The organism is Amycolatopsis sp. Poz14, from assembly GCF_006704225.1.
Taxonomy (GTDB): Bacteria; Actinomycetota; Actinomycetes; order Mycobacteriales; family Pseudonocardiaceae; genus Amycolatopsis; species Amycolatopsis nivea.
On sequence record NZ_JACLHD010000001.1, the window covers coordinates 279,235 to 735,699 of the forward strand.

Consider the following 456,465-nt stretch of genomic DNA (forward strand, 5'->3'; position numbering starts at 1 on the left):
TCGGCCTTCATCGCGGCGGTTTCGCTCATGCGTGCCTCCTACCTGGTCCGGATGATCGGCGCGTCGTCGTCATCGTCGAGTGAACCAGTGATCCGGCTGGCGGGCTCCCCGAGGTTGTCGAAGACCGCGCCCTCCACGCGATACGCCGCGCGCCGCTCGGTTTCGCCGCCTCCGCCACCGCCGCCGTGTCCGCCGCCCATCGCGCCCATGCCAGGCATCCCGGAACTGCCGGACTGCCCCGGCTGACCGGAGTGATCGCCCGCCGGCTGCGAGAACCCGCCGCCGGTTTGGGTGCCGGCGACCGGCGTGTGGTCGACGCCGACCACGGGCCCGCCGTGCAGCGGAGCGCTCGGTGCGCCGGCGGGCACGCCCGGACCGCCGCTGTGCGAGATCTCCGGACCGGGGCCGCCCTCGATCGGATGGCCGGGAGCACCGCTCGGGACGCCGTGGTGCAACGGCTGGGCCGGACCGCCCGAATGCGACATCTCCGGGCCCGGGCCGCCCTCGATCGGATGGCCCGGCGCACCGCTCGGAACACCGTGGTGCAGCGGCTGAACTGGCTCGCCGGGGTGCACCGGACCGGGGCCGCCTCCCGCCGGATGTTCGCCGAACGGGCCGCCGGTGTGCGACATCTCCGGACCTGGCCCGCCCTCGATCGGACGCCCGGGGTGGCTGCTGCTGGGCGAGGCGCCGCCGTGCCCGTTGCCGTCGGGTCCCTTGTGGTCGGGTCCCTTGTGGTCGCCGGGACCGTCGCCCGCGTGGTGCCGTCCGGTGCTGTCGCCGGGTGCGTCCGGGCGGTGGTCGACCTCGTGGATGCCCTGCTTCTGGTCTTCCTCGCCGAGCGTGTAGGTCGTCGGGTTGCCCTTGCCGTCGTCGACCGTGACGACGGTCGGCCCGTTCGGCCCGTCCGGACGCTCGGCGGTGATCTTCGTGTCGCCGTCGCGGAGGTGGATCTTGCCGTCCGGACCGGGGTGGTGGACCTGGGCGTCGTCGTGCTGGCCGTCGCCGCCGTGCGCGGACTTGTCGTCGGACCAGTCGATCTTGAAGTCCTTGACGTTCCCGGAGCCCTCGCCGATCTTGATGTCCATCTTGCCGTCGTGGTCCGGCTCGGACATTTCGAAGGTCTTGTCGCCCTGCTTGACCTTCAGGACATCGCGACCGTCTTCGTCCGGCTTGCCGTCATGGCCCTTGTCGTCGTCGGGCTTGCCGTCGTGGTTCTTGTCCTCGCCCGGTTTGCCGTCGTGACCCTTGCCGTCGTCGTCCGGTTTGCCGTCGTGGTTCTTGTCCTCGCCGGGCTTGCCGTCGTCGCCGCCGGGGCCGCCGTCAGCCGGGTCGGTCTTGATCGGCGGGCCGTCCACCGGACCACCGCCGCCAGGTGAACCGCCTCCGCCCTTGTCGCCGGAGGTCTTGTCGTCGCCGGGAACCTTGTCGTCCGGGCCCTTGCCGTCGGGACCCTTGCCGTCGCCGCCGGTCGAGCCGGGTTCACCGCCGCCGGGTCCGCCGAGGGGGCCGCCGCCGTGGCTGCCCTGCGCGTCCTTCTTCAGCGACTCCATCGCGGCCTCGGCCTTTTGCTTGGCCTCCGCCTGAGCCTTCTGTTTGGCCTCTTCCTCGGCCCGCTGCTTGGCCTCTTCCTCGGCCTGGTGCTGGTCCTGTCCGCCGCCGGAACCCGAACCGCCCGAGCCCGACGAACCACCGGAACCAGACCCGCCGGACCCGCCGGGATCGGTCTTGATCGGCGGACCGTCCACGGGACCGCCGCCGCCAGTCCCGCCGCCGGGGCCACCGCCCGAGCCGCCGCCGAGGGGGCCGCCGCCCGGCGAATCGGACGGAACGTCGAGGTCGGGGACCTTCCCGCCGCCCCCGCCGGAACCACTGCCCGATCCGCTGCCGGACCCGCCGCCCGAACCGGATCCGCCCCCGATACCGCCTCCGGAACCACCGGGGTGGTCGCCCTGCGGCGTGTCCGAACCGGATCCGCCGCCAGGACCGCCGCCGGTTCCCCCACCGGTGCCGCCTCCGTGGCCGCCCTGGCCACCGCCATAGTTGCCAGACCCGCCCTGACCGCCGCCATAGTTGCCGCCGCCAGGACCCTGGCCACCCCCACCGGGACCGCCCCCACCAGGACCCTGACCCCCACCGCCAGGACCACCGCCGCCGGGACCGCCCGAGCCGCCTGCCCCGCCGTCCTTGGCGCCCTCGAACTTGTTCTTGATCTTGCCCATTTCCTTGTCAAGGGCGTCGTAGGCCTTGTCGACGAGGTCCTTGGCGTCCTTGCAAGCCTTCTCGAACCCCTTGTAGATGGTGTCCCACATGTCGGGGTTGAACTGGTTCATGATCCACTGCTTGGCGAGGTCCTTGCCGTGGCTCTGGATCTCGTCGTCGTTGCAGCAGCCCTGGTCGTTGAGGGTGTCGACCAGGTTGGTGCCGAAGTTGTAGTCCATCCAGCCGGCGATCTGGGCCAGGTCGTCGACGCTTCCGTGCTCGCCGTTGGCGACCGCGATGACCTTCTGCGCCATCGTGTAGTCGGCTTTGCCGACCTGATCGCGGTACAGGGCGATGACCTGGTCGGCCTTCCCCTTGCACAGGTCGAACAGCGTCTTCGTGGTGTGCAGCGTCGCTTCGCTGGCGTGGCTGAGGTCCTCCCCCAGCTTCGCGGCCTTCTTCTGGATGCTCTCGTTGTACCGGTCCGACGCCGCGTCGGCGCCCGCCCCGGTCCAGGTTCCGAAGAGGGTGCCCAGCTCGGTTCCGGTATCGGTCAGCGTCGCCTTCACGGTTTCCGAGCCGTGCTTGAAATGGATGGCGTCGTTGACGAAACCCTCGAAGCTGATGCCGCGCTGCTCGTCGAACGGACCGCGGATGTCCTTGTCGAGGTCGAGCTTGCGCGTGTTGCCCTTGCAGTCGTCGGGGAGCTTCTCGAGCAGCCCGCCGAAGGTCTCGAACACCCTCAGCGCGGCCGCCGCGGGGTCGAAGAGCTCGTCGGACGTCTTCGTGCCGGTGGCCCCGGCGTCCTTGCCCTCACCAGGAGCGGGCGGGGCCTTCTTGTCGAGCTCGCCCTTGCCCTTGTCGACTTCCTTCTTCTTCTCGTCCTGGTTGTAGCTGTTCTGCTGGCCTTTTTGCCGGGCCTCTTCATAGACCTGCTCGAGCGGCGGGGCGCCGCCAGGAGCCGCGAACGGGTTGTTCGGAACGGTGATGAACGTGCGTCCGTACGACTTGATGTACTTCGCGACGTCCTGGCCCTCGTCGCCTTCGGGATGCGGGTGCTCGTGGACCCACGCCCGGAGCAGGCCGTCCTTCAGCTCCGGCGGCACCGCCGAGTTGTCGAGCAGCTTTTTGACATCCGGCCACGTCTTCGGCTTGTTCTCGTCCGCCATCAGAGGATCCCGTCGACGCCGTTGCCGGTCTTGGTGATGGCGCCGGACTGGTTGTCCTCGTTCGTGCCGTAGGCAGACCCGGCGGTGCTGATGTTCGTGCCGAACGATTCGAGCGCCTTGCTGTAGCCGGAGAGCGCGCCCCACAGCTGTTTGGTTCCCTCGAGGTACTTGTCGGCGTGCGCTTGGTGCACCCGGCCGAACTTCTCCTTGGTCAGCTCGGAGGTTTCGAGGTCCGGATTGTCGTCAAGCAGCTTCTCCGCCAGGTCGCCGATCTTCTTCGACGCCTTCGACAACGCTTCGGTTGTCGCGGTGTACCCGCCCCCACCGCTCATTTCAGTGCTTCTCCTCAGCTCGGCAAGCTGTCAGGGCCTCCGCGAGCACGTCCGCCACGGATTCCACATCGGTGAACCGATCGAGCTCGTCCAGATCGATCGACACGTCGTAGTAGATCTCCAGCGCGGCGAGAAGCCGGATCCGGCCCTTCGAGTCGATGCCGAGCTCCTCGAGCGGAGCGTCGGGCACGACGAGGGCCGGGTCGAGCCGGAAGGTGTCGCTGACGACCTTCGTGACCTCGGCGCAGTGATCACCCACGGACGCCACCGTAACGCGCCTTGGCGGCCGACCGGGCGACCTTTCCGCTGGAAGTGCGCGGAAGTCCGCCAGAAGGGACCAGGTGTACCGCACGGAGCGTGAGATCGTGCTCCCTCGACACCGCTCGCAGCACGGCCCGGGTCACGTCCTTGACCTCGGCTTCCGCTCCGCGCACCCATTCCGCGACCACCATCGCGCCCTCGCCCTGGTCGTCGGCGACGCCGAACGCGGCGACCCGGTCGCGCCGGATCGCCGGGTGCGCCTCGCCCGCCGCCGCCTCGAGGTCCTGCGGATGGAAGTTGCGGCCGTCGACGACGATCAGGTCCTTGAGCCGGCCGGTGACGTAGAGGTCGCCGCGGTGGAACACGCCCAGGTCGCCGGTGCGCAGCCAGCCGTCGAGCCCGTCGAGGACCCCGCCGAACGAGTCCGCGTCGCCGCGGCCCCAGTAGCCGGACGCGACGTTCGGGCCGTGCACCCAGATCTCGCCGACCTCGCCCTCGGGCTGCTCGTGTCCGTCGTGGACGATCCGGACGAGCTGCCCGACCGGCCGTCCCACCGACATCACCGGCTGGCCGTCCGGCGTTTCGACGGCGCGGCCCTGGGCAAGCGCTTCCCGGTCAAGCACCGCGCCGCGCGGCCCTTCCTCGCCCGCGCTCGCGACGTACACCGTGGCCTCGGCCAGTCCGTACGACGGCCGATGCGCCTCGGCGCGGAACCCGCGCGGGCCGAACACCTCGTGGAACCGCTCGACCGTGCGCGGCCGGACGGGTTCGGCTCCGTTGAGCGCGACCCGGACGTCCGAGAGGTCGAGGTCGTCCTCCGCGCCGACGTCGGCGGCGAGGTCGTAGGCGAAATTCGGGGCCGCGGTGAAGACGGCCGGATAGTCCGAGAGCTGGCGCAGCCACCGCTGCGGCCGGTGCACGAACTCCGCCGGCGACATGAACACCGACCGGCCGCCGACGTAAACGGGCAGGCACAGCAGCTGGATCAGGCCCATGTCGTGGAAGAACGGGATCCAGCCGGCACAGGTCGTCTGCTCGTCCGAGGCGTACGCCTGGCTGGCCTGCCAGCAAGCCGCGACGATCGCCCGGTGCGGGATCACCGCGCCCGCCGGTTCGCGTGTCGATCCCGACGTGTACTGCAGGTAGGCAGGGCTTTCCGGAGCCACGTGGACCGGGTCGACGCCCGGTCCGGACAGCTCGTCCACCACCACGAGGTCGCCGGGATCGCTGAACTCGCGCACCTTCGCCGCGACCGCCGACGACGTCGCCCACACGCGCGCACCGGAATCGGCGAGGACCCCGGAAAGCCGGTCGGCCTGCGCGCGATTGCCCGGCAGCATCAACGGAACCGCGACCATTCCGGCGGCGAGCGCGCCGAAAAACGCCAGCGGATAAGCGAGTTCCTGTCCGGCGAGGATCGCGACGCGCTCGCCCGGTTCCGCGACCCGGCGCAATTCCCCGGCCACGATCCGGACTTTGGCGGCGAATTCCGCCCACGACAGCGTGTGCTCGACGCCACGAGTGTGCTCTTGGTGGGTGAACAACGGCCGTTCGTCGCCGGCGCGGGCGAACAACCGGTCCACGATCGAGCCGCGCATGACCTCGTCAGGCACGCTCGCAGACGTCCGGGACACGCAGCGCAACCTACTCGACTTCGCGACCGGCCCGCGAGCCCGGGCACGGAGAATTCACTCGCGCACCTTGGCGGCCCGGGATTCCAGATAACGCTTCTCCGCGATACTCGCCGTCGCCTTCGCGGCCAGCCGGTAGTTCTCGTACGCGCCAGGCAGATCCCCGGCTTTCTCCAGCAAATGCGCCCGCACCGACAGCAACCGGTGATGCCGGGCTATCCGCTCCTCGCTGTCCAATGTGGACAACAGGGCGAGCCCGGCGCGCGGGCCCTCGGTTTCGGCGAGCGCGATCGCCCGGTTCAACGTCACCACCGGATTGGGTGCGATCCGTTCCAGGATCAGGTAAAGCGCGTGCACCTGCCGCCAGTTGGTCTCGTCCGCGGTCGCCGCGTCGGCGTGTGTCGCGGCGATGGCCGCCTGCAGCTGGTACGGACCGAGCTCCGAACCCGCCAGCGACGCTTTCGCCAGCTCAGTGCCCTCGTCAAGCATGGCGCGGTCCCACGTCGTGCGGTCTTGATCGGCCAGCGGGACCAGGTCGCCGGACGGTGTCGTGCGGGCCGTCCGGCGCGCGTGCGTCAGCAGCATCAACGCGAGCAGACCGGTCACCTCGCTGTCGTCCGGCAGCCGGTCGTGCACCATCCTGGCCAGCCGGATCGCCTCGTAGGCCAGGTCAGCGCGGTGCAGATCGGAGCCGGACGACGCGGTGTAGCCCTCGTTGAAAATCAGGTACAGCACCTGCAGCACGACATTCAGCCGCTCCGGTTCCTCCGAGCTCGGGAACGAACTGCCCGCCGCCTTGATCCGCTGTTTGGCACGGCTGATCCGGGCAGCCATCGTGCCCTCCGGTACCAGGAACGCGCGGGCGATCTCGGCCGTCGTCAGACCGCCGACCGCACGCAGGGTCAGCGCGGTCTGCGACGCCGGGGTCAGCGCCGGATGGCAGCACATGAACAGCAGGAGCAGCGTGTCGTCGGTGTCCGGCACCTCGGGCACGGCCTCGGCAGCGTTCGCCAGCTCCCGCTCGCGGCGCGCCAGGTCGCTGCGCAGCTGGTCGACATAGCGCCGGGACGCGACCGTCGACAGCCAGCCGCGCGGATTGTCCGGCACGCCTTCGACCGGCCATTGCTGAGAAGCCGCGAGGACCGCCTCTTGCACGGCGTCCTCGCAGCCCTCGAACTGGCCGTACCGGCGCACCAGCACGCCAAGAACCTGCGGCACGAGTTCGCGCAGCAGGTCCTCGACGGATGGGGTGGTCACGCGTCCAATTGTCCTTCCGAGAACATCACCTGGCGCACCTCGACGCCGAGCCCCTCGATCGCGGCGTCCGGAACCTGCGCGGCCAGCTCGATCGCGCGTTCCTTGCTCTCGACGTCGATCATGTAGTAGCCGCCGAGGAACTCCTTGGACTCGAGAAACGGCCCGTCGGTCACCACCGGCTGCCCGTTGCGGACCGACACGACCGCGGCCTGCGAGGGGTCGGCAAGGGCCTGGGCGGCGATCAGTTCGCCGGACTTCTTCGTCGACTCCATGAACGCGGTGACGCCGTTGCCGAGGGCTTCCTTCTCCTCTTCGGTCAGCGCGTCGAGGACGGACTGGTTGATGTGCAGGCTGATCAGGAACTTCATCGTCTTGCTCCTCGTGGTTTCGGGGTCTTTCGCGGAGTGGTCGGAGGCGCGGGCGGGTTCTGGACATGGACTTTATGTGACGCGCGTCACTACCGGTCCGGGCGCACTATGAACGGCATGGAGACCGACGCCTGGGCCGCGCTGGCGAGTCCGTTCGTGGAAGGTGCGTACGCGACCGTCAAAGGCCGAGTGCGCACGTACGTCCTGCACCAGCAGCTCCTGGCACACCTGCCTCCGCCGCCGGCGACGGTGCTCGACGTCGGCGGCGGGGCCGGGCATCAGTCTTTCCCCTTGGCACGCCTAGGTTACGACGTCGTCCTGCTGGATTCGTCCGACGCGATGCTGTCGAAGGCGGAGCAGCGTCTCGCTTCGGAATCGGCTGAGGTTCGCGAGCGCGTCCAGTTTGTGCGCGGCCGCGGCGAGGACGCCGTCACGGCGGTCGCGGGCCAGAAATTCGACGCGGTGCTGTGCCACGGCGTGCTGATGTATGTGGACGATCCCGTGCCGATGATCGACGCGCTGTGCGCCTGCGCGGCACCGGGCGGGATCGTCTCGGTGATGGCGCTCAACGCCGAGACACTGGCCGTCCTCCCCGCGCTGGAAGGACGGTGGAGCGACGCGCTGACGGCGTTCGACGCGCAGGGCGAACGGGGCGTCCTCGGCGTGGACACGCGCGCCGACACGGTCGCGGGGCTATCGCAGCTGCTCGTCGGACAGGGAGCCGAACCGCTTGCCTGGTACGGGGTTTGGCTGTTCGCCGACTGGATGGACCTGGACGTCGACGAGAGCCGGATCGGCGAGATCGCGGAGGTCGAACTGGAGGCCGCGCGACGAGATCCGTACCGGCGGCTCAGCCGGGTGTTCCATCTCGTCGCGTGGGCCTGAACTGTCCTATTTGGACGAGTCCCAGAACTCCGTGAGCACCCGCGCGCCCTGGACCGGGTCCTGCGTCATCCACCAGTGCCCGAGCCCCTCCAGCACCGCGACCTTCGCCCCGGCCCGCTCGGCCGAACGGCGCCGCTGCTCGTCCGTCCCGACGTAGTGGTCCTCGGTCGCCAGCACGACGAGCCCCGGGCGCTCCGCCGCGCGTCCGAGATTCCGGCCGGACTCCGCGAGCGCGGGCTGCGCCGCGGACCGGTAGAGCGGAAGCACCGCGCGGGCCATGTCGTCGTTCATCCCCTCGGCGACCTTGGCCGCCACCGCCTCGTGCATGCCACCGCTGACCAGGCGCGCGGCCCGGGCTTCCGCCGGCGCACCGAACATCGCCGCGACGGCTTCCTCGCCGACGCCCGGCTTCTGCCACACCTGCGCGAGGTCGTGCCAGACGTAATCCGGGTCGAACGCGCCGGCCGTGTCACTGGCCCAGGTGCGCACCAATTCCGGGCGCGCCATGACGGCGTTGAGGACGTGCGCGCCGCCCCAGTCGTGCCCGACCAGGTCGACCGGTTCGGGGAACTTCTCCAACTCGGCGATCAGCCAGTCGCGGTACTCGACCGCCGTCGCGCCGAACCCCTCCGGCCACGGCACGCCGAATCCGGGCGGGGACAGGCACACGGTCGACCGGTCGCCCAGTTCGGCAAGCAGTGGCTCCCACACCGCGGCGGTTTCGGGATTGCCGTGGACAAACACTGCGGTCATCGGACTTCCTCCCTCATCGTCGCTCCCACTCTACGCATACTTGCTTGTCGGCTGGCAAGTATGTTGTAGAGTTTCTTCCCGTGACCACGCAGCGCCGCACGCAGCAGGAACGCCGAGACCAGGCGTCGGCCGCTTTGCTGGAAGCCGCCGCGGAGTTGGTCGTCGAGGAAGGCGTACGCGCCGTGACCTTGGCGCGCGTCGGCGAGCGGGCCGGGTACAGCCGCGGCCTGGTCACCCACCACTTCGGCGGGAAACAAGCGCTGCTGGAACAGCTCGCCCGCACCACGCAGACCGCTTTCGTCCCCGGCTTGGACACCCTGCCGCCCGGCCTGGACCGGCTGCTGCGACTGATCGACGGCTACCTGTCCCGGCTCAGTGACTCTGACGTGCTGAGCCGGGCGTTTCTGGTGCTGTGGGCGGAGTCGATGACCTCGCGCGAACTCGCCCCGATCTTCCGCGAACGCGACAACGCGTTCCGCGACGACCTGCGCCAGGAGCTCATCGCGGGCATCACCGAGGGCACCATCCGCGCCGACGTCGATCCGGAGCAGATCGCCGTGGCCATCGTCGGGCAACTCCGCGGTATCGCGCTGCAGTGCCTGCTAGATCCGGCCGCGGTGAAGCCGAGCGAGCTGTGCTGCTGCGCCGCCGAAGTGTGGAAGCGGGCGCTGTCTTAGCGCTGCTGGGCTGAACAAATTGCGCTGAGAAGACGAGCGCGAACGCCAATACGTCCTTGACGGTCCCGCCTCGCCGCTTTCACGCGGCGAGGCGGAACTCCCCCTCGTACGGCACTCCCCTCGAGGACGTCGGCGCTCCCCGGCATCCGTCCCCTCAAACGGATTTGCCGGAAACGCCGGTCTGTGAAACGCCGCCCCAACACGGCCGCCCTCTACGGCTGCCCCCGACACAGCCGCCCTCCGGACGCGTTTGGCGGATCGGCTTTCCCGGGCGGCACGACCCCTCAGACGTGCCGACCGCAAAAACCGTCAAGAACCCATCAGACCGCGAACGCCGCGGACTTCCGCGCGATCACCGCGTTCTTGCGCGCCCGCACCGCCCGGTTGGCCCCGGGCAGCCACTGCACCACGAGCACCGCCAGCAGGCTCACCACCGCGATGGCATCGAAGGCGTTCAGCAGAGCCGGGTTCACGTCGATCAGGTCGCGCAGGCCCAGGCCGATGCCGAAGACCGCGAACACCGTCAGCACCACCCGGGCCCAGTTGTGCGCGGCGAGCACCATCGCGGCCGACCCCAGGGTCACCACGCCCATGACCAGCCAGATCGCCGCGCGGGTGGTGAACGACGGCATGGCGATTCCGGTCAGGTCGTCGACCGTGAGCAGACCGCTCGAGGCCAGGTCGCGGCCTTCGGTCTGCAAGTATTCCTGCATGGCCGGGCGGATCAGGCTCTCGCCCTGCACCAGCACCATCGCACCCCACAGCAGTCCGCTGAGCGCGCCGAGCAACCCCAACCCTCCGCCGACGGTCAGGGTGCGCGAACGGCGCGCACCGGTGGAACTGTACGAACTCACTTCTGTCGAACTCCTTGGATCAGCAATCGAATCAAGCGTCACGGAGTTTCCCGCCGACTGCTTGCGCCGTCCACTGGTTCGCCGATATTATCTACAGATTTTTTTAACTGGCCGCGAGATCAGGAACGCCGCGTTAGGCTCTCCGACGTCCGCGAAGAGAATGAGAAGGCGAGCCCTGCCCGATGTCCGCACCCAGCCCGTTCCGGTCGCCGTCGTTCAACGTGCTCAGCAGGCTCCTGCGCTCGTCGCCTGCCCTGCTCGACACGACGTTCGACCAGTTGCGCACGCTGATCACGGTCGCGGAAACCGGAACCGCCCTCGCCGCCGCCCGCACGCTCGGCCGCGACCAGTCCAGTGTGCAAAAACAACTCGACACTCTCAACCGCAATTTCTCAGAATTGTGCGGAGAACCATTGTTGCACCGCCAGGGACGCGGCCGCGACGTTCTTTTCACCGACACCGGACGCGCCGTCGCACAGCAAGCGCGCCGCACGCTCACCGAATGGCTGGACACGATTCACGAATGCCGCCGCGAACTCGGCGGAACGCTCACCGTCGGCGCGACTCGCTACACCCTCGGCAGCCTCGCCCACGCCGGCGATCTCGTGGCCGAGCAGTTCCGCGCCCGCGACATCGAACTCAACGTGGTGCACGTGCGCACTAAGGACCTGATCGACCGGTTGCTGGCCAAGGACGTGGATCTCGTGTGCGGCAGCGTCGTCACGACCAGCGCGCTCGACTCCGTCGACGTGCTCGAATGGCGGCGCAGCGGACTCGGCATCGTGACCAATATGGACACTCCGAAACCCGGCGAGTCCGTCGCCACCAGCCAATTGCCGACGCTCCCGCTCGTCGTGCCCAGCGGCGGCGTGATCAACGACTTTATGCGCGGCTGGTTCGGCTCCGACTACCGCAACCGGCTCGACATCGTCGCCGAGATCGACTCCGCGCAATACGGATTCGAACTGCTCCGCTCGGGCTTGATCCGCGGCTGCATGCTCGTCACCCAAGGGCTCGGCGAGGCCGCGGGCGAAAACCGCCTGCACGCCGCCTCCGGATTGCGCACCATCGGCCTCGTCGACGACATCGAGCCGAAACTCGAACTCCTCGTCGGCGTGTTCGCCCGGCGCGGCGAACGATCCTCGTACCCGGACAGCCATCCCCTCAACCTGCTGTGGAACGCACTGCACCAAGCAGGAGAGGCGTCCTGGCTCGAAGTGGACCGCTGAACCGCACTGAAAGGCACCGAACCGCTGACCCGCACGCATCGCTGAGCCGCGCTGAACCGCCGAGCCGCACCACACCGCGGTGCCGCGCCGACCCAATGACCAGCACGCACCGCTGCGCCGCACCGAACCACCGAGCCGCACCACACCACAGCTCAGCACCGGACCGCCGAGCCGAACCGAAGCGCCAATCACCACCGCGCCGCGGCTCAGCACCACACCGCTGAACCGCCGAGCCGCACCCAAGCGCCAATCAGCACCACATCGCGGCACCGCGCCGCGCCGACCCAATGATCAGCACGCACCGCTGAGCCGCACTGAACCACCGAGCCGCACCACACCACAGCTCAACACCGCGCCACAGCTCAACACCGCGCCGCGGCTCAGCACCACGCCGCTGAACCGCCGAGCCGCACTCAAGCGCCAATCAGCACCGCACCCCAGCCCAGCACGGGACTGCTGAGCCGCACCACGCCGCGAGCGACGCCGAATCCGGATCTCTCGCACGCGGAGCGTGCCGGATCAGCGCCAACCCCGCATCAGCAGCGCACCAGGCCAGCGAATCAGGATCAGCCCTGCGCCAAAGCAAGCACCCCTCAACCGACCTCCTCGATCTCCACCCGATCCGGATAGAACGCGACGTGCCCCTTGATCGCAGCCACCGCGTCGTACGGAGCCTCGTACACCCACACCGCGTTCTCGCCGTCCGGCACCGCGGCGAGGCTGTAGTAGGAAGCGTCGCCCTTGTACGGGCAGTGCGTGCGGTGCTCGGTGGGCGACAGCATCGCCAGGTCGACATCTTCCAACGGGATGTACTGCACCGGCGGATAGCTGGCCTCGCGCAGCACCTGCGCGCGGGTGGTGTCGGCGATGGTCTTCTCGCCTGCCTTGACCACCACCCGCGCGGGGTTGGGCTCAACGGTGATCGGGTGGTCCGGCCCCGGGATCAGCTTGTCGGGCATGTTCTCCTCCTCCGCGCAACGGAATCGGTGCGTACTCCCAACACTAGGCCGGACCACCGACAAAATCAGACGTCGGAAAACTCAGACGCCCGCGACCTGCGAGATCCAGCTGCGGTACCGCGTGATGTTGGTGTACGCGGTGCTGCTCTGCCGGTCGCTGGTCGACGCGACGCCCACCTGCCGTCCGGACGCGAACATCGGGCCGCCCGAGTCGCCGCCCGCGGTGATGCCGTCGCCGTACGTCGCGCACACCGCGACGCCGCCTTCGTAGTCGCTGCACGACGGCGTCGTGACGCGCACGTTGGCCACCTTCAGGTACCGCGACTGGCAGTTGATCTCCGAACCGCAGCGACTCGTCGCGCCCCAGCCGTACACCTGCACGGTCTGCCCGGCGCGGACGTCGGTCGAGGTGCCGAGCGGCGAGTACGTCGCGTTCACCGAGCTGGACAACCGGACGATCGCCAGGTCAGCGGCGCCCGGGTAGCGCGTGATCGCGGCGCCGGTGGCCATCGTGCCGCCGCTGCTCTGGTCGAGGCTGCCGATGCGGAAGGTGTAGGTGCCGCTGGAGGCGACACAGTGCTTCGCGGTGAGGATGTACTGCGGCGCGATGATCGTGGCCGTGCAGTTCTGCTGCCCGTTCACGAACAGCCGCGCGGCCCACGGGGCGTTGGAGGCGTAACCGCCGCCGATGATCGCCGGGGTCGAGGCCGGTCCGCTGGCAGCGGCGGCCTCTCCGGCGAATCCGGCCAGGCCAAGCGCGGTAGCGAGCACGAGTAAACAGGTGCGCAAACGCATGGTCTCTCGTTTCTGCGGCTTCGTCGCCGCGGTTCCGGTGGGGACGGGGAACCCCGATCATCAGGGCGTCGCCCAGGAACCAGAACCGGCGAAAGTAGCCGGGGACCACCTGTTCTTCCGCTGCCGCCGCCGCTACGGACAGTTCCGCGTACTGTTCCTCAGCCGGCGGCCCGGGTCCGGCGCAGCCAGTACAGGCCGATCACCGGGAGCACCAGCGGGATGAACAGGTACCCCTGTCCGTACACCGACCAGACCGTGGCGTCCGGGAACGCCTGCCGGTCGAAGATGCTCAGGGTGCCGACGGTCAGCACGCCCAGCAGTTCGACGGTGCACGCGGCGAGCGCGATCCGCCACCACGTCCGGCCGCCGCGGGCGAGCGCGATCGTGGCCAGGATGTAGACCACCGCAGCGAAGGCCGACAGCACGTACGCCAGCGGCGCTTCGTGGAATTTCGTGCCGATCTGGACGCCCGCCCGCGACGTCGCGGCGAGCGCGAAGATGGCGTACACCGCGACCAGGATCCGGCCGGGGCCGGTGGCCGTCTTACGCGCTTGCTCCACTCCACACCTCGTTCAGTCGCAGCACCATCACCGGAATGGCCAGGCAGGCGATGCCGAGCACGACCGTGCTCGACCGGCTCTGCTCGGCAAGCGCCCACGCCGCGCCGACCGGCAGCACGACGAGGCAGCCGATCAGGTAGGCGAGGTAGGTCGCGAGGCTGCCCGGGTGGTGTCCGCTCGCGAGCAGCACGATCCCGATCACGAGCTGGGCGACCAGCAGCACCTCGATCACCGCGAGCGCGACGAGCAGCGGGGTGTCCGGGAGTTTCTTGCGCGCCGCCTGGACGAAACTCCACAGCGCGACGAGCGCGGCGCATCCAGCGACCGCTATCGCGAACCCGACGATCACCCGTTCCTCCTTCTGCCCGCCGGCCTCAACGTACCCGCCTGGCTCACCGCCCCGGACGGGCGAGGGGCCGACGGCGTGGCCGGGGCCACGTTCACCGGAATGGGTCGCTGGCATTCCGTCAATTCCCGAATGCCACGGAAATCCCGCTCGACCGGGCGACGGCAACTCACTCTCGGTTCGCCACCGCCGGTTTTATCCTCGCCCCGCTCGGGTCGGCCGAACGCTGAAATGGCGGATTGGCGCGACGCCGAAGCTGTGCGGGAATGGTTTCCGTCGCCGGAGAACCGGAGAAGCGCACACGCGGAAGGATCCACTTTCATGAACGTCCGGCACGAGGCATTCTGCCTCGCCGATCCGTGGTTCTTCGACCGCCGACGGGAAATATCCGCCGACGACCTGGCCGTCCCGCTCTACAGTCCACAATGGACTGCCGAGGACCACGGACACTGGCGTTACCTCCACCCCGCCGGAGCCGTTTTGCCGGAACAGGGCTGGGCCGTGGAGATTTCCGCCGCTCCGGGCAATGCCGACCGGGTACTGGACCGCGTCCGCGAGTACTGCCGGACCGCCGGGCTGCACCACCGGCATCTGCGTTCCCGGTCGATTTTCCTCGACCGCAATGCCGAATATCCGACGACCGGCGGAACCGGTGCACTGGCCACTATTTATCCTCCCGACAATAACGCGCTCGAGCGGATCCTCGACGATCTTTCCGAACTCCTCACCGGCGAGCCCGGACCGGATATCGACGGCGCGCTCCGTTGCGGAGAATGCCCGATTCACGTGCATTACGGCGGATTCACGCCCCTGTGGACCGAACACGGCGGCGCTCGCGTGCCCGCGTTGCGCAGGCCGAGCAGCGCGCTCGAACCCGCGCCGCGGGGCCCGGAGTTCTCCGTGCCGAACTGGGTCCGGATCCCCGACTGCGTCGCGGAGTACACCGACGCGCCGATGCCGCCGCACCGGGTCGCCGAGGTGCTCCGCCAAGCCCACGGCACCGCCGTCTACCTGGCCGAACGCGGTGGCGAGCAGGTGCTCGTCGAGGAGGCCTGGCCCTACACCGGACTGGACGGCGACGGCGTCGACGCGGTCGCGCGGCTGGAGCGCAAACACGACCTTTTCGAGCAGCTCGCCGGAATCCCCGGCATCCCGAAGACCCACGCCTACCTGCCCGGACAGCGGCACTACCTGGTGCGGGAGTACCGGCAGGGCCTGCCGCTGGACGTTTGGCTCACCCGGCATTACCCGCTCACCCGCCGCGACTGCCCCGAAGCCGACCTCGCCGCCTACCGCAGGCAGGCGTTGTCCGTGGTGGCGCAGGTCGACCGGATCGTCGCCGAAGCCGCCGAACGCGGCGTCGTGCTCGAAAACCCGCGCAACATCCTGGTCGACAGCTCCGGCACGGTGTCGCTGACCGGCTTCGACCGCGACGAAACCGCCCTGCGGCTGCGCCTCTTCCTGCCGCTGGCCCCGCTCTATCACCTGGTGCCGGAACGCCTCCGCTGGGCGGCTGAGCTCACCGAACGCCGGTTCTCGCTGCCCGCCGGCTACGCCGACAGCGTCGCGCCGCACACCGAGCCCGCGCACACCGAACTCGACGAACCCCGTCCCGATTGGACCCTGGTGCGCAAGCAGATCGCCGAAGCCCTGCTCGCGTGCGCGACCCCGGAGCGGCGGGATCGCCTGTTCCCCGGCGACATCGAGCAGTTCCGTGTCGGCGGCGCGACCTTCGGCACCGGCGCGGCGGGCGTGCTGCACTCGCTGCACGTCGCGGGCGTCGGCCGGTTCCCCGAGCATGAGCAGTGGCTGCTGGAGGCGATCGAGGGAGAACAGCCCAGCCGCGCGGGTTTCTACGACGGCAGTCACGGAATCGCTTACGTGCTGGAGGAATTCGGCTACCGGAAGGCCGCCGCCGATCTCCTCGCCGCCTCGCGCGCGCTGGTGGACCAGACCGTCGGCCACGATCTCGCGAGCGGGCTGGCCGGCGTCGGCCTGACCCGGCTGCACTTCGCCGCGACCCGCGGCGACAACGAATTCGGCAGGCAGGCGCTGAACATCGGCATCCGGCTCGCCGAGGCACTGGACACCGCGGAACCGCCGGGAGCGACCGCGCGGGCCGGGCTTCTGTACGGCTGGTCCGGCCCGGCGCTGCTGTTTCTGCGGCTCTACGAACGCACGGGCGAACCGGCCTGGCTGTCGTTCGCCGATCAAGCACTCGAACGCGACCTGGAGGAATGCGTCCCGGCGCTGGACGGCTCGCTGCCGGTCCGCGACGGCAACCGCGGTTCGCGCCGCGGGGCGGGAATCGGCAGCGCCGGAATCCTGATCGTCACCGAACAACTGGCGCGGTACCGCTTCGACGCGAAGGCCGCGCGCAGCCTGCCCGCACTGCGCGTCGCGTGCCGCGGGGAGTTCGCGCTCCATCCCGGACTGCTGAACGGCCGCTGCGGACTCGCCGCCGGGCTGGCCTTCAGCAGCACGCCGGACCGGCGCACGCAGGACGCGATCGACCGGCACCTGACGCGGCTTTCCTGGTACGCGGTCCCGTTCCGCGGCGGCCTTGCCTTCCCCGGCGCTCGCCTGCTACGACTGTCCGCCGACGTCGCCACCGGCGGCGCCGGAGTCCTGCGCACCCTCGCCGCGCTTCAGGACGGCATCGAACTGCTTCCGTTCCTCGGCCCGACGCCGCGGGGTCAGTCATTAGTCCACTGTGGACAGCAACTGTCGACAAGTCAATTCGCCGACAGTTCCGCCACACGGAACCTCGACTGAGTGTCCGGACACTTTTTGAATCACTCATTCAGCCCAGCCCGTTGGTCCGGAATTCGCAGCCAGGGCCAGGGCCTCGGGAAACGCCGGGGGAACCCGCCGCTACCGTCGGTAACCGGCGTCAAGACCGCGTTCGGCCGCACGTTCAGCGGCACCACGAGGCCCCCGTTCGTGATAGAAACCGGGGCTGTTCCGTTCGGTGGGCCTACGAAGGGTGTATCCGAGATTTCCGTGACGAGGACCACTCGCACCCACTGGCGTGTCCGCTTCCCCGGCCGTGTCCGCACTCTCGCCGAGGGTGACCCAGGAGTTCGTGAATCATCGTGGAGAACAAGGACGATCCCGGCAAGGCGTACGACAAGTCGATCCGGAAGAGGCTGACCCGGACGGTCCTGATCCCGAGCATCACCCTGCTCGTGTTGTGGGCGGTGCTGGCGACGGCCTTCTTCATCAACGGCTTGTACGTGCGGCTCGTCGCGGGCTCGGTGCGTGACGTTTCGATCCCCGCGCTCACCGCGCTGTCGTCGCTGCAGCAGGAACGCCAGCTCGCCCTGCAGTACCTCGACAGCCCCAGCTCCGGCCCGCAGCAGCTGCAGCAACAGGAGCAGGACAGCGACGGCAAGCTGAAGGGTCTGCAGGACGCCTTCGCCGCCACCATTTCCAGCGCGCCGGACGAGATCGCCGGCAAGGTCACCGCGCTGAAGGCGCAGCTCGACCAGCTGCCGGTGCTGCGCTCGCAGGTCAACTTCCGCAGCATCAACCGCGCGCAGGTCAACTCCTACTACAACGGCGTCCTCGACTCCGCGGCGACGCTGTTCGACACGCAGGCGCGCATCGTCCCCGACGCGACCGCGGTGCAGGGCGCGATCTCGGCGACCTCGCTGTTCCGCGCGGGCGACCTGATGTCGCGCGAAACGTCGCTGGTGTCGGCCGCGTTCTCCGGCGGCACCTTCGCGCCGGACGACTTCGTCCAGTTCTCCCAGCTGGTCGGCTACTACCGCACGCAGCTGGCGCAGATCTCGCCGTTCCTCGAACCGGCCGTGCGCCAGCACTACCAGCAGCTTTCGACGAGCGACGCGTGGAAACGGCTCAACGCGGCCGAGGACTCGCTGATCAAGCACGGCCCGTGGACCAGCGGCGACCAGAACAACGTCCCGGTATCGGCGGGCGACTGGCACGCGCTGACCGCACAGGTCGCGCAAGGTCTGAACCAGCTCACCATCGAACAGGCCGACCAGGTTTCCGCCGCCGCGATCGACTCCGGGAATGCGCAGCTGCGCAACGCGATCATCGGCAGCATCGTGGCCCTGCTCGCCTCGCTGGCCGCGATCATCGTCGCGGTGCGGGTGTCGCGGTCGCTCGTCGACCGGACCCTGATGACGCGCCTCGAGCGGCTGCGCAACGACTCGCTCGACCTGGCGCGCAACCGGCTGCCGAACATCGTCCGCAGGCTCAAGAGCGGCGATCCGGTGGACATCGAGGCCGAGCTGCCGAAGCTGGACCACGGCCGGGACGAGATCGGCCAGGTGGCCGAGGCGTTCAACACCGCGCAGCTGACCGCGGTCAACGCGGCCGCGAGCGAGGCGAAGGCGCGCAGCGGTGTGCACAACGTGTTCCTCGGCATCGCCCACCGCAACCAGGTGCTGGTGCACCGGCAGCTGCAGATCTTGGACGAAATGGAAAGCCGCGAAGAGAACTCGACCCAGCTGGCTTCGCTGTTCCAGCTCGACCACCTCGCCGCGCGCGCCCGGCGGACCACCGAGAACCTGATCATCCTCGGCGGCAAGCAGCCCGGACGGCGCTGGCGCAAACCGGTTTCGCTGATGGAGGTGCTGCGCGCGGCCGTCTCGGAAACCGAGCAGTACTCGCGGGTGCAGGTCGAACAGGTGCCGGACGTCGCGATCGTCGGCACCGCGGTCGCCGACACCATTCACCTCGTCGCCGAACTGGTCGACAACGCGACGTCGTTCTCCCCGCCGGGTTCGCAGGTCGAGGTGACCAGCCGGATGGTCGCGCGCGGCGTCGTGGTCGACGTGTCCGACCAGGGGCTGGGCATGAAGGAGGGCGTGCGCGAGTGGGCTAACGCGATGATGGCCGACGCACCCGAATTCGACGCGATGGCACTGCGCGCGGACTCCAGCCTCGGCCTGTTCGTGGTCGCGCGGCTGGCTTCGCGGCTCGGCATCACGGTCACCTTCGACCCGTCGCGGTACGGCGGCACCCGAGCGACCGTGCTGATCCCGTCGAACCACCTCGCCGACGCGAACGCGCCCGAACCCGCGGACGAGGCCCCGGCGCTGGCCCAGGTCGGCGCGCCCGCGCAGGAAAGCGCCGTCCAGCGCTCGGTCCCGGAGGCTCCGCAGCCGACGCCGCGGCCGTACCCGGCCCGTCCGCTTCCGACGCCGAGCCCGCGCACCCCGGAGCCGTATCCCCCGTCCGCGGGCCAGATCCCGGACGTCCCGGCCGCGCCGCGCGCCGCCGAACCGGACCTCAGCGGGCTGCAGGGCGACGACCGGCCCCGGCTCCCGCGCCGGCAGCCGCAGCAAAACCTCGTCGCCCAGCTGCACGACGACCCGGACGCCGCCGCCGAGGCGGACGTGACCAACGCGGGCGAGACCACCGCGCGGACGCTGATGGCGTTCCACAAGGGCACCCGCCGGGCGCGAGGCGGGCAAAATGACTCATAACGACCGAACACCTCACCACACCGAAAGTCAGGGTCTGTCCGCATGAACGAGTACGGGAATTCCACCCCTGATCTCAATTGGCTGCTCGACGACGTCGTCAACCGCGTCGTCGGCGCGCAGAACGCCATCGTGCTGTCCGCCGACGGCCTGCTGCTCGGCAAGTCGTCCGGGATGAGCAAGGACGACTCGGACCAGCTCTCGGCCATCGCGTCGAGCCTGCAGAGCCTCGCCAAAGGGGTGAGCAGGCAGTTCAACCGCGGGCCGGTGCTGCAGAACATGATCGAGATGGAACGCGGGTACCTGTTCGTCTCGGCGGCGGGGCAGGGCGCGTGCCTCGCCGTGCTCGCCGGCGCGGACATCGATGTCGAAATGATCGCGTACGAGATGAACCGGCTGGTCAAGCGCGTCGGCGACTACCTGGCGTCGGCGCCGCGCGAGGCCGCGAACCTGCTGCGGGAGGCGACATGAGCGACGACGGCTGGTACGACGAGGCCGCCGGACCCCTGGTCCGGCCGTACACGATCACGAGCGGACGGACCCCGTCCGAACACCAGCTCGACCTTTCCACCCAGGTGATGACCCTGCAGCAGGGATCGGACCCGGTCGGGCTCGGCCCGGAGCACCTGGCGATCACGCAGCTGTGCCGCAGACCCTTGTCGGTGGCCGAGATCGCGGTGTACGTGAAGCTGCCGCTCGGCGTCGTGCGCGTGCTGTGCGGGGACCTGATCGACCGCGGTCTCGTCATCACCCGCGCCCCGTCCCGTCAGCCGGCCCAGGTGCCGGACCACGAAACTCTCCAGGCGGTTCTCGATGGCCTCATCAAGCTCTGAAGACGCCGCGGCGTCGGTGCCGACCCCGGTCAAGATCATCGTCGCGGGCGGGTTCGGCGCCGGGAAGACCACCATGGTCGCCTCGGTCAGCGAAATCCCGCCGCTGTCCACCGAGGAGGTGCTCACCGAGGCGAGCACCGGCGTCGACGACCTGTCCGGAGTGGAGCAGAAGAAGACCACCACGGTCGCGCTCGACTTCGGCCGGATCACCATCTCGCCGCGGCACGTGCTGTACCTGTTCGGCACCCCTGGCCAGGAACGGTTCTGGTTCATGTGGGACGACCTGGCGCGCGGCGCGATCGGCACCGTCGTGCTGGTCGACACGCGCCGCCTGGAGACCAGCTTCGCGGCGGTCGACTTCTTCGAGCGGCGGAAGATCCCGTTCGTCGTGGCGGTGAACTGCTTCGACAACGCGCCGCGCTACACCGCCGACGAGATCCGCGAGGCGCTCGTGGTGCCCGACGGCGTCCCGATCGTGATGTGCGACGCGCGGCAGCGGGATTCGAGCAAGATCGCGCTGATCCGGCTGGTGAAGCACGCGATGACGGTGGTTCCGCAACCCGCCTGAGCCGGGCTTTCCGACCAGCGAGGGGGTTCCCGGCGCGGGGAGCCCCCTCGTTCGTCTGTCCTCAGTGCACCGGGGCCATCCGGAGATTGAAGTGCCGCAGGATCTTCGGCGCTTCCACGATCCGGTAGCCGGGCACCTGCTCCGGGTTTTTCGCGATGTCGCCGAGGATTTCGGCCACGTAGTCGTAGTGGCCCTGGCTGTACACGCGCCGCGGCAGCGCCATCCGGACCAGCTCGAACGGGGCCGGGGTGATCAGCTCGTTCTGCTCGTCGAGCGTGCCGAGGTAGAGCGAACCCAGTTCCACGCACCGGATTCCGCCCGCCAGGTACAGCTCGCAAGCCAGCGAGTGGCCCGGGAACCGCGAGGCGGACAGATGCGGCAGCAGGCGTCCCGCGTTGAGGTAGAGCGCGTGGATGCCCGGCGGCTGCACGATGTCCACCCCGGCCTCGTTGGCCTGCCTCGCGAGCCGAGACGCCTCTCCCGCGCGCGCGGCGAGGTAGTGCGGGTCGACGACTTCCTGAAGGCCCTTCGCGACGCGGTCGAGGTCGTGCGCCGCGAGCCCGCCGTAGGTGCGGAAGCCTTCGGTGGCGATCAGGTTGGTTTCGCAGGTCTGGGCGAGGTCCGGATCGGTCAGGCCGATGAACGCGCCCATCGGCGAGATGCCGTCCTTCTTCAGGCTCGCGACACAGCCGTCGACCAGGCCGAACGCCTCTCGCGCGACCTCGCGCGGCGTCTTGTCCGCGTAACCCGGCTCGCGCTGGATGACCAGCCACGCGTTCTCCGCGAACCGCGCCGCGTCAAGGAAAACCGGCACACCGTGCGTCCGCGCGAGCTTCGCCGCCGCGGCCAGGTTCGCCATCGAGACCGGCTGTCCGCCGCCGCCGTTGTTGGTGATGGTGAGCAGGACCTGGCCGACGCGGTTGCCGTCCGGGCCGGTCAGCAGGCGTTCCAGTGCGTCCAGGTCGATGTTGCCCTTGAACGGTTCGAGGCTGTCGAGGTCGCCGAACTCCGCGCAGGGCAGGTCGATCGCCTCGGCGCCGAGCAGTTCGACGTTCGCGCGGGTGGTGTCGAAGTGCGTGTTGCTGACCGAGATCCGGCCGCTTTCGAGCACGCTGGAGAACAGCACGCGCTCGGCCGCGCGGCCCTGGTGCACCGGCAGGAGGTGCGGGTATCCGGTGAGGTCGCTCAGCGCGTCGCGGAAGCGGTAGAACGAGTCCGACCCGGCGTAGGAGCGGTCCGCGGCGGCCGCAGCGGCCTCCTGCCGGGTCGAGACCGCGCCGGTGCCGGAGTCGGTGAGCAGGTCGATGCTGACCTTGTTCGCGGGCAGGTTGAAGGCGTTGTAGCCCGCCGCGGCGAGTGCTTGCTCCCGCTCGGCACGCGTGGTGACCGGAATTTCGGCGACGACTTGGGAGCGGTACGGCGGGAAGGTCCGCATCAGGGTATTTCCTCCAGTTGTGGGTGACAGCCGAAAACTACCGCGTCAGGTCATCCGGCCGAGCACCGGCCGCTTTCTCGGCGGCGCTACCGCATAAGCCTCGGAGGACAGGTAGACGGTGATTCCGGAGCCGAACTCGCCCATTCTCAGCGACACGTGCGCGATCAGCCCGACGCCGTCACGCAGCGGCCTTTCCGAAACCGCTGCCAGCGCTTTGTCCAGTTGTGTCGGGTCGAAGTCGTATTGCGCGAGAATGGCGTGCACGCGCGCACGGGCCACCTCGTCGTCCGGTACGTAACTCCGAATCGGGAGGTAAAGACTGTAGTTTCCCGGGGTGCCGCCCATACCCTCGACAAATGAATAACTGGAAACCAGCGGGCGACCTTCGAACGGACCTTTTCCGCCGCCGAGCACGGCGAGGAACTCCCGGATCAGCATCGGGTCCGTGCCCGGCACCAGCTCCGCCGCGCGCACCGCGTCCTCGGTCTCGGCGGCGTCGTGCGAGACGTAGACCTTGACCCGGGACAGCGGGTCGTCGTCGAGGTCGAGCGCGAAGAAGGTGAAGTTGTCGCGCTCGCCGCGGCGCAGCGCGTGCTCGACCACCGGGTCGAACGCCTCGCCGAGATTCAGCCGCCGGAACCCCTCGCTGACCAGGGAATCCGCCATGGTCGACCCGCTGATCTGCGGGTTCAGGTACACCTTGATCTTCGGCGCGGCACCGTTGCGGAAGATCAGCGAGTACCAGAGCGTGAACGGCCCGCGGCGCTCCTCGTGCGGGAGGAAGAGGTCGGCCACCGCGTCGAGCCGGTCGGTGACCAGGCCGTATTCGCCCGCCACCTGAGCGAGGAAGGAGCGCGGGTCCGGAGCCCCGACGGTCTCGCCCAGAACCCGTACCACACATTCGCCATTGGCGTCGAATGCGACCGAGAATTCCACCGGCGTAGTGTCGTCCGCCACATTGCACGGGAACTGCGCCGGAGCGTCGACGGTCATTTCCCCGGACTCCCCGAGCAACAACCGGAGAAGTTCCAGGTGACGGCGTTCTTCGGGATCAAATCCCACTGCCCGGCACAGCCGGTCGAGTTGACCACCGGCGTGGCTGTACATCGACAACTCGACCATCGGCACACTCGCTCCGACCATGGCGCTGTATTCACCGTTTCATTAGTGCGTCCGGCCCCGCGAAGCATCCGCTGTTCGGTGTAGCGGGAGTTCACGGGCCGCCGAGAAGATTAATCCCCGGAATGCCGATCACGATACCTCTGACGGAGCGACAACACCGTCCGGAAACCGTGCCTGAGTGTGCTGATCAACACCGGAATTCACCTGAATTCCGCATCGACAGGAACGGATTCTGCGGCTACCCACCCCCGCCATGTGGTCTAGCCCACTGCTGCGCGCGGACGGTGTCCCGTGCACCCGATGCGACGGGACGGCGCCGAAAATTGTCGGTGGCGGGTGAGACGCTCGTCTCATGACAACGACCCCGAAGCATCTGTCCAAGGTGGCCGAAAGCGACCGCCCGCCTATCCCCCGCGTCGCCGACGAACACTCGACGCTGCTGGCCTATCTGGAGTGGCACCGCGAAACCCTGGCGCTGAAGTGCGCGGGCCTGAGCCAGGAAGCCGTGTCGGCGCGCGCGGTGCCGCCGTCCACAATGTCGCTCCACGGCCTGGTCCGGCACCTGGCGGGCTGCGAACGATGGTGGTTCCGCATCCAGTTCGCCGGCGAGGACGTCCCGCTGCTGCACTACTCGGACGACGACCCGAACCAGGACTTCGACCGCCTGGACGGGGATTTCGACGAGGCACTGGCTTTGTGGCGCGAGGAGTGCGCCCGGAGCCGGGAGATCGTGGCAGGGGCTTCGTCGCTGGACGCGCAGGGGGTCGGGAAGACCACGGGAGAGCCGTTCTCGCTGCGGTGGATGCTGCTGTCGATGATCGCGGAGTATGCGCGGCACAACGGGCACGCGGACTTGCTGAGGGAGGTGACTGACGGAGCCACTGGCCGGTGAAGGTGACGCTTGGTGTTTCGGCCACGTCTGATGAGGAGTGAGGCGGCGACATGGCCTGGAGCTTGGCTCGAGTCCAGAGTGGAGGCGATCCTATGAGGTCACGGCTTGCTCGCGGGTGAGCGGCGACCGTTCGGACAGCGCTTTCGTCGACGGCTCCGGCTGAGTCTTGGCGGCATCCGGTTGTTCGTGCGCGGCCAGTTGTGGCTGCGTCGCGCCTTCGACGCCTAGCCGTGCGCACGCCACGCGCTTCGGCCGAGTCGATCGCCCCGACACCAGCCGCCGCCTTCGGCTGGGGCGCGCCGCCGACGCCCAGTAGTTCGCGCGCTGTGCGCTTCGGCCGAGTCACGCGTCGACATTCAGCCGTCCACACGCGGCCAACTTTGACTGGGTGGCACCGTCGACGGTGAATCGTCCACGCGCAGTGCGCTCAGCCAAGTCACGCGTCGACATTCAGCCGTCCACACGCGGCCGACAGTGGCTAGGCGGCGCCGTCGAGGCCAATCGTCCACGCGCCGACACCCAGCCATGCGCTCGCCGCCACCTCAGTTGAGTCGCGCAGCCGACGCCCAGCCGTCCGCACGCCGCGTGCGTCGGTCGAGTCGCACTGCGACACCGAGCCGTGCTTGCTGCCGCCTGTGGCTAGGTCGCGCCGTCCGCATCCGGCCGTCGCGCGCCAGTGGTCGGCGGCAGTGCGATTGCCGTCGGAGCTGGTCAGCGAAAGCCCGTCCTGCCACCACCCGTGCTGCGAGCGGTCAGCGGCCACCCCTCCCGAAAGCACCCGGCGTGCGATGCTGGACCACATGACCGCCGATCCTGATTCCGGCCTGCTCTCCCCGGTGCGCGCCGGAACCCCGGCCGAAGCGGGGACCGGTGACCGGGCCTTCGCCGCCGCTATGTTGGCAGCGGAGGCCGCGCTCGCACGGGCGCAGGCGCGGCTCGGCACGGTCCCGTCCGAGGCAGCCGAGCGCATCACCGCAGCCGCCCGGGCGCTGGGCGAGGGCGAACTCGACGTCGTCCAACTGGCCCGCGACGCGCGTGCGACCGGAAACCCGGTGGTCAGCTTGGTGCGCACGCTGTCCGCCAAAGTCCCGGACGACGCCGATTACGTGCATCGCGGCTCGACCAGCCAGGACATCGTCGACACGGCGATGATGTCGGTCGCGCGCGACGTTCTGCGGCTGATCACCGCGGACCTGGCAGCGATCGCGGACACGCTCGCCGAGTTGGCACGTACGCACCGCGAGACGGTCATGCCCGGACGCACCCTCACCGCCCACGCGGTTCCGACGACGTTTGGCCTGAAAGCGGCGATCTGGCGGCAGGGCGTCCACGAATCCGCGCGCCGGATCGCTGAGCTCCGACTACCGGTCTCGCTTGGTGGCGCAGCAGGAACGTTGGCCGCGTACGTCCAGTACGGCGACGGCACCGCCGACTATGCGGAACGGTTGGTCGCCGCCTTCGCCGAGGAAACCGGTTTGACCGCACCGATCTTGCCCTGGCACGCGGATCGCGCACCGGTGGCGGAACTGGTGTCCGCGTTGGCTGGCGCGACGACGGCGTTGGGCAAAATCGCGGTCGACGTTCAGGTCCTCGCCCGCACCGAGATCGGCGAAGCGACCGAGGCGACCGGCGGCGGGTCTTCGGCGATGCCGCACAAGCAAAACCCGGTGCAGTCGGCGTTGATCCGGTCGGCGGCGCTGCAAGTACCGGTGCTGGCGGCGGGAGTTACACAGTCCGGCCTGGCGGAGGACGAGCGTTCGGCTGGCGTCTGGCAGGCCGAGTGGCAGCTGCTGCGCGAGTGTCTGCGCCTGACCGGCGGCGCCACCCATACGGCCGTGGATTTGGTGCGAGGGCTGGACATTCACGCGGACCGCATGCAGAAGAACCTCGCGCTGACCAATGGGTTGATCGTCTCGGAACGACTGTCGGCCGCGCTGGCGCCGAAGCTGGGCAAGGCCCGCGCGAAAGAAGTGCTGGGCGCTGTTTCCCGGCGCGCGATTGAGGAAAACCGTCCGCTGTCGGAGATTCTGGCGGACACGCCGGAGATCACCAGCGCCGTCGACGCAACAACGCTGGCCGGTCTGCTAGACCCGGCGCAGTACCTCGGGGCGGCACGGCGGTTGGTGGATCGGGCGCTGGAAGACCCCACGGAATAAGCCGGGATCGCTGCCGGAAATGCCCGGCAAACGATCCCGGTTACTCCACTGTGGACTGACTAGTGGGCCAAGCCATGCCCGCCGGGCTCGTGTCGACGGGGCTGGACAGCCGGGTCGACGTCGACGGGTTCCTCGTCCTCCGGAAGCAGAACCCCGTGCCGTGCCGGGAGAACCGCGGTCAGCAGGCCCAGGACGGCGATGCCGAGGTGCAGCCAGTTGTCCGCGTCGCCGATGTTCAGCGGGTTGCCGAGGCCGGACACCGGATTGACCGAGATCATCCCGGTCAGCATCAGACCCCAGACGAACAGCGCGCCGTAGCCGATGAAGAGCAGCCAGCCGAACGTCCGCGCGCGGCCGGAACCCAAAGCGAGCAGCAGGCCGATCACGCCGGTCACCACGTGGACGACGTTGTTCAGCGGATTGGCGGAAAACCGCCACAAAGTGACACCGTGTCCGGTGAAATCCCCGAACCCGGACTTCACGAGCCCGATGATGCCGTAGGCGAGAAACAGGACTCCGAGCAGAACGGCCAGCACCTGGGCGGGCTGCAGCCCTTCCACCCGAACGCGGGCTCGATGCGCACGAACCATGACTCCAGTCCTTCCCGTACCGAGATGACGGTGGGTCAACCCTGAAGGAATACCCCCGCCGAAACCGGGCCGAAACCCGAATCCGGCCGTCCCGGACGCGCCGCCGGGCAAGATCGGGGCTGGTGAGGCTGCTGAGCCACGCGGTGACCCCGTGGGGCACCGGCTCAGACGAGCGCGGCGACCAGCAGGGCGAAGGCGGCGATGATGATCGCGACCCGCGCGTAGTGGTAGCGGTCCCACCGCTTCATCTGCTCTTTCCAGTCCGCGGGCCGGTTCTCCGACGTCCACGTCTTGCCGCGGTTGTTGATCGGGACGAGCAGCAGGATCGACATCAGCACGCTCACCACCAGCAGTCCGGCTCCGATCACGACAAGACTGGTGCCGGGTCGGCCCCACGCGGCGATCGCCCAGATCGCGCTCAAGACGAGCGAACCGATGTACCAGAACGGCATGAGGGCGCCGAGCATCCGGCCGCCGTGGGAGCGGCCTTGCTGATTGCTGTCGTCCGGGAGCCCGTTGAGGATCGCGTTGATGACGAAGGCGACGGAAAACTCGACCCCCACCATCACGCCGACGACCACGATGGTGCAGACCGCGAGTGCGCTGAGCATGATGACCTTCCCAAAATCTAGCGTTGCTAGCTGATGAGTCGATGCTAGTACTACTGCCGCTCGGTTGTCTAGCAGTGCTAGACTCAGCTCATGTCGGTCCACACACGCAAACAGCGCGAACAGGCGGAACGCGAGCGCCTCATCGTCGCGACGGCCCGTGAGCTCGCCGAGCAGCAGGGCTGGGACGCGGTCACCACCCGCAGGCTCGCCGAGCGCATCGAGTACAGCCAGCCCGTGCTCTACAGCCACTTCCGCGGCAAGCGCGAGATCATCGGCGCGGTCGCGCTCGAAGGAGCCGCCGAACTGGCGGCTGCGGTGCGGGCCGCGACCCTCGGCGTGACCGATCCGCGCGCCCGGGTCACCGCTCTCGCCCGCGCGTACCTCGACTTCGCCGAGCACCACCCGGCGGTCTACGACGCCATCTTCCAGCTCGACGGCGGCCTCGCGTTCGCGCAGGACGACACCCCGGAGCAGCTGAAAGACGCCTTCGCCGCCCTGCTGGAAACCCTCGGCGAGGTCGCCGGGGACGGCGTCGCACCGGGTCTGTTCACCGAGTTGTTCTGGGCGTCCCTGCACGGGATCGCGACGCTGACCCGAGCGGGACGGCAGCCGCGGGAGTTTGCCGAACAGCGCATCGGCCTGCTGGTGGAACGCCTCGTCGTGGTCTGATCCACTGCTGCTTGCCCGCAGCCCGCCCGAGCGTCACGCGTACTGGCCGGTACCGAGAGCCATCCCACAAAGTCGCCCCATTCGGCGAACCCTGATCACTCGATCGGGGAAGTCGGGGCATGCGCAGGGCGAACACGTTCCTTTTGCTCGGTCTCGTTCTCGGTGCGGTCATCGCGTTTCTGGCCACCGAGGCCGAGCCGTACCGGCAGGTGATCACGGCCGCCGGACCGACGGACGGGCCGGGCGTCATCTCGCCTGCCTCCGACTCGAGCGCCCCCGGCCCGAAGCGGAGCACCGGCAGCTCCGCGCCCCAGCAAGGCGCGGATCTCAACACCGAACTCACCGCGCTCGTCCCGCAAGGGCACGTCAGCGTGGTCGTCTACGACCGCACCACAGGGACGACCCCGGTCTCCCTCGACGCGCACCGGCACTACACCTCCGCGTCCCTCGTGAAGCTGCTCATCGCCCTCGACGCACTCGACCGCGGCAGCAGTCCGGGAACCGTGCGGGAAATGCTCTCCCGCAGCGACGACGACACCGCCAGCCAGCTGTGGGTCGCGGGCGGCGAGACGAGGATCGTCCACGAAGCGGTGACCGAAATGGGCCTCGCCGAAACGAGGCCGCCCAAGGCACCGGGACGCTGGGGCGACACCGAAATCACCGCCGCCGACGTCACGCGCGTCTACCGCTACCTGATGGACCGGGCACCGGCTGAGCAGCGCACGACGATTCTCCAGGCCCTCGGCGAGGCCACCGAAAACGGAGCCGACGGATTCCGCCAGTACTTCGGCATCCCGGACGCTCTCGGCGACGTGCACTGGGCGGTCAAACAAGGCTGGTCCTGCTGCAATCCCGGGCGCATCCTGCACACCTCGGGCCTGGTCAAGGACAACCGCTACATCGTCGTCGTCCTCACCGAGAATCCCCGCACGGTCAGCTACGACGACGCCGAAACCCAGGTCACCGAAGTGGTCAAGCACCTTCCCGGGATCCGCTGAGCGTCACTGCTCCACCGAGGTCAGCGCGCCCCGCGCGCCCGTGCTCGGCAACGGCCACGGCTTCACCCCGCCGGTCACGTCGGCCCGCTGCCCAGGAGCCGACGGGCCGGGGATCCGCTGCCCGATCCACGTCAGCACGTCCGGCAGCTGCGCCTTGAACGTGTTCATGTTGTGCCCCGCGTCCGGGATCCGCCATGTCGTGAACTGCACCGGCGGCTGCGCGGCGGCGCGCATTTGGTCGACCGCCCGGCTTTCGTTCTGTTCCTTCTCGCCGGAGATCGCGAGCAGTTCCAGCGGGGCCGGGTGCTGCCGGAGGGTGATCTTGACGTTGTTCGCGTCCTCGATGTCCTTGCGGCCGCGGAAAAGGTTCTCGGTTTCACCGTCCACTTGCGCCTTTTCGTAGCCGCTCACGCTCGCCGCCTGCGCGTACCACTGCGGATGCCGCGTCACGAGGTTCAGCGCGCAATAGCCGCCGGACGACCAGCCCGCGATCGTCCACGCCCGGCGGTCCGGATTGAGGCCGAGACGCTGGATTCCCCATTCCCGGACGTCCGCGGACAAATAGGTGTCGTTGGGACTTCCGTTGACCTCGTCGACGCATTCGGTGTCGTGGCCGATTTTCGGCGTTCCGGTCGGGTCCGGGATCAGCACGACCACCGGCGGCAGGAGATGCTTCGAAATCGCCGCGTCAAGCTGTTCGGGCAGGTGGTACCCGATCGGGGCGGTGGTGACCTCGGGGCCGGACGGGTAGTTCGGGATCCAGATGATCGCCGGGAACCGCATCGCCTTGTACGGATGCTGGAAGTACTGCGGCGGAAGGTAAACCGTCACGTCGCGGGTCAGGCCGGTGCGCCGGCCGGTCACCGTCACGTGCGCGATGGTCCCCTTGCCGACCCGCGCGTGCGCCACGCCGAGGTCGCGCGCCCGGCCGAGATCGACGCCGTTGTCGCCGCCCTCGACGTCGATGCCCTCGGCGGCGAACGCGCCGGTCCCGAGCAACGAGCCGAGCGTCGGGAAGAATCCGCCGATCATGTTGCCGGTCAAGCCAAGGGTGACGATCACGAGACACAGCGCGACAACCACCGTCGCACTGCGGCCGATCTGCTTGCGCTTGCGCCATTTGTCCCAAAACCACGGGACCGAGACGACCGCGAGGAGCGCGAGCACGCCGATCACCGCGAGCATGACGGGCGAATCCAACCTGATTGCGCTCAGGTGCACGGGAAACCTCCAGGACCGATCGCGCGCCCGAAAGGCGGGACCCGCTGCTCTAGATACGTTTGAGGGGCCACCCTCGTTGTGATCACGTGACGGCGATCACGCCGGAATGGCCCCGACAAACTCAGCGAAACCTCAGGATTGCCCGTTCGTCCCTGATTAGTTGCCGAATGCGCCGCGCAGCACCGTGATCGCTTGAGTGATCGCCGCTTCCGCCGCGTGCGTTTCACGAAGCGCGTTCACCATCACGAAGTCGTGGATCACGCCCTGGTACCGAACCGCCGTCACCGGCACGCCCGCCTGACGCAGCTTCGCGGCGTACGCCTCGCCCTCGTCGCGAAGGACGTCCGCCTCGCCGGTGATCACGAGGGCCGGCGGCAGTCCGGTCAACTGCTCCACAGTGGCGCGAAGCGGCGAAGCGGTGATCTCGGCACGCTGCGCTTCGTCGGTCGTGTACTGGTCCCAGAACCACTTCATGCCTTCGCGGCTTAGGAAGTAACCGTCGGCGAACTTGGTGTACGACTCGGTGTCGAACGAAGCGTCAGTGACCGGGTAGAACAGCACCTGCTGCAGGAACTTCACGTCACCGCGCTCTTTCGCCATCAGCGTCAGCGCCGCGGTCATGTTTCCGCCGACGGAGTCGCCCGCGATCGCGATTCGCGTGGTGTCGAGCCCCTTCTCCGCACCGTGCTGGACAACCCACTTAACGGCGGCGTAGTTCTCTTCGATCGCGACGGGGTAGCGGACCTCGGGCGAACGGCTGTATTCCGGGAAAACGACAGCCGCGCCGGTTCCGGCGGCGAGTTCGCGGACGAGCCGCTCGTGGGTGTGGAAATCGCCGAAGACCCAGCCGGCCCCGTGGATGTAGACGAGCACCGGCAGGTCCCCAGTGACGTCCTGAGGCTTGACGATCCGGACCTCGACGTCGCCGTTCGGCCCGCCCGGGACGGTCAGCGACTCGATGTCGGCGGGGGCGAGTTCGACGTCGCCGTCCTGGACGCCGTCGACCGCCTTGCGGCCCTCGGCGGGCGGGAGCTGGAACAGGTACGGAGGCTGGTCAGCGGCCTCGGCGAACGCCTGGGCGGCCGGTTCGAGGACGAGGTTCTGCGGGTTCGCGGTCATGGCTTCCTCCGGTAGCGGATCGGTCGGACCGCACAAACATAGCTCTCAACTTAGTTGTGCACAACTCAATGTTGCTCAATGAGATCTAGAGCACTTGAGTTGCCCTCGCGGCCCAGCCGAGAGAGGATGGAGAGCTGGCAGGAGAAACTCGCGGGAGGCGACCGATGACCAGCCCAGACGCCGGCGAAACCGGCTCGCTGCTGCTTGACGACCAGCTGTGCTTCGGCCTGTACTCGGCCTCCCGGGCGGTCACCGCGCTCTATCGCGCGCTGCTGGAACCGCTCGACCTCACGTATCCGCAGTACCTGGTGATGCTCGCGCTGTGGCAGCAGGACGAGCAGCAGGTCAAGGAACTCGGCTCAGCGCTGAACCTCGACTCCGGCACGCTGTCGCCGCTGCTCAAGCGGCTGGAGAAGGCCGGGCTGATCAAGCGCGAACGCCAGTCCGACGACGAGCGCTCGGTCCGCATCCGGCTGACCGGGCAGGGATCCGCCTTGCGCGCCAAGGCGGAACGGATCCCGCCGCACGTCGGAGCGGCGATGAACCTGGACAACGCCGAACTGGGCCGGATGCGCGCCGCGATGGACCAGCTGACGGCGTCGGTCAACGCCTACCGGGAGTCCTACCGGCCGAGCTGACCCGGGCGCCATGGTTAGCATGAGCGCCAGGGCGAGCGTGAGGACGGCGATGAGCACACAGGACGAAGCACTGCGCGCGGTGGAAGCCAGTCTGGACCGGCCGTCGGCGGCCCGTGTCTACGACTACTTCATCGGCGGCACCACCAACTACGCGATCGACCGGATGTTCGCCGAGAAGGTGCGCGAACGGCTGCCGCTGATGGGCGAGTACTGCCGCACCAGCAGGCAGTTCCTCGGCCGCGCGGTGCGCCAGTGCGTGCGCGAGGGCATCCGGCAGTTCGTCGACATCGGCTCCGGCCTGCCCACCGCGGGCAACGTGCACGAGGTGGCCGACGACGAACGCCCGGAGCACGACACTTCCGTGCTGTACCTGGACAACGAGCCGGTGGCGCTCGCGCATTCGCAGGTGCTGCTCGCCGACACCGCGGACGAGGACCGGCACCAGGCGATGGCCGCCGACCTCCTGCAGCCCGCCGAATTGTGGGACCGGGTCGCCGATTCGCACGTGATCGACGTCCGGCAGCCGGTGGCGCTGATCGTCAACGCGGTGCTGCACTTCATCAAGGACGAACAGGACCCGGACGGCATCCTCGAGTTCTACCGCAAGCAGCTCGCGCCGGGTTCGTTGCTCGTTCTTTCCCAGATGACCAACGAAAACCCGGTGGACGACAACGAACGCCAGGCGCTGGTCGACATCATCAAGTACTACGAGTCGACGACGAACCCGGGCATCCTGCGCACGAAGGCGGAGTTCGAGCGTTTCTTCGGCGGCTGGCCGCTGCTCGAACCGGGCCTGGTGTACGCGCCGGCGTGGCATCCGGACGCCGACACAGTGTTCGCGAAGGCGCCGTCGGAGTCGCGCGTGATCGGCGGTGTGGCCCGCAAACCGCAGGCCTGACAGGGTTTTCCCACCCGGCCTCCACCCCCGGGTGGAGGCGCGGGACGGCCCCGGCCCGGCACTGTGGTCCCCGTGCCGAACACCTTCGACAACATCCTGATCGGCCTGGTCGTCCTGACCTGGCTGATCTGGCGACAACTGCAAGCCCGCCGCGCCGACCGCCCGCCGGTAGTCCTGCTCGTCATCAGCGCACTGGGCACCGCCTCACTCGGGTTCGCCATCGCGACAACCAGCCCGACCTCAGCGGCGATCCTGTTGCTAGCCACCAGTTTCGTGGCAGCTGGCGGCTTCGGCATAGCCCGCGGATACACCATGCGAATCTGGCACTCCGACGGAAACCTGTGGCGGCAAGGCAATTGGCTGACCGTCGCTCTGTGGCTGATTTCCTTCGGCATCCACTTAGGACTGGACTTCGCCGTCGACGCAGTCAATTCCACCCGCGGCCTCGGCAGCGCTTCAATCTTGCTCTACCTCGCCGTTTCCCTTGCCGCCCAACGACTGACGGTCCGCTCCCGTAGTCACGACGCCCTGCGCAAACCTTCCAGCGCCGCGTAAACCGCGTCCCGCCCCAACTCCACCGCACGCCGCAGCACAGCCGGATCCCGTTCCAGCACCACAACATCCGGCGCACCAGCGGGCGGCCGCACACTCGCCAGCCGCGGATCTTCCTGCAACTGGCGCTCGTCCTCCAGATCCCGGTGATACTGCGTCCGCCAAGCATCGATGGTGCCCGGCGCGTGCCTCCGGAGAAACCGGGGCACCACCACATCCTGCACCCGCGGCGGAGGCACCGGATGCTCGTCCTCGCGCCGGGTCCGCAACACCAGCACGTCCGTCGCCCCCTGCGCGAGCGCGGTACGAAACGGCAACGGCTCGGCGATCCCCGCGTCCACGAACCGCCGCCCACCCATCGCAATCGGCGGCCCAGCCAACACCGGCATGCATGACGACGCCGCGAGCGCTGTTTTGATCCCGTCGACGTCCTCGATGAACGGACGCAGATCAGTCGACTCGCCAGTGTCGGCGTCGGTGGCGAGCGGATGGAAGCCGACCGGATTCGCCAGTATCGCGGGGAAATCCATCGGTTCGAGCACCGAGTAGACCTGGTGCACGAGATACTCGAGATCGATCACCGCCCGGCCGCGCAAGGTGTGCAGCGGGTTGATGATCCGCCGCATGACGGCCGGATTCCACCACGTCCGCACGCCGGTCCGGGAGCGGCCGCACAACAGCCACGCCGCGTTGAGCGCACCGGCGGAGGCACCGTAGACGTCGTCGAACGCGCTGGCGGCCCCGAGTTCTTCGAGCGCCAACACCATCCCGCTGGAGTACGTGCCGCGACTGCTGCCGCCCTCGACGGCAAGCGCAAGCCGGCGGCCGTCTGCTCGCTGCCCGGGCACGCTGCCTTCGGCGATTCGGGTGGTGAGCAGTTCTAGGACCGGGTGCACTCCTCCATCTTGATCCTTTCCCTGGCTTGGATCGACCCGATTTGCCCGCTGCTATTCGATCACCAGAGTCGGTGAATTTGTCACCCTCTGCATACGATTGTGATACCGTGCGTGTTGTTCGGTGAGGAAGCTGGGGAGGCTTTCGTGACTGATGACGAGGTCGAGCGCGTCAGACACCTGCCCGCGAACATGCAGGGTCCGTTGGTGCCGGGGTACAAGTACGTCCGGGACAAAACGCCGGAGCAGGCGGCGAAGGAAGCCGCCGATGCGCAGGCGAAGGCCAATGAAGGCATGTCCAGCGGTGGTGGCGGGTATCGGCTGACTCCGGAGCTGCTCAAGGAGATCGTCACCGAGATCGACGACATCCTCGAGTGGATCCAGCTTGAGCCCCAAAAACATGCGCGGACGCTCCGCGCCTTCACACCGATGGGTGACGAGGTGGCCAGCATCGCCTATGTGCAGGACGCTAATGCGGCTGGCCTGTCGTACAACAATTACCTCGACAGCGTGGTCGCCGAACTCAAACGCCAGAAAGAGGCCTTTCAGCAAGCCCTGGATACTTACCAGAAGCAAGAGCACCAGGCCGCCGACCACCTGAAAGGTCTTCACAGTAGCGATGCATAGCCGACCCGCCGTAGCGCTTGGCCTGTTAGTCTCCGCAACCCTCCTAGCTGGATGTTCAGGCGAGCCAGGGAACCCCAGCCCATCGACGTCAGCGGCCCCGCCCAGTTCGACCGGGCGACCGTTCGGTGCGCCGTCTGTACCGACACCGCTGGATCCGGCCGCTCTTGAGAAGGACCCCTGCGCCGCGATGACCGCGGATCAGGTCGCCAGCCTCGGCGCTCCGCTCAAGGGCACCGTCCCTCAGCCTGACGATCCCACCGGCCCGTCTTGCGGCTGGCGGTTCGCGACCGACGATGCCCCGTCGTCCGTAAGCGGCACCGTCTTCACCAAAGACCCGTCTCACGGCGGGATCAGCGGGCTTTACGGACAGAAGCAGGCTGGCGGAGTCACTCGGTTCGAGGCATTCTCGGCCAACGGCTACCCGGGCGTGGTCTACAACGCGTCCAGCAATCCGCCGCCGGGCAGCTGCGCGCTGGCGGTCGGCCTCCGCGACGACCTCACCTACACGATCAGCGTCAGCCTCGACGCACTCAAGCAGCCTTTCGCCGACAGCTGCGAAGTCGGCAAAAAGGTAGCCGGATACGTGATCCAATACCTCCAGAAGGGAGGCCATTGATGCCGGACGGCTACACGGGCGCGGATGTCTACGCCCGGATGCACCGCTACGGCGGCAATACCGCCTCCCTCGATTCTGGCCAGCAGGCGGCCGAAGCGCTTAAATCCGCCCACGAAGAGCTCGTGACGCGGATTGCCCGGCTGCAGGGCAAGATGGACGCCTCTTGGGAAGGCGACGCGGCGGGCAAGGCCAAGGCTGGGTTCACCCCGCTGCTGGAAACCTCTCAGCAGGCGTCGGAGGACCTCGGCCGCAGCGCTCAATCCCTCACCGCGCAGAACGGCGGCTTTCACAGCACGCTCAACAAGCTCACTCCGATGGACGCGAACCGTCCTGATACCAACGATTTGGCCAGCTACAGTCCGTTCGGCGCGAGTGATTCGGAAAAATCCGCGGCAAGGTGGGATGACGCCGACAAAAACAATAAAGAAGCCTACGGATCTTACGTCGCCACCACGAACGGGAATCGCAATTCTTCGGCCAAGGATTATCCGGTTTTGAATGCCGCTCCGGCCGGGATCGCGGTCGGTTCCGCGCCGAGCGTCGGCGGGACGTCCAGCCCGACTGGCGGAACGGATGGCAGCGGCGGGTACAGCGGGGGCTTCCACGGCGGCGGACACACGCCTGACCCCGGCACCGGGCACACGCCCAGCCCCAGCGGCGGGTACACGTCCAGCGGCAGCATCCTCGGGTCCAGCCCGGTCAGCAGCTCCGTGCCGCCACCAGCAACCGGCTCCGCTCACCTTCCGGACAGCGGAAGCTCCCCTGCGGAGCACGCCTCAGCACCGGATTCCACCACCACGGCCGGGTACACGCCTAAGGCACCGGTCAGCGACGCGCCTGGGTTCGGCTCCGGACGGCTGCCGACATTCGGACCGGCCACCAGCGGCACGGATTCGACAGGCGGCGGTTTCGGTCTCCCGACTGGCGGATTCGGTGCTCCCGGCGGCAGCGGGGAGAGCAGCGTCGGCGGACGGACCGGCAACGGAGGCAACGTCGGGTCGCGCAGCGGACCGCAGCTTGGAGCAGGGGCGGGAACCGGTACCGGGACCCCAGCGAGCGGCCAGAGCGCGGCGCGTCCCGGCACCGTCGGCGGAACGGGAGCCAAGGGATCGCCGGGCGTAGGCGGCATGGGCGCTGGTGCCGGAAAGGGCAAGGGCACCGAAGACGAGGAGCACCAGCGGAAAGTCACCTACCTCGACGACGACGTCGACGAGTTGTTCGGCGGCTACCCCGACGGCATGCGCCCGACCCCGCCCACCATCGGAGCCTGACGTTGCTCCGGAGCCCCCTGCGGTTTTCCCGTGACAGTTACCAGAATCTGGTCCGCCGGATCGACCGTTCCGACCCGCATCCGACGCTGATCGGCGGCGAGAAGTGGTACCCGCCGGACGAGCAGGTCCAGCAGGACGCGAAAGCGGACGCCGAACTCGCCGCCACCGGCTGGCCGGTCCGCGACTTCGCCGACGTCATCGGGCTCCTGCAACGACCCTCCGTCGACCGTTACTGCTGGGCGCGCATCAACGGCCGCGACGTGACCCTTCAGGCCGCGGCCGCCGGACGGGACGCGATCCTCGCGGTCGCCGACCACGACACGATCACCTTGTTCCCCAGCACCGCGGAATCCGCTGCCCGGGAACTGGTCTCCGCGCTGCCGGGCACTCCGCCCGCGTCGAACCTCCATTCGCTGTCCTGCTCGGAAGCCGACTACAGCGCCGTGCTCGCCGGAAATCCGCCGCCGACCCGCACCAACAGCGCCCGCGACGCACGGCGCGCCGTCGAGTGGATGCAGGCTCCCCGAATCCACGTAGGACGGTTGTACGTCGCGATCCGCCGCGGCACCGAACGCGTCCGCAACGAACACCCGCCCTACTGGATCGACACCGAACAAGGCCGGTTCACCGCGGCGGTCACCGACGGCTGGCTCAGCATCAGCCCCGCCGGCGCCGACGACCTCGCCCGGATGCTGCACACCATCGAAGCCGACCTGCGGGCCTGAACCTAGCCAAGCCCCAGGGTGACGTGGATTGCACTCAGTTGCACTGCACCTAGTTGCATATGACACTGTCCGGCATGGCACTGGAGCACGCGATCCTCGTCTCGCTGTCGGAACGCTCCGGCTCGGGCTACGAGCTGGCGCGCCGGTTCGAGAAGTCCATCGGGCTGTTCTGGAGCGCCTCCCACCAGCAGATTTACCGCGTGCTGAAGCGAATGGAAGAGGCCGGTCAGGTCGCCGTCGACATAGTGGTCCAGGACGGGCGGCCGGACAAGAAGGTCTACACCGTCGCCGAAGCGGGCCGGATGGAACTGCGGCGCTGGCTTGCCGAACCGGCACCACAAGCCGGGCCGCAGGAGTTGGCGGTGAAGTTGCGCGGGGCGTCGTTCGGCGACGCGAGTGCCATCGCCGAAGAGATCGTCCGGCATCGGGACGCGCACGCTGAGCGGCTCGACCTGTACCGGCAGATCGAGAAGCGCGACTTCCCCGCCCCGGACCGGCTCCGCGGCCGTTCGCTGCACCAATATCTCGTGCTGCGCGGTGGAATCCGGGTCGAAGAGGGCCAGGTCGAGTGGCTGGAAGAAATCCTGACCGCGTTGCGGGCCGACGAGAAGGACTGACATGACCGAGTACCCGAACCTGCTGTCCCCGCTCGATCTCGGCTTCACGACGCTGCGCAACCGCGTCCTGATGGGCTCGATGCACACCGGTCTGGAGGACCGCGCGTCGCGCTTCCCGCAGCTGGCCGAGTACTACGCCGAACGCGCGCGCGGCGGCGTCGGCCTGATCGTCACCGGCGGGTTCGCGCCGAACCGTACCGGGTGGCTGTTGCCGTTGGCCTCGAAGCTTTCCACGCCCGCCGAGGCGAAACAGCACCAGTTGCTGACCAGCGCGGTGCACGCGGAGGGCGGCAAGATCGCGCTGCAGATCCTGCACGCCGGCCGCTACGCCTATCACCCGCTGAGCGTTTCCGCGTCAAGCCGCAAGGCGCCGATCAACCCGTTCCGCCCGCGCGCGCTCACCGCGTACGGCGTGCACCGCACTATTCGCGCGTTCGCTGATTGCGCCGCGCTGGCTCGCGACGCCGGGTACGACGGCGTCGAGATCATGGGCTCCGAGGGCTATCTGATCAACCAGTTCCTCGCCGAACGCACCAACCGGCGCACCGACGCCTGGGGCGGCACCGCGGAGAAGCGCCGCCGGTTCGCGGTCGAGATCGTCCGGCGCACCAGGGAAAAAGTCGGGCCGGACTTCATCATCATCTACCGGCTGTCCATGCTCGACCTCGTCGAAGGCGGGCAGAGCTGGGACGACGTCGTCGCGCTCGCCCGCGACGTCGAGGCGGCCGGGGCCACGATCATCAACACCGGCATCGGCTGGCACGAGGCGCGCGTGCCGACGATCGTCACGTCCGTGCCGCGCGGCGCGTTCACCTGGGTCACCGGCAAGCTGAAGCCGCACGTTTCGGTCCCGGTGGTGACCTCGAACCGGATCAACCTGCCGCACGTCGCGGAACAAGCCCTCGCCGACGGGGACGCGGATCTGGTCTCGATGGCCCGTCCGCTGCTCGCCGACCCGGACTGGATCCGCAAGGCCGAAACCGGCCGCACGGACGAGATCAACACCTGCATCGCCTGCAACCAGGCCTGCCTCGACCACGCGTTCAGCCGGAAACCGGTGTCCTGCATGGTGAATCCCCGGGCCGGGCACGAAACAACCCTGAACCTGCTCCCGACCCGGCGCGCCAAGCGGATCGCCGTCGTCGGAGCCGGACCGGCCGGGCTCGCCACCGCGACCGCGCTCGGCGAACGCGGCCACGACGTCGAACTGTTCGAGGCCGACGACGAAATCGGCGGCCAGTTCGGAATCGCACAACGGATTCCGGGCAAGGAGGAATTCGCCGAGACCATCCGCTACTACACGCGACGCCTTGAGGTCACCGGCGTGAAGGTGCACCTCGGCACCCGGGCGACCGCCGCGGACCTGACCGGGTTCGACGAGGTCGTGCTGGCCACCGGCGTCACGCCGCGGGTCCCGGCGCTGCCCGGGATCGACCATCCGAAGGTGCTCTCCTACGTCGACGTCGTGCGGCACGGCAAACCCGTCGGCGAGCGGGTCGCGGTGATCGGCGCGGGCGGCATCGGCGTGGACGTCAGCGAATTCCTCACGCACAGCTCGTCGCCCGCGTTGGATCGCGACGCCTGGATGGCCGAATGGGGCGTCACCGATCCCGCGCTCGTGCCCGGCGGACTGGCCAAACCGAAGCCGGAACCGTCGCCGCGGCAGGTCTACCTGCTGCAGCGCAAGAAGTCGCCGATCGGGGCCGGGCTCGGCAAGACGTCCGGCTGGGTGCACCGCGCCGCCCTGCGCGCCAAGGGCGTGGAAAAGATCAGCGGAGTTTCCTACGACCGGATCGACGACGCCGGCCTGCACGTCACGGTCGACGGGAAACCGCGGCTGCTCGAGGTCGACACCGTGGTGGTTTGCGCTGGCCAGGAATCCGTGCGGGAACTCGCCGGCGCGCTCGGCGACGTGCCGGTGCACCTCGTCGGCGGGGCGGACGAGGCACGGGAACTGGACGCCAAACGGGCGATCGACCAGGGCACCCGGCTGGCGGCCGTCCTGTAGCCGCTTGCGCGCACTGGCAGGATGGCCCCGTGCGAGACGTATGCGTGATCGGGCTCGGGCTCATCGGCGGTTCCCTGCTGCGGGCCGCCGCGGCGAGCGGCAGGACCGTCTGGGGAACCACAGTGTCCGAAGTGGACGCTGACGCGGCGAGCCGCGGCGGCTACGACGTCACCACCGACGCCGAAGCCGCACTACAGCGAGCCGCGGCCGCGGACGCGATCGTGGTCATCGCCGTGCCGCTGCCCGCGGTGGAGAACCTGCTGCGGCAGGTCGCGCAGCATGCGTCGCACTGCATTCTCACCGACGTGGTCAGCGTGAAGGGCCCGATGCTCGACGCGGTCCGCAGGCGCGCGCCGTACACGCGCTACGTCGGCGGACACCCGATGGCGGGCACGTCGCGCTCCGGTTGGCTCGCCGGCGACACCATGCTCTTCCGCGACGCGGCCTGGGTCGTCGGCGTCGAAGAGGAAACCGACCTGACGGCGTGGGCCGAGGTCACCCGGCTTGTCCTGGACGTCGGCGCGCACGCCGTGCCGCTGCCCGCCGATTCGCACGACGAGACGGTCGCCCGGATCTCGCACCTGCCGCACCTGTTCGCCGCGATCCTCGCCTCGGTCGGCGCACAGGGCGGCCCGCTCGCGATGTCGCTGGCCGCCGGTTCCTTCCGCGACGGCACCCGCGTCGCCGGATCGTCGCCGGACCTGGTGCGCGCGATGACCGAAGGCAACCGCGACGCCCTGCTCCCGATCGTCGACGACGCACTCGGCCGCCTCGGCGCGGCCCGCGGCTCGCTCGCCTCCACCGGCGGCCTCGCCGCGACCATCAACGCAGGTCACGAAGGCGCACTGGCGTTGGAAGCGGCCCGCGACGCGGCGCAGTCCGGCGTCCGCATCGACCTCACCGCCGCCGACGCCCGCGAAGGACTCGTCGCACTCGGCGAACGCGGCGGCCGGATCACCGGACTGGACGGAGCCGTCGCACTCGGCGAAGTGTCTTGACTTGCCTGGAACGCCTGGTGTGTGACGATTGAAGCCTCTCAATCCCAACCCCGGGGAGGCATTCGATGGGCATCAACTTCGACGAGCTCAAGAACAAGGCGACCGAGGCGCTGCGCGAGAACAGCGGCAAGCTCGAGCAGGGTCTCGAGAAGGCGGCTGAATTCGCGAAGTCCAAGGTCAGCGGCCACGACTCGCAGATCGACGGCGGCATCGACAAGGCCAAGGACCTGCTTGGCAAGGTCACCGGCAAGCACGACGAAGGCGGCGAGAAGCCGGAAGACGGCCCCAAGCCCGAGGGCGGCCAGCCCGGCGGACAGCAGTAACTCCTCCGCCTCCAGGTTGGGCCCGGTTGCGCCCCAATGCGGCATCGGGGCGCTCTCGCAGGTGCGCGGCTCAGGTGCGCCGGTGGTACGGCAGGAACCGGCGCACCAGCCGCAGCGGGGACCGTTCCACCAGGTCCGGTCCGCGGACCGCGTCGAACGTCGAGCCGAGCTGGTCCACCACTCCGGCTAGGCGCGGGTTGTCCGGCATCGGCACCGAATCCGGGTCCCGCTGCTCGCGGACCGCGGAAGACAGCTCCGCCAGCGCGTCCGTGAGCAGTTCGATGTCCGCGGGCGACGGTGCGGGCGCGCCCTCGCCGATGGTCACGCCGACCTCGGTCACCGCGTCGGTCACCCGCTCCAGCCCCGCGATCACCGGCCACCACGCCACCGCCTGCCGTCCCGCCGGCGACGGCTCCACGATCACCTGCTGAAACGCCGTCCGCAGGTCCGCGAGCGCGCGGTACGCCCCGCGCCGGGCCCGCGACCGGGCGAGCCGCGATTCGCTGGTCGAGTTCAGCACCATCGCGGTGCGGACGTACTTGGCGACCGTGTCGAAACTGTCCGCCAGCCGCCCGCCGACGGTCGGCCGCCGCGAACCCGGCCACAGCAGGTAACCGACGACGAGCACGATCACGCAGCCGATCACGGTGTCGACCAGCCGCGCCAGCACGACTGTCCAGCTGCCCGTGTTCGCGAGGTCCATCTGCAGGATGATCAGCGGCGTCACGAACGTGCCGAGCATCCCGTAGTTGCGCACCTTCCCGACCGCGGCCCCTCCGGCGAACACCGCGATCAGCACCACCAGCACCCAGCCGCGCGCGCCGAACGCGAGCACCACCGCACCGATCCCGACCCCGGCGACCGTGCCCATCCCGCGCAGCACCGCGCGGCCGAACACCGAGCCGAAGTCCGGTTTCAGCACCACGCCGACGGTGAGCGTGATCCAGTACGACCGCTCGAACGGCACCATCAGCGCCACCACTTCGGCCACCGCGACGCACAGCGTGAGCCGCAGCGTCGCGAGCCAGGTCAGCGGTCCGGAGAGGCCGCTCGCCCATTCGCGCAGGCGGCGCAGCAGCGAGACTTTCTTGCGGCGCTTGCGGTCGTCGAGCTTCCCGATCCGCGCCAGTCCGGCGTAAAGCGCGCTGACCACCGCGTCGGCGTTCTCGTCCGGCAGCTCGGGTGCGGGCGGCAGCGGCTGGCTCGCCAGCACCGACGCGGCGACGCGGGTCAGGTAGTCGATCACCTCGTCCGGCGGGCGCTGTCCGGCGTTGACCATCGCCACCGACGCCTCGACCGCGGGTGTCGTCGCGGACAGCCGGTTCAGCAGCCGGCGATACGTCGCGTCTCGACCGGACAGCCACGAGCGCGCGACCAGCAACCGGTCGTACGCCGTGCTCATCGCGGTGGTCAGCTGGTGGCGCGCGACCCGCGAAGTCGGTTCGTCCTCGGCCGACAGCATCGCCGCGAGTTCGATGTAGACCTGCGCGACGGCGGTGCGTTCGGGGCTCGTCGCGCGGAGCGTCCAGGTGCCGAGCGCGACCAGCAGCCCCCAGCCGGCGCCCGCGCAGAAGAAGCCGAAGAGCACTTCGGTGCGTACGCCGGTCGCGTGCTGCGCGGTGCCGAGGACGCAGAAGACGAACATCTGCAGCCCGGCCACCGAAGCGTTGCTGCCCGCGGCACTGATGAGCGCGGAAATCGCCGCTATGACGACGATCGCCGGGATAGACCAGGCGGGCATGCCGCCGGTCAGCAGCCCGACGAGGTACCCGATGCCGGCCGCGAACGTCGCCCCGCCCAGCCGGCGCGCGCGGTAGCGGTAGGCCCCGGCCGCCTCGGACAGCACGGTCGGGAGCGCGCCGGTGGAGATCAGCGCGCCCACCGCGATGTCGCCCGCGGCGTACGCGACCGCCAGCGGAGTGGCCAGCGCGACCACCGCGCGGGCGACCATGTTCCACGGAATGGGAACCGGTTTGGAACGCAAAAGTTGCGTCAGCCAGTGCGGCGCGGCGAAGTCGGGGCGGCTCACCGCACCATCTTGACCTACCGGGGCCGTCCGGGATTGATTTGTCGCACTGTCAACAACGTCTTCAAGGAGCTTTCATGCCGGGTCGCAGGTATTCGTTCGAGGTGAACCGCGTGAGCGCCGCCGCTCCGCCGGTGCTGTTCCGGCTGGAAAGCGACGGGACTCAGTGGTCGACCTGGGCGCGGCCGCTCGTGTGGCAGTCCCGGTGGGCGACCCGCGGCGACGACGGCGGTGTCGATGCTGTCCGGGAAGTCGGATTGTGGCCGGTTCTGCTCCGCGAGAAGACCCTCGAATACGTGCCGGATCGGCGGCACGTCTACACATTCGACGGTTTCAGCCCGGTCCGCGACTATCGTGCGGAGGTGATGTTCACGCCGAACGCCGACGGCGGCACGGACCTCCGGTGGTCGGGTTCGTTCGCCGAACGCATCCCCGGAACGGGTCCGGCAGCCCTCGCCGCGTTGCGCGGCGTGATCGGATTTTTGGCCACACAGCTGGCCAAAGCGGGCAATCAGGCTGCCTGACCGGGTGCGTTGCACCACAACGATCAACGAATGCCGGAGCACAGACGTCATCCCCCTCGGGTGACCCCGAGGGAAAGGAAGCGGCATGGCGAAACGCTGGCTGGCGGCGGCATTGGCCGGTGTGCTGGTGCTGTCCGCGTGCTCCGGCCCGGACTCGAGTCAACCCCCGGAACAGGCGAACCCCGCGCCGGGTGCCCAGAAACCGGGTCCGCCGCCAGGGCCGTACCCGTTCGGCACCGTGCAGCAGAAGGCTCCGGCGGTCCAGGACGGCAAGGTCCCGGTGATCCGCCGCATCCAGACCGACAAACCGTACGTCTTCATCACCATGGACGACGGCGCGGTGAAGGACCCGTCGGCGCAGGGCCTGATCCAGCAGTCCGGCGGGCATCCGGTGCTGTTCCTGAACAACCGGTACGTGAAGGGCCACGAGGCGTACTTCAAGGCCATCCTCGACTCGACCGGCGCGGTGCTCGGCGACCACACGGTCAACCACCCGAACCTCAAGGGCAAACCGCTCGACTTCCAGAAAAAGGAAATCTGCGACGACGCGGACGACTTCCAGAAGTCGCTCGGCGTGCGCCCGACGCTGTTCCGCCCGCCGTTCGGCAACTTCGACCAGAACACGCTCAAGGCCGCCGCGATGTGCGGCATGCGCGCGAGCGTCCTGTGGACCGCCTCGGTCAACGACGGCGTCGTCCAGTTCCAGTCCGGCGACAAGCTCCGCCCGGGCGACATCGTGCTGATGCACTTCCGCAAGACGTTCAAGGAAGACTACGAAGCCTTCATCGCCCAGGCCAAGAAGGACGGCCTGACGCCGGTTCCGCTGGCCGACTTCCTGGGCTGAGCCCGTCTCGTGAGCGGCGATGCCGGTTCTAGCCGGTCTCGCCGCTTACGAGTCAGCCAGCTCCGAGGCACACGAACGGCCGCCGCATCGGGTCCACCGCGATCGCTTCGGCCAGTGCCAGCGCGGGTGACGTCCCCTCGGCGAGCCGCCGGTGCAGGTCCGCCATCGTGTCCGCCGCCGCGCGGTCGCCGACGCGCGCTACCGCGCCGATGACCGTCTTCGACCCGCTCGCCAGCAGCGTTCCGGCGAAGCCCAGTGCTTCCTCGCCCGGCCGGATGTGGCTCATCGCCAGCTCGCACGCGGCCAGCACCACGCGCTCCGGCGGGTTGACGAGCCGCGTCGTCTCGTGCGCGAACAGCGGGCCGTCGACCAGTTCGACGCGGGAGAACAGCGCGTTCGCCGGCTCGTGCGCGCCGTGCGCGACCAGGTGCGCCAAGCGGGTTCCGTCCAGCGCGGTCAGAACCGTGGCACTCGTCGCGGCGTCGCCCTCGACCAGCCGCGCGTCCGGGTACACCGAGCGCAGCTTGCTCACCTCACCGACCGCGCCCGGCACGCCAGGACCGCCCGCGAGCAGCACCGGACCGTCCGCAGCCGGACGCTTCGCGGTGATCCACGCGGTCGCCGACGGTGCGATCGAGACCGGGTGCCCGCGCAGCGACGGCAACGCGCCCCACGGCATCGCGTACAGCTGGCCGATCGGGACGATCACCAGCTCGCGGTCGTCGAGAGTTTTGACCAGCGAAGCGGAAATCAGCGCGTCGAGCTTCTCCGCTCGGCGGCGCGCGGACGCGGACACCGTCTCGGCCAGCATCGGCGGCAGATGGTCCGGCGCGAGCGCGTCGAGGTCGGCGTGCAGCTGGGTCGCGGTCTCGACGATGTCGTCCAGCGGACCCAGTTTGAGCAGCCGGAACGTCCCGCGGTCGACGACCACCGAGTACAGCTGATTGTTGTAGGGCACCAAACTCACCAGCACGCGATCGCCGAGCGCGGCGACGACCTCGTCCGGCGTCGCGACCGGCCGCGGACGGCCCCACTGGCTCGTGTACCAGCCGAGCCTGGTCGCCTCGCGCTGCAGTTCGGCGTACCGCTGCTCCAGCGCCTTCACCGACTCGCCTTCCAGCCGGGTGCGCTGGATGGTGCGCTGGACGTGCCGCATCTCGTTGATGTGCTTGGCCAGCACGGGATCCTCGATCACCGGCAGCGGTTCGTACCGGTAAACCTGCGCCCGGGTGCGTTCGAGCCAGGCGAACATCCGGCGCGCGCCGGCCGCGTTCCGCCGGGCACGCCGCAGCACGAGCCGCATCGCCAGCCTGCCGAGTTCCTCGCCGTGCACGGCCGTGCCGCACAGCAGGTCGAGACCGCCCATCCGGTCGCGGATCGTGCCGAGTTCGCGCAGTCCGGCGCGGGCCTGCGCGAGCGCGGCGCGCGGCCGGTCTTCGGCCACCGCCAGTTCCGCGCGGCACAACCGGAACAACATCCGGTGGTCTACCGGCGACGTCGCACGCGGGGCGGGCACGTGCGTGAGGACGAGCGAGGCTTCGGCGATTTCCTTGCGGCGGATCAGCAGTCGCACCGCGAAGAGCCGCGCGACCGCCGCCTCGTCCCGCAGTCCGAGCGCGGCCAAACGTTCGGCGATCGAGACGAGTTCGGCGGGCAACCGCGAGGTAGAGCGCCCTTCGCGGTCCGACAGGACCTGCTGCGCTTCCGCCCGGAACCGCGCCAGACCGGCGATCTCGGCCCACGTTCGATTGCCGCGACGGAGAAATCGGCGCCGCGCGTCCGACGCGGACTTTCGCGCCAACGCGAAATCGCCCTCCAGCAACGCGGCCGCGGCTCGTGCGACCTCGGCTTCCGCGATGTGCTGGCCGGATCCGTTGGCGCGCAACTCCGGCAGCGCCTCGTCGAGGTGCCTGCCCGCCTCGTCGGCGAGACCCGCGGTGAGCAGCGCACGGGCCTGGTCGAGCCGGATCAGCGGGATCGAACCGGGCGATTCGGTGACGAGGATCCGCGCGGCTTGTTCATAGCTGGACAGGGCTTGCGGGACGTCGCCGATGAGCTGCGCGTGGTCGCCGAGGTTCTGCCGGATCTTGCCTTCGAGCAGGGTGTGCCCGTTTTCGCGGGCGAAGCCGAGCGCGCGCTCCAGGTCGGCTTGCGCGGCGTTCGGATGGTTGAGCGCCATCTGCACGAGCGCGCGGTTCAAGAGCATGACGACCAGCGTGCGGCGGCTGTCGTCGAACTCGGCCTCGATTCCGGGGATGACGGCGTCGTACACCGACAGCGATTCGCTGAACCGGCCGCCGCGCATCAGCACCACCGCGCGTTGGCCGGTGACCAACAAGCCGAGCTGGCGGGCGACCTTGCTCTCCGGGAGCTGGTCGCGAAGCTGCCGCGCGGTTTCGAGGTGCACAAGACCGGCGTCGGTGGAGGCGACCTCTGCTTCGGCCGCGCCGAGGCTCACCAGGACGCGGACCTGCAGTTCCCGGTGTTCAGGCAGCGGATCGGCGACGCGCGCCAGCCGCGTGAGCGCGCTGCGGAACAACCGCACCGCGATGCCGGGCCGCTGGTCGGACGCGGCGGCCCGGCCGCGCGCGTACAGATCGGACGCCGCCGCGATCGTTCGATCATGGACGGGCGCGGACACGGACTCTATGGGAGCACACCTCCGCCACTCTCCATAACGCCCGTCCGGGTTTCTCAGAGCACGACGGTCGGCGTGACGACGGTGCGGCGGTGCGGGCCCGCGCCGAGGTGCACGAGGATTTGCGTGGTTCCGCAGGGGACGCGTTCGAGCACGAACCGGCCGCCCTCGTCGGTCGCCGTCGCGAACGTGCCGTGATCGGCGACGCGGACCTCCACGTCGTACTCGCCCGCGGGCGCGAGCCAGCCGTCGATCCGGTGCACCTTCCCGATTTTGGTCAGGTTGATCATCACGGTCAGGTCGCTGACGGTGAACGTGATGGTGCCGGTCGCCGTGCTGCGCACGCCGGCCAGTTCGTCGAGCCGTTCCCAGCGCGCGACCTCGACGTCGAGGTTCTCGAGCTCGAGGGCGAACTGGACCCGCTGCACCAGGTCGTCCGGCGGCGGGTCGAGTTCGTCGAGGAACCGGCCGATGTCGGCCAGGATGGCCTCGTCGTCCGGAACCGCGTGGCCGTGTCCCGGCCTGCCGATGTTGTCGCTCACCGGGCACCCCCTTCTCCTGCGAGCAGATCGCGCATCGAGTCGAGGCAGCGGCCCCTGGTGGGCCCGACGCTGCCGCGCGGCATCTGCATAGCCTCGGCCACCGCCCGATACTCGGCGCGGCCGGCGAGAACGGTCAGCCGCAGCAGCTCCTGGCAGCGTGCGGGCAGCCGGAGAAAGGCGCGCCAGACCCGACGGTCCCGGTCGGCGCGGACGGCTTCCTCCTCAGGTGCGGGATGATCGCTTTCCAGCGTCGCGGCGACCTCGTCCGACAGCGGCACCGGCTGGGCGCGCCTGCCGTAAGGACGGGTCGCCTCCCGGCGAGTCGTGGTGATCAGCCAGGCAGCGAGCGCACGGGGGTCGCGCAGCTTCGCGAGCTGGCTGAACAGAGCGAGCCACACGGTCTGGACCACGTCCTCGGCCACTTGCCGGTCGAGCCCGTTGGCGCGCGCGACGTGCCACACGAGCGGCGTCAGCTCGTCGACGAGTTTCGCCATGGCGCGCCGATCGCCGCCCCGCGCCGCTTCCATGCACGCGGCGTGCAAGTCGGCGCCGGTCAAGCCTTCCCAGGGCGGGTCTACCTCGGTGGTGTGCACGTCGGTCACCGTAGCTGCCTCACTCCGGAGGTGGGCCGACCTGGGCGAGCAAGCCTCCGGTCGTGTCGGCACGTCCGGGCCCGTCGCGGGTCGCCTCTCCGGTCGGGTACCGGATCGATCGTGAATGGTGCGCGCTCTTTCGGTGGTGCGGATGGTGTCGAGGGGCACGGTGTGTGCCCCGTGGGTGGGCTCTTGGTTGAGGAGCAAACAGCTGGCTCTGGGATACATCAATCTCTGACTTTTTCCGGGTGAGTTTTTTTCACGAAGCCGATCGGGCGGCTGGTGGTGCGGTTTTGGTGCTGTTCGGTTGTGGGTTTGCGCAGGTCAAGCGGTACCCATTTCGGCGGGGTGCCGGGACACGACCGGCCGGGCTCCCCCTCCAGCACGGCCGTGTCCCGACAGCTCCACCGGACCCGACGAGTCCCCCAACGACCCATCGCGCCCCGCCGGACCGGTTCGGCCGGACGGATCCCTCCCCTGAATCCGCCCGTCCGCCCCAGCCCGGAAGCTGTTTCGTCAGTCCGGACGCGATCCCTCCCCTGGATCCGTCCGGTCCGTCTTGCCTGTCGATCGAGCGGATCCCTCCCCCGGATCCGCCCAGCCGATTCAGGCCAGCTCACCGGTTCGGTCCGGTCAGGCGGATTCCTCCCCGAACCCGTCTGACCGGACCGAACCGCGAGCCGACCCCCAGCCGGACCAGCTCGCACGCCCGCCGACCTCGCGAACCCCTCCCCGAAGTCCGCTCAGCCGGACAGGCAAGCCAATCCGTCAGTCCCACTCCAGCCCGTGGAGCCAGCCAGCCGGACGAATCCCTCCCCGGATCCATCCCGCCGCGCCGCCCCTTGGGCCGATCCGCCACTCCCGCCGGACCAGTCCACGAAGCCCGCCAGCCGAACAGGTCCTCCCCAGGCCTGTCCCGCCGCGCCAACCTCGCGAGCCGATCCGTCAGTCCCACCGGACCGCGGGCTCGCCAGCCGGATAGGCCCTCCCCGACCCGTCCCGCCGTGCCAGCCCACCGACTCGGCCAGCCGGGCAAGTCCTCCCGGCCCTGTCCCGCCGCGCCAGCCCGCCGAACCCGCCAGCCGGAGAAGTCCTCCCGGACCGTCCCGCCGCGCCAATCCGCCGGTCCCACCGGACCGCGAACCCGCCAACCGGGCAATCCATCCGGACCTGTCCGGCCTCGCCAATCCGCCGGTCCCGCCCGAACCAACTCGCGCAACCGCTAGCCGGACAGGCCCTCCCCGAACCCGTCTAACCGCGCCAGCTCGCGAGCCGGTTCGCTCAGGGCTGGTCGTTGCCGCTGGTCCGGTGGGCTCGGCGGCTGGTCGGGTCCCCTCCGAACCCGTCCGGCCGGGCCGGGTCCCCCAGACCCGGGCCGAGCTGAACCGGACCGGCGGTGTGGCCAGTCCCTGTCGCCATGTGCGTCAGTCGCTTCGCACTCGCCAGCGGCCTGCTCGCCCCCTTGTGCCGAGCAGGTCGCCAGGCGCGTGCGTTCGTGCGGGTGCGCACCGGTCGGCGTGAGCTATTCGCCTGCACCGACCGGTGCTTCCCGCCCCCAGGGGAGCCCGCTCCCCCTTTCGGGCTCCGCCAGAGGGGATTCCTCCCCGAACCCCTCCGGCCGACGACGTCCGGCAGCCCCCTCGGCTCCCGGGCGCCGCCCGTTTGGCTACTTGGCAGTGCCGGTGTCGTCGAGCGGCTCGTGGTTGCCGTCCGGCTGCACTCCCCGGTTCGCCCCCGGCGCGGGGCTCGTCTTAACGGGCGGAACGGTGGTTCCCGGCTGCCGCTCGTCCTTCTGATCCGCAGGCATGTGGCCCTCCCTTTCCTTGGTTCGCCCCATAGGACGCATCCAGGGTGCGCCTAGATACACGGAGCGCCAAAGTTTTTGGGATTTTTGTGAACCGGCCGGTCAGGATGGCCGCCCCACCTCCCCCGGATGCCAACCGTCAGTGACGATCGGTAACCCCTCCGAGAGCGCGGCGGCCCAGGCGCGGTAACCGATCGGGCCAGGGTGGAAACGGTCAGCAGCGAACATTCCCGGACGGAGCAATCCCGGCGCCAACGGGATGTGCGTAACCCCGGGAAGCCGGGTCAGCCCTCGCGCCACCTGGTCGAGCGCGACCGACCGAGCACCCAGCAAGTCCCGGAGCGGCCGGGGCAAGGCCGGGAAGCTCGCCAGCGGGGGCACGCCCGCGAGAACGACCGGGACGTCGCCGACCCTTCGCCGCACCTCGACGATGATCGCCAGCAGATCCCGCCGGTACCGCGCGGCCGAGTGCAGTTCCAGGGTGTCGTTCACGCCGAGGACGACCACCACGACGTCCGCCTCCCGCACGCGCGGAACCAGCTCGTCGAGCACCACCCGCGCCGACGCGCCGGTGATGCCCAGCGCGTGCCACCGCACCTCCCGGTCCGGGTACGCGCGGGCGAGCCCCACCGCGAGCTGGCCGGTGAGCGCGTCGGCGTGGGTGAGCGCGCCGACGCCGTCCACCGTCGACTCGCCGATGACGGTGAGCCGCAACGGACGCCCGGTGCCGAGTGCGCCCTCGATCGGACCCGTGGCCCCGGGAAGCCGCGGAGTCGCCCGACGCACCCGCACCGCCTGCGCGACAAGCACGGGTGCCATCAGGAAAAGGAGGAACAGCCGAAGAACTGCCATGCCTCCGACAGTAACGAGGGGCTACGACAGATCCGGGTCTGCGAGGGGAGTTGTCCACAGGGGATGTGAGTTGTGGACAACCCTGGGGATAGTTTGGGGAAACCCTCCGCCAGCAGCATGTCTGCAACTGCAGACAGAACCAACGGACACGGGGCGGCGAGGACTTCCGCTGGGGGCGGCAGGGGCGGTGGACGACCCTTCGCGGGCAGCAGGGCCGAGGACAAACCCGCCATGCACGGCAGCATCTGCGAGCGATTCCGCTACGACCGGCAGGGTGCGCAGGCAATCCTGCTGCGAGTGGCAGGGTTCGCGGCCTGGCCACACATGCCAGCATCCGCGAGCGATCCCGCTGCGGGCAGCAGAGTCTGCAGGCAATCCCGTTGCAGGTGGCGGGGCCCGCGGACCTGCCACACAAGCATCGTGAGCAACCTCGCCGCAGGTGGCAGAGCCCGGGGCAAAGCCACCACACACGTCAGCATCCGCGAGCGATCCCGACCAAGGTGGCCGAGTCCGCAGAACAATCACGCCGCAGCCGCAGACAAACCTGCCACGCACGTGAGCGTCCACGAGCGATCCCGCCGCAAAGCGGCCGAGTCCGCAAGCAAACCCGCCACGCGTCAACGTCCGCAGGCAAACCCACCGCGGGCGGCCGAAACCGCAGACAACCCCGCGATACGCGTCAGCATCCGCGGGCACTCCCGCCGCAGGTGTCAACAACTGCAGACAGGCCCGTCACTGCGCGATCGACACCGTCTTCCCCACCAGAGCGTCATCCTCAGCCGCGTCCAGCAAGAAGCGCGCCACGTTCGCACGCGGGATCTGGAACCGCCTCCGCACGTCCCGACCCACCTCGCTGCGCACCTGCTCCCGGGCGGGCTTGTTCGTCAGCCTCGTCGGGCGCACGATCGTCCATCGCACGTCCGGGGCCCCGTGCAGGATCGACTCCATTCGTTGCAGGTCGGCGTATCCGTTGCGCAGCACCGCACCCAGCAGCGGCTTCACCAGCAGCTTCGAGAACAGGCTGTCGCCGTCCCCGGGTAGGCCGGATGCGCTCACCACCACGAACCGCGTATGGGAACCGTGCAGGGCGGTGACCACGGAGCGGGTGCCGTCGGAGTTGACGGTTGTCGGCTTGAGGTCTGCGGGGCCCAGGGCCAGGACGACGGCGTCACGGCCGGTTACCGCGTCGGCCAGGCTGGGGTCGGTCAGGGAGTGAACCGCGACGTCCAATCGGGGGTGTGCGGGGACGGTCAACCGCGCGGGGTCGCGGACTACGGCGGTGACGTGCCATCCGCGGGCCAGCGCTTCCCGCACCGTCAGGCCGCCGATTCGGCCGCTCGCGCCCAGGACGGTGATCTTCATCAGAGGCCTCCAAGGAGGGGGTGAGTAAACACTTACCGGCTAGGGTAAGTGAACACCCACCACACTGAGAAGACCCTCAGGGAGCACGCATGGGAAGCCGCGAGGAGATCGTCGCCGCGGCAGCGACGGTCATGCGGGAGCAGGGGTACGCGCACGCCACGACCAAGGCGATCGCGCAGGCCTCTGGCTACTCGGAAGCCTTGCTGTACAAGCACTTCCGCGACAAGACGGCGCTCTTCCTCGCGGTGCTGAAAGAGGAGTTGCCCGACCTGGTCGCCACGGCGGCGAGGCTCACCGAACATCCGGAGAAGGCCGATCTCAGCGACAATCTCGCCGAGTTGACCACCACGGCACTGGCCTTCTACTGCGCGAGCTTCCCGATCTCCATCTCGATCTTCTCCTCGCGCGACCTGCTCCGCGCCCACCGGGACAGCCTCGAAAACGGCCCCGACCTGCCGACCCAGCACGTCGCCGGCTATCTCGCCGCCGAGGTCAAGCTGGGCAGGCTGCGCGCCGATCTCGACGTCGAGGCCGCGGCCCGGCTGCTGCTCGGGGCTTGTTTCCAGGAGGCGTTCCTCGCGTCCTTCGAGGAACGCCCGCCGCGGCCAGACCTCGCCCAGCGGCTCGCCGCGACCCTGGAGAAGCTCGGCTAGTCGCGGTTCTTCCGCAGTTCGTGCCACCGGTCGTACAGGTTGTTGACCTCGACCAGCATGAACGCCAGGAAGTCCCGCATCTCGGCCAGCCGTTTGCCAGCGGGAGTGTCCGGGCCTAGCGCGTCGATGCCTTCGGTGGCCGCGTCGCGCCACATGATCAGGAAGCGGTCGCGTTTGAGGAAAGTCGCGTACCAGAGGTCGTCGTAGAGCTGGTAGTGGTCGCGGCGCTCGCCGGGTTCGCGCACCTTCCGCACCAGGCCGACCTGGTCCAGATACCGCACCGCGCCGGAGATCGCGGCCGGGCTCACCGACAGCTGCTCCGCCAGTTCGGCAGCCGTCAGCTGCCCCGAGTCGGTCGTCATCAGCGCCGCGAACACCCGCGCTGACATGCGCTGCATGCCGATCTGGGACATCACCAGCCCCAGGCTTTCGACGTATCGGCGGACGGCGTCCTCGTCTCTCTTCGTCTCAGGCGTCGTCATCCGTCCATCCTCTCCCACGCGCGCCTGGACGATCACTCGGTCCAGACGTTTTCTTAACTTCACAACTTCATGAAAAGAGTGTAGCTTCCGAACCATGGGAAACGCCATTGCGATCTCCGGCCTGCACAAGGCATTCGGCCGGGTGAAGGCCCTCGACGGCCTTGATCTTCAGGTTCCCGCGGGGGAAGTACACGGATTCCTCGGCCCGAACGGCGCCGGGAAGTCCACCACGATCCGGGTCCTGCTCGGACTGCTGCGCGCCGACGCCGGCGAGGTCCAGCTGCTCGGCGGCGACCCGTGGCGCGACGCGGCGAGCCTGCACCACCGGCTCGCCTACGTGCCCGGCGACGTCAACCTCTGGCCCAACCTGTCCGGCGGCGAGGTCATCGACCTCCTCGGCAGGCTGCGCGGCGGGCTCGACCAGAAGCGCCGCGAGGAACTCGTCGAGCGCTTCGACCTCGACCCGCGCAAGAAGGGCCGCACGTACTCGAAGGGCAACCGGCAGAAGGTCGCCATCGTCGCCGCGCTCGCGTCCACTGTGGACTTGCTGCTGCTCGACGAGCCGACCTCGGGCCTCGACCCGTTGATGGAGGCCACTTTCCAGGAGGTCATCCAGGAGGAACGCGCACAGGGCCGCACCGTTTTGCTGTCCAGCCACATCCTCGCCGAGGTGGAAGCCTTGTGCGACAAGGTGAGCATCATCCGCAACGGGCGCACGGTCGAGTCCGGCACGCTCGCCGAACTGCGCCACCTGACCCGCACCTCGATCACCGCGGAGCTGTGCGGACCGCCGAACGGTCTGGCCCGGCTTTCCGACGTGCATGACCTGAAGGTCGAAGGCAACCGCGTCCGCTTCGACGTCGAGACGCGCTCGCTCGAGGACGCACTGCGCCAGATGACGGAGGTCGGCGTGCGCAGCCTGGAGAGCAGGCCGCCGACCCTCGAGGAACTCTTCCTGCGCCACTACGCGGACGAACTCGAGGCCGGGAAATGAGCGGCGCGCTCAACGGCACCGGGCCGTTGATCCGGCTCGCCCTGCGCCGCGACCGGATCATCCTGCCGATCTGGATCGTTCTGCTGAGCCTCATCCCGGTGGCCACGATCAGCAGCTACGACCAGTTTTATCCGACCGCCGCGAGCCGGGCCGGGCTCGTCGCGTCGGCCGCCGCGAACCCGTCGTTCGCGCTGCTCTACGGCCCGGCGTTCAACCTCGGCACGGCGGGCGGGTTCATCGCCTGGCGGATGGGCGGGTTCCTGGCGCTGCTGACCGCCCTGATGGCGGTCTTCACGCTGACCCGGCACACCCGCGCGGAGGAGGACACCGGTCGCGCCGAACTGCTCGCGTCCACTGTGGTCGGTCGGTACGCGCCGCTCACCGCCGCACTCGCGGTGACCGGCGGGGCGAGCCTGCTGATCGGGGTGCTGCAAGCGGTCACGCTGGCGGCGAAGGTTCCCGCGGCGGGTTCCGTCGCGCTCGGCGCGAGCACTGCGCTCGCCGGGCTGGTTTTCACCGGCGTCGCCGCGGTCGCCGCGCAGCTCGGCGAGTACTCGCGCACCGCGAACGGCATCGGTACGGCCGTGCTCGGCGTCGCGTTTCTGTTGCGTGGCGCGGGTGATTCGACCACTGACGCGCATTGGCTGTCGTGGCTGTCGCCGCTCGGCTGGGCGCAGCAGATCCGGCCGTTCGCCGAAGAACGTTGGTGGGTCCTGATTTTGCCCGTCGCGACCACGCTCGTGCTGTTTGTCGTGGCCTACGCGCTGCTGCCGCGTCGTGACGTCGGCGTCGGTCTGCTTCCGCCGCGACTCGGACCGAGCGAGGCCGCGCCGTCGTTGCGGTCGCCGTTTTCGCTGGCCTGGCGGCTGCAGCGGGGTCCGTTGTTCGGCTGGCTGATCGGGCTCGCGGTCGGCGGGGCGTTGTTCGGGACGATCGCGCAGGGCATTTCCGGACTGGTCGGCGGCACCGAGCAGAGCAGGCAGATCTTCGAACGGCTCGGCGGATCGCACGGACTGGTCGACGCTTTCCTCGCGACGATGGTGAGCCTGTTCGCGATGCTCGCCTCGCTCTACGGCGTGCAGGCGACGCTGCGGATGCGCACCGAGGAGACCTCGATCCGGCTCGAACCGCTGCTGGCCACGCGGGTCGGACGGCTGCGCTGGGCCGCGAGCCACCTCGTGTTCGCGTTCCTCGGCAGCGCGTTGCTCGTACTCGTCGGCGGCCTGCTGCTCGGGCTGTCGAACGGGCTGCGCGGCGGTGACGTCGGCCGCTCGGTCGGGAACATGGTCGCGGCCGTCGCGGTGCAGGTGCCCGCGGCGTGGGTGATCGTCGCGGTGGCCGCGCTGATCTTCGGGCTGCTGCCGAAACTGGCGACCGCCGCGTGGGGTGTGGCGGCGCTGGCGTTGCTGATCAGCATGTTCGGGCCGGTCGTCAACGCGCCGCAGGTGCTGCTGGACGTCTCGCCGTTCCAGCATCCGCCGAAGGTGCCCGGCGCGGTGTTCACCGCGGTGCCGCTGGTGGTGTTGCTGGCGGTCTCGGCGGTGGTGCTCGCGGTGGGACTGACCGGCTGGCGGCGGCGCGACGTCGGCTGAGGTCAGCGTTCGTCGCGGACGAACCCACTGGTCGGGCCCAGCGTGGTCGGCGGGGGTGCCGACGGGCTCGACGGGGTCGGGGTGACCGACACCGTCGCCGTGGTCGTGCGCGGCGGCGGGGCCGGGGGTGCCGGCGGGCGGTGGGTCACGGTGATCGGCGGCAGAGGGAGGCCGGTCACCGTGACCGTCACCTGCTGCACGGGCGGCGGGGTGGGCGGCGACGACTCTCCGGCCGGACGCGGAGTGCGACCGGCGACCAGCAGCGCGGCGACCAGCAGTCCGCCTGCCAGTCCGGCGAGACCGGTCACGACGACATAACCCCAGGTGGGAGCGGTGTCCGACATCCGGCACCTCCTCGCCGCACGGTCACTCGGCTACGAGGGTTCGTCGCGTTGATCATAGGTGCCGTTACGCAGTGTGCAACTTGATATATACCGACTCAACTTATGTCACACTGGCCTTATGAGGGGGATTCTCCGCTCGCCGGACTTCCGGCGGCTCTGGCTCGCCGACGGCCTCAGCCAGGTCGGCAACCGCATCGACTTCCTCGTGATCCCGCTGCTGGCGACCACCACGCTCGCCGCGTCCGTGGCCCAGGTTTCGCTGCTGCGGACGCTGAGCACGCTCCCGTACCTGCTGCTCGGACTGCAGGCGGGCGCGTGGTGCGACCGGATGCGCAACCGGCCGGTGCTGATCACCGCCGACCTCGCCCGCGCGGTGCTCATCGGCTCGGTGCCGCTCGCCGCGGTGTTCGGGTCGCTGACGCTGGGCCATCTGTACGTCGTCGTGCTGCTGGCCGGCGGGTTCACGGTTTTCTTCAACGTCGCGCACCAGACCTACCTGCCGAACCTCGTCGAACGCGGCGAACTGCCCGCCGCGAACGCCCGGCTGCAGACGAATCTGTCCGTCGCCGCGATCGCCGGGCCGGGGCTCGGCGGGATGATCGTGCAGTTCATCGGCGGCGCGGGCGCGATGGCGGTCGACGCGGTGACTTACCTGTGGTCCGCCGCGTGGCTGCGCCGGATTCGCACGCCGGACGTGCGGCCCGAGCCCGCTGAGCGGAACCTTCGCCGCGAAATCGGCGAAGGGCTGCGGACAGTTCTGCGCAATCCGCTCCTGCGGGCGATCGCCCTGCACGGTGCCGCGTCGAGCCTGTTCCAGTCGATGTTCATGGCGGTGTCGATGGTGTTCATGGTCCGCGACCTGCACGTCGCACCGTTCATGATCGGCTTGCTCGGCACGATCTCGCTGTTCGGCGCCCTGCTCGCGAGCGGAGTCGCGCGACGGCTCGGCGCTCGCTTCGGTGCCGCGCGGGCGTTGTATTTCGGTGCCGCGGTGTACAGCGTTTCGTTCCTGTGCAACGCTTTCGCGACCCAAGGCTGGGGCCTCGCCTGGTGGGTGGCGGGCGGTTTCGGGTCAAGTTTCGGGATCATCGTGCTCGGCGTGTTCGAGACGAGCTTCCGGCAGGCGGTCACCCCGCACGAGCTTCTGGGCCGGGTCTCGTCGGTGTCGCAGACGGTCGTTTTCGGCATCGCCCCGCTCGGCAGTCTGCTCGGCGGCTTGATCGCGGAACTCACCACAACCCGGGTCACGCTGTACGTATGTGGCATCGGAATCCTTGCCGCGTCAGCGATTCTCATTGCTTCGCCGCTTCGCAAGATGCGCGATCTGCCGATCGCCGAGAGTGCGGTCAAGAACGATTAGCGGGACAGCAAGCGCGGCTAGCACGGCTCCGATGAGGCTGACCCACGTGAGGGCAGTGCCTTGGGTCAGCGCGGCGGCCGCCAGAACCGGAGTAGCACTGATCCCCAGCTGGAAAGCCGAAACCGTGGTCGCCCCAGCGAGTGTCGGGGCGTCGGCGGCGATCGCGAAGACCCGGCCGTAGATCGCGGGATTCAGCACGAAAGCCGCTATCCCGAGCAGGAAAACAGTAGGAAGCACCGCCCACGTGTGATGGATCGCGAAGATCAGGACGACCGAAAGCAGCACGATCGCGACGGCTCCGGCGAGGAGCGCGGCGTGGGGTCGCCGATCGGAGATGCGTCCGCCGATGGACAGGCCGACGAAAGCGCCGATGCCGAAAAGCGCGAGGATCGCGGGAATCCAGACCGTGGGGACGCCGGTGATCTCGGCGAGCATGGCGGAGAGGTAGTTGAACGTGATCATGTACGCCGCCGTCGTCAGGATCGTGATCCCGAAAATGCCCCAGAGCCGCGGTTTGCGGATCGTGGCCAGCTCTCGCGACACACTCGGTCGCGCCGACGACCGGGTCGCCGCGGGGATCCCGAGCGAGCAGGCGACGGCTCCGGCGAGCGTCAGTGCCACGACAGCCCAGAATCCGCCGCGCCACTGGGTGAAGTGGCTGAGCAGGGTGCCTGCCGGTCCGCCCGCGACCATGGCCACGCTCAGGCCGCTGACCACGACGCCGGAGGCGCGGGCGTTGCGGTCCGGGGTGACGAGGCTGATCGCGGTCACCGACGCGACGGCGAAGAAGCCCGCGTAGGCGACGCCCGAGACGACCCGGCTCACCAGCAAAACCTGGTAGTCGCCCAGCAATCCGGCGGCGACGCTCACCGCGAACACCCCTTGGGTCGCGATCAGCGCAGCGCGACGGGGCCAGCGCAGGCTGAGCACGGCGAACGGCGGCCCGCCGAGGACGACCCCCAGCGCGAACGCGGTGATGAGAAATCCGGCGGAGGACAGCGAAACCTGGAGGTCGTCGGCCACCGCGGGCAGCACGCCCGCCAGGAGAAACTCCGCGCTGCCCATCGCGAACAGACTGAAGGCGAGCAGGTACACGCCTAGAGGAAGTCGGCCGCTGCTCGGGTCGGCGCGCACACCGTCGGCGGTGGCACAAGTTGTCGGATCCATGGGGACAAACTTCCGCGACTAGGATCGGAAGCGGCAAGAAACGTTGCCGTTTCCGGGACGCATTGGTTGACTGCGCCGCATGAGCGACCAGCCCACCGTCGACAGCGTGCTCGAGCAGATCGCGCCCCGGCTGCGACAGGCGCGGGACAAACAGGGCGTCAGCCTCGCCGACCTCGCGCGAGCCACCGGCATCTCGACCAGCACGTTGTCCCGTCTGGAATCCGGACAGCGCAAACCGAGTCTCGAACTACTGTTGCCGATCACCGCGGCACTGGGCGTCCCGTTCGACGAGATCGTCACCGCGCCGCGGATCGTCGACCCGCGCGTGCCCCAGCAACCCGCGAAGAAGGACGGGCGCGTGCTGATCGCGTTGTCCCGGCACCAGGGGGAAATCCGCGCCTACAAACAGCTCATCCCGGCGCACGACGAAGAGCCCCACCTGCGCACCCACGACGGGCACGAGTGGCTCTACGTTCTGCGCGGACGCCTACGCGTACGCCTGAGCGATCACGACTTCATCATGGGACCCGGCGAAGCAGCCGAATTCGACTGCCACATCCCGCACTGGTTCGGTGCCGCCGGCAAGGGCGACGTCGAAATCCTCAGTCTCTTCAGCAAGTCCGGCGAGCGCATCCACCTGCGCACCGGTCGCCGCTAGGGCCCGTCCGGCGGATCATGTGACTGCTTCAGTGACGGGTCGTTGGCATGGCTATGGGGCGGGGAGATCTGACGAATGAGGAGTGGGCACGGCTGAAGCCGCATCTGCCCATGACAGGGCAGAGGGGCGGACGTGGGGAGAACCATCGCAGGGTCATCAACGGGATCCTCTTCCGGCTCCGGACCGGGGCGCCGTGGCGGGATCTGCCTGAACATTTCGATCCGTGGAAGACGGTGTACGAGAGGCATCGGCGGTGGTCGGCGGACGGCACCTGGGACAGGATCTTCGCGGCCGTCCTGGTCGATGCTGATGCCGAGGGCCGTATCGACTGGTCGATGGCGAGCGTGGACTCGACGTCCTGCCGTGCCCATCAGCACGCAGCTGGCGCATGCAAGAGTCCGCCGAGGGTGCCGGGAAAAAGGCGCACGCCCCGGCAACACCGTCCCGACGAGGGACTCGGACGCTCTCGGGGCGGACTGACATGCAAAATCCATCTCGGTGGAGACAAGGCATACTCCTCTCGCCGAAACCGCCGCTACCCGCGGCGACGCCAGATCAAGCACACCATCCCCGAGCCGAAGGACCAGCGAGCCCACCGCCAACGTCGCGGCAGTCGAGGTGGCAGGCCCACGGGCTTCAACAAGGCGATCTGCAAGCGCAGAAACGAAGTCGAGAGGACGATCAACGCCTTGAAGAACTTCCGGGCGGTGGCCACGAGGTTCGACAAGCGCGCCTACGTCTTCCACGGATCCGTGACGGTGCTCGCGATACGCCTTTGGATCCGCACTGAGCCGCTACAGGCCTCTCCAGCGATGAGCGCCAAATCGACGTCACAGGCTCTTTACTTCAACCAAGCTTGAGGTAAGACGATCTTCTGGAGTGGTCCGCGAGAAGCGGAGCTCGGGGATGAAGGGCAGGCCAATGGAGACAGTGACCGAATGGATCAAGAAGAACTCCCATGCGCTCGTGAACAGGAAGCCTGACGAGCCACTGGACGATCTGCGGCCGCTCGCCCCACTGGTGCGGGACGCCAAGATCGTGGCGCTTGGAGCAGCTGCCCGACAGACACGCGAATTATCGGACGTGGCGCATCGCATCGTGCGGCTGCTGGTGGAAGAAGAGGGGTTCCGCTCCCTTGCATTGGAGGGCGACGACCCTGGCCGCCTCGACCTGGACGTCTATGTCGCCACCGGCGATGGAGACCCTCGTGCATTGCTGGGAAGGGCACGGCCGTTCTGGCAGACCGCCGAGATCCTCGATCTCGTCCACTGGATGCGGTCCTATAACAAGCGTCACCCCGGCGACCCGGTACGTTTCGCCCAGTTCCCTGCCGAACCGGTGCGGCATACCACCCGGCTCGATGGTCTGGCCGAACTGGAACGCACGCTGGCCGACGGTGTGAGCTGGTGGCAGCAGCTCACCGGCGACAAGGTCGTCTACTGGGGCGGTATGGCGCACACCGCCATCGGCGCCCCTCGTACCGTGTCCCCCTCCGAGCCCCTGGAGTCGCACCAGAATATGGGCGGATACCTGCGGGAACGACTGGGACTGGACTACCGGTCCGTTGGCCTGACCATGGCGCATGGTTCGATCGGTCAGCCCCTGCCCGCTCCACGCCCCGACTTCGTCGACAGCCTGCTGCATGCGGCCGCCGAGAACATGGCGGGATACGTCCTGGATCTCGGCACATCGCTACCCGAGCCGATCCGCCGCCTCCTGGACGCCCCGACGCGCACGCGGTTGATCGGCTCGTTCTACGACCCCCGGGATGATGCGGCCTACCACATGTCGGGCGGGTCGCTCGCGAGCTGGTTCGACGTCGTCGTCCACACGCAAGAGGTGACACCGTCCCGGCCCTTGCCCTGAAGGCTGCCCGGCGGAGCATTCCGCAGACGCCGGCTCCGTCACTTAGATATGCACTGAGCCGCCGGACAGGACCTAGACCTTGCGCAGACCGTCCAGCAGTACGCGCACCAGGTGCCGGCTGTCCGGTGTAAACCGCTCCACCGCGAGCGCGCCGACGATGAGCGCGCGCAGGTCTTCGCCGTCGATGTCCGTGCGTACAGCGCCCGCGGCTTGCGCGCGTTCCAGAAGCGCAGTGAGGTTCACGCGAAACCGCTCCGCTGCTTCGGCCTTGTACGCGGAACCGCTGGTCTCACCGAGCGCTTCGCAGATCGCACGGTTACGCGACGCCTGCTCGATGACGCGCGTGAAGTAGTCGTAGAACGCTTCGCCGGGCGCGTCCGAGTCGATCAACTCCTGCGCCTCGACGCCGTACTGCTCCAGCCGTTCCACGACGACGGCCTGGAACAGCGCTTCCTTGCTGGGGAAATGCCGGTAGACAGTGCCCGCGCCGACGCCAGCCAGCCGCGCGATGTCGTCGAGGGGCACCGAAAGCCCGTCGACGGCGAACGCTGCTTCGGCGGCAGCCAGCACACGGGCGCGGTTCCGGCGCGCGTCCGCGCGGAGCGCAGGCTTCTCCACCGGCTGTCTCCTCTGCTCTCAAAGTGGTGCGGTCGTCCGATTCTTCCTTGGAACGATCTGCGCCGCTGCCGACCGTGTCTCAGATCTCCAGACCCTCGTTGACAACCGGAGTACCGGCTCCGTATTGTCGTAAGCGGGTGCCCCGTTCCGATTATCCCCCGTCTTCCCGAGTGAGGTTTCCGATGCCCCGCACCGTGGCCGAAGTGGCCGAGATCGTCGCGAACGCGCTGAGCGCCTTCGACTCCGCGCCGCTCGCCGACGTTCTCGCCGAGGACGCCGTCTACGAAATCCCGTTCACCGGCCACCGCTCGGCCGGCCGGGACGCAGTGCTGGCCACGCTCGGCGCGGGCAGCGCCGTCGCGGCCCGGATCGGCCTGGAGAAAGTCGAGGTCACGACCACGGAGACCGCGGACGGGTTCGCCGTCGAGCTCGTCGCCGAGGGCCGCAACCCGCACACCGGGCACAGCTACCGGCTCCCGTCGTCCGCCGGGCTGCTGACCGTGCGGGACGGCGAGATCACCCGGTACCGCGACTACCCGAACCACGGCGCGGCGACCGCGTTGCACGGGACGAAGGAGGTCTTCCAGCGCTTCCTCGACGCGGCTGTCGACAACCGCTGGGACGACCTCGCCGACCTGTATTCCGACGACGTCGTGATCGAAATCCCGTTCGCGCCGGCCGGAGTGCCGAAGGTGACGCGCGACCGGGAGGAGTTGCGCAAACGCTTTCACCAGGCCGGAGAGCGTCGCCGGATCACCAAGGCAGACCGGGTCGTGGTGCACGAGACCAGCGATCCGGAGGTGCTGGTGGCGGAGTACGACCTGCACGGCGAGTACGAGGGCAAGCCGTATGTGTCGACGTACGCGATGGTGCTGACGGTGCGCGACGGCCGGATCGTGCACTCCCGCGACTACTCGGGCGCGCCTAGGTTCGAGGAGTAATCCCGCGGATGTCGTGGTCCGCGCCAGGAGCCGCGAACTTCAGCAGAAGCGAACCTTCGGTCTCGCCCTCGGCGCGTTCGGCGGCGGTCAGCGGCCGGAACGGCTCGATCTCCAGCGTCGCCGACGTCTTGTCCTGCCGCAGCTTCCACGCCCCGGCGACCTGACCGTCCACCAGGAAAGTGGCACGCATCCCGTTACCGGTCATGACGCGTTTGCGGTCTTCGGCGGAGATCACCCGGGTGCGGTCGGCGTGCGAGGCCAGCAGGTTGTCGTACTCCGGCAGGAAGCGGACCGGTGCCGGAGCGTCGGCGGCGGGGCGGGGTGCGTCCGGCAGGTCGAACAGCTCCGTCCCGCCTTCGTCCCGGAAGACCGCCAGCCGCGGCCGCAAGCTTTCCAGGACCGGACGCAGCCGGGTTCGGCCTGCCCAGGTCTGCACGTCGGCGGCCGAGGCCGGGCCGAAGGCGGCGAGGTAGCGCAGCACGATCTGTTCGGCATCGGCGGCGGAGGCCGGTTCGGTTCCGGTCCAGTCGGCCGCCGCCGCGTACCGGGTGGCGCCGCCGATGCCCCAGACCGCCCGCGGCGGCACTTGCACCAGCGGCACGAGGTTGCGCACGACGGTGGCGAGCGCGTGCGGCTCGCGGTCAGGCCACTGTTCGTGCAATGCCGCCCGGAGTTCCTTGGGGGTAAGCGGCCGGGCGCGAAGCAACGCCCGGCCCGACTCCGCCACGGCCGCGCGGTCCACCCCTGCCAGCGGCGCCTTGAACGCGGTGTCGAGTTCGCGGTCGAGCGCGTCTTGCGACCACGGACGCAAGGCGCGATAGTCCGCCACAGTGACCAGGTGAACGGTGCTGCGCATCTGGGCCACCCGCACCAGCCGGCGTTCGGTCAGCGCGTCCGCCAGGTCGGCGGTGCGGAACGCCCGGATCCGGCTCCAGAGCCCGAAGTAAGGCGCGTACGGCGCCTGCGCTTGCATGCCGACCAGCCGCGCGACCGCCTCCTCGACGGTCGCGTCGGCCCGTTCCAGCAGCCACTGACGAGCCAGCAGAGCGCGTCCCAGCGTTCGCCGCCCGAGCGTCATGGTGCGGTCCTTCCGGTTGTCGATCAGTTGCTGAAGTCGGCTCGGTGATCCGCGGCCCACTGGGCGTAGGTGCGGGCCGGGTGCCCGGTGATCTGCTCGACGATGTCGTTGACCGGTGCGGGTTTGCCGACCGTCTGTGCCATGAGGTCGAACAGGGCGGCCAGGAATTCCGGGTCCATGAACTGGCTCATCTGCTCCCGGACTGGCTCCGGGTCGAGGTCTTCGACAACGAGCGGACGCCCCAGCGCCTCGCCGAGGACGCGAACCTGGTCCGCCTGGGTCAGCGAGTCCGGGCCGGTCAGATCGTAGGCCTGCCCGGCGTGCCCGCCGCCGGTCAGGATCCGCGCGGCGACCTCCGCGACGTCCCGTTCGTGCACGGCGCTGAACGCCGCTTCGGCATACGGCACGCGGATGACGTCGCCGTGCGGAAGCTGCATCGCGAACGTCAGCGAGTTGATGGCGGGGAACAACAGCCGCAGGAACGTCCACTCGATGCCGGTCTCCTCGACGGCCCGCTCCACGTCACGGTGGTACTGGGCGATCACGTCAGGCTGGTGTTCGGCGCCGGGAACGACCGCTCCGGAGGACAGCAGCACCAGCCGCCGCACCCCGGCCTTGACCGCGGCCGCGAGCAGCGGAGCGACGTCCATCCCGTACTGGAGGACCAGGAACGCGGCTTCCACCCCGGCCAGCGCCGGCGGCAGAGTCTCGGGCTTGGTCAGATCTGCGCGGACCACGTCGACCCCTTCCGGGAGTCCGGCCCGCTCCGGGGCGCGGGTCAGCGCCCGCACCGGCGCACCCGCGGCGACCAGTTCTTCCACTGCCTGACGTCCGAAGTGGGCGGTGGCTCCGATGACGAGATACATGCGTGGTTCCTCCGTGCGGTTCCGTTTTCCGACTTGTCCCCACCGTAGGAGCCGATTAGGCAAGCTACGTTCCTATTCGCGAGGGATACTGAAAAAATGCTGGAAACCTCGGCGCGGTTGCTGCGCTTGCTCTCGCTGCTCCAGACGCCCCGCGAATGGACCGGAGGCGAACTGGCCGAACGGCTGTCGGTCAGTCCCCGCACCATCCGCAACGACGTGGAACGCCTGCGCACCCTCGGCTATCCGGTGCACGGCAGCCGCGGTTCGGTCGGCGGCTACCGGCTCGGGGCCGGGGCCGCGCTGCCGCCGCTGCTGCTCGACGACGAGGAAGCGGTCGCGGTGGCGATCGGGCTGCGCACCGCTGCCGGAGGCACGATCACCGGCGTCGAGGAGACTTCGCTGCGCGCGCTGGCCAAGCTGGAGAAAGTCCTGCCCGCCCGGCTTCGGCGGCGCGTCGACGCCATCCAGCGCTACGCCGTCGCGGTGCCCCGGGACGACCTCGGCCCGCGGGTGGACGCGGGCGTCCTCAGCACCCTCACCGCCGCCTGCCGCGACCACGAACGCGTGCGCTTCGACTACCTCGGCCACGACGGCACCGAGAGCAGGCGAGACGTGGAGCCGTACCGGCTGGTCAACTGGGGCCGCCGGTGGTACCTCGTCGCGTTCGACACCGCACGGGACGACTGGCGGACCTTCCGGGTGGACCGGATCAGCCCGCGCACCCCGGCCGGGCCCCGGTTCCCGCCCCGCGACCTCCCCGAAGAGGCCGTCGACCAAGTCCGCCGGGGCGTGTCCTCAGCCGCGTGGCGGTACCGGGCGCGAGTCGTGGCGCAGGTGTCCGCGGACACGCTGGCCGAGCGGATCAATCCCGCGATCGGCGCTGTCACGCCGCTTGACGACAACCGTTGCGTGCTGGATACGGGTGCGGACAGCGTCGAGACTCTTGCGGTTCATCTCGGTTCGCTCGGGGTCGACTTCACGGTGACGGAACCGCCCGAACTCGTCGAGGCCGTGCGTGCGCTCGGGGATCGGTATCAGCGCGCCGTCCGGTGAGTCTTACTGAGTCGCGGTCTGCGAAGCCGATGGCGTGAACAGGTGCTCCACCGTGGCGACCGTCCAGTCCCACACCCCCGGCACCAGCAAGATCCCCACCAGCGCGAACACCGGGAACACCAGCCGCGTCTCCACCTTCTTCCCGGTGTGCAGCCGCAGCGGTTTCGGCGGGCGGAGTTCGTACCAGGTCTCCCCCGCGATCGGCAGCGGGAACAGGAACGGGCAGCCCGACTCGGTGAGCGAATCGCCGAGACAGTGCACGAAACAGCCGGCCGCGACGGCCACGCCGAGCCAGCCGGAGATGTCAGCCAGCTGAGCTACCCGGTCATCCGGCGCGGTGAAGTACCACCAGGCCACCGCTCCGCCATAGGGCAGCAGCAGCCAATCGCCCAGAGCCGCGACCGCGAGCAGCAAGCCGAAGAGCAAGACGCCCAGCACGGCCCAAGCCCCGCCGGCGGTACAGCCGGCGGAGGTAGCCGCGCCGAGGGCGACAGCGAACAAGAGGGTGTGCGACAGGTGCCGGTGCGTGCCGGTCACCTTTTCGTCGCGAGGGCCCTTCGTCAGGGCGTATACAGCTGCAGACACCCGGCGCAGCAGCCACGACAGCGCGCCGGTCAGCCAGCCGAACAGCCGGGTCGCGCTGGCGCTGGGATGGTCCAGGTCCGGCAGCAACGCGAAGCCGGCCGTGGTGGCCGCGAAGACCACCGCCTGGTGCACCGAGCCGACGCCGACCGCGGGCGCGAGGGCGAGCCCCGCGCACCAGCCGGTCAGGGCGTGTGTGCGCCCCATCATGATGGTTATCCCCCAGGTCGCGGACCATTTCAGAGTCCGCGCGACCGTATCGGGAGATCAGGCCGGAGGTTCCTCCGACACGCTCAGGTGTTCGGCCACGCCGGTGAGCTCGATCACCCGGCTGACCGCCGGGCTCGGCACGACCTCGAGTTCGACGTCCTGCTCCCCGGCCTGCCGCTGGGCGTGCAGGACGACGTTCAGCGCCGATGAGTCGAAGAAGGTCACCCCGGTGAGGTCGGCCACCACGCGACGGGAATTCTTGTCCGCGATCAATCCGGCAAGAGCTTCCTGCAGCTGCGGGCTGGTGAGCAGATCGAGCTCACCCGTGACCACGACCCTCGGCTCGGCGGCCGCGGTGTCCAGCGTGATGCCGAATCCGGGCGGAGTGGCGTTCTGGTCGGCTGCGGGCATGCAGTTTCTCCTCGTCAGGCGCTGCTCCTGCGCCGGTACGCGCCTGTTGTCTCAAGAGGCAACCGTGTCACGGTCCCAAGCATCTGGAGACCCAACCCTAACCCAGTGGGTGACTGAGTCCGCGTCGGCACATGGCAACACCCTTGGCGCGCGGGCGACGGCGGACGCACAGCACCCCGCGCGCCGCAGGTGGGCGCGCGGGTCGCGGGGGTCGGTCAGCTCAGGCGGACACCGTCTTGCGCTTCGCTCGCCGTTCGCGCATGAAGAGCTCGCGGCGCTCGATCTCGCCGAGCCCGCCCCAGATCCCGTACGGCTCTTCGACGGTCATCGCGTGCTTGCGGCACTGGGCCAGCACCGGGCAGGTGTGGCAGATCGCCTTGGCACGGGACTCGCGGCGCTCGCGCGCGGAACCGCGCTCATTGTCGGTATGGAAGAACAGGCTGCTGTCCGCTCCGCGGCACGAGCCTTGAAGCTGCCACTCCCACTCCTCGGCCACCACGTTGGGCAGTCGGCTCACGTCAGCCATGTCGTCCCCACCTTTCCCGGGATCAGCACACTCGACGGCTACATGCCCGCCGGTCGCGGCGGTCAAACGCGGGTTTGGTTTGCTCACCCCCCGGGCATGTGGCAGATCGGGCACGAAAGACTGGCGTGGCACGCCGGAGAGAGGACAGCACGTGGAGGAGAACGCCCCGCTCGAGCGCGAGGACGCACAGCTCATCGAGGTGCGGACGGCGGCTATCCCGCACGTGGTGCCCACCCTGCGCACCATCGTCGCCGACATCGCGATGCGCCAGGACTTCGACCTGGACGCGGTCGAGGACCTGCGGATGGCCGTGGACGAGGCCTGTTCGATGCTGTTGCCCTCGGCCGCCGACGGCAAGCTGACCTGCGTGTTCTCCTGGCTCGAGGGCCGGATCGAGGTCACTGTGTCGGTGGTCTCCGACCGGGCCGAGCACGGCGACGAGACCGGTCTGTCCTGGCAGCTGCTGACCGCGCTCGCGACCTCCGCGCGGCGCACCGTGACCCCGGCCGACGGCCGGTACCTCTCCCGGGTGCAACTGGTCCGGGAGAGTGAGGCGGCCAGCTCGTGACGAACCCCGCCGGCGGCGACAAGCCCACCGACGTGGCAGCACTGTTCCACGAGCTGACGCAGCTGCCCGAGCACGCGCCGCGCCGCGAGGAGATCCGGGACCAGCTGGTGCGCGAGCATCTCGAACTGGCGCGCAATCTCGCCCGGAAATTCCGCAACCGCGACGAGGCGATGGACGACCTCGTGCAGATCGCGACCGTCGGGCTGATCCACGCCGTGGACCGCTACGACCCGGCGCAGGGCACCGATTTCCTCGCCTTCGCGGTGCCGACGATCTCCGGCGAACTGCGCCACCACTTCCGCGACAACAGCTGGTCGGTCCGGGTGCCGAGACGGCTCAAGGAACTCAACGCGACGATCTCGGCCGCCCGCGAGGAATTGACCGTGCGGCTTTCGCGCGCGCCGAAGCCCAGTGAGATCGCGCGGCATCTCGGCGTGCCGATCGAGGACGTCTACGAAGGCCTGCGGGCCGGTCAAGGCCGTTACGGGGCCTCGCTGGACAACCTGCTGGAGAACTCCGCGCACACGCGCTTCGGCGCGCCGGACGCGAACCTCGGCCAAGCCGAACTGCGCGAGGCGCTGCGGCCGATGCTGGACAGTCTGCCCGAGCGCGAGCGCAAGATCGTGGCATTGCGGTTCGGGTCCGGGATGAGCCAGTCGGACATCGCGCGCCGTGTCGGGGTTTCCCAGATGCAGGTGTCGCGGCTGCTCGCGGCGACGCTGAAAAAGCTCCGTACCGGACTGGCCGAGACTGACATCACCGAGGGCACCTGATTCGCTTTCGGCCGGGTTGGGTAAACACCACATGCGAGCACAGCGGCCGGGAGGTGCAGAAGCCATGACGACGTCGAGGATGCCGACCAGGAGCACCGGGGCGACTGCCGCCACCGTGCTTCTGGAGCTTCCGGACGACGTCACCGCGCCCGCCATCGCGCGGGCCCAGGTTCGCGCCGCGCTCGCCCAGCTCGACGTTCCCGCCCAGCTGCGCGACGACGTGCTGCTGGCGACCTCCGAGCTGGTCACCAATGCCTTCGAGCACGGCGACCGGCCGGACCGGCTGGAACTGCGGCTCGAACACGGCGAACTGATGGTGCGGGTCTTCGACACCTCTGCCTCCATTCCGCAGCTGAAGGAACCGGTCGCCCCGTCCGCGGCGCGCAGCCGGGGGCTGCAGCTGGTACGCGCGTTGTCCCGGCGCTGGGGTTACGACCCGGCTGAGGGCGGCAAGTGCGTCTGGGCGGCGTTCGGCCTCAGCTGACGGCGGCCGCCCACCACGAGTCCGGCCGCGCCGAGCACCCCTAGCCCGACTCCCAGCCAGCCCACGATCATGCGCGGCCGTTCGGCGGCCGCACAGCCTTCCGCACCGTGCGCCTCGGCGATCAGCCAGCTCTCCGGCGAGCTGAGCGCCGTGCCGCAGCCGATCCGGACGCTCGTGGTGTCCGTCGGCGGGTCGCCCTGGCCGAACATATTCGCCGGAAGCCCCAGCATCTGGTCGCTTCGCGTGCCGTAGATCGCCCGGACGTCGGTCGGGTTCCCGGCGTCGTCGAGGTAATAAAGGGCAGTCACCGGCAGCAGGAAGAACACGATCCCGGTGATGAAGCAGGCCGCGGACGCGAGTCCGATCCACAGCGCCGGACGCCGGGCGAGCGGTTTGCGCGATCTTCCCGGGAAGACCTGGTCATCCGGGCCGGGGGACGTCGCGGGGCGGGGATCGTCGGTCATCGTCGAGCCTCCTGATCGGGGACGGCAGGCCCGGTTGTAGTCCGGTTCGCCGGGACTGGTCCCCGGCGGGCGCTGTCCGGTTTTGTCTCGTTCGCTCCCGTTGCCGGTGCCTTACGCTCGCCGGATGCTGGACGCAATCGGGGTGACTGGGGAGGAAGAGCGGGTCTACCGGCTCCTCGTGGGGATGTTCGACGCCGGACCGCGGCAGGTGGCCGAGCAGCTGGGGCTGAGCGCGCCGCAGGTGTCGGCGATCCTGCGTTCGCTGCACGCCAAGGGGCTGGTCAGCCTGGTCGCCGGGGACGAGCCGCGGTACGCGCCGTCGCCGCCGGACGTCGCGTTCGGGCCGTTGCTGATGCGCGGGCAGGAATCCCTGGAATGGGCGCGCACCGCGGTGAGCCGGATGGCCGAGGAGTACCGCGGCGGTGCGCGACGGCGGGACGCGACCCAGCTGGTCGAGGTGATCACCGGCAGCGCGGCGATCCGGCAGCAGCTGACGAACATCCAGGTCGGCGCCCGGCACGAGCTGCTGTGGTTCTGCCGGGCCGGGCACATCGCGATGGCGTCGGGCGAGAACGCCGACGAGTACGACGCGCTGGCTCGCGGCGTGCGGTACCGGGTCGTCTACGAGCGGGCGATGCTGGAAGAGCCCGGCATGATCGAGAATGTCGCGCACGGGATCCGGCACGGCGAGGAGGCGCGGTCGTCCACCGTGGTTCCGGTGCGGCTGGCGATCGCCGACGGCACCATCGCGTTGTGCCCGCTGGTGCAGAATCTCGACGGCTCCGGCGAACCGACCGCCGCGTTGATCCGCGAGAGCAGTCTGCTGGCCGCGCTGATCGCGTTGTTCGAAAGCTATTGGGAACGCGCGTGGCCGCTGCGCGCGGACGGGACTCCGCAGGACGCTCCCGGCGGCGCCGGTCCGGACCGCGACGAACTGCACCTGCTGTCGCTGCTGGTCGCCGGGGTGACCGACAAGGCGATCGCGACGCGGCTCGCGGTGAGCCAGCGGACCGTGCAGCGGCGGATCCACGACCTGATGACCCGGATGAACGTGCAGACCCGGATGCAGCTGGCGTGGGAGGTCAGCAGGCAGGGCTGGCTCGACGAGCCTGCGGCAGCCGGATAACCGCGGGGGGTTATCCGGCTGCCTCTTTCTCAGGAGAGCCCGTAGGCCCGGATCACCGTCTGCTGCACCGCGTTCCCGTCTCCGTCGGATCCGTGCACGCGCAGCGCGACGAACCCGTTGGTGCGGTCCAGCCGCGGATGGTCGACCACGGCGCGGAAGCGGCCGCCGCCGAGGCTGTCCATCCGCTTGACGTTCGTCCACGTGCGACCGTCGTCATAGGACACTTCGACGGTCAGCCGCGGATTCTTCGGCGCGGCCATGCCGTCCTGGTTGCGGACGGTGAACTCGACCGGCAGCGAACGTCCGGCGCGTGCCTGCTGCGCCAGATCGGTCTGCACGCCGTAATCCACCTGCAGCAACGGAAGCAGGTCCGTTTTGCCTTCGGCGGGCCGCTTCGACCCGAAGGTCCACGACGTTTCGGTGTGCGTGCCGTAGGCCCAGTCCGGAGTGGACTTGGTCAGCGCCAGGTCGAGCCGGTACTTCGCCGGGTCCGCCGAAGCGGGGAACTTGCCCCACGCCGCCGGGCCTTCCTTGACGAGTTTTCCGTCCTGGTAAAGCTTCGCGCTCACCTGGTCCGGTTGCTCATCGCCCAATTCCGCTTCGGAGAACGCGTAGTGCGAGGTTTCCGGGTCGGCGAACTCCGGGATGCGGAAGGCGAAAGTGTCGCCGGTGCGCGAGGTTTCCAGTCCGGCTCCGCGCGGGATCGCCGGGCGGACCACCGGCGCGTACCAGTTTTCCGTCGTCCGTTGCCCAGGGCTCAGCGTATGCGGCTGTTCGAGCATGCCGACCCCCAGCGGTTGGAAAGTGTCCCAGCTGAGCTTGTTGTTCACCCGGTGCTGCCAGATCGTCTCGTCGGTCGAAACGATTTCCTCGCGGGCGGTTCCGGTGTGCGCGTACCGCTGATACTGGTTGATCGCGGTCTTTTCCCACGGCCGCCAGCCGAACCGCTGCTCGGAAAGCCATTCGTCCTTGCCGGTCGCGTGGTAATTCGCGGTGACCGTCGCGGTGTTGCGCTCGCTGACCTGGTAGACGATCTTGTCCGGAATCTGGTCGTGCGTCACCTGCATGATGTCGTACAGGTACGGGCTCACCGGCGTGCCGTGCAGGAGCATGCTCGTGAAACCGAAATTCGCCCGGTCGGCCAGTTTCATGCCTTGTTCGTTCGTGACTCGCACGGCGGGAATCGGCAACCGCTTGCCGCGCGGCTGCCAGTGCGCGTACGTGTGCTCGTCGGGCAGGCTGACGACCATCACCATCGCGGCGCCCGCGGCGGCGGCCAGCTTCGCCGCCTCTTCCGGGTTGGTGCCGTCCTTCGCGGGAGTCACCACCGCGATTTTCCCGCGCGCCTTGGCGTATTGCTCCGGTTTGTTCGCGTCGACCGGGACGACGTCGAGCCATTTCATCCCGGAAATCGTCGGGGACGAGGCGTAGTAGAACAGTTCGGTCTTGACGCCGAGCCACGGCAACGTGGTCGCGGTCAGCATCGGCGCGGTGAGCTGCCACCGGGAGCCGAATTCGAACGTTCCGTTCTTCACCTTCTGCGTCGGCGTCACGTAGATGTGCCGGACGCCGGGGAATTCCATGACGTAGTTCGAGATCTTGCGGGAGCCGAATTCGCGGTGCGCGTAGCTGCTGATGATGTTTTCCAGCGTCGACGGCCGCGGCGTCTTGATCTCGACCGGCACCGCGTTCCGCGCGTCCAGCACCAGGTTCAGGTCCTTGGTGATGGTGAACTCGGGCTTGAGCACGATCGCGAGTTCCTCGTCCGGAGCCAGTCCGGTGTGGAACATCCCGCGGGCGTAGTAGGTGCCCTCCGGGAGTTCGGTGACGAACGGATGGTCGCTTTGGATGGTCCGGACGATGTCGTACCGCATGTCGTCGCCGAAGAGCTGCAGATCCATCGGGTACGCCTTGCCGTCGCGCCCGATGCCGGTGATGCTCACCTTGTGCTTCGGCGGTTCCTTCACCAGGCCGACCGTCGTGTGCACGGCGCCGACGAGAACGCTGCCGGTGTAGTTGCCAGGCACCAGCGCGGCCGAGTCGACAGTGATCGCGACTGTCGCGGTCCCGTTGGCCGGAACCTCCACAGTGGACTTGTCGAGCTTCACCGCGTCGCCAGGAGTGGCACCGTCACCGCGGCGCAGGTCGAGCTTCGGCGTGAGAGTGACCGGCGCGGAAGTCGTGTTGGTGTAAGTGATTTCCTTGCGCACCGGACCGCTGTCGTTGGTTACCGGGCCGAGGTTCAGCGTGCCGGTCGCGAAGACTCCGGGACGCACCGCCGCGGCCGCGACGTCCACTCGACCGCCGCCCTGCTGGAACGCGTTCAGTCCCGCAGAAGGCTTCGACGTGCTGGCCAAGCCGTCCTTGAGCTGCTGAGCGGTCCATTGTGGATAGCGCTGCGCCAGAATCGCCGCCGCACCAGCGACATGCGGAGTCGCCATCGACGTGCCGGACGCCGCGGTGTAGTACTGATCCACCACCTCGCCGAGCGAAGTGCCGGCCGCGCGCGCCGCGACAATTCCCACGCCGGGCGCGGTGATGTCCGGCTTCACGGCCTGGTCGCCCTGCCGCGGGCCCATGCTGGAGAACGGGGCCAGCTCGTCCTTGCGGTCCACCGCGCCGACGGTCAGCGCGGAATCCGCGGTGCCCGGCGTGCCGATGGTCGACGCGCCTTCCTGTCCGTCGTTGCCCGCGGCGACCACGAACAGCGCGCCGGTGCGGGCGGTGAGTTCGTTGAGGCCGACGCTGAGGTCGTCGGTGCCGTCGGTCGCGCCGCCGCCGAGGCTCATGTTGATCACCTTGGCGCCGGAGTTGGCGGCCCACTCCATCCCTTGCAGGACTTCGGAAGACGAGGCCGTGCCGTCGTCGCCGAGCACCTTGCCGACGTACAGCTTCGCGCCGGGTGCCGCGCCCTTGCGCGTGCCGCCCGCGGCCGCGCCGGTGCCCGCGATGGTCGCCGCGACGTGCGTGCCGTGGCCGAACCGGTCGACGACGTCCGGGCTGGTCGAGAAGTTGGCCGATTTCGCGACCTTGCCCGCGAGGTCCGGGTGGTTGGGGTCGTAACCGGTGTCGAGCACGGCCACCGCGACGCCGGATCCGTCGAATCCGGCCGCCCATGCCTCCGGCGCCCCGATCTGCGGGACACTGCGGTCGAGCGACGCGTGCACCTTGCGGTCCAGCGTAATCCGTTCCACCGCACCGGAAGCCGCGTGCGGACCGGTGAAGGACTTCCAGAACTCCCCGGCGCGCTTCTTGTCTTCCCGCACCGCACGGCCGTTCACGCTGGGCAGTTCGGCGCCCTGCGTGGTGGCGGCGAGCGCCGGCGCGGCAGCGATCGAGACGCCCTTCGCGTAGTGCGCGATCATCGGCACCGTCGGGCTCGACTCGTCGGCGTACCCCTGCGCGATCAGGTCGGTGACGTTGAACAGGGCTTTGTCGAGGCGCTTGTCCGCGACGAGCGACACCGCGTCGGCCGGGATGACCTGCAGTTTTCCGTCCACTTCGGACTGCGTGAAGCGGATGTTCTCCCGCCCCTTGCCCGGCCGGACCGTCGCGATCTGCCTGCCGCCTTGGACGCTTTCGACTTGCACGACGTCACCCGTGAGCAAGGTGACCGTGTGCCGTTCACCGGGACCAGGCGTCGGTGAACCGCTCGCGGGCTCGGCCGCCGCGGGCGCCGCGTGGCCGAGTGCCGCGACCAGTGCGCCCGTGCAGCCGAGAGTGATGGCTCGTGATCTCCACGTCATCGCACAAGATTCGGGGCGAGCCGGGGTTCACGTCACTAGCTCGCGGTGTCGCGGTTGTGACATGTCGCAACTGGGACAGCGCCTGGTCAGCCAGCCGCCGTCGCGTAATACGCCATTAGGCGGTCCGCCAGTTCGTCCGGACGGCTCAGCAGCGCGAGATGGGAGCCGGCCATCTCGTCCGCGTCCGCTCCCAGCCGCTCGCGCGCGACCCGGCGCAGCAGATCCGCGGCGAAGAACCGGTCGTCGCGGAACAACAAGACCTTCGTCGGCACGTCCGGCAGCCGCTCGCCCGGCCACGGAACGCTGTACTCCGCGCTGTTCTGATCCCGGCCGCGCCGCTCGTTTTCCTCCGCCAGCTCGGCCGGGACGTCTGCCATGAACTGCTCGGTGACGCTCAACCCCTCGGTCGATTCGAAGCCGACGTTGCCCCACCACTCCCCCGGAGCTTCGCCCGGCGCGGGCACCATCCCGGCGACGAACACGAGTAGCCGCGCACCGACCCGTTCCGCCACGAGCGGCGCGGTGAACCCGCCGTAGGAATGGCCGACCACGACGACGTCCTGGGCGTCGCCGATCGCCGAGACGACGGTGTCGGTGAACTCGGTCAGCGTCGCCCGCGGGTTCTCGATGGGCAGGTCCGGTGCCACGACCTCGTGGCCGGACGCCTCGAGCCGCGCGGCGACCAGGTGCCAGTCCCAGCCGCTGCCGCCGCCCCCGTGGATCAGTGCGAAGGTCGCCATGGGGCCCAGCTTGTCACGCTGGGCAGCGCTTCAGCATGTCCTGCAGCGCGTTCTTCTCCATGTCGGTGATCGTCAGCCCGTAGTAGTGCTTCACCGTGACCCAGTCGGTCGCGTAGGTGCACCAGAACGACACCAGCGGCGGCTTCCACTCGTCCGGAGCCTTGTCGCTCTTCTGCCGGTTCACGCTCGCCGTCACCGCGAACAGCTGCGGCCGCGTGAGGTCGTTCGCGAACTGCTCGCGCTTCTCCTGCGTCCAGTCGCGCGCGCCGCTCACCCACGCCTGGCCGAGCGGGACCATGTGGTCGATGTCGAGCTGGGTCGCCTTGGTCCAGGTCTGGCCGTCGTACACGCTGAGCCAGGTGCCCGACGTCGGCTTGCAGTCGCTGCCCGCCTTGACGTCCTTGCCCGCGCGCTTGAGGACGGCCTCGCGGGTGTCGCAGTTGTCGCCCTGGCTGTCCCAGTGCTTGAACTTGTCGCGCGAATAGCCGGTCATGGTGCCGCGCGCGCCGATCTTCAGCTCGGACAGCTGCTTCGTCGCGTCCGCGGCGGACGCGGGCGCCGCCTCGGACTGGGTGTTGCCGACTTCTCGCTGGCCGTACCAAAACCCGACGACAGCGATGAGCAGCACGACCGCGAGCAGCACGGTGCGCTTGGTGGGGAACGGCCGGGCCATGGTGCGCGGGATCCTCTCGGGCGGGGACTTCGGGGAGCCGGAGTATGCCTGTCGCCGGGCCGGTAATCGCGCAGACACTCTCGGCAGCGCTCGAGCCGTGGCAAGGACCACGTCGGGCCAGTTGTTGCCGGTCAACGAAAAAGCCCAGATCAGCGGGGGTGGATAACGCTCGCGAAGGTGTCACGCGGGCGCGTCGCGAAACGATTGACTTGAGTGGGGAGCCGGAAAGGAGCGGGTGCGAGATGCCCGGGCGGCTGCGGAAGTGGAACACCCGAGTCGATGACTACCTGCGCCGGAAGGCGGCGGAGGGCGGCAACGTCGTGGCGATGACGCGGGTCGCTGCTGACCTGCGCGAACGCGGCGATGCGGCGGAGGCCGAGGAGTGGTACCGGCGGGCCGCGAACGGCGGCGACCGGATCGCCATGACCGCGCTGGCCCACCTCCTCGCCGAACGCGGCGCCGACGAAGAAGCCGCCCGCTGGTACCACGAAGCCGCGCAGGCCGGTGAACCGCACGGGATGGCCGGATACGCCCGTACCTGCGAAAACCAGGGTCGTCTCGGCGACGCCGAACACTGGTACGCCGCCGCGTTCCAAGCCGGCGCGACGGAGGCGGCCGGACTGCTGGGCCACCTGCTGGTCCAAGACGGCCGCTACTCCGACGCCGAGGGCTGGTGCCGCGCAGCCGCCGAGGACGGCGACGCGACCGCGATGCTGGACCTCGGCGCTGTCCTGCGAGAACTCGGCGCGCCCGAGGAGATGGCGCACTGGTGGCGAGCCGCGGCGGACGCGGGCGAACTCTCCGCGACCTGCTTGCTGGGCCGGGAAGCGGAACGGGCCAACCGGGAGGGCGACGCCGAGCGATGGTTCCGTCGCGGCGCGAAGGGCGGGCACGTCGAGGCGAAGGTGCGGCTGGGGCTGTTGCTGCACCGCCGGGGCGACCTCGAAGAAGCGGAGACCTGGTACCTCGAAGCCGCCGAGGCGGGCGACGCGGCGGCGATGACCAACCTCGGCGTCCTCGCCCGCAATCGCCGCGACGACGGCGAAGCCGCGGCCTGGTACCGCAAGGCCGCCGAGCACGGCAGCATCCCCGCGCTCACCAATCTGGGGCATCTCGCCGAGGCCCGCAGCGACCTGGCACAGGCCGAACGCTGCTTCCGGGTAGCCGCGGAAACCGGCGACGTCCAGGGCATGCTGAGCCTGACCCGGATGCTGCGCGCCCGCGGCGCGACCGCCGAGGCCGACCACTGGCAGGCCCTCGCCGCCGACCGTCCACAGTAGACGCTTTCTCGGGGTCGATCTCCGGGAACTTCCCCGATGTTCCCCGGCGCCGGCGCGGCTAGCGTCGATCGAGTGTTCCGACGCGTGCTTCTCGCCATCCTCGCCGGTATCGCGGTGTTCCTGGTGCCGTGGACCGTCTACCTCGGGCTGACCCTGCCCGAGCACTTCGACACGAGCCAGTGGCGGGTCGCCTGGGTCGGCTTCGACATCGTTCTGCTGTTGTGTTTCGCCGCCTCCGTGCTGCTCGGGATGCGCCGCAGCCGCGCCTCGGTGCCGATGCTGGCCGCGACCGCCGCGCTGCTGTGCTGCGACGCGTGGTTCGACGTCGTCCTCGACTGGGGCGGCCCCGACCAGTGGGCCAGCCTCGGCACCGCGTTGCTCGCGGAGGTGCCGATCGCGGTGTTCCTGATGCTGCGTGCGCGTGCTCTGCTCGCCGGGAACGCGCGACCGCGGCCGTTGACCATGCGCGACATCGCTGTGCACACGAACCCGAACTACCAGCGGTTGCTCCGGTTGCTGCCCGCCACGTCGGCCGAACTGCGCACGCAGATCCCGTCGATCGACGTTCCGGCCGCGCTGCTGACCCTCACCCACGCCGGATACACGCGCCGCGCCCGCGACGGCCGCTGGCACTCTGTCCCGCAGAGCACGAACGAAGCCAGGCCGGAGGACTTCCCCGAGGAGGACCGGCCGAAGCTGGCCGCCTACCTGGACGCGAAGTACGACCGCGAGGTGCGCCTGATGGCCTGGGCCGCCGAACGCCGCGACACCTTCGACGGCTGGACCGCCGGGAGCCGCGCCGGCATCCGGCTGAGCCACAAGGACTTGAAGGAGTTCGAGGCGGAGTACCTGGAACTGGTGCACCGCTACGCCGCGCGCAAACCCGGTCCGTCCGACGAGGCGCGTGATCTGGCCGTGCGGTTCTACGCTTTCCCGGAGCCGAAACCCGCTGAGCTGGCGTAGGTTTCGAGGCATGATCCATCACGTGCAGGTCGCCTGCCCAGCGGGCGCGGAGGACGACGAACGCGCGTTCTACACCGGTGTGCTCGGCTGGCCGGAACTGCCGAAACCGCCGCTGCTGGCGGCACGCGGCGGCTGCTGGTTCCAGGTGCCCGGCGTCGGCGGGCCGGACGGCGAACTGCACGTCGGCGTCGAGGCGGATTTCCGTCCGGCGCTCAAGGCGCACCCGGCGTTCGTGGTCGACGTGGATGCGGTCGCCGCCGCGATCGAAGCCGCCGGCCGGTCCGTGACGTGGGCCGACCCCGCGGAAATCCCCGGCAGGCGGCGGTTCCACACCTTCGATGCGGTCGGCAACCGGCTGGAGTTCCTCGAGGGCTGAGCCGCTTACAGTGGGGGGATGAGCCAGGAGGCGGAAGAAGCCGAGCAGCGGATCACGCGACGATTGCGCGAGCTTCGCCTGGAACGCGGCCTGACCTTGGACAAGGTCGCCGCCGCCGCGGACCTCACGCCGGGCTATCTGTCCCGGGTCGAGAGCGGCCAGCGGGTGCCGAGCCTCGGCACGCTGGTGGTTCTCGCGCGGGCGCTGGACGTCAGCGTCGCCGATCTCGTCGCCGCCGAGGAACGCCGCTCGCCGATCGTCAAGCGCGAGGACGCCGTCACGTACGGCACTCGCGGCGCTTCCATGACCCACCTGTCCCCGCCGTCGTCCGCGCTTGAGGCGACACTCGTGACGCTGCGGGGCAAGTCCGTCCCACCTCGTCCGACCCAGCACCGCGGCGAAGAGTGGCTGCACGTCGTCAGCGGTCAGCTCGAACTGACCCTGGCCGGCGAAACCCACCTCCTGGCCGCGGGCGACTCCGCGCAGTTCCCCGGCAGCACCGACCACACCCTGCGCGGCGCGCCGGACGCGGAAGTCCTCGTCGTGATCGCTTGACTCCCGTTGTGCCTCCGAGGCACCCTTGTTGCCAGACAGGCAACATTGGGAGATGCTGATGACCGACGCCCCGGTAGCCGAACTCGACCTCGACACCCTGCCCGAACGCCTGGATTCCGTTGCCGCCGAACGCGCGCACCGCAAACGCCAGCTCGCCGTCGCCTTCCGGCTGTTCGCCCGGTACGGCTTCGACGAGGGCATCGCCGGGCACCTCACCGCGCGCGACCCCGAGTTCCCGAACCGGTTCTGGGTCAACCCGTACGCGGTGCACTTCTCCCGGATCAAGGTCAGCGACCTGCTTCTCCTTGACGAGAACGGCAAAGTGGTCGAGGGAACGCGGCGCACGAACAAGGCCGCCTTCGCCATCCACTCGACCATCCACGAAGCCCGCGAGGACGTCGTCGCCGTCGCACACGCGCACACGATCCACGGCCGCGCGTGGTCGGCATTGAATCGTTTGCTGGACCCGATTGTCCAGGAATCCTGTGCCTTCTACGAAAATCACGTGCTTTTCGACGAGTACAAAGGCTTGGTCCTGGAACGCGACGAGGGCGTGCGCATCGCTGCCCGGCTCGGCTCGAAACGCGCGGCAATCCTTCGCCACCACGGATTGCTGACCGTCGGCCGCAGCGTCGGCGAGGCGGCGTGGTGGTTCATCACGATGGAACGCGCCTGCCAGATGCAACTCCTCGCCGAAGCCGCCGGTACGCCTCGCGTGATGACCGCCGAGGAAGCCACGCTCGCCGCCCGTCAATTCGGCAGCGCGAACATGGCGCGCAACAACTTCCGCCTGCTGGAGGACCTGATCGTCGAGGAAGAACCCGACGTGCTGGACTGACGGGATTCAGTCGCCGACCGCGTCCCGCCCGCGCTTCACGATCAGCGGATCCGGTTCCCCGACGATCTTTTCGTCCTTGCCCTCGTAGTCGAACCGGGACAGGAAGTAGCGCATCGCGTTGATCCGGGCGCGCTTCTTGTCGTTGCTCTTGATCGTGATCCACGGCGCGTGATCGTTGTCCGTGCGGAGGAACATCGCCTCCTTGGCCGCGGTGTAGTCGTCCCATTTGTCGAGCGACTGCAGGTCCATCGGGGACAGTTTCCACTGCCGCACCGGGTCGACCTGCCGGATGATGAACCGGGTGCGCTGTTCGGCCTGGGTCACCGAAAACCAGAACTTCGTGACCGTGATCCCGCTCTCCACGAGCATTTCCTCGAACAGCGGCACCTGGTGCATGAACTGCTCGTACTGGTCGGGCGAGCAAAAGCCCATCACCTGCTCCACCCCGGCCCGGTTGTACCAGGACCGGTCGAACAACACCATCTCGCCGGCGGTCGGCAAATGCTGGACGTAGCGCTGGAAGTACCACTGGTGCGCTTCCCGGTCGCTGGGCTTGGCGAGCGCGACCGTACGAGCGTGGCGCGGGTTGAGGTGCTCCATGAACCGCTTGATGGTGCCGCCCTTGCCCGCGGCGTCGCGCCCCTCGAAGAGAATGACGTGCCGGCTGCCGGTCTCGCTGATCGAATTCTGCAGCTTGAGCAGTTCGACCTGGAGGAGATACTTGGTCTCGTCGTACTCCTCGCGCGGCATGCGCTCGTCGTAGGGATAGTTCTCCCGCCAGGTGTCGACGGCCTTGCCGAACGCGTCGATCAACACCGGATCGTCGTCGTGATCCTCGGCGACCGAATGCCCGTCGATCCCGAGCCGATCGATGTACTCCCGCACGTCCCGCAACATGCGGCCGACCTTAAGCAGGGCAGGTGAACGGGAGGTGTCTCCGGCTTCGCGCTTCCGGTGCGGGAGCCATGGCCGTGGTTAGCGCGCCTTGACCAGGTACAACTCCGCGCGCCCGTAGAGCGGCGCGGAAATCGTCCAGTGCGCAAGGTAATCCGGCGGCGGCGGACCCCAAACCCGCTCCAACGCGAGGTCCAGCTTTCGCGGCCGCGCGGTGTAGTCGAAGAAGGCGAAGTTCACCCGGAGCAGCCCACGCGACAGATGCCCGGCCCGCGCCTCCAGTTCGGCGATCGCCCCCGGCATGCGGCCGCGGTCAGAGAAGACGTCGATGATCGCGCAGTCGCAGGTGTAGGCCAACACGCCGATCTCGTCGGCGGTGCCGACCGTTCTCCCAGCTGCCAGCCTGCCCACTTCACGGCCGATCTCGGCATACTGCGCGCTCGTGGTGTAGTTGGACGTGAACGGAGCGAAATCCCGCGGCAGACCGGCCCCGGCATAGCCGACCACACTGGCACCGACCAAAGCCACGACGATAGCTGTCCCGGCTACGCGCTCGATTCGGTGGGCGGAGCGAGCCACGACCGCACAGACGAACAGCGTCGCCGCGACGATTCCGGGGCCGTAATACCAATGGTACGGCGGCACTTTCAGCTGAACGTACGCCAGGCTGTGCCCCGCTCCGGCCACCGCGAGCGCGGCGAACGGGAGCAGTCGACGGCAGGCCGCGTCACCGCGCAACGCCAGGACCAGCCAGCGCAACCCGGCCAGCGCCGCCAACCCGACGCACAAGAACGCGAGCACCGTTTGTCCCGGCAGGTTCTGCCAGTACAGTCCGACACCGTTGCCGAATTCCCATTTCCCCCAAGCTTTTCGCGCGCCCTGCAGGGTCTTGATGACCAGCGTGTCCGGAACGGCGGCTCCCAAGACGACCCAACTGAACGCGAACCAGGGCACCGCGACGAGCGCCGCGCCTTGCACGCTGCGCAGGCCGTCGACCCAGAATCGCCGCCGGAACAGGAAAATAACTCCGGCGAAGAGCAGCAGATCGACCCTGACGAGGCTCAGCGCACCAGCCACCAGCCCGAACGCGAACGGCCGCCGCTCCGCTGAAAAGACCAGCAGCCAGCCAAGTCCGGCCGCGCCGAGTTGCACTTCCATGCCGATCGACGACACCAGCAGCGGATTCACCGTCAACGCGGCGGTCGCGAGAACCGGGAACCAGCGAGGCAACCCGGTTATCGTGCCCAGCCTCCGCAGCGCCAGCACCAGCAGCACCTGACACGCCACATACAACACGCCCGCAGCGAGAACCGCGTCCCGCAGCACGAACGTCAACGCCGCCAGGGAAAGCACATTCAGCGGCGAGGTTGCCGTATTCGAGGTGCTGTCGGCGAGCAATCCCCAATTTCCATGGAAAGCGAGATTGCGAGCGTAGCTCAAGGTGATATAGGTGTCGTCGATCAGATGACCGTGCACCACAATAAAGACCAACGTCGACGCGGCCGCCACGCCGAGAAGCAGCCAATCCACCCGTCTTCGGACAGAAACCGGCCGCGCCTGACCTGATCGAGGCGTCGTCAAACCCAGTGCCATTATTACGTTTCCCCCAGCAGTCTTCGCGCGAAGACAGGTCCGGTGCTATCTCCCCGGAACGTCGCGGACTTGCCCGTCGCGCATAGTCACCCGGAATTTTCGGCTGTAATCGTCATGCGGAGAATCGCCCTCGACGAATTTCACGACGAAAGTGCCGTCCTTCAGCAAGGCGGGCGTCATCGCGTCGTCCGGCCCGTACAGCTCCACTTTGGCCACGTCGGGGCTGGCGACCCCGAACACGACGCTCGGCTGGCGGGGATTGACGACACTGCTGAATCCGCAGATCGGGCGGGCGGCGCTGAGGAAGGCGTAGCTCTCGCGCCCGTGCACCCAGTCCCTGTTGTCGGTGACCATCAGGCCCGCGTTGCTGTCGGAACGCTGGCCGTGGTCGAGAACGCAGACCGCCGCGAGCGAAGCATTGCGGATGACGAGGTAACCCCGCTTCGCGTCCTGATCGACCCTGAGCGTCGAGCGCCAACTTCCCGGGTCAGACAACGCGACTCCGAAAGAGGGTGAGCTGTCGAGACAGGCCTTGAGAACTCGCGCGTCGCTGGCGGCTGGCTTGGCACCGACCGGAACCCGCGTCACGCCCGGACTGGCGTCGTGCACCGGCGAAAACACCAGCGTCGCGCCCAAAGCCAGCCCGCCGACTCCCGCGGCGACCGCCAGTGGCAGGCCCAGTTTCCGCCGCCGCCGTGCGCGCAGTTCCGGAACGAGCCGGTTCCACATGGATTCCTTCAGGAGATCCGGCATCGGCCGTTCGGGCGGCAGGTTGAGATCGTCGGCCATCAGAACTCCTCCCCCGCCAATACGTCGTTGTCTCGCAGGAGCTCCCGCAACCGGGCGCGCGCCCGCGAAATCCGCGCCCGCACGCTCGGTTCGGCGATCCCGAGCACCGCGGCGCCCTCCGCGGTCGACAAACCGCCAAGCAGGCAAAGCTCAACAGCCCGCCGTTCGGCCCGAGGCAGTTTCGCGACCGCGGTCAGCACGACCTTCAGCCGTCGGTCCGCGTCGACCTGACCGGCCACGTCCTCCGCGTGATCGCGCACGACGGTGGTGCGCGTCAGCCGCGGCAGCGCAGCCGCGAACCGGCCGAGGCGGCGCTGTTCCCGGCGAGCCAGGTTGGCGGTCACCGTGAACAGCCACGGCCGGGCGCTGTCGTTCACCAACGTCACCTCGCCGAGGCGTCGCCACGCGGTGAGGAAGGTCAGCGAAGCCAGGTCCTCGGCGGTGGCCCAGGACCCGGTCAACCGGTACGCGTAGTTCCACACCGCGCTGACGTGCCGGTCGAACAACTCCGAGAACGCCGCGACGTCGCCCGCCGCGGCTCGCGCCCACAGCTCCTGGTCGCCACCGGGGGTGTCCGGGACGTCGTCCTCGGCCGACATCCCCCACCCCCGCCCCTGATCCGAAACTGTCGTCACAACCCCATGTCCCCGCTCGCCACGACAGCGTTGCATCGGACCCGGGACGAGAGTGATCAGTGTCTCGCCTCGGCGGAAGCGGATGGATATAGTCGGGTCGAGCCAGGCTGGGTCGCCCGGTTCGCTGGGCGGAGGGCTGCGGGGGATGACCGACAACGGGCGCGAAGAGCCGCCGACGAATCCTTTCGCCGCCGTCGGTTACGGATACCCGCCGCCTCCTCCGAAACCCCGGCGGACCGGCTGGATCATCGGCGGGATCGCCGCGCTGGTCGTCGTGCTGGGCGCCGGGATCGCCGTCGGAGTCGTGGCCGGGCAGTCTTCCGATCCGCCGCCGAAGCCGGTCGCCGCGCCGGGTTATTCGATGAACAACGTCGCCAATGCCTGCGATCTCGTCGATCCCGCCGCGTTGAAGAAGTGGTCGCCCACGCCCAAGGGCCAGCCCGAGCACAAGGAAGTCCGCCCGAGCGAGCACGACGCCGGCAGCCTGAGCTGCCAGCTCCGCTACACCAGCGACGATCTCCTGAACTCCGCCGAAATCCTCCTCGACGTCGATTTCACCGAGGGCACCGCGCCGTCGTCTTATGAGAGCTGGAAACGCGGCACCCTGGCCAAGACCGGCGAGGGCAAGGCATCCGGGCCGATCACCGGAGTCGGCACCGAGGGCTTCTGGCACTCCGAGGTCTACGGCGAACTGGTCGCGAACACGCGCTACGTCCTCTGCGCGGTGGACCAGAACGTCTCGGTCCGCGTCCGGCTCAACTTCAGCCGTACCCGGGAGGTCGCGCAGATGCACCGCGCCGAGGTCCAGCCGATCGCCGAAGCACAGGCCCGGAAGGCGTTGAACGGGCTGAAAGGGATTCGATGACCCACTCGCCTGGCAACCATCCCGTTGCCGGACAACCATATCCGCCGCCCGGCCAGGGATTCGGTTATCCCCCGCCGACGAAACCGCCCGGCCCCAAACCGGGAGTGATCGTGGCGGGCGCGATCGGACTGGTCGTGATCCTGGGCGTCGGAATCGCGATCGGCCTGTCCCTCACCGGCGGCTCGCCCGCTCCGGAAGCCAAGCCGACCCCGTCCGCCGCCCCGACCCCGTCCACCACCGCCTCGCCCACCGCGCCGCCGGGCAAGTACTCGATGAGCGGGATCTCCAACGCCTGCGATCTGCTCGACCCCAAGCCGCTGGCGAAATGGTCCACCACCCCGATCCCGCCGGTCCACCGGGAAGGCCAGCCAAGCGACGGCTACGGCGGCGACCTGAGCTGCAGCCTCCGCTACACCAGCACGTCCAAGACCGACGGCGTCGCCACGAACGAGGCAGGGATCGCCGTCCGCGCCGAGTTCGCCTCGCTGGACCGGCCGCCGGCGTACGAGCAGTGGAACACCAAACCGTCGCAGGGCTGGACCTCCGGCACGATCGCCGGACTCGGCACGCGCAACTATTGGCGCGCGGGCAGCACCACGGAAACCGGCCCGGGCGCGAGTTACATCGTGGGGGTGGAGGACAGCAACGTGACGGTGGAAATCCAGGTCGCCGTCCACCGGGCTCCTGGCGAAGCTCCGCTGAAGATGGATGATCTGTCGTCGATCGCGCAGACCCAGACCCGTGCGGTGCTGGCTCGGCTGAAGAAGCCGTAAATGCACAACGGACCGAGTGCAAAGCACCCGGTCCGTTGATTACTGTCTCGACCAGACAGTGCGCCCGAAGGGATTCGAACCCCTGACCTTCTGATCCGTAGTCAGATGCTCTATCCAGCTGAGCTACGGGCGCGTGTTCAGTTGTTAACCTAGCACCTGCCGAAACAGGCACCAGCGGAGGCTCCGGGATTTGAACCCGGGAGGGGGGGTTACCCCCAACCGCATTAGCAGTGCGGCGCCATAGACCAGACTAGGCGAAGCCTCCTGGGTCCTAACGACCACTGCTCAGATAGGTTACACACCCCTCCAGCCCCTCCGGAAGGCACCCCCCTCAACGCTGCAGCACCCGCCGCAACCAGGGAGAACGGCCGCCGAGGCCCTCGGCTTCGAAGGTGGCGATGCCGACGCGCGGGAGGGATCCGACGCCGGGGTAGACGAGATACCGCGGGACCCACCGGGGCTGGAACTTGGCGTTGAACCGGTAGAGGCTTTCGATCTGGATCCAGCGCGAGAAGAAGTGCAGGACTTTCGCCGAAAGGCGCGCGACCGGGCCCGCGCCGATGCGTTGGCCCTGTTCCATCAGGGCGCGGAAGGCGGCGAAGTTCAGCGACACGTGGTCGATGTCGTGCTCGCGGGAGTACAGCAGCAGCTCCGAGATCATCAGCTCGTTCACGCCGTTGTCGACGGTGCGGTCCCGGCGCATCACGTCCAGCGACAGTCCTCGCTCGCCCCACGGCACGAACTGCAGCACGCCTCGGACGCGTCCGCCCTGTTCCGCGGTGACGATCACCGAACCCGGGTCGCCCATGCGGCCCAGCGCCATCGAGAACCCGCGTTCGGTTTCGGTGCCGCGCCAGGTGGCGGCCAGGTGCACCAGCTCGGGTAGCTCGCCGGGACGCAAGTCTTCGGCCCGGCGCACCAGGACCTTGTAACCGGCCCGCTTCGTCCGCGACGCCGCCTGCCGTACGCCGCGCATCACGCGGCCTTCCAGCGTGAACGTCTGGGTGTCGACGACCGCCTCGTCGCCGATTTCCAGTACCTCCAGGCCGAACCGGGCCCACACCGTCGCGCCCAGTTCGGACGCGCCCATCGCGGCGGGCACCCAGGCGTTGCGCTGGCAGATGTCCAGGTACTCCTCGATCGCGCCGGGCCAGGCCTCGTGGTCGCCGAGCGGGTCGGCCGAGGTCAGCGCGACGCCGGCGATCACGCGGAACGTGACCGCCGCCTTGCCGGTCTTGGAGAAGACCGCGAACTTGTCGCGGCGCAGCGCGAAGTAGCCGAGCGAATCCCGTTCCCCGTGCTGCTTCAGCAACTCGTGCAGCCGCGCGAGTTCGTCGTCGGACAGCTCCGGCGCGGGTTCGGCCGAGCGCAGCAGGAAGTACGCCGACACCAGCACGCCGGTGATGCTGAAGATCAGCCCGATCGACGCGGACAGGTCCTCGAACCACATCTCGTGGAACACCGCGGGCCCGCTGACGCCGGTGAGCGCGAGCGCGGACTGGGACAGCCGGTCGGCGAAGCTCAGCGGGTCGAGCATCCGGGCGGGCGCGACCGACAGCAGCGCGAAGTTGAGCACGAACCCGGCCAGCACCAGTTGCAGCAGCACCCGCAGCGCGCGCCAGCGGCCGACGGTCGGGTCCGGGCGGGCGATGAAGTACCGCCGTGTGCCGAGAAGCCCGGCGAGCAGCACCATCGACACCACCCCGGCGCCGAAAACGTGCCGCAGCCCGAGGTGGGACAGCGCCAGGAGCGCGGCGAAGCCGACCGCCAGCTGCCAAGCGCGGCGTTTGCGGCGCCGGAGCCCGGCCGCGAGCATGATCAGCAACACACCGGTGACCAGTGCCACAGCGGCCGCCGCGGTGGTCGCTTCGCTCGGCAGTTCCAGCCATTTGGCGACGTGCCCGCGCACGTCGCGGCCTACCGGGACGACCGTGGACACGATCGCCAGCAGCCCGGCCAGCCTGGTCACCCACGTGATCGCGACGACCGACGTGACGCCGGCCGCCTGCCAAGTGTGCTGCGCGCGCGTCCCCGTCACCACGCGTGCAACACGCACGGCCCTGCCATGCTTCCCCCCGTTGGCGCGTTCACTCCGCGGCGAGCTCCACAAAGGGGGCCAGCGCGGCCGGGTTGGCCAGCGCGTCCGTGCTCACCGCCCTCTCCGGCGCGACTCCGGAGAGAATCCGCTTCACTGGTACTTCGCACTTCTTACCGTTCAACGTACGGGGAATCTCGGAAACGACCAGGAACCGATCGGGTACGTGTCGTGGCGACAGCGCGCTGCGAATCTCTTTCCGCAGGTCAGGCTCTACCTCTTCGAGCTTCGCGCCCGGCGCGAGTACCAGAAAACACAGCAGCTGCCCGTCGTCGTTGCCCGCCGCCGACGTGTCGATGACGAGCGAGTCGGCGACCGTGGCGAACCCTTCCGCGACCCGGTAGAACTCGGCGGTGCCCATCCGGACGCCGCCGCGGTTGAGCGTCGAATCGCTGCGGCCGTAGACCACCGCCGAACCGCGGCGCGTGATCTTGACCCAATCGCCATGCCTCCAGATACCCGGGTATGTGTCGAAGTACGCCTCGCGCAGCCGGGAACCGTCCGGGTCGTTCCAGAACGAGACCGGCATGGACGGCATCGGTTCGGTGATCACCAGCTCGCCGACCTCCTCGACCACCGGCTCGCCGTGGTCGTCGAACGCCGCCGCGGCCACGCCGAGCGCGCGGCAGGACAGTTCGCCGAGCCACACCGGAACGTCCGGCGCGGCCGCGACGATCGCCGCGCACAGGTCGGTGCCGCCGGAGACCGAGCAGATCTGCACGTCCCGGCCGATCGCGTCGGCGATCCAGCGGAAACCCTCGGAGGACAACGGCGAACCGGTCGAGCCGACCACGCGCAGCGCGCTGAGGTCGTAGCGTTCGGCCGGGGCGAGGCCCGCCTTGAGGCAGCTCTGGATGAACGGCGCGGACGTGCCGAAGTAGGTGACGCGGTGCTGTTCGGCCAGATGCCACAGCGCGTTCAGGTCCGGATGGCCGGGACTGCCGTCGTACAGCACGATCGTGGCGCCGACGAGAAGCCCGGAGGCGATGAAGTTCCACATCATCCAGCCGGTGGTGGTGAACCAGAAGAACCGGTCCCCCGGCTCGAGCCCGCTCTGCAGGCCCAGCGCCTTGAAGTGTTCGACGACGATGCCGCCGTGGCCCTGCACGATCCCCTTCGGGAGCCCGGTCGTGCCCGAGGAATACAGGATCCACAACGGATGCGCGAAGTCCACCGGCTCGTACGCCAGCTCGCCGCCCGCGTGTTCGGCGAGCATCGCGTTCCAGTCGATGACGCCGTCCAGCGTCCCGTCGCCCAGGTATTTCACCAAAACGGTGGCTTCGATCGACGGAATCTGGTCGCGCAGCTGCTGAACGGTGTCCCGGATGTCGAATTTCCGTCCGTTGTAAGCATATCCGTTCACCGCGATGAGCACCTTCGGCTCGATCTGGGTGAACCGGTCGGCGATCGCGCGGATCCCGAAGTCCGGGGAACACGACGACCAGATCGCGCCGAGGCTGGCGGTGGCGAGGAAAGCGATGAGCGTCTGCGGGCAGTTCGGCGCGAGCGCGACGACGCGATCTCCTTTGCCGACACCGAAAGCACGCAACGCGGCGCGCGCGGCGGCGACGTGCGCGCGGAGGTCGACGTAGGTGAATTGCTCGGCGAGCCCGTCCTCGCGGTGGAAAATCACCGCGAGTTCGTCGTCGGCCTTCGTGGCCCCGCCGGTGCCCGGGCTCAGCGAGTGTTCGGCGTAGTTGAGCGTGCCGCCGTCGAACCATTTCGCGTCCGGCATCGCGCCGGACAGGATTTCCCGCGGCTGTTCGTGCCAGCGCACGCCGAAGAACTCCGCCACCGCGGTCCAGAACTCCGGAACTTGCTCGACCGAGTAGCGCCACAGGTCGGCGTAATCGGCAAGGTCGACGCCGCGCTGCTCGCGCAGCCATCGGCGGAAGGCCTCGATCTTCGAGTCAGCGACCCGGTTCGGGTCGGGTCGCCAAAGCACCTCGGGAACAGCGGCGTTCTCGGTCACTCGCCGATGCTAACCCCGGCATGCGCGCAAAGTCCTTTTTCGACCGTGCCCACTCCGGACAGCAGCGCGCGGACGACGTCAAGGACGAACTCGCGGGTCAGGTCCTGGTGCCCGAACAGCGCGCGGAACACGACGGGGGCGGCGAACAGGTCCAGCAGCAGGTCGACGTCCTGGCCGGGCTGGAGATCCCCGCGCTCCTCGGCCTTGCGCAGGGAAACGACGCAGGCCTCCCGGCGCGGGGCCCAGAACGAGGTCAGGAAGTCCTCCCGCAGCTCCGGGTCGTCCGCCAGGTCAACGGCCAGCGCCGGGAGGACGCGGCCGAAGACCGGGTCCTCCAGGCCGATCCGGAGTGCGTCGAGGTGGCCGACGAGATCGCAGCAGGTGCACCCGGTGTCGATCTCCGCGATCCCGGTGCGCGCCTCCGCCAGTGCGGCGACCACCACGTGTTTCTGGCTTTTCCACCGGCGCCGGATGGCGGGTTTGGTGGTGCCCGCGCGCTGGGCGATGGCCTCCATGGTCAGCGCCGAATAGCCGGATTCCCGGACCAGTTCGCACACCGCGACCAGCACGGCGTGGTCGATCCGCTCGTCGCGTTGGCGCGCCATGAATTCTCCCGCTATCCGTTGAGCAGCACGACCTTACCGAACGATTTCCCCTGCTCCACGTGCTGGAGGGCAGCCGCGGCGCCGGCGAGCGGGAACGTTTGGTCGCGCACGGCGGCGAGCTGACCGTCTTCCACGAGCTCGAGGACGCGGTCCCACGACTTCCGGCGTTCTTCCGGCGGCACCGAGGTCAGGCTGAACGCGAACAACGTCGGCGACTTGTGGAAATCGCGCATCAGCGGCTCGAACGCTTCCGGTTCCGGGACACCCGCCGTTCCTCCACAAAGGACATAGCGACCGTTGGGGCGCAACAGTTCCAGATGCTCCCGGACCTGCGGGCCAGCCGCGGTGTCGATGATGACGTCGTAAGTCTCCTCGGGACGCTCGCGGGTGCGGTCGACGATTTTCGCGGCACCGAGAGTCCGGAGCCGTTCGCCGTACTCCGCCGAGGACGTCACTGCGGTGACCTCGGCACCGCGAGCGTGGGCGATCTGGGTCGCGAGCACGCCGATCCCGCCGCTCGCGCCGCGGACGAGCACCCGTTCGCCAGGTGCCACCCCAGCCCGATGCACCGCGCTCTCGGCGACCATCGCGTTCACGCCGAGAGCGACCGCGTCGGCCGGATCGAGGTTTTCGGGCACGGGATACAGCTGGTCCGCGTCGGCGACGACCTGCTCGGCGTAGCCGCCGGAAAGGACCAGCGCCAGCACTCTCCGCCCGTCCCGCATCCGGCCGACGACCTCGACGCCCGGCACTGAGGTGGCGCCATTCCGCAGATTCATGATGTCGAAGTAGCCGACGCCGATGGCCTCGACCTCGACGGCGGCTTGCCCTGGGCCAGGAGCCGGGTCAGGGGTATCGGCCAGGACGAGTCGCTGCTGGGGTTCGACAAGCACCGCTTTCACAGGTGGTTCCTCTCGCGTTAACGTTTCGATCCGGATCGGAACGTTATGCGAGTGCACAGCGACCCGTCAAGGGTGCTGCCGAAGATCAGCGGAGGTGCGCGTTGAACCAGTCGAGGGTGCGCTGCCAAGCCTCTTCCGCCGCGCTGGGATCGGCGTCGAAGCGGTGGTTGGCACCCGGATAGTGCACGACGTTCGTCGCGACTTTGGCCGACGCCGCGGCCTCGCGCAGTTGCTCCACCTCGGCTTCGCCCGCCTCGTCCCCGGCGTCGCCGTACATGCCGAGCCACGGGCTGGTCACGCGTCCGGCGATTTCCAGCAGCTTCGGCAGTTCCGCCACCGCCTGGCCGCCGACGCTCACCGCCGCGCCGAACTTGCGGTGCGAGGCGACTACCAGCGCCGCCGTGCCGCCGAGATCGAAGCCGACGACGCCGCGCAGGTCGGCCTCGACGCCGCGGTCGGTGAGCCATTCGAGCGTGCGGTCGGTGGCGTCGAGCAGGTCGCGCTGGGTGAGCTTTTCGCCGGATTCGATGTGCGGGGTGACGGTGAGCCAGCCTTCGCCGGCAAGGCTTTTGACCAGCAGCAGGACGCCGTCGGTGACCCCGTCGCCCTCGTGCAGGACCACCAGGCCGCCGCGAAGAGCGCCGTCGGGTTCGGCGAAGGTGAGGCGGAGGGTGCTGCCGTCGGTACGCTGGTGATCCACGGTGGTCGTCGACGTCATCGCCTCATGCAATCACCTCCGGGTGAACATTGGGAACCTTTCCGGATCCGCCGGGGCGAGATACGGTGACCCCGTCGTCCCGTGAAAACCGAGGAGTTCCGACGATGCCGTCCCTCGCCCCCCGCCCTGACCTCGATTCGTTGCCGAAGTACGTCCCTGGCCGGACGATCGAAGGGGCCGTCAAGCTCGCGAGCAATGAGGTGCCCGGCGGTCCGCTGCCGAGCGTCCAGGCGGCGATCACGGCTGCGGTCACCGGAGTGAACCGCTACCCGGACAACGGTTCCCAGGCTTTGCGCGAGCGGCTTTCGCGGCGGCTGGACGTGCCTGCCGAACGCCTCGCGATCGGCTGCGGTTCGGTGTCGCTGTGCCAGCAGATGATCCAGGCGCTGTGCGGTCCCGGCGACGAGGTGCTGTTCGGCTGGCGGTCGTTCGAGGCCTACCCGATCGTGGTGCAGGTGGCGCTCGCGACGGGCGTGAAGGTTCCGCTGACGCCGGAGCACGGGCTGGACCTCGACGCGATGCTGGCGCGGATCACCGACCGCACGAAGCTGGTGTTCGTCTGCAACCCCAACAACCCGACCGGCACCGTGCTGCACCGGGACGAGATCGAGCGGTTCCTCGAAGCGGTGCCGCCGCACGTGCTCGTGGTGCTGGACGAGGCGTACAAGGAATTCGTCACCGACCCCGAGGTGCCGGACGGCGTCGAGTTCACGCGGACGCACAGCAATGTGGCGGTGCTGCGCACGTTCTCGAAGGCGTACGGGCTCGCCGGGCTGCGGGTCGGTTACGCGGTGGCTCCGGAGCCGATCGCGCAGGCGCTGCAGCAGGTGTACGTGGCGTTTTCGGTGAACAGCATCGCGCAGGTGGCCGCGATCGCGTCGCTCGACGCGGAGGACGAACTGCTCGCCCGGTGCCAGGAAATCATCTCCGAACGCACCCGCGTGCGGGACGCGCTGCTGGAAATGGGCTACGAGATCCCGCCGACCCAGGCGAACTTCGTGTGGTTCCCGCTCGGCGACGCCACCGCGGCCTTCGCGGAGCACATGCTGGACCGGAAGCTGATCGTGCGCCCGTTCCCCGGCGAGGGCGCGCGCGTGACGATCGGAACGCCGGAGGAGAACGACCTGTTCCTGGCCGCGGCCAAGGAATTCCGCGCTATTTGAGCACCAGCTGCACGACCGCGGCGAGCCCGATCACGACGATCACGCCGCGCAACACGGTGGGCGGCAGTTTGCGGCCGATCCTGGCCCCGAGCTGCCCGCCGATCGTGGACCCGAGCGCGAGCAGCCCGATCACCGGCCAGCTCACCGGGGCGACGAACGCGTAAATCGTGCCGGCGACGATGTTCACGACCGCGGACAGCACGTTCTTGACGCCGTTGAGCCGCTGCAGCGGTTCGGACAGCAACATGCCCATGACGGCCATCATCATCACGCCCTGCGCGGCGGTGAAGTAGCCGCCGTAGATGCCGATGACGAACAGCAGCCCGAACAGCAACGGCCCGGCGTGATGCTCGCGCCCGTTGGCCTCGCGGCGCTTCTGCACCCACTTCGACACCTTCGGCTGAACGATCACGAGCACGACGGCGAGCCCGACGAGCACCGGAACGATCTTCTCGAAGGCGTCCTTGGGCAGCGTCAGCAGGAGAATGGTGCCGCCGATGGCCCCGAAGAACGAGGCGACCGCGAACCGCACCACCTGCGGCCAGTAGCCGACCAGCTCATGCCGGTAGCCATAGGCCCCGCTGATCGTCCCCGGCGCGAGCCCGACCGCGTTCGACGTCGTAGCCGTCACCGGCGGATACCCCAGCGCGACGAGCACCGGAAAGGTCACGAGCGTCCCGGAACCGACGACGGTGTTGATCGTCCCGGCCCACATCCCGGCAATGAAGATGACGACGGCATGCCACCAGGTCATAAAGCACTCACCCGCTGACCCTAAGCAGCACCCCCGACACCCGGCGACGCGATGTGTCCGGTCAGACACTTGACGGGACCGTCTCGGGGCACGGGAAAGCTCGGTGATGGGCTTGGGTTCATTTCACCGGCTGCCTGCCGTGCGCACACCCGACGGCATCACCCGCGAGCCACCGCGCCCGCCATGCACGCGCGCCAGCTGCGCGCCATGCACACGCATCGGCTGCCCGCCGCGCATGCTCACCCGCAACCCGCCGCGCACACGCACCCGTGGTCTGCCGCGCATGCTCACCGGTTGGCCGCCGCGCACGCAGACCCGACGGCACCGCCCGCAAGCCGACACCTCCGTCGCGCCCGCCCGCCCGACGGCATCACCCAGCGAGCCGACACCTCCGCCAGCGCACGTCCCACTTCGCCTACCGAGCCCGCGCTTCACCCGCGCCGCCCGTCCGCACCAGCTTCTCCCTCCGCACCCCTCCTTCCATCCACATTCCCGCCTCCACCGCCGACCAGCGCCTCACCGACCAGCACCTCACCGCTCAAAAACGCAAAACTCATTCCCCTCCGGATCCGCCATCACCCACCACTCCCGGTCCTCGCCCCGCTCCGCCACCATCCGTGCTCCGGCGGCACGCAGCTCCGCCGGATCTCCCCACACGTCCAGGTGCATCCGGTTCTTCACCGTCTTGCGCTCCGGCACCGGGTTCAGCCAGAGCAACGGCCCCTCCCCTGCCGGGTCGACGATGGCGACCGGCCAGTCCGGCGGCCTCTCTCCGGGCGGGCTTCGGCGGACGTAGCCGAGCGTCGAACACCACCAGTCGGCTTGTGCCTGGTGGTCGAGTGCGTCCAGTGCCAGATCCTTGAATTTCGCGGTCATGGTCCCTCCCTTTCCCACCAAAGATCGTGACACCCGCCACCGACAATTTCGCGCGGCTCGGGTCGCCAGCTGCCAGGATGGGCGGCGTGGCTCACGAATCCGAGCAGGTCTGGAGCGCCACGGTCGACCATCTGCGCACGATGATCGACTCGGGCGAGCTCCCGCCGGGCTCGCGCCTGCCCGCGGAACGCGCGTTGTGCGAGCAGCTCGGCATCAGCCGCGGGTCGTTGCGGCAGGCGTTGCGGGTCCTGGATTCGATCGGTTACGTCCAGATCCGCGCCGGGTCAGGCACCTACGTCCGCGAGCAGGGCACTGCGGAAAGCCCGCTGAGCAGCTGGTTTTCCGAGCACGAGCAGCTGGTGGAGAAGTTGTTCGACCTCCGCGCGACCGTCGAACCCACCCTCGCCGAGCGGCTCGCGACGCAGCACACGCCGCGCGTCGTGCAGCGGCTCGCGGACAACGTCGCGGAGATGGAGGAGGCCGCGGCGGCCGGGGACATGCTGCGCGTCATCGCGACGGACGCCGAGTTCCATCGGGTGATCGCGGGCAACGCGGGCAACGACGACGTCGCGGACCTGCTCCGTTCGGTGCTCGCGCTGGTCGGCGAGGAACGCCGGGCCGCTCTGCGGCTTCCTGGGCAGATCCGCAAGGCCGTGGCCGAGCATCGCGCGATCCTCGACGCCATCAGCCGGTCGGACGCGGCCGCGGCGCGCGAGATCACGCTCAAGCACCTGCTGGACGCGAAAACCTACGCCCACGACTACGCGTCTTCCTGAATCAGCACCCGCGCAGCACGACGCGATCAGCGCTACAGTATTCACAAGTTTATAAAAAGACTGATACCAAGGGGGCCCGGCCGTGGAGAAAGTGCACTTCACCGAGGAGAAGGCGACCAACCTGGGCACGCTGTACGGCCGCGCCCTCGACGCTCGCCGCAAAGACCCGATTCTCGGTGACACCGCGGCGGACGAAGCGGTCAAGAAGATCGACTACGACTTCAGCAAGCTCGGTGTCAACGAAAACTCCTCGGTCTCCGTCGCGATCCGGGCGCGCGCGATCGACGCGATGGCCGCCGAGTGGCTCGTCGAGCACCCGGACGCGATCGTCGTGCACCTCGGCTGCGGGATGGACACCCGCGTGTACCGGCTCGACCCGCCGCCCTCGGTCGCCTGGTTCGATGTGGACTATCCCGAGGTCGTGGACGTCCGCGGCCGGATCTACCCGGAACGGCCGGGGTACGCCATGATCGGTTCGTCGGTCACCGATTTCGGCTGGCTCGACCAGGTTCCCGGCGACCGCGAGGCGCTCATCGTGGCCGAGGGGCTCACCATGTACCTCACCGCGGAGTCCGGGACCGAACTGGTCCGCAGGCTCGTCGGCAGGTTCCCGTCCGGCCGGATCGTGGCCGATTTCTTCAGCTCGCTCGGCGTCAAGGCGCAGATGATCAACCCGGTGGTCCGCCGCTCGGGCGCGACTTTGCATTGGGGCATCGACGATCCGCACGAACTCGAGCGCTACGGCCTGCGCCTGGTGTCCTGTTTGGACGCGACCGAGTGGGCGAGCGACGAAGTCCTCGCGAAGATCCCGGCCGGGTCCCGGCTGGCCTTGCGCGCGTCGGCGCTGTTCCCGGTGATCCGGAAAATGGGCCGGATCGCCGAATGGGATTTCTGAATCCCTGACCGGAACCGCGGCAACGGCGGTTACCGGGTTTCCAGCACCCGCGCCACGAACCGGCTGATCTTCTCGTTCATCCGCTCGACGGCTTCTTCCTGCGTGAGCGTCTCCTTCGGCTGCGGCACCGCGGGCTTGAGTTCGCCGCGCAGGTACGCGCTGCACTCCAGGTCGGCGCACAAATACGTGCCGACCGTATTGCCGTCGCGGCCGGCTTTCCCGGCGAGCCGCGCGCTGAACAGCGTGATGTCGGCGAGCGGATGCGTCGTGGTGCAGAACGCGCAGATGTTGCTGCGCACCCGTGATTTCGCCGGCGGCGCGGCGCGCAGCGACAGGCCAATCAGCTCGTCGCCGTGCGGTACGACGAGGTACGCCCGGCCGGGAGCCTTCACGTCGCGCCAGCCGAGGAAGTCGCGCTTCTCCCACGGGACGTCCGCGGGCAGCGTGACGGACTTGGCTTCCCCGCGAGAACAGTTGACGAACGAGGCGCGGATCTCCGCGGGGTCGAGCGGTTGCATACGGCCACGCTAACCATCGCGCCACCGCGGCGGCGACAGCTTTTTTCGCTCCCGGCCCCGCCACCCCATACGATCTGCGGGTGCGCACGATGATCGCGGGGAGGTTCCGGCTGGTTCTGCGCACCAGTCTGGGCTTCGCCGCGCTCGGCGTCGGATCGAGTGTCGCCGGTGCCGGAGTCGTCGCGTTGCTGCTGCTCCTGCAGGGGTTGCCCGAGGACGTCGACGACCGCGGCTGGGTGCTCGGCGTCACCGCGGCCGGGGTGGTCGCGCTCGCCCTGATCGTCGGCACGCTCTGGACCGCCTACCTGCAGCGCCGCACCGTGGTGTGGTTCACGATCGGCCGCCCGCCGACCGCGGACGAGGCGAAACGCGCGCTGCGGCTGCCGTTCGACATGGCTGTGGTGAGCGGCACGCTCTGGCTGATCGGGGCACTCGCGCTGGGCATTCTGGCCGGCGTTCTCGGTTCGCTCGGCGACGCGGCGGGCATCGCACTCACCATCGGCCTCGGCGGGCTGACCACAGTCGGGCTCACCTACCTGGCCGCGGAATGGGTCGCGCGTCCGGTGATGACGATGGCACTCGACGTGCTGCCGCCGCGCGGTTCGCTGCCGGTCACGGTGCTGACCCGGCTGGTCGTCACCTGGGTGCTGGCGAGCGGCGTGCCGCTGATCGGCGTGCTGCTCGTGACCACGCCGCCCGATCTCGGCCGCAACGGGAACCCGACGGCGAGCCTGATCGTGCTGTCGGTGACCGGCCTGACGACCGGCGCGATCGGCACCGCGCTCCTGTCCCGCGCCGTCGCCGCGCCGCTGCACCGGCTGCGGATCGCGCTGGACGGCATCGCGCGCGGACGCAAGGACGTGCACGTCGACGTGGACGACTCCAGCGAGATCGGGATGCTGCAGACGTCGGTCAACGACCTCGCCGCCGGCCTGCGCGAACAGGACCGGATGCGCGATCTCTTCGGCCGCCACGTCGGCACCGACGTCGCCCGGCACGCGCTCGAATACGGCGCTTCGCTCTCCGGCGACGTCCGCGAGGTCACCGCGTTGTTCGTCGACGTCGTGGACTCGACTGCGCTCGCGTCGCGCACTCCGCCGCAGGAACTGGTCGAGAAGCTGAACCGGTTTTTCGCGAGCGTGGTGTCCGCGGTGGACGCTCGGGGCGGGCTGGTCAACAAGTTCCAGGGCGACGCCGCGCTGTGCGTTTTCGGCGCGCCGACCCGGCTGTCCGACGGCCCGACGATGGCGCTCGCCGCGGCCCGCGCGATCCGCGACGCGGTGCTGGCGGAAGGCGAGCTCGACCTGGGGATCGGCGTCGCGACCGGACAGGTGTTCGCCGGGCAGCTCGGTGCGTCGAGCCGCCTGGAGTACACCGTGATCGGCGACGCGGTGAACGAGGCCGCGCGGCTCACCGAACACGCGAAAGCGGTTCCGTCGCGGGTGCTCGCCAGCGAAACGACGGTGAAAGCCGCGCTGGGCGGCGAACGGGAACATTGGCGGCTGCACGGCGAACTCCACCTCCGCGGCCGCCACCGCGAGACCCGGACCTGGACGACCTAGAGTTCCCGGCCTTCGTTCATCGCCTCCGTGATCCGGGCCAGAAAGTCCCGCACCACAGCGCTTTCCGCCGCGTTGAGCGTGCGCGACACCGCGTCCAGCTTCTCGATCGGCGGCCGCCACACCGCCGCCGCGATCTCCCGCGCGGCATCGGTGACCGTGACCGCCACTCGCCGCCGGTCGGTGTCGCTGCGGACGCGCGCCAGGTAACCGGCCTCTTCCATCCGGTCCACGAGCGTGGTCGCCGACGGTCCGCTGATCCCGAGGCGGCGGCCCAGTTCCACCGGCCCCATCGGCCCGTGGTGGTTGAGGATCGCGATCGCGGTGAGGTCGTTCGCGTTCATCTCGACGCTCTTCGCCATCCGCGCCATCAGGTCACGGCTGGCCTCGATGACGTCGCGCACCGCGAAGGTCGTCTCGTTCATGTTCGCGAGCGCTGCCTGGTTCTCGTCCACGCGACCCTCCTTGTCAGTAGAGAAACTAATAGATAGGTTATCTATGTACATGAGCAACGGCAAGGAGGGGCACCATGACCCGTCGCAGTCTTCTCGTCTCCGGAGCCAGCATCGCCGGTCCCGCGCTCGCTTCCCGGCTCGCGCGCTCCGGCTGGGACGTCACCATCGTCGAACGGTTCGATCATCTGCGCGAGGAGGGCCAGAACGTCGACATCCGCGGCGTCGGCCGCCAAGTGCTGCGCAAAATGGGGCTCGAAGAGGCGGTCCGCGCCGCGCACACCGGCGAGGTCGGCACGCAGTTCGTGGACGGACACGGCCGCGTGGTCGCCGAATTCCGCGCCGGCGAGGGCGATTCCGGAGGCGGGACGGCCGAGATCGAAATCCTGCGCGGCCAGCTGTCGAGACTGCTGTACGAGCAGTCAGCCGGCGAGACGACGTATCGATTCGGCGACCAGATCCAGGCGTTGCACGACGACGGCACCGGCGTGGACGTCGACTTCCAAAGCGGCCAAACCCAGCGCTTCGACGCCGTCGTCATCGCCGAAGGCCTGCGCTCCCGCACCCGCGCGATGCTGATGCCGGACGCGCGTCCGCACGAACTCGGCCTCTACACCGCACACCTCGCGATCCCGCGCATCGCCACCGACAACGCTTGGTGGCGCACGATGTTCTGCGGCCGCGGCCGGATGTTGTTCCTGCGCCCGGACAACGTCGGCACGATGCGCGCCGGACTGTTCTTCCTGTCCGACGTGCGCGGACTGGACCGGCTGACCCCCGAAGACACCGTGTCCGTGCTGCGCAAGACGTACGCCGACGTCGGCTGGGAAGGGCCGCGCGTACTGGCTGAAATGGACAACGGCTCGCTTTACCTGGAGGGCGTCGGCCAGACGAAACTGCCGACGTGGCACCAAGGCCGGGTCGTCTTGCTCGGCGACGCCGCGTACTGCGCTTCACCGATCAGCGGCATGGGCACGACGCTCGCCCTGACCGGCGCGTACATCCTGGCCGGAGAGCTCATGGCGCACGAAGACCCGCAGGCGGCGTTCGGTCAGTACGAACACCGGATGCGGCCGCTGGTCGCCGAGGCGCAGCGGCTTTTCCCCGGTGCGCCGCAGGTGACGATGCCGCGGTCGCGGGCGCATCGGACCGCGCTCCACGCCGCGCTGCGGATGGCGAGCACGCCGTTGGCGCAGCGGCTGGGCAAGGTCGCTGGACGGTTCGAGAAGCCGCGTTCGGAAGCGATCGCGCTGCCGGAGTACGCGTAGCTCAGGGCAGCTCGGGCCAGGTCAGCACCGTGGAGCCCCAGGTCAGCCCGGCTCCGAACGCGGTAAGCAGCACCCGGTGGCCCGGCGTCAGCGTCCCGTCGGCAACCGCGTCCGCGAGCGCCAGCGGGATCGACGCCGCGCTGGTGTTGCCGACCCGCTCGATGTTCGACACCACCGCGTCCGCGGGCATGCCGAGCTGTTTCGCGGTCGCCTGGAGGATGCGGATGTTCGCCTGGTGCCCGACGAACCGGTCGACGTCGCCGACCATCCAGCCGGCCTCTTCCAGCACCGCGCGCGAGGATTCCGCCATCCGCGCGCACGCCTGCCGGAACACGGCCGTGCCCTGCATGACCATGAACCGGTCCTTCGGGTTCTCCGGCACCCGCTGCGCCGCACCGCCCGCCTCGACCCACAGCAGCTTGGCCAGTTCGCCCTCGCTGTGCAGATCGAACGGGCCGAGCGCGCCGCGTTCGCCGGGCTCGCCCGCGCGCAGCAGGACCGCGCCGCCGCCGTCGCCGAAGATCGGCACCGTGGTGCGGTCGTCCGGGTCGACCAGCGAGGTGAAGACGTCCGCGCCGATCACCAGCACCCGCTCGGCCATCCCGCCCGCGATGAAGCCGGCGGCGGTGGCGAGCGCGTAGATGAAGCCGCTGCACACCGCGTTGACGTCGAGGGCCAGCACCGTGCCGAGGCCGAGCCGGGCCGCCACCTGCGGCGCGGTGGCCGGGCACAGCTGGTCGGCGGTGGAGGTGGCGAGCACGACGGCGTCCGCGTGCCCGTCCGGGCCGAGCGCCGCCCGTCCCGCCTCCTCGGCGAGATCCACTGTGGACTGGCCGGGGGCGACGCGGCGGCGCTCGCGGATCCCGGTGCGGGTGCGGATCCACTCGTCGCTGGTGTCCAGGCGGGCCGCGATCTCGTCGTTCGTCACCACGTGCTCGGGCAGCGCGCCGCCGATCCCGGCGACGACTGCGGCACGGTGGCGCGACCGGACAGCGCTCATGGCGGAACCTCCCAGACCGGCTTGTTGGCGGACGTCGCCGGTTGCCTCCCTTGTATGGCCTACCCCTGGGTAGACCGGTCAGTTGTGTTCCACGTCACTAAGAGACCTCTTCCACATTCGCTCGATAGGAGGTATTGCGACCAGCGTCTCGGCGGCGTGATAAACCCGAGGCTTTTTGTCGGTCCGCCCGGTTAGCCTGAAGTGTGCGCACTCCCGACCTGGACCAGCTTGACCTCGCCATCCTCTCCTGCCTGCAGACCGACGCCCGCACGATCGCCGAGGTCATCGGGTCCAAAGTCGGCCTGTCCGCCGCGGCCGTGCAGCGGCGGATCAAGCGGCTGCGCGAAGCCGGAGTGATCGAGAGGGAGGTCGCGGTGCTGTCCCCGGCCGCGCTCGGACTGGACATGACGTTCGTCGTCATGGTCGAGATGGAGCGCGAGAGCCTGGCGGTGCTCGACGGCTTCCGCGCCCAGGTCCTCGCCGACGACTGCGTGCAGCAGTGCTACTACGTCACCGGCACCGCGGACTTCGTCCTCGTGGTCACCTGCCCGGACATGGCGGCGTTCGAGAATTTCGCGCGGCGGATGTTCTTCGACAACCCCAACGTCCGGCATTTCACCACGAGCGTGGCCATGGACCGGGTCAAAGTGGGCCTCACGCTGCCGCTTTCCTGACCTGCGCGGAAACGCAAGGGTTCTGTGTCCGGCGTTACGTGTTCGCGGCCTGATGCAACCGATCGCGTGAACGTCGGCGGAACGACGTCATGTGCTCCCGAGTCGATCATCTCCCTGCCGACCAGTTCGCGAGGCGCGAACGACCGGAGGACTCCAGGAGCAGCCGTGCACACCACCGACGCCGTACACCAGACCCAGTTCGTACTGCTGAACGAGAGCACTACGCCGGTGCTGTCCCGCCTCTCCTTCCACGTGGCGGAGCCCTACGCGGTCACCGTGGCGTTCCGGACCGAACGCGGCCGGTGGATCGAGTGGACGTTCGCCCGCGACCTGCTCGTGACCGGGCTGGACGAGCCGACCGGGATCGGCGACGTGCGGATCCGGCCGGACCTGTCCGAGGACGAGGCCTTGCTGACGCTGGAAATCGAGTCGCCCGACGGCTACGCGTCGTTCGAACTGGAACGCGCCGACCTCGAGGCGTTCCTCGAATCCTCCTACGAACTGGTGCCGCTCGGAGCCGAGAGCGAGCACTTCGACATCGACGGGCTGATCGAGGAGATCAGCAACGTCTGACCGAAGACCTGCCGATCCCGCGGCAATGCGGACAAGGGCGGTTCGAGTGCGCTGGAGGCACTCGAGCCGCCCTTGTCGCGTTTGGACTCAGCCGCGGACGAGCGTCGTGCCGGTCGCCGACAGCGCGACGTTCACCGGGTAGTAGTAGCTGTTGACGGTGTCACCGCCGGAAACCATGCCCTGTGCCTGGTTTCCGCTGATGAACGAACCGCCGGAGTCGCCGTGGTCGGACCGGGCGTTGGTGAGCACCATGCCGGTCACGGTGCCTTCCTGGTAGCGCACGGTCTGGTTCTTGGCGCGGATCGTGCCGCAGGTCCAGCCGGTGGTGGAACCGGACTTGCACACCGAAGCGCCGACGGCGGCCTCGGTGGAACCGGCGACGCGGGTGCCGTTGTTGATCTGGCCGACCGGGGTCCAGTTGCTGTTGACCCGCGCGGCCGCGTAGTCCGCGCCGGGGAAGCGGTACGTGGTGAACTGGCCCATCGCGACCCGGTTGTAGCCGGACAGCGCGCCGCCGCCGGTGAGTGCGGCGCAGTGGCCAGCGGTCAGGAAGCCGCCGTTCACCGAGAATCCGACGGAGCAGCGGGACGAGCTGCCGATGTAGTACGCGTCCCCGCCGAGGACGTTGTAGTGCGCCTTGGGCACTGCCGAGGTCTCCGTCACGGTCACCGCCGAACTGTCCACACCGGACTGGCGGACGAACTGCTCCGCCGCGCCGCGCTGTCCCTTGAGGACAGTCAGGCTGATCCGGTTGCTCGCGGTGTCGATGCCCCAGCCGGTGACCGACTTCGGCGCCGCCTTCTCGTGGGCGTTGAGCGTCTGCACGGTCGAGTCGAGCTGCCGGGCGCTGAACCGGACCACCTGTGCCTCGGCGCCGGCCGCGCGCACCTGGTCGACCAGCGCCGCGTCGGTCACCGAGACCACGGCTTTGCCGGTCGACGCGTTGAAGCTCGTGCCGCTGAAGCGTTCGCCGAGAGACTTCTCCAGTGCCGCGCCGACCTTGTTCGCGGCCTCCTCGTTCGCGAGCCGGGCGAGTGCCTGGCCGTGGGTGAGGCCGAGGTCGCGCTGCATCGCCGGGACCATGTCGGGGTTGAGCGGGGCGGCGCTGGCGGCCGGGACGCCGGCGAAGATCGCCGTCACCGCCGCGGCAGCGGTTGCGGCGCCGAGGAATCTGATGGCTTTCATGCTTCTCCCTCGCGTTCGGTTCCCCCCGGCCTCGAAGGGTGCGGCGGTGGTCCAATCCACTGCAATAAGGGGGCGCGAGAATAGGTAGCGGAGCAATCCTTAAGTAGGGACTTGTGCGACTACCGAGCGTTCGCCGCGACGGCGGGCGTCCGTGGGTTGTTCCGCTGAACCGGCGAACTCCACGAGGTTTCGCACTCTTTGTGACCGCGCGCCGGGTTTTCTTCTGCCATTTGGTTACCGTGCGGAGGCAGACGTGTGAGGAGCGTGCGCATACTCCCGTCAAGAGTCGGTTTACCCCGCCCCGCGCACTGCTTAAGCTCCGGGCGAAACGGACAAGATGCTCGCTGGGGAGGTCGTGATGTGGCCGGCCGTTCCGACGGTGGTGTCCGTGCGTCCGCGTCCGGCGGCTTTCGCCGGGCGGGACCGCGAACTCGCCGCCGTCGCCGAAGTTCTCGGACACCGGCCCGCCGCGGTGCTGGTGGAGGGCGCGCCGGGAATGGGCAAAACCCGGCTGCTCGCCGAACTCGCCGCGCGCCCGGAGTTTTCCCGCGTCCGCGTGCTGCGCGGCGCGTGCCCGCGATTGGCCGAGCCGTTTCCCTACGGTCCGGTGCTGGAAGCGTTGCGCTGCGCCGGAGATCGGCTCGGACCGCTGAGCCCGGTTGCCGGTGCGCTGCAACCACTTCTGCCGGAACTCGCCGACGTCCTGCCACCCGCGCCTGAACCGCTGCCGGACGCCAGCGCCGGGCGGCATCGCGTGTTCCGCGCGTTCCGGGAACTGCTGATCGCCTGCGGTCCGACCATCCTGCTCATCGACGATCTGCATCGCGCCGACCCGGGGACCGGCGACCTGCTGCGCTTCCTCGCCGTCGACTGGCCGCCGGAACTGGGCGTGGTCGCCACTTGCCGCGCTGGGAACTCTCGCGTTCGCACCGCGCCAGAAGTACACAGCGCGCAGGTGACGCTCGGTCCGTTGGACGCCGCGGCGGTCACCGCGATGGCTTGCGACCTCCTGGGGTTGCCCCGGATCAACGCCGAGTTCGCCGCGAAGCTGCACGAGTACACGGCCGGGATTCCTTTTGTCGCTGAAGAAACTCTCCGCGCGTTGCGGGGCGTTGAACTGACTGAGTCGGCGTTGGATCGGCTGGAAGTTCCTGCCGCGCTTCAGGAATCGGTGTCCAGGAAGCTGTCCGCGCTGACTGAGGCCGCGGTCCAGCGCACCAAAGCCGCCGCCGTGCTCAACATGCCCGCGGAGTTGTCGGTGCTGAACGAACTGGCCGGGTTGGCCGAGGACGAGAGCGCGTTGTCGGACGGGCTCTTGGACGAGGTCGACGACAATCGCTACGGCTTCAGACATCCGTTCGCGCGCAAAGCCGTGTACGATGGTCTCAGCGCGTCCGAGCGGAAATTGTTGCACACCAAGGCAATGCACCTTCCTGGTCAACCGTTGTCGCTGCTCGCCGCCCATGCGCAGGCCGCCGGACGCGTCGAGGAATGGCAGTACTACGCGGAAGAAGCGGCTGACGAAGCGATCGCGCACGGCGATACCGCACGCGCCATCGATCTGCTGCAGGCGATCGTCGCGAAGGCCGACGAGGACGCGGTCGGCCGGTTGGCGAAGAAACTCAGCGATGTGTCGCTGCGTGTCTTCCGCCCCGATGTCCATCTGACGCTGGAAAAGGTGCTCGAAGACCGGCCGCTGCCGCCAGCCGTGCACGGGACGATCCGGCTCGCGCTGGGCATGCTGCTGGTCCGCGTCGCCGGACGGCTGGAGCAGGGGCGTGCGGCAGTGGAACGCGCCGTCGCCGAGCTGGCGGACCGGCCGGAACTGGCCGCGCGCGGGATCAACCTGCTCGCGCTGCCGTTCGACGGGCTCACCCCGCTGTCCTGGCACGAGCAGTGGATGCGCCGCGCCCGGGAAGTCCACTCCGGACTGACCGATCCCGAGCTGCGGCTCGCGCTCACCGGCGACCGGATCGCGACCGCCGCGCACATCGGCGACGGTTCGGCGTGGGCGGAGTTCCAGGCGATGCCGGACACCGCGCCGAGCGTTGCCGAGCGCGTCCAGCTGGCCCGGTTGTGGTGCAATCTCGCCGACGCGCAGTCGTGGTCCGGCCACCTCGACCGGACCGAAAAGCTGGTCGCCGAAGGCCTGCGCCGGGCTTCCGAAGCCGGCGCGCTGTACCCGAAAGGCCTGATCGAAGGCACCGAAGTGCGCCTCGCCTGGTTCCGCGGCAATTGGGACGGCCTGGCCGAGGCGACCGAAGACGTCCGTACCCGGCACCCGACGCTGGGCGCGATCGTCATGGAGACGTCGCTGGTGCTGGGCGGGCTGGCCGCGGTGCGCGGCGAGTTCGCGGCAGCCCGAAGACACTTGGCCGACGCCTCGGCACACCGTCCGGGCGAAGGCCCTATCCCCGTTGTGTTGTGCGCGGCTTCGGTGTTGATCGGCGTGCACCTGTCGACCGACGACGTCGCCGCGGCCTGCGAAGCCGCCGATGTAGCTGTCGACGCCGCACGTCGCAAAGGCGTGTGGGTCTGGGCAGCGTCGCTCGTCCCAGCCGCCGCGGAGGCGTACACGCGCGCAGACCGTTGGCACGACGCCGACGCTTTCGTCGAAGAGTTCGCGCGCGGCATCGAAGACCGCGACGCACCTCTCGCCACTGCCGCCCTGCACGCTGGCCGCGCCGTCCTGACAAACGCCCGCGCGAAACACCTAGCGGCCGCGACGCTCTTCGACACCGCAGCCGACGCGTACGCAGAGCTGCCGATGCCGTACCTCGCCACCGGCATGCGTGAACGCGCGGCGCGCTGTCGTCTCGAAGCAGGACAGAGCGGTGCGACAGCTGCGCTCAGTCAGGCCGCAGCTGCGTACGTACAGCTAGGTGCCACGCGCGACGCTGGCCGCTGTCATCACGTGCTTCGCGAACACGGTGCTTGGGCACCGTCACAGCGCGGCCGTCGCGGTTACGGTCGTGAGCTGTCGCCGCGAGAGCGCGAAGTCGCCGAGATGCTCGCGGAAGGCCGGACAAACCGTCAGATCGCCGACGGTCTGTTCCTGTCTCCGCGCACGGTGGAGCAGCACGTAGCGAAGGTGCTTCGCAAGCTAGGCGCGCGAAGCCGCACGGACGTCGCGAGGAAACTGCCGTCACCGGAAACCGCGCGGTAACGAGCACACCGTCCTACCGTGTGCACGTGGCTGATAAACCAGTGCCTGCCTGGCGGCGGGCGACCAAAGGCGAAACCCGGTGGCCCGCGGCGGCCGTCGTCATCGGGACCCTGGCCCTGCAGCTCGCCTTGCCCGACGAGATGGTGCTGCACCCGTGGTGGCTGCTGCCTTCGCTGACCGCAGTGCTGATCATCGCGCTGCTGTTGCTGAACCCCGGCCGGCTCACCGAGTTCAACATCGTCGAGCGCATGGTCGCGCTGACCGCGCTCGCCGTCGTCAGCGTGCTCAACGGCGCGTCCGCGGTGCAGCTGGTGATCGGGATCGCACAGGGCGCGCAACGCGGGCACGCGGTGCAGGTGCTGATCAGCGGCGTGGTCATCTACTGGACCAACATCGTCGTCTTCTCGCTCTGGTACTGGGAGTTCGACCGCGGCGGCCCGGCCCGGCGCGCGGCGGGCCGGGCGGACTTCCCCGACCTGCAGTTTCCGCAGATGAGCGACCCGTCGATGGCCAAGGCCGAATGGGAACCGCGGTACCTGGACTACCTCTACACGTCGTTCACCAACGCCACCGCGTTCAGCCCGACCGACGTCATGCCGCTGCGGATCTGGGCGAAAATGACCATGATGGTCCAGGCCGGGATCTCGCTGCTGCTCGCGTTGATGGTGTTCGCCTGGGCGGTCAACGGCCTCCAAGGCTGAAACCCGCTGGCCTCGCCCCGCGTCCGACAGGTATATCTCCGGCCATGGAGCTTCCCGAACCGCCGTATTACGCGGTGATCTTCACGTCCCGGCGCACCGACGGCGACCGCGGCTACGCCGAGCGTGCCGCCTACATGGCCGAACTCGCCGCGAAACAGCCCGGCTACCTCGGCATCAACTCCGTCCGCGACGAGTCCGGGCTCGGCATCACCGTGTCGTACTGGCAGGACGAGGAATCCATCGCCGGATGGCGCACCAACCTGGAGCACACGGAAACCCGCGACCAGGGCCGCGCCGAGTGGTATCGCGAGTTCGACGTCCAGGTCTCGCGGGTCGAACGCGCCTACCGTTTCGAACGTCCGTGAAGGGGCCCCTGAGGGAATCGGATTCCCTCAGGGGCCTTGCTTTTTACTGCCGGGTCATGGTGAAGCTCTGGCCGTCCGAGCCGATCGCGCCGGGGGTCCAGGTCGCGCTGCCGCCGTCGTCCGCGTTGAGGCCCTGCGGGCTGGTGTCGGCGAGGTTCTTGCCGTCGAACTTGACGCCGTCGAACTTCACGCCGCCGTTGATCGCCGGGTACGAATCGGACGGCGATTCGATGATCGCCTCCGCCGACGAGTGCTTCGCGTTCAACGACTGCGTGGTCGTCTTCGTCCAGCCCTGGGTGTCGTTCTTCAGGTCGAGTTTGTAGCTGTTGTTGCTGCGCGTGACCGTCGCGGTGATGTGGTCGCCCGCCTTCACCGGAGCCTCGCTAGCCGAGTAGTAAACCGGTGCGGCCGGGTACATTTCGTACCACGCCTGGTATTGCGGGCTGCCGCTGGAGCAGTCGGTCGCGACGCCGGTCTGCTCCACAGAGGACGATCCGTCGCCGTCGATGCCGACCCACGGCGCGAACAGGTCGTTGCTGGAATTGCAGGTCGCCGCCGGTTCGGTCCAGCCTGCGGTCGCGGTCGTGAAACTGCCGAAACTGACGTAGCCGCCCCAGTTTCCGCCGGAGTAGTGGTTTCCGTGGAAGTGCTTGCCGAACGTCACGGGCCCGGCTCCCGCGCCTGCCACGAGGGTCGCGGCCGCGAACGCGCCGACCGCCAGCAATCCGAGGGGACGACGGAAAGATCGTGAACTCATGGGCATCCAATCTGGTCACGGGAGTGCCTGCGCGTACCAGTGTTGAATTTCGCTCGCCCGGGTTGGTAGCTACTTTCGAAGGGTATTCACATCTCGGGAAATCTTCACCAAATGTCCCGATTCTCCTTTGTGTACACGGAAGTCCGTGCCCGCCCGCCTGGGGAGGCAGCGGGCCGGCACGGACTCCTTCCGAAGTGGACTACCGCGCCGTACGGGCGTGCGCGGCGTCCACGAACTGGGTGGTGTACGTCTTGGACAAATCGATCTTGTCCTTTTTGGGCTTCACGTTGCTGGAAGACGCACCCAGCACCTTCAGCACGTTCTGCGCGCCGGACGGGTCCATCCGGCCGTCCTTGGTGAACATCGGCAGACTGTCCTTGAGCGACTTGATGTACAACGCCTTGTCCCCGCCCGCGAACGACGGCGGCATCAGATCCGCCACCTGTTCCGCGGCGTGCGTGGAAAGCCACTTCAGCGAATTCACATACGCGTTGGCGAGTTTCTGCACGACGTCCGGATAGCGTTTCACGATTTCGCAGCTCATGTACAGCGAACTCGCCGGGTAAAGCCCGCCCAGCGCCGCGCGCGTGCCTTCCGGCGTGCGCATGTCGTAGAGCACCTTGGCCTGTCCGGTGTTGGTCAACTGCGCGATGGTCGGGTCGGTCGTCATGCCCGCGTCGATCGAACCTTGTTGCATGGCAGAGATAAACGTCTGCCCGGCCCCGACCTTCACCGGCGTGTAGTCCTTGCTGCCGACGCCGCCGCGGCTGGCGAGCGCCTTGGTGAGGAAGTCGGTCGACGACCCCAGCGACGTCACGCCGAGATTCTTTCCGCGGAAGTCCGCGCCGGACTTGATGTGCCCGGCCTTCGGGGTCGCGACCATTTCCGCTTCCCCCGGCACATTCGCGAACTGCACCACGCTGGTGATGCATTGGTCCTTGGCCTGCAGGTCGATCGTGTGGTCGTAGAACCCGACTACGCCCTGCACTTCCCCGGCCAGCAGCGAGGTTTCCGCGTTGGCCCCGGACGGCTGGTCGAACAGTTCGACGTCAAGGCCCTGCTTCTGGTACTCGCCAAGCTGCTTCGCGAGCTGCCCCGGCAGATAGATCACTTTGGACAGCCCGCCGACCATGATCTTGATGTGCGGCCGTCCGCCGTTGCCGAGGTCGATCTCCCGGGAATCCCGGCAGGCGCTCACCCCGGCCACGGTCACCAGCGCGGCCGCCGCGACCGCGAGTGTCCTTTTCAGCCGCATGTCAGATCCCCTGGCTCGCCTGGGCCGAAACCTGCGGACGCCAACGCAGCAGTTTGCGCTCGGCCGAACTGATCAGCCATTCCGCGAACAGCGCGACGACCATGATCACGATCATCCCGGCGTAAACCCCGGCGGTGTCGAACGTGCCCTGCGCGTTGGCGATCAGGAAGCCCATGCCCGCCTTGGCACCGGTGTACTCACCGACGACCGCACCGATCAGCGCGAAGCCGAACGCGACGTGCAGCGACGAAAGAATCCACGACGTCGCACTGGGCAGCACGATCGATTGCAGCACCTGCCACCGCGTCGCACCGAGAATGCGGGCGTTGTCGATCAGATTCCGGTCCACCTCGCGGGCACCGGTGAAGGCGTTGAAGAACACCGCGAAGAACACGAGCACGAACACCGTCGCGACCTTCGAGGACAGCCCGAGCCCGAACCAGATCACGAACAGCGCGGCGAGCACGATGCGCGGCATCGCGTTGGCTGCCTTGATGAACGGGGCCAGCACCTCGGCGAGATACGCGCTGCGACCGAGAATGACGCCGCAGATCACGCCCGCGACCGCGCCGAGCACGAACCCGATCACGGCTTCCTCGACGGTCACCAGGATCTGGTACCAAATGGTCCCGAAGTCGGTTCCGGTCGTGAACCATTCGGTGAGCCGTTCCCAGATCTTCGACGGCATCGAATAGAAGAACGGGTCGATCCAGAACCGGCCCGCGATCTCCCACAGTCCCAGCCAGGCAACGAGAATCGCCAGCCGCAGCAGCCAGACGTTGCGCTTGTGCCGACCGGCGGAGCGCTTCGCCCGGGAGAGAATGTCTTGTTCGGTTTCGAAGACCGGCGCCGGCGCGGTCTGAGTCTCAAGCGACACCGGTCGCTCCCTTCTGGCGGGCCTTGTCGACCTCGCCGCGCAGCGATTCCCAGATATCGGAGTAGAGCTTGCGGAATTCCTCGGTCAGCCGCAGGTCTTCCACCTTGCGCGGCCGCTCCAGCGGAATCTCGAAGACGTCCTTGACCGTCGCCGGGCTCGTGGTCAGCACGACCACCTTGTCCGCCAACGCGATCGCCTCGTCGAGGTCGTGCGTCACGAAGATCACCGCGGCTCCGGTACCGGACCACAGCCGGAGCAACTCGTCCTGCATCAACGCGCGAGTCTGGACGTCGAGCGCGGAGAACGGCTCGTCCATCAGCAGGATTTTCGGCTCGGTGACCAGCGTCTGCGCCAACGCGACGCGCTTGCGCATCCCGCCGGAAAGCTGGTGCGGGTAATACTTCTCGAACCCGGCCAGCCCGACGCGGCCGACCCAGTCGGCGGCCTTCTTCCGAGCGTCCTCTTTGGACGCACCGCGGAACCGCGGCCCGGACGCGACGTTGTCCAGCACCGAACGCCACGGCATCACCGCGTCGGTCTGGAACATGTAGCCGACGCCGTCCGGAATGGACTTCACGTCGGAACCGTGCACGACGACCCGGCCCGCCGACGGCGGCTGCAACCCGGAGACCAGGGACAACGTGGTGGATTTACCGCACCCGGTCGGCCCGACCACGGCGACGAACTCCCCCGGTTCGACGGTCATGGTCAGCTCGCGGACAGCGGTGTGGACAGAACCTGATCCGCTCGGGAACCTTTTGGTGGCGCCGATCAGTTCGATGAGTGGGGCCATCGAGGTGACTCCTTCGTCACGGTGGGGACTCGCTCGAGGCAGGTTAAGTTCGGGTTTCTCGGCGGAGAAGCTTGTCGACGTTCTGCGTGCGCTCTGCGCGTTCTCCACGTTTTGCTCGTTTAGCGCACAGCGCTGAGCTGGGGGTATGTTCCCTGACATGCCGAAGTGGGCGCTCTTTCCGCGGATGCGGTTCACCCGTCAGGTGCTGCTGTTGCAGATCGGCGTGGTGGTCCTCGTCGTGGGCCTCGGCGTCGCGCTGGTCAGCTCGCTCCTGCGATCGACGCTGTCGAGACAATACGGCGAACGCGCGCTGGCGATCGCGAAGTCGGTGGCCGCCGACCCCGTGGTGGTCGCGGGGGCGGCCGCACGGCAGCGCGGCGGGCCGCTCGAGGAACGCGTGCAAGCGGTCACCAAGGCGACCGACGTGTTGTTCGTGGTCATCACCGATGACCACGCGATCCGGCTCGCGCATCCGACCCCGCGCGAGATCGGCCAGCGGGTGAGCACGTCGGCGGAGGAAGCGCTCGCGGGCAAGGACGTCGTCAGCGCCGTCCAGCTGGGCACGCTGGGGGTGTCGGTGCGCAGCAAAACCCCGATCTGGCAAGGCTCACGGGTCGTCGGGGAGGTGAGCGTCGGTTTCGACATCACCGAATTGACCGGTGCGTTCAACGACCTTCTTTCCCTGACCCTGGTCTTCGGTGGAGGAGCACTGCTGCTCGGCGCGGGTGCATCGGCCCTGCTCAACCGCCGTCTGCGCCGCGTCACCCACGGCCTCGAACCCCACGAACTGACCGAGCTGCTCTACGAACACGAAGCCGTCCTGCACGGCATCGGCGAAGGCGTGCTGGCCGTCGACGCGGAACACCGGGTGACCGTCCGCAACGACGAAGCCGAACGGCTCCTCGGCACCCCGCTCCCCGTCGGCGCACCGCTGGAGGACCTGGACCTGTCCCCGCGAGTGCACAAAGCCGTCGCCGAAGGACGGCCCGTGGACAACCTCCTGGCGGTAGCCGGAAACCGGGTCCTGGTGATCAATTCCCGTGCCGTGCAACGGGATGAACGCGCGCTGGGCACCGTCCTGACCTTCCGCGACCGCACCGACCTCGACACCCTCACCCGAGAACTCGACGGCATCCGCTCGCTGTCCGACGGCCTCCGCGCGCAGCGGCACGAGTTCGCGAACCGCCTGCACACGCTGTCCGGTCTGCTGCAGCTAGGCCACCACGCCGAAGCCGAGGAATACCTGCAAACCCTCACCGAAACCACCGCCTCGCGCGCGGAACCGCTCGACGACCGGGTGACCGATCCGTACCTGCAAGCCTTGCTGGTCGCGAAAACCGAGCAGGCGCAGGAAAAAGGCATGGAACTGCGGCTGGCCGACGACGCCTGGGTCCCTGCCTCGGTGACCGACCCGATCGCCGCGGGAACCGTGATCGGCAACCTGGTCGACAACGCCTTGCACGCCGCCCGCATGGGTCCGCGCCGCCCCGCGTGGGTCGAGGTCGGCCTGCTCGCCGATGGCTCCACTTTGCACGTGTCCGTTGTGGACAGCGGGCCGGGCATCGACGATGCGTTAAGGGACAAGCTTTTCGACGAGGGAGTGTCCACAAAGCTCAGTCCCGGACACGGCCTCGGACTGGCCTTGGCCCGCCAAGCCGCCCGGGCCCGCGACGGCGACGTATGGCTCGCCGACCCCGGCGGCGCGACGACCGGCGCGTTGTTCGTCGCCAAACTTCCCGGCCTGCTGGACCGACCCGAGGAGACCGACGCATGATCCGCACCCTGATCGTGGACGACGATTTCCGCGTCGCCGGCGTGCACGCGGGATTCGTGTCGGAGGTACCGGGCTTCACCGTCGCCGGGGTCGCGCACACCGCCGCCGAAGCCCGCGCCCGCGTACGCGAACTGGCCCCGGACCTGGTGCTGCTGGACGTCTACCTGCCGGACGAGCCCGGCCTTTCCGTCCTGCCCGACCTGAAAACGGACACCATCGTGCTGTCCGCCGCCACCGACGCCGCGTCCATCTCCGCCGCGATCCGCGCGGGGGCCCTGAACTACCTGATCAAACCGTTCACGACGCGCCAGTTGTCGGAACGCCTCACCTCGTACGCCCGATACCGCGGCCTGGTCACGACCGAACGCTCACTGTCCCAAGACGACGTGGACCGCGCCTTCCGAGCCCTCCACGACCAGGACCGCGCGGCGACGCCAAAGGGCCAGTCAAGCGCGACGGCCCGCCTGGTGTCAGAGCGCCTGCGCGGTTCGCCGACCCCGCTCTCGGCCGCCGAAGTAGCCCGCGAACTCGGCATGGCCCGTGCCACCGCGCAGCGCTATTTGACGGCGCTGGCAGAGTCGGGAGCAGTGGAAATGCGCCTTCGCTACGGCGCGACCGGACGCCCAGAACACGAATACGACTGGATCGGCTGACCCCCGACGCCCCGCGGCTGCCCTCGCAACCAACGCACGCCTGCCGACCGCCGAGGGGTCGCGGCTTACTCCGGCGGGCCCGCAAGTCAGCAACGAATCAGCTGACCGGACAACCGCAGCCAGCCCGCTTGCCGACCTCGGCCCACCCGACAACCACAGCCAACCCGCTGCTGGTCTCGACTCCCCCGGCAACCGCAGCCAGCCCGCTCGCCAACCTCACCCCGCCCAGCAACCACAACCAGCGCGCCTGCCGACCTCAGCCACCCGACAACCGCAGCCAGCCCGCTTCCTGATCTCGGCTCACCTGGCAACCGCAGTCAACCCGCTTGCTGATCTCTGCCCGCCCGGCAACCGCAGCCAGCCTGCTCGCCGACCTCAGCTCACCCGGCAACCACAGCCAGCCCGTCTGCCGACCTCAGCCCGCCCGGCAACCACAGCCAGCCCGCCCGCCGACCTCAACCCGCCGAGCAACCGCAGTCAGCAGCCCATGCTCTTGCAGCAGCCGTCAACCCCAGCCAGCGTCCGCTCGCTGATTTCTCAGCGACCGCCAGCCATCCGCTGCGCCGCGTCGAGCCACGGTTTCCAGTCGAGGAACTGGTCGATGCCCGTCCGCGCCGGGGTCTTGCTCGGCGCGGGCGTCGCGAGGTCCGCGCGCGGATCGGCCTGCTCCGAAGAATCCGGAGCCGACGTCGCGCGCGGCGTGGTCGAGCGGACCGGGTTGTGCCGCCGCACCGGGGTGTCGTGTGAGGGCACCGGGACGTACACCGTGACCGGCGGCGCGGTCTGCGTCACCGGCGGCGTGATCGTCGAAGGCACGGGAATCTGCTGCTCCGCGATCGGAACACGCTGTTCAGCCTGCACGACGGCGTCATCCGCGGGCTGCCCGGGCAGCGCACCGGTGAAGAACCCTCCAGCCAGCCAGCCGAGTCCGACCAGGATCACGGCCAGCCCGGCGCCGACCCACACCCGGGCGCGGCGCCGCGACGCGACTGCGCGCGGGCGTTCCTCCGCGGGCGCGCACCCGGCGATCACCGGGATCTCCTGGGTCGATTCGCAGCTCGTCTCCGGCGCGGCCTCGTCCGGCAGCCGGGGCCCGCGCGGCAGGCTCGCGGCGATGATGCCGGTGCGGTCGACCAGTTCCCCGGCGGCGCGGTCGGCGGGCGCGGCCAATCGGCGCTCGGCAAGGCGCAGCATCGAGGGCTACCTCCGGGGTGCGGACACACGACTGGACTGGCAGCATTCTGCGACATTCCCGAGGGTTTCGGTGAAAATGCAACTCCATCGGGTGATCAAGAATGCGGACAGTCGCGACGAGTTATCCGTTCCGCTCGATGCGTTTGAGTCCCTGGCGCGCCAAAACCGCGAGCGGACGCTGGTATGCCGAACCGAGGACGCGCGGGATCGCGTCGATCACGTACGCGTCCGGTCCGATGAGGATCCGCGCGGACCGCCTGCGTACGCCGCGCAGGATGGTCTCGGCCGCTTTCTTCGGTGTGGTAAGGGCGATTTTCTCGAATCCGGCCGCCGCTTTGGCTTGGTCGCCGGCTGCTCCGCCGCGCGCGTTGCGGGCGATGTTGGTCTTGATCCCGCCCGGGTGCACGCAGCTGACGCCGACCGGATGCCGCGCCGCGAGCATTTCTTCGCGCAGCGACTCGGTGAATCCGCGAACGGCGAACTTCGCCGCGTTGTAGGCACTCTGCGTAGGCACTCCGACGAATCCGAACACGCTGGAGATATTGACGACGTACCCGTCGCCGGAGTCGATGAGGTGCGGCAGGAATGCCTTCGTGCCGTTGACGACGCCGCCGAGGTTGACTCCGAGCAGCCAGTCGAAATCCTCGAACGTCATGTCCTCGACCGTCGCGCCGAGCGCCACGCCCGCATTGTTGACGACAAGGTTGACCCGGCCGTGCTCCCGTGCGACGTCCTCGGCATGGGCGAGAACCGCGGCCCGGTCGGCCACGTCGAGGGAATGCCCGCGCACCTCGGCCCCGCGTTCACGGGCTTCGCGCACGGTGCCGTCGAGCCCTTCGGCGTCGACATCGGACAGTTCGAGAAGCGCGCCGTGCAACGCGAGTTCGAGCGCCAGCGCCCGCCCGATGCCCGAGCCCGCTCCGGTGATCACTGCGACTTTGTTCGAGAAGTCCTTCATCGTCTCCCCACCCTGGTCTCACCGCGTTCTCTGATACTAGTGACGAGGACCAGTACTGGAGGTGGCATGCGGCGCACGGTGATCGGGCTGTTCGCAGTAATGAGTGCGAGCGGGACCATCGTGGCTTGTGCTGAGCACGCAGCGGAACCAGCGGTCGCCCCGTCGACCCCGGCGAAGCCGATCCAAGCGTCCATCGGCGCACTGTTCGTCGACGGCTCGCATTACTGCACCGCGAGCGTCGTGCACAGCCCCCGAGGCGACGAACTGCTCACCGCCGCACACTGCCTCCACGACGGCGAAGGCGGCGGTTACCTGGCGAATGTCACCTTCGCCCCGGGTTTCCACGACGGCGTCGCGCCCTACGGATACTGGCAGGTCGGGAACGAACTGGTCGCACAGAGCTGGATCGACTCGTCCGATCCCAACCTCGATGTCGGTTTCGCAACCGCCCGCCAAGACGGTTCCCCCGAGCCCTTGGAAGCGGTAACGGGAGCCAACCAACTAGGCACGAACGGCCCCTTCGCGCGCCCCGTGACGGTCGCCGGCTACCCGGACGGCGTCGACGAGGTCGCCACCTGCGAAACACACACCCAGCAGCAAGACGAACACCAGATCAGAGTCGACTGCCCAGGCTTCGCCACCGGCACGAGCGGCAGCCCCTTGGTAGCCGACCCGTCCCCCGACACGAAAACGGGCACCGTAGTAGGCGTGATCGGCGGCTACGAAGCAGGCGGCTACACCGACGACATCTCGTACTCGAGCTACTTCGACGACCAGATCGCCGATCTGTACAACCGAGCGACGACGATGCCGTGACATGATGCGTCCCATGAGCACGCGCGACGTCCCGATCACCGGAGAGCCGATCCGGCTGGGCCAATTCCTGAAACTGGCCGACCTCGCGGACAACGGCTCGCACGCAAAAGACCTGATCGACGCAGAAGAAGTAACGGTCAACGGCGAAGTAGAAACCCGCCGAGGCCGCCAACTAGCAGACGGCGACGTAGTAACAGTCGGAACCGAAAACGCCCGAGTCTCCCTGGAACACTAAGCAAACCGCAGCGAGCACACCAAACGAGCGAGGCACCCAGCCCTCCCCCGCACCCCGATACGAAGCTCCCCTGCGGTCTGGGGGTGCTTGTCAAGGCATCTTTCCCGCCTTGACAAGCACCCCCAGACCGTCAGCACAATCAAGCTTCGGGGTGCCCCACGCAACCACGCGCGCAATGTCGCCGCCAGGCGACGAGCCGCAGACTCACCCCACCGTAGACAACGGCGCCCTCCCCAACTTCAACGCCAACGAATCCAGCTGCCTCCGCACCGCCCCAGGCAACGGCACCCCCAACGCCCGGCACTGCTCCAAATACTGAGCCTCCCGCCACCCCGGATACCGCACCGGCGCACCCCCTTCCCACCCGAGCATGCTCCCGAACACCGCACTGGCCGCCCGATAAAACCCGTCCGCACTACGCAACGTCGTAGGCGCGATCGCCAGCACCAGCAACCCAGTGTCATGCTCATGATCAGCAACCCCGGACAACACCCCGGCCAGCACATCCACCATCAGAGCGAACCCAGCGAACTGCGGATTCCGAGCAGCATCAGCAAGATCGATATCGAACACGAACTCCGGATAAGCCCCCGCAGGAGCCGCCATCCCCAACGGATGCACCGGCTGATCCGCATACCCCCCGGCAGCCATCACAATCCCGATCATCCCGTGCGGCAACGCTCGAGCAGCATGATGCCCAACGCGCCCGAACGGCCCGACCCCACGCACCGACAGCAGCCCGACCCCGAACCGCCCGGCCCGCTGCACGGCCCGATCCATCGCGTCACCCACCGCCCAAAGCCCGGACGCCCGCCGGTAATCAATGAGCGCCGCGGCCCCACGATCGGCGATCAGCAACGGCTGAGCACCAGGACTGACCAATCCGTTTTCGATCGCGGGCAGATGCACCCGCGTCAACTCCCCGACGCCCGTTTCCGGCGCGCCGGTGAGATCGCCGTGGCACAACGCTTCCGCGGCCGGACGCGCACGCTCTTCGGGAAAGCCTTGTGCCATCAGGACAACGGAAACGAGCGTGACCAGTTCGTCGGCGGGAACGCGGTGCCAGGCCTGCTCGGGAATCGGGGTGTCGGCGGGAACTTCCGGGACGGGGCGGCTGAGCCGGGGAGCACGCGGTCTGAGGGGCACTTCATCAAGGTTGCCGGGCGATCTCGGACCCCGTCAACGAGGTTGGCCCTAGAGTGTGATGCGGTCAGCCGCAGAGACGTACCCTGAAGCGCATGTGCCGAAACATCACGACGCTCCGCGGCCTGCAGCCCGCCGCCACCACGGACGAGATCGAAGCCGCGGCACGCCAGTACGTGCGCAAAGTGACCGGGGTGCAGTCCCTTTCGGACGCGACGCGCGAACCGTTCGAAGCGGCGGTCGCCGAAATCGCCCAGATCACCGCGCGGCTGCTGGAGGAACTCCCGCAGCGCCGCCAGCCGCCCGCGACCGTGCCGCCGCTGCGCCGCCCGGAGGTCCAGGCGCGGATCGCCCAGCGCGAGGCCAAGAAAGCCTGACGCCGCAATCACTCCGCCTCTTGCCCGGGAAACCTCGGCTTGATCTCCTGGTTGAGGTAGCGCCCCGGGCTCTCGGCGGCCATCAGCTCGCGATGCACCCGCGCGGGCACGAGGTGGTAGCGGTAGACGCTGCCGTTGCGGAACCCGATTTCCAGCACCGACTTCGCGGCGTCGTAGCCGACGTCGCGAATGACGGAAGACTCCACGGGAACCCGGCGCACAGCACGGTCAGGGTACCCGCGCGGACCCTGGACCGGCTGCCGGAGAAAAACGGCCCCGTCTCCCGCGGGATGCGCGGAATCCGGGGCCGGACACTCGAGGCGTCAAGCGGAAGCGGAGGGATTTGAACCCCCGGTAGGTTTCCCTACGGACGCTTTCAAGGCGTCTGCATTCGGCCGCTCTGCCACGCTTCCTTCTAGGTCAGGGTATCGCGCCGTCCTTCGACGTCGTCCAGGTGTTCGAGGACCCGGGTGAACGCGGTGGCCATCGCCGTCTGCTCGTCGGGCGTCAGCAGGTCGACGAGGTGCTCGCGGGCGCCGCGCACGTGCGTCGGCGCGGCTTTGTCCAGTACGCGCTGGCCGGCGTCGGTCAGCTCCGTCAGCACCCCGCGTTTGTCTTCCGGGTCCGGGCGGCGGGTGACCAGCCCGGCGACCTCCAGTTTGCCGATCTGGTGCGACAGTCTGCTCTTCGTCGAGCCCAGCTGCGCCGCCAGTTCGGTCATCCGGGTGCACCGGTCCGGGGCCAGGTTCAGGCACACCAGGACCTCGTAGTCGGCGAGCGAGATGCCGTGGCTTTCGGACAGTTCGCGGTGCAGCCGCTGGCGCAGCCGCAGCGACGCGACGATGTAGGCCCGCCAGGCGCGCTGTTCTGCCGGGTCGAGCCAGCGCACGTCCTGGTCATCGCTCATATCGGGCAGCCTAGAAGGCCGGTTTTGCCCCGCCGCTTCGGCCCGCCGTGAAATTTCCGGCCGAACTTCCCCCAATGGAGGGTTACGAAAAGGTTGAGACTCGGCGCGAAGAAGCGCATCCTCGGGAGACAGCGGAGGGATGACGAGGATCCCGGAGCGCGCCGAAGGGCACGCCGGCCCCGATGTCCCCCCGGGAGAGGCCAGGTGGTGGCATGGCAGGTAGTTCCCGCGGTTGACCGCCCGCTGTGTCCCCGCGATCGGCACGGCCCCGTTCCGGTTCGGTCGCGATTGCGAACAGCACGAGCACCCCGTGCGCTCCGGCATCGGCCACGCGCACCGGCGTCGTTATGCCGCTGCTTCTCTTCGCGGCCTCGGCACCGCGAAGGCAGCGCCGGACGCCAGCCCGGCCGGTGGCCAACCGCTGTCAACGAAACCTCGGTAGTACCTGGGTGCGGCCCCCAGCGCAGGGGCCGCACCCAGCCTTGTTTCCAGGTTTGCGGCTACCCTTTCCGCGTGCGATTCGACGACAACGCGGATCTGGACGCCTCTGAGATCCAGGACATGCGCGGCAGCGGCGGGGGCGGCGGCATCGGCGGCCGCGTGGCCATCGGCGGCGGCGGGCTCGGCCTCGTCGGCCTGGTCATCTACTTCCTGTTTTCCCAGTTCGGCGGCATTCCCAGCACCGGGACCTCGCCCGCGGCAGGCGGGATCGGGCTCAGCGACGTCCAGTCCGGGCAGCAATTGGACGCCGGCACGCTCGCGAAGAAGTGCAAGACCGGCGCCGACGCGAACCGCGACCACGACTGCGCGATCGTCGCGATCGTCAACTCCATCCAGGACTACTGGACGCAGGAGTTCTCCCGTTCCGGCCAGACCTACCGCAAGGCGACGACCCGCTTCTTCACCGGCGGCGTGCGCACCGGCTGCGGCGGCGCGACGTCGGACACCGGCCCGTTCTACTGCCCGGCCGACTCGTACGTCTACATCGACCTGTCGTTCTTCAACGAGCTGAAGACCCGCTTCGGCGCGAAGGGCGGGCTGTTCACCGAGGCGTACGTGCTGGCCCACGAATACGGCCACCACGTGCAGAACCTCACCGGCACGTCCAAGCGCGGCACCGGCACCGGGCCGACGTCTGGTTCGGTCCGGCTGGAACTGCAGGCCGACTGCTACGCGGGCGTCTGGGCCAACCACGCCAGCACGACCCCGACCAGCTCCGGGAAACCGCTGGTCCAGGACGTCACCCAGGACGACATCTCGCGCGCGCTCGACACCGCGTCCCGGATCGGCGACGACTACATCCAGAAGAACCTCGGCAACGGCCACGTCGACAAGTCGAGCTTCTCGCACGGCACCTCGGCGCAGCGCGAGAAGTGGTTCACCACCGGCTACCGCACCGGCCAGCCCGCGAGCTGCAACACCTTCAGCACCAACGATCTCGGCTGACCCGGGATACAGTCGGGCGCATGCACGCGATCACGATCCGCGAACCCGGTGCCCCTGACGTGCTCGAATGGACCGAGGTCCCCGATCCGGAACCCGGGCCCGGCGAGGTGCTGCTGGACGTCACGGCCAGTGCGGTCAACCGCGCCGACCTGCTGCAGCGGCAAGGCAACTACCCGCCGCCGCCCGGGGCGAGCGACATCCTCGGCCTGGAATGCTCCGGCACGATCGCCGAACTCGGCGAGGGCGTCGAGGGCTGGCAGGTCGGCGACGAGGTGTGCGCGCTGCTCGCCGGCGGCGGGTACGCCGAACGCGTCGCGGTCCCGGCCGGGCAGCTGCTGCCGGTGCCCGCCGAGATCGAGACGGTCGCCGCGGCCGGGATGCCCGAGGTGGCCTGCACGGTGTGGGCGAACGTCGTGATGCACGCCGGTCTCGGCGAGGGCCAGGTCCTGCTGGTGCACGGCGGCGCGGGCGGCATCGGCACGCACGCGATCCAGGTGGGCAAGGCGCTCGGCGCGACCGTCGCGGTCACCGCGGGTTCGCCCGAACGGCTCGAACGCTGCCGCCAGCTCGGCGCGGACCTCACGATCAACTACAAGGAAGAGGACTTCGTCGAGGTGCTGCGCACCGAGACGAAGGGCGCCGACGTCATCCTCGACAACATGGGCGCGAAGTACCTTGGCCGCAACGTCGACGCGCTCGCCGTCGACGGCCGCCTGGTCATCATCGGCATGCAGGGCGGGGTCAAGGGCGAGCTGAACATCGGCAAGCTGCTGGGCAAGCGCGCGAGCGTGTTCGCGGCCGGCCTGCGTGCCCGTCCGCTCGACCAGAAAGCCGCGATCGTCGCGGATGTCCGGAATCGCTTGTGGCCCTTGGTGGAACAGGGTTCGGTGCAGCCGATCGTCGGCGATGTGGTGCCGATGGCCGAGGCCGCGTCCGCGCACCGGATGCTCGAGGAGGGCAGCATCTTCGGGAAGGTCCTGCTGGCCGCGAAGTCGTGACGCGGCGCCTCAGCGCAGTTCTTCGAGCACCCGCACCAGCTGGTTGATCTCGAACACGTTGGAGTAGTGCGCGAGTCCGATCCGCACCGCTCCGCCGACCTCGCCGACGCCCAGCGACGCGAACACGCCGCTGGTGCCGTCGTCGGCGAACGCGCAGAGTCCTTGCGACGCCAGGTATTCGGCGACCTGGGACGCTTTCGCGCCGGCCACGGCGAACGCGAGGGCGGGGATCCGGCGCATCGCGTCGCCGATCACCATCACGTGCCGCAGCGAGCGCAGTTCCGTGGACAGCTGCGCGAGCAGGCCCGCGTGGTACGACTTGGCCGAGCCGAGCGACGTCACGAGCCGTTCGCGGCGGGAACCGGTCGCGGCGTCGTCGAGGCCGGCGAGGTAGTCGATGGACGCGACGACCCCGGCCAGCAGCGGGTACGCGTGCGGGCCGAGTTCGAGCCGCGCGGGACCGGTCGCTGCCGGGTCGAGCGACACCGACGAGATGCGTTCCAGCAGCTCCGGATCGCGGAACACGAGCGCACCGACCGCCGGGCCACCCCAGGAAGGAGCGGAGACGACCATGACGTCGGCGCCGAGTTCTTGCAGGTCAAGCGGCACGAACGGGGCGGCGTAGGTCGCGTCGACCACGACGAGCGCCCCGACGCGCTTGGCGAATTCGATCACCGTCGGCACGTCCGGCCGGGTCCCGACGGACCCGGACGCCAGCGTCACCGACACCGCTTTCGTCCGCGCGGACACGAGGTTCTCGTACTGCCACGCGGGCAGTTCGCACGTCTCGATGTCGATCTCGCTCCAGCGCACGACCGCGCCGACGCGTTTCGCGGCACGCCGCCACGGCGCGATGTTGGCCTCTTCGTCGAGCCGCGAGACGACGACCTCGTCGCCGATCGTCCAGCGTTCGGCGAGCGCGTCGACGAGACGGCGCAACAGGACCGGCGCGCTCGGGCCGAGCACGACGGCAGCCGGGTCCGCCCCGACCAGATCGGCCACGGCCCGGCGGGCCGCGGTGACGATGCTTTCCGCCCGCTGAGAGGCCGGAAACGCTCCGCCCGGGCCGGACACCGGAGCCCGCATAGCTGTCGAAACGGCCGAAGCGACCTGTTCGGGCACGAGCATTCCGGCGGCGCCGTCGAAGTGAATCCAGCCGTCGCCAAGCGCGGGGAAGAGCCCACGGATACGAGCGACGTCGAACGCCATGGGGACACCGTACGGACGTGCGGTTTCGCGGTTGCCGCGGGGTTGGGCAGAACTGCCCGAACGGCCGCTAGGCTCGGGTCAGGACCGCCAACCGACGGGGATGGAGCATATGAGCGAGCCGAACTTCGGGGGAACGGGCGCAGCCGGGGACGCGGACGCGCCGCGCGTGGTCGTCGTCGGACCGGACGGCGTCCCGGTCGGCACCGCGCAGGCGGCACCCGAGGGCGAGGAAAACGAGTCCGTCGGCGACCTGGTCGAGGAACCGGCCAAGGTGATGCGCATCGGGACCATGATCAAGCAGCTGCTGGAGGAGGTCCGCGCCGCGCCGCTGGACGACGCCAGCCGCAACCGGGTCCGCGAGATCCACCAGACGTCGGTGCGCGAACTGGAGGAGGCCCTCGCCCCCGAGCTGCGCGAGGAACTGGAGCGCCTGGTGCGCCCGTTCACCGACAACGAAACCCCCTCGGACGCCGAACTGCGGATCGCGCAGGCCCAGCTGGTCGGCTGGCTGGAGGGGCTGTTCCACGGCATCCAGACCGCGCTGTTCGCCCAGCAGATGGCCGCGCGGGTGCAACTGGAGCAGATGCGCCGCGGCCTGCCCGCGGGGTCGTCCGGTTCCGGCGGCCACCCGGGCGAGGGGCACGGGCACGGCATCACCGGAACCGGGCAGTACCTCTAGCTTTCCGGGCTCTCCGGGCTTTCCGCGGCGAAGAACGCTCGAAGATCCCCGATCAGCAGGTCGGGTTCTTCGAGCGCCGGGAAGTGCCCGCCGCGCGGAAGTTCGGTCCACCGCACGATCCGGTCGGTGCGCTCCGCCAGGTGCCGCAGCGGAAGCCCGATGTCGTCCGGGAACACCGCGACGGCGGTCGGCACGGTCGACTTCGGCAGCGGTGCGCCCCACTGGACGTCTTGGTAGGCGTAGATCCGCGAGGACGACGCGGCGGTGCGGGTGAACCAGTAGAGCGAGACGTTGGCGAGCAGGTCGTCGCGGTCGATCAGGTCGTGGTGGGTGTTCGAGAAAGCCCGGAACTTCTCGGCGATCCAGGCCAGCTGCCCGGCCGGGGAGTCAGTGAGGCCGTAGGCAAGCGTTTGCGGCTTGGTGGACTGGATCATCGCGTAGCCGACGCCGGTTTGCTGGAAGGCCCGCGCTTTCTCCAGTGACCGCTGCCCTTTCGCCAGCTCTGCCCCGCTGAGCCCTTCCAGATCGGCCTCGCTGCGCGCCACCGCGGACGGCAGCATCGTCACGTGCGCCCCGATGATCCGCTCGGGGAATTGGACGGCGAGTTCGCGGGAGATCAACGCACCCCAGTCGCCGCCGTGAGTGCCGAAGCTTTGGTATCCGAGGCGGGACATCAACTCCGCCCACGCACGCGCCGTCCGAGCCGGTCCCCAGCCGCGGTCAGGCGTCGGCCCGGAGAAAGCGAACCCGGGCACGGAGGGAACGACGACGTGGAACGCCACGGCCGGGTCGCCGCCGTACGCGCGGGGGTCGGCGAGGGGGCCGATGAGGTCGAGGAATTCGACGATCGAACCGGGCCAGCCGTGGGTGAGGACGAGCGGGATGGCGTTCGGTTCGGGGGATTTGAGGTGCAGGAAGTGGATGTTGGCGCCGTCGACGGTGGTGGTGAACTGGGGGAAGCCGTTGAGGCGTTCTTCCTGGGCGCGCCAGTCGAAGCCCAGGCGCCAGTAGTCGGCGAGATCCTGGACTTCGGGCACCGGAATGCCCAGCTCCCACGCCGGGTCGTCGAAGGGATCCGGCCAGCGCGCGTCGGCGAGACGGCGGTGGAGGTCGTCCAGGTCGGACTGCGGGATGTGGATCCGGAACGGGGTCTCGGTCATGGCGACGACGTTAGGGAGGATTGCGGACTGTTCCGGTCCTCAATCGACGACGGCTTCCCGCCCGTTCAGTTGCGGATCCGCCGCGCCCACCGTCGCCGCTGAGCGGGCGGCTCCTCCGGCGCCAGCGGCTCGGGCTCCGGCTCCGGTTCGGGCTCCTCGGGGACCGGGCGGACCACCGGCGCGTAAACCTGCTCGGCGACCTTCCGCTTGCTGTTCTTGAAGTCAGCCAGCGTCTCTTCCGCGTAGCCGCCCGCGGTCGGGCGGTCCGGGACCTGGGAGAGATCTTCGAGCAGCGTCCAGTTCGAACCGAGCTCGGCGAGGGAGCGGTGCTTCGTGGCGTAATAGTCCGGGTGGATGCTCACCGCGACGCCGGAGGCCCCGGCCGCGGCCGCCAGCATGTGAATGTGGAATCGGGTGGAAATCCAGGTTTGTTCCGGCCCGACGGGAAGGCCATGCGTCCAAATGTGCGAAAACGGATAAAACCGCGCACCCGGCAATTCGCGTTCGAGCAACGAAAAGACTTCACGGTCGACTCGGGGCACGCCTTCGACGATGCCGATCTTCGCCGGGTCCGTCTTCCACGCGCGCAGCATGGACAGCACCGCGCCCGCCACCGCGCCGATGCCGACCTCGACCAGGTCGGATTGCAGGCACAGCATCACTTCGGGCAGGTCTTCTGCGTGGTCGTACCGCTCCGGCCCGATGGCGAGGAAGGCGTCGTCCAGTCCGACCGGGCGGCCCAGCAGATCCGCTGACGCACCGTCGCGGACCTCGACCACCTCGAACCGGTCGGCGAGCGCCTTCAGCAGCGGGACCGAGCCTTCGCAGGCCGGCTGCAAGCCCTGTCCGGTCATGGCCGCCCGGCCGCCGGACCGTTCGACCGCGGCGACCGCGCCTGCCAGCAGGCCGATCTGCTTGGGCCACAGTTTGTTGATGTATCCCCCGCCGACGACGTGCACGACGTCGGCCTTCGCCAGCAGTTCGATGCTGTGGTGCAGCCGCGGCATCATGCCCGGGTTGTGCACCGCGTCGCGCACCCAGGCGGCGGCGCGCCACGGATCGTCGTCCGGAGCTTCCCAGCACAGCCGCCACAAAGTGTCGGTGAACTTCGCCCGCGGGTGAATGCCGTCGAGCAGGACGCTCGCCGGCCCCGGCGAGTGAGTGTCCACCCACACGTCGGCGTCCGGAGCGGTCTCCGCGAGATAAGCCAGCCAGCCCGCGGTGATGAGCTCGTCGCCGTAGTTGGGGTGGCCCACAGGTGCGACCAGGTGATACTGCGCACGCGAAGAAACAGACTCCGGGTGCGAAGTGCTGATTTCGGGGACCGGCATTGGCTTATCGTAACGTCGCGCACACTCTGTCAGACAGCACGGGTGAGAAGGGACGAAGCGGCCGCGCGACGGGTCGAGCCTAGCCCGGCGCGCCCCATCGGTACCCTCGTCCACGTGCATGCCACCAGCACGGTTCACGCAGCCGAACCCGATGTCTCGACTCCGGTTCCACCGTCGTCGGACAGCAAGACGTTCGGGCGTGCGATCGACGACATCAAGACCGGTTTGGCCTCCCGCGAGCTGTGGACCCATCTCGGCTGGCAGGACATCAAGCAGCGGTACCGGCGGTCCATCATCGGGCCGTTCTGGATCACCATCAGCCAGGGTGTCATCGCGCTCGGTCTCGGCCTGCTGTACTCGCAGCTGTTCCGGACGCCGATCGAGGTGTTCCTGCCCTACCTCTCCACCGGCTTCATCATCTGGGGCTTCATCCAGGGCTGCCTCACCGAAGGCATGGAGACGTTCATCGCGAACGAGGGCCTGATCAAACAGGTCCCCGCGCCGCTCAGCGTGTACGTGCTGCGCACGATCTGGCGGCAGACGCTGCTGCTGGCGCACAACATGATCGTCTACGTCGTGCTGCTGATCATTTTCTTCTCGGCGCTCGATTCCCCGTATTCGCTGGGGTCGAAGGACGGCGTCTGCACTCCGGACAAGTACTGCCACCCGGGCCTGAGCTGGAACATTTTCCTCGCCATTCCCGGGTTCGTGCTGCTCGCCCTCACCGCGGGCTGGGCGGCGCTGCTGCTCGGCATCATCTCGACCCGGTTCCGCGACATTCCGCAGCTGATCAACTCGCTGATCCAGCTGATGTTCTACGGCACCCCGATCGTCTGGCCGGTCGACCAGCTGCTGTCCGGCGGCGCGCGGGACGGCGCGTCGTGGGCGTTGCCGATCATCAAGCTGAACCCGCTTTACCACTACATGCAGGTGGTGCGTTCGCCGCTCATCGGGCAGGCGGTGAGCTGGACCAGCTGGGTCGTGGTCGGCGGCATCACTGTCGTCGGATGGGCGCTCGCGCTCGTCGCTATGCGCAATTACCGGTCTCGCGTCTCGTATTGGGTGTGACAGATGGTCAGCATTGACGTCCACAACGCGTACGTGGACTTCCCGATTTTCGACGCGAAGACGCGTTCGATGAAAAAGCGCGTGCTCGGCAAGGTCGGCGGCAAGATCGGCACCGAGCAGAAGGTGCCGATCATCGAGGCGCTGCACGACGTGTCGGTCAGCCTCCGCGAGGGCGACCGGGTCGGTCTCGTCGGGCACAACGGCGCGGGCAAGTCCACGCTGCTGCGGCTGCTCGCCGGGATCTACGAGCCGACCCGCGGATCCTCGCGGATCGTCGGCAAGATCGCGCCGGTGTTCGACCTCGGCATCGGCATGGACCCGGAGATCTCCGGCGAGGAGAACATCATCATCCGCGGCCTGTTCCTCGGCATGAGCGCCAAGGAAATGGAGAAGCGGGTCGACGACATCGCGGAGTTCACCGAACTCGGCGACTACCTGCAGATGCCGCTGCGGACGTACTCCACCGGCATGCGGGTGCGGCTCGCGCTCGGCGTGGTGACCTCGATCGACCCGGAGATCCTGATCCTGGACGAGGGCATCGGCGCGGTCGACGCGGCGTTCCTCAACAAGGCCCGCGACCGGCTCAAGGACCTGGTCAAGCGGTCCGGCATCCTGGTGTTCGCGAGCCACTCCGACGAGTTCCTCTTCGAGCTGTGCGATTCGGCGATCTGGATGGACGAGGGACATCTGAAGAAGCAGGGTTCGCTGCGCGAGGTGCTCACCGAGTACAAGGGCCGCGACCCGTTCGAGAACATGAGCCAGGAAGGTCTCGAGCGCCTCGGCATCGAGCCCGCGACCACGACGAACGGCGGGGAATGATGGCCGGCGAGACGCGAGAGCTGCCCGAGGGCGCCGTCGTCGGCGTGGTGGTCACGCGGCACCGGCGCGAGCTGCTCGCGGACTCGCTGAAGATCATCGCCGCCCAGACCCGGCCGGTCGACCACCTCGTGGTGGTCGACAACGGCCCGGACAAGTCCGCGCGGGACGTCGTGGAGGCCTTCCCGCTGCCGTACACGTACCTCCCGTCGCACCGGAACCTCGGCGGCGCGGGCGGTTTCGCGCTCGGCATGCTGCACGCACTGTCGCTCGGCGCGGACTGGGTGTGGCTCGCCGACGACGACGGCCGCCCGGCGGACGAGCACGTGCTCGAAATCCTGCTGGAAGAAGCCGAAAAGCGCGGCCTCGCCGAGATTTCCCCAGTGGTGGCCAACATCGACGCCCCGGCGAAACTCGCGTTCCCGCTGCGCCGCGGCCTCACCTGGAAGCGCTCGTCGGCCGAACTGGGCACGGATTTCCTGCCGGGCATCGCGTCGTTGATGAACGGCGCGTTGTTCCGTGCGTCCACTTTGGACGTCACCGGGGTACCCGACCTGCGCCTGTTCTTCCGCGGCGACGAGGTGGAACTGCACCGCCGCCTGGTGCGGTCCGGCCTGCCGTTCGGCACGTCGCTGCGCACGACCTACCTGCACCCCGACGGCTCGGACGAATTCAAGCCGATGCTGGGCGGGAAATTCCACGCGCAGGACCCGGAGAACGAGGTCAAGCGGTATTACACGTACCGCAACCGCGGGTATTTGCTGTCGCAGCCGGGAATGCGGAAAATCGGGGCGCTGGAAGTGCTGCGCTTCGGGTTGTATTTCGTGGGCGTGAAGCGGGACCCGAAGGCCTTCGTGCAGTGGCTGAAGCTGGTGCGGCAGGGACGCGCGGAGAAGTTTTACCGGTACTGACCCCGGTCAGTCCGTTGTGGACGATGACTCCACCGTCCACAACGGACTCTCAGGCTATTCCCCGATCACCGGCGGCGCGGACCGATGTCCGCTGCCGAATACCTCGTCGTCCTCGATTTCCATGACGAACGCGGGCTGGTCGTTGCCGTCGTCGTACGGGCGGGCTCCGAAGCCCATGCCCGGGCGGGCTGGGGCGCCGCCCATTCCTCCGGCGGCTACGTCCGCTGCGCCCGCTCCGTCGCCGGGGCCGAACGAGCCGGCGCCGCCGCCGCGGCCGACCTTGGTTTCGTGTTCTTCGTCGGCGCCGAAACCTCCGCCGCCACCGCCCATCATGCCGCCCATCGGCATCGCGCCCATGCCCATTCCGGCCGCTCCGGCGTTGCCGCCGCCGGGGGACGCCTGGGCCGCGGGCGGTGCGTAACCGGCCGCGGTGGTCGCGCTGTCCGGCATCGGCTGGTGAACCGCACCGGTGAACTGGCTCGGGCCGCTCACGGTCGGCGCGCTCGTGTGCCCAGCCACTGCGGCACCGCCACCGGCAGCGGCAGCGGCACCCGAGGAGGCCGAACCAGCGTCGGCCACAGCCGGAGCCGGAGCGGGCGCAGGGGCAGGAGCGGGAGCGGGAGCGGCGTCGTGGTGCTCCGGACCAGTCGGCATCGCCACCGCAGCCCCGCCACCAGCGGCGACCCCGAACTTCGGCGGATGCGCGAAAGTCGGCTGCTTCGAACCCGACGAGTACAGCGACGAGTCGTACTTCGACATCGTCTCCGCGGCCTGCTCGTGCGCGGAACGGCTGTCCTGCTGCTTCTTCAGCGTCGCGTCGATCTCATTGCTCATTTCGAGCGGGCTCGCGTGCGACCATTTGTCGAATTCCTCGGACCAGTCGAACGGGACCGCGTCCGGCATCGAGTGCTTCGCCGCCTGCGCGGCCGACGCCTGTTCCTCGATGATCTGCGCGGCCAGCTTCGCGTTCTGGCCATTCGCTTCGGCCCATTCGGCAAGGCTCACGAAATACGCCTGCGCACCGGCCGCCGCCTCGCCGCTCCACGCGTGCGCGGCCTTCTTCACGGCCTCGCCCAGCTGCGTCGCGAACTCCTCGAACGCCTTCTGTACCTCGGTGTACGCGTGCGACACCGAGGAAACCTGCTCCACGTCGAGATTCGACTCGACGTACGACTTCAGCTGCTGGTGCGGGTGCCCGAGGTAGTCGGCGTCCGACGGCGCGAGCCCCGGCTGCGGCGTGCTCATTCGGTGCCCTTCACGGTGCGGTGGGAATCGATGGCCTGGTTCTCGTTCTCGGTGTAGACCCCGCCGGCGCGCGCGAGCGCCTCGTCGGCTTCCTTCAGGATCCGGCCGAACTGGTCCAGGACGTCCAGCGCCGACCCGGGCGCGTCGGCTCCGCTCTTGCGGTCGTGTTCGGCCACGGTGTGCCCGTACGGGTGGCTGCCGAGCTTCGGCGCGGTCGTCAGCGCCTGGGTCTGCGGCTTGAGCCGTTCCAGGCGCGTGACCATGTCGGTGAGCGCTTTGCGCAGGTCACCGAGTGCGTCGCCGTCGATGCTGAACCCGCCGGCTTTCGCGGTGCCGGCCAGCTTGTGCGTTTCGGCCGCGGCTTCGGCGATGCCCTTGGCGTTCAGCCCGCCTGCCGCCAGCGGATCAGTGCTCATGCGCCGGAGTTTACCGACGCGAGCCGCTCCGGTCAGGCGTTTGCCGAATAGCCTTCAAGCTGGGTGAACAGTTGTTGGGCCAGACGGGCATTGTCGGCGGGCGCGTAGGTGAGCCAGCGGTTGCCGTCGCTGGAATCGCGCGTGCTGAGCAGGTAGCGGCCGAGTTCGGTGTCGAACCACACGAGCGACGGCAGCGCCTTCTCGTGGCCGTTGCCGTCGCCCACGTACGGCGTGAACTCGCCGACCGCCAGCCGCGGCTTCTCGAAGATCCGCTGGACGGACCGCAGTTGCGGATTGTGCGTGCGCGGGCCGCTGACCCCCGCGAACGGGTCGTACGCGTCTCCCCGGACCGGCTGCTTCGCCGGCCGCGCGACGGTCACCGACTGCCCCGGCGCGGCGGGCGTGAGCGGCAGCAGGTCGACGATCGCCGGGACGATGCCGGTCGGGCGGACCTCCTCGAAGGTGAACATCCCATCCCGCTGGCAGACCAGCACCGCGAACGTGCCGTTGGACGCCACGCGCGCGAACAGCTGCTCGTCGCCGAGCTTGGCCGCCGCGGACACCGCGAGGCCGGGCCGGGCGAACGTGGCGAGCGCGATCTGGACGTCGTCGTCGACGGTCCCGCGCCGCAGCAGTCCGCGGCTGTCGAGGTCGCGGAAGACGGCGTCGCGCACCGCGGCGCGTTCCTCGCCGGTGATGCCGATGTGCGGCACCTCGAACGGCAGCGGCGCGCGGCCGAGCCCGAGTTCGGCCAGCAGGAGATCCACCGCTGCCGGTGACAGCGTCAACGTGTACGGCACGACCCACCCCTAAATCCGGTCTCTCCCCGGGCGAAACCGTAGTCCACTCCGCACCGTCGCGGCCATCGGCTCCGCGACCGGGGCGAGATCCGCTTCCGCTGTGAGCGGATCCGCTGTCGGCGAACCGCTCTTGCCGCCGATGATCACCCGCTGCTGCCATGGATTCATGGCAGATCCCAAACCAGCACTCGTCCTGCACCTCTCGGCCGGCGGGGAACCGTTGATCTTCCCGCTCACCGCCGACAGTTCCTCGACCGTTCAGGAAAAGCTCCCGGACCTCCTGAAACACGGCGGCGTCCACTCGTTGGAAACCCGGGACGGCAACACTGTTTCGGTAAATTTCGTCCACGTGGCCGCCGCTTATGTGGACGACCTGAGCCGAAAGGGCAAATTCGGCCTGTCCGTTTAGCGACGGGCGAGGGCGAGCAGTCCGGCGCGGATCTCCGGTCTGCTCGCGGCCACGAGCAGGAACGTCGCCTCGCGCACCAGCCGGCCGGCGTGCGCTCCGGCCAGCACTGCGCGGCTGCCCGTCGCCGCGGCGAGCGCGCCTGCCGACCGATACGCCAGTTCGGCACCGGCCGCGCGGGCCGCCGGGAGCGTGGCCGGATCGGCGAGCCCGGCGTTGAGCCGACGGCGGATTTCGTCCTGTTCGGACCGCAGTGCCGTCGCCGTTGCCTCCTCGCCCGCCGCCTCGATCAAGCAGGCGCAGCGTTCGGCGAGACCAAGCGGCGCACATCCGTTGAGCCGCGCGGCAAACGTATTGCCAGCCACGAATTTGTCGTAGCTGACCTGGGCGAAAACCGATTCGTCGGGAATGAAGTGGTTGTCGAGTTTCAGCCGCACGGTCGCGGTTCCCTGCGCGGCCATGAGCGTCAACGGCTCGGCGACCAGGCTGTGCCCGACTATCGGCGACACCAGCGCGTTGACCACCGTGTCGCCGTCGCGCCCCGACAACTGCAGCAGGTCGATCGCGTCCCAGCCGCTCACGAAGGGCGCTTCGCCGTCGAACCGGTAGCCGCCGTCGACGCGCTGGACCCGCACTTTCGGCGGCGTCGGAATCACGCCCGCGTACGCGACGCCCGCGCGCAGCCGTCCGCTGATCAGGTTCGGCAGATAGCGTTCGCGCAGGTCCGCCCGGTCCGTCGCGGCCAGCCCGGCGACGAGGCCGTGGTGCTGCAGCCAGGTGAACGCGGTGCTCAGGCAGCCGCCGGCCAGCGCTTCGAGCACCCCGACCAGCTGCTCGAGGTCGACCCCGGAATCCGGCGCGGCGAGACCGTAGAACCCCTCCTCGGCGAGCGCGTCGAAATGCGACCGCGGCACCACGCCTAGCCGGTCCACCTCAGCTGCCGCCGGAAACAACAGATCGTCGGCAAGAGCCCGCGCGCGGGAAACCAGGTCGGCCATGAAACCAAGCTACCCAAAAAGACAAAAAGGGCGTCCCGCTGAACGCGAGACGCCCTTTTCGGACCAGCTCAGGCAATCACAGCTCGTACAGCCGCTTCCAGTTCTCCCGCGAGGTGAGTTCCGGCATCGCGCGCTTGTACTGCTCCTGCACGCCGGCGCCTTCCTTGCGCAGCCGGTTGATCACCTTCGCGCCGCGCTTCGCGAGGTCGAACATCTTGACCTTGTCGTAGCTGCGCACGCGCACGCCTTCCTGCGACGCGTCGGTGACCACGGCGGTGTCGAACAGCGCGATGTGCCACCAGTGCGCCTCGTCGATCGGCACCGCGCCGAGCCCGAAGCGGCTGCGGCCGAGCACCTTGTCGAGGATGCGCTTGATCAGCACGAGCCGCTGCATGCTCGGCCGCGGCGCGCTGTTGATGATGCCGATGTCGTTGGACGCGATGCCCGGCACGTCAGTGGCCTTGTGCCGCTTGGTCTCCGGGTACGCGTCGCGGATCCGGCGGATCTCCTTCATCGCCTCGACGCCGCCGTCGCGCAGGATTTCCGGGCCCTCCAGGAAGTCCTCGACCGCCTTGATCAGCGTCGCGGACAGGCCGTACTGCATCCCGAGCAGGTAGCGCACCAGCTGCGCCATCAGCACGCGGGAGAGCAGGTTCAGGTTGAACGGCGAGTGCAGCGCGGCGGTGATGATCGAGTTGCGCAGGTTGAAGTACCGGTGCCACTCGTCCCAGTCCTTCCAGTGGAAGTCCGCGTGCCACACGCCGGCGCCCGGCAGGGTCACCGTGGGGAAGCCGTATTCGCGGGCCCGGTAGGAGTACTCCGCGTCGTCCCACTGGAAGAAGAACGGCAGCGGGTAGCCGATGGCCTTGACGACCTCGTACGGGATCAGGCACGACCACCAGCCGTTGTACCCGGCGTCGAGGCGGCGTTCCTGGCGGTTCGGGGCCCCGGTCTCCTCGTCGACGCCGAGCAGGTCGGCGGTGGACAGCGAGTGCTGCACCGGCTGCCCCGGCTCCAGCGTGTTCAGCCGGGCGTACTCGGCGCCGACGTGCAGCTGGTTCGGGTGCAGCAGGTTGAGCATCTGGCCGCCGACGATGATCGGGTTGGCCGAGCGGTTGGAGAAGGCCGTGACGCGCACGACGAGGTCCGGCTCGAGCAGCACGTCGTCGTCCATGAACAGCACGTTCGCGTGCTCGGTCGCGGTGTGCCCGGCGACCTCGTACAGGCCGCGGGTGAAGCCGCCGGCCCCGCCGAGGTTCGGCTGCTTGATGTAGTGCAGCTTCTCGCCGAGGTCCTTCGCGACCTGCTCGAAGCCTTCGCGCGATTCGACCAGGTCGGTGCCCTGGTCGGCGACGTAGATGGCGTCGAGGGTGTCGAGCGAGGACACGTCCGCGGCGAGCGCCTGGAGGTTCTTCAGGCAGTCGTCGGCGCGGTTCATGGTGCAGATGGTGACCGCGGTGGGGCGGATCGACTCCGGCGCGTCGACGGTCCAGCGGACCTGCTCGACCCGCAGCGTCTGGCCGCCCTCGGTCTCGAGGTCGAGCCACAGCGCGCCGCCGTCGTAGAACTTGTCCAGCTTGCCGGTGAGCTCGACCTTGGCGCCCTTCGCGCCGGCCACCTGCTTGGCGTCGACCACGCGCGGGTCGCCGAGCATGTCGGACGCGCCGAGCGACAGCAGCCCGTCGCCGGTGACGACGGCTTCCAGCTTCACCTCGGTCGCGGTGGTCCAGCGCTGCCAGTAGCTGGCCGGGAAGCGGCCGAAGTAGGTGTTTCCGGTGACCTTCGCGGACGGCTCGAGCGTCACGCTGCCGCGCTCGCGCTGGGCGTTGCCCTGCACGACCTCGGCGTACATGTCCTTGCTGACGATCGGAGCCGGCCCGGCGTACAGCCCGCGCTGGGCCGTGAGCCTGCCTTCGGGGGCGTGTTCGGCGAACCGCGTCTGGCCTGCGGGGGCCGCCTCCGCGACCGGGGCTGCTTTACCGGGCATCGAACTCAGTTCTCCTTTACCGGCCGTACACGGAACACGACCCACTTGAGCATCACGAAATTGATCACGGTGGCCGTCCCCTGGGACACGACCCAGGCGAGGGTGGCCTTCCACGCCATCTCCGGCAGGACGTTCAGCATGAGCCGATTCACGCCGATCGTCACGAAGAAGGTCACCGCGTACAGCAGAACGAACCCGCCGATCTGGGCGTTCCCGTCGCGCTTGCCCTCGGCGAAGGTGAACCGCCGGTTCAGGAAGAACGCGGTCGTCGTGCCCACGACGAAGCTGATCGCGCGAGCGACGTCCGCCCACGGGGCCCCGTCCATGCCGACCGCTCGCAGCAGCGAGTACGTGCCCAGGTCGAGCAGGGCGCAGAAGCCGCCGATCACGCCGAACCGGATCAGCTGGCCCAGCAGACCGGGGCCCGCGGGCACCGGCTGCGCTTGGTCACTCTGCGGTTCTGTAGCCACCACTTGGAATACCTTCTCGGCCTATTGCGTCAGTGTCCGTATTACCCACTTCGACGCTCGGACGCTTGTGCCTTGATGCGCAAAGTGTAGAAGCGAGCACTTCAGGGTCACGTTCCGGGCGGTGTTCGGCGTGGCTACCCTGGTCCGCGTGACCCAAGCACCCGAGACACAGCGCCGCACGCTCACCGGCTGGGGCCGCACCGCTGGCACCGTCGCCGACGTGCTGAGCACCCGCGACGTCGACGCGATCGCCCGCGCCGTCGCCTCCGCAGGCCCGCGCGGGGTCATCGCTCGCGGGCTCGGCCGCTCCTACGGCGACCCGGCGCAGAACGCGGGCGGCCTGGTCGTCGACATGACCGTGCTCGACCGCATCCACTCGATCGACCCGGACTCCGGCCTCGTCGACCTCGACGCGGGCGTCAGCCTCGACAAGCTGATGCGCGAGGCGCTGCCGTACGGCCTGTGGGTCCCGGTCCTGCCGGGCACCCGCCAGGTGACCATCGGCGGCGCGATCGCCAACGACATCCACGGCAAGAACCACCACTCGGCGGGCAGCTTCGGCAACCACGTCGTGTCGATGGACCTGCTCACCGCCGACGGATCTGTGCGCACGCTCACCCCGGAAGGCCCGGATTCGGAGCTGTTCTGGGCGACCGTGGCGGGAATCGGGCTCACCGGGATCATCGTCCGCGCCACGGTGCGGATGAAGAAGACGGAAACGGCGTACTTCTACGTGGACGCCGACCGCACCTCGAACCTCGACGAGACCCTCGGGCTCTTCACCGATGGTTCAGACCTCAATTACGACTACTCGATGTCGGTGCCGGACTTGATCTCGTCCGACAGCCGCCTCGGCCGCGCCACGTTCTCGCGCGGTTCGCTCGCGAAGCTCGACCAGCTGCCGCCGAAGTTGCGCAGCAACCCGTTGAAGTTCGACGCGCCGCAGCTGCTGACGTTGCCGGACGTGTTCCCCAACGGGCTCGGCAACAAGCTCACCTTCGGCTTGATCAACGAGCTGTGGCAGAAAACCGTGCCCAAGAAGGGCGCGCGCGGCAAGATCCAGAACCTGACGCAGTTCTACCACCCCCTCGACATGCTGAGCGAGTGGAACCGCGCGTACGGCAGCAAGGGTTTCCTGCAGTACCAGTTCTCCGTGCCGTTCGGCGCGGAAGACCAGCTCAAGGGCATCTGCCGGGCCATCTCGCGGTCCGGGCACTACTCGTTCCTGAACGTGTTCAAGCGCATGGGCGACTCGAACCCGGCTCCGATGTCCTGGCCCGCGCCGGGCTGGATGCTGAGCGTCGACTTCCCGATCAAGAACGGGCTCAGCCGGTTCTGCGAGGAAATGGACGAGATGGTCCTGGACGCGAACGGCCGCCTGTACACCGCGAAGGACTCGCGCACCTCGCCCGAGACGTTCGCGAAGATGTACCCGCGGCTGGAGGAGTGGCGCAAGGTGCGCGCTTCCGTTGACCCCGAAGGCGTTTTCGCCTCTGACATGAGCCGGAGGCTCGCACTGTGATCGACGCGGTCGGTAACCCCCAGTCCCTGCTGCTGCTCGGCGGCACGTCCGACATCGCGCTGGCGATCGCGGAGAAGTACCTCGCGGAGAAGCCGCTGCGGGTCGTGCTGGCCGGCCGTCCTTCGCCGCGGCTGGAGGAAGCCGCGCAGCGCTTGAAGGATCGCGGCGCCGAAGTGTCCACTGTGGCCTTTGACGCCAAGGACCTCGCGTCCCACCCGAAGGTGCTGGACGAGGCGTTCGCCAGCGGCGACATCGACGTCACGGTGGTCGCGTTCGGCCTGCTCGGCGAGGCCGAGGAGCTGTGGCAGGACCACGGCAAGGCGGTCGAGCTGGCGACGGTCAACTACACCGCCGCGGTGTCGGTCGGCGTGGCGCTGTCGGAGAAGCTCAAGACGCAGGGCCACGGCAAGGTCATCGCGCTGTCGTCGGTGGCGGGCGAGCGGGTCCGCCGGTCGAACTTCGTGTACGGCTCGAGCAAGGCCGGTTTCGACGGCTTCTACCTCGGTCTCGGCGAGGCGCTCGCGCCGCACGGCGTGCAGGTGACCGTCGTCCGGTCGGGCCAGGTCAAGACCAAGATGACCGCCGGGATGAAGGACGCTCCGCTGACCCGGACCGCCGAGCAGGTCGCCGACGTCGCGGTCGAGGCCGCGCGCAAGGGCAAGGACCTCGTGTGGTCGCCGTCGGAGTTCCGGCTGGTGATGTCGATCCTGCGGCACGTGCCGCGGCCGATCTTCCGCAAGCTGCCGGTCTGATGTTCTCCCGGCCCGGCCTCCACCGAACGGTGGATGCCGGGCTGACCGGCTCGACGATGTCCTGAGGCGCCCGCCGCGCCGAAACTCGGGACATGGGGAACGAATTCCGCTCGTCGCTGGCCGCGCTGCTGATCGACCTCGGCGCGCCAGTCGGCGGCTATTACCTGCTCCGGGCCTTCGCCGTCCCGCCCGTGTGGGCGCTGCTGCTGAGCGGTCTGCCGCCCGCGCTGCGGGTGCTGTACACGCTGGTCACCCGGCGTCGCGTGGACGGAATCGGCCTGCTCGTCCTGATGTTCCTGGCGGTCGGCCTGGCCACCACGCTGATGACTGGCGACGCCCGGCTGATGCTGGTGCGCGGAGCCTGGTTCAGCACGCTGGCGGGCGTCTGGCTGCTCGCGAGCCTGGTCGTCGGCCAGTACCCGACGACTTACCAGGCGGCCCGCGCGCTGCTGCCCGGCCGAGGCTCCCGGCTGGACGCGGCGTGGGAGGCCCGTCCGTCTTTCCGCCGGGTGTGGCGGACGCTGACCGTGGTGTGGGGCGTCGGCAGTCTGGTCCACAGTGGACTGAGCGTCGGGATGGCGTACTCCCTGCCGGTCGACGACGTCCCCGCACTCGATGCCGGGCTGTCAGTCGCGTTTTTCGTTGGACTGCAGGTGATCACGCAGATTCTGCTGCTCCGGGAAGGCACCTTTCGACAGGTGATGCGGCCGTCCACAGTGGACTCTGCCCAGGGTTAATCCGGGTCTGGCGGCGGACGCAACCCGTCGACGAGCTTCGCCGGATTCACCCCGAGCCCGTCGGCGAACTTGAGCAGGTTGTGCAGGTTGATGTTGCGCAGGCCGCGCTCGACCTGGCTGACGAACGTCCAGTGCACCCCAGCCGCCTCGGCCAACTGCTCCTGATTGAGGCCAGCCTTGTGCCGGAACTCGCGCACGCGCTCGCCGATAATGCGCGCGGCAGCGGAGATCGGAGGCTTGGCCATGGTCGACTAATCACACACGTCTAGCGCCAGCAAAACCAGAGCACAAATGACTAGAGCAGTTATGTCTATAGCGTTTATGTCTAGTCGTCGAGCACCTTTCAGAATCGAGTCCACCGCGGGTGATTGATCGGCTACCGTGCTACCTGTAACCAATTGCCGACACCAGCGTCGAGGGGGCACAGGTGTGGGAGGACACGGCGTTCATCGTCGCGAGCGGGCAGGCCAAGACGACCGCGCCGGACGGCTTCGTCCTGGAACCCGATGAGGCGAAACAGCTGCTCAGCAAGCTGAGGGCGGTGCGCGGGAAGCTGTGGACGATGCAGCGGAAGGCAGTCAACCTGTGTGGAATGCAGGCTCCGGCACAGGATCCGTCGACAGTCGCCGCGCATGTGGCAATGGTCGGTGACGGGGCCGGAAAAATGGGAGCCTACTCATACGGCGGGGGCCACATCGATCTACAACTCGCCTACGTCAATGAATTCATCCAGCGCATCGCGGAGGCGCTCGGCATGACAGAATCCAGCGATCAGCAGCAAGCTGGCCATCTCGACAATTTCGCTAACCGGGGAACCACGGAATGAAACTCCGCACGACCATCGTCCTGCTCAGTTCCGCCTTCCTGCTCGCTGCCTGTTCGGGCACCACCGGTGGACACCCGACTCCGGTGGCGAGCAGCAGCTCGCTGCCGGGCAACGAGGTACCTCCCTACGGCGGTGCTCCGAAGGTCGAGAACCCGCTTCCCGACTCCGTGCTCTCCGGAAGCGCATGTGACGCGCTCAGCCCGCAACAGGTCCACTACAACTTCGGCACCGACCTCGTCGGTCAACCCGAGGACGGGCCTCTCGGCCCTAAATGCACCTGGTCTGGCCCCAACGGCGGGTCCATGCTGACGATCTTCTACACAACCAAGCAAAAAGAAGGCTTGAGCATCATCTACAAGCAGGTCAAGCCGCAAATGAAACGCTTCGACGTACTTCCGCCCATCCAGGGATACCCCGCGGTGGCGTACGACCTGAAGCCGGGCCCGAAGAACGACGGGTGCCAGATCGCAGTGGGGCTCTCCGACACTCTCGAATTCGAGGTCGGACTCGACCTCGGCGACTTCAATCGCGGCAAGACCGACGCCTGCGGCCTCGCGGCCGACGTCACCGGGGACGTGGTCACCACGCTCAAGAAGAAAGCGGGGCGGTGACATGGGCTGGGTGGAGTCCACCAAGGCGCTGCTCGACAAATACCAGGAAATGACGGTGCCGATCGAGGAGATCGTCCCGCAGGTCCAGGCAGCGCAGCCCGGGGTGTGGCATGAAGGCAGCGACATCGCCAAAGGACTCGCGCGGGATCAGGAAGCAGTCAGCCAGGACGTCTCAGAGATTCTCGGCGGTCTCGAATCCGTCTGGAGCGGCGCTTCGGCGGACAAGGTCTCGCAGCGGCTGCGAACGGTGCGTTCCTCGATGACCGGTGCGCAGCAAACGTTCCACGACAACAGCGGCACGCACGCTTCCGCGGCGGCGATGCTCGACAATCTGCGCAACCAGATGGCCCCCATGTCGGCGGAACCGCTCACGAACGCACTGAAGAGCGGGAAGAACCTGTTCGACTCCGACGTGCTGTCCGAGATGCGCAGCCACAACGAGGCTTCGGCCAAGAATCTGCAGCTCTACCAGGAATTCACCCACCAGACCCAGTCCAATTCGGGGCAGTTGAAGTACGACTACGGCAAGCTCGGCGCGTACGACGGCGGCGTCACGGTCAACCAGCAGCCGAACGTTCCTGGCCCGGGCCATCCGCCAGCAGGCCCGCCAGGCCCCGGCGGTTGGCGGCCGGGAGGTCCCGACCCACGTGAGACTGGACCAGGCGACCAACCTCCCGGAGCGAGCGGGGCGGGCAGCCAGGTCGGCCCCGGCGTCAGCGGAGGCCACAGTCCTTACCGCGACAGCGGGCCGTACAGCGGCAGCCCGGGCAGCTACCCGCATTCGCCGAATCCGGCCGACGCGACCAGCACCTCCGGCTACGTCGAGCCGACCGGTTCCGGTCAGTCCCGGTTCACCCCTCCGGGGATCGGCGGGTACCAGCCCGGCGGGTCCGGCCCGAGTTCCGGCGGGTCTGGTCTCGGCTACACCCCGGGCATCGGGTTCGGCTCGACCGGCGGAGAGAGCGGCGGCACCGCGACCACGCCCCGCGGTCCGGGCGGCGGTTCCCGGGTCGGAGCCGGAGAGTTCGGCCCGCGAGGCAGTGGCGGCGCAGGGACGGGTGCGCTGCGCGGAGGTGCGGCCGGCGAGCGCGGTATGCCCGGGGCCGGGATGAGCGGTGGCCGCGGCGGCAAGAAAGAAGACGACGCCGAGCACAACCGCAAGTACGTCCTCGACACCGACGACATTTTCTCCGACGAGGAAGCCACCATCGATCCCGTCACCGGCCTCCGGTCGACGCCGCCCACTCTCGGCGCATGACCGGGCTGGATTCCACGGTGCGGCTGCCGACCGCGGTGTTGTCCCTGGTGTGGGACATGCTCGACCTCGGCGAAATGCACCCGCTGCTCAGCGGCAAGCGGCTTTGGGTGAAGGACGGCGCGGACCGTCGGCTGCACGCCGAGACGATCGAGTACCTCACCCAACTCGGGCTCGCACGCGACGACGCGCCAACACCGCACCTGCGGGCGACCTTGCAGGTGATCGCCTACGCCGAGGGCGAATACTTCGCGCACTCGCAATTCAGCACCGGGACCGATCGCAGCGCATTGGTCGCCCAGCGCGGGCCGGACGCGGTACGGGTGTCCGTGCAGGACGACGTGGTCGAGATCCGGCAGATCGCCCCGAACCGGCTGGCCACCGCGCTGTTCGACGCGCTTCCGCAGATCCCCGGCGCGCCGGTGCGCTCGGTGTCGATCGCGTCCGACGAGGCGCCGGACCCGTTCGACGAAAGCACCAGCGCCGAGTACCTCAATTCAGTCCTGGACCAGCCCCGCCAAGCGGTGCATCAGCTGTACGTCGGCCGCCGGGCCGGTGGCAGGCACCTCACCGGCGGTCCGATTTTCGCCCTGGACCTGGAAGCCGGCCGAGTCCTGACGTACCGGACCACCGACGACCGGACCGAGCTGATCCCCGGCGACCCGCGTGCGATCGTCAAGATCCTGAACGACACCTCCGCCGCCCTTTAGTCCAGCACGACCGGGCAATGGGGATTCGGCGTCTCCGCCAACGCGATCATCTTTTCCAGCCGCTCGCGAGTGCGTTCGAGACCGGAGATGTACTCGTCGAGCCGGGCCTTCTCCTCGCGCAGCCGAACGCGCGATTCCGGCGTGCTGACGCCCGCGTGCAGGCACGGCATCAGCTCGCGGATAGTCGCGCTGGACAGCCCCGCCGCGTAGAGCTGCTGGATCAGCCCGACCCACGACACCGCGTCCTCGCCGTAGCGGCGCTGCCCGCCCGACGTGCGCGTCGACTCGATCAGCCCCTGCTGCTCGTAGTAGCGCAGTGAACGCACGCTGACCCCGGCGCGCTCCGCCACCTCGCCGATCCGCATCCGAGCCTCCGTGATCCGCACCACAAACACGAGAACCTGACATTGACGTCAGGATCCAGGATAGCCGTTGTCCCCTTCCGACAGCTTTTCCCAGGACAACCTCATGCAGATCGCAGGCTCGACCGCGCTGGTCACCGGTGCCGGACGCGGACTCGGCACCCACTTCGTCCGCGCCCTGCTGGACCGCGGCGCGGCCAAGGTCTACGCCACCGCTCGCCGTCCCGTCGACCTCGACGGCGCGGTGCCGCTGCCGCTGGACGTCACCGATCCCGATTCGATCGCGGCCGCCGCTGCCGCCGCCCCGGACGTCACCTTGCTGATCAACAACGCCGGAGTCGCCTCCTTCACCGACCTGGTGACCGGCGACCTGGACTCGATCCGGCGGGAAATGGAGACCAATTTCTTCGGCCCGCTGCGGGTAATCCGGGCATTCGCGCCAGGGTTGAAGAATGGCGCGATTCTGAATGTTCTGTCCGCCCTGTCCTGGGCGACCTATCCGGGCTCCGCGGGATACGCCGCGTCCAAATCGGCGGCGTGGAGCATGACCAACTCGGTGCGGCTGGAACTGCTGGCGCAGCACACGCTGGTGAGCGGCCTGGTCATGGCCAGTACCGACACCGACATGATGGCCAGCTTCGACATCCCGAAAAACGACCCCGCCGACGTCGTCCGCACCGCGTTGGACGGGCTGGAAGCGGGAGAAATCGAAATCATCGCGGACGCGGACAGCGCGACGGCGAAAGCCGGGCTGTCCGCGCATCCGACGGTGCTGTACCCGGCGCTGCTGGGCGACTGAGGTCGAGCGGGCAGGGATTCTGCGCGAATACGCCGTTCGCTCAGTTGCCTGTTCCGGAGCCGGTGCCGCCGCCGTTGCCGAACCCGGGGCCGTTGTTGCCGTTGTTGCCGCTGCCGCCGTTCTGGCCGTCCGGGATGCGGTGGCGCTGGCCGGGACCGCCGTCGTTGAAGCGGTGGCCGCCCTGGTGCTGGCTCATGCCGGGCCGGCCGGGATGGTGCGTCGCGGCCATGACGCCGCCGACGATCCCGCCGCCGACCACCAGTCCCAGCACGCCCACCGCGACCAGTTGCGTGGCCCGGTGGGCGACAAACCGGCGGAATCCGCTCTGCTTCGGCGGCGGCAGCGGCATACCCCACGGGCCGGGTTGAGCGAACTGACCGGGCTGATTCAGCTGCTGAGCGGCCGGACCGGCGTGCTGGCCCGCTTCCGCGGAAGACGCGCCTTGGCCCGCCTGCTCAGCAGACGGCCCGGGTTGACCCCCTTGGCGTGCCTGCTCGGCAGACGATCCGGGCTGGCCCAGCTGGCTGGTCTGCTCGGCAGACGGCACCGGCTGGCTCGGCTGAGTAGCGTCCCCCGACGATCCCGCCTGGCCACCCGCGGCAGCCGGGCCCGCATCGGTCGCAGCCCCGCCCAGGTCCCCGGTCCGGCCGAACTGCTCAGTCGGTTCCTGCCCGGCAGGCTCGCCAGGCGAGGGGTTCTTTTCGTCGTTCATCGTCGGTCCTCCGGGCTGCGCGGGCGGGAGGCGGGGTGTCCCGGCTCCCACCCCCGAGGGTGACCGTCGATGCTGTGGAGAAGCTGAATCCCAGCTGTTTAAATCTGCGCGCCGTTCACAGGTAGAACGACAGGAACAGGGTCACGACCCAGGTCGCGCCGAGCACCTGCAGCACGCGGTCCTTCAAGGCGATCTCGTCCGGCGCACCGGCGTTGCCGCCGTCCACGTCGACCGCGTAGCGGAGCACCGCGATCACGAACGGGACCATCGACACGACCGCCCACACCGAGTTGTGCTCGGCCTGGCGGATCTCGAACGCCCACAGGCAGTAGGACATGATCAGGATCGCCGCGGACGTCGCCCACACGAAGCGCAGGTAGCTCGCCGAGTACTTCTTCAGCGAGGACCGGATCTTCGCGCCGGTGCGCTCGAACAGCATGATCTCCGCGTACCGCTTGCCGGCCACCATGAACAGCGAGCCGAACGCCGTGACCAGCAGGAACCACTGCGACATCGCGATGCCGCCCGCGACGCCGCCGGCCACCGAGCGCATCAGGAAGCCCGAGCCGACGATCGCCAGGTCCACCACCGGCTGGTGCTTCAGGCCGAAGCAGTAGCCGAGCTGCACGGCCTCGTAGACCGCCAGCACGATCGCCAGCCGCCAGTCCGCCGCGAACGACACGGCGAGGCCGGCGAGGAAGAACACCACGGCCGCCGCGTAGGCCACCGGGACCGGGACGATGCCCGCCGCGATCGGGCGGTTGCGCTTCGTCGGGTGGGCCCGGTCGGCCTCGACGTCGACGGCGTCGTTGATCAGGTAGACCGACGAGGCGGTGAGCGAGAACGCCACGAACGCGATCAGCGCGTCGATGACCAGCTCGGTCCGGTTCGTCGCCTTGGAGAACGCGAAGAACGGCGCCGCGAAGACGAGGACGTTCTTCACCCACTGCTTCGGCCGCGCGGTCTTGATCACCCCGAGCACGAGGCCCACGGGGCTCGTGCCGGAGGTCGGGGTCGGGGCGGCCGGGGTTTCAGGCTTCTCGACCTTCTCGGTCTTCTCGACCTTCTCGGTCGCCTCGGCCGCGTCGGTCTTCTCGGCGGCCGCCTCTGTCGCTTCTGCGGATTCGGCCGTACCGGACGCGTTTTCGGTTCGCTCGTCGGTCGTTTCGCTCATCGCTTCTTGGTCAGCTTCCGTCGGATCAGACCGCCGACGACGCCTCCCAGGGCGGCTCCGGCCAGAACGTCTGTCGGATAGTGAACGCCGAGCAGCAGCCTCGAGGCGAGCATCGGCGGTACCAGGGCGGGGACCAGGTTACGCCCGGTCAATCCGGAGTAGAGCACCGCCGCCGCTGTCGTCGACGTCGCGTGCGACGACGGGAAGCTCAGCTTGCTCGGCGTGCCGACCAGAACCTCCACGCTGGGATGGTCCGGACGGCGCCGCCGCACGACGCGTTTCACGGCGATCGACGCGGCGTGCGCGCCCACCACTCCGGCCGACGCGACCAGCCAGTCTTTGCGCCGGTCGCGGTCCACCGCCGCTCCGAGCAAGCCCAGCGCGAACCATCCCGCGCTGTGCTCCCCGAACAGCGACATTCCCCGCGCGACCTGCACGGCGCCCGGCTTCTTCAGCACCTTCTGGGTGCTGGAGAGCACGGCCACCTCACCGCGCGGGGTGTCCTTCTCAAGCATCGATCGACCCGTCCAACGGCGCACCGTCGGTCAGATGCGGGGCGATCTTGTTGTCGAACATCGACAGCGCCGACCCGATGGCCATGTGCATGTCGAGGTACTTGTACGTGCCGAGCCGCCCGCCGAACAGCACGTTCTTCTCGCGTGCCTCGGTCTTCGCCAGCTCGCGGTAGCTTTCCAGCTTCTCGCGGTTCTCGGCGGTGTTGATCGGGTAGTACGGCTCGTCGTCTTCCTTCGCGAACCGGGAGTACTCGCGGAAGATGACCGTCTTGTCCTTCGGGTAGTCCCGCTCCGGGTGGAAGTGGCGGAACTCGATGATGCGGGTGTAGGGGACCTCTTCGTCGTTGTAGTTGACGACGGAGGTGCCCTGGAAGTCGCCCGTCTGGGCGACCTCGGACTCGAAGTCGACGGTGCGCCAGGTGAACCGGCCCGCCGAATAGTCGAAGTAGCGGTCCAGCGGCCCGGTGTAGACGGTCGGGGTGCCCGCCGGGATGTGCTCGCGGACGTCGAAGTAGTCGACGTTCAGCCGGATCTCGATGTTCTCGTGCTCGGCCATCTTCTCGAGCCACGCGGTGTAGCCGTTGACCGGCAGACCCTCGTAGGTGTCGTTGAAGTACCGGTTGTCGAAGGTGTAGCGGACCGGCAGCCGGTTGATGATGTTCGTGCCGAGGTTCTTCGGGTCGTTCTCCCACTGCTTCGCGGTGTACCCGCGGATGAACGCCTCGTAGAGGGGACGGCCGATCAGGGAGATCGCCTTCTCCTCGAGGTTCTGCGCGTCCTCGGTGCGGAACTCGGCGGCCTGCTTCGCGATGAGCTCGCGCGCCTCGTCCGGCGTGTGCGACTTGCCGAAGAACTGGTTGATCAGGCCGAGGTTCATCGGGAACGAGTAGACCTGGTCCTTCACCCGCGCGAAGACCCGGTGCTGATAGCCGGTGAACTCGGTGAAGCGGTTGACGTACTCCCACACCCGCTTGTTGGACGTGTGGAAGAGGTGCGCGCCGTAGCGGTGCACCTCGATGCCCGTTTCGGGCTCGACCTCGGAGTAGGCGTTGCCCCCGAGGTGGTGACGGCGCTCGAGGACCAGGACCTTCTTGCCCAGCTCGGCCGCGGCCCGTTCGGCGATGGTCAGGCCGAAGAAACCGGACCCGACGACGACGAGGTCGTAACCGCGAAAGTCGTCTTCAGTAATCTTGGCGGAGTTCGTGTGCTCGCTCACGGGCGCTCAGGGTACGCAGTCGCGCGACCGCGTCCCGAACCGACCTCGGCATCCCGCCAGGTTTTACCGGCACTACACACGTGAGAAGCATGCCTGCACCAGACACCTTCTGGACCTATCTAGGCGCGGTCGCCAGCTACGTGGCCGTGCTGGCAGTCCCTGGCGGCCTCATCGGCCGGGCCGCGGGAGTGCGCGGGTGGGCCCTCGCCGGGCTCGCGCCGCTGCTCAGCTATGCCGTCACCGGCCTGGCTGGGCCCTGGTTGTCGACTGTCGGTCTCCCGTACAACGTCTTCACCGCCGCAGCCTGCACGCTGCTGCTGGCGGGGGTCGCGTGGGGAATCCGGCGGCTCTGCCTCGTCCGCGGCTGGATCACCCCGGGCGCGGAGGAGCCTCCGGTCGTCTGGAGCACGCGCGCGCAGTGGTCGGTCGCCGCGTGCGTCGCGGTGGCGACGGCGCTGTCGATCGCCGTGGTGCTTTCCGCGCGCGGCGGGACGACGGCGGTCTTCCAGCGCTGGGACACCGTCTTCCACGCGAACGGCATCCGCTACATCGCCGACACCGGCGACGGCTCGCTCATCGGCATGGGCAAGATCAACTGGTACCCGGACGGATCGTTCTATCCGAACGGCTATCACCTGGTCGGCGCGCTGGTTTACCAGATCTCCGGGACGAGCATCCCGGTCACGCTGAACGCCATCACCATGCCGGTCGCGGGCATCTTCGCGCTGTCGATGGTCGCTCTGGTCCGCCAGATGGGCGGCCGGGCGGTCTTCGCGGGCTGCACCGCCCTGATCGCCGCTGCCGCGACGACGGGCGCGTACGAGTCGGTGTCGAGCGGCCTGCTGCCGTACGCGCTGGGGATAGTCCTCACGCCGCTCACGGTGGTCGCGCTGCAACGCTTCCTCGTACGCCCGGGCGTCGACACCGGCCTGGTCTTCGCGCTGTCCGCGGACGGTCTGCTCACCGCGCACTCGAGCGCACTGTTCGGCGGCGTCCTCTTCGCGGCGCCGCTAGTGCTGCAGCGTTGGTACCGCTCGCTTCGCAGGCTTCGGGTGGACGGTGTGCCTGAAGGGCGCAACGGGCTGCGCGTGATCGGCGGCGACATCGTGCGCACAGTGCCGGTCATGGCGGCCGCAGTCGTCTTCGCCGCGCCGCAGATCCTGGGCGCGATCAAGTTCACCTCCGGCTCGTACCCGTACCAGCCGTGGAATTCGGACCTGCCGGTCCTGTCGGCGCTGAACATGCTCGGCACGTTCCAGCAGGTGCTGCACACGCCGCAGCTCTGGCTCACCGTGCTGCTCGTGGTCGGCGTGCTGGCCTTCCGCACCCTCGACCGGATGCGCTGGCTGGTCCTGTCCGCGATCGGGCTCTCCGGGCTGTTCGTGCTGGTCACGTCCTACGGCGCCTCGCCGCTGGTCATCTCGCTGTCGCGGCCGTGGTGGAACGACCGGTTCCGGCTGATGGCGCTGGCCGCGATCCCGCTGTGCCTGCTCGCCGGGCACGGCATGGCGGAGCTGCAGCGCTGGACGGCGCAGCGGATCCGCTCGATCAGCTGGGCGAAGGCGCGGCCGCGGGTGGTCTCCCGGCTCGGGATCGCGGCGGCGGCGGTCGTCGTGGCCGTGACCGCGGTGCTGACCGGCGGGTTCTACCGCACCGCGAACGCCACCGCGGTGTCGTTCCTGTACTACAACGGGCCGGAGGGCGAGGTCACGCCGCCGGTCAGCCCGGACGAGATCGCGGCCATGGAGTTCCTCGGCCGGATGCACATCCCGCCGGACGAGAAGGTGCTGAACGACCGGCTCGACGGCACCGCGTGGATGTACGCGCTGACCGGCGTGCACCCGGTGGCGGGCCACTACGACGGCGGCGGCCCGGTCTCGCCGGACGCGACCTACCTGGCGCTGCACTTCCGCGATTACGACCTCGACGTGCGCGTGCGCGAGGCGGTCCAGCGGCTGAAGGTGCGCCACGTGCTGGTGGGCAGTGGTCCGATCGCCAAGGGCGCGCCGATCTCCCCCGGCCTGCGCGACCTCATGGGCAGCGATTTCCTGCAGCTCGTCTACCGCAATCCGGGCGCGCAGATCTACACGATCATCAGGTGACTCTCGTGACCGCGGCCTCCCCTGGCCGCGGTCACGAGGGCTACTCGGCCTTGAGGCCCGGCAGCACTTCTTCGACGACCTTTTCCAGCACCGATTCGTGCCCCTCGTACGGCCCGCTCGAGCGCGGCCAGTGCGCGATGACGTCGGTGAAGCCCAGCTCACGGGCCCGTTCGGTGGCCTCGCGGAACGCCGCGACGCTGCTGAGCGAGAACACCGGCGCCGCGTCGAGGCTCAGGTACCGCTGGATGCCCGCCAGTTCCCGGCCGGCCGCTTCGGCCCGCTGTTCGAACGTGGCGACCAGCTCGGCGATGCCGGTCCACCATTCGTCGAGGGTGTCCCCGCCGCGCCCGGTGGTGACCCAGCCCGCGCCGAACCGCGCGGCCAGCGTCATGGTGCGCGGGCCGTTGGCCGCGACCAGGAACGGCAGCCGGGGGCGCTGCACCGTGCCCGGCAGGTTCCGCGCGCCGCGCGCGGAGTAGTACTCGCCGGAGAAGTCGAAGTTGTCGGTCATCAGCAGCCCGTCGAGCGCCTCGACGAACTCGGTGAAGCGGTCGACCCGCTGCCGCGCGGTCAGCTCCGGAGCGGCCAGCACCTGCGCGTCGTAGCGCGAACTGTCCACGCCCGCTCCGACGCCCAGCACGAACCGGCCGTCGGACACGTCGTCGAGGGTGATCAGCTCGCGCGCGAACGGCACGGGGTGCCGCGCGACCGGAGAGGCGACGAAGGTGCCCAGCCGGATCGTGGAGGTGACCATGGCGGCCGCGGTGAGGGTGGGCACAGCGGAGAACCACGGCCCGTCGACCAGCGACCGCCAGCCGAGATGGTCGTAGGTCCACGCGTGGTCGAAGCCGTACTCCTCGGCCGCGCGCCACTTCGGCTCGGCCGCCCACCAGCGGTCTTCAGGAAGAATTACGATGCCTGCTCGCACGAGGCCGACCGTAACGTCCGGCACTGACATTCGCTCGAACGGGCGGCGACCGGGAGAATGGGAGACGTGGAGAAACCCCGGTTGATCGCGTCCGACGTCGACGGCACCCTGCTCGGCCCCAGCGAACAAGTGACGCCGCGCACGGTGTCGGTCGTGCAGCGGGTACTGGCCGACGACGTGCCGTTCGTGCTGTGCACCGGCCGCCCGCCGCGCTGGATCGCGCCGATCGCCGGACCGCTCGGGCTGACCGGCTACGCGGTGTGCGCCAACGGAGCCGTGCTGCTCGACATCGGCACCGACTCGGTGGTCGCGGTGCACGGCGAACTCGAGCCGAAACTGCTGCACGACCTGGCCTCGGCACTCGACAAGGCCCTGCCCGGCTGCCGGCTGGCTGCGGAACGGATCAGCACCGGATCGGTGGACCACGAACTGCGCAATTTCGTGATCGAGCCGGAGTACCACAACCCGTGGGGCGACGAGGAGAGCCGCATCGCGCCGCGCGCCGAGGTGCTGGGGAAAACGGCGATCAAGCTGCTGGTCAGCCGCCGCGGGATGACGTCGGAGGAGATGGCCGAAGCGACGAGCGCGGTGCTCGACGGAGCGGTGGACGTCACGTATTCGTCCTCTGGCGGGCTGATCGAGCTGTCCGCCCACGGAGTGACGAAGGCGACCGGGCTCGCGGACATCGCCGAGCGCTTCGACGTGCCCCAGTCGTCGGTGATCGCCTTCGGGGACATGCCCAACGACGTCGAGATGCTGCAGTGGGCGGGCCACGGCGTCGCGATGGCCAACGGCCACCCGACCGTGCTGGCGGTGGCGGACGAGGTAACCGGACCGGCTGCGGAGGACGGGGTGGCGGAGGTTCTGGAGCGCTGGTTCTAGGCACCCCAATGAGGTTGTTTCAGTAGCGCGGTTCGCGGCAGCGGTGGTTGCCAGGACGCTGCGGGCCCCGGCCGACTAGGCGCACCGGCGGCTCCTCCCCCCGAGGCCCGTGAAGGGCTCCTTCAGGGAATCTGATTCCCTCAAGGAGCCCTTCACGGACGTCAACTGGAGCGGAGAAGCGACGCCGCCCGGTCGACGCCGCGCATCGCCGTCACGACGCCGCACGCCGCACTACTGAGAAACCCCAATGTGGCATTGGGTGCGTCAGATGCACCCAACGCCACATTCGGTGCGCTCAACGCACCCAATGCGGCATTGGGGCGCTCAAGAGCGGCGGTCGAGCGCAGCAGCCTCCTCGGGCGTCGGCGCGCTGCCGCCGAGGTGGGCGGGCAGCCACCAGCGCTCGGCGTCGCTCTCCGGGGCCTCCGGGTACTCCGCTTGGGCCTTCTCCAGCAGCTCCGACATCCGGGCGCGCAGGTCCGTCGTCAGCGCTTCGCACGAGTCCTCCGGGCCGGGGCGCATCGGCTCGCCGATCACCACCGAAATCGGCACGTGCCTGCGGGTGAGGTCGCGCGGACGGCCCTTCGTCCACAGCCGCTGCGTGCCCCACAGGGCCATCGGGATCACCGGCACGCCCGCCTCGGCGGCCATCCGGACCGCGCCGGTCTTGATGTCCTTCACGGTGAACGACTGGCTGATCGTGGCCTCCGGGAACACGCCGACGACCTCGCCCGCGCGCAGCCGCGCCACAGCCTCGTCGTAGGACGCCTGCCCGGCGGCGCGGTCCACCGGGATGTGGTGCATGCCGCGCATCAGCGGGCCGGCGACCGGGTTGCTGAAGATCTCCTGCTTGGCCATGAACCGCACCAGCCGCTTCGCCGGGCGGGCGCCGAGGCCGCAGTAGATGAAGTCCAGGTAGCTGACGTGCGTGCAGGCGAGCACCGCGCCGCCGCGGGCGGGCACGTGTTCGGCGCCGGTCACCCGGAGGCGGTTGTCGAGCAGCCGGAACATCAGCCGCGCGGCGACCAGGACGGGCGGGTACACGAATTCAGCCATGCGCCCAAGGCTACGGGACCGTAGGTTTCCCGCCGGTAGGTCGCGCGGGTCGGCTCCGCCACACTTCAGGGGCAGGACACGTAGTGGAAGTCCGGCGCTCGGTCGAGTTCGCCGACGAGCCGGCTGGCGTCGTCGGCGCGCGGGTAGACCGCGATCCAGAACGGCGTCCCGGTGCGCCGGAAGGTCGCGACGCGGTACCAGGCGGGCAGGTCGTCGGCACAATCCTGGCGATCGGCGTATCCCGACCGGCCGGGCACGGCGAGCGTCGACCGTTCCGCGTCCATCCCGACCACCAGCACGTGCGAACCGGCGCGGCTCGCGAGCAGCCCCGGCGACCCGGCGCTCACAGTTGATCCGGGCGGCAGGTAGCGGGCGAGCCAGTCCCCGACCTCGGCCAGTTGCGCGCCCTGCGTGCTCCAGGCCCGCACGCGCTCCAGCACTTCCGGACTGAACACGGAGACCGCCACCGCGACCCCGGTGAGCGCCGCGGTGACCGCCGGAACCGCCCGGGAAATCGCCCGCGGCCTCGGTACCGGAGCGAGGACGCCGCACCCGGCCACCGCGGCGACCGCCAGCAAGGGCGGCACCGGCACGAGCAGCCGCCACGACAGTCCCGGATCATCCTCGAAAAGCACCACGATCCCGGTGTGGCCGACGGCGAGCGCCAGCACCAACCACAACGCCGACCGGGCTTCCACCGCGCGCCCCCGCGATGCCACCAACCCCGCCACCACCGCGGCCGGGACGAGAAAACCCAAGTGCGCCAAGGCGAAGCCGCCCAGATACGGCCAATCCGGTGCGGGCGGCAGGCTCACGTCCGACGCGAACCGGTCGTAGTAGGTAACGCGCCAAGCCGTCCACGGAGCCAGGAACACCAGCGCGCCCAGCACAAAACCGACCGGTGCCCACCAGGTGTGCCGCCCGCGCACGGCAGCGAAAACGAGCCATCCCGCGCCGACAACGGCGAGCGCAATCCCTTCCGGCCGCGTCATCACCGCGCTGGCGACGAGCACGCCGGCGACCAACGGCCGACCGGCCACCAACGCGTACGCGACACAGAGCATGAGCAACGCGAACATCGGCAGCTCAGTGCCCGAAAGCCCGTACACCGCAAGCCCGTTCGCCCCCGCGGTCAGCAACGCCGCCGCGACCCCGATCGCGCGCCGCGGCTCGGCCCCGTCCGGCAACCCGAGCGCGGCGATGCGGTTGGCGAGGAAATACGCCATCAACACGCATCCCAACGCGGCCACGCCACTCAATACGACAGCTGCCGACGGCACTTCCGCACCGAATGCCCCGCGTGGCAAGGCGATCGTTACGAGCCAGAGGAAATTCGAGTACGTCTCGCTGCGGTCGCCAGGGTTGAAGACCGGGCCGTTGCCGTCGGCGATGTTCTGCGCGTACCGGAAGCTGACGTACGCGTCCTCGGTCGCGGTGGCGAACAACAGCTGATGCAGCAGAGAAAACCCGAGAACGAGCAGAAGAACCGCGACCCGCCAGCTCCGGTCCTGCCCCATCCGCCGCCAGGCGGCGACGACCAGCGCGGCCAGCGCCAGCCATCCCCCCACGACCGCGTAAACCACGCGCCCCCAGCCTCCCGCGCCCCTCACCCGTCCAGCCGACCCCCGGGCGGACCGTTCCTCACCGGCTCCAGTCAAGCGCGCGGCCGCGCTTCCCGGACATCAGCCGTTCGGGTGTATATGGGGTGCGGCTAGCCTAAGGCCCGATTCCCATCCGCCACGGGGAGCAGGCGGACGCCGATAACTCGAGGAAGACTGTGCCGAGCGACCCCACAACGTTGTCCGTGGTAGCCAGCATCGCCTGCTGCCTGCTCGTGCTCGGGATTCCCGGGCTGATCACCGGCGCCGCCGCCGGATTGCGCGGCTGGCTGCTGGCCGGCCTGACCCCGCTGCTGAGCTACGCCGTCGGCGGCCTCGCGGGCCCGTGGACAGCGGCGATGGGGCTGCCCTTCAACGCCTGGACCTATGCGCTGGCCACCGTCATCTTCGCGGCTGTCGCGTTTGGACTCCGGTGGCTCACGGTGCGCCGGTGGCGGCCCGAGCGAGAGGTGCGGGCCTGGGAACCGCGGGCGAACTGGGCAGTCGCTGCCTGTGTCGTCCTCGCCACCGTCATCGGGTTCTACACGGCCGCGCACGGCATGGGTCACCTCGGCGCGATCGCGCAGGGCGGCGACGCGCCGTACGCGGCCAACGGCGTGCGCTACATCGCCGAAACCGGCGACGGCAGCCTTTTCGGCATGGGCACGGTGAACTGGTACGGGGACGGGAAACCGCCTTTCTACCCGAACGCGTACCACCTGCTCGCCTCCGTGCAGTACACGCTCAGCGGCGGTTCGATCCCGCTCACCCTGGACGTGAACACGGCGTTGCTGCCGGGCTTGCTGGCGCTTTCGCTCGCGGTGCTGGTGCGGGCGTTCCGCGGCCGCGCGGTGCTGGCCGGAGCCGTCGCGCTCGCCTCGGTCGCGCCGGTGATGGGCCTGTACGAGTCAATGGACCGCGGGCCGCTGTACCCGTTCCTGCTGGGCATGGCGCTCACCCCGTTGGCCGCCGTGGTGCTGCGCCGGTACCTCGACCGGGTCGCACCGGACACCGGTTTCGTGCTGATGATCGGGGCGGTCGGACTGCTCTGTATCCACTCGTCCACGTTGTTCGGCGCGATCCTGTTCGCCGGGCCGCTGCTGGTGCAGCGCTGGATCGAGCGGTGGCGCTCGATCGGCAAGGACCTGCTGGCACTCCTGCCGATCGCGGTGCTGGCGATGCTCGTGGCGTGGCTGCAACTGTTCGGCGCGCTGGGGCTGGCGAACAGCTCGACGGTGCAATATCTCGGCTGGCCCAGCGAATGGCGCGCGACGACCGCGCTCGGCGCGTTGCTCGGGTTCCAGCATTTCGAACCACAGCCGCAGATTGTGCTGTCGGTGGCGCTGCTGGCCGGTTTCATTTTCTTCCGCAGGCTTGGCTCGCTGCGCTGGATCGGCTTGACCGCGCTGGTCACCGGCCTGTTCTATATGGCGGTCTCGTCCTCGGACGCACCGCTGGTCATGGCACTGGCCCGGCCGTGGTGGGACGACCCGTACCGGTTCATCACGATGGCGATCGTGCCGCTGTCGTTCATCGCGGGCCACGGAATCGCGGGACTGCACGAGTGGCTGAAGGAACGGCTGCCCGCGCGGGTGCCGCCGGCAGCGCTCGCCGGGGTGGTCCTGGTCGCCTTCGCGGGAGCCTCGAAAGGCCTGTACACCGAGACCAACAGCGAGGTGGTCGCGCGCGGGTATCACCGCCCCGATCCGCACACCCTGGAAATCACGCCCGGCGAGGAACGCGCGATGGCGGAACTGGGCAAGCTCGCGAAGCCGGGTCAATGGGCGATGAACGACCGCTGGGACGGCACGCCGTGGACCTACGCACTCAGCGGCGTCCGCACCGTCGCCGCCCACGACGACGGCACGAGCCCGCCGTCGGATGCCGTGCTGCTGGCCGCGAAATTCCGCGACTACGACACGGACCCGGCCGTCCGCGCCGCCGTACAGCGCCTGAACATCCACTGGGTGATCCTGGGCCGCCCGGCGGCTCCGCCGAAGCGCGCGTACGCGGATCCGGGGGTGAACGGGTTGGCGGGGCTGCCGTTCCTGAAAGAGGTGTACCGCAACGAGGACGCGGTGATTTACCAGCTGAATCGCTGAGGGCTGGTCATTCCAGGATCAAGTACGGCCTCTTCAGCACCCGGAAAATATACTGATCGGGCCCGACTTTATCGACCAGAGTGCGAAAGTTCGCCGCACTGAGCACCGAGTACATCGTCTCCTCGAGGATGTCCTTCGCGGCATCGTCCGAATCGGCGACCACGGTTTTCCACTTGACGGTGACGCCGTACGGCGGGCCCGCGTGGACCTCGACCACCGCCCCCGGACTCGCCTCGGCCCACGCGTGCACGACAGCCGGGATCCCCATCCGCACCAGCTCGTCGCGGGCGAGATTCGCCAGTTCAGTCCACGACTCGACCGCGTCCGCCGAAGCCTGGACAGCCTCGCCGCCCTCGGTGGACCACGTTTCCATCAACCGAAGCGGATCAGACACTCTTGACCCCCCTCAACCGGGCCGGCGCGGCCAAAACCCGGAACTCGTAGTACCTGTGCGCGGAATTGTCGATGAACACTCGGAAACCAGCCTTGTCGAGCAAGCGGTGCACCGCGCGCTCTATCATCCCGGTCACTTCGAACACCCGGACCACCAGCGGGTCGTCCATTTTCTGCGCGATCAGCTTCTCCCGAAAACTCTCCGTATCGATGATGGGCGCATGCCAGCTGAACAGCACTCCGTACGGATACCGGTCGGCAATATGAATGCACACCCCAGGAGGAGTGTCCAGAGAAACGGGGTCGCGGGAAGTGCTGATCGACGCGGGCAGCCCTAGCCGTTGCAGTTCAGCACGAGCCAGGTTCGCCAATTCGACCCAGGTCGCGACCGCCTCGTCCGGAGCGCGTTCCTCGAGCGCCTGCTGCTGGTCAAGCAGGGATTTCTTGGAGAATTGGAACGGGTCTGTCACAGCGGTTCCCCATCATTGTCAACCCCTCCGGACGGAGGGTCTTATTCTCGACAAAATACCGGAACTGGCCTCGCTGTGACACTCATCACAGCACGTAATGCCCACCCGTCACCGGCGATAGCAAAGCGGACGATCTGCAGCGATCAATCGAATGGATTGACATACATATGAAAGAACTGGGGATAGGCAGCAATTACGTCATTCGGTCTATGGACCGCGAAAGCCGTCACTGGTATTCGGCCTGCCGCGCCCGGTCCTAGCCGCCGATTACGCCAGCACTCCATCGGACCGAGAAGGAAGAACGCCTGTGCCTCGAAGAACCCGCAGCATCCTGGCTCTCTCCGCCACCCTGGTCACCGGCGGCGTACTGACCGCCGTCCCGGCGCACGCGATTTCCGGGGGAACTGTCGTGCCCTCCGGAACGTCGGGCTACCTCGCGCGCATCGCGACCCCGACGAAGGCATGCTCGGCCGCGCTGATCGACCCGTCCTGGGTCATCACCTCGGCAACCTGCCTGACCGCGAGCGCAACCGGTGCGCCTACTGAAAACGCAACGGTCAGCGTCGGCGCAGTCGACGTCAGTACCGGAGCAGGAACGAACGCCAAGGTCGTCAAAGTAATCGGCCGGACCGATCGCGATGTCGCGCTGGCGAAGCTCGACAAGCCCGCTACCGGGATCGCGCCGGTCGCGTTGGCCACGACTGCCCCGGTGAGCGGGGAATCACTCCAACTGGCTGGCTTTGGCCGTACCGCGACCGAATGGGTGCCCGCTCGGCCGTCCATTGCCACGTTCTCGGTCTCGTCGGTGAACGCCACCGAGGCGTCAGTGACTTCGGCGAACGGGTCGGACACCTGCCTCGGCGACGCTGGCGGCCCCGCCCTGCGCACGGTGGGCGACAAGGTAGAGGTCGTGGCCGTCAACAGCCGCTCCTGGCAGCACGGCTGCCTCGCGGTGGCCGAAACCCGCGAAGGCGGCACCGAAGCCCGGGTCGACGACCTCGCCGACTGGATCCGGCAGAACACCGTTCCCGCCCCGGTGACCTGTCCGAACGGCGCGACCGTGTGGGACGCCCGTTCCGACGGCTCGATGTGGCGCTACGTGCACCGCGATCCGGCGAACGGCGCCATTTCCTGGGACGTGCCGACCAAGGCGATCGGAACCGGATGGACCGGACGGCAGATCGCCGGCAAGGGCGGGGTTCTCTGGGACGTCCACCGCAACCTCGGCGCGGGCGACAGCGTCCCGAGCGGCGTGCTCCGGCGCTGGACGTGGAGCGCGGCCAACGGCTGGGGCGGCGGCAACGGGGTCGGCGGCGGCTGGGAAAAGTTCCTCACCCCGGAGTACCAGAACCGCGTCACCGTCGACCAGGCCGGCCGTATCTTCGCGGTCGACCAGCTGGGCCAGCTGAAGGCATACGTCTGGAACGACGCCACCAACACGTGGGTCGACGGAAACGGCCAGCTGATCGACACCGGCTGGGGAAAGTTCGACTCCATCACCGCGGCGGGCGACGGAGTCCTCTACGCCCGGACCCCGGCAGGCAACCTGTACCGCTTCGTCTACGACTTCGGCTCCGGAAAGTGGACCCAGCGCGACAAGTCCGCCGGCGTGGGCTGGAACATGTTCACCGAGATCTTCTCGCCGGGAGCCGACATCCTGTACGGCCGCGGCGCGAGCCTGTCGGGCAACCCGACGCTGCTCTGGTACCGCTACTCGCCCAACACCGACACCTGGTCCGCGAACGGCGCGGGCACTCCCGTCGGATACGGATGGAACACCGACATCCACGTGACCGCGGCACCGGACTCGTGCCGATTCGCCTAGCGAATCTGCTCCGCTGACCGAGAAAGGCCCGCCCGAACCCGGGCGGGCCTTTCTCGTACGCAAAAACTCAGGCAGCGTCGACCGGGACGGCCCGCCGAGCGGCCATCTTCGCGGCGAGCGCGGCGAAACCGGCCGTGAGCAGGTCCGCCACCGTGAACATCACCCGCGAGGCGACCGCGAACGCCGTCGCCTGGCCGACCGTCAGGCCGCTCGCCGTGAGGACCGCGACCTGGGCGACCTCGCGGACACCGACGCCGCTGGGCAGGATGAACGCGAAGGTGCCGACCGTCATCGCGACGGCCATCGCGCCCACGCACAAGACCAGGCCGTTGACACCAGGAGCGCCGACGGAGTTCGCCAGCAGCCACAGGTGCACCCCCTGCAGCACCCACGCGCCCATCGACGCGCCGAAGGTCTTGAGCACCACGCCCCAGCCGAGCGGCTCGGACAGCGGCGGACGGCGCAGGATCTTCAGGACGAGCGAGGTGCCCCAGGTCAGGATCCGCGGGTGCAGCAGCGCGAGACCGACCGGGATCAGCACGAACAGCCACATCGCCCGCGGGCTGTTGCTGAAGACCGCGGGCGCGGCCAGCAGCGACACGACCAGCGCGGAAACGACGCCGACACCGAGCTGGATCAGCGAGCCGGTGAAGATCCGGGCCCGCGCCAGCCCCGCCTTGCGGCCGAGCTCCATCTGCAGCAGGTACGCCCACACCGAACCCGGCACGTACTTGCCGAGCGAGCCGACCAGGCAGATCTGCGCGCCGCGGGCGTAGCCGATCGGCTTGCCGAGGTGGTCGACCAGGATCTGCCAGCCCCAGGTGGACACCATGATCGACAGGATCAGCGCCACCAAGCTCAGCGCGGAGGACTGCCAGGCGACATCCGACAGCGTGTGCCAGAACTCGTCCCAGTTGGACGCCAGGCTCTTCGCCGCGAAGCCGATCACCAAGAGGATGGCGACCCAGCGCACGACGTCGAGCACCCGCGCCTTGGTGGACTTGCGGGCTTTTCCGGTGGTCGGGGCGTCCTCAGTGGATGGAGTGTCCTCAGTGGATGGAGTGTCCTCAGTGGACGGGGTGTCGTCCCCCGGGCTCTGCGTACGAACGGTCGTCACTGCCTCTCAGCTCCTCAGGCCTGTACCGTGACCAGCCGGCTGAACTCGGACAGCAGATCGTAGCCGTCCCAGACCCCGGCGAACGTGAGGGCCGAGCCGAAGGGCACGACCCGGTCCACCCCGCGTCCGGCGAGCGCCGTCACGAATCCGGTCAGTTCCTCGCGGGTGAACCCGAACTGGCTCACTGTCTGGTCCTTGCGCTGCACGATCGGCACCAGCTCGTCCAGCGACGCCACCGAGGCGTTCGCGAACGTGCCCGCGCCCAGCCATTCGCGCGGCATCACTTTGGCGTCGGCCAGCTCGAGCGTCGCCAGCGCGTTGCCGTCGAAGCGGATCGACGACACCAGACCGTCGACCGCCGCGCCGTACGCCGACACTCGCTTCTGCACGGCCATCGCCGGCTCGGTGACGTGCTGTTTCGCTGCCAGCACCTCGGCGAGCAGCCCGCGGAACTCCTGTCCGGCGGCCTGCGCGCCCTTTGCGTCGCCGACCCAGAACACCGCGCGCGGCGACGAGCAGGCGGCCTGGTCGAACCAGTACGAGTCGTTGTAGAAGCCCTCGGCGGCCGCCTTGCGCTGCTCCGGCGCGGCCTCCTGCCAGCCGCGCACCGACGCGATCGCGAACGACGAGCGGTCCGGGAAGGTGAGGTCCCGCGCGTGCGGGGCCAGCGGGTACTTCCGCAGCGCGGCCACGGAAGCGTCGCCGCCCCAGATCACCCGCAGGTCCGCGGCCAGCGACAACGCGCCGCTGACCTCGTCGCTGCGGTCGTAGGTGACCATGCGCTGGGTGGCGCGGATGGTGGCCGCGGTTTCCGGCGAGACGTCTTCCATCGCCGCGTTCAGCGCTTCCAGCACGGCTTCCGCCGCACCGGCCGAACGCGAGGACACGCGCACGACGTTGCTGTTGCCCGCCAGCGCCGACAGCGCCCACGAGTACACGAAAATGGTGTCCACGTTGGCGGGCGGCACGTGGAAAACGAGCCCGCGCGGGAACCGCAGCGAATCGCCGTTGGTTTCCAAAGTGGACAGTGACTTCGCGAGTTCTCCCTTGCGCAGGAAGAAACCCAGCGAGGCCAGCTCCGGGAAACGCCGCGCCAGCGCGGGCGCGAGCAGCTTGCGCGCGAACTTGGTGACGAACTCGACCACCCGCGGGTCGCCGACCGTCAGCCTGCCGCCGGGCGGTTCCTCACGCAGTTCGTCCAGCAGGGCGCCGACCGAAACTGAGTCGCCCAGCGGAAAACGCTGTTCCAAAGCACTCACGCGGCCGCTCCCTGGAACGTGTCCGAGCACCCGCGGGCCTCGGCCTTCGGCAGCCTGCCCAGCACGGAGAAGTGCTTGCCCGGCCAGTCGCCGTCGTCGATTCCGTTGTACACGCCCAGGTCCTCGGTGAGCAGCACGTGCCCCGGGTACGAGCGCGGCAGCGTGCTCACCACCTCGATGACGCCCGGTTTGCCGACCGGCTGCTCTTCCCAGGTCTCCGGGTCGCGGATCACGACGTCGGCGAAATCGGGGCAGTACAAGGAGTTCCCGGACGGACCCTCGAGGAACACGGTGCCGATCTGCTCGATCATCCCGTAGTAGTTGTGGATCCGGGTGAGTCCGGTGTCCTCTTTGAACCGCCTGCGGAACTCGCTGTTGTCGACCGCGCGGTCGATCAGCTTCTTCCAGCCGCCGGAGTGGATGAGGATGCCGTTCGACAGGTCGAGCTTGTGCTCGCGGGCGACCTCGTAGAGGTACTGCCACACCATGAAGGTGAAGCCGAAGATCAGGAAGGGCTTGTCGCCGTACTCGGCGAGGAACTTCCGCACGGCCTCGACGTCCGGCTTGTCGTTCTCGTCCAGCACGTAGGTGTGCTTGCGGCCGAAGTTGGCCATGCCGAGCACGCCCGCGCCGCGCGCGGAGAACGAACGGCGGTTCTTGATGATGCCGATCGTGTCGACCATCAGCATCGGCAGCCGCTCGCCGCCCAGCACCTCCTGCAAGGTGGCGCCGAGCTGCTTCGTCTGCGCGCCCGCCGCTTCCTTGTCCAGGTAGATCCGCGACGCGCCGGCCCCGGTGGTGCCCGAGGACGTGAGGGTCTTGAAGACCTCGGAGTCCGGAATGGACTTCAGGTCGTGCGTTTTGAACATCCGCACCGGCAGCCACGGCAGGTCCGCGATCGTGGCGAACGACGCGTCCGGCGCGAAACCGAGCGAGGAGAGGATGCGCTCGTACCCGGCGGAGTTCGCCCGGTGGTGCGCGGTCAGCTCCGCGAGCTCAGGGAGCAGCGCCGCCTCTCGCTCCGCCTGCGAGCGCGTGAACACACTCATACCCGTCCTTCCAGCGACCGGTAGTCGATCTTCCCGCTGGCCAGCAGCGGCACTGTGTCGATCGGACGCACGTCGAACCCGCTGGCGTGCAGGTGCAGCCGCTCCGCCAGCGCCCGCGCGGCGTCCTTGCAGATCGCCTTCGCGCCGTCGCCCTCGGGCAGTTCGGCGAACAGCACGACCTTGTCGCCCGCGGGCACCGCGGCCACGACGTCGATGCCCACCGCGGCCGTGCGCACGGCCTGCTCCAGGTCGTCCAGGCTGACCCGGTTGCCGAACACCTTGCCGATCCGCTTGAGCCTGCCGGTGATGTACAGATACCCCTCGTCGTCGAGGTACCCGAGATCCCCGGTGGCCAGCATTCCGCCGTATTCGTCGCCCGCGCTCAGCCCTGCTTCGTCCTCCGCGTAACCCATCATCACGTTAGGTCCACGGTAAAGGACCTCACCGACAATTTTGGGATGCGTGGTTTCCTCGCCGTCGTCGCGGCGGATGGAGAACGAACCGCCCGGCAGCGCCGGACCGGCCGAGCCGATCTTGTCCGCGAGCCGCTCGGCGGGCACCGTGGTCATCCGCGGGGACGCCTCGGTCTGGCCGTACATGACGTACATCCGGCCGCCGACCGCGAGCATCTTGTCGTTGAACTCGGCGACCAGGTCGTCTCGCAGCTTGCCCCCCGCCTGGGTGAGGGTCCGCAGGGTCGGGTACTTCGCCGGGTCGAATTTCAGCCGGCGCAGCATTTCGTAGTGATAGGGCACGCCGGACAGCGAAGTCACGCCGTGTTCCTTGACTGAATCCCAGAATCCGCGACCAAGTACGCCTGAAGATTCGATAACCACAGTCGCGCCGCGCAAAAGGTGCGAATTCAGCACCGAAAGGCCGTAGCTGTAGTGCAGCGGCAGACAGGTCGGAGCGACCTCCTCCGCGTCGATCGCCAGCACCTGCGCGATGGCGTCGGCGTTGGCCAGCAGGCCCTGCCGGGACAGCCGGACGAGCTTCGGATTGCCGGTGGAACCGCTGGTCGGGAGCAGAACGGCGAGGTCAGGGTGCGGGACCGCGCCCTCGGCCGACTCGCGCACCCAGTGCCCGTTCTCGGCCCGGTAGCCCTCGGGAGCGTCCGCTTCGGGCGCGGCCAGCACAGCGGCCGGCCGGAACCGGGTGATCAGGCCTTCGAGCACCTCCGCGTCGAGCGCGGGGTCGATCAGCGCGATCGCCCGTCCCGCCTCGAACGCGCCGAGGTACCGCAGCACGCTGTCCAGGTCCAGCGACATCCGCGCGAACAGCACGCCGGGCGGGAGCTCCGCCAGCGCGGTCGCGGACCGTTCGACCTCCGCCGTCAGCTCGTCGCCCGCCAGCGTGCGGCCACCGGCCACATCGACCAGCCGGGACCCTTCGCCAACCAGATTCACCGAACCTCCTCGTCGTGCCCGTGAGCGTGCATGCCGGCGAGAACCGGCATATCCGGACTCACAACACCAAGCCGCCGTCGATGCCCAGGATCTGGCCCGTCACGAAGGCCGCCTCGTCGCTCGCCAGGAAGCGGATCGCCTTCGCGACCTCCTCGGGCTTGCCGAGCCTGCCCAGCGCCGTGTCCTCGATGCGCTCGGCGATGACCTTCTCGCCGAGGTGGGACGTCATATCGGTCTCGATCACCCCGGGCGCGACCGCGTTGACCCGGATGTTGTGCCTGCCCAGCTCCTTCGCCGCGGACCGGGCGATGTTGCCGACGGCGGCCTTGGAGGCGGCGTACGCGGTCTGCCCCGCGCTGCCGTTCTCGCCGACGATCGAAGCCAGCAGGACGATCGCACCGGACTTGCGCCTGCTCATCACGCGCGAAGCGGCCTGCACGGTGTTGATCGTGCCGCCGACGTTCGTCTTGAACATGCGGTCGACCAGGTCTTCGCTGATCATGCCGAGCAGCGCGTCCTCGAGAACGCCGGCGTTGGCGACGACGATGTCGAGCGCCCCGTGTTCCTTCGCGACGCCGCGCACCAGCGACGAGACCGCCTTCGCGTCGGTGACGTCCAGCGCGAGACCGGCCGTGGCGCCCGCCTCGGCGGCGACTGCCTTCGCCCGGTCTTCGTCCCGCCCGGTCAGCACGACGGTGGCGCCCGCTTCGACGAGCGCGCGCACGGTGGCCAGCCCGATTCCGCGCGTCCCGCCCGTGACGAGCGCGACGCGTCCGGTCAGATCAGTCATTCTTGGACACGAGGTCGGTGACCATGTCGACCGCGACCTTGAAGCTCGACATGTCGATCACCTGGTCGGTGTCGAACTCGATGTCGAACTCGTCCTCGATCGCGGCGATCAGCGCCATGTGCCCGACCGAGTCCCACGCCTCGATGTCGCGGTACTTGAGGTTCTCGACGTCCACGTCCCCGTCGAGGTCCAGCGCCTCGACGAAGACCTCGCGCAGCTTGGGGGCGACTTCCGACATCTTCACAGCTCCTAGTGTTCTTCGCGCGGGCGTGCGTCCCACGCCCTCACCAAGGTAGAGAGGTCTTCGGGGAGCCCGTCGTCCGGGAGGTCGCCTTTGCCCTTGACCCAGGGCCCGAGCGCCTCGACGGCGGCCTCGTCGAGGCCACGACGCGACAAGCCCACTGTATTGACGCCCGTGACCCGGGCCGGGTTGCCGACCGTGATGGTGAACGCACCCACCTCGCGGCGGACCGCCGAACCCATCCCGACCATCGCGCCCGGGCCGATGCTGCCGCCCTGGTGCACGACCGTGCCCATGCCGAGGTTCGCGAACGACCAGACATGGGTATGCCCGCCGAGCATGACGTTGCAGGCGAGCGTGACCTGGTCGTCGACCAGCACGTCGTGCCCGATGTGGCTGCCGCGCAGCACGTAGCAGTCGTCGCCGAGCGTCGTGGCGCGCCAGGTGCCCTGCTGGATGCTGGTGTACTCGCGGATCCGGTTGCGGCTGCCGACGACGACGCCGTGCCCGTCCTGAGCCGGGTCGCCGGTCGGCGCGCCTTCCCAGGCGGCCGGGTGCGGACCGCCCCGGTCCTCGCCCGGCGTGCCGATGGTCACGTGCGGTCCGATCCAGTTCCCGTCGCCGATGCGAGCCGGGCCGACGATGACCGCGTACGGGCCGATGACGTTGCCTTCGCCCAGCTCCACGCCCTCGCCGACGACTGCCGTGGGGTGAATCCGGTTGGGTGCCGCAGGTGACACAGTCGGTGATCCGTTTCGTCGCTTCCGGCCTGGACGGCCTGGGGTCAAGGGCTGCCTGCGGCGCCCGGTAACGTGTGGCCCGCGTGCATGCAGGGTGGCCGGGCGCAGAACCGGCGGCTTTCCGGCCTCGCGGCCGGAGCGCCTAGCACTGTACCGGACGCACAGAAATCCCCAGCCGAGAGAGACTGCCGATGATCCCCATTACCGTGGTCGACGTCCGAGACGCGGAGGACCTGGTCGTCGAGGTGCTGCGATCCGGCGCCATCGCTCAGGGGCCGATGGTCAAGCGCTTCGAGGACGCTTTCGCGCAAGTCGCGGGCACGAAGCACGCCATCGCCGTGAACAACGGGACGACGGCGCTCGTCGCGTCGCTGCAGGCGCTGGACCTTCAGCCCGGGGACGAGGTGGTGACCTCGCCGTTCACCTTCGTCGCGACGCTGAACGCGATCCTGGAGGCGGGCGCGACCGTCCGGTTCGCCGACATCCGGCGCGACGACTTCGCGATCGACCCGGACGCGGTCGCCGCGGCGGTCGGCCCGCGCACCAAGGTGCTGATGCCGGTCCACCTGTACGGCCAGACCGCGGACATGGGCAAGCTCGCGCCGCTCGCCGCCGAGCACGGGCTGCGGATCATCGAGGACTCCGCGCAGGCCGTCGGCGCGTCGTTCGAGGGCAAGCAGGCCGGGTCGTACGGCATCGGCTGCTTCTCGCTGTACGCGACGAAGAACGTGACCACCGCCGAGGGCGGCGTGATCACCACGGACGACGACGCGCTGGCCGACAAGCTGCGCGTGATGCGCAACCAGGGCATGAAAGCCCGCTACCAGTACGAGATGGCCGGGCACAACTACCGGATGACCGACCTGCACGCCGCGGTCGGCATCCCGCAGCTGGAGAAGCTCGACCAGCTCACCGCTGCCCGCCAGGCCAACGCGAAGCGGCTGTCCGAGGGTCTCGCCGGCACGCCGGGCCTCGAGGTCCCGCAGGTGCTGCCGGGCCGCGAGCACGTGTGGCACCAGTACACCGTGCTGGTCGGCCCGCACGCGATGCTCTCGCGCGAGGAATTCGCTTCCGCGCTGACCGAAAAGGGCATCGGCAACGGGATCTACTACCCGAAGATCGTCTTCGACTACGACTGCTACCGCGGGCACCCGCTGATCCCGGACGCTCGCGTCGAGGACTTCCCGGTGGCGTCCGCCGTTGCCGCGCAAGCGCTTTCGCTGCCGGTGCACCCGCACCTGACCGAATCCCAGCTGGACCGGATCATCGAGGCCGTTCGCGAGGTACTGGGCGCATGACACACCGCATCGCACTCGTCGGCACCGGCAACATGGGCTCGCTGCACGCGCGCGTCCTGTCGCAGAACGACCGGGTGGACCTGGCCCGCGTGATCGACCCGCGCGAGGAAGCGGGCCGCGCGGTCGCCGACCGCTACGAAACCCAGTGGACGCCGGAAATCGGCTCACTGTCCGATGTGGACGCGGTGGTGCTCGCCTCGGCCACCGAGGTGCATTACGAGCTGGCGCAGGAGATTCTCGGCCAGGGCAAGCCGATGCTGGTCGAGAAGCCGGTGTGCAACAGCCTCGAGTTTTCGCAGGAAATCGTTGCCCTGTCGGCGAAGAAGGACGTCCCGCTGATGTGCGGGCTCCTCGAGCGCTACAACCCGGCCGTGATGACCGCGCGGGCGCTGGTGAACGAACCGGTGCACCTGATGGCGCGCAGGCACGGCCCGTACGCGCCGCGGATCAAGACCGGCGTCGCGTGGGACCTGCTGGTGCACGACGTCGACCTGGCGATCCAGTTCTTCGGCGGGTCGACCCCGAGCCGGGTCACCTCCAGCGCCGGCTACTTCCACCCGCAGTCGGTCACCGGGGCCGAGGACACCATCGAGACGGTGCTGTCGTTCCCCGCCGGACTGGCCACGGTGTCGGCCTCGCGGCTGGCACAGCGCAAGGTCCGGTCGCTGACGGTGTCCGAACTGGACCGGATGATCGAGATCGACCTGCTGCGCCGCGACGTGACGATCTACCGGCACGTCTCGCACGATTCGGTCACCCCGGACGGCCTCGGCTACCGGCAGCAGACTGTCATCGAGATCCCGGAGCTGGTCACCGCGCGCGAGCCGCTGGCGACCCAGCTGGACCGGTTCGTCGACCTGCTGGAGGGCAAGGTCGACGCGGATGTCGAGCGGGCGCTGATCCTGCCGTCGCACGAGGTCGTGGCGCAGGTTCTGGCCGAAGCCGCCTGATTATTTGGTGAGGCGTTTGCCGTCCGCGGAGTAGGCGACCAGCGGGGTCGCGCTCTCCGCGGACGGTACGTCGTCCTGGTCGAACCAGAACACGACGACGTCCGGATCCTCGCTCCAGCGCGCCGTGTGCGCCGGGACCGTGCGACCGTCCACTGTGGTCTCAATGCGCGCGGCCGGTCCGCTGAAGTAGCCGTAGACCGGCACCCAGGTATCGGACACGGTGGTGCCGCCCGAGGTGGCGTGGAAGCCGAAAGAGCGGTCCCTGCCTTCGGATTCGTTGGCGAGGTAGAGCGGGCGCAGGTTGCCGTCCGGTTCGGACAGGCTGGCCATCACTCCGAATTGGACAGTCGGCAGGTTGTCCGGGTCGTCGATTTCCGTTGCGTAGAAGACAAGTTCCGCGCCGTCGGAGTAGGTGCCGGTAGAAATCACGTCGCCGAGCGGCCGCGGCTCAGCCGACGTCGAAGCCGGTGCCGGTGCGGCGGTGCTCGTTGTCATTACCGACGGCGGAGGCGCTGCCGCCGCGTGCACCTGCTCCGGCGCACCGCCCGGCGAACGCAGCCAAGCCGCACCGAACACGACGGCGACCACCGCCACTGCCGCTCCCGATGACGTCAAAAACCGCCGCCGACGCCGGATCCGCCCGCCGTCTTTGAAGATTCGCTCGAGATCGGGCTCCGCGAAGGGTTCCGCGGGCGCTTCCTGAAGCGCGGCGCGCAACCGGTCGAGTTCGTCCGTCACGCGCTCACCTCCCCGACCAGCGCGTCACCGTCCACGCGCAATTTCGCCAGCGCGCGGGAATTGGTGCTCTTGACTGTGCCGACGGACACACCCAATTCCTCGGCGACTTGGTGTTCGGGCAAATCGAAGAAATGCCGGAGCACGACCACGGCGCGTTCCCGAGCGGTGAGCCGGGCCAATGCGTCGGAAAGCCATTCCCGATCCGTGACGGCATGCGAAATGTCCGGCACCTTCGACGGTTCCGGCATCTCCTCGGTGGCGTATTCGCGGATCGGGCGACGCCACATGTCGATGACGTGATTGGCGAGGACGCGCCGGGCGTAGGCATAGGGGTTCTTGCGACGCACCTTGGGCCAGGCGGCGTAGGTGCGGGTGAAGGCGGTCTGCGCGGCGTCCTCGGCCTGGTGGCGGTCGCCGGTGAGCAGGTAGGCGGCGTGGGTGAGGCGGGCAGAACAGGACCGCACGAAGTCGGCGAACTCGTCGTCCCCGCGCACGATCCCCCCCTCTGTTTCCCGGTGGCCTTGCTGTCCAGGTTACGGGGGCGGGGGACGTGCGTCGACGTAATGGCTGGTCAGTCTTGTCTCAACGGCGACGCGTGGTGTTCGGGTCAGCGCTGCGCGCGAGGGTCGACAAGTGCGCTCAGGTCGAGCTTCACCGGCGCGCCCGCGACCTCGAGTTCGACGGTGCCGGAATACTCGCCGAAATTCTCGTAATCGCCGTCGATGAGCCGGTAAGCAATCATGCTCACCGGCGGATCCAGATCCACGATCCAGTAGTGCTCGATCCCCGCATCGGCGTACTCGAAAAGCTTCGCACCCAGGTCGACGTGCTTCGTGCCGGGGGACAGCACCTCGATCACCAGCTCGGCATCCGCCGCGGCGATCCGTGCCGGGTTGGACTCCGCGACCTCAGCCGAGGTCACGACGACGTCCGGAACGCGGATCGTCAGCGGACTCTCGCACAGGAGCAGCTCCGCCTCGGCACCGGCGCTCATTTCCGGGCAGAGCTGCTCGTCGAGCAAGAAAGCCAACCGCGTCACGGACCGCAGGTGGAACCACATCGGACGCGGCGACGGCACGAGAACTCCGTCGACGACCTCAGCCCGGTCTTCCGGGCGGCCTGTCCAATCAGCGAAAACCGGCAAGATTCGAGAGTCAGCGCTGCGCGCGAGGGTCGATCAACGAGTTCAGATCGAACTTCACCGGCACACCCGCGACCTCCAGCTCCACCCCGCCGGAATACTCGCCGAAATTCTCGTAATCGCCGTCGATGAGCCGGTAAGCAATCATGCTCACCGGCGCGTCCACATCCACGATCCAGTAGTGCTCGATCCCCGCATCGGCGTACTCGAAAAGCTTCGCACCCAGGTCGACGTCCTTGGTGGCAGGCGAAAGCACCTCGACCACCAGGGAAACGTCGCTCGCCCCGACTCGCGGGACGTTGGCTTCGATCAGGTCCGACGGGGCGACCAGCACATCCGGCACCCGCACGGTGGGTGGGAGCTCGGCCAGCACCGTATCGAATTCGCCTACCGCCACCAGTTCCGGCGGCAGCTGCATCGTCAGCAGATACGGCAATCTGCTGATGATCAGCTGGTGGAGCGACATCGGACGCGGCGACGCTGACAGGACCCCTTCGACGACCTCGACTCGGACCTCCGGGTGCGCCGGAAGGTCCGCCCAGTCGTCAAGAGTCAGGAGCCGGTGAGGCCATTCAAGGACACTCATGAGGTCTCCTTCACCGACAGTGACTGAGAGCAGTGTCCCATGTTACCCGGAGCATCCGCCAGCGCGTGACGCACCGTGTCCGAATCACTTCCCCGTGAAGTCGCCTGACGGAGAGCCCCACCCGGACGAGTCGTCCGACAGCGATCGGCGGCGGGCGTTTTCCTCGCGGACCCGCTTGACCTCCGCCTCGATGTACTCCTCGTCGTAGCGCTGGAACACGCGCGCCGGGTTGCCCGCCACCAAGGAACGTGCCGGGACGTCCTTCGCGACTACCGAGTTCGGCTGCACCGTCGCGAAGTCGCCGATCGTGACGCCCGGCATGATCACCACGAGGCCGCCGATGAAGCAGCCCTTGCCGATTTTCACCGGCTTGCGTTCGATCAGGTCGCTGCCGGAATGGTTCTCCAGAGCCATGTTCGCGAGCCAGCTCGAATGCGTGAACACCAGCGTGTTCAGCCCGATGCTGGTGTGCTCTCCGATTTCCAGCCCGCCGCTGGCGTCGAGGGTCGCGCCCTCGCCGACCCAGCAGTGCTCGCCCATCGTGAGGTTGTTCGGGCTGACGATCTTGACTCGCTCGCGCACGCGGCACGACTCCGGCAGGCCGTAGAACGCGGCCCGCTCGGCGTCGTTCATGTACTGCGCGACGAGGTCGTTCAGGATCATCGGGCGCAGCCGGTTGCTGCGCTCGTCGTCGAAGAACATCAGTTGTCCGCCACCAGTTTCGTGAGCACCCGCAGGTGTTCCTCGGCCACTACGTCCAGTCCGAAGTTGTCCCGGACCATCGAGGCTTCCCGCTCGGCGATCCGCGCGCGTTCCTTCGGATCGTCCAAAAGGGACAGCACGGTGGACTTGACCGCCTCGGAATCGTTCGGCCGCACCAGCAGGATGTTCTCGCCGTTGTGCAGTTCGATGCCCGGGTAGTTGTCCTCGGTGACCGACGCGATGGTCGCCGTGCCGGACAGCATTGCCTCCAGGGACGCGGTGCCGCAGCCGCCGTTCAGGTCGTGCGTCACGATGTCCGCCGCCGCGAAGTACGCGGGTACGTCCGCCTTCGGCACCGCGCCGGTGACGATCAGTGCGTCGGCTACGCCCAGTTCCTTGGCTCGCTGCTGGAACGCGTCGTGGTACACCCGGCCGACGATCACCACGCGCAGGCCGGGGTGCCGCTCCAGAATGGCGGGCAGCGCCTCGATCAGCGGCAGGCGGTTGCGCAGCGGGATCACGTGTCCGAGCGACACGATCAGCGGCGCGTCCCCGATCTCCAGTTCCGCGCGCACGTCCTTGGTCACCGGCTTGGCGAAGTGCCCGGTGTCCACCGCGATCGGAAAGTACTCGGAGTTCTCGTCGCTCGTGCCGTAGCGCTCGACGCAGTAGTCCACGCCGAGCTTGTCGAGGATGACGAAGCGCGGGCGCAGGTACTTCAGCACCGGGTTCACCAGCATCGCGTCGAGCGCCCGGAACACGCGGCCGTACATCTTGTTCTCGCTGATCAGCAGCGTGTGGATGGTCAGCAGAACGGGCAGCTTGTGCCGGCGCGCGTAGATGCCGACCATCCAGGACAGGTCGAAGAACTGTCCGTGCAGGTGCACCGCGTCCGGTTTGAACTCGTTCAGCAGCTTCCACAGCCGCCGCCAGTTGCCCGGCCGCATCGACGCGAACGTCATGTCGAAGTCGATCGACAAGCCGAGCTGCGGCATTTTCACCGCGGGGAGGCGCACGACGCGGTAGCCGTCGCGCTCCTCTTCCGCCGGCGCGTCACCGTAGGCAGCGGTGATCGCCAGCACTTCGTGTCCGGCAGCCGCGTACTCGGCGGCCAGTGAGGCCGACATGTGCGCGCTCCCGCCCACGCGCGGCGGGAAGAAGTTGTTCACCACCACGATCCGCATGGGCTTTCCTTCGGCCGGGCCCGCAGTGCTCATTACGCATTCCCCTCGGAAGACGCGCCGACGGCGAGGCTCACTCGGAGTCCCGCACCAACGCGCGCATGCCCTCTTCGACGGTGATCTCCGGCTCCCAGCCGAGCACCTCGCGGGCCCGGGTGATGTCCGCGGCGCGGCGGGACACGAGGACGTCGCGCTTGTTGAACACCGGCTCGACGTCGACGCCGACCGCCTCGATGAGAATCTTCGCCAGGGTGGCGATCGAGGTGTCGATGCCGGTGCCGATGTTGATCGGCAGGTTCGACTGCTCCGACTCCAGCGCGGCGACGACGCCCTTGGCGAGGTCGGTCACGTGCACGAAGTCCATCGACTGGTCGCCCGCGCCGTCGATGATCGGCGGCTGGCCGGCGCGCAGGCGCTGGATGAAGTGGTTGATGACCGAGGTGTAGTACGCCTCGATCTTCTGGCCGGGGCCGTACACGTTGAAGAACCGCAGCGCGTTCCAGGAAAGGCCCTTGGTGCGCTCGTAGAAGCCGAGCAGGTCCTCGCCCGCGCGCTTCGAGATGCAGTACGGGGTGAGCGGGTTCAGCTTGTCGTCCTCGTGCATCGGCAGCTTCTCCGGCTCGCCGTACACCGAGGCGCTGGAAGCGAACACCAGGCGCTCGACGCCCTCGTCGGCCGCGGCCGCGAAGACGTTGTTGTTGCCGACCATGTTGATGTCGATCGACTCGCCCGGGTCCGCGATCGACTTGTTGATCGACACGGTGGCGAAGTGGATCGCGTGCGTGCAGCCGCGCATGGCCTCGCGGACGCCGACGCCGTAGCGCACGTCCTTCTCGACCAGTTCGACCTTGCCGGTGGCGACGAACTCGTTGACGCGGTCGCGGTCGCCGCGGGTCATGTTGTCGAAGATCCGGACCGTGTAGTCCTTCTCCAGCAGGATCGGGATCACGTGCGAGGCGATGAAACCGCCGGCGCCGGTGAAGAAAACTTTCTTGTCGGACATGGGTTCTCCTCAGGGAGGTCGGCGGGTCAGGAAAGAGCGGACACGGCTTCGCGCACGGTGGTGACCACGCGCTCGACTTCGCTGTCGGTGAGTTCCGCGTGCATCGGGATCGCCAGCTGGCGGCGGAAGGCGTCGGCGGAGACGGGCAGCGGCTGCTGCTCGCCGTACACCGGCTGCAGGTGGGAGGCGTAGGTGCCGAAGTTGCACTGCACGCCCTGCTCGCGGATCCGCAGGGCCAGCGCGTCGCGGCTGATCTCCGGGGCGACCGTCATCAGGTAGGCCTGCCACGGGTGTTCGCGGTCGGGAGCCTCGACCGGCACGGTCAGCGCGTCGACGTCCTCGAACGCCTCGTGGTAGCGCTTGGCCACCGAGCGGCGGGCGGCGAGCAGGTCGGGCAGGCGGTCGAGCTGGACGCCCATGATCGCGGCCTGGATGTCCGAGAGCCGGAAGTTCCAGCCCAGCTCGTGGAAGGACGGGATCGGCAGCGTGTCCGAGCCTTCGCGGCTGATCGCGGGCTCGATGCCGTAGGTGTGGATCTTGCGCGCGTGCGCGATCAGGTCCTCGCGGTCCGAGACCAGCGCGCCGCCCTCGCCCGCGGTGATGCCCTTGCGGCCGTGGAAGGAGAACGCGGCGAGGTCGGCGAGGCTGCCGGCCGGGCGGTTGCGGTAGGTCGCGCCCGCGGAGCAGGCGGCGTCCTCGAACAGCCACAGGCCGTGCTTGTCGGCGATGGCGCGGTACTCGTCGAAGTCGCCGGGCTGGCCCGCGACGTCGACGGCGAGGATGCCGACCGTGCGCGGCGTGATGAGCGCTTCGATCGCGGCCGGGTCGGCGCTGAAGATGTCCGGGCGGATGTCGGCGAAGACCGGCTTCGCGCCGGCCTGCAGCACGGCGTGGCCGGTCGCCGGGAAGGTGTAGTCGCCGACGATCACCTCGTCGCCGGGCTGGACGCCGAGCACCTTCAGGCCCAGGAACAGGGCGGAGCCGCAGTTGCTGGTGGTCAGAGCGTGCGCGGTGCCGGTCAGCTGCGCGAACCGCTCCTCGAAGCGACGGCACGCCGGACCCGCGCCGGCCAGCCAGCCGGAACGGAACACTTCGGCGACGGCTGCGAGCTCTTCGTCGCCGACGGTCGGCTTCCCGAGCAGGACGGGTTCGCCCACTGTAGATCTCCTGTGCATCGGGGTGTCCCGCATTGCGCGGGGTCGCGCCAAAGTGTATAGAAGTCGCGTTTGCCTCCTGTTTCGGGGACAGAACCCACGGGTAAGCACCCGTTCCGGGCATAGGCTCACGGGATGCGGATCGGGGTGCTGGGGGCCGTCGTCGCTTGGGACGGCGCGGGCGGGACGGTCGCCGTGGGCGGCCCGCGAGGCCGGGCGCTGCTCGCGTTGCTCGCGGCGGACGCCGGGCGGTTCGTGTCCGCCGAGCGGCTCATCGACGGGCTTTACGGCGAGGAACCGCCGGACGGCGCGGCCAACGCGCTCCAATCGCAGGTTTCGCGGCTGCGCAGCGCGCTGAAACTGCCGATCGAACTCACCTCGGCGGGGTACCGCCTCCGGATCGAACCGGACGAAGTGGACGCGCACCGGTTCGAGCGGCTGGCCGGCGAGGGCCGGCGCGAACTCGCCGAGGGCGACCCGACGCGGGCCAGCGACCTGCTCGGCGAGGCGCTCGCGCTGTGGCGCGGACCGGCGTTCGCCGACGTCCCCGCCGCAGAGGTCCAGGCCACCCGGCTCACTGAACTCCGCGCCGAGGCGGCTGCCGACCGGGTCGACGCGGAGATCTCGCTCGGCCGCGCCGCCGACGTCCTCGATGAACTGCGCACCGCGATCGCCGAGAACCCGCTGCGCGAGCGGTCGCGGGCTCAGCTGGTGCGGGCCTTGCACGCCGCCGGGCGGACCGCCGAAGCGCTCGCTGCGTTCGAGGACGCCCGTCGCACCCTCGCCGACGAACTGGGCGCGGACCCTGGTCCAGACCTCACCGAGGCGCACCTGGCCGCCTTGCGCGGCGAGTCGGCGAACGCCGCGACCCCGTTGCCCGCGCAGCTCACCAGCTTCGTCGGCCGGGACGGCGAACTGCGGCAGGTCGCGGATCTCCTGCGCCAGGCCCGGCTCGTCACGCTGCTCGGTCCCGGCGGGACCGGGAAGACCCGGCTGGCCGTCGAAGCCGCGGCGGACGCGGGACCGTGCGTCTTCGTGGAGCTGGCCCCGCACGTCGCCGACGACGTTCCGCAAGCCGTCCTCACCGCGCTCGGCCTGCGCGAGGGCGCCCGCGGTCGACAGGACCCGGTCGACCGTCTCGTCTCGGCCTTGCGCGACCAGGCGACGTTGCTGGTGCTGGACAACTGCGAACACGTCATCGCCGCAGCCGCGAGGTTGGTCGCGCAGCTGCTGCCCGCGTGCCCCGGACTGCGGGTGCTGGCGACGAGCCGGGAACCGCTCGGCATCACCGGCGAACAACTCGCCCCGGTCCCCCGCCTCGCCGTCCCACCGCCCGACGCACCCGACGCGGAGACCTACCCCGCCGTCCGGCTGTTCCTCGACCGTGCCCGGGCGAGCGACCCTGCTTTCCAGCTGACCGGCGAAACGGCGGCCGACGTCGTGCGGATCTGCACCGCGCTCGACGGCCTCCCGCTCGCGCTGGAACTGGCCGCCGCCCGCGTGCGCACGCTGCCGGTCGCCGACATCGCCGCGCGGCTCGACGACCGCTTCCAGCTGCTGGCCCGCGGCAGCCGCACCGCCGACGAACGGCACCGGTCGCTCCGCGGCGTCGTGGAATGGAGCTGGGATCTGCTTGATGACGACGAACGCCGCCTCGCCCGTCGGCTGACCGTCTTCACCGGCGGCGCGACGCTCGCGTACGCCGAGCAGGTGTGCGACGTCCCCGTCGACCTGCTCCCCGAACTCGCCGACAAGTCGCTCGTCGAACCGTCGAGCGGGCGCTACCGGATGCTGGAGACGATTCGCGCGTTCTGCGCGGAAAAGCTCGACGCCGCAGGCGAGACCGAACGCTTCCGGCAAGCCCACGCGCAGGTTTTCCTGCGGCTCGTCGAGGAAGCCGACCCGAAGCTGCGTACCGCGGACCAGCTGGACTGGCTGCGGAAAATCGACGCTGAGTACGACAACATCGTGGCCGCGCTCCGGTGGTCGGCCGCGGCAGATCCGTCGACCGCGTTGCGGATCGCCGCCGCGCTGTCGATGTATTGGTGGCTGCGCGGACGACGTTACGAAGGCGCGGCGCTGTCGATGGAAATCGTGCGCCACTGCCAAGCGGAGCCGCCGGAAGGACACCGCGAGCAATTCCTCATGTGCCTGCTGACCGCGATGGCCGGCGCCCCGGAAGCCGCCGAGACTGCGAACTATCGGTCCTATGTGGAGCGGTACTTAGCAGAAAGCTCCTGGACCCCGGAGCATCCGATGATGCTCATGCTGTCCGGCGTCGTGCTCGGGCCGCCCGACGACGAGGACGCGCGGCTCCGGCTGTCCGGGCTCGAAAAGCATCCCGACCCGTGGCTCACCGCGCTCGTGCCGATGGGCGACGGTCTGCGCGCGATGCTCGCCGGGGAACTCGACGAAGCCGAACGCGGTCTGCGAGAAGGCGAAGCGTGCTACCGGGCGCTCGGCGAACGCTGGGGGCTGTCGATGGCGCTCGACCACCTGTCGCAGTTGCTGGTTTTGCGCGGCCGCCACGAGGAAGCGCTCGCCGCGATGACCGAGTCCCTGTCGCTCATGCAGACACTCGGCGCGACCGACGACTACGCGGACCTGCTGTGCCGTCGCGGCGACAGCCGAGCGTTGCGCGGCGACCTCGCCGGCGCGAAGGCCGACTACGAGCGGACCGTCGAACTCGCCCATCGCACCGGGATGCCCGAGACGCGAGCCAGCGGTCACGTCGGTCTGTCCGGCATCGCCCGCCGCTCCGGAGATCTGGCCGGTGCGCGGGCGCTGGCCGAGCAGGCGCTCGCCGAATGCGCGGCGGACTCGTTCTCGGCCGCCATCGTGCGGGCGGCCGCGTCGATCGCGCTCGGCTGGATCGACGTGGCCGAGCACCGCCCGGAGGATGCCCGCCGACGGATGCAGCTCGGCGTCGAAACCGCGCACCGCTGGCATGACCACGGGTCACTGGCCACCGCGTTCGAGGGCGTCGCCGGGGTCTTCGCCGAGGAGGGCCGGTTCGCCGACGCCGCCGCTTTGCTCGGCGCGGCGGCCGCGGTGCGCGGGGCCGCCGTGCCCGGCCAGCACGATGTCGCGCAGGTCACCGAGGCCGCGGAGAAGGCGCTCGGACCGGACGGGTTCACCGCCGCGTACACCGCCGGTAAGCAGCTAGAACCGCATCACCGCCTCGCGTTGGCCGGATTGTCCCCGGTTCAGTGAACGGGTACCACGCCGTCGGGGGGTACGCAGCGCCGCACCGGAGCGCGTAGCCTTCCCTGCCGTGCGGAACGTAGTTGTGATCGGTGGGGGAATCGTCGGGCTGTCGGTCGCGTGGGAGCTGTCCCAGCGCGGCCAGGACGTGACGGTGCTCGAAAAGGAAGCTCGCTGGGCGGCGCACCAGACCGGGCACAACTCCAACGTCGTGCACGCCGGGCTCTACTACAAGCCCGGTTCGTTCAAGGCGCGGATGTCCGTCGGCGGCAACCGGTCCATTGTGGATTTCGCCAGGCAGTACGGGGTGCCGGTGCAGGTGTGCGGCAAGCTCGTCGTGGCGACCCGCGAGGAGGAGATCCCCGCGCTGGACACGCTCGCCGAACGGGCCGAGGCCAACGGCGTGCCCGCCAAGCGGATCACCCCCGCGGAGGCCCGCGAGTACGAGCCGGAGGTGTCCTGCGTCGCCGCGCTGCGCGTCGAGTCGACCGGCATCATCGACTTCCCCGCGGTGTGCGCGGCGCTCGTGCGGCTGCTCGACGAGGCGGACGCGGACCTGCGGCTGAACACCCCCGCGCTGGGCATCCGCCCGGCTCGCGGCGGCGGGGTCGAGGTGGCCACCGGCTCCGAGGTGCTGCACGCCGACGCGCTGGTCAACTGCGCCGGTCTGCACGCGGACCGGGTCGCCGAAATGGCCGGCATCACTCCGAGCGCGCGCATCGTGCCGTTCCGCGGCGAGTACTACGAGCTGAAGCCGGAGCGCCGCCACCTCGTGCGCGGGCTGATCTACCCGGTGCCGGACCCGACGCTGCCGTTCCTCGGCGTGCACCTCACCCGCATGCTGGACGGCAGTGTCCACGCGGGCCCGAACGCCGTGCTCGCGCTGCGCCGCGAGGGCTACCGCTGGGCGGACGTGTCGGTGAAGGATCTCGCCGACGTCGCCCGCTTCCCCGGCGCCTGGAAGCTCGCCCGCAAGTACGCGTACCCGACCGGCCTCGAAGAGGTGCTGCGGTCGTTCTCGAAGAAGCGCTTCGCCGCCAGCCTCGCGCAGCTCGTGCCCGCGGTGACCGAGGACGACATCGTGCGTCACGGTTCCGGCGTCCGGGCACAGGCGCTGCGCCCGGACGGTTCGCTGGTGGACGACTTCCTCATCGAGTCCACAAAGGACCAGGTGCACGTGCTCAACGCGCCGAGCCCGGCGGCGACGAGCGCGCTGGAGATCGCCAAGTACATCGCCGACCGGGTGACCGACTGAACCGTCCGATGTAGACGGTTCAGGAAGGCAGGTTCCCCGACACCATCGGGATTCCGGCCTTGATCGCGTCGCACGCCTTGGTCTTGTCGGCCAGCTGCCCGCTGACGATCTGGATCGAGGCGGTGTCCGAAACCGGGAGCCCGGCCGCGCAGATCACGCCGCCGGAATCGTTGAAGTTCGGGAACAGCGACCACTTCCGGCCGTTCACGTCGATCTGCTCGGTCGGCGCGACCTCCATGCCGGGCCAGCGTTTCAGCGGAACGTCCGGCCCGACCCAGACCTCGAACGGCTTCTGCCCGCCGTCGCCGTCGGTGTCCTTCCACAGGCAGTAGGTCACGTTCGGCGAGATGACCTTCGAGCTGTCGAGTTCGCCGTTCGGCACCATTTTCAGTTGCTGCGCCTGCTCCGGCTTCAGCAGCTGGCACGGGTTGACCGACGCGAGCGGCCCGGTCGGCGCGGTGCCCTCCGGCGGCGTGCTCGGCGCGATCGACGGCGCGGGCTGCCCGCCCGGCAGATGCGCGGCGACCTGCGGGATGACCTTCTTCGCGCGTTCGCACGCCTGCGCGTCGTCCGGATAGGACACGCTCACGAAGGCGAACGACTTCGGGCCGAGCGTCGTGTACAGGTCGCAGCTGCCGTTGATGAACCCGGCGTAGCGCGTCCACGGGAAGCCGCCGAGCTGTACCGGGTCGGCCTTTTTGAGGGCGCCCTGGAGGTAGTCGTCGAGGCTCAGGTCCACCGACCAGCCGACGGACATGACCACCGTGTGGTCGGTGTCCGTCCCGGTCCACAAGCACATCGCGGGCGCGCGCTGTTCCTTGCGCGCCTTCACCGACCGGCCCGGCGGCTTGTAGCCGAGCCCGGCGAGCTGCTTCGCGTCGAGAAGCTGGCACGGCTCGACGACCGGCGTGACCGGCCCCTGCCCCGGTACCGGCGAAGCCACGCCGCTCACCTGCTGCGTGCACCCGGCGAGCAGCATCGCGACCGCCGCCAGGGCGACCGCCGCTTGTTTGCACCTCATCAGCTGCCTCCTCCGCTCCGCACCCTACTGAGCAGCGGGGTTCCGCACCCGCGGAACGGGAAGGAAGGACCGGAGATCACGGTTTGGGCACCGCGCGCCGCAGGACGAGCGCGGAAACCCCGGCGGCCGCCACGACCACCGCGGCGGCGGCGATCGCGATGGCCATCGTGGTTCCGTTCACCTGCGGCCGGAACGGATGCGAGTTCGGCACCAGCAGAATGACGCCGGAGCCGATCGCCGCGAGCAGCAGGCCGAACAGCCAGATCCGCAGGGCGCCTTGCCGGAGCGTCGCGAGAAACTGCGCGTCCGCGGACCGGAACATCGGCCGCCGATCCCGCCCCCGGACCAGCATGACCCCGTTGACGACGAGGCAGAACGCCGCGCCGCCGATCGCGATCAGCCCGACGGAACGACGCGTGCGTCCCCTTTTCCGCGGCGAAGAGCAGCCAGCCCGCGACCGCGAGCACGGCGAACGCCAGCGCATAGTCCACTGTGGCCAGCGCACCGGCCTTGCGCAGAGCGGGGATCAGGGCTCTGTCGGATTCCATCTGAGGTTGTCTCGCCTTCGCGAAGTTCAGCGCTTGACCGGCTCCAGCACCTCAAGCCCGCCGAGGAACGGACGCAGCGCCACCGGCACCCGGACCGAACCGTCGGGCTGCTGGTGGTTCTCCACGATCGCGACGATCCAGCGCGTGGTCGCCAGCGTGCCGTTCAGGGTGGCGGCCGTCTGCGGTTTGCCGTTGTCGTCGCGGTAGCGGACGGACAGCCGGCGGGCCTGGAACGTGGTGCAGTTGGACGTCGAGGTCAGCTCGCGGTAGGTCTCCTGCGTCGGGACCCACGCCTCGCAGTCGTACTTGCGGTAGGCGGACGTGCCGAGGTCGCCGGTCGCGGTGTCGATGACCCGATACGGGACCTCGATCGCGGCGAGCATGTCCTCTTCCCAGCCCAGCAGCCGCTCGTGCTCGGCCTCCGCGTCCTCCGGCTTGGCGAACACGAACATCTCGACCTTGTCGAACTGGTGCACCCGGATGATGCCGCGGGTGTCCTTGCCGTACGACCCGGCCTCGCGGCGGTAGCACGACGACCAGCCCGCGTAGCGGCGCGGACCGGCGGCGAGGTCGAGGATCTCGTCCGAGTGGTAGCCCGCGAGCGGGACCTCCGACGTGCCGACGAGGTACAGGTCGTCGTCGCGCAGCCGGTACACCTCCGACGAGTGCGCGCCGAGGAAGCCGGTGCCCGCCATGATTTCCGGGCGGACCAGTGACGGCGTGATCATCGGCGTGAAGCCGTTCGCCGTCGCGCGCGCCACGGCCATGTTCAGCAGCGCGAGCTGCAGCTGCGCACCGACGCCGGACAGGAAGTAGAACCGCGAGCCCGACACCTTCGCGCCGCGCTCCATGTCGAGCGCGCCGAGGCCTTCCATCAGGTCGAGGTGGTCGCGCGGGGCGAAGTCGAACGACGGCACCTCGCCGACGGTCTTCAGCACCGCGAAGTCGTCCTCGCCGCCGATCGGCGCGTCCGGGTGCACCAGGTTCGGCAGGATCCGGAACAGCTTGTCGAACTCCTCCGACGCCTCGTTCTGCTCGACCTCGGCGGCCTTGACCTGCGCCGACAGGTCCTTGGCGCGGGCGAGCAGGGCGGGCTTGTCCTCGGCGGAGGCCTTCGGCACCTGCTTGGACACGGACTTCTGCTCGGCCCGCAGCTTGTCGGCGGTCGCGATCGCAGAGCGGCGGCGCTGATCGAGGTCGAGCAGCTTGTCGACCACTCCCTCGTCCTCGCCACGGGCACGCTGCGACGCGCGCACGGCTTCCGGGTCTTCGCGCAGAGTCCTGGGGTCAATCACGGACAGAAGGGTAGTCGTTGGCGTATGACCTCCATACGCCAACTCCGCGCACAGTGTGTACAGCCGCCTGAAGACAACCCGACAGTCTGATCGTTGTCGCCCGTTTCCCGCGCTCCCCATACTCGCTAGAACCCGGAGCGGAGGGAACTCACATGACCGACGACCTGCTCGCGCGCCACCGCGCGGTGCTCCCGTCCTGGATGTCCCTGCTGTACGACGAGCCGATCGAAATCGTGCACGCGCAGGATCGCCGTCTGACCGATTCCACCGGCCGCACCTACCTCGACTTCTTCGCCGGCGTGCTCACCAACGCCATGGGCTACGACGTGCCCGCGATCAGCGACGCCGTCCGCAAGCAGCTGGACACCGGCGTCCTGCACACCTCGACGCTCTACCTGATCCGCTCGCAGGTCGAACTCGCCGAACAGATCGCGCGGCGCTCCGGCATCCCGGACGCCAAGGTGTTCTTCACCAACTCCGGCAGCGAGGCCAACGACACCGCGCTGATGCTCGCCACCCAGTACCGCCGCAGCAACCAGGTGCTGGCGATGCGGAACTCGTATCACGGCCGGTCGTTCGGCACGGTCGCGATCACCGGCAACCGCGGCTGGTCGGCGTCGTCGCTGAGCCCGATCAAGGTCAACTACGTCCACGGCGGCTACCGCTACCGCAGCCCCTTCCGCGACCTGCCCGACACCGCCTACATCGACGCCTGCGTCGCCGACCTGGTGGAACTCCTGGAAACCGCCACCGCGGGCGACGTGGCCTGCCTGATCGCCGAGCCGATCCAGGGCGTGGGCGGCTTCAGCTCCCCGCCGGACGGCCTGTTCAAGGCGATGAAGGAAGTCCTGGACGAGCACGGCATCCTCTTCATTTCCGACGAGGTCCAGACCGGCTGGGGCCGCACCGGCGACCATTACTGGGGCATCGAGGCCCACGACGTGGTGCCGGACATGATGACCTTCGCCAAGGGCCTCGGGAACGGCCTGGCAGTGGGCGGCGTGGTCGCCCGGGGCGACGTCATGGACTGCTTCCAGGCAGAGTCGTTCTCCACTTTCGGCGGCAACCCGGTGTCGATGCAGGGCGCGCTGGCCGTCCTCGACTACATCGACGAGCACGACCTGCAAGCCAACTGCAAAGCCCGCGGCGACCAGTTGATGCGCGGCCTGCGCGCGGCGAACAGCCCCTACGTCGGCGAGGTGCGCGGCAAGGGGCTGATGATCGGCGTCGAACTGATCGAACCGGGCACCACGACGCCGAATACCGCTGCCGCCAAGCAAATGCTGGAAGAAACGAAAAAGCGCGGGCTGCTCATCGGAAAGGGCGGGCTGCACAAAAACGTCCTGCGGATCGGGCCGCCGATGACGCTGACCGAAGCCGAGGCGGCCGAAGGACTGCAGATCCTGCTCGACTCGCTGGCCGCCCTGTCCTGACCGCTCGCTCCGCCCGGTTTTGTCGTACCCCGGTGCGAAGATCCGTGCTCGTGAACACCGAACAGTTCTGGGCCCTAATCGACGAGGCACGCGGCCAGGCCTCCGCACCGGAAGACAGTTACGAGGTAGCCGAACAAGCCTGCGCCTTGCTCGCCGCGCGTCCGCGGGAGGAGATCGTGGCCGCCCAGCAGATCGTCTGGGACCTGCTGGCCGACTCCTACCGCGGCCCGCTGTGGGCAGCCGCCTACCTCGCCAACGGCGGCTGCTCCGACGACGGCTTCGAGTACTTCCGCGGCTGGCTGGTTCTGCAGGGCCGGGAGATCTTCGAGCGGATCGTGGCCGCCCCGGACGAACTGGCCGAGTTGCCCGCGGTGCGCGCGGCCGCCGCGGACGGCGAAGAACTGGAGTGCGAAGCCACCCTGGGCATCGCCTCGAGCGCGCACATCGACGCGACCGGAGAGGAGCTTCCGGCTGACTCGTTCACCATCCGGTACCCGCCGCTGGATCCCGAGTGGGAGTTCGACTACGAGGACGCCGAAGAGATGCGGCGCAGGCTGCCCCGGCTCGCCGCGGCGTACCTGAACTGATCCCTGCCGTGCGGGTGCTGTCCAGTCAGCGCCGCACGAACCGCGCCACGTGCTCCGCGAGCGTCTCCCCCGCGTCCTCCTGCAGGAAGTGCCCAGCCCCGGCCACCGTCGGGTGGTCCAGACCAGCAGCCCCGCGCATCGAACGCTGCAGAATCGGCCCCATCGCGCCGGTGATCGGGTCGCCGTCGGAGAACGCGCACAGGAACGGCACGTCCAAATCCGTCAACGTCGCCCACGCCGCCCGATTGGCGTCCGACGCCGGATCGTCCGGTCGCGTCGGCACCAGCCCCGGCATCGCCCGCGGCCCGGCCTTGTACATCTCGTTCGGGAACGGCGCGTCGTAAGCCGCCCGGATGTCCTCCGGCAGCGGCGTCTTGCACCCGGACTGCACACACCGTCCGACGTCCAGAATCTGCGCGCCCTCCACGGCTTCCCGGAACTTGTGCCACACCGGCGGCATGTCCACGTCCCCGGTCGGCAGCCCGGTGTTGGCCGCGACCACCCCGGCGAACCGCCCTGGGTGCTCAGCCACCAGCCGCAGCCCGATCAACCCGCCCCAGTCCTGCCCGACGACCGTGACCCCTTCGAGCCCGAGCACGTCGAACGCGAACCGCCGCATCCATTCGACGTGCCGCGCGTACGTGTGGTCGACGATCTCCGCCGGCTTGTCCGACCGGCCGAACCCGACCAGGTCCGGGGCGATCGCCCGCAGCCCGGCATCGGCCAGCACCGGAAGCATCTTCCGGTAGAGGAACGACCAGCTCGGCTCGCCGTGGAGCAGCAGAACGGGCGGCCCGTCCGCGGGCCCGGCCTCGACGTAGCCGACTCTGATCAGCCCGCCGTCCGGGTCGGACAGGTCGGTGTACTGAGGTTCGAAGGCGAAATCGGGCAGGTCCGCGAACCGGTCTTCCGGCGTCCTGAGGAGTCGCACGGTTCCCACGTTAGTGGGAACGGGACCGCGCGGCAGTGCGCGAACGCTACGAAATCGCTACCGCGACGACCAGCCCGAGCCCGAGGTGCGCCGCCGCGACGACGACGCTCGCCGGCGCGAACTTCTCGCTCTGGATGGTGGACCCGACGTCGATCCGGGTCGCCCACTCCAGCAGCCGCACCGCCAGCACCTGCACGATGACCCCGATCAGGCCGTAGACCAGCGACGTGATCAACCCGGCGGTCAGGTCGCTCGCGGAGCTGTAGATCGCCACGACCACGATGAACGCCATCGACAGCAGCCCGGACGCGGTCACGATCACCGCGTTCGGCAGCCCGCGGGTGACCAGCTTCGACAGCTTGCCCGGCGTGGTGAAGTCGATCGCGTAGAAGCCGGCGAACATCAGCAGCAGGCCGACGATGCCGTACAGCAGGATCGCGCCGATCCCGCGCACGAGATCGGAACCGAAGGTCGCGGGCAGCGCGAGGGTCGTGGTCACGGGGTCTCCCTGGATGGCCAATTCAGCCAGTTGAATCGGACATCCAGGGTTGTATCACGACTCCGGGATCCGGTGCGGCACAAACGCCGCGCCGTCGTCGGTGACGAGTCCGCTGGTCTCGCGGATGCCGAGCCCCGCCGACTGGTCGCCGACGATCCACGCGCCGAGCGCGGGCCGGTACCCGTCGAACTCGGGCAGCGGGTCGAACGCCTGGTAGACGTAGCCTTCCGCGCCGTAGACGCCGTCGGTCTGCGTCTCGTACCCGGTGGCCACGATCTGCACGTTCGCGCCCTCGCGGCCGAGCTTCGGCTTGCGCACGTACTCGGTGAGCAGGCCGGGATCGTCAGCGAACGCGGGCAGCAGGTTCGGGTGCCCGGGATAGTTCTCCCACAGCACGGCGAGCAGCGTCTTGTTCGACAGCAGCATCTTCCACAGCGGTTCGACCCACAGCGTGCGCGGCATGGTCTCCACCGCGAACTTGCCGAACTCCTCGTCGACGACCCACTCCCACGGGTACAGCTTCACCACCGTGGACATCTGTCCCTCGGCGAGGTCGACGAACCGCTTGAGCACCGGGTCCCAGCCGATCTCCTCGATCGCGAGCCCGACCGTGTCGAGCCCGGCCTCGGCCGCGGTCTCCTGCAGATACGCCGTGGTGACGTGGTCCTCGCCGCTCGGGTCGGCGGAGGACCAGGTGAAGTGCAGTTCGTTCGACGGCAGCTTCCCGCCGATCTCCTCCCAGCGCTCGACCAGCTTCTCGTGGATGGAGTTCCACTGGTCGTCTTCCGGGAAGACGTCGGTCTTCCAGTGCCACTGCAGCAGCGACGCCTCCAGCAGCGTGGTCGGCGTGTCCGCGTTGTACTCCAGCAGCTTGGCCGGCGACTTGCCGTCGTAGCGCAGGTCGAAGCGCCCGTAGACGTGCGGGTCCTGCCGCTTCCACGATTCCGCGATGTGCGGCCACACCCACTCCGGGATGCCGAAGCGCTGGTACTGCTCGGTGGTCACGACGTTGTCGACGGCCTCCAGGCACATCGAGTGCAGCAGTTCGACGTCCGCCTCGAGCGAGAGCACCTCGTCCATGTCGAAGACGTAGTGCACCGATTCGTCCCAGTACGGACGCGGTTTGCCGGTGCCGTCGCGTGCCGGGGTGCCGTAGACCAGGCCCTGCTCTTCGACGATCCGCTGCCAGTCGCGGCGCGGTTCCCGCCGGTCCCGATACACCTATGAGCCTCCGCTCTTCCCGGTCCCGCCGAAGCTGCCGCCGCTCTTGCCGCTGATGCCGAACCCGCCGCGCTGGACGCTGGTGCCCGACTTGGTCGAAACGTTGGTGTTGCCCGACGGCGCGGTGTAGCTGCCGCCGGACACGTGCTGCCCGATGCTGCCGCTGCCGCCGTAGTTGTAGCGGTACTGCGAGTAGCCGCCGCCCGGGAGCGGGATGATCCAGAACCCGCCGCTGTAGTGCCCGCCGTGGCTGGTCGCGTAGCTCTCGTCGCAGTACTTGTCGTCCTGGATTACTCCGTCGGACGTGACACAGGACGCGGTCATCTCGGCGGGCTTCGCGATCGTGTAGAACGTCGCGACCAGCCCGACGAGACCGACAGTGACCCCGCTGCCGATCAGGATCTTGCGTTTGGTGGCCGCCTTCGCGTCCGCCGCCTCCCGGGCCGCGACGGCTGCCTGCCGTTCGCGTTCCTGGTCGGCGATGGCCTGCTTGCGGGCCCGTTGTTCGGCCACCGAGGGCTGCCGGGGCTGCGTGTTCGCGTCCTGGAACCGCATCGAACCCGGCTTCTTCGGCTCCTCGGGCGGCTGCACGCCGCTGTTGTCGTCTTGCGTCATGTGCGCTCCGTAATCCCCCAGCACTGCAAACCCCGCGTTCTACCCTAATCGACCCGGCACACGCGCGGTTCATGCGGCGCGGGCATCATGGGTATCGATGTCTCAACGCTCGGAGCGGTTCCCTTCGCGTATGCAGACCCTGACCACCCGCGTGGTGATGGCCGGGGTGTTCCTCGGCGCGGTCATCGCGCTGGCCTTGAGCGTCGCCTTCTCCTGGACCGACACGCTCGCCGGCGGCGCGGGCGGCGGCGAGGGCAAGCTCAGCGAGGCCGCCCAGCAGGCGTTCCACTCGCCGCCGGGCACCTGCCTGGCCTGGAACGCCAAGGACGCCTCCGACGCGCACCAGGTGCCGTGCACGCAGCCGCACCTGTTCGAGGTCACCACCGTGGTCGACATCGGCGCGAAGTTCCCGCAGCAGGCTCCGTTCCCGAGCCTCGACCAGTGGCAGGACATCGCCCAGCAGCAGTGCAACGCCGACGTGCGGCCGTACCTCGGCCATCCGCTCGACCCGTACGGCAAGCTCACCACCAACCTGCTGCGGCCCACGTCGGCGCAGTGGGCCCAGGGCGACCGCCAGCTGCGCTGCGGCCTGCAGTTCGCCGGTCCGGGCGGGACGCTGCAGCTGACCACCGGCGCGGCGAAGACCCAGGACCAGTCGATGGTGTGGGCCCCGGGCACCTGCCTCGCGCTGGCGGGCAAGGGCGTCGGCGACCCGGTCGACTGCAGCAAGCCGCACTCGTACGAGATCATCGCGACGCTCGACCTCGCCTCGCACTTCAAGGACGGCTACCCCAAGCTGGACGACCAGAAGTCCTGGCTGGACACCGAGTGCAACAAGGCCGCGAAGGAGTACACCGGCAGCGCCGACCTCTCCTCGAAGAAGCTCACCCTGGGCTGGGACTCGCGCGAGCAGGAGAGCTGGGACGCCGGCTCCACGAAGGTCAACTGCAAGGTCGCGGCCACGCTGCAGGACGGCAGCGGGTTCCAGGCCGTCACCGGCAGCGTGAAGAGCGGGGCGGCGAACTCGTCCGGCCAGCAGCAGAGCCCGCCGCCCAGTTCCAGCTCCGGCGGAGGCAACTGAGCCGTGCCCGTCGAGATGAGCCAGGCGCGGTTCGAGGAACTCGTCTCCGACGCGCTCGACCAGGTGCCCCCGGAGTTCGCCTCGGCGATGGACAACGTCGTGGTGCTGGTCGAGGACTTCAACGAGGAAGCGCCGGACATCCTCGGGCTCTATCACGGCATCGCGCTCACCGAGCGCACCAGCCACTACAGCGGGGCGCTGCCGGACCGGATCTCGATCTACCGGGAGCCGATCCTCGACATCTGCGACACCGAGGACGACGTCGTCGAGGAAGTGCTGATCACCGTGATGCACGAACTCGGCCACCACTTCGGCATCGACGACGAGCGGCTGCACGAGCTCGGCTGGGGCTGATTCCGGCGGAACTCTGTCCGCCCGTTGCTCTTCCCTGCCCGGCACCACGCCGCGACCACGGAAAACACCGAAGGTCACCAAAGCGTCACAGAACGCCGCCGATCTCCCTAGACTGGCCTCACCAGGGCGTTTCCTTTCCTCGTGAGGTGGTTCGTGTCGCATCGTCAGACGGACAGCCGGCTTCGCTGGCTGCTCGCCTCGAGCGGCACGTCGAACCTCGCCGACGGCATCGCCAAGGTCGCTTTCCCGCTGCTGGCCACCACCCTGACCCGGGATCCGGTGGAGATCGCCGCGTTGTCGGCGGTGCAGTTCCTGCCGTGGCTGCTGTTCGCCATCCCGGCGGGCACGCTCGTCGACCGGATCGATCGCAAGAAGGCGATGGTCGCGGCGAACGCGATGCGCGCGCTCGTGGTCGCGGCGGTCACCGCGCTGCTGGCCTTCGGCACGGTGGAGATCTGGACGATCTACGTCGCGTCGCTGCTCGTCGGCATCGCCGAGACGGTCGCGGAGAGCGCGGCGAACGTGCTGCCGCCCGCGCTCGTCGAGGCGGATCGGCTGGAGAGCGCCAACAGCAAGCTGCAGGCGTGCGAGATCGTCGGGCAGACGTTCCTCGGCGGCCCGGTCGGCAGCGCCACCTTCGCGCTGTTCGCGGTCTTCCCGTTCCTGCTCTCGTCGGTCGGGTTCGCGGTCGGCGCCGCGGTGCTGCTGGGCATGGCGGGCAGCTACCGGCCGCGGCAGGAAACGAAGTCGCACATCCGGGCGGATTTCGCGGACGGCTTCCGCTGGCTGCGGCGGCATTCGCTGCTGCTGCGGCTGCTCGCGATCGCCGGGCTGCTCAGCCTGATCAGTGAACTGGCCCAGGCGCAACTGGTGCTGTACGCGCTGGAAGACCTGCATTTGTCCGACGCCACGTTCGGCGCTTTCGCGTTCGTCGGCGGGGCTGGCGGCCTGCTGGGAGCCGGGTTGACGCCGCGGCTGGTCCGGCGCATCGGACGGCGGACGGTCCTGGTCGGCGGGGTGTTCTTCTGCGCGCTCGGCTTCGGCGGCATGGGCCTGGTGCGGCAGCCGGTGGTGTCCGCGGTGCTGTTCGGCGTGTTCGCGGCGGCGGTGGTGGCGGTGAACGTCGTGCTCGCGACCGCACGCCACACGCTGGTCCCGGGGGAGCTGCTCGGACGCGTCCTCGGGGTCTGGCGCACCGTCGTGTGGGGTGCGATCCCGCTGGGCGCACTGCTCGGCGGATTGCTCACGAAACTGCTCGGTTCGGCGGGCGACACCTTCGCCGCGTCCGGTCTTCTGCTGCTGTTCGTGACCGGCTATGCACTGTTCGCGCTGCGCGGGCACCCGCTCGATGACAAAACGGCCTCGACCGGCGACGGAGTCCGTTCGCAGCAGTGATCCGGCGCGGGTTTGGTGCTGGAATAGCACCTCACCCCGGCCGCCGGAGGTATGCGATGACTGCACTCGACACCCCGCCGCTGCCGGACGACGACCGCGACACCGAACTCGAATCGCCGCCGCCCGCCTCCCGCCGGCCGCTCGTCATCGCCGCGGTCGCCGGATTCGTGCTGGGCGGATGCGTGCTCGGGCTGCTGTGGGGGCTGTCCGGCCAGCGTGCCGGAGCGAATGTCGACGCCGCGGCCGCCTGCGCCGCGTTCGCCCGCGTCGGGCACATCCCGGACACCACCGGCGGCGTCGACGCGGCACAGTTCACCCGGATGTCCGACGACTCGGTGCACCGCGTCACCGGCGCGGCGGAGCTGGCCAAAGCGGCGGCGACCTTCGACGGCAACTACCAGCCGCTGGCCAAAGCCCTCGACGCGGTGAACAAGATGGTGCTCAGCAGCCGCTTCGACAACCGCGACGGGCAGGCCGCCGTCGTCCAGGCGGAACAACTCTGCGCGCGGGGCTGACCCCACGCGCAGAGCGACCGGTCACGCCTTGTGCACGGTCTTCACGCCGAGCTGCTTGCCCGGGATGTTCGTGCCCGCGCAGCCGAGGCCGTCGAGCGGCACGAACTTCGACGCGGTCTCCTGCGGCAGGTACACGCGCAGGCCCTTGACCGGCGTCGGCTTGCAGACGCCCGGGTCGAAGTTGCGCACCTGCGCGAACTGCAGGTCGGCCGCGGCGGTCTGGCCGGGAGCCAGCTTCACCGGCGCGCCCTTGGTGCCGTCGCGCTCGGCGGCCTGGCCGATCTGGGTGCCGTTTTCGCCGCCGACGTAGGACACGCCCGGGAAGCCCTGGATGGTGCACGGCGTGCTGCTGGTGTTCTTGATCAGCAGCGGCCGGTACTCCGAACCGGCGCCGGCGTCGCCGCCGCCCAGCGACAGGGACACGTCGCCGGCCTTGCACAGGCCGTTGTCAGCGGGTGGTTTCTCGGCCGGCGCCGTGCCGCCGCTCGGGGCGGACGACGACGCGGAAGACGGAGCGGACGACGCGGCGGACGAAGCCGACGACATCGGGCTGCTCGACGGGGTATCCGAACTCGCCGGGCCGCTCGCGGCGGGTGCGCCCTGGCCGCACGCGGAAAGCAGCAGCGCCCCCGACGCGCCCACTGCGGACAGGAAGACCAGGGAAATCCACGGTTTCTTCGTGTTTGCCATCTCACTCGCCTCGCTGTGCTGGTGAACGCCTACCTGAGTGAAACCTTCATCCGGAGGACGTGCCAGGTCCGGACGGGGTTGCTCCGCATCCGGTGAGTTCCCCACCGGGCCCGGCTTCACTCAGCGTTTCCCCGCACGAGTGACCGACCGCTCACGAAAGGCGGGTATCGACCCAGCGGAGGCACTCCCATCCGTGGTCGCGGGCTTCCAGCTCGACGAACTTCGTGTTCGGGATCAGGGCCTCGTTCGCCAGCTCCGCGGGCACGTTCGAGGCCAGCCATTCCCCGGCGAGCCGGATCGCGCCGCCGTGGCTGACCAGCACGACCACCCCGTCCGGCGACGTTTCCTCGTGCTTGGCCCGCAGTTCGTTCGCCGCGCCGAGCATCCGGTCGCGCACCTGCGTACCGGTCTCGCCACCGGGGATCGGGACCTCGAGGTCGCCTTGGGTCCAGGCCTTCACCACCCGCAGGTAGATGCCGATCGAATCCAGGTCGGTATTGCCCTCGAGGTCTCCGGCGTCGACCTCCTTGACGCCCTCGATCACCTGCACGTCGAACCCGAACGCCTCGGCGAGCGGGGCCGCGGTCTGCTGCGCACGCACTGCCTCCGACGCGTACACCGCCACGATCGGCTCGTCTTTCAGCTGTTCGGCGAGTGCCGCGGCCTGCTCACGGCCGAGTTCGGTGAGCGGCGGACCAGGCAACGCGGTGTCCAGCGCCCGGCGAACATTGCCCTCGGTCTGTCCGTGCCGGACCAGCAGCAACCTCATGCGCCTTCTCCCTTCAAAACCGCGTCGACCCACGCCTGCGCGTCGAGGAAATCCTGGTTCCCCGCGCCCTCTTCGATGGTGGCCGCGACCTCGTCGGCGCGCGGGTGCGAACCGAGGAAGCGCAGGTGGCAGCGGCGGCGCAGGGCGGTCATCGCGTCGATGATCCGGGGTTCGGCGACGTGGCCCTCGAAGTCGATGAAGAACCGGTACTCGCCGAAGTTGTTGCGCGTCGGCCGGGCGTCGATCCGGGTCAGGTTGATCCCGCGGCCGGCCAGTTCTACCAGCAGATCGGACAGCGTCCCGGTGCGGTTGACCGCCGCCGCGACGATCGACGTCCGGTCGGCGCCGGTGGGCGCGGGCAGTTCGCCCGGGCGGCGCACCATCAGGAACCGGGTCTGCGCGTCGCGGACGTCGGCGACGCCGGTCGCCAGCTCCTCCAGCGGGTAGTGCTCGATCGCGACCGGCGCGGACACCGCGGCGTCGAAATCGCCCTCGACCACGCCGACCGCCGCCGCCGCGGTGGACGACGAGGCGACCGGGGTGGCGTCCGGCAGATTCGTTTCCAGCCATGCGCGCACCTGCGCGAGCGCGTGCGGATGGCTCGCGACGGTGCGGATTTCGCCGCTGCCCGGCCGTTTGAGCACGCTGAAGTGAATCGGCAGGATCGTCTCGGCCGTGGCGACGAGCGGGTCCCCGTCGCTGAGCCCGTCGAGCGTCGCGGGGACCACGCCCTCGACGGAATTCTCGATCGGCACGCACGCGGCGTCCGCGGCTCCGTCGCGGACGGCCTGCAACGCCAGCCGGACGGTCTCGTAGGGGGTCAGGTCCTCGCCCGGCGCGAGCGCGCGGGCGGCCTGCTCGGTGAACGTGCCCTGAGGGCCGAAATACGCGATCCGCAACACGACGGTCAGGCTAGCGACCGCGGGCGTGGCGCTTTTCACTCGGACAGCCGGTGGCTAAACCGGTTACGCCGGGTGGCGTTTTTTGCCATGCTGGAACGGTGACCGCCGACTCAGGCACACACGCCGGGCACGGGGAAGCCGGTTTGCCGGGTTCTCCCCGAACGCCGGAATTGGTGCTGTGCGCCGTCGATGAACCGCTGGCCGCGGCGTGGACCTCCGCCGTGGCGGACTTCGGCGGCTCCGTCCGGGTGCACCGCGGTTCGGTGCTCGACATCTCCGCACAGGCGGTGGTCAGCCCGGCCAACTCCTACGGCTGGATGCGCGGCGGGATCGACGCCGTCTACTCGCGGGCGTTCCCCGGCATCGAGCAAAGCGTGCGCAGCGCGGTACTGGCTTCTTACGGCGGTGAGCTGCCGATCGGCGAGTCGGTGATCGTCCCGACCGGCGAATCCGAACCGGCGTGGCTGATCAGCGCGCCGACGATGCGCGAACCCGGCGAACGGCTGCCCGCCGACACCGTCCACCCGTATCTCGCGGCACGCGCGGTGTTCCTGCAATGGCAGCGCGGACAGCTGGATTCCGGTCCGGTCTCCTCCGCGGTGCGGACGATCGCGATGCCCGGTCTCGGCACCGGCGTCGGCGGCGTGGCCCCGGCCGCGTGCGCCCGGCAGGTCGCCGCCGCGTGGCAGGAAGTTTTCGGGGCAAACGGTCACCTTCGGTGATCGAATTCCCGCCCCGGTCAGGGGTGCGTGCATCACATCACAGCGCGTTCACGCGCGGTAAGCCCTACCGTTGATACGGCGTTACGGAAGTAGCGCAGACGGAGCCAGCGCAGGCGACGGCCGAGGAGTGTGCGATGCCCACACGGGTCCGTGAACTCAGCCCTTATGTAGAGCTGCATCGGGAACAGTGGCGGGAGCTGCGCAGCTCCACTCCGCTGCCGCTGACCGCGGACGAGCTGGTCCGGCTCCGCGGGCTCGGGGAACAAATCGATCTCGCCGAGGTCGCCGACGTGTACCTGCCGCTTTCGCGGCTGATCAACCTCCAGGTGAAGGCCCGGCAACAGCTGTACGAGGCCACCACGACCTTCCTCGGCGAGGACTGTCGCAACACCAAGGCTCCGTTCGTGATCGGCATCGCGGGCAGCGTCGCGGTCGGCAAATCGACCACCGCCCGGATCCTGCGCACCCTGCTCGCCCGCTGGCCCGACCACCCGCGCGTCGACCTCGTGACGACCGACGGGTTCCTCTACTCCCGCTCCGAGCTGACCCGGCGCGGGATCATGCACCGCAAGGGTTTCCCGGAAAGCTACGACCGGCGCGCGCTGCTGCGGTTCGTCACCGAGGTGAAGTCCGGGGCCGAGCGGGTGTCCGCGCCGGTGTACTCGCACCTGGCCTACGACATCCTCCCGGACCAGGAACAGCTGGTGGAGCGGCCGGACATCCTCATCATCGAGGGACTGAACGTCCTGCAGCCCGGCCCGAGCCTGACGGTCTCGGATCTGTTCGACTTCTCGATTTACGTCGACGCGCACATCGACGACATCGAGCACTGGTACGTCGAGCGGTTCCTGAAGCTGCGGCACACCGCGTTCGCCGATCCCGCCTCGCACTTCCACCACTTCGCCGGCCTGCCCGACGACGAGGCCCGCGAAGAAGCGCGGCACCTGTGGCGCACCATCAACGAGCCGAACCTGATGGAGAACATCAAGCCGACGCGTCCACGTGCGACTCTCGTGCTCCGCAAGGACGCCGACCACGCCATCAACCGTGTTCGACTGCGGAAGCTCTGAGGGTCACCCACACGCGTCTCTCCGGCCCCGTGCTGCACAGCGGCCGGAGTAATTGACCGATCGGCCAGCGTCTTCGTAACCACTTGGCCGATACCAGCGCACCCGTCCGCAAGCGACCCTGAGAGCAGCAGGACGAGAGCAGTTGACCTGCGGAGGAGGCCACGATGTTGACTATCGTCCTGACCTGGGTCGGCGCGGTATTGGGATTGACGCTGCTGGTCGCGATGGCCGCCGGGGCGTTCGTCGTCGACTTCGACGACGCGCTGCGCGAACGGCGCGTGAAGGCACGCGGCACGGCGGAGCCGACCAGCTGAGACCTGAGCTTCGGGTCCAGGCAAGATGTGCGGCATGAGTCCGGTGAGCCGCGCGCGCAAGAAGAGTTCCCTACCCACCGCCCCCAGCGTCAACGGTCTGTTCAAGGACGTGCTGCGGGACTTCTCCGCGGTCGCGGCCGAGCCCGGTCCGTTCGACATCGAGCTGCTGGGTTCCGAGGTCGTCGGGCAGTGGCGGGACGTCGTCGTGGAGGACGAACCGGAATCGCAGCTGGGACTTGAGCTGATCGCCTTCGCCCAGCGCAAGATCACGCCCGGCGCCGCGGCGCTGCTGGCCGCGCTGAAGGTGCTGGCGGAGTCCGAAGAGGAGCGTTCGGCGGCGGCCGAGGCGCTGGGCGTCGTGCTCGGCCGGGGCATCCCTGAGCCGGAGTGGGCCGCCGAGGTCGGACAGGTCAGCGTCGGCGAATGCTGGCGCACCGGGGACGTCTACGGCGACGAATCGTCGCTGCTGTGCGTCTTTTCCCGCGGTGACCACTCGCTCGGTTTGCTGGCGCTGCTGGACTTCACCGAGGGCGGCCGGGTGCGCGACCTGGTGGTCATCGAGGAGCCGCACGAGGTGCTCGCCGAAATGCGCTCGCAGGTCGAGGAAGACGGCGAACTGGTCGTACTGGAGAAAATCGAGCCTGCCGACGCGCACCGGCTGCTGGTGTCCGGGATCGCGGCCACCGACGCGCTGGACGAGCCGGACGTCGGCGAGGACTACACGCGGTTCCACGCCATCGCGCTGACCTGGGCGCGGTCGCTGCCGGAGCCGACCGAGGTCCCGCCGGTCGCCGAATGGACGGCCGCGCAGCGCGAGGAAGCGGTCACCCAGTTCCTCTCCGACACGAACCTGCCGGACGCCGACGCCGCCCGGGAAATCGCCAATCTGCTGGTCGACCACGGCTGCCGCACCGAACCGGCGAACCCGCTGCGCGTCGGTCCGGAGAAGCTGGCGAGGTTCCTCGAATCCTTGCTGGACGGCGAATACGAGCTGGAAGACGAGGACGCCGTCGCACCGGTCGTGCTGTCCTGGGCGGGCTGGGCCGCGGCTCGGGCCGGACTGTCCGAAGTCGCCACGGCCGCGCTGCTGGAAGAGGTCACCGAGTATCTCGGCGAGTACCTCTCGGACGACGACGAGGACGAGGACTTCAGCGACTACCTCGACGGCACCGAATCCGCCGACGAGGCGCTGGAAGTGGTGGCCCGCCGCCGGTTCGCAGTTCCCGAACTGTCCACAGTGATCGGTGACGAGGAACTGACCGACCTCGACCCCGGCGACCCGGAACAGCGTCGGCTGCTGGTGATCGGCGCGCACCCGGAGTACCACGAATCGCTGGCCGCGGAAGAATTCGACGGCGCGGACGGCCTCCGCCTCGCGCTTGAGACGTCCATTGTGGACCAGCTGTGGGACGACGAGCCCGCCGAGGTGTGGACCGCCGCGCAGAACCTGCTGCAGCAGGACCTTTCCCGCGCCGACGTCCTCGACCGCTTGGTGACTGTCCTCGAAGGACAGTTGACCGAAACCGAGGAAGAAGACCAGCTCGACTACGACCTCGACGCCTACCGCGCCGCCTTGGCCGAAATCTAGCCCTTCGGCAGCGCGATCCGGGCCGACCGGATCTCCGCGAGCAACCGGGTCTTGCGGCGGTGGACGTTCACCAGCTCGGCGACGTAGCCGGTGAACTCCTCCGCCGTGCCCGCTTGCTTGTGGAGGGTGCGCAGCTTTTTGAGGCACTGCGCCGCTTCCCGGTACGCGCCGGCTTCTTTTTGCGCGATCAGCTGCTCGATCCGTTCGCGGTATTCCGGAATGGACTCTTCTTCTTTTCGCAGCACCTCTTTCTGCCGCGGCACCTCTTTTTGCCGCGGCGTTTCCTTCCGCTGCGGAGTCAACACGCGCGCCGCGTAAGCGATCGCCTCGCTGTGCCGCCCAGCCGCCCGCAACACGCGGACGATCTTGAGACTGACGTCCACCCGCGGCGGTTTGGCCGCGAGAATGGCGACCAGCCCGTCCACGTCCCCGCTCGCCTCGGCGATTTCCTCCTGCAGCCGCTCGGCGATCTCGCGCTTTTCGGCCTGTTTCCCGCGCAGCACTTCGTCCACAATGGACTTCATCCGGGCGAGCCCGGCGTCCCCGAGCGCCGCCGCGAAATCCGCCACCGCGACCGCCCGCCCGTTGAACGCCGCCTCCAGCACCCAGTCCGCGAGTTGCTCCGGATCCGGCGGCCGAGCCGCACAAGCCCGCGCGTACAGGGCGACCGCCTGGTCAAGCCGCACCTCGAGGTCCGCCGCGAGCGCACCGTGCTGCTCGAGCATGCCCACGATGTCGTCCACCGCCCGCCGCGCGAGCGGCGCGAGATCAGCGCGGCTGCCCGAGTCGAGCAGCCGCCGCACAGTATCGAGAACCGCACCGATTTTGGCGGTGTACTCGACCGGGTCGGGGACGCTCACGCGAACAGTCTGCCGTATGGCCCGTAACCGGCGTGTGGGCCAACGGCGTACTCTTTTCGGCCCAACCCGGACACCCCAGGTGAGCACCGCGCGTGATAATCAGGTCCGGTGACTCTAGAAGACCTCACCCAGCGCCTCCGCGACTTCGCCGCCGCCCGGGAGTGGGAACCGTTCCACACCCCGAAAAACCTGACGATGGCCCTGTCCGGCGAAGTAGGCGAGCTGATCGCCCTGTTCCAGTGGCTGACCCCGGAGGAAGCCGCGAACTGGCGCGCGGACCCGGCCCAGGAGTTCAACGTCCAGGACGAAATCGCCGACGTAATGCTGTACCTGGTCCGGCTGGCGGACGTACTGGGGATCGACCTGCTGGAAGCGGCGAACGCGAAGGTGGACCGGAACGAGAAGAGGTTCCCTCCGCTAGCCCGCTGACCCGGCCGCGACCCGCTTCGTCTCGTCGAGATACCAGCCGCCGACCAGCGCACCGACCGCGAGCACGGCCAGCACGATCCCCAGGCCCATCCCCGCGCCGTCGAACATCGCGACCACCGTGATGACCATCAGGATCAGCCCGATCCCCATCAGCACCTGCCCGATCGTCCCGGCCCGGCTGGAGGGCGCTTTCTCATGCCTCGGCTGCGGGGCCGGAACGAAGCCCCACAGCACCGCGGCCTCGTCCAGTCGCAAGACGTGCGCGCCGAGTTCGAGCGCCCGGGAAAGCCGCGGTTCGGACTCGCGCACCCCCGAGTCGTACGCCAGGTGCGTGACCGAGCCCGTCAGGTTCTTCGCGAGCTGGAACCCTTCCGACAGCACCCGCGCGCAACTGGTCCGCGTCCGCCGTCGTCCCGAGCACCAGCACTCTCGTCGGCTTGTCGCCGGTAGCGGTGGTCCTGAGGTCCACGACCACTTCCAGCGCCCCGAGCGCGTCCGCGACCTGCCGCAGTTCGCGGTACTCGACGGAAGTCACCACCCCGTCGGCTTCCGCGACCCGCCGCAGTTCGGCGACGAAGCCGGTGTGGATCCGCTGCACCTCCGCCTCGGCCATCCCGGCTTCAGCCGCGAGATCGGCGAGCGCCCAGACCTCCTCGTCGGTCAGGAATTGATCGCCGACCGCTTCGGCGAGCAGGTCGAGGTAAGCCTGCGCGACCGGTCCGCCGGCCGCCGCGGAAACGCGGTCCACTGCCTCGGCCATCCAGCCCTTCTCCGCACCGGCCGCAGACCGGCGCACGGCAACCGCTTGGGACGCGTACCGCGGCAGCTCCGGAAAACGCACCGGCTGCGCGAACCGCAACCCGTGCGTACCGAGGAGCGCGATCATCGCCTGCGCGCACGCCCGGGCGGCCGGTTCGGCGAGATAACCGGGGAAGTCCTCGATGCCGAAGGCGCGGGCGATGGTGGCGAGCCGGTAGTTAGGCAGTGGCAAGACCGCCTGCGCGGTGTCCTTGAGCGAGATCCCCGGCAGCCGCGGCAGGCGGACGCCCAACTGGCTGATCTCGGCAAGAAGTCCTTCCACCGAGGACAGGTCGTGGGCCATGACGACCGCGCCCCGGCACAGGTCGAACACCTGGCTGAGGATGTCGCCCAAGGCCGGCGCGTCAGCCAGTTCCGCCGCGGTGATGCGGTGCGGGTTGCGCCGGTTCGCGTCCGCGGCGACGACCGTCGCGAACTCGCCGAGGAACGTCCCGTCCCCACGGAACCGGATCGCGGCGACCTCCAGGACGCGGCCGGTGTGCAGTCCGGTCGTCTTCACGTCGAGCGCGGTGAATTCCGTGCCGCCCGCGGGTACCTGCCCGGTCGAGGACAGGGACAGTCGTTCGATCAGCTCGGCCATCGTGGATGCGCTTTCTCCTGGACAGTTCCCCTAACCATCGTGAGAAGTCGGCGAATCGTCACACGCGGGAGGTCAGGCACTGTCTTTGTGACGGATCCGTGACTTCTTCTTAGCCCTTGCTGCCGGTCGCGTAACACTTGCTGCCGTTTGCGCGAACACCATTCGGCACCCGCCTCAGGAAGAGGAATTCCGAATGCACTCCACGCCCGCGCCGCCGTCGCGTCCCAAGCTGAAACTCCCGACCTGGTTGACGGTCGTCCTCAGCGTCTTCGCGGTTCTTTTCATTCTGGGCGCGGTTTTCGGAAAGCAGGCACCGACGCCGGAGCCGGTCGCCGCACCGGTCGCCCCGCCGCCGACCACATCAGCCACCCCCGTACCGGTGACCTACACCGTGGACAAAATCACCGACGCCGCCAACATCGAACTGGCCGGTTCCGACGGCAGCCATCGCACCGTGCGCATCCTCGGTCTCGAAGTGGCGACCGGAACCAATTGCTATGCAAGTGAAACGGCGGTTTGGGCCAACAACAAGCTCGCCAGCGCGGCGGTGAAGATCACCACGGACACCACTGACGGCGTCGCGTTGGCCTTGAGCGACGGCACCGACTACGCGACCGCGGCGCTTTCCGCCGGATATGCCCGGCTGTCCGGCAATGTCGTCTCCGATTCGCTGCGCACGGCGGCGAACGCAGCCCAGCAAGCTGCGACTGGATTGTGGGCGGAACCTTGCAAAGGCGTGATCACCGCGCCGACGCCGGTGCCGACTCCGACGCCGCAGAAGGAAACGCCCGCTCCCCCGCCTGCGCCGCGCACGTCTGACCAAGCCGCCCCGCCGCCGGTCGAGGACACGCCGGAACCTGAGCAGCCGAGCAGTGTGTATTACAAGAACTGCGCGGCCGCGAAAGCTGCACACGCGACGCCGCTTCACCTCGGCGAACCCGGCTACCGTCCAGGACTGGACCGCGACGGCGACGGGGTGGCCTGCGAGCGGTAACTCCTGGTGTCGTGCGGCACCACCGGCAGACGAACCGCCCCATGCCCCGTAACCTGGAGATATGCCGATCCAGGTGCTGCTCGTAGACGACCACGAACTCGTCCGGCGGGGCCTGCGCGACCTGCTCAGCGACGAGGCCGACCTGGAAGTGGTCGCGGAGGCCGGGAGCGTCGAGGAGGCGCTCGCGGTGGCCATGCACGTCGAGCCGGACGTCGCGGTCGTCGATGTTCGGCTCGGGGACGGCGACGGCATCACGCTCTGCCGCGAGCTGCGGTCCAAGCCGAATCCGCCGGCCTGCCTCATGCTCACCGCGTTCGACGACGAGGAAGCCATGGTCGGCGCGATCATGGCGGGTGCTTCGGGCTATCTGCTCAAGCAGGTTCGCGGCCAGGACGTGGTGAACGCGGTCCGCGAGGTCGCCGCCGGACGGTCGCTGCTCGACCCGGTCAGCACCGCTCGCGTGCTCGACAAGCTGCGTCATCCGCCGACCGACGAGCTGGCCGCCCTCACCGATCGCGAGCGCGACGTCCTGGAGCTGATCGGGCAGGGGCTGTCGAACCGCGAGATCGCTGAACGGCTTTTCCTCGCCGAGAAAACGGTGAAGAACTACGTGACGTCCGTGCTGGCGAAGCTCGGCATGCAGCGCCGCACCCAGGCCGCGGCGTGGATTGCCCGGCGCGGCAAGTGAATCAGCTGCCCGCGACGGCGCGACCGTAGCGTTCGGACAGCAGCCGCAGCCGCGGGATCAGGTCCGGAGGCGATTCGACCGTGAAGTCCATCATCAGCATTCCAATGTAGACAGCCACGGTGTCCAAGCTGTCCGCGCCGGTGACGAGTACGCATTGGTGCTCGTCAAGGGGTTCGACGACGCCGACCGTCGGATTGATCCGCGCCAGCACCTCGTCCGCCGGGGCATCGATGCGCAGCCGCGCGTGCACGATCCACCCGCTCGCCGCGATCGTGCGCATCGCGAAGGCGGTGTAATCCCCGCCGGGCAAGGGATTCGGTTCGAACCGGCGGCGGGTCGGCATCCGCGGCTGCATCAGGTCGACGCGGTAGGTCGCCCAGCTGCCGTCCTGCGGGTCGCGCGCGACCAGGTACCACCGTCGTTGCCAGCTGAGCAACCGGTACGGCTCGACCAGCCGCAGTTCGTCCGCGTAGTCGAACCGGAGCCACTCGACGTGCCGGATCGCCCGCGCGACCTCCTGCAGCACGGCGCCGTCGACCTCCGGATCGGGCGCGTCGGTGCCGGTGTTCTCGGGACCGCGGTCGATTGTCGAGCGCAGGGCGTCGACCGTCGGACGCAGCCTCGACGGCAGGACCTGTTCGAGCTTCGCGAGCGCCCGCGTGCCGGCCTCCTCGATCCCGGAGATACCCGCCGCCGCCCGCAGCCCGACGGTGACCGCCACCGCCTCCTCGTCGTCCAGCAGGAGCGGCGGCAGCTTCCCGCCCGAGCCCAGCCGGTAGCCGCCGACGTTCCCGCGCGTCGCCTCGACGGGATAACCCAGGTCACGCAGCCGGTCGACGTCGTGCCGGATCGTGCGGGCCGAGACGCCCAGGCGCTCCGACAGTTCCCGGCCACTCCGCCCAGCGGCCGTCTGCAGGAGAGCGAGAAGCGCCAGCAACCGCGCCGTCGGATCGGCCATCGAAACTCCTTATTCTATTAGGAACTGATCCTACCTAATAGCCTCCTAGTGTTCTTCTCATGACGAACGCAACCGCCTCCCTCGCCCTCCGCCCCTTCACCGTCGAGATCACCGACGCCGAACTCGCGGACCTGCACGACCGCCTCGCCCGCACCCGCCTGCCGCAGCCGTCGCCGACCGACGACTGGGACGCCGGCACCCCGAACGCCTACCTGCGGACGGCGCTCGAGGCGTGGCGGAGCTTCGACTGGCGCGCCGCCGAAGCGCGGATCAACTCCTTCCCGCACTTCACCACCGAGATCGACGGCCAGACGTTCCACTTCATCCACGTCCGCTCCGCCCATCCCGGCGCGACGCCGCTGCTGCTCGCGCACACCTATCCCGGCTCGTCGGTCGACTACCTCGACCTGATCGACCGCCTCGTCGACCCGGTCGCGCACGGCGGCCGCGCAGAGGACGCCTTCGACGTCGTCATCCCCGACGCACCCGGCTACGGCTTCTCCCAGCCCGTCGCCGAAGCGGGCTGGACAGTCGCCCGCGTCGCCGCCGCGTACGACCGCTTGATGCGCGGCCTCGGGTACGAGAGCTACGGAATCCACGGCTCGGACAACGGCGCGATGGTCGCCAGGGAGCTCGGCGTGCTGAACCCGGACGGTTTCCTCGGCCTGCACGTCCTGCAGCTGTTCTCGTTCCCGTCCGGCGACCCGGCGGAATTCGAACGCCTCGAACCGGCCGATCACGCCGGCCTGGCGCACATGCAATGGTTTCAATCAGTCGGTGGCTACAACACGATGAACGCCTCGCGCCCCCAGACGGTTTCCGTTGGCCTCAGTGACTCCCCGATCGGATTACTCGCCTACAGCGAGCTGTTCAACTCCTTCGGCAACGGGACGTCGCTGGTGCCGCTGGAAACGATCCTGCTGGAGGTGAGCGTGAACTGGTTCGCCAACGCCGCTTCCGGGATGAGCCGCAGCTACCTGGAGAACGCCCGCGCACAGGCCGAGCCGCGGGTGAGCGACGCGCGCACCGGGGTGGCGGTGTTCAAGGACGACTTCCAGACCATCAGGACCTTCGCCGAACGCGACAACACCAACATCGTGCACTGGAGCCGCTTCGAGGAAGGCGGTCACTTCGCGGCGATGGAACGCCCCGCCCTCCTCGCCGGCGACATTCGCGCTTTCTTCGCTAACCGCGACTGACTCCTGCTGATTCCGCGCCCAAACCCCGCCCGCATTGCTGCGGACGGGGTTCTCGGCGTCCAAGACAGAGCTGTGGGTAGCCGACTTCCAGGGAGTGGTTCACCCAATTGAGTGCCGAATGGATGTTCGATTCTTCGCTACCATGGGGAACGGCTCGGTGGCAGAGCGAATTCGAGGAAGGAGTGTGTTCGATGACTCGTGAAGGCTGAATCTCTTGGTGCGCGGTGTGTTCACAGCGGTGGGTTCACAACGGCGCGAGGTCGATGCGGCGTGTTTGCCGCGACGATTCAGGACAAACGCGATTCAGACAACGCAGACACAGCGCGTTTCCTGCGATCCGAGGCGGCGGATTCTAGGTGGCTGGCTTGAAACAGTGCTAGGTCGAGGTGGCGTTTCGGTACTGCGCTAGGTCGCCGCGACGCGGGGTCGACGACACAGTGCAGAGCTACGCCGTGCTGTGCGGCTGCCCCTGACGAGCCCGATGCGATGTCAGCTCGATGCGATGTGGTTACCGCGACGTGCGCGCGCGGCGCGGTAACTGCCGCTTCGGAGTCCGCTCAGGACTCGACGCTGGACGGGTTATTGCCTTATTGCCTTGGCAGCCAAGGCAATCCGGTCACGGCGGTCGGTGCAACGCGAACTGTCACCGATGCGGTGGAGTTGCCGTGCGGTGGCGTCGCAGCGTGGTGGCTTCGTGGTGGCTACGTGGTGGGCGTCCCGTCACAGCTGCAAGGAGCGCAGTCGCGCGTGCGGTGTCGACGTTGCGGCATGGCTGCTTCAGCGTCGATCGCCGCGCTGCGGTTGTTCGTCGCTGCGCCACAGTAGTCGTCGCCGCACTGCGGTTCTCGTCGCCGCGCTGCCGTTGTTCGTGACCGCACTGCGGTCGTTCGGCGCTGCGCCGCGGTTGTCGTCGCCGCACTGCGGTTCTCGTCGCCGCGCTGCCGTTGTTCGTGACCGCGCTGCGGTTGTTCGGCGCTGCGCCGCGGTTGCCGTCGCCGCGCTGCGGTTGTTCGGCGCTGCGCCGCGGTTGCCGTCGCCGCGCTGCGGTTGTCATCGCTCCGCGGCGGCTGCCGTCGCCCCGCGGCTGTCGTCGCCCCGCGGCTGTCGTCGCCGCGCGGCTGTCGTAGCTGCGCCGCGATTTGCCGTCGCCGCACTGCGATTCTCGTCGCCAGCCGCAGTTCTCCATCGCAACACTGCGGCTGCCGTCGCTCCGCTGCACTTACTGAACCCTGCGCAACAACCCAACCACCGAACCACTCACTCAAGCGGCAGGTCAAACGCGACCAGCGTCCCCAAACTCGGCGAAGAATTGAGGAAAAACCGGCCACCAGCAGCATCAGCACGCTCGGCGAGATGCCGAAGCCCCCGGGTCGCGACCCCTTGCGGCACCCCGGATCCGTTGTCCCGCACGCGAAGCTTCACACCCTCCGCGTCGCGGGTCAGGGTCACGCGGGTTTCGCTCGCGCCGGAGTGTCGGACCACATTGGACAGTGCCTCGCGCAGTGCGGCACGGATGTGGTCGGCCCGCTCGGCGGGGATGTCGGCGAACTCGCCGGACAGCTCCAGCGTCGGCGGATACCCGAGCAGCTCGCCGGCGATGCGCACTTCGCCGCGCGCGGATTCGGCGAGGTCGGTCGGGGTCCCGGGGTCGTGCCGTGGCTCGGGCGAGCGCAGGGCGCGCACGGTGCCGCGGATTTCCTCGATGGTCTGGTCCAGCTGGTCGATCGCGTCGGACAGCCGGGCCCCGTCGGCCTGCGCGAAGCGTTTTCGCATGTTGCGGCGGACCCGGTCCAGCTGCATGCCGGTGCCGTAGAGCCGTTGCACGATCACGTCGTGCAGCTCACGGGCGATGCGTTCGCGCTCTTGGTAGAGGGTCACGCGATGCCGTGCGTTCGCGCCCTCCGCCAGCGCGAGCACCACCCCGGCCTGCGCCGCGAACGCCGCGAGCATCTCGACCGTGCCCGCGGAAAACGGCTCGCGACCTTGCCGTCGGTACACCGTGAGCGCGCCGAGCACCCGCCCGCCGGAGCCGAACGGCGCGGCCGCGAACGGTCCGTACCCGCGCAGTTCGTCCGGCACATACGGGGCCGTGCGCGGGTCGACGATGAAGTCCTCCGCCGCGATCGGCTCACTGCCGCGCGCGACCTGGCCCGCCGCGGAGTCCGTCCCGAGGGTCAGCCCGCGCAGTTCCCCGACCGGCCCGCCGTCACCGTCGCCCGTCTGCACCTCGGCGAGAAAGCCGTCGACCCCATACGCCGCCTCGACCACGACGCGCCCGTCGTCGGCGCTGACCATCGCCAGCCCGAGGTCCGCGTCCGCCAGCTCGACGGCTCTGGCCACGACTGTTTCCAGCACCCCCTCCGGGTCGTCCCCGGACAGCGCGGTGCTGGTGATCTCCGTAGCCGCGGATAGGGCGCGCGCGGCGAGTGTCGGGTCCATAAGCAACTCCGACCTTAGCGCGGAGCCCTGCCCCAGACCCGAAATCGTGACCGTCACCAACAACCCTCCGTCACGCCGCCACCCGCGGCAACGCCCGCCGCACGACGCGCCCGTCCCGGACCTCGAAAACGATGTCCGCTTGCAGCTCTTCATCCGCATTGTGCGTTACGTGCACGACCGTCCGTCCAGCAAGCTCTGTACGCAACGTCGCCCGCAACGCCCGCGCCGTCGGCTCGTCGAGATGCGACGTCGGCTCGTCAAGCAACACCAACTCCGCCGACGGAGCCGCCAGCAACGCCCGCGCCAACGCCACCCGCTGCGCCTGCCCGCCAGACAATCCGGCCCCGGCGCTGTCGAGCACCGTCGCCAAATCCAGCTCCGGCAACTGCGCCTGATCAAGCACCCGCCGCAAATCGGACGTCTCCGCCAGCGGATCAGCGAGCCGCAAATTCTCCGCCACAGTGGTCGAGACAAGCATCGGCTCCTGCGGCGCCCAAGCCACCTTCGCCGGCACCACGACCTCGCCGCGACGAGGCTCGAGGAACCCCAGCAAGGCCGCCACCAACGTCGACTTCCCAGCCCCGCTCGGCCCGACGACCGCGACATAAGCCCCGGCCGGCACGCTCAACTCGACGTCCTTCAGCACCGCCTCGCCGCCAGGCCACCCCAGCTCGGCACCCCGCAACCGAACCGCAGCTGCACGCTCCAAGTCCGGCTCGTCGACGGACTGAGCGACAAGGGAACCCGCCGGTTCAGCGCGACGGGCTTCTTCGTCAACGTCCCCGGCGGGACCAGCCGCACCCCGCGACCGCCCCGCTCCCGCGCGACCTGCTGCTTCGTGGATGCCCCCAGCGGAACCAACCGCAGCACGCGCTCGGGCGTCGGCGTCGCACGCACCCCCGGCAAAACCAGCCGAACCCTGCGAACGCTCAACCTCCGACTCGCCGACCACCGCGCCGAGCCGAATCCGAGCCGCTCGCAGGGTGTCCCAATGCACCGCCGCCTGCGGCAACAGCGCCAACACCTCGGCCAGCGCCAACGGCACCAACGCCAGCAGCGGCGCCATCACCCCCGCCAGCTCCCCACGGCCGACCGCGCCCGCCGCCAGCATCGTGCTGACCACTGCGGCCGCCCCAGTCGCCAGCGTGATCAGCGCATCCGCCGCGCCTGCGCCGAAGGCTTGCCGTCGGGTGTCGGCGGCCAGTCGGGTGTCCGTCGAGGCCAAGTCGCGGCGACGCGAAGCCGCCCCGCCGTAGGCGAGCAGTTCCGCCGCCGACGAGAACAGCACCAGCACCCGCGCGGCGACGTCCCGGCGTCCAGCAGCCAGGGCCGAAGTCGCCCGTCGCTCCAACCGCAACGCGACCGCCGGTGCCGCCAAGCCGACCAGCACAGTCAAGGCCAGTACCAAACCGGCCGACGGCAGCACCAACGTCTGCACCGCGACAGCCCCGGCCGCGACCAGCCCGACCACGATCGGCGGCGACACGACTCGCGGCAGCAGATCCCGCACCGTGTCGACGTCCGCCACCAACCGCCGTTGGCTCTCCCCGGCTTCGAGGCTGCGTGCGGGACCCAAGCGCACCAACGCATTCCACAGCCGAACACGCAACCGTCCGGCGATCCGGAAGGCGGCGTCGTGCGTCACGAGCCGTTCGACATACCGGAGTCCGGCTCGGCCAAGTCCGAACGCGCGCACCCCGACGACCGCGACCGTCAAGGTCAGAATCGGCGGCTGCAACGAAGCTTTGGCGATCAACCAGCCAGAGGTCGCGGTGAGGGCGATCCCGGCCAAGAGCGCCAAGGCACCTAACAGGGCACCGGAGAACAGCCGTCGGTCGAGCAACATCCGCCAGGGAAGCGGCCGGGCGTCAGGACTGTCCGAAGTGGACTGAGTAACCGCCGCGGGAGCCGAGTCCTCAACAGCGACTGCGGCTGAACGTTCGTGCGCAGCAATGACCGCCGCCGCACCGTTTTCGACGGCTCGCTCGACGGCGTCCATGACCCGACGCGCGTTGACGTCGTCCAGGTGCGCGGTCGGCTCGTCCAGCAGGAGCAACCACGCGCCCGACTGAACTCGCAGTAATGCCCGAGCCACGGCGACGCGCTGGCGTTGTCCTTGGGAAAGCCGGTCGACCGGACGGTCGGCGAGACCGTGCAGGCCGAGTTCGCCGAGTACCGCGTCGACGTCCGATCCAGCGACCGCGAGTTCTTCCCGCACGGTGCCGCCGCTGAAAACCGGCGACTGCGGGACCCAGGCGATCCCCGCGCGCCACCGTTCGAGGTCGGCCTGAGCCAGCGGTACGTCTCCGGCCAGCACCGACCCGTCGTAGGACGGCACGAAGCCCAGCAAGGTCGCGAGCGTGGTCGATTTACCGCCACCGCTCGGCGCGCGCAGCCATACGATCTGGCCGCGCCGGACGGAGAAACTCTCGCCGTCGGGAGCGAATCCACCGCGTCGAGCGACTTTTAGGTCGGACACAACCAACGATCCACAGGGAGCGGTCCGCGTTCCTTCGGCCGGGACCGGTTCCGCGAGCACCGTAGTCACCCGGCGGACCGCTTCCACCCCGTCCTCGCTCGCGTGGAATGCCGCGCCGACCGCGCGAATCGGCTGGTAGCACTCGGGAGCGAGGATCAGCACGCCGAGTCCGATCGCCAGCGGTAGCGATCCCGACACCAACCGAACGCCGATGACGACAGCCACCAAGGCGACCGAGAGCGTCGCCGCGAGTTCGAGCACGAATGCCGAGGAGAACGCGACGCGCAACGTCTTGAGCGTGGCGCGACGATGCCGGTCCGACAGTTTCCGGACGGTTTCGGCTTGGGCGTCGGCTCGCCGGAACGCGGTGAGCACTGGCAACGCTCGCACCAGTTCGAGCAGCAGGCCGGACATCCGATGCACCGCGTCCGTCGCGCCGGAAACGCGGTCGGCGGTGAATTTTCCGACCAGGACGGCGAACATCGGCAGCAACGGGACCGTCGCGGCGATGATCACCGCCGACGGCCAATCTGTCCACAGGATCGCCGCGCCTGCCGCGACGGGGACGACCGCGGCGGTGACGAGCGCGGGCAGGTACTCGCGGAAGTAGGAATCGAGTGCGTCGAGGCCGCGGGTCACGAGGGTCGTGAGTTCGCCGTGGCCGCGGCGGGCGAGCCATTCCGGGCCGAGGCGCAACGCGTGGTCGACGACGCGGGCGCGCAGGTCGCGTTGCGCGGTCGCGGCGGCGCGGGCGGAAACCACCCGCACCGCCCAGCTGGTGCCCGCGCGGCCCACGACGAGCGCGAACAGGACAGCCAACTGGACGGTGCGGCCCCCTTCCCCCAGCCCCCGGGAGACCACGTCCGCGAGGATGTCCGCCAGCAGAAAAGCTTGTCCGACAAGGAAAACCGCGTTCCCGAACGACAGCACCGCGACCAGGATCAGCGCTCGGCGCGCGGCCGGCCCCAGGGCCGATAGCGCGCCGAGCGGACCCTTGCCCGGCCGCACAGGGTCCATGGGGGACCCGGTGGCGGAAAGGGGTGCGCGGCCGGGAAGCTCGGTCATGGTGCGTGCACCGCCGGGATGTGCTGGACGCCGATGCGCTTGCGGAACACCCAGTAGGTCCAGCCTTGATAAATCAGCACAGCTGGCGCCCCGAACGCGCCGACCCAGGTCATCACCGTCAGCGTGTAGTGGCTGACCGCGCTGTTCATGATGGTCAGCGAGTGCGCCGGGTCGAGCGTGGACGGCAGGACGTTCGGGTAGAGCGCCCCGAAGAGGGTCACCGCAGCGGCCGTGATGACGACCGCGAGCGCGGCGAACGCCTGCCCGTCGCGGTCGACGTAGAGCCGCAGCCACGCGACCGCGGCGGCGAGGACGACGATCACCAGCGAGAAGAGCGTCCACAGTTTGCCTTCGCGGACCTGGACGACCACGAGGAACGCGACCAACGGCAGCAGCCCGACCGGGAGGATGCGCAGCGCGATGGTGCGCGCGCGTTCCCGCAGGTCACCGGTCGTTTTCAGGGCAAGGAACGCCGCGCCGTGCACGAGCGAGAACCCGACGATCGCCACCGCGCCCAGCAACGTGTCCCACCGGACCGACTCGAACGGCGACCCGACGCGGTTGCCTTGCGCGTCGAGCGGCAGGCCGAGCACGGTGGTCGCGAGCAGCAGCCCGACGCCCAGCGGAGGGATCCAGGAACCGATGATGATCACGCGGTCCCAGACGCGCCGCCAGCGTTCGGAGTCGACCTTGCCGCGGTACTCGAACGCGACGCCGCGCCCGATGAGCGCGATGAGGACGAGCAGCAACGGGAGGTAGGCACCGGAGAATAGCGACGCGTACCAGCCGGGAAACGCCGCGAAAGTCGCCCCGGCCGCGACGATCAGCCAGACCTCGTTGCCGTCCCAGACCGGCCCGATCGTGTTGACGAGGACGCGCCGCTCGGTGTTCGTCTTCCCGAGCACCGGCAGCAGCATCCCGACGCCGAAGTCGAATCCTTCGAGGAAGAGATACCCCAGCCAGAACAACGCGACGATCGCGAACCACAGCGTTTCGAGCGTCATGCCCACTCACCTCGTCCGGCGTGCGCCGGCGTCATCCGGTCGGCCACCGGGTTGTCCCCACGATGGCCCTGAGTTATCCACAACCCGCCGAGTTGTCCACAGATTCGCTGTGGGTAACCCGCGAGAGCCACGACCCGATTACGCTGGGTACGGGGCGTCCCCCCGGTGAGGGCGGGGGCTGCGTACGCGCGGGGAGGGGTCGGGGCAAAGGTTTGCGTCGGCTGGTGCTGCGGGCCGGGGTGAGCTGGGGCGAAGTCGCGCGCGGACGGGGATGTCTGGTCGTGCGTCGCGGCGGCGGATCGATCCAGCGCGGTGACTTGGCCGTCCAGCGCAGTCGGGGACGGGAGGTTGGGTGCCACCCCGGCAGGTCGGTTGGACGCAGTAGCTCGGCCGACCCGCCCAACCGGGGAGGCAAGGTTGGGTGCCGCCGCAGCGGCTCGTCTCTCTCGCGCAACCAGGAACGTCGTGAGGTGCGCCGCCGCAGATCGGTCCGACGCAGTAACTCGTCCAAGCTCAACCGGGAACGTGGAACTGTGCGTCGCAGCAGCGGACCGGCCCAGCACGGCAATTCCGTCCACCGCGACCGGCACCATGCCGGGCCCACTCAGCGTCGCGTTCATCTCCACCTCCGTCATGTCCATCGCAGCGGGACCGCGGCCGGTCCAGGCCAGTGGAGCGGGCCGCGCCCAGACCCGGCCCTCCGGGTCTTCTGGCGGCACCCCGGCCCGCTCCACCGGGTCAGTAGGCGAACGAAAGCGCCTGGTCATCGGAATCATCCGAACCTTCGTCAGAAGAGGAAGCAGCGGCAGGCGGCATCACCGCGTCCACCCCGCCCCGTACGTACTTGCGCATCAGGTACAGCTCCACCACGCCCAGCACCGCGTACAGCAGCGTCAACGCGATCAGCGACGTCAGGATCTCGCCCACCGTCAGCCTCGACACCGCCTGTGCCGTGAACATCCACATGCCCTCGACGCCGGTCGGGTTGGGCGCGACCACGAACGGCTGCCGCCCCATCTCCGTGAAGATCCAGCCCGCGCTGTTGCCGATGAACGGCGTCGCGATGCCGCCGAGCACCAGCAGCGGGAACCAGCGTCCGCCGGGGATTCGGCCGCGTCGGGTGAGCCACAGGGCCAGCAGGCCGATGCCCGCGGAGATCGCGCCGAAGCCGATCATGATCCGGAAGCCCCAGTACGTCACCGGCAGGCTGGGCACGTAGTCGATCGGCTTGCCCGCGAGCGAACCGAGCGCCGGGTCGTCCGGGTAGTTCGTGCCGTATTTCGCCTGGTATTCCGAAACCAGGTTCTCCACGCCCTTGACCTCGGTGGAGAAGTCGTTGTGCGCCAGGAAGGACAGCAGCGCGGGCACGTTGAACGTCTTGACGTCCTCGCAGTTCGCGTTGGCCACGTCGCCGATCGCGATGATCGAGAAGCTCGCCGGCTTTTCCGTGTGGCACAACGCTTCCGCGGACGCCATCTTCATCGGCTGCTGCTCGAACATCAGCTTGCCCTGCATGTCGCCGGTGATCGCCAGTACCGCGAACGCCACCACGCCGACCCAGCCGCCGAGGCGCAGCGACGAACGCCAGACCTCGCGGTGTTCGTCCGACGTCGACCGTCGCCGCCACAGGTGCCAGCCGGCCACGCCGACCAGGAACGCCGCCGCTACCGAGAACGCGCCGGCCAGCGTGTGCGGGATCGCGGCGAGCGCCGTGTTGTTCGTGAGCACCGCGCCGATCGAGTTCATCGTCGGCTTGCCGTTCACGAACTCGACGCCGACCGGATGCTGCATCCACGAGTTCGCGGCGAGAATGAAGTACGCCGAGGCCATCGTGGCCAGCGAGAACGCCCAGGCGCAGGCCAGGTGCACGCGACGAGGCAGCCGGTCCCAGCCGAAGATCCACAGGCCGAGGAAGACCGACTCGACGAAGAACGCGAGGAGGCCTTCCATCGCGAGCGGCGCGCCGAACACGTCGCCGACGAACCGGGAGTAGGCGCTCCAGCTCATCCCGAACTGGAACTCCTGCACGATCCCGGTCACCACGCCCATGGCGAAGTTGACGAGCAGCAGCTTGCCCCAGAACTTCGTCATCTTGAGGTGCCGCAGCTTGCCGGTGCGCACCCACGCCGTCTGCATGGCCGCGACCAGCACCGAAAGTCCGATGGTCAGCGGGACCATCAGGAAGTGGTAGACGGTGGTGATGCCGAACTGCCACCGCGCGAGCTCAAGGACATCCACGTGTCCGATCCTCCGCGCGCACAGTCGCGCCAGCCAGTTCAACACGTCCTGAACCAGCCGGGACCAACGTCCCGCCGACCTGCTGGAATCCGGGTCCGGACCCAGGCCGAGCTACCCCCGATCAGGTGGTGCTCAGCGGGTCTCCTCCACGAGCCACGACAGGTACCGCGGGCTGCCGCCGACGATCGGCGTGACGATGACCTCGGGCAGGTCGTACGGATGCCGCACGTTCAGGAACTCCTCCAGCGCACCGGACCGGTCCGCGGCCGTCTTGCACTCGACCCGCCATTCGGCCGCCGTCTGCACCTCGTCCTCCCACCGGAAAACGCTGGTGATCGGCCCCACGATCTGGGCGCACGCGGCGAGCCGGGCCTCGATGGCGCTCGCGGCGATGGTGCGCGCGGCGGCCTCGGAGTCGACGGTGGTGGTGACGACGACGTGGTCAGCAGACATGACCCGCACCGTACCGCAGCCGGAAAACAGAATTCGGCGCACCGAAAAAAATATTCCGGCCCACCAGCGGCGAGCATTCTGCCGACCTTATCAGGCAATTCGCGAAACCCATCAGCTTGCGGTTTTCTGAACCTCCCCTTTATCGTTGCAGTGAAAGGGGTGAGCACGAACCCATGTCTCCCGCATTGATCGCTCTGTTCAGCGCGTTCGGCCTGGTACTGGCCGTCGAGCTGCCGGACAAGACGCTCGTCGCGACCCTCGTGCTCACTACTCGTTTCCGCGCCTGGCCGGTATTCGCCGGAGTATGCGTGGCGTTCGCCGTGCAATGCGTGATCGCGGTCGCTTTCGGAAGCCTGCTCACCCTCTTGCCGGAAACTCTTGTTTCGGTGCTGGTCGCCGCGATGTTCGGCGTCGGCGCGTTCCTGCTCATGCGCGAGGGCTTCAGCGAAGGCAGCGAAGCGGGCGAGGACGCGTCGCGGTCCGGACCCGGGCCGGTGTCGTTCCTGCGTTCCGCGCTGACGTCCTTCGGCGTGCTCTTCGCCGCGGAGTGGGGCGACGCCTCGCAGCTGGCGACCGCGGGCCTCGTCGCCCGTCTCGGCAACCCGTTCGCGGTCGGGGTCGGCGCGTTCGTCGCGCTGGTGTCGGTCGCCGGGCTGGCGGTGTTCATCGGCGCGAAGATCCGCGACCGGATCCGGCCGAAGCTGATCCAGCGGGTCGCCGGGTTCGTGTTCGCCGGTTTCGCCGCGTTCGCGCTGGCCCAGCTGCTCTGGTAACGGCCGTTTCACAGGAACGCCGGGTAACCTCTTCGGAACCCCCGAACGAGGACCAGGTGAACCCCCGGTGACGCCATGGCCTCCGCCATGACCGCCGAGGAGCGCCCGTGCCGACCACCTCCCGCGCCGCCGTGTCGCCGGTGTCGCCGGTGTCGCCGGTGCACGGCAGGCTCGCGCTGGCGGGCATCGGGGCGGCGGTGCTCATCGCCACAGACCTGCACCTGCGGCTCTCCGCGCAAATCAGCCCGATCTGGCAGACGCTGTCGGAGTACGTCTACGGCAGGCTCGGCGACCATTCGGCCGCGCGGCTGTTCGCCGTCATGTGCCTCGCGCTCGCGCTGGGTTCGCTGGCGTTGCTGGCCGGGCTCGTCAAAGCCCGCCGCTCGCCCGCGGTCGTCATCCTGCTCGGCGTGTGGTGCGCCGGCCTCACGATCTGCGCGACAGTCCCCGTCGACCCCAACGGCGAAGCCCGTTCCTTCGACGGCCAGTTGCACAACGCCGCCGCCCTCACGGCCTTCCTCGCGCTCCCCACGGCCGCCTGGCTGCTGACCCGCCGCGGCGGCCGATCGTGCCCGTGGGAGCCGCGCCGCACGACGATCCGCCGGCTGGCCGTCGCGAGTTTCGCCAGCGTGGCGGTGGTGTTGGGCGGTTTCGTGTTCACCCTGCTCACCGGGCCCGCGCAGCAGGAAGTGACGCTCGGGTTGTTCGAGCGGCTGCTGTTCACGGTCGACCTGGCGCTGCTGCTGACCATGGTCCGCCCGCTGGTCGCCGCGTCCCGCCGCTAGGTCCGCAGCACCTCGGCAAGCTTCAAAGCCGCCTCCACCGCCAACGGCCCCACCTCGTCCGAAGCCAACGGCTCCAACGAGATCACCCCGACGCTCGCCCGCAGACCGGGAACCCCCCGCACCGGCGCGGCGACGCCAGAAGCACCGGCCTCGATCTCGCCGGTCGAAACGGCCCACTTGTCAGTGCCGCCGGGCCGCAACGCCATCGCCCGTCCCGCCGCACCCGCGGCGAGCGCGTGCCTGCTGCCGACCCGGTACGCCACGTGGTAGCTCGTCCACGACGGCTCCACCACCGCGACCGCCTGCGCGTGATCGCCCTGCGCCACCGTCAGATGCGCGGTAGCGCCGACCTTCTCGGCCAGCTCGCGCAACACCGGCCGCGCGGCCTCGCGCAGCTGTGGCAGCACCTGACCGGCCAGCCGCAGCACTCCGACGCCGAGCCGCACCTTCGTGCCGTCCCGCCAGATCAGGCCGCGTTCGGCCAACGGCACCAGCAGCCGGTACACCGCCGCGCGGCTCGCGCCGATGGTCACCGCGAGTTCGGAGATGGTCGCCGCCTGCTCACCCGAATCGGCCACCGCCTGCAGCAGCGCCAGACCGCGGTCGAGGGTCAGCGACCCCTCCGTGCTCACAACAGCTCGAGTTCACCCAGGTCGGCCACCGGCTCGGCGAAGGACGCCGCCGCGTACGACCCGAACAGCTGCCGGACCGCCTTCGCGGCCGGCTCCGGCAGAGCGCGCGCTTCGTCCGCGAGCGCCTTGCCGTCGGTCGATTCCAGCGCCGCGCGGACGTCGCCGCCGGAGAGGCAGCGCGCCGACGCGACGAGCAGGTTCAGGAAGCCGTGATGCGTGAAGCCGGTTTCCGGGTCGACGTGCCGGACCGCGCGGTGCAGGCTGTTCGTCGCCTTGAACGACGCTCCCGGCGAGCCGCTGACCACGGACAGGAAGTCGGCGACCTCGTCCACGCTGGGGAAGTTCTCCCCCGCCTTGCCACCGCAGCGGATCTTCGGCCAGCTGCCGTGCTCGATCACGTTGCGGACGCCGTCCAGCCAGCCGACGCCGCGGCGCGGTTCGACCACCCGGATGACGTCCTCGGGCACGAACTCCGAGACCCGTTCGAGCCACACCTCGTCGACGTCGGACGGGGCGGGCATCTCCACCATCCGCAGCGACAGCAGCTCGCTGCGCGATTCGACGATCGAGATCGCCTTCGGAACGCCGCCCAGCCCGGTGTCGATGATCAGCGACAGCGGCAGCGGCTCCTTGGGCTTGATCTTGATCAGCTCGGTGATCAGCTCCGGCAGCCGCGAGGCCTGGCACAGGAAAACCCCGAGCACCCCGGCGTGTTCCCCGCCGCGCGATTCGAAGTGCGCACGCAGCGCCTCCGGCATCGCGACGTCCGCCGGCGGGAAGAGCGCCGAGTCGTCGACGAGCCGCGCGAACAGGGGAGGAATTCCACGGGGGCCGGGGGGCGTGAGTTCCACAGCGCTTGACACGACTGACACGCTAGTAGCGTACGGCATGGGGACAAAATCGTTCGCTCTGCGGACGCATTTCAAGGCCTTCCCGACCCGGGATCAACCGGCCGATCGAGCCGCTTCCACGCGGTCCCACCCTTAAGCCGATCCGCTGACCAGCGTTTTCCCGCCCCGTGGGTGATCTTCGCGCGCACTCTTCCCTTCGCGTGGCAATTCAGGTTAGGCTCACCTAAGTAGGAGGTGAGCCGTGACCGAGGCACCCGTATCCGTGCGCCGCCCGCCCGCGCCGAATCCCGCCGAACGCGCCAAGACGATCGCGACCCGCGGCGGCCCGGCGACGATCATGCCGACCGTCGAGAGCGCCGGCTGCGAGGCCGAACGCGTCGAGCCCGTCCTGCATCACGTGCACCACAGCGGAAGCGTCAGCATTCTTCTGCCGGACGAGCACCCGATGGTGCGCGCGTCCCGGCAGGCTCAGCGCGGCGAGCTCGCCGTCATGGTCGAGCTCGCCGACCACGCCCCAGTGGCGCTGCGGGAACCGGTCCGCGGCCTGCTGTGGATCACCGGATGGCTCCGGCCGCTGACGGAGGTGTCGGCCCGCGCCCGCGCGGTGTCGATCGCCGAACAGCGGCCGGACCACCGGCTCCTCGACGTCGGCCACGGCCTCACGCTGCTCCGGCTGACCCCGGCGTCGCTGGTCCTCGCCGACGCCGAGGGCACGCATTCGCTCCGGCCGCACATGTTCAGCGCGGCCCCGCCGGACCCGTTCCACGATTACGAGGCCGAATGGCTGCGGCACCTGGAAAGCGACCATCCGGACGTGGTGGAACAGCTGGGCCGGCACCTGCCCGCGGACCTGCGCGGCGGCCGGATCCGCCCGCTCGGCCTCGACCGGTACGGCCTGCGCCTGCGCGTCGAATCACCGGCGGGCGACCACGACGTCCGGCTGGCGTTCTCCCGCACCGTCGACAGCCCGCCGCAGCTGGCCGCGGAACTGCGGCGCTTGCTCGGCTGCCCGTTCCTGCGCCACCAGCACGGCGAGGACTGACCGTCAGTCCTCGGCCAGCTCCGGGGGAAAGCCGCCGGTCGCGATCGGCCCCCACCGGTCGATCGTGATCCGGATCAGGCTCTTGCCCTGTTTGCGCATCGCCTCGCGGTACTCGTCCCAGTCCGGGTGCTCGCCGGAGATGCTGCGGAAGTAGTCGACCAGCGGCTCGACCGAATCCGGCAGGTCGAGCACCTCCGCGGTCCCGTCGACCTGCACCCACGGGCCGTTCCACTCGTCCGACAGCACGCACACCGACACCTTCGGCTCGCGCCGCAGGTTGACCGCCTTCGCGCGCTTCGGGTAGGTCGAGATGACGATGCGGCCCTCGTCGTCGACGCCGCAGGTGTTCGGGGACAGCTGGGGCCGCCCGTCGGCGCGGGTGGTCACCAGGATCGCGCGGTGACGCGGCTTCAGGAACGCGACCAGTTCGGCGCGCTCGACCTTCGTGTTGGTGGCGATAGTCCTCGGCATACCCCGACGGTAGCGTGCGTTCATGCGCACCACAGAGCGTTCCGGACGGCCGTCGGGCCTGCGATCCTGGCTCAACCCGGCACTTCCGGCGTTCCCGGCTCAGCTCACCGATCCGCGCGAGCGGCGGGCGGTCAAGATCGAGCTGGTCCTCGTTTTCGGCATCACCCTCGGGCTGTCCGGCGCGCGCAGCCTGCTGTCCCTTGTGGACTCACTGTTGCGGCCGACCCCGTTGGCGCAGCAGCAAGTGCAGCTCAACGTCCCGCGCGCGGCGGCGAGCCTGCTGGACCTGCTCCAGCAGCTGCTGAGCGCCGCGCAGCTGATCGGCTGGGGCGGGCTCGGGCTGTACCTGCTGTGGCGGGCCGGGATGAAACTGCGCGAAATCGGGCTGAGCAGGCGCATCCGTTCCGACGCGCTCATCACCGTCGGGATCGCCGCGCTGATCGGCATTCCCGGGCTCGCGCTGTACTTCGTCTCCTATCACCTCGGGTTCAGCCTCGCGGTGCAACCGTCCACTTTGGGCGATACCTGGTGGCGGCCGATCGCGCTGACGCTTTCCGCGTTCGGCAACGCTTTCGCCGAGGAAGTGCTCGTGATCGGCTATCTGCTCACGCGGCTGCGGCAGCTCGGCGTGCGCGAGAACGCGTCGCTGTTCGGCGCCGCGGTGCTGCGCGGTTCCTACCACCTGTACCAAGGCTTCGGCGGGTTCGTCGGCAACCTCGTGATGGGGCTCGTGTTCGGCCGCGTGTGGCAGCGGACCAACCGGCTGTGGCCGCTCATCGCCGCGCATACTTTGTTCGATGTGGTGTCCTTCGTCGGCTATTCGTTGCTGAAAGGCCGTCTTTCCTGGCTCCCGTGATGCCCGCTCATTAGGCTCGCACTTCGTGAGCGAGACGAGCGAAAGCACCGCACCTCCCAGGGTGGACAGCGAAGTCGGGCCGCTTCGGGCAGTACTGCTGCACCGGCCGGGAAACGAGCTGAAACGGCTCACGCCCCGCAACAACGACAAGCTGCTTTTCGACTCCATCCCGTGGGTGAGCCGGGCCCAGCAGGAGCACGACGCGTTCGCCGACGTCCTGCGCGGACGTGGCGTCGAAGTGCTCCTGCTGGCCGACGTTCTCCGCACCGCGCTGGAAGATCCGCGTGCGCACGCCGCCGGGGTCCACGCCGCGGTGGACGACCGGCGGCTCGGCAGCGACCTCGCGGACTCGCTGAGGTCGCATCTCACGAGCGTCGGCGCGCCCACCCTCGCCGAGGTCCTGATGGCGGGCATGACGTTCGAGGAGTTGCCGTCCGCCGAGGGCGCGTCCCTGGTGCGGATGATGCACCATCCGCGCGACTTCGCCGTCGATCCGCTGCCCAATCTGCTGTTCACCCGCGATTCGTCCGCGTGGATCGGCGACCGCGTCGCGATCTCGTCGCTGACCATGCCCGCGCGGCGGCGGGAAACGGCGCTGCTCGACCTCATTTACGCCTACCATCCGCGATTCCGCCACGCCGCCCGCGCTTACGGCGCGCATTCCGCGCCGATCGAAGGCGGCGACGTGATGCTGCTGGCCCCCGGCGTCGTCGCGATCGGCGTCGGCGAACGGACGACTCCGGCCGGCGCCGAATCGCTCGCCCGTTCCGTATTCGCCGACGGACTCGCGCATACCGTCCTCGCGGTGCCGATCGAACAATCGCGCGCGACAATGCATCTCGACACCGTATGCACGATGGTCGATGTCGATGCCGTCGTGATGTATCCGCTCGCCCGCGATTCCCTGACTGCGTTCACCATCAAGCCGACTGGCGACGGCGGAGTGAAAGTGGCGGGCCCGACGCCGTTTCTCGAAGCCGCCGCGGAAGCGATGGAGATCGACCGGCTGCGGGTGATCGACACCGGCCTCGACCCAGTCACCGCGGAGCGCGAACAGTGGGACGACGGCAACAACACGCTGGCACTGGCCCCGGGTGTGGTCGTGGGATACGAACGCAACGCGGAGACCAACGAGCGGCTCACCGCGGCGGGCATCGAGGTGCTGCCGATCACCGGGTCCGAACTGGGGTCCGGCCGCGGCGGCCCGCGCTGCATGTCGTGCCCGGTGCGCCGCGATCCCCCGGCAAAGAAAAGTTAGCCTCTCCTTAATAAGGGCGCACATATTAAGGGAAGGCTAACCAAAATAAGTATTTCCTTCTTGAGGAATGGTAACCCTAATAGGGTGGAGATCACCAGCCAAAAGTGGAAAACAATCGGACATTGACGTACGGTGATGGACATGGCCGCTACGAAGAAAGAACCGCGCTCGAAGTTTTACGAACTGCTGCAGGCGCAGATCCACAACGAGTTCAACGCCTCCCAGCAGTACATCGCGCTCGCGGTCTGGTTCGACAACGAGGACCTGCCGCAGCTCGCGAAGCACTTCTACAAGCAGTCCGTCGAGGAGCGCAATCACGCGATGGCGCTCGTCCAGTACATGCTCGACCGCGACCACCACGTCGAGGTCCCCGGCACCGGCGAGGTGCGCAACGAGTTCTCCGCTCCGCTCGAGCTGCTCGAGCTCGCGCTGGATCAGGAGAAGGAGGTCGCTGCCGACATCTCCGCGCTCGCGAAGGCCGCGCGAGCCGAGGAGGACTACATCAGCGAGCAGTTCACCCAGTGGTTCCTCAAGGAGCAGGTCGAGGAGATCTCCCAGATGTCGACGCTCGTCACGGTCGCGCGCCGCGCGGGTGACAACGTCTACGAGATCGAGAAGTTCCTGCACCGCGAGGCTGTCGGCGACGCCGGCGCGGACGCCGGGATGCCCCCGGTCGCGGGTGGCGCGCTGTAAGCGCTCGACGCTTGCCGGAAGCCCGGTTGTCCCCAGTGTGGACAACCGGGCTTCCCCATGTGGATAACTTCAGCGCCGCTCGTAGTGCGCGATGAGCACGCCGGTGGTCGTCGCGACGCTGCCGGCGAGCGAAAACTCGGTCAGCGGAGCCGGTCCTTCGAACAGCCGCGCGCCGCGGCCGAGGGTCAGCGGATGGATCAGCAAGGTGTAGCGGTCGACCAGCCCGGCGACGTGCAGCGCGCGCACGAGCGAAACGCTGCCGATGATCGAAAGATCCTTGCCCGGCAAGGCTTTCAGCTCCGCCACGGTCTCCACTGCGGAGCCCTGCAGCAGCACCGAATTCTGCCAGGCGTCCGCGTTGTCGAGGGTGGTGGAGACGACGTACTTAGTCGCGGCGTTCATGTGCGCGGTGAACGGATTCCCGTCCGTCCGCGGCCCCCAAGCCGTGGCGAAGTCCTCCCAGGTACGCCGGCCGAACAACATGTCCCCGGGCCGGCTCATACCCTTGCCCATCTCGCGGGCCATGACGTCGTCGCTGTAGCCATTGCCCCAGCCGCCTAGGTCGAACCCACCGCGCGTGTCCTCGTCGCTGCGGCCGAGGCCTTGGACGACGCCGTCGAGGGTGATGCTCAGGGTGACGCTGATCGAACGCATCGGGGATGTCCTTCCGCTTCCGCGGGCCGCCGATCGGCCCGTCACCCGCTACACGAGCGGCGCGGAGCCAGATCGACATCGGCTCGCGGAATTTTTCAGCCGGCGCAGTCCTGCGTCTTCGCCCGGACCTCGATGGCCTGGACCGCCCCGTCCGAATCCAGCGTGAAGTGGTACGCGCCCTGGTCACCGGTCGGCGACACGAGTGCGCTCCCCGACTCCGACGTACCCGGATAGGTCGCGGTGACCTGGTCCTTCGGCGACCCTTCGCCCACGCCTTCCGGGGTGTGCGCGGCACCGTCGGGCTTCACCGCGACCACGCCGTTCTCCGCCGACACGACAGCTGTCGAGGCAGGCACCCCGGCACCGCTGACGTCGTAGTAAGTGCAGCCGGCCGACTCTTTCACCGTCGTGAGCTTCATGCCCTGGTCGGTGAGCTGCTGCTCGGTCATGCCGAGCTTCACCGCGCCAAGGCCGTCCGCGGTCACCAGCGCTCCGGACACGGCTTTCGGCGGCGTCGTCTTCGGCGGCGCCGGCTTCGTGTGATGCGGACGCGCGGGCGGCACCGGCGGGTCCGCCGCGGTGGGCTCCATCGGCACGGGCGGCGCTTGCACCTGCGTCGATTCGGCGCTCGACGGGGGCTCGGGCACCGAAGAAGGCAGCGTGGGCTGTGCCGAAGCGACCTGCTGGGCGGCGACGCCGGTCGCGGCGGGCTGAGTGCGCAACTGAATCGCCACCAGCCCGGCCGACGCCACCGCGAGCACGCACGCCGCCCCGGCCGCGGACGTCATGATCCGCTGCCTGCGCCGCCGCCTGCGCGCGCCGGCCACGATGGCCGACGCGGCGTCCTCGGCTGGTTCGACGGCTAGCCGGTCGTCGGCGAGGAGGGCGCGGAGCCGCTGTTCCAGATCGTCGGGCTGACTCACCCGGCGTCGCCTCCTTCCTGGTTCCTCATTTTCGCCCGCAGGGACGCGATCGCCTTGCTCGCTTGGCTTTTCACCGTCCCCTGGCTGATGTCCAGCGCCTTGGCGATCTCCGCTTCGGACAGTCCTTCGTAGTACCGCAGCACCATCACCGTGCGCTGCCGCGGCGGGAGGTCGCGCAGCGCCTGCCACAGCGGCTCATGCTCGAACGGGTCCTTCGGCGCGCACGGGCTGGTGTCCGGCAGATCCGCGACGAGGTTCTCCCGCCGCGTCCGACGCCAGCGGCTGACGTGCGCGTTCGCCATCGAACGCCGCACGTACGCGAGCGGGTCGCCGGTCTTCTGCTGCACGTACGACCAGCGTGCGCCGATCTTTTCGAGCACGGTCTGCACGAGGTCCGCGGCGTCGTGCGGGTTTCCGGTGAGGACGTGGCCGTAGCGGAGCAGCCCGGGCAGGGCTTCGCGCACGAAGTCGCCGAAGTCCGTGATGGCGTTGACCGTCTCCGCCTGCTGACCGGCCCAGGGCGGATCCCCGCTGGTCAGGGGCAATGCGGCTGCCGTCACCGTATCGCCCCCTCCCCGGATGACCGCGTCGAGCGACGGTTCCTCGTCATCCCCACCACGCATGAGCGCCCCCGAGGGTTGTCCCGTCTCCGTCGCTACTTTCCGTAGCTGTGGACAACTGAGGTCAGCGCACGGAAAGCGACTCGGGCAGCTTCAAGACACCGTCCGCGTCAGTGGGGAAATCGTGTACCGCGACCACAGCGTTTCGCGGGATCGGCCCGTAAATGTGCGGGAACTGGATTCCGCGCGGGTCCGGCGGGTCGCCGTCCTCCCAGCGGACGGGCGCGTCGACCAGCTTGGGATCGATTTCCAGCAGGACCAGGCCGGATTGGCCGCGGAAGACGGCGTTGGCGGGAAGGGCGACGGTGCCCGGGTCCGAGCAGTGGATGAATCCGGCGTCGTCGAGCGAGAACGCGCGGTATTCGCCGTCGGCGGGCACCGCGGCCCACTCGCCGCGGGTGCAGATGTGGAGGATCACGCGGCGATCATCCACCTGTGGACAACTCGGGTCGAGTTGTCCACAGGTGGACAAGTCAGCGAATGGTGAGCTGGCGTCCGATCAGCCCGTCTCGGGCACGCCGCTCGGCGGCGTTGAGCGGCTCGGCGTCGAGCGACTTGAGCGCCTCGTCCAGCCGGGCGCCGAGCTGGTCCTTGGGCTCGGCCCACTCCCGGGCGTGCGCCTCGGGGTCGAGGTCCCACACCGGGACGAGCAGGCCGTGCGCACGGAACGACCCGGCGTACCGGGTGCCCTCGCCGAGCCCGAGCGTGCCGGCCGCGGACAGCCGCGCAAGCGCTTGCAGCAGCAGGTTCTCCGGTTCCGGGCGGACCCAGCGCAGGTGCGCCTTCTCGCCGGCGAGCACCCAGTACGCGCCGGAGCCGAGCCGGTCGGTGGGCATGATCGCGGCGTTCGCGCGCTCGAGGGAGACCGCGACGTCGCCGGTCGCGTCCGCGTCCTCGGGCAGCCACCACGCGAAGTCGGTGTGGAGGGCGACCTCCAGCTCCGCGCTCGGCACGAGCAGGTCCTGGAGCCGGTTGTGCTCGTCCGGGTCGGTGGGCGACGTCGTGTCCGGCACCGACAGCACGTCGCCCGGTTCGGCGTCGAGCAGCCAGCGCAGCGCACGGCCGAGGTCGCGGCTGATGTCGGAGGACCGGGTCTGCACCTGAAGGCCGAGGAACCGCTCGCCGTCCGAGCGGACGAACGCCGCGGCGGCCATGGGCAGCACCGTGCCGAGCGTGACGTCGCCGCCGTCGGCGAGCGTCAGCTTCGCCGTGGCCGACGGGACGAACTCGCGCAACGCGATCAGCTCCGGCTCCGCGGCCAGACCCTCGAACGGCTGCCCGACGAAGACGTCGCGCACCTTCGGCTTGCGGTCCGGCTTGGGACCCTTCTTACGCGCGCCCTTACCCATTTCAGCCTCCTCGGAACTCGATGTCAGACGCTATCGAAGGGACCGGCCGTCCAGGCTCGCGGGTTAGAGTCAGCTCGTGTTCGACCCTCGCGATCCCGCCTTCCTCGCCGACCCGTACCCCGCGTTCGCCGCGCTGCGCGCCGAGGGCGAGGTGCACCAGCACGACGGCCTCGGCATCGCGATCACGGTTTCGCACGCCGCGTCCGCCGCCGTGCTCCGGCACCGCGGGCTTGGCCGCATCTGGACCGACGCGCAGCCGCTCGAACGGTTCGCGTCGTTCAACCTGCTGCACCGCAACTCGTTGCTGGAGAACGAACCGCCGGCGCACACCCGCCTGCGCCGCGTCATCGCGGGCGAATTCGGCCGGGGCCACGTGCAGCGGCTGCGGCCGATGGTCGCGGAACTCGCGGAGTCCATGGTGGACACCCTGGCCGCGAAAATCGCCGCCGACGGCAGCGCGGACCTGCTCGAACACCTCGCGCAACCACTGCCGGTCGCGGTCATCGCCGAACTGCTCGGCGTCCCGACGTCGGATGGCGCGCAGCTCGTGACGTGGAGCAACGCCATCGTGAAGATGTACGAATACGGCCTCTCCGAGGACGGCCGCGACGCCGCCGAACAGGCCGCGGCCGATTTCGTGGCGTACCTGCGCGAGGTCGTCGCTGGCTCCCCTCGCGGCATCGTCCGGGACCTGACCGCGAGCGAACTCACCCCCGATGAGGTCGTCGCCACCGCGGTGTTGTTGTTGATGGCCGGGCACGAGGCGACGGTGAACGTGATCGGCAACGGGGTGACCGCGCTGCTCACCCATTACCCGGAGTGGGAGCGGCTTAGGTCCGACCCAACGTTGCTGGACTCGGCTGTGGAAGAACTGATCCGCTTCGATTCTCCGTTGCAGTTGTTCGAGCGCACGGCGACCGAGGACGTGGAAATCGCTGGTCACCGGGTCGCGAAGGGTTCGAAGATCGGCGCGCTGCTGGGTGCCGCGGCCCGCGACCCGAAGGTGTTCGACGCCCCGGACACCCTCGATGTGGGCCGGTCGCCGAACGCGCACCTCGGTTTCGGGATGGGGATCCATTACTGCGTCGGGGCACCGCTGGCCCGGGTGGAGATCGCGGCCGCGTTGACGGCGTTGACGAAGCGGCTACCGGAGTTGCGACTGGCTGCGGAGCCGGAGCGGAGGCCGGAGTTCGTGATCCGCGGGTTGCGGACTTTGCCGGTGACCGCCTGAGGCAGAGCTCGTGAGCGGCTACGCCGGTTCTAACCGGCAACGTCGCTCACGACAACACCTCAGCGCAAGCCCGCGAACAAGTCGTCCTCCAACCCGGCGGCTGGCGCGATGGAACCGTTCGTGCGGGCAAGGTGGTAGTCCTCCCAGGGCCAAGTCTTTCGCTCGATCTCGCGCGAGTGGGCGAAAAACGGATGCCCCGGATCCATCTGCGTGGCGTGCGCGCGCAACGCCGCGTCCCGGGTCGCGAAGTGTTCTTCGCAGCGGACGCGGGCGGTCACGGTGAGCACGTCGGTCGGCGGCAGTTCGTCCAGAACCGGGCCCATCAACGACTCCTCACCGGCCGCGATCGTCGCCTCGTGCATGGCTGCGAACCAGGATCGGCTGAGGGTGGCGAGGTAGTAGAGCTTGCGCGGGCTGTCGTCGTCGGATTCGTCGAACGCCGCGGTGGTGACCTCATGCGTGCGGATGTGGTCGGGGTGTGGATAACCGCCAGTCTCGTCATAGGTGACCACCACCTGTGGACGGAATTCCCGCATCAGCTCCAACAACGGTTTTGTCGCCTCCGCCAAGGGAATCTCCGCGAAGCTGCCAGCCGGGGAAGGCGTGGCCAATCCCGAGTCGACGTGGCCGAGGAATGTCTGGCGAATACCGAGAATCCTTGCCGCATCAGCCATTTCCCGGCGACGGATGGCAGGCAGATCCCGCCGGACGTCCTCTCGGTCCAAAGTTGGGTTGAGCACATCGCCGCGTTCGCCGCCGGTGCAGGTGGCTACCAGGACGTCGACGCCCTCGGCTGCGTAGCGGGCCAGGGTCGCGGCGCCTTTGCTTGATTCGTCGTCGGGATGGGCGTGCACGGCCAAGAGGCGGAGCGTCATGCGCGGGTTCCTTTCGGGAAGAAGAGAGCGGGGACAAAGCTCAGCAGGGAAAGGCCGAGTGCCCAGGTGAACGTGGTGCCGAACGCGGCGGCACCGGGTGGTTGCGCGTGCAGAACAGCCACCAGAAGCGCCGTGCCGAGCGAGCCGCCGATGCGGTTGACGACGTTGATCGCGCTCGCCGCACGCGGGATCTGGCTGCGTTCCAGCGAGGTGTAGAGCATCGTCATCCCGGGCGTGGTGGTCGCGCCTAGGCCGAACCCACGGATCAGCAGCGAAATTGTCAACAGGGTCGGGCTGGGGGAATCACCGAGCTGAGTGAAGGCGATGGTGCCCACGAGCGACAACGCGATGCCGGTGAGCATGACGGTTCGCGAGCCGAAGCGATCCAGCAGTTTTCCGCCTGCGATAAGGACGACGGCGGACCCCAGTGCCTGTGGCGCAAGCAGGAGGCCAGCGGCGAGAGCGGACGTGTGCTGAATTTGCTGGTAGTAAAGCGGAAGCAGCAACATCGAGCTGTACAGCGACGCGCCCAGTAAGAAGGTGCTCGCGCTCGCGACAGTGAAAGCCTTGTGCGCGAACAACTTCAGATCAAGCAGCGGCGATTGCGTGCGCCGAGCGTGCCAGGCGTACGCAATCAGCAGCACGGCACCGGCGATGGCGAACGTGGTGGAACCTTCGCCTAGGCCGTAGCCGAGCGCACCGAGTCCCGGCGGGAGCAGCAGGAGACCACGGACGTCGAGCGGATCGTGCGTGCCAGCGGGTTCCTCGCGCGGCAGCACCCGGACGGCGAGCAGCAAGGTGGCGACGCCGAACGGCACGAGCCCGAAGAACAGCCAGCGCCAGCCGAGGTCCTGGACGAGCGCACCGCCGAGCATCGGGCCGAGCACCGGCGCGACTGTCGCGGGCAGCGTGACGACGCCGATCATCCGGCCCAGCCGCGGACCGGCCGCCTGCGCGAAAATCGCCTGGCCGACCGGTTGCATGAGACCACCGCCGAGACCGTGCAGCACGCGGAACGCGATCAGCGCCGGAGCGGACCAGGCGAACCCGCACAGCACCGTCCCCAGCGTGAACAGCCCGACGGCCGCGATCCACACCTGACGGCCGCCGAACCGGTCGGAAAGCCAGCCGGACAGCGGAATGGTCAGCGAAGCGGCCAGCAGGTACGCGCTGGCCACCCACTGCACGGTCGGCAGCGAACTGTCCAGGTCACGCGCCATCACGCCGATCCCGACCGACACGATCGTCGCGTCGAGGATCGACAGCACCGCGCCCAGGATCAGCACCCCGCCGAGCCGGCGAAGCCCGGCATCGGAGACCGGAGCCGCCGGAAGCTGCGTGGTCATCGTCTCACCCCCTTCATTAGGTCGGACCTGAGATTAGGTCGAACCTAGTTAATGGGTCAAGCACAATTTTAGGTCGGACCTAGTACACTGGGCGGGGTGAGCCTCAGGGAGCAGAAGAAGCTGGAGACGCGGCAGACGATCTCGGCGGTGGCGACGCGGCTGTTCATCCAGCGCGGGTTCGACCAGGTGACGATCGCCGAGGTCGCGGAGGCGGCGCGGGTCGCCAAGATGACCGTCACGAATCACTTCAGCCGGAAGGAAGACCTGGTCTTCGACATCCGGAACGACTTCGTGGACTGGCCGGCGAACCTGGTCCGGGCCGACCCGGAGACGCCGGCGCTGATCGCCGTACGGGACGGGTGCTTCGCGGAGCTGGACAAGGCGAGCGCGTTGCTCGGGTTCGCGGACGTGTCCTTCGTGCGGATGGTGCGCCAAAGCGAACGCCTCACGTCCGCGCTCCGGGACATGCACGTCGACCGGGAATTCGAGCTCTCCGCCGCGCTGCTCGACCGGCATCCGGACCGGGAGATGCTGTCGCGGACGGCCGGGGCGCACCTCACGTCGGTGCTGCGGCTCCTTCTCGACGACGTCTGGCGGCTGACCTGGCAGGACGTCAAGCCGGACGAGCTGGTGGAGCAGATCCGGGATTCCGCGGCGGTCGCGTTCGGCCAGCTGGAACCAGCGCTCGGCGACCTTTAACGCGCGGCCCCGACCGGACGCGCGGTCCGCAGTTCGGGATCCGGCGCGCCCTCGATCTTGAGCACGCGGAAGTCACGCAGACGTTCCGGGGCGATCGGCATCAGCAGATCCGAGAACCGCCGGATCACCAGCGCGGTGCCGATCGCGAGCACGGCCGCGGCGAGGTCGGTGAACGCGACCAGCAGGACGCTGTCCGCCATCGCCTGCACGCCCGGCCGGATCCGCCAGATGATCGTGACGATCAGCAGGACCCAGTTCGCCACCCACGCACCCCACCAGCCGAGCACGAGCCGCGACGGCTTCGGCCGCTTGTCGCGGGACCGGCGGAGCACGGCGTGCTCCAGCTCGCTGACCACGGACAACGCCAGCGGCAGGTTCACGATCGGCACCAGCACGCCCACAAGCACCTGCCAGACCGGCCGCGGCGGCGCTTCATCGGCCTCGTCGGCGGCCGCTTGTCGGGCGACCAGCAGCCACCAGACCGAGAGTCCGGCGGGGAGCAGCGAAAAGATCGTGGTGAGCAGGCCGGCGAGCATGACGAACGCGTCGGAGAACCCGACGACGCTGCTGTTCAGCGCGGAATCGCGGCTCTCCACGAGGAGCGCGTACCGCCAGATCTCCGCCCCGGCCGCGATCACGGCGAGAACGGCGAAAGTCCAGAGGATCGTGGTGAGGCTCCGCGCGAGCACCGGGATCCGGTCGATCGGCCGGATTTCGCCGGACGCGGTGCCGGGCACGTTCGTCGGCCGGCGCCAGGTCAGGTTCGGGAACCCCCAGCGCGGCGGCACCGGATAGGACGGCGGACCGGAGTAGGGCGTCGCGGGCACGGCACGCCGACGACGAACGACACTCGGCGGCGGGGACGCGACCCAACGCAACTTGGCCGCCCGCTTCGGCGGACTCGCCTGCGGTTGCTGCGGCGCGGGCCGGTGGATCGGACCTTGCGGAGCAGCGGTGAACGGGCGCGCGAACGCGGGGTGCGGCGGGTAGACCTGCGCCGGGTACTGCTGCTGGTACGGCTGGGCGAACTGCTGGCCAGGATGCACCGCCCCGGCTTGCTGCGGTGCCCAATGGCCGGGTTGCGGTGGCGGGCCCGACTGCCCATGCGGCGCGGGACCACCCTGGTGGCCGGATTGCGGTGGCGGGCCTGGCTGCCCGGGCGATACGGCAGCGCCCGGCTGTCCGGGCTGCGGCGCTGTGCCGGGCTGCCCAAGCTGCGCGGCACCACCCTGCTCGCCGAGCTGCGATGCCTGGCCTGGCTGCCCGGGCTGCGGTGCCAGGCCCGGTTGCCCATGCGATGCGGCACCGGGCTGCGGTGCCAGGCCCGGTTGCCCATGCGATGCGGCACCGGGCTGCGGTGCCAGGCCCGGTTGCCCATGCGATGCGGCACCAGGCTGCGGTGCCAGACCCGGCTCTCCAGGCTGCGCGGCACCGGGTTGCGGCACCATGCCGGGCTGCCCGGGCTGCGCGGCACCACCTTGCTGACCGGGATACGGCTGCGCACCCTGTTGCCCGCCGCTGGGCTGGCCAGAATGCGATTGCGCGCCGAACTGCGGCACCGAGCCAGCCCAACCGGGGACAGGTCCGCCAGCCGGAGCGCCCGGCCCGACGTGCCCAACCCCAGCCCCGGTGCCGGTGCCAGTGCCAGTGCCGGGAGAACCGTGCCCAACCCCGCCTTGACCAGCGTCAACCGGCGGGGCACCGTCCCCCTCGTCCCGGCCGAAGCCAGGCACGAACGACGCCGGATCCGAGGATTCCGGCGGCTCGGGAACAGACTGGGCAGGCATCCGTCAGAGAACCTCGGGTTCAGTGTCGGGGTTTTCGCTCACCATGCGGCGGCCTTCGCGCGCCCAGGCTCCCATTCCGCCCGCGACGTTGACCGCGTCCCAGCCGCTCGCGTTCAGCCAGGCCGCGGCGCGCGCCGAGCGGCCGCCGGAGCGGCAGATGACGTAGACCGGGTTGTCCTCGGGGAATTCGGCGAGTTCGCCGACTCGCGCGGGCAGTTCGCCGAGCGGGATGTGCACCGCGGCGGGGGCGTGCCCGGCGGCCCACTCGTCGTCCTCGCGGACGTCGAGCAGTGCGACGTCCGCGGGCAGGTCGCGGACTTCAGCGGTCGGAATTTCAGCAGGGCTCACCACAGGTTCCATGCTCCCATGTCAGGACGTTGTACGCGTGTGAGGAACGCTAACCGCTAAGCCTTGCGGTGGCGTCCCCGGCCGGCCCGCAGTTTCTCGTCGGCCTGGCCGAACCGGGCGACCGCGCGGTCGCGCATCAGGCCGAGCGGGTCGGGGGCGTGCAGGCGCAGCATGATGTCGTTCACCAGTTCCGGGCGGCCGGACCTGGTCAGCCGGCTCACCACGTAGGTCGCCAGGAACGCCGAGGGCACCGAGATCAGCGCGGGCTGAATGGTGAACCACGGCATCTTGTCCCCGGTGTACTCGCACACGATGTTGTACGCCAGTGCGCCGAGCACCATCCCGCCACCGACGACCATTCCCGCCAGCGCGCCCGGCCAGCTGAGCTTGCGCCACCAGATGCCGAGCAGCAGCAGCGGACTGAACGTCGACGCGGCGAGCGCGAACGTCATTCCGATCGAGAGCGAGATGTCCTCGGTGCGGAAGATCAGCGTGAGCGCCATCGGGCAGATCGCGACCAGCAACGCCGCGACCCGGAAGTCCTTGACCCGGCCCGGCAGCAGGTCCGTCGACACCACCCCGGCCACGCTCACCAGCAGGCCCGAGCAACTCGAGAGGAACGCCGCGAACGCGCCCGCTGCCGTCACCGCGGCGAGGATCTGCCCTGGCCAGCCTGGCAGCACCGCGGTCGGCAGCAACAGCACGGCCGCGTCGGTGTTGCCGGTGAGCAGCAGCTGCGGCACGTACATCCGGGAGAGCGCGCCCAGCATCGTCGGGAACAGGTAGAACAGCCCGAGCAGCAGCAGGACGTGCACGGTGGTGCGGCGCGCGGCCTTGCCGTCGGGGTTGGTGTAGAAGCGGACCAGCACGTGCGGCAGGCCCATGGTGCCGAGGAACAGCGCGAAGATCAGCGAGTACGTCTGCAGCAGGTCAGTGATGCCGTTCGACGCCGGATGCAGCCACGCGTCGTTCGACGTGGGCGCGTCGCTCACGACCGGCACCGGCGTGCCCGCGGCGAATTCCAGCGTCGTCCCCGCGGACACCTTGTGCGGCACGAGCGGCGACCAGCGCGCCATGCCGCCCGCGGGACCGTCGTCGATGTGGCCGTGTGCGTAGAAGAAAGTCTCGGTGGTGACCTTCACGGTCACGTCGGTCTGCACCGTCACCTTGGTGTCCGACGGGAACACCGGCGGCGCGGGCGCACCGAGCGCACGCACGCCGCCCGGGCCGCCGCCGGCGAAGAAAACCATGCACAGCACGAAAGTCGGCACGGCGATCGCGAACAGCTTCAGCCAGTACTGGAACGCCTGGACCACGGTGATCGCGCGCATCCCGCCGGAGATCACGTTGACCGCGACCAGGACGATGACGAGCAGCGCACCCGCCCACGCCGGCACCGGAACGATCTGCGCGAGCGTCAACCCGGCGGCCTGCAGCTGCGGGACCATGTACAGAATCCCGATGAACACCGCGCCCGCGGTCGCGAAGCGGCGCAGGCCTCGCGAGCCGAGCCGGGCCTCCACGAAGTCCGGCAGCGTGTACGCACCGGATCGGCGCAGCGGCGCGGCGACGAACAGCATCAGCGCGAGATACCCCGCGGTGAAGCCGATCGGGTACCAGGTCGCGTCGGCGCCCTGTTTGAGCACCATGCCCGCGACACCGAGGAACGACGCCGCGGACAGGTATTCGCCGGAGATCGCCGCGGCGTTGCGGCTGGAACGCACGGTTCGGCGGGCGACGAGGAAGTCGTGCGTGCTGGTGGCCCCGCGCGACGAACGGAAGCCAAGGTAGTAAGTCGCGAAGGCGACCAGCGCGAGGCCGGTCAACGTCCACGGGGTCAGCTGCACGGCGTGAATCCTCGCACGACCGCACGCTTCCGGGACGCGCCGCCACCAGCGAACGCATCCCCCGCGCGGGTCAGTTCTCGATCATGTCGACGAAGTCGCGTTCGTGCCGCTCGGCGAGCCGGTTGTACCAGAGGCCGACGGCGAAAAGGAACGGGAACGGAAGCAGGCCGAGCACGAGCCACGGGATCGGGATGCCGATCACGGTGAACCGCGCGACCGCGGGGAGGAAATAGAACAGCGCGGGCAGCATCCCGAGCACGACCAGCACGAGCACCGCCAGCCACACCGACGTGCGTAACTGGACCTTCACCAGGTCGCGGACCAGCAGTTTTCCCCAGCTGGTCTGTTCTTCCAGCTCGACCCGCCCGCGCATCCGCGCCGACGACTGCCGCGAATCGGCGAGCACCACGCGTTCCCGTTTCGGCCGCACGTGCGCGGGTTCGCTGGAGCGCGGGACCGGTTCGGGAGCGGGCGGCACCGGTTCGACCACCGCGCGGTCCTCCGGCCGCACGCCCAGCGTCGGGTCCGGTTTGCGGACCCCGTTCTCGAGCCGGTGGTAGGGGTCTTCGGGCGAGGACATCGACGGCTAGCCGCCCCGGCCGGAACCGACGATGCGGTCCTTCAGCGCCCGGGTGTGCCTGCGGCTGACCGGCAGCACTTTCTCCTCGTTGCCGATCACGACCTGGTAGCCGCCCTGGCCCATCCGCATTTCGGTGATCAGCGGCAGCGCGACCAGGAACGACCGGTGGATCCGCACGAATCCGGCCTTCTCCCAGCGTTCTTCCAGCTGGGCGAGCGGGATCCGGACGAGGTGGCTGCCCTCGGTGGTGAACAGCCGCGCGTAGTCGCCCTGCGCTTCCACCCAGCGGACCGACGAGCGCGGGATCAGCTTCGTGGTGCCCGCCAGTTCGACTGGGATGACCTCGTCGTCGGTCTTCACCGGCTCGGCCCCGCCCTGGCCGGCGGGCGGGCCCGCGACCGTGGCCAGCTTCTCGCGCACCCGCGCGACCGACCGGTCGAGCCGGTCCTGCTGGAACGGCTTCAGGACGTAGTCGACCGCGCCGAGATCGAACGCGTTCACCGCTTCCTCGGCGTGCCCGGTGACGAACACCAGTACCGGCGACGGGTTCATCGCCGCGATCACGCGCGACATCTCCATGCCGGACAGGCCGGGCATGTCGATGTCGGCGAACACGGCGTCGACCGTCGGCAGGCCGCTTGCCCGCCGGGCAGCCAGTTCCGGGTCGTCGTGCGAGAACAGCCGCAGCGCGTCGGAGGCGTCCGAGGCCTGGAAAACGCGGTGGATGTGCGGGTTGTTCTGGAGTCCGTGGCTGAGTTCGTCCAGCCCGGCCAGCTCGTCGTCCACGGCAAGGACGATGAGTTTCCGGGTGTCGTCGTGAGCACTCACAGTGAGACGCATCCTGCCGATTGCGAGGTGCATTGTCCAGACCCCAGCCGAGAGTACCGCTTGTGAGTGGCGTACCGGAGTCGCCGCTCACCTCGGGTCAGAGCCCGAAACGCGACCAGGCCGCCTTCGTGGTCACCGCGTCCAGCAGCGCGCTCGCCGCCGCGGGCGCCCCGATCCCGAGCCGGGCGAGCAGCGGTTTCTTCGGCTCCGCCACGGAAATCTCGGCGTCCGGGTACCGCTTGCGGACGATCTCGCGCAGCGAACCGAGCCCGTCGACGAGCCCGAGGTCGACGGCTTTTTGTCCGAGCCAGACGTCCCCGGTGAACAGATCGGTGGAATCGGTGAGCCGGTCGCCGCGCCGTTCCTTGACCCATTCGACGAACAGTTCGTGCAGCTGGCTGTGCATGTTTTTCAGCCACTCGACGTCCTCGGGCTTCTCCGGGCTGAACGGGTCGAGCCGCGATTTGTTCGCGCCCGCGGTGTGCAGCCTGCGCTCGATGCCGAAGCGTTCGAGCAGCCCGGTGAATCCGAACCCGCCGCTGATGACGCCGATCGAGCCGACCATGGACGTCCGGTGCGCGTAGATCTCGTCGGCCGCGCAGGCCAGCCAGTACCCGCCGGAGGCGGCGATGTCCTCGGCGAAGGCGAGGACGGGCACGCCTTTCTCGTCGGCCAGCTGCCGGATCCGCTCCGCGACCAGTCCGGACTGCGTCGGCGCACCGCCCGGCGAGTTGATCTGCAACGCGACGGCCTTGAGCCGATCGTGCGCGAACGCCCTGGTGAGCGCGGATTCGACGGCGCCGAGGTTGATCGCACCGCGAGCCAGCGGCGACGGCGACGGCGTGATCACCCCGTGCAGCTTCACGACGGCGACCACGTCCTTGCGGTCGCCCCGGTCGCCGAGCATGGGAAGGCGGGAAGTCAGCTTGTCGGTCACGCTCATCTGCCCAGGCTAACCAGTTCAGTGCGCGGGCAGCATTCCCGAACGCGAGCCGTGCACTCCGTCGGGTTCCGGTGCCGGCTCGACCGGAGCCATCGGCTGCTGCGGCACGTCAGCGGAGTAGTCCGGCATGTTCGGCCGCACGCCGAGCTTGAACTTCGGCACCCGCAACGCGACCTTCATCCCCGCCCCCGGCGCGGTTTCGACGGTGAGCGCGTAATCCTCGCCGAACACCTGCCGCATGCGCTGGTTGATGTTGCCGAGCCCGACGTGCGCGCCGGTGCGGTGCGCGTTGCGCAGATCGGTGAGCTGCCGCGGGTCCATGCCGATGCCGTCGTCCTCGACCGTGATCAGCGCTTCGTGCCCGTCGTCCCGCGCGATCACCGTGACGCACCCGCCGCTCGGCTTGCTGGCCAGACCGTGTTTGACGGCGTTCTCGACAAGCGGCTGAATGATCAGGAACGGCACGACGACGCTGAGCACCTCGGGCGCGATCTTCATCCGCACCTCGAGCCGGCCGCCGAATCGAGCGTTTTCGATGGTCAGGTAGCGGTCGATGTTGCGCAGTTCCTCGGCGAGCGTGGTGTACATGCCGGACGTGCGGAACGAGTAGCGCGTGAAGTCCGCGAAGTCCTGGAGGAGTTCGCGCGCTTCCTCCGGATCGGTGCGGATGAGCGCGGAGATGGTGTTGAGCGCGTTGTAGACGAAGTGCGGCGAGATCTGCGCGCGCAGTGCTTTGATTTCCGCCTGCTGCAGCTGATTGCGCGATTCTTCAAGCCGCGCGAGCTCGAACTGCGTGCAGACGAACTGGCCCACCGCCTCAGCCATCTGCACCAGCTTGCCGCGCGTGCGCCCGACGACGATCAGCGTCGCCTCGGCCTCGCCCTCAACAAGAATGGGAACGATCGCGGCGGTCTTCATCTTGCAGGTGCCCCGGTGATTGCAGGGCATCTTGTTGTGATCAGCGACGGCGCGCCGGTGCTTGCGCAACGCGGTCCCGATGTCCTCGACGACGTCCAGGTAATGATCGGTGGCCTCGCCCGCCCAGGACAGCAGCGTGCCTTCACTGTCGGTGATGCCGACGGCGAGACAATCGAGCACCTCGAGCAGCTCCGCCGTCATCCGGTTGGCGGCCTCCTCGTCGAGCCCCGCCCGCAAGTTGGGCGTGGCCTTGGACATCCGGTGAACGGCCTGGAGAACGGCGTCCTGGATGACCCCCTTGGGCCGGCGCGCCCGGAAGGCGAGGACCAGCACCACGATCACCAGGATGCCGACCAGAACCCACGGGACGACCAGCGCATAGGGGAAGTCGGACACGACGTCCATGCTCTGCGCTCGACCGACCGGGTGCAAGGTCTGCTCCCCACTTTCTGTCCAGTAGCGACGCCGAGAGTGGGCAAACCCTACCGTCACTCCCGGTGAGCGTGAGGATCTTGCGCCATTCGAGTGGTGGCGGTGGCTGTGGGTCGCCAATGGGTGGAGTGAAGGGACCCTTCATGACTACGGACGGTTAGGAGTGAAGGGACCCTTCATTGCTTGCTAGTGCGGATGAGGGTTCTTGGTGGTTTCGGGATGGATTCGCGGGGCGGCCCTTCCGGCAATTTGGGCCAGGGGTGCGGCTCTCCTGGCAATGGCTCGGCGCTGCCCTCCTGGCAAGTCGGGCCTGGGGGCGGTTGTCCTGGCAACTGGGGGCGGCCTTCGCGGCAATTCGGGCCCCGGAGCGGCTGTCCTGGCAAACGCGGGCGGACCTCCTGGCAATTCGGACCCCCGGGCTGCTCGCCTGGCACCCCCCCTCGGCGATTCGGGCCCCGGGGCAGCTCTCCTGGCAATCACGGGCGGCCATCCCGGCAATTCGGACCCGGGGCAGCTCTCCTGGCGACCGCGGACAGCCCTCCCGGCGATTCGGGCCCGGAGGCGGCCCTCCCGGCGATGCCGAGTGCTGGCCGCCTCGCCAGCGGCTTCTCGCACGCGGAGCGTGCGGCCAAGTGTCGTGAGGGGAACCCTCACGGAATCTGATTCCCTGAAGGGGCCCCTCACGACACCCGCGCTACGCCCCTCCCAACCCGCGTAGCTCCCGCACAACCCTCTGAGACCTCACGACACCGCGATGATCTTGGCGCGAAGCACGCCGAGAAACCCTCCGGAGTAGCCCTTCACTCGCGAGACCAGGTGCCCCACCACCCGCCGCGAAGCTTCTCCGTGGCCGCCACGCCCCGCGATGCGGACGTCGAAGCATTCAGAGAACCAACCGCAGCCGACGCACCCAACGATCGGTGCACCCACACCACCCCCGCACCCCGATACGAAGCCAAAATGCGGTCTGGGGGTGCTTGTCAAGGCATCTTTCCCGCCTTGACAAGCACCCCCAGACCGTCATCACAATCAAGCTTCGGGGTGCCCCACGCAACCAAGGGGCGCAATGTCGCCGCCAGGCGACGAGCCGCCCACAACAGACGCAGAACTACTTCAACAACCGAGACATCCGCCGATCAGCCAACGGCTTCCCGCCAGTCTGACAAGTCGCGCAATACTGAAACGACTTATCCGCAAACGAAATCTCCCGCACAGTATCCCCGCAAACCGGGCAAGGAAGCCCAGTCCGAGCATGCACCCGCAGCCCAGACCGCTTCTCTCCCTTCAACCGCGCGGCCTTCTGCCCCACCGACCGCGAGACAGCGTCCGTCTCCACCTCGCGGATCGCCTCGGCCAGGACCTCCAACGCGCCCTCGTCCAGCTTCCCCACGGTCGCATAAGGCGACAACTTCGCCCGATGCATGATCTCGTCCGAATAAGCGTTCCCGATCCCCGCGATCAACGACTGATCAGTCAACGCCCACTTCAGCCGAGTCCCCTTCCCCTGGAACAACTCCCGCAACTGCGAAGCGTCAATCGCCAGCGCGTCCGGCCCCAGCCGCGCCACGCTCGCCACCTCGGACGGGTCCGCGACGATCCACACCGCCAGGCCCTTCTTCGTCCCCGCCTCGGTGAGATCAAAGCCAGGACCGGAAGCCGACTCCAGATGCACCCGCAGCGAGATCGGCCCCTTGCCCGGCTTCAACGGAGCCGGGGACAGCCCGTCCGACCAGCGCAGCCAGCCAGCGCGCGCCAGGTGCACCACCAGGTGCAAATCGCCCAGCACGACATCCAGATGCTTGCCGTGCCGAGTCGCGTCGGTGATTTCGCGGCCGTGCAGCTCGGTGTACGGCGGCACCGCGGTCTTCAGCACGCTCAGCGACGCGACGTCGAGCCGGAAAACGGTGCTTCCCACGGCGTGTTCGCGCAGGTGGTGGGCCAGTGCTTCGACCTCGGGCAACTCGGGCATGGCACCAGTCTCGCGCGCCGGCCCGGTTCCGGCCAGGTCTATTCGACCGGGTGCAGCGGACCGTCGAAGTCCGGCAGCGAATGCCTCTGGATCGTCTTCGAGATCCGCTTCACCTCGCCGGACACGGTGAACATGCCGCGGATCGTGCCGACCCAGCGCTCCGACGGCCGGTCGCCCGCGACGTCGCCCTCGGTCTCGGCGACCACCGTCCACGGGCGGCGCAGGATCCACCGCAGCGGGAAGAACAACACCACCAGCAGCAACGCCAGCAGCACCCACGCGGGCACCTTCACGACATCCGGGGTCCAGACCACCAGCGCGATCACCAGGAACCCCATGACCACGATCATCGCGATGCCAGGTCCGTAACTGCCCGCGACGTCGTGTTCGAAATCGTCAGCGGTGGCAGGAGCCCGCCACTCCATCTGGGCACGGACCACCCAATGGCGACCGTCTTCGCCGCGCACCAGCCGGTTCATCCTGTTGCCTCCCGGGCGACGTCGAACTCGCTCAACGTTACCGTGACCGTGCCGTCCAGCGCGAGGCGCTCACTGAGAGTTACTGGCGGTTTGCCGGGTTTTGGCTGTTCGGGAGCTTGCGTCCGCTGAGGAATCGGCCGAACCGGTGACATCGTTCCCGGACGTGGAGTCCGTCTTGGCCGACTTCGAGGACTCGGCGGACTTCGAAGACTTGGTCGACTCGACCGGCTTGGAAGACTTCGGGCAGTCGGACGACTCAGCCGAGCTGGAAGACCGCGGAGCAGCAGATGCGTCGTGCCGCGACCCGGTCGGCGTGGTCGTGACCGACGGCGGCACGTACGAATCCGGCGAAGGCACGTACGAGGAGGGCGGCGGAGCGTACGACGAAGGACTCGTGTCGTCCGTCGTCGTGCTCAGGACGCCCGGGCTCGACGAGTTCGTGGACGTGTCCAGATCCGACCGCGACTCCGTGCTCGAAGACCGGCTCGTCATCGGCGACTCCGTACGACTGCCGTCCTGGCTCGGAAGATCATCCCGCGGCGTCGAACCAGTCGACCCAGCCGAATCCGACGCCGACGAGGACTGCTCCCCGGACGCCGCCTGATGCACCGGCGGCAAATGCGGCACCTCGGCCACGCCCAAATGCTGCGAAACCCCCGGATGAACCCCCACGTGCGCGGGCCGCGCGCTGCCGTTCAGCTGCCCGGAAATGACCCGCGGACCCTGCTGCGCCGGCGGCGGAGGCGGCTGCGGCGGCTGCAACGCCAGCTCCGGCGCGCCCCCGCCCAACCCGACGTCCTGCACCGGATGCGACCCGAACACCAGCGGACCGGCGGTCAAACTCACCGCACCCGCCGCCGCGGTCGACGCCAGCGCCAGCCCGACCTTCACCTTCGAGCCGAACACCACGCTCTTCACCGTCGCGACCGCGCCAGCGGCCTTGCCGACCCCGGCCAGCGCCGGAACCGCGAGCACCAGCACCCCGGCATGCGCTCGCAACGACGAACACACATCCCGCAGCTCGTCCTGCGTCGCCCGGCACGACGGACACCCCAGCAAATGCGCCTTGATCCGCTCCGCCTCCGCGCCGGTGACACTGCCCGCGGTGAACCCGCCCAGCTTCTCCACCACCGCGCGGCACGTCTCCGGACCCCGGTTCACCGACAAATGCGCCTGCAGATACGCCGCCCGCAACCCCTGCCGCGCCCGCCGCGCCAACGCCGCCGTCGCGTTCGCCGACAAGCCGAAATGCGGAGCCACCATCGCCGGCTGCTCGCCCTCGACCTCGGTCTGCCACAGCACCGTCCGCCACCGCTCCGGCAAACTCGTGAACGCCGTCGTGATCAACGTGTGCTCAGCCGTCCGCGCGGGCGTGTCCACCCCGGCGCCCGCCCGGAACGTCAACTCGTCGTCAGTCACCGGGACATCGCGCCGAGCGCCATGCCACTCCCACGACACCCGGCGCGCGACCGTCAGCAGATAAGCCCGGATGTAATCCCGCGGACCCGCGCCGCGGCGCAACGCCTGCAGCACGCGGAAGAAAGTCTCCGCGGTGATGTCTTCAGCTTCGGAACGATCCGCCGCCAGACTCTGCGCCAATCTGCGCACGGCCGCGGCATGCAGCTCGAACAACTCCCCGAACGCGGCATCCTCGCCGTCGCGCAGCCGCTTCAAAAGTGCCTGCTCGTCGGATTCCGAGGCCGCTGGTGGCGGCGCCGTGCCCAGCTCGGTCATCCGGCAAGGCACCTCCTCCCCCGAAGGACTCACCACTGAAGTCGATTGGGGACACCATACGGAGCAGAGCGCCCGTCGTCACCCCTTGTGCGCTCGACGTGACGCGCAAGCACCACATCTCAGCAGGTCCACGCCAATAACGGGGCCCCCGAAAGTGTCACCGAGGCGACGGTATAGAGTGTCTTCAACACCGAGCACCAAGCGGTTAACGCGGATGTAGCGCAGCTGGTAGCGCATCACCTTGCCAAGGTGAGGGTCGCGGGTTCGAATCCCGTCATCCGCTCAACCCTGAAACCCCCGTATCCACAAAAAGCGTGGATACGGGGGTTTCGCCGTATTACCCGGGGGGCCGAGCCCCCCGGACCCCCGCGGTGCCACCGGCTGCGGTTGGGTGGGTGGGCGGCTTTGTAGCTTGGGAGCAAGCGAGAAGGCGCGTGCCTGTCTGTCGCTAGAGCTCGTAGGTGTCTAGGACTGTGGGGGCGATGGGGGACAGGTGTTCGTCTTTTTGTTCCGTTAGTTGGCCTCTTGCCATTCGGTACACCTGGAACTCGTTGTCGTGTTCTGGGTGTTGGTCGTCCCAGATGTGCAGGAGGCCGTAGGAGCCTGGGGCCAGTTCTCCTACTCGGGCGAAGGTTTCCAGCAGTTGCGGGGTGATGGCTCCGCCGTGTTTGTCCAGACCACCCAGATGGAGCATGGGGAGGCCCGAGCTCCAGCGGAGGTCTACCAGGTCCAGCATGGTCGTGTTGTTCAGCGAGCGGTGGACCCGTTCCACCAGGCGCTCCAGCAGAGCTGCGTCGTCGTCGCCGGTCGCGGTGGCGGCGATGGTCACCCAGCCGTGGTATTCGAACACGTGCGTGACGGTAGCAGCGGCGGTGATCAGCGGGTCAGCGCAGAGGGCTGGCCGTCCCGGCGGAGCTGATTCGTGAGGATGCCGTCGGCGTGCTTTTCGACCGCGGGGAGCAAGTTTTCGCCGAAGACGCACAGGGTGCGTTCCCACGGGTGGCCGAGCGTGCCGTAGCTGAAATCGGCGGCGAGGAACAGGTGGTAGTCGCCGCGCGGGAAGACCGAGACCGGCCACGGTGCGTTCTGCTGCATGCGGTGCGGCCAGAACTTGAACGACTGGTGCTGCCAATGCAGGACCCACAGCCAGTCGTCCTCGGCGGTGACCTCCTGGAGCGCGGCCAGCACGGCACGGGCCACGTCGTGCTCTTCCACCGCGTACGGGCCGAGGCGGAACTCGGCCGAGGCGCGGTCGTACTCGCCGGTGGAGAGATCCCAGGCAGCCGACGGGCTCGGCTCATGGAAGCCGGGCCAATCGTGCGCGAAGGTGCTCGGCCAGAACCTGAGCTTGTCGTGCACCCAATACCAAGCGGGTTCGTCAGCCACTCGCGAGAGCGGCTCCCAGGCTGCAGCAGCGTTCACTTGTCGACCTCGAAGTCATCGGCCGGGCTCGAAACTGCCGAAAGCTTCGTGTCCGGGACCGGGATTGTCCAGTCCACCGGAGCCGAGCGCCAAGCTGTCACTCGACCGGGTGGCCCGCGGACCGGGAAAACAGCGCCCGGTCCGCAGGTTCCTTACCCGAGACCCGTGCCGGTCATGCACGGAGCAGTTATGCGGCGCGCCACAGCGTGACGAACGCCGACGCCTCGCTGAACGCCCACGGCCGCAGCCGCTCCCGGTCCCGCGCCGACAAGGTGAACTCCTTCGCCCGGCGCACGTCCACGACCAGCGCCTCCCCGCCCGGCAGCAGATCCGGCATGCCCTCGGTGAGCAGCCACAACGCGAGCTGCGCGGCGTCCCGGGTGAGCGGCTCCTCCTTGAAGTACAGCCAGGTGGCGAACCGGCGGCCGTTCGACTTCCGCAGCCCCAGCTGCGGGCTGATGCCGATCTCCAGCTCGCCGAGCGCGAACCGCGCCCGCCCGACCTCGATCAGCTTCGGATCGCGCCTGCCGAGGTAACGCAGCCAGCCCTCGGCGATGGCGGCGTAATGCGGACGCGTGCGCTCGTCGGCGTTGTTGACCAGCGCGCGCATCGCCACCTCGTCCTGCCGCGCCGCCCGGCCGGCCCGCACCGCGTTCGCCGCGCGCCGGTAGTAGTTGAACGCCGCCCGGGCCGGGTCCTCGTACAGCCGGCGCTGCCTGCGGACGAACGACGAACGCGACGGGCCCTTGCTGGCGCTGTACCCGACGAATGTGGGCAGCGTGACGTATGCCGACTGAGAACTGGTCATGGGCGGCCGCCTTCCGATGGATGGTTTCCCCAGTACACGGCTAATTTTAGAACATATGTACGACAGTTTTTGCCGCTTAACGGGTGACCGGCGGCCACGGACCCGCCAGTACCGCGCGCGCCTGCTGCAGAACCTGGTCCTCGCAGTAGCTGACCGGCGTGACATCGGTGGGAATCCAGGTCGCGAGCATCGCCAGCCACTGCCGCAGCTCGGCGAGCGCGACCGGATGGCCGAGCCGTCCGTCGAGGGCTTTGACGCTCTTCGCCGCCACAGCGAGCCGGACGTCGCCGCGCACCATCTCGCCGAGGTGTTCGCCGAGCAGCTGCCATTGGGCCGCGGTGGCGTCGGCCGGGAGTTCGATGCCCAGCTCCTCGACCACGTGCGAGAAGGCGGCGGAAACCGCTTGGTGGTTTCGGTGGTCGAGGGCGGCCAGTTCGGGAAGGGAGGGCGCGTCGAGGCCCTCGCCGACGGCCCGCGCCCCGGCCTCGACGAGTTCGGCAGCGGTGATGTCGAGACCGGCGAGCCGATCCACGGCAAGGGCGGCGAGCGCACCGCGCGCGGAGGACATGCTCCCGATCGTACGGACCCGCCGGTTTTCCTGGCGGTCTCGCGAAGCGGGCGCGTGATCTGGGCTGATCTTGTGCACCTGAGCCCCACGGAGCCAGAGCGCGTGGAACACTGTCGCCCGAACCGGTGACAGGGGGTTGCGTGATGAGCTGGCAGGAAGAGCTCCGGCGCTTGGACGCGGAGTTGGCCGCCGGCCGCCTCGGACACGCCGAACACCGCCGCCAGCGCGACGAACTGCTCGCCGAGGCGTCGGGCGGCGGGGCGGCTTCGCCAGTGGCGTCGCCGTTGCGGCAGGACGCGCCGCCGGCGAGCGAGTCACCCACCTGGAGCACACCGGCCGCCCAGACCACCGCTACGCCTGCCGGATCGGACAGACCGGCGGCAGCGGAGCCGAGCACCTCCACTGGCAGCGCGGGCACCCCGGCCCAGGGTGCTTCCGTCGACAACAGCGCCAGCACTACGCAGGTCGTGGCGACGATGCCGGAGCACGACCCGACGAGCACGCTCCGGCTGGGCACCCCGCCCGGAGGCACTGCGGCACCCGAGCAGCCCGCCGCCAACTCAGCTGCGACGACGAGTTCAGCAGCCACCACCAGCCCGGCGGCTGCGCCAAACTCAGCAGCCACGACCGACGCGGCAGCTCCCCTCTTCTCACAGCCGCAGAGCCCGGCCACCTCGCCGCAGAGCCCGGCAGCCCAGCCGCAGACCCCGGTCACGCAGCCGCCGGGCCAAGCCGGACCGCCTCCGCCGCACCAGCCGCAGCCGCAGCTGCCCGCCCAGCCGGGGACCTGGCCGGGCGTCGCTCCCGTGCAGTGGCACACCCCCGGCCAGCAGCAACAGCCGAGCCAGCAGCAACCGGGTCAGCAGCAGCAACAGCCGGTCGTCGGATGGGCCAGCACCAACCCGGCGATGCCCGCGCCGGAACCGCCCGCGGTCGAATCGTTCCTGAATTCCGGGGCCGCGGTCCCGTCGGCCGAAAAGCCGCAGCCCGCCTTCTCGCACACCCCGGGCACCCCGTTCTCCACCGACCGGCCGACCACCGCGCCCAGCCCCGCCGACGACCGGCCCACCGCGGTCTTCGGCGCGATCCCGGCGAACGGCCAGCCGGAGCCGCGCCGGCTCTGGGAGGACGACGCCAAGCCTCGCCGCGGCAAGCCGACCTGGCTGTTCCTGTCGCTGGCCGTGCTCGTGGTGCTGGCGCTGGTCGTCGGCGGCATCTGGTTCCTCGGCAACAAGAACGACTCGAACGACACGGCCGCGCAGCCGCCCGCCGCGTCGTCCGCACCGAACACCCAGCCGGCGTCGCTCGAGGACAAGCTGCCCACGCTGCCGGGCACGCCGAACCCGGAGAACTCGACCATGGCGCTGGACAAGGCGGTCCAGGCCAAGGCCGTTTCCGACGCCGACGCGAACCTCATGCGCGCGGCGGGCGCGGATCAGCTCGTCTACCACGCCTACGCGGGCACCGACGGCGGCACGACGCTCATCGCGGTCCCGGCGCCGTCCAAGGCGCAGGCCGGTCAGCTCGTCCAGGGGCTGCGGCAGAACCTCGTCACCGGCGGGTTCGACAGCAGCCCGCTCGGCCCGGCGGCCACCGATCTGCTCTACACCGGGAGCAGCCCGGCCGGACGCGTGATGGCCTTCTGGTACACCTCGGGCGGCGTGTCGGTCGGCATCGGCGTGTCGGGCCCGGTCGGCCAGGATCCGGCGGTGCTGCGCTCGCGGATGGAAGAGATCCGCGCGAAGGTCGCGGCCGCGCTGCCCGCCGGCTGAACACGCCCCGGCGCACAAGGCCACCCGCCAGGTCACGCGGGGTCGGACCCGTGCACAATGTCCACGTCGTCACACACAATCGGGTAGCGACGACGCATTGACCGTCGCCATGCCGACAGATAAGGGGGGCCCTGGTGTCCTGGCAGGAGGAGCTGCGCCGGCTGGACGAGGAGCTCGCGTCAGGGCGACTGTCCGCGGACGACTATCGCATCCGGCGTGATCAGGTGCTGTCCTCGGCCGTCGGCCAGCAGGACCAGCCCGCCCCGCCGCAGAACCAGAGCGCGGACTCGACCCAGGTGATCGCGCCGGTCAGCCCGCCTGGAGGCGTCCCGCAGCAGCAGCCGCAGGCTCCGCAGCAGCCGCCCGCCGACGGCGGCGCCGAGCGCACTCAGGTCGTCCAGTCGTGGCAGACCCAGCAGCCGCCCGCGGACGCCGGTCCCGAGCGCACCCAGGTGGTGCAGCCGCAGCAGCACCAGCCGCAGGCGCACTACTCCCCGCCCGGCGGGTTCCCGCAGGGCACGCCGTCCTCGCCGCCCGGGGGCTTCCCGCAGCAGCAGCCGTGGAACGCCGCCGAGAGCGACCAGACCCCGCCGTGGGGCGGCGGCGATCTCCCGCCGCTCGGCCCGTCCGGTGGCGACTCCGAATGGGTCCGCCAGGGTCCGGAGTACTTCAGCGACAAGCCGAAGAAGAGCAACGGCAAGAAGATCGGCGCGATCGTCGGCGCCGTCATCGTGCTGGCCGGCATCGCGTTCGGCGCGTACTGGCTGTGGGGCCGCGACAGCGGAGGCGGCGGCACCGAGCAGACCACCGCGCAGCACCAGCCCGGTCCGTCCTCGGCCCCGAAGCCGCCGGACCCGCTCGGCGTCGCGACCATGCCGGGCAAGGCCGAGACGCACGACGACATCACGTCGTTCTCGCAGGTCGACACGCTGAAGTACCTCAACCCGCAGGAACTGAGCGCCTACCAGGCGGCGGGCGTGTCCAAGGTCAAGTTCGTCGTGTACCACCTCGAAGACGGCAACCTGATCACGCTGTTCCTCGCCCAGGCCAGCAGCCCGACCGCGGCGAAGACCGCGGCCGAGAAGCTGATGGAGGTCCAGGTCACGAACGGGGCCAAGCGCGACACCACCGCCCCGAACGGCGTGTACGCGACCTCGATCGACGCGAAGGAAGGCCAGTCGGCCCAGTCGCGCGGGCACTACGCGCACGGGAACGTGGTCGTCCGCGTCGAGGTGTCCGGCAAGAGCCAGACCTCCACCGACTTCACCACCGCGCTGAACCAGCAGCTCACGGTGCTGACCGCCGATGCCTGAGCCCGGGACCACCGCCTGCACGATCGTCGCCCGCAACTACGTGCCCGCGGCGCGCGTGCTGGCCCGCTCCTACCTCGAGCACCATCCGGGCGGCCGCTTCGTCATCGCGGTCATCGACGCCCCGCGCGATCAGTCGGACCGGGCCGGCGACGGACTCACCGTCGTCGGCCCGGCCGCGTTCGGCATCGACGAGGACGACTACCTGCGGATGGCGACCGCGTACTCGGTCACCGAACTCGCCACGTCGGTCAAGCCGTACCTGCTGCGCGAGCTGCTGAAAGAGTCCGAGGCGGCGATCTACCTCGACCCGGACATCGAGCTGTTCGCGCCGATCCCCGAGGTCGCCGAACTCGCCCAGGAGCACGACATCGTGCTCGCGCCGCACTTCCTGACCCCGTTGCCGCAGGACGGCATGGAGCCGGACGACGCGGTGATCATGGGCACCGGCATGTTCAACCTCGGCTTCATCGGCGTCGGCCGCGGCGCCGGGCCGTTCCTCGACTTCTGGGCGGGCAGGCTGCGCCACGACGCGATCGTCGCGCCCGAGCAGCAGCTGTTCACCGACCAGCGCTGGGTCGACCAGGTGCCGTCGCTGTTCCGGCACCACGTCGTCACCGACCCCGGATTCGACGTCGCGTACTGGAACCTCCACGAGCGGCCGATCGGCCGTGACAAGGACGGCGCACTGACCGCGGGCGGCGCGAAGCTGCGGTTCTTCCACTTCAGCGGCTACCGGCCGGAGAAGCCGTGGCTGCTGAGCTTCCACTGCGCGCGCAAGCCGCGGGTGCTGCTGTCGCACAACGACGACCTTCGCGCGATCTGCGATTCGTACGGCACGAAGCTGCGCGAAGCGGGGTACGCCGAGTCGCTCGACTCGATTCCGTACGGCTTCAAGGACTTCCAGGACGGCACGCCGGTCCCGAAGCTCGCGCGGCGCGTTTTCCGCGAGGGCTGGATCAAGGCCGAGCGCAAGAAGAAGCCCGCGCCGCCGCACGCGTACGCCGAGGACGGCGGGCTCGCGCTGCGCGAATGGCTCGCCACGCCGGAGGACCAGGGCCAGGCCGCGGCCGGGCTGAACCGGCTGACGCACGCGATCTGGGCGTCGCGGATCGACCTGCAGATGGCGTTCCCGCACCCCTACGGCGACGACGCGGACGGCTTCCGGCACTGGTGCGCCGGATCCGGCGTCTCCGAGGCCGGGCTGCCGGAGTGGGCGCTGCCGTCCGAACCGGTCTCGACCCGTCCGCCGCACGACGAGTTCGGCGTGAACCTGCTCGGCTACCTGACCGCGGAGCTCGGGCTCGGCGAGATGGGCCGGATCGTGCTCGAGGCGATCGAAACCGGCGGTGTGCCGGTGGCCACCGTGCTGGAGGAGAAGGCGGTCTCGAACCGCACCGGCATCGAGCGGCCCGCGACGGTCGGCGATCCGCGGTTCCCGGTCAGCGTGTTCGCGGTGAACGCGGACCAGACGCGCACGATCCTGACCAACCACCCCGAGGTCGGCGCCGGGCGTTACCGGATCGGGCTGTGGGCGTGGGAACTCGAAGACTTCCCGCAGTGGCAGCACGAAGCGTTCGGGATGCTCGACGAGGTCTGGACGGTCAGCGACTTCTGCCGTCGCGCGTTCGCCGCGCATTCGACGATCCCGGTCAAGACGATCCCGGTGCCGGTGCGCGATCCGGGCGAGCCGTCACCGCCCGCGCGCGACAAGGGCGAGCCGGTGCGGTTCCTGTTCGCGTTCGACTTCAACAGCGTCGCGGAGCGCAAAAACCCTTGGGGCGCGGTCGAAGCGTTCCAGCGGGCGTTCCCGGGGCGCGAGGACGTCCGGCTCACCGTCAAGGCGATCAACGCGAAGCTGCACCCGCAGGCCGCCGAACGGCTGCGCGCGGTGGTCCGCGGCGACGACCGGATCGAACTGGTCGAGCGCTACCTCAGCGTCGCCGAACTGCACGAGCTGTACGAGACCAGCACCGCGTACGTTTCGCTGCACCGCAGCGAGGGTTTCGGGCTCACCGTCGCCGAGGCGATGGCCCGTGCGATGCCGGTGATTTCGACGGATTACTCCAGCACCACGGAATTCCTCGACGCGTCCACCGGCTGGCCGATCCCGTACCGGCTGGTGCCGGTCGGCGAGGGCAACTACCCGTACCACGCCGACGCGGTCTGGGCGGAGCCCGATCTGAACGCCGCCGCGGCCGCGATGGTGCAGATCGCCGACGCTCCGGACGAGGCGACCGCCCGCGGCCGGCGCGCGCGGGAGGTCGTCCTGCGCGAGCGGTCGATGGCGACCGCGGCCGAGTGGATGCGGCGTGAGCTGGAGCAGGCGCACGAGACGTGGCAGGAGCGGCAGCGCGCCGCGACCCCGCCACCGGAGCACCCGCTCAGCCCGCTGCAGCAGGCGACCGAGGCGTTGCGCTGGCGTCCGGAAGCGAGCGCGCCGTCGCGGCTGCCGCTCGCACCCGCGCTGCGCAAGGCGGTGCTGCGCGCGATCGACCACTACGACGTGCACCAGCGCCAGGTGATGGGTGCGCTGCTCGCGGCGACCGAGGACAGCAACCGGCGGTTGCTGGACCGGATCGAAGGCCTGGAACGCAACATCGACGAATCGCGCCGCGCCGCGCTGTCCACGCGCACGCTCGGCGAACGGCTCGAAGCGTTGCGCGGCACGGTCAACGAGCTGCGCCGGCAGGCTCCGGAAACGGACCTGGCGCTGCGCAATCTCGAAGCGGACGTGGCGAAGCTCGCCGAGGGCTACGACGGCGTCGGCGCGGAGGTCGAAGCCGCCGCGGGAACCGTGCACAAGATGTTCGCGCGGCGCGACGAACGGCTCGACGCCGACGAGAAGGCCATCCAGCGGGTGACCCTCGACGTCAGCGCGATGCGGGACGCGGCGCGGCTCCGGCACGCTCCGGTGCCGCGCGGGGCGGACGTCGTCCAGTGCGACGTCGGCGCGCTGCTGATGCCGGTCGACGAGGTCATGCTGCCGTGGATCCTGTTCCACCGGTCCTGGGAGGACAGCGAGGCCGAGCTGATGGCTTCGCTGGCGGACGGCGCGTTTCTCGACATCGGCGCGCACGTCGGCTACCACACGCTGCGGCTGCTGCGGGCCACGCCGGAAGTGACCAGGGTGATCGCGGTGGAGGCCGATCCGGTCAACGCCGCGTACCTGCGCCGCAACGTCGAGGTCAACCTGCCCGCGGCGGCGGGCGAACTGGTCACCGTGGTCGAGTCGGCCGCGTGGGACGAGCCCGGCACCGTGCACCTCGCGCAGGCGACCCCCGGCAACAGCGGCGACAACCGGGTCACCGTGGACGGTTCCGGCGTCGAGGTACCGGCGGTGCGGCTGGATTCCGTGCCCGAGGTGACCGAACAGCGGATCAGCCTGGTGAAGGTCGATCTGCAGGGCCGCGACCACCGTGCGCTGGCGGGGCTGGCCGAGGTGCTGCGCCGCGACCGGCCGCACGTGGTGTGCGAGTTCGACCCGGGCGCGATCGCGGAACTGGGCGACGACCCGGCCGTCGTGCTCGCCGGGTACCGCTCGTTCGGCTACACGCTGAAGGTGGTCACCGACGACGGTCCGTCCGACCAGGTGCTCGAAGATTCGGCGATCATCGCCGCCGCTCAAGCGGACGAGAAGGAATTCGTCACGCTGTGGCTGGCGCCCTGACCTGATCGCGCACGTGGTGCCTCACGGTGCCACGTGCGCGATGGTCAGCAGGAATGCGCCGTACCAGGCACTTCCGACGGTGATCACCGGCAGCAGCACCGCCAGCACCCGGTTCGGCAGCTTCGCCAGCATGAGCGCGACCGGCACGGTCAGCACGAACGCCGGCAGCAGGAAACGCGCGCGGGACTGGAAGAAGTTCGAGGAGCACAGCGCGATCACCACGGTGAGCGTGCCGTAGATCTGCCACGGCAACGGCAGCTTCGTCGCCCAGGTCCAGAACTGCAGCACCACCGCGGTGAGCACGACGAGCGCGGTGACGGTGATCCAGCTCGCGTTGTCCGAGGTGAGGCCTTCGCGGACCTGCGTCCAGGTGAAGACGCCGAAATCGAAGTGCATCTGCCAGGCGTTCTGCAGCCAGAACCAGCCGTCCGGGCGGCCGGTCTGGATCCAGACGTAGCCGAGGTAGCCCAGCAGGCCGAGCGGTGCGATCAGCCCGCCTGCCCACGGCCGCCAGCCGTCGCGCCGCTGGAAGACCGCGATGAGCGCGGCGATGCCGACCGCGGCGATCAACGCCCCGGAACTCGCCCGCGTCAGCCCGGCCAGCACCGCGAACCCGCCCGCGACCAGCCATTCGCGGCGCGCGAGCATCACGAACGTCCAGGACACGAGCGCCATCAGCAGCGATTCCGAATACGCCAGATGCAGTGCCGTCGAACCCGGCCCGATCGACCACAGCACCGCGACCAGCAGGCCCACCCGCGGTCCGGCCAGGTCGCGGCCCAGCACGAACAGGCCCCACGCCGCCGCGCACCCGGCCAGCAGCGAGATCGTCATCCCGGCCGCCAGCGGCGGGATCCCGACCAGGGTCAGCAGCGCCACCGTCGCCGGGTACAGCGGGAAGAACACGAGGCTGTTCTCGACCGGCAGCCCGTCGGCACCGTGCACGACCGGCTGGTCGTAGCCGTGCTGGGCGACCGAGAGAAACCAGTTGGCGTCGAAGTTGTCGATGAACCGGCCCGGCGACACGTCGGCCTTCCAGCTCATCATCCACAGCACGCCGAACGCGACGAGCTGGAACAGCAGGTAGAGGCTGATCGCGGGGGCGGCTTGGCGGAAAGCGGCGCGCAGGGTCGGCGAAGGCTCGACGGGACCGCCGAGACTGGACTGCTGCACGCTCCCCGAACTCCTGAACTACCTAGCGTGAAACCGGACGAATTCCTGCCTGATCGTACCTGGCGACCGCATAATCCGAGGCCAGAACGGGTGTTGTGACTAATCCCCTGCTTACCGCCAATTGCGGGGAGTACGTCCGGGGCGGGGGTGCGAGGCGGTAACCTTCACGAGGTTGTCGGTAGCGGAAGACGGGGGTGAGCACGCTGGCCGAGCCGAATTCCGCTGCCCTGGCCGACCCTTCGTCCGCGCCCGCGAAGAAAACCCGGATCGTCTTCATCGACATCGGCCGCGGCCTCGGCGCGCTGCTGGTCTTCTACAGCCACATCGCCCATCCGTGGGTGATCGCGAAGAACGACAAAGCCCCGTACGTCGACTTCATCGAGGCGCTCACGAGCGATCCGATGCACATGTCGAAGCAGGGCATCGGGCAGATCGCGGTGCCGTTCTTCTTCCTGGTCAGCGGTTTCGTCGTGACGCCGATCGCGCTGCGCCAGGGCACCGGCCGGTTCGCGCTCAACCGGTTCATCCGGGTCTACGCGCCGATGCTGTTCGTGGTGCTGCTGACCGCGTTCCTGCTGCTGGTGAATCTGCACCCGCCGTCAACCGGCCAAGCACAGACGCTGAACCCGCTCACCGTCTTCACCAACACCACGCTGGTCAACTACCTGATCTACCCGCAGATCGTGCTGGTGCCGGTGGCCTGGACGATGATCGTCGAGGTCATCTTCTACCTGCTGCTCATGGCGGTGCTGCCGCTGCTGCGCCGGTGGGTGTGGCTCGCGATCGCGGTCGAACTGACCTTCATCTTCGTGGTGATGATGAGCCGGTCCCAGCTCGGACCGTCGTGGTCGCTGTTCGCGGTGAACGTCTCGTACCTGCCCGCGATGGTCATCGGCCAGGTCATCTGGGCGACGACCAAGAAGCAGATCCCGCTCTGGACCGGCGCGCTGTACGGCGGCTGCGCCTGGTCGCTGTACGTGCTGGCGGACGTCATCAACGTCGGCCGCGTGGACAGCTCGTACAACCTCGCGCTGGCGTTCGCCGTCGCCTGCTTCCTGATGGGCATGTTCGCCGAGGACCGGCTGAAGCAGCGCAAGATCTGGACCATGCTGTCCGAGCGCAGCTATTCGATCTACCTGCTGCACATGCTGGTCACGTTCGTGCTGCTGCAACTGCTGCGCCCGGCGGTGCCGCTGCCGATCGCGCTGCTGATCGTGATCCCGGCGGTGTTCGGGGTGGTCGAACTGAGCTACCGGTTCGTGGAACGGCCGAGCCACTCGCTGGCGCGACGGTTGTCGCACAAGCCGAAGCCGCCTCCGCCCGCGCCGGAAACGCCTGAGCCGCCAGTGGAACCGCCGGTCGAAACACCGGGCGAAACGACTCAGCTCGTCGACGACGCCGAAGTGACCGCCGAGATCCCGAAGATTCCCGCCGAACCGCTGCCGCCGCGGCGTCCGGCGCCCCGGCCGCGTCCGGTGCAGAACGGGCGGATGCCGAGGAACGGAGCTCCGCCGCCGAACGACGCGCCGCGCGCGATGCCGCCGCGCGCGAACGGGGGCGCGCACCGGGCGCGTCCCGTCGAATCAGCCGTCGACCGCACCGCCGAACCGCCGGTGCGCCGGGCGATGCCGCCGCGCCGGCGTCCGTCAGCTCCGCCGGAGCTGCGCTACCAGCCGGACCAGGAAAACCAGGGCCAGCGCGGCGACCACGACGATCTCCCACGCCACGGGAACTCCTTCCGCCACACCCCTCGCTGAGCAGTGATGCTCTTCCGGTAAGGCGTGCGACGGTGGGACGACGTTCACCGACACGGCGTAACTCACACTCCCGGCTTAGCTCATTCGTGCGAGCCGCGGCGCGGGGTGACGAGACCGGATTCGTACGCGAGCACCACCAGCTGCGCCCGGTCGCGCGCGCCGATCTTGGTCATGATGCGGCTGACGTGCGTGCGCGCGGTCGCTGCGGAAATCACCAGGTGGGCGGCGATTTCGTCGTTCGACAGCCCGCCCGCGACCAGCGCCAGCACCTCGCGTTCGCGTTCGGTCACCTCCTGCACGGCTGAGGTGTCGATCCGCCGGTGCTCCGGCCGTCCGACGATCTCGGCGATCAACCGGCGCGTGACGGTCGGCGCGAGCAGCGCCTCCCCCGCCGCGACGACGCGCAGCGCGTGCAGGAGTTCGACCGGTTCGGTGTCCTTCAGCAGGAACCCGCTTGCCCCGGCGCGGAGTGCCTCGTAGACGTATTCGTCGACGTCGAACGTGGTCAGGACCAGCACTTTCACCCCGCCGAGGTCGGGGTGCGAAGTGATCCGGCGAGTCGCTTCGAGACCGTCGGTGCCGGGCATCCGGATGTCCATCACCACGATGTCGGGCCGGTGCTCGACCGCCTGCGCGACGGCCTGCTCGCCGTCGCTCGCCTCGCCGGCCACCTCGAAGCCGTCCTCGGTGTCCAGCAGCAGCCGGAATCCGGCGCGGACCAGGGCCTGGTCGTCGGCCAGTACGACGCGGATGGTCATTTCTCCCCCTCCACGGGCAGTTCCGCCCGCACCTGGAAACCCCGCCCGGTGACGCTCGCCTCGACGCTGCCGCCGAGCGCGGTCGCGCGTTCCCGCATGCCGCGCAGACCGTGCCCGGGCGTCGGCTGGACGGTGCCGCGGCCGTCGTCGCGCACGATCAGGACCAGCGTGCCCGGCTTCCGCTCGAAACGGACCTCGACGCGCTGTGCCCCGTCGGCATGCCGGACGACGTTGGTGAGCGACTCCTGAAGGATCCGGTACGCCGCGCCGTCCACCGGCGCGGGCAGCTCGCCGGCTTCGCCGTGCAGTTCGACTGCCAACCCGGCGGCGCGCGCGTGGTCGAGCAGCTCGTCGACCTGCGCGAGGCTCGGCGCGGGCGCGCGGTTCTCGCCGGAACGGAGCACGGCGAGCGTCGCGCGGAGGTCGTTGAGCGCGGACGCGCTGGCTGCCTTGATGTTGAGCAGCGCCTCTTTCGCCTCCTCCGGCCGCCGGTCCGCGACGTGCGCGGCGACGCCCGCTTGGACGTTGATCATCGCGAGGCTGTGCGCGACGACGTCGTGCACCTCGCGGGCGATTCGGAGCCGCTCCTGCTCGGCCATCCGGTGGCGGTGCTCGTCGGCCTGCTCGCGCCGGGCGGCAACGGCGGCGAACTGGAACCGGACCGCGGTCGCGATGCCGATCACGGCGGCCATCCAGACCACGGCGAACAGCGCCCAGGCGCTGACCGCAAACGTTTGCGCGGTGATGATGTGGACCACGTACGCCCCCACCAGCACCGCCGCACCGGTGCTTCCGGCAACCACCGGACCCTTTCGCCGCGTAAGCACGAACAGCGCGATCGTGGGGACGATGATCACCGGACCGCCGGGCTCCGGCGACAGGTAGTACGCGTACGCCGAGGCCGCGGTGAGCACGAAGAGCGGCAGCGGGTACCGGTGGACGAGCAGCAAGGTGAGCACGGTCGCGGCCAGCCAGGCGGCGCCGAGCGGGCTCAGCGGATGCGGGGCGTGCTGCCAGCGGCCGGACGCGCTGGAGCCGCCGAGCACGAAGGCGAGCACCACGAAGGTCCGGAACACCCGCCCGAACCACGGGTTCTGCGCCCGCCACCAGTAGTGCATGGTGCGAAAGCTACCGGGGAAGCCGGGCGGGCGCGTCCGTCGTGAAGCGCGGGATCGGACTACGCGCGGCGCGGTATGTCGAGAACTCTGATCCGGCTCCGTTCACCAGGCAAACGGCGAAAAAAGGAGACAGTGATGGGCGAGGTAGTGGCCGGGGCGAGCATGTCGTTGGACGGGTTCGTGGCGGGGCCGGGCGAATCCGGGTTCGATCTGCTCTTCGGCTGGCTGGGCAGCGGCACCGAGGAGGTGCCGACCGCGCAGCCGGGACGTTCGCTGCGCATGTCCCCGGCGAGCGCGAAGGTCATGCGTGCGCAACTGGAGTCGACCGGAGCGCTGCTGGTCGGACGACGGCTGTTCGACCTGACCTCGGGCTGGGGCGGGACGCATCCGTTCGGCGGGCCGGTGGTCGTGGTGACACACGAGGCGCCTGCCGGCTGGGAGGGCTCGCCGTTCACCTTCGTCACCGAGGGCATCGAGGTCGCGGTGGCGCGGGCGAAAGAACTGGCCGACGGCCGCGACGTCGGCGTGAACGCGGGCGAGATGGCGCGGCAGTGCTTGGCGGCCGGGCTGCTCGACGCGGTGCGGATCGATCTCGTGCCGGTCCTGCTCGGCGGCGGGGTGCCGTTCTTCGGCGAATTCGGCTTCGGTCCGGTGCGGCTCGGCACGCCCGAGGTCACGCCTGGCGAGGGCGTGACCCACCTGCACTACCGCGTCTTGGGCACGAACTCCAGCAGCTTGGCGTGAGTCTCGTCGTTCGCCGGGGTGTAGACCGACATCCGGATCTCCGAGCGGCGGCCGGCGTAGAGGTAGGTGAAGTCGAAGGTGAGCAGGCCTGCGTCCGGGTGCAGGTAGCGCTTGCTCTTGGCCTGCTCGGTGTTCACGTCGTGCTGGCTCCACAGCTCCTCGAAGCACGGCGATTCCGCCCGCAACCGCTTGACCAGCGATTTCCAGCCGGGTTCGCCCATGTGCTCGGCCATCGCGGCGCGGAAGGACGAGACCATCCGCGGCACGTTCTGCTCCCAGTCGACCATCCGCTCTTTCCACTCCGGATTGAGCAGGCACTGGACGAGCGTGTTGCGTTCCTCGTACGGGATCGCGTCGACGCCGCCCATCAGCCAGTCGTAGCCGGCGTTGTGGCCGAGCACGTCGAAGCGCGCGTTGCGGACCGCGACCGGGAACGGTTCCAGCTGGACCATCATGTCCTGCATCGACGGCGTGATCGCGGAGCAGTGCTTCTTCTCCGTCACCGGCTCCGGCGCGCCGGCGAGGGTGAACAGGTGCACGTGCTCGTGCGGGTCGAGCCGGAGCGTGCGGGAGATCGCGCTGAGCACCTGCTCGGACGCGTTGATGTCGCGGCCCTGTTCGAGCCACGTGTACCAGGTGACCCCCACCCCGGCGAGCTGCGCGACCTCCTCGCGGCGCAGCCCCGGCGTGCGCCTGCGGCCGCCGAGCGGCAGGCCGACCTGCTCGGGCGTGATGCGTCCGCGCCGGTTGCGGAGGAACTCCCCCAGCTCGGTCCGGCGCAGGCGGTCTTCGATGCCACTGGTCACGAGTACCAGGTAAGCACAGTGCCAAGCCTGTTACCAGGTAGTCCCAGTACCAGGATAGAAGCACACCTGGTACCAGGTTTTGCGGCGGCGGAACGTAGTACTCATGACGACTACCACCACTGCCCCGGCGACGGCCACCGCCGCCGTCGGGACGCCGGAGAGGACGGGCCTCTCGTCCGCCGGCTTGATCACCGTGCTGCTGGGGGCGGCACTGCCGATCATCGACTTCTTCATCGTCAACGTCGCCCTGCCCACCATCGATGCCGACCTGCACGCGTCCACCGCGACGCTCGAACTGGTCGTCGCGGGCTACGGCATCGCGTACGCGGTGCTGCTGGTGCTCGGCGGGCGGCTCGGCGACACCTTCGGCCGCCGCAGGCTCTTCCTGCTCGGCCTCACGCTGTTCACGCTCACCTCGCTGGCCTGCGGCGTCGCCCCGGACGCCGCCACGCTGGTCATCGCCCGCGTCGCACAGGGCGCGGCTTCGGCGCTGCTGCTGCCGCAGGTGTTGTCGATCATCCAGGCCGGGACCTCCGGCGAACGCCGCTCGCGCGCGATCGGCATGTACGGCGCGACCGGCGGCATCGCCACCGTGGTCGGCCAGCTGCTCGGCGGCGCGCTGGTCGCCGCCAACGTGTGGGACCTGAGCTGGCGGCCGATCTTCCTGGTCAACGTGCCGATCGGGATCGTCGGGCTGCTGCTCGCGCGCCGCACGGTGCCGGACAGCCGGGCGAGCAACCCGCTCGGCGTCGACCGCTGGGGCACCGTGCTGCTGGCCGTTTCGCTGCTGTCGCTGCTGATCCCGATCATGGAGGGCCGCGCGCTCGGCTGGCCGTGGTGGAGCATCGCGCTGCTGGTGCTCTTCCCGTTCGCGGCGTTCGGCTTCGCCCGCACGGAACGGAACCTCGAAGCCGCGGGCGGCACCCCGCTGCTGCCGCCTGCCCTGCTGCGCACGGCGAGCGTGCGGCACGGCCTGACCGTCGCGGTGCCGTTCTTCTGCACCTTCGGCTCGTTCATGTTCGTCTACGCGGTGACCCTGCAGAACGGCCTGCACCTCGGCCCGCTCGGCGCCGGGCTGGCGTTGACCCCGATGGCCGTCGCGTACTTCACGACCTCGCTGGTCAGCAGCCGCCTCGTCGCCCGGTTCGGCCGCAAGATCGTGCCGATCGGCGGGGTGATCCTCGCCGTCGGGCTGCTCGCGCTCGCCGGAACCGCGCTGCTCGACTGGCCGGACCTGTCGATCTGGCAGCTGGCCCCGGCGATGGTGCTGATCGGCGTCGGCAACGGGCTCGCGATGAGCACGCTGTTCCGGGTCGTGCTGTCCCGGGTGCCCGCCGACCTGGCGGGGGTCGGCGGCGGCGTGCTGACCACGACCCAGCAGACGTCGCTGGCGCTGGGCGTCGCGGTGCTGGGCAGCCTGTTCGCCAGCCTGAGCGTGCCGGGCGCGATGGGCTACCAGGGTGCGTTCGTGCTGATCATCGGGATTCTGGCGGTGCTGGCGCTGCTCGTGAGCGGGCTGGCTCGCAAACTTCCCGATCCTCGCTGAGAATTCGACCGACGGAAAACCCCGCTCCCGGACGACGATGGGGATGTGACGGAACCTCGGGTGCAGCCAGACCCGGCCTTCGCGCTGCTCGGCCTCTACGAGAAGGCCCTGCCGGAGGTCTATGGCTACCTGCTCGCGAGGTGCGGCGACCGCGTGCTGGCGGAGGAACTGACGTCGGAGACGTTCCTCGGCGCGGTCGCCGCCTGCCGCAAGGAGCACGCGCCGCCGGTGAGCACGCCCTGGCTGATCGGGGTGGCCCGGCACAAGCTGGCCGACCACTGGCGGCGCGCCGAACGGGAACAGCGCGGGCTGCGGCTCGTGCACGACGCCGGATGCGACGTCGAGGATCCCTGGGACGAGCAGCTCGACGCCCTGCGTGCGCGGCAGGTGCTCGAAACGCTGACCGTCTCGCATCGGGCGGTGCTCACCTTGCGGTACGTCGACGGCCTTCCGGTGCGCGACGTCGCGGCGCATCTCGGCCGGACCATCCACGCGACGGAGGCGTTGCTGACGCGGGCCAAAACCGCGTTCCGCCGCGGCTACCAGGAGAAGGAGGGACGCGATGCCTGAACCGTTCGACGCGCTCGCACTGCCTTCGACTCCGGCCGACCCCGATCCGGCCTTCGCCGAGCAGCTGCGGGACGACCTCCGCCGACTGATCCTGAACGGAGCGGAGATGACCACCACCGAAACCACACCGCAACAGGCCCGAGCGGGTGCGCTGACGCCGTACCTGGTCGTGACCGACGCGCGCGCCGCGCTCGACTTCTACGTCGAGGTCTTCGGCGCACGGCGCCGAGCCGAGCCGATCGTGATGGACGACGGCCGGGTCGGGCACGCCGAACTGGACATCGGCGACAGCGTGCTGATGCTGGCCGAGGAGTTCCCCGAGCTGGGCAATGTCGTCGCGCCGGAGGGCGGCGCGCTGGTGCGCGTCGAGGTGCCCGATCCGCAGGACGCGGCGCGGCGGGCCGTGGAACTGGGCGCGGAACTGCTGCGTCCGGTCGAGGACCGCGGCTACGGGCTGAACGGGGTGATTCGCGACCCCTACGGCCAGCGCTGGCTGGTCGGAAAGGCCGCGCCACAAGCGAAAACGCCCGGGGAGCGCACGTACCGGCACGGCGAGGCCGGGTACTTCACCTTCCAGGTGCCCGACGACGGCCGGGCGAAGGCGTTCTACGGCGCGGTGCTCGGCTGGCAGTTCAACCAGGGCAGCCTGCCGACCGCGTGGCGCATCGAGGGCGACGGCCTGCCCGGCGGGCTGTGGGGCGGACCGGAACTGCAGTCCGGCTGGAAGCTGATGTTCGCCGTCGACGACCTCGAGGCCGCGCTCGGCCGGGTGCGCGAGGGGGGCGGCCGGGCGGGCGAGGTGGAGAACCAGCCGTACGGCCGAACGGCGGATTGTGCCGACGACCAGGGGATCGAGTTCTGGCTGTGGGAACAGCCACGCACGTGACCTCGGCCAAAACCCCGGCGGCAAACCGGCCGGCGGGGCGCACACTCAAGGGATGGCCGCGCACTGGACGCCCCGCGACGAAGCCGAGCTGACCGCCGGCTGGCAGCTGTGGCTCGCGCTGGGCTCGTGCGCCTGGCCGGGACCGGACTGGGACGGCACGCCCGCCGAAGCCGTCCGCGGCCTGGAACGCTGCTTCACCACGTGCGACGAAATCCTCGCCGCGTACGACCGGCCGGATTCCGCGGTCGCCGGGCTGGTCCGCTCGATGATCCTGGCCGCCAACTGGACGCTCGAACTGTGGCGCGACGACGCGGACCCGCTCGATTCCGAGCGGGCCGCGCTGTTGCACGCCGATCTGGCCGCGTTCTCCGACCACGCGGAGAGCGTCCGGACTTTGCTTGCCGCGGGCGGCGGGTGGGCCTCGCTTCCGCTGTGACCCGCCCGCCGTCCGTCTACAAAGGACTTACCAGCTCGCGGGCCGTTTCCGCTCCGGCTCGTACGGCTGCGTGATGACCTCGATCCCGTTTCCGCCCGGGTCGAGGAAATACACGCCGCGTCCGCCGTGGTTGTGGTTGATCTCGCCGGGGCCCTGCCCGCCCGGTCCGGCGTGGTAGTCGACCCCGGTTTCCTTCAACCGCAGGAAAAACGCGTCGAAGTCGTCTTCCGGAATGAGGAAACAGTAGTGCTGCAGCTTGCGATCGGCGTCCGGCACCGTCGCGAAGTCGAGCCGCACGCCGTTGCTGGTTTCGACCGGGATGAACGGGCCCCATTCCTCGCCGATCTCGAACCCGAGCAGGTGCGCGAAGAATTCGGCGGATTCCCGGTTGTTCCGGGACGGGACCATCAGGTGATTCAGTTCAAGAGAAAGTGACACGAAGCAATGCCTCCACAAGGCATCCCAGCACCTCCATGCCTCACCCAGCCGGTGACCGACACGCGATGCCGCCGAGGAGCATAGCGCAACCGAAGCGAATCTCCCATCAGAAAACCGGAACTCGCCGCCGGGCCGCGCGCGGGCGCCCGACTCCCTGCCAGGACAACCCGGCGTCGAGAATCATCCGCGGGTCGAGCAGATTGCGGGTGTCGACCACGTCGTCACCTTCCATCGCGTCCGCGATCGCGACCCAGTCGAGATTGCGGAACTCGGCCCATTCGGTAAGCACCACAACGACATCCGCGTCCTTGGCGACCTGATACGGGTCGTCCACCACGGTCATCCCGGCGATGCCGCCGGACACCGCCGGGTCGTACGCGGTGATCTCCGCGCCGAGCGCGCCCAGCACCGAAGACACTGCCAGCGCGGGAGAATCGCGCAGATCGTTCGTGCCCGCCTTGAACGCCAGGCCCAGCACGCCGATCCGCGCGCCGGCCAGCGTTCCGCCGCAGGCTCCTGCGATCTTCGCCACGATCCGGTCGCGCTGGGCGATGTTCTCGTCGATCGCCGAGGTCAGCATCCGGAAGTCGTAGTCGACCGATTCGGCGACCTTGACCAGCGCGCTGGTGTCCTTGGGCAGGCACGAACCGCCCCAGCCCGGGCCGGGTTTGAGGAAGGTGCGGCCGATCCGCCGGTCGTAGCCCATGCCTTCGGTGACCAGGTCGATGTCCGCGCCGAGCCGTTCGCACAGTTCGGCGATCGAGTTCACATAGGACAGTTTGAGCGCGAGAAAGCAATTCGCCGCGTACTTGACCAGTTCCGCACTCGCCGCGTCCGCGACCACGACGGGTGCGGCGAGGTCGCCGTACAACTGCCCGACCCACGCGGCGGCCGCGTGCGAATCCGATCCGACCACGATCCGGTCCGGGTGCAGGAAGTCTTGCACCGCAGTGCCTTCGCGCAAGAATTCGGGGTTGGAGACCACCGGCACGTCGGCGCGGCCGACCATCGCCTGGATCCGCTTCGCGGTGCCGACCGGCACCGTCGACTTCGTGATCAGCGCGCAGCCGGCCGGCAGCACGTCGCCGATCTCGGCGGTCACCGATTCCACCGCGCGCAAATCCGCGGACCCGCCCGCGCCCATCGGCGTCGGCACGCAGAGGAACACGCCCTCCGCGCCGCGAACGGCTTCCCGCGCGCCGACGACGAACGACAGCCGTCCGTTCGCCAGTCCGCGGGAGACCAGTTCGGCGAGTCCTGGTTCGAGGATGTCCACGCGCCCGGCCGACAGCCGGTTCACTTTCGCCACGTCCACGTCAACGCAGGTGACGCGGTGCCCGAGGCTCGCGAGACAAGCCCCCGTGGTCAATCCGACGTATCCCGTCCCTACCACCACGATCCGAGCTGAGCTCATGACGCTGAAGGTGACAGCCGGAGTTGACCTCAGTGCTAACGGAAGCGGTCGCGGCCGAATACTCCTCGCGACGACAGCGGGTGAGGCGACACACTCCGACAGGCATGCGAACGAGCGTTAACCTGGGCGCGGAGGTGCACCGCGGCACCGAGAGCAGGAGGAAGGCTGAAGATGCAGATCACCGACACCGCAGCGCTCGTCACGGGTGGCGCGTCCGGACTCGGCGGCGCGACCGCCAAGGCGCTGGCCGCGAAAGGCGCGCGGGTGTTCGCCCTCGACCTCGCGCCTTCGATCGAGAAGGCCGAGCAGATCGACGGCATCACCTACGTCGAGGCCGACGTGACCGACCCGGACCAGGTGCAGGCCGCCGTCGACACCGCGGCGGGCTCGGGCGTACCGCTGCGCACGGTGGTCAACTGCGCGGGCATCGGACCGTCCGCGCGCATCCTGTCCCGCAAGGGCAGGCACGACCTCGCGCTGTACGCGAAGGTCATCCAGATCAACCTGATCGGCACGTTCAACGTGGTCACCATCGCCTCCGAGGCGATCGCGAAGACCGAACCGCTGGCCGACGACGCCCGCGGCGTCATCATCAACACCGCGTCCGTCGCCGCGTACGACGGCCAGATCGGGCAGGTGGCGTACGCGTCGTCCAAGGGCGGCGTGGTCGGGATGACCCTGCCCGCCGCGCGCGACCTCGCCTCGCACGGCATCCGCGTGCTGACGATCGCCCCCGGCATCGTCGACACCCCGATGCTCGCCACCGTCAGCGACGAATTCCGCGCCGGACTCGCCGCCGGGGTGCCGTTCCCGAAGCGGCTGGCGCGGCCGGACGAGTACGCGCAGCTCGCCCTGTCGCTGATCGACCACGACTACCTGAACGGCGAGGTCGTCCGCATGGACGGCTCGCTGCGGATGGCCCCGCGCTGACGTTGCCTCGCGAGTGGCTGTGCCGCCCCCTCAGCGGCACAGCCACTCGCCCGGTCATTCCTTGCGCATCCGCACCTCGAGGCCGATCCCGTCCGGGGTCACCTCGCAGGTGCGGAACTTGCTCTCCGCGACCGTCGCGCGGAACTGCTCCGGCGTGTACGCCCGCCGCCGCAGCCCGCGCAGGGTGCGAACGGTGGTGAACGTGGCCACTGGACCGAGATTCATCCGCGCGACCTCAGCGTCCAGCTCCGCATCGGTCGTGCTCTTGCTCAAGTCCTGCACCAGCGCGACCCCGCCCGGCCGCAGCACCCGGTGCATCTCGTCGAGCGCGTCCACCGGGTCGGCGAAGTTCTTGAACGCCGCCTGGCAGATCAGGAAGTCGAACGACCCGTCCACGAACGGCATCGCCGCCACGTCACCGCGACGGAAATCGACCGAGACGCCCTGCTCATGCGCGTACTCCCTGGCCAGCTGAACAAACGTCCGGCTGACATCCAGCCCCGTCACCGTGCACCGGCCGGTGCGGGCCAGCTCCACCGCGAAGAAGCCCGGCCCAGGCGCGACCTCGAGCACGTCCGCGCCCTCGGCCAGCTCCGAAGCCAGCATCTCGGCCGTTTCGCGATACTGAATTCGCTGCGGTTCGGTACCGCGTCCCCGCGCGTACGCCCGGGCGACCGGCCCCTCCATCTCCGGCAGCAGTTTCGTACGGTGGCGTTTGACCTGGGTATTCCCCATTGTGTTTCTCCCTGTTCGGTTGAGTCCGAACCGGTTCGCCGCGGGGCCGTATCCTTGTCAGCGCAGCCTGAAGACAGGTTCCCGCACCTCGCGGTTTCCAGTTCGACGGTTCCCGGTCCCGGCGGCGGTGTGCCAGCACCTCCTCCGGGACCTCTTTATTCGCCCTCGTTCTCGACGAAGGCGGCCATGTCAGGCAGCTCCCCGGTCTCCCGGTAACGCCGCCACTCCTCGACCCCCGGGATCGCGCCGGTGGTCAGCTCCTCGTGCAGCCCGCGAACCCATTCGGCTTCCGCGCGCCACATCGCCAGTTGGTACTCCGCCTCGACGAGAACCAGCCGAGGCAGCTCAGCCCGCATCTTCGCCAACGCCTCGACACGGTCGCCGATCAGCCGGTCCAGCTCGCCGACCCGATGCCGCAACTGCTGATCGACAACGTCCGGCCCGAGCGCGAGCATCACCGACAGCCCCGTGTGAAACCGCGTGGCCTCCAAATCCGGCACCGCGAGCAACTCGGCGACCCAATCCTCCAGCTCAGCCTGGCCCGCGTCGGTAATCCGGTAAACGGTCCGCTCCGGCCGAGCCCCGTCCCGCACGTTCTCGACGGCCTCGATGAACCCGTGCTTTTCGAGGTTGCCGACGACTGTGTAGAGGGAGCCCCACTTGATCTTCAGGTCGCCCTCTTTGCCGCGTTCCCGCAGGAGAGAGGCCACTTCGTACGGATGCATCGGCCGCTCGAACACGGTGGCCAGCACGGCGAGGCCCAGCAAGTTGGACACCTTTCGCCGCTTCACGCTTACGACCTCCTCGTGGGCGAGTACTCGTGGACGAGTATAGGGAGAAGTGGGGTTGGCGGCAATGGCGGAAGCTTGGGCCGGTGGCGAGGTTGGGGCTGGACGCGGGGGTTGGAGGACGGAACCGGGTGTGAGCAACAGGGCAGGCAGACGAGACACCCGCAGGTTTGGCTGAGGCGCGCGGCCACGATCCGACGGGCGATGCAGGGCGCGGGAGCGAGCCGGGGACGCAGCTCGAGCGGAGCCGCGAGAACCGCCTAGCGGCACGGGAAGCGGCAAGGAATCCGGCGAGGTGCACGAACCAGGGACCTGGGAAGCGCCCGGCAAGGCCGGATCTCGCGAGGTACGCGGCGAGACCGGAGCCTGACGAGCCACTCGGCAAGGCCGGATCCCGCGAGATATCCGCCAAACCGGAGGACTCGCGAACGCCCGAGTCACCCGGGCAAGACCAAGCCCCGACGAACTGCCCGGCAAGGCCGGGTCTTGCGAGACATCCGCCAAATCCGAGGGCTGCGAACCGCCCGAGTCATCCAGGCAAGACCAGCGCCCAACGAAACCCCGGCAACGCCCGGGGCCCGGCAACGCCCGGGGCCCGGCAACGCCCGGGGCCCGGCAAAACCGCCCCGAAACGAGACCGAACCGAGCGCGAGGACAACCCACCCACACCCCCACAACCCCGATACGAAGCCAAAAACACGGGCGGCGGGTGCTTGTCAAGGCATCTTTCCCGCCTTGACAAGCACCCGCCGCCCGTAGTCACAATCAGGCTGAGGGGTGGTGGGACCCAAGCCCGACCGAGGGGCAGGCGGAACCCAATACCGGCTGAGGGCGGCGGACCCCAAGCCCGGCCGGGGAGCGGGCGGAACCCAAGCCCGGGTGAAACCCAAGCCAGTGAGCCGAGGAGCGGATGGAACCCCCGCCAGAGATCTGAGACACGCCGGAACCCAACACCCAAGAATCACGGCCCCACACCACCCAGCAGCAGACCTCAGATATCCAACATGTACGGAACCTCAACCTGAGCCCGCCCGCTCATCCACTCCCGCAGCGCCTTAGTCGCGAGCACGTCATCCTCGTTGTACCGCAACAATCGTTCCCGCTGCTCGTCATCAGGGACCGCGCCGTCCATGCCGACCGCATCCCGGTACCACCGCATCGAGGCCTCGCCACCAGCCTCCGGATCCCGCCACGCGAACCCGGCCACCGGGGCGATCACCTTCAAGCCCTTGCCCCGCGAGCACAGGAACTGATCCGTCACACTGCGGAAAAGATCAACCCACTCATCTGAGTCCACAAAGGACTGAACAGTCCGCTTCTCCGGGATCCCGGAATACTCCCCGAACCGCTCGACCGACCCGAACAGCCACCGGTTCTCCGCGAGCGCGTTGTAGCAATACGCCCGGAAAGTCAGCCCCGCGGCCAGCGTCCGCTCGCGAACATCCGTGAACCACGCCCAAAACTCAGCGAACGACCGCGCCTCGTCCACAGTCGGCAGCGGCTCCCAGGTCGCGAATGCCCGGTACCCCTGCGGCACTCCGATGTCCACTCCGGACAACAGCGTCCCCCACAGGTAAGCCCCGGAATCGCCGAAGCTTTCCATGTCCACGTCGACCTCGACGTCCGCGCGCGGCACCTCGATCTTCGGCGTGCGACGCACCACCGTGAGGTCTGCCAGCCACGCCCGGGCCAGCATGATCGCGTCCGAGAACGTGCCGCCCGTCCAGTTCATCGGCGGCATCTCGGCGGCCGGGTCCAGCGCGGCCAGCTTGTCTACTGTGGACACTCCGACGCGGCGCAGCTCGCCCGCGTCCTCGCCGCGCACGACCAGGCTCACGTCACGCGTTTCGGTGAGCACGACCTCGCACGTGGCCCAGAACGGACACCGTCGGCACTCCAGCACCCGCGAAGGCGCGGCCAGCGCTTCGGCACCGGTGGCGGCAGCGGTCGCGACGGCGAGCCGGTCCGCGAAGCGTGCGTCGTATTCGTCCAGTGCGCTGCGTCCGCCCGGCCAGGTGCCCGCGGTGAGGTCGTGCCAGACGACGACGTCCGCGTCCAGACCGATCACGCCGCCGAGCGCGCGCCCGCCGGCCGCCAAGCCGCGCGTCTCCAGCATTCGCCGCAGGTGGGCGAGCCGCAGCTGGTCTCGCGGCTGCGAGCGCACCTTGCGCAGCTCGTCCGGCGAACGGCGCGCCGGATCCAGCTCCGTCATCGCGGTGGTGGGTGCGCCCTGGCCGCGGTCGGTGATCCGGTGCCGGACCACCAGCACCGGCACATACCCGTCGTCGACGCGCACGAGCAGGTCGATGCCGCCGCGCCGGTGCCCGACCGGGTCGGCTGGCAGCAGCGCGCCCCAGATGTACTGCGTGCCGTCCGCGAACGCCTGCTCGGTGAGCCGCACCCGCTCGCCAGCGGACGCGGTGCGCGGCACCCTGGCCCAGGTTGCCTCCGGCCCCGACGCCGCGACCAGCTGTTCGAGGATTTCCTCGCGGTGCGCGGTCGCGTCGTCGATGCGCTGTTGTGCGGTCGGATCCGGCGGCGGCAGCGGCACGTCGCGCATCGCCGGGTCGTGTTCCAGGTGCACCCGGCGGCGGCAACGACTCACTGCTCCCGCGTCGAGCAACACCTCGTCTCCCATAGCGATCACAATAGATCGTGGGTACGACATTCCCCGCGCGAGCCGACATGCCCGTCAGGTCGGGGACCAGTAAGTTCATCCGGAGAAGGCGTGGGAGGTAACGGCCATGGCGCGCAAGGCCAAGCAAGACAAGGCCAAAAAGGACGAGGGTGAAGCCCGGATCACCCCGAAGAAGGCGAAGAACGCGGTCGCGGTGGCCAAGGTGCTCGGACCGGCGGTGCTGCCGGTGCTCGCGCCGTACGCGGTCCGCGCGGCGGGTGCGGCGCGGGAGGCGTACGACCGCTACCAGGCCCGCAAGCTGGGTGTCGCCGTCGACCAGCTCGGCGAGTACACCGGCCGCGGCGCGGCGCTGCACGCCCGGATCGCGGGTCTCGTGCAGGGGCTCGGCGAGCTGAAGAAGTCGGCGAAGGCGACCGAGCAGGACCAGAAGTTCGCCGCCGAAACGCAGTCGACGCTGGAGCAGCTGTCGGCCACGGTGCGCGCCGCCGAGCGCATGCCCGCGGGCCGGCGCAAGGCCGCGCACCGGGCGGTCACCGGCGAGCTCGAACGGCTGGAAGAGCAGCTGCTGCACCGCTTGGGCATCTGAACCCGGCGAAAGGGCCCCTTGAGCGAACTCAAGGGGCCCTTTCCGCTGCCGGGAAGCGCTACTTGATGAAGCCCTTTTGCAGCATCCAGTCGTGCGCGACGGTGCCCGCGTCCTTGCCGTCGACGTCGACCTTCTTGCACAGCTCGACCATCTGCTTGTTGTCGAGCGCCGCCGCCACCGTCTCCAGCGGGCCGCGGATTTCCGGGTGCTGGTTCAGGAACTCCGTGCGCAGCGTCGCCGCCGCGTTGTACTGCGGGAACGCCTTCTTGTCGTCCTCGAGCACGCGCAGGTTCAGCCCGGAGATCCGGCCGTCGGTGGTGAAGACCTCGCCGACCGGGCAGGTGCCGTTGGCCACCGCCGAATAGATGGTGCCGATCCCGAAGTTCTCGATCTTCGGGTTCTTGAACCCGTACGCCTTGACCGCCGCCGGGAACCCGTCCTGGCGGCTGGTGAACTCCGTCTCCAGGCAGAACCGGTTCTGGTCCGGGTGCGTGGTGAGGAACTTCGCCAGGTCCGACGTGGTCTTGAGGTTGTTCTTCGCCGCGTACGCCTCGGTGGTGGCGAAGGCGTACTGGTCGTTGAGCGGCGAGTAGTTCAGCCAGGTGACGCCGTACTTCTCCGCGTCGGCCTTCTTCGTGGCCTCGTACTGCGCCTTCTCCCCGCCCGGCACCGGCAGCTCGTTGCCCTGGTAGTTGATCCAGCCGGTGCCGGTGTACTCCCAGGTCACGTCGGTCTGCCCGTTGAGCAGCGCCTGCCGCGACGAGTTCGACCCCTTGATGTCGGTGAGGTCGATGACGTCCGCGCCCGCCGCGCTCAGCGCCATTTCGGCCATGTAGCCGAGGATGATGTTCTCGGTGAAGTCCTTCGACCCGACGACCACGCGCTGGCCTTCGAGCGACGGGATCGGCCGGATGGACCCTGGTTCGATCTTGAACGGGATCGAGGTGTTGACGTCGAGCCCGCACGCCGAGAGCGTCCCGGCGAGCAGGGCGGCGCCGACCAGCGCGCCCGCCTTTTTCAGGACGTTCATCAGCGCAGTCCCTTCGGTCCGAAGTACTGCTCGGCGACCGCGCCCAGCCAGTCCACCAGCAGCGCCAGCGCGACGGCCAGCACCGAACCGGTGATCAGCACCTTGGTCAGGTTGAGCTTGTAGCCGGTGTCGATCAGGAGCCCGAACCCGCCCGCGTTGACGAACATGCCGAACGTCGCGGTGCCGACCGCCAGCACGAGCGACGTGCGCAGGCCGGCCAGGATCAGCGGAACCGCGAGCGGGAATTCCACCCGCCACAACACCTTCTGCGCGGACATCCCGATGCCGCGGCCGGCGTCGATGAGCGACGGGTCGACCTGCTGGATGCCGACCATCGTGTTGCGCAGCACCGGGAGCAGCGAATAGAACGCCAGCGGCAGCGCGGCGACCCACAGCCCGCCGACCGCGCCGGTGAAGATGAACCACAGCACCAGCACGCCCAGCGCCGGCGCGGCCTGTCCGATGTTCGCGATGGCCAGGAAGATCGGCGCGAGCCATTTCGCCCACGGCCGGGTGACGATGATGCCGAGCGGCACCGCCACCAGCACCACGATCGCGGTGACCACGACGGTCATCGCCACGTGGTCGCGCAGCGCGGTGAGCAGCGACTCCGCGTTCAGCGTTTCCTTCTCGGTCGCGGTGAGCCCGCTGGCGAACACCCAGATCAGCGTCACCGCGACGATCAGCACGACCACGGCGGGCTGGGCGAACAGGCGGACGCGTTCCGCGCGGCGGGAGCCTGACTCGGTGCTGAATCCGGTATCGACGGCAGCGGTCATGCCGTGGCCCCGTCCTCGTCGACGTGGTCGTCGGCGTGCTCGTCGCGCAGCTGCTGGATGGTCGCGATGACGGTGTCCAGCTTGATCGTGCCCGCGTACTCGCCGCGCGCGCCGGTGACCGGCACCGAACCGCCTTCGGCGAGCATCGCCTCGAGCGCGTCCTGCAGCGTCGACTGGAGGCTGACGATGTCGCGCAGCGGCTTGCCGACCGAACCCAGCGACGTGGCGTTGGTCAGCTCGCGCACGTGCACCCAGCGGATCGGCCGTCGCCGCTGGTCGAGCACCAGCGCGAACGGCTTGCGCGATTTGCTCAGCTTCTCGCGCAGGTCAGCGGGCGCTTCGTCGATCGTGGTGGTGAGCGCGTCCTGCTGGAGTTCGACGTCGCGCACGCGCAGCAGGGTCAGCTGCTTGAGCGAAGCGCCGGCGCCCACGAAACCGGCGACGGTGTCGTCGGCCGGGTTCGCCAGGATCGACTCCGGGGTGTCGTACTGCAGGATCTTCGACTGGTTGCCGAGCACCGCGATCCGGTCGCCCAGCTTGACCGCCTCGTCGAAGTCGTGCGTGACGAAGACGATGGTCTTCTTCAGGTCGGTCTGCAGCCGCAGCAGTTCGTCCTGCAGGTTGCCGCGGGTGATCGGGTCGACCGCGCCGAACGGCTCGTCCATCAGCAGCACCGGCGGGTCGGCGGCGAGCGCGCGGGCCACGCCGACGCGCTGCTGCTGGCCGCCGGACAGCTGGCGCGGGTAGCGGTCGCGGAAATCGGCCGGGTCGAGCCCGACCAGGTCCATCATCTCCTCGACCCGCGCGGTCACCTTCTTCTTGTCCCAGCCGAGCAGGCCGGGCACGACGGCGATGTTCTGCGAGACGGTGAAGTGCGGGAACAGCCCGGCCTGCTGGATCGCGTAGCCGATCTGGCGGCGCAGGGTGTCCACGTCGAGCTTCAGCGCGTCCTGCCCGCCGATGGTGATCCGGCCGGACGTCGGCTCGATCAAGCGGTTGATCATCCGCATCGTGGTGGTCTTGCCGCAGCCCGACGGGCCGACGAACACCACGATCTTGCCCGCGGGCACGACCATCGAGAAGTCGTCGACAGCCGGGGCGCGGGTGCCGGAGTAGCGCTTGGTGACGTGGTCGAGTTCGATCTCGACGCCGGAGACGTTTTCTTCGGTCGCAGTGTGCTCAGCCACGGACACCCCTAGAAATGGTGAATCGCTTGATCAGGACGTAGATGCCGTCGAGCACCAGCGCGAGGATGACCACGCCGACGGTGCCGGTGAGGGCCTGGTTGAGGGAGTTCGTGCTCCCGGCGTTGGTGAGGCCGGAGAAGACCTCCGCGCCGAGGCCGGGGCCCTTGGCGTAGGCCGCGATCACCGCGATGCCCATGAGCATCTGCGTGGCGACCCGCATCCCGGTGAGGATCGCCGGCCAGGCCAGCCGCAGTTCGACCCGGGTGAGCACGGAGAGCCTGCTCATCCCGATGCCGCGGGCGGCGTCGGTGATCGCCGGGTCGACCGCGTCGAGGCCGACGATCGTGTTGCGGACGATGGGCAGCAGGCCGTACAGCACGAGCGCGATCACCGCGGTCGTCGAGCCGAGGCCCGAAAGCGGGATCAGCAGACCCAGCAGGGCGAACGACGGGACGGTGAGGATCGTGCTGGCCAGTGCCGTGGCGACGGCGGAGCCGATGGGGCTGCGATAGACGGCGATGCCGATCAGCACGCCAAGGATCGCGGCGAGGATCGTGCACTGCACGACCATGCTGGTGTGCAGCCACGCCTGGAGCAGCAGCCTTCCCCACCGGTCCGAGATGTACTCGAAGAGGTTCATCCGTATTCGTTCTCCCGCCAGCTTGCGAGCCCCGGACGTCACCCGTTCGGAGTAGCCCATCAATCGGCAGGGTGACTACCCGGAACGGATACGGTCGAAACCCCCACTTCTCGGTTGTGATTACCCACCGTTTCGCATCAGCGAGGGGTCGGCAACCGAAGCACAGCGCTCCACCGAGCGGTTTTTACCGGATCGAGACCCGCCTACCTGTGCGTTTTCCGCAGGTGCTCACCATTCGAGACGCTTCAGTCACCCACCGGAGTGCCGTTAAGCTGCCCGAATGAGCACTCCAGCCCGGCATCGCGGCGCACTCGCCGCTGTCCGCGGCGGACTGCTCGCGCTGAGTTCGGCGTCACTCGCCGTCACCGCGCACGCGGCCGCCGACGGCGGGCTGCCGGATCCCGCGCTCACTCTCCTGCTTACCGGCCTGCTCGGCTGGTCCGCCACCGCGCTCGCCGGGCGCGCCCGAGGACCGCTCGGCACGATCGCCGTGCTCGGCGGCGGGCAGCTCGTGATGCACCTGGTGCTGACGACGCTCGGCGGGCACGATCCGTCCGGTGCGCCCGCCGCGCCGGACGGCTGGGCGATGACCGCCGCGCACGCTGTCGCGACGCTGCTCACCGCGCTGGTGCTGGCGCGGGCGGACGCGATGCTGCTCGCGGTGCTGCACGTCCTGCGGGTCATTCTTCCGCTGCTGGTCCGGCCGTTGCCGGTCCCGGTGGCGGCTGCCGGGATCGCGCGGTCGCGTGCGGCTGGGGCGATGCCGTTGCTGACTGTGGAACTTCGCCGCGTCCGGGGACGACGCGGACCTCCTTGGCCCTCCTGAACCCGCACCTTCTTTTCCCCTTTTCCGGCGCAGGCCTCGTCCTCCGCCGGCCCTTCCCTGTTCAGGAGAACTTGTGTCCCACCATGTCTTCCGTCGTGCCGGCGTGCTCGCCGCGACCGTCGCCGCCACCGGTCTGCTCGGCGCCGGCATCGCGTCCGCGCACGTGACCGCCAACGTCTACGGCGACCAGCCGGCCAAGGGCGGCTACGGCACGATCTTCTTCCGCGTCCCGAACGAGGACGCGAAGCTCGGCACGATCAAGGTCGAGATCGACGTCAAACCGGACTACGGCATCGGCAACATCCGCACCAAGCCGATCCCCGGCTGGACCGCCGAGGTCACCAAGTCGAAGCTGCCGCAGCCGGTGACCACCGCGTCCGGCACGAAGATCACCGAGGCGGTCACGAAGGTCGTCTGGACCGCGCAGCCGGGCACCAAGATCGGCTCGACCGAATTCCAGGAGTTCGAGATCAGCGGCGGCCCGCTGCCGTCCAACGTCGACCAGCTGGAGTTCCCGGCGATCCAGACGTACGAGGGTGGCAAAGTGGTGGACTGGAACCAGCCCACCCCGCCCAGCGGCGAGGAGCCGGAACACCCGGCCCCGACCATCAAGCTCGCCGCCGCCGAATCGTCGGAGCACGGCGGCCACACGCAGACCACAGCTGCCGGAGAGAACGCTGAGGCCGCGTCGTCGTCGGACAACACGGCGCGCTGGCTCGGCGGGGCCGGCCTCGTCGTCGGCGCGCTCGGGCTCGGCGTCGGTGCGGGCGCGGTGCTGCGTTCCCGCCGTCCCGCCGCAGGAAAGACCGAAGGAAACAAGTAATGCGTAAAGCGCTTATCGCGCTGGCGATTTCCGGGGTGGCCCTGCTCGGCACGGCCACCCCGGCGCTGGCGCACAACGTGCTGATCAACTCCGACCCGGCGAACGGCGCGTCGCTCGCCAAGGGTCCGGCGAAGGTCACGCTCACGTTCGACCAGTACGTGCAGAACGCCGACGTCAACCAGATCGCGGTGACCGGCCCGGACGGCAGCCAGTGGGCCGAGGGTCCGGTGACGGTGGAGAACAACGTGCTCAGCGCGCCGCTGCGGCCGCTCGGCCCGGCGGGCAAGTACACCGTCGGCTACCGGGTCCTCTCCGCCGACGGGCACCCGGTGTCCGGCGAGATCCCGTTCACCCTCACCACCGCGGGCAACGGCACCCCGGCGAAGGGCGACGCGGCCAAGGCGGCCGGTGCTCCGGCCCAGTCGGCCCCGGCGGCGTCCTCGTCGTCGAGCGGCGTGCCGATCTGGGTGTGGATCGCCGGTGCGGTGGTGCTGCTCGCGATCGGCCTCACCGTCGCGCTGCGCACCGGCCGCGACCCCGGATCGGACAAGGCGGACCAGTGACGCGAGCCGAGACCACCTCCGCGGTCCGCTGGGCCACGCTCGCCTGCGTGGTCGTCGCGGGACTGCTGGGCGCGCTGATCGGCATCGCGCTCACCGCGTCCTCGCCCATTCCGGGCGTGGTGGAACCCAGCGAGGTGGTCTCGGCGGCCATCCCGATCGTGCGCGTGCTGCTGGACCTGGCGGCGGTCGCGACGATCGGGCTGGCCCTGCTGTCCGTGCTGGTCGGCTACGACCGGCCGAAACTCACCGAACCGGTCATGCGCCGGGCCCGTCCCGCCGCCGTCGCCGCCGCGCTGGTCTGGGCGGCGACCGCGGTGGTCGCGCTGATCCTGCAGACCGCGGAGTACAAGCCGGGCAAGCGGATGCTGACCGGCGGCGACATCGGCAACTACATCGCCGAGGTCGGCGCGGGCAAGGCGCTGGTGATCGTGGCGGTGCTCGCGCTGCTGCACGCCGTGCTCGGGTTTGTCGCGCTGCGCAAGGGCGAGAAGGTGCCCGCCGAGGTGCGGGTGGGTCTCGGCATGTTCGCGCTGCTGCCGTTGCCGGTCACCGGCCACGCGTCGAACTGGGCCTATCACGACTACACGATGATCTCGATGGAGCTGCACGTCATGAGCGCGGTCGCCTGGTGCGGCGGCCTCGGCGCGATGATCGTGCTGCTGGCGGCCAACCGGACGCTGCTCGCGCACGCGCTGCCGCGGTTCTCGAAACTGGCGACGCTGTGCCTGGCGCTCTCCGCGGTGACCGGCCTGTTCAACGGCATCGTGGAAATCCTGGCCAACCCGACGATCGGCTTCTGGGCAGGCGTGTTCACCACGCCGTACGGCCAGCTGATGGTGCTGAAGGTGCTGTGCACCGGCGCGATCGCACTGCTGGCCGCCAACTTGCGGTGGCGGCTGATGCCGCGCATCGTGCGACACCAGCGGACGGCGCTCGCCTCGTGGGCCACGCTGGAATTGACCGTCATGGGGCTCGCCTTCGGGTTCGCCGTGGTGCTCACCCGGGCCCCGGTCGCGGTGTCCTGACCGGCCGAGGTGACGGCGGGTAGCCGCAACTTGCACAATGGGACTAGCAGTACGCTATCCGGGGCGATCTGCCGGACCGAATTATCGCTGCGCAGCGATACCTCGTCAGCCATCGACGGAAAGCGGCGAACGGTCATCTGCAGTCGGCGAATGCACGTGCAGAATGCCGTTCAGCGGTATCTCGTCCACGCGGTGGCCGTCCGGCCGGCGCGAAGGTCCGCCAGCCGACGGCGGAGTTCAGCCCGCACCGGCGGATGACTGCGCAGGATCGGCAGCACGCTCGTCGTCAGCTTCAGCTCCCGCACCGCCCTGAGCACCGAAAACCCCGGCCAGACCGTCACGTCGAACCCGTAGGCCGCGGCGAACTCCGCGTACCGGGCCGGAGGGTCGCCGAACCGTTCGCGGCCGACGGCGAGCGGCGTCAGATCCCATTCCGGCGGGCCGACGCAGGAGGAATCGAAATCGCACAGCACCGGGCCGTCCGGGCCGGGCAGGACATTTCCCGGATGCGCGTCGCCGTGCACGAATCCCCTGGCCAGCGGGAAATCCAGGGTGTCGAGCCGGTCCTGCACCTCGGCGCAGCGCTCCAGGAGGAACCGCCGGTCGGCCGGGGAGAGTTCCTCGGCGTCGGCGACCCTGGCCTCGATCGAACGCAGCGGCTCCCATGCGGGAAGGCCGTCCGGCGGGGGCAGCGCGTGCACCCGCCGCAACAGTCCGGCCAGGTCGGCCGGCGTCGGCGACGGTCCGGCGAACGGCACCAGATCCCAGACGGTGACCAGATGTCCGTGCACGTCAAGCGGTTGCTCGACGCCGGACAGCAGCCGGACCGCGGGCACGTCGTGCCGGGCGAAATGCTCGGCCACGCGCACGACCGTGCCGACCCGGTGGCGCAGTTTGGTGGAACCGACGATCCGCACGACGACCGGTGCCCCGTGCAGCGCGAACACCGCGTTGTTGGTGAACCGCAGCAGCCGCGCGCCCGCCGGGTCGAAGCCGAGCCGAGCGCAGACATCCGCCAGCACCCGGCGCAGTTTCGCAGGGGTGAACCTGCCTTCGGGCAAGGCGAATCCGGTCGGCTCAGGCCGCGTAGAAGATCTTGAGCCGGTCGGCGAGGTCGCGGGCGTCGGGGTTGTTGCGCCGCCGTTCGGCTTCGGCCAGCAGCGGCCGCATCCGGTCCTTGACCCGCGCGGATTTGATGCTCTCCGCGCATTCGATGGCCTTGCCGCCGATCTTCACGCCGTGGTCGATGTCGCCCTCGAGCAGGTGGTTCGTGGCGAGCGCGCTGAGCATGAACGCCTTGCTGCGCGCCATGTCGTCGGTGTAGGTGTCGACCGCCCGGCTCAGCGCCGGGATCGCGTACTTCGTGTGCTCGGGGTTCTTCATCGCCAGCACGGTGTGCACGGTGCCGGTCATCGCGTAGACGTCGGTCTCGTTGAAGAACTTGACCCACGATTCGGCCGTGGCCAGGTCGGCGCGCGCGAATTCGTCCTTGCACCGGCCGAGCAGCTTCACCGACTGCTCCTCGTTGCCCATCATCGCGTAGGCCCACGCCTCGTTGGCGCAGAGCACGGCGACGGCCAGCTCGGAGCCGGATTCCTGCGCGGCGATCTGGCCGAGCTGGAACAGTTTGAGCGCGTCGTTCGCGGCGTCCTGGTGCAGGTAGACGCGGCCCATCCGGTACAGCACGTTCGCCACCAGGTGGTGGTCGCCGCCCTGTTTGGCCAGGTCGAGCGCCTGCGCGAAATGGCCGCGCGCGGAGTCCATCAGGCCGGTGTCGAACGACGTCCATCCGGCGAGGCTGTGCAGGTCGGCGATCGCGGTGTACAGCCGGTTCTTCACCTGCTCGGCCGCGCTGGAGTCGAGCATCTGCTGTCCCCAGGACAGCTGCGCGACGACGGCGTCGCGGCAGAACCCGCCGCCGTACTGGTAATCGAGCGCGCGCAACGCTCTGGTCGCCGCCTCGACCTGGCGCACGTCGGTCGTCCCGATGCGCCCGGGGGCGGGAGTGCGCGCGGGCGCCTCCGACCACGTGCCGGATTCCGGACCGAACACCGCCGCACCCATCGTGACCTGGGCGGCGTGCGCGAGGAACCTCCGTCGCTTCACGGACTCGTCCTCCTCAGCCTGCCGGCCGTCGGACGCGCCGACGACCCGTATCGCCGTGGTCTCGTCATAGGCGAGACCCATGTATCCACGAGGGACACCCAGGCCGTCGGCGATTCTCGTGAGCACGTCGTAGGCCATGACCTGGCGACCCTTGAGGATCTCCGACACCTCGGACTGCGACTGGCCGGTCATCGCGGCGATCTGGCGCTGCGATACTCCGTGTTTGCGCAACAGCCGGTACACGGCGCTGACCTCGCGGGCGGCGAGCGCCTCCCGCATCTCGGGCTGTTCCCAGGCGTCGGCCGGAACCGGATTGCCTGACCGGGCGTCGGTGTTAGCGACTCCGGAACCACTGCCAGCACTGGCATCCATTGCCATTGCGCCCCCTCACCGTCTCCTGGGCGTCTGATCAGCACCCTAAGCACACGCGAGAACCTTGTGAAACGCGCGGACGCACGCGTTGATCGGCAGGGCCGAACTCCGCTGACCGCTTACCGTGGAACGCGGTCCGGTCACCGCTATGACGCGGTTTCGACCTTCTCTCGCACCCGGTTTCACTTCACTGTAGTTGCCAGATCTCCGTCAGCGCCCGGTCACCCGCGGCGATCACGGAGAGCGATGGACCCGACGACACAGATCTGCCGGCGCTGATGCATCCCGCAAGGTGCAGCGGCCCGGGACGAGAAAGCGTGGAGGGACAGTGGAGTTCGTGGATTCGCTCGGTGGAGGACAAGCCGGGACCGCGGTGCGGTCCGTTCGGCCCGCACCGGGAATCGCCACGGCACGTCCGGTGCCGCCTACTGTCGCTTCCGCCGTCGCCGCCTCGGTGTCCGCTGACCCGCGTACCGCGGGCGTGCGGCATTTCGAGGGCGGCCAGGTCGTGTGGCGCGTGCAGTGCGGAGATCTCATCAGCCGCGAGCGCGCTGTCACGGTGTTCGTCGAGGACGACGAGGTCGTAGTGGTTTCTCCGCCTGGGGAGACCGCCCGCCTCACGTCCGGCCAGCTCGGCCAGCTCCGGGCCGCGCTCAACGAAGCCGCCACTATGGCGGAAAGGTGACGGTGAGTTTCCCCATGGATCAGGTTCTCGGTCAGGTTCTCCGCAACGCCGTGTGGGAGCGCCTCGACATGCTGTCCGACCTGGCGGAACGCGCCGACGCCCCGTCGCTGGTCTCGGTCGCCCGCTCCGAACTTCCCCGGCTCGCCGAGGGCTGGCGCGCGATGCTGCAGGCGCACGAGCCCGACGAGCGCGGCGACTGCCCCACCTGCTCGACGCGCTGGCACCGCTGCAAGGCCCCGTGCTCGGTGTGGCAGGTAGCGCACGAGCACCTGGTCGCGGGCGGGCTGGCCCCGCAGGCGCTGTCGGCTGCCGGACACCGTCCGGCCCGCCGCCGCGCCGCGGTCCCGGCGGTTCCCGGACAGAACCGGCGAGCCGAATCGCCGGCGGAGACCACCGGCAGGCACGCACTGGTGAAGCCGCGCCCGGTCAGCGCCTGACCTCTCGGGTGGGGTGCTTCCGGGCGGATCACCCCACCTGGGTTCGACTGGCGAGCGCGCGATCGTCCGGCTTCCCCGACCGGTCAGGTCGCCCGGCATCCTCGCCCGGCCGAGGGTGGTCCGTCCGTCCCCCCGAGCGCGACGGACCGCCCTCGGCCACCCCCCAGTCTTAACGCGATTAATCGAAAAATGTCCGGCAGAACACCTAGCGGACGCAGTAATCGGACGCTAGGTTGAAGATCATCGCACCGGCCGCCCCTCGCCGGTCGCGACCCAGAACTCCGCGGGCCGGTGCCGTTGCACTCCCCTCCCCCGACCGGCACCGGCCCGCGGTTCCACTTCCCAGACCCGCCGTCGGCTCCTCGGAGCTCGCGGCGGGTTTGTCGTGTTCGCGGCGGCGCGCACGGGTACCGGCGCGGTAATTCCGCGCAACACCACGGCAAACGTTCTCCGGCCGTCGGTAATCTGCTGCGGGGCGCGTCCGTTCGCATTCGGCCGCGCGCCCGAGATCGTGGTGCGCAGGGAGAAAGGCCGGGCATGTCGAATCCTTTGGTTGCCGAGAAGAAGGACTCGACCTCGGCGATCTCCGGCATCTCGATCCTCGAGGCCGGAAAGGGCCTGAAGGACGGCATCGAGTCCGGCGACTGGGCGGCGACCGTGATGGGCGCGGTCGGGGTCGGCATGGAAGCGCTCGCCGCGGTGATGGACCCGTTCGGCGCGATCCTCGCCGCGGGCGTCGGCTGGCTGATCGAGCACGTCGGTCCGCTCAAGGAAGCACTGGACAAGCTGGCCGGGGACCCGGACCAGGTCCACGCGTACTCCGAGACCTGGAAGAACGTCTCCAAAGAGGTCAGTTCCGTCGCGCAGGATCTGGCCGCACAGGTCAAAAAGGACATCGAGTCCTGGGAGGGCGGCAGCGCCGACGCCTATCGCAAACAGGCCGAGGAGGTCGCCAAAACGCTCGAAGGCGCCGCGCAGGCGTGCGAGGGCGCGGGCAGCGGGGTGAAGACCGCGGGCGACGTCGTCGGCGCGGTGCGGATGCTGGTGCGCGACATCATCGCCCAGGTCGTGGCGCACCTGATCTCGTGGGCGCTGCAGGTGCTGTTCACCCTCGGCATCGGGATGGCTTGGGTGGTGCCGCAGGTGGTCAACCTGGTGGCCAAGACCGCCAAGCAGATCGCCGAACTGGTCAAGAACCTCACCAAGGCGCTCAAGGAACTCGGCAAGCTGCTCACCAAGGCGCGCGGCCTGTTCGACGATGTCGCCAAGTCGATGAAGAGCATCAAGTCCGGGGGCAAGGACGCCACGCACACGCCGAAGGACATCAAGACTTCCGGCGCGAAGGACACGCCGAACGAGAAACCGCCGCCTGGCAAGGACGAATCCACCCACGCTTCCGGCGCGCACGACGGTCCGGGCGAACACAAGGGCGGCGCGAACCACGAGCCGCCGCCGCGCGAACCGGGGAAAGACGAGGGCGGATCCGGTGGCGGAGCGGGCACGAACGACCGCGGCGGGAACGAGCGTTCCGATCCGGCGAAGGACAAAGACAAGACCGAAGCGTCCAACGCGAAAAACGAGGGCGACGGCGATCCGCCCTGTCTGACCGACCCGGTCGTCATCTCCAGCGGCGAGGTGCTCGTCGAGGACTTCGACCTCGAACTGGCGCACCTGCTGGTGCGGCGGACGCATCGCTCGTCCTACCGCTCCGGGCGCTGGTTCGGCCCGACGTGGGCGTCCACTGTGGATCAGCGGCTGGAGTACGGCGAGGAATACCTCCGGTACTACGGGCCGGAAGGCGTCATCCTCTACTACCCGATGCCCGCCGGGGACGAACCGGTGCTGCCGCTCGAGGGCGCGCGCTGGCCGTTGACCAAACACGCTGACGGCAGTTGCACCATCGAGCAGGTGCGTCCGGACCGGACGATGCGGTTTTCCGGCGAGGGCAAGACATTGCCGCTGCGCTCGATCGAGGACGCCGACGGCTCGCGGACCGAACTGTCCTATTCGGACACCGGCGCGCCCGAGCTGCTCACGCATTCGAGCGGGATCCAGGTCGGCTTCCGCACCAACGGGCACCGGATCACCGAACTGCGGATGATCGGCGCCGGCCCGGCTCCGGACGTCGTCGTGCGCGGCTACCGCTACAACTACCAGGGCCATCTCTCCGAGGTCGTCAACTCCTCGGGAACCGCGAAGCGCTACACCTACGACCCCGACGGCCGGGTCACGAGCTGGGAAGACCGCAACGGCGTCGGCTACCGCTACGTCTACGACGCCGAAGGCCGCTGCGTGCGCACCGAAGGCGCGCAAGGCTTCTACAACGGCGCGTTCGAGTACAACACCGCCGCCCGCATCACCCGGTTCACCGACTCGCTCGGCCACGTTTCGGAGTACGAGTACAACCTCGAGGGCCGTCCGGTCCGGGAGACCGATCCGCTGGGCAACGTGACGCTGTCGGAATGGGACCGCTACGGCAATCTGCTCCGCCGGGTCGACCCGCTCGGCCGGGTCACCGAGTACACCTACGCCGACGACGGCACGCCGCTCACCATCGCGCGTCCCGACGGCAGCCTCGCCGAACTGGAGCACGACGGCGCCGAACTGGCCGCGATCACGGTGTACGGCAACGGAAGGAGCTGGCAGCGCCGGTACGACCAGCCCGGGTCCGCGCTCGAGTTGCCCGAGTTCTTCGCGACCGAGCCCGAGGCAGCCGACCCTGCCGCGGAACTGGACCAATTCGGCAGGCCGCGTTCGGCGCCCGAGGTCGGCGGCGGGCGGACGCAGCTGGGCTGGACGGTCGACGGCAAACCCGCCTCGCGGATCGGGGTGCGCCGCGAGCGCGCGCTGTGGCGGTATGACCGCGAGGGCAACGAGATCGAGCACGTCGACGAGCTCGGCCGGGTGACCCGGCGCGAGTACGGCCCGTTCGACGTGGTCACCGCGGTCGTGGACCCCTCCGGCGCGCGCACCAGCTACACCTACGACACCGAACTCCGGCTGACGTCGGTGACCGATCCGCTGAACCGCACCTGGACCTACACCTACGACCCGCTCGGCAGGCTGGTCGCGCAGACCGATTTCGACGGCCGGACCCGCACCTACGCCTACGACGCGGCCGGGCAGCCGATCCGGGTGACCGAGCCGGACGGTTCGGTCACCGAGAACGAGTACGACCTGCTCGGCAACCGGGTCGAGGTCCGCGGCCCGCACCGCACCGTGCGCTACGCCTACGACCCGGTCGGCAACGTCGTGCGGGTCGAGTCCGCGGATTCGGTGGTGGAGTTCGACCGCGATCTGTACGGCCGGGTCGTGCGCGAGGCGATCGACGGCGTCGAGGTGCGCTTCGCCTACGACGAGCAGGGCCGGACGATCCGCCGCCGCACGCCGTCCGGCGCGGAGAGCGTGTGGACCTTCGACGAGGAAGACCGGCCGGTTTCGCTGACCACGGCGGGACACACCGTGCGCTACCGGCTGGACGACGAGGGCCGTGTGCTCGCCCGCGACACCGACGGGATCAGCATCCTGCAGCAGGCGTTCGGCCCGCGCGGGCTGGTCACCGCGCAGCAGGTTTCCCATGGAACAACGCCGGTGCAGCGGCGCGGTCTCGAGTACTACGCGGACGGCAGCCTCGCCGCGGTGCAGGACAGTCTCGCCGGGAAGACGGCCTTCACCCGGGATCCGGCGGGCCGCGTGGTCACGGTGTCCTCCCCGACGGGCCGGGAGGAACTGCGCTACAGCCCGGCCGGGGAACTGACCGCCTGGTCGGGCAGCCCCGGCCTGTCCGCCGACTACGACTCCCTCGGCCGCCGGATCCGGCACCGCGAGGTGCATCCGGGCGGCGTGCGGGTGTGGGAATACGCCTGGACCGGCGATCTGCTCACCGGCCTGCGCACGCCGGACGGCGCGCAGTGGCGCTACCGGTACGACCCGCTCGGCCGCCGGATCGCCAAGGAACGGCTGCTCGCCGACGGTTCGGTCGCCGAGTCGACGCGGTTCGTGTGGGACGGCTTCGTGCTCATCGAGCAGGTGCACACCGATCCGGCCGGCGTGCGCCGGACGACCACCTGGGAACGCAGGCCGGGCAGCGACGAACCGGTCACCCAGCTCGAACGCGGCCCCGGCGGCGACCGGTTCGCGTCCGTCGTCACCGACGCCATCGGCACGCCGACCGAACTGATCGACGAGCACGGCGGCCTCGCCTGGACCGCGCGCCGTTCGCTGTGGGGCCGGGTCCAGCCCGGCGGCATCCCGCTGCAGTTCCCCGGCCAGTACGCCGACGCGGAATCCGGCCTGCACTACAACGTGTTCCGCTACTACGACCCGGCCGCCGCGCGCTACCTCAGCCAGGACCCGCTCGGGCTGGAGGGCGGGCCGAACCCGGTCGCCTACGTCCCCGACCCGTTCGCCGCCTACGACCCGCTCGGCCTCGAAGGCTGCGGCAAGGGCAAAGGCAAGGCGACGGACCCGCCGCCCGCGGATTCCACGGCCAAGCACAACGCCGGCAACGGCGGCGGCAGCACCAGTTCCGCGTCGACCGGCAAGGGCAAAGGCAAGCGCAAGCGCGACGCCGACGACGACGGCTCCAGCGGCTCTGGCAGCAAGCCGGACGCGAAGAAAAAGAAGGACGACGTCTGGGACCGGATGGCGTGGAACTCAGACGCCAAGAACGCGCGCAAGAACCAGACCGGCGACAAGAACGATCCGTTCCACAAGGCCGGCAGCGACGTGGCGCAACGGCACATCATCTCGTTCCAGAAAATGCGGGACGGGCTGAAGAACTGGGTGCACGAGCAGCCGGTCGACAAGCAGAGCGCGCTGACGAAGAAATACGGCGAGGAAGAACTGCCGAAGCTGCACAACCAGCCGAAGAACCTGCCGCTCGGCCCGCAGCACACCAACGCCGGGATCGGAGGCGTCTCTACCCGGATCGGCAACATCGAGGACGGGATCGCGGGCAAGCTCAAGGTCGGCAAGAACGACGAAATCAAGAGCGAGAACCCGAAGTGGCCGAGCGATTCGCTGGACAAGAGCGGCGGCTACAAGCACAAGGACCACCCGGATCTCGACAAGAACTGGCGTCCGATCGGGCAGCAGGCGGACCGCATCACCGATCCGAAGGAAATGAACCGGGCCACCCGCGACATCGGCGACAGCGCGGACTTCGACTGGCCCGGCGGCAAGAAGGAAGAATTCGAGAAGTGGCACAAGTCCTTCCTCGACTTCACCGATCTCAAGGAAAACCCGAAGAACTACACCGAAAAAGACGTGGACGACATGATCAAGCGGTTCCACGATCTGCCCTCGCCGTCCGGGCGGCATCCCACGATCGACGAGTACAACAAGGCCCCGGACGGCAATCCGTACCGGTTCGACGACAAGGGCAACCCGGTCAAGGACATCGACAAGGACTCGGATCCGGACTGGAAGCGCCCGGACAAGCCGCTCGACGGCAACCAGTCGCGCACCGAATGGGGCAACCGGAACGAGCAGGGCATCGGGCCGACCAAGAAGGACTGGAACGACCTCGAAAACGGGAAGTACGACCCGGAGGGGTGGAACGACCCGGACAAGAAGAAGTACCTGGACGAGGTCGGCGAGCCCAGCAAACAGGACGTCAAGGACGCCGCCGCGGAGGCGAAAGCCAAGTCCGACAAGCTGGCGGAGGACGCGCGGAAGAACCGCGGCTGGTGATCTCCGGAGCCCGGCACGAGAACCGGGCCGGGCTCCGCGGACGTCAGGCGGTTTCCTCCGCGTCGCGGGCGGCGAACACCTCGCGCGCGGCGAAGGTGGCGTTCAGCGCTCGCGGGAATCCCGCGTAGACCGCCGAGTGCGTGAGCGCCTCGGTGATCTCCTCGCGGCTGAGCCCGACGTTCAGCGCCGCGCCGATGTGCACCTTCAGCTGAGCTTCGCAGCCGCCGAGCGCGGTCAGCACGCCGAGGGTGACCAGCTGGCGGCTGCGCGGGTCGAGGCCCGGCCGGTCGTAGATGTCGCCGAAGGCGAACGCGGCCACGTGGTGCCCGAGCGCGGGGTTGATGTCGGCGAGGGAATCGATGACGGCTTCGCCCTGGTGACCGTCTATGCGGGACAGCACCTCGATGCCGTGCTTGCGGCGGGCGAGGTTTTCCGGGCTGTCGATGTCGTACTGGGTCACGGCAGGGGACCTTCCTGGTAAGTGGCGATCTTGTATTCGGTGGCGGCGAGGGAGAGCTGCAGCTGAGCGATCTGCGCGCGCAAGGTGTCGCGGTGCTCCAGGAGCATTTCGCGCCGTTCGGGCACGGTTTCCGCGCCGGACTCGATCAGCTCGACGTAGCGGCGCAGGTCGCTGATCGACATGCCGGACACGCGCATTCGCGTCAGGAACACCAGCCGGCGCACCGACGCGGCGTCGTAAACGCGATGTCCGGCGCTGTCCCGGGCGACCTGGACGAGCCCGATCCGCTCGTAGTACCGCAGCGTGTGCGGGTTCAGCCCGAGGTGCTCCGCCGTGGTCGCGATGTCCCACTCGTTCGCGTCGTCGTCCCGGGCCAGTTCCCGCAGCGCTTCGACCGACACCGTGCCCGGCGGGTCGATCGCCAGCCGCAGCGCTTCGGTCAGCGCGTCTTCCTTCTCCATGCCGAAGACGCTAAGCCTGTGAGCGCGCTCAAACGCAAGCGCTAACCCACCGACCGCACGCGAGTCACCAAAACCCCGGCCAGCAAGGTCGCCGCCGCGGACGCCGCGAACAGTCCCGGATACCCGCCCAGCCACTGCAGGATCAACGTCGTGAGCAGCGGCGCGACCACCTGCGGCAGCGAGTTCGCGATGTTGACCACGCCGAGGTCCTTCGCCCGGTTCTGCGCCGCGGGCAGCACCTGGGTCAGCATCGCCAGCGCCACCGCCATGTACGTGCCGAAGCCGACTCCCAGCAGCGGCGACGCCACCAGCGCCACCGGCCAGCTCTGCCAGATCACCAGCAGCAGGGCGGCCAGCGCCATGATCGCCGCCGAGCCGAGGACGTACGGCTTGCGCTTGCCGGACTTGTCCGAGAAGTGCCCGGCCAGCACCGCGCCGATCACCAAAGCCACGCCGTACAGGCCCATCATGATCAGCAGGCCGCTGTCCGGATCCGGGTAGTGCACCGCGTCCTTGAGGAAGAACAGCAGGTAGAGCGTGCCGAACGCGTTGCCGAGGTTGATCATGAAGTGGCAGGCCCACGCCCACGCGAAGTCCGGATGCCGCCGCGGCGAGACCCACAGGTCGGCGAGGATTTCGCGGATCCGCCCGCTCGGCCGGAACTCCACCGGCAACCGGGCGTCCGGCGTGCGCAGCACGAACGCCGCCGCACCGGCGAGCACGATCGCGGCGCAGGCCGCGTAGCCGAGCGGCAGCCCGGCGAGGTCGAGCATCACCACGACCACCACCGCGCCGAGCACGGTGCCGAGCATCTGCGCGATGCCGACCAGTCCGCCGACCTGCGCGCGCTGCCCGACCGGGACCCGGTCGGCGATGCCGGACATCAGCGTCGCGAGCATGCCGTTGAGCCCGGCCTGCACGAGACACCAGCCGATCGTCATCACGACGACGTTCGGGGCCTCGGCCAGCACCAGCAGCCCGGCCGCGCCGAGCGCGCCGCCCGCGATCGTCCACGGATGCCGCCTGCCGAACCGCGAGCAGGTGCGGTCCGAGAGCAGGCCGATCGCCGGGTTCGCGACGAGCGCGACGGCCGCGCCGATGCCGGTCACGATGCCGAAGACGGCTTCCTTGTGCGCGGCGTCGAGCAGTTCGGCCTGCTGCGGCAGCAGAACCTGGATCGGCGCGTAAACGCCAAGCCACAGCGCGATGTTCGCGAGGAACAGCAGCGTCATCCAGCCGGCGCGGACGCGTTTGACCGGCTCGGCGAAGACCTCCGGGACAGCGGCGGCGGTGTCACTCATGGCGGACCAGCTTCCGGTACCAGGCGAAGGAATCCTTGGGCGTGCGGCGTTGCGTCTCGTAGTCCACGTGCACGAGCCCGAAGCGGGGCGCGTAGCCCTTAGACCATTCGAAGTTGTCGAGCAGCGACCAGACGAAGTATCCGCGCACGTCGACGCCGGCATCCATCGCTTCGCGCAGGGCTTGCAGGTGGCTGGCGAGGAATTCGATGCGTTCGGGATCGGGGACGCTGCCGTCGGCGGCGGGTTCGTCGGCGAAACTGCAGCCGTTCTCGGTGATCTGGACCGGCGGCAGGTGCTCGCGGTAGCGCTCGTGGAAGGACACCAGCAGTTCGCGCAGCGCCTGCGGGACGATCGGCGAGTCGTTGGTGGTCATCGGATAACCCTCGATCGGGCGCAGTTCGAACGGCAGCGGGTTGCCCTCGCCGGGAGCGGTCACGCCTTGGGGTTCGTAGTAGTTGACGCCGTAGAAGTCGAGCGGCTGCGCGATCGTGGCGAGGTCGTCGGCGAAGTTGTCCGGCAGGTGCGGGTGGACCTGTTCGGGGTAGCTGCCGAGCAGCATCGGGTCGGCGAAGGTGCGGTTGATCAGCGCGTCGAGCCAGTCCGCGGCTTCGCGGTCGGCGGGGGTGTCGTGCTCGGGCCAGATCGGCGAGTGGTTGTTCGCGGAGCCGATGCCGGTCGCGCCGGCCGCGCGCAGTGCCTGCACGGCCAGTCCGTGGGCGAGGTTTTGGTGATGCGCGGTGGGGAGCGCGTCGAGCAGCAGGAACTCGCCGGGCGCGTACTCGCCGATGCCGTAGCCGTAGATCGACATGACCATCGGCTCGTTGAGCGGGATCCAGAGTTTCGCCCGATCGGCGAAATGCTCCCCCACGATCGTGGCGTATTCGGCGAAGCGGAAGGCGGTGTCGCGGGAGCGCCAGCCGCCTTTGTCCTCGATCGCCTGCGGCGTGTCCCAGTGGTACAGCGTGATCGCGGGGGCGATTCCGGCGGCGCAAACCTCGTCGATCAGCTTGTCGTAGAAGGCAAGTCCCTCCGCGTTGGGCTTGCCGGAGCCGTCCGGCTGGATGCGCGGCCAGGCGATCGACATCCGGTAGGCGCCGACGCCGAGTTCCGCCATCAGGGCGATGTCCTCGGAGTAGCGGTGGTAGTGGTCGGCCGCTACCTTGGCGTCCTCGCCCCGGGCGATCTTGCCTTCGGCGGCGGTGAACGTGTCCCAGATGGACGGTCCGCGACCGCCCTCGGCCGTCGCCCCCTCGATCTGGAACGCCGAGGTCGAGACACCCCACAGGAAGTCGGGCGGGAAGGTCGGATGGTCCACGCTGAGCACCCCTTGCCTTCGGACACCCTTGCGGGTGAACGTGAAAAGTTCTCATATGTTAGGTCGTCACTCGTCTCGGGGGAAGCCCCGCGGGGCGCTAAAGTCCCAGATCAGATGAGTGAATCGCGAGAGACTCCGAGGAACGACGTGGCCGAGACCCAGGCTGAACCCACACCGCTGCGGCGAAAGCCGGTTCAGCAACGCAGCGCCCGGCGGGTGGAACAGATGCTGGACGCGAGCGCCGTGCTCATCGACGAGCTGGGCTACGACGCGCTCACCACCACGCTGATCGCCAAACGCGCGGGCGTCGCGGTCGGGTCGCTGTACCAGTTCTTCCCGGACAAACGCGCGGTCGTGCAGGCGCTGACGCAACGGAACCTGGAACGCTTCGTGGCCGCGGTGAACGAGCGGCTGCAGCAGCTGAGCCCCGAGCACTGGTGGAACATCGTCGACTCGGTGCTCGACATCTACCTGCAGATGCACCGCGAGGTGCCGGGATTCTCGAAGGTCCACTTCGGAGACGTCATCGACGTCCGGCTGCTGGCTGACGACCGCGACAACAACTCGGTCATCGCGGATTCGCTGGTCGAAATCCTGCGCGGGCACGTCGACCGCCCCGCCGACGAACTCCGGTTCGCCATCGCGATCGCCAACGAAACGGCGGACGCGCTGCTGAAACTCGCCTTCCGCCGCGACCCGAACGGGGACGAGCGGATCGTCGCCGAGGCCAAGCACGTGGTGAAGGGTTACCTGGCAAGCAAATTCGGCGACTGAACGCTTAACCGAAGTTCTGGCCCTCGCCGCGGTAAGTCGGGACGGTTCGCTCCACCTGGCTGCCGCGGACGAGGTGATACGCCAGGAACCGTTCGGCCAGTTCCCCGGCTTTCGCGTGGCGCAGCCAGACCCGGTCGCCGAGGCGCAGCGTGCGCGCGGCCTCGCCGGTCACCGGGGTCTGCACCTCGCCGGCGCCCTCGAAACCCAGCAGGCGCAAGCCTTCCGGCAGGTACGGCGACGGTTCGCGCGACGGGCCGGTCGGTCCGGAGGCGATGTATCCGCCGGAGTACAGCGTCGCGACGTTCTTCGCCGGGCGGCGCACCACCGGCAGCGCGAACAACGCGGCCGGGCGCGGCTGGAAGTGCGAATAGCCGTCGAACAGCGTCGGGGCGAGGAAGCCGGAACCGGCGGCGATCTCGGTGACCACGTCCTCCGCGCCGGTGGTCTCGATGCTTCCGGTGCCGCCGCCGTTGACGAACTCCAGGTCAGCGACCTCGCGCACGGCCCGCACCGCCGCCCCTCGGCGACGGGCGAGTTCAGCCGCGGACCGGCGCTGCATCCAGCCGATCACCCGGTTTTGCAGGCCTTTTCCGGCGGCGTCGCCGAGTCCGGCGATCTGGCCTTCGTACGCCATCATCCCGACCAGCCGGAAGCCCGGCCGCGCGCCGATCTTCCGCGCCACCGCGACGGCTTGCGCCGGTTTGAACACCGGCGAACGCCGAGTGCCGACGTGCACGCCGGGCAGCGGACGCCAGGACGCGTCGAGTTCGAGGCACACTCGGATGTCCGGGTGGCCGTGGCCGAGCGCGGCGTCGACGAGGTCGAGGTGTTCGGTCGAATCGACCATGATCGTGATCGCCGCGCGGGCGCGTTCGCTCGCGGCCAGCCGGCGGAGCGCTTCGTGGTCGGCAGTCGGGTACGCGACCACGATGTCGTCGGAAGTGCCCAGCTCAGCGTGCCAAACGGCCTCGGCGAGCGAGTAGCACATCAGGCCTTCGAAGCCGTCTCGCGCGAGCGCTCGTTCCAGCAGCGCACGGCAGCGCACAGACTTGCTGACCACCCGGATCGGCTTGCCCGCGGCCCGGCGCAGCAGGTCGTCGGCGTTGGCGTCGAAGGCGTCCAGGTCGACGATCGCGAGCGGCGGATCCAGGTCCTTCGTCGCGAGGTCGTACCCGTGCGCTGAGGTGGTCACGCCACTTACGGTACGACAACAACGCTTGAAACGCGAATACTATTCACTTACGGTTCCGGCATCTATCGTGGGAACCTTCCAGCGAAGAACAGGTGCCGCAATGACGTGGAGCAACTGGGCCGGAACGGCCAAGGCCACCCCGCAGCGGGTGCACCGGCCGCGCAGCACGGTCGAGATCGCCGAGGTCGTGGCCGGGGTCGCCGACGCCGGGCGCCGAGTCCGCGCGTGGGGCAGCGGGCATTCGTTCACCGCGATCGCCGCCGCTGATTCCGACGCGCTCGACCTGACCGCGTGGACCGGCATCGAACGCGCCGACCTGGAAAACCAGCAGGTCACGGTCCGTTCCGGCACTACTTTGCGCACCCTGAACGCCGCTCTCGACGCGCTCGGGCTGGCCATGACGAACCTCGGCGACATCGACGCGCAGACCATCGCGGGCGCGATTTCCACCGGCACGCACGGCACCGGTGCGCGGTTCGGCGGGATCTCGACGCAGATCGTCGCGCTGGAACTGGTGCTCGCGGACGGTTCGGTGGTCCGCTGCTCGGCTGACGAGCGTCCGGAGTTGTTCCACGCCGCCCGTGTCGGTCTTGGCGCACTGGGCGTGATCAGCACGGTGACGCTGCAGTGCGAACCGTCCTTTGTGCTCTCCGCGCAGGAACGCCCGGAGCCGCTGGAGCAGGTCCTCGACGGCTTCGACGACAACGCGGCGAACAACGACCACTTCGAGTTCTACTGGTTTCCCTACGGCAGCAAGGCGTTGGTGAAGCGCAACAACCGCCTGCCGCTGGACGCCGAGCGGAAACCGTTGTCCCGCCTGAAGCAATTCGTGGACTACGAACTCACCGAGAACATCGCGTTCGGCGGGTTGTGCCGGCTCGGCCGCGCGGTGCCGAAGCTGGTGCGGCCGCTCGGCGCGTTCGCCTCGCAGGTGTCCTCGCCGCGCGAGTACAGCGACCTGTCGCACCGGGTTTTCGTCACCCATCGCGGGGTGCGGTTCGTGGAGTCGGAGTACGCGGTGCCGCGCGAATCCGTGCTCGACGTGCTGGCCGAGCTGCGCGGGGTGGTGCCAAGGCTGAAAGACCCGGTGGCGTTCCCGGTCGAGGTCCGCGTCGCCGCCGCGGACGACATCTGGCTGTCCACCGCGAACGGCCGCGATTCCGCCTACATCGCGATCCACCAGTTCCTCGGCATGCCCTACCGCGAGTACTTCACCGCGTTCGAGAACGTCGTGGGCCAGGTCGGCGGACGGCCGCACTGGGGCAAAATGCACGACCTCGACGCGTCCGTGCTGCGCACCCGCTACCCGCACTTCGACGATTTCCTGCGGATCCGCAAGGAGTGCGACCCGGCCGGGACGTTCACCAACACCTATCTCGACCGGGTACTCGGCAGCGTCTGATCAGCCCGGGGATCAGTTCGGCTCGAACAGCGAACTGACCGACTCTCCATTGTGGATTCGCCGCATCGCCTCGGCCAGCGCCGGGGCAATGGACAGGATCCGCAATTTCTCCGTGCGTTCCTCGGCGGGCACCGGCACGGTGTTCGTGCAGACGATCTCCAGGACGTCCTCCTGGCCACCGATCCGCTTGAGCGCGCCGTCGGCGAACAGCCCGTGCGTACAGGCCACCCGGATCGACCGCGCGCCCATCTCGCGCAGCCGGTCCAGCAGTTCCAGCACCGTGCTGCCGCGGGCGATCTCGTCGTCCAGCACGATGATGTCGCGTCCGGCGATCTCGCCGATCACCGACGTGATCTCGACGCGGTCGTCGGCGAACCGCTGTTTCGCGCCCGCCGCGACCTTGGCGCCGAGCAGCCGGGCGAAATGCGCGGCCTCCTTGGCGTTGCCCAAATCCGGCGACACGACCGTGGTTTCCGAGAGGTCGTACTGCCGGAAGTACTGGGCCAGCTCGTGCAGCGCGTGCAGATGGTCGACCGGCACGCTGAAGAACCCGTGCACCTGCGGCGAGTGCAGCGTCATGGTGAGCACGCGGTTCGCGCCCGCGGTGACCATCAGATCGGCGACCAGCCTGCCGCCGATGGAGATCCGCGGCGCGTCTTTCTTGTCCGAGCGCGCGTACGAATAGTGCGGCATCACCACGGTGGTGCGCGCGGCCGAGGCGCCACGGGCCGCGTCGAGCATCAACAGCAGCTCGACCAGGTTCTCCTGCACCGGTTTGACCAGCGGCTGGATCAGGAAGACGTCCCGCTCGCGGCAGTTGGCCTGGAGCTGGACCTGGAGACAGTCGTTGGCGAACCGGTCGATCTCCACCGGAAGCAGCGGAACGCCCAGGTTGACGCAGATTTCCGCGGCGAGTTCAGGATGTGCGCTGCCGCTGAAAACCGCGATGTCGCGCATCAGATCCGGGACAGCGCGTCGGCGATGGAAGCGTCGCCGGAGACCAGCTCCAGCGTGCGCCGGGCCGTCGCCGGAGTGTCGAGCAGCGCCAGCAGCACCGCGGCGACGTCCTCGCGCGGGATCTCCCCGCCGCCGACCTTCTCCGCGATCTTCACCTGACCGGTGCCGGAATCGTTGGTCAGCCGGCCGGGGCGCAGGATCGTCCAGTCGAGGTCGCGGGCCTTGAGGTCCTCCTCGGCCGCGCGCTTGGCCCGCAGGTAGGCGGCGAAAACCGGTTCGAAGCCGGGGTCGTCCGCCTTGTCCGCGTTGATCGAGCCGACCTGGATGAACCGGCGGACGCCCGCCCGCTGCGCGGCGTCGGCGAACAGCACTGCCGCGCCGCGGTCGACGGTGTCCTTGCGGCCTTCGCCGCTGCCCGGGCCTGCCCCGGCGGCGAACACCGCGGCGTCCGCGCCCTCGAGCACCTTGGCCACAGCGTCCACATCGGACTTTTCGAGGTCGAGCACGACAGTCTCGGCGCCGACGGCGGTGAGGTCGGCTTCGTGCTCGGGGTTGCGCACGATGCCGACCGGCGCGTCGTGCCGCTGCGCGAGCAGCTTTTCCAGGTGCAGGGCGATCTGGCCGTGTCCGCCAGCAATGACGACTCGCATGAGTCCGACTCTATCGCCGCGCGCGGCCCGAGGCCGGTGCTTCAGTCCGCCTCGGCGGGGACCGGGGCGTCGGAGTCCTCGCGCAGCAGCAGGTCGTAGGCCATCTCGTTGACCCAGCGCGAAACCGGGTCCTCCTGCAGCAGCACCCGGTCGTGGTGGGTGTCGAGGTCGAGGTCGGCGGTGGCGTACGGGTCGGCGGTGACGACCGCGAGCCCGTACGCGCGGGCACGCGGCAGGCAGTTCGTCACGTAGTCATCGGTCAGCACGGCAGGCGATGGGAGCACCATCGCGGCCTCGCCGTAGCGCGAAAAGGGCACCGCGGAGGCCATCGCGGTCCGCCAGTGCCGGGCGACCGCGAGGACGCCGATGATCTCGGCGGCCGGCGCGGGTGCGGTCGCGGCCAGCTCTGGCCAGGTCCAGGTGTCGACGAGGGCGCGATCGGCGACGGGACCGACACCCATCGCGATCCGCTCCGCGTGCACGTCGGTCTTGAGCTTCGCGACGATGCTGACCTTGCGGCCGAGCAGGGTCGTCGCGGGCAGCACCACGCCGTTCCAGCCCAGAAGGGCCGCGGCCTTGCGCGCCAGCTCGTCGACGCTCGCGGGGAGCTCGATCGGCGGCAGCACCCGGCTCGCCGTCGTCCGGCTGCGCTTCGCACCGCCGGCGACCGTCGAGCGCTCGGTGTTCTGTGGGGTAGCCGCCACGAGTCCGCCTCCTTCAAGCACCTGTTCCCGTGTACCGGCGAAAACCGGTACATGAACTGAGTACCAGGGCAAAGACGCGAGGTCTCCGGGTTGCCCCGCCGCGTGCGATCGGCGGCGCTCAGCGGTCGGTGACCGGTCGGTGGGCGGTCGTTCGACTTCAGCCCGACCGTGCGGCCAACCGAGTGAGACGGGGGTGAGTGGTGGGCACGGAGCGCTTCCGCCGGGTGTCGCGCCACCCCTCGCGGGGCAGGGCAAGCGGCGCAGTTCCTTACTCCGATCGGCCTAATCAACGCGGTTCCACAGTGGACTTCCGCTGGTCACGGCCGTCACCCGGTTGGCGGGTGAGCTTCGCCGCAGCGGGGGTTCGTGTCTCCGGTTTAGGGTTACCCGTCGGTCAAGTACCCGCCGGGAGGACCAGGATGCGCTCGCCGAAGGACTTCTTCGCCCCGCTCGCCGTCGGAGCGCCGCAGCCGCCGCGGCAGATCCCGGTGCGCCCGTCGCGCATGATCCACTTTTTCGATCCGGGCAACGAAAAGATGGCCGCGAAGGTCCCCGACCTCGCGAAGAAGACCGACGTGCTGCTCGGCAACCTCGAGGACGCGGTCCGCGCGGACCGCAAGGAAGCCGCGCGCGCCGGCCTGGTGTCGATCGCGAAGGCGACGGACTTCGGCCGCACGCAGCTGTGGACGCGGGTGAACAGCCTCGACTCGCCGTGGGTGCTCGACGACCTGATCACGCTGGTCACCGAGATCGGCGACAAGCTCGACGTGATCATGATCCCGAAGGTCGAAGGCGCGCAGGACATTCATTACGTCGACCGGTTGCTGGCACAGCTGGAAGCGCGGGCCGGGCTGACCGAACCGCTGCTGGTGCACGCGATCCTGGAAACGGCGAGCGGCGTGGCGAACGTCGAGGAGATCGCCGGCGCCTCGCCGCGCATGCAGGGCATCTCGCTGGGCCCGGCCGACCTGGCCGCGAGCCGCCGGATGAAGACGACCCGCGTCGGCGGCGGCCACCCGGGTTATCTGGTGCGCACCGACCCGGTCGGCGAGGACCTGAACGAGGGCCGCTCGACGTATCAGCAGGACCTGTGGCACTACACGGTCGCGCGGATGGTCGACGCGTGCGCGATGAACGGAATCCTTCCGTACTACGGGCCGTTCGGGGACATCCGCGACGTGGTGGCCTGCGAGGACCAGTTCCGCAACGCGTTCCTGCTCGGCTGCGTCGGCGCGTGGAGCCTGCACCCGGTGCAGATCGACATCGCGAAGAAGGTTTTCTCGCCGTCCCCCGCCGACGTGGCCTGGGCCCGGCGCGTGATCGCCGAGATGGGCGACGGCACCGGCGCGGTGATGATCGACGGGAAAATGCAGGACGACGCCTCGGTCAAGCAGTGCCGGGTGGTCGTGGAACTGGCTGACGAACTGGCCGCCACCGACCCCGAACTGGCCGCCGCGTACGACGCCGCGACGAAGGAGATCCAGTCATGACCGAACTCCGGCCGCGGCGGTCCGTGCTGTACATGCCCGGCGCGAACGAACGCGCGCTGGAGAAGGCCAAGTCTCTGCCTGCGGATGCGTTGATCCTGGACTTGGAAGACGCCGTCGCCCCCGATGCGAAGGAAGCCGCGCGGGAGCGGGTCTGCGCCGCTGTTGGCACTTACGGCTCGCGGGAAGTGACGATCCGGGTCAACGGCCTGGACACCGAATGGCACGACGCCGACCTGCGCGCCGCCGCTGCCGCCGGCCCCGCCGCGGTGGTGGTGCCGAAGGTGAACTCGGCGGCTGAGGTGCACAACATCGAGCGCGCGCTGGAGCTTGGCGGAGCGCCGGAGCACACGAAGATCTGGGCGATGGTGGAGACTCCGGTCGCGATGCTGCACGCGGAGGAGATCGCGGGAGCGTCGGAAAGGTTGACCGTGCTGGTGATGGGCACGAACGACCTGGCGAAGGAACTGCACGCGGAGTTCGTACCGGGCCGGGGCCCGTTGCTGGGCGGGCTTTCGCTGTGCCTGCTCGCCGCGCGGGCGACCGGGAAGGTGATCCTCGACGGGGTCTACAACGACGTCAAGGACGCTGAGGGCTTCGAGGCGGAGTGCTTGCAGGGGCGGCAGTACGGGTTCGACGGGAAGACGTTGATCCATCCTTCGCAGGTGGAGCCGTGCAACCGGGTCTTCGCGCCGTCGGAGGAAGAGATCGACCGGTCACGACGAATCATCGCGGCGTTCGAGGAGGCTTCGGCCGCGGGACGCGGCGTGGTGACGGTGGATGGGCGGATGATCGAGAACTTGCACGTGGAGAACGCGCGGCGGGTGCTGGCGTTGGCGGAGGCGATCGGGGCGAAGTGACGCGGGCCGGGTGCCGGGGCCCGGCCGTACAGTGTGCGCATGGCTCGGCACTCGCTCAGCGCGATCACCATCGAGGGGTTCACCTCGATCCGTTCGGCACGTGTGCCTCTCGGCAGCATGAATGTGCTGGTCGGTGCGAACGGCACGGGCAAGAGCAACTTCATCCAGGCGCTGGGTCTGCTGAGCAGCGTTGTCGACGGCGACCTCGGGTTGTACGTCGGTCTCCACGGCGGGGCCGCCGAAATGGGCTACAAGGGAAGCGCCCTGTCCAGCATTGGACTGGCCCTCGATCTGTCACCAGCGAAATACCGCATCCGGCTCGTGCCCGCGGCCAACGACGAACTGATCTTCGATCTCGAGGAGATCAGCAGCGCGACTCCTGAATCGCAGTACCGACGAGAGCTCGGTCAAGGGCACCGCGAATCGCGCCTAGAACAAGCGATAGACGAGCACGACGAGGCCGCTGAACTCATTCACACCGTGCTCAAGGGCTGCCGGGTCTATCACTTCGACGACACGAGCCGGGACGCGCCAGTCAAACGTCAAGCCCCGACAGCGGACAACCTCGCGCTGCGAGACGACGCCGCCAACCTCGCGCCCGTTCTCCTGAGGCTGCGACGGAGCGACCGGCCGGAGGACAAAGCGGCTTACCGCCGGATCACCAGCACAGTCCGGCTGGTCGCGCCCTTCTTCAAGGACTTCGTCCTCGACGACGAATACGGAACCGACCGCGTCCGGCTCCGCTGGATCCACAAAGACCTCGACGGGGTCTTCTCCGCCGAACAGATGTCCGACGGCACTTTGCGGTTCGTCTGCCTGGCCACCTTGCTGATGCAGCCGCAGCTGCCCGGCCTGGTCGTCCTGGACGAGCCGGAACTTGGCCTGCACCCTTACGCGATCGTCGTGCTGGCGGACATGCTTCGGCGAGCGGCGGCGCACAGCCAGGTGCTGATCGCCACTCAATCGGTCACGCTCATGAACCAGTTCACTGTCGACGACCTCATCGTGGTCGAACAACACGACGGCAGTTCTTCCTTCGGGAAGCCGAATCCCGACGCGCTGCGGACCTGGCTCGAGGATTACTCGCTTGGTGAACTGTGGGAGAAGAACCTCATCGGAGGACAGCCCGGTTCGAGGGGCAGCGTCCTGAATGACTGACCCCAAACGCCTTCACCTGTTGGTCGAAGGGCAGTCGGAACTGACAGTCGCGCAGGAACTCCTGGTCGACCATTTGCGGGAGGCCGGCTGGGCAACCGTAACCGTGTCGGTCGTGCGAACACAGACCTCGTCGGTTACCCACCGCGGCGGCGTTTCTTCCTGGGCGAAGATCCGCCGGGAGATCCAGCACCTGCTTGGGCAGAAGTCCCTCACCACGCTGACCACGATCTTCGATTTCTACGGATTTCCCTCCGACGCACCTGGAGTCTCCGATCGTCCGGCTGGTTCGGCGGAACTCCAGGTGGAACACGTTGAGCACGAGATCGCGGCGGCCATCCCCGACCGCCGCTTTCTCCCGAATCTGGTCTTGCACGAACTCGAATCGTGGGTTTTCGCGGCTGCTGATCAGCTCAGCGAGCTGAGAGGCGAGCCGGAATTGGCCGAGCGTCTCCGCGCGGACTGCGACGCCGCCGGAGGCCCGGAACTGGTCAATGGAGGTGCGAAGACAGCACCTTCCAAACGCCTCCTCCAGTACTGTGCGGGCTACCAGAAGGTGATCGAAGGACCGCTGGCGATCGCCGATCTTGGCGTAGTCGGTTTGAAAGGCAAGTGCCCGCGTTTCAAGGCGTGGTTAACCAAACTCGAGGAGCAGGCGAAGCGCTAGCCGGGTCAACTGACCGGCCAAGGACGTTGTTCCCCGCGCAGTTTCTCGAACTCCGCCGCGACCCGCAGGACCTCCAGGTCCGCGAACCGGCGACCCGCGATCTGCAGCCCGATCGGCAAGCCCTCCGTCGTATAGCCGCAGTTCACTGACACCGCGGGCTGGCCGGACATGTTGTACGGCACGGTGAAAGCGATGTGCTCGAACGGCCGCGTCGGGTCGTTTGTCGGGGATGGCCAGTCGGCGGGCGGGGGCAGGACGGGGCAGGTCGGCGACAGCACGACGTCGTACGGTTCCGTCGCTCGCAGGGCTGCCACGCTGATCGCGTCGATGGCGGCGAAACCTCGGTAAGTGTCCACACCGGACGCATTCGCTCCCCCGGCTGCCCACTCCGCGATGTACGGCAGGACTTGCGCACGCTGTTCCTCCGACAGCGCGGCCAGGTCCGACCAGGCGCGGACTCGCCAGAAGGTGTCCAGGCCGTTCAGGTGTTCGCGGGTCAGGAACGGGGCGACCGGTTCCACGATCGCACCGGCGGAGGCGAACACATCGGCGGCTGCGGTGACCGCGTCGGCGACAGCTGGAGTCACCGGGAGGCCGACGCCGGGGTCGAGGTGCAGGCCGACGCGGAGACCGTTTAGCGAACCCGTCAGGGAAAGCCAGTCGATGGGCTCGGGCGGCAGGCTGAGGTGGTCTCGCGAGTCGGGTTGGGCCAGGACGCTCATCAGCAGGGCGGTGTCGGCGACGGTCCTGGTCAGGGGTCCGGCGACGCGGCCGAGGAAGGGCGGGTCCACCGGGACGCGGCCGAAGCTGGGTTTCAGGCCGACCAAGCCGCACCAACCGGCGGGGAGGCGGATCGAGCCGCCGATGTCGGTGCCTACGTGCAAGGGGCCGTAGCCCGCGGCGGCTGCGGAGGCGGCACCGGCGCTGGAGCCGCCGGGGGTGCGTGTGACGTCCCACGGGTTGCGCGAAGCGGCGTGGAAGCTCGAGAGACCTGAGGTGAGCATGCCGTAGTCGGGCATGGTCGTCTTTGCCAGCAGTACTGCGCCTGACTCGCGTACGCGGGCTGCGGCGGGGGCGTCTGCAGCGGCGGGCTTCAAGGCCGTGGCAGCAGTGCCTAGGGGCGTGGGGACGCCGACGGAGGCGATGTTTTCCTTCAGCGTCAGAGGGACGCCGTCGATGGGACCGGAAGGCTCACCGGCGTGCCAGCGGGCTTCGGACGCCTTCGCTGCTTCGCGCGCTGAAGCGGCGTCGTACGCGTACAGGGCACGCAGTTCGGGTTCGCGGGCGTCGATGCGCGAGAGGACGGCTTCGGTGACTTCGACGGGCGAGAACGTCTGCGCGCGGTACCCGGCTACCAGCTCGTTAGCGGTCAGGTCAGCCAATTCGGTCATCGCGGAACCTCCGATTCACGAAGCGGGTGGGTCAAAGCGGCCGTCGACTGCGGTCCAGCCGCCGTCGACGGCCAGGACGGAGCCGGTGACGAAGGTCGAAGCGTCCGAAGCGAGGTACACGACGGCGCCGGCCAGTTCGTCCGCGCGCGCCCAGCGGCCGAGGGCGCCTTTCTGGGCGTAGGCGTCGTACCAGTCGGGGCGCGCTTTGATCTGTGCGGTCAAGGGCGTCTCGACAACACCAGGGGCGATGGCGTTGACGCGTACGCCGGACGGTCCGAACTCAGCGGCGGCTGTGCGGAACAGCTGCACTAAGCCGCCCTTCGTCGCTGCGTACGGGCCTTGGCCGGGTTCGACAGTGGTGCCGCGGATCGAGGAAAACCCGATGATGCTTCCCCGGCCCTGCTCGACCATCGGGGCGCCGAACGCGCGCAGCACCTCGAAGGCGACGCCCAGGTTCAGCTCCACCACGCGGTCGAACTCTTCGCGGGTGTAGTCGAGAAGGCGTTTCCGGACGTTGGTAGCTGCGGTCAGCACGACAGCGTCCAGCGGACCCAGTTCAGCAGCAGCGGCTTCGACGGCACCGGGGGCGAGCAGGTCGATCTCGTACGCTTCGCCGACGCCGGTCTCCCGCGCGGCGGCGACGTCCCGGTCCGCGCAGATCACCGACGCGCCGTGCGCGGCCAGGGCTCGGGCGGCTTCGCGGCCGATCCCGCTGCCCGCGCCGAGCACGACGGCCCGGCGGCCGTCCATGCGGAACAGTTCGGCGTAGTTCACGGGCGCAGCACCGCCATCCTGGTCACGGTCAGCTCTTCGACGGCGAATCGCGGCCCCTCGCGGCCGATCCCGGAGTCCTTGACCCCGCCGTACGGCATCGTGTCGGACCGGAAACCCGGCACCTCGTTCACCACTACCCCGCCGACCTCCAGCTCGTCCAGCGCGCGGAACGCGGTCTTCAACGAGCGGCTGTACACGCTCGCGTGCAAGCCGTACCGCGACGCGTTGACCACGGCGAAGGCTTCGTCCACATCGGACACTGTGCGCAGGCAGACGACTGGTCCGAAGATCTCCTCGTCCCAGCATTCGACGCCGTCCGGGACATCCGCGAGCACCGTCGGCTCCAGCACGCCGTCGCGCACCGAACCGCCCGCCAGCAGCCGGGCACCCGCCGCGGTCGCTTTGTCGACCCACTCGGCGACCCGGGCGGTCGAGCGTTCGTCGATCAGCGCGGACACTCTCGTGTCCGGGGAGCGCGGGTCACCAACGGTCACTTCGCCCAGCCGCGCAAGCACTCTGGAGGTGAATTCTTCAGCTATGGAAGACACCACCAGCACGCGCTGTACGGAAATACAGGCCTGCCCGGACGCGTAGAACCCGCCGCGCAGCACGGCGTCCGCGGCCGCGTCGAGGTCGGCGTCCTCGGCGACCACCAGTGCGGCGTTCGAGCCCAGCTCCAGCAGGGTCTTCGTCGGCGCGGCGTCGCGGGCGATCTGGTGGCCGACGGCGGCCGAGCCGGTGAAGGACACCGCGCCGATCCGTCGGTCCGTGACCAGCGCCGATCCGACCGAAGCGTCTCCGGTGACCAGCTGGACCATCGCGGGAAGATCGGTTAGCGAGCGGACCAGGTGCACCAGCCACAGCGTCGCCAGCGGGGTTTGCGGCGCCGGTTTCACGACCACCGGACAAGCCGCCGCAATCGCCGGGGCGATCTTGTGCGACGCGAGCAGCAGCGGGTAGTTGAACCCGGCGATGCCGACGACCACTCCAATCGGCTTGCGCTTCCAGAACCCGACCAGTCCGTCGCCGGACGGCAGCAGGTCGAGCGGCACGGTTTCGCCGTGCAGCCGCGACACTTCCTCAGCCGCGGCCTCCCAGGTGACGATCGTCCGCGCGACCTCCACCTGGCAGTCGACCAGCGGTTTCCCGGTCTCCAACACGAGCAGCTGCTCGAACTCTGCTTGACGTTCGCGAATCGCCGAAGCCACGTCGTTGAGCAAGGTGCGGCGAGTCCGCGAAGGCAGCGAAGCGACTTCGCGAGCCACTGCCACCGCTTCGTCCACAGCACGCGAAGCCAGCGCGGCAGTGCCGACCGACGCGTTGCCGATCACGCTGCCGTCGTAGGGAAACACGACGTCCGCAGTATCCACTGTGGACACCCAGCCGGGACCGACCGGCAGGCCGTCCGGGTAGTCAGGCATCCGTTTCTCCCTTCAACCGGGCCAGCTCGGTCCGCAGATTCGGCGCGGCGGCCAGCAGTTCCCGGGTGTACTCGTGCTCCGGAGCGGCGTAAACCTGCTCGACCGCACCGATTTCCACGATCTCGCCGCTCCGCATCACCGCGACGCGATCGCACACGTGCCGCACCACGCCGAGGTCGTGCGAGACGAAAATCAACGTCAGCGAGAACTCCTCGACCAGCTGGGCCAGCAGGTCCAGGATCTGCGCGCGCACCGAAACGTCCAGCGCACTCACCGGTTCGTCCGCGATCAGCACGCTCGGGTTCGGCGCGAGCGCGCGGGCGATCGAGATCCGTTGCCGTTGCCCGCCGGAGAACTGGTGCGGGTACCGCATCGCCGCGTCCTCGGGCAGTCCGACCGCGGTCAGCAGTTCCGCGACACGCTCCGGCGACCGGCGGCCGAGCGGTTCGGACACGATGTCCCGCACGCGCATCCGCGGATCGAGCGAACCCATCGGATCCTGGAACACGATCTGCATTTCGCTGCGCAGGAACCGCAGTTTCCGTTCGGGCAGCGAGTCGATCCGCTTCCCCTGGAACGACACCGAGCCCGCGGTCGGCCGGTCCAACGCGGCCAGCAACCGCACCAGCGTGGACTTCCCGGACCCGGACTCGCCGACGATCCCGAACCGTTCACCAGCGGAAACGTCGAAACTCACGCCGCGCAACGCATGCACGTCCCGCCGCGCATACCGCCGTTCCAAATCCCGGACGGAGATCATCGCGCCCCCTCCAGATCGGAAGCCGCGAGCAACCGCTGCGTATAAGAATGCTGAGGCGCGGTCAAAACCTCCCGCGTCGAGCCGTGCTCCACAATGGACCCGTCGAGCATCACGAGCACCCGGTCGCACATCTGCGCCACCACCGCCAGATCGTGCGTGATGAACAGCAGCGAGCTCTCCGCCGACAGTCGCTCGCGAATCAGGCCGAGGATCTGCGCCTGCACGGTGACGTCCAGCGCGGTGGTCGGCTCGTCGCAGATCAGCAGTGCCGGGTCGTTGGCCAGCGCGATCGCCAGCACCACCCGCTGCCGCTGCCCGCCGGACAGCTGATGCGGATACGCCCGCGCGACGTCCGGCAATCCGACCGCGGCCAGCAGTTCCTCCGCTGGCCGCCCGCGACGGCCGTGCACCCGGAACGGCTCGGTGACCTGCCGTCCGATCCGCATCGCCGGGTTCAGCGCCGTCATCGGCTCCTGAAACACCATCGCCATCCCGTTGCCGCGCAACCGGGACAGCTCCTTTTCGGACGCACCAAGCAGCTCGCGATCGTCCAATCGCACCGAACCGGTGGCCGACAATCCTTCCGGCAGCAGGCCCAGCACGGACAGCGCGGTGAGCGATTTCCCGGACCCGGATTCGCCGATCAGCCCGACCCGCTCGCCCGCGCCCAGCTCGAACGAAACCCCGCGCACCAGATCCGCGACCTGCAGGTTCTCCACGGTCAGCGTCATACCCGCGCCGCCAATCGGGGGTCGAGACGGTCGCGCAGACCGTCGCCGAGAAGGTTGAAACCGAGCACTGCCACCGCGATCGCGACACCGGGCACGAGCGCCAGCCGCGGATGCGCGGTGAGCAGTTCCTGCGACTCCTGCAGCATCCGGCCCCACGACGGCGTCGGCGGCCGCGTGCCGAAGCCGAGGAACGACAACGCCGCTTCGGCCAGCACCGCGATCGCGAACGACACCGATGCCTGCACGATCAGCAGCCCGCCGATGTTCGGCATTACGTGCGACCAGGCGATCCGCGTCCGCGACCGGCCGCCTGCCCGCGCCGCGAGCACGTATTCGCTGCTCATGACCTGCAGCGAGCCCGACCGTGCGATCCGGGCGAACGACGGGATGGTCGCGATGCCGATGGCGACCATCGCGGTGAGCGTGTCCGCGCCGAAGACCGCGCCGAACATGATCGCCAGCAGCAGCGCGGGAAACGCGAGCACCAGGTCGTTCACCCGCATCACGAACTCGCCGAGCCACCGCGGAGCCATCGCCGCCAGCACTCCCAGCGGGGTGCCGATCACCGCCGCGATGCCGACCGCGACAACGCCGACGTACAACGTCGTTCGCGCGCCGACGAGGATCTGGCTGAAGACGTCGCGACCGAATTTGTCCGTGCCGAACAGATGCTCGGCCGAGAAGCCCAGCAGCCGGTCCGCCGCGTTGACCTGCACCGGGTCGTACGGCGTCCAGACGAACGACACCAGCGCGGCCACCACGACGAGCGCGACCAGTATCCCGCCGAGCAGGAGATTTCCGTTGCGGCGCATCAGGACCCCCGCAGTCTCGGGTCGAGCACCGAATAGAGCACGTCGACCACGAAGTTCACCAGCAGCACCCCGGCCACCAGCACCAGCACGATCCCTTGCACGGTCAGCAAATCGCGCTGCGCGACCGCGTCCAGCAGCATGCTGCCGAGCCCGGGCAGCACGAACACTCGCTCCACCACGACCGCGCCGATCAGCAGCGTCGTCAACTGCAGGCCGAGCACGGTGACCACCGGGACGGACGCGTTGCGCAACCCGTGCCGGAACAGCGCCTGACCAGGCAAGAGTCCCTTCGACCGGGCGGTGCGGAGGTAGTCCTGGCCGAGCGTGTCGAGCACCGCCGAGCGGACGTAGCGCGTGAGCACCGCGCCCTGCACGAGACCGAGCGACAACGCCGGAAGGATCAGTCCGCGCAGGAATTCGCCCGCGTTCTGGTCTGGTGGCGTCCATCCGCCGCTCGGCAGCCACCGCAGCTGCACGGAGAAAATCTGCACCAGGATGATCCCCGCGAGGAACGCCGGGATCGCCACGCCGACCTGCGACAGCCCGGAAACCGCGACGCCGCTGGCCTTCCGGTGCCGCACCGCGGCGAACGCGCCAGCCGGGAGAGCGATCACCAGCGCGACGATCATTCCCGCGCCGACCAGCCACAACGTGACGCCGAGCCGGTCGAGCAACTGCGGGCTGATCGCCTCGCGCGTGACGTACGACCGGCCGAAGTCGCCGTGCAGCACCCCGCCCATCCAGCTCAGGTACTGCTCGACCAGCGGCCGGTCGATACCGAATTCGGCGCGGGTCTTCGCGAGCAGTTCGGGCGTCGCGTTCACGCCGAGCGCGACCTGCGCCGGATCGCCCGGCAGCACCGCCATGAACAGGAACACCACAATGGACGCCACGAACAGGCTCACCGCGAACACGGCCACCCGCCGCAGCACGCGCGCCGTCATGCGGGCCTCACCCCGGTCAGATCGAACGACTCACTGACCTGGTTGCGCGCGAGTCCGGTCACCTTCTTCTTGGCGACCACGACGTTCGGGAACAAGAACAGCCAGTCCGCGACCGCGTCGGCGTTCAGCTGCCGCGCGACCTCCTTCATGTCGCTCACCTGCTCCTGCGGGGTGCCGCTGTCCGCCGCGGCGAGCAACTGCTGGACACGTTTGTTGTCGTAACCCCAGTAGTACTTGGGTTTTCCGAACGTCGAGATGTCGCGGGCTTCGACGTGCTGGATGATCGACAGGTCGTAGTCGTGGTCGGTGAAGACCTGCTTGAGCCACACCGCCGGGAAGTCGAGCGGTTCGATCGTCGCGGTGACCCCGACGTCCGCCAGCTGCGATTGCACCACCTGCGCCGCCGATACCGCGTACGGCAGGTTCGGAATCCGCAGCCGCAGCTTCAGATCGTGCACGCCCGCCTCGGCGAGCAGCTGTTTCGCCTTCGCCGGGTCGTAGGAATAGACCTTCGACAGGTCCTCGTACCACGGGTCAGTGGGCGGGACCATGCTGCCGATGAGCGTGCCGCGACCGCTGAACACCAGGTCCAGCACGGCTTTCCGGTCGATGGCGTAGGTGAGCGCGCGGCGGACGCGCACGTCGTTCAGCGGCGCGCGCCGGCCGTTGAACGCCAGCGTGACCTCGCTGTTCGTGGTGCCTTGCTGCACGGTGAACCGGTCGTCGCCCTGGAACTGCGGGATCGAATCGGCCGACGTGAGGTTGGAGATCACGTCGATCCCGTTGGACAGCAACGCGTTGTTGAGCGCGGTCGGATCGGCGAAGTACTTGAGCACGACCGTGCGATACGCCGGTCTCCGTCCCCAGTACCGCGGATTCTCCCGCAGGACAATGGAATCGCCGCGACGACGCGAGGCCACCTCGTACGGTCCGGTCCCGACCGGATGGTTCGCCAGATCCGCGACGCCGGTCGGGCTGAACATCGCGCCGAGCCTGCTGGTGAGGCTGAACAGCCAGCCGTTGCTCGGTTTCGCCAGCACGACGCGTGCGTGATCCGGCGCGACGACCTCGACGTGGTCCACGACGTCCATCGCCGACTTGATCGAGATCGTCCAGTCGGTCTTCACCCGCATCAGCGAAAACTGGACGTCGGAGGCGGTGAACGGCGCTCCGTTGCTGAACTTGACGCCCTGCTGGAGCTGGAAGTCGTAGGTCTTGCGGTCCGGGCTGATCGTCCAGGACTTCGCGAGCAGCGGCACGATCCGGCCCTGCGGGTCGAGCTTCACCAGGCCCTCGTAGACGTTGTAGAGCAGCGCCTGCGGGATGGCCACGCCGTCGGAATGAGTGAAGTCGAAGTTGGCCGGTTCCGCCGTGTACCCGACGGAAAGTGTGTCCGGACCTGGGGAAACACTCGCGCTGGAGCCTGCCGAGCAGCCGGACGTCACGAGCAGCAGTGCCAGTGCCGCCGCAGCGCTCCGGGCTTTCATTCCGCCTCCTGCTCAGTACACTGGTCTGACCAGTAACTCGGACAGCAGACTCGCATCCGGAAGACACCGAGGTCAAGATGAAGTTCGAACCGGTGGCTCCGGTCCGCGCCTACGAGCGGATCGTCGAGCAGATCGAGGAGGCCGTGGTCAGCGGCCGCCTCAAGCCCGGCGAACGGCTGCCCGGCGAACGGGAGCTGATGACGCAGTTCGGCGTCGGCCGCTCGACCGTGCGCGAGGCGCTGCGGGTGTTGCAGGCCGCCGAGCTGATCCGGTCGCGACCGGGCGATCCGCGCGGACCCGAGGTGCTGGCCGCGTCCCCGGGCGCGCTGCACCGGTCGATGCACCGGCTGGCGCGCGCGGAACACGTCGGACTGGCGGAACTGCTGCAATTCCGGATGGTGCTCGACGGTTCGTCGCACCTGCTGGCCGCGGAACTGCGCACCGCCGAGGATTTGACCGCGCTCGACGGCGCGTTGGAAGGAATGGCGGAGGCGGACGGATACGCCGAATTCAGCCGCGCGGACGTCGCATTCCACGACGTCATTGCCCGGGTGTCCCGAAATCCGCTGCTGGTGGTGAGCGGCGAAGTGGTCCGCGGCGTGGTGCTGGAATTGATCGAGGACAAACTCAGCCACGCCAACGACCGCGGCACGCTGATGCGCTCCTGGCTGCGCCACCACGAAGAGGTGCTGAACGCGATCCGCGCCGCCGACGGGGAGTCGGCGGCGCGGCTGGCGCGGCAAGCGCTGTATGACAACTACTCGGAGTACGTGCCGAAGGAACAGCGAACGCTGCTCACCCCGTTGCTGACCTGAGTCAGGAGACCAGGTTCGCGTACACCACGATGTTGTCCTTGTAGCTGTGCTCGGCGTGGTCGAACACGCCGCCGCAGGTGATGAGGCGCAGCTGCGGCTTGTCCGTGTTGCCGAAGACGGCCTGGGTCGGGAACGTGTCCTTGGGGACCTGGTCCTTGTGGTCCACGACGAACTTCAGCTTCTTGCCGTCGCTGCGTTCGATGTCGATCTCGTCGCCCGGGTTGACGTCCTTGAGCTTGTAGAAGATGCCCGGCTTGTGGTTGCCGTCGACGTGCCCGAGCACGATCGCCGGGCCCACGTCGCCCGGCACCGGCGAGAGCCGGTACCACGCGGCCTGCATCGGGTTCTTCACCGACGGCACCGAAATCTGCCCGTCCTTGTTCGGCAGGACGGTGATCAGCGACGATTTCGCGCCGATCTTCGGGATCTCGACCGAGGTCGGCCGCAGCCCGGTGAACGGCTTGGTCACCGGAACCGCCGCACTGGCCGGGGCCTGCGCGGCGGGCGCCGCCGGGGCGTCCGAACCGCCGCACGCGCTCAGCGAGAGGGAGAGGAGCAGAGCGGCCGCGAGAGCGACGCCCTGCCCGTACTTCCTGGTCATCAGGCGGCCATGCCCCCGAAGCCGGTCTCGATGCCGTGCTTCGGCGCGTACTTCACCTGCGAGCCGCCCTGGCCGCCGGTGGTGCCGGCCGAACCAGCGCCCGCGCCGCCCGCCGGGGGAAGCGTGCCGCCATCGGTCGGCTTGCCGCCGCAGGTCCACTCCGCACGCACGGTGCCGCTGTCGAAGGAGACGCCGTCGTGGCGCTTGACGAGCCACTCCCAGTAGCGACCGTCGGTCTCGTCCTGGTGCGGGCCCTCGAGGAGGTCGAAGTCGTTGGAGCGCAGGCCGGTCGGCTCGCCCGCCGCGCACGCGATCACGACGACGCCGAGGTTCTCGTCGAGGTCGACGCCGTAGCCGGTGTCGTCGACGTACGGCGGCTCTTCCGGAGTGGAGGTCTCCGAGGAGGTCGGCGTGGTCGGCTTGCTGGTGTCAGTCGGCTTGCCGGTCTCGGTCGGCTTGCCCGTCTCAGTCGGCTTGCCCGTCTCAGTCGGCTTGCCCGTCTCAGTCGGCGCGCCGGTCTCGGTCGGCTTGCTCGTCTCGGTCGGCTTGCCGGTCTCGCTGGCCGGGGCCTCCGAGGTGGGAGCCGTCTCGCCCGAGGTGGCCGGAGCCGAGGCCGAGGTTTCCGGCGCGGTCTCCGCGTTCGCGGCGGGCACGACGGTGAGGCTGATCAGGGCGCCCGCGAGCACTGCGCCCGCGAGTCTGCCCAGGGTCTTCTTCAAGATGATTACCCCTCTGAGGAAAAGCGCGATGACCCCCACCGCGCGTGCTGATCCTGCCGAACATTCAGCACATAGGGGTAACCCTTTAGCTGGTGATTAATGACACGAGGGAAAGCGGTAACGAACGCCTTCTCGGTAGCGATGATTCCGCCCGATCGCCGGGAATCCGGCCCGTCGTGCCCATACCGTAACAGTTGCGAGGCAACCCGCACAGCCCTCGTTAAGGAATGGCGGAAATCAGCCGAGCGCGGTCAGCAAATCCCGCCACAGGTCTTCCGGGTCTTCCAAACCGATCGAAAACCGGATGAGCCCCGGCGGCACTCGTTCCTCGCCGGGCAGCCACGCACGCCGTTCCACCAGGCTTTCCACCCCGCCAAGGCTTGTCGCGGGCCGGATCAACCGGACGCTCGCGCACACCTTGTCCGCAGCGTCGGCATCGGCGACCTCGAACGCCGTCATCATCCCGAAACCGGGGTAGCGGACCTTGGTTACCGCCGGGTGTTCCGCCAACCGGGACACCAGCAATTGCGCGGTACGAGTTTGCTCGGCAAGACGAACCGGAAGCGTCCGCAAACCGCGCAACGCGAGCCACGCTTCAAGCGCACCCGGAGTCGCGCCGACCCGAGTCCGCGCCGCGCGAAGTTCGTCCACAATGTCCTGATCGGCCGCGACCGCGACGCCGAGCAGAAGGTCGCTGTGTCCGCCAATGAGCTTCGTCGCGCTGTGCACGACGATGTCCGCGCCGAGCGACAGCGGTTGCTGGTGCAGCGAAGTCGCGAAGGTGTTGTCGACGACTACGCGTCCCCTAGTGCCGCGCGCGATGGTCTCGATCTCCATCACGTCGAGCGTCGGGTTAGTCGGCGATTCGAGCCACAACAGATCGGCGTCGCAGTCGAGCCACGCCTGCGTGTCCGTCGGCTCCAATTCGGTGACCGTGAGCCGACCGAGCTGCTGCGCGTGCTTCAACGCTCCGCGCGTGACGGCGTAACTGAACGACGGAACCGCGACCGTCGACCCGACCGGCAACGAATCCAGCACGGCGGACAACGTCGCGACGCCAGACGCGAAGGAGACCGCGGTGCCGCCTTCAAGGGATCCGACGACCTCTTCGAAGGCGTCCCAGGTAGCGGTGCCGTCGGAGCGGGAATACACCGCGTCACCGCCGGCCTCGAAGGTGCTCGTGGCCACGATCGGCGTGTTCAGCGGCTCGCCAGGGCCGTGCGGCCGGCCCGCCGCGATCGCGCGGGTCCGCGGAGTCCAGTCGTCCATGCGGACACGGTAACTTCGCGACCGCCGAAACGGCAGGCGACGAATGTCACCAGGTGGTCAGCAGTTCCACAAAGTGGGCGATACCCAGAGCACAAGAACCGCCCCGGCCGATCCTGCTGGCCGGGGCGGTTCCGCAACGACTGCGGTCAGTGCGCGTAAACCTCGAACTCGTACAGCGAATACCCGTACTTGGTCCCTCGCGTAACACCCTGCATCCGAACGAACCGCGCGTCCGAAGGCGCGAACGAGACGTTGTCCGCCCCGCCGTTCCCGTCTGTCACCACAGCCGCGTCGTGCCAGTCGGTGCCGTCAGTAGACAGCTGGATCTTGTATCCCTTCGCGTACGCCTTCTCCCACGACAGCACCGCTCGCGAAACCTTCTGCACCGAGCCGAGGTCCACGGTGATCGACTGGTTGTCGCTCCAGTCGCTCGCCCAGCGGGTGCCGGGATTGCCGTCGACCGCGTTCGAGGCCGGGGAGTTGTAGAAGCCGGTTTCCGCGCTGGAAGCGTTCACCGGCTTGCCCGCCGCGAGGTTCGAGACGTTGTCGCCGCGATGCGCCGGGTACTCCACGACCTGCTGGAACGTCGGCCGGTTCTGCGTGCTGATCTTGCCGTGCGCGATGCCGCCCAGCGGACGCTGGATGATCGTGTCCGCGCACCACTGGTCGCCCGCCGAGCAGTCGGCATCGCCCGGGTACACCGTGTTCGCGGGCTGGCCGGCGGCCGCGGTCAACGAATCGACCAGGGTCTGGCGGCACGCGGTCAGGTCGCCGCCGCCGCAGAACTTCGCGCCGAGCGGACCCGCGACCGGCTGCCCGAGCGCGGTGCGGATGTCCTTGCTGACGTAACCCCACCAGCCGTGCTGGTACGCCGAACCCTGGTGCGGCTGCCCGACGTGCTTGCCCGGCGTCTCGTTCTGGAAGCCGGACGGGCTTTCGTTGATCTGCAGCACGTTCGTCATCGCGCCGAACGCGTCGTCGCCCATCGCCGGTTTGAACTCGCCGGTGACCAGCAGCGGCCACCACGCGTCCATGATCCGGATCGCGTCCGCGTCGTTGTAAGTCTTGCTTCCCGGACTGGACTCGACGCGCTGGTGTCCGTGCTGCATCCACGTCTTCAGCTTCGCCTTGGCGTCCGCCGCGGCACCGGTGAGCGGAGCCTTGTCCAGCACCTGCAACAACAGCGGCAGTACCTTCTCCGCCCGCAGGTCGGCCAGCGCGGCGTCCTCCATCGCCTGGGTCAGGTTCACCCGGGTCACCTTGGTGCCGCTGGAAAGCAGCGCCTTGACCCGCGCGTCGAGCAGATCGCCGCGGTGCACGGCGGACTTGTCCGCACCGCCGGACGCGTAGCCGTTGGACTGCGCGTTGTTCCAGCTGATGTAGTAGTCCTGGTTCACCGACTGCGGATGCTCCGACGCGGGCGTGTAGTCCGCCTTGTTGCCCGCCGGGTTCCAGCCCTTCCAGTCGAACCCGCGATCGCCCCACGCGGGCATCATCGGGTCCACAGTGGAATTGCGCACCGGGTTCGCGCCGGAGTTGAAGTACGCGATGTCCTTCGAATCCGCGTAGAACCAGTTGAAGGTGAAGTTGACGTCGTTCGCGGCGCGCTGGAAGTCCGCGGCCGATTTGACGAAGCCCGGGTCGTTGAACTCCTGGAACCCGATCAGCGAATCCACCTCGTGGAAGTACGAGGACCGCAGCGACGAGTACGCCACCGGCTTCCCGCCCACCGTCGCCCGCGAGGTCACCGGGCCGTACTTCGTGCGGTAGCTGCGCAGGGTGTAGGACCCGGCGGCGGTGCCGTCCGCGACCGTCGGCGACCAGGCGTTCTTGCGCTCCACGGTGTCCATCGGGAGGCATTTGCCCTGGTAGAGGTAGTAGTTCGAGTCCTTTGTGGCCGGTTTGCCGCTCGGGTCGCACAGCGGCAGCGCGTAGGTGTCGATGATGTCCTGCGCCGCGGTCGTCGCGCTCCACGAGTAGTCCTGGCCGCGCCCGAGCAGCACGTACATGCTGAGCCCGGCGAACGACGCGCCCCGCGCGCTGATGCCCGGACCCTGGATTTCCTGCAGCAGCAACAGCTGCGGCGCGAAGTACCCGGTCTGCGGACCGAACACGGCGACCGGATGCCCGCTCGCGGTCTTCGCACCGGACACCAGCAGCGCGTTGGACATGCCGTGCTTTTCCTTGAGCATGTTGCCCGGCAGCACGCCGTTGTCGAACATGCCGCGCGCGGACTCCTGGTCCTTCGGCGCGGCGACCTTGACCTTCGGCTGCGCGGCGGCGGCCGAACCGGTCGGGTCGAACACGAGCTGCTGGTTCGTCACCGAGCCCTTGTCCGGCAACGCCGCGCCCTGCGGGTTCGCCGGAGTGTTGCCGTACGGGAAGTTCTGCCCGTCGTGCAAGGTCTTCACGGCCTCGGGATCGTCCGCGGCACGCAGGCTCTGCCAGACCTTTTCGCCCTGCTCGACGCCGTACTTCTCCTGCAGCGCCAGCTTCGCGACCGCGTTCTGCACCTCGCCGCCACCGCCCGCGCCGAACTGCGCGCCGACCACCGAGGCGAGCACGACGAGGTCGGTGAGCTTGAACGGTTCGATGGTGCCCGCGTTGGTGATCGCGTCGACATGCCCGGTCAGCACGTACTCGCCCGGGAAGTACCGGCCGTTGTGCGAATCGGTGATGTATTTGTTGATGCCTTCGATGTACGCCTGCGCGTCGGCGAGACCCTGCTTGCCGCGCGGACCGCTCGCCGCCACCGCGTCGATCTGCTGCTGCAGTTCGTCCTCGGTGTAGGGCGCGGAGGCGAAGAAAGACTGTTCCAGCTCGCGGTTCGCTTCCGCGCCGCCCGCGTATGACGTCAGCTGGCCGCGGCCGACGCGACGCATGATGTCCATGAGCCACAAGCGATCCTGCGCCGCGGCGTATCCCGCGCCGTACTCGGTGCCGGACCGCGTCGTGCCCTGGATGTGCGGGACGCCGGTGGCCTTGTCGCGCGTGATCGTCACGTCGTCACGCGGTTTGATCGTGCTCGCGACCTGGTCGGCGGGCACCCCGAAGGACGAGTCGTTGAAGAATTTGCCGATCGTGTCGGTCGTCAGGGTCTTGTAGCCGCCCGCCAGATCGGCGTATTTGCCGAGCTGGTCGTCGGCGTGCCCGGGCTGGGTGCCGAACGCCTTGTTGGCGAGGATTTCGGCGAGCGTCGCGCTGCCGTTCTCGCCCGGCGGGAGGATGTCGTTGCACTGGCCAGCGCAATAGTCGTTGCCGGGCAACGCGGCGGAAGCCGGTGCCGCGGTCCCGATCTGCACTAGCCCGGCCGTGAGCACGGCTACCGCGCCCACGGCCAGGATGGGAATGCGTCGTCGCATGCCACAGCTCCGTCCACGAAGGATGCCCCAGGGTGACCCAGCGCACGCTACCGACGGGTAGTGCACATGTGAAGAGTTTTCGCGTTTATCCCCTCGTTGGGAGTAGTCCGTCTGGCGGTACTCCATCCGGCGCAGCGTTTGCCCGATAGGTACGGTGAGCCCCATGAGCGTGGAAAAGCCCCAAGTCGAGCGCCCGGACGGACCGCCGCCCGCCGAGCTGCAGATCAAAGACATCACGGTCGGCGACGGCCCCGAAGCCAAGTCCGGCAATGCGGTCAGCGTGCATTACGTCGGCGTCTCGCACTCCACCGGCGCGCAATTCGACGCCTCTTACGACCGCGGCGCGCCGCTCGATTTCCAGCTCGGCGCCGGCCAGGTCATCCCGGGCTGGGACCAGGGCGTGACCGGCATGAAGGTCGGCGGCCGCCGCCAGCTGGTCATCCCGCCGCACCTGGCTTACGGCGAACGCGGCGCGGGCGGCGTGATCGCCCCGAACGAAACGCTGATTTTCGTCGTCGATCTCGTCGGCGTGAGCTGATCTGCACGAAAACGCGGGCAGCCGGGAAAGCCCGAACGGGCAGCCCCGGCTGATCCCCCTTTCGGGGGAACCGGAAGGCGCCTAACGTTCGCATTGAGTAGTCGTCTTCCGGAGGATATTTCATGCGTTTGCGTGCTGCCCTTTCCGCTGCCTTCCTCGCCGCCGGCGCCGCGCTCGCCGTCGCGGCTCCCGCGTCCGCGGTCGCGAACGGCAACGATGTGGCGCCCGGCGAGTATCCGTTCGCTGCCAAGCTGTCCATGCCCGTCATCCCGCGCGCGGACGGCACCACTTATTCGAGCGGATGCTCGGGTTCCCTGATCGCGCCGCAGTGGATCATCACCGCCGGGCACTGTTTCCACGACGTCAACCGCAAGCCGGTTTCCGGCCCGGTGCCATACGGGACTTCGGTGCTTCTCGGCGCGACCACCGACGAGCCGGGCAAGGGCGAGCGTCGGCAGGTCACCGAGGTGCAGCAGGCGGGCGTCAACGACGTCGCGCTCGCGAAGCTCGACCAGCCGGTCACCGACATCAAGCCGCTGACAGTTTCGCCCGCCGCGCCGGCCAACGGCCAGAAGGTGCTGCTCGCCGGATGGGGCAGCCTGACCGAGGTTTCGCCGAAGCCGTCGGACAAGCTGCAACAGGGCGAAATGCAGGTGGTCGGCTCGGACGCCACCACCGCGAGCATCATCGGCGTCTCGCCGAAGAAGGACACCAGCGCGTGCAGCTACGACTCGGGCGCGCCGTACTTCGTCGACGACGGCGACAACACCGGCCGGCTCGTCTCGGTCGAGTCGACCGGCCCGGACTGCCCCCACTCCACGCCGGAGACGACCGCGCGCGTCGACATCCTCAAGGACTGGATCGCCTCGCACACCCAGTGAGGACAAGTCGCGAGATCGGTCGGTTTTCGTCGCCCATCAAGGGAATTCCGCATCGCGGACGGTGTCGTTAGCGTGGAAGGCCGAGTTCATCGGCGTCCGCCGGTGACCCGGACGAAGGGACAGAATGCGCGTCCGCGCCGCGATCTCCGCAGCAGTACTCCTGCCCATCCTCACCGCGAGCCCGGCCTTGGCCGTCGCCAACGGTTCTGACGTCCCGCCAGGCCAGTTCGGCTTCGCCGCGAAGCTGAGCATGACCGGAATCCCGCTGCCGAACGGAAGCACGTACTCGAGCTTCTGTTCGGCAGCGCTCGTCGCACCGCAGTGGATCGTCACCACCGGCCACTGTTTCCACGACGCCAACAAGAACCGGGTGTCCGGCCCGGTGCCGTACCCGACGACGGTGTCGCTGGGTCTGGTCGACGAGACCAAGGAGAAAGGCGTCCAGCGCAAGGTCACCCAGGTCCTGCAAGCCGGCCCGAACGACGTCGCGCTGGCCCAGCTCGACAGCCCGGTCTCCGAGGTCAAGCCGCTCACGGTGAACCACCTGGTGCCAGGCGTCGGACAGCAGGTGACGCTAGCGGGCTGGGGCAGCCGGACGGCGCAGAATCCGGTGCCGTCCAAGCAGTTGCAGCAGGGCACGATGAAGATCTCGTCGGTCGGCGGCACGACAGTCGGCATCCACGGCGTCGCGCCGCAAGCGTCCACCAGCGCGTGCACCTACGACACGGGCGCGCCGTACTTCACCGACGGCAAGCTGATCTCGATCGAGAACAACGGCCCGGACTGCCCGCACACCGGCGCGGAGACGACGTCGCGCATCGATGTGATCGCCGACTGGATCGACGAGCACGCGAAGTGAGTACGGTGGAGGGGCCGCCGACCTGAGGAGAGTCGCATGCCCGAGCCGATCCTGACCGCTGTCGCCACCGCGCTGGCCACAAAGGCCGCGACCGGGCTGTATGACCTGGTCAAGCGCAAGTTCTCCGGCAACAGCAAGGCAACCGCGGAACTGGAGGCGGCCACCCCCGACAACCCGGCCACCGTCACCGCACTGGCCGAACGCCTCGACGAGGCCAGCCGCCAGGACCCGGACTTCGGCACGGCGCTGCGCACCGAGTTCGAGGTGCACCAGGAGGCCCGCAGCGGCGGGGTGACGAACCACGTGGGCACCGTGGCCGAAGGGGCCAAGGTCGTCCAGCTGCGTGACGTACAAGGCAATATCAGCCTCTGAGCCTTTTCCGACGACCGGCACGGAGCGCGATCGGTAGGATCGCTCTCCGTGCCGTCGTCGTCTTACCCCGTGCCGCGCCGATGGCGCACCGTGCCCACGGAACGGACGCTGCTGGCGGTAGTGCACAACGTCACCGCCGCGACTCGCTTGCTGGACGTGCTGCCGCTGTTCGCCGGGGATCCCCGGGTGCAGGTGGTGTTCACGTGCCCGGATTCGAGCGCGTTCACCCGGGGAACGCAGGAGTACCTCGCCGCGCGCGGGATCCCGCTGGAGCCGTGGGAAGACATCGTCGCGGAGGACTTCGACTGGGCGCTGGCGGCCAGTTACGGCGGGGATTTGCATAAATTGCGCGCTCCGTTGACGGTTTTGCCGCACGGAATGGGGTATAATAAATTCTTGGAAACCGGAAACCGGAAACCGGAAACCGGAAACCGGAAACCGGAAACCGGAAACCGGAAACCGGAAACCGGAAACCGGAAACCGGAAACCGGAAACCGGAAACCGGAAACCGGAAACCGGAAACCGGAAACCGGAAACCGGAAACCGGTTTTCGGGTTGTCCGAGCAATGGCTGATGCACAACGGCGAGGTGATCGCCGAACATCACGTCCTGTCCCACCCCGAACAGCTCACCCGGCTGCGGCAGTACTGTCCGGAAGCCGCTGACCACGCCGTCATCGCCGGAGACTCCTGCCTGGACCGCCTGCGCAACGCACGGGAACTCCGCGAGTCCTACCGCCAAGCTCTCGGCGTAACGGGCGAACAAACCCTGGTATTGATTTCCTCCACGTGGGGCCAACTCTCGTCGTACGGCTCCGGCCCAGACCTCCCCCAACGCATCGCCCAGCAACTACCGTTGGACGAATTCGCCGTCGTCCTGGCCCTGCACCCGAACATCGGCCAGGGCCATTACCCGTGGCAACTGAAACAGTGGCTGCAAGAATGCGAGCGCGCAGGCGTAATCGTCCTGCCGGAAGAAGACCTGTGGCAACCAGCCGCAGTAGCCGCCGACGTCACCATCGGCGACCACGGCTCCGTCACCTACTACTCCGCCTGCCTGGGCACCCCAGTCCTGCTGGCCGCCGCACCGCACGACGCCGTCGATCCGGATTCCCCGGTAGCCGCCCTGCTGCGCGCCGCCCCCGCGCTCACCGACGAAAACCTGGCCGACCAACTGTGCACCGCGACCCAGCCACCAGCCCTGATCGCCGCGACCTCCCTCGCCACCAGCGTCCCCGGCCAGTCCGCCGCCCTCCTGACCGACCTCGGCTACCGCACGCTCAAACTCCCGCCGCCAGCCCGACCAGCCGGATTCATCGCGTTCCCGCTGCCGCGCGTCCACCGCCCCGAGCCCGGCGCACAGTGGGTCCGCGTCCGCGGCGACGACGTCACCAGATTCGCCGCCACCACACCTGAGGCTCACCTAGTAGTCCACGTTGACGGCCCCGACCCGCGCCTGCTGCGCCGCGCCGACATCGTGCTGGGCGACCGATTCCCCGATCCCGGCCGCTGGATCGCCCTCACCCTTGCCGAATTCCCCGGCTGCGAATGGGCCGCCTGCCCAGCCGGATCAGGCTGGCTGGCCGGCAGCCGCGACGGCCTGGTCGTCTCCTTCACCGGCACCGACCTGCCACAAGCTGTGCCGTCGCTGCTGTACAAGCGCGACCTGCTGGGCTTGGATTTCCCCGAACAACTCCCCTTCACCGCGGCCGGCCGCAAGCACGAGGTGCGCCTGACTATCCACTATGGATAGTCAGAGCTGTTCGAGCCAGATCAGCAGATCGGTCGCCTCGGCCGTGAATCCGTGCAGCTGTGCGATGCCCAACGCGTCCTCCGCGTGCGCCTTCGCCTGGTCACGGTAGCCACGAGCAAGCGCGGCCTCCGCCCGAGACCGCAACGCGGCGATACGTTCTCGCTGCAGCTTGGCCTTCTCCGCCGCGGCATCGAGTTCGGCCAGCAGAGCCGCGCCTTCCTCGTACGAACCAGCCTCGATCAGCTTCCGCCCCTGCCACAGCCGGATCTTCACCAGATTGCCGGGCTCGTTCTTCAGCCCCTGCTCCGCTTGCGCCAGCAAGACGGCCGCTTCCTCCGGCGGCACGACCTTGGCCAGATGCATCCGGATCAACGCGAGCCTACGAGGATCACCGATCTGCTCGGCAAGCTCGAGACTTTCCCGAAAGCAGGCCTCCGCCTGGCTGTACAGCGAAACCGCTTCCTCGTCCCGTCCCTGCTGCCGCGCGATCAACCCCGGCTCGAAGAATGCGAGCCCGCGTGCTTCCAGCGCGGACGCGTGTTCCTCCGGCGTCGTGGCCAGCTCGGCCGCCGCGGCGTACTGCTCCAACGCCGCCGCCCAATCACGCCGCTGCAGCTGAGCGAACCCAAGCTGGGTACGGACCAATCCTTCGGCAAGCGGCATCGCGGCGGCCTGCGCGGCCCGGACCGCGTCCTGGCTCACCGCCAACAGCTCGACGGGGTAAGCGCCGTCTTTGTAGACCGGCCACAACGCCCTCGCCAGCCGGATGACGTTTTCGTGCGCCCCCTCCTGCAACGCGACCTCCGCCGCGGCAGCCAGGTTCCCCTGCTCGTCGAACAACCACTCCCAGGCATCCACGTCGGCTGGCACCGGAGTGAAGCCCGGCCAGATCTTCTTCGGCCAGCCAGTAGACAGCGCGCGTTCCGCGATCCGGAGCCCGTGCTCGGCGTAGTAACCGACCACGGCGTCGGAAAGCTCACCGGCCAGCGTCGCTGCGTGCATGCGCGCCAGCTCGGACATCCGGTAGCGACCCCCGATGACCTCGATCAACTTGGCAGAGACCAGCTTCTGCAGGGTGTCCTCGGTGTCGTACTCGTCGAGGGCGAGAAGCGCCGCCACAGTTTCCAGCCGAACGGTGCCGTCGCCCGGATGCGCGCCGAAAATCCGGTACGCCGCTTGCTCACGCTCGCCCATCTGCTCGTAGGCAACGTCGTACACCGCGCTGGCCAGTGCACCTTTCGCTCGGATCCGCCCGACCAGCCGCCGCACCGTCGCACCCGGCCGCGCCAGGAGCACGCCCGCGACGTTGAGTTCCGCGGCAGATCCCGCGCAGATCCGCAGCAGTTCTTTCAGCTGTTCTGGCTCCGCGGCGAGCTTTTCGTCACCCACCAGTGCCGCCAGCACGCCCAGCGCCGCCTCGTCGCTCAACGGTTCCAACTCGACTTCGCGAGCGGAATACCGGGCGCGCAGCGCCTCCAGCCCAGACCCGACTACGAGCACGTACGAGCCGGGATGCGTCGGCAGCAGCGCCTTGACTTCCGCCGCGCTCAACGCGTCGTCGACCAGCAACGCGACCTTGAATTTGGCGGTCTGCGACTGCCACATCGCCGCGCGCCCCTCGAGACTCGCCTGCATCTCGTCCGGCCCGTAACCCAGCTTGGACAGCAACTCGGCCAGCACATCAGCGCCGGCCCGGTGGCCCACGCGCACGTCGTAAAACCGGTCGAACCGGTCCTGATGCTGGTGCAGCCAGGTTTCGCACAGCGTCGTCCGCCCGCTGCCCGGCGCACCTCGCACGATCGCGATCGCTACCCGGTCCGGCACCTCGTCATGAATGCGAGTGAGCGCGGCCAACTGACGCTCGTTGTTCCGGTAATGCTCCGGAGGTGCCTGGACCTGCAACGCCGGCGCCGCGGGCTGCCGCGGCCCGTGGAAGTGCACGTCGCCGTACACGTCGCGCGCCTGGAAGACCTTGTCCGCCTCGCCGTCGAAGTAGTTGCCGTCGCTCACCGTTTCCCCCGCCCAGCTGGTCCCGGCTCAGGCTACCGGAAACGTCACGGTCCGTGTCCAGCCTTTCACCACGATCGGGTCCGGGTAAGGTTCTGACCAGGAATTCCAGGACGGATTTGGTAGAATTGAATTGAGCAGCAAAGCAGCAAAGCAGCAAAGCAGCAAAGCAGCAAAGCAGCAAAGCAGCAAAGCAGGTGGCGGACCTTCGACCCGGTCGTCGTGCTCGGGGTCGTGCGCACCTGGACTTCGGCGATCAAGCTGCTCGAGGTCTGCCGTCTGTTTCAGGATGACCAGCGGATTCGCTTCACGTTCACGGTCGACCGCGGGTCTCGGTTCAGCGCGGGCGTCGAGGAGTTGCTGGCCCGCGCGGAAGCGCATTGCACGCCGTGGGAAAACGTTCCGAAGCTCAATTACGCACTCGCGATCACGGCTAGCGAAAACATCGATTTCGACCACGTCTCCGGACCGGTTCTCGTTCTTCCGCACGGCGTCGGATTCCACAAGTACGTTCCCGACTCCGGCTCGGCAGGCACCCGGCTTTCCGGGCTGATCCCGTCCGCCGCGCTGCGGTCCGGGCGGGTGTTGATGGCGGTGTCGCATCCGAGCCAGCAGAAACAGTTGCGCGACGCCGACCCGCTGACCGACGGCAGGACCGTGCTCGTCGGCGATCCGCAGTTCGAGCAGCTTCTCCGGAGCGAACCGCACCGCGAGCACTACCGCGCCGCGCTCGGCGTGGCTGATCGCACATTCGTGCTGGTCAGCTCTACCTGGGGGAAGACCTCGTTGATCGGCCGCCGTCCTCGGCTCCCGGCCGAACTGCTGGCGTCACTGGACTATGACTCCGCGGCCGTCGGTCTCGTGCTCCATCCCAACGTCTGGTCGCGCTACCGGCCGTTCCAGATCCGGTCCTGGTTCGCCGCGGCCCAGGACGCCGGGCTGCTCCTCCTCCCACCGGAACGCGGGTGGCAGGCCGCCATCGTCGCCGCGGATGTCGTTGTCGGGGACCACGGATCGGTCTCTTTGCTGGCCGCCGCGACGGGACGGCCGTTGCTGCTTGGCACGTTCGGCAGCGAGGTCGTGCCCGGCACCAGCGCCGAACTGCTCGGTCGGCACGCGTCCCGGCTCACCTGGGACCGGCCGTTGCGTGACCAAATCGACGAGGCAGAAACCCAGCCGTGGCAGCAGGATCTCGCTGAGCGCACCTTTGCGAACCCGCACGGAGCAACCGCGGAACTGCACGCTCTCGTACTCCGTCTGACGGAGCTCGAACCCCGTCCGCTCGAACTCCTTCGCGCACCGGACCCGGAACCGAATCCCATCACTCCGCTCGCCTTCACCGCGTACCCGGAGTTCACCGGCCCGGATTCCCTTACCTTGCATCGGTTTCCCCGCTCGGTAGAAGAATGGCGACCCGACGTCGAGCGGGCCTCAACCAGACTGAGACACGTAGTCGCCGACGAAAGCGACGACAACCTCGGGCGGATCGGCAACGCCACCGTGCTCACCAGAACCGCACTGCGTCCTGCACCAGAAGACTGGTGTGCCAACGCATTGCGGCTCCATCCTGCCTGCACGCTGGCCGCGGCCGCCGTCCCGGACGGATGTGTCGCGCGCACAAGAGCCGGCGAGATGTTCACCGTCACCGGCTCAGCTGACCTCGCCGCGCTGGCTTCGACGCTGCACGCGTGTCTGGCGACCAGTCGAGAAGGCGGCCGTCCGTTGTCCCTACGACTCGGCTCCGTCGAGACCACCGTCGTTTTCTGACGCCAGCTTCTCCGCCCGCGGGCTGCCCAGTTCTCGATACAGCTGAATCGCCCGATCCAGGTGACTGCGCGCCTCCACCGGATTCTCCACGACCAGCGCACCGTGCAGCGCCTCCCGAGCCTGGGCCTCGTAGAAAGTCGCCCCGCTCGTTTGGAAAGCCTCCGCCGCCGCGGTCAACGCGTCAACGCCGCCCGGCAGCCCAGTGCGTACGCGCACCTGACCGGTGATCAGCAAGGCGCGCGCAGCCGAGCGACTGTCGCCAAGCTCGCCGAACGCGCGATGCGCTGTTTCCAACTCACGCAGGCCCTCCGCATCGCCGAGCGACTGGCCGAGAAACATCCGGCTCAGCGCCTCTCCCCGCGCCTCCCCAGCCGCCTCGTTCAACTCGATCGACTCGCGGTACCTCTGCTGCGCCAGCTCCGGTTGATCGGTCAAATCGTGGTATCGACCGGCGAACTCTCGCACCGAGGCCCGCAACACGAGGTGCCCGTCCTGATCCGCCAGCTCGATCGAACGTCGCACGAAGTCCCCGGCTTGCTCGAACTGCTCGAGATCCGTCAGCGGACGCGACGCCAGACTCCGCAACCGCGCCTCCGCCGCGCGATTACCGGCCTCTTCCGCGGCTTTAATGCCGTGCCGGAGACTGCTGAGCGAATCGGCCTGCCGCTTGCGATCGAAGTAGTAGGCCGCGAGCGACTCGGCGATCTGCCAAATCTCGTCGACCAGGCCGATCTTCTCGGCCACCGGCAGCAATTCGTGCAGCGCGCGCCGGTTCTCCTCGAACCAGGCCAGTCCGTTGGCCCGGCGATCGCCGCTGAAGGGGTCCGCGATCTCCGGCGCGTCCGCGACCCGGTACCGCTCCACGCCGATCATCGCCGCGTCCGCGTAGTAGGCGGCGTTGCGGAACCCGCGCACCACCCGGGCGAGCGCCTCGTGCGTTTCCTCGTCGTCCAGTCCCGAAAGGGATGCCGCGTGGTCATGGACGAGCGGATGCATGGAGTACCGGCCGTGCTCTTCCTGGAGCACCTTCAGCAGGACCAACTCGGCGAGAATGTCCCTCGACGTGGCCTCGTCCAGCCCGATCAGCAGATCGAAGACCGGCGGGGTGAAGTCGATCGCCGGGTACGCGCCGAGCAACCGGTATGCGCGCTGGGCAGGTTCGGTCGCTTCCTGGTACGTCGCTTCGAACACCGGGTTCCCCTTGTTCGGCCCGCGGTCGGATCGCATCAACTCGGCGCGTGAACGCCGAAGCCGGGCAGCCAGCTCCGGCAACGAAGGACACCGCCCGACCACGACGAGCGTCGCGGCGTTCCGGAGGGCCAACGGCAATCCGCCGCAGTAGCCGAGGATCTCGGCTACCACCGGATCGTCTGGGTCCGCGTCCAGTCCGCTCAGCTCGCGAAACAACTCAGCAGCCTGCTCGTCGTCGAGCGGCTCGACGGGGATCGTCTCGCCGCCGACCTCGCGGACCTCAAGCCGCGACTCCACGCGGCCCGCGACGAGCACCAGCCAATCCCGTCCGCCAGGCATCAACTGCAGAAACTGCTCGGATTCCGTGACATTCTCCAGCAACAGCACGGCAGCCGCCCCGGACGACCGCCTTCGCCACAGACTCGCCAACCCAGGTTCGGCGGGCATCACTTCGTCGCGAACCCCGTCGCGACGCAATAACGAACGCAGCGCCGCGGAAATCACCGACTCGCCGTCGACCGTGTGCGTCGCGTAATCCGTGTAATAGGCCCCGCCGGGATAGCGGTCTTTTACTTGCTCAGCGACATACCGGGCCAACGCGCGCCGACCGACCCCAGTCAATCCGTCGAACACGACGAGCGGTACACGCTGATCGGCAAGACAGGCCTCGATTTGTTCGTTTCGCCCGACCAATCGCCGCAGCGCTCGTGGCGTTTCGTGCGGCACCACCCGTTCGGGTCCGGGCAGCTGCTGGTTGACCGTGCCGATGTACTGCGCCTGCACGAGAGAACTGCCGCCGTCGACCGATCTGACTTCGTTGTGCACTAGTCCGCCCCTCACCCCGAGTCACCGCAAGCTTACCGATTCACCGGGGCGCGAGCATCAACATCGAGCCGTCTTCCCAGTACAAACAGGCAGGCGAAGGACTCCACTGCGCAGTCCCCTGCCACACCACCACCGGTGCGGCTTCCCCCATCTCGACCAACGCGACCCGCGCCGCCCCGCGCACCACGGCTATCTCGCCGCTTCGCCCCTTCAACATCGAAGCCGCTTCGAACGCCTGTCCGCGCGCTGGCCCACTGGGCACCGCCACCGGTTTCCGGCGGCGCTTGGGAACTGTCACGAACTCCCAAAGCACCATGAATGGCCAGGCGATATTGGCGAGAATTTCGAGGACCGCCTCCGCGACACACCCCAGCGACCGATCAGCCCGCTTCCGCCGATCACGCCCCGCCTTGACCCGGCCGAGCACCACGACGTGGACGGGCTCCCGCCAGGCGCCCTCGAAGTACTGCCCGACCCGGGACCCCAAATCCTGGCCCATCAGTCACCCGTCCGATTCGGTTATGCCGCCTTGGAACCGTACAGACTCAGCCTGCGAGGCGAGGGGAAGAAAAGGGAAAAGACCATGATCAAGTTGACGGAGTTGAGGAGCGCCGCGACGACCGGGATGCTCAGGTAGAGCACGATGGGCGCGGTGAAGTGCAGCTGTCCCACTCCGGAGTAGCCGCCGGACGTCGTCACGATAATGACGTACCAGAAAACGAATCCGATGGCTGCCAGCCATCCGGGAATTGCCGTCCCCAGCTGAACTCCCAGGACGGTGTACTCCTTGCGGTACCGAAGTTGCCCCGCCGCGAAATAGGTACGCGACACCATCAGGCCGACCCCGGAAAGCATCAGGCAACACCCCGCGATGATCCCCAGGACAACCGTCAGCGGAGTTGTCACGTCGTAGGACGTGGGCAGGCGGTAGCCGAACACGGGCACCGCGACAACCATGAGCAAGCCGATCCCGGCACTCGCGGAACCCCAGCGGATCGTGACACCACGAATCTTCCTGACCAAAGCAGGAGGAAGCCACCGCCCCGACGACGCTCCATACAAATAAGGACCCACCAAGCCCTCCCCAAACCTGAGCACGGTAGCTGTCCGTAATCAAGAACCACCCAACGCTACAACACAACAACCCCGAAACCCGAACTCCGCCCTCACCCCAAGCACACACAAAATGTGCCCTGGCCCACACCCCAACCCAACCAACCAGCCCACCCAACCGGCCCCCGCCGAAACCGGCCATGCCCGCCAACCGCACCAAAGGCACCGCGGGGGTCCGGGGGCTCGGCCCCCGGGCAAAGGAACGACCGACAACGGAAAAGGCCCCCAGTCGCGCAAGCGGCTGGGGGCCTGACCATGGTGGGCGAGGAGGGAGTTGAACCCTCACGTCCTTTCGGACACACGGACCTGAACCGTGCGCGTCTGCCATTCCGCCACTCGCCCGAGTTGCTTCCTTGAGGCAGCCAGCAAAGCTTAGCAGGGCCTTCTGACGGGTTTCACCGGGGGCATGCCCAACCCTTCCTCCCCCGGATAGGATCGATGCGGAAGCACACGTGTGAGGAGGTTGTCCCCGGTGGGTCGCGTTGAGCGCTTTGACAGGCGACTCGAGAACCTGGTGGGGAATACTTTCGCGCGCATGTTCGGCGGCAACGTCGTCACGCAGGAAGTGGCGGTTGCGCTCGAGAGGGAAGGCGAGGAGAACGTTCGTGAGCTGGCAGGCGGTCGGCAGCTCGCCCCGAATCACTACATCGTGTCGTTGGGGGCGGCTGACCACGATCGCATGGCCGGCGATGAGCAGCGGGTCACCGGGGTTCTCGCGAGGGCGGTGGCGGAACACCTCGCCGCGCAGGGCTGGGACACCTATGGTGACGTCGTCGTATCACTCGAGCGCAACGAGGCGCTGCATACTGGACAGTTCAAGACCCGTTCGTCCGTCGATCCCGACGCCCGCGACACTGCGGGAGAAGGGCCGTCACGGTCGGCACGACCCAGCAACGCAGGAGACCCACCAATGAGCCAGCCCCCCGGCTACGGCCAATACGACCAGGGTGACCCGTACGGCCAGCAGGGCCAGTACGGCTACGGACAGCAGGGTGGCCAGCAGCCCGGGTACGACCAGGGTTACGGCGGCCAGCCTCCCGCGCAGGGCTACGACCAGGGCTACGGCGGCCAGCCCCCCGCGCAGGGCTACGACCAGTACGGCGGACAGGCTCCGCAGCCCGGGTACGACCAGGGCTACGGCGGGCAGCCGCCCGCGCAGGGCTACGACCAGGGTTACGGCCAGCAGGGCGGCTACGACCAGGGTTACGGCGGCCAGGCTCCGCAGGGCGGGTACGACCAGGGTTACGGGCAGCCGCAGCAGGGCTATGACCAGGGTTACGGCCAGGCCCCGCAGGCCGGCTACGACCAGGGTTACGGCCAGCAGGGCGGGTACGACCAGTACGGCGGCCAGCCGCAGGCGGCTTACGGGCAGGACCCGTACGCGCAGCAGGGCGCCCCGGCCGCGGGCAGGCAGCTTCAGGCGAGCCTCCAGCTGGACGACGGCTCCAACCGCACCTACTCGCTGAAGCAGGGCGGCAACGTCGTCGGCCGCGGGCAGGACGCGGACTTCCGGCTTCCGGACACCGGCGTTTCGCGGCGGCACCTGGAGATCACCTGGGACGGGCAGAGCGCGACGCTCGCCGACATCGGGTCGACCAACGGGACCACGGTCAACGGCACTCCGGTGCAGACGTGGCAGCTGGCGGACGGCGACGTGATCCGGGTGGGTCATTCGTCTCTGGTGTTCCGAACCCAGGGCTGATCGCAGACCGTCCACGGGGTTCCCGCAGAATTGTCATGCGGGGGGAACCGCGGTGCGCGTGGCGCCGCGGCTTGCAGGCACAGGCGGGAGCGGACACAACAAGTGCCAGAGCTGGTCGTTCAACTCACCAGAGTGGGCTTTCTCGTGCTGCTCTGGCTCTTTGTGTTCGCCGCGCTCCGAGTCGTGCGCTCGGACCTCTACGCCGCGTCGGGCCTTCGGGTCCAGGTGCCGTCCTTCCGCCGCAACAAAGAGAAGAAGCCGCGGGGCAGCAAGGCCCCGCAGCAGTTGCTCGTGACGCACGGGGCCCTCGCGGGCACCCGCATCGCGCTCGACGGGCGGCCGATCCTGATCGGCCGGGCCGACGACTCGACGCTGGTGCTCGACGACGACTACGCATCGACCCGGCACGCCCGGATCGCGCTGCGCGGGGAGGACTGGTACGTGGAAGATCTGGGCTCGACGAACGGGACCTACCTCGACCGGGCTAAGGTCACTGCACCCCTCCGGGTCCCGCTCGGAGTCCCCATCCGGATCGGCAAGACGGTGATCGAGCTTCGCCCATGACTCTCGTCCTCCGCTACGCGGCCCGCAGCGACCGGGGCCTGGTGCGTTCCAACAACCAGGACTCCGTGTACGCCGGCCCGCGTCTCCTCGCGCTCGCCGACGGCATGGGCGGGCACGCCGCAGGTGAGGTGGCCAGCAAGGTCGTCATCGCCTCGCTCGCCCCGCTCGACGACGACGAGCCGGGCGACGACCTGCTCGCCCAGCTTCGCGAAGCCGTCCAGAACGGCAACGCGGCGATCGCCGAACTGGTCTCCCAGGACCCCGACCTGGACGGCATGGGCACCACGCTCACCGCCGTCCTGTTCGCGGGAAGCAGACTTGGTCTGGTCCACGTCGGCGACTCGCGCGCGTATCTGATGCGCGGCGGCCAGTTCGCCCAGATCACCCGCGACGACAGTTTCGTCAACGAACTGCTCGAACAGGGCCGCATCACGCCGGAAGAGGCCGCGGTGCACCCGCAGCGGTCGCTGCTGCTCAAGGCGCTCACCGGACACGAGGTCGAGCCGAGCCTGACCGTGCGCGAGGCGCGTCCCGGTGACCGGTACCTGATTTGCTCCGACGGTTTGTCCGGAATGGTCAGCGACGAAACGCTCGCCGAGGCCGTGCAGATCCCGGACCCGCAGGACTGCGCCGACCGGATGATCGAGCTGGCGCTCAAGGGCGGCGGCACGGACAACGTGACCGTCATCATCGCCGACGTGGTCGACGTCGATTTCGGCGACGACGCCCCGATCGTGGGCGGCGCGGCTGGCGACGGCAGCGACGAGATGCATCAGGGCGATTCCCCGGCGGCGAGGGCGCGCGCGCTGACCCAGCCGCCGCCGCAGCCGCGACCGGAGCAGCAGCCCCCGCCGGAAGACCCGAAAGCGAAACGGCGGAAACGGTTCCGCTGGCTCGTGGGGGCGGTCGTGGTGCTGATCGTGCTGGGCGCCGCCGCGATCGCGACTCGATACTTCGTGCTCAGCCAGTACTACGTCGGAGAAGGCCCCGATCAGGAGGTCGTGATCTACCGCGGCGTCCCGGGCAGCATCCTCGGCATCGACCTGCACTCGCTCGAGCAGGGCTCGTGCCCGCCGGGCCAGCTGTGCACCGACAAGCTCCGCGTCTCCGCGTTGCAGGAGGACGCGCGCATTGCCGTGCAGAACGGTGTGAAGCGCGAAAGCCTCGACGACGCGCGCAAGTACATCGACGATTTCCTGCGTCTCAAGAAGAAGCTGTCGGACTGCAAGCCGGCCAATCCTCCGGGCACCCCGCAGTCGGGCGCGCCCTCGTCCAGCGTGGCGCCTCCCGGGGGCACGCCTTCGTCGGCGAACCAGCCTGCGGGGAGGGACTGCTCGACGGCGGGTACGCCGCCGACGGGGGGCGGTAACTGATGGGCCAGCCGCTGGCCGACCCGACGTCCGCCCAGTTCGCCACGAATCCGCCGCGAGACCTCCCCAAACGCAGGGGCACGGAGCTCGCGTTGCTGGCGTTCGCGGCGGGCATCGTCACGCTCGCGCTGGTCATCGTCGAGGCCAACCAGGAGCAGGAGCTGACGCTCTCGATCCTGTGGGTGGGACTCGCTTACCTCGGCGTGCTCGCCACGACGCACCTCGCCGTGCGCCGGTGGGCCCCGTACGCCGATCCGGTGCTGCTGCCGTGCGTCGCGCTGCTCAACGGGATCGGGCTGGTGATGATTCACCGGCTCGATCTGGCGAAGGCCGAATCGTTCATGCAGCGCGGCAAGGAGTACTCGCCGGAGATCACCAAGCAGCTGCTGTTCACCGCGGTTTCGCTGGTGCTGTTCGTGATCGTGCTCGTGGTGGTCAACGACCACCGCACGCTGACCCGCTACAGCTACATCGCCGGGCTGGTCGGGCTCGGCGCGCTCGCGCTGCCCGCGGTGCTGCCTGCCAGCCTGTCCGAGGCGGGCGGCGCGAAGGTGTGGCTGAAGCTGCCGTTCTTCTCGATCCAGCCGGGCGAGTTCGCGAAGATCCTGCTGATGATCTTCTTCGCGTCGTTCCTGGTGTCCAAACGCGATTTGTTCATGGTGGCGGGCAAGAAGTTCCTCGGCGTGGAGCTGCCGCGCGCCCGTGACCTCGGCCCGATCCTGATCGCCGCCGCCGTCGCGATCGGCGTGCTGGTGTTCGAGAAGGACCTCGGCACGTCGCTGCTGTATTTCAGCATCATCCTGGTGATGCTCTACGTCGCGACCGAGCGCGCGATCTGGGTCGTCGTCGGGCTGACGTTCTTCATCGGCGGCTGCGTCATCGCCTACAACCTGTTCGGCCACGTGCAGCAGCGGGTCGAGAACTGGACCGACCCGCTCGGCCCGCGCTACGACGTGCTCGGCGGCAGTTACCAGCTCGCGCAGGCGTTGTTCGGGCTCGGCACCGGCGGCGTCGGCGGCACCGGGCTCGGCGCCGGCCGTCCGGACATCCCGCCCGCCGCGAGCACCGACTTCATCACCGCCGCGATCGGCGAGGAGCTCGGCTTCATCGGCCTGGCCGCGGTGCTGATGCTGTACATGCTGCTGGCGATGCGCGGCATGCGCAGCGCGCTGGCGGTGCGCGACACGTTCGGCAAACTGCTCGGCGGCGGGCTCGCCTTCACCATCGTGATCCAGATCTTCGTGGTCGTCGGCGGCGTCACCGCGCTCATCCCGGAAACCGGCGTCACCGCGCCGTTCCTGTCCTACGGCGGCTCTTCGCTGCTGGCGAACTACATCCTGGTCGCCCTGATGCTGCGCATTTCGGACGCGGCGCGCAGGCCGGCCTCCCGGCCGAAGCCGCAGCAGCCGCAGGCTCCGATCGCCGAGGCGCACACCGTCATGGTGCGGCGTCCGCCCGCCGAAGGCGACCCGAACGGGAGGACCGCGTGAACGCCCCCCTGCGCAAGGTCGGCATCGCGATGCTCGCGATGATCGTGCTGCTGCTGGCCAACATCACCTACGTCCAGGTCATCAAGGCCGACACGTACCGCACCGATCCGCGCAACCAGCGCGTGCTCTACGACGAGTACTCCCGGCAGCGTGGGCAGATCGTCACGCCGGACGGCACCGTGCTCGCCGGCGTGAAGCCCTCGACCGACAAGTTCAAGTTCTTCCGCACCTACGCCGACGGACCGATGTACGCCCCGGTCACCGGGTACTACTCGATCAACTACGGCGCGGGCGGGCTCGAGCGTGCCGAGGACGACGTGCTGAACGGGTCCGACCCGCGGCTGTTCGTGCGCAGGCTGTCGGACATGGTCACCGGCCGCGATCCGCGCGGCGGCAACGTGAAGCTCACCATCGACCCGAAGGTGCAGAAGGCCGCCTACGACCTGATGACGCAGCGCGGCTACACCGGCGCGGTGGTCGCGATGGAGCCGAAGACCGGCCGCATCCTGGCGATGGTCTCGACCCCGTCGTACGACCCGAACCAGCTCGCGACGCACGGCACCGACCAGAACAAGGCGTGGGACGCCTACTCCAAGGACAAGAACAACCCGATGCTGAACCGGGCGATCTCGGAGAACTACCCGCCGGGGTCGACGTTCAAGATCGTCACCGCGACCGCGGCGCTGGAGAGCGGGATCGGCCCGGACACCCAGATCAGCACCGCGCCGAACGTGCAGCTGCCGGGCACGAACACGACGCTGGAGAACTACGGCGGCGAAACCTGCCCCGGCAACACGTTCAAGGACGCGCTGGCGCACTCGTGCAACGTCCCGTTCGCGACGTTCGCCGGCCAGCTCGGCGCGGACAAGATGAAGGCGGCCGCGACCAACTTCGGCATCGGGCAGAACGACCTGACCGTGCCGATGCGGGTCGTCGGCTCGACCGTCGGCGCGCTCGACTCGCCGGGCGCGCTCTACCAGAGCGGCATCGGCCAGCGCGACGTCCGGCTCACCCCGCTGCAGGACTGCCTGCTCTCGGCGACCGTCGCGAACAACGGCTACGCGATGAAGCCACAGCTGATCGAGTCGATCCTGGCCCCGGACCTGTCGACGGTCGAGAACGTCGACCCGGAGCAGCTCACCGGCAAGCCCGCGCTGTCGCCGGAGAACGACAAGATCCTCACCGACATGATGATCGCGTCGGAGTCCTTCACCAAGGGCGGCGGCAAGAACGACGCGCTGAAGATCGCGTCGAAGACCGGTACCGCCGAGCACGGCGCCGACTCGAAGAACACCCCGCCGCACGCGTGGTACACCGCGTTCGCGCCGTCGGACAACCCGCAGATCGCCGTGTCGGTCATCGTCGAGAACGGCGGCAACCGCGGTCTCGCCGCGACCGGCGGCTCGGTGGCCGCCGAGATCGGCCGCGCCGCCATCGCCGCCCGGCTCGGGGGTGGATAGCCGATGCTGTCCTCGGGTCAGCTGCTGGCCGAGCGCTACAAGCTGACGAACCGGATCGCCGTCGGCGGGATGGGCGAGGTCTGGCAGGCGAGCGACACCCGGCTCGACCGGATCGTCGCGGTGAAGGTGCTGAAGGCCGAACTGTCCGGCGACGCCGAATTCCTGCACCGCTTCCGGACCGAGGCGCGGATGACCGCCTCGCTCAACCACGCCGGGATCGCCGCGGTGCACGACTACGGCGAGACGGTCAACGAGGACCTGTCCATCGCGTACCTGGTGATGGAGTACGTGGAGGGCGATCCGCTGGCGGGCATCCTCGCCAAGCACGGCAGGCTCACCGCGGACTACACGCTCGACCTGCTCGAGCAGGCGGGCACCGCGCTGCAGGCCGCGCACGAACAGGGCCTGGTGCACCGCGACGTGAAGCCGGGCAACATCCTGGTCACCCCCGCGGGCAAGGTGAAGATCACCGACTTCGGCGTGGCCAAGGCCGCCGACGCGGCCCCGGTCACCCGGTCCGGCATGGTCATGGGCACCGCGCACTACATCGCGCCGGAGCAGGCGCTCGGCCAGGACGCGGAACCGGCCAGCGACGTCTATTCGCTCGCGGTGTGCGGGTACGAATGCCTCGCCGGGCACCGGCCGTTCCTGTCCGAGAACGCGGTGACGGTCGCGATGATGCACATCCGCGACGTCCCGCCGCCGCTGCCGCCGGACGTCCCGCCGGGCGCGCGGGCGGTGATCGAGGCGACGCTCGTGAAGGACCCCCGGCAGCGCTACGCCAGCGGCGGCGAGTTCGCGGGCGCGATCGCCGCGGTCCGCGCCGGCCGCCCGCTGCCCACCCCGCTCGGCCTGGTCAACGCCGCCTACGCGGCAGGTCAGGCACCGCCCGTGCCACCGGTTCCGCCCGCAGTGCCGCAGGCGGCCGGTGCCCCGGTCGGACCCAGTTCCAACCCGGCGTTCCGGCCGCTGTCGGCTCCGCCGGGCCCGCCCGGTCCGCCGGTCCCGCCGCCGAAACGGAACCAGTGGGGCTGGTGGGTGCTGCTCGCGGTGGTCATCGTCGTGGTCCTGGTGGCCGTGGCGTTCTTGATCGCGAGAGTGGTGTCCTCCGGCAACGGAGGACCGCCGCGAAGCGTGGACAGCGGGAGCGGACCGACCTCAGCCACCCCGGCCGGTACGAGCGAGGCCCAGGGCCTGCAAGGCATGATGACCACACCTTGGACGGAATGGAACGGCACGAAGCGATGACGACACCCAGACTGCTCTCCAATCGGTACGAGCTGGGCGACACGCTCGGGTACGGCGGTATGTCCGAGGTCCACCACGGGCACGACGTGCGGCTGGGCCGGGAAGTCGCGATCAAGGTCCTGCGCGCGGACCTCGCCCGCGATCCGCAGTTCCAGGAGCGGTTCCGGCGCGAGGCGCAGAACGCGGCCGCGCTGAACCATCCCGCGATCGTCGCCGTGTACGACACCGGCGAGGCGAACACCGACGTCGGTCCGCTGCCGTACATCGTGATGGAGTACGTCGAAGGCCGGACGCTGCGGGACATCGTCAAGACCGAGGGCCCGCTGTCGCAGAAGCGCGCGATGGAGGTCATGGCCGACGTCTGCGCCGCGCTCGACTTCTCGCACCGGCACGGCATCGTGCACCGCGACGTGAAGCCGGCGAACGTGATGATCACGAAGAACGGCGCCGTCAAGGTGATGGACTTCGGCATCGCGCGCGCCATGCACGACGGCCAGTCGGCGATGACGCAGACCGCGGCCGTCATCGGCACCGCCCAGTACCTCTCGCCGGAGCAGGCGCGCGGCGAGTCGGTGGACGCCCGGTCGGACGTCTACGCGGCGGGCTGCGTGCTGTACGAACTGATCACCGGCGAGCCGCCGTTCACCGGCGATTCCCCGGTCGCGGTGGCGTACCAGCACGTGCGGGAGGACCCGAACCCGCCGTCGTCGGTGAACCCGGCCGTGTCGCCGGAGCTGGACGCGGTCGTGCTGAAGGCGCTGGCCAAGGGCCCGGCGAACCGGTACCAGTCGGCCGCCGAAATGCGGTCGGACCTGGTCCGGACGCTGTCCGGGCAGCGTCCGTCGGCCCCGATGGTGATGTCGGACGACGAGCGCACCCAGGTGATGAACGCCGACCGCCGCCAGCCAGTGGCCTACGACGACTACGCCGACGAGCCGGACGAGGACCCGCGCGCCAAGCGCCGCCGCCGGATCATCTTCGGAGTGATCGCCGCGCTGCTCGTGGCGGGTGTGGTGCTGTTGATCTTCTGGCTGAGCGGGTCGTTCCGCGACAAGAACGAGACCGCGCAGATCCCGCCGGTGGTCAACCAGCAGGTCACCCAAGCGAAGGCGGCACTGCAGCAGGCGGGCTTCTCGTCGTTCGCGCCGAACAAGAACGTGGTGTGCGGTCCGGAAGCGAGCAACCCCGGCGGGCAGACCTGCACCGAGGACCAGATCGGCAAGGTCATCGCGATCGACCCGGAGGTCGGCAAGACGGTGCCGACCACGTCCACGATCACGCTGACCGTCGGGCAGAAGCCGGGCAACACCACCGTGCCGGACCTGCACGGCAAGTCGGCGGAAGACGCGAAGACGGCGCTCGAACAGGCCAAGCTGAAGCTCGGCAACACGACCTCGCAGCCCGTCGACACCCCGGACGACGTCGGCAAGGTCGTGTCGCAGAACCCGACCGCGAACTCCTCGGCCACCGAAGGCACGCCGGTGGACATCGTCGTCGGGTCCGGCGTCAACCAGAAGGAAGTGCCGAACACGGTCGGCAAGGACTACGCGACGGCGAAGCAGATCCTGCAGAACGCCGGTTTCAAGGCCCAGCGGGTCGACCAGGCCTCGGACCAGCCGAAGGACCAGGTCATCGACCAGCAGCCGAACGGCGGCAACCTGCCCCCGAACAGCACGGTGAAGCTGACCGTGTCGTCCGGTCCGCAGCAGATCCAGATGCCGGACCTGACCGGGATGACCTCGGACCAGGCGACGCAGAAGCTGCAGAGCCTTGGCTGGTCGGGCAGCATCCAAACGCAGTCGACCTCGTCCGGCAGCGGCAAGGCCAACACCGTGGTGAAGCAGAACCCGCAGGCAGGCAGCCAGATCAGCCCGACCCAGCCGATCATGCTGACGATCAAGGAGGACGACGGCAGCGGCGGCTCGCCGACGTCGAGCTCCGGCGGGATCTTCCCGCCGGGCGGGATCCGCAACAACAACGGCGGCTGACTCGCTCGCAGCGCATAAGGAGGGCCCGCACGGTGCGCACCGTGCGGGCCCTTTTTTCGCGCCGGCCGATCAGTCTTGGTCGAGGAAATTCCGCACGCTGGCGAGCACCTCGTCGACGTCGTGCCCGCCGCCGCAGTCGACGTCCAGCTCTTCGACGGCCCCGGAGCGCTTCACGGTGAGCGACACGCGCCGTCCGTCGCGCTGCCGGTGCAGCCAGCCGAAAAGCGACCGGCAGAAGGTGCCCGCCGACCGGCTGCTCACCATCACGACCACGCCGCTGCCCGGCCCGGCGAGCCGCACCCGCCCGGCCAGTTCGTCCTCGGCGCCGAGCCAGGAAACGAGGTGCCGCACCTCGTCCGCTGAGCCGTCCACGGTGATCGCGGCGATCCCTGCCGTCACGGATGCTCCCCTCCCGGGCCCAACAGACGGCGCGAGGGTAACCGACTCGCAGCCCGACCCGGAACCCCCAAATCGGCATTTGCCGAATGCAATTTGCAGAAAGGTCAGGATCGGCGGGTAGAGACCGTGCCCACCACCGTCATGCTCGCCGCCAGCAGCACCACCGACGTGCCTATCGCCAAACCGAGCGGGCCGCCGTACGGGGAGCCGTTCATCAGCGCTTGCAGCAGCGGATGCACCAGCGGAACCCACTTTCCCAGCAGCACCACGCCCAGCACGAGAACCGCGGCGAGCACAGTCCAGCCGATGCGCGACACAAGCAGCCGCGAGCACGGCAGGCCGATCGCGATGCCGACCAGAGCGCACGCGAGATGGGTCGCCAGCCCGGCACCGATGATCTGTGCCTGCAACTGATTCCGATGCGTCGCCGCCCAGCCGACGGTCACCAGCGTGCACACCAAGGTGCAGCCGAACACCGTCAGCACCGCGCCGCCGATGGTTTTGCGATTGCCGCCGGCGTGGTTGAGCGTGATCAGTCGCTGCACCGGATCCTCGATGTCCAGCAACGCGATCGTGAGCCAACAGCCGAGTACGAGAATCCCCGCGCCGCTCACGCCAAACAGCGGAAGCACTGGCGAACTCGGGTCTGCGTAAAGGATTGAGCACAACGCGAGGTACGCGAGCCCGGCTGGCAAATAGCGTTGCGAATGGCCGAGCAGCGCCAGGTAATAGCGGCTCACTGCGAGCACGGCGCCACCTCCCGCACCGACCAGCCGCCGGACAACGCGCGCAGCAGCACGGCGTCGGCGTGTTCGGCGTCGACCGTCAGGACCACGCCGCCTGCTTGGTCGGCGACCGCGTGCACGCCTGGTTCGGCGGACCAGTTGTCGACGCTCGACGACACCGGCAGCAGCGTGATCCGCTTCCGCTCCGGATGCGTTTCCAGCGGCGCGACCCGGCCGGACGCGAGCCGGTACACCTCGTCCGCGTGTTCGCGCACGACGTCCGGCCGGTGGTCGGTGAACACGACGCTCGCGCCGCGTGCGCGGGTTTCCGCGACCAGTTCGCCGAGCACCGCGTGCGTGCCGACGTCGAGGCCGGACCAGGGTTCGTCGAGGATCAGCAGGTCCGGCCGCACCAGCACGGCTTGGGCGAGGCCGACCTTCTGCGCATTGCCTTTCGACAGCGTGCGCAGCTGCGCGTCCGGACTGCCGACCAGCGCGAGCCGTTTCAGCAGCGGATCGATCCCGGACAGGTCAGTCAGCCCGCGGATCCGCGCCAGATGCCGCAGGTACGCCCGCGCGCTCAGCCGCTGGCCGCCGGGGAACCGGTCGGGCAGGTAGCCGACCGCCGGGCTCCCGGTGATGTCGCCGTACGACGCCCGCGACACCCCGGCGAGGATCCGCAGCAGCGTCGATTTGCCCGATCCGTTAGTGCCGAGGACGCCGACCACCCGTCCGGCGGGCACCTCGAAATCGATGTGCGTCAGGACGGGTTCGCCGCTGCCGTACCGTTTTCCGACTCCGCTGAGCCGGATCAGCGGGGTCGGCGCGGTCACGCAGTCGCGGCCTTCTGCAGGGTGCGGGTGGCCCGCTCCAGGTCGTCGACGACGGTCGGCGCGACCGGGTGGCCCGCCGAGGCCATCCAGTTCGCCAGCATCCGGTGGCCGCATTCGGTGAGCACGGATTCGGGGTGGAACTGCACGCCCTCCAGCGGCAGTTCGCGGTGCCGCATGCCCATCACGATGCCGGTTTCGGTGGTGCCGGTGACCTCGAAAAGGTCCGGATCGATGGTGTCCGGGAGCACGGTGAGCGAGTGGTACCGAGTGGCGGTGAACTCCTCCGGCAGCCCGGCGAGGATGCCGGAGCCGGTGTGCCGCACCTGGCTGGTCTTGCCGTGCAGCAGCTCGTCCGCGCGGTCGACGGTGGCTCCGAAGTGCACACCCAACGCCTGGTGGCCGAGGCAGACGCCCAGCATCGGCGTGCGCGTCTCGGCGCATTTCGCGATCACTTCAATGCTCTGACCTGCGCGTTCCGGCGTTCCGGGACCCGGGGAGACGAGCACCGCGTCGAAGTCCGGCACGCGATCGAGGTCGACGACGTCGTTGCGCCACACCGTGCAGTCGGCGCCGAGCTGCGCCAGGTACTGGACGAGGTTGTAGACGAAGCTGTCGTAGTTGTCGACGACGAGAACGCGCATGCCGCCAGCTTAGCGGCTCCCACCTGCTGGACCGTACGCCAGATCACAGTGATTGTTAGGATCACCTAACTTACCGTGGAGCGGGTGAGCCGAATCCTTCGTGTCGCCGTGGTGGGCGCCGGCCCCGCCGGCATCTACGCCGCCGACCTGCTGGACAAGTCCGACGCGGACGTCGAGATCGACCTGTTCGAGCGCATGCCCGCGCCGTTCGGGCTGATCCGCTACGGCGTCGCGCCCGACCACCCGCGCATCAAGGGCATCGTCAACGCCCTGCACAAGGTGCTGGACCGGCCGAACATCCGGCTGCTCGGCAACGTCGACTACGGCACCGACCTGAAGCTGGACGACCTGCGCGAGTTCTACGACGCGGTCATCTTCGCGACCGGCGCGATGGCCGACCGCGCGCTCGACCTCCCCGGCATCGACCTCGACGGCAGCCACGGCGCCGCCGACTTCGTGTCCTGGTACGACGGCCACCCGGACGTGCCGCGCACCTGGCCGCTCACCGCGTCGTCGGTGGCGGTGCTCGGCGTCGGCAACGTCGCGCTGGACGTAGCGCGCGTGCTCGCCAAGACCGCCGACGAACTGCTGCCGACCGACATCCCGGCGAATGTCTACGAGGGCCTCAAGGCCAGCCCGGTCACCGACGTGCACGTGTTCGGCCGCCGCGGTCCGGCGCAGGCGAAGTTCTCGCCGCTGGAGCTGCGCGAACTGGACCATTCGCCGAACGTCGAGGTGATCGTGCACCCCGAGGACATGGAGTTCGACGAGGCCAGCGTCGCCGAACTGCGGTCCTCGAAGCAGACCGACATGGTCGTGAAGACGCTGCAGGAATGGGCGATTCGCGACGAGGGCACCCGCCCGCGCCGGCTGCATCTGCACTTCTTCCACGCGCCGGTCGAGGTGCTCGGCGAGGACGGCAAGGTCGTCGGCCTGCGCACCGAACGCACCGAGTACCGCGACGGCAAGGTCGTCGGCACCGGCGAGTTCCACGACTGGGACGTGCAGGCGGTGTACCGCGCGGTCGGGTACCTGTCGTCGCACCTGCCGGAAATCCCGTTCGACCACACCGCGGGCGTGATCCCGAACCAGGGCGGCCGGGTGCTGGACCTGGACGAGAACCAGGTCCCCGGCGTGTACGTGACCGGCTGGATCAAACGCGGCCCGGTCGGCCTGATCGGCCACACGAAGGGCGACGCGGCCGAGACCGTCGCGAACCTCTTGGCGGACGCGGACACCCTCGCCGCGCCGCGGCATTCGTCCCCGGACGCGATCCTGGAATTCCTTGCCGCGCGCGGGATTTCGTTCACCACCTGGGAAGGCTGGGGCAAACTCGACGCGCACGAGAAGTCGCTCGGCGAGGCCGAGGGACGCGAGCGGGTGAAGGTCGTGGAACGCGACGAGATGGTGCGGGTTTCGCGCGCCTGAGGTCAGTTCAGGTAGACGATCTTCCCGCGGGCGTGCCTGCTTTCGCTCAACTCGTGCGCGGCCGCGGCCTCGCTCAGCGGGAAGGTCGCTGCGACGGGAATCCGCAAGCGGCCTCCCTCGGCGAGCTTTGCTGCTGGGGCAAGTCCGTGTACTGCCAACGGATCCGCACGAGGGAGCGCGGCACCGTGCGAGAAGTGCACGCCGTGCTGTGGCGCGGTGGTGTCGGTGATCGTCACGACCCGCACGGGGTTTCCGGCGATCTCGATCAGGTCCGGCAATGCTCCCCCGGCACAGTCGAAGACCGCGTCGACGCTGCCGACTCGGTCGACCAGCCCCGGACCGTACGTCGTCGCCTCGGCCCCGAGGGAACGCAGGAAATCGTGGTTGCGCGGGCTCGCCGCGCCGATAACGGTGGCCCCGCGCGCGATCGCCAACTGGACCGCGACCGTGCCGACGCCGCCCGCCGCGCCGTTCACCAGGATCTTTCCGCCAGGAAGCTGATCCAACACCCGGGTCGCGGTTTCGATCGCGCCCGCGGCACCGCCCGCCTCAGCCCAGCTCCAGGCGTCCGGTTTGGCAGCCCAATGCACCAAGACGGCGTACTCCGCGTTGGCTCCCCGGTGATTCGCGTCGGTCATGCCGAAGACGTGCTCGCCGGGCGCTATTCCGGTGACCCCGTCGCCCACCTCGTCGACCACGCCAGCAGCGTCGTAGCCCGTCCGGAACGGGAATGTCACCGGCATGGTGTCTTTGCGCGCTCCCGATCGGATGATGGTTTCGCCCGCGGAAAACCCGGACGCGCGCACCGAAATGCGGATCTCCCCCGGCCCGGCGTGCGGTTCGGCGACATCGGCGACGTGCACGACGCTGGGCGGGCCATACTGGGAAAACTGGACGGCTTTCATGTGCCCGAAGGTATTCCAGCAGGTCAGCGATCCAGCCGGAAGTGAGAGAGGTGGCGGCCGAAGTGAGACGGACCGACGCCGCCCACAACCGAGTCCGCATCCTCGCGGCGGCGCGGGTGGCTTTCACGGTCCGCGGATACGGCGTACCGATGCGGGAGATCGCCCGGCAGGCCGAGGTGAGCGTCGCGACGGTTTACCGGCATTTTCCGACCAAAGAAGCGCTGATCGCCGAAGCGTTCGCCGAGGAGCTGGCGCTGTGCTCGTCAATCGTCGAAGAGGGCCTGGCGGCGGCTGATCCGTGGCAGGGTTTCGTCCTGGTGCTGGAGAAGCTGACCGAGGCGCATGCCCGTGACCAGGGCTTCCGCGCGTTCGTCGCCCAACTGCCCCGGCGACTCGACTTCGCCGCCGACCGAGCCCACACCCTGCGGCTGCTGCTCGAACTCATCCACCGAGCGAAGGACACCGGCGAGCTGCGCGCGGATTTCGTGCTGGAAGACCTCGTGCTGGCATTGGTCGCCAACGAGGGGATCCGGGTGGAACCAGCTTCTGCTCGCGTCGCAGCGGTGCGTCGGTTCACGGCGTTGCTGATCCAGTCGTTCCGGGCGCATCCGGATGCCGGACCGCTGCCGCCAGCTGTGCGGGTGCCGCTTAGCCGCGCTTAGCAAGGATGCTCAGCGTGCGGCTGTTCCGGTGGGAGTGATCCACCAAAGTGGTGATGAAACTCGTTTTCTCTTGTGGCCGGGTCGGGCGGGCCGGTAGCTCTGAGGGGTACCGCTGACCATGGAGGTTGTCTTGTCCTTGGACGTATCGCCCGCGCTGCTGGAAAAGGCCGAACGCGGGGAGGTCTCCGACGCCGAGTTCGTGGCCTGCGTGCGGGAATCGCTGCCGTACGCGTGGGAGGTCATCACCGGAGTGATCGCGGAAGCAGACACCGCCGCGGACGGATTCGCGGACAACGAAACCCCGCCGCCGGACGAGACCGCCCGCGGTCAGCTGCTGCGAGCACTGGCCTCAGACGCCATCCGGGGCGGGCTGGAGCGGCATTTCGGGGTGAAGCTGGCGTTCCAGAACTGCCACCGGGTAGCCGTGTTCCGCGAGACGGACGGGGATCGGTACCGGGCGTTCGTTTCGCCTCGGGGGCAGTTGCTGAACCAGAGCCCGGAGCTGCGGGACTGCTAACCGAGCACGGCTCGGGGGTTTGCCCGGTGCTTCGGCAAACCCCCCGAGCTGGGCCCGCGTTTTGACGACCGCGTCCCAGGCGTGACGGGCCGAACCTGCGATCTAGAGATTAGAAGGCTCAAGCCCCCCGCAGTGCGGGCAACACCTCGGCACCGATCCGCGCGATGTTTGTCATCGTGCCTTCCTCCGTGCCCGACGCTTCCACGAACATGATCACGTGCGACACCCCAGTACGCGCAAAACTCGTCCGCAAAGTCTCGACGCAATGCTCAACCGACCCCACCGGATGGATCGCGCACAGTTTTTCCGTGTACTCCCAAGGATCCCGCCCCGGACCAGGCCGATCGTCCACTGGCACATGGGCAGCCAAGCCATCCGCCAGCCATCCCGGCAAAGCGCGGCGCACAACGGCGGAAGCATCGTCGCCGACCTGGCACAGCACCGTCGACACGTGGGCCGCGGGAGCACCGTAAGCGGCGACAGTGGCCGCCTTCTCCGTGTCATCCGCGTGCAAGCCCAGCAACAACGGCAGCTCACGTTTCGCAGCCAGCCGGACTGCGGAGGAAGTCGGGCCGCCGCAGGCCACCACGACTTGTGGGGCGCGCTGCGGAATAGGGCGCAGCGGTACCTCGCGGAAGGAGAAATGCGCGCCCCGGGCCGAGACTCGGCCGCCAGTGGCGGTCAGCAACAGGTCCAGCGACTCGGCGAAACCCGTTTCGTAGCGCGGCAATCCGGTCCCGAATACCTCCAGGTCCTGCCACGGCCCACCTCGGCCGACGCCTAATCGCAGGCGGCCGTCAGAAACCGCGTCCAGCATGGACCACTGTTCGGCCAACGCCACCGGATGCGTCGTGGACAGCACGCTTACCGCCGTGCCCACACTGATTCGCGACGTCTGGCCGAGCACGTGCGCGGCCAGCGTGATGGCTGACGGGCACACGCCATACGGCATGAAGTGGTGCTCGGCCAGCCACACGTCGTCGAAACCGGCGACCTCGGCCGCGCGAGCCGCGTGGACGGTGCGGCGCAGTACGGCGGCGTCGTCCTGGCCCGGGAAGCAGCCCGAGACCAGGAAGACCCCGAACCTCAGTTGCTCACCGACACGTTGTTGAACCACAGCAGCGGGTCCAGCCACGGGAACACCACGAACATCAGCAGCGCCACGATTCCGAGCACCAGCACGAGCGCGATCACGAACTTCACCGCGAACGGTCCGGGCAGATGCCGCCAGAGCCAGCCGTACATCAGGACGCGACTCCGATCTTCTTCAGCAACGTCGTGTAATCCGGCACCTGCGTCTTCGGCACCTGGCGGGTCAGCACCGAGGTGATGATCAGCCGTTCCTTCGCCGAGAACTGCGGGTGACACGTGGTGAGCGTGAGCAGCGAAGCCTGCTGCGCCTTCGGCAGCGCCCCGGCCGGCTTGTACGGCACCGGGTTCACCGCGTCGCCCTGGCTCGGCTGGACGACCTTGCGGCCGAACGTCTCGTCGTACGGTCCGCCGCCGGGGATGCTCGAGTTGCGCAGCGTCGACACGCCCTTGCACTCCGGCTGCGCGCCCTTGCCGCTGCTCCAGCCCTTGACCTCGTCGTCGTACGGCAGCACCTGGTAGATGAAGAAATCGGTGTGCGTTTCGATCACGATCTGGTCGCAGGAACTCAGGTTGTCCAGGTCGTTGAACGGCGCGCCCTTGCCGACGCGGTGCCCGGCGACGCCGAAGTTGCCCGGTTCGCCCGGCAGCGCGGTGCCCTTGTAGTGGCCGGGGCCGATCGCCAGCGAATCCTCGCCGGTGCCTTCCTGGATGGTGAAGTTCCAGTCCGCGCCGAACGACGGGATGTGGATGCGCGCGAACGCCTTGCCGTCGATCAGCTCCGGGTGCAGCGTGCGGTCCTTCGCCCAGTCGCCGTCGAGCTGGTCGCTCGCGGTGTGCTGTTTCTCGGCGGAGAACAGGTCGGTGACCCACACCTCGTACACCATGAACAGCAGCACGACCACGCCGAGCGTGATGAAGATTTCGCCCGCGGTGCGGATCGCGAGCCCGCCCTTGCCCAGCGGCGGCGGGGTCTTTTTCGCCTTCTTGTCGTCCTTGTCCTCCACCGCGACCGCGGAGAACACCTCGGTCGGCTGCTCGGCGAACTCCGGGCCGGTCATCCGCCGCCGGGACGGGTCCGGGGCCGCGGCGCCGACTCGGCGCGGCATCTGACGGCCTTCTTCCGGCTGGCGGCGAGGACGTCCGCCTGGGTCGCCGGGACGTCGTTGCGGACCGCCTTCGGCGCGGAACTCCGCGGTACGGCGGGGTCCGGGATCGCGCGGACCGCCGAAATCACCGCCGCGGGGGTCACCCTCGCGGGGCCTGCCTTCGCCCGGCCGGCCCTGCACGGGCCGGTTTTCGCCGCCGTCCCGGCGCGGTCCGCCCCGGTCGATCGGCGTGCGCTGTTCGGGTGATCTGCCGCTGGGGTTCCCGGCCACTCTTCGCCGCGGCGGGGTCTCCCCTGGCTGCCTTCTCGGCGGCGGCGGCTGGCGGCGGACCGGGCGGTCAGGTCCCGTGCCGGGGCGGCGGTCGTCCTCGCCCGGCCAATCTTGCGGCGTCACGCAAGCTCCTCCCGCGCCCGGCCGGAGGCCTCCTCGGCACTCCAGGTGGCGCTATTGTCACAGTCTGAGAAACCCGACCGCTCCCGCCCGGTGCTGCGGAGCCGTCCTTTACGTTAACGTGTGCACGTGGCGCTGGTTGCGCACCCCGACAGCGGGACCTCGTCCAGGATGCCGCCACCAGGAATGCCCGAGAGCACGCGAGGAAACGATGCCGAAGTCGAAGGTCCGCAAGAAGACCGCGTACACCCCGCCTGTCGACCGCCGCACCCCGGTGAAGGTCCAGGCCGCGGGACCGTCGAACCTGTTCTACAAGATCGTCATGTTCGGCCTCATGCTCCTCGGGCTGGTGTGGCTGGTCGTGAACTACATCGCCGGCGACAAAGTTTCGTTCCTCAGCGAGCTCGGAAACTGGAATTTCGCCATCGGATTCGCCGCGATGATCGCCGGCCTGCTGATGACGATGCGGTGGCGCTGACCATCCGCCGGATCAGCTTTGCTCCGGTCGGCCGATTGACACCGAATCACACCGGTGTGACTCATCCCCAGTGTGGATAACCCCTGTGGATAACCACCCGACCTCCTGGGCCCCGCGCCGAAACCTCGTGGTAGTGGCGTGGGGCCTGACCGCATTGCTGCTGGTCGGAACCGTCGCGGACGCGTTCTTCGGCGACGGCAAGGGCGCGGTGCTCACCGGCCTCGCGACCCTGGCCGTCGGCGCGTTCGCGGGCCATTGGACGCTCGTGCGGCCGCGCCTGTCCGCCGACGAGCACGGTCTTCAGGCCCGCACGCTCTCCGGCACGCACCGGCTCCCGTGGACCGGCACGACGGTCCGGCTGCGCAGCACCCGCCGCCTCGGCCGCGACGGCGTGACGCTCGAACTGGAGCGCGACGAGCAGTTGTTCATCTTCGGGCAGACCGACCTCGGCGAGGATCCTCGCGACGTGCTGGACGTGCTTACCGAACTGCGGGCCCGCTCAGCGGGATAGCTCGCACGAGTACCGGTACTCCCCCTGAACCAGCCGGGGAGAGCAATCCAGCGACGGGTAGTCCGTGGCTCGCCAGCTGATCAGCCCGGCGAGCGCGATCGCGATGACGGCCGTGCCGATCGCCTGCCACCGGACCAGGTTGCGGGCGGGAGCGTAGAGAATGGCGGCTGTCACCAGTGCCCCGGTAACGAGGCCGCCAGCGTGGGCCCAGATCGAAATGCCGGGGATCGTGAAGGTGATGTAGGCGTTGATCACCAGGTTGATGAGCAGCGCGGTCGGGTTGAGCCGCAGTTTGAGCGTGATGACCGCGTAGGCGCCGAGAAGCCCGAAGATCGCGCCGGAGGCGCCTACCGTCGGCCTGCCATCCCCGAAAAGCAGCACCGCGGCGGAGGCTCCGAGCATCGACACGAAGTAGAGCGCCAGGTACCGGACCTTGCCGAAGACCTGCTCCAGCGCACGGCCGATCATCCACAGCGAGAACGCGTTCGCCGCGATGTGGATGGGTCCGTAATGCAGGAAGCCCGAGGTGAAAATCCGCCACCACTCGCCCGCGCCGAGCGTGAGCACGGGCTCCAGAGAAAACCACGCGTGGGTGAGGGACAGATTGTTGTTGAACAGGCTCTTCGCCTGGACGACGGTGATCAGGAAGACCACCACGTTCACCGCGATCAGAGTCGCCGTGACGGTGTAAGAGTTCGACAGCCGGGCCCCGGCGATCGTGCGGGAGCCCATTCCGGCGTCGCGGTACTGCCGGTGCTGCTGTTTCTGCTGTTGCGCGCCGGACTGGACGCAGTCCGTGCACTGGAACCCCACCGGGGCTTCGCGCAGGCAGTCCGGGCAGGCCGGACGTCCGCAGCGGGCACAGCTGAGGCCGGTCGGGCGGTTCGGATGCCACCAGCAACCGGGAAGAGAGGGCGCGGACGGGTTCGGCGGTTGGCTCACGATGACTCCAACCTACCGAAACCCCATCCCTGCCTGCGGCGCGTCAGTCTTCGACGGTGATCTTCTCGATGACCACATCGGACAGCGGGCGGTCCGCCGGTCCGGTCGCGGTCGTCGCGATGGCGTCGACGACGTTGCGGGATTCCTGGTCCGCGACCTCGCCGAAGATCGTGTGCCGGAAGTTCAGGTGCGAGGTCGGCGCGACGGTGATGAAGAACTGCGAGCCGTTGGTGCCCGGCCCGGCGTTCGCCATGGCCAGCAGGTACGGCTTGGAGAACTGCAGCTCGGGGTGGAACTCGTCGCCGAACTTGTAGCCGGGGCCGCCGCGGCCGGTGCCCGTCGGGTCACCGCCCTGGATCATGAAGCCGTCGATGACGCGGTGGAAGATCGAGCCGTCGTAGAACGGACCGGAGTTGCCGCCCTTCGCGTTCGGCTGGGTGTACTCCTTGGAGCCGGTGGCCAGCCCCACGAAGTTCGCCACGGTCTTCGGCGCGTGGTCGGGCAGCAGGTTCACGTGGATGTCACCCTGGTTGGTGTGCAGGGTGGCCTTGCGGGCGCTTTCAGTCACGCCGCCATCGTGCCACCCCTTCGCACAAATGGGGGGTTCAGGGGGCGTCCCCGGCCCGTCGCGCTGGACACCGGCCCAGGAAGAAGGCACTTTCCCGAGGTTTCCGCGAGGCCCGCAGCGGGAAGCCGCAGCGGTGTCGGCGGAAAAAGGGCAGGATAGATGTCAAGCAACAGATCTGTTTCACAACGATTGATGAGGTGAAGACCATGACCCGGGCCGTGGAATCGGTCGGTGAGTCGGCCAAGTCCGGCTCGGCGGACCTGCGGAAGCTGGTCGTCGAGGCGGGCAAGGCGGGCGCGAAGGCCGCCGAGGCCGGCGCGGAGGAGCTGGGGAAGCGGAGCCGCCGCGCCCGGCGCAAGCTGGCGAAGAAGACGGAGCTGACCCGCAAGGAGCTGAAGAAGAGCTCCGCCGCGGCGCGCAAGGAAGCGCTCGCCCGCATCGCCGAGATGAAGAAGCCGGGCCGCAAGGCCAAGAAGGCCGCGATCAAGGCCGCCGCGTCGGCGGGCGAGTCGAAGCGCCGCGGCAAGAAGGACTTCAAGGCGGCGAAGAAGGAGTTCCGCGCCGCTCTGGAGGAGGCGAAGAGCGCGGCCAAGGGCACCCGCAAGCGTCGTCGCTGGCCGTGGATCCTCGGTCTCGGCGCGGTCGCGGTCGGCACCGCCGTCGCGCTGAAGTCGCGGCAGCAGGAGCCGCCGGTCGCCCCGGCGCCGCCGAAGGCCACCCCGCCTGCTCCCCCGGCTCCGCCCGCGAAGCCGGCCGCCGAGGCCAAGGACGCGAAGGACGCCAAGCCGGGCGAGCCGAAGACGAACGGCAAGGCGCCGAGCCCGTCGGCTGCCGAGAAGAAGAACTGAACGCGCGAAAAGGGCCCCGGGAAGTGCGTCCCGGGGCCCTTTTTCGTGTTGTCGCTCAGTCGGTTCAGACCGCGGCGGCGTGCTTGTCGATCAGCTGGCCGAGACGCGGCAGCGCCTCCTCGACGTTCTTCTTGCCGTTCGGGCGCAGCTTCGAGTAGACCTTCTTGATGCTGTCGCGGCTGCTGCGCTCGGCGCGGCTGTCGGTGACCCCGAGCAGCGCGTCCGACGCCTCGTCCGAACGGCTGGTCAGGTAGGCGCCGAAGTCGTTGCCGCCCTGGGCGCGGTAGTCGCCGTAGAACGGCTCGAGCGCACCGGCGAAGTCGTCCAGCAGGCTGTCGACCGCGGACGGGATGATGCCCGGCTTGATCTTCTTGACGGCGGCGAAGCCGGTCTTCACGACCGCGCCCGAAACCCCGCCCTTGTCGGCGACCTCGGCGTCCACGAGCTCCGCGAAGTCGGCGACCACGGTGGGGCGACGGCTCGAGTCAAGCAGGATTTCCTTGAGGGTGTCAGCCACGAATCTGTCCTTGTCGTCGAAAAGGGGTAACCAAAGTATTCGGTGCCGGACGGGCACCCGCCGCGCGAGTGTTGGGGGAACCGCGCGTGCTGCTTAGAGTAATACAAGATCAACTTCACTCACCCGTGCGGAGCCCGTTACTCAGAGCTTCAGGGCAGCGATAGCCTTTTTCGCCACTGTGCGTGCTTTGATGCTCTGCTTCTGGTTGCTCGTCACGATGACGGCGGCCTCGCCCTTGGCGACGGCGTAGACCACTCCGTCCCCGGCCGGCTGGTAGCCGCCCTTCCACCCCGCGGGCTCCGAAGCCGGGTTCGACGTGTCGACCGGCGCGGCCTTGTTGACCAGCGCGGTCGCGACGTCGCTCTTGCCCACGTACACCCGCACGGTCAGCTGGAGGCTGCCGTCCGGACGGTAGAAAAAGCACGTCGGATGCGGCTCGTCGTCGGACACGCTCACCTTGGTGACGTGCTGACCGTTCGCGTCCTGCACTGTCTCGTTGGACAGGTACGGACACTCCGCGGTGCGCGCGGGCTGCGGATCCGGCGGCAGCGCCGCGGAGGCCGAAGCGGAACTCGCCGGCGCCGAAGACGGAGTCTCCTTCGCCGGGCTCGACGGGTTGCAGCCGGCGAGCAGGACCAGGGCTGGGGCGAGAACGAGAAGTCGGCGCATGGCGGGCACAGTCAACCATGCCCGGTGAAGTCCGCGCGAAGGCGGCGCGTGCGACGATGACGTCGGATTCCGCTCAGCCCGGGGAGGTCGCGGACGTGCTCACGCCCGAGCAGTACCTGCAGGTGGTCGCCGAACGCGTGGTGCGCAGCGGCGGCAGGCTCAACACCGTCCAGATCGGACCGGTGACGTGCGCGGTCGGCCTGTTCGCCGAGTCGATCATGCTGTCCACGATGAACTATTGCGTGGTCGCCGGGGCCTATCCGGAGATCGACGCGGCGACGCTGCAGCAGTTCACCGGCATGGCGACGCAGCACGCCCGCGCCAACGTGCAGGGCACGATCGGCTGGACCGCCGCGTCGGTGGTGATCTGCGGGCTCGTCGGCCGCGTGCACCCGGACGCCGCGCAGCTGGCGAGCGCGAAGACGAGCAACCAGTTCGGCGGCGAAACCCGGATGGTCGCGGTGGATCCGCAGGCGGGCGCGACCTACGCGTTCACCGGCGGGAAGCTCTGGGGCGCGGCGATGCACGGCGCGATCAGGGCCAAGCTGACGTTCTGTTTCCCGCAGCCGGGCGAGGCTCTCCAGCAGGTGCAATGGCAGCAGCAACAGGCCGCCTACGGTCAGCCCCCGCAACCGGGTCCCGGCGGATTCCCGGGGCAGATCCCGTCCGGGCCGATGCCGCAGACCGGTCCCCCGCCCGCCGCCGGACCGGCCGGGCCGCAGCCGCCGCACTACCCGCCGCCGGGGCAACCGCCGTACGGTCGGTGACATGGTTTCGTTGCGCGGCTGGCAGTCGTTTCCCGAACAGCTCCCGGAATTCGACCCGGACCACACCCCGGAAACGCCCGAGGAGCTGTTCCTCGCCTGGCTGACCGAGGCGGGCGAGCACGTGCTGGCCCCGCACGCCGTCACTCTGTCCACAGTGGACGCCGACGGGGCTCCGGACGCTCGCGTAGTGATCCTGAAGAACGTCGACGCGGACGGCTGGGCGGTCGCGACGAGTTCGGAAAGCCCGAAGGGCCAGCAGCTGGCGGCGAATCCGCGCGCGGCGCTGACGTTCTTCTGGCCTGGCCGCGGACGCCAGGTCCGGGTGCGCGGCTTGGTGGTGCCGGCCGCGCCCGAGGTGTCCGCCGACGACTTCCTCGCTCGGCCGCCCGCGTCGCGGGCCGAGGCGTACGTCGGGCATCAGTCGGAGGTGCTTTCCGATCCGGCGAAGCTCGTCGAAGCGGCCGCGGCGGCTGCGGATTGGGTAGCGGAGAACCCGGATGTGGCACCGGAAACGTGGACGCGCTACCTGATCCAGCCGGAATCGGTGGAGTTCTGGCAGGCCTCGCACGACCGGCAGCACCTCCGGGTCCGCTACCGCCGCGAACCCGCGGGCTGGGTCCGCGAACGCCTCTGGCCCTAGAGCCGCGAGTTGGCGCGCAGCTTGGCGATCGCGCCGACGGTGGCGTAACCGCGCCATTCCAGCGCGGCCGCCGGGGAGAAGCTGGCGAAGTCGACCGTCCAGCCGCCGTCGGGCTGCTGGCCCTGTTCCAACCGGGTCAGATCCGCTTCGACCGCCTCCGCGGTGAACAGCCGCCGGGACGGGCCGGGCACCGGGCTGAAGTCCAGCGGACGCAGCACCTCGCCTTCGGAACCGCCCTGCACCGGGACGATTCCGCTCTCCGGCAAGAACTTCCCCAGCTTCGTCAGGAGTTCATCGGCTTCCGGATACCTGCCGTGCACGGCGTCGAGCAGGTGGATCGCGAAGCTCAACTCGATGACGTGCGGCATCTCCTCGAGCTCCCGGATCGCCCGCAGGCACGTCTCGGTCGCCCGCGCGAGCCACGGATGCGCCGCGACCGACGGGTCGTGTTCGGCGACCCGCCACGCCGCGGACGTGACGAACGCGGTGCTCTGCAAGGAGAACACCGTCGGATCGGCTCCGGTCCAAAAGGGAGCGCACGCGGCCGGGTCCGCGACCGGGAACGCGAACGGCAGCCCGCCGTCGGTGAACGACACCGATTCCAGCCAGTCGCACAACTGCACCGCGTGCGGCGTAGTCGCCGGGGCGATGTCGGCGAACACCTCGAACGCGTGCAGCGCGCCGCCCGGCTGGCTTTCCGGCGCGCGCAGGTCCGGTTCCAGGCCCCAGCCGTACCCGCCGTCCGGATTCCGGTAGGCGGCGACCGCCGCGAGCACCTCCTCGGCCCGTCCGTTTCCGTTCAGCAGCTCGAACCGCCGCTGGTCCAGCACCCTGCCGTGCCCGGCGAGGAACGGGGCGACGGCCTCCAAGTTCACAGTCACCCGGAAACCGTCGCACGAGTCCGGCGCGAGGGTCTTGAACGAATCGGCCACCAGCCCGAAAGAGCGGATTGCTGGGGCTCGGGCGATCGCCGTGGCACGATTCGGAAGTGACCAGCAAACCGGACGACGCGCAGCGATTGGCCGATCTCGCACGGTTGCGCCGGGTGCGCGACCGGATCGACCGCGAGTACGCGCGTCCCCTGGACGTCGAGGCGCTCGCGCGGAGCGTCAACGTGTCCGCCGGGCACCTGAGCCGGCAGTTCCGCGCCGCTTACGGAGAGTCGCCGTATTCGTATCTGATGACCCGCCGCATCGAGCGCGCGATGGCGTTGCTCCGGCGCGGCGACCTGAGCGTCACCGAGGTGTGTTTCGAGGTCGGGTTCTCGTCGCTGGGGACGTTCAGCACGCGCTTCACCGAGCTGGTCGGAAAGCCGCCGAGCGTGTACCGCCAGGAGGAGACCGGGGCGACCGAGGGCATGGCGCCGTGCGTCGCCAAACAGGTCACGCGACCGATCAGGAATCGAGAAGCACCCCGTTCGGCGCGAACCTAGTGTGATCGGCATGGACATGACGATTCACGCGAGCTTCCTCCCGCACACCGATCCGGAAGCGACGCTGACCTTCTACCGCGACGTCCTCGGCTTCGAGGTGCGCAACAACGTCAAATACGGCGACATGGCCTGGATTACCGTCGGCCCGCCCGGACAGCCGGACACCTCGCTCGTGCTGCAGCCGGTCGCCGCGTTCCCCGGCCTCACCGACGACGAACGCCGGATGATCACCGAAATGATGGCCAAGGGCACCTACGCCGCGCTGAACCTGGCCACGAAGGACGTCGACGCGACCTTCAACCGGTTGCAGGCCAGCGACGCCGAGGTCGTGCAGGAGCCCACCGACCAGCCCTACGGCGTCCGGGACTGCTCGTTCCGCGACCCGGCCGGGAACCTCATCCGCATCCAGCAAGCGAGCTGAAGCAGTCCGAGCCGGACCGCCGGGAAAGAAACTGGGAGAGAGATGACCAAGGCCAAGGGGAAGACCACGCCGGGGCACGCCGCGGACAGCCATGACCTGATCCGCGTGCAGGGCGCCCGCGTGAACAACCTCAAGGACGTCAGCGTCGAACTCCCGAAGCGCCGGCTGACGGTGTTCACCGGGGTGTCCGGCTCGGGCAAGAGCTCGCTGGTGTTCAGCACGATCGCGGCCGAATCGCAGCGGCTGATCAACGAGACCTACAGCAGTTTCGTGCAGGGTTTCATGCCGACGCTGGCCCGTCCCGAGGTCGACGTGCTCGACGGGCTGACCACCGCGATCATCGTCGACCAGCAGCGGATGGGGGCCGATCCGCGCTCGACGGTCGGCACCGCCACCGACGCCAACGCGATGCTGCGGATCCTGTTCAGCAGGCTCGGCACCCCGCACATCGGGTCGTCGCAGGCGTTCTCGTTCAACGTCGCCTCGATCAGCGGCGCGGGCGCGGTCACCGTGCGGCGCGCCGGTAAGGAGATCAAGGAGCGGCGCAGCTTCAGCGTCACCGGCGGCATGTGCCCGCGCTGCGAGGGCCGCGGTTCGATCAACGACATCGACCTCTCCCAGCTGTACGACGACTCGAAGTCGCTCGCCGAGGGCGCGCTGACCATCCCCGGCTACACCCCGGGCGGCTGGAACTACCGGCTCTACACCGGGTCCGGCCTGGTCGACCCGGACAAGCCGATCCGCAAGTACACGAAGCGCGAACTGCAGGACTTCCTGTACAAGGAACCGACGCGGATGAAGATCGAAGGCATCAACATGACCTACGAGGGTCTGGTGCTGCGGATCCAGAAGTCGTATCTGTCCAAGGACGTCGAGGCGATGCAGCCGCACATCCGCGCGTTCGTGGACCGCGCGGTCACCTTCGCGACGTGCCCGGAATGCGACGGGACGCGGCTGAGCGAGCTGGCGCGGTCGTCCAAGATCGACGGGATGAGCATCGCCGACGTATGCGCGATGCAGATCAGCGACCTCGCCGACTGGGTCGGGAAGCTGTCCGACCCGTCGGTCGCGCCGCTGCTGAAATCGCTGCACGAGACGCTCGAATCGTTCGTGGAGATCGGTCTCGGCTACCTGTCGCTGGACCGGCCGGCGGGCACGTTGTCCGGCGGCGAGGCACAGCGGGTGAAGATGGTCCGGCACCTCGGCTCGTCGCTCACCGACGTCACGTATGTCTTCGACGAGCCCACCATCGGCCTGCACCCGCACGACATCCAGCGGATGAACGACCTGCTGCTCCGCTTGCGGGACAAGGGAAACACCGTCCTCGTGGTGGAGCACAAGCCGGAGGCGATCGCGATCGCCGACCACGTGGTCGACCTCGGCCCGGGCGCGGGCACGAACGGCGGCACGGTGTGTTTCGAGGGCACTGTGGACGGTCTGCGCGCGAGCAAGACGTTGACCGGCAAGCATTTGGACGACCGTGCCTCGCTCAAGCCGTCGGTGCGGGAGCGCACGGGCGTGCTGGAAATCCGCGGCGCGAACACGCATAACCTGCAGGACGTGGACGTCGACATCCCGCTCGGCGTCCTGTGTGTGATCACCGGCGTGGCCGGATCGGGTAAGAGCTCGCTGATCCACGGGTCCATTCGAGAATCCGACGACGTCGTGTCGGTGGACCAGGCCCCGATCCGCGGTTCGCGGCGGAGCAACCCGGCGACCTACACCGGGCTGCTCGAACCGATCCGCAAGGCCTTCGCCAAGGCCAACAACGTGAAGCCCGCGCTGTTCAGCGCCAACTCCGAAGGCGCGTGCCCGAACTGCAACGGCAACGGCGTCATCTACACCGACCTCGGGATGATGGCCGGGGTGGCCACCACCTGCGAGGTCTGCGAGGGCAAGCGGTTCGACGCCTCAGTGCTGGAGTACCGCTTCGGCGGACGGGACATCAGCGAGGTGCTCGCGATGTCGGTCGCCCAGGCCACCGCGTTCTTCGCCGACGGCGACGCGAAAACCCCCGCCGCGCACCGGATTCTCGAGCGGATGGAACAGGTCGGACTCGGCTACCTGACCCTCGGCCAGCCGCTGACCACGCTGTCCGGCGGCGAGCGGCAGCGGCTGAAGCTGGCCACGCACATGGGATCGAACGGCGGCGTGTACATCCTCGACGAGCCGACCACCGGCCTGCACCTCGCCGACGTGGAACAGCTGCTCGGGCTGCTGGACCACCTGGTCGAATCGGGCAAGTCGGTGATCGTCATCGAGCACCACCAGGCCGTGATGGCGCACGCCGACTGGATCATCGACCTCGGCCCCGGCGCCGGGCACGACGGCGGCCAGGTGGTCTTCGAGGGGACGCCCGCCGAGCTGGTGAAGAAGAAGCGGACGCTGACCGGGAAGCACCTGGCCGCCTACGTGGGCTAGTCGAGCGGCGGCCGCCGGTCAGCCCAGGGCAGCGCCTGTTCCAGGGTGCGGGAGACCTGCAGCAGCAGGTCTTCCCGCCAGGGCGCGGCGACCAGCTGGACGCCGACCGGCAGGCCGCTGGCCTCGTCGTGGTGCAGCGGGAGGGAGATCGCGGGCTGGCCGGTCACGTTGAACAGCGACGTGAACACGCCCATCGGGTACGCGGCCACCACCGGATTTCCGCTCGCTCGCCACGCGCCGACCTTCGGCGGGAGGCACGCCATGGTCGGCGTGACCAGCAGATCGAAGCTGCCGACGAAGGCTTCGACAATGCGGCGGGAGAACACCTGGGTCTGGTGCACGCTCTCCGCGTAAGTCCAGGAATCGACCGACTTCGCGGCTTCGCGCTGTGCCCGGTTGTGCGGCTCGATGCGGTCCGGGTCGATTACCGGGACGCCTGCGCTGGCGACGTTCCAGACCTTCAGGAATGTCGCCAGCAGTTCCTCGGACGTCGGCAGCGGAAGTGGCTTGTCGACAACCTGGTGTCCGGCTTCCTCCAGCGCGCGAAGGGTTTTGTCGACCGCGGTCAGGCAGGCCGGGTCGACCTCGATGCCGTCGATCAGCGAGGTGGTGAGGACACCGATCCGCAGGCGAGTCGGGGGTTCGGTGTTCAGCGCGTCGGCGAGCGACTGGGTGGGCGTCGGCTGCGACCACCACGCGCCCGGGTCGTGCCTCGTGAGGACGTCCAACACGGCCGCGGTGTCGGCAAGCGTCCGGCTGACGACGCCGCTGGTCGCGAAGCCCTCGACCTCCACCACGGCGTTCGTGACCAGGCCGCGGGTCGGCTTCAACCCGACGAGACCGGTGCACGACGCCGGGATGCGGATCGACCCGCCGCCGTCCTCCGCGTGCGCGACCGGGGCCATTCCGGCGATGACGGCGACCCCCGCGCCGCTCGACGAACCGCCGGGCGTGCGGTCCGGGTCCCACGGGTTGCGCGAGATGCCCTGCGCCTCGCTCTCGGTGAAGGGCACCGCGCCGAATTCCGACGTCGTGGTCTTGCCGAGCGGGAGGAAACCCGCGTCGGTGAACCGCTGCACGATCGGGTCCGACTTGGGCTGCGGGGAACGGTCGGTGGCCAGCGAGCCGTAAGTGGTCGGCCAGCCGGCGACGTTTACGAGGTCCTTGATCGGCAGCGGAACCCCGTGGAACGGCGGCAGTTCTTCCGGCGCGCACCGCACCACAGCGTCGGCGGCGGCTTTCGCCGCGGTACGGACCTCGTCGTCGGCGCGGAAGCAGAAGGCGTTGAACTTCGGATCCAGCTCGGCGATGCGGTCCAGGTAGCAATCAGCGACCTCGACCGGGCTCACCTCCTTCGCGCGGATGGCGGCGGCGACTTCGACGGCGGAGCTGAACGGATTGGTCATCACGGATCCCCTTTCCGGTACCCGTTCAGCCTGGTCGGGGCGGTGGTGGCCGGTCTTGGAGAAATGTCGCGCGGGCGAATTTACGTACGATGGCGGCATGCGACCAGCCGAGTGGGCTCGCGACGGACCAGCGGTGTGGGGCATCGCCGTGCCGTCCCGGCCGCTCCGGCTGCCCGGGGTGCGGATGGCCGGATTCGTCGGTGACACCGTCGACCAGGTGGACCTGACAGTGGTCCCGTACCCGGCCGTCACGCTGTTCCTCAACCTGCGCGAGAAGCTGCTCGTCAACGACGTGGCACGCGGCAGCGTCGTCGCCGGACTCGTGCCGCACGGCATGCGCGTGCGCGGCCAGGGCATCGAATGCGTGCAGATCCGGCTGTCGCCCGAGGTCGCACACGCGGTGCTCGGGACGGAGTTGAGCGGCGAGGTCGTGTCCCTCGAGGACGTCTGGCCCACCGAACTGCCGGGCCGACTGCGCGCGCTCGACTCCTGGAACGACCGGTTCGCCCTGGTCGAAGCCGCTTTGGGCAAGCGGTACGAGGCCGGTCGCACGGTCGATCCGGAAGTCGCCTTCGCCTGGCGGCGGATGGACGCGCACCACGGTCAGGTGCGGATCGAGCAGCTGGCCGACGAGACCAGATGGAGCCGGAAACGCCTGTGGTCCCGGTTCCGGAGCCAGCTCGGGCTCAGCCCGAAACGCGCCGCGCAACTGGTCCGGTTCGACCACGCGGTGCACCGGCTCGCCGCGGGCGAAAGTCCCGCTTTGGTGGCGGCGGAGAGCGGCTACGTCGACCAGTCGCACCTGCACCACGAGGTCAAAGCCTTCGCCGGGATCACCCCCTCCGCCGCCGCGAACGCGCCGTGGCTCGCGGTCGACGAGGTCGCCTGGTCTCGCCCCCACTGCGCGAACGGGTGATCGCACCGGCATGATCGCGGAGTGACTTCCATCCGGCCCCCCGCTGTCGCGCTGCGCCGGTGGCTAGACGACGCCGGCACCCGTCGTCCGGCGGTGTTCCTGCTGGTCCTCGCCTCGGTGGCGGTGGCAGTGACGATTCTGTGGCTCGTCTGCACGATGTGGCCGCTCGACCTGGAGATCTACCGGTCCGGCGCGCGGGCGCTGGCCCAGGGCGAGGACGTCTACGGTCCGCTCCCGCCGACCCGCGCCGGGCTGATCCTGCCGTTCATCTACCCGCCGTTCGCGGCCGTCGTGTTCCTGGTGTTCGCCGCGATGCCGTTGCCGCTGGGCGCGATGCTGATGCTCGCCGTCTCGCTGGCGTGCTTGTGCGGGACGGTCTACGTCGTGGTCCGGCCGCATGCCGGGCGGCGAACCGCGATGCTGGCCGCGCTCGTGATCGGGGCTGGTTCACTGGCGTTCGAACCGGTCCGCGAGACGTTGTGGTTCGGGCAGATCAACCTCCTGCTGATGGCTCTCGTGGTGATCGACTGCCTCGGCCCCCGGACCCGGCTGCCCCGCGGCGTCCTGCTGGGCCTCGCCGCCGCCATGAAGATCACGCCGGCCGGATTCCTGCTGTTCTTCCTGGTGAAAAGGGACTTCCGGGCGGCACTGACCACGGTGGTCACCTTCGTGCTCGCCGGCGCGGCCGGGTTCGTGATCGCGCCGGAAGCGTCGATGAAGTACTGGTTCGGCGGCGGATTGACCGGCGCGTCCGGGATGAGCGGATCGATTTTCGCGACAAACCAGACCATCCAGGGCGCGGTGCACCGGTTCGGGCTCGCCGAAACGCCGACGCTGATCCTGGTCGCGGTGCTGACCCTGGCCGCGCTCGCGCTGACCGTTCCCGCGATGCTGCGCGCCGACCCGTCGATGGCGTTCCTGCTCAACGCCGCGGCGATTCTGGTGTGTTCGCCGATTTCGTGGTCGCACCACTGGGTGTGGATCGTGCCCGCGATCGTGCTGTTCGCCGCTCGCGCGCACACCCGGACCGCGGTCGCCGGTTTGGCTGCCGTGGCGGCGATTTTCGTGATCGCCCCGCATTCGTGGCTGCCGAAGAACGGGTACCTGGAGCTGTCCTGGGGACCGGTCGAGCACGTCATCGGCAACAGCTACTTGCTGCTGGCGCTGGGTTTTCTGGGCTGGCAGTGCTACTCGACGCGCCGTCAGACCGCCGCGGTCTGAGTCAGCAACGGCTCCGGCAACGGGTCCGCGTGGAGTACGTGCAAGGTGCTGACCGCCCGGGTGAGCGCGACGTACAACCGTTGCAGCCCACGCTCTTCCGCCGCCACGATGCGCGCCGGTTCGACCACCAGGACCGTGTCGTACTCCAGCCCCTTCGCCAAACTCACCGGTGCCAGCGTGATCCGGGCTGTCCCGTCGGTACCCAGCACCACGTGGTCCAGCCCGCGCTCGGTGAGGACGCGGTGCAATTCGGGGATATCCGCGTCCGCGGCCAGCAGTCCGATCGACCCTTCCTCCTGTAAAGCTGTCGCGCAAGCGTCGACCGCAGCGGCGACCGTCTCGTCGGTTTCGGTCAGGTGCAAGGCATCCGCGGAATGCCGGAACGACGTGGGACTCCGCAGCTCCGGCGCGATGTGCGGGAGCAGCCGGGCAGCGAAGTCGAGGACATCCGCCGGAACGCGGTAGCCGTGCGTGAGTTCTTCGATCCGCCCGCCCGGCCGGTCTAGATGGGTCAGCACGGTCGTCCAATCGCGGACCGCGGACGGACTGGTCGCCTGCGCGACGTCGCCGAGAACCGTGCACGCACCAGCCAGTCTGCGTGCGATCGCCCGCAGATGCATCGGGCTGAGGTCCTGCGCCTCGTCGACCACGACGTGCCCGAGCTTCGCCGGCCGCTCGATCAGCGCCGCGACCTCGTCCAGCAACGCGAGATCGAGCGTCGACCAGGTCATCGCCTTGCGACTGCGCGGACGCGGACGGATGAGCGCTTCCTGTTCCTCAGCAGTGAGAATTCCGTCGGCTGCTTCGGCGAGAAGTGCGTTATCGGTAAGCAAGTCATAGACCAGCCGCGCGGGCTCGACGGCAGGCCACATGTCGCGGACCGCCTTGTTGATCGCGGCATTGCGGCGAAGCTGATGGAGGGTCGCGCTCGTGCCGCCGGACCGCTCCATCTCGCGCAGGACCCGATGCGCGAGCCGCTGGGCCAGCAATTCGCGCCCCGCGCTGTAATCCGCGCCGCGGCTGAGGATTTCCGTGAGTTCCTCGGCGATGTCCTCGGGATACAACCGCCAGGTCCGGTGCTGGTACTTCACCTCGAGCGTCCGGTCGACCGGCCGGATCCGCGCCCACACGTGCCGCCGGACGACCTCCGCCATCCGGACGTCGCCCTTGATGCGCGCCGTCCGCGGATCGTCGACGTAGTCCGCTGGCTGGCCCGCCCCGGTCAGTTCGTCAATCGTGGCTTGGGAAACCGCCACCTCGCCGAGCGCCGGAAGCACGCCCGCGATGTAAGCGAGAAACGACCGGTTCGGCCCGATCACCGCGACCCCGCCTGCCTTCTGCAGCCGCACCCGCTCGGTGTAGAGCAGGTACGCCAGCCGATGCAGCCCCACCGCGGTTTTGCCGGTGCCCGGTGCGCCCTGGATGCAGATCGTCCGGTCGACCGGCGCGCGAACGAGCCGCATCTGGTCCGGCTGGATCGTCGCGACGATGTCGCGCATCGGCCCCTGCCGAGGCCGCTCGATCTCCGCGGTGAGCAGCCGATTCTCTGACGAGCCTGGCCGATCGAGCGGCTCGTCCTCGTACGCGCTGAGCACTCCGGCCTGGTCGAATCCGTAGCGCCGCCGGACCCGCACGCCCATCGGATGATCGTGATCGGCTTCGTAAAACGCCCTCGCGAGCGGCGCCCGCCAATCGATCACCAGAGGTTCGCCGTCGTCGTCACGAATCCCTCTGCGGCCCAGGTAAACGAGGTCATGCTCGGGCGATCGGGTGTGCGACCCGCGCGCCGCCTCGTAGACCTCGCCCGGCGGATAGTCGAGGCGGCCGAAGAAGAGCGGCGCGTCGTCGATATCCGCTAGCTCCTCGGCGATCTCGATGCGAAACTGCCTGAGGACGTGGTTGAAGTACTTGTCGTCGACCGCGTCGCCCTCGCCCATTCCCGTCGCGATCGCGGTCTTGATCTCCGCCCGCATGCGGTCCAGCTCGGCGTGACAGGCCTGGAGAAACTCGCGCTCTACCCGGATCTCTGGTTCCAGTATCTTCACTGGGTTAAATATACAACCGAGTCAAGTTTTTATCCTGGTTCGAGTTCCGGTTAGGCTGACGGCCGTGCCAGGACTGCGCGAGCTCAAACGCCGCCGCACGAGGGAAGCCATCGCCTCGGCGGCCCTGCGCCTGTTCCGCGAATCCGGCTTCGACGGGGTGTCGGTGGCCGACATCGCCGCCGAGGCCGAGATCTCGAAGCCGACGCTGTTCGCGTACTTCCCGACAAAGGAAGACCTGGTCATCCACCAGTTCGTCGACGAAAACGGCCCCGCGGAGATCGTCCGAGCCCGGCCGCCTGAGGTGTCGGCGCTGTCCGCGCTGGAACGGTCTTTCCTGGACCGCCTGGCCGCCCGCGACCCGCTGACCGGCCTGAACGACTCGCCGGACGCGATCACGTGCCACACGCTGCTGTACTCAACGCCTGCGCTGCTGGCGCGGCTTGCCACGTACCTGTTGGAGAAGGAACAGGAACTGGTCGAGGAACTGCGCGCGTCGTGCGGGGTTCCGGACGAGTTCACCGCACGGTTGGTGGCTGCGCAGATCTTCGGGGCGCAGCGGATCTTGGGGTTCCACAACGCCCGGGAGATCCGCGGTGGGCGAAGCGCTGATGAGACTTATCCGGATGCTGTTGCCCGGGCGGAGGCGGCGTATCGGATGTTGCGGGAGGGGCTGGCTTCGGTGCTGTGACTCAGTCCCGGGGGCCGCGCGAAAGGGCCAGACCTCGCAAGGCCTGGCCCACTTCCGCAGCTCGCGCTGGCTCAGTTCTGATCCGGGCTGTCGACCGGCACGCCCTGGTACCCAGTCCCCTGGTCCTGCGCGTTCGGCGGGTCCACCGGAACCCCGTGGTATCCGGTGCCCTGGTCCTGGTCGGCGGGCGGGTCGATCGGCACCCCGTTGTACCCGGTGCCCTGTTCCTGCGGGTCCGGAGCGTTCTCGTCCTTCGGCGGCGTGGTGTGCAGCTTGAAACCGTCCTTCGCGCAGCGGATCTCGTGCGTGCCCTCCGCGCCGGTGTCGGTGAGGCACTGCCAGCCCCGGACAGTCAGCATGTAGTTGGACCCGACGGCCTTGTCGATATTGTCGAAGTATTCGGTGATGACATTGAACGCTTCGACGCAACCAACGGTACCTGCCTTGGTTTCGTCCGCGATCAAATCAACCTTGCGCGGACCGACCGGACCTCCGAGGGTGCTGCAATTAACGTCCTCCACACTGGCCCCGCCACCGCCGCTGCCGCCCTTTTTCACTGGCGTTTCCGGCTGCTGCACCTGGCTTTTCGCCGCGACGTCGACCGGGGCGGATTGGTTGCTCGCCGGGGCTGCCGAATTCTGGCCAGAGCACGCGGAAAGCAGTGCGACCGCACCGAGAGCCGCTCCGACGGTGGCCAATTTGACAGTCTTCCTGAGCATTTCCATTCTCCCCTGACCAGCTCTTGGCTTTCCCTTTGCCTATAGAGACGCACACCGCTGGAGGGGGTTGCGAAGAAATTCCGCGGACTTCCGCGGGAAAGCGCCTCAGCCCCAAAACCGCACTTCGGCGTACCGCGGCGACGGTCCGTCCAGCAGCCGCTGGGGCATCCCACGCAGGTGCTCGTCCAGGAACGCGGTCAAGTACGCCTCGCTGACCCGGATCGCCCGCAGCGGATCGATCTTCAGTCCCGGCACCGGCACCCCGGCCTGCTGGCAGAGCAGCAGCTGATCAGTGAACATGCTGTGTTCCCCGTCGTTAACGGTGATCCACCGCTTCCATCCGGTCATCTCGCGCCACGCCGAATCCCACGACGGATCGACCGTCCCGCCCGGCTCGTGCACCGGCGCTCCGAACTGCAGAAACGGCCGATCCAGCCCGGTCACCGGGAGGTAGTACATGCCGTCCAGCATCGCCCCGGCGCGGATCCGCCGGTCGGCCAGCATCGCCGGCGCCGTGCTGGCTCCGCCGATCGAATGCCCGATCATCGCGATCCGCCGCGCGTCGATCAGCCGCCCGCCGCCCCACACCGGGTTCCGGCCTACGAGCCGATCGAGTACGAACGACACGTCCGCCGCCCGGGTTTGAACAAGTTTCACCCAGTCCTTCGCAACGCATGCCACGCATTCCGTCGTATGCCCGTCCGGGAAGGTGATCGCCGTCGACTCGTAGTTGTGCCCGATCCCCGCCACGACATACCCGCGGCTGGCCAACTCCTCCGCCAATGACGACAACGTCGCGCGCGGCAACGTGAACCCAGGCGACAGCACCACCAACGGCATCCGCCGGAACTGCGGCAGAGCGTCCACAGTGGAATGTGTCCGCACCTTCGTCAGCGCGTCCTCCGGCACTGACTTATCGCCCAGCTCCTTCACCATCAGCTCCGACTCTCGCTGAGTGAGGTACTGCGTGGGCCGCCATCCGGGATATTGCGCCGGATACCACAACGTCACCATCATTTCCCGCCGCTGCGAATGAACCCACGGATCCGCGCGAGAAGTGTCGGTGAAGTGAAAGGCAGTAGTCCCGACCGGGCTGACCCCGCCCGGCCGCGGCAACGCCAATCTCGGTGCCGCCTGCGCTGTCCCCGCCCCGACCACGGCGAGCATCGCCGCGACGATCGCAATTACGCGTAGTCTCATGACTCCAGCTTGGAGCCGCGCGACCCCCGGCAGCATCGGTGATGCCCCCGATAGCGAAGTCATCTTCCAGGACGATGCTCAGCTGACGACGTCCGCCAGCCGGGCGATTTCGTCGACGTCGTCAGTCGTCGGCACGAAGACCAGCTCATCCGCGCCCAACTCGGCGAAATCCGCGATGCATTTCCGAACCATCTCCGGAGACACACACGGCACGACACTGTCCGCGACTTCCTTCGGAGCCAACCGATAGAAGTCCCGGACGTTCGCCAACCCGGCGTCGACGTCTCCCAAAACGAAGTACGCCAACGAAACCAGCCGCGGCTCCCCGGCCCGGCCGCCCTCGCGCCAAGCACGCTTCGCCGCTTCGAACCGAGGAGCGGTCGCCGCGACCGAGCCCGAACCGGCGATATATCCGGTGCCCCACCGCACCATCCGCCGCAACGCCTGCTCGGTGTAGCCGCCGAACAACATCGGCACCTGCCGGGTCCCGCTCGGCACCGCCGCGTTCTTGCCGCCCCAGACTTCCCGGTAAGTCTCCAGGTCCGCATCAAATCGCGCGCCCCTGCCACGTGCGCCGAGCCCAGGAACGGTGAACTCCTCTTCCCGAAGACCCACCCCGACCCCGAACGTCAGCCGATGCCCGGAAACCCCGTCGATGCTCGCGATTTCCTTGGCCAGCAACGCTCCGGGCCACGTCGGCGCGAGCAGCACGCCGCTCAGCAGACCGATCCGCGTCGTCGCCCCGGCCGCGGCGGCCAGCGAAACCGTGTCGCTCACCCCCGGATACGCGTATCTGCCGATCGTCGCCAGCGAGGAAAAGCCCGCTTCCTCCGCCCGCGCCGCCCACCGCGGCACGACCGCGGGGTCGACGTCGCGCACTTGATTCGGAAGCCCGATGCCGATTCGCACCCCGATGATCCTCTCGAACTGTTGCCTGACCCGGCTCTCAATGACAGCATGCTGTCATGTCCGACAAGCTAGCGATACGACAGCATGCTGTCAAGAAGGCCTGCGACGCCTACAACGACCTGATGGACGAGGTCATCCGGCTCTCCGACGTCCTGGAAGCGGTTGGCAACGGCATCGCCCGCCCGACGGGGTTGAGCGTCGCGCGGTACCAGGTGCTGGCCGCGGTCGAGGCGGAAGCCGCCCCGGTCGGAACCATCGCCTCGCAGCTGGGCCACACGAGGCAAAGCGTCCAACGGGTCGCCGACCTGCTCGTCGACGACGGCCTCGCCGGCTATCGTCCGAACCCCGCGCACCAACGCGCCAAACTGCTCGAAGCGACTCCGGCCGGACGCACGGCTTTGCACCGAATGCAAGCGGCGTACGAGGATCTGGCCCTCCGCACGACCGACGGTTTGGACCTGGAACGCCTCGAACTGGCCCGGCAGACGCTCATCGAGCTGCGCCATCGTCTGCGGTCCGAACTGACCTAAGCTGGCGGAGCCGGATGCCACGCCAAGGAGAAACCCTCGATGCGCAAGCGAAAAACGCTGCCGAAGAACTTCAGCGAACTGCTGTCCTCCGCATCGCTCGCAGAACTCCAGGCAGTTTTCCAGCGCACCGAGTTGGCCGCGCGCGGCGGATACGGCAAGGAAACGGCGATCGGCTTTCTCGAGTGTCCCGACGAACTCATCGTCTGGCTAGTCGAGCAAGGCCTCGACGTGGACGCCGCCAACCAGTACGGCGAGACTCCACTGTGGACACGAGCCGCGAGAGGCGCGGCCGCGCAAATCCCACTGCTGCTTTCGCTCGGCGCGGACATCGAACGGCCACGCGCGCACAGCGGTACTCCATTGCACGGTGCGGCCGGCAGGCAAAGACCGGAGACCGTGCGAGTCCTGATCGAGCACGGCGCGAATGTGCATGCCACGATCGACGGCAAACCCGGCCGCACCCCGCTCCTGCACGGCTTGCGGCTCACCGAGAACATCGGGATCGCTGGGATGGCCGAAACTGCCGCGCTGCTCCTCGAAGCCGGCGCTCCCGTACCGGACGAGGCGCGAGAGCTGGTCCGCCGGATCGGGGCCAAATTCGAGTTCCACCGCCCGAATTTCAGCCACGATCTCCTCGACGCGACCGACGCCGGACTGCACGAGCTGTACCGGTTGTTCGACGTGAAACCGGTCCCGCCGCGGCTGATCCACGACGGAACCTCCCCGATCGCGGTGCCCGACGGACCCTGGCAGAAGCAGCATGACCACCTGTGGGAGCTGCTCGTACCGCCCTCCGGCGCGGCGAAAACCGTGCAGGGAGAAGCAATCCGCCTCTCCGGCAAAGTTGCGCACGAGATTCTCGACAACGGCAGCATCAACTGGGACCGCTCGTTCCGCGCGATGGCCGACGCGCTCCCTGCCTGCTTCGCGTCGGGCACCCCGCTGCCCGAACTTCAGGAAGCGCAGACCCTCGCCAAGCGCATCCGCTCCGGCAACGGAGCCGACGCCGAACTGGCCCGGCTGTCCGAACTCGCCGTCTCGTGGGTTCGGCTCAACCCGACCCCGTTGCCGATGACCTCGCCGGACTACCACCGTTAACCGGACAGCACCGCGCCCAACTGGTTGGCCAGCCATCGTTCGAAGGCCGCCGATGTCCATCCGCAGCGCCGGACGAGCCGGTCGTACACCTCGGGCGCGGTGAGCGTCCAGACGGCGTCGACTGCCTCGTCGAATCTCTGCGACGGCAGGTGTCCGCGTTCCGCGAGACCGCGCAAGCTATTCGTGTTGCCCTTTCTGCGTTCGGAGTCGATGGTCGCCACGAAGTCCTCGAGCACCTTGTCGCCGCCGGGACCGTGTTCGACCAGCACCCCGAGCAGCGGCCCGACCCGGTCGGAGATGGCGCGCACCCAAGCGGCGTACGCGGCCGCGTAGGACGGCACGTCGGTCGCGTCGGCCACCCGGCGGAACTCGGGACGTTCGCTCATCGGCGTCTGATCCTCGTCGCCGGCGAGCATCACGTCATAGACCGCCTTGATGACCTCGGCTTTGCCGCCGACGGAGTTGTACACCGTCTGGGGGCTGACCCCCGCCGCCTCGGCGAGGCCAGTGATCGTCATGCCCGCATAGCCACCACCGCCGAGGAGCAGCCCGCGCGCCGTCCGCACGATGTGCGCGCGGGTGGCCTGGGCCTTCTCCTCGCGCTGCGGGGCGCTGTATTGCCTTGCCACAGCCCTCCCAATCCGCTAGATTCTGATTCCACTGGATTTGGGTTCCAGTCAAGTTCGAAGAGGAGCTTAGCCGTGACCAACCCCGCACGCACCGCCGCCCTTGCCGTGTTCGACGCGATCAACACCGGAGAGCTGTCCGTCCTCGACGACCTGGTCACCCCGGACTTCGTCGACCACGGGTCCCCGTTCCCGCTGCCGCCCGGACCCGCGGGCTACCGGCAGATCCTTACCTTCGTGCACCACGTGCTGAACATCAGGTACGCGATCGACGACATCTTCGGCACTGACGACCGCGTCGTCGTCCGCGCGACCGCCACCGGAACCGGAGTGGACGCGGTGCACGGCGCTGGTGCCGCAGGCAAGCCGTACCAGATGACCACGGTGCACATTTACCGCACCGAAGGCACTTTGCTCGCCGAACACTGGGGCGTCCGGGACGAACTCGGCGCCCGCATCCAGCTCGGCACGCTGCCCGCGCCCGACTTCGCTCCGCAAGACGCCTGAATCAGGCTGTCTCTTTCGCGGACAGTTCAAGCGAAAGACTGCGCACCATCCGATACCGCCGGAACCCGCCGCCGCGTACGCCCGGGAATTCCTGCACCTTCTGCCATTCGTCGGACACCCCGACCGTCCCCCGGCCGGACCGCGCCAACGCGTCACGATGCGACTGTTCGTCGGTCCACTCCGCGTAGTTGAGCACTCGCGTCCCGTCGGTGCTGACATGGAAGTGCCCGGACAGCCCGCCCGGCGCGGGTTTCTCCTCACTGGCCAACGCGCCGAACACGGTGTCCACCCACCGCCGCTGGCGCTGCGCGTCCGCACCGTCGAACTCAACGCTCACCACGACAATGCACCCCGGAACGGTCGCGTTGTCCCGATTTCCGCTGCGATACAACCGATATTCCACCGGATCACTCCCGGAAACCCGTTGCACCAGACCGGGATCAGCTGCTCCCTCGGCCCACTGGGTATAGACCAGCTTGCCCTCGCCCTCGGTACTGGCCAAGGTATTGAACGAAATCAGCCCGACCGGCCATGGTTCTTTCTCCAGCCGGGCAAGCACCTCCGCCGCCTCGACGGTCGTTTCGGCAACCAGCACAGCGTCGACGTCCGTGCGCACAAAGTCAGGGCGCGCAACGCGATTGACAGTCATGAGGGTCCTTCCAAGATCGATGACGACTCTTGAAGGATCGAACTTCAAGGGAAGTTGAAGTCAAGACATCAACCACGACTCTCGTTACTCTGACGGCTACGAGGGCAGGGGCTCTTGATAGTTTCCAAGCACGCCATGATGGTGGGCTGTCTCGGGGTATCGGCACTGTTGGCAGCCGGATGCAGCACCTTAGTCGCGGGCTAAGCCCGCGGCGACCTGCAGATCTACGAGATCTACAAAGCCGAGGACTGGGGACTTTCGTTCACCAACGACACGGTTTCCGGCCGGGTCGAGGAACAATCCTCCGTACAGCCGTCCCAGCTGAGCGCCGATCCCGGCGAGCACGGCAAGGGACCTTGGCAGTGGAGCGGTTGCTTCCGCACGAACCACGGCAACTGCCACCCGCGTCGCCGGTCCGGGCGGTCAGCCCAAGGAAGCCACCTCGAACAGGAAGGTGGGCGACGGCGAGATCAGCTGAATTCCGATGCCCCGGGTCACGAGGATCTGTCGTTCAAAGTGGGCCGCCGCGTGGTCACGAACTCGACTTTCCGCAGCGAGGACTACCAGGAGCCGACGCTCAACCAGGTGTTCGGCGAGGCTATTTTCAAGATCATCGACCGGTTGAAGCAGAGCCCCTGACGCACAAATCCCCGTCCAGCTTCGGCCGAACGGGGAGTGCGGGTGGACCTGAGGGGAATCGAACCCCTGACCCCCGCCTTGCAAAGGCGGTGCTCTACCAATTGAGCTACAGGCCCGGTGCGGACCGAGGTCCGCTAAGTACTACGTCAGTTGCGCGACGCGTCCGCGGCCTTGGCCGGCGCGCTGCCGTTCGCCGACGGGGCGGCAGGCGTGGTGGCTTCCCGCCACAGGTCAGCCTCGGCCTTGGCCGCCTTGTTGCGCTTGACGACGAACAGGACGCCGCCCGCGACGACCGCGAGTGCCAACAGCTTCTTCACCTGAAGCCCCCTTCTGAGTGCTTGCGCTACCCCACGATGCTACCGGACCCGCCGCGCGTCCCGTCCAGCGGTTCCGTCTCGCTCGTTCCACGTGGAACACCGGGGAATATCCGGAGTGAGCGGTCCGTTGAAACAGACGGTCCCAGCGGCCACGCACAACTCAGCCCTGCCGGTCCTTCTCTTCCCGGCAGGGCTGACTCGTCTCCGCGAGCCGCGCGCGGGTGCCGGCGAGGCCCGATTCGACCAGGTCAGGACGGTCGTTCTCCAGCCCGTACGTCACCTCGTACCACGGTCCCAGCCGGTTCCACGCCCCAGCGCGCCGGCGCAGTTCCGGCGTGACCTCGTACTCCGCGGAGAACCCCGCGACGCACTCCGCCGAGGTCCCGTGCAGCAGCCACGCCAGGTCCCGCGCGGGGTCGCCGACAGACACGTCGGTCCAGTCGATCACCCCGCTCACCAGGCCGTCCTGCTTCAGCACATGCTCCGGTCCCAGGTCGGCATGGATGACCGTGTTTGCTGGATAACCCCGGACTTCCGCCAGCAGCGCCCACCCGCGATCAGCGAGCGGACCGAGCAACGGCGGGACCGCGTCCAGCGCCAGTACTTCCGTCGCGGCACCGAGTTCACGCGCCTTGGCGACGTCCGCACTGTGCAACGCGCGGAGGAACCGGCCGAGCACCCGACCGTCGTCAGCGGTCAGTTCACCCGGCTCGCCCGGCACCAGTTCATGCCGGATCACCAACGGGTTTTCCCGCCACACCAACGGAATCGGCACCGTCAACGGCAACTGCGGAGCCAGCCAGGGCAAGACCCGCGTCTCGCGCAGCAGCCACGCGCGCACCTCGTCCCGTTTGGGCCGTCGCTCGACCCACCGTCCGTCGACGAGCGTCGCGACGCTGTCCCAGCCCTCGCCCAGTTCCTCGCCGCTCACCGCGGAAGCCCAGCCGCGAACGCGATCCCCGAAACCTGATCAAGGCCAAGGGAAAGCGTGCCGAGCAGTTCCGCGATCCGTTGCTGCTGCGCGACAGTCGGCCGAACATACATCGGCAGCTCCAGCCGATCCCGGAACGCTCCGGACTCCAGGTCGACGATCACCGCCTCCCAACCGCCGAGACTGCGATGCAGCCACCATCCCCGACGCTGAATCACGACATCCGCGGAATCCTTCAGCACCCCCAAATCCGCCAACGACCACAACTGCGGACTACCGCTCAGCACGTCTCCCGCCAGCCGGGCCACCCGTGAGTCCTCCCCGGTCATCTCCCGCAGCAGCCAAGGCACGTCCGCTGCGACAACTTTGCCGCGCAGCAACGACAACCCGGTCTTCTTCAACGCCAAATCCGCGCTCTGCGCGAGCTCGACAACCTCCACCCGGTCAAACTCAGCCCCGGTTTCCGCGAGCTCGGCGTACGCACGAGCCCGCACCGTCGGCTTGGCAGCAGAACGTGCGACCGCGGCATAAACCTCGCCCGCATCCCGGCCCATTTCCTGCCAGCGCAACCGCGCCCACAACCGCACCAGCACCGACCGGTCAAGCAGAAGTTGTTCCACCGCAACGGGATCGAGCTGCGCCGCGGTCAGCTTCACCAACCCCAGCACCCGGCTTTCCGCGGACCGGCCGCGAAGCAACGTCTCGGCGATAACCTCCGGCGTCGCCGTCTCGGCAATCACCTGGATCAACTTCCGACGAACGACCTGGTCCCGTTCCCGAGGCAGCAACCGGACCGCGTCCGCGGAGCCGAGCAATCCAGTCTCGAAACTGTGCCGGAACGCGGTCCGCCGTACGTCGACGTCCGCAGAAATTCGCAAGCACGCCCACACCGACGCCTCGCCATGCGCGTCGACCAGCGCCTGCAGATAGCGCGCCTGCACCTGCGAACCCCGACCGCGCTGCGAAATCCGCTGCACAACCGGCACGATCCGCTCCGCTTGCGCCAACGTCGTACGCCGCAGCACTTCTTCCTCGGCCAGCTCGCGGACGACCTCGACGTGATCGGCAACCCGGATCGCCAATGCCCGGTCGCTCAACGCACCAGCCAACCCGCACAACACGCGAACGGCCTGCTCCCGAAGACGACCGTCGGGATGCATCGAAGCCAGCGCCGCGACAACCAGTGAGGCGTTCTTCAGCTTCCAACTGCGCGCCCGTCCCAGCAGCGGCACCGGATAGCGGGCCTGGCGGGCGTAGTGGTCGATCCGCAGCAGCTCGCGCGCGGTCGCCGACGCGAGCCATGCCTCGGTTTCGGCCAGACCAGACTGATCACGGCCGAGGCTCAGCTGCGCACGGATCTGCGCGGGAGTCTGCATGCCGCTGATTCTGGCGAGAACCCCGCCGCGCAGTCATCCGAAATACCAGAAAGGCCGGTCCGCGACTGCGAACCGGCCTTCCGGAAATGTGGGCCCAGGAGGACTTGAACCTCCGACCTCTTCGTTATCAGCGAAGCGCTCTAACCGCCTGAGCTATGGGCCCGTCGAACGAGGAGAACTCTACCGGACTCCCCATCCGCCCTTGCAACCGGGTTACTCTCGCTCCGAGAGCGTGACCTCCAGGCCGCCCGCGAGGTCCGCCGACACGTTGTAGATGAACGCGCTCACCGTGGCCAGCGCGGACACCAGCACGATGTTGATCGCCCCGAGGATGGCCGCGATGCCGAACACGCGACCGGCGCTGATCAGCGGTTCCGCGGAGGCGTTCGCGCCCTCGCCGCCGACCAGGGACGAGTACGTGCCGTTCAGCTTGTCCCACACGCCCATGCCGTCGAGCACCGTGTAGAGCACGCCGACCGCGACCAGCCAGACGAAGAACATCGCGACGCCGAGCACCAGTGCCAGCTTCAGCACCGACCACGGGTCGAACCGCTTGATCTGCAGGCTCGCCCGCCGCGGGCCCCGGCCGGGGCGGCGCAGCGCGCTCGGCGTCGGCCGGGTGCGGCCCGCGGCCGGCACGTCCGCCGCCGGCGGTGGCGCCTCGCCTCCGAAGAGCCGGGGCGCCGCCGAGCCGGTCACCGGGTAGTCGTTCTCGGGCGCGGCCGGTTCGGGAGCCGCGGTGGGCACGTCCTCGGTCGCGATCCGCGCCGTGGCCATGGCCTCGGAGTCGCCGCCGCCGTCCTTGGCGGTGCGCTGCCAGGGCGGGTTGGCCGACGCGTCGTCGGCCTTGTCGGATGGTGCCACGTTGAGTCAGTCCTTACCCGTGCGTGGGGCGCCGATCACTGCTCCGGCGCCGTGCCGTCTTCTGCTGTGGGCTCCTCTGGCGTAGCCTCCGCCGCGTCCTCCGAAACCGTCTCGGAGGCCGAGTCTTCCGGAGTCCCCGAAATCTCGGGGACTTCCTCGGCGGAGTCCTCGCCACCATTGGCGACGTCCGAACCCTCGTCCGCGTTGCGTGCGACCGCGAGAAGAGTGGTTCCGTCACCCAGGTTCATCAGCCGAACGCCCTTGGTCTGCCTGCCCGCCTTGCGCACGTCCCGCGCCGGCGTGCGGATGACCCCGCCGCTGGACGTGATGGCGAACAGCTCGTCGTCCTCGTCGACGATGAGTGCCCCCACCAGCCTGCCACGTTTGCTGTCGTGCTGAATGGTGAGCACGCCCTTGCCGCCGCGGCCCTGTACCGGATAGTCCTCGATCGGCGTCCGCTTCGCATACGCGCCGTCCGTGGCGACCAGCAGGAACTTGTCCGGTTTGACCACGCTGATGCCGAGCAGCTCGTCACCCTCGTTGAACCGCATGCCCAGCACGCCCGAGGTCGGCCGTCCCATCGGGCGCAGCGCCTCGTCGGTGGCGTGGAAGCGGATCGACTGGCCGCCCGCCGACACCAGCAGCAGGTCATCCTCGGCCGCCGCGAGCACCGCACCCATCAGCTCGTCGCCCTCGCGCAGGTTGATCGCGATGAGCCCGCCCGCGCGGTTGGAGTCGAAGTCGGTGAGCTTCGTCTTCTTCACCAGGCCGCGCTGCGTGGCGAGCACCAGGTACGGCGCGACCTCGTAGTTCGGGATCTCGATGACCTGGGCGATCTGCTCGTCCGGCTGGAACGCGAGCAGGTTCGCCACGTGCTGGCCGCGCGCGTTGCGGTTGGCCTCGGGCAGGTCGTAGGCCTTCGCCCGGTACACCCGGCCCTTGTTCGTGAAGAACAGGATCCAGTCGTGCGTGGAGCACACGAAGAAGTGCTGGACGATGTCGTCCTGCTTCAGCGTCGCGCCCTGCACGCCCTTGCCGCCGCGCTTCTGCGACCGGTACAGATCGGTTTTCGTCCGCTTGGCGTAGCCCGTGCGGGTGATGGTGACGACGACGTCTTCCTGCGCGATCAGGTCCTCGACCGACACGTCGCCGTCGAACGGGATGATCTGCGTGCGCCGGTCGTCGCCGTACTTGTCGACGATCTCCATCAGCTCGTCGCGGATGATCGACCGCTGCCGCTCCGGCTTCGCGAGGATGTCCTTGAGGTCGGCGATCTCCAGCTCGATCTCGGCCAGGGTGTCGATGATCCGCTGCCGCTCCAGCGCGGCCAGCCTGCGCAGCTGCATGTCCAGGATCGCGGTCGCCTGGATCTCGTCGATCTCGAGCAGCGACATCAGGCCCGGCCGGGCCTCGTCGGCCGAGGGCGACCGCCGGATCAGGGCGATCACCTCGTCCAGCATGTCGAGCGCCTTGACCAGACCGCGCAGGATGTGGGCCCGTTCCTCGGCCTTGCGCAGCCGGTACCGGGTCCGCCGCACGATCACGTCGACCTGGTGCTTCACGTAGTGCCGGATGATCTGGTCGAGCCGCAGCGTGCGCGGCACGTCGTCGACCAGCGCCAGCATGTTCACGCCGAAGTTCTGCTGCAGCTGAGTGTGCTTGAACAGGTTGTTCAGCACGACCTTCGCCACCGCGTCGCGCTTGATCGTGATGACGATCCGCATGCCGGAACGGCTGTTCGACTCGTCCGCGATGTCCGCGATGCCGGTGATCTTGCCGTCGCGCACCAGGTGGGCGATGTTCTCCACCAGGTTGTCCGGGTTGACCTGGTAGGGCAGCTCGGACACGACCAGGATGGTGCGGCCCTTCGCGTCCTCCTCGACCTCGACGACCGCGCGCATCCGGATCGAACCGCGACCGGTGCGGTAGGCGTCCTCGATCCCGGAGGTGCCGAGGATCATCGCCTTGGTCGGGAAGTCCGGGCCCTTGATCCGCACGAGCAGCGCGGCCAGCAGTTCGTCGTCGGTCGCTTCCGGGTTCTCCAGCGCCCACACGACGCCTTCGGACACCTCGCGCAGGTTGTGCGGCGGGATGTTCGTCGCCATCCCGACCGCGATCCCGGAACCGCCGTTGACCAGCAGGTTCGGGAACCGCGACGGCAAAACGTCGGGCTCCTGGGTGCGCCCGTCGTAGTTGTCGCGGAAATCGACGGTGTCCTCTTCGATGTCCGCGAGCATCTGCATCGCGAGCGGCGCGAGCCGGGACTCGGTGTACCGCATCGCGGCCGCGGGGTCGTTGCCCGACGAGCCGAAGTTGCCCTGGCCGTCGATCAAGGGGTAGCGCAGCGACCACGGCTGGGCGAGCCGCACGAGCGCGTCGTAGATCGCCGAGTCGCCGTGCGGGTGGTAGTTGCCCATGACGTCGCCGACGACGCGGGAGCACTTGTTGTACCCGCGGTCCGGGCGGAACCCGGAGTCGAACATCGAGTACAGGATCCGGCGCGCCACCGGCTTGAGGCCGTCGCGCACGTCCGGCAGCGCCCGCGACACGATGACGCTCATCGCGTAGTCGATGTAGGAGCGCTGCATCTCCTGCTGGATGTCGACCGGCTCGATCCGGTCGTGTTCCGGCGGCAAGGTTTCCGTCATGGGGTCCTTCTTGTGAGCAGTCCTGGGAAGCGGGTGAGAAGGGGACGCCTACACGTCCAGGAAGCGCACGTCCTTGGCGTTGCGCGTGATGAACGAACGGCGGGCTTCCACGTCCTCGCCCATCAGCACGGAGAACAGTTCGTCGGCCTGTGCGGCGTCGTCGAGGGTGACCTGCCCGAGCAGCCGGTTCGCCGGGTCCATCGTGGTCTCCCACAGCTCCTCGGCGTTCATCTCGCCGAGACCCTTGTACCGCTGGATCGCGTCGTCCTTCGGAAGACGGCGGCCCGCCTCGACGCCGGCCTGGATGACCGCGTCGCGTTCCTTGTCCGAGTACGCGTACTCCGGCTCCGACCGCGGCCACTTGATCTTGTACAGCGGCGGCCGCGACAGGAACACGTGGCCGTGCTCGATCAGCGGCGTCATGAACCGGAACAGCAGGGTGAGCAGCAGCGTGGTGATGTGCTGGCCGTCGACGTCGGCGTCGGCCATCAGCACGATCTTGTGGTACCGCAGCTTCGAGATGTCGAAATCGTCGTGGATGCCGGTGCCGAGCGCGGTGATCAGCGACTGGACCTCGGTGTTCTTGAGGACGCGGTCGATGCGGGCCTTCTCGACGTTGATGATCTTGCCCCGGATCGGCAGGATCGCCTGGTACATCGAGTCGCGGCCTTCCTTGGCCGAACCGCCGGCCGAGTCGCCCTCCACGATGTACAGCTCGCACTCGCCGGGGTCGTTCGAACGGCAGTCCTTGAGCTTGCCGGGAAGACCGCCGATCTCCAGCGCGCCCTTGCGCCGCACCAGGTCGCGCGCCTTGCGGGCGGCGAGCCGGGCCTGCGCCGACGAGATCGACTTGTTGATGATCGTCTTGGCTTCGCTCGGGTTGCGCTCGAACCAGTCGCCGAGCCATTCGTTCGACTGCTGCTGCACGAACGTCTTGGCTTCGCTGTTGCCCAGCTTGGTCTTGGTCTGGCCCTCGAACTGCGGTTCGGACAGCTTGATCGACACGATCGCGGCGAGCCCCTCGCGCACGTCGTCGCCGGTCAGGTTCGCGTCCTTCTCCTTGAGCAGCTTCTTGTCGCGCGCGTACGCGTTGACCACGCGGGTGAGCGCGGCGCGGAAGCCCTCTTCGTGCGTGCCGCCCTCGTGCGTGTTGATCGTGTTGGCGAAGGTGTACACCGACGGCGTGAACCCGGTGTTCCACTGCATCGCGACCTCGACCTCGAGGCCGGCGCCCTTGGCGTCGAAGGAGATGACGCTCTCGTGGATCGGGTCCTTGCTGCCGTTGATGTGCTTGACGAAGTCCTCGAGCCCGCCCGGGTAGCAGTAGACGACTTCCTTGACCCTGGCCTGCTTGCCCGCGGCGTCCTCTTCGGTCTCCTCGTCGGCGACGCGCTCGTCGCGCAGCGACAGGGTGAGGCCCTTGTTGAGGAACGCCATCTCCTGCAGGCGGCGCGAGATGGTCTCGAAGTTGTAGGTGGTGGTCTCGAAGATGCTGCCGTCGGCCCAGAAGGTGATGGTGGTGCCGGTGTCGCTGGCCGGGCCGAGGTCCTCGAGCGGACCGGGGACCTGGTTGGTGTACTCCTGGCGCCAGCTGCGGCCGTTCACCTTGATCTCGGCGAGCAGCTTCGTCGACAGCGCGTTCACCACGGAGACGCCGACGCCGTGCAGACCGCCGGACACCGCGTAGGAGTCGCTGTCGAACTTGCCGCCCGCGTGCAGGATGGTCAGCACGACCTCGAGGGTCGGCTTCTTCTCCTTGGGGTGCATGTCGACCGGGATGCCGCGGCCGTCGTCGACGACGCGCACCCCGCCGTCCGCGAGCAGGGTAACCTCGACCTTGGTGGCGTACCCCGCCATCGCCTCGTCCACGGAGTTGTCCACCACCTCCTGGACCAGGTGGTGGAGGCCGCGCTCACCGGTGGAACCGATGTACATGCCGGGGCGCTTGCGAACTGCTTCGAGGCCTTCGAGCACGGTGATGGACGACGCGTTGTACTCGCTCTTGTTCTCGGTCACCGGCGTTGTTTCTCCTCGTCTCGCCCGAGCGGACGCCCGCTACTACAACAGTGTACTTGCCCGCACGCGCTCACATGCGGCTAGGACACCCCTCAGCCGGTCGCAGAGGGACGAAATCACCCTCAGTTGAGTCATCTCGTATCCGAAGCTGCGCGGCCCGGTCCTCGGGGAACTCATCCGCCGGAGCGCAACCCCCGTCAGCCGTACGTGTCACGCGGCCCGCGACCAGGCACGTGCCGGGGCCCTTTCCGCCAGCTCGGAGCGGTCGGACCCTGGATCCGCATCCGCTTGACCACGCCGTTCCCGACGCCCGCGGCGATCTTCGCCAGCAATTTGCCCTGCAGCAACCGCAACTGCGTCGCCCACGCGGTGGAACTCGCGCGGACGGTCAGCTCGCCGTCTTTCAGCGCGACCGGCTGGGCGTGTTCGGCGACGTCCTCGCCCACGAGCCGGGCCCACTGCCCGAACACGCGCGCGTTCGTCATCGTGTCCTGCCAGCCGCTGTCGGAGATCAGCCGCGAGACGAGCCTGCCGAGCGGCTGCGGGTCGCGCGGATCCGCGCCGGGCCCGGACCAGCGCCGCCGTGCCCGGTTCTGCCCGCCGCCCCCGTTGATCCGGCCGCGCCGGAGGTTCGGCGGGGCTCCGCGTTCGCGGGCTTTCGCCTTCGCCGCTTCGAGCGCGGCGTGCGCGAGGTCGCGGCCGCTCGGTTTGTCCCCAGCGGCCGTCTCGTTCGGCCCAGTGGAACTGTCACGCTCAGTCGCGCCACGCGCGGGATTTCCGGAAGTGTCGCCCGCTGCCGGGGTGTCAAGACCGCCATCCGGCCGGTTCGTCACTCGCGGCGATAACGCGGCTCCGGGTTTATCCACACTGTCCACAGGTTTGTCCCCAGATCGGTGGGCAACCCGCGTGACCCCGGTCACCCCGCGTGGTCGTCGTGGCTGTTCAGGCACGGTTCACCTCCCCGTCGGCCACCGTGAACCTCGCACCGGCGAGCTCCTCGGGCACGTCCTCGGCCACCGCCGCGGTGATGAGCACCTGCTCGGCGCTCGCGGAGACCTCGGCCAGCCGCGCCCGGCGCTTGCGGTCGAGTTCGGCAAACACATCGTCCAGCAACAAGACCGGTTCGCCCGCTTCGGCGCGCAGAAGTTCGTAACTTCCGAGCCGCAACGCGAGCGCGAACGACCACGACTCGCCGTGGCTCGCGTACCCCTTCGCCGGCGCTTCGCCGAGAATCAGCTCCAGTTCGTCCCGATGCGGGCCGACCAGGCTGATCCCTCGCTCCAATTCCTGCCGCCGCGTGTCCGCCAGCGCCTTCAGCAACAACTCGCGCAGTACCTCTGCCTCGGCACGCTCTCCGCCAGGCACTCCGTACGACGGCGGAAGCGCTTCGCCGAGCGAGGACTTGTACGCGATCTTCGCCGGGCGAGAGTCGGGCGCGACCCCCATGTAGGCGTCGGCCGTGTACGGCGCGAGGTCAGCGATGAGGTTCAACCGTGCCGCCAGCAGCTGCGCGCCTGCCACCGAAAGATGGTCGTCCCAGACGTCGAGCGTCGACAGTGCGTACGGGTCTTCGCGACCAGTACGGCGTTTGCCCGCGGTCTTGAGAAGCGCGTTGCGCTGCTTAAGCACCTTCTCGTAGTCCGCGCGCACGCCTGCGTACCGAGGCGCGCGAAGCACGAGCAGTTCGTCCATGAACCGACGGCGTTCGCTCGGATCGCCGCGCACCAGCGAGAGGTCCTCCGGAGAGAACAGCACCGTACGCAGAATGCCGAGCACGTCGCGCGGCTTGCCGACCGCGCCGCGGTTCACCCGCGCACGGTTGGCGCGGCCGGGCGTGATCTCGAGTTCGACCGTCAGCTCGCGGTCTTCGTTGACGACCGCGACCCGGACGAGCGCGCGCTCACAGCCGTGCCGGACGAGCGGGGCGTCCGTGGCGACCCGGTGCGAACCGAGGGTCGCCACGTAGCCGATCGCTTCGAGCAGGTTCGTCTTCCCCCGGCCGTTCTGGCCGACGAGCACGACCGGCCCCGGTTCGAGGGCGAGGTCGGCCAGCGGCCAGGACCGGAAGTCGGTGACCTGGAGATGTCGCAGATACACGGGCGGGGACCGCGGGAGCTAGCTCCCGGCCTTCTTCACAGCGTGGCCGCCGAACTGGTTGCGCAGCGCGGCGACGGCACGCATCGCGGCGGAGTCCTTCTGCCGGGAGGAGAACCGGGCGAACAGCGCGGCCGACAGCACCGGGGCGGGCACCGCGTTGTTGACCGCTTCCTCCAGCGTCCAGCGGCCTTCGCCGGAGTCTTCGACGTAGCCTTCGAGGTCGTCCAGCTCCGGGTCCTCGTCCAGCGCGCGCACCAGCAGGTCGAGCAGCCAGGAGCGGACCACGGTGCCGCGCTGCCAGCCCTTGATCACGGCGGGCACGTCGTCGACCGTCTTCGCGGCTTCGAGCAGCTCGAAGCCCTCGGCGTAGGCCTGCATGATGCCGTACTCGATGCCGTTGTGGATCATCTTCGCGTAGTGCCCGGCGCCGACCGAGCCGGCGTGCGAGAAGCCTTCCTCGCGCGGGCCCTCCGGACGGAGCGCGTCGAAGATCGGCATCGCGCGCTGGACGTCCGACGCCGCGCCGCCGACCATCAGGCCGTAGCCGTTGTCCTTGCCCCACACGCCGCCGGAGACGCCGCAGTCGAGGTAGCCGACACCGTGCGCGGCGAGCAGATCAGCGTTCAGCTTGTCGTCGGTGAACTTCGAGTTCCCGCCGTCGATCACCAGGTCGCCCTCGGACAGCAGCTGCCCGAGTTCGGTCACGGTCTGCCGGGTCGGCTCGCCTGCCGGGACCATGATCCACACGATCCGGGGACCGGACAGCTTGGACACCAGGTCTTCGAGCGAGGTCGAGTCGCTGACGTCCTGGTTGCGGTCGTAGCCGACCACCTCGTGCCCGGCGGCACGCAGCCGCTCGCGCATGTTGAAGCCCATCTTGCCCAGGCCGACGAGACCCAGCTGAACCATGAGATCCCCTTTGGATTGGATCGGTTTTCCTCGGTTGGACGCGCGCCGCTCAGCCCGGCAGCCGGACCGGCATGAGCAGGTAGAGATACCCGGGGACGACGTTGCCCTCGGCGTCGGCTGGCTTGATCAGCGCCGGGCGGTTGGGCGTGGTGAACGTCAGCTCGGCCCGGTCGCTGTGCAGCGCGCCGAGGCCGTCGACGAGGTAGCCGGGGTTGAACGCGATGGTGACCGGCTCGCCCTCGTAGTCGACCTGGAGTTCTTCCTCGGCGCTGCCCTCGTCGTCGCCGCCCGCGGACAGCCGCAGGGAGCCGTCGCCGAATTCGAGCCGCACCTGGGTGCCGCGCTCGGCGACCAGCGACACGCGCTTGATCGACTCGGTGAGCGCGCTGACCTCGATGACCGCGCGCGAGGTGTGGTTCGCGGGCAGCAGCTGGCGGTACGGCGGGAACTCGGCGTCGAGCAGCCGGGTGGTCGTGTAGCGGCCGGCCCCGGACAGGCCGAGCAGGCCGTCGCCGGAAGCGAGCGCGAGCTGCACGGTGGTGCCCGCGCCGCCGAGCGTCTTGGCCGCCTCGGCGAGCGTGCGCGCCGGGACGAGCACCGCGGCGTCGGACAGGCCCTCGGCGGGCTTCCAGGTGAACTCGCGCATGGCGAGCCGGAACCGGTCGGTGGCGACGAGGGTGAGCGTCTCGCCGGAGATCTCCAGCCGCATGCCGGTGAGCATGGGGAGCGTGTCGTCCTTGCCCGCCGCGGTGGCGACCTGGGTGACCGCCTGGCCGAAGACGTCGCCGGTGAGCTCGCCCGCGTGCGCGGGCTGGGACGGCAGCTGCGGGTAGTCCTCGACCGGCATGGTCGGGAGGCTGAACCGGGCGCTGCCGCACGTGATGGTGGCGCGGGCGCCGTCGACGGAGATCTCCACCGGCTGCGCGGGGAGCGCCTTGGTGATGTCGGCGAGGAGGCGGCCGGAGACGAGCAGCCGTCCGCCGTCGGCGATGGTCGCGGGAACGCCGACCGTGGCCGAGACCTCGTAGTCGAAGCCGGAGACCGTGAGCGCGTCGGACTCCCCGTCCGCGCCCGCGTCGAGGAGAACACCGCCCAGCACCGGCACCGGAGGCCGGGAGGGGAGGCTTCTGGCCACCCACGCGACGGCGTCGGCGAGCCCGTCGCGCTCGACGCGGATCTTCATGCGCGCTTCCTTTCGACAGCCGAGCCCCTCGGCTCGTGAAGGGGTCGCCGGGCGCCAGTCGTGAGCACCGCGCGCGACCGGGTCCCCGCCGGTCCGGTCCGCCCCGCGCGGGAACGGACCAGCTGCAGACATCCACGTTAGGCCGTCGCCGGGGGTGCCGTCACCTCGGCCTCCCCTTCACTTTGTCGACAAGACGACACGAATCTCGGCTTGTCCCCAGTTTCGTCCTCCGCCTGTTTTTGTTCTGTTCTTTCTTAGAAGAGATGAAAAACCAGTAGCAGTAATAGGGGCTGTGGATTGTGTGGACAGCGCTCGTTCGCGCTGGTCGTGGCGTGCGTCGGCCTGTGGGCAGCCCTGGTGGCGGATCGGTGGATGGTTCGGGCGATCCGTGGATGGTTTCGAGCCGTCCCGGATTCATCCACAGTTGTCCCCAGTTATCCCCACAGTTGTCCCCAGGTTGGGACCGAGTTGTACCCAGGCTCTGGGGGCAGCCGAAGCGGCCGGGATCGCCCTGGTGAGTGACGACCCACAGTTGTGGATGACCTGTGGGCAACCTGGGGAATCCGCGTGGACAACCCTGGGGACAACCTGTGGATCCGGTGTGAACGGGATGTGGATCAAATCCGGGTCGCCGCAGGTCTGGGATTCGTTGGCACTGTGGGCAAACTGCACACACCCTGGGGAAAACCCCTTGTGTATCAATGAGTTTGGGAAATTCTCTGTACACAGGCTGTGGACGTCTGTGGATGCGTACGCGTGCTTCGCTCCGCTGCTTATCCGTACGCACGCTTCGGCTGCGTACGCGCGAGAAGCCAGTCATGGCAGCAAAAAGGGCACCACGGGTGGTCCGTGGTGCCCTTATCGTCGAAACCAGACTGTCTACAAGCGAGTGTCCAAACGCGGCAGTCGGCTACTGCCGAGCGCGCTGCTTGATGCGGGAGGTGAGCTCCTGCACCTGGTCGTAAATCCGCCGGCGCTCGGCCATCTCCTTGCGGATCTTCTTGTCCGCGTGCATGACGGTCGTGTGGTCGCGGCCGCCGAACGTCTGGCCGATCTTCGGCAGCGACATCTCGGTCAGCTCGCGGCAGAGGTACATCGCGATCTGGCGGGCCGTGGCGAGCGCCTTCGTCTTGCCGGGCCCGCACAGCTCGTCGAGCGTCACGTCGAAGAACTCGGCGGTGACGCCCATGATGGTCGGCGCGGTGATCTCCGGCGTGTGCGAATCCGGGATCAGGTCGCGCAGCACGATCTCGGCGAGCCCGACTTCCACCGGCTGCTGGTTCAGCGACGCGAACGCGGTGACGCGGATCAGCGCGCCCTCCAGTTCGCGGATGTTCGCCTCGACCCGCGACGCGATGAACTCCAGCACCTCGCCGGGCACCGCGAGCCGGTCCTGCGCCGCCTTCTTGCGCAGGATCGCGATCCGGGTCTCCAGCTCAGGCGGCTGGATGTCGGTGATCAGGCCCCATTCGAACCGCGTCCGCAGCCGGTCCTCCAGGGTCTCCAGCCGCTTGGGCGGCCGGTCGGAGCTGACCACGATCTGCTTGTTCTGGTTGTGCAGCGTGTTGAAGGTGTGGAAGAACTCCTCCTGGGTGCCTTCCTTGCCCTCCAGGAACTGGATGTCGTCCACCAGCAGGATGTCGACGTCGCGGTAGCGGCGCTGAAAAGCGACCTTGCGGTCGTCGCGCAGCGAGTTGATGAAGTCGTTCGTGAACTCTTCGGTCGAGACGTAGCGCACGCGCATGCCGGGGAACAGCCGCTGGGCGTAGTGCCCGACCGCGTGCAGCAGGTGCGTCTTGCCGAGCCCGGACTCGCCCCAGATGAACAGCGGGTTGTACGCGCGGGCGGGCGCCTCGGCGACGGCGACCGCGGCGGCGTGCGCGAAGCGGTTGGACGCGCCGATGACGAAGGTGTCGAAGTTGTACTTCTCGTTCAGCTTCGTCTTCGACGTCTGCGGCTGCGCGGGAGCGGTGTAGGGCTGGCCCGCGATCGGCTGCCCGGCGAACCGGGGCCAGATCTCATTCGCGGTCGCCAGCGCTTCGCCCTCTTCGTCGACTTCTTCGTCTGGGTCCTCGAGGTCGTCGAGGACCGGGTGCAGCGGCTGCTGAGGAGGCGGTGGCGGCGGCGGGTCGACCCGGGCCGGCGGAAGCCCGGCCGCTTCGACCTGAGGCCGGCGCGGCGGCGGCTTCGGCTTCGGGCGCTCCGGGCGCACGTGTTCGGCCTGGCCGTTCTCCAGGTGCGGGCTCGCCTGCGGCACCGGCTCCGGCCGCGGGACATCGTTTTCCACCCGGGCGGGTGACGCCGCATAGCGGGGGGCGGGCGCGACCGGTTCGGTGCTGTCGACCTTCACCGCGAGCGACACCGGACGGCCGAGCCGCCGCGACAGTGCTTCGGTGATCGAGGTGCGCAGCGCGCGTTCGATGGCTTCCTTCGCGAAATCGCTCGGCGCGGCGAGCAGCGCGGTGCCGTCGAGGAGACCGATCGGGCGGGTCACCCGCATCCAGGCTCGTTGCTGCGGGGAGAGGGTGCCGTCGGACAGCTCCCGCACCACCTGCTCCCAGATGACGCCCAGATTGTGCTGGTGCTCCGACACCGGTCTGACTCCCCTCCCCTCGTCGGCGCGCACGCCTGCGACCCGCCCCGAGCACGTCCTGGAAGCTCGCCTCGAGCACGCGGTCCGGACTCACCCGCGCGACGGCACAGCGATATCCACAAAGTTGTCCACAGCTGTGCACTAATGTACGGCCGTCCGCAGCCACGCGACCTGCGGGCTCGGCGTACTCCCCGGGCGCCTCCACACCCCCCGGCGTCGGCGAGGCCGAATCAGTCCTGCCCGGAGGCCGAGAGAGGCACGCTAACAAGCCCTGCTCGATGCCACAAGACGTGGTGCTGCGCAAGCATTTCACGGTGTACGGCGTGTTGCCATTCGGTGCCGCGCCGTGCCGGAAGGCAGTCTCGCCGGTCGGTCGCCGAGGGCGCCGGAGGGGCGCCTGCAGCGTTCACGACCGGGGTGCGTACCCTCGTAAGGTCTCCCGTATGCGACGGGTGCGTTTCGCGTGCCTACGTATGTCGTCGCTCGTCGTGACGAGGCCACCCGGTGGTAGGAGACAGCACGAACTTCCGTGCGACCCGCACGACACGCCGGGCGCCGGGGAATCCGCCGTCGCCCGACGGCCGAGACACAGGAGAAGCAGTGAGCAAGGGCAAGCGCACCTTCCAGCCGAACAACCGTCGTCGCGCGAAGACCCACGGTTTCCGCCTGCGCATGCGGACCCGTGCGGGCCGCGCGATCCTCGCGGCGCGCCGTCGCAAGGGCCGCGCCGAGCTGTCCGCCTGATCCGGCTCAGCCGGACCGCGTCGTGCTGCCCGCTGGCGCACGTCTGCGGCGGAGCGAGGACTTCCGGGTCGTCCTCCGCCGGGGGTCCCGAGCCGGCAGGCGCCGCCTCGTCGTCCACGCGTTGACCACGGACCCGTCCGTGGCCGCTTCGTTCGCGGCCAGGGCGGGTTTTGTGGTGAGCAAGGCCGTCGGGAACTCGGTGGTGCGCCACCGGGTGACCCGGCGGTTGCGGCACCTGGTTTCCGCGCGTCTCGGAACACTGCCCGCGGGCAGCTCGTTGGTGGTACGGGCATTGCCTCCGGCCGCGTCCGCGTCGAGCGCTGAGCTCGCCGCGGATCTCGACGCCGCACTGCGCCGGCTCGGCCTCGCGCCGTCCGGCCGCCCGGCCGGGGCCGATGCTCTCCGGCAGCCGCGCCAGCAGGGCACGGCACCCGACCACGGATCAGCGGTGTAAACGGCTATGGACGCCACCTCCGAACACAGCACCACCGAAGTACCCGAGGACGAGTCGCCGCCCCGGCCTGGACCGGTCGCGTGGGTGCTGCTCCTCCCCGTGCGGTTCTACCGCAAGGCGATTTCGCCCTTTCTTCCTCCGGCCTGCCGGTTCTACCCGAGCTGCAGCGCGTACGCAGTCGAAGCACTGACCCGCCACGGCGCGGCCAAGGGCTCCTACCTCGCGCTGCGCCGGCTGCTTCGCTGCGGCCCGTGGACCCCGCCCGGCCGCGACCCGGTGCCCGAGAAGTTCTCGTGGCGGCACCGCACGCCTGAAACACCGATCGAGGAGTAGCTCAGTGCTCGATTTCATCTACTACCCCGTGTCCTTCATCTTGTGGTGTTGGCACAAGGTCTTCGGGTTCGTCTTCGGGGAAGCGACCGCGATCTCGTGGATCCTCGGCATCATCTTCCTGACGTTCACCGTCCGCGGCATCATGTTCAAGCCGTTCGTGAACCAGGTCCGGTCGATGAAGAAGATGCAAGACTTCGCGCCGGAAATGAAGAAGATCCAGAAGAAGTACGCGAACGACCGGCAGCGCCAGGCGCAGGAGATGCAGAAGCTCCAGCGCGAGCACGGCGTCAACCCGCTCGGCAGCTGCCTTCCGATGATCCTTCAGATCCCGGTCTTCATCGGCCTGAACCACGTGCTGCGCGCGTTCACCATGAAGCCCGCCGACGGCAGCCCGAAGACCGAGAACTACTTCTTCAACGCCCATGACGTGAACTCCTACGTCAGCGCGAAGCTCTTCGGCGTCAACCTGGGCGAGGCGGTCAACAACGGTGTCGGCGCCGTCGCCGGGCACGTCGCGAACGGCGGGTGGCACTGGGAGGTCCTCCCGGTCGCGCTGCCGCTGATGATCATCGCCTCGATCGCCACGCACCTCACCGCGCGCCACTCGGTCTCCCGGCAGAACGCGTCGGCCGCGGGCACCGCGCAGACCGCGATCATGAACAAGCTCACCATGTACGTCTTCCCGCTCGGTGTGCTCGTCTTCGGTGCGTTCTTCCCGCTCGGCCTGCTCTTCTACTGGCTGGCGAACAACGGCTGGACGCTCATGCAGCAGCGCCTCGTCTACACGAAGATCGACAAGGAAGAGGAAGCCCGCAAGGCCGAGGCGGCCGAGAAGCGCGCGTCGCTCGGCCCGAAGCCGGGCCAGAAGCCGACCGCGCCGAAGGTCGGGCAGAAGCCGGTGCAGCAGAAGAAGAACCAGCAGCAGGGTCAGCAGGGCAAGGTGACCAAGGCGGGTTCGGCGCACGGCTTCGCACAGACCTCGTCCTCCAGCGGCAAGTCCGGCGGTGTCGCTTCCTCGCCGAAGAAGGCAGCCGAGACAGCCGAGGCGGCGGAGAGCGTGCCGGAGCAGACGTCGACCCAGAACGGATCGAAGGAGAACGGCACCGGAGTGCCCGGGCTCCTCAAGGACTCGAACAGGAAGTCGGGCCGGAAGCGTCGCTGACGCTTCGGGTTCGGAGAGGAGACTGAAGATGTCGGAGACGGTCGACACGATCGACGCCGATCAGGAAGAGACGAGTGCGGCGGCCGAGCCGAAGGCGGGCGGTGACGACGCTCTCGTGCAAGAGGGCGACATCGCCGGCGACTACCTCGAGCGTCTGCTGGACCTGCTCGACTACGACGGCGACATCGACCTGGACGTCGAAGCGGGCCGCGCGATCGTCAGCATCGACGGCGGCGACGACCTCGAAAAGCTGGTCGGCCCCCGCGGCACGGTGCTCGAAGCGCTGCAGGAGCTGACCCGTCTCGCGGTCCAGCAGGAGACCGGCTCGCGCAGCCGGCTGATGCTGGACATCGCCGGCTGGCGCGCGGACCGCCGCGAGGAGCTCCGCGAACTCGGCCGGTCCACCGCGGAGTCGGTGCTGTCGAGCGGCGAGCGGGTGCGCCTGCAGCCGATGAGCCCGTTCGAGCGCAAGGTCGTCCACGACGCGGTCGCGACGGTCAAGGGCGTCACGAGCGAGAGCGAGGGCGAGGACCCGAAGCGGCGCGTGGTGATCTTCCCCGAGGACTGAGCCCTCGGAAGCACTGAGCGGAAGCGGCCCACCGGATTCACTCCGGTGGGCCGCTTCTTTTATGCCTTCCTTCTGACACGGCCCCTCGGCATCGTGAGTACGGACCGGCACCGTGCCTGCCGAACCCGCCGAGCAGACCCTGGCCTCTGGGCGATGCCGCGTCGCGCGTCGTCCGTTGGCGACGCTCCGTCCCCTGTCATGTTCTAGGCAGCGGTTAGGCAAGGACGACTGCCGTCATGTTCATCAGCCGCCGCCCGGCGCCCCGGCACGCGACGAGTGACGCCCGAGCCTGCAGTCGCCCGAGGATCGTCATCGCTCCGACTCGACGCCGCCGCGAATTACAAGCGTGGCGTTTCACGTGAAACTCGCCGCCTCCTCCCCCGGCCGATCGCGTTTCACGTGAAACGACCTGTGGATCGCTCGGCGACTCGAGTGGACTTGTCCACAGTTGCGGTCTGTCGGCTCGATTTGGCGTCGGCATCAGGGACAATCAATCGAGCGCGTTTCACGTGAAACGCGCGGAGCGAGGAGTGCGAGTAGTGAGCTTGGACGGCGCCACCGGGACGGTCCGGACCGCGGCGGTGGAGGTGTTCGGGGAGCGCGTCGAGCAAGCCGCCGGGTACGTGGAGCTGCTGGCGACTCATGGGGTCGAGCGAGGGTTGATCGGACCGCGTGAGGTCGACCGGCTGTGGGAGCGGCACGTGCTGAACTCCGCGGTGATCGGTGAGCAGATCCCGTCCGAGGCGCGCGTGGTCGACGTCGGGTCGGGCGCGGGGCTTCCGGGAGTACCGCTGGCGATCGCTCGACCGGACCTCGATATCGTGCTCTTGGAACCCATGGCTCGCCGGGTTGACTGGTTGGCCGAGGTCGCCGAGAAGCTGGAACTCCCGATCACCATCGTCCGTGGACGCGCCGAGGAGCGGTCCGTACGCGAGCAGCTGAGTGGCGCAGACGTCGTCACCGCCCGCGCGGTCGCCCCTCTTGCTCGGCTCGCGGGCTGGTGCCTTCCCCTGGTTCGTCCCGAAGGTCGACTGGTTGCCCTCAAAGGCGCCAGCGCCGCCGAAGAGATCTCCCGCGACCGCGACGCGGTGCGCAAGGCCGGTGGGGCCGAACCACAGGTCGCGGAATGCGGGAAGGCAGTACTCGAAGTCCCCAGCACGGTGGTCCTGATCCGTCGCCTGCCGCCGAAGCCGAACCGGCCACGCGGCAGGCGGAGCTAGCGAACGACAACAGCCGCGCCGTTCCACGTGAAACATCGCGGTGTGAACGCCCCCGAATCGTCTACCAGGAGGAGGTGTCGAGACCGGTGAATCCCCCGCCGTCCGACTCCGCGGAGGCCAGCCAGGAGATGGGCTGGACGCCGATCGCTGAAGAAGCCGTTCGCGCCGCGAGCGTGCTCCACCCCAAGGAAGGGGTACTCCCCCGACCCTCTCGTCGCCGCGTGCTCACCGTCGCCAACCAGAAGGGCGGGGTCGGCAAGACGACGAGCACCGTCAACCTGGCCGCGGCGCTCGCCGTGCACGGGCTGAAAACGTTGGTGATCGACCTCGACCCGCAGGGCAACGCCAGCACCGCGCTCGACATCGACCACCGCTCCGGGACGCCGTCGATCTACGAGGTGCTCATCGGCGAGGTCTCAATCGCCGAGGCCGCGCAGCAGAGCGAGCAGTCCCCCAACCTCTACTGCGTGCCCGCGACGATCGACCTCGCCGGTGCCGAGATCGAACTCGTCTCCATGGCGAACCGCGAGACGCGGCTCAAGGAGGCGCTGTCGTCCGGCGCGCTCGACGAGATCGGCGTCGACTACGTCTTCATCGACTGCCCGCCGTCGCTCGGTCTCCTCACCGTCAACGCGATGGTGGCGGCGCAGGAAGTGCTCATCCCGATCCAGTGCGAGTACTACGCACTCGAAGGTCTCGGGCAGCTCCTCAGCAACATCGAACTCGTGCAGCAGCACCTCAACCGCGAACTCAGCGTGTCGACGATTCTGCTCACCATGTACGACGGTCGCACCAAACTGGCCGACCAGGTGACCAACGAGGTCCGGAACCACTTCGGCGAAACGGTGCTGAAGACCGTCATCCCGCGCAGCGTGAAGGTGTCCGAGGCGCCTGGCTACGGCCAGACCGTCCTCTCCTACGACCCCGGTTCACGTGGCGCCATGAGCTATCTCGACGCGGCGAAGGAGATCGCCGAGCGGGGTGTGAACGAGAGGAGCAGCACCGCATGACTGAGCGCAGAGGAGGGCTCGGCCGCGGACTGGCGGCCCTGATCCCGACCGGACCGGCGACGCCTCCTCCGGCCGCGACCGAGGCCAGCACGCCCGCGGAGAAAGCGGTACGCGAGGACAAGGGCTGGTTCGCGGCGAACGGCGCCGCGGGCCAGCCCAGCGGCGAGGTCGCCGGCGCGGTGTACCGCGAGATCCCGGTCAGCTCGGTCAAGCCGAACCCGAAGCAGCCGCGTCAGGTTTTCGACGAGGAAGCACTCGCCGAACTCGAGCATTCGATCCGCGAGTTCGGGCTCATGCAGCCGATCGTCGTCCGCGAACTCGGCGACGACGAGTACGAACTCGTCATGGGCGAGCGCCGGCTGCGCGCCTCGCAGCAGGCGGAGCTCGAGGCGATCCCGGCGATCGTGCGGCAGACCGCCGACGAGTCGATGCTGCGGGACGCGCTGCTGGAGAACATCCACCGCGTGCAGCTGAACCCGCTCGAAGAGGCGGCGGCCTATCAGCAGCTGCTCGACGAGTTCGCGGTGACACACGAGGAGCTGGCCGGGCGCATCGGTCGCAGCCGTCCGGTCATCACGAACACCATCCGGTTGCTCAAGCTCCCCCTCCCCGTGCAGCGGCGGGTGGCCGCGGGCGTCCTGTCCGCCGGGCACGCGCGGGCGCTGCTGTCGTTGGAGGATCCGGAAAGCCAGGAGGAACTGGCGGCGCGGATCGTCGCGGAGGGCATGTCGGTGCGGGCCACCGAGGAAGCCGTCACGCTGAAGAAGAGCGAGAAGCCGGCGAAGCCGAAGGCCGCTCCCCGAAAGCAGATCCAGGCGCCCGGATTGCAGGAACTCGCGAACCGGCTGTCCGATCGGTTCGACACCCGGGTGAAGGTCGACCTCGGTCGCCGCAAGGGGCGCATCGTTCTCGAGTTCGGGTCGGTTGACGATCTTGAGCGGATCGTCGGGATCATCGACGCGAATTCCGGGGAAAAATCGGCGAATCAGAGCGACGAAACCGATTAGGGATCACCCAGGGGCGTTTCGTCACGGTGATGATTGCGGATCGAGGCGGCCACGGTCACGCGGAGTGGCCGCCGGAAATCGACCGGCGCGGGGAGGGGCGGCAGTCCGCCGCCCGCCCCCGTCCGCCAGTTTTCAGTTCGCGCGAGCGACGGCGCGCGCGACGAGGTCCGCGAAAACTGAACCGAGCGTGGTGCCGGCGGCTTCGACCGCCATCGGCACCGTCGACGTTTCGGTGAGACCCGGCGAAAGGTTCACTTCGAGGAAGTGGACTCCCCCGTCCGGCGTGATCACCGCGTCGGTACGCGAGATGTCGCGCAGCCCGAGCCACCGGTGCGCGCCGACGGCGAGTTCGCTGACCGCCTTCGCGGCCTCGTCGGAAATCCGGGCCGGGGTGAAGAAGTCGGTGAGCCCCGCGGTGTAGCGCGCGGTGTAGTCGTAGACGCCGCTCTCCGGCACGATCTCGACCGCGGGCAGGGCCTCGGCCCCGTTCTCCCCTTCGATGACCGTGACGGCCACCTCAACGCCGTCTACGAACCGTTCCGCGAGCACGGTGTCGCCGTAGGCGAAGCAGCCGACCATCGCTGCGGGCAGCTCCGCCGCTTCCCGGACCACCTGCGTGCCGAGCGCCGACCCGCCCTGATCCGGCTTGAGGATCAGCGGCAGGCCGAGTCGCTCAACCATCGCGTCGAGCACCGACTGCGCACCCAATTCGCGGAAAGTGCTGTGCGGCAACACAATCCAGTCCGGCGTCGAAAACCCGGCCTGCTGCACGAACGCCTTCGCGGTCGGCTTGTCCCAGGCGCGACGACAGCCCTGCGAGTGAGTGCCGACGAACGGCACGTCGAGCATCTCCAGCACGGTCTGCACCGAGCCGTTCTCGCCCTCACCACCGTGCAGGGCGACGACAACCGCGTCCGGACGCTGCGTGCGCAGCCGTTCCAGCAGCCCGGCGTCGGTGTCCCACTCCTCCACCGTGAGGCCCTCGGCCCGCAGCGCGGCGGAAAGCCTGCGCCCGGAGCGGAGCGAAACGTCGCGTTCGTGGGAAAGCCCGCCGGCGAGCACGGCAACGGTACGGTCGACCACCGTGGGAACTCCTTAGTGTTGCTGGGCCGGTCAGACCGTGTCCGGAGACGGGGTCTCGGGCCCCGGGATGGTGCGCGCCTTCACGCTACCGAAGGTGCGGTTGAGGTCCATTTCGGACTCGAGCACGGCGGCGAGCCTGCGCACGCCCTCGCGGATGCGTTCCGGCGTCGGATAGCAGTACGACAACCGCATCTGGCGGGAGCCGAAACCGTCGGCGTAGAAACCGGTGCCGGACGCGTACGCGACCCGAGCGGTGACCGCGCGCGGCAACATCGCTTTGGTGTCAACGCCTTCCGGCACGGTGACCCACACGTAGAAGCCGCCGTCGGGGTGGGTCCAGGAGCAGCCGGGCGGCAAATACTGTTGCAGCGCCGACAACATCGCATCGCGGCGTTCGCGGTAGTTCTCCCGGAACTTCTTGATCTGGCCCTTCCAATCGTGCGTCGCGAGGTAGCGCGAGACGATCATCTGGTTGAAGGTCGGCGGGCACAGCGTCGCGGATTCCGCTGCCAGCACGAGCTTTTCGCGCACCGCGTGCGGCGCGAGCACCCAGCCGACGCGCAGCCCGGAGGCGAACGTCTTCGAGAACGAGCCGAGGTACACGACGTTGTCCGGGTCGAGCGAGCGCAGCGCCGGGTAGGTCTGGCCGTCGAAACCGAGCAGGCCGTATGGGTTGTCCTCGATGATCAGCACGCCGTGCTCGCGGCAGATCTCGACGATTTCCGGCCGCCGGTCGACCGACAGCGTCACGCCGGCCGGGTTGTGGAAATTCGGGATCGTGTAAAGGAATTTGACCCGCTGCCCGGCCTTTTCGGCCTGGCGCAAGGCTTCCCGCAACCCTTCGGGCACGAGACCGTGCTCGTCCATCGCGACGTGCACGACGTTCGCCTGATAAGCGGAAAACGAACCGAGCGCGCCGACGTACGACGGGCCCTCGGCGATCACGACGTCACCCGGGTCGCAGAAAAGCCGGGTCACCATGTCGAGACCCATCTGGGAACCGACGGTGACCACGACGTCGTCGGGGTGCGCCTTGATCCCCTCGAGAGCCATGATTTCGCAAATCTGGTCACGCAGCGCGGGAATCCCGTGCGCGGACCCGTACTGCAGGGCGACGAGCCCCTCCTCGGCGATGATCTCGCCGACCTGAGCCGAGAGGGTGTCGAGCGGCAGCGCGGCGAGGTTCGGCATGCCGCCGGCGAGCGAGACGACCTCCGGCCGGCTTGCCACTGCGAAAAGCGCGCGGATCTCGGATGCGGTCATCCCGGCGGTACGTGCTGCGTACCGGTCGAGGTGCGGGTCGAGATTGTGGCGGCCGGTCTGCGGCTTGGCGGGGCGGTTCTCGGTCATCGGACACCTGAGGGCTCGGTGGGTACCTGCTGGTAGATCCATCGAGTGTAACCGCGGCCTCTTCCGGCTCCCCGCTCTTCCGGCGCTTGTCACATCGGCCTATCCTCGGGGTGGTTCTTCCGGTGCCGCCTGCGCTCTTGCGGGCGCGATGGCCGGAGTTGCGGGGTCCAGGGAGGTTTCAGGTGTCACGTCGCGTGGTGGGCGTCACCCTGGACAATCTCGAGCACCTTCCCAAGAACTGCCGGCAGTGCGTGTACTGGGAGCTCGCGCCGCACCTGAAGGCGCAGGCCGAGGAGTACGGCTCCACCGAGGTCGAGAAGGAAGCCTGGGTGTCCAGCGTGCTGCTGGAATGGGGTTCCTGCGGCCGCATCGTCTACAGCGACACGTTGCCGGTCGGGTTCGTGCTGTACGCCCCGCCGAACGCGGTGCCCCGCTCGCTCGCCTTCCCGACGTCGCCGCCGAGCGCCGACGCCGTCCTGCTCACCGCCTTCCAGGTCCTGCCGGAATTCCGCGGCGGCGGCCTCGGCCGGATGCTGGTGCAGGCCGTGGCGAAGGACCTGACCAAACGCGGCGTCCGCGCGATCGAATCCTTCGGCGACGCCACCCCTGACGACGAGGACCCGCTGGGCCAGCACTCGTGCGTGCTCCCCGCCGCGTTCCTGCAGAGCGTGGGCTTCAAAACGGTGCGCCCGCACCCGAAGTACCCGCGCCTGCGCCTGGAACTGCGCTCGGCGATCACCTGGAAGGAAGACGTCGAAGCGGCACTCGAACGTCTGCTGGGCCAAGTGACGATCACGACCGCGGAACCGAGCCTCGGCCGCGCCTGACCGGCTTCGTGCCCCAGGCAGGTCAGCCAGAATGACCTCGCTGGCACCCACCCTGAACGCCCCGCCCGGCTAGCCCGCAGTACTCCGCCACTCCCCGGCTACCCGGTCACTCTCCGTGCCCACCTTTGCGACAACTACCGCCGCTCGCCCGCTTTACTGCTCACCGCAACCCTCATTCCCGACTGGGTTGTGCGGCCGCTCGAACAGCATCGCCCGAGGTCAGCCCCGGCCTGTTCGCCGCCGCCGGGGGTGGGCCTCGGATGCCCCAGGACCGAGTCCGACGAGCCCCATACCACCTCGAATCCGCAGGGAAAACACCCACTCCCGGTACCTGTGCACAACTGTGGAAGAGTCCCCGAGTTATCCACAGATTGCAGATAGAGGCCGTGGAAAAGCTGTGGATGGATAGAATGGATCTGGGGACGCCCCCTGGGAAGGGTGGGGGCTGCCCCCAGGTGTGGTGGGTGGTGCGGCAGTGGGGCGCAAGTTCTTGTGGCGCCGGTTAAGCGGTGTGGGGGCTCCGGTTGTTTGGGGGTCCGGGTGCGGTTGGTTCGGGGGTGGCGGTGCTTGGGAGGGGTCGCCGAGCGGGCGGCGGCTGGTGGTGACTGTGGGTAGTGGTTGCTCGGGGTGCGGGCGGGTCAGCACGGGTAAACACGGGCTGAGAGGGCGGTGCGGCGGCGGGGCGCGCTGAGTGGGGCCCTGGGCGGTCTTCGCGGGGAAAGGCCGGAGCAGGGCGAATCAGGGTGGGGCTAGGGGTAAGGCAGGGAGAACCGGAGGGGGCGAATAGCGAGAGTGGGCTATTCGGCCTTGGCCAGTTCGTGGGCCAGTACGTCGGCGAAGGTGAAGGTGCCGGTGGGCTGGTCGCCTTCGCCGAGGAGGTAGAGGCGCTTGACCGCGATGAGGATGCCTTCGGCCACGACGTCGCGGAAGGCGGGGTCGCCAAGGCGGGCGGCGTCGTCCGGGTTCGTCAGGTAGCCGATTTCCACGCGGACGGCCGGGCAGCGCGTGCGGGTGAAGATCTCCCACGTCTTGTAGTGCGTGCGGCAGTCCAGCAGGCCGGTACGGGCGGCGACCTCGCGCTGGATGAAGCCGGCCAGCAGCTCGCCGACGGTGGACGTCGTGCCGTTGCCGGTGCCGAAGTGGAAGCTCGCGACGCCCTGTGCGCGCGGCGACGGGTTGCCGTCGCTGTGCAGCGACAGGAACAGGTCCGCGCCGGCGTCGTTGGCGAAGCGGGCGCGTTCGAAATCGGTCGGGCTGTGGTTCGGGCCCCGGCTGATCAGGGCCTCCATGCCGGTGGCCTGCATCCGGCCTTCGAGCCGCCGCGCCAGATCCCAGGCGATGTCCGCCTCGCGCAGGCCGCCTGCGACGACACCGAGGTCTTCGCCGCCGTGGCCCGGGTCGATCACGATGCGCTTGCCGCGCAGCCGCGGGCCCGCCTGGCGCACCTGCTCCTGCTCGCGCAGGAAAACCGGGCGGCCGCCGCGAGCGCGCGGCGAGGACAGGCGATGCAGCTCGCGGATGGTGGCCGGGCCGCAGATGCCGTCCGACGTCAGCCGCATGTCGCGCTGGAACGTGCGCAGGGCGCGTTCGGTCTGGGGGCCGAAATAGCCGTCCGGGCGGCCCGCGTCGAAGCCCAGTTCGGTGAGCCGCTCCTGAAGAGTGAAAACGTCGTCGCCGTGCACCGGCGACGACAAAAGGTACTGGAGCGGGCGGCTCCCGAGGTGATAGCTCGCGCCCTTGAGCGCCTGGTACGTCGCCGGGCCCACCACCCCGTCGGTGATGAGCCCGCGGCGCTGCTGGAACGCGCGCACGGCCTGCTCCACCGCGACGTCGAACGTGTTGTACCGCTCGGTCCCCGCCACCGGCGGGAGCAGATCCATCCCGGCAAGGATCGACCTGATCTCGGCGACGTCGGGACCGGCGTCACCGCGGCGGAGTACCCGCATGCACTCCTCGCTCTTCCTCAGGCACCGAAACCGGCTCGATGCGAAACAGAAACCCGGGTAGGGGGTGTACCCAGGCACCTATTGTGCCCTGTGAACTCTCGGTAAGGACGCAGGCCCGGTCGGTGCGCCACCGGCGGGTGCGTCGCCGCGCGGCGGACACGCCGAGTGCACCTGCGTGCCCACCCCGTGCGGGTGGTTCCCGAACGTGCGAGAACCCGGACCGGCGAGTCGATAGCCGCTGGCCCGGGTTCTCAGCAGGTGGACCGCTCAGAGCACGTCGGCGAGATCGGACAACAGCGCGGCCTTCGGCTTCGCGCCCACGATCTGCTTCACCGGCTTGCCGCCCTGGAACAGGATCAGCGTCGGAATCGACATCACCTGGTAGTCACGCGCCGTGTTCGGGTTCTCGTCGATGTCGAGCTTCGCGACGGTGATCTTGTCGCCGTTTTCCTTCGCGATCTCCTCGAGCACCGGGGCGACCATCTTGCACGGCCCGCACCAGGTCGCCCAGAAGTCGACGAGAACGGGCTTCTCGCTGGTCAGGACGTCGTCCACGAACGACTTGTCGGTCACCTTCACGGGTTCGGACATCGCTTGCTCCTTCAACTCGGTGGAAAAAAGTCAGTGCTCGCCGGCGCCGTAGCCGCCGCCGACCAGTTCCGGTGCTTCGTTCGCCTCGGCCTCGCCGTGCTCCGCGAGCCATCGTTCCGCGTCGATCGCCGCGCTGCAGCCGGAACCGGCCGCGGTGATCGCCTGCCGGTACGTGCGGTCCACGAGGTCGCCGGCGGCGAACACCCCGGGCAGGTTCGTGTACGACGTGCGGCCCTGCGTGAGCACGTAGCCGTCCTCGTCCACGTCCACCTGACCGCGCACCAGTTCGCTGCGCGGATCGTGGCCGATCGCGACGAAGAACCCGGTCACGTCGAGAGTCTTCTCCTCGCCGGACTGCGTGTCGCGCACCTTCAGGCCGGACACGGTCCCGTCGCCTTCGACGCCGGTGATCTGCGAGTTCAGCTGCCACTTGATCTTGTCGTTCGCGCGAGCGCGTTCGAGCATGATCTTCGACGCCCGGAACTCGTCGCGGCGGTGCACGATCGTGACGGACTTGGCGAACTTCGTCAGGAAGGTCGCCTCCTCCATCGCCGAGTCGCCGCCGCCGGCCACCGCGATGTCGTGGTCGCGGAAGAAGAAACCGTCACAGGTCGCACAGGCGGACACGCCGCGTCCGAGCAGCTCCTGCTCGCCCGGCACCTTCAGGTACCGCGCGGCGGCGCCCATGGCCAGCACGACGGCGCGGGCGGCGTAGCGCTTGCCGTTCGCGACGACGTACTTCACGTCGCCGGTCAGCTCAAGCGACTCGACGTCCTCCGCGCGCAGCTCCGCACCGAACCGTTCGGCCTGCTTGCGCATCTCCTCCATCAGGTCCGGACCCTGGATCCCGTCGCGGAAGCCCGGGAAGTTCTCGACCTCGGTGGTCGTCATCAGCGCGCCGCCGAACTGCGTGCCCTCGAACACCAGCGGTTCGAGCTGTGCGCGCGCCGCGTAGACCGCTGCGGTGTAACCGGCAGGACCCGACCCGACGACGATCAGGTTCCTGATTTCCTCGGCAGCCACCCGTCAACCCTCCGCTCGTCATGACCTGTGCTCCAGGCTCAACACGATCGTAGGTGGAGGTGTTCCCGGCGGTGACGCCCGCTACGTCCTGCCCGCTACTTCTTGCCGACCACCTTGTCGAACAGCTTGTCCGGGTTCCCCGGCCCGCAGTCCGCGCCGAACGCGACCAGCCGGAACTGCGCGAGCTTGCCGGTGGTGTAAATCGCCACCACGCCCGGCTTGCCCTCGACGGTCACCGGCCGCACGCCCTCCGGCCGCACCGCCGGGTCCATGCCGGCCGCCGCGACGCACGCGTCGAAGCGTTTCGAGTCCTGCAGCGGACCGTAGTTCCGCACGCCGAGACCGCCGCCCAGCAGCGCTTCCGCACCGCTGCCGTCGCTGCCGACGGACGGGCCGCTTGCCGAAGACGGCGCGGGCGCAGCGACACCGGACGTATTGGTCTTGGTCGCACCGGGAACGGTCAGCGTGATCGCTACCGCGGCGGCCGCGGCGGCGGTCAGGATCCCGGCGCCCCAGCCGAGCTGCCGGTTCCGCCGTTTCCGCGCCGCCGACAGGTCCACCACCGGCGCGACCGCCTGTTCAGCGGGCTCCGGTGCGGCCGCCGGAAACGTCGCCTCCTGCCGGGCCGCCGACTCCGCGGCGAGCGCGGCGTCGAGCCTTGCCGCGAACTCGGCGGGCATCGGCGGCGCCGGTTCCGCGGCGAGCGCGGACAGGTCGGCGGTGGTCGCCTCCAGGGCCTCGATGATCGCGCGCGCCTCCGGATCCGCGTTCACCCGCGGCCACAGCTGCGCTGCCTCCTGGTCGTCGAGGACCCCGGCGTGGAGGTCGGCGAGCAGGTCGACAGACCAGGGCGGCCCGATGGTTCCGCCTGCCCCCCGGCTCTCGTCCGTCATCGTCCCTCCCCGTTCCCCGGCGAGCGCTGGGCTCGCCCGGCACTCCGGGACCCCTCCGAAGTGGCGTGCTTGCGTTTGCTTTCGTTAGTTGGGACGTCGCCACCCCCGTCCGGGTTCCGCAGATGCCCGAGAACCTTCGCGAGTTTTCCCCGCCCGCGCGCGCACCGGCTCTTGACCGTGCCCTCGGCGATGCCGAGCATCTTCGCCGTCTCGGCCACCGAATAGCCCTCGACGTCGACGAGCAGGATCGGCGCGCGCTGGTCTTCGGGCAGCTCGTCGAGCGCTTTGCGGACCAGCAGGCTGGTCTCCTTCTCGGCCATCGAGTCGCCGGGCGCGGCCGGTTCGTTGTACTCGCCGGTCTCGGGCAGCGGCACGGTCGGCCGGGCCTGCTTCCGCCGGATCCGGTCGAGGCACGCATTCACCACGATCCGGTGCAGCCAGGTCGTGACCTGCGACTCCGCGCGGAACTTGCCCGCCGCGCGGAAGGCCGAGATGAACGCCTCCTGCAGCGCGTCCGCCGCCTCTTCCGGATCGCGCAGCGTGCGCAGCGCTACCGCCCACATGCGGTCTCGATGCCGCCGGACCAGTTCACTGAACGCATGCGGATCGCCCGCGGCGTGCGCCGCGATCAGATCCGCATCCGTGGGAGCTGCAGCCGTCACCCGGCAGAGCCTACTGAGTCGTGCTCGCAGCTCACGCCGCAGGCAGGAAGCTCAGCTCTCCGATCTGGCTCAGGAAGCCGTCGCCGCCGTTGTCGCCCAGCTGGGTGATCCAGACGATGAAGTACTGGCTTTGCGTCGGCTGCTGCAGGGTGATCGTGGTGTCCGGCCCGTTCAGGTCGCCGCTTCCGACCACCTTCGTGTCGTCGAGCTGCGGATTCTTGCTGTCCGCCGACCGGATCTCGACCTTCGTGCCCGGGCTGTCCGCGCTGATCTTCACCTGCGCGAGGTTCACCGGGTTGTCGAACGAGACCGCGATGCCGACGCCGGGCTTCAGCGCGGGCAGCTGCTGCTGGTACTGGTCGGTCTTCCAGACCGTGCCCGGGTCGCCGTCGATCGTGTTCTTCGCCCGGCCCGCGTTGTCGCCGGAGCCCTGCGGGTTGTAGAGCGTCGCCGACTTCGGGGCCACCGGGTCGCCGATCTTCGGCGCCGCGGGCGGCTGGTTGCCCGGCGGTGGCGCCGGGTTGCCCGGTTTCGCCGGAGCACTGCTCGGCGGGGCCGCGACGTTGATCGTGGGACCGGTCGGCTTGCCGTCGCCCTGGAACAGGTTGATCAGCATCAGCCCGCCCCACGCGAGGATGACCACGGTCGCGACCACCAGCACGGTGACGCCGAAGGCCAGCTTCCGCCGCCGCGCGACGTCCTTCACCGGCTTCTTCGTGGTCCAGATCGTGCCGTCGGTCTCCGCCGCCGGGTCGTCCTTGCCGACCGCGTTGATCAGCTGGGTGCGTTCTTCCTGCTCGGCGACCTGGCCGAGCACGCGGAGAATGGCCGAGCTGGTGCGGATCCCGCCGCTGCCGCCGTCCTCGATCGTGCGCACGGCCAGCGAGGACAGCTCCGGCGGCACCGCCGGCACCAGCGACCGCGGCGGCACGACGTGCCCCTGCGGCGTGAGCGGGGCCGCGGGGATCGCGGGCGGTCCGCCCGGCAGCGCCCAGCGTCCGGTGAGCAGCAGATACAGCACCGCGCCGAGCGCCTTGACGTCGTCGCGGAGAGTGGCTTCGGGCAGCGGGCCCGGGAAGGCGAGCTTGAGCGCGCCGCCCGGCGTGAGCCGCAGCCGCTGCGGGTGGTCGAGGCCGAGGACAAGACCGTTCTGGTGGGCGTGGTCGACCGCTTCGGCGAGCGCCTGCACCATCCGCGCGGCCGCGGCGGGGGCCACCGGGCGCTGCGCGACCAGGTCCACCAGATCGCTGCCCTTGGTCCACTCCGCCACCACGACGCCGAGCAGTCCCTCGCTGGAGGTGACCCCGCTGCCGAGGCTGAGCACGTCCAGCACCCGCGCGACGCCGCCGTGCCCGAACTTGGACGCGTGCGCGGCCCGTTCCAGGGTGCGCCTCGCCTGCCGCGCCGCCTCCGGATCGGCCGGATCGCCGACCAGCAGCGTCAGTGCGACGTCCCGTTTGAGCTGCCCGTCCCGCGCGCGCCAGAGGTGCGCAGCGGCCCGCTCGTCTACCCCGAACTGGGCAAGCAGGCGATACCGGCCGTCCCCTACGACGCGTCCGGGCGCGAGCGATCCGCCCCGGGCGCGAATGCCCGCGGCGTCCCCCGCCTGCTCGCTTCGTCTCGTGTCCACGCTCTCTCCCGCTTCGCTCCCGGCACCGAGGGTACCCGGATCATCAGCCGTAGAAGCGTCGTGAGTCGTGAATCAATCGTTACCCGCGCTTGATCAATCGGGTGAATCTCGATGTTACGGGCTTCAGCTCCTCGACCTTCAGCGCCATGAGCACCCCGAACGAGACCACGATCCCGACGAGTCCCTGCAGGACGAGCTTGATCCAGGCGTGCAGAACCGGGCCGAGGGACGAGGGCACGATCAGCCCGACGACCCACGCCGCGCCGACCCCGAGGACGCTCGCCACGACCGTGAACAGGATCACCCCGATCACCCGCTTGCTGCGCAGGTTGCCGAGCGTCACCCACAGCCACACCTGGCCGAGCATCGCGCCGATCACGTAGGTCAGCGCGTTCACCATCATCACGCCGAGCACGACGTTCTCCGGGTTCAACAGCACCGGGCACAGGAACAGCAGCGGCACCTTGACCACGGTCATCACGATCATGATCAACGTCGGCGTGCGGGCGTCCTTCATCGCGTAGAACACCCGCATCTGAAGCATCACCAGCGCGTACGGCAGCAGCGCGAACGCCGTGATCGCCAGCGCCTGGCCCATCCGCTCGGCGCCTTCCAGCGAGCCCTTGCCCAGCGCGAACAGCGCGACACCCATCGACGAGCCGACGATCGTCATCACCGCGGAGATCGGGACGAGGGTCACCGTCGAGATCCGCGAGGCATACGACAGGTCGCTGACCAGCTTCTTCGTGTCGCCGTCGGCGGCGGCGCGGCTCATTCGCGGCATGATCGCGGTCAGCAGCGAGACGCCGAGCACGCCGTAGGGCAGCTGGAACAGCAGCCACGCGTAGTTGTAGGCGGTGACGCCGCCCGAGGTGCCCTTGGTGAGCACGCGGGTGGTGATCGTGAGGCCGACTTGGCTGACCGCGACGTAGCCGACGACCCACAGGGCCAGCCCGCCGAACTCCTTCATCCGGCTGTCCAGGCCCCAGCGCCAGCGCGGGCGGAAGCCCGACCGCAGCAGCGGCGGGATCAGCATGAGCGCCTGCGCGGCGATGCCGCCGGTGACGCCGAGGCCGAGCGTGAGCACCTTCGGATCGGTGAGCGACGGATTGCCGGTGTCGATCGAACCGGGCATCAGCCACACCACGAGGATGGTGAAGATGACCACCAGGTTGTTGATCACCGGGGCCCACGCGGTCGGCCCGAACACGTGCTTGGCGTTCAGCATCGCCGAGACCAGCGCGAACACGCCGTAGAAGAAGATCTCCGGCAGCAGCAGGTAGGCGAACGCGGTGGTCAGGCCCGCGCTCGCGTTGCCGGACGAATCGATGTACAGCGACGTGAACGCCGGTGCCGCGATCACCGCGATCACGGTGCCGATGAACAGCACGGTGACGCCGGTGGTCAGCAGCCGTTGCGCGTAGGCCTGGCCGTGGTCCGGGTCGTCTTGCGAACGCACCAGCAGCGGCACCACCACGCTGGTGAGCACGCCGCCGAGCAGCAGCTCGAAGATGATGTTCGGCATCGTGTTCGCGACGTTGAACGAGTCGGTCGCGATCCCGTTGCCGATCGCCGCGACCAGCAGCACCTTCCACAGGAACCCGGTGATCCGGCTGATCAGCGACGCGATCGCCATCCGGCCGGATTCCTTCGCGACCGAAGGACCCTCGTCCTTCGGCTGTTCGGGCGCCTCGGCCGGACGCGCGAGCGGCGCGTCCTTGATCCGCGGCATGACCTGGGTGGCCAGCGCGTCGTACGGGCGCAGCACGTCCGGGTCGGCGGTCGGCCAGCGCGACGGGGCCGCCAGCGGAACGCCCGCCGTGCGCGGGATGAACCGGGTGGCGTCCGGGTCCCGCATCGCCTCTTCCTGCCACGGCCGGATCGGCGTGCCGGGACGCGGGCCGCGGCCGCGGTGCACCGGCGGCTGCGGGCCCGGCACGTTCGCGGGCGGCGGGGTCGGCTGCGGGAGCTGGCCGCGGTTCGGCGGCTGGTTCGGCGGGATCGGCTGCGGACCCGACGGCGGGAGCTGCTGCGGGCCGGACGGCGGCCCGGACTGCCTCGGCGGGGGCGGCCTGCGCACCGGCGGCATGGCGGCCCTGGTCGGGGCCGGACGCTGGCCGTTCGGCGGCGGCGGCGGGACCCGGCGCGGCGCGCGGTCCCGGGGGTCGCGGGGTTCACGAGGTTCGCGGGGCTCACGGGGGTCGCCGCGGCGCGGGTCGATCCGGCGCGGCTGGGCCCGGTCGGAAGGCGCCCGGTCGGCGGGCGGGCGTTCGTCGGGCAACGGCATCCGGCGGGTGCCGTTGGGCGGCGGCTGCCTGCGGTCGGCGGGCGGCGGCGGAGGAGGCGGCTGGCGACGGGCGTCCCGCACCGCGCGGCGAGGCTGGTCGCTCCGCCTCGGCGCCGCGCCGTCCCGCCGAGGACGACCCGCACGCTCGGGTGGTTGACCCGGCTCTTTGTCCAACGCGTGCCCAATCCTCGGCGGTCCCCTTGCCCCTGCCATTGTGGCAGCGCCGACTCAGGGTAATCGGGAACGGGCGCGAGCACCCGGCCCCTTGGCCTGTCAGGGCGTGCCGCCGCGGCTTTCCTTGATCCGCCGGTAGATCCGCCGGGACGCCAGCAGAAGCAGCGCGCAACCAGCGACGACGGTGACGATGATGGTGATCGGGCCGTATTCGGTCGAGGTCAGCTCGAACCGCGCGGTCGCGCCGAGATCCGTGCCCGATGGGGTGGTCAAGGACACATCGACCGACAGCCGGCCGGCCCGCAGCGCCTCGATCTGCACGTACTTGGTCTGCCCGCCCTTCGCCGGGAAAAGCAGGTTCTTGCCCGCTTGTTCCGGCCGGACGCCCATGTTGTTCCGGAGCACGATCTGCGCGGTGACGCCGACCGGCAGGTCGTTGTGCACGTACACCGGCAGCGGCGAGGACCCGGACGCGAGCGCAAACGTTTGCTTCGGCTGTTCGACGGTCACCTGGTCGCGGATCGCGGCGAGCTCCGCGGTGGCGTTCGCCGAGGCGGACGCCACCGCCGACGGGCCGAACGCGGTCGAGCTGCCGCGGACCAGCGCGTCGCGCACCGGACCGACGACGGCCTTCGGTTCGACCTGGTTCCGCTGGTCGACCTGCATCGCCGACACCAGGCCGGTGGCGTCCTGGTCGAGGCCGGACAGCTGGCCGGCGACCGCCGCGCCGCCGTCCGAACGGGTGTCCGCGGCCAGCGAAGCGCTGCCTTCCGGCGCGGTGCCCAGCAGGTCGTCGAGCGTCGAACCGGCCGTCACGCCCGCGGTGGTGAGCTTGCCGAGCCCGGACAGGAAGGCGTTCAGCTCGTCGGTGGTGGCGTCCCAGCGCCGCGGCGGCGCGATGAGCAGCGGCCCGCCGGTGGTTCCTTCGGTGCGGCCGAGCCCGGCTTCGAACGCGACCGCGGCGAGACCGTTCTGCGTGGAGACCGCGCGCTGCGACGCTCCGCTGTAGGTGGTCGGCGCCTGCGGGCTCGGCGTGAATCCGGTGAGACCGGCGGTGGCCATCGAGTTGGTCGGCTGCGCGCGCAGGCCGTCGGACAGGGTCGCCGCGCCGGTGACGGTCTCGTCGTCACCGCCCGCCCGCAGCTTGCCGCTGTCGGTGAGCACGGTCTGGAAGCCGCCCGACGAAATCGCCGACAGCGCCTTGTCGTCCGGAGTCCCGCCCGGCCACAGCACGCCGCTCTTCGACTCGACGCCGAGCACCTGGCGGATCGTCGCGGTGCCGTTCAGCGCCGTGGTCATGAGGCCGGCGTCCGGGTTGCCGTCGGCGCCGCGGATCTTGCCCAGCGTGGTGAGGTCGGCGTCGGCGAACGGCAGCGGGATCACGCACCGGCCGGTGACCAGCGCACGCAGCGCCGCCAGCCAGTTCGACGCGGCGTCCGCGCCCTTGCCCGTCGCCCCGCCGCTGACCCGGTAGCCGTTCTTCATCGCGTCCACGGTGCGCAGCAGGTCCGGATCGAGCGCGAAGCACAGCGAGCCGCCGATCTTCGGATTCGTCTCCTGCGCCGCTCGCGCCGCCGAGACCAGCGAATACAGCCGTCCGCCGGGGCTCAGCTGGTCGGCGAGCGAATCGTCGGTGAGCGTCATCGGCACGCCGAACGGGGCGGACTGGACGTGCGGGGTGCTGTCGGTGATCGGCCACAGCACGGCCAGTTTCGAATGCCGCTGCGTTGCCTGGTTGTTCGCGTGGCCCGGCGTCGACAGCACCGGCATGAGCAAGCTCACCGCGGCGAGCCGGGCCGGGCCGCCGTACTCCGGGGTGCCGTTCACGTTCACCAGCAGCGGGTACACGCCCGGCCGGAGGCCAGCGCCGCGCGGCCCGGTGAGCGGCACGGTGATGTTCAGCCGGGCGCTCTGCCCAGGCTCCAGGTCCTCGGCGAGCGTGGTGAACTCGGTCAGCGGGGTGTCCTGCACCGGGGTCCCGGCGAGCACCGAGTCCATCGCGCGCGGGCTGGCGAGGCGTTCGCCGATCTGCAGCCGGGCCATCGGCTTGACGATCCGGCGCGATCCGGTGTTGGTGACCGTCCCGGCCACCGTGATCGCCTGGTCCGCGCTGGAAATCACGCGCGGGGTCAGCTGGCCGAGGTCGAGCCGCAGCCGCGCCGGTTCCGGAGACGGATTCTCCTGCGCGCCCGCCGGCGCACCGAACAACGCGGTGGCGGCGACGATCAGCAAAGACAGCAAGAAGGCGGCGGGCCGCTTCACTCGGGTGCTCCCTCTCAGCCGCGCTCGTCGGGCGCGAAAAGTTCTGCTGCCCCGCGAACCAGCTTGCGCTCGTCCGCGTAGGCGAGGGTGGTCTCCAGCTCGGCCAGCGGAACCCAGGCGACCTCGGTCACCTCGACGTCCTCGTCCGACAGTTCGCCACCGGTGGCTTCGAGCAGGAAATGGTGCACGGTCTTGTGCACCCGGCGCTGCTGCGCGACGAACCAGTAATCGATGGCGCCAAGCGGGTGCAGGACGCGCGCGGAGATGCCGGTTTCCTCCTTCACCTCGCGCACCGCGGTCTGCTCCACCGTCTCCCCGTCCTCGATGTGGCCCTTCGGCAGCGACCACAGCAGTCTGCCGTGTCGGTCGAGCCGCCCGATCAGCACCGCGTGTTCGCGCTCCGGGTCGACGACCAGTCCGCCAGCCGAGGTCTCGTCGACCGTGGTCAGCCGCCTGCCGCGGTGGCGCCGTCGCCGCCGGCGCGGCGTCGGCGGCCCGGCGCGACCGGCGGATCCAGACATGCTGCGATGCTAGAGCAAACGGTCGCCCGGGTACTCTGGCTCTCCGTGTCCGTGTCCGGCGGCGTCCGCGGTGGCGGCGCCATTTTCGTGGTGGGATTCGAGTGAACAACCTGGTCGCCCAGCAGAACGCGGTGACGGAACTGATGCGAGTGTCCCCGTTGGCCGACGAGCTGGCCGAGCGCTTCGCCCGCGCCGGCCACAGCTTGTACCTGGTCGGTGGCAGCGTGCGCGACGCGCTGCTCGGCAGGCTGTCCAACGACCTCGACTTCACCACCGACGCGCGCCCGGACCGGGTGCTGCAGATCGTGAGCGAATGGGGCGACGCGGTCTGGGACGTCGGCATCGCGTTCGGCACCGTCGGCGTCACCAAGAACGGCACGACGCTGGAGATCACCACGTTCCGCGCGGACAGCTACGACCGCGTCGGCCGCAACCCCGAGGTCACCTTCGGCGACACCATCGAGGGTGACCTGCTCCGCCGCGACTTCACCGTCAACGCGATGGCGATCGACCTGGTCGGGAAGACGTTCATCGACCCGCACGACGGCATGGACGCGCTCCGGCTGAAGGTGCTCGACACCCCGGCGCTGCCGCAGGAGTCGTTCGCCGACGACCCGCTGCGGATGATGCGCGCGGCCCGGTTCTCCGCGCAGCTCGGCTTCACCGCGTCGCCGCGCGTGGTCGAGGCGATGACGTCGATGGCCGAGGAGATCGACCGGATCACCGCCGAGCGGGTCCAGACCGAGCTGTCGAAGCTGATGCTGGCCCCCGACCCGCGGCCGGGCCTTGAGCTGCTGGTCGACACCGGGCTGGCCGACCGGGTGCTGCCCGAACTGCCCGGCATGCGGCTGGCGATCGACGAGCACCACCAGCACAAGGACGTCTACCAGCATTCGCTGACCGTCCTCGCGCAGGCGATCGAGCTGGAGAAAACGCACGAACCGACCAGCGAGCCGGACCTCGTGCTGCGGCTGGCCGCGCTGCTGCACGACATCGGCAAACCGGCCACCCGCGAGTTCACCCAGGGCGGCGGCGTGAGCTTTCACCACCACGAGGTGGTCGGTGCGCGGATGGCCCGCAAACGTTTGCGGGCGCTGAAGTACTCGAAGGAGATCATCGAGCAGGTCTCCCAGCTCGTGTTCCTCCACCTGCGGTTTCACGGGTACGGCGGCGGCGAGTGGACCGATTCGGCGGTCCGCCGCTACGTCACCGACGCCGGCGACCTGCTGACCCGGCTGCACAAGCTCGTCCGCGCCGATTCGACCACGCGCAACAAGCGCAAGGCGGCCGCTCTGCAGGCGACCTACGACGATCTCGAGGCCCGCATCGCGCGGATCAAGGAGCAGGAGGACCTCGACCGGGTCCGGCCGGACCTCGACGGCAACGAGATCATGCGGCTGCTCGGCCTCCCGCCGGGCCCGCAGGTCGGGCAGGCCTGGAAGTTCCTCAAGGAACTGCGGCTGGACCGCGGTCCGCTGGAACACGACGAGGCGGTCGCCGAGCTGAAGAAGTGGGCGGCGGCCGAGGGCCTCGGTTCGGGCGAGTAGACCCAAGAAATGAATTCGGGATCGCGGGTTCGCCACGATCCCCCTTTGGCCTCTGGATCATCGCCGGGCCAGCCGAGATACTCCCTGTCTCGAACCGAACCGGGGGGATCGATGACGCGGCAGCAGGACGGGGACCGGCGCGGAGCCAGCTTTCTCGTCATGCTGCTGCGGCGCGGCACGCCCGCGCTGGCCACGGCGACGACCGGGCTGACCGACGAGATCGGCGATCCGACCCCGGTGCGCGCGTTGCAGCGGATCTCGCGGATGGCCGGTCCGGTCGACGAGCGGCAGCGCGACGGGCTGCTCCTGCGTGCGGCTCGGTACGTGGTGCTGGTTCCGCTGGTCTACCGGCTGCTGATGGTGCCCGCGACGTTCGGGTCGTACGCGGTCAGGCACGGGTCGGCCGGGCTGGCGTCGGTCGCGATCGTCGCGGTGTGCTCGGTGGCGCTGAGCGCGTTCGGCCTGTTCTGGATGATGCGCCGAGCCCCGTTCCGCAGTGATCTCGCGGGCCGGTTGCTGCTGATCGACCTCGTCGCCACGCTCGCGTTCGAGCTGTTCATCGGCGCGACGGTGTCGCCCGCGGTCTTCCACGACGCGGTCGGAGTCGCGGACAAACACCTGCTCGGCAGCGTCGCCCTGCTCACCCTCGCCGTCGGCATCCCGTCCGGGATCGGGCTGGCGGCGCTCAGCCTGCCGGTGCGGCTGCTGTCGGACCTGCTCAACCACGGCACGTTCGATTTCGCGCAGGCCGTGTCGCTGTACCCGACGATGTTCGGCGTCCTGTTCACCGCGGTCGGCGCGCTGATCCTGCTCGGCCTCGGGATCCGGCTGGCGCTGGCGTACGGGATTCGCAACGGACGGCTCGCCGAACGCGCGCGGCAGCACCGGATGCTGCACGACACGGTGCTGCAGACGCTGGAAGCGATCGCGCTCGGCGGTCCGGGCGATTCGGATCAGCGGCTGGTCGAGGTGCAGCGGCTGGCCCGGGCGCAGGCGATCGAACTGCGGCAGACGATCGAGACCGCCGCCGCGCAGCGGGCCGAGGAGGGCGCGCGTCCGCTCGGCGAGAAGCTCGCGGCGCTGGCCGCGGAGATGGCGCGGGACGGGCTGCGCGCGCAGCTGGTGATCGCCGAGCTGGACGACGACACGCTGTCCGAGGTCCGGCAGATCGCGATCCGCGACGCGGTGCGGGAAGCCATGCGCAACACGATGAAGCACGCGGAGACGGACAAGGTCGTGGTACGCGTGGAGGAACGCAATGGCGGGATCGCGGTGATCACGCGGGATCACGGCACCGGGTTCAGTCCGGCGGACCGGCCGGCCGGGTTCGGCATCAGCGAGTCGATCACCGCGCGGTTGTCCGAGGTCGGCGGGACCTCGCTGGTCGAATCGAGTCCGGGGAGCGGAACGAGGGTGACGTTGTGGGTGCCGCTGTGAGCGGGGTGGCGGGTGCGCTGGCGGCGTACCGGGACGGCGAGGTCGAGCGAGCGGGTGCGCTTGCTGTTGAGGCTGGAACGCCGTTGGGCGCCGAGTTGGCGAGGTATCTGGCGGCTGGTTCGAGCGGTCCGGTGTACGACCAGCCCGCCGCGTTCACGGCGTTCATCCGCGGTGGCGGCAACGTCGAGTTGTACCGGCGGTTGAGCGAAGAACTGGCCGCGCGGTACGACGTCTGGCGTCCGGCCGCGTTGCTGGACCTCGGGTGCGGCGACGGGTTGGCGATCGAGCCGGCGTTGGCGCGGGCCTCGTTCCGGCCGGAGCGGATCGACCTGGTGGAGCCGTCGGAGGCGCTGCTCGCGGACGTCGAAGTGCCTGGTGCGCGCCGGTTTTCGTTGACCGCGCAGGACTTTCTCGCCGCGGATGGTTCCATGTGGAACCTCACGCAGTCGACGTTCGCGCTGCAGTCGATCGAGCCCTCCGTCCGCGCTGAGGTGCTGAGTGCGTTGCGAGCGCGGACGGAACGCTTGGTGCTCGCCGAATTCGACGTGCCGGACACTGCTGACCTGGAGTCGCTCGCGCGTAGGTACGAACGCGGCGTCGCCGAATACGGCGAGCAGGCTTCCCTGGTGGCACAAGGATTTCTGCTGCCGGTGCTCCTCGGCGTTGCCGCCGGGACGGCACGGACGAACTGGGAACATCCGGCCGCGCAGTGGACCCGGCAGCTCGAGGCCGCCGGGTTCGCCGACGTGACGGTGGAACCGCTCGCGGACTACTGGTGGTCGCCCGCCGTGCTGATCACGGCTTCACAGCCGGGATAGCGCGCCCTGCTCGAGGTGCTGCGCGATCGGGCGCGGCAGCAGGTACGCGGTGGCCCCGCCGGGCTGTTGCGCCCACGGCGCGGTAACGCCGGTCAGCACCCGGATCGTGCGCTGCACGCGGTACTCGTGCCGGTCGCGTTCGCGGTCCGGCGTCAGCGAGGTTTCCAGGAACCGCACCGAATTCGCGTGCACCAGGTTCCCGGTCTCGGGGCCGAAGCGGACCACCGTGGTCCCGGCGGGCAGCACGACGATCCGCTTGCCGCGGAAGAACGACAACGGCGGCTCGCCGCGCATCGGCAGGATCGGCCAGTCCGCGGGCTGATCGGATTCGTCCGGGGCCTGCGGCGGCAGCATCAGCAGCGTGCCGAGGAGGAACCGGGCCGCGTCGGCGAGGTTGGCGAACGCGACCGGCTCCGCTGCGGGCGGACGCGACACCTCCCAGCCGTTTTCCGCGCGGCGCAACGTCCACACGCCTTCGGCGGGCACCTCGTTCGCACCGATCCGGTACGCCGACGACGGCACGCCGTGTTCGACGAGCCGCTGCTGCAACAGGGCCAACGTTTCGGCACTGCGCAGGCCAAGGGTCGGCTCGCCGCGGACCGCGCGGGCGAGCGAGCTGTCGTCCGGGATGTCGGCCTCGGTACGGCCCGGGCGCGGTTTGCCGAGCACGTCGGCTTCGGCGGTCGCGCGCACCAGGTCACGCACGATCGGCGGGCGGAACCCGGCGGCGCGGATGTGCTCGACCAGCTCCGGCTCCGGCGGAACACCGTATTTGCGCAGGTAGTGCGGTACGGCGGCGGGCCAGATCCAGGTGCCGTCGGTGTGGAAGGCCTGCGGCACGTCCGGCGGCGCGCCGGGCGCGAAGATGTCCGGCTGCGGCACCGGCCGGTGCAGCACGACGGGCGAGCGGAACAGGTAGTCGAGGACGCCGCGGACCTGGTCCGGCGGCACCGGCGGGCGGTTCACCACGGGGCGCTCGCCCTCGTTGTGCGCGTCGACCGGCCGCGCCTGGCGGAACCCGACGGTCAGCGGCAGCCCGGCTTTCGCGCCGAGCCAGTCCGGCAGGTGCTTGTCCGGGCGTGGGAAACGGGTCAGCTCCACGAGGTAGGACTCGCGGGCGGGCTCGCCGCCGTCGTTGGGCGGCAGCCGCCAGTCCGGCTCCTGGTCGGCGTCGAAGTCGAAATCGAACTGCGAATCGGCGTCGAGCGTGAAGGTGCCTTGGAACCAGGTGCCGGTCTCCGGCTGGTACATCGCGGCGCGCAGCTGGGAGAACAGCGTGCTCAGCTGCGGCGTGCCGGGCAGCGCCACCGAAACCGGGCCGTTCTCGTCGCCGACCGCGCGGACCTCCAGCTCGGAGTAGTCGCCGACCTGCCGGAACTGCGCCGCCACCCGCGTCCACCCGCCGGGCACCTGGCGCAGCGTGCGGCCGATCCCCCGCAGGATCCGGGTTTGGTCGCCGCCCTCGGTCTCGGCCTTCGGCTCGCCGTAGTCGTGCCGGGTCAGCCAGAGCCCGGTGAGCTGCTTGCCCGGGACGGTCACCGAGAAATCGGTGAGCCCGAGCTGCGCGGCGCGCACCGGATCGTGCCGCGTCCAGCGCAGGGTCAGGTTCGGCTGGTCGCCTGGCGCGACCTCGAACAGTTCGTCGTCGTATTCGACGTAGGTGCGCAGATCGAACGTCGCGGGCACCTCGTTCGCGAGCACGACCCGCGCCGGCTTCCCCTCGTGCTCACGGTCGAACCCTTCGGGCGCTTCCTCGTCGCCGACGACGGTCAGCAGCAGCGTTCCGTCGGTGGTCGAGCGTTGTGCCGCGAAAGTGCGATCGTCGAGCGTCGCGTACAGGCCGTCTGGGCGTTCTCCCGATTCCACCCGGTACCGCACGTCTGGTTCCTCCCCGAAGTCCCCCGTGTAGCCGCAACGAACCTATCTGACCGTGTCACGACCCGACCATCGGTCACCGGAGACGGGAGAATATGCGCCCACAAATACCTGCTCGGGTGACCGATCAGTGCCGTGGGTAGCGCTGCACCCAGGCGTCGCCGAGTGCGTTCCGCGCCGAATGGCGGTCGAAATGCCACAGCGCGTCGGTCGCCACCTGTTCGATCAGGTGATGCAGCTCAAGCTGTTCGACCCACTTCCGGGGCAGCCCGGGAACGCCTACCCGAGCGCCAAGCAGCGCACCGGTCAACGCGCCGGTGAGCGCGCTGCGGCCGGAGTGGTTCACCGCGCGCAGCATGGCCTGTTCCGGGTAGTTCTCGAAGCCGGACAGCGCGGCGAACGAGCGGCCGAGGACGGACAGAGTGCTGTGTCCATCGCCGATCAGCTCCGGCATCCGCAGGTCCGGCAGGCCGTGCTCGCCGAAGAACGGCACCGCCTCGGCCACCAGGTCGCGCACCGGCCCCCACTCCGGGCCGTCGTGTTCCTCGAGGACCTCGCGGGACAGATTCCACACCGGATAGCTGAACGAATCCTTCGTGAGCGCCTTCTCGAACACCCACGCCAGGTAGGTCGCGGCGGCCACGTCGTCCGGCTGGTGCGTCACGCCGGCGAGATCGCGCACGACCTGGCCGATGCCGCCGCTGAACCCGGTGCCCGGACCCGCCGCGGTCAGCACCGCGGGCAGCGCGCCGAGCAGCGCGGCCGGGCCCGACATCGGCGCGGCTTGCGGATCGCCGGTGACCAGCGCGTGGTACGCGTTGAGCTCGGCGTCGTCGATCGCGCGGCGGGCGTGCAGTTCAGGCACCTTGACGAGGAAACCGTCGGCGTTCTGGATCGCCGCGCCCTGCGTGTGCAGCCAGCGGCCCAGCGCGCCGCGGACCACGCCGGGGAACAGCTTTTCGACGTCGCGCGATTCCGGCTGTTCGCGGTGCGGGCTGCGGATCACGGCCTCGGTCAGGAACAGCAGCCGTTGCGTCATCGAGCCGATCCGGCCCGGCTGGTCGAACGCGAGCGGCAGGTCGCGGACGCCGTCCGGACCGTAGGTCGAGACGATCTCGTCCAGCCGCATCCGGTCGACGGCCGAGCCGAGCGCCTCGCCCAGCGCGAAGCCGACCCACGCGCCGACGACCCGCTGCCAGCCGTAACGGAAGTTCTCCAGGCTGATCTCGGGGTATTTGCCGAAGGTGTCGAGCTTCGGGACGATCCGGCCGTCGTTGTCCCAGGACGGCACGAGACCGTTGGCGCGCAGGTCGTTCGGCCGCGAGCGGCTCGGCTCCGGCTGTTCGAACCGGCGCAGCCACGACCGGCCGAGGACGGTCTTGCGGCATTCGTCGGCGGTTAGCTCGAACCCGTGCCGCCGTGCGCGTTCCGCGGCCGCCTTCGGGATGTCGACCGGCTTCTCCAGCCCGATCCTGGCGGCCGTTTCGACGGCGAACTTCTCCAGGTCTTCTTCGATCTCCGGGCAGCGGCCGTTCTCGTCCACCCGCGGTTCCTGGCGGGGAAACCGCTTCGCGATTGTGGTCAACTCGGCGCCGGCGACGTCCTCGAAGGTCGCCGGACCGCCGTTGATCACCAGGTTCGGCGGGTGTTCGAACTCGGCCAATGTCGCCAAGTCGACTCGCCACCAGGCGTGCTCGCGGGCAGGCAGATGCCGGGTCGAGCTGAAGACGCGGAGCTCGTTGCGTTCCTCGGAGAAGTAGAACCGGTCGGTCGCGCCGGTTTTGAGGTCGAACGGAACGAAGACTTCGCAGCGCAGCAGGCCGATCAGCAGCTGCTCGCGCGAGAGCCAGCCGACGCTCGCGAACGCGAGGAGGGTTTCCAGCGGATTTTCCGGCTTCGGGTAGCCGCGGCGGATCGGACCGGCCTTGTACTCGGGGTTTTCGCGTTCGTCACCGGTCTGGTGCCCGTCGTTGTCGACCTTCACCCAGCCGGCGACCGCGGGCAGCGGCACGCCGAGCTCGCCCAGCCCGGCCTTCGCGTACTCCGGGTCGACGACCTCGCGCCAGCTCTCCTGTCCCGGATAAGCGACCGGGGTGCTGAGCCCGCCCGGATGCGGATGCGCCTGGCGCAGTTCGCCGTCCGGCTCGCGCACGAGCACCGACGGGGCGGGGAACAGCTCTTTGTCCGGACGGCCGTCGTCGAGGAACGCGACAGTGTTGTAGGGGATCGACCAGCCTTCGGGGACCCGCAGCACGCGGTCGTGGTCGACCCGGAGGCCGCCCGGCCCGGAGACCTCGGGGCCGTGCACGGCGCGCAACCACTTCCCGACCTTCTCCACCGCTTCCGCCGCTTCCACCTACTCGATCCTCTCCAGGCTTCCGTCGGACTCGTGCTCCGCGATCGGCTTGGGCAAGACGTACGCCACCGCGCCGCCGGGAAGGTTCGCCCAGGGCACCGTCACCCCGGTGATCACGTGGAGTGATCTTCGGAGGCGAAAAGTGCTGGTCATGCGCTCCCGTTCGAGTGGCAGGGACGTCGTCGCGAACCGTACCGCCTGGTGGTGGACCAGGTTGCCGGGTTCTTCGCCGAATCGCAGAACGACGGTACCTTCCGCCAACCGAGTGAGTCTCTTGTTCCGCAGCAGCGTGAGGGGAGGGTCACCCGGCACGGGCTGGACCGGCCAGTCGGCGACCTCCCGCGCCGTTTCCAGCGGGGTTTCGCGGCCGCCGGTCGCGCGGGCGGGATGCAGCAGGAGTGCGCCGAGCAGGTGGTGCGCGGCGTCTTCGAGGCGGGCGAAAACCTGCTCCCGACCGTCCGGCGCGACGACCGCCCACCCGGCTTTGACCTGGTAGAGGCTCCATTTCCCGGCTTCCCGCCCGCCGAGGCAGCGGACGTCGGCCCACACGCCGAACGAGTCGAGCCGGTGTTCGAGGTGGGTCAGGAGTTCGGCGTCGGACAGGACCGGGTCCGGGTTGGTTTCCCGTTCCGCGGCAACGTCGCCCGCGGTCCGCTGGAGGTCGTCCGGCGTGGGTCGCGGACGGGGTTTCCCGGCCAGGTCGGCTTCCGCTGTTCGGCGCACCAGATGGTCGACGTACGGCGGGTGAAAGCCCAGGTCACGGATGTGCTGGAGCAGTTCGGGCTCGGGAGCTGTGCCGTGTTCTCTCAAGCGCTCGGCCACCTCGACCGGCCAAATCCAGGTGCCGTCAGTGCGGTGCCTCTCTCCGACCGCGGCCTCGCGTTCGAGGTACCGCAGCACGAGCGGCAGCTCTTCCTGCGACAACGGTTCGCCGGTTCCGGCGGTGGCATGCCGGAAGACGACTCCGAGCGGGAGCCCGACGTGCAGCCGCCACCAGTCGGGAAGGTGCTCGTCGTCGCGGGGAAAGGTGGTGAGTTCGGCGAGGTAGGCGGACGAATCGGGTGGCGTCGTCCATGGGGGCTCGTCGTCGGTGAAGTAGTCGAAGTCGAACGCGCCGTCCGGGGTGAGCACGTAGCGCGCCTGAACCCAGGTGCCGCGGCCCGCTTGGTACATCTCGGCGCGCAAGTCGGTGAGCCGCTGGACCATCTCGGTAGTGGCGACGGTGTTGCGGGCCTGCACCTCGTAATGGTCGCCGAGCTGGGCGAATCCGATGCCGGCCAGCGCGTCCGGATCGGCCCGGTGCGCCTTGATCAGCCGACCGATCTCGACGAGCACCTGCTGACCGGTACCCGTTGGTTCCACGTGAATCATTGCGTCCGGAGCGGACGACATCAGGACCCGCGACGGCGGTTCTGCGGAACGGTTCCGCGCGGACGGACACGACGCGGGGTCGGCCGCGGGGCGGGCATCGAGGAGCTGTGCTGCGGTTCGGGTGCGTCGGCCAGGTGCTGCACGAGAGCCTGGACGGTCGACGCGAGCTGCGCGGGAGTCGTCCGCTCGAAGGCGTCCGGGGCGAACTCAAGCCTGCCGAGCGTGCCGGCCGGTCCCGCGGTCGCGCGGACGAGCCCGTCGGGCGAGGTCAGGACAGCCGGCGCGGCGTCGAGACGGGCACGGTCGTCGCCGATGGTGCTCACGGTGGCCCCCCGTGTCGGTTGCGCGTGCCGAGATTAACTCGACCGGGTCACAAGTCACCCTAATGCCCAACGGTGAGTTACTACCCCCGTTTGGGTTCAACGGTTTGCGGCAGCGAATCGCCGCGCCGCCGACGGGCCAGCAGGTATCCGACCCCGCCCAGCAGATAGAGCGCGGTCGCGACCACCATGAGCTCGGGCGAGTACCCGTTGTCCTTGACGAAGAGCGCCGCGAGCGAAACCGCCACCACCTGGGTGATGTTGAACAGCGTGTCGTACAGCGCGAAGACCCGCCCGCGAGCCTCGTCCGCGACATCCAGCTGCACCGACGAGTCGACGGACAGCTTCACGACCTGCCCGGTCCCCATGATCAGGAACGACGCGATCAACGCCAACGGCAACAACATCGGCAACCCGAACGCGGCCTGCGCGACCGCCGAAACGAGCAGTGACCCGAGCACCGCCCACGTCCGCCCGAGCGACCGAATCAGCCGCGCCGTCACCAGCCCCGCGACGAGAATTCCCGCCCCCGCGCAAGCGACCATCTGGCCGAGCCCGGGCAGTCCCGAGCGAAAGATCCCGTCGTCAGCGAAGTAATTGCGCATCAGCAACACGCTGAGCAGCAACGAAATCCCATACGCCGCGCGATGCGCGAACAACGCGACAAACCCAGCCGTAACCCGAGGCGCCCGCCACGCATGTCGAGCCCCATCAGCCAGCCCGCGCGCGACCGCCACCACCGGATTAGTCGGCTCGTCAACCACAGTCGGCCCGAGCACACCCTTCGCGAACCGATGCGCGAGCACGGCGGACACCAACGCCCCGACCGCAGCAAACGCAGTGGTCTCCGCCGACCCGACATCCCCGGCCCCGAACACCGTCCGCAACCCGATCGCACACCCGCCACCGACGACCGCGATCGCCGACCCGAGCGTCGCCGCGACCGCATTAGCCGAAACCACCGCCGACGGCTCCACTACATGCGGCAACGCAGCAGACAACCCAGACCCGATAAACCGGCTGATCCCCTCCGCAAGCAACGCGAGCGAAAACAACCCGATCCCGCCGACCCCAGCCCCCACCGCAACAACGGACGCCAAGATCGCCACGGCCCGCACCAGATTGGCGAACACCAGCACCCGCCGCCGGTCCCACCGATCGAGCAACGCCCCAGCAAACGGCCCCACCAGCGAATACGGCAGCAGCAGAGCAGCGAACCCCTCCGCAATGGCCAACGGATCAGCCGCCCGCTCCGGATTGAACAGGACGGCCCCAGCCAGCCCAGCCCGAAAGACCCCGTCCCCCCACTGAGCCGCGAACCGCGTAAACAACAACCGCCGAAACAACGGCTCCCGAACGACCCACTCCCCCACCCGCACCACACAACCCTACTGACCACCCCCGACAACCCAAGAACCCCAAAAAACGACAAATCGGCAGCCAAGCACGCCGGGCTGGCTGTGGGCAGATCGCGCCGCGTCGCCCCTGGCGAACGAACGAGCCCAACCGGCAGCGCCCCCGAAGCAGCAACGCCCAACCCAACCCGCTCGGCCCAAGCCGCTGAACGGCGAGCTAACGCCACCCCGAGGCAACAAAGGCCCACCCACGCCCGCCGAGCCAGATCGCGAGGCGGCAAGTTGACCCGGCAAGCCTGCAGCGGCCCGAGGCAACAAAGCCCACCCACATCCGTCCAAGTCGAGGCGGAGCCACGGACCGAGCCACGGCATCTCACCACCGGGAAAGCCGCCGCACCCGAGCCAGCTCGCGGACAGTGAACGGTCCCGCCCAGCCAACAACGCCCCGGAAGCAACAAACCCCACCAGCACCGGTTGCCAAAACAAAGGGGGCTCCGCCCCCGCCCACCCCGAAAACCGCACCGAAGGCACCGCGGGGGTCCGGGGGGCTCGGCCCCCCGGGTACACGGCGCCGGTGGAAGGGGAAGGTGCGAAGCACCGAACAGGACTCGAGAACACCGGCGCACTCGTTTCGCCTCTCGGCGGCTTGGCGCAGTGTGGCTCCGGCCGGACCGGTATTCCACAAAGGCGGTTCTTCAGTGAGCCCGGGGGACACGAGTGCGCCGGCTCATTGTTCTCAACGGGGCGGGTGGTGCTGGTGTTCCCGTGCCGGGAGGATTTCCCTCGGCGGGTGATGGGATCATGGGTGGCGTGCCAGCGGACGCCGAGGTTGAACCGGGAACGCTCCTGGTCGCCGCACCCACGATGTTCGACCCGAACTTCAAGCGGACAGTGGTGTTCGTGATCGATCATCGGGCGGAGGGCACGCTCGGGGTGGTCTTGAACCGGCCGTCCGATGTTCCGGTGAATGACGTCCTGCCGGGGTGGGGCGCGCATGTCGCGGAGCCGCAGTCGGTGTTCGTCGGCGGGCCGGTCGACAAGAAGACCGCGCTTTGTCTCGCCGCGTTGCGGACTGGGGAGACCGCTTCCAGCGTTCCGGGCGTGGTTGCCGTGCGCGGGCCGGTCGCGCTGGTCGATCTGGACAGCGATCCCGAGGTGCTCGTGCCGAAGGTGCGGGGCGTGCGCGTGTTCGCGGGCTATGCCGGGTGGGATTCAGGGCAGCTCGCGGGCGAGATCGAACGCGAGGACTGGGTGATCGTCCCCGCGTTGCCGAGCGACATTCTCGCTCCGCCCAGCCGTGACCTGTGGGGTCAGGTGCTGCGCCGCCAGGGGGTGCCGCTCGCGTTGCTGGCCACCCATCCTGGCGATTTGCAGCGGAACTAGGCCTCGCTGGACTTCTGCAGGACTCCGCAGCCGCCGGCGCCGCACGCGCAGCCGCTGCAGCCGGCCGGGGCCGGCGACGGGGCGGGCACGGTCAGGGCCGCTCGCGCGCCCATCCGGGCTCCGGCGACGACCATCACCAGCAGGCCGAGCAGTCCGACGATCGCGGCGGCGACCAGGCCCGCGGTGGCGGGGATCGCGAGACCGGCGAGTCCGCAGACGACCGCGGCCGCGCCTCCGGCCAGGGTCGGGATGCCGGCCACCCGGTTGGCGAGCTTGAACGCCTCTTCGCTGCGCATCGAGGCTTCGGTCCGGACTCCGGCCCCGCTCGCCCTGCTCAGCCGTCCGCGCACGCCGAGGAAGCCACCCCAGCCGACGACGACACCAAGGACGATCGGAACGAGCGCGATAGCGAACACCCTCTGAGGATAAGCGTGACCTCGCGGCCATGTCCCGGATACCCTCGTCGGCTGTGCTACGGGCCATGTCTTCGTCCACGCGACACCGGCTGCTGGCTGCCGCCGGGATCGTCACCCTGTCCCTGCTCGTCTCCGGAACCGGGACCGCCGCTGCTGCCGCGCAGCGGCCCGTCCGGCTGCTCGGCGAGCAGCGTGTGCCGCACAACCTGCAGTTCCAGGGCACCACGGTCGGCGGATTGTCGTCCGTCGACTTCGATCCGCGCACCGGCGGTTACGCCTTCATCAGCGATGACCGGTCCGCGATCAACCCGGCCCGTTTCTACACCGCGAAGTTCGACGTCGGCGCCAACGGTGTGGGTCCGGTCACCTTCACCGGCACGCATCCGCTGCTGCGCCCGGACGGCACGCCGTATCCGCCGCTCGCGAAGAACGACCCGGCCGCTCCCCAGAACGAGCAGACGATCGACCCCGAAGAACTGCGCGTCGACCCGTGGACCGGGCACTACGTCTGGTCGCAGGAAGGCGATCGGCTCGCCGACCAGCACCTGATCCAGCCCTCGATCCGCGAAGCCACCCGCGACGGGCACTACGTCCGCGACCTGCCGTTGCCCGCCAACGAGCGGATGACGCCGGATGCCGGTCCGCGCCGCAATTACGTTCTCGAAGGGCTCGCCTACACCGGGTTCGGCACGCTGCTGGCCAGCGAGGTCGAGGCCCCGCTGCTGCAGGACGGGCCGCCGCCCACGCCGACGTCGGGTGCGTTGTCGCGGATCACCCTGCAGAGCCGCTTCGGGCCCGTGCTCGCGCAGTACGCGTACCCGCAGGAGAAGCTTTTCGCCGAGCCCAAGCCCGCCACCGGGTTCGCCGATACCGGAGTTTCCTCGATGCTCGCGGTGAACCAGGCCGACCCGACGAAGTTCCTGATGATGGAACGGTCCTTCGTCACCGGCGTCGGCAACAAGGTGCGCATCTTCGAGATCGACACCACTGGCGCGACGAACGTTCTCCACACCCCGTCCCTCACCGCCGCGAAGCACGTCAAGCCGGTCAAGAAGAAGCTGCTCGCCGACCTCTCCGACCTGCCGCTCTCCACTGTGGACAACATCGAGGGGATGGCCTGGGGCCCGGCGCTGCCGTCCGGGGAACGCACCCTCGTGCTCGTGAGCGACAACAACTTCTCCGCGTCGCAAGTCACCCAGGTCGTCGCTTTGGCGGTCCCGTCGGAACGGCTTTGACCAGCGCGTTACGATGAGTGCATGAACACGGCTCGGCTGCTCCTTGGCCTGCCGCGCTGACCTGGTCCGATGACCGGCTCGGCGCGGCGACCCCTCATGCCTTCTGGCTTGGGGGGTCGAGTTGTTTCTGGGAGTGGCTCGACACGGAGGAAGACGGCGATGACAGGGTCTGACGAGGCCACCGGGGCCGCGGCGAAGAGTGCCGCGGACGCTGAGCACGCCCCGCCGTTCCGCTACACCGCGGAGCTGGCCGGGCAGATCGAGCAGCGCTGGCAGGACCACTGGTCCGACCACGGCACCTACCACGCGCCGAACCCGGTCGGCCCGCTCGCGGAAGCGGGCGAGCCGGTGCCCTCGGACAAGCTGTTCGTGCAGGACATGTTCCCGTACCCGTCCGGTTCCGGCCTGCACGTCGGGCACCCGCTGGGCTACATCGGCACCGACGTCTACGCGCGGTACCACCGGATGATCGGCCGGAACGTGCTGCACACGCTGGGCTACGACGCGTTCGGCCTGCCCGCCGAGCAGTACGCGGTGCAGACCGGCACGCATCCGCGCACCACGACCGAGCAGAACATCGCCACGATGCGCCGCCAGCTGAAGCGGCTGGGGCTGGGCCACGACGAGCGCCGCTCGATCGAGACGATCGACCCGGACTACTACAAGTGGACCCAGTGGATCTTCCTGCAGATCTTCAACTCCTACTACGACGAGGACGCCCGCAAGGCGCGGCCGATCGAGGAGCTGGAGAAGGCGTACGCGGCGGGTGAGCGCACGACGCCGGACAGCCGTCCGTGGGCCGAGCTGAGCACCGTCGAGCAGCGCAAGATCATCGACGACCACCGGCTGGTCTACATCTCCGAGGCTCCGGTGAACTGGGCCCCCGGCCTGGGCACCGTCGTCGCGAACGAGGAGGTGACCGCGGACGGCCGCAGCGACCGCGGCAACTTCCCGGTGTTCCGCAAGAGCCTGCGCCAGTGGATGATGCGGATCACCGCGTACGCCGACCGCCTGGTCGACGACCTGGAGCTGCTGGACTGGCCGGAGAAGGTCAAGTCCATGCAGCGCAACTGGGTCGGCCGGTCGCAGGGCGCGCGGGTCTCGTTCGCCGCGGGCGGCGAGAAGATCGAGGTCTTCACCACCCGTCCGGACACCCTGTTCGGCGCCACCTACATGGTGATCGCGCCGGAGCACCCGCTGGTCGAGAAGCTGACCGCGGCGCAGTGGCCGGGCGAGCACCCGGAAAGCTGGACCGGCGGCGCGAAGACGCCCGCCGAGGCCGTCGCCGCGTACCGGGCCGCCGCCTCCCGCAAGTCCGATCTGGACCGCCAGGAGAACAAGGAGAAGACCGGCGTCTTCACCGGCACCTACGCGGTGAACCCGGTCAACGACAAGGAAATCCCGGTCTTCGTCGGCGACTACGTGCTGATGGGCTACGGCACCGGCGCGATCATGGCGGTGCCGGCACAGGACCAGCGCGACTACGACTTCGCGAAGAAGTTCGAGCTGGAGATCGTCCGCACGGTCGACCCCGGCGAGGGCTTCGAGGGCGAGGCGTTCACCGGCGACGGGCCGGCGATCAACTCCGCCAACGAAACCGTCGACCTGAACGGCATGGGCGTCGCCGACGCCAAGAAGACGATCATCGCCTGGCTGGAGGACCGCGGCGCGGGCGAGGGCACCGTGCAGTACAAGCTGCGTGACTGGCTGTTCGCCCGCCAGCGTTACTGGGGCGAGCCGTTCCCGATCGTCTACGACGAGAACAACCTGCCGATCGCGCTGCCCGAGGACCAGCTGCCGGTCGTGCTGCCGGAGGTCGACGACTACTCGCCGAAGACCTTCGACCCGGACGACGCCGACTCCGAGCCGTCGCCGCCGCTGTCGCGTGCGAAGGACTGGGTCGAGGTCACCCTGGATCTGGGCGACGGGCCGAAGAAGTACCGCCGCGACACGAACGTCATGCCGCAGTGGGCCGGTTCCTGCTGGTACCAGCTGCGTTACGTCGACCCGGCGAGCCAGGACGTGTTCTGCGCGCCGGAGAACGAGGCGTACTGGCTGGGCCCGCGCCCGGCCGAGCACGGCGTGGACGACCCGGGCGGCGTCGATCTGTACGTCGGCGGCGTCGAGCACGCGGTGCTGCACCTGCTGTACTCCCGCTTCTGGCACAAGGTGCTGTACGACCTGGGCCACGTGTCCTCGAAGGAGCCGTACCGCCGCCTGTTCAACCAGGGCTACATCGAGGCGTTCGCCTACACCGACAAGCGCGGCGTGTACGTGCCTGCTGAGGACGTCGTCGAGCGCGACGGCAAGTTCTTCTTCGGCGACGAAGAGGTCAAGCAGGAATACGGCAAGATGGGCAAGAGCCTGAAGAACGCCGTGACGCCGGACGAAATGTCGGACACCTACGGCGCGGACACCTTCCGGCTGTACGAGATGTCGATGGGCCCGCTGGACATGTCGCGGCCGTGGGCGACCAAGGACGTCGTCGGCGCGCACCGGTTCCTGCAGCGGCTGTGGCGGCTGGTGGTCGACGAGCAGACCGGCGAGCTGCGGGTTTCCGCGGACGAGGCGACCGAGGCGGACCGGAAACTGTTGCACCGCACCATCGCCGGGGTCCGCGAGGACTACGCGGAGATGCGGTTCAACACCGCGGGCGCGAAGCTGATCGAGCTGAACAACCACCTGACCAAGGCGTACGGCTCGGCCGCGGCGACCCCGCGCGAACTGGCCGAACCGCTGGTGCTGCTGCTGGCTCCGCTGGCCCCGCACGTGGCCGAGGAGCTGTGGCACCGGATGGGCCACGCCGATTCGCTGGTGCACGGGCCGTTCCCGGTCGTGGACGAGAAGTACCTGGTCGAGGACTCGGTCGAGTACCCGATCCAGGTCAACGGCAAGGTCCGCTCGCGGATCACCGTGGCCGCGGACGCGAAGAACGACGCGGTGCAGGCGACCGCGCTGGCGGACGAGAAGATCGCCGCGCTGGTCGGCGACAAGACGCCGCGCAAGGTGATCGTGGTGCCGGGCCGGCTGGTCAACATCGTGCTGTGAACCGCTGACGCCCGGCTCGGGACCTCGTCCCGGGCCGGGCGTCAGCGGAACTTCAGGAAATCGGCGAGCGCGAATCCCGGCCCGATCGCCCGCTGCGAGAGCGAGACGTCGGTGCGCTCGAGGAGTTTGCGGGCCGCGACGTGGTCTGTCGGCCGGTTGACGGATTCGACCGCGACGAGCTGGCCGCGTCGGAAGCAGTAGGTCGAAAACGCACCTTCTCCGGGCGCGGCGACCGCCTCGTCGTAGCCGGTGAGGTCTCCGGCGATCTGCAGCTTGAGCTGGTGCTGGTCACTCCAGAACCACGGCGACGCCGTGTAGGCGGCCGGGGCTCCGCCTATCGTGCGCGCCACCGTTCGAGCTTGGTCCGTGGCGTTCTGCACCGACTCCCGGCGACGCGTGCGCGAGCCGTTCCGCTCCGCGATCCGGGCGCAGTCCCCGATGGCGAAGACGCTGGGGTCGGAGGTACGCAGGTATCGGTCGGTGATGATGCCGTCGTCCACGGCGAGCCCGGCGGACTCGGCGAGTGCTGTCTCCGGAACGGCGCCGACGCCGACCACGACGAGGTCCGCGGTGATTTCCGTGCCGTCGGCGAGCCGGACCCCGATGGCCTGACCGTCGGGACCGCCGATGATTCGCTGTACTCCGGTACCGGTGCGGACGGTGTTTCCCCAGCCGTGGTGCGCTTTCTCCAGTTGCGCCGCCGTGTGCGCGGAGACCGACCGCGACAGAATCCGCTGCGCTGCTTCGACAATCGTCACCGGAGTGCCGCCGGCCGCCGCGACCGCGGCGAATTCCAGACCGATGAAGCCGCCGCCGATGACGACCGGGCGGCGCGCGGTCTCCATCCGTGCCCGTAACGCGTCGGCGTCCGGCAGGGTCCGCAGCACAAGGACGCCGTCCAGATCATGGCCAGGCACCGGAAGCGGGCGGGGCCGGGCGCCGGTCGCGAGAACGAGCGTGTCGTAGCCGACCGTTTCGCCCGAACGCAGCCGGGCGGTCCGGGCCGATCGGTCGATCGCCACTGCGGGCTGGCCGGTCCGCAGCGTGATCTCCCGCCGCTCGTAGTAGGCGGCCGGGCGGAACGCGACGCGGGCGCGGTCGGCCTTGCCCAGCAGATAGGCCTTGGACAGCGGGGGACGCTGATACGGCAGTCCACAGTGGACGTCAAGCAGGGTGACCGGACCGTCGACGCCGGTGTCGCGCAACGCGGTCGCGGCGGCGAATCCGGCGTGTCCGGCACCGATGACGACCGTCCCGCCGCGGGTCAGCACTGGGTCTCCGGAAGGTAGACGGTGAGTCCGTCGAGGGCTGGGTCCGCGACGAGCTGACAGGCCAGCCTGCTCGTCGCGCGGCGTGGTTCCGCGGTGCCGTCGAGCATCTCGTTCTCGAGTTCGGAAACCGCGGGCATCCGGTCTAAGTCGTTGGCACAGACGAAAACGTGACACGTGGCGCAGGTGGCGTTTCCGCCGCACTCGGCGAGGATCTCGTCGATGCCGTTGTCCACGGCCGCTTCCATCACCGACACTCCCTCGCCGACCTCGATCGGGCGGCGATCCCCGCCGGGACGCACGAAAATCACAGTAGGCACGGCATGCTCCGTTCAGGCTGATTCGGGGGTGAAGACGACCGGCAGATGCTCGATCTCCAGGAGTTTTCCGCCCTGGAGCGTCGAATACGCGATGTCGCCGGAGAGCCGGATGTCCGGCAGCCGCGCGAACAACCGGGTCACGACTTCTTTCAGCTCGGCCCGCGCGAGGTGGCGGCCGAGGCAGAGGTGCGCGCCGAAACCGAACGCGACATGCGGGTTCGGCTTGCGGTCGAGCCGGAAAGCCTCGGGATCCGGGAACCGCCTCGGATCGTGGTTCGCGCTGGCGTAGTTGAGAAACAGCCGCGTCCCCTTCGCGACCGGGGTGTCGCCGATGGCGGTGTCGTTCGTCGCTGTCCTGGCGAAGATGTGCAGCGGAGTGGTGAGCCGCAAGCTCTCCTCCACGAGCGCGGACAGTTTCGCGCCGCCTTCCGCCACGACCTCGCGCAGGCCGGGTTCGGTCAGCACGTGGTGCAGCAGGCCCGCCATCGCCGCGGCGGTGGAATGGTGGCCGCCGAGCAGCAAGGTCATCAGGACGCCGATGATGTCGTCGTCGCCGAGTTCGCGGTCGCCGAGCTTCCCCGACGCGAGCTGCGACAGGTAGTCGTCGCGGGGTTCCCGCCGCCGCTGGTCGAGATGGCCGCGGATGAACGCGTCGAACGCGGATTTGCGCTGGTCGAAGGACGGGGTGCCGATGGACTGGAACGCCGCGATGGCCACCTCGCGCAGCACCCCGCAGTCGGCGGGGGAAAGACCGGCGACCCGGCCGACGACGTGGGCCGGGATCGGCTCGGCGAGCGCGGAGAACAACTCGGCGGTTCCGGTGCCGGCGAAGGCATCGATGTGCCGGTCGACGACCTCGGCCAGGTCCGGGGCGAGGGCACGGATGGCGGCCGGGGTGAGCGGGGCCTGCATCGCGGCGCGCCAGGCCAGGTGCTCGTCGCCGTCGTAGTCGATCGGGGCGAGCCGGGGCAGCCCGCTCGGCGGGATGAACGCGCCGTCGGCGGAGCTGAAATCCGCGGCGCGGTTCGCGGTGGCACGGACCTCTTCGTAGCGAAGGACGTGCAGGTGGCCGCCGTGCCGCGAGTTGTGCGCCACGGGGCACCGCTCGCGCATTTCGGTGTAGGCGTCCCACACCTGGTCTCGGGTGAGCGACCGGTCGAGGTGGTCGTAGTCGGCCGAGTGGCGGGGGTTCGACGGTTCGGTCATGTGACGCTCCATCGGGAGTTCGGGCTTCGTTGCCGCGGTCCGTCATTTTATTTACTGAACGGACTGGTAAATAGTTTTGCCCCGGACGACGCCCGGTGTCAAGACACTCGTGGGTTCAGCTGCTGGAGCGCGCGCCGTCGAGGACGGCCTTGACCACCGAACGGTCCCAGTCTTCGCCCATCTCGACGCCGGCGAGATAGTCGGCGTAGAACGCGCCGATGATCAGCGAGACGGTGCGTTCGACGTCGGTGCCGGGCCGGAATTCCCCGGTCTCGATCGCGTGCCGCACGATCCCGGCGAAAGCGGCACGGCGCGGGTGCAGGGTGCTGGCGCGGACGATGTCGAGGAACTCGCCCGACTGGGCCTCCGCGGTCAGGCAGGTCCCGATGATGCTCATCCCGCCGACCTCGGCATACTGCCTGCGCATCGCGGCGAGGAGGGCGACCAGGTCGTTCTCCGGGTCGCCGGTCGGGGCGGGCAGGTCGCCGATCTGCAGACGGGCGAGTGCGGCGCCGATGAGTTCGGATTTGCTGCGGAACCGCGTGTAGACCGTCACCTTGGAAGTGCCCGCGTCCGAAGCGACCTTGTCCACCGAAGTGCCCTCGACCCCGGCCGAAGCGAGCAGCCGGATCGTCGCGTCGAGGATCGCGGCTTCGATCGCCGGGTCCCTCGGGCGGCCGCGCGAACCGGCGCCGCCTCCCGCGCGGCGTTCTTCGGCCCGCTTCGCCACCTCTGCCGCCATTCGCTCGACGTCTTCTTCGGTGACGGTACCAAGCGGGGCCGGGCCGGGCGTGCCGCCGGACCCGGCCCACCGGCTATTCCGGGGCGGTGGCGGGATTGCCCGCGGGCACTCGGGAATCCGGTTCGACGGCCTGGTTCGCTGCTCGCGCCAGCCGGTTTCCCGCTGTCTCCTTGATCGCCAGCGCGGCGGCGAAACTCAGCGCGCCGCCCAGCATCGCGTAATAAGCCGGTGCGGCCGGATCGCCCGTGGTGACGATCAAACTGGTGGCGACGAGCGGCGCCGCTCCGCCGAAGAGCACCGCGCAGATGTTCCAGCCGAGACCCATGCTCGTGTACCGCGTGCCCACCGCGAACAGTTCCGGCAGGATCGGGAGGCAGGGCGCGAACGTCGCCGCGGTCAGCAGCCCCAGTACGGCCAGCGTCCACCCGAGAGTGGCGGTCCGCCCACTGCCCAGGAGCAGAAAACCCGGGTACGACAAGGCGGTCAGCGCACCCGAGCCCGCGATCAGCACCGGCCGCCTGCCGAACCGGTCGCTGAGCGCCGCGAACAGCGGCATGCCGACGCAGAACGCCGCGATGCCGACGACGTTCGCGAGCAGAGCGGCGGATCGTCCGTAGTGCAGCACCGAAACCAGATAGGTCGGCAGGTAGATCAGGTAGAGGTAGGTGAAGACCGTCAGGCCGGCGAGAATCGCGACAGTGAGGGCGATGGCGCGGAAATCGCGTCGCACACTCGCGCGCAGCGGAGCGTTTTCGACGCCGCCTTCCCGAGCCGCGGCCACGAACTCCGGGGTGTCGGCAAGCCGGAGCCGGAGGTACACGCCGACCAGGCCGAGGGGCAGGGCCAGCAGGAACGGCACCCGCCAGCCCCAGTTCGCGAGAGCGTCCGGCGAAACGGAACGGCTGACCGCGGCCGAGACCAGCGCGCCGGCCAGCAGCCCGAGCCCGATCGCCACCCCCAGCCACGAGAGCAGGAAGCCGCGGCGCCGCGCCGGCGCGAATTCGGCTACGTAGGAGATCGCGCCGCCGAACTCGCCGCCGACGGAGATCCCCTGTACCAGCCGGATCACCGTGAGCAGGATCGGCGCGGCCACCCCGATCTGGCCGTATGCGGGCAAAAACCCGATCAGCGTGGTGGCGGCCGACATCAGCAGGATCACGCCGGAAAGCACCGAACGACGTCCGTAGCGGTCGCCGAGGGGGCCGAAGATCATCGCGCCCAGCGGGCGTACCAGGTAGCTGGTCGCGAAGGCGGCGAAGGTCAGCAGCAACGACGCGGGCGCGGACTTCACCGGGAAGAACAGCGGACCGAAAACCGAAGCGAAGTAGGCGTAGACGACGAAGTCGTAGTACTCGACGAAGGTGCCGATCGAGGCGGCGGTCGCCGCCGTCCGGATTCTGAGTGGGGTGGCCTTGGCTGGTCGACTGGTCATCAGTGCCTCTCTCGTCATTGAGATGGGGGCCTCGGGAAGCGAAACGGTAAGCCGCTTGTGACACTCACGTCAAGTTATCGACACGGGTGAAACGACCTGGTCGCCGGAAGTGCCGATCTTGGCGCGGGCCCGGACCGTCACGACCGAAAGACGCCAGCTTCGCCCGTCGGCCGGCGCTTCGATGGTTGAAAGCGAAACAAACGGAAGGGACGGACATGAACCTCGACGGCAAAGTGGCGCTGGTGACTGGCGGGAGCCGCGGAATCGGTGCGGCGACGGCACTGCGGCTCGCCGAGGCCGGTGCGGACGTAGTGCTCACCTACGCGGTGAACGCCGAGCAGGCAGCGGGCGTGGTCGACCGGATCAAGGCGCTCGGCAGGCGTGCGCTCGCGGTCGGTGCGGACAACGCGGACGCTGCGGCGGTCGAAGCCGCAGTGGAAGCGGCGGTCGCCGAGTTCGGGCGGCTGGACGTGCTGGTCAACAACGCGGGCGTTGGTTTCGTCGGTCCGCTGGAGCAGACCGGGATGGACGACGTCGACCGCGTGCTGGCGGTGAACGTGCGCGGCGTGCTGGCCGCGACCAAGGCGGCGGCCAAGCACCTGCGCGAAGGCGGCCGGGTGATCACGATCGGCAGCTGCGTGACCGATCGCGTGCCGGGGCCGGGGATGGTGCTGTACGCGGTCAGCAAGTCCGCGATGGTCGGGCTGACCAAGGCGCTGGCCCGCGAACTGGCGGCCAACGGCGTGACGGTGAACCTGGTGCACCCGGGGCCGACCGACACCGAAATGAACCCGGCCGACGGTCCGTACGCCGCGGACCAGGCGTCGATGACCGCGGCCGGCCGGTACGGCAATCCGGCGGAAGTCGCTGACGCGGTGGCCTTCCTGGCGTCGCCGGACAGCGCCTACATCACCGCCGCGACCCTGTCGGTCGACGGCGGGCACGCGGCCTAATCGCGGTAGAGGCCGACGTCGCGGGCGAGGTCGGTGAGCATGGCCTCGAACAGGACGTCCGGTTTGGACACCGGGATCGGGTAATTGCCGAACACCTCGAGGGTCACGTGGCCGTAGAGCCGCGCCCAGAAGGTGATCATCAGGTAGGTGAGCCCGAGGTCCAGCTTCTCCGGCGGGATCTCCCGCCCGGACTCCTTGAGCACCGTCAGCAGATCCTGCTGGAACGCGGTGAGGTCGTCGCGGAGTTCGGGCGGGACCACGTCGTTCGGCGGCATGACCAGGTCGTGCTGGGCGAGCACGTGGCCCGCCGCGGCGAGGAAGATCTTGCCGAACGGTTCGTCGAGCCTGCGCAGCGCGCTGCCGGTCGCGGTCCCGGTGGCCCCGGTCGGCGACGCGAACACCAGGGTGAATTCCTTGGTGTGGGTCAGCGCCCAGCGGCGGAACCCCTTGCAGATCTGGAACAGCTGCAGCAGGCCCTCGTCCTGCAGTTCCGCGATGTCCTCGGCGATTTCGGCGGCGAGGTCGGTGCAGACGTCGAGGCGGAGGCTTTCCAGCAGGTCGTCGCGGGATTCGTAGTAGCGGTACAGAGCCGGTGCGGTGATCCCCAGCTCCCGGGCGATGGCCCGCAGCGTGACGGCTTCCGGGCCCTGGCCTACCAGCAGGTTCCGCGCGGTCCGGCGGATGTCGGATTCGGTAGCCGCTCGCGCGCGACCCCTGCGTGTGGGGCTGCTCATCTGGGCAGTCTAGGTGGTCTGGACACCGATTTCGGCACTTGGCGGGAGAACCGGGGCGCCGCCGACGCCGATCACTCGGGGGGCTACGTGATCGGCGCCGGCGACCCGATGCCCTCTCCGGTGCGCTTCCGGTCGGGGCAACGTCATCGGCTCAAGTCCGGTGACGCTCGAAGAAGAGCGAAGCCCGTCGCAGAAGTGACGCCTGGGGGATACGGATCCCCCGATCGAGTGACGGACAGCCGCTGTTCCGCCTGATTGTCGCACTGAGCGCCAAGAAAGTTACAAACGCTTTCACTTTCGGGCACCGACGGCGGAAAGGAAGGGCCATGGCAGAGTGGCGGCATGAGTGCTGCGGTGCTGGTAGTCGGGTCCGCGAATGCCGATTTGGTGGTCCCGGTCGACCGTCGTCCCGGCGGCGGCGAGACGGTGCTGGGCGGCGACACCGCGTTGTCCCCCGGCGGCAAGGGCGCGAATACCGCGGTCGCGGCGGGAAAACTCGGCGCGGACGTCGCGTTGCTCGGTGCGGTCGGCGACGACCCCTACGGTCGATTGCTGCGGGATTCGTTGTCGAATGCGGGTGTCGATACGCAATTCGTTCGGACTGTCGATCGGCCTACCGGAATCGCTTACATCACCGTGACTCCGGACGGGGAAAACTCAATCCTCGTCTCCCCCGGCGCGAACTCCGCGCTGGAGCCCGGCGACATCACCGACGAAGCACTGGACGGCGTACGGGTGCTCGTCGCCTCGCTGGAAGTGCCGCTGCCGACGATCGAACGCGCCGTGGTGCGGGCGCGGGAAAACGGCGTGCGGGTGCTGCTGAACCTCTCGCCGGCGGCCGAGGTCTCGCCGGAAACGCTGGCCGCGCTGGACGTCCTGCTGGTCAACGAGCACGAGGCCGCCTACCTGCTCGGTTCGGAGGACGCTGACCCGCGCAAGCTGCTCGAGCTCGGCCCGCGCGCGGCCGTGGTCACGCTCGGGGCCAAGGGCGCGGTGGTGCTTGAAGGCGACAAGTCGACAACCGTCGAGTCGCCCAAGGTGGAAGCGGTCGACACCACGGGCGCGGGCGACGCGTTCGCGGGTGCCCTGGCGGCGGCTCTCGCCGATGGTGCTGACCTGGTCGAAGCCGCCTATCGGGCAGTGAAAGTCGCTGCGGTGACCGTGACCCGGCATGGCGCCCAGCCGTCGTATCCGACGGCTGCCGAGCTGGAATGAGCCGCGTCCGGGCCGTGTTGCAGGTCACGTGGGCGATTCGTTCGGTTCGGCGTGGTGGCAGGGGTACGCGACCCGGTTGCGGAGGATCGCGGCAGCGCGTGATCCGCTGGCGTTGATGCCGCTCGACGAGACGCTCGCCGCGCTGGGCCGCACCGCGGAAACCTACGAGGGCCTGCGCAAAGTCCCGGTCGACGGCGTAGTGGGCTCCCTCGCGCGCGCCGAGGATTTCGACCGGCTGTTCCGGCCCCGCAACCGTGCGCTGCGGGACCGTTGGCGCGCGATCGCCGATGCGGTCGGGGAGCTTCCGCCGGTGCGGCTCGTGCGGCTGGGCGACATGTACTTCGTGGAGGACGGACACCACCGGATCGCGCTGGCCAGGGCTCGCGGGGCGGAGGCGGTGCTCGCGGAGGTGCGGTCGGTCTGCACGGTCGCGTTCGCGATGCGCTGCCTGACACTGGCGGACCTGCCGTCGAAGCGGGCCGAACGGATGTTCCTGGAGCGGGTCCCGCTCGCCGACGCCGACCGGACCGACCTGTGGCTGGACGACCCGGCGGACTGGTTCCGGCTCGCGGACTCGGCGGAGGCCTGGGGTTTCCGGCAGACTTTGCGGGGCCGGGCGCTGCGCGATCGCGCGGAACTGGCCCGCGCGTGGTGGCACGAGGAGGTGCGTCCGGTGGTCGAACGGGTGCGAAATCGGGAATCAGTCGCGGCGCCGCGAGAGATCGCGGTCTACGTGAGCTATGGTCTAGACCATGTCTGAGAGTGCTGCCGCTCCGGCCGAGTCCGTTGCCGGTTCCTCGCTGACCGGGGTCGCGGTGAGCCCCGGACGCGCGAGCGGACCCGTCGTACGGGTCGCCGAGCCGCTCGGGGAACCCGCCAGCACGCCCGCGCCGGACGATCCGGCGGCGGAGGCGGCCCGGATCGAACCCGCCGCGCAGGCGGTCGCCGCGCGGCTGGAAGCGCAGGCCGAGGCCGCGACCGGGGAAGCCGCGACGATCCTCGTCACGACCGCCGCGATGGCCGCCGACCCGGCGCTCGCGTCTCAGGCTCAACAGCTGGTGACGGCGCGGAACCTACCCGCGGCCCGCGCCGTCTACCAGGCCGCCGAAGGGTTCGCCGACGCGTTGGCGGCCGCGGGCGGGTACATGGCCGAGCGGGTCCGCGACGTCCGGGACGTGCGCGACCGGCTCGTCGCCGAACTGCTCGGCATCGCCCCGCCCGGGGTGCCCGAACTGACGTCGCCGAGCGTTCTCGTCGCCCGCGACCTCGCCCCCGCCGACACCGCGGGGCTCGACCCGGCGAAGGTGCTCGCGCTGGTCACCGAGGAGGGCGGTCCGACGAGCCACACCGCGATTCTCGCGCGGGCGCTGGGGATTCCGGCGGTCGTCGCGGTGCGCGGGCTGCTGGCTTCCGACGCCAAGGCGCTGTCGGTCGACGGCGACACCGGCGTGATCGAGGCAGTCGACCCGTCCGCGCCGATCGTCACCGCCGCCGCGTCCGGGCCGGCTGAGTGGAACGGCGTCGGCGAGTTGTCCGACGGGCACCGGGTGAAGGTGTACGGCAACGTCGGCTCTCCGGCCGACGCGCAGGCCGCCGCGGACGCGGGTGCCGAGGGCGTCGGGCTGTTCCGCACCGAATTCTGCTACCTCGACGCACCGGCCGAGCCGTCCGTCGAAGAGCAGCGAAAAGCTTATGCCGCAGTGCTTTCGCCGTTCCGCGGCAAGCCGGTCATCGTGCGCACGCTGGACGCGGGCGCGGACAAACCGCTCGCGTTCCTGTCCCCGGACGACGAACCCAACCCGGCGCTCGGCGTGCGCGGCGTGCGGATCGCGTTCGACCGGCCGGAGGTGCTCGACCGGCAGCTCGAAGCCATCGCGGGCGCGGCGGAGGACTCCGGCGCGGAAGTTTCGGTGATGGCCCCGATGGTCGGCACCGTCGAGGAAGCCGCGTGGTTCGCCGAACGCGTGCGCGCCGCCGGGATCGCGCGCGCGGGCGTGATGATCGAGATCCCCGCCGCCGCGCTGCTGGCGCGGGAGATCCTCGGCGTAGTCGATTTCGTGTCCGTCGGCACGAACGACCTGGCCCAGTACACCTTCGCCGCCGACCGCCAGCTCGGCGCGGTGGCGAAGCTGAACGACCCGTGGCAGCCCGGTTTGCTGCGCCTGCTGAAGCTGATCGGCGACGCGGCGGAAGCGACCGGCAAACCGGCGGGCGTCTGCGGTGAGGCGGCGGCCGACCCGCGGCTCGCGCTGGTGCTGGCCGGGCTCGGCCTGACGAGCCTGTCGATGAACGCACCGGCGGTCCGCGCGGTCGGCGCGAGCCTGGCGACGGTGTCGAGGGAGAAGGCCCGCGAGATCGCCGCGGCCGCGCTCGCCACCGCCGATCCGGCCGCGGCGCGCAAGGCCGTCGCGGACGCTCTTTCCTAGCCGAGGGACGCCGGATCCGGGTGAGAGATGGGGTAACCGGATCCGGCGCCGGGCGCTGGTCAGCCGAAGATGCCCCGCCGAGGGTGGCGGATGACCAGCGAGCCTCCGTGGATGCGCCCGGTCAGCACGTAGCGCGGGGTGCCCGCGCGGCCGTTGCTGCCGGTCTTGTCGTCGAGCGAGCCGAACTTGATCTCGGTGATCGAGTTGTAGTCCACCGCCGCGTGCTGCGGGATGATCAGCTCGACCGAACCCCACTTCGAGTCGAGTTCGATCTGCACCACCGGGGTGGCGACGCGGGCCTCGGTGAAGTCGAGTTTGGTGCTGCCGTACTTGTTGCGCACCACCATCGCGGCCGGGACCTGCCACGGGCCGCTGCGCTGCAGTGACGAGTACTTGGCGTTGAGCTCGAGCCGCTGGCCCAGCCCGTAGTTCGGCCCGTAGCCGGGCGGTTCGGGCGTCGGCGCGTACTGCGGAGCCGCGCCGGGGTGCACCAGCCCGGGCAGGTCGGCGAGGACCGCGTTGAGGTCGCCCCGGGTGCGGGCCGCGAGTGCCTGGTCGGTGCGTTCGGTGAACTCGTCGAGGGTGAGCATCCCTTGTCCGATGGCTTTCTGCAGCACGCCCACGACGTGCTCGCGTTCGTCGTCGGACACCCGGATGTCGCGCGCGGTCAACGGCTTGGTCTCGGTCGCGGGCTGCGCGGCGGTCGTCTCTTCCTCGGCCATGGCATCGATGGTAGAACTCGATTTCCGCTGGCAGATCGGGGAAAAACCCTGAACGGACCCGTACTTCGCGCGATGGTCGCCCTTGCCGCGGCCTGCTGTCTGCTGACCTCCTGTACGAGCGAGGCTCCCGCGCCCGCCCCGGTGAGTTCTGCGCGGCCCGCTCCGACCACCCCTCCGCCGACCGGCCTCGACGGGCTCGTCGCCACCGGCGGCATCGGCGTGGAGTTGCTGCTGGCCACGTCGCCGCCGACGGTGTTCGACGCCGATTCGGGCGTGCGCGCAACTCTGCCCGGCGTTCCCGGCGGGCAGCGGACGGTGTCCGTGCTGCGCGTCGGCCACACCCCGGTCGTGCTGACCGCGCCGACCTGCCAGCAGTCCTCCTGCGACCCGGCCGAGGTGTACGTCTACCTGGGACTTTCGGCCCCGCGGTCGCTCGGCAAAGCGGTGAGCGCGGCTCCGGGCGCGGACGGCACCAGCGTGTGGCTGATCCGCGAGGACGGTCCGGACCTCTGCCGGTTGGAGCACGTCGCCCTCACCGGTACCTCGTTCGGCCGGGGCACCGTGGCGTCGTGCCACACACTCGTCCGGGTGGAGACCTCGCACGGGTTGCTGATCACCGTCGGCAGCGGCACCGCCGAAACCGTCGACGTCCTGATCGACCCGGCCACCGGGCGGACCGTGCAGCAGTCGCCGCGCATTCTCGCCGCCGCCGGTGATCGGCTCGTCCTCGGCGGGCTGACCGACCTGACCGTGCTCGATTTGCGCAGCGGAGCGCGGAAACCGGTGGCCCTGCCGGTGCCCGCGCCCAACCCGTACGTCCTGCCGAGCCGGGACGGCGATGTCGCGGCGGTCGATTTCGGCACCCCGTCGTTCCCCGGAACCGGTACGCAGACCCGGGATCTGTGGCTGCTGAACCTGCGCGACGGCAGCTGGCAGCAGGCTCCGTCGATGCCGTATTCGACGGAGAACCTGAAGCATTCCGGTCTGGATTGGACGGAAGCCGGCGACCTGGTCATCGACGACGGGGCGGTCGCGGCGTGGCATCCAGGCGAACCGGCCTGGCGACTGGGGAAGGCGAAACTCGCCGCGGCACAGCAGGCCGCCGGGGTCGCGACCTCCTGAGAATCAGTCCTCGTCGAGGCCGTGCTCGATCGCGTAGCGCGCCAGCTCGACCCGGTTGTGCAGCTGGAGCTTCCGCAACGTCGACTGCACGTGGTTCTCCACCGTCCGGTGCGACAGCACCAGCCGTTCCGCGATCTGCCGCGCGGTCAGTCCCTTCGCGACCAGCCGGAGCACGTCGGTCTCCCGGTCGGTGAGCCGCGGCGGCTCCGGCGCGCCGTCCGGGACGTCGGCCATCCGCCGGTACTCGCCGAGCACCAGTCCGGCCAGTCCGGCTGTGAACACCGGGTCGCCGTCGGCCGTGCGGCGCACCGCGTCCACCAGTTCCGCCGCGGACGCCGATTTCACCAGGTAACCCGACGCTCCCGCCTTCACCGCTTCCAGCACGTCGTTGTGTTCGCCGCTGGCCGAGAGCACCAGCACCCGCGTGTCCGGCGCGGCCGCGGTGATCTCGCGGGTCGCTTCGACGCCGGACGTGCCGCCGAGGTTCAGGTCCATCAGCACCACGTCCGGCCGCACCGCGCGCGCGATCCGGATCGCCGCCGGGGCGTCCGGCGCGGTCGCGGCCACCTCGAACCCGTTCTCGCTGAGGTCGCGGGCCACGCCGTCGCGCCACATCGGGTGGTCGTCGACCACCATCACGGAGATCGTCCGTTCCGTCATCGTCCGTCCCTCATCGTGGTTGGCACCCGCACTTCCCACTCCGTGCCGCGGCCGGGAGCGCTGTCCAGCACCGCGGTCCCGCCGAGGTCGTCCACCCGGCCGCGAATCGACTTCACCACCCCGAGCCTGCCCTCGGCCGCCGCCTGTTCGAGCCTGCCGCCCGCGATCCCCGGGCCGTCGTCGCGGACGCTCACCACGACCTCGTCGCCGAGGTCTTCGAGCAGGACCCAGGCGTGCGCGTCCGGACCAGCGTGTTTCTCCACGTTGGCCAGTGCTTCGCGGGTGATCGCGACGAGTTCCTCGGTGACGTGCGCGGGCAGGTCCACGGTTCCGGCCGGCGTCGAGACCTGCACCGATGTGGTCGACAGCAACTGCAACGCCGAACGGAGGTCCACAGTGTCGCCGGACCGCGTCGGCTCGGTGCTCACCAACGCGCGCAACGCGACCTCCTGCTCGCCCGCGAGCCTCGCCAGCTCCGCTGCTTCACCGCCTGCTTCGAGACCGCGACGCCGTACGCGCGCGAGTACCTGAAGCACGCTGTCGTGAATCGAGCGCGCGAGCCGTTCGCGCTCGGCTGTCGCTGCTTCGGTGCGAAGTGCGCGCGCGAGCGCTTCGGCGGAGCTACGCGCGAGCGTCGCCGCCATGCCGACAAGGAGACCGCTCGCGCACAACAGCACTCCGTCACGGATGACGTCGATGTCGACGTTCGCGCGCGCGACACCAGTGCTTACTGCCACGACGAGGCCCGCCGATACGCCAAAGCGCGCGCCGAAACGCGTTGCCACCGCGATCGGTGCTACTGCCGCCCAGACCGTGGTGATCAACGGCGTGGTCGCGTTGTCGAACTGCGCCTCCGACAGGATCCACGGCGACGTGAGCAGGAGCGCTGTGGTGAGGACGAGGTCGAAGATCACCAGCCAGCGGCGCCGTCCGTTCTCGCGCACGTACGCCAGACTCGACACGACCGACCACACGGCCATCACTCCGATGACGACCCATCCCAGCCACGGCCGCTGGAAGCCGTTGTGGTGCGCGATCGCCACTGCCAGCGCGAACAACCACGTGACGACGCGCAGCACCACGACACCGCGCCACAGCGGTGCCGCCGGATCTCGGGAAGGTCGAACAGTCACTTCTTGTCTTCTGTGCTTTCTGTGTCTTTGCCGGAGCCGGACTCCTTGTCGTCCGCGCCCTCTTCCGGATCGTCGTTCGGGTTGGCGGCTTGGCTGTGCAGCGCGTCGACGGTCGCCGGATCCGGATCGTGTTCGTGCAGCAGGGACCGGACCCCGGCGTTGAGCACGGCCAGCAGCGGCACCGCGAGCAGCGCGCCCGCGATCCCCGCGGCGACCAGGCCGATGGCGATCGCCAGCACCACCGCGAGCGGGTGCAGCCGCACCGCGCGGCCGAGCAGCAACGGCTGCAGCACATGGCTTTCCAGCTGCATCACGCCGACCACGATGGCCAGCACGACCACCGCGCCGATGACGCCCTTCGACACGAGCGCGATCAGCACCGCGACGCCGCCGGTGATCAGCGCGCCGATGATCGGGATGAACGCGCCGAGGAACACCAGCGTCGCCAGCGGGATCACCAGCGGCACGCCGACGATCCACAGCCCGATGCCGATGCCGACCGCGTCGACCACGGCCACCGCGGCGGTCGCGCGGATGTAGCTGACGAGCGACGCGAAGCCGCGCCGCCCCGCCACGTCCACGCGATTGCGCACCCGCGTCGGCACGCCGCGCACCAGGAACGACCAGATGCCGTCGCCGCCGGCGAGGAAGAAGATCGTGACGAAGAGCGTCAGCACGAAGCCGGTGAGGATCTCGCCGACGGTGCCCGCGGTGGTCAGCGCGGTGGTGGTGATCGAGGCCTGGTTGTTCTGCAGGAAGCCGATGGCCTGGTTGATGAAGTCCTGGATCTGCTCCTGGCGCAGGTGCAGCGGACCGTTGATGAGCCAGTCCTTGATCTGGTTGAGGCTCGTGGTCAGTTGCTGCTGCAGTTCCGGGAGGCCGCTGGAGAACTGGGTGATCACGAAGGTCAGCAGCCCGCCGAGCACCGCGAGCCCGGCCACGAGCACGATCGCCGTGGCCAGTCCGCGCGGGAAGCGGATCTGCACGAGCCGCGACACCGCGGGGGCGAGCAGCGCCGAAAGCAGCAGCGCGATCGACACCGGCACCACGACCGAGGCGAGGTAGCCCAGCAGCCACACCACGGCGTACAGGGCGGCGACGACCACGATGAACCGCCACGACAGGGCGGCGGATACGCGCAGTCCGCGCGGGATGAAGCCGGTGACGTCGGCGACTGGTTCGGAAAGGGACGGTTGTTCGCGTTGTCCGCGCCCTGGCTGGCTCACGGGGTCAACCGTATCGGCCCCGTCGACCGAAACCGGGCGGATCGCCCGGTGCGGGGCGCGAATCACCGTTTCGCCGGGCCGCGCGAACCGACTCCGGAGTAACCGGCCGTCTTCTCCGGGGATGACCCATCGTGAGACCCGGCCACACTCTGTGTTGTTCACACGATGGTGGCATCAAGCCGTGTCAAGGATGCGCGGCGACCCCTAAATTTGGTTGTCTCGGTTTTGCACCACCGCGGAACTGTGTCGTTCCCGGCAAAAACCGAAATCATTTTTTACCCGAGGAGAAATCACCTGTGACGGACGACGCTGTGCACGAGAGGCGGGGCGCGACGCGCTTCGGCCGTCTCGCGTCGCGTGCGTTGTTCGTCGTCGGCGGCGCGCTCGCGGCCACCGCGGCCGCGTGGACCGTCTCCTCTTCCGCCGCTTCGGCGGACCCGGTCGACGCGAGCGTCACGCCGGTCACCGACGCGACGGCCGCCGGAATCGGCGACGTCACCGACGGCGCGGCCCGGTTCGCGGGCGACGTCACCGGTGCGGTGCAAGGGCTTTCGTCGTGCGGCCAGGGAGCTACCACGTGGTCTGAACCAGGCACGTCGCGGCCCACCTGCTCGCTCGGCCAGCTCGGCGGCGCGCACCGCGACGACCTCGACGGAGGCCCGCAGGCCGCCGGAAAGGTCAGCGACGCGGTGAGCGACCTCGGCCAGCACGCGGTCGTCAAGCCGGTGGAGCGCACGCTCGGCTCGCTCGAGCACATCGCGCGCAAGCCGGAGGACGCCCGCCAGGTGATCGCCGACGCGACCACCCCGCCGCCCGCGGCGCAGGATTTCGGCCGGAAACTGTGGGATCTGCTCGACCCGAGCGCTCCCTCGAACCTGGTCGACCTGCCGAAACTGCCGACCGCGCCCGCTCCGGAATCCGAGCAGACGCCCGCGCCCGGCATTCCCGAGCAGCCCGCCGAGGCGGAGCAAAACCTCGGCGCGGCCGCGATGAGCACGTCCGACGCGTTGCAGTCGGTCTTCCCGGCGATGGACGTCCAGTCCGTCGATCCGGTGCAGGGTGCCGAACTGCCGCAGCGCCACCACGGCGACCGCGGCCTGCCCGGCGCCCCGTTCTCCCCGGCGCAGCTTCCCGCCGCGCCGCTTTCCATCCCGAACTCCCCGGCCGGTGGCAGCACCGCGCCCGGTGGACACCTCGACGGTTTGAACTTCGGCGTTCCCTCCTGGGTCGTCGCCGCCGTCGACAACGCCGTGGCGGGTTCGACCCGCACCGGCCTCGCGCACACGCCGCGCACCCCGGGCGAGCAGCCCGGCGTCACTCCTGACTGATCCACTTCACCCGCGGGGTCGTTGACGCACCCACGCGCACATCTTCGTGTGCCGTCACCGTCATCGACACATCTCCCGCGGGTTTTTCGCGCGCTGCGCAATTTCCGCGCACGCATTCCCGGTGCATTCCCTCACGAAACAGGGCGCACCTCCACAAACCCGCAAGGGACCCCGATATGAAGGAGAAAAATCCCATGCAGACCTGGGCAAAGCGCGGACTCCAGACCGCGTTGGTCACGGGTGGGTTGCTGATGCTGGGCACCGGCATCGCCTCGGCCGACGAGAACGTCAACCCGGACACCCCGGCCTCCCCGCTTGATCTCAACGTCACCGTCCCGATCGACGAAGCCAACAACGCGATCGGCACCCCGCTCGGGCAGGTCGACCTCCCGGCGCACCACAACGAGATCAGCACCAAGCCCGTCACCTCCGCCGTCAAGGGAGCGCTCGCCTCGGCGAAGACGCCCGGCGGCTCCGCGGGCAGCCTGACCGACAGCCTCCCGAAGGCGGACGCGCCCCGTCAGCTCACGCCGACCCAGGACGCGTTCAAGGGCAACAAGGTCAACGGCGACGTCGTCGTCCCGATCCAGATCGTCGACAACGCGGTCGGTGTCATCGGCGACGCCCACGTGCAGGGCGGCGACCACGACCAGACCTACAGCCACAACCAGGACGTCGCGACCGACGGCAAGCACTCCGGCATCGCGGGCAACGTCGTGGCGCTCGACTACGCGCTCCCGGTGCAGATCGCGGGCAACGGCGTCGGCCTTGCCGGCGGCAGCGGCGCGGTCCACGGCGGTTCGGCGCACCAGAGCACCAGCGAGACCGGCAACATCGACACCACCGGCGAGGGCTCCGGCCTGTCCGGCAACGTCGTCGGCGGCCAGTTCGCGACCCCGGTCCAGGTGACCGGCAACGCCGCGTCCTGGATCCTCGGCAACGCCTACAGCGGCGGCTACAACGCCGACACCACCGCCACCTCCGGCGGTTCGATGAAGTCCAACGGCAAGGGCGCCGCGGGCAGCGGCAACGTGGTCGGCGCTCCGATCGCGCTGCCGGTCAAGTTCAACGGCAACGCCGGCGGCGTGTGGGGCTCGGACGCGGACTCCACCTCGAGCTCCTCGGCCGACGCCAAGGCGGGCGACACCCGTCCGGGCAGCCTGAAGGGCATCCCGACCTACATCGAGACCGACGGCGACCAGTCGTTCCTGTCCGGCAACGCCGCCGCCGCGCAGGCCAGCCCGGTCGCGAACGTCGCGTCCGTCGCCGGCTCGTGGATCGGCAACGCCACCACCGGCGTGGCCGGCCGCCAGGCGTCCTCCTCCACCCACGAGACCACCGCCACCTCCGGCGGCTTCGTGAAGACGAACGGCAACGACGCCGCCGGCTCGGCCAACGTGGTCGACCCGGCAGTGGCGCTTCCGGTCGAGGCGTGCGGCGTGGGCGGCACCTACATCGGCCGCGCGGTCGCGAACTGCGACAACACCACCACCGCGACCTCCGGCGACGGCAGCTACACGACCGGCAACGGCTCGACGCTGACCGGCAACATCATCAACAGCCAGATCGCGGGCGCCCCCGAGGTGCACGGCATCGGCGGCAGCCACATCGGCAACGCCTCGGGCACCTCGACCGAGACCAAGACCGTCACCGCGGGCAACTACGACGGCACCCAGGGCAACGACTCGTCCGGCTCGGGCAACATCGTGCAGGTCCCGGTGGCCGCGCCGGCCGAGGTGTTCGGCGTGGGCGGCTCGTTCATCGGGCAGGGCTCGGGCGACGGCTCCGAGACCAAGGTCGTGAAGGCGGGCGGCGGCGGCAACACCGCTGACGACAACGGCTTCCTCAGCTCGAACCTCGGCACCGTCCCGGTGTCGACCCCGGTGCAGCTGTTCGGCATCGGCGGTTCGTTCGTCGGCCAGGGCCACGGCAAGGCCAGCAACGACACCACCTCCACCGCGGGCCAGGACGTGCACGCGACCGGTGCGGGCGGCGCGGGCGCGGGCAACCTCGTCGAGGCCCCGGTTTCGCTGCCGGTGCAGGGCCACGGCGTCGGCGGTTCGGTGGCCGGCATCGGCACCGGCATGTCGGACAACCTGACCGACTCGACCGCGGGCGGCGACGCCACGGCCGACGGCAAGGACGGCGCGCTCGCCGGCAACATCGTCAAGGCTCCGGTCGCCGGTGCGGGCACGATCTTCGGCGACGGGCTCGCCGGGGGCGCGATCGGCCACGGCACCGCCACCAACGACATCACCTCGACCGCGGGCGGCGACGCCACCACCAACGGTGACGGCGGCGCGGTCGCCGGCGACATCGTCGGCGTGGACCCGGCACCGGTCGCGCAGGTCTTCGGCGACGCGGTTTCGGTCGCGGGCGTGTCCTCGGGCGACGCCATGAACAACACCGTCGTCACCGACGCCGGCAAGGACACCACGTCGGGCATGGAAGGCTCGATCTCGGGCGACATCCTCGACTTCCCGGTGCCGGTCGTCGCGCAGGTCTTCGGCGACGCGGTCGCGGTGGGCGGCGTGGCGCACGCGGTCGGCGACAACGTCACCACCGTGACCGACGGCGACGACGCCACCAGCACCGACGGCACGGGCTCGGCGCTGTCCGGCTTCGACTACTACCACCCGCTGGGTGCGCTGGTGCAGATCTTCGGCGTGCCGCTGGAGGTCATCGGCGTGGCCACCGCCGAGGCTCCCAACTCGACGACGGTCGACCCCGAGCCGGCCATCGACGTGCCGTTCGGCGGCGAGATGGGCGCTGACCAGCTCCCCGCGCTGCCGGCCGTCCCGGGTCTGCCGGGCGGTTCCTCGGCCGCGCCGTCGCTGCCGTCGGCTCCGGCGCTGCCGGGCCTGTCGGGTCTGCCCACCGCCACCACGCTCCCCGCCCCGGCGCTGCCGGGTGCCGAGCGCGCTGACGTGCCGCAGGTCAGCGGCCTGTCCGCGCTGGGTCAGCTGAACCAGCTGAAGGGTGCTTCGGCGCTGCCGCAGGTCTCCGGGCTGCAGAACGGCATCCACCTGCCGTCGGCTCCGGCCGTTCCGGCTCTGCCCGGCGTTCCGGCCCTGCCGGGTGCCGCCGCGCAGCGTGCGGACGTTCCGGCCCTTCCCGCTCAGCTGCCGGTGAAGACGTCGCTGCCGACGCTGAACCAGCTGCCGGCCGTCGCCGCGCTGCCCGCCGTGCCGGGTGCGCCGACGACCCTGCCGACCACGATGCCGACCGCTCCGGCCGTGCCGGCGATCGGTGACGCGACCGGTCCGCTGGGTGCGTTCCAGAAGCTGGCCGCGAAGGTGACCAGCATCTTCAAGAAGTGAATCGCTTCGCCTGAAGCGAGCCGGGGATAACCCGGGACGGGCCCGGAAGCCACGTGCTTCCGGGCCCGTTTTTTGTGCTGGGTCAGGAGAATTCGAGCGACCGCTTCGCCAGTCCGTGCCAGAAACCGTCGATCACCGTGCGGCCCTCGCCTTCGGCCGAGCTGGCGCCGAGCGAGACGAACAGCGGCGCGAAGTGCTCGATCCGCGGGTGCGCCATCGCGGCGGCCGGGGCCTTGTGCTGGAAGTCGAGCAACGCGTCGAGGTCGCGGGCGCGCAGCATTTCGTCGCCCCAGTGGTCGAATTCCGCGGACCATCCCGGCGGGGTTCCGTCGCTGCCGTCGACCTCCCGCATCGCGCGGAGGTTGTGGGTGAAGAATCCGCTGCCGATGATCAGCACGCCCTCGTCGCGCAGCGGCGCGAGCTTGCGGCCGAGGTCGTAGAGCGCCCGAGGGTCGAGCGAGGGCATGGAGATCTGCAGCACCGGGACGTCGGCTTCGGGGAACATCTCCACGAGCGGGACGTACGCACCGTGGTCGAGGCCGCGGTCCGGGGCGTCGTGCACCGGGGTCGCGGTCGAATGCAGCAGCTTGCGCACCCGCGCGGCCAGCTCCGGCGCACCCGGCGCGGCATATTTGACCTGGTAGTAGTGCTCGGGGAAGCCCCAGAAGTCGTAGACGAGCGGGACCGTCGTGGTGGCCCCGAGCGTCAGCGGTGCCTCTTCCCAGTGCGCCGAAACGACCAGGATCGCGCGAGGTTTCGCCAGGTCAGCGGACCATTCCGCGAGCTGGCGGGTCCACGTCGCGTCGTCGGCGAGCGGCGGCGCACCGTGGCTCAGGTACAGGACCGGGGTGCGGGTCGCCATGACTGCCTCCAAGTGTTTGAAACTTCAACTACTACGGTACGCCTGGTTCGCGGACTTGGCGAATTCGTCCTCGGCGGCCGCCTCCGTGCGCCAGACTCGACCGGTGAAGTTCTTCTGCTACCACCGGGACCGCCCAGGCTCCGCCGCGTTGCGCGCCGAGCTGGTCGAAGCGCATTGGTCCTATATGGACGGTTTCGCCGCCGAACTGATCGCCCGCGGCCCGACCCTGGACGGCGAAGTGCCGACCGGCAGCGTGCACATCGTCGATCTCCCGGACGCCGCCGCGGTCCGCGAATTCGCTTTCGCGGAACCGAATTACCAGGCCGGCGCCTATCGGGACGTCCTGATCCGCCGCTGGGACAACGCTCTTGACCGCACGATGTGGGACTTCCCCGGCGACCCGGAGGCGGCGAACCTGTATTTGGTGCTGGGCTTGGGTTCCGGCCCCGCCGTCGACCTCGAACCGTCCGCCACGGAGTCCCTGATCGCCTACGGCCCCCTGTGGTCCGACGACGGCACCGCCTGGCTCGGCACGGCAGCCCTGGTGCAAGCCGCCGATGCCGACACGGCCCGCGCACTCCTCACCGCGGAGCACTATGCCGCGATCGAGGTGCACGACTGGGCTCCCGGCGGCCGCTCCTGAAGGACCGGCAGGCCCGGCTCGGGTCAGTCGTGGGCCAGGTCGGCGAAGCGGCTGTAGTGCAGCTGGTGCGCGACCACGATCGTGCTCGTCGGACCGGCACGGTGCTTCGCCAGGATCAGGTCGGCCTCGCCGGCGCGCGGGTCGTCGCGTTCCCAGGCGTCCGGGCGGTTGATCAGGATGACGATGTCCGCGTCCTGCTCCAGTGAGCCGGATTCACGCAGGTCCGACAGCATCGGCTTCTTGTCGGTGCGCTGTTCCGGACCACGGTTCAGCTGGGAGATCGCGATCACCGGCACCTCGATCTCCTTCGCCAGCAGCTTGAGCTGACGGGAGAATTCCGAGACTTCCTGCTGCCGCGATTCGACGCGCTTGCCGGAGGTCATCAGCTGCAGATAGTCGACGACCACGAGCTTGAGGTCGTGCCGCTGCTTGAGCCGGCGGGCCTTCGCGCGGATCTCCATCATCGTCATGTTCGGCGAGTCGTCGACGAACAGCGGGGCTTCCGAGACCTCGCTCATCCGCCGGGCCAGCCGCGTCCAGTCGTCGTCGGACATCTTGCCGCCGCGCATGTCGGCGAGGCGGATTTTCGCCTCGGCCGACAGCATGCGCATCACGATCTCGGTCCGGCTCATTTCCAGCGAGAAGATGACGCTGGTCAGGCCGTGTTTGATGGAGGCGGAGCGAACGAAGTCCAGGCCGAGAGTCGACTTGCCGACACCGGGACGGGCCGCGACGATGATCATCTGGCCGGGGTGCAGGCCGTTGGTCAGCTCGTCGAAGTCGGCGAACCCGGTCGGGATGCCCTGGGACTGGCCGCCGCGCGAGGCGATCGCGTCGATCTCGTCCATGGTCGGCTGGAGCAGGTCCTCCAGCGCGACGTAGTCCTCGCTCGTGCGGCGCTCGGTGACGTCGTAGATCGCGGCCTGCGCGCGGTCGACGACCTCGTCGATGTTCGCGCCGTCCGCCGCGGCCGCGCCGTAGCCGTACTGCACGATGCGCGTGCCCGCCTCCACGAGACGGCGCAGCACCGCCTTCTCGGACACGATCTCGGCGTAGTAGCCCGCGTTGGCCGCGGTGGGCACGGTCGCGATGAGGGTGTGCAGGTACGGCGCGCCGCCGACGCGGCCGAGTTCGCCGCGCCGCTCGAGTTCGGCCGCCACAGTGATCGGGTCGGCCGGTTCGCCGCGTCCGTAGAGGTCGAGGATGCAGTCGTAGACGGCCTGGTGCGCGGGCCGGTAGAAATCGCCGGGTCCGAGCGCCTCGATGACGTCGGCGACCGCGTCCTTCGACAGCAGCATGCCGCCGAGCACCGACTGCTCCGCCGCGATGTCCTGCGGCGGCTGGCGGTCGAACCCGCCGGGGCCGGGGTCGCTCGGACCCGGATCGGACTCCGCGTACGCCGGACCGCGGTCATCGGTCACCGCCACTGCCCGGACACCTCCCCTCGCCCAGCCGTCGTACCGGCCGTCCCCGTCGTCTCGCGTGCGCCTGTCCTGTGCCGAACCGCACCCGCCCGCCGCCGCCCGTGACGGTCAGCCCAGGCGAACACCTGTTCGAGTATGCCGGAATCGGCCCGGCTTTCCCACCCGCCCGTCCGGCCCCCTTCGATGATGGACCGGACGGTTCCCCGCACCGGTGACCGCCACGCGGAGCCACCGGGAGTACCGGGCGCGAACGCACGCTAGATCCCCCGGAAGGACGAGCGCAATTCCGGTTGTTGACCGTGCTGTGGACAACCTGTGGATGACTGGGGGCAACGAATCACAGGTACCCGTGAGCCTGTGGACAAAGTGGGGACAGTGCAGATCGGCTTCACTGAACCCGCAGGTCAAGGCCTGTGCAGAGACTGTGGAGAACTTCCCGAAAACTCGTCCGGCGTGTCGTGCCGAACTGGTTCTTCGGCGTGTCGCACCCGTGTTGGTCCACCGCCCTGTGGATGGTTGCTACGCACGGTAGATCACTGCCTCGATAGGCTGAACGAAGGAGAATTCCCCACGCGGCCCAGCCGATGGCTGCGCACAGTGAGCGATCCGGCAAAAGCGCAGGTTAACCGCGTGCAAACGCGAAACCGGGTGAGGTTCACCGGCAAGACACCGCACGGTGCCGTGCCGGGAACCCCACCCGGAGTAACGCTCGGGTGCTCAGCCCAAGGCGCTTTGGGCCTGGCGGAGCCGTTCGGAGATCGCCTGCTGCGTGCCCGGAGTGAACACGATGAGCGGCTCCTTCCCCGGCCGCTCCTCCATCAGCCACCGGCCCTCGCTGGTGTCGATGAAGTTGACCGGCTTGGGCACCCGCCGCCGACGCCCGCCCTGCGGCCGGGACGCGACGTACAACGCGCCGCTTCCGGTGCGCGGCAGCTTCAGGATCCGCTGGATCTCCTTGAGCGGTGCCACGGTTTCGGTCCGCTGACCGCCGCCTCGCATGATGGAACCCTGCGGGACTTCGTCCGAGCCCGCGGTCCGGCCGCTCTCGTACTCGGCCCGGCTGGTGATGAGCGGCTGCCCGTTCGCGGCCTTGCCTGCCGGAATGAGATCGAGGAACGTCTGCAGCAGCAGGTCCGGTCGCTGGCGGGTGACCGTCACGACCTGCTCGCCTTGGACCCTGATCAGGCCGAAGCCGCCGCCGTTGCCGCTCCCGACCAGCGCGCCGTAGTTGGACGGGCTGTCGTCCTCGAACGCCCCGTCGAACCAGCCGTAGTACTCGATCTGCGGGTGCGAGACGGACTCGACCAGCGCGAGCAGATCGCGATCCATCCCGCGGGGGCCCATCAGCCCGGCCTCGGTCAGCACGGCGTTGACGTCCTGGTCGATGCGCCGTTCAGCCGTGGGGTCGTAGAACGTCGCCGCGTCGGCGATGACCTGGTGTGGTTCCCCGCCGCGGCGCTTGATCAGGTTGCACAAGGTGAGGAGGGTGAAGCGGGTGGGCCTGTCGAGAGTGATCACTGTGCCTGTCCTCATTCACCGATGACCGGCGGAACAGTCAGCTGATCCGACCCGAAGATCTCGTTGGCGTCCTCTTCCACCAGGTACTTGGTCTGGTGTTCCTCGTCGTCCTGGCCCTTTTGGCCGCCGCGGCCGCCGCCCATGCCGCCCATGCCCGAGGCTCCGGCCTTGCCCGCCGCGCCCGCGCCCATGCCACCGCCGCGAAGACCGCCCGCGCCGCCGACACCGGCTCCCGCGCCGCCCGCCGCCGCGCCCGAACCGGCACCGCCGGGACCGAAGCCCGCGCCGCCGAACGCGCCGGGCCCGAAGGCCGCACCGCTGCCCGCGCCCCCGCCGCTGCCGCCGGGACCGAACTGGCCCGCGCCGCCGCCTGCCGGCCCGAACGTGCTGGGGTTGAATTTCGCCGCGTCCGTCGCCGGAGGCGTCCAGCCCGAGGTCGTTGTCCCGTCGCCGGGTCCGGTGTAGCCGCCCGGCCCGGTCGGGGTGAACTTGCCCGGACCGTTCGGGTCGGTGAAGTGGCCCGGCCCGCCCGGCACGTTCGAGTGCGATCCGGGGCCGTTCGGGTCGAACTTGGGCGTGTCCACCTTGGGCGGGGAGAAGCTGCCGCCGCCACCGCCGATGCCACCGGTTCCGCCGGGCACGTTGCTGCCGGGGCCGCCGCCGTACTTGCCGGGGTCGCCGCTGCCGTCGGAGAGGTTGTTGCCCTGCCAGGCGCTGTACTGCGGCAACTGGCCCGCGTTCTGTCCGCTGGCGTTGAAGTAGTTCGTGTACGCCTGGACGTTGGCCTTGCTGTTGTCGTTGTACTGATTGATCTCGTCGTCTTTGTCGCTCAACGGGTTGATCCCGTCGAGGAACCCGGCCGACGGCGGATCCTTGGGCAGCTGCTGCACCTTGCCCTTGACCGTGTGGAAGCAGTCGGCCTGCGTGTTGAGGTACGTGTGGCTCTTGTTCAGGTTCTGGACGGAGTCCTCGAGCCAGGTCTTGAGCGGGTGCGCGCCCGCCTGCGCGGCGGTGGCGCCGCCGCCCTGCCAGGCCGCGTCCATTTTCTTGTTCAGATTGTCGATCTCGGTCGCCCGCTTGTCGTGGGCGTCTCCGAGGCTCTTGGCCGACGCGACCCCGGTGTCGAGCGAAGACGTGTCGCCCGCGTGGATCTTCTCGTAGATCGTGTACGCGTCGATCGAGCGGCCGCCGAGGTCCGCCGACATTTGCTGAGCTTCGGGACCGCCGCTGAACAGGCCGACCAGACCGCCGACGACGGCGCCGACGCCAGCGCCGACCGCGGTGCCCACACCGGGTACGACCGACCCGATGGCGGCCCCGGTCCCGGCGCCGATGGCCATGCCTTTCAGCTCTTTGCCTACGGTATTGGCGTCATTCCCCATGATGAGCCATTCCTTCCGTGCTGGGCAGAGGTCGAGTGACGATCACGACGCCCCCTGGAGATGTCCGATCATCGCGGTGGCGAACTTCTTCGCGATGCTGCAGGGGTCCTTCTTGTTCGAACCCATGCTGATGTTCGGCAGGACCGAGACGGCGAGCTGGTCGGTGACGCCGACCCAGAGGGTGCAGATCCCGTTCGAGCGGCTGTCCTCGGTACCGGCGAAGACGGCCGGGTAGCCGTTGACCGTGGTGGGTTCGAAGTAGGCCTGCTTGGCCTTCTGGTCGTAGATGTCGCTGATCCCGCGCTTGTTCTGCTCGATCGGCGTGTTGTTGACGAAGTTCAGGTTGCTTCCGGAGGAAGTCCAGCGGCACCCGTTCAACACGCCGGAGCTCTTCTCGCCGGGATACTTGAGACCGACCTGTGCTGCCTCCGCGGCGTTGAGCACGCTGCACGGATCGGCGAGCAAGTCCTTGGTAGGCAGCGGGGCCGGAACCTTGGGTCCCGAGCCGCCGCTGTCGGCCGGGCTGCTGGCCGGCGGCTGAGCAGTTCCTCCGGTCCCGCCGGTCTCACCGCCGCAGGCGGAGGCGGCGAGCAAGCCGATCGTGGCGACGGCAGCGGTGGCGAGTCGGACGGTGCGGTGCGGCATCTGGTGCTCAGACTCCCTTTGCCTGCTGGTTCAACGTGTCGCGGTTTTGCTGCTCCGAGACGGAGATCTTGTTCTTGGCGGCCCGCAGCGCGGTGATGAAGTTGGAGACGTAGTCACGCATGCGCTCGTGCTGCTTGAGCAGGGTCTCGCCGGATGGATTCGCGCCCTTGTTGACGAAGTCCTCGCTGGCGAACTCCTGAGCGGGAGGCTTCACGTTCTTGATGTTGTTCGCGTCGGCGAGATCGTCGTTCAGGTGGGCGAGCAAGTCTTCCCACTGCTTGATGACCGAGTCGACCTCGTCCTCGCTGAACTTGTACCCGCCGGCCGTTCCGTAGCCGCCGACCATGATCGGAGCGGGTGGTGGCACATCGGACATCCGGTTGACCCCCTTTGGCAACTCTCTCGCTCCCCAAACGGCGAGATCAGCACCTTGGATGGTAACGCACGGCACTTGGTTCCCGCTCCGCGTTCACGAATCTGCGAAAGTGCCTCCGAGCTGCGGACTTAGGCCGTATCGCAGATCTCGAAGAGGTCACGAACCGCCCGGGGGACGGCCAGAAACGAAACCGCCCCCGGGAGGATCTCCCGGGGGCGGTTTCACGGAAAAGCCGTCAGTTCGCGGCCACAGCCTTGACCTCGAGGCGGAGGTCCACCTTGACGTTCGGGTGCAGGCGCGCGTTGACCGAGTGCTTGCCGACCGTCTTGATGTGGTCGCGCAGGTCGAGGACGCGCTTGTCGAGCAGCGGGCCGCCCTGGGCCTTGATCGCGTCGACGATCTCGCCGGCGGTGATCGAGCCGAAGAGCTTCTTCGAGCCCGCCGCGGCCTTGCCGGTCAGCTGGATCGCGCCGAGGCCCTCGAGGGTCGCCTTGATTTCCTTGGCGTGGTCGAGGTCGCGGATGCGGCGGGATTCCTGTGCGCGCTGGATCGTGCGCACGTTCTTTTCCGCGCCCTTGCTGGCCACGATCGCGTAACCGCGCGGCAGCAGGTAGTTGCGGGCGTAGCCGTCCTTGACCTCGACGATGTCGCCGGGGCCGCCGAGGTTCGCCACGTCCGTGGTGAGAATGATCTTCGCCATGACTAGTGCTCCCCTCAGCGCGCGGTGGACGTGTAGGGCAGCAGAGCCATCTCGCGCGAGTTCTTCACCGCGATGGCGATGTCGCGCTGGTGCTGGCTGCAGTTGCCGGTGACGCGACGGGCACGGATCTTGCCGCGGTCGGAAATGTACTTCCGCAGCAGGTTGGTGTCCTTGTAGTCGATCGTTTCCGGGCGGCCCTTCTTCTCGGCCTTGCAGAACACGCAGACCTTCTTCTTGGGCTTGCGAATGGGTGGCTTGGCCACTGTTGTACTCCTGGAATTCTAGAAAGAGATGAGATCAGAACGGGGGTTCGTCGGAGAAGCCTCCGCCGCCACCGCCCGCGGGCGGGGCCGAGCCCCACGGGTCGTCGGCGGGCGCGCTGTTGCCGCCGCCGCCGCGATTGCCGCCGCCTCCGTTGAAGCCGCCGCCTCCGCCGCCGAAGTCACCGCCGCCGCCGCCACCGCGGCTGACCTTGTTGACCTTCGCCGTCGCGTAGCGCAGCGAGGGGCCGATCTCGTCGACCTCGAGCTCTACGACGGTGCGCTTCTCGCCTTCCTTGGTCTCGAAAGACCGCTGCTTCAGCCGCCCCTGCACCACCACGCGGGCGCCCCGCGTGAGCGACTCGGCGACGTTCTCCGCCGCCTGCCGCCAGATGTTGCAGCGCAGGAACAGCGCCTCGCCGTCCTTCCACTCGCCGCTCTGGCGGTCGAGGGTGCGCGGGGTGGACGCGACGGTGAAGTTCGCGACCGCCGCACCGGACGGGGTGAAGCGCAGCTCCGGGTCGGACGTCAGGTTCCCGACCACGGTGATGACGGTGTCTCCAGCCACGGATGGCGTCCCTTCGGATCGGGCTCGGATCAGGCCTTGGCGGGCGCGGGCTTGGCCGCGGCCTTGACCTCGCGGCGCATGACCTTGGTGCGCAGCACGGTTTCCTGCAGCGACAGCTGGCGGTCCAGTTCCTTGACGGCCTCGGCCGTCGAGTTCAGGTCCAGCAGCGCGTAGATGCCCTCGGCGTTCTTCTTGATCTCGTACGCCAAGCGACGGCGGCCCCACACGTCGACCTTCTCGACGCTTCCGCCCGAAGTGCGGATCACGTTGAGGAAGTTGTCCAGCGTGGGCGCGACCGTACGCTCGTCGAGCGTCGGGTCCAGGATGACCATTACCTCGTAATGGCGTGACATAACCACTCACCTCCTATGGGCTCGCGGTCACGGCGGATCCGTGACAGGAGGGTTTGTCCAGGTAAGCGTACCCGGCGGGTCCGACAGTCCGGTGCGGCGGGTCAGCTGACGCGGCGCAGCACCCAGGTGCGGACGAGCCCGGCGGTGACGCCGGCCAGCACGATCACCGCGAGCAGCATCGGCAGCTGGACGTCCGAGGCGCCGCCCTGGCTCGCCAGCGCCTCGGCGTTGCCCGCGTTGCGGATGTCCGGGCCCTGCTGGCCCTGCGGGTCCTGTCCGGCCGACGGCTGCTGCGGCAGCGCGCCCGAACCGGGCAGCGAGCCGTACCGCGCGCCGGGCGCGATCGCGGTGCCCAGCACGCCCGGGTTGCCCGGGGTCGCGGTCGGGATGTTGCCGTAGTCGCGCGGCGGGGCGATCCCGGTCGAACCCGGCTGGTAGTCGCCGAGCGGGTTGCCGCCGCCGTTCTGCGCGGGCGCATTGCCGTTCGACTGGGTGCCGCCGTGCGACGGCGAGCTCGAGGACGACGGTGCCTGGTAGTTGTTCGCCACCGTGGTGAGCCCGCACGCGGACGCGACGCCGCTGCGGATCCCGTTCAGCACCTTGGTCTTGGTGTCCGGCAGCACGCCGAGACCCCACTCGTCCTTCAGCGCGTTCGAGACGACCTGGCCGATGGCGTCACCGCTGATCGTGCCGCCCGCGGCGTTCGGGATCGCGCCGACCTGCAGGTTGCCCTTGTTCGCGATGGCGTTCGCCAGCGAATCCGGCCACACGGTGAGCAGCCGCCAGAAGTTGACCTGGTCCTTCGCCGACTGGCGGACGATCTCCTTGACCGCCGAACCGGGCACGACGACCGCATCGCCCATGCCGCCGGTGACCGAGCCCTTGCACTGGTTCGCGAGCGTGGTCGCCGCGGACGCGGTGCCGGTGCCCAGGAACGCGCCGCCGGTGAAGAGGGCGGCGAGGGCGGTGACGGTGAGTGCTCGACGGGTTCGCTTCCAGGTGGGGATTTTCCGCACGAGCACTATCCTCCGGGGTCCGCGGGCATGGTTCGTCGCATCAGGAACAACGAATGGACTCCGGTAAAGATACTGGTGAGTTGGCCTAACCTGCAGCGGCCATTCGGCGGAGCACCCAGGTGCGGACCAGGCCCGCGCTGACTCCGGAGAGTGCCAAAACTGCCACCAGAACTGGCCAGTCCAACCCGTTCGTGTGGTTGCCGCCGGTGCCGGGCAATGCCTGGGCGTTACCCGCGTTCTGGATGGTGCGGTCGCCGCCGTTCGAGCCGTCCGGGTTGGAAATGCCGTATTGCGGCGCGTAACCCGGGATTTGGCTGCCGTAGCGCAGCGACGGCGACGGGCTGAACAATCCGGCCATCGCCATCGGGATGCCGCTGTAATCGCGCATCGGCGCGTATCCGGTGTTGTAGCCGTACGACAAATCGCTGAAGTTCGGCAGGAACGCCGAGAACGGCGCGGCCCCGCCGCCCGCTCCGCCGTAATCGCCGAGCACCGGGCTGGTCGAGCCCGGCATCTGGGACTGCTGACCTGGCGATCCGCCCTGCTGCGGGCTGCCGCCGTTTCCGCCGGACGACGGCGGTTGCTGCGGGTTCGGACCCGGGTTCTGCTTGCCCGGCTGGCCGCCGGTGAGGCCCTGGCCGACGGCGGCGACGCCCTGCTGCACCGCGGCGGTGCCGCCCGCTACCGCGCCGTTGACCGCGCTCGCGGCGGGCGCGCCGATCACCGGGACCGGCGAGACGACGGTGTTGACCACGTTCACCGTGACCTTGCAGACCGTGCCGAGGACTGTGTTGACGGTGCCGGTGAGCACGCCCGAGACCTGGCCGACGATGCCGAGGTCGAGCGGGAGCCCGAGAAGGGTGCCCTGGACGTGGTCGCCCGGCTTCGCGGTGATGGTGGAACCGCAGGGCGTGGTGAGAGTGTCCGCCGACGCGGTTCCTGGTGCGGCGAGCGCGGCCGAGCCGGCCAGGACGAAAGCGGCGGCGCCCACCGCGGTGGCCCTCCGTGCCCGGTGCTGCTGCATGGCCGTCGACCCTTTCGCCGCGTCCGTTGTACCTGCCTTGCTGTGGACAACGACGGTAACGAAGACGAGTAACGCCCGCCTCCCCTCCGAGGTCAGGCATTCGGGTGGAAGCGGGCGCTACTCAGGGTAAGAGTCAGGCGGGCTTGCGCCGCAGCCACGCGCGCACCAGCGCGGCGGCCACCAGCGCGAGCGCGAGCACCGCGATCAGCAGCGGCAGCCGGGCGGGCGGATTGGCCGCGGGCAGCGCCTCGGCGGTGCCGGACTTCTTCGCGTCGACGGTCGGCACCTGGTCCTGCGGCAGCTGGCCGGGCACGACCTGGGTGACGATCGGGGCCTGCACGAAACTCGCCGGGAGCATCGCGGCCCCGGTGAAGATGCCGGACACCGAGTCGAGGCCGGACAGGTCGCCGCTGACCGACGTCACCGGGCCGAGCGTGTCGCCGCCGGGGGCGGGCTGGCCAGGGCCGCCGGGGCCGGGAGCCGGGGACGGCGGGTTCGGCGTGGGGTTCGGCGGCTTGGGGTTCGGCGGCGGGCTGGGAAGCGGGGTTCCCGGAAGTCCGCCGACCAGTCCCTGGGTCGCGTTGCCGACGCCGTTCCCCGCGGCCTGCACGAACGGGCAGGTGTCCTTCGCGGCCGTCTCGCCAACGACGGGGGCCTCGCCGACACCCAGCGCGCGAACGGTGTCGCCGACCGGGAGGTTGAGCAACGTGTTGTTGCCGTCGGTCTGCTTCGCCTTCGAATCGAGGCCGACGGTCAGCCGGTTCGGCGCGTTGAGCGGGGCGCCCGCGTCGAGCGCGAGGCCGGTGCCGTCCTTGCCGTTCTGCAGGGTGGATTCGCAGTCGCCGGTCACCGTCGGGCTCGGGTCCGCGGACGCGGTGGCGGGAAAGGCCAGGACCGCCGACAGCAGCGGCGCCGCGAGCGCGACTCCCAGCGAAATCGTCCGTCCAGCGCGTTTCCGCATGTCTTTCCTCCCCCGACTGGATCACGGAACGCGCTCACGGTACTCCACGAGCGTCACCAACTCGGGCCGAAGGGGGAGATTCGCCCGGTAGTAGCGTCAGGGCATGCAGATTGGCGCCCATGTCCGCGACGACGATCCGCTGGCCGCCGTCGCCGAGCGAGAAGCCGACGTCGTCCAGTTCTTCCTCTCCGACCCGCAGGGGTGGAAGGCACCGAAACCGCATCCGCACGGCGAGGAGATCAAGGCCTCCCCGGTCGAGGTGTTCATCCACGCGCCGTACCTGATCAACGTCGCGTCCAAGAACAACCGCATCCGCATCCCGTCCCGCAAGAACGTCACCCAGCACGCCGACGGGGCCGCCGCGATCGGCGCGAAGGGCCTGATCGTGCACGGCGGGCACGTCGGCGCGGGCGACGACGTCGAGGAGGGCTTGGTCAACTGGCGCAAGCTTTTCGAGCGCGAAGCGGAAAAGGGCGGCTTCGCGGTGCCGATCCTGATCGAGAACACCGCGGGCGGCGACAACGCGATGACCCGCGAACTCGACGTCATCGCCCGGCTGTGGGACAAGGTCGGCGAGTTCGGCGCGGGCTTCTGCCTCGACACCTGCCACGCCTACGCGGCCGGCTGGGATCTCGCGACCGCGGTGGAGAAGGTCAAGGCCATCACCGGCCGGATCGACCTGGTGCACTGCAACAACTCCCGCGACGAGCACGGTTCCAACCGCGACCGGCACGCGTCGGTAGTCGACGGCGACGGCACGATTGAACCGGAGCTGCTCGCCGAGGTCGTGCGCCAGGCGGGTGCGCCGGTGGTCGTCGAAACGCCGGGCGAAGGCCAGGCCGCCGACATCGCGTACCTGCGCAAACAACTCGCCTGAGCGGCCGTGAAGGACTCCTTGAGGGAATCAGGTTCCCGGAAGGAGTCCTTCACGGACTTCAGGAGACGGGTTGCTCGGTGCGGGAGCGGCGGAAGGACGCGAAGGTGACCTTGTCGCGGGCCCGTTCCAGGACGCCGCCCGCCGGGTCGTCGTCGCCGGAGAGCCGGACCAGGTCGGTGCGCGGCCGGTAGATCTCGCGGAGCACCAGCACGCACAGCCCGACGACGGCGAGGTCGCGGATGACCACGCCGCCGAGGAACCAGCCCGCGGGCAGTCCTTTGTGGTCGACGCCGAGGTAATAGAACATCCGGGGCGCCCACACCGCCGCGTCGATGACCATCCACGCCAGCAGCGGCCGCCAGCGCGGGATCGCCAGCACCGCCAGCGGGACGAGCCACAGCGAGTACTGCGGGCTCCACACCTTGTTCGTCAGCAGGAACGCAGCCACGACAAGGAAAGCCAGCTGCCCGAACCGAGGCCGGCGCGGCGCGGTGAGCGCGACGTACGCGATTCCCGCGCAGCAAGCCAGGAACAGCACCGCGACCACGATGTTCAGCACCGTCGGCGACTGTCCTTTTTGGAGTACGCCGTCGAAGCCCGCCCAGCCGGTGGCGTAGGAGACCACGTTGTAGAGCGAATCCGGGTCCATCGGGCGCAACGTGTTGAGCCGGAAGAACTCCCACCAGCCGCGCGGCGCGGCCACGATGAACGGGACGTTCACCACCAGCCAGGCCAGCACGGTGAACGCCGCGGTCCGGCTCCACGCGCGCAGTTTCCCGGCGCGCAGGCACAACAGGAACAGCACGCCGAGCAGCAGCAGCGGATACAGCTTGGTGGCGACGCCGAGTCCGAACAGGACTCCGGCGACCTCCGGGCGTTTTCGCGACCACGCCAGGATCCCGGCGGCGGTGGCCGCGGTGGCGAGCGCGTCGAAGTTCGTGAAGGTATGGACCAGTACCAGCGGTGAGATCGCGACGAGCACCGCGTCCCACGGCCTGCGTTTCGTCGTCCGCCCGGTGGCCCACACGGTGACCAGCCAGGCGAGCGCGAGCCAGAACGCGGAGATGTTGAAGTAGATCGCCACCGGCAGCGCGCCGGGCAGCCAGCCCGCGTTCGCGACCGAGGTCCAGCCCGCCGCGAGTTTCGCGTTGATCCACTGGAACAGGCCGGTGACCACCGGGTATTCCATGTACCGGGTCTGGTTCTCCGCGGTCTGCGAATCCTCCTGCCACGACGTGACGTAGGGGAAGGTGCGCGCGTCGTCGAGCTTTTCCGAGCTGTAGAGCGGGACGATGTCGGAGTAGCACATCGCGACGAACGGACGGCCGGAGCGCCAGTCGAGCTGGTGCACGCCGTTGGAGTCGCTGTACTGCTGAATGCACGAGGCTTTGCCGAACCAGCACACGACGAGCGCGAGCACGGCCATCGCGAGCCCGACGCGCTGCGGCGACCAGAACCACTGCCTGCCGACCGCCGCGTGCTCGCCGAGCGGACCGCCGACGGGTCTCGTCGCCGCGGCCACCAGCGGGTCGTGCCGGCTGGGGGCGATCCGCTCCGCCGGGGTCAGCGTGCGGGGAGCCGAATCCGGCTCTTCGGCGGCGGCGGGCTGGGAGACGCGGGACACGTCGGGATGCTATCGGTCCGCGGGTGGGGTGCCGGTCATTTCGGATCCTCGTAAAACCCGGCAAGCACCTCGAAAGCGGCACCGAGGGCCACCGCCTCCTCGTCGAGGTCGCTCAATTCGACGTCGATGCGCTGCCAGTACGGCACCGGCAGCAGATCGCGCAGCTGTTGCGAGACCGTTTCGCGGTAGACCTCGGGCGCGCCGCGGACCGTCCGTCCGAACAGGACGATCCGTTCCAAATCGAGCACCTGCACCAGGTCGGCGAGCCCGATGCCGAGCAGCCGGGCGGCGTCGTGCGGGGTGCCGGCGGCGCGGTGCATGACCTCGACGCAGCCGCGGCGTCCGCAGGCGCAGCGCGGTCCGGCGTAGGCGATGGTGGTGTGGCCGAACTCACCCGCGTTGGTGCGCGGGCCCCGGTAGACGCGTCCGTCGATTAGCAGGCCCACCCCGATTCCGGTGCCGACCAGGACCACCGCGGTCGCGGCCGAGGTTTCCTCCGGCCAAGCATGGGCGAAGGCGGCGGAGTTGGTGTTTTTGTCCAGCGTGACCTGCAGACCGGTGCGTTCGGCGAGCAGATCGCGCAGCGGAACGTCGTGCCAGCCGGGCATGTTCGTGGCGTCGCGGACGCGGCCCGCGTGGTGGTCGAGCGGTCCCACCGCGCCGACGCCGAGCCCGAGCACGCGCGCCGGATCGACGTCGGTGACCAGTTTGCGCACGGCGTCGGCGATCGCGGTCACCGCGGCTTCGGGGCCAAAGCCGATTGGCAGCGGGCCCTCCACGATCTCCTCGACCTCGCCGGTCAGGCCGGTGCGCAGCACGAGAAAGCCGTCGCGGTCGAGTTGTGCGCCGAGTGCGCAGCGGGCTTCCGCGCGCAGCCGCAGCATCGTGCGCGGTTTGCCGACCCCGGCCGCGGGGGCGCGTTCGACGTCCAGCAGCCCTTCCGGAAGCAGGTCGGACACGATTTTCGACACCGCCTGCTGGGTCAGCCCGGACCGCTGTGCCAGTTCGACCCGGCTCAGCCCGCCCGCGCGCAGGATGTGCCCGAGCAGCAGCGCGCGGTTGTGGCGTCGCAGCCCGCGCAGGTTGACGCCGGTTTCCGCCATCGGCCGATCATCGCGGACGGGTGGCCTATTACGCAACAGTGTTGTTTAATAGGGGCCATGGCTGATGACGCGCGGGTCGGCATCCTCGGATACGGGATCGGCGGCCGGGTTTTCCACGCGCCGCTGGTCGCGGCGACCCCCGGCCTGGTCCCGGCCGTGCTGGTGACCGCGAACCCGGACCGGGCCGCCCAGGCGCGCGCTGACCACCCGGGCGCCGAAGTGGTCCCGGACGCGGACGAACTTTTCGCCCGCGCGGGTGATCTCGACCTGGTCGTGGTGACCACGCCGAACCGCACGCACGTGCCGCTCGCCCTCCGCGCGATCGAGGCTGGCCTTCCGGTGGTCGTGGACAAGCCGTTCGCGCCGACCGCGGCGGAAGCACAGCAGGTCGTCGACGCGGCGAAAGCCAAGAACGTCGGCCTCACGGTCTTCCAGAACCGTCGCTGGGACTCGGATTTCCGGACCGTCGGCAAGGTGCTCGAATCCGGTCGCCTCGGCACCGTCTTCCGCTTCGAATCCCGCTACGACCGCTGGGTGCCGAAGATCAAGGACAACTGGCGCGAGTTCGGCGACCCGGCCGAGGCGGGCGGTCTGCTGTACGACCTCGGCGCGCACATCGTCGACCAGGCGCTGCAGTTGTTCGGGCCGGTCGCTCAGGTGTACGCGGAGGTGGATCGCCGCCGCCCCGGCGTCCAGGTGGACGACGACGTGTTCGTGGCTCTGCATCACACGAACGGCGTGCGGTCGCACCTGTGGTCGTCCGCGCTCGCCGGCACTCGCAACCCGCGTTTCCGCGTGCTCGGCGATCAGGCGACGTTCACGAAATACGGCCTCGACGTCCAGGAACCGCAGATCAAAGCCGGTCTCCGCCCCGGCGACGACGGCTGGGGCGTGGAGCCGGAAAGCGACGCCGGCCTGCTCGGAGTGAACGACGAAACCGAAGCGGTGCCGACCGAAACCGGTTGCTACGAAGCGTTTTACGCCCAGGTCCGGGACGCGCTGCGCGGCGAGGCGGACTTCCCGGTGGACCCGGCGAGCGCGGTCGAGACTTTGCGCGTGATCGAAGCCGCGCACCGCTCGGGCGCCGAAGGACGCGTGATCACACTCGGCGGCTGAGGCCGCCCTCCGAACGGCCGTGGCCGCGACGGCCTCCCCCCACCGTCGCGGCCACGGCCTTTTCCTTACTCCTGCGGCGGATCCTCGCCCGTCGACGGACCGCCGCTAGGCGGGTTGTGCGTCGACGACGGCTTGCCCGACGGCCAGTGCGGGAGCCCGCTCGGCCAATGCGGCTGGCTGGGCCCGCCGGAGATCGGCCCGCCGTGGTCGTTGCCGTCGCCGCCCGGGTCCGGCTGGTTGCTGTCGGTCTGCTGCGGCGGATGCTCGTCGCCCGCGTTCTCGTCCCCCTGCGGCGGCGGGGCCTGCGCGCCGATCAGCTGCACCTGGTCGAACTTCTCCGCCGGCTTGCCCTTCAGGTATCCGTCGAGGAACTTCTGCCACATCGGACCCGCGATCGTCGAACCGTAGATCGGCGACGTGCCCGAACCGTGCAGCGCCTGGTCGCCGTCCGCACCGACCCACGCCGCGACCGAGACCGACGGCGTGTAGCCGACCATCCAGGTCTGCGCGTTCGCGTTCGCCGCCCACGCCGGTTCGCCCGCTCGCTTCGTGTGCTGCTGGGTACCGGTCTTGCCCGCGCATTCGTGGCCGGACGGGCACTTCAGGTGCGAGAAGTCGATCACCGGACCCAGCGCCATGGTCACGTTGCCCGCGATCTGCTTGGCCTTGTCCGCGCTGCTGTCGAACGCCGGCTTGCCCGCGCTCGGCTGCGCCTCGTAGGCGACCTCCTTCTGGGAGTTGGTCACCTTCAGCACGAAGTGCCGATCGCGCTGGATGCCGTTGGCGGCGAACGTCGCGTACGCGCTGGCCATGTCCGCGGGCGTGATCTGGGTGTTCCCGCCGCCGAGCGCGATGTTGGCGTCCGCGGTGGAGATCAGCGACTGGCCGCCGTTGTCCTTGGTCTTGACGCCCGCTTCCTGCGCGGCTTGCCCGACCGGGCCCGGATGCGTCTCGTTCAGCACCATGTCGTAGAACACCGTGTTCGCCGACCGTTTCATCGCCTCGGCGACCGTGCACTGCCCGGAGCAGCTGGAGCTGGGACCCGCGTTGCGCACGACGCGGCCGTCGAAGACCCGGTTGTTGCTGCCGTCGAACGTCGAGTTGATGCCCTTGCCCATCTTCAGGAACGCGGTGAGGTCGAACGCCTTCATCGACGAACCGGGGTTCTGCGGCGTGTTCGCCCAGTCGCGAGCGCCCTGCTTCTTCCCGTTCACCTCGATGGTCGCCGGCCCGCCGTAGTACGCGAGCACCCCGCCGGTCTTCGGATCGACCGCCACCAGCGAATCGAGCAGCCGGTCGTCGGACTGGTCCTTCAGCGCGTCGGTCGCCGTCTGGGTCGCGACTTCCTGGGCGTGCTTGTCGATGGTGGTCTGGACCGTGTAGCCGCCCGAGTAGTACTTGTCGTCGTCGATGCCGTGCTGCGCCAGTTCGGCCTTCACCTGGGTGACGACGAATTTGTAGGGCGCGTTCGCGTCGTCCTTCGACTCCTCCAGCGGGATCACGTCCGGGAACTTCGCCGACTGCCGCTGCTGCGCGGTGATGTACTTGTTCTCGAGCATCCGGTCGAGCGCGGTGTTCCAGCGGCCTTGGGCCACCTTCGGGTTCTCCGAACGGCCCGGCTGCTGGATCAGCCCGGCGAGCAGCGCCGCCTCGGAGTAGTCCAGCTTGGAAACGTCCTTGTGGAAGAAGGCCTGCGACGCCGCGCCGATGCCGTACGCCCCGCGCCCGAAGTAAATGATGTTCAGGTACGCGGTGATGATGTCCTGTTTCTCGTACGTCTGGTTCATCTTGAAGGACTTCGCCAGCTCGGTCCATTTACGGGTGAGCGTCGGGGCGTCGTTGTCGGTGGCCTTCTTGATGTACTGCTGCGAGATCGTGGACCCGCCGCCCG

440 protein-coding genes, 7 tRNA genes and 2 pseudogenes (2 of these 449 cut by a window edge) are annotated in these 456,465 nt (G+C 69.1%); 187 read left to right on the forward strand and 262 right to left on the reverse strand.

What is annotated here, in order from left to right; genetic code table 11:
• The 7 genes from FKO37_RS01475 to FKO37_RS01505 all read right to left on the reverse strand — a co-directional run.
• Positions 1-29, reverse strand: the 5' end (the start) of a protein-coding gene (locus FKO37_RS01475; RefSeq protein ID WP_037807387.1) for a hypothetical protein. The gene continues 376 nt to the left of window position 1, outside the view; 29 of the gene's 405 nt are visible here — the first part of the coding sequence; it begins with the start codon at positions 27-29; the stop codon falls past the left edge of the window.
• Positions 30-38: 9 nt separating this feature from the next.
• The gene (locus FKO37_RS47385; RefSeq protein WP_238608421.1) at positions 39-3,371 is read right to left on the reverse strand and encodes a WXG100 family type VII secretion target; all 3,333 of its coding nucleotides are present in this window, start codon (positions 3,369-3,371) and stop codon (positions 39-41) included.
• Positions 3,371-3,703 carry a hypothetical protein gene (locus FKO37_RS01485; RefSeq protein WP_037807383.1) on the reverse strand — a complete coding sequence of 111 codons (333 nt, stop codon included), beginning with the start codon at positions 3,701-3,703 and terminating at the stop codon, positions 3,371-3,373. Before FKO37_RS01485 ends, FKO37_RS47385 begins: the two co-directional genes overlap by 1 nt.
• Position 3,704: 1 nt before the next feature.
• On the reverse strand, positions 3,705-3,962 hold the full coding sequence (locus tag FKO37_RS01490; protein WP_037807706.1) for an acyl carrier protein: 258 nt from the start codon (positions 3,960-3,962) through the stop codon (positions 3,705-3,707).
• Complete coding sequence (locus tag FKO37_RS01495) at positions 3,955-5,562, reverse strand: fatty acyl-AMP ligase (RefSeq protein WP_238608206.1); 1,608 nt, start codon at positions 5,560-5,562, stop codon at positions 3,955-3,957. Before FKO37_RS01495 ends, FKO37_RS01490 begins: the two co-directional genes overlap by 8 nt.
• Before the next feature lie 90 nt (positions 5,563-5,652).
• Positions 5,653-6,852: an RNA polymerase sigma factor gene (locus FKO37_RS01500; RefSeq protein WP_238603534.1), complete on the reverse strand. Its 1,200-nt coding sequence runs from the start codon at positions 6,850-6,852 to the stop codon at positions 5,653-5,655.
• Positions 6,849-7,220, reverse strand: coding sequence for a YciI family protein (locus FKO37_RS01505; protein WP_037807377.1), 372 nt, complete (start codon positions 7,218-7,220; stop codon positions 6,849-6,851). Before FKO37_RS01505 ends, FKO37_RS01500 begins: the two co-directional genes overlap by 4 nt.
• Positions 7,221-7,337: 117 nt before the next feature.
• On the opposite strand from FKO37_RS01505, the gene FKO37_RS01510 reads away from it, so the two are divergent.
• Complete coding sequence (locus tag FKO37_RS01510) at positions 7,338-8,105, forward strand: methyltransferase (protein WP_238603535.1); 768 nt, start codon at positions 7,338-7,340, stop codon at positions 8,103-8,105.
• A gap of 6 nt (positions 8,106-8,111) precedes the next feature.
• Here the strand turns inward: FKO37_RS01510 and FKO37_RS01515 are convergent, their stop codons facing one another.
• Positions 8,112-8,858 carry an alpha/beta fold hydrolase gene (locus tag FKO37_RS01515; RefSeq protein ID WP_238603536.1) on the reverse strand — a complete coding sequence of 249 codons (747 nt, stop codon included), beginning with the start codon at positions 8,856-8,858 and terminating at the stop codon, positions 8,112-8,114.
• A gap of 80 nt (positions 8,859-8,938) precedes the next feature.
• On the opposite strand from FKO37_RS01515, the gene FKO37_RS01520 reads away from it, so the two are divergent.
• Positions 8,939-9,535 carry a TetR/AcrR family transcriptional regulator gene (locus FKO37_RS01520; RefSeq protein WP_037807369.1) on the forward strand — a complete coding sequence of 199 codons (597 nt, stop codon included), beginning with the start codon at positions 8,939-8,941 and terminating at the stop codon, positions 9,533-9,535.
• 320 nt (positions 9,536-9,855) lie between these two features.
• On the opposite strand, the gene FKO37_RS01525 is transcribed toward FKO37_RS01520, so the two are convergent.
• Entirely contained in the window at positions 9,856-10,389 is a 534-nt protein-coding gene (locus FKO37_RS01525; RefSeq protein ID WP_238603537.1) for a hypothetical protein, read from the reverse strand.
• A gap of 182 nt (positions 10,390-10,571) precedes the next feature.
• Here FKO37_RS01525 and FKO37_RS01530 point away from each other — a divergent pair, with 182 nt between their 5' ends.
• Positions 10,572-11,618 carry a LysR family transcriptional regulator gene (locus FKO37_RS01530; RefSeq protein ID WP_037807364.1) on the forward strand — a complete coding sequence of 349 codons (1,047 nt, stop codon included), beginning with the start codon at positions 10,572-10,574 and terminating at the stop codon, positions 11,616-11,618.
• Between the two features lie 593 nt (positions 11,619-12,211).
• On the opposite strand, the gene FKO37_RS01535 is transcribed toward FKO37_RS01530, so the two are convergent.
• The 4 genes from FKO37_RS01535 to FKO37_RS01550 form a co-directional block, all read right to left on the reverse strand.
• A complete protein-coding gene (locus FKO37_RS01535; RefSeq protein ID WP_037807362.1) occupies positions 12,212-12,577 on the reverse strand; it encodes a DUF427 domain-containing protein in 366 nt (121 codons plus the stop codon).
• Positions 12,578-12,658: 81 nt separating this feature from the next.
• Positions 12,659-13,372: a trypsin-like serine protease gene (locus tag FKO37_RS01540; RefSeq protein WP_037807359.1), complete on the reverse strand. Its 714-nt coding sequence runs from the start codon at positions 13,370-13,372 to the stop codon at positions 12,659-12,661.
• A 158-nt stretch (positions 13,373-13,530) separates the two neighbouring features.
• Positions 13,531-13,893 (reverse strand): hypothetical protein, encoded by a 363-nt coding sequence (locus tag FKO37_RS01545; protein ID WP_037807703.1) that lies wholly within the window; start codon positions 13,891-13,893, stop codon positions 13,531-13,533.
• A 22-nt stretch (positions 13,894-13,915) separates the two neighbouring features.
• Positions 13,916-14,281 carry a hypothetical protein gene (locus FKO37_RS01550; protein ID WP_037807356.1) on the reverse strand — a complete coding sequence of 122 codons (366 nt, stop codon included), beginning with the start codon at positions 14,279-14,281 and terminating at the stop codon, positions 13,916-13,918.
• Between the two features lie 318 nt (positions 14,282-14,599).
• On the opposite strand from FKO37_RS01550, the gene FKO37_RS01555 reads away from it, so the two are divergent.
• From FKO37_RS01555 to FKO37_RS01575, 5 genes are all read left to right on the forward strand, one after another.
• Positions 14,600-17,053 (forward strand): lanthionine synthetase C family protein, encoded by a 2,454-nt coding sequence (locus tag FKO37_RS01555; RefSeq protein WP_238603538.1) that lies wholly within the window; start codon positions 14,600-14,602, stop codon positions 17,051-17,053.
• 320 nt (positions 17,054-17,373) lie between these two features.
• Positions 17,374-19,737 carry a nitrate- and nitrite sensing domain-containing protein gene (locus FKO37_RS01560; RefSeq protein WP_037807353.1) on the forward strand — a complete coding sequence of 788 codons (2,364 nt, stop codon included), beginning with the start codon at positions 17,374-17,376 and terminating at the stop codon, positions 19,735-19,737.
• 42 nt (positions 19,738-19,779) lie between these two features.
• Positions 19,780-20,205 carry a roadblock/LC7 domain-containing protein gene (locus FKO37_RS01565; RefSeq protein ID WP_009071597.1) on the forward strand — a complete coding sequence of 142 codons (426 nt, stop codon included), beginning with the start codon at positions 19,780-19,782 and terminating at the stop codon, positions 20,203-20,205.
• Positions 20,202-20,567, forward strand: coding sequence for a DUF742 domain-containing protein (locus tag FKO37_RS01570; RefSeq protein WP_037807351.1), 366 nt, complete (start codon positions 20,202-20,204; stop codon positions 20,565-20,567). The genes FKO37_RS01565 and FKO37_RS01570 overlap by 4 nt, the downstream gene beginning before the upstream one ends.
• The gene (locus tag FKO37_RS01575; protein WP_009071593.1) at positions 20,548-21,135 is read left to right on the forward strand and encodes an ATP/GTP-binding protein; all 588 of its coding nucleotides are present in this window, start codon (positions 20,548-20,550) and stop codon (positions 21,133-21,135) included. Before FKO37_RS01570 ends, FKO37_RS01575 begins: the two co-directional genes overlap by 20 nt.
• Positions 21,136-21,196: 61 nt before the next feature.
• Here the strand turns inward: FKO37_RS01575 and FKO37_RS01580 are convergent, their stop codons facing one another.
• Both FKO37_RS01580 and FKO37_RS01585 read right to left on the reverse strand, forming a co-directional pair.
• Positions 21,197-22,570 (reverse strand): tryptophanase, encoded by a 1,374-nt coding sequence (locus FKO37_RS01580; protein ID WP_238603539.1) that lies wholly within the window; start codon positions 22,568-22,570, stop codon positions 21,197-21,199.
• Positions 22,571-22,615: 45 nt separating this feature from the next.
• Positions 22,616-23,713 carry a tryptophan dimethylallyltransferase family protein gene (locus FKO37_RS01585; RefSeq protein WP_238603540.1) on the reverse strand — a complete coding sequence of 366 codons (1,098 nt, stop codon included), beginning with the start codon at positions 23,711-23,713 and terminating at the stop codon, positions 22,616-22,618.
• A 331-nt stretch (positions 23,714-24,044) separates the two neighbouring features.
• On the opposite strand from FKO37_RS01585, the gene FKO37_RS01590 reads away from it, so the two are divergent.
• Positions 24,045-24,584 carry a DinB family protein gene (locus FKO37_RS01590; protein ID WP_238603541.1) on the forward strand — a complete coding sequence of 180 codons (540 nt, stop codon included), beginning with the start codon at positions 24,045-24,047 and terminating at the stop codon, positions 24,582-24,584.
• Between the two features lie 478 nt (positions 24,585-25,062).
• Here FKO37_RS01590 and FKO37_RS01595 read toward each other — a convergent pair whose 3' ends face one another.
• A complete protein-coding gene (locus FKO37_RS01595; RefSeq protein ID WP_238603542.1) occupies positions 25,063-25,386 on the reverse strand; it encodes a hypothetical protein in 324 nt (107 codons plus the stop codon).
• Between FKO37_RS01595 and pcaB the strand changes: the two genes are divergently transcribed.
• Entirely contained in the window at positions 25,385-26,740 is a 1,356-nt protein-coding gene (gene pcaB, locus FKO37_RS01600) for a 3-carboxy-cis,cis-muconate cycloisomerase (RefSeq protein ID WP_238603543.1), read from the forward strand. The two genes, FKO37_RS01595 and pcaB, sit on opposite strands and share 2 nt — an antisense overlap.
• A 59-nt stretch (positions 26,741-26,799) precedes the next feature.
• Here the strand turns inward: pcaB and FKO37_RS01605 are convergent, their stop codons facing one another.
• Positions 26,800-27,330 carry a DUF4383 domain-containing protein gene (locus FKO37_RS01605; RefSeq protein WP_037807344.1) on the reverse strand — a complete coding sequence of 177 codons (531 nt, stop codon included), beginning with the start codon at positions 27,328-27,330 and terminating at the stop codon, positions 26,800-26,802.
• A 164-nt stretch (positions 27,331-27,494) separates the two neighbouring features.
• A complete protein-coding gene (locus FKO37_RS01610; protein WP_037807342.1) occupies positions 27,495-27,941 on the reverse strand; it encodes a DUF1772 domain-containing protein in 447 nt (148 codons plus the stop codon).
• A gap of 90 nt (positions 27,942-28,031) precedes the next feature.
• Between FKO37_RS01610 and FKO37_RS01615 the strand changes: the two genes are divergently transcribed.
• Positions 28,032-28,610 carry a TetR/AcrR family transcriptional regulator gene (locus tag FKO37_RS01615; protein ID WP_037807340.1) on the forward strand — a complete coding sequence of 193 codons (579 nt, stop codon included), beginning with the start codon at positions 28,032-28,034 and terminating at the stop codon, positions 28,608-28,610.
• 119 nt (positions 28,611-28,729) lie between these two features.
• Positions 28,730-29,608, forward strand: a complete 879-nt coding sequence (locus FKO37_RS01620; protein ID WP_238603544.1) for a hypothetical protein — start codon at positions 28,730-28,732, stop codon at positions 29,606-29,608.
• A gap of 3 nt (positions 29,609-29,611) precedes the next feature.
• Here FKO37_RS01620 and FKO37_RS01625 read toward each other — a convergent pair whose 3' ends face one another.
• Both FKO37_RS01625 and FKO37_RS01630 read right to left on the reverse strand, forming a co-directional pair.
• Entirely contained in the window at positions 29,612-30,793 is a 1,182-nt protein-coding gene (locus FKO37_RS01625; RefSeq protein ID WP_238603545.1) for an esterase family protein, read from the reverse strand.
• A gap of 192 nt (positions 30,794-30,985) precedes the next feature.
• Positions 30,986-31,948: an alpha/beta hydrolase gene (locus FKO37_RS01630; protein ID WP_238603546.1), complete on the reverse strand. Its 963-nt coding sequence runs from the start codon at positions 31,946-31,948 to the stop codon at positions 30,986-30,988.
• A gap of 164 nt (positions 31,949-32,112) precedes the next feature.
• On the opposite strand from FKO37_RS01630, the gene FKO37_RS01635 reads away from it, so the two are divergent.
• The 3 genes from FKO37_RS01635 (at position 32,113) to FKO37_RS01645 (ending at position 34,039) form a co-directional block, all read left to right on the forward strand.
• Entirely contained in the window at positions 32,113-32,586 is a 474-nt protein-coding gene (locus tag FKO37_RS01635) for a MarR family winged helix-turn-helix transcriptional regulator (RefSeq protein WP_037807333.1), read from the forward strand.
• Positions 32,587-32,635: 49 nt separating this feature from the next.
• Positions 32,636-33,484 carry an SAM-dependent methyltransferase gene (locus FKO37_RS01640; protein WP_037807331.1) on the forward strand — a complete coding sequence of 283 codons (849 nt, stop codon included), beginning with the start codon at positions 32,636-32,638 and terminating at the stop codon, positions 33,482-33,484.
• A 72-nt stretch (positions 33,485-33,556) separates the two neighbouring features.
• A complete protein-coding gene (locus FKO37_RS01645; RefSeq protein ID WP_238603547.1) occupies positions 33,557-34,039 on the forward strand; it encodes a hypothetical protein in 483 nt (160 codons plus the stop codon).
• Here the strand turns inward: FKO37_RS01645 and FKO37_RS01650 are convergent.
• The gene (locus FKO37_RS01650) at positions 34,003-34,932 is read right to left on the reverse strand and encodes a patatin family protein (RefSeq protein ID WP_238603548.1); all 930 of its coding nucleotides are present in this window, start codon (positions 34,930-34,932) and stop codon (positions 34,003-34,005) included. The two genes, FKO37_RS01645 and FKO37_RS01650, sit on opposite strands and share 37 nt — an antisense overlap.
• 144 nt (positions 34,933-35,076) lie before the next feature.
• Between FKO37_RS01650 and FKO37_RS01655 the strand changes: the two genes are divergently transcribed.
• The 8 genes from FKO37_RS01655 (at position 35,077) to FKO37_RS01690 (ending at position 42,114) form a co-directional block, all read left to right on the forward strand.
• Entirely contained in the window at positions 35,077-35,556 is a 480-nt protein-coding gene (locus FKO37_RS01655; protein WP_238603549.1) for a PE domain-containing protein, read from the forward strand.
• On the forward strand, positions 35,549-36,172 hold the full coding sequence (locus FKO37_RS01660) for a DUF3558 domain-containing protein (RefSeq protein WP_238603550.1): 624 nt from the start codon (positions 35,549-35,551) through the stop codon (positions 36,170-36,172). Before FKO37_RS01655 ends, FKO37_RS01660 begins: the two co-directional genes overlap by 8 nt.
• Positions 36,172-37,443 (forward strand): WXG100 family type VII secretion target, encoded by a 1,272-nt coding sequence (locus tag FKO37_RS01665; protein ID WP_238603551.1) that lies wholly within the window; start codon positions 36,172-36,174, stop codon positions 37,441-37,443. The genes FKO37_RS01660 and FKO37_RS01665 overlap by 1 nt, the downstream gene beginning before the upstream one ends.
• Positions 37,444-37,445: 2 nt before the next feature.
• Positions 37,446-38,168 (forward strand): ESX secretion-associated protein EspG, encoded by a 723-nt coding sequence (locus FKO37_RS01670; RefSeq protein ID WP_238603552.1) that lies wholly within the window; start codon positions 37,446-37,448, stop codon positions 38,166-38,168.
• A gap of 74 nt (positions 38,169-38,242) precedes the next feature.
• Positions 38,243-38,785: a PadR family transcriptional regulator gene (locus FKO37_RS01675; protein ID WP_238603553.1), complete on the forward strand. Its 543-nt coding sequence runs from the start codon at positions 38,243-38,245 to the stop codon at positions 38,783-38,785.
• A 1-nt stretch (position 38,786) separates the two neighbouring features.
• The gene (locus FKO37_RS01680) at positions 38,787-40,793 is read left to right on the forward strand and encodes an NADPH-dependent 2,4-dienoyl-CoA reductase (protein WP_238603554.1); all 2,007 of its coding nucleotides are present in this window, start codon (positions 38,787-38,789) and stop codon (positions 40,791-40,793) included.
• A 29-nt stretch (positions 40,794-40,822) separates the two neighbouring features.
• Positions 40,823-41,791 (forward strand): prephenate dehydrogenase, encoded by a 969-nt coding sequence (locus tag FKO37_RS01685; protein WP_078870234.1) that lies wholly within the window; start codon positions 40,823-40,825, stop codon positions 41,789-41,791.
• 65 nt (positions 41,792-41,856) lie between these two features.
• Positions 41,857-42,114 (forward strand): antitoxin, encoded by a 258-nt coding sequence (locus FKO37_RS01690; RefSeq protein WP_037807317.1) that lies wholly within the window; start codon positions 41,857-41,859, stop codon positions 42,112-42,114.
• A gap of 70 nt (positions 42,115-42,184) precedes the next feature.
• Here the strand turns inward: FKO37_RS01690 and FKO37_RS01695 are convergent, their stop codons facing one another.
• On the reverse strand, positions 42,185-44,143 hold the full coding sequence (locus FKO37_RS01695) for an FUSC family protein (protein WP_238603555.1): 1,959 nt from the start codon (positions 44,141-44,143) through the stop codon (positions 42,185-42,187).
• Between the two features lie 74 nt (positions 44,144-44,217).
• Here FKO37_RS01695 and FKO37_RS01700 point away from each other — a divergent pair, with 74 nt between their 5' ends.
• Together FKO37_RS01700 and FKO37_RS01705 are read left to right on the forward strand one after the other, a co-directional pair.
• Entirely contained in the window at positions 44,218-44,664 is a 447-nt protein-coding gene (locus FKO37_RS01700; RefSeq protein WP_134663844.1) for an SRPBCC family protein, read from the forward strand.
• A gap of 85 nt (positions 44,665-44,749) precedes the next feature.
• Entirely contained in the window at positions 44,750-45,508 is a 759-nt protein-coding gene (locus FKO37_RS01705) for a polysaccharide deacetylase family protein (RefSeq protein WP_238603556.1), read from the forward strand.
• A gap of 52 nt (positions 45,509-45,560) precedes the next feature.
• On the opposite strand, the gene FKO37_RS01710 is transcribed toward FKO37_RS01705, so the two are convergent.
• The 6 genes from FKO37_RS01710 to FKO37_RS01735 all read right to left on the reverse strand — a co-directional run bounded on the left by FKO37_RS01710 (position 45,561) and on the right by FKO37_RS01735 (position 53,299).
• Positions 45,561-48,149: a CHAT domain-containing protein gene (locus FKO37_RS01710; RefSeq protein WP_238603557.1), complete on the reverse strand. Its 2,589-nt coding sequence runs from the start codon at positions 48,147-48,149 to the stop codon at positions 45,561-45,563.
• A gap of 53 nt (positions 48,150-48,202) precedes the next feature.
• Positions 48,203-48,688 (reverse strand): hypothetical protein, encoded by a 486-nt coding sequence (locus FKO37_RS01715; RefSeq protein ID WP_037807307.1) that lies wholly within the window; start codon positions 48,686-48,688, stop codon positions 48,203-48,205.
• Positions 48,685-49,290, reverse strand: coding sequence for an RNA polymerase sigma factor (locus FKO37_RS01720; protein ID WP_009071544.1), 606 nt, complete (start codon positions 49,288-49,290; stop codon positions 48,685-48,687). The genes FKO37_RS01715 and FKO37_RS01720 overlap by 4 nt, the downstream gene beginning before the upstream one ends.
• A 1,657-nt stretch (positions 49,291-50,947) precedes the next feature.
• Positions 50,948-51,088 carry a hypothetical protein gene (locus FKO37_RS01725; protein WP_158242475.1) on the reverse strand — a complete coding sequence of 47 codons (141 nt, stop codon included), beginning with the start codon at positions 51,086-51,088 and terminating at the stop codon, positions 50,948-50,950.
• A 99-nt stretch (positions 51,089-51,187) separates the two neighbouring features.
• Positions 51,188-51,937, reverse strand: a complete 750-nt coding sequence (locus FKO37_RS01730; protein ID WP_238603558.1) for an SGNH/GDSL hydrolase family protein — start codon at positions 51,935-51,937, stop codon at positions 51,188-51,190.
• Positions 51,938-52,669: 732 nt separating this feature from the next.
• On the reverse strand, positions 52,670-53,299 hold the full coding sequence (locus FKO37_RS01735) for an NAD(P)-dependent oxidoreductase (RefSeq protein WP_238603559.1): 630 nt from the start codon (positions 53,297-53,299) through the stop codon (positions 52,670-52,672).
• Between the two features lie 89 nt (positions 53,300-53,388).
• On the opposite strand from FKO37_RS01735, the gene FKO37_RS01740 reads away from it, so the two are divergent.
• Complete coding sequence (locus FKO37_RS01740) at positions 53,389-53,952, forward strand: TetR/AcrR family transcriptional regulator (protein ID WP_238603560.1); 564 nt, start codon at positions 53,389-53,391, stop codon at positions 53,950-53,952.
• Here the strand turns inward: FKO37_RS01740 and FKO37_RS01745 are convergent.
• Positions 53,949-54,434, reverse strand: a complete 486-nt coding sequence (locus tag FKO37_RS01745) for a GbsR/MarR family transcriptional regulator (RefSeq protein ID WP_037807294.1) — start codon at positions 54,432-54,434, stop codon at positions 53,949-53,951. The genes FKO37_RS01740 and FKO37_RS01745 overlap by 4 nt on opposite strands.
• 94 nt (positions 54,435-54,528) lie before the next feature.
• Between FKO37_RS01745 and FKO37_RS01750 the strand changes: the two genes are divergently transcribed.
• Both FKO37_RS01750 and FKO37_RS01755 read left to right on the forward strand, forming a co-directional pair.
• The gene (locus tag FKO37_RS01750) at positions 54,529-55,428 is read left to right on the forward strand and encodes an ABC transporter ATP-binding protein (RefSeq protein ID WP_238603561.1); all 900 of its coding nucleotides are present in this window, start codon (positions 54,529-54,531) and stop codon (positions 55,426-55,428) included.
• Entirely contained in the window at positions 55,425-57,020 is a 1,596-nt protein-coding gene (locus FKO37_RS01755) for an ABC transporter permease (protein ID WP_238603562.1), read from the forward strand. The genes FKO37_RS01750 and FKO37_RS01755 overlap by 4 nt, the downstream gene beginning before the upstream one ends.
• A 2-nt stretch (positions 57,021-57,022) precedes the next feature.
• On the opposite strand, the gene FKO37_RS01760 is transcribed toward FKO37_RS01755, so the two are convergent.
• Positions 57,023-57,364, reverse strand: coding sequence for a hypothetical protein (locus tag FKO37_RS01760; protein ID WP_037807288.1), 342 nt, complete (start codon positions 57,362-57,364; stop codon positions 57,023-57,025).
• A 118-nt stretch (positions 57,365-57,482) separates the two neighbouring features.
• Between FKO37_RS01760 and FKO37_RS01765 the strand changes: the two genes are divergently transcribed.
• On the forward strand, positions 57,483-58,724 hold the full coding sequence (locus FKO37_RS01765; protein ID WP_238603563.1) for an MFS transporter: 1,242 nt from the start codon (positions 57,483-57,485) through the stop codon (positions 58,722-58,724).
• Here FKO37_RS01765 and FKO37_RS01770 read toward each other — a convergent pair.
• Positions 58,647-59,891 (reverse strand): MFS transporter, encoded by a 1,245-nt coding sequence (locus tag FKO37_RS01770; protein WP_238603564.1) that lies wholly within the window; start codon positions 59,889-59,891, stop codon positions 58,647-58,649. The genes FKO37_RS01765 and FKO37_RS01770 overlap by 78 nt on opposite strands.
• 79 nt (positions 59,892-59,970) lie before the next feature.
• Between FKO37_RS01770 and FKO37_RS01775 the strand changes: the two genes are divergently transcribed.
• The 3 genes and pseudogenes from FKO37_RS01775 (at position 59,971) to FKO37_RS01785 (ending at position 62,415) form a co-directional block, all read left to right on the forward strand.
• A complete protein-coding gene (locus FKO37_RS01775) occupies positions 59,971-60,549 on the forward strand; it encodes a helix-turn-helix domain-containing protein (protein WP_037807286.1) in 579 nt (192 codons plus the stop codon).
• 53 nt (positions 60,550-60,602) lie between these two features.
• Positions 60,603-61,331: pseudogene (locus tag FKO37_RS01780) on the forward strand (IS5 family transposase); the annotation flags it as partial.
• Positions 61,332-61,479: 148 nt separating this feature from the next.
• Positions 61,480-62,415 (forward strand): erythromycin esterase family protein, encoded by a 936-nt coding sequence (locus tag FKO37_RS01785; RefSeq protein ID WP_238603565.1) that lies wholly within the window; start codon positions 61,480-61,482, stop codon positions 62,413-62,415.
• A gap of 72 nt (positions 62,416-62,487) precedes the next feature.
• Here the strand turns inward: FKO37_RS01785 and FKO37_RS01790 are convergent, their stop codons facing one another.
• On the reverse strand, positions 62,488-63,033 hold the full coding sequence (locus FKO37_RS01790; RefSeq protein WP_037807285.1) for a TetR/AcrR family transcriptional regulator: 546 nt from the start codon (positions 63,031-63,033) through the stop codon (positions 62,488-62,490).
• Positions 63,034-63,215: 182 nt separating this feature from the next.
• Between FKO37_RS01790 and FKO37_RS01795 the strand changes: the two genes are divergently transcribed.
• The gene (locus FKO37_RS01795) at positions 63,216-63,974 is read left to right on the forward strand and encodes a nuclear transport factor 2 family protein (protein ID WP_238603566.1); all 759 of its coding nucleotides are present in this window, start codon (positions 63,216-63,218) and stop codon (positions 63,972-63,974) included.
• On the opposite strand, the gene FKO37_RS01800 is transcribed toward FKO37_RS01795, so the two are convergent.
• Both FKO37_RS01800 and FKO37_RS01805 read right to left on the reverse strand, forming a co-directional pair.
• Positions 63,958-65,052 (reverse strand): winged helix DNA-binding domain-containing protein, encoded by a 1,095-nt coding sequence (locus FKO37_RS01800; RefSeq protein WP_238603567.1) that lies wholly within the window; start codon positions 65,050-65,052, stop codon positions 63,958-63,960. The genes FKO37_RS01795 and FKO37_RS01800 overlap by 17 nt on opposite strands.
• Positions 65,053-65,075: 23 nt before the next feature.
• Positions 65,076-65,918: an NAD(P)H-binding protein gene (locus FKO37_RS01805; RefSeq protein ID WP_037807280.1), complete on the reverse strand. Its 843-nt coding sequence runs from the start codon at positions 65,916-65,918 to the stop codon at positions 65,076-65,078.
• A 96-nt stretch (positions 65,919-66,014) separates the two neighbouring features.
• On the opposite strand from FKO37_RS01805, the gene FKO37_RS01810 reads away from it, so the two are divergent.
• On the forward strand, positions 66,015-66,971 hold the full coding sequence (locus tag FKO37_RS01810; protein WP_037807278.1) for a YafY family protein: 957 nt from the start codon (positions 66,015-66,017) through the stop codon (positions 66,969-66,971).
• A gap of 3 nt (positions 66,972-66,974) precedes the next feature.
• Here FKO37_RS01810 and FKO37_RS01815 read toward each other — a convergent pair whose 3' ends face one another.
• The 3 genes from FKO37_RS01815 to FKO37_RS01825 form a co-directional block, all read right to left on the reverse strand.
• The gene (locus FKO37_RS01815; RefSeq protein WP_037807679.1) at positions 66,975-67,760 is read right to left on the reverse strand and encodes a metal-dependent hydrolase; all 786 of its coding nucleotides are present in this window, start codon (positions 67,758-67,760) and stop codon (positions 66,975-66,977) included.
• 60 nt (positions 67,761-67,820) lie between these two features.
• Positions 67,821-68,174, reverse strand: coding sequence for an STAS domain-containing protein (locus FKO37_RS01820; RefSeq protein WP_009086015.1), 354 nt, complete (start codon positions 68,172-68,174; stop codon positions 67,821-67,823).
• A 220-nt stretch (positions 68,175-68,394) separates the two neighbouring features.
• Entirely contained in the window at positions 68,395-68,700 is a 306-nt protein-coding gene (locus FKO37_RS01825; protein ID WP_009086013.1) for a WhiB family transcriptional regulator, read from the reverse strand.
• A gap of 151 nt (positions 68,701-68,851) precedes the next feature.
• Between FKO37_RS01825 and FKO37_RS01830 the strand changes: the two genes are divergently transcribed.
• The 3 genes from FKO37_RS01830 to FKO37_RS01840 all read left to right on the forward strand — a co-directional run bounded on the left by FKO37_RS01830 (position 68,852) and on the right by FKO37_RS01840 (position 70,525).
• Complete coding sequence (locus FKO37_RS01830; protein WP_037807276.1) at positions 68,852-69,268, forward strand: anti-sigma factor; 417 nt, start codon at positions 68,852-68,854, stop codon at positions 69,266-69,268.
• Positions 69,265-70,041, forward strand: coding sequence for a SigB/SigF/SigG family RNA polymerase sigma factor (locus FKO37_RS01835; protein WP_037807274.1), 777 nt, complete (start codon positions 69,265-69,267; stop codon positions 70,039-70,041). Before FKO37_RS01830 ends, FKO37_RS01835 begins: the two co-directional genes overlap by 4 nt.
• A 64-nt stretch (positions 70,042-70,105) precedes the next feature.
• Positions 70,106-70,525 (forward strand): ATP-binding protein, encoded by a 420-nt coding sequence (locus tag FKO37_RS01840; RefSeq protein ID WP_037807271.1) that lies wholly within the window; start codon positions 70,106-70,108, stop codon positions 70,523-70,525.
• Here the strand turns inward: FKO37_RS01840 and FKO37_RS01845 are convergent.
• Positions 70,471-70,989 (reverse strand): hypothetical protein, encoded by a 519-nt coding sequence (locus FKO37_RS01845; protein ID WP_238603568.1) that lies wholly within the window; start codon positions 70,987-70,989, stop codon positions 70,471-70,473. The two genes, FKO37_RS01840 and FKO37_RS01845, sit on opposite strands and share 55 nt — an antisense overlap.
• Before the next feature lie 124 nt (positions 70,990-71,113).
• Between FKO37_RS01845 and FKO37_RS01850 the strand changes: the two genes are divergently transcribed.
• Positions 71,114-72,115 (forward strand): LuxR family transcriptional regulator, encoded by a 1,002-nt coding sequence (locus tag FKO37_RS01850; RefSeq protein ID WP_238603569.1) that lies wholly within the window; start codon positions 71,114-71,116, stop codon positions 72,113-72,115.
• Between the two features lie 29 nt (positions 72,116-72,144).
• Here FKO37_RS01850 and FKO37_RS01855 read toward each other — a convergent pair whose 3' ends face one another.
• From FKO37_RS01855 to FKO37_RS01865, 3 genes are all read right to left on the reverse strand, one after another.
• A complete protein-coding gene (locus tag FKO37_RS01855) occupies positions 72,145-75,861 on the reverse strand; it encodes a S8 family serine peptidase (RefSeq protein WP_238603570.1) in 3,717 nt (1,238 codons plus the stop codon).
• A gap of 86 nt (positions 75,862-75,947) precedes the next feature.
• A complete protein-coding gene (locus FKO37_RS01860; protein WP_238603571.1) occupies positions 75,948-76,601 on the reverse strand; it encodes an alpha/beta fold hydrolase in 654 nt (217 codons plus the stop codon).
• A gap of 13 nt (positions 76,602-76,614) precedes the next feature.
• Entirely contained in the window at positions 76,615-77,274 is a 660-nt protein-coding gene (locus FKO37_RS01865; protein ID WP_134663874.1) for an HNH endonuclease family protein, read from the reverse strand.
• Between the two features lie 242 nt (positions 77,275-77,516).
• Here FKO37_RS01865 and FKO37_RS01870 point away from each other — a divergent pair, with 242 nt between their 5' ends.
• The 5 genes from FKO37_RS01870 (at position 77,517) to FKO37_RS01890 (ending at position 81,286) form a co-directional block, all read left to right on the forward strand.
• Positions 77,517-78,554, forward strand: a complete 1,038-nt coding sequence (locus FKO37_RS01870) for a tetratricopeptide repeat protein (RefSeq protein WP_238603572.1) — start codon at positions 77,517-77,519, stop codon at positions 78,552-78,554.
• 72 nt (positions 78,555-78,626) lie between these two features.
• On the forward strand, positions 78,627-79,517 hold the full coding sequence (locus tag FKO37_RS01875; RefSeq protein ID WP_238603573.1) for a hypothetical protein: 891 nt from the start codon (positions 78,627-78,629) through the stop codon (positions 79,515-79,517).
• A 10-nt stretch (positions 79,518-79,527) separates the two neighbouring features.
• Entirely contained in the window at positions 79,528-79,893 is a 366-nt protein-coding gene (locus tag FKO37_RS01880) for a glyoxalase (protein ID WP_238603574.1), read from the forward strand.
• Between the two features lie 18 nt (positions 79,894-79,911).
• Positions 79,912-80,448, forward strand: a complete 537-nt coding sequence (locus FKO37_RS01885; RefSeq protein WP_051728593.1) for a helix-turn-helix domain-containing protein — start codon at positions 79,912-79,914, stop codon at positions 80,446-80,448.
• 58 nt (positions 80,449-80,506) lie between these two features.
• The gene (locus FKO37_RS01890) at positions 80,507-81,286 is read left to right on the forward strand and encodes a class II aldolase/adducin family protein (protein ID WP_037807676.1); all 780 of its coding nucleotides are present in this window, start codon (positions 80,507-80,509) and stop codon (positions 81,284-81,286) included.
• Between the two features lie 6 nt (positions 81,287-81,292).
• Here the strand turns inward: FKO37_RS01890 and ppk2 are convergent, their stop codons facing one another.
• The 4 genes from ppk2 to FKO37_RS01910 form a co-directional block, all read right to left on the reverse strand.
• Positions 81,293-82,183 carry a polyphosphate kinase 2 gene (gene ppk2, locus FKO37_RS01895; RefSeq protein WP_043837720.1) on the reverse strand — a complete coding sequence of 297 codons (891 nt, stop codon included), beginning with the start codon at positions 82,181-82,183 and terminating at the stop codon, positions 81,293-81,295.
• Positions 82,184-82,261: 78 nt separating this feature from the next.
• Positions 82,262-83,710 carry a hypothetical protein gene (locus FKO37_RS01900; RefSeq protein ID WP_238603575.1) on the reverse strand — a complete coding sequence of 483 codons (1,449 nt, stop codon included), beginning with the start codon at positions 83,708-83,710 and terminating at the stop codon, positions 82,262-82,264.
• A 108-nt stretch (positions 83,711-83,818) separates the two neighbouring features.
• Entirely contained in the window at positions 83,819-84,562 is a 744-nt protein-coding gene (locus FKO37_RS01905; protein WP_238603576.1) for a hypothetical protein, read from the reverse strand.
• Positions 84,562-85,161 (reverse strand): RNA polymerase sigma factor, encoded by a 600-nt coding sequence (locus FKO37_RS01910; RefSeq protein ID WP_043837724.1) that lies wholly within the window; start codon positions 85,159-85,161, stop codon positions 84,562-84,564. The genes FKO37_RS01905 and FKO37_RS01910 overlap by 1 nt, the downstream gene beginning before the upstream one ends.
• A gap of 181 nt (positions 85,162-85,342) precedes the next feature.
• On the opposite strand from FKO37_RS01910, the gene FKO37_RS01915 reads away from it, so the two are divergent.
• Both FKO37_RS01915 and FKO37_RS01920 read left to right on the forward strand, forming a co-directional pair.
• Positions 85,343-86,062 carry a hypothetical protein gene (locus tag FKO37_RS01915; protein ID WP_043837725.1) on the forward strand — a complete coding sequence of 240 codons (720 nt, stop codon included), beginning with the start codon at positions 85,343-85,345 and terminating at the stop codon, positions 86,060-86,062.
• Positions 86,059-86,835 carry a hypothetical protein gene (locus FKO37_RS01920; protein ID WP_238603577.1) on the forward strand — a complete coding sequence of 259 codons (777 nt, stop codon included), beginning with the start codon at positions 86,059-86,061 and terminating at the stop codon, positions 86,833-86,835. The genes FKO37_RS01915 and FKO37_RS01920 overlap by 4 nt, the downstream gene beginning before the upstream one ends.
• Positions 86,836-86,894: 59 nt before the next feature.
• On the opposite strand, the gene FKO37_RS01925 is transcribed toward FKO37_RS01920, so the two are convergent.
• The 7 genes from FKO37_RS01925 to FKO37_RS01955 all read right to left on the reverse strand — a co-directional run bounded on the left by FKO37_RS01925 (position 86,895) and on the right by FKO37_RS01955 (position 93,127).
• A tRNA-Arg gene (locus FKO37_RS01925) sits at positions 86,895-86,968 on the reverse strand.
• A gap of 42 nt (positions 86,969-87,010) precedes the next feature.
• Positions 87,011-87,100, reverse strand: a tRNA-Ser gene (locus FKO37_RS01930).
• Positions 87,101-87,166: 66 nt separating this feature from the next.
• Positions 87,167-88,876: a phosphatidylglycerol lysyltransferase domain-containing protein gene (locus FKO37_RS01935; RefSeq protein ID WP_037807237.1), complete on the reverse strand. Its 1,710-nt coding sequence runs from the start codon at positions 88,874-88,876 to the stop codon at positions 87,167-87,169.
• A gap of 46 nt (positions 88,877-88,922) precedes the next feature.
• Positions 88,923-90,902, reverse strand: a complete 1,980-nt coding sequence (locus FKO37_RS01940; RefSeq protein WP_238603578.1) for an acetoacetate--CoA ligase — start codon at positions 90,900-90,902, stop codon at positions 88,923-88,925.
• Complete coding sequence (locus FKO37_RS01945; RefSeq protein WP_134663927.1) at positions 90,899-91,507, reverse strand: TetR/AcrR family transcriptional regulator; 609 nt, start codon at positions 91,505-91,507, stop codon at positions 90,899-90,901. The genes FKO37_RS01940 and FKO37_RS01945 overlap by 4 nt, the downstream gene beginning before the upstream one ends.
• 11 nt (positions 91,508-91,518) lie before the next feature.
• Positions 91,519-92,409 (reverse strand): zinc-binding dehydrogenase, encoded by an 891-nt coding sequence (locus FKO37_RS47480; protein WP_238603579.1) that lies wholly within the window; start codon positions 92,407-92,409, stop codon positions 91,519-91,521.
• Positions 92,410-92,494: 85 nt separating this feature from the next.
• A complete protein-coding gene (locus tag FKO37_RS01955) occupies positions 92,495-93,127 on the reverse strand; it encodes a dienelactone hydrolase family protein (protein WP_037807230.1) in 633 nt (210 codons plus the stop codon).
• Between the two features lie 104 nt (positions 93,128-93,231).
• Between FKO37_RS01955 and hisC the strand changes: the two genes are divergently transcribed.
• Positions 93,232-94,290, forward strand: coding sequence for a histidinol-phosphate transaminase (gene hisC / locus FKO37_RS01960; RefSeq protein WP_037807227.1), 1,059 nt, complete (start codon positions 93,232-93,234; stop codon positions 94,288-94,290).
• On the opposite strand, the gene FKO37_RS01965 is transcribed toward hisC, so the two are convergent.
• Complete coding sequence (locus FKO37_RS01965; RefSeq protein ID WP_134663931.1) at positions 94,283-95,044, reverse strand: sulfite exporter TauE/SafE family protein; 762 nt, start codon at positions 95,042-95,044, stop codon at positions 94,283-94,285. The two genes, hisC and FKO37_RS01965, sit on opposite strands and share 8 nt — an antisense overlap.
• A gap of 531 nt (positions 95,045-95,575) precedes the next feature.
• Entirely contained in the window at positions 95,576-95,920 is a 345-nt protein-coding gene (locus FKO37_RS01970; protein ID WP_238603580.1) for a VOC family protein, read from the reverse strand.
• Between the two features lie 77 nt (positions 95,921-95,997).
• Here FKO37_RS01970 and FKO37_RS01975 point away from each other — a divergent pair, with 77 nt between their 5' ends.
• Positions 95,998-96,696 (forward strand): FadR/GntR family transcriptional regulator, encoded by a 699-nt coding sequence (locus FKO37_RS01975; RefSeq protein ID WP_037807218.1) that lies wholly within the window; start codon positions 95,998-96,000, stop codon positions 96,694-96,696.
• Positions 96,697-96,778: 82 nt separating this feature from the next.
• Positions 96,779-97,591: a class I SAM-dependent methyltransferase gene (locus FKO37_RS01980; RefSeq protein WP_238603581.1), complete on the forward strand. Its 813-nt coding sequence runs from the start codon at positions 96,779-96,781 to the stop codon at positions 97,589-97,591.
• A gap of 29 nt (positions 97,592-97,620) precedes the next feature.
• On the opposite strand, the gene FKO37_RS01985 is transcribed toward FKO37_RS01980, so the two are convergent.
• Entirely contained in the window at positions 97,621-98,109 is a 489-nt protein-coding gene (locus tag FKO37_RS01985) for an FBP domain-containing protein (RefSeq protein WP_037807213.1), read from the reverse strand.
• Positions 98,110-98,198: 89 nt separating this feature from the next.
• Here FKO37_RS01985 and FKO37_RS01990 point away from each other — a divergent pair, with 89 nt between their 5' ends.
• Complete coding sequence (locus FKO37_RS01990; RefSeq protein WP_037807674.1) at positions 98,199-99,671, forward strand: adenylate/guanylate cyclase domain-containing protein; 1,473 nt, start codon at positions 98,199-98,201, stop codon at positions 99,669-99,671.
• Here the strand turns inward: FKO37_RS01990 and FKO37_RS46855 are convergent.
• On the reverse strand, positions 99,668-100,123 hold the full coding sequence (locus FKO37_RS46855; RefSeq protein ID WP_051728591.1) for a MarR family winged helix-turn-helix transcriptional regulator: 456 nt from the start codon (positions 100,121-100,123) through the stop codon (positions 99,668-99,670). The two genes, FKO37_RS01990 and FKO37_RS46855, sit on opposite strands and share 4 nt — an antisense overlap.
• A 74-nt stretch (positions 100,124-100,197) precedes the next feature.
• Here FKO37_RS46855 and FKO37_RS02000 point away from each other — a divergent pair, with 74 nt between their 5' ends.
• On the forward strand, positions 100,198-101,388 hold the full coding sequence (locus tag FKO37_RS02000) for an FAD-dependent monooxygenase (RefSeq protein ID WP_037807211.1): 1,191 nt from the start codon (positions 100,198-100,200) through the stop codon (positions 101,386-101,388).
• Position 101,389: 1 nt separating this feature from the next.
• Here the strand turns inward: FKO37_RS02000 and FKO37_RS02005 are convergent, their stop codons facing one another.
• Positions 101,390-102,388 (reverse strand): beta-ketoacyl-ACP synthase III, encoded by a 999-nt coding sequence (locus FKO37_RS02005; RefSeq protein ID WP_037807209.1) that lies wholly within the window; start codon positions 102,386-102,388, stop codon positions 101,390-101,392.
• A gap of 203 nt (positions 102,389-102,591) precedes the next feature.
• Here FKO37_RS02005 and FKO37_RS02010 point away from each other — a divergent pair, with 203 nt between their 5' ends.
• Both FKO37_RS02010 and FKO37_RS02015 read left to right on the forward strand, forming a co-directional pair.
• The gene (locus tag FKO37_RS02010) at positions 102,592-103,062 is read left to right on the forward strand and encodes an Lrp/AsnC family transcriptional regulator (RefSeq protein ID WP_238603582.1); all 471 of its coding nucleotides are present in this window, start codon (positions 102,592-102,594) and stop codon (positions 103,060-103,062) included.
• A gap of 165 nt (positions 103,063-103,227) precedes the next feature.
• Entirely contained in the window at positions 103,228-103,635 is a 408-nt protein-coding gene (locus tag FKO37_RS02015) for an SsgA family sporulation/cell division regulator (RefSeq protein WP_043837742.1), read from the forward strand.
• Positions 103,636-103,722: 87 nt separating this feature from the next.
• Here FKO37_RS02015 and FKO37_RS02020 read toward each other — a convergent pair whose 3' ends face one another.
• Complete coding sequence (locus FKO37_RS02020; RefSeq protein ID WP_134727925.1) at positions 103,723-104,820, reverse strand: S1 family peptidase; 1,098 nt, start codon at positions 104,818-104,820, stop codon at positions 103,723-103,725.
• 358 nt (positions 104,821-105,178) lie between these two features.
• On the opposite strand from FKO37_RS02020, the pseudogene FKO37_RS47700 reads away from it, so the two are divergent.
• From FKO37_RS47700 to FKO37_RS02035, 4 genes and pseudogenes are all read left to right on the forward strand, one after another.
• Positions 105,179-105,673: pseudogene (locus tag FKO37_RS47700) on the forward strand (ATP-binding protein); the annotation flags it as partial.
• Positions 105,674-107,608: 1,935 nt separating this feature from the next.
• Complete coding sequence (locus FKO37_RS47705; protein ID WP_370318178.1) at positions 107,609-107,986, forward strand: helix-turn-helix transcriptional regulator; 378 nt, start codon at positions 107,609-107,611, stop codon at positions 107,984-107,986.
• Between the two features lie 26 nt (positions 107,987-108,012).
• Positions 108,013-108,687, forward strand: a complete 675-nt coding sequence (locus FKO37_RS02030) for a DUF1345 domain-containing protein (RefSeq protein ID WP_106961501.1) — start codon at positions 108,013-108,015, stop codon at positions 108,685-108,687.
• Positions 108,688-108,731: 44 nt separating this feature from the next.
• Entirely contained in the window at positions 108,732-109,052 is a 321-nt protein-coding gene (locus FKO37_RS02035) for an antibiotic biosynthesis monooxygenase (RefSeq protein WP_037807204.1), read from the forward strand.
• A gap of 43 nt (positions 109,053-109,095) precedes the next feature.
• Here the strand turns inward: FKO37_RS02035 and FKO37_RS02040 are convergent, their stop codons facing one another.
• From FKO37_RS02040 to FKO37_RS02055, 4 genes are all read right to left on the reverse strand, one after another.
• Positions 109,096-109,809: a G1 family glutamic endopeptidase gene (locus FKO37_RS02040; RefSeq protein WP_043837749.1), complete on the reverse strand. Its 714-nt coding sequence runs from the start codon at positions 109,807-109,809 to the stop codon at positions 109,096-109,098.
• Positions 109,810-110,008: 199 nt separating this feature from the next.
• Positions 110,009-111,064 (reverse strand): ABC transporter substrate-binding protein, encoded by a 1,056-nt coding sequence (locus FKO37_RS02045; RefSeq protein WP_238603584.1) that lies wholly within the window; start codon positions 111,062-111,064, stop codon positions 110,009-110,011.
• A 1-nt stretch (position 111,065) separates the two neighbouring features.
• The gene (locus FKO37_RS02050; RefSeq protein ID WP_134664074.1) at positions 111,066-111,941 is read right to left on the reverse strand and encodes an ABC transporter permease; all 876 of its coding nucleotides are present in this window, start codon (positions 111,939-111,941) and stop codon (positions 111,066-111,068) included.
• Entirely contained in the window at positions 111,931-112,734 is an 804-nt protein-coding gene (locus FKO37_RS02055) for an ABC transporter ATP-binding protein (protein ID WP_067583710.1), read from the reverse strand. The genes FKO37_RS02050 and FKO37_RS02055 overlap by 11 nt, the downstream gene beginning before the upstream one ends.
• Positions 112,735-112,918: 184 nt before the next feature.
• Between FKO37_RS02055 and FKO37_RS02060 the strand changes: the two genes are divergently transcribed.
• Entirely contained in the window at positions 112,919-114,508 is a 1,590-nt protein-coding gene (locus tag FKO37_RS02060) for a sensor histidine kinase (RefSeq protein WP_238608208.1), read from the forward strand.
• Positions 114,505-115,161 carry a response regulator gene (locus tag FKO37_RS02065; protein ID WP_238603585.1) on the forward strand — a complete coding sequence of 219 codons (657 nt, stop codon included), beginning with the start codon at positions 114,505-114,507 and terminating at the stop codon, positions 115,159-115,161. Before FKO37_RS02060 ends, FKO37_RS02065 begins: the two co-directional genes overlap by 4 nt.
• Before the next feature lie 537 nt (positions 115,162-115,698).
• Here the strand turns inward: FKO37_RS02065 and FKO37_RS02070 are convergent.
• Both FKO37_RS02070 and FKO37_RS02075 read right to left on the reverse strand, forming a co-directional pair.
• Positions 115,699-116,355 (reverse strand): hypothetical protein, encoded by a 657-nt coding sequence (locus FKO37_RS02070; protein WP_238603586.1) that lies wholly within the window; start codon positions 116,353-116,355, stop codon positions 115,699-115,701.
• Positions 116,356-116,476: 121 nt separating this feature from the next.
• Entirely contained in the window at positions 116,477-117,313 is an 837-nt protein-coding gene (locus tag FKO37_RS02075; protein ID WP_134664079.1) for an SDR family oxidoreductase, read from the reverse strand.
• Positions 117,314-117,379: 66 nt separating this feature from the next.
• Between FKO37_RS02075 and FKO37_RS02080 the strand changes: the two genes are divergently transcribed.
• Positions 117,380-118,129 carry a serine protease gene (locus tag FKO37_RS02080; RefSeq protein ID WP_238603587.1) on the forward strand — a complete coding sequence of 250 codons (750 nt, stop codon included), beginning with the start codon at positions 117,380-117,382 and terminating at the stop codon, positions 118,127-118,129.
• 13 nt (positions 118,130-118,142) lie between these two features.
• The gene (locus FKO37_RS02085) at positions 118,143-118,364 is read left to right on the forward strand and encodes an RNA-binding S4 domain-containing protein (RefSeq protein WP_037807659.1); all 222 of its coding nucleotides are present in this window, start codon (positions 118,143-118,145) and stop codon (positions 118,362-118,364) included.
• 204 nt (positions 118,365-118,568) lie between these two features.
• Here FKO37_RS02085 and FKO37_RS02090 read toward each other — a convergent pair whose 3' ends face one another.
• Positions 118,569-119,510 (reverse strand): Ldh family oxidoreductase, encoded by a 942-nt coding sequence (locus FKO37_RS02090; protein ID WP_037807185.1) that lies wholly within the window; start codon positions 119,508-119,510, stop codon positions 118,569-118,571.
• Between the two features lie 92 nt (positions 119,511-119,602).
• Between FKO37_RS02090 and FKO37_RS02095 the strand changes: the two genes are divergently transcribed.
• Positions 119,603-119,884: a DUF2277 domain-containing protein gene (locus tag FKO37_RS02095; protein WP_037807183.1), complete on the forward strand. Its 282-nt coding sequence runs from the start codon at positions 119,603-119,605 to the stop codon at positions 119,882-119,884.
• A gap of 8 nt (positions 119,885-119,892) precedes the next feature.
• On the opposite strand, the gene FKO37_RS02100 is transcribed toward FKO37_RS02095, so the two are convergent.
• The 3 genes from FKO37_RS02100 to FKO37_RS02110 form a co-directional block, all read right to left on the reverse strand.
• Positions 119,893-120,090: a KTSC domain-containing protein gene (locus tag FKO37_RS02100; protein ID WP_200864486.1), complete on the reverse strand. Its 198-nt coding sequence runs from the start codon at positions 120,088-120,090 to the stop codon at positions 119,893-119,895.
• Between the two features lie 122 nt (positions 120,091-120,212).
• Positions 120,213-120,297 (reverse strand) — tRNA-Ser (locus FKO37_RS02105).
• Between the two features lie 2 nt (positions 120,298-120,299).
• The gene (locus tag FKO37_RS02110) at positions 120,300-120,791 is read right to left on the reverse strand and encodes a MarR family winged helix-turn-helix transcriptional regulator (RefSeq protein WP_107050862.1); all 492 of its coding nucleotides are present in this window, start codon (positions 120,789-120,791) and stop codon (positions 120,300-120,302) included.
• A 513-nt stretch (positions 120,792-121,304) separates the two neighbouring features.
• Here FKO37_RS02110 and FKO37_RS02115 point away from each other — a divergent pair.
• Both FKO37_RS02115 and FKO37_RS02120 read left to right on the forward strand, forming a co-directional pair.
• Positions 121,305-122,237 carry a neutral zinc metallopeptidase gene (locus tag FKO37_RS02115; RefSeq protein ID WP_043837760.1) on the forward strand — a complete coding sequence of 311 codons (933 nt, stop codon included), beginning with the start codon at positions 121,305-121,307 and terminating at the stop codon, positions 122,235-122,237.
• A gap of 20 nt (positions 122,238-122,257) precedes the next feature.
• A complete protein-coding gene (locus FKO37_RS02120) occupies positions 122,258-123,235 on the forward strand; it encodes an NAD(P)H-quinone oxidoreductase (RefSeq protein WP_238603588.1) in 978 nt (325 codons plus the stop codon).
• Between the two features lie 9 nt (positions 123,236-123,244).
• Here FKO37_RS02120 and FKO37_RS02125 read toward each other — a convergent pair whose 3' ends face one another.
• Positions 123,245-124,444, reverse strand: coding sequence for a cysteine desulfurase-like protein (locus FKO37_RS02125; RefSeq protein WP_238603589.1), 1,200 nt, complete (start codon positions 124,442-124,444; stop codon positions 123,245-123,247).
• A 100-nt stretch (positions 124,445-124,544) separates the two neighbouring features.
• On the opposite strand from FKO37_RS02125, the gene FKO37_RS02130 reads away from it, so the two are divergent.
• A complete protein-coding gene (locus tag FKO37_RS02130) occupies positions 124,545-125,123 on the forward strand; it encodes a bacterial proteasome activator family protein (RefSeq protein ID WP_037807169.1) in 579 nt (192 codons plus the stop codon).
• Here FKO37_RS02130 and FKO37_RS02135 read toward each other — a convergent pair.
• Together FKO37_RS02135 and FKO37_RS02140 are read right to left on the reverse strand one after the other, a co-directional pair.
• Positions 125,120-126,283, reverse strand: coding sequence for an epoxide hydrolase family protein (locus tag FKO37_RS02135; protein ID WP_238603590.1), 1,164 nt, complete (start codon positions 126,281-126,283; stop codon positions 125,120-125,122). The two genes, FKO37_RS02130 and FKO37_RS02135, sit on opposite strands and share 4 nt — an antisense overlap.
• A 65-nt stretch (positions 126,284-126,348) precedes the next feature.
• Positions 126,349-127,614, reverse strand: coding sequence for a polysaccharide pyruvyl transferase family protein (locus tag FKO37_RS02140; RefSeq protein ID WP_238603591.1), 1,266 nt, complete (start codon positions 127,612-127,614; stop codon positions 126,349-126,351).
• Between the two features lie 114 nt (positions 127,615-127,728).
• Between FKO37_RS02140 and FKO37_RS02145 the strand changes: the two genes are divergently transcribed.
• The 3 genes from FKO37_RS02145 to FKO37_RS02155 are packed head-to-tail and all read left to right on the forward strand — an operon-like array spanning position 127,729 to position 130,409.
• On the forward strand, positions 127,729-128,682 hold the full coding sequence (locus tag FKO37_RS02145) for an ABC transporter permease (RefSeq protein ID WP_134664093.1): 954 nt from the start codon (positions 127,729-127,731) through the stop codon (positions 128,680-128,682).
• 3 nt (positions 128,683-128,685) lie between these two features.
• A complete protein-coding gene (locus tag FKO37_RS02150) occupies positions 128,686-129,501 on the forward strand; it encodes an ABC transporter ATP-binding protein (protein WP_037369048.1) in 816 nt (271 codons plus the stop codon).
• Positions 129,501-130,409 (forward strand): glycosyltransferase, encoded by a 909-nt coding sequence (locus FKO37_RS02155; RefSeq protein WP_037807159.1) that lies wholly within the window; start codon positions 129,501-129,503, stop codon positions 130,407-130,409. The genes FKO37_RS02150 and FKO37_RS02155 overlap by 1 nt, the downstream gene beginning before the upstream one ends.
• Positions 130,410-130,463: 54 nt before the next feature.
• Here the strand turns inward: FKO37_RS02155 and FKO37_RS02160 are convergent, their stop codons facing one another.
• The 3 genes from FKO37_RS02160 to FKO37_RS02170 are packed head-to-tail and all read right to left on the reverse strand — an operon-like array spanning position 130,464 to position 132,870.
• Positions 130,464-131,654, reverse strand: a complete 1,191-nt coding sequence (locus FKO37_RS02160; RefSeq protein WP_238603592.1) for a hypothetical protein — start codon at positions 131,652-131,654, stop codon at positions 130,464-130,466.
• On the reverse strand, positions 131,651-132,070 hold the full coding sequence (locus FKO37_RS02165; RefSeq protein ID WP_043837773.1) for a hypothetical protein: 420 nt from the start codon (positions 132,068-132,070) through the stop codon (positions 131,651-131,653). The genes FKO37_RS02160 and FKO37_RS02165 overlap by 4 nt, the downstream gene beginning before the upstream one ends.
• Before the next feature lie 32 nt (positions 132,071-132,102).
• A complete protein-coding gene (locus FKO37_RS02170) occupies positions 132,103-132,870 on the reverse strand; it encodes an ESX secretion-associated protein EspG (RefSeq protein WP_238603593.1) in 768 nt (255 codons plus the stop codon).
• A 166-nt stretch (positions 132,871-133,036) separates the two neighbouring features.
• On the opposite strand from FKO37_RS02170, the gene FKO37_RS02175 reads away from it, so the two are divergent.
• On the forward strand, positions 133,037-133,279 hold the full coding sequence (locus FKO37_RS02175) for a hypothetical protein (RefSeq protein WP_043838003.1): 243 nt from the start codon (positions 133,037-133,039) through the stop codon (positions 133,277-133,279).
• Here FKO37_RS02175 and FKO37_RS02180 read toward each other — a convergent pair.
• From FKO37_RS02180 to FKO37_RS02190, 3 genes are all read right to left on the reverse strand, one after another.
• The gene (locus tag FKO37_RS02180) at positions 133,276-134,274 is read right to left on the reverse strand and encodes an acyl-CoA dehydrogenase family protein (RefSeq protein ID WP_238603594.1); all 999 of its coding nucleotides are present in this window, start codon (positions 134,272-134,274) and stop codon (positions 133,276-133,278) included. The genes FKO37_RS02175 and FKO37_RS02180 overlap by 4 nt on opposite strands.
• Before the next feature lie 76 nt (positions 134,275-134,350).
• A complete protein-coding gene (locus FKO37_RS02185) occupies positions 134,351-136,261 on the reverse strand; it encodes a glycosyltransferase (protein WP_238603595.1) in 1,911 nt (636 codons plus the stop codon).
• A 5-nt stretch (positions 136,262-136,266) separates the two neighbouring features.
• Positions 136,267-136,734, reverse strand: coding sequence for a GtrA family protein (locus FKO37_RS02190; RefSeq protein WP_037807142.1), 468 nt, complete (start codon positions 136,732-136,734; stop codon positions 136,267-136,269).
• Between the two features lie 145 nt (positions 136,735-136,879).
• Between FKO37_RS02190 and FKO37_RS02195 the strand changes: the two genes are divergently transcribed.
• From FKO37_RS02195 to FKO37_RS02205, 3 genes are all read left to right on the forward strand, one after another.
• A complete protein-coding gene (locus FKO37_RS02195) occupies positions 136,880-138,253 on the forward strand; it encodes an FAD-binding oxidoreductase (protein ID WP_134664099.1) in 1,374 nt (457 codons plus the stop codon).
• Complete coding sequence (locus FKO37_RS02200) at positions 138,250-139,005, forward strand: decaprenylphospho-beta-D-erythro-pentofuranosid-2-ulose 2-reductase (RefSeq protein WP_238603596.1); 756 nt, start codon at positions 138,250-138,252, stop codon at positions 139,003-139,005. Before FKO37_RS02195 ends, FKO37_RS02200 begins: the two co-directional genes overlap by 4 nt.
• A gap of 92 nt (positions 139,006-139,097) precedes the next feature.
• On the forward strand, positions 139,098-139,742 hold the full coding sequence (locus FKO37_RS02205; RefSeq protein WP_238603597.1) for a VC0807 family protein: 645 nt from the start codon (positions 139,098-139,100) through the stop codon (positions 139,740-139,742).
• Here the strand turns inward: FKO37_RS02205 and FKO37_RS02210 are convergent.
• Entirely contained in the window at positions 139,739-139,987 is a 249-nt protein-coding gene (locus tag FKO37_RS02210) for a helix-turn-helix domain-containing protein (RefSeq protein ID WP_134727947.1), read from the reverse strand. The two genes, FKO37_RS02205 and FKO37_RS02210, sit on opposite strands and share 4 nt — an antisense overlap.
• 182 nt (positions 139,988-140,169) lie before the next feature.
• On the opposite strand from FKO37_RS02210, the gene FKO37_RS02215 reads away from it, so the two are divergent.
• The 4 genes from FKO37_RS02215 to FKO37_RS02230 are packed head-to-tail and all read left to right on the forward strand — an operon-like array spanning position 140,170 to position 143,144.
• Positions 140,170-140,568: a hypothetical protein gene (locus FKO37_RS02215; protein WP_043837785.1), complete on the forward strand. Its 399-nt coding sequence runs from the start codon at positions 140,170-140,172 to the stop codon at positions 140,566-140,568.
• Positions 140,565-141,179, forward strand: coding sequence for a DUF3558 domain-containing protein (locus FKO37_RS02220; protein WP_051172980.1), 615 nt, complete (start codon positions 140,565-140,567; stop codon positions 141,177-141,179). Before FKO37_RS02215 ends, FKO37_RS02220 begins: the two co-directional genes overlap by 4 nt.
• A 1-nt stretch (position 141,180) precedes the next feature.
• Positions 141,181-142,437: a hypothetical protein gene (locus tag FKO37_RS02225; RefSeq protein ID WP_238603598.1), complete on the forward strand. Its 1,257-nt coding sequence runs from the start codon at positions 141,181-141,183 to the stop codon at positions 142,435-142,437.
• The gene (locus tag FKO37_RS02230) at positions 142,434-143,144 is read left to right on the forward strand and encodes an ESX secretion-associated protein EspG (RefSeq protein WP_037807134.1); all 711 of its coding nucleotides are present in this window, start codon (positions 142,434-142,436) and stop codon (positions 143,142-143,144) included. Before FKO37_RS02225 ends, FKO37_RS02230 begins: the two co-directional genes overlap by 4 nt.
• Here the strand turns inward: FKO37_RS02230 and FKO37_RS02235 are convergent.
• Complete coding sequence (locus FKO37_RS02235; protein ID WP_037807132.1) at positions 143,141-143,509, reverse strand: MerR family transcriptional regulator; 369 nt, start codon at positions 143,507-143,509, stop codon at positions 143,141-143,143. The two genes, FKO37_RS02230 and FKO37_RS02235, sit on opposite strands and share 4 nt — an antisense overlap.
• 103 nt (positions 143,510-143,612) lie before the next feature.
• Here FKO37_RS02235 and FKO37_RS02240 point away from each other — a divergent pair, with 103 nt between their 5' ends.
• On the forward strand, positions 143,613-144,305 hold the full coding sequence (locus FKO37_RS02240; RefSeq protein WP_037807130.1) for an SDR family oxidoreductase: 693 nt from the start codon (positions 143,613-143,615) through the stop codon (positions 144,303-144,305).
• Positions 144,306-144,345: 40 nt separating this feature from the next.
• Here the strand turns inward: FKO37_RS02240 and FKO37_RS02245 are convergent, their stop codons facing one another.
• The 4 genes from FKO37_RS02245 to glf form a co-directional block, all read right to left on the reverse strand.
• The gene (locus FKO37_RS02245) at positions 144,346-145,017 is read right to left on the reverse strand and encodes a hypothetical protein (protein WP_238603599.1); all 672 of its coding nucleotides are present in this window, start codon (positions 145,015-145,017) and stop codon (positions 144,346-144,348) included.
• A gap of 115 nt (positions 145,018-145,132) precedes the next feature.
• A complete protein-coding gene (locus tag FKO37_RS02250) occupies positions 145,133-146,191 on the reverse strand; it encodes a decaprenyl-phosphate phosphoribosyltransferase (protein WP_043837798.1) in 1,059 nt (352 codons plus the stop codon).
• Positions 146,188-146,706 carry a phosphatase PAP2 family protein gene (locus tag FKO37_RS02255; protein ID WP_037807124.1) on the reverse strand — a complete coding sequence of 173 codons (519 nt, stop codon included), beginning with the start codon at positions 146,704-146,706 and terminating at the stop codon, positions 146,188-146,190. Before FKO37_RS02255 ends, FKO37_RS02250 begins: the two co-directional genes overlap by 4 nt.
• Positions 146,699-147,922: a UDP-galactopyranose mutase gene (gene glf / locus FKO37_RS02260; protein WP_037807122.1), complete on the reverse strand. Its 1,224-nt coding sequence runs from the start codon at positions 147,920-147,922 to the stop codon at positions 146,699-146,701. Before glf ends, FKO37_RS02255 begins: the two co-directional genes overlap by 8 nt.
• An 89-nt stretch (positions 147,923-148,011) precedes the next feature.
• On the opposite strand from glf, the gene FKO37_RS02265 reads away from it, so the two are divergent.
• Entirely contained in the window at positions 148,012-150,024 is a 2,013-nt protein-coding gene (locus FKO37_RS02265; protein WP_238603600.1) for a DUF6541 family protein, read from the forward strand.
• A 40-nt stretch (positions 150,025-150,064) separates the two neighbouring features.
• Here FKO37_RS02265 and FKO37_RS02270 read toward each other — a convergent pair whose 3' ends face one another.
• A complete protein-coding gene (locus FKO37_RS02270; protein WP_134727954.1) occupies positions 150,065-150,952 on the reverse strand; it encodes an LLM class flavin-dependent oxidoreductase in 888 nt (295 codons plus the stop codon).
• A gap of 57 nt (positions 150,953-151,009) precedes the next feature.
• Here FKO37_RS02270 and FKO37_RS02275 point away from each other — a divergent pair, with 57 nt between their 5' ends.
• Positions 151,010-151,834, forward strand: coding sequence for an HAD family hydrolase (locus FKO37_RS02275; RefSeq protein WP_106961491.1), 825 nt, complete (start codon positions 151,010-151,012; stop codon positions 151,832-151,834).
• A gap of 324 nt (positions 151,835-152,158) precedes the next feature.
• Here the strand turns inward: FKO37_RS02275 and FKO37_RS02280 are convergent, their stop codons facing one another.
• Positions 152,159-152,890 (reverse strand): 1-acyl-sn-glycerol-3-phosphate acyltransferase, encoded by a 732-nt coding sequence (locus FKO37_RS02280; RefSeq protein WP_037807118.1) that lies wholly within the window; start codon positions 152,888-152,890, stop codon positions 152,159-152,161.
• Between the two features lie 65 nt (positions 152,891-152,955).
• Entirely contained in the window at positions 152,956-154,473 is a 1,518-nt protein-coding gene (locus FKO37_RS02285; RefSeq protein WP_238603601.1) for a hypothetical protein, read from the reverse strand.
• A gap of 221 nt (positions 154,474-154,694) precedes the next feature.
• Here FKO37_RS02285 and FKO37_RS02290 point away from each other — a divergent pair, with 221 nt between their 5' ends.
• The gene (locus tag FKO37_RS02290) at positions 154,695-156,590 is read left to right on the forward strand and encodes a DUF6541 family protein (protein ID WP_238603602.1); all 1,896 of its coding nucleotides are present in this window, start codon (positions 154,695-154,697) and stop codon (positions 156,588-156,590) included.
• 7 nt (positions 156,591-156,597) lie between these two features.
• Here the strand turns inward: FKO37_RS02290 and FKO37_RS02295 are convergent, their stop codons facing one another.
• Together FKO37_RS02295 and FKO37_RS02300 are read right to left on the reverse strand one after the other, a co-directional pair.
• Positions 156,598-156,984, reverse strand: coding sequence for a hypothetical protein (locus FKO37_RS02295; protein ID WP_238603603.1), 387 nt, complete (start codon positions 156,982-156,984; stop codon positions 156,598-156,600).
• The gene (locus tag FKO37_RS02300; protein WP_238603604.1) at positions 156,977-157,453 is read right to left on the reverse strand and encodes a hypothetical protein; all 477 of its coding nucleotides are present in this window, start codon (positions 157,451-157,453) and stop codon (positions 156,977-156,979) included. Before FKO37_RS02300 ends, FKO37_RS02295 begins: the two co-directional genes overlap by 8 nt.
• Positions 157,454-157,760: 307 nt before the next feature.
• Between FKO37_RS02300 and FKO37_RS02305 the strand changes: the two genes are divergently transcribed.
• Positions 157,761-159,278 carry a tachylectin-related carbohydrate-binding protein gene (locus FKO37_RS02305; protein WP_238603605.1) on the forward strand — a complete coding sequence of 506 codons (1,518 nt, stop codon included), beginning with the start codon at positions 157,761-157,763 and terminating at the stop codon, positions 159,276-159,278.
• 67 nt (positions 159,279-159,345) lie between these two features.
• Here FKO37_RS02305 and FKO37_RS02310 read toward each other — a convergent pair whose 3' ends face one another.
• From FKO37_RS02310 to FKO37_RS02340, 7 genes are read right to left on the reverse strand one after another with little or no spacing between them, the layout of a single operon-like run.
• Positions 159,346-160,395, reverse strand: coding sequence for a lysylphosphatidylglycerol synthase transmembrane domain-containing protein (locus tag FKO37_RS02310; RefSeq protein ID WP_374204168.1), 1,050 nt, complete (start codon positions 160,393-160,395; stop codon positions 159,346-159,348).
• A gap of 14 nt (positions 160,396-160,409) precedes the next feature.
• The gene (locus FKO37_RS02315; RefSeq protein ID WP_238603606.1) at positions 160,410-161,654 is read right to left on the reverse strand and encodes an acyl-CoA reductase; all 1,245 of its coding nucleotides are present in this window, start codon (positions 161,652-161,654) and stop codon (positions 160,410-160,412) included.
• A complete protein-coding gene (locus FKO37_RS02320) occupies positions 161,651-162,703 on the reverse strand; it encodes an acyl-protein synthetase (RefSeq protein WP_037807099.1) in 1,053 nt (350 codons plus the stop codon). The genes FKO37_RS02315 and FKO37_RS02320 overlap by 4 nt, the downstream gene beginning before the upstream one ends.
• On the reverse strand, positions 162,700-164,109 hold the full coding sequence (locus FKO37_RS02325; protein ID WP_238603607.1) for an AMP-binding protein: 1,410 nt from the start codon (positions 164,107-164,109) through the stop codon (positions 162,700-162,702). The genes FKO37_RS02320 and FKO37_RS02325 overlap by 4 nt, the downstream gene beginning before the upstream one ends.
• Before the next feature lie 58 nt (positions 164,110-164,167).
• The gene (locus FKO37_RS02330; protein WP_037807093.1) at positions 164,168-164,899 is read right to left on the reverse strand and encodes an SDR family NAD(P)-dependent oxidoreductase; all 732 of its coding nucleotides are present in this window, start codon (positions 164,897-164,899) and stop codon (positions 164,168-164,170) included.
• A complete protein-coding gene (locus tag FKO37_RS02335) occupies positions 164,892-165,137 on the reverse strand; it encodes an acyl carrier protein (RefSeq protein ID WP_238603608.1) in 246 nt (81 codons plus the stop codon). The genes FKO37_RS02330 and FKO37_RS02335 overlap by 8 nt, the downstream gene beginning before the upstream one ends.
• 11 nt (positions 165,138-165,148) lie before the next feature.
• Positions 165,149-165,880 (reverse strand): UDP-N-acetylglucosamine acyltransferase, encoded by a 732-nt coding sequence (locus FKO37_RS02340; RefSeq protein ID WP_238603609.1) that lies wholly within the window; start codon positions 165,878-165,880, stop codon positions 165,149-165,151.
• A gap of 191 nt (positions 165,881-166,071) precedes the next feature.
• Here FKO37_RS02340 and FKO37_RS02345 point away from each other — a divergent pair, with 191 nt between their 5' ends.
• Positions 166,072-167,178, forward strand: coding sequence for a DegT/DnrJ/EryC1/StrS aminotransferase family protein (locus FKO37_RS02345; RefSeq protein ID WP_043837824.1), 1,107 nt, complete (start codon positions 166,072-166,074; stop codon positions 167,176-167,178).
• Positions 167,175-168,128, forward strand: coding sequence for a Gfo/Idh/MocA family protein (locus tag FKO37_RS02350; RefSeq protein ID WP_037807086.1), 954 nt, complete (start codon positions 167,175-167,177; stop codon positions 168,126-168,128). The genes FKO37_RS02345 and FKO37_RS02350 overlap by 4 nt, the downstream gene beginning before the upstream one ends.
• Here FKO37_RS02350 and FKO37_RS02355 read toward each other — a convergent pair whose 3' ends face one another.
• The 8 genes from FKO37_RS02355 to FKO37_RS02390 form a co-directional block, all read right to left on the reverse strand.
• Positions 168,129-168,866, reverse strand: a complete 738-nt coding sequence (locus FKO37_RS02355) for a hypothetical protein (RefSeq protein WP_238603610.1) — start codon at positions 168,864-168,866, stop codon at positions 168,129-168,131.
• Positions 168,863-169,363 carry a SigE family RNA polymerase sigma factor gene (locus FKO37_RS02360; protein ID WP_037807080.1) on the reverse strand — a complete coding sequence of 167 codons (501 nt, stop codon included), beginning with the start codon at positions 169,361-169,363 and terminating at the stop codon, positions 168,863-168,865. Before FKO37_RS02360 ends, FKO37_RS02355 begins: the two co-directional genes overlap by 4 nt.
• A gap of 110 nt (positions 169,364-169,473) precedes the next feature.
• The gene (locus tag FKO37_RS02365) at positions 169,474-170,010 is read right to left on the reverse strand and encodes a Uma2 family endonuclease (protein ID WP_238603611.1); all 537 of its coding nucleotides are present in this window, start codon (positions 170,008-170,010) and stop codon (positions 169,474-169,476) included.
• Between the two features lie 10 nt (positions 170,011-170,020).
• A complete protein-coding gene (locus FKO37_RS02370; RefSeq protein WP_238603612.1) occupies positions 170,021-170,593 on the reverse strand; it encodes a Uma2 family endonuclease in 573 nt (190 codons plus the stop codon).
• Between the two features lie 84 nt (positions 170,594-170,677).
• Positions 170,678-171,295: a DapH/DapD/GlmU-related protein gene (locus FKO37_RS02375; RefSeq protein WP_238603613.1), complete on the reverse strand. Its 618-nt coding sequence runs from the start codon at positions 171,293-171,295 to the stop codon at positions 170,678-170,680.
• Positions 171,295-172,512, reverse strand: coding sequence for a glycosyltransferase family 4 protein (locus tag FKO37_RS02380; RefSeq protein ID WP_374204169.1), 1,218 nt, complete (start codon positions 172,510-172,512; stop codon positions 171,295-171,297). The genes FKO37_RS02375 and FKO37_RS02380 overlap by 1 nt, the downstream gene beginning before the upstream one ends.
• Before the next feature lie 37 nt (positions 172,513-172,549).
• Entirely contained in the window at positions 172,550-173,479 is a 930-nt protein-coding gene (locus FKO37_RS02385; protein WP_134664465.1) for an NAD-dependent epimerase/dehydratase family protein, read from the reverse strand.
• Between the two features lie 26 nt (positions 173,480-173,505).
• Positions 173,506-174,654 (reverse strand): DegT/DnrJ/EryC1/StrS aminotransferase family protein, encoded by a 1,149-nt coding sequence (locus FKO37_RS02390; protein ID WP_134727962.1) that lies wholly within the window; start codon positions 174,652-174,654, stop codon positions 173,506-173,508.
• 114 nt (positions 174,655-174,768) lie between these two features.
• On the opposite strand from FKO37_RS02390, the gene FKO37_RS02395 reads away from it, so the two are divergent.
• Together FKO37_RS02395 and lhgO are read left to right on the forward strand one after the other, a co-directional pair.
• Positions 174,769-177,846, forward strand: a complete 3,078-nt coding sequence (locus tag FKO37_RS02395; RefSeq protein WP_238603614.1) for a BTAD domain-containing putative transcriptional regulator — start codon at positions 174,769-174,771, stop codon at positions 177,844-177,846.
• A 61-nt stretch (positions 177,847-177,907) separates the two neighbouring features.
• Positions 177,908-179,092, forward strand: coding sequence for an L-2-hydroxyglutarate oxidase (gene lhgO, locus FKO37_RS02400; RefSeq protein WP_037807063.1), 1,185 nt, complete (start codon positions 177,908-177,910; stop codon positions 179,090-179,092).
• 19 nt (positions 179,093-179,111) lie between these two features.
• Here the strand turns inward: lhgO and FKO37_RS02405 are convergent, their stop codons facing one another.
• The 3 genes from FKO37_RS02405 to serS all read right to left on the reverse strand — a co-directional run bounded on the left by FKO37_RS02405 (position 179,112) and on the right by serS (position 181,956).
• Entirely contained in the window at positions 179,112-180,113 is a 1,002-nt protein-coding gene (locus tag FKO37_RS02405; protein WP_134664470.1) for a DUF3558 family protein, read from the reverse strand.
• A gap of 76 nt (positions 180,114-180,189) precedes the next feature.
• Entirely contained in the window at positions 180,190-180,597 is a 408-nt protein-coding gene (locus FKO37_RS02410) for a hypothetical protein (RefSeq protein WP_238603615.1), read from the reverse strand.
• Positions 180,598-180,687: 90 nt separating this feature from the next.
• Positions 180,688-181,956, reverse strand: coding sequence for a serine--tRNA ligase (gene serS / locus FKO37_RS02415; protein ID WP_078870231.1), 1,269 nt, complete (start codon positions 181,954-181,956; stop codon positions 180,688-180,690).
• 152 nt (positions 181,957-182,108) lie between these two features.
• On the opposite strand from serS, the gene FKO37_RS02420 reads away from it, so the two are divergent.
• Both FKO37_RS02420 and FKO37_RS02425 read left to right on the forward strand, forming a co-directional pair.
• Positions 182,109-183,389 carry an aspartate aminotransferase family protein gene (locus FKO37_RS02420; RefSeq protein WP_238603616.1) on the forward strand — a complete coding sequence of 427 codons (1,281 nt, stop codon included), beginning with the start codon at positions 182,109-182,111 and terminating at the stop codon, positions 183,387-183,389.
• Between the two features lie 50 nt (positions 183,390-183,439).
• Positions 183,440-183,976, forward strand: a complete 537-nt coding sequence (locus FKO37_RS02425; protein ID WP_238603617.1) for a DUF4240 domain-containing protein — start codon at positions 183,440-183,442, stop codon at positions 183,974-183,976.
• A gap of 25 nt (positions 183,977-184,001) precedes the next feature.
• On the opposite strand, the gene FKO37_RS02430 is transcribed toward FKO37_RS02425, so the two are convergent.
• The 4 genes from FKO37_RS02430 to FKO37_RS02445 are packed head-to-tail and all read right to left on the reverse strand — an operon-like array spanning position 184,002 to position 187,242.
• Entirely contained in the window at positions 184,002-184,916 is a 915-nt protein-coding gene (locus FKO37_RS02430) for a haloalkane dehalogenase (protein WP_037807049.1), read from the reverse strand.
• Positions 184,917-184,953: 37 nt separating this feature from the next.
• Positions 184,954-185,406 (reverse strand): DUF350 domain-containing protein, encoded by a 453-nt coding sequence (locus FKO37_RS02435; RefSeq protein WP_037807046.1) that lies wholly within the window; start codon positions 185,404-185,406, stop codon positions 184,954-184,956.
• Positions 185,407-185,460: 54 nt separating this feature from the next.
• On the reverse strand, positions 185,461-186,627 hold the full coding sequence (locus tag FKO37_RS02440; RefSeq protein WP_037807043.1) for a glutathionylspermidine synthase family protein: 1,167 nt from the start codon (positions 186,625-186,627) through the stop codon (positions 185,461-185,463).
• The gene (locus FKO37_RS02445; protein ID WP_238603618.1) at positions 186,628-187,242 is read right to left on the reverse strand and encodes a hypothetical protein; all 615 of its coding nucleotides are present in this window, start codon (positions 187,240-187,242) and stop codon (positions 186,628-186,630) included.
• Between the two features lie 97 nt (positions 187,243-187,339).
• On the opposite strand from FKO37_RS02445, the gene FKO37_RS02450 reads away from it, so the two are divergent.
• From FKO37_RS02450 to FKO37_RS02465, 4 genes are all read left to right on the forward strand, one after another.
• The gene (locus tag FKO37_RS02450; protein ID WP_238603619.1) at positions 187,340-188,323 is read left to right on the forward strand and encodes a septum formation family protein; all 984 of its coding nucleotides are present in this window, start codon (positions 187,340-187,342) and stop codon (positions 188,321-188,323) included.
• Positions 188,324-188,326: 3 nt separating this feature from the next.
• Positions 188,327-188,677, forward strand: a complete 351-nt coding sequence (locus FKO37_RS02455; protein WP_037807040.1) for a metallopeptidase family protein — start codon at positions 188,327-188,329, stop codon at positions 188,675-188,677.
• Positions 188,678-188,830: 153 nt separating this feature from the next.
• Positions 188,831-190,072, forward strand: coding sequence for an MFS transporter (locus FKO37_RS02460; protein ID WP_037807037.1), 1,242 nt, complete (start codon positions 188,831-188,833; stop codon positions 190,070-190,072).
• A gap of 56 nt (positions 190,073-190,128) precedes the next feature.
• Positions 190,129-190,587 carry a hypothetical protein gene (locus FKO37_RS02465; RefSeq protein ID WP_238603620.1) on the forward strand — a complete coding sequence of 153 codons (459 nt, stop codon included), beginning with the start codon at positions 190,129-190,131 and terminating at the stop codon, positions 190,585-190,587.
• Between the two features lie 21 nt (positions 190,588-190,608).
• On the opposite strand, the gene FKO37_RS02470 is transcribed toward FKO37_RS02465, so the two are convergent.
• The 3 genes from FKO37_RS02470 to pheA form a co-directional block, all read right to left on the reverse strand.
• Complete coding sequence (locus FKO37_RS02470; RefSeq protein ID WP_037807032.1) at positions 190,609-191,277, reverse strand: DUF4232 domain-containing protein; 669 nt, start codon at positions 191,275-191,277, stop codon at positions 190,609-190,611.
• A 151-nt stretch (positions 191,278-191,428) separates the two neighbouring features.
• Entirely contained in the window at positions 191,429-192,046 is a 618-nt protein-coding gene (locus FKO37_RS02475; RefSeq protein ID WP_238603621.1) for a histidine phosphatase family protein, read from the reverse strand.
• Positions 192,043-192,948: a prephenate dehydratase gene (pheA, locus tag FKO37_RS02480; protein WP_037807627.1), complete on the reverse strand. Its 906-nt coding sequence runs from the start codon at positions 192,946-192,948 to the stop codon at positions 192,043-192,045. The genes FKO37_RS02475 and pheA overlap by 4 nt, the downstream gene beginning before the upstream one ends.
• A gap of 98 nt (positions 192,949-193,046) precedes the next feature.
• Between pheA and FKO37_RS02485 the strand changes: the two genes are divergently transcribed.
• The 4 genes from FKO37_RS02485 (at position 193,047) to FKO37_RS02500 (ending at position 196,642) form a co-directional block, all read left to right on the forward strand.
• Positions 193,047-193,670 (forward strand): macro domain-containing protein, encoded by a 624-nt coding sequence (locus FKO37_RS02485; protein WP_043837850.1) that lies wholly within the window; start codon positions 193,047-193,049, stop codon positions 193,668-193,670.
• 134 nt (positions 193,671-193,804) lie between these two features.
• On the forward strand, positions 193,805-194,740 hold the full coding sequence (gene coaA / locus FKO37_RS02490) for a type I pantothenate kinase (protein WP_238603622.1): 936 nt from the start codon (positions 193,805-193,807) through the stop codon (positions 194,738-194,740).
• A 164-nt stretch (positions 194,741-194,904) separates the two neighbouring features.
• Positions 194,905-195,054, forward strand: a complete 150-nt coding sequence (locus FKO37_RS02495) for a hypothetical protein (RefSeq protein WP_009085794.1) — start codon at positions 194,905-194,907, stop codon at positions 195,052-195,054.
• A 34-nt stretch (positions 195,055-195,088) separates the two neighbouring features.
• Positions 195,089-196,642, forward strand: a complete 1,554-nt coding sequence (locus FKO37_RS02500) for a DUF1841 family protein (protein ID WP_238603623.1) — start codon at positions 195,089-195,091, stop codon at positions 196,640-196,642.
• On the opposite strand, the gene FKO37_RS02505 is transcribed toward FKO37_RS02500, so the two are convergent.
• The gene (locus FKO37_RS02505) at positions 196,639-197,502 is read right to left on the reverse strand and encodes a hypothetical protein (RefSeq protein ID WP_238603624.1); all 864 of its coding nucleotides are present in this window, start codon (positions 197,500-197,502) and stop codon (positions 196,639-196,641) included. The two genes, FKO37_RS02500 and FKO37_RS02505, sit on opposite strands and share 4 nt — an antisense overlap.
• A gap of 108 nt (positions 197,503-197,610) precedes the next feature.
• Here FKO37_RS02505 and FKO37_RS02510 point away from each other — a divergent pair, with 108 nt between their 5' ends.
• Positions 197,611-197,931, forward strand: coding sequence for a nucleotide pyrophosphohydrolase (locus FKO37_RS02510; protein WP_037807023.1), 321 nt, complete (start codon positions 197,611-197,613; stop codon positions 197,929-197,931).
• Here the strand turns inward: FKO37_RS02510 and FKO37_RS02515 are convergent.
• Complete coding sequence (locus FKO37_RS02515) at positions 197,920-198,087, reverse strand: hypothetical protein (RefSeq protein WP_238603625.1); 168 nt, start codon at positions 198,085-198,087, stop codon at positions 197,920-197,922. The genes FKO37_RS02510 and FKO37_RS02515 overlap by 12 nt on opposite strands.
• 37 nt (positions 198,088-198,124) lie before the next feature.
• Positions 198,125-199,330, reverse strand: a complete 1,206-nt coding sequence (locus FKO37_RS02520) for a PolC-type DNA polymerase III (protein WP_238603626.1) — start codon at positions 199,328-199,330, stop codon at positions 198,125-198,127.
• Positions 199,331-199,523: 193 nt separating this feature from the next.
• On the opposite strand from FKO37_RS02520, the gene FKO37_RS02525 reads away from it, so the two are divergent.
• Positions 199,524-200,324, forward strand: a complete 801-nt coding sequence (locus tag FKO37_RS02525; RefSeq protein ID WP_238603627.1) for an excalibur calcium-binding domain-containing protein — start codon at positions 199,524-199,526, stop codon at positions 200,322-200,324.
• Positions 200,325-200,385: 61 nt separating this feature from the next.
• Positions 200,386-201,012 carry a response regulator transcription factor gene (locus tag FKO37_RS02530; protein WP_009085782.1) on the forward strand — a complete coding sequence of 209 codons (627 nt, stop codon included), beginning with the start codon at positions 200,386-200,388 and terminating at the stop codon, positions 201,010-201,012.
• A 1-nt stretch (position 201,013) separates the two neighbouring features.
• Here the strand turns inward: FKO37_RS02530 and FKO37_RS02535 are convergent, their stop codons facing one another.
• Positions 201,014-201,970, reverse strand: coding sequence for a YafY family protein (locus FKO37_RS02535; protein ID WP_238603628.1), 957 nt, complete (start codon positions 201,968-201,970; stop codon positions 201,014-201,016).
• 59 nt (positions 201,971-202,029) lie between these two features.
• Here FKO37_RS02535 and FKO37_RS02540 point away from each other — a divergent pair, with 59 nt between their 5' ends.
• Positions 202,030-203,169: an epoxide hydrolase family protein gene (locus tag FKO37_RS02540; RefSeq protein ID WP_238603629.1), complete on the forward strand. Its 1,140-nt coding sequence runs from the start codon at positions 202,030-202,032 to the stop codon at positions 203,167-203,169.
• A 1,257-nt stretch (positions 203,170-204,426) separates the two neighbouring features.
• Here the strand turns inward: FKO37_RS02540 and FKO37_RS02545 are convergent.
• From FKO37_RS02545 to cutA, 5 genes are all read right to left on the reverse strand, one after another.
• Positions 204,427-205,608: a GAF domain-containing sensor histidine kinase gene (locus FKO37_RS02545; RefSeq protein WP_134664496.1), complete on the reverse strand. Its 1,182-nt coding sequence runs from the start codon at positions 205,606-205,608 to the stop codon at positions 204,427-204,429.
• A gap of 70 nt (positions 205,609-205,678) precedes the next feature.
• On the reverse strand, positions 205,679-209,104 hold the full coding sequence (gene cydD, locus FKO37_RS02550; protein ID WP_238603630.1) for a thiol reductant ABC exporter subunit CydD: 3,426 nt from the start codon (positions 209,102-209,104) through the stop codon (positions 205,679-205,681).
• Between the two features lie 44 nt (positions 209,105-209,148).
• Positions 209,149-210,156, reverse strand: a complete 1,008-nt coding sequence (gene cydB / locus FKO37_RS02555) for a cytochrome d ubiquinol oxidase subunit II (protein ID WP_238603631.1) — start codon at positions 210,154-210,156, stop codon at positions 209,149-209,151.
• 738 nt (positions 210,157-210,894) lie between these two features.
• A complete protein-coding gene (locus FKO37_RS02560; RefSeq protein ID WP_037807005.1) occupies positions 210,895-212,394 on the reverse strand; it encodes a cytochrome ubiquinol oxidase subunit I in 1,500 nt (499 codons plus the stop codon).
• A gap of 132 nt (positions 212,395-212,526) precedes the next feature.
• Positions 212,527-212,847, reverse strand: coding sequence for a divalent-cation tolerance protein CutA (cutA, locus tag FKO37_RS02565; protein ID WP_037718964.1), 321 nt, complete (start codon positions 212,845-212,847; stop codon positions 212,527-212,529).
• 173 nt (positions 212,848-213,020) lie between these two features.
• Between cutA and FKO37_RS02570 the strand changes: the two genes are divergently transcribed.
• Complete coding sequence (locus FKO37_RS02570; RefSeq protein ID WP_167754004.1) at positions 213,021-213,620, forward strand: TMEM165/GDT1 family protein; 600 nt, start codon at positions 213,021-213,023, stop codon at positions 213,618-213,620.
• 107 nt (positions 213,621-213,727) lie between these two features.
• Positions 213,728-214,405, forward strand: coding sequence for a DUF998 domain-containing protein (locus FKO37_RS02575; RefSeq protein ID WP_238603632.1), 678 nt, complete (start codon positions 213,728-213,730; stop codon positions 214,403-214,405).
• Here the strand turns inward: FKO37_RS02575 and FKO37_RS02580 are convergent.
• Together FKO37_RS02580 and FKO37_RS02585 are read right to left on the reverse strand one after the other, a co-directional pair.
• Positions 214,402-215,037, reverse strand: coding sequence for an IclR family transcriptional regulator (locus FKO37_RS02580; RefSeq protein ID WP_043837868.1), 636 nt, complete (start codon positions 215,035-215,037; stop codon positions 214,402-214,404). The two genes, FKO37_RS02575 and FKO37_RS02580, sit on opposite strands and share 4 nt — an antisense overlap.
• Positions 215,034-215,888 (reverse strand): hypothetical protein, encoded by an 855-nt coding sequence (locus tag FKO37_RS02585; protein ID WP_268744717.1) that lies wholly within the window; start codon positions 215,886-215,888, stop codon positions 215,034-215,036. Before FKO37_RS02585 ends, FKO37_RS02580 begins: the two co-directional genes overlap by 4 nt.
• A gap of 241 nt (positions 215,889-216,129) precedes the next feature.
• On the opposite strand from FKO37_RS02585, the gene FKO37_RS02590 reads away from it, so the two are divergent.
• Complete coding sequence (locus FKO37_RS02590) at positions 216,130-216,930, forward strand: DUF2470 domain-containing protein (protein WP_134727982.1); 801 nt, start codon at positions 216,130-216,132, stop codon at positions 216,928-216,930.
• Positions 216,931-216,933: 3 nt separating this feature from the next.
• On the opposite strand, the gene FKO37_RS02595 is transcribed toward FKO37_RS02590, so the two are convergent.
• Positions 216,934-217,401, reverse strand: a complete 468-nt coding sequence (locus FKO37_RS02595; protein WP_037806990.1) for a PPOX class F420-dependent oxidoreductase — start codon at positions 217,399-217,401, stop codon at positions 216,934-216,936.
• Between the two features lie 22 nt (positions 217,402-217,423).
• Between FKO37_RS02595 and FKO37_RS02600 the strand changes: the two genes are divergently transcribed.
• The 3 genes from FKO37_RS02600 (at position 217,424) to FKO37_RS02610 (ending at position 220,208) form a co-directional block, all read left to right on the forward strand.
• On the forward strand, positions 217,424-218,257 hold the full coding sequence (locus FKO37_RS02600) for a CPBP family intramembrane glutamic endopeptidase (RefSeq protein ID WP_051728584.1): 834 nt from the start codon (positions 217,424-217,426) through the stop codon (positions 218,255-218,257).
• Positions 218,258-218,318: 61 nt separating this feature from the next.
• On the forward strand, positions 218,319-219,515 hold the full coding sequence (locus FKO37_RS02605) for an arginine deiminase (protein ID WP_134728058.1): 1,197 nt from the start codon (positions 218,319-218,321) through the stop codon (positions 219,513-219,515).
• Positions 219,516-219,656: 141 nt separating this feature from the next.
• Positions 219,657-220,208, forward strand: coding sequence for a ferritin (locus FKO37_RS02610; RefSeq protein ID WP_238603633.1), 552 nt, complete (start codon positions 219,657-219,659; stop codon positions 220,206-220,208).
• A 69-nt stretch (positions 220,209-220,277) separates the two neighbouring features.
• Here the strand turns inward: FKO37_RS02610 and FKO37_RS02615 are convergent, their stop codons facing one another.
• The 5 genes from FKO37_RS02615 to FKO37_RS02635 all read right to left on the reverse strand — a co-directional run bounded on the left by FKO37_RS02615 (position 220,278) and on the right by FKO37_RS02635 (position 223,754).
• Complete coding sequence (locus FKO37_RS02615; RefSeq protein ID WP_238603634.1) at positions 220,278-220,862, reverse strand: dihydrofolate reductase family protein; 585 nt, start codon at positions 220,860-220,862, stop codon at positions 220,278-220,280.
• A 95-nt stretch (positions 220,863-220,957) separates the two neighbouring features.
• A complete protein-coding gene (locus tag FKO37_RS02620; protein ID WP_238603635.1) occupies positions 220,958-221,785 on the reverse strand; it encodes a hypothetical protein in 828 nt (275 codons plus the stop codon).
• A complete protein-coding gene (locus tag FKO37_RS02625) occupies positions 221,782-222,345 on the reverse strand; it encodes a SigE family RNA polymerase sigma factor (protein WP_238603636.1) in 564 nt (187 codons plus the stop codon). Before FKO37_RS02625 ends, FKO37_RS02620 begins: the two co-directional genes overlap by 4 nt.
• Before the next feature lie 124 nt (positions 222,346-222,469).
• A complete protein-coding gene (locus tag FKO37_RS02630) occupies positions 222,470-222,823 on the reverse strand; it encodes a DUF952 domain-containing protein (RefSeq protein WP_238603637.1) in 354 nt (117 codons plus the stop codon).
• 55 nt (positions 222,824-222,878) lie between these two features.
• On the reverse strand, positions 222,879-223,754 hold the full coding sequence (locus FKO37_RS02635) for a DUF5926 family protein (protein WP_134664509.1): 876 nt from the start codon (positions 223,752-223,754) through the stop codon (positions 222,879-222,881).
• Between the two features lie 76 nt (positions 223,755-223,830).
• Here FKO37_RS02635 and FKO37_RS02640 point away from each other — a divergent pair, with 76 nt between their 5' ends.
• On the forward strand, positions 223,831-224,985 hold the full coding sequence (locus FKO37_RS02640) for a cytochrome P450 (protein ID WP_134727988.1): 1,155 nt from the start codon (positions 223,831-223,833) through the stop codon (positions 224,983-224,985).
• A 59-nt stretch (positions 224,986-225,044) separates the two neighbouring features.
• Here FKO37_RS02640 and mca read toward each other — a convergent pair whose 3' ends face one another.
• Both mca and FKO37_RS02650 read right to left on the reverse strand, forming a co-directional pair.
• Complete coding sequence (gene mca, locus FKO37_RS02645) at positions 225,045-225,860, reverse strand: mycothiol conjugate amidase Mca (RefSeq protein WP_238603638.1); 816 nt, start codon at positions 225,858-225,860, stop codon at positions 225,045-225,047.
• Positions 225,857-227,206, reverse strand: coding sequence for a DHA2 family efflux MFS transporter permease subunit (locus FKO37_RS02650; RefSeq protein ID WP_238603639.1), 1,350 nt, complete (start codon positions 227,204-227,206; stop codon positions 225,857-225,859). The genes mca and FKO37_RS02650 overlap by 4 nt, the downstream gene beginning before the upstream one ends.
• Before the next feature lie 96 nt (positions 227,207-227,302).
• Between FKO37_RS02650 and FKO37_RS02655 the strand changes: the two genes are divergently transcribed.
• The gene (locus FKO37_RS02655) at positions 227,303-227,905 is read left to right on the forward strand and encodes a TetR/AcrR family transcriptional regulator (RefSeq protein ID WP_238603640.1); all 603 of its coding nucleotides are present in this window, start codon (positions 227,303-227,305) and stop codon (positions 227,903-227,905) included.
• On the opposite strand, the gene FKO37_RS02660 is transcribed toward FKO37_RS02655, so the two are convergent.
• The 10 genes from FKO37_RS02660 to FKO37_RS02705 form a co-directional block, all read right to left on the reverse strand.
• Entirely contained in the window at positions 227,902-228,840 is a 939-nt protein-coding gene (locus FKO37_RS02660; RefSeq protein WP_238608210.1) for a DUF4328 domain-containing protein, read from the reverse strand. The two genes, FKO37_RS02655 and FKO37_RS02660, sit on opposite strands and share 4 nt — an antisense overlap.
• 855 nt (positions 228,841-229,695) lie before the next feature.
• Positions 229,696-230,052 carry a rhodanese-like domain-containing protein gene (locus FKO37_RS02665; RefSeq protein ID WP_238603641.1) on the reverse strand — a complete coding sequence of 119 codons (357 nt, stop codon included), beginning with the start codon at positions 230,050-230,052 and terminating at the stop codon, positions 229,696-229,698.
• Positions 230,053-230,096: 44 nt separating this feature from the next.
• Positions 230,097-231,887: a cation acetate symporter gene (locus FKO37_RS02670; protein ID WP_037806961.1), complete on the reverse strand. Its 1,791-nt coding sequence runs from the start codon at positions 231,885-231,887 to the stop codon at positions 230,097-230,099.
• Positions 231,888-231,957: 70 nt separating this feature from the next.
• Positions 231,958-232,467 carry a hypothetical protein gene (locus FKO37_RS02675; RefSeq protein WP_037806959.1) on the reverse strand — a complete coding sequence of 170 codons (510 nt, stop codon included), beginning with the start codon at positions 232,465-232,467 and terminating at the stop codon, positions 231,958-231,960.
• Between the two features lie 6 nt (positions 232,468-232,473).
• A complete protein-coding gene (locus FKO37_RS02680) occupies positions 232,474-233,307 on the reverse strand; it encodes a LytTR family DNA-binding domain-containing protein (protein ID WP_037807605.1) in 834 nt (277 codons plus the stop codon).
• An 85-nt stretch (positions 233,308-233,392) separates the two neighbouring features.
• The gene (locus tag FKO37_RS02685; RefSeq protein ID WP_238603642.1) at positions 233,393-234,238 is read right to left on the reverse strand and encodes a S49 family peptidase; all 846 of its coding nucleotides are present in this window, start codon (positions 234,236-234,238) and stop codon (positions 233,393-233,395) included.
• A gap of 18 nt (positions 234,239-234,256) precedes the next feature.
• The gene (locus FKO37_RS02690) at positions 234,257-235,561 is read right to left on the reverse strand and encodes a sensor histidine kinase (RefSeq protein WP_238603643.1); all 1,305 of its coding nucleotides are present in this window, start codon (positions 235,559-235,561) and stop codon (positions 234,257-234,259) included.
• Between the two features lie 1,135 nt (positions 235,562-236,696).
• Positions 236,697-237,557, reverse strand: coding sequence for a DNA-formamidopyrimidine glycosylase family protein (locus tag FKO37_RS02695; RefSeq protein WP_037806953.1), 861 nt, complete (start codon positions 237,555-237,557; stop codon positions 236,697-236,699).
• A gap of 38 nt (positions 237,558-237,595) precedes the next feature.
• Positions 237,596-238,036 carry a DUF983 domain-containing protein gene (locus tag FKO37_RS02700; protein ID WP_009085725.1) on the reverse strand — a complete coding sequence of 147 codons (441 nt, stop codon included), beginning with the start codon at positions 238,034-238,036 and terminating at the stop codon, positions 237,596-237,598.
• A gap of 69 nt (positions 238,037-238,105) precedes the next feature.
• Complete coding sequence (locus FKO37_RS02705) at positions 238,106-239,770, reverse strand: sigma-70 family RNA polymerase sigma factor (protein WP_134664526.1); 1,665 nt, start codon at positions 239,768-239,770, stop codon at positions 238,106-238,108.
• Positions 239,771-239,980: 210 nt separating this feature from the next.
• Here FKO37_RS02705 and FKO37_RS02710 point away from each other — a divergent pair.
• A tRNA-Gly gene (locus tag FKO37_RS02710) sits at positions 239,981-240,053 on the forward strand.
• A 165-nt stretch (positions 240,054-240,218) separates the two neighbouring features.
• Here the strand turns inward: FKO37_RS02710 and FKO37_RS02715 are convergent.
• From FKO37_RS02715 to FKO37_RS02730, 4 genes are all read right to left on the reverse strand, one after another.
• The gene (locus FKO37_RS02715) at positions 240,219-240,620 is read right to left on the reverse strand and encodes an Imm7 family immunity protein (RefSeq protein ID WP_238603644.1); all 402 of its coding nucleotides are present in this window, start codon (positions 240,618-240,620) and stop codon (positions 240,219-240,221) included.
• Between the two features lie 26 nt (positions 240,621-240,646).
• Positions 240,647-241,156, reverse strand: coding sequence for a DUF2716 domain-containing protein (locus FKO37_RS02720; RefSeq protein ID WP_078870229.1), 510 nt, complete (start codon positions 241,154-241,156; stop codon positions 240,647-240,649).
• A 223-nt stretch (positions 241,157-241,379) separates the two neighbouring features.
• Positions 241,380-242,000, reverse strand: a complete 621-nt coding sequence (locus FKO37_RS02725) for a hypothetical protein (RefSeq protein ID WP_037806945.1) — start codon at positions 241,998-242,000, stop codon at positions 241,380-241,382.
• A gap of 76 nt (positions 242,001-242,076) precedes the next feature.
• A complete protein-coding gene (locus tag FKO37_RS02730; protein WP_037806942.1) occupies positions 242,077-242,568 on the reverse strand; it encodes a hypothetical protein in 492 nt (163 codons plus the stop codon).
• Between the two features lie 143 nt (positions 242,569-242,711).
• Here FKO37_RS02730 and FKO37_RS02735 point away from each other — a divergent pair, with 143 nt between their 5' ends.
• From FKO37_RS02735 to FKO37_RS02745, 3 genes are all read left to right on the forward strand, one after another.
• Positions 242,712-244,340 (forward strand): hypothetical protein, encoded by a 1,629-nt coding sequence (locus FKO37_RS02735; protein WP_238603645.1) that lies wholly within the window; start codon positions 242,712-242,714, stop codon positions 244,338-244,340.
• 134 nt (positions 244,341-244,474) lie between these two features.
• Positions 244,475-245,653, forward strand: coding sequence for a hypothetical protein (locus FKO37_RS02740; RefSeq protein WP_134727998.1), 1,179 nt, complete (start codon positions 244,475-244,477; stop codon positions 245,651-245,653).
• A complete protein-coding gene (locus tag FKO37_RS02745; RefSeq protein WP_238603646.1) occupies positions 245,646-249,320 on the forward strand; it encodes an FkbM family methyltransferase in 3,675 nt (1,224 codons plus the stop codon). The genes FKO37_RS02740 and FKO37_RS02745 overlap by 8 nt, the downstream gene beginning before the upstream one ends.
• A 21-nt stretch (positions 249,321-249,341) precedes the next feature.
• Here the strand turns inward: FKO37_RS02745 and FKO37_RS02750 are convergent, their stop codons facing one another.
• Complete coding sequence (locus FKO37_RS02750; protein ID WP_238603647.1) at positions 249,342-250,493, reverse strand: glycosyltransferase family 39 protein; 1,152 nt, start codon at positions 250,491-250,493, stop codon at positions 249,342-249,344.
• A 194-nt stretch (positions 250,494-250,687) separates the two neighbouring features.
• Here FKO37_RS02750 and FKO37_RS02755 point away from each other — a divergent pair, with 194 nt between their 5' ends.
• Positions 250,688-252,250, forward strand: coding sequence for an acyltransferase (locus tag FKO37_RS02755; protein WP_238603648.1), 1,563 nt, complete (start codon positions 250,688-250,690; stop codon positions 252,248-252,250).
• Between the two features lie 80 nt (positions 252,251-252,330).
• Here FKO37_RS02755 and FKO37_RS02760 read toward each other — a convergent pair whose 3' ends face one another.
• Positions 252,331-253,008: a response regulator transcription factor gene (locus FKO37_RS02760; protein WP_238603649.1), complete on the reverse strand. Its 678-nt coding sequence runs from the start codon at positions 253,006-253,008 to the stop codon at positions 252,331-252,333.
• Positions 253,005-254,126, reverse strand: coding sequence for a sensor histidine kinase (locus tag FKO37_RS02765; protein ID WP_238603650.1), 1,122 nt, complete (start codon positions 254,124-254,126; stop codon positions 253,005-253,007). Before FKO37_RS02765 ends, FKO37_RS02760 begins: the two co-directional genes overlap by 4 nt.
• A 135-nt stretch (positions 254,127-254,261) precedes the next feature.
• Here FKO37_RS02765 and FKO37_RS02770 point away from each other — a divergent pair, with 135 nt between their 5' ends.
• Complete coding sequence (locus tag FKO37_RS02770; protein ID WP_037806923.1) at positions 254,262-254,870, forward strand: dihydrofolate reductase family protein; 609 nt, start codon at positions 254,262-254,264, stop codon at positions 254,868-254,870.
• Here the strand turns inward: FKO37_RS02770 and FKO37_RS02775 are convergent.
• Positions 254,831-255,676, reverse strand: coding sequence for a helix-turn-helix transcriptional regulator (locus tag FKO37_RS02775; RefSeq protein WP_238603651.1), 846 nt, complete (start codon positions 255,674-255,676; stop codon positions 254,831-254,833). The two genes, FKO37_RS02770 and FKO37_RS02775, sit on opposite strands and share 40 nt — an antisense overlap.
• A 103-nt stretch (positions 255,677-255,779) precedes the next feature.
• Here FKO37_RS02775 and FKO37_RS02780 point away from each other — a divergent pair, with 103 nt between their 5' ends.
• The 4 genes from FKO37_RS02780 to FKO37_RS02795 are packed head-to-tail and all read left to right on the forward strand — an operon-like array spanning position 255,780 to position 259,114.
• Positions 255,780-257,222 carry an MFS transporter gene (locus FKO37_RS02780; RefSeq protein WP_238603652.1) on the forward strand — a complete coding sequence of 481 codons (1,443 nt, stop codon included), beginning with the start codon at positions 255,780-255,782 and terminating at the stop codon, positions 257,220-257,222.
• A 45-nt stretch (positions 257,223-257,267) separates the two neighbouring features.
• A complete protein-coding gene (locus tag FKO37_RS02785; RefSeq protein WP_037806918.1) occupies positions 257,268-257,792 on the forward strand; it encodes an RNA polymerase sigma factor in 525 nt (174 codons plus the stop codon).
• Positions 257,785-258,678, forward strand: a complete 894-nt coding sequence (locus FKO37_RS02790; RefSeq protein WP_134728003.1) for a VOC family protein — start codon at positions 257,785-257,787, stop codon at positions 258,676-258,678. The genes FKO37_RS02785 and FKO37_RS02790 overlap by 8 nt, the downstream gene beginning before the upstream one ends.
• A gap of 52 nt (positions 258,679-258,730) precedes the next feature.
• Complete coding sequence (locus tag FKO37_RS02795; RefSeq protein ID WP_043837928.1) at positions 258,731-259,114, forward strand: hypothetical protein; 384 nt, start codon at positions 258,731-258,733, stop codon at positions 259,112-259,114.
• Between the two features lie 27 nt (positions 259,115-259,141).
• Here FKO37_RS02795 and FKO37_RS02800 read toward each other — a convergent pair whose 3' ends face one another.
• Together FKO37_RS02800 and FKO37_RS02805 are read right to left on the reverse strand one after the other, a co-directional pair.
• A complete protein-coding gene (locus tag FKO37_RS02800) occupies positions 259,142-259,522 on the reverse strand; it encodes a VOC family protein (RefSeq protein WP_037806911.1) in 381 nt (126 codons plus the stop codon).
• 136 nt (positions 259,523-259,658) lie between these two features.
• Positions 259,659-260,966, reverse strand: a complete 1,308-nt coding sequence (locus FKO37_RS02805; protein ID WP_238603653.1) for a UDP-glucose/GDP-mannose dehydrogenase family protein — start codon at positions 260,964-260,966, stop codon at positions 259,659-259,661.
• 171 nt (positions 260,967-261,137) lie between these two features.
• On the opposite strand from FKO37_RS02805, the gene FKO37_RS02810 reads away from it, so the two are divergent.
• Positions 261,138-261,896, forward strand: coding sequence for an SDR family NAD(P)-dependent oxidoreductase (locus FKO37_RS02810; RefSeq protein ID WP_134664552.1), 759 nt, complete (start codon positions 261,138-261,140; stop codon positions 261,894-261,896).
• Positions 261,897-261,950: 54 nt separating this feature from the next.
• Here FKO37_RS02810 and FKO37_RS02815 read toward each other — a convergent pair whose 3' ends face one another.
• From FKO37_RS02815 to FKO37_RS02825, 3 genes are all read right to left on the reverse strand, one after another.
• Positions 261,951-262,631, reverse strand: coding sequence for a class I SAM-dependent methyltransferase (locus tag FKO37_RS02815; RefSeq protein WP_037806905.1), 681 nt, complete (start codon positions 262,629-262,631; stop codon positions 261,951-261,953).
• Positions 262,632-262,786: 155 nt separating this feature from the next.
• Positions 262,787-263,422 carry a PadR family transcriptional regulator gene (locus FKO37_RS02820; protein WP_037806904.1) on the reverse strand — a complete coding sequence of 212 codons (636 nt, stop codon included), beginning with the start codon at positions 263,420-263,422 and terminating at the stop codon, positions 262,787-262,789.
• 988 nt (positions 263,423-264,410) lie between these two features.
• Positions 264,411-266,057 carry a TM0106 family RecB-like putative nuclease gene (locus FKO37_RS02825; RefSeq protein ID WP_167754008.1) on the reverse strand — a complete coding sequence of 549 codons (1,647 nt, stop codon included), beginning with the start codon at positions 266,055-266,057 and terminating at the stop codon, positions 264,411-264,413.
• A 106-nt stretch (positions 266,058-266,163) separates the two neighbouring features.
• Here FKO37_RS02825 and FKO37_RS02830 point away from each other — a divergent pair, with 106 nt between their 5' ends.
• Positions 266,164-266,643, forward strand: coding sequence for a DUF6474 family protein (locus tag FKO37_RS02830; RefSeq protein ID WP_037806899.1), 480 nt, complete (start codon positions 266,164-266,166; stop codon positions 266,641-266,643).
• Between the two features lie 58 nt (positions 266,644-266,701).
• On the opposite strand, the gene FKO37_RS02835 is transcribed toward FKO37_RS02830, so the two are convergent.
• From FKO37_RS02835 to FKO37_RS02850, 4 genes are read right to left on the reverse strand one after another with little or no spacing between them, the layout of a single operon-like run.
• Positions 266,702-267,673 carry a glycine betaine ABC transporter substrate-binding protein gene (locus FKO37_RS02835; RefSeq protein WP_051728581.1) on the reverse strand — a complete coding sequence of 324 codons (972 nt, stop codon included), beginning with the start codon at positions 267,671-267,673 and terminating at the stop codon, positions 266,702-266,704.
• The gene (locus tag FKO37_RS02840; protein ID WP_037806898.1) at positions 267,673-268,452 is read right to left on the reverse strand and encodes an ABC transporter permease; all 780 of its coding nucleotides are present in this window, start codon (positions 268,450-268,452) and stop codon (positions 267,673-267,675) included. The genes FKO37_RS02835 and FKO37_RS02840 overlap by 1 nt, the downstream gene beginning before the upstream one ends.
• On the reverse strand, positions 268,449-269,645 hold the full coding sequence (locus tag FKO37_RS02845; protein WP_051728580.1) for an ABC transporter ATP-binding protein: 1,197 nt from the start codon (positions 269,643-269,645) through the stop codon (positions 268,449-268,451). The genes FKO37_RS02840 and FKO37_RS02845 overlap by 4 nt, the downstream gene beginning before the upstream one ends.
• Complete coding sequence (locus tag FKO37_RS02850) at positions 269,632-270,279, reverse strand: ABC transporter permease (protein WP_037806896.1); 648 nt, start codon at positions 270,277-270,279, stop codon at positions 269,632-269,634. The genes FKO37_RS02845 and FKO37_RS02850 overlap by 14 nt, the downstream gene beginning before the upstream one ends.
• Before the next feature lie 280 nt (positions 270,280-270,559).
• On the opposite strand from FKO37_RS02850, the gene FKO37_RS02855 reads away from it, so the two are divergent.
• The 4 genes from FKO37_RS02855 (at position 270,560) to FKO37_RS02870 (ending at position 273,516) form a co-directional block, all read left to right on the forward strand.
• On the forward strand, positions 270,560-271,105 hold the full coding sequence (locus FKO37_RS02855; protein WP_238603654.1) for a hypothetical protein: 546 nt from the start codon (positions 270,560-270,562) through the stop codon (positions 271,103-271,105).
• Between the two features lie 73 nt (positions 271,106-271,178).
• The gene (locus FKO37_RS02860) at positions 271,179-271,928 is read left to right on the forward strand and encodes a DUF1775 domain-containing protein (protein ID WP_238603655.1); all 750 of its coding nucleotides are present in this window, start codon (positions 271,179-271,181) and stop codon (positions 271,926-271,928) included.
• Entirely contained in the window at positions 271,928-272,491 is a 564-nt protein-coding gene (locus FKO37_RS02865) for a copper resistance CopC family protein (RefSeq protein WP_238603656.1), read from the forward strand. Before FKO37_RS02860 ends, FKO37_RS02865 begins: the two co-directional genes overlap by 1 nt.
• Positions 272,488-273,516, forward strand: coding sequence for a copper resistance D family protein (locus tag FKO37_RS02870; protein ID WP_037806890.1), 1,029 nt, complete (start codon positions 272,488-272,490; stop codon positions 273,514-273,516). The genes FKO37_RS02865 and FKO37_RS02870 overlap by 4 nt, the downstream gene beginning before the upstream one ends.
• A 170-nt stretch (positions 273,517-273,686) precedes the next feature.
• Here the strand turns inward: FKO37_RS02870 and FKO37_RS02875 are convergent, their stop codons facing one another.
• Together FKO37_RS02875 and FKO37_RS02880 are read right to left on the reverse strand one after the other, a co-directional pair.
• Entirely contained in the window at positions 273,687-274,577 is an 891-nt protein-coding gene (locus FKO37_RS02875) for a phosphotransferase enzyme family protein (RefSeq protein ID WP_238603657.1), read from the reverse strand.
• A 16-nt stretch (positions 274,578-274,593) separates the two neighbouring features.
• The gene (locus tag FKO37_RS02880; RefSeq protein WP_037807595.1) at positions 274,594-275,901 is read right to left on the reverse strand and encodes a helix-turn-helix transcriptional regulator; all 1,308 of its coding nucleotides are present in this window, start codon (positions 275,899-275,901) and stop codon (positions 274,594-274,596) included.
• A 421-nt stretch (positions 275,902-276,322) separates the two neighbouring features.
• On the opposite strand from FKO37_RS02880, the gene FKO37_RS02885 reads away from it, so the two are divergent.
• From FKO37_RS02885 to FKO37_RS02895, 3 genes are all read left to right on the forward strand, one after another.
• Positions 276,323-276,679: a hypothetical protein gene (locus FKO37_RS02885; RefSeq protein ID WP_037806886.1), complete on the forward strand. Its 357-nt coding sequence runs from the start codon at positions 276,323-276,325 to the stop codon at positions 276,677-276,679.
• A 14-nt stretch (positions 276,680-276,693) separates the two neighbouring features.
• Positions 276,694-277,116 (forward strand): hypothetical protein, encoded by a 423-nt coding sequence (locus tag FKO37_RS02890; protein ID WP_037806884.1) that lies wholly within the window; start codon positions 276,694-276,696, stop codon positions 277,114-277,116.
• A gap of 537 nt (positions 277,117-277,653) precedes the next feature.
• Positions 277,654-282,810 carry an RHS repeat-associated core domain-containing protein gene (locus FKO37_RS02895; RefSeq protein ID WP_238603658.1) on the forward strand — a complete coding sequence of 1,719 codons (5,157 nt, stop codon included), beginning with the start codon at positions 277,654-277,656 and terminating at the stop codon, positions 282,808-282,810.
• A gap of 43 nt (positions 282,811-282,853) precedes the next feature.
• Here the strand turns inward: FKO37_RS02895 and FKO37_RS02900 are convergent, their stop codons facing one another.
• Genes FKO37_RS02900 through FKO37_RS02915 form a run of 4 tightly spaced genes read right to left on the reverse strand, consistent with a single transcriptional unit; the run spans position 282,854 to position 286,347 of the window.
• Entirely contained in the window at positions 282,854-283,270 is a 417-nt protein-coding gene (locus FKO37_RS02900) for a carboxymuconolactone decarboxylase family protein (RefSeq protein WP_037806880.1), read from the reverse strand.
• Entirely contained in the window at positions 283,267-283,731 is a 465-nt protein-coding gene (locus FKO37_RS02905) for a MerR family transcriptional regulator (RefSeq protein WP_238603659.1), read from the reverse strand. Before FKO37_RS02905 ends, FKO37_RS02900 begins: the two co-directional genes overlap by 4 nt.
• Before the next feature lie 41 nt (positions 283,732-283,772).
• Complete coding sequence (locus FKO37_RS02910) at positions 283,773-285,032, reverse strand: MFS transporter (RefSeq protein ID WP_037806877.1); 1,260 nt, start codon at positions 285,030-285,032, stop codon at positions 283,773-283,775.
• Complete coding sequence (locus FKO37_RS02915) at positions 285,025-286,347, reverse strand: GH1 family beta-glucosidase (protein WP_238603660.1); 1,323 nt, start codon at positions 286,345-286,347, stop codon at positions 285,025-285,027. Before FKO37_RS02915 ends, FKO37_RS02910 begins: the two co-directional genes overlap by 8 nt.
• Positions 286,348-286,461: 114 nt before the next feature.
• Here FKO37_RS02915 and FKO37_RS02920 point away from each other — a divergent pair, with 114 nt between their 5' ends.
• On the forward strand, positions 286,462-287,121 hold the full coding sequence (locus FKO37_RS02920) for a TetR/AcrR family transcriptional regulator (protein ID WP_037806876.1): 660 nt from the start codon (positions 286,462-286,464) through the stop codon (positions 287,119-287,121).
• A gap of 4 nt (positions 287,122-287,125) precedes the next feature.
• Here the strand turns inward: FKO37_RS02920 and FKO37_RS02925 are convergent, their stop codons facing one another.
• Entirely contained in the window at positions 287,126-288,313 is a 1,188-nt protein-coding gene (locus FKO37_RS02925) for an amino acid deaminase/aldolase (protein ID WP_238603661.1), read from the reverse strand.
• A gap of 100 nt (positions 288,314-288,413) precedes the next feature.
• Between FKO37_RS02925 and FKO37_RS02930 the strand changes: the two genes are divergently transcribed.
• Entirely contained in the window at positions 288,414-289,715 is a 1,302-nt protein-coding gene (locus FKO37_RS02930; RefSeq protein ID WP_238603662.1) for a D-arabinono-1,4-lactone oxidase, read from the forward strand.
• A 12-nt stretch (positions 289,716-289,727) separates the two neighbouring features.
• Here the strand turns inward: FKO37_RS02930 and FKO37_RS02935 are convergent, their stop codons facing one another.
• Genes FKO37_RS02935 through FKO37_RS02945 form a run of 3 tightly spaced genes read right to left on the reverse strand, consistent with a single transcriptional unit; the run spans position 289,728 to position 292,026 of the window.
• Positions 289,728-290,672: a ribose-phosphate pyrophosphokinase gene (locus tag FKO37_RS02935; RefSeq protein WP_037809261.1), complete on the reverse strand. Its 945-nt coding sequence runs from the start codon at positions 290,670-290,672 to the stop codon at positions 289,728-289,730.
• Complete coding sequence (locus FKO37_RS02940) at positions 290,672-291,322, reverse strand: SDR family oxidoreductase (RefSeq protein WP_238603663.1); 651 nt, start codon at positions 291,320-291,322, stop codon at positions 290,672-290,674. The genes FKO37_RS02935 and FKO37_RS02940 overlap by 1 nt, the downstream gene beginning before the upstream one ends.
• Positions 291,323-291,363: 41 nt before the next feature.
• Positions 291,364-292,026 carry a hypothetical protein gene (locus FKO37_RS02945; protein ID WP_037809258.1) on the reverse strand — a complete coding sequence of 221 codons (663 nt, stop codon included), beginning with the start codon at positions 292,024-292,026 and terminating at the stop codon, positions 291,364-291,366.
• A gap of 419 nt (positions 292,027-292,445) precedes the next feature.
• Here FKO37_RS02945 and FKO37_RS02950 point away from each other — a divergent pair, with 419 nt between their 5' ends.
• Genes FKO37_RS02950 through FKO37_RS02965 form a run of 4 tightly spaced genes read left to right on the forward strand, consistent with a single transcriptional unit; the run spans position 292,446 to position 296,195 of the window.
• Complete coding sequence (locus FKO37_RS02950; protein WP_037809257.1) at positions 292,446-293,516, forward strand: CoA ester lyase; 1,071 nt, start codon at positions 292,446-292,448, stop codon at positions 293,514-293,516.
• Positions 293,513-294,373 carry a CoA ester lyase gene (locus tag FKO37_RS02955; RefSeq protein WP_238603664.1) on the forward strand — a complete coding sequence of 287 codons (861 nt, stop codon included), beginning with the start codon at positions 293,513-293,515 and terminating at the stop codon, positions 294,371-294,373. The genes FKO37_RS02950 and FKO37_RS02955 overlap by 4 nt, the downstream gene beginning before the upstream one ends.
• Positions 294,374-294,412: 39 nt before the next feature.
• Positions 294,413-295,531 (forward strand): AAA family ATPase, encoded by a 1,119-nt coding sequence (locus tag FKO37_RS02960; RefSeq protein ID WP_238603665.1) that lies wholly within the window; start codon positions 294,413-294,415, stop codon positions 295,529-295,531.
• The gene (locus tag FKO37_RS02965; RefSeq protein ID WP_238603666.1) at positions 295,524-296,195 is read left to right on the forward strand and encodes a DUF4276 family protein; all 672 of its coding nucleotides are present in this window, start codon (positions 295,524-295,526) and stop codon (positions 296,193-296,195) included. The genes FKO37_RS02960 and FKO37_RS02965 overlap by 8 nt, the downstream gene beginning before the upstream one ends.
• Positions 296,196-296,200: 5 nt before the next feature.
• On the opposite strand, the gene FKO37_RS02970 is transcribed toward FKO37_RS02965, so the two are convergent.
• Genes FKO37_RS02970 through FKO37_RS03005 form a run of 8 tightly spaced genes read right to left on the reverse strand, consistent with a single transcriptional unit; the run spans position 296,201 to position 304,515 of the window.
• Entirely contained in the window at positions 296,201-297,586 is a 1,386-nt protein-coding gene (locus FKO37_RS02970) for an amidase (protein ID WP_134664590.1), read from the reverse strand.
• A 15-nt stretch (positions 297,587-297,601) separates the two neighbouring features.
• Positions 297,602-298,360 carry an SDR family NAD(P)-dependent oxidoreductase gene (locus FKO37_RS02975; protein ID WP_037809250.1) on the reverse strand — a complete coding sequence of 253 codons (759 nt, stop codon included), beginning with the start codon at positions 298,358-298,360 and terminating at the stop codon, positions 297,602-297,604.
• Positions 298,357-299,781: an aldehyde dehydrogenase family protein gene (locus tag FKO37_RS02980; protein ID WP_134728017.1), complete on the reverse strand. Its 1,425-nt coding sequence runs from the start codon at positions 299,779-299,781 to the stop codon at positions 298,357-298,359. Before FKO37_RS02980 ends, FKO37_RS02975 begins: the two co-directional genes overlap by 4 nt.
• Positions 299,774-300,541, reverse strand: coding sequence for an ATP-binding cassette domain-containing protein (locus tag FKO37_RS02985; protein WP_238603667.1), 768 nt, complete (start codon positions 300,539-300,541; stop codon positions 299,774-299,776). Before FKO37_RS02985 ends, FKO37_RS02980 begins: the two co-directional genes overlap by 8 nt.
• Positions 300,538-301,272, reverse strand: a complete 735-nt coding sequence (locus FKO37_RS02990; protein ID WP_037809233.1) for an ABC transporter ATP-binding protein — start codon at positions 301,270-301,272, stop codon at positions 300,538-300,540. The genes FKO37_RS02985 and FKO37_RS02990 overlap by 4 nt, the downstream gene beginning before the upstream one ends.
• Positions 301,269-302,084, reverse strand: coding sequence for an ABC transporter permease (locus FKO37_RS02995; protein ID WP_043831301.1), 816 nt, complete (start codon positions 302,082-302,084; stop codon positions 301,269-301,271). Before FKO37_RS02995 ends, FKO37_RS02990 begins: the two co-directional genes overlap by 4 nt.
• Positions 302,084-303,028: an ABC transporter permease gene (locus tag FKO37_RS03000; protein WP_238603668.1), complete on the reverse strand. Its 945-nt coding sequence runs from the start codon at positions 303,026-303,028 to the stop codon at positions 302,084-302,086. Before FKO37_RS03000 ends, FKO37_RS02995 begins: the two co-directional genes overlap by 1 nt.
• Positions 303,025-304,515 (reverse strand): ABC transporter substrate-binding protein, encoded by a 1,491-nt coding sequence (locus FKO37_RS03005; protein ID WP_238603669.1) that lies wholly within the window; start codon positions 304,513-304,515, stop codon positions 303,025-303,027. The genes FKO37_RS03000 and FKO37_RS03005 overlap by 4 nt, the downstream gene beginning before the upstream one ends.
• Positions 304,516-304,592: 77 nt before the next feature.
• Here FKO37_RS03005 and FKO37_RS03010 point away from each other — a divergent pair, with 77 nt between their 5' ends.
• Entirely contained in the window at positions 304,593-305,330 is a 738-nt protein-coding gene (locus FKO37_RS03010) for a FadR/GntR family transcriptional regulator (protein ID WP_037809227.1), read from the forward strand.
• A gap of 1 nt (position 305,331) precedes the next feature.
• Here FKO37_RS03010 and FKO37_RS03015 read toward each other — a convergent pair whose 3' ends face one another.
• The 4 genes from FKO37_RS03015 to FKO37_RS03030 all read right to left on the reverse strand — a co-directional run bounded on the left by FKO37_RS03015 (position 305,332) and on the right by FKO37_RS03030 (position 311,281).
• Positions 305,332-305,931 (reverse strand): class F sortase, encoded by a 600-nt coding sequence (locus FKO37_RS03015; protein WP_238603670.1) that lies wholly within the window; start codon positions 305,929-305,931, stop codon positions 305,332-305,334.
• Positions 305,931-306,650, reverse strand: coding sequence for a hypothetical protein (locus FKO37_RS03020; protein WP_238603671.1), 720 nt, complete (start codon positions 306,648-306,650; stop codon positions 305,931-305,933). The genes FKO37_RS03015 and FKO37_RS03020 overlap by 1 nt, the downstream gene beginning before the upstream one ends.
• Before the next feature lie 237 nt (positions 306,651-306,887).
• Positions 306,888-307,919: a PLP-dependent aspartate aminotransferase family protein gene (locus tag FKO37_RS03025; RefSeq protein ID WP_238603672.1), complete on the reverse strand. Its 1,032-nt coding sequence runs from the start codon at positions 307,917-307,919 to the stop codon at positions 306,888-306,890.
• Positions 307,920-308,065: 146 nt separating this feature from the next.
• Complete coding sequence (locus FKO37_RS03030; protein ID WP_238603673.1) at positions 308,066-311,281, reverse strand: penicillin acylase family protein; 3,216 nt, start codon at positions 311,279-311,281, stop codon at positions 308,066-308,068.
• Positions 311,282-311,444: 163 nt separating this feature from the next.
• Here FKO37_RS03030 and FKO37_RS03035 point away from each other — a divergent pair, with 163 nt between their 5' ends.
• The 5 genes from FKO37_RS03035 to FKO37_RS03055 all read left to right on the forward strand — a co-directional run bounded on the left by FKO37_RS03035 (position 311,445) and on the right by FKO37_RS03055 (position 315,683).
• Positions 311,445-311,819 carry an FKBP-type peptidyl-prolyl cis-trans isomerase gene (locus FKO37_RS03035; protein WP_037809223.1) on the forward strand — a complete coding sequence of 125 codons (375 nt, stop codon included), beginning with the start codon at positions 311,445-311,447 and terminating at the stop codon, positions 311,817-311,819.
• Between the two features lie 122 nt (positions 311,820-311,941).
• Positions 311,942-312,700, forward strand: a complete 759-nt coding sequence (locus FKO37_RS03040) for a trypsin-like serine protease (protein ID WP_238603674.1) — start codon at positions 311,942-311,944, stop codon at positions 312,698-312,700.
• Between the two features lie 124 nt (positions 312,701-312,824).
• Entirely contained in the window at positions 312,825-313,559 is a 735-nt protein-coding gene (locus FKO37_RS03045) for a trypsin-like serine protease (RefSeq protein WP_037809220.1), read from the forward strand.
• A 36-nt stretch (positions 313,560-313,595) separates the two neighbouring features.
• Positions 313,596-313,931 (forward strand): hypothetical protein, encoded by a 336-nt coding sequence (locus FKO37_RS03050; RefSeq protein ID WP_238603675.1) that lies wholly within the window; start codon positions 313,596-313,598, stop codon positions 313,929-313,931.
• 48 nt (positions 313,932-313,979) lie between these two features.
• The gene (locus FKO37_RS03055) at positions 313,980-315,683 is read left to right on the forward strand and encodes a hypothetical protein (protein ID WP_238603676.1); all 1,704 of its coding nucleotides are present in this window, start codon (positions 313,980-313,982) and stop codon (positions 315,681-315,683) included.
• Here FKO37_RS03055 and FKO37_RS03060 read toward each other — a convergent pair whose 3' ends face one another.
• Entirely contained in the window at positions 315,684-317,693 is a 2,010-nt protein-coding gene (locus FKO37_RS03060; RefSeq protein WP_238603677.1) for an NB-ARC domain-containing protein, read from the reverse strand.
• A 231-nt stretch (positions 317,694-317,924) separates the two neighbouring features.
• Between FKO37_RS03060 and FKO37_RS03065 the strand changes: the two genes are divergently transcribed.
• Positions 317,925-319,457 (forward strand): hypothetical protein, encoded by a 1,533-nt coding sequence (locus FKO37_RS03065; RefSeq protein WP_238603678.1) that lies wholly within the window; start codon positions 317,925-317,927, stop codon positions 319,455-319,457.
• Here FKO37_RS03065 and FKO37_RS03070 read toward each other — a convergent pair.
• The 4 genes from FKO37_RS03070 to FKO37_RS03085 all read right to left on the reverse strand — a co-directional run bounded on the left by FKO37_RS03070 (position 319,419) and on the right by FKO37_RS03085 (position 322,928).
• Positions 319,419-321,473, reverse strand: a complete 2,055-nt coding sequence (locus FKO37_RS03070; RefSeq protein WP_238603679.1) for a hypothetical protein — start codon at positions 321,471-321,473, stop codon at positions 319,419-319,421. The two genes, FKO37_RS03065 and FKO37_RS03070, sit on opposite strands and share 39 nt — an antisense overlap.
• A gap of 40 nt (positions 321,474-321,513) precedes the next feature.
• Complete coding sequence (locus tag FKO37_RS03075; protein WP_037809211.1) at positions 321,514-321,972, reverse strand: hypothetical protein; 459 nt, start codon at positions 321,970-321,972, stop codon at positions 321,514-321,516.
• A 20-nt stretch (positions 321,973-321,992) separates the two neighbouring features.
• Positions 321,993-322,418 carry a hypothetical protein gene (locus FKO37_RS03080; RefSeq protein ID WP_238603680.1) on the reverse strand — a complete coding sequence of 142 codons (426 nt, stop codon included), beginning with the start codon at positions 322,416-322,418 and terminating at the stop codon, positions 321,993-321,995.
• Positions 322,419-322,842: 424 nt separating this feature from the next.
• Positions 322,843-322,928: transfer RNA gene (locus tag FKO37_RS03085), tRNA-Leu, on the reverse strand.
• A gap of 130 nt (positions 322,929-323,058) precedes the next feature.
• Between FKO37_RS03085 and FKO37_RS03090 the strand changes: the two genes are divergently transcribed.
• The 7 genes from FKO37_RS03090 to pknB all read left to right on the forward strand — a co-directional run bounded on the left by FKO37_RS03090 (position 323,059) and on the right by pknB (position 332,408).
• The gene (locus FKO37_RS03090; protein ID WP_037809472.1) at positions 323,059-324,288 is read left to right on the forward strand and encodes a DUF3662 and FHA domain-containing protein; all 1,230 of its coding nucleotides are present in this window, start codon (positions 323,059-323,061) and stop codon (positions 324,286-324,288) included.
• 102 nt (positions 324,289-324,390) lie between these two features.
• Positions 324,391-324,852, forward strand: coding sequence for an FHA domain-containing protein (locus FKO37_RS03095; protein WP_037718919.1), 462 nt, complete (start codon positions 324,391-324,393; stop codon positions 324,850-324,852).
• Positions 324,849-326,225, forward strand: coding sequence for a PP2C family serine/threonine-protein phosphatase (locus FKO37_RS03100; RefSeq protein ID WP_037809208.1), 1,377 nt, complete (start codon positions 324,849-324,851; stop codon positions 326,223-326,225). Before FKO37_RS03095 ends, FKO37_RS03100 begins: the two co-directional genes overlap by 4 nt.
• Positions 326,225-327,712, forward strand: coding sequence for an FtsW/RodA/SpoVE family cell cycle protein (locus FKO37_RS03105; protein ID WP_134664617.1), 1,488 nt, complete (start codon positions 326,225-326,227; stop codon positions 327,710-327,712). Before FKO37_RS03100 ends, FKO37_RS03105 begins: the two co-directional genes overlap by 1 nt.
• Entirely contained in the window at positions 327,709-329,172 is a 1,464-nt protein-coding gene (locus FKO37_RS03110; RefSeq protein ID WP_238603681.1) for a penicillin-binding protein 2, read from the forward strand. Before FKO37_RS03105 ends, FKO37_RS03110 begins: the two co-directional genes overlap by 4 nt.
• Before the next feature lie 3 nt (positions 329,173-329,175).
• Positions 329,176-330,420: a serine/threonine-protein kinase gene (locus tag FKO37_RS03115; RefSeq protein ID WP_037809201.1), complete on the forward strand. Its 1,245-nt coding sequence runs from the start codon at positions 329,176-329,178 to the stop codon at positions 330,418-330,420.
• Entirely contained in the window at positions 330,417-332,408 is a 1,992-nt protein-coding gene (pknB, locus tag FKO37_RS03120) for a Stk1 family PASTA domain-containing Ser/Thr kinase (protein ID WP_037809471.1), read from the forward strand. The genes FKO37_RS03115 and pknB overlap by 4 nt, the downstream gene beginning before the upstream one ends.
• Positions 332,409-332,477: 69 nt before the next feature.
• Here the strand turns inward: pknB and FKO37_RS03125 are convergent, their stop codons facing one another.
• The 4 genes from FKO37_RS03125 to FKO37_RS03140 all read right to left on the reverse strand — a co-directional run bounded on the left by FKO37_RS03125 (position 332,478) and on the right by FKO37_RS03140 (position 335,006).
• Complete coding sequence (locus FKO37_RS03125) at positions 332,478-332,807, reverse strand: hypothetical protein (RefSeq protein WP_037809200.1); 330 nt, start codon at positions 332,805-332,807, stop codon at positions 332,478-332,480.
• A 104-nt stretch (positions 332,808-332,911) separates the two neighbouring features.
• The gene (locus tag FKO37_RS03130) at positions 332,912-333,556 is read right to left on the reverse strand and encodes a hypothetical protein (protein ID WP_134728029.1); all 645 of its coding nucleotides are present in this window, start codon (positions 333,554-333,556) and stop codon (positions 332,912-332,914) included.
• On the reverse strand, positions 333,544-334,347 hold the full coding sequence (locus tag FKO37_RS03135) for an ATP-binding cassette domain-containing protein (protein WP_240014434.1): 804 nt from the start codon (positions 334,345-334,347) through the stop codon (positions 333,544-333,546). Before FKO37_RS03135 ends, FKO37_RS03130 begins: the two co-directional genes overlap by 13 nt.
• 14 nt (positions 334,348-334,361) lie before the next feature.
• Entirely contained in the window at positions 334,362-335,006 is a 645-nt protein-coding gene (locus FKO37_RS03140; protein ID WP_238603683.1) for an aminodeoxychorismate/anthranilate synthase component II, read from the reverse strand.
• Between the two features lie 111 nt (positions 335,007-335,117).
• On the opposite strand from FKO37_RS03140, the gene FKO37_RS03145 reads away from it, so the two are divergent.
• Positions 335,118-336,434 (forward strand): FAD-dependent oxidoreductase, encoded by a 1,317-nt coding sequence (locus tag FKO37_RS03145; protein ID WP_037809190.1) that lies wholly within the window; start codon positions 335,118-335,120, stop codon positions 336,432-336,434.
• 2 nt (positions 336,435-336,436) lie between these two features.
• Here FKO37_RS03145 and FKO37_RS03150 read toward each other — a convergent pair whose 3' ends face one another.
• Entirely contained in the window at positions 336,437-337,339 is a 903-nt protein-coding gene (locus FKO37_RS03150; RefSeq protein WP_238603684.1) for an NADP-dependent oxidoreductase, read from the reverse strand.
• Between the two features lie 62 nt (positions 337,340-337,401).
• On the opposite strand from FKO37_RS03150, the gene FKO37_RS03155 reads away from it, so the two are divergent.
• Entirely contained in the window at positions 337,402-338,001 is a 600-nt protein-coding gene (locus tag FKO37_RS03155) for a TetR/AcrR family transcriptional regulator (RefSeq protein WP_238603685.1), read from the forward strand.
• A gap of 130 nt (positions 338,002-338,131) precedes the next feature.
• Positions 338,132-338,518 carry an SCO5389 family protein gene (locus tag FKO37_RS03160; protein ID WP_037809185.1) on the forward strand — a complete coding sequence of 129 codons (387 nt, stop codon included), beginning with the start codon at positions 338,132-338,134 and terminating at the stop codon, positions 338,516-338,518.
• Positions 338,519-338,636: 118 nt separating this feature from the next.
• Here FKO37_RS03160 and FKO37_RS03165 read toward each other — a convergent pair whose 3' ends face one another.
• Genes FKO37_RS03165 through FKO37_RS03175 form a run of 3 tightly spaced genes read right to left on the reverse strand, consistent with a single transcriptional unit; the run spans position 338,637 to position 340,716 of the window.
• Complete coding sequence (locus tag FKO37_RS03165) at positions 338,637-339,635, reverse strand: LLM class flavin-dependent oxidoreductase (protein ID WP_238603686.1); 999 nt, start codon at positions 339,633-339,635, stop codon at positions 338,637-338,639.
• Entirely contained in the window at positions 339,605-339,763 is a 159-nt protein-coding gene (locus FKO37_RS03170) for a hypothetical protein (RefSeq protein ID WP_162836037.1), read from the reverse strand. The genes FKO37_RS03165 and FKO37_RS03170 overlap by 31 nt, the downstream gene beginning before the upstream one ends.
• Complete coding sequence (locus FKO37_RS03175) at positions 339,763-340,716, reverse strand: class E sortase (protein ID WP_200864287.1); 954 nt, start codon at positions 340,714-340,716, stop codon at positions 339,763-339,765. The genes FKO37_RS03170 and FKO37_RS03175 overlap by 1 nt, the downstream gene beginning before the upstream one ends.
• 601 nt (positions 340,717-341,317) lie before the next feature.
• Here FKO37_RS03175 and crgA point away from each other — a divergent pair.
• Complete coding sequence (gene crgA / locus FKO37_RS03180; protein WP_037809181.1) at positions 341,318-341,584, forward strand: cell division protein CrgA; 267 nt, start codon at positions 341,318-341,320, stop codon at positions 341,582-341,584.
• 133 nt (positions 341,585-341,717) lie between these two features.
• Entirely contained in the window at positions 341,718-342,095 is a 378-nt protein-coding gene (locus FKO37_RS03185) for a PH domain-containing protein (protein WP_238603687.1), read from the forward strand.
• Here the strand turns inward: FKO37_RS03185 and FKO37_RS03190 are convergent.
• Positions 342,084-343,037, reverse strand: coding sequence for a rhomboid family intramembrane serine protease (locus FKO37_RS03190; RefSeq protein WP_238603688.1), 954 nt, complete (start codon positions 343,035-343,037; stop codon positions 342,084-342,086). The two genes, FKO37_RS03185 and FKO37_RS03190, sit on opposite strands and share 12 nt — an antisense overlap.
• Positions 343,038-343,080: 43 nt before the next feature.
• Positions 343,081-343,605, reverse strand: a complete 525-nt coding sequence (locus FKO37_RS03195) for a peptidylprolyl isomerase (protein ID WP_009085526.1) — start codon at positions 343,603-343,605, stop codon at positions 343,081-343,083.
• Positions 343,606-343,811: 206 nt separating this feature from the next.
• Here FKO37_RS03195 and FKO37_RS03200 point away from each other — a divergent pair, with 206 nt between their 5' ends.
• On the forward strand, positions 343,812-344,453 hold the full coding sequence (locus FKO37_RS03200) for a hypothetical protein (protein ID WP_238603689.1): 642 nt from the start codon (positions 343,812-343,814) through the stop codon (positions 344,451-344,453).
• Between the two features lie 64 nt (positions 344,454-344,517).
• Here FKO37_RS03200 and FKO37_RS03205 read toward each other — a convergent pair whose 3' ends face one another.
• Positions 344,518-344,970: a hypothetical protein gene (locus tag FKO37_RS03205; protein WP_238603690.1), complete on the reverse strand. Its 453-nt coding sequence runs from the start codon at positions 344,968-344,970 to the stop codon at positions 344,518-344,520.
• A gap of 141 nt (positions 344,971-345,111) precedes the next feature.
• Positions 345,112-345,639: a DUF2020 domain-containing protein gene (locus tag FKO37_RS03210; protein WP_199817341.1), complete on the reverse strand. Its 528-nt coding sequence runs from the start codon at positions 345,637-345,639 to the stop codon at positions 345,112-345,114.
• 95 nt (positions 345,640-345,734) lie between these two features.
• On the opposite strand from FKO37_RS03210, the gene FKO37_RS03215 reads away from it, so the two are divergent.
• Entirely contained in the window at positions 345,735-346,406 is a 672-nt protein-coding gene (locus tag FKO37_RS03215) for a hypothetical protein (RefSeq protein WP_037809458.1), read from the forward strand.
• Position 346,407: 1 nt separating this feature from the next.
• Positions 346,408-347,046 (forward strand): pyridoxal 5'-phosphate synthase, encoded by a 639-nt coding sequence (locus FKO37_RS03220; RefSeq protein WP_037809175.1) that lies wholly within the window; start codon positions 346,408-346,410, stop codon positions 347,044-347,046.
• Here the strand turns inward: FKO37_RS03220 and FKO37_RS03225 are convergent.
• The gene (locus FKO37_RS03225; protein ID WP_167754017.1) at positions 347,043-347,927 is read right to left on the reverse strand and encodes a hypothetical protein; all 885 of its coding nucleotides are present in this window, start codon (positions 347,925-347,927) and stop codon (positions 347,043-347,045) included. The two genes, FKO37_RS03220 and FKO37_RS03225, sit on opposite strands and share 4 nt — an antisense overlap.
• A gap of 107 nt (positions 347,928-348,034) precedes the next feature.
• Between FKO37_RS03225 and FKO37_RS03230 the strand changes: the two genes are divergently transcribed.
• The 3 genes from FKO37_RS03230 to FKO37_RS03240 are packed head-to-tail and all read left to right on the forward strand — an operon-like array spanning position 348,035 to position 351,320.
• Entirely contained in the window at positions 348,035-348,478 is a 444-nt protein-coding gene (locus FKO37_RS03230; protein WP_009085513.1) for a helix-turn-helix transcriptional regulator, read from the forward strand.
• 10 nt (positions 348,479-348,488) lie between these two features.
• Positions 348,489-348,899, forward strand: coding sequence for a VOC family protein (locus FKO37_RS03235; protein ID WP_037809456.1), 411 nt, complete (start codon positions 348,489-348,491; stop codon positions 348,897-348,899).
• Between the two features lie 42 nt (positions 348,900-348,941).
• Complete coding sequence (locus FKO37_RS03240) at positions 348,942-351,320, forward strand: excinuclease ABC subunit UvrA (protein WP_238603691.1); 2,379 nt, start codon at positions 348,942-348,944, stop codon at positions 351,318-351,320.
• Here the strand turns inward: FKO37_RS03240 and FKO37_RS03245 are convergent.
• Positions 351,317-352,726, reverse strand: coding sequence for an amidase (locus tag FKO37_RS03245; RefSeq protein ID WP_238603692.1), 1,410 nt, complete (start codon positions 352,724-352,726; stop codon positions 351,317-351,319). The genes FKO37_RS03240 and FKO37_RS03245 overlap by 4 nt on opposite strands.
• A 97-nt stretch (positions 352,727-352,823) precedes the next feature.
• Between FKO37_RS03245 and FKO37_RS03250 the strand changes: the two genes are divergently transcribed.
• The gene (locus tag FKO37_RS03250) at positions 352,824-353,642 is read left to right on the forward strand and encodes an AraC family transcriptional regulator (protein WP_238603693.1); all 819 of its coding nucleotides are present in this window, start codon (positions 352,824-352,826) and stop codon (positions 353,640-353,642) included.
• 21 nt (positions 353,643-353,663) lie between these two features.
• The gene (locus FKO37_RS03255; RefSeq protein ID WP_238603694.1) at positions 353,664-354,863 is read left to right on the forward strand and encodes a glycosyltransferase 87 family protein; all 1,200 of its coding nucleotides are present in this window, start codon (positions 353,664-353,666) and stop codon (positions 354,861-354,863) included.
• Here FKO37_RS03255 and FKO37_RS03260 read toward each other — a convergent pair.
• On the reverse strand, positions 354,845-356,908 hold the full coding sequence (locus FKO37_RS03260) for an AAA family ATPase (protein WP_238603695.1): 2,064 nt from the start codon (positions 356,906-356,908) through the stop codon (positions 354,845-354,847). The two genes, FKO37_RS03255 and FKO37_RS03260, sit on opposite strands and share 19 nt — an antisense overlap.
• Before the next feature lie 64 nt (positions 356,909-356,972).
• On the opposite strand from FKO37_RS03260, the gene FKO37_RS03265 reads away from it, so the two are divergent.
• The gene (locus FKO37_RS03265) at positions 356,973-357,596 is read left to right on the forward strand and encodes a TetR/AcrR family transcriptional regulator (RefSeq protein WP_134728039.1); all 624 of its coding nucleotides are present in this window, start codon (positions 356,973-356,975) and stop codon (positions 357,594-357,596) included.
• A gap of 71 nt (positions 357,597-357,667) precedes the next feature.
• Here FKO37_RS03265 and FKO37_RS03270 read toward each other — a convergent pair whose 3' ends face one another.
• From FKO37_RS03270 to FKO37_RS03280, 3 genes are all read right to left on the reverse strand, one after another.
• Positions 357,668-358,315, reverse strand: coding sequence for a hypothetical protein (locus FKO37_RS03270; RefSeq protein ID WP_238603696.1), 648 nt, complete (start codon positions 358,313-358,315; stop codon positions 357,668-357,670).
• 105 nt (positions 358,316-358,420) lie between these two features.
• On the reverse strand, positions 358,421-359,515 hold the full coding sequence (locus FKO37_RS03275; RefSeq protein ID WP_238603697.1) for an alpha/beta hydrolase: 1,095 nt from the start codon (positions 359,513-359,515) through the stop codon (positions 358,421-358,423).
• Between the two features lie 78 nt (positions 359,516-359,593).
• Positions 359,594-360,424, reverse strand: coding sequence for an LLM class flavin-dependent oxidoreductase (locus FKO37_RS03280; RefSeq protein WP_238603698.1), 831 nt, complete (start codon positions 360,422-360,424; stop codon positions 359,594-359,596).
• 56 nt (positions 360,425-360,480) lie between these two features.
• On the opposite strand from FKO37_RS03280, the gene FKO37_RS03285 reads away from it, so the two are divergent.
• Together FKO37_RS03285 and FKO37_RS03290 are read left to right on the forward strand one after the other, a co-directional pair.
• Positions 360,481-360,954 carry a MarR family winged helix-turn-helix transcriptional regulator gene (locus FKO37_RS03285; RefSeq protein ID WP_238603699.1) on the forward strand — a complete coding sequence of 158 codons (474 nt, stop codon included), beginning with the start codon at positions 360,481-360,483 and terminating at the stop codon, positions 360,952-360,954.
• Between the two features lie 39 nt (positions 360,955-360,993).
• A complete protein-coding gene (locus tag FKO37_RS03290) occupies positions 360,994-362,052 on the forward strand; it encodes an ankyrin repeat domain-containing protein (protein WP_238603700.1) in 1,059 nt (352 codons plus the stop codon).
• Here FKO37_RS03290 and FKO37_RS03295 read toward each other — a convergent pair.
• Complete coding sequence (locus tag FKO37_RS03295) at positions 362,049-362,681, reverse strand: TetR/AcrR family transcriptional regulator (protein WP_134664669.1); 633 nt, start codon at positions 362,679-362,681, stop codon at positions 362,049-362,051. The genes FKO37_RS03290 and FKO37_RS03295 overlap by 4 nt on opposite strands.
• A gap of 72 nt (positions 362,682-362,753) precedes the next feature.
• Between FKO37_RS03295 and FKO37_RS03300 the strand changes: the two genes are divergently transcribed.
• The gene (locus FKO37_RS03300; RefSeq protein ID WP_238603701.1) at positions 362,754-363,185 is read left to right on the forward strand and encodes an ester cyclase; all 432 of its coding nucleotides are present in this window, start codon (positions 362,754-362,756) and stop codon (positions 363,183-363,185) included.
• Between the two features lies 1 nt (position 363,186).
• Here the strand turns inward: FKO37_RS03300 and FKO37_RS03305 are convergent, their stop codons facing one another.
• The 14 genes from FKO37_RS03305 to dnaA all read right to left on the reverse strand — a co-directional run bounded on the left by FKO37_RS03305 (position 363,187) and on the right by dnaA (position 379,407).
• Positions 363,187-363,882, reverse strand: coding sequence for an antibiotic biosynthesis monooxygenase (locus FKO37_RS03305; RefSeq protein WP_238603702.1), 696 nt, complete (start codon positions 363,880-363,882; stop codon positions 363,187-363,189).
• Between the two features lie 634 nt (positions 363,883-364,516).
• Positions 364,517-364,589, reverse strand: a tRNA-Ala gene (locus tag FKO37_RS03310).
• Between the two features lie 30 nt (positions 364,590-364,619).
• Positions 364,620-364,790 (reverse strand): DLW-39 family protein, encoded by a 171-nt coding sequence (locus FKO37_RS03315; protein ID WP_020663676.1) that lies wholly within the window; start codon positions 364,788-364,790, stop codon positions 364,620-364,622.
• A gap of 160 nt (positions 364,791-364,950) precedes the next feature.
• Positions 364,951-365,721, reverse strand: a complete 771-nt coding sequence (locus FKO37_RS03320; protein WP_037809156.1) for a phosphotransferase — start codon at positions 365,719-365,721, stop codon at positions 364,951-364,953.
• Positions 365,718-367,097: a hypothetical protein gene (locus FKO37_RS03325; RefSeq protein ID WP_238603703.1), complete on the reverse strand. Its 1,380-nt coding sequence runs from the start codon at positions 367,095-367,097 to the stop codon at positions 365,718-365,720. The genes FKO37_RS03320 and FKO37_RS03325 overlap by 4 nt, the downstream gene beginning before the upstream one ends.
• A gap of 89 nt (positions 367,098-367,186) precedes the next feature.
• A tRNA-Ile gene (locus tag FKO37_RS03330) sits at positions 367,187-367,260 on the reverse strand.
• Positions 367,261-367,310: 50 nt separating this feature from the next.
• Positions 367,311-367,961, reverse strand: a complete 651-nt coding sequence (locus FKO37_RS03335; RefSeq protein WP_037809154.1) for a DUF3566 domain-containing protein — start codon at positions 367,959-367,961, stop codon at positions 367,311-367,313.
• A gap of 35 nt (positions 367,962-367,996) precedes the next feature.
• Positions 367,997-370,609, reverse strand: a complete 2,613-nt coding sequence (gene gyrA / locus FKO37_RS03340) for a DNA gyrase subunit A (RefSeq protein ID WP_238603704.1) — start codon at positions 370,607-370,609, stop codon at positions 367,997-367,999.
• Positions 370,610-370,657: 48 nt separating this feature from the next.
• Positions 370,658-372,625: a DNA topoisomerase (ATP-hydrolyzing) subunit B gene (gene gyrB / locus FKO37_RS03345; RefSeq protein WP_037809150.1), complete on the reverse strand. Its 1,968-nt coding sequence runs from the start codon at positions 372,623-372,625 to the stop codon at positions 370,658-370,660.
• 197 nt (positions 372,626-372,822) lie between these two features.
• Positions 372,823-373,458, reverse strand: coding sequence for a DciA family protein (locus FKO37_RS03350; RefSeq protein WP_037809148.1), 636 nt, complete (start codon positions 373,456-373,458; stop codon positions 372,823-372,825).
• Positions 373,459-373,567: 109 nt separating this feature from the next.
• Positions 373,568-374,722, reverse strand: coding sequence for a DNA replication/repair protein RecF (gene recF / locus FKO37_RS03355; RefSeq protein ID WP_037809147.1), 1,155 nt, complete (start codon positions 374,720-374,722; stop codon positions 373,568-373,570).
• 18 nt (positions 374,723-374,740) lie between these two features.
• On the reverse strand, positions 374,741-375,631 hold the full coding sequence (gene gnd / locus FKO37_RS03360; RefSeq protein ID WP_134664677.1) for a phosphogluconate dehydrogenase (NAD(+)-dependent, decarboxylating): 891 nt from the start codon (positions 375,629-375,631) through the stop codon (positions 374,741-374,743).
• Positions 375,632-375,680: 49 nt separating this feature from the next.
• Entirely contained in the window at positions 375,681-376,814 is a 1,134-nt protein-coding gene (gene dnaN / locus FKO37_RS03365) for a DNA polymerase III subunit beta (RefSeq protein WP_037809143.1), read from the reverse strand.
• Between the two features lie 910 nt (positions 376,815-377,724).
• Positions 377,725-379,407, reverse strand: coding sequence for a chromosomal replication initiator protein DnaA (gene dnaA / locus FKO37_RS03370; protein WP_238603705.1), 1,683 nt, complete (start codon positions 379,405-379,407; stop codon positions 377,725-377,727).
• A 600-nt stretch (positions 379,408-380,007) separates the two neighbouring features.
• Between dnaA and rpmH the strand changes: the two genes are divergently transcribed.
• From rpmH to FKO37_RS03410, 8 genes are all read left to right on the forward strand, one after another.
• Positions 380,008-380,151 (forward strand): 50S ribosomal protein L34, encoded by a 144-nt coding sequence (gene rpmH / locus FKO37_RS03375; protein ID WP_037363527.1) that lies wholly within the window; start codon positions 380,008-380,010, stop codon positions 380,149-380,151.
• A 22-nt stretch (positions 380,152-380,173) separates the two neighbouring features.
• A complete protein-coding gene (gene rnpA / locus FKO37_RS03380; protein ID WP_238603706.1) occupies positions 380,174-380,605 on the forward strand; it encodes a ribonuclease P protein component in 432 nt (143 codons plus the stop codon).
• A gap of 6 nt (positions 380,606-380,611) precedes the next feature.
• The gene (yidD, locus tag FKO37_RS03385; protein ID WP_037809137.1) at positions 380,612-380,938 is read left to right on the forward strand and encodes a membrane protein insertion efficiency factor YidD; all 327 of its coding nucleotides are present in this window, start codon (positions 380,612-380,614) and stop codon (positions 380,936-380,938) included.
• A gap of 4 nt (positions 380,939-380,942) precedes the next feature.
• Entirely contained in the window at positions 380,943-382,100 is a 1,158-nt protein-coding gene (yidC, locus tag FKO37_RS03390; RefSeq protein WP_238603707.1) for a membrane protein insertase YidC, read from the forward strand.
• Positions 382,101-382,128: 28 nt separating this feature from the next.
• Complete coding sequence (locus tag FKO37_RS03395; protein ID WP_037809133.1) at positions 382,129-382,668, forward strand: R3H domain-containing nucleic acid-binding protein; 540 nt, start codon at positions 382,129-382,131, stop codon at positions 382,666-382,668.
• 539 nt (positions 382,669-383,207) lie between these two features.
• Positions 383,208-383,888, forward strand: coding sequence for a 16S rRNA (guanine(527)-N(7))-methyltransferase RsmG (gene rsmG / locus FKO37_RS03400; RefSeq protein WP_037809131.1), 681 nt, complete (start codon positions 383,208-383,210; stop codon positions 383,886-383,888).
• 86 nt (positions 383,889-383,974) lie between these two features.
• Entirely contained in the window at positions 383,975-384,898 is a 924-nt protein-coding gene (locus tag FKO37_RS03405; RefSeq protein ID WP_037809129.1) for a ParA family protein, read from the forward strand.
• Positions 384,895-385,905 carry a ParB/RepB/Spo0J family partition protein gene (locus FKO37_RS03410; protein ID WP_037809127.1) on the forward strand — a complete coding sequence of 337 codons (1,011 nt, stop codon included), beginning with the start codon at positions 384,895-384,897 and terminating at the stop codon, positions 385,903-385,905. The genes FKO37_RS03405 and FKO37_RS03410 overlap by 4 nt, the downstream gene beginning before the upstream one ends.
• A gap of 132 nt (positions 385,906-386,037) precedes the next feature.
• On the opposite strand, the gene FKO37_RS03415 is transcribed toward FKO37_RS03410, so the two are convergent.
• Entirely contained in the window at positions 386,038-386,988 is a 951-nt protein-coding gene (locus FKO37_RS03415; protein ID WP_009085339.1) for a D-alanine--D-alanine ligase, read from the reverse strand.
• 30 nt (positions 386,989-387,018) lie between these two features.
• Positions 387,019-388,338, reverse strand: a complete 1,320-nt coding sequence (locus FKO37_RS03420; protein ID WP_037809126.1) for a PLP-dependent aminotransferase family protein — start codon at positions 388,336-388,338, stop codon at positions 387,019-387,021.
• 182 nt (positions 388,339-388,520) lie between these two features.
• Between FKO37_RS03420 and FKO37_RS03425 the strand changes: the two genes are divergently transcribed.
• The gene (locus FKO37_RS03425) at positions 388,521-389,165 is read left to right on the forward strand and encodes a GNAT family N-acetyltransferase (RefSeq protein WP_106961273.1); all 645 of its coding nucleotides are present in this window, start codon (positions 388,521-388,523) and stop codon (positions 389,163-389,165) included.
• A gap of 797 nt (positions 389,166-389,962) precedes the next feature.
• On the opposite strand, the gene FKO37_RS03430 is transcribed toward FKO37_RS03425, so the two are convergent.
• From FKO37_RS03430 to FKO37_RS03470, 9 genes are all read right to left on the reverse strand, one after another.
• Entirely contained in the window at positions 389,963-391,111 is a 1,149-nt protein-coding gene (locus FKO37_RS03430; protein ID WP_037809125.1) for an N-acetylmuramoyl-L-alanine amidase, read from the reverse strand.
• Between the two features lie 267 nt (positions 391,112-391,378).
• Entirely contained in the window at positions 391,379-391,702 is a 324-nt protein-coding gene (gene trxA / locus FKO37_RS03435; RefSeq protein ID WP_009085330.1) for a thioredoxin, read from the reverse strand.
• A 30-nt stretch (positions 391,703-391,732) separates the two neighbouring features.
• Complete coding sequence (gene trxB, locus FKO37_RS03440; protein WP_037809124.1) at positions 391,733-392,725, reverse strand: thioredoxin-disulfide reductase; 993 nt, start codon at positions 392,723-392,725, stop codon at positions 391,733-391,735.
• Between the two features lie 95 nt (positions 392,726-392,820).
• Positions 392,821-393,618, reverse strand: a complete 798-nt coding sequence (locus FKO37_RS03445) for a hypothetical protein (RefSeq protein WP_238603708.1) — start codon at positions 393,616-393,618, stop codon at positions 392,821-392,823.
• Entirely contained in the window at positions 393,615-394,280 is a 666-nt protein-coding gene (sigM, locus tag FKO37_RS03450; protein WP_043831404.1) for an RNA polymerase sigma factor SigM, read from the reverse strand. Before sigM ends, FKO37_RS03445 begins: the two co-directional genes overlap by 4 nt.
• A 31-nt stretch (positions 394,281-394,311) precedes the next feature.
• The gene (locus FKO37_RS03455; protein WP_037809120.1) at positions 394,312-395,910 is read right to left on the reverse strand and encodes a protein kinase family protein; all 1,599 of its coding nucleotides are present in this window, start codon (positions 395,908-395,910) and stop codon (positions 394,312-394,314) included.
• A 79-nt stretch (positions 395,911-395,989) separates the two neighbouring features.
• Positions 395,990-397,768, reverse strand: coding sequence for a murein biosynthesis integral membrane protein MurJ (gene murJ / locus FKO37_RS03460; protein ID WP_235146700.1), 1,779 nt, complete (start codon positions 397,766-397,768; stop codon positions 395,990-395,992).
• Between the two features lie 702 nt (positions 397,769-398,470).
• The gene (locus tag FKO37_RS03465) at positions 398,471-400,633 is read right to left on the reverse strand and encodes a DUF6049 family protein (RefSeq protein WP_043831406.1); all 2,163 of its coding nucleotides are present in this window, start codon (positions 400,631-400,633) and stop codon (positions 398,471-398,473) included.
• A gap of 14 nt (positions 400,634-400,647) precedes the next feature.
• Complete coding sequence (locus FKO37_RS03470; RefSeq protein ID WP_037809118.1) at positions 400,648-401,154, reverse strand: NUDIX hydrolase; 507 nt, start codon at positions 401,152-401,154, stop codon at positions 400,648-400,650.
• A 101-nt stretch (positions 401,155-401,255) separates the two neighbouring features.
• Between FKO37_RS03470 and FKO37_RS03475 the strand changes: the two genes are divergently transcribed.
• The 3 genes from FKO37_RS03475 to FKO37_RS03485 all read left to right on the forward strand — a co-directional run bounded on the left by FKO37_RS03475 (position 401,256) and on the right by FKO37_RS03485 (position 404,956).
• Positions 401,256-402,701 (forward strand): CCA tRNA nucleotidyltransferase, encoded by a 1,446-nt coding sequence (locus FKO37_RS03475; RefSeq protein ID WP_238603709.1) that lies wholly within the window; start codon positions 401,256-401,258, stop codon positions 402,699-402,701.
• A gap of 111 nt (positions 402,702-402,812) precedes the next feature.
• Positions 402,813-404,138 carry a sensor histidine kinase gene (locus FKO37_RS03480; protein WP_238603710.1) on the forward strand — a complete coding sequence of 442 codons (1,326 nt, stop codon included), beginning with the start codon at positions 402,813-402,815 and terminating at the stop codon, positions 404,136-404,138.
• On the forward strand, positions 404,123-404,956 hold the full coding sequence (locus FKO37_RS03485; protein WP_238603711.1) for a class I SAM-dependent methyltransferase: 834 nt from the start codon (positions 404,123-404,125) through the stop codon (positions 404,954-404,956). The genes FKO37_RS03480 and FKO37_RS03485 overlap by 16 nt, the downstream gene beginning before the upstream one ends.
• On the opposite strand, the gene FKO37_RS03490 is transcribed toward FKO37_RS03485, so the two are convergent.
• The 5 genes from FKO37_RS03490 to FKO37_RS03510 form a co-directional block, all read right to left on the reverse strand.
• The gene (locus tag FKO37_RS03490) at positions 404,942-406,834 is read right to left on the reverse strand and encodes a TNT domain-containing protein (protein ID WP_238603712.1); all 1,893 of its coding nucleotides are present in this window, start codon (positions 406,832-406,834) and stop codon (positions 404,942-404,944) included. The genes FKO37_RS03485 and FKO37_RS03490 overlap by 15 nt on opposite strands.
• Positions 406,835-406,958: 124 nt before the next feature.
• Entirely contained in the window at positions 406,959-409,187 is a 2,229-nt protein-coding gene (locus FKO37_RS03495; RefSeq protein ID WP_037809113.1) for an ADP-ribosylglycohydrolase family protein, read from the reverse strand.
• Complete coding sequence (locus FKO37_RS03500; protein WP_167756368.1) at positions 409,188-410,558, reverse strand: TNT domain-containing protein; 1,371 nt, start codon at positions 410,556-410,558, stop codon at positions 409,188-409,190.
• 20 nt (positions 410,559-410,578) lie between these two features.
• The gene (locus tag FKO37_RS03505; RefSeq protein ID WP_037809111.1) at positions 410,579-410,881 is read right to left on the reverse strand and encodes a hypothetical protein; all 303 of its coding nucleotides are present in this window, start codon (positions 410,879-410,881) and stop codon (positions 410,579-410,581) included.
• An 80-nt stretch (positions 410,882-410,961) separates the two neighbouring features.
• Positions 410,962-412,260 carry an MFS transporter gene (locus FKO37_RS03510; protein WP_238603713.1) on the reverse strand — a complete coding sequence of 433 codons (1,299 nt, stop codon included), beginning with the start codon at positions 412,258-412,260 and terminating at the stop codon, positions 410,962-410,964.
• Between the two features lie 774 nt (positions 412,261-413,034).
• Between FKO37_RS03510 and FKO37_RS03515 the strand changes: the two genes are divergently transcribed.
• Positions 413,035-413,616, forward strand: a complete 582-nt coding sequence (locus FKO37_RS03515) for a YqgE/AlgH family protein (protein WP_037809108.1) — start codon at positions 413,035-413,037, stop codon at positions 413,614-413,616.
• Here the strand turns inward: FKO37_RS03515 and FKO37_RS03520 are convergent.
• On the reverse strand, positions 413,613-414,032 hold the full coding sequence (locus FKO37_RS03520; protein WP_037809107.1) for an SdpI family protein: 420 nt from the start codon (positions 414,030-414,032) through the stop codon (positions 413,613-413,615). The two genes, FKO37_RS03515 and FKO37_RS03520, sit on opposite strands and share 4 nt — an antisense overlap.
• Positions 414,033-414,097: 65 nt before the next feature.
• On the opposite strand from FKO37_RS03520, the gene FKO37_RS03525 reads away from it, so the two are divergent.
• Complete coding sequence (locus tag FKO37_RS03525) at positions 414,098-415,267, forward strand: esterase-like activity of phytase family protein (protein WP_238603714.1); 1,170 nt, start codon at positions 414,098-414,100, stop codon at positions 415,265-415,267.
• 159 nt (positions 415,268-415,426) lie between these two features.
• Positions 415,427-418,315: a leucine--tRNA ligase gene (leuS, locus tag FKO37_RS03530; RefSeq protein ID WP_238603715.1), complete on the forward strand. Its 2,889-nt coding sequence runs from the start codon at positions 415,427-415,429 to the stop codon at positions 418,313-418,315.
• A gap of 41 nt (positions 418,316-418,356) precedes the next feature.
• Here leuS and FKO37_RS03535 read toward each other — a convergent pair whose 3' ends face one another.
• The 5 genes from FKO37_RS03535 to FKO37_RS03555 all read right to left on the reverse strand — a co-directional run bounded on the left by FKO37_RS03535 (position 418,357) and on the right by FKO37_RS03555 (position 423,283).
• Complete coding sequence (locus tag FKO37_RS03535) at positions 418,357-419,586, reverse strand: FAD-dependent oxidoreductase (protein WP_238603716.1); 1,230 nt, start codon at positions 419,584-419,586, stop codon at positions 418,357-418,359.
• Positions 419,580-419,903 (reverse strand): 2Fe-2S iron-sulfur cluster-binding protein, encoded by a 324-nt coding sequence (locus FKO37_RS03540; RefSeq protein WP_037809101.1) that lies wholly within the window; start codon positions 419,901-419,903, stop codon positions 419,580-419,582. The genes FKO37_RS03535 and FKO37_RS03540 overlap by 7 nt, the downstream gene beginning before the upstream one ends.
• Positions 419,904-419,915: 12 nt before the next feature.
• On the reverse strand, positions 419,916-421,109 hold the full coding sequence (locus FKO37_RS03545) for a cytochrome P450 (RefSeq protein ID WP_238603717.1): 1,194 nt from the start codon (positions 421,107-421,109) through the stop codon (positions 419,916-419,918).
• A 115-nt stretch (positions 421,110-421,224) separates the two neighbouring features.
• Complete coding sequence (locus FKO37_RS03550) at positions 421,225-421,851, reverse strand: TetR/AcrR family transcriptional regulator (RefSeq protein ID WP_238603718.1); 627 nt, start codon at positions 421,849-421,851, stop codon at positions 421,225-421,227.
• 73 nt (positions 421,852-421,924) lie between these two features.
• Entirely contained in the window at positions 421,925-423,283 is a 1,359-nt protein-coding gene (locus tag FKO37_RS03555; protein ID WP_238603719.1) for an MFS transporter, read from the reverse strand.
• A 215-nt stretch (positions 423,284-423,498) separates the two neighbouring features.
• Between FKO37_RS03555 and FKO37_RS03560 the strand changes: the two genes are divergently transcribed.
• The gene (locus FKO37_RS03560; RefSeq protein WP_043831530.1) at positions 423,499-424,236 is read left to right on the forward strand and encodes an SDR family oxidoreductase; all 738 of its coding nucleotides are present in this window, start codon (positions 423,499-423,501) and stop codon (positions 424,234-424,236) included.
• Here FKO37_RS03560 and FKO37_RS03565 read toward each other — a convergent pair.
• Positions 424,233-424,970, reverse strand: coding sequence for a TetR/AcrR family transcriptional regulator (locus tag FKO37_RS03565; protein ID WP_037809097.1), 738 nt, complete (start codon positions 424,968-424,970; stop codon positions 424,233-424,235). The two genes, FKO37_RS03560 and FKO37_RS03565, sit on opposite strands and share 4 nt — an antisense overlap.
• Before the next feature lie 342 nt (positions 424,971-425,312).
• On the opposite strand from FKO37_RS03565, the gene FKO37_RS03570 reads away from it, so the two are divergent.
• Genes FKO37_RS03570 through ptsP form a run of 3 tightly spaced genes read left to right on the forward strand, consistent with a single transcriptional unit; the run spans position 425,313 to position 428,611 of the window.
• Positions 425,313-426,185, forward strand: a complete 873-nt coding sequence (locus FKO37_RS03570; RefSeq protein ID WP_238603720.1) for a ribokinase — start codon at positions 425,313-425,315, stop codon at positions 426,183-426,185.
• 28 nt (positions 426,186-426,213) lie between these two features.
• Complete coding sequence (locus FKO37_RS03575; protein WP_238603721.1) at positions 426,214-426,945, forward strand: hypothetical protein; 732 nt, start codon at positions 426,214-426,216, stop codon at positions 426,943-426,945.
• Positions 426,938-428,611, forward strand: coding sequence for a phosphoenolpyruvate--protein phosphotransferase (ptsP, locus tag FKO37_RS03580; protein ID WP_238603722.1), 1,674 nt, complete (start codon positions 426,938-426,940; stop codon positions 428,609-428,611). Before FKO37_RS03575 ends, ptsP begins: the two co-directional genes overlap by 8 nt.
• Positions 428,612-428,670: 59 nt before the next feature.
• Here ptsP and FKO37_RS03585 read toward each other — a convergent pair whose 3' ends face one another.
• Positions 428,671-429,333, reverse strand: coding sequence for a DUF1707 domain-containing protein (locus tag FKO37_RS03585; protein WP_037809093.1), 663 nt, complete (start codon positions 429,331-429,333; stop codon positions 428,671-428,673).
• A 72-nt stretch (positions 429,334-429,405) separates the two neighbouring features.
• Here FKO37_RS03585 and FKO37_RS03590 point away from each other — a divergent pair, with 72 nt between their 5' ends.
• Positions 429,406-430,455: a hypothetical protein gene (locus FKO37_RS03590; RefSeq protein ID WP_167754415.1), complete on the forward strand. Its 1,050-nt coding sequence runs from the start codon at positions 429,406-429,408 to the stop codon at positions 430,453-430,455.
• A 3-nt stretch (positions 430,456-430,458) separates the two neighbouring features.
• Here FKO37_RS03590 and FKO37_RS03595 read toward each other — a convergent pair whose 3' ends face one another.
• From FKO37_RS03595 to FKO37_RS03605, 3 genes are read right to left on the reverse strand one after another with little or no spacing between them, the layout of a single operon-like run.
• Positions 430,459-431,115, reverse strand: a complete 657-nt coding sequence (locus FKO37_RS03595; RefSeq protein WP_037809091.1) for a response regulator transcription factor — start codon at positions 431,113-431,115, stop codon at positions 430,459-430,461.
• The gene (gene macS, locus FKO37_RS03600) at positions 431,112-432,248 is read right to left on the reverse strand and encodes a MacS family sensor histidine kinase (RefSeq protein ID WP_134664183.1); all 1,137 of its coding nucleotides are present in this window, start codon (positions 432,246-432,248) and stop codon (positions 431,112-431,114) included. The genes FKO37_RS03595 and macS overlap by 4 nt, the downstream gene beginning before the upstream one ends.
• Positions 432,245-433,474 carry an AI-2E family transporter gene (locus tag FKO37_RS03605; RefSeq protein ID WP_134664185.1) on the reverse strand — a complete coding sequence of 410 codons (1,230 nt, stop codon included), beginning with the start codon at positions 433,472-433,474 and terminating at the stop codon, positions 432,245-432,247. The genes macS and FKO37_RS03605 overlap by 4 nt, the downstream gene beginning before the upstream one ends.
• A 296-nt stretch (positions 433,475-433,770) precedes the next feature.
• Here FKO37_RS03605 and FKO37_RS03610 point away from each other — a divergent pair, with 296 nt between their 5' ends.
• Positions 433,771-434,802 (forward strand): hypothetical protein, encoded by a 1,032-nt coding sequence (locus FKO37_RS03610; RefSeq protein WP_238603723.1) that lies wholly within the window; start codon positions 433,771-433,773, stop codon positions 434,800-434,802.
• A gap of 194 nt (positions 434,803-434,996) precedes the next feature.
• Positions 434,997-438,122 carry a PE-PGRS family protein gene (locus FKO37_RS03615; RefSeq protein WP_238603724.1) on the forward strand — a complete coding sequence of 1,042 codons (3,126 nt, stop codon included), beginning with the start codon at positions 434,997-434,999 and terminating at the stop codon, positions 438,120-438,122.
• Positions 438,123-438,204: 82 nt separating this feature from the next.
• Here FKO37_RS03615 and FKO37_RS03620 read toward each other — a convergent pair whose 3' ends face one another.
• Positions 438,205-438,984 carry a dioxygenase gene (locus FKO37_RS03620; RefSeq protein ID WP_238603725.1) on the reverse strand — a complete coding sequence of 260 codons (780 nt, stop codon included), beginning with the start codon at positions 438,982-438,984 and terminating at the stop codon, positions 438,205-438,207.
• Between the two features lie 103 nt (positions 438,985-439,087).
• On the opposite strand from FKO37_RS03620, the gene FKO37_RS03625 reads away from it, so the two are divergent.
• Positions 439,088-439,627 carry a YciI family protein gene (locus FKO37_RS03625; protein WP_238603726.1) on the forward strand — a complete coding sequence of 180 codons (540 nt, stop codon included), beginning with the start codon at positions 439,088-439,090 and terminating at the stop codon, positions 439,625-439,627.
• A 23-nt stretch (positions 439,628-439,650) separates the two neighbouring features.
• On the opposite strand, the gene dnaB is transcribed toward FKO37_RS03625, so the two are convergent.
• The 12 genes from dnaB to FKO37_RS03685 form a co-directional block, all read right to left on the reverse strand.
• The gene (gene dnaB / locus FKO37_RS03630) at positions 439,651-441,054 is read right to left on the reverse strand and encodes a replicative DNA helicase (protein ID WP_037809085.1); all 1,404 of its coding nucleotides are present in this window, start codon (positions 441,052-441,054) and stop codon (positions 439,651-439,653) included.
• Between the two features lie 714 nt (positions 441,055-441,768).
• The gene (locus FKO37_RS03635; RefSeq protein WP_235146697.1) at positions 441,769-442,569 is read right to left on the reverse strand and encodes an ESX secretion-associated protein EspG; all 801 of its coding nucleotides are present in this window, start codon (positions 442,567-442,569) and stop codon (positions 441,769-441,771) included.
• Positions 442,570-442,580: 11 nt separating this feature from the next.
• Positions 442,581-443,951 carry a hypothetical protein gene (locus tag FKO37_RS03640; protein WP_238603727.1) on the reverse strand — a complete coding sequence of 457 codons (1,371 nt, stop codon included), beginning with the start codon at positions 443,949-443,951 and terminating at the stop codon, positions 442,581-442,583.
• Positions 443,952-443,993: 42 nt separating this feature from the next.
• Positions 443,994-444,596, reverse strand: a complete 603-nt coding sequence (locus FKO37_RS03645) for a DUF3558 domain-containing protein (protein WP_043831439.1) — start codon at positions 444,594-444,596, stop codon at positions 443,994-443,996.
• Positions 444,597-444,603: 7 nt separating this feature from the next.
• On the reverse strand, positions 444,604-444,972 hold the full coding sequence (locus tag FKO37_RS03650) for a hypothetical protein (protein WP_081684814.1): 369 nt from the start codon (positions 444,970-444,972) through the stop codon (positions 444,604-444,606).
• A gap of 235 nt (positions 444,973-445,207) precedes the next feature.
• Complete coding sequence (gene rplI, locus FKO37_RS03655; RefSeq protein ID WP_009085244.1) at positions 445,208-445,672, reverse strand: 50S ribosomal protein L9; 465 nt, start codon at positions 445,670-445,672, stop codon at positions 445,208-445,210.
• A 14-nt stretch (positions 445,673-445,686) separates the two neighbouring features.
• Positions 445,687-445,935 carry a 30S ribosomal protein S18 gene (gene rpsR / locus FKO37_RS03660; protein WP_009085242.1) on the reverse strand — a complete coding sequence of 83 codons (249 nt, stop codon included), beginning with the start codon at positions 445,933-445,935 and terminating at the stop codon, positions 445,687-445,689.
• 34 nt (positions 445,936-445,969) lie between these two features.
• Positions 445,970-446,500, reverse strand: coding sequence for a single-stranded DNA-binding protein (locus FKO37_RS03665; RefSeq protein ID WP_037809077.1), 531 nt, complete (start codon positions 446,498-446,500; stop codon positions 445,970-445,972).
• A gap of 29 nt (positions 446,501-446,529) precedes the next feature.
• The gene (gene rpsF / locus FKO37_RS03670; protein ID WP_093572314.1) at positions 446,530-446,853 is read right to left on the reverse strand and encodes a 30S ribosomal protein S6; all 324 of its coding nucleotides are present in this window, start codon (positions 446,851-446,853) and stop codon (positions 446,530-446,532) included.
• A 101-nt stretch (positions 446,854-446,954) separates the two neighbouring features.
• A complete protein-coding gene (locus FKO37_RS03675) occupies positions 446,955-447,875 on the reverse strand; it encodes a hypothetical protein (RefSeq protein WP_037809075.1) in 921 nt (306 codons plus the stop codon).
• Between the two features lie 79 nt (positions 447,876-447,954).
• The gene (locus tag FKO37_RS03680) at positions 447,955-448,860 is read right to left on the reverse strand and encodes a hypothetical protein (RefSeq protein ID WP_238603728.1); all 906 of its coding nucleotides are present in this window, start codon (positions 448,858-448,860) and stop codon (positions 447,955-447,957) included.
• A 166-nt stretch (positions 448,861-449,026) separates the two neighbouring features.
• On the reverse strand, positions 449,027-449,854 hold the full coding sequence (locus tag FKO37_RS03685; RefSeq protein WP_238603729.1) for a hypothetical protein: 828 nt from the start codon (positions 449,852-449,854) through the stop codon (positions 449,027-449,029).
• A 103-nt stretch (positions 449,855-449,957) separates the two neighbouring features.
• Here FKO37_RS03685 and FKO37_RS03690 point away from each other — a divergent pair, with 103 nt between their 5' ends.
• Entirely contained in the window at positions 449,958-450,731 is a 774-nt protein-coding gene (locus tag FKO37_RS03690; RefSeq protein WP_037809070.1) for a deoxyribonuclease IV, read from the forward strand.
• A 58-nt stretch (positions 450,732-450,789) separates the two neighbouring features.
• Here the strand turns inward: FKO37_RS03690 and FKO37_RS03695 are convergent, their stop codons facing one another.
• Positions 450,790-452,355, reverse strand: coding sequence for a glycosyltransferase family 87 protein (locus FKO37_RS03695; RefSeq protein ID WP_134733998.1), 1,566 nt, complete (start codon positions 452,353-452,355; stop codon positions 450,790-450,792).
• A gap of 35 nt (positions 452,356-452,390) precedes the next feature.
• The gene (locus tag FKO37_RS03700; RefSeq protein WP_238603730.1) at positions 452,391-453,458 is read right to left on the reverse strand and encodes an ROK family transcriptional regulator; all 1,068 of its coding nucleotides are present in this window, start codon (positions 453,456-453,458) and stop codon (positions 452,391-452,393) included.
• A gap of 57 nt (positions 453,459-453,515) precedes the next feature.
• Here FKO37_RS03700 and FKO37_RS03705 point away from each other — a divergent pair, with 57 nt between their 5' ends.
• Positions 453,516-454,574: a Gfo/Idh/MocA family oxidoreductase gene (locus FKO37_RS03705; protein WP_238603731.1), complete on the forward strand. Its 1,059-nt coding sequence runs from the start codon at positions 453,516-453,518 to the stop codon at positions 454,572-454,574.
• A 65-nt stretch (positions 454,575-454,639) separates the two neighbouring features.
• On the opposite strand, the gene FKO37_RS03710 is transcribed toward FKO37_RS03705, so the two are convergent.
• Positions 454,640-456,465, reverse strand: the 3' portion of a protein-coding gene (locus FKO37_RS03710; protein ID WP_240014466.1) for a transglycosylase domain-containing protein. 505 nt of this gene lie beyond the right edge of the window; the window shows 1,826 of its 2,331 coding nt (coding positions 506-2,331); its start codon lies off the right edge, out of view; its stop codon occupies positions 454,640-454,642.

Coding starts and splice junctions, on each gene's coding strand:
- hisC (WP_037807227.1), top strand. CDS start 93,232: ATGCCGTCCCTCGCCCCCCGCCCTGACCTCGATTCGTTGCCGAAGTAC.
- FKO37_RS01705 (WP_238603556.1), top strand. CDS start 44,750: ATGGCGAAACGCTGGCTGGCGGCGGCATTGGCCGGTGTGCTGGTGCTG.
- pknB (WP_037809471.1), top strand. CDS start 330,417: ATGACGACACCCAGACTGCTCTCCAATCGGTACGAGCTGGGCGACACG.
- FKO37_RS01905 (WP_238603576.1), bottom strand. CDS start 84,562: ATGGCCGACGATCTCAACCTGCCGCCCGAACGGCCGATGCCGGATCTC.
- FKO37_RS02385 (WP_134664465.1), bottom strand. CDS start 173,479: ATGTCCGACAAGAAAGTTTTCTTCACCGGCGCCGGCGGTTTCATCGCC.
- FKO37_RS02165 (WP_043837773.1), bottom strand. CDS start 132,070: ATGAGCACTGATCCGCTGGCGGCAGGCGGGCTGAACGCCAAGGGCATC.
- FKO37_RS02235 (WP_037807132.1), bottom strand. CDS start 143,509: ATGCGGATCGGCGAGGTGGCGGAGCGCGCCGGGGTCAGCGTGCGTTCA.
- FKO37_RS02680 (WP_037807605.1), bottom strand. CDS start 233,307: ATGCGTCTCACTGTGAGTGCTCACGACGACACCCGGAAACTCATCGTC.
- FKO37_RS01595 (WP_238603542.1), bottom strand. CDS start 25,386: ATGTGGTCCAGCATCGCACGCCGGGTGCTTTCGGGAGGGGTGGCCGCT.
- pcaB (WP_238603543.1), top strand. CDS start 25,385: ATGACCGCCGATCCTGATTCCGGCCTGCTCTCCCCGGTGCGCGCCGGA.
- FKO37_RS02155 (WP_037807159.1), top strand. CDS start 129,501: ATGGCCGGCGAGACGCGAGAGCTGCCCGAGGGCGCCGTCGTCGGCGTG.
- FKO37_RS02520 (WP_238603626.1), bottom strand. CDS start 199,330: ATGGCCGAGCTGATCGAACGACTGTCCCTGTCCTCGACCGGGCAGGTA.
- FKO37_RS01855 (WP_238603570.1), bottom strand. CDS start 75,861: ATGACGTGGAGATCACGAGCCATCACTCTCGGCTGCACGGGCGCACTG.
- FKO37_RS03395 (WP_037809133.1), top strand. CDS start 382,129: ATGTCGGAGACGGTCGACACGATCGACGCCGATCAGGAAGAGACGAGT.
- FKO37_RS01750 (WP_238603561.1), top strand. CDS start 54,529: ATGGGAAACGCCATTGCGATCTCCGGCCTGCACAAGGCATTCGGCCGG.
- FKO37_RS02770 (WP_037806923.1), top strand. CDS start 254,262: ATGGGCGAGGTAGTGGCCGGGGCGAGCATGTCGTTGGACGGGTTCGTG.
- FKO37_RS01630 (WP_238603546.1), bottom strand. CDS start 31,948: ATGACCGCGAACCCGCAGAACCTCGTCCTCGAACCGGCCGCCCAGGCG.
- FKO37_RS01505 (WP_037807377.1), bottom strand. CDS start 7,220: ATGAAGTTCCTGATCAGCCTGCACATCAACCAGTCCGTCCTCGACGCG.
- FKO37_RS03645 (WP_043831439.1), bottom strand. CDS start 444,596: ATGCCGCACCGCACCGTCCGACTCGCCACCGCTGCCGTCGCCACGATC.
- FKO37_RS03075 (WP_037809211.1), bottom strand. CDS start 321,972: ATGGGCCAGGATTTGGGGTCCCGGGTCGGGCAGTACTTCGAGGGCGCC.
- FKO37_RS03015 (WP_238603670.1), bottom strand. CDS start 305,931: ATGACCAGGAAGTACGGGCAGGGCGTCGCTCTCGCGGCCGCTCTGCTC.
- rpsF (WP_093572314.1), bottom strand. CDS start 446,853: ATGTCACGCCATTACGAGGTAATGGTCATCCTGGACCCGACGCTCGAC.
- FKO37_RS03560 (WP_043831530.1), top strand. CDS start 423,499: ATGAACCTCGACGGCAAAGTGGCGCTGGTGACTGGCGGGAGCCGCGGA.
- crgA (WP_037809181.1), top strand. CDS start 341,318: ATGCCGAAGTCGAAGGTCCGCAAGAAGACCGCGTACACCCCGCCTGTC.
- FKO37_RS02745 (WP_238603646.1), top strand. CDS start 245,646: ATGCCTGAGCCCGGGACCACCGCCTGCACGATCGTCGCCCGCAACTAC.
- FKO37_RS03470 (WP_037809118.1), bottom strand. CDS start 401,154: ATGTCTGGATCCGCCGGTCGCGCCGGGCCGCCGACGCCGCGCCGGCGG.
- FKO37_RS02855 (WP_238603654.1), top strand. CDS start 270,560: ATGAGCACTCCAGCCCGGCATCGCGGCGCACTCGCCGCTGTCCGCGGC.
- FKO37_RS02600 (WP_051728584.1), top strand. CDS start 217,424: ATGCGCACCACAGAGCGTTCCGGACGGCCGTCGGGCCTGCGATCCTGG.
- FKO37_RS02980 (WP_134728017.1), bottom strand. CDS start 299,781: ATGCCTGACTACCCGGACGGCCTGCCGGTCGGTCCCGGCTGGGTGTCC.
- FKO37_RS01915 (WP_043837725.1), top strand. CDS start 85,343: ATGACCGACAACGGGCGCGAAGAGCCGCCGACGAATCCTTTCGCCGCC.
- FKO37_RS03550 (WP_238603718.1), bottom strand. CDS start 421,851: ATGGCGGCAGAGGTGGCGAAGCGGGCCGAAGAACGCCGCGCGGGAGGC.
- FKO37_RS01850 (WP_238603569.1), top strand. CDS start 71,114: ATGCTGGACGCAATCGGGGTGACTGGGGAGGAAGAGCGGGTCTACCGG.
- FKO37_RS02690 (WP_238603643.1), bottom strand. CDS start 235,561: ATGGACGTCGTGTCCGACTTCCCCTATGCGCTGGTCGTCCCGTGGGTT.
- FKO37_RS02040 (WP_043837749.1), bottom strand. CDS start 109,809: ATGAGTTCACGATCTTTCCGTCGTCCCCTCGGATTGCTGGCGGTCGGC.
- dnaN (WP_037809143.1), bottom strand. CDS start 376,814: ATGAAGATCCGCGTCGAGCGCGACGGGCTCGCCGACGCCGTCGCGTGG.
- FKO37_RS02995 (WP_043831301.1), bottom strand. CDS start 302,084: ATGCGCCGCAACGGAAATCTCCTGCTCGGCGGGATACTGGTCGCGCTC.
- FKO37_RS02525 (WP_238603627.1), top strand. CDS start 199,524: ATGCACTCCACGCCCGCGCCGCCGTCGCGTCCCAAGCTGAAACTCCCG.
- FKO37_RS01810 (WP_037807278.1), top strand. CDS start 66,015: ATGCTGGAAACCTCGGCGCGGTTGCTGCGCTTGCTCTCGCTGCTCCAG.
- FKO37_RS02255 (WP_037807124.1), bottom strand. CDS start 146,706: ATGCTTGAGAAGGACACCCCGCGCGGTGAGGTGGCCGTGCTCTCCAGC.
- FKO37_RS03050 (WP_238603675.1), top strand. CDS start 313,596: ATGCCCGAGCCGATCCTGACCGCTGTCGCCACCGCGCTGGCCACAAAG.
- FKO37_RS03100 (WP_037809208.1), top strand. CDS start 324,849: ATGACTCTCGTCCTCCGCTACGCGGCCCGCAGCGACCGGGGCCTGGTG.
- FKO37_RS01640 (WP_037807331.1), top strand. CDS start 32,636: ATGAGCACACAGGACGAAGCACTGCGCGCGGTGGAAGCCAGTCTGGAC.
- FKO37_RS02000 (WP_037807211.1), top strand. CDS start 100,198: ATGACCCGTCGCAGTCTTCTCGTCTCCGGAGCCAGCATCGCCGGTCCC.
- FKO37_RS01990 (WP_037807674.1), top strand. CDS start 98,199: ATGATCGCGGGGAGGTTCCGGCTGGTTCTGCGCACCAGTCTGGGCTTC.
- yidD (WP_037809137.1), top strand. CDS start 380,612: ATGGACGCCACCTCCGAACACAGCACCACCGAAGTACCCGAGGACGAG.
- FKO37_RS01800 (WP_238603567.1), bottom strand. CDS start 65,052: ATGACGCTCGGGCGGCGAACGCTGGGACGCGCTCTGCTGGCTCGTCAG.
- FKO37_RS02225 (WP_238603598.1), top strand. CDS start 141,181: ATGGGCTGGGTGGAGTCCACCAAGGCGCTGCTCGACAAATACCAGGAA.
- FKO37_RS02835 (WP_051728581.1), bottom strand. CDS start 267,673: ATGAACGTCCTGAAAAAGGCGGGCGCGCTGGTCGGCGCCGCCCTGCTC.
- FKO37_RS03480 (WP_238603710.1), top strand. CDS start 402,813: ATGACGCGGCAGCAGGACGGGGACCGGCGCGGAGCCAGCTTTCTCGTC.
- FKO37_RS02825 (WP_167754008.1), bottom strand. CDS start 266,057: ATGGGAGACGAGGTGTTGCTCGACGCGGGAGCAGTGAGTCGTTGCCGC.
- FKO37_RS02240 (WP_037807130.1), top strand. CDS start 143,613: ATGCAGATCGCAGGCTCGACCGCGCTGGTCACCGGTGCCGGACGCGGA.
- FKO37_RS02765 (WP_238603650.1), bottom strand. CDS start 254,126: ATGCACTACTGGTGGCGGGCGCAGAACCCGTGGTTCGGGCGGGTGTTC.
- FKO37_RS01680 (WP_238603554.1), top strand. CDS start 38,787: ATGACCGAGTACCCGAACCTGCTGTCCCCGCTCGATCTCGGCTTCACG.
- FKO37_RS01985 (WP_037807213.1), bottom strand. CDS start 98,109: ATGCAACCGCTCGACCCCGCGGAGATCCGCGCCTCGTTCGTCAACTGT.
- FKO37_RS03500 (WP_167756368.1), bottom strand. CDS start 410,558: ATGATTCACGTGGAACCAACGGGTACCGGTCAGCAGGTGCTCGTCGAG.
- FKO37_RS01635 (WP_037807333.1), top strand. CDS start 32,113: ATGACCAGCCCAGACGCCGGCGAAACCGGCTCGCTGCTGCTTGACGAC.
- FKO37_RS02410 (WP_238603615.1), bottom strand. CDS start 180,597: ATGCGCTGGCGTTCGCCGTGCTCGCGGTCGCGGGCTGGCTGCTCTTCG.
- FKO37_RS02700 (WP_009085725.1), bottom strand. CDS start 238,036: ATGAACCGGCTGGTGCGCGGCGAAGACGGTCGCCATTGGGTGGTCCGT.
- FKO37_RS01805 (WP_037807280.1), bottom strand. CDS start 65,918: ATGTATCTCGTCATCGGAGCCACCGCCCACTTCGGACGTCAGGCAGTG.
- FKO37_RS03690 (WP_037809070.1), top strand. CDS start 449,958: ATGCAGATTGGCGCCCATGTCCGCGACGACGATCCGCTGGCCGCCGTC.
- FKO37_RS02570 (WP_167754004.1), top strand. CDS start 213,021: ATGTCTCCCGCATTGATCGCTCTGTTCAGCGCGTTCGGCCTGGTACTG.
- FKO37_RS03565 (WP_037809097.1), bottom strand. CDS start 424,970: ATGAGCAGCCCCACACGCAGGGGTCGCGCGCGAGCGGCTACCGAATCC.
- FKO37_RS02060 (WP_238608208.1), top strand. CDS start 112,919: ATGCGGTTCACCCGTCAGGTGCTGCTGTTGCAGATCGGCGTGGTGGTC.
- FKO37_RS02335 (WP_238603608.1), bottom strand. CDS start 165,137: ATGTCGGAAGTCGCCCCCAAGCTGCGCGAGGTCTTCGTCGAGGCGCTG.
- FKO37_RS01755 (WP_238603562.1), top strand. CDS start 55,425: ATGAGCGGCGCGCTCAACGGCACCGGGCCGTTGATCCGGCTCGCCCTG.
- FKO37_RS01735 (WP_238603559.1), bottom strand. CDS start 53,299: ATGAAGATCACCGTCCTGGGCGCGAGCGGCCGAATCGGCGGCCTGACG.
- FKO37_RS02120 (WP_238603588.1), top strand. CDS start 122,258: ATGCACGCGATCACGATCCGCGAACCCGGTGCCCCTGACGTGCTCGAA.
- FKO37_RS02990 (WP_037809233.1), bottom strand. CDS start 301,272: ATGACGCTGACCGTGGAGAACCTGCAGGTCGCGGATCTGGTGCGCGGG.
- mca (WP_238603638.1), bottom strand. CDS start 225,860: ATGACGCTCCGCCTCTTGGCCGTGCACGCCCATCCCGACGACGAATCA.
- FKO37_RS02065 (WP_238603585.1), top strand. CDS start 114,505: ATGATCCGCACCCTGATCGTGGACGACGATTTCCGCGTCGCCGGCGTG.
- FKO37_RS03285 (WP_238603699.1), top strand. CDS start 360,481: ATGTCCGACAAGCTAGCGATACGACAGCATGCTGTCAAGAAGGCCTGC.
- FKO37_RS02135 (WP_238603590.1), bottom strand. CDS start 126,283: ATGACCGAGACCCCGTTCCGGATCCACATCCCGCAGTCCGACCTGGAC.
- FKO37_RS03445 (WP_238603708.1), bottom strand. CDS start 393,618: ATGACGGACGAGAGCCGGGGGGCAGGCGGAACCATCGGGCCGCCCTGG.
- FKO37_RS02380 (WP_374204169.1), bottom strand. CDS start 172,512: ATGAGCACTGCGGGCCCGGCCGAAGGAAAGCCCATGCGGATCGTGGTG.
- FKO37_RS01620 (WP_238603544.1), top strand. CDS start 28,730: ATGCGCAGGGCGAACACGTTCCTTTTGCTCGGTCTCGTTCTCGGTGCG.
- FKO37_RS01615 (WP_037807340.1), top strand. CDS start 28,032: ATGTCGGTCCACACACGCAAACAGCGCGAACAGGCGGAACGCGAGCGC.
- FKO37_RS01825 (WP_009086013.1), bottom strand. CDS start 68,700: ATGGCTGACGTGAGCCGACTGCCCAACGTGGTGGCCGAGGAGTGGGAG.
- FKO37_RS02395 (WP_238603614.1), top strand. CDS start 174,769: ATGCGGATCGGGGTGCTGGGGGCCGTCGTCGCTTGGGACGGCGCGGGC.
- FKO37_RS02345 (WP_043837824.1), top strand. CDS start 166,072: ATGATCCCCATTACCGTGGTCGACGTCCGAGACGCGGAGGACCTGGTC.
- FKO37_RS02960 (WP_238603665.1), top strand. CDS start 294,413: ATGGCTCGGCACTCGCTCAGCGCGATCACCATCGAGGGGTTCACCTCG.
- FKO37_RS02390 (WP_134727962.1), bottom strand. CDS start 174,654: ATGCACAGGAGATCTACAGTGGGCGAACCCGTCCTGCTCGGGAAGCCG.
- FKO37_RS03140 (WP_238603683.1), bottom strand. CDS start 335,006: ATGCGCGTTCTCGTCGTCGACAACTACGACAGCTTCGTCTACAACCTC.
- ptsP (WP_238603722.1), top strand. CDS start 426,938: ATGTCTGAGAGTGCTGCCGCTCCGGCCGAGTCCGTTGCCGGTTCCTCG.
- FKO37_RS01745 (WP_037807294.1), bottom strand. CDS start 54,434: ATGACGACGCCTGAGACGAAGAGAGACGAGGACGCCGTCCGCCGATAC.
- FKO37_RS02650 (WP_238603639.1), bottom strand. CDS start 227,206: ATGACCACGCAGCTTCCGGCGGCTCCGGTCTCCGATGCCGGGCTTCGC.
- FKO37_RS02330 (WP_037807093.1), bottom strand. CDS start 164,899: ATGACTGATCTGACCGGACGCGTCGCGCTCGTCACGGGCGGGACGCGC.
- FKO37_RS02470 (WP_037807032.1), bottom strand. CDS start 191,277: ATGGCAAACACGAAGAAACCGTGGATTTCCCTGGTCTTCCTGTCCGCA.
- FKO37_RS01660 (WP_238603550.1), top strand. CDS start 35,549: ATGCATAGCCGACCCGCCGTAGCGCTTGGCCTGTTAGTCTCCGCAACC.
- FKO37_RS01610 (WP_037807342.1), bottom strand. CDS start 27,941: ATGCTCAGCGCACTCGCGGTCTGCACCATCGTGGTCGTCGGCGTGATG.
- FKO37_RS02035 (WP_037807204.1), top strand. CDS start 108,732: ATGGAGCTTCCCGAACCGCCGTATTACGCGGTGATCTTCACGTCCCGG.
- FKO37_RS03420 (WP_037809126.1), bottom strand. CDS start 388,338: ATGACCGAGAACCGCCCCGCCAAGCCGCAGACCGGCCGCCACAATCTC.
- FKO37_RS02735 (WP_238603645.1), top strand. CDS start 242,712: ATGAGCTGGCAGGAAGAGCTCCGGCGCTTGGACGCGGAGTTGGCCGCC.
- FKO37_RS02815 (WP_037806905.1), bottom strand. CDS start 262,631: ATGGGGAATACCCAGGTCAAACGCCACCGTACGAAACTGCTGCCGGAG.
- FKO37_RS01730 (WP_238603558.1), bottom strand. CDS start 51,937: ATGGCAGTTCTTCGGCTGTTCCTCCTTTTCCTGATGGCACCCGTGCTT.
- FKO37_RS01945 (WP_134663927.1), bottom strand. CDS start 91,507: ATGGCGCGCCAACGCGACGAGCGGATCGACCACGCCGTGCTGGTCGCG.
- FKO37_RS01975 (WP_037807218.1), top strand. CDS start 95,998: ATGGGCGGCGTGGCTCACGAATCCGAGCAGGTCTGGAGCGCCACGGTC.
- FKO37_RS01955 (WP_037807230.1), bottom strand. CDS start 93,127: ATGACGTCGACGACCACCGTGGATCACCAGCGTACCGACGGCAGCACC.
- FKO37_RS02760 (WP_238603649.1), bottom strand. CDS start 253,008: ATGACCATCCGCGTCGTACTGGCCGACGACCAGGCCCTGGTCCGCGCC.
- FKO37_RS02020 (WP_134727925.1), bottom strand. CDS start 104,820: ATGAAAGCCATCAGATTCCTCGGCGCCGCAACCGCTGCCGCGGCGGTG.
- FKO37_RS02705 (WP_134664526.1), bottom strand. CDS start 239,770: ATGACCGAGCTGGGCACGGCGCCGCCACCAGCGGCCTCGGAATCCGAC.
- FKO37_RS03640 (WP_238603727.1), bottom strand. CDS start 443,951: ATGGGGAATGACGCCAATACCGTAGGCAAAGAGCTGAAAGGCATGGCC.
- FKO37_RS01575 (WP_009071593.1), top strand. CDS start 20,548: ATGGCCTCATCAAGCTCTGAAGACGCCGCGGCGTCGGTGCCGACCCCG.
- FKO37_RS03595 (WP_037809091.1), bottom strand. CDS start 431,115: ATGACGGAACGGACGATCTCCGTGATGGTGGTCGACGACCACCCGATG.
- FKO37_RS03025 (WP_238603672.1), bottom strand. CDS start 307,919: ATGGACGACTGGACTCCGCGGACCCGCGCGATCGCGGCGGGCCGGCCG.
- FKO37_RS02045 (WP_238603584.1), bottom strand. CDS start 111,064: ATGCGGCTGAAAAGGACACTCGCGGTCGCGGCGGCCGCGCTGGTGACC.
- ppk2 (WP_043837720.1), bottom strand. CDS start 82,183: ATGTTGCGGGACGTGCGGGAGTACATCGATCGGCTCGGGATCGACGGG.
- FKO37_RS01605 (WP_037807344.1), bottom strand. CDS start 27,330: ATGGTTCGTGCGCATCGAGCCCGCGTTCGGGTGGAAGGGCTGCAGCCC.
- FKO37_RS01515 (WP_238603536.1), bottom strand. CDS start 8,858: ATGACCGCAGTGTTTGTCCACGGCAATCCCGAAACCGCCGCGGTGTGG.
- FKO37_RS02685 (WP_238603642.1), bottom strand. CDS start 234,238: ATGAGCGTGACCGACAAGCTGACTTCCCGCCTTCCCATGCTCGGCGAC.
- FKO37_RS02475 (WP_238603621.1), bottom strand. CDS start 192,046: ATGAGGTTGCTGCTGGTCCGGCACGGACAGACCGAGGGCAATGTTCGC.
- FKO37_RS01485 (WP_037807383.1), bottom strand. CDS start 3,703: ATGAGCGGTGGGGGCGGGTACACCGCGACAACCGAAGCGTTGTCGAAG.
- FKO37_RS01760 (WP_037807288.1), bottom strand. CDS start 57,364: ATGTCGGACACCGCTCCCACCTGGGGTTATGTCGTCGTGACCGGTCTC.
- FKO37_RS01765 (WP_238603563.1), top strand. CDS start 57,483: ATGAGGGGGATTCTCCGCTCGCCGGACTTCCGGCGGCTCTGGCTCGCC.
- FKO37_RS01860 (WP_238603571.1), bottom strand. CDS start 76,601: ATGGCGACCTTCGCACTGATCCACGGGGGCGGCGGCAGCGGCTGGGAC.
- FKO37_RS02175 (WP_043838003.1), top strand. CDS start 133,037: ATGGCAGATCCCAAACCAGCACTCGTCCTGCACCTCTCGGCCGGCGGG.
- FKO37_RS01840 (WP_037807271.1), top strand. CDS start 70,106: ATGACGACGTCGAGGATGCCGACCAGGAGCACCGGGGCGACTGCCGCC.
- FKO37_RS02110 (WP_107050862.1), bottom strand. CDS start 120,791: ATGAGCGATGACCAGGACGTGCGCTGGCTCGACCCGGCAGAACAGCGC.
- FKO37_RS02250 (WP_043837798.1), bottom strand. CDS start 146,191: ATGAGCGAAACGACCGACGAGCGAACCGAAAACGCGTCCGGTACGGCC.
- FKO37_RS02955 (WP_238603664.1), top strand. CDS start 293,513: ATGACCGAACTCCGGCCGCGGCGGTCCGTGCTGTACATGCCCGGCGCG.
- FKO37_RS02055 (WP_067583710.1), bottom strand. CDS start 112,734: ATGGCCCCACTCATCGAACTGATCGGCGCCACCAAAAGGTTCCCGAGC.
- FKO37_RS02140 (WP_238603591.1), bottom strand. CDS start 127,614: ATGCCGGTCCCCGAAATCAGCACTTCGCACCCGGAGTCTGTTTCTTCG.
- FKO37_RS02830 (WP_037806899.1), top strand. CDS start 266,164: ATGGCGCGCAAGGCCAAGCAAGACAAGGCCAAAAAGGACGAGGGTGAA.
- FKO37_RS01665 (WP_238603551.1), top strand. CDS start 36,172: ATGCCGGACGGCTACACGGGCGCGGATGTCTACGCCCGGATGCACCGC.
- FKO37_RS03705 (WP_238603731.1), top strand. CDS start 453,516: ATGGCTGATGACGCGCGGGTCGGCATCCTCGGATACGGGATCGGCGGC.
- murJ (WP_235146700.1), bottom strand. CDS start 397,768: ATGCGGGACCCGGACGCCACCCGGTTCATCCCGCGCACGGCGGGCGTT.
- FKO37_RS03035 (WP_037809223.1), top strand. CDS start 311,445: ATGAGCGTGGAAAAGCCCCAAGTCGAGCGCCCGGACGGACCGCCGCCC.
- FKO37_RS01625 (WP_238603545.1), bottom strand. CDS start 30,793: ATGCTCGCGGTGATCGGCGTGCTCGCGCTCCTCGCGGTCGTCTCGGTC.
- FKO37_RS03210 (WP_199817341.1), bottom strand. CDS start 345,639: ATGCGCCGACTTCTCGTTCTCGCCCCAGCCCTGGTCCTGCTCGCCGGC.
- FKO37_RS03615 (WP_238603724.1), top strand. CDS start 434,997: ATGCAGACCTGGGCAAAGCGCGGACTCCAGACCGCGTTGGTCACGGGT.
- FKO37_RS01675 (WP_238603553.1), top strand. CDS start 38,243: ATGGCACTGGAGCACGCGATCCTCGTCTCGCTGTCGGAACGCTCCGGC.
- gnd (WP_134664677.1), bottom strand. CDS start 375,631: ATGGTTCAGCTGGGTCTCGTCGGCCTGGGCAAGATGGGCTTCAACATG.
- FKO37_RS02795 (WP_043837928.1), top strand. CDS start 258,731: ATGGCCGCGCACTGGACGCCCCGCGACGAAGCCGAGCTGACCGCCGGC.
- FKO37_RS02420 (WP_238603616.1), top strand. CDS start 182,109: ATGACCGACGACCTGCTCGCGCGCCACCGCGCGGTGCTCCCGTCCTGG.
- FKO37_RS03290 (WP_238603700.1), top strand. CDS start 360,994: ATGCGCAAGCGAAAAACGCTGCCGAAGAACTTCAGCGAACTGCTGTCC.
- FKO37_RS02450 (WP_238603619.1), top strand. CDS start 187,340: ATGTCTCAACGCTCGGAGCGGTTCCCTTCGCGTATGCAGACCCTGACC.
- FKO37_RS02615 (WP_238603634.1), bottom strand. CDS start 220,862: ATGCGTTCGATCAGCGTCACCCTGAGCATCACCCTCGACGGCGTCGTC.
- FKO37_RS02805 (WP_238603653.1), bottom strand. CDS start 260,966: ATGAGCTCAGCTCGGATCGTGGTGGTAGGGACGGGATACGTCGGATTG.
- leuS (WP_238603715.1), top strand. CDS start 415,427: ATGACAGGGTCTGACGAGGCCACCGGGGCCGCGGCGAAGAGTGCCGCG.
- FKO37_RS03170 (WP_162836037.1), bottom strand. CDS start 339,763: ATGTACGGCTGGCTCTGGCGGCATCTGCCCGGACCGTTCGCGGTGAAG.
- FKO37_RS01725 (WP_158242475.1), bottom strand. CDS start 51,088: ATGCCTGCGGATCAGAAGGACGAGCGGCAGCCGGGAACCACCGTTCCG.
- FKO37_RS02850 (WP_037806896.1), bottom strand. CDS start 270,279: ATGAACCTCTTCGAGTACATCTCGGACCGGTGGGGAAGGCTGCTGCTC.
- FKO37_RS02545 (WP_134664496.1), bottom strand. CDS start 205,608: ATGGACCCGACACTCGCCGCGCGCGCCCTATCCGCGGCTACGGAGATC.
- FKO37_RS02790 (WP_134728003.1), top strand. CDS start 257,785: ATGCCTGAACCGTTCGACGCGCTCGCACTGCCTTCGACTCCGGCCGAC.
- FKO37_RS02070 (WP_238603586.1), bottom strand. CDS start 116,355: ATGCTGCGCCTTGCCGAGCGCCGATTGGCCGCGCCCGCCGACCGCGCC.
- FKO37_RS01565 (WP_009071597.1), top strand. CDS start 19,780: ATGAACGAGTACGGGAATTCCACCCCTGATCTCAATTGGCTGCTCGAC.
- FKO37_RS03270 (WP_238603696.1), bottom strand. CDS start 358,315: ATGCTCAGGAAGACTGTCAAATTGGCCACCGTCGGAGCGGCTCTCGGT.
- FKO37_RS03005 (WP_238603669.1), bottom strand. CDS start 304,515: ATGAAAGCCCGGAGCGCTGCGGCGGCACTGGCACTGCTGCTCGTGACG.
- FKO37_RS02085 (WP_037807659.1), top strand. CDS start 118,143: ATGAGCACGCGCGACGTCCCGATCACCGGAGAGCCGATCCGGCTGGGC.
- cydB (WP_238603631.1), bottom strand. CDS start 210,156: ATGACGCTCGAAACGCTGTGGTTCGCGATCGTCGCGTTGTTCTGGCTG.
- FKO37_RS03240 (WP_238603691.1), top strand. CDS start 348,942: ATGACCAAGGCCAAGGGGAAGACCACGCCGGGGCACGCCGCGGACAGC.
- FKO37_RS02930 (WP_238603662.1), top strand. CDS start 288,414: ATGACGTGGAGCAACTGGGCCGGAACGGCCAAGGCCACCCCGCAGCGG.
- FKO37_RS03555 (WP_238603719.1), bottom strand. CDS start 423,283: ATGACCAGTCGACCAGCCAAGGCCACCCCACTCAGAATCCGGACGGCG.
- FKO37_RS01580 (WP_238603539.1), bottom strand. CDS start 22,570: ATGCGGACCTTCCCGCCGTACCGCTCCCAAGTCGTCGCCGAAATTCCG.
- FKO37_RS01970 (WP_238603580.1), bottom strand. CDS start 95,920: ATGACCGCGAAATTCAAGGATCTGGCACTGGACGCACTCGACCACCAG.
- rplI (WP_009085244.1), bottom strand. CDS start 445,672: ATGGCGAAGATCATTCTCACCACGGACGTGGCGAACCTCGGCGGCCCC.
- FKO37_RS01530 (WP_037807364.1), top strand. CDS start 10,572: ATGTCCGCACCCAGCCCGTTCCGGTCGCCGTCGTTCAACGTGCTCAGC.
- FKO37_RS03235 (WP_037809456.1), top strand. CDS start 348,489: ATGGACATGACGATTCACGCGAGCTTCCTCCCGCACACCGATCCGGAA.
- FKO37_RS03245 (WP_238603692.1), bottom strand. CDS start 352,726: ATGACCAATCCGTTCAGCTCCGCCGTCGAAGTCGCCGCCGCCATCCGC.
- FKO37_RS02840 (WP_037806898.1), bottom strand. CDS start 268,452: ATGACCGCTGCCGTCGATACCGGATTCAGCACCGAGTCAGGCTCCCGC.
- FKO37_RS03515 (WP_037809108.1), top strand. CDS start 413,035: ATGGGTGGCGTGCCAGCGGACGCCGAGGTTGAACCGGGAACGCTCCTG.
- FKO37_RS02665 (WP_238603641.1), bottom strand. CDS start 230,052: ATGGAACCTGTGGTGAGCCCTGCTGAAATTCCGACCGCTGAAGTCCGC.
- FKO37_RS02005 (WP_037807209.1), bottom strand. CDS start 102,388: ATGAGCGCTGTCCGGTCGCGCCACCGTGCCGCAGTCGTCGCCGGGATC.
- FKO37_RS01795 (WP_238603566.1), top strand. CDS start 63,216: ATGCCCCGCACCGTGGCCGAAGTGGCCGAGATCGTCGCGAACGCGCTG.
- FKO37_RS02950 (WP_037809257.1), top strand. CDS start 292,446: ATGCGCTCGCCGAAGGACTTCTTCGCCCCGCTCGCCGTCGGAGCGCCG.
- FKO37_RS02160 (WP_238603592.1), bottom strand. CDS start 131,654: ATGAGCACGCCGCAGCCGGGGCTCGCGCCGTCGGACGCCGACTACCTC.
- FKO37_RS01885 (WP_051728593.1), top strand. CDS start 79,912: ATGAGCCAGGAGGCGGAAGAAGCCGAGCAGCGGATCACGCGACGATTG.
- FKO37_RS02185 (WP_238603595.1), bottom strand. CDS start 136,261: ATGCCCGGTAAAGCAGCCCCGGTCGCGGAGGCGGCCCCCGCAGGCCAG.
- FKO37_RS03570 (WP_238603720.1), top strand. CDS start 425,313: ATGAGTGCTGCGGTGCTGGTAGTCGGGTCCGCGAATGCCGATTTGGTG.
- FKO37_RS03430 (WP_037809125.1), bottom strand. CDS start 391,111: ATGCGGGTACTCCGCCGCGGTGACGCCGGTCCCGACGTCGCCGAGATC.
- FKO37_RS02465 (WP_238603620.1), top strand. CDS start 190,129: ATGACTGCACTCGACACCCCGCCGCTGCCGGACGACGACCGCGACACC.
- FKO37_RS47385 (WP_238608421.1), bottom strand. CDS start 3,371: ATGGCGGACGAGAACAAGCCGAAGACGTGGCCGGATGTCAAAAAGCTG.
- FKO37_RS02935 (WP_037809261.1), bottom strand. CDS start 290,672: ATGCGCGACATCGCGGTTTTCAGCGGCAGCGCACATCCTGAACTCGCC.
- FKO37_RS02910 (WP_037806877.1), bottom strand. CDS start 285,032: ATGAGTGACACCGCCGCCGCTGTCCCGGAGGTCTTCGCCGAGCCGGTC.
- FKO37_RS01585 (WP_238603540.1), bottom strand. CDS start 23,713: ATGGTCGGAGCGAGTGTGCCGATGGTCGAGTTGTCGATGTACAGCCAC.
- FKO37_RS03115 (WP_037809201.1), top strand. CDS start 329,176: ATGCTGTCCTCGGGTCAGCTGCTGGCCGAGCGCTACAAGCTGACGAAC.
- FKO37_RS02920 (WP_037806876.1), top strand. CDS start 286,462: ATGAGTGAATCGCGAGAGACTCCGAGGAACGACGTGGCCGAGACCCAG.
- FKO37_RS03040 (WP_238603674.1), top strand. CDS start 311,942: ATGCGTTTGCGTGCTGCCCTTTCCGCTGCCTTCCTCGCCGCCGGCGCC.
- FKO37_RS02405 (WP_134664470.1), bottom strand. CDS start 180,113: ATGAGGTGCAAACAAGCGGCGGTCGCCCTGGCGGCGGTCGCGATGCTG.
- FKO37_RS01920 (WP_238603577.1), top strand. CDS start 86,059: ATGACCCACTCGCCTGGCAACCATCCCGTTGCCGGACAACCATATCCG.
- FKO37_RS01740 (WP_238603560.1), top strand. CDS start 53,389: ATGGGAAGCCGCGAGGAGATCGTCGCCGCGGCAGCGACGGTCATGCGG.
- FKO37_RS02940 (WP_238603663.1), bottom strand. CDS start 291,322: ATGCGAGTCGTCATTGCTGGCGGACACGGCCAGATCGCCCTGCACCTG.
- FKO37_RS02730 (WP_037806942.1), bottom strand. CDS start 242,568: ATGTCCTCCGCGCGCGGTGCGCTCGCCGCCCTTGCCGTGGATCGGCTC.
- FKO37_RS01510 (WP_238603535.1), top strand. CDS start 7,338: ATGGAGACCGACGCCTGGGCCGCGCTGGCGAGTCCGTTCGTGGAAGGT.
- FKO37_RS02970 (WP_134664590.1), bottom strand. CDS start 297,586: ATGACCGAATTGGCTGACCTGACCGCTAACGAGCTGGTAGCCGGGTAC.
- FKO37_RS03590 (WP_167754415.1), top strand. CDS start 429,406: ATGGTCGCCCTTGCCGCGGCCTGCTGTCTGCTGACCTCCTGTACGAGC.
- FKO37_RS02965 (WP_238603666.1), top strand. CDS start 295,524: ATGACTGACCCCAAACGCCTTCACCTGTTGGTCGAAGGGCAGTCGGAA.
- FKO37_RS03325 (WP_238603703.1), bottom strand. CDS start 367,097: ATGCAGACTCCCGCGCAGATCCGTGCGCAGCTGAGCCTCGGCCGTGAT.
- FKO37_RS03650 (WP_081684814.1), bottom strand. CDS start 444,972: ATGTCCGATGTGCCACCACCCGCTCCGATCATGGTCGGCGGCTACGGA.
- coaA (WP_238603622.1), top strand. CDS start 193,805: ATGCCCACACGGGTCCGTGAACTCAGCCCTTATGTAGAGCTGCATCGG.
- FKO37_RS03175 (WP_200864287.1), bottom strand. CDS start 340,716: ATGCCGCGCCGAGTCGGCGCCGCGGCCCCGGACCCGTCCCGGCGGCGG.
- FKO37_RS02350 (WP_037807086.1), top strand. CDS start 167,175: ATGACACACCGCATCGCACTCGTCGGCACCGGCAACATGGGCTCGCTG.
- FKO37_RS01845 (WP_238603568.1), bottom strand. CDS start 70,989: ATGACCGACGATCCCCGCCCCGCGACGTCCCCCGGCCCGGATGACCAG.
- FKO37_RS01690 (WP_037807317.1), top strand. CDS start 41,857: ATGGGCATCAACTTCGACGAGCTCAAGAACAAGGCGACCGAGGCGCTG.
- FKO37_RS01965 (WP_134663931.1), bottom strand. CDS start 95,044: ATGACCTGGTGGCATGCCGTCGTCATCTTCATTGCCGGGATGTGGGCC.
- FKO37_RS01910 (WP_043837724.1), bottom strand. CDS start 85,161: ATGTCGGCCGAGGACGACGTCCCGGACACCCCCGGTGGCGACCAGGAG.
- FKO37_RS02985 (WP_238603667.1), bottom strand. CDS start 300,541: ATGATCTCCGTCCGGGATTTGGAACGGCGGTATGCGCGGCGGGACGTG.
- FKO37_RS01495 (WP_238608206.1), bottom strand. CDS start 5,562: ATGCGCGGCTCGATCGTGGACCGGTTGTTCGCCCGCGCCGGCGACGAA.
- FKO37_RS03010 (WP_037809227.1), top strand. CDS start 304,593: ATGAAGTTCGAACCGGTGGCTCCGGTCCGCGCCTACGAGCGGATCGTC.
- FKO37_RS02180 (WP_238603594.1), bottom strand. CDS start 134,274: ATGGCCGACCTGGTTTCCCGCGCGCGGGCTCTTGCCGACGATCTGTTG.
- FKO37_RS02725 (WP_037806945.1), bottom strand. CDS start 242,000: ATGACCAGTTCTCAGTCGGCATACGTCACGCTGCCCACATTCGTCGGG.
- FKO37_RS03275 (WP_238603697.1), bottom strand. CDS start 359,515: ATGAGACTACGCGTAATTGCGATCGTCGCGGCGATGCTCGCCGTGGTC.
- FKO37_RS02125 (WP_238603589.1), bottom strand. CDS start 124,444: ATGGCGTTCGACGTCGCTCGTATCCGTGGGCTCTTCCCCGCGCTTGGC.
- FKO37_RS03200 (WP_238603689.1), top strand. CDS start 343,812: ATGACCCGGGCCGTGGAATCGGTCGGTGAGTCGGCCAAGTCCGGCTCG.
- FKO37_RS03410 (WP_037809127.1), top strand. CDS start 384,895: ATGACTGAGCGCAGAGGAGGGCTCGGCCGCGGACTGGCGGCCCTGATC.
- FKO37_RS02205 (WP_238603597.1), top strand. CDS start 139,098: ATGGGGAACGAATTCCGCTCGTCGCTGGCCGCGCTGCTGATCGACCTC.
- FKO37_RS02265 (WP_238603600.1), top strand. CDS start 148,012: ATGCCTGCACCAGACACCTTCTGGACCTATCTAGGCGCGGTCGCCAGC.
- FKO37_RS01880 (WP_238603574.1), top strand. CDS start 79,528: ATGATCCATCACGTGCAGGTCGCCTGCCCAGCGGGCGCGGAGGACGAC.
- FKO37_RS01540 (WP_037807359.1), bottom strand. CDS start 13,372: ATGCGTTTGCGCACCTGTTTACTCGTGCTCGCTACCGCGCTTGGCCTG.
- FKO37_RS02810 (WP_134664552.1), top strand. CDS start 261,138: ATGCAGATCACCGACACCGCAGCGCTCGTCACGGGTGGCGCGTCCGGA.
- FKO37_RS01865 (WP_134663874.1), bottom strand. CDS start 77,274: ATGGCCCGGCCGTTCCCCACCAAGCGCACCGTGCTGCTCGCGGTCGTG.
- FKO37_RS01535 (WP_037807362.1), bottom strand. CDS start 12,577: ATGCCCGACAAGCTGATCCCGGGGCCGGACCACCCGATCACCGTTGAG.
- FKO37_RS02075 (WP_134664079.1), bottom strand. CDS start 117,313: ATGAAGGACTTCTCGAACAAAGTCGCAGTGATCACCGGAGCGGGCTCG.
- FKO37_RS01570 (WP_037807351.1), top strand. CDS start 20,202: ATGAGCGACGACGGCTGGTACGACGAGGCCGCCGGACCCCTGGTCCGG.
- FKO37_RS02880 (WP_037807595.1), bottom strand. CDS start 275,901: ATGCGGGAGGCGCTCGCCGCCCGCGAGGTCAGCGCCGTGTACCGGCTG.
- cutA (WP_037718964.1), bottom strand. CDS start 212,847: ATGTCTGCTGACCACGTCGTCGTCACCACCACCGTCGACTCCGAGGCC.
- FKO37_RS02320 (WP_037807099.1), bottom strand. CDS start 162,703: ATGAGTGTGTTCACGCGCTCGCAGGCGGAGCGAGAGGCGGCGCTGCTC.
- FKO37_RS47705 (WP_370318178.1), top strand. CDS start 107,609: ATGCGTGAACGCGCGGCGCGCTGTCGTCTCGAAGCAGGACAGAGCGGT.
- FKO37_RS03220 (WP_037809175.1), top strand. CDS start 346,408: ATGGTTTCGTTGCGCGGCTGGCAGTCGTTTCCCGAACAGCTCCCGGAA.
- FKO37_RS03250 (WP_238603693.1), top strand. CDS start 352,824: ATGCGACCAGCCGAGTGGGCTCGCGACGGACCAGCGGTGTGGGGCATC.
- FKO37_RS02695 (WP_037806953.1), bottom strand. CDS start 237,557: ATGCCCGAGTTGCCCGAGGTCGAAGCACTGGCCCACCACCTGCGCGAA.
- FKO37_RS02675 (WP_037806959.1), bottom strand. CDS start 232,467: ATGTCCTCGCCCGAAGACCCCTACCACCGGCTCGAGAACGGGGTCCGC.
- FKO37_RS02210 (WP_134727947.1), bottom strand. CDS start 139,987: ATGGCCAAGCCTCCGATCTCCGCTGCCGCGCGCATTATCGGCGAGCGC.
- FKO37_RS02375 (WP_238603613.1), bottom strand. CDS start 171,295: ATGTTCTTCGACGACGAGCGCAGCAACCGGCTGCGCCCGATGATCCTG.
- FKO37_RS01890 (WP_037807676.1), top strand. CDS start 80,507: ATGACCGACGCCCCGGTAGCCGAACTCGACCTCGACACCCTGCCCGAA.
- FKO37_RS01590 (WP_238603541.1), top strand. CDS start 24,045: ATGACAACGACCCCGAAGCATCTGTCCAAGGTGGCCGAAAGCGACCGC.
- FKO37_RS02595 (WP_037806990.1), bottom strand. CDS start 217,401: ATGCCGAGGACTATCGCCACCAACACGAAGGTCGAGCGCGCCGAACTG.
- FKO37_RS02220 (WP_051172980.1), top strand. CDS start 140,565: ATGAAACTCCGCACGACCATCGTCCTGCTCAGTTCCGCCTTCCTGCTC.
- FKO37_RS02445 (WP_238603618.1), bottom strand. CDS start 187,242: ATGACGCAAGACGACAACAGCGGCGTGCAGCCGCCCGAGGAGCCGAAG.
- FKO37_RS03545 (WP_238603717.1), bottom strand. CDS start 421,109: ATGACCGAACCGTCGAACCCCCGCCACTCGGCCGACTACGACCACCTC.
- FKO37_RS02610 (WP_238603633.1), top strand. CDS start 219,657: ATGGCCGCTACGAAGAAAGAACCGCGCTCGAAGTTTTACGAACTGCTG.
- FKO37_RS03030 (WP_238603673.1), bottom strand. CDS start 311,281: ATGCGACGACGCATTCCCATCCTGGCCGTGGGCGCGGTAGCCGTGCTC.
- FKO37_RS02895 (WP_238603658.1), top strand. CDS start 277,654: ATGTCGAATCCTTTGGTTGCCGAGAAGAAGGACTCGACCTCGGCGATC.
- FKO37_RS02230 (WP_037807134.1), top strand. CDS start 142,434: ATGACCGGGCTGGATTCCACGGTGCGGCTGCCGACCGCGGTGTTGTCC.
- FKO37_RS03000 (WP_238603668.1), bottom strand. CDS start 303,028: ATGACGGCGCGCGTGCTGCGGCGGGTGGCCGTGTTCGCGGTGAGCCTG.
- FKO37_RS03525 (WP_238603714.1), top strand. CDS start 414,098: ATGTCTTCGTCCACGCGACACCGGCTGCTGGCTGCCGCCGGGATCGTC.
- FKO37_RS02890 (WP_037806884.1), top strand. CDS start 276,694: ATGGATCAGGTTCTCGGTCAGGTTCTCCGCAACGCCGTGTGGGAGCGC.
- FKO37_RS03105 (WP_134664617.1), top strand. CDS start 326,225: ATGGGCCAGCCGCTGGCCGACCCGACGTCCGCCCAGTTCGCCACGAAT.
- FKO37_RS02540 (WP_238603629.1), top strand. CDS start 202,030: ATGACGAACGCAACCGCCTCCCTCGCCCTCCGCCCCTTCACCGTCGAG.
- FKO37_RS02245 (WP_238603599.1), bottom strand. CDS start 145,017: ATGAACGACGAAAAGAACCCCTCGCCTGGCGAGCCTGCCGGGCAGGAA.
- trxA (WP_009085330.1), bottom strand. CDS start 391,702: ATGTCCGAACCCGTGAAGGTGACCGACAAGTCGTTCGTGGACGACGTC.
- FKO37_RS03150 (WP_238603684.1), bottom strand. CDS start 337,339: ATGAAAGCCGTCCAGTTTTCCCAGTATGGCCCGCCCAGCGTCGTGCAC.
- FKO37_RS02495 (WP_009085794.1), top strand. CDS start 194,905: ATGTTGACTATCGTCCTGACCTGGGTCGGCGCGGTATTGGGATTGACG.
- FKO37_RS02780 (WP_238603652.1), top strand. CDS start 255,780: ATGACGACTACCACCACTGCCCCGGCGACGGCCACCGCCGCCGTCGGG.
- FKO37_RS01555 (WP_238603538.1), top strand. CDS start 14,600: ATGAACGTCCGGCACGAGGCATTCTGCCTCGCCGATCCGTGGTTCTTC.
- FKO37_RS03700 (WP_238603730.1), bottom strand. CDS start 453,458: ATGGCGGAAACCGGCGTCAACCTGCGCGGGCTGCGACGCCACAACCGC.
- gyrA (WP_238603704.1), bottom strand. CDS start 370,609: ATGACGGAAACCTTGCCGCCGGAACACGACCGGATCGAGCCGGTCGAC.
- FKO37_RS02130 (WP_037807169.1), top strand. CDS start 124,545: ATGGAGCATATGAGCGAGCCGAACTTCGGGGGAACGGGCGCAGCCGGG.
- FKO37_RS03585 (WP_037809093.1), bottom strand. CDS start 429,333: ATGGCCGAGGAAGAGACGACCGCCGCGCAGCCCGCGACCGAGACCAAG.
- FKO37_RS02635 (WP_134664509.1), bottom strand. CDS start 223,754: ATGGGTAAGGGCGCGCGTAAGAAGGGTCCCAAGCCGGACCGCAAGCCG.
- FKO37_RS02865 (WP_238603656.1), top strand. CDS start 271,928: ATGCGTAAAGCGCTTATCGCGCTGGCGATTTCCGGGGTGGCCCTGCTC.
- FKO37_RS02095 (WP_037807183.1), top strand. CDS start 119,603: ATGTGCCGAAACATCACGACGCTCCGCGGCCTGCAGCCCGCCGCCACC.
- FKO37_RS01815 (WP_037807679.1), bottom strand. CDS start 67,760: ATGGGGCGCACACACGCCCTGACCGGCTGGTGCGCGGGGCTCGCCCTC.
- FKO37_RS01770 (WP_238603564.1), bottom strand. CDS start 59,891: ATGGATCCGACAACTTGTGCCACCGCCGACGGTGTGCGCGCCGACCCG.
- FKO37_RS02905 (WP_238603659.1), bottom strand. CDS start 283,731: ATGGAGAAGGAAGACGCGCTGACCGAAGCGCTGCGGCTGGCGATCGAC.
- FKO37_RS03045 (WP_037809220.1), top strand. CDS start 312,825: ATGCGCGTCCGCGCCGCGATCTCCGCAGCAGTACTCCTGCCCATCCTC.
- FKO37_RS02535 (WP_238603628.1), bottom strand. CDS start 201,970: ATGGCCGATCCGACGGCGCGGTTGCTGGCGCTTCTCGCTCTCCTGCAG.
- FKO37_RS02275 (WP_106961491.1), top strand. CDS start 151,010: ATGGGAGACGTGGAGAAACCCCGGTTGATCGCGTCCGACGTCGACGGC.
- FKO37_RS01820 (WP_009086015.1), bottom strand. CDS start 68,174: ATGCCCGCAGCCGACCAGAACGCCACTCCGCCCGGATTCGGCATCACG.
- FKO37_RS01700 (WP_134663844.1), top strand. CDS start 44,218: ATGCCGGGTCGCAGGTATTCGTTCGAGGTGAACCGCGTGAGCGCCGCC.
- FKO37_RS01775 (WP_037807286.1), top strand. CDS start 59,971: ATGAGCGACCAGCCCACCGTCGACAGCGTGCTCGAGCAGATCGCGCCC.
- FKO37_RS02500 (WP_238603623.1), top strand. CDS start 195,089: ATGAGTCCGGTGAGCCGCGCGCGCAAGAAGAGTTCCCTACCCACCGCC.
- FKO37_RS03685 (WP_238603729.1), bottom strand. CDS start 449,854: ATGCGGAAACGCGCTGGACGGACGATTTCGCTGGGAGTCGCGCTCGCG.
- FKO37_RS02150 (WP_037369048.1), top strand. CDS start 128,686: ATGGTCAGCATTGACGTCCACAACGCGTACGTGGACTTCCCGATTTTC.
- FKO37_RS02080 (WP_238603587.1), top strand. CDS start 117,380: ATGCGGCGCACGGTGATCGGGCTGTTCGCAGTAATGAGTGCGAGCGGG.
- FKO37_RS02370 (WP_238603612.1), bottom strand. CDS start 170,593: ATGAGTGTCCTTGAATGGCCTCACCGGCTCCTGACTCTTGACGACTGG.
- FKO37_RS02800 (WP_037806911.1), bottom strand. CDS start 259,522: ATGGTCCCGTCCCGGAACAACCGGGAATCCGCCGAATTCTTCGCGCAC.
- FKO37_RS03620 (WP_238603725.1), bottom strand. CDS start 438,984: ATGGCGACCCGCACCCCGGTCCTGTACCTGAGCCACGGTGCGCCGCCG.
- FKO37_RS02280 (WP_037807118.1), bottom strand. CDS start 152,890: ATGGCTGAATTCGTGTACCCGCCCGTCCTGGTCGCCGCGCGGCTGATG.
- FKO37_RS02530 (WP_009085782.1), top strand. CDS start 200,386: ATGCCGATCCAGGTGCTGCTCGTAGACGACCACGAACTCGTCCGGCGG.
- FKO37_RS01870 (WP_238603572.1), top strand. CDS start 77,517: ATGCCCGGGCGGCTGCGGAAGTGGAACACCCGAGTCGATGACTACCTG.
- cydD (WP_238603630.1), bottom strand. CDS start 209,104: ATGGACCCTGTGCGGCCGGGCAAGGGTCCGCTCGGCGCGCTATCGGCC.